Origin of the sequence: Erwinia sp. QL-Z3 (assembly GCF_004551645.1) — a bacterium.
GTDB classification, from domain to species: Bacteria; Pseudomonadota; Gammaproteobacteria; order Enterobacterales; family Enterobacteriaceae; genus Erwinia; species Erwinia billingiae.
Genome location: NZ_CP037950.1, coordinates 4,312,776 through 4,774,148, shown reverse-complemented (window position 1 = coordinate 4,774,148; position 461,373 = coordinate 4,312,776). Strand labels below are relative to the sequence as shown.

Annotated in this window: 412 protein-coding genes, 3 tRNA genes, 12 pseudogenes, 2 riboswitches and 1 other annotated feature (2 of these 430 running past the window's edge); of the genes and pseudogenes, 243 read left to right on the top strand and 184 right to left on the bottom strand. The window is 54.8% G+C overall.

All coding sequences use genetic code 11. The annotated features are described in order from the left end of the window. On the bottom strand, positions 1-232 hold the 5' end (the start) of the coding sequence (locus E2F51_RS22750; protein WP_134824638.1) for a PLP-dependent aminotransferase family protein. It extends 1,202 nt beyond the left edge of the window; 232 of the gene's 1,434 nt are visible here — the first part of the coding sequence; it begins with the start codon at positions 230-232; its stop codon lies off the left edge, out of view. Between the two features lie 88 nt (positions 233-320). On the opposite strand from E2F51_RS22750, the gene E2F51_RS22745 reads away from it, so the two are divergent. After that, positions 321-770 carry a rhodanese-like domain-containing protein gene (locus E2F51_RS22745; RefSeq protein ID WP_013203133.1) on the top strand — a complete coding sequence of 150 codons (450 nt, stop codon included), beginning with the start codon at positions 321-323 and terminating at the stop codon, positions 768-770. 3 nt (positions 771-773) lie between these two features. Here the strand turns inward: E2F51_RS22745 and flk are convergent, their stop codons facing one another. Together flk and E2F51_RS22735 are read right to left on the bottom strand one after the other, a co-directional pair. Then, positions 774-1,811, bottom strand: a complete 1,038-nt coding sequence (gene flk / locus E2F51_RS22740) for a flagella biosynthesis regulator Flk (protein WP_013203132.1) — start codon at positions 1,809-1,811, stop codon at positions 774-776. Between the two features lie 204 nt (positions 1,812-2,015). After that, positions 2,016-2,930 carry a DMT family transporter gene (locus tag E2F51_RS22735; RefSeq protein ID WP_134824637.1) on the bottom strand — a complete coding sequence of 305 codons (915 nt, stop codon included), beginning with the start codon at positions 2,928-2,930 and terminating at the stop codon, positions 2,016-2,018. Positions 2,931-3,029: 99 nt separating this feature from the next. Here E2F51_RS22735 and E2F51_RS22730 point away from each other — a divergent pair, with 99 nt between their 5' ends. The 15 genes from E2F51_RS22730 (at position 3,030) to hisP (ending at position 17,123) form a co-directional block, all read left to right on the top strand. Next, on the top strand, positions 3,030-3,830 hold the full coding sequence (locus tag E2F51_RS22730) for a helix-turn-helix domain-containing protein (RefSeq protein ID WP_013203130.1): 801 nt from the start codon (positions 3,030-3,032) through the stop codon (positions 3,828-3,830). A gap of 78 nt (positions 3,831-3,908) precedes the next feature. Beyond that, positions 3,909-5,045 carry a 4-phosphoerythronate dehydrogenase PdxB gene (pdxB, locus tag E2F51_RS22725; RefSeq protein WP_134824636.1) on the top strand — a complete coding sequence of 379 codons (1,137 nt, stop codon included), beginning with the start codon at positions 3,909-3,911 and terminating at the stop codon, positions 5,043-5,045. A gap of 89 nt (positions 5,046-5,134) precedes the next feature. Continuing rightward, positions 5,135-6,145 (top strand): aspartate-semialdehyde dehydrogenase, encoded by a 1,011-nt coding sequence (locus E2F51_RS22720; protein ID WP_053144321.1) that lies wholly within the window; start codon positions 5,135-5,137, stop codon positions 6,143-6,145. Next, entirely contained in the window at positions 6,145-6,960 is an 816-nt protein-coding gene (gene truA / locus E2F51_RS22715; protein ID WP_013203127.1) for a tRNA pseudouridine(38-40) synthase TruA, read from the top strand. Before E2F51_RS22720 ends, truA begins: the two co-directional genes overlap by 1 nt. Before the next feature lie 30 nt (positions 6,961-6,990). Next, complete coding sequence (locus E2F51_RS22710; RefSeq protein WP_013203126.1) at positions 6,991-7,653, top strand: DedA family protein; 663 nt, start codon at positions 6,991-6,993, stop codon at positions 7,651-7,653. A gap of 146 nt (positions 7,654-7,799) precedes the next feature. Continuing rightward, positions 7,800-8,717 carry an acetyl-CoA carboxylase, carboxyltransferase subunit beta gene (gene accD / locus E2F51_RS22705; protein WP_013203125.1) on the top strand — a complete coding sequence of 306 codons (918 nt, stop codon included), beginning with the start codon at positions 7,800-7,802 and terminating at the stop codon, positions 8,715-8,717. Between the two features lie 64 nt (positions 8,718-8,781). Continuing rightward, the gene (gene folC / locus E2F51_RS22700) at positions 8,782-10,044 is read left to right on the top strand and encodes a bifunctional tetrahydrofolate synthase/dihydrofolate synthase (protein ID WP_134824635.1); all 1,263 of its coding nucleotides are present in this window, start codon (positions 8,782-8,784) and stop codon (positions 10,042-10,044) included. After that, complete coding sequence (gene dedD, locus E2F51_RS22695; protein WP_134824634.1) at positions 10,034-10,762, top strand: cell division protein DedD; 729 nt, start codon at positions 10,034-10,036, stop codon at positions 10,760-10,762. Before folC ends, dedD begins: the two co-directional genes overlap by 11 nt. Positions 10,763-11,053: 291 nt before the next feature. After that, entirely contained in the window at positions 11,054-11,539 is a 486-nt protein-coding gene (cvpA, locus tag E2F51_RS22690) for a colicin V production protein (protein ID WP_013203122.1), read from the top strand. Between the two features lie 36 nt (positions 11,540-11,575). Further along, positions 11,576-13,093, top strand: a complete 1,518-nt coding sequence (gene purF / locus E2F51_RS22685; RefSeq protein ID WP_013203121.1) for an amidophosphoribosyltransferase — start codon at positions 11,576-11,578, stop codon at positions 13,091-13,093. A gap of 109 nt (positions 13,094-13,202) precedes the next feature. Next, positions 13,203-13,772, top strand: coding sequence for a UbiX family flavin prenyltransferase (locus E2F51_RS22680; protein ID WP_013203120.1), 570 nt, complete (start codon positions 13,203-13,205; stop codon positions 13,770-13,772). Positions 13,773-14,056: 284 nt separating this feature from the next. Continuing rightward, a complete protein-coding gene (argT, locus tag E2F51_RS22675) occupies positions 14,057-14,839 on the top strand; it encodes a lysine/arginine/ornithine ABC transporter substrate-binding protein ArgT (protein ID WP_013203119.1) in 783 nt (260 codons plus the stop codon). A 102-nt stretch (positions 14,840-14,941) separates the two neighbouring features. After that, complete coding sequence (locus E2F51_RS22670; RefSeq protein WP_134824633.1) at positions 14,942-15,628, top strand: histidine ABC transporter permease HisQ; 687 nt, start codon at positions 14,942-14,944, stop codon at positions 15,626-15,628. Next, entirely contained in the window at positions 15,625-16,341 is a 717-nt protein-coding gene (locus E2F51_RS22665) for an ABC transporter permease (RefSeq protein WP_013203117.1), read from the top strand. Before E2F51_RS22670 ends, E2F51_RS22665 begins: the two co-directional genes overlap by 4 nt. Before the next feature lie 8 nt (positions 16,342-16,349). Continuing rightward, a complete protein-coding gene (hisP, locus tag E2F51_RS22660; RefSeq protein ID WP_013203116.1) occupies positions 16,350-17,123 on the top strand; it encodes a histidine ABC transporter ATP-binding protein HisP in 774 nt (257 codons plus the stop codon). A 48-nt stretch (positions 17,124-17,171) separates the two neighbouring features. On the opposite strand, the gene E2F51_RS22655 is transcribed toward hisP, so the two are convergent. Then, positions 17,172-18,065, bottom strand: a complete 894-nt coding sequence (locus E2F51_RS22655) for a TIGR01777 family oxidoreductase (RefSeq protein ID WP_053144308.1) — start codon at positions 18,063-18,065, stop codon at positions 17,172-17,174. Positions 18,066-18,196: 131 nt separating this feature from the next. On the opposite strand from E2F51_RS22655, the gene yfcF reads away from it, so the two are divergent. Together yfcF and yfcD are read left to right on the top strand one after the other, a co-directional pair. Further along, positions 18,197-18,841: a glutathione transferase gene (gene yfcF, locus E2F51_RS22650; protein ID WP_013203114.1), complete on the top strand. Its 645-nt coding sequence runs from the start codon at positions 18,197-18,199 to the stop codon at positions 18,839-18,841. Positions 18,842-18,937: 96 nt separating this feature from the next. Beyond that, positions 18,938-19,483, top strand: coding sequence for an NUDIX hydrolase YfcD (yfcD, locus tag E2F51_RS22645; protein WP_013203113.1), 546 nt, complete (start codon positions 18,938-18,940; stop codon positions 19,481-19,483). Positions 19,484-19,559: 76 nt separating this feature from the next. On the opposite strand, the gene E2F51_RS22640 is transcribed toward yfcD, so the two are convergent. The 4 genes from E2F51_RS22640 to E2F51_RS22625 form a co-directional block, all read right to left on the bottom strand. Then, a complete protein-coding gene (locus E2F51_RS22640) occupies positions 19,560-20,387 on the bottom strand; it encodes an ABC transporter permease (protein ID WP_134824632.1) in 828 nt (275 codons plus the stop codon). A 10-nt stretch (positions 20,388-20,397) separates the two neighbouring features. Then, positions 20,398-21,663 carry an ABC transporter permease gene (locus tag E2F51_RS22635; protein WP_134824631.1) on the bottom strand — a complete coding sequence of 422 codons (1,266 nt, stop codon included), beginning with the start codon at positions 21,661-21,663 and terminating at the stop codon, positions 20,398-20,400. A 56-nt stretch (positions 21,664-21,719) separates the two neighbouring features. Continuing rightward, positions 21,720-22,745: an ABC transporter substrate-binding protein gene (locus E2F51_RS22630; protein WP_105760613.1), complete on the bottom strand. Its 1,026-nt coding sequence runs from the start codon at positions 22,743-22,745 to the stop codon at positions 21,720-21,722. A gap of 75 nt (positions 22,746-22,820) precedes the next feature. Continuing rightward, the gene (locus E2F51_RS22625; RefSeq protein WP_134824630.1) at positions 22,821-24,080 is read right to left on the bottom strand and encodes a 4-aminobutyrate--2-oxoglutarate transaminase; all 1,260 of its coding nucleotides are present in this window, start codon (positions 24,078-24,080) and stop codon (positions 22,821-22,823) included. 121 nt (positions 24,081-24,201) lie between these two features. On the opposite strand from E2F51_RS22625, the gene E2F51_RS22620 reads away from it, so the two are divergent. Both E2F51_RS22620 and E2F51_RS22615 read left to right on the top strand, forming a co-directional pair. Continuing rightward, on the top strand, positions 24,202-25,695 hold the full coding sequence (locus E2F51_RS22620; RefSeq protein ID WP_134824629.1) for a PLP-dependent aminotransferase family protein: 1,494 nt from the start codon (positions 24,202-24,204) through the stop codon (positions 25,693-25,695). Between the two features lie 277 nt (positions 25,696-25,972). Then, positions 25,973-27,058: an ABC transporter ATP-binding protein gene (locus E2F51_RS22615; RefSeq protein ID WP_134824628.1), complete on the top strand. Its 1,086-nt coding sequence runs from the start codon at positions 25,973-25,975 to the stop codon at positions 27,056-27,058. A 66-nt stretch (positions 27,059-27,124) separates the two neighbouring features. Here the strand turns inward: E2F51_RS22615 and E2F51_RS22610 are convergent, their stop codons facing one another. The 3 genes from E2F51_RS22610 to ackA form a co-directional block, all read right to left on the bottom strand. Then, entirely contained in the window at positions 27,125-28,117 is a 993-nt protein-coding gene (locus E2F51_RS22610; protein ID WP_134824627.1) for a TIGR04086 family membrane protein, read from the bottom strand. 369 nt (positions 28,118-28,486) lie between these two features. Next, the gene (gene pta, locus E2F51_RS22605; protein ID WP_173363015.1) at positions 28,487-30,631 is read right to left on the bottom strand and encodes a phosphate acetyltransferase; all 2,145 of its coding nucleotides are present in this window, start codon (positions 30,629-30,631) and stop codon (positions 28,487-28,489) included. A 108-nt stretch (positions 30,632-30,739) separates the two neighbouring features. After that, entirely contained in the window at positions 30,740-31,942 is a 1,203-nt protein-coding gene (ackA, locus tag E2F51_RS22600; protein ID WP_053144295.1) for an acetate kinase, read from the bottom strand. A 333-nt stretch (positions 31,943-32,275) separates the two neighbouring features. Here ackA and yfbV point away from each other — a divergent pair, with 333 nt between their 5' ends. The 4 genes from yfbV to E2F51_RS22580 all read left to right on the top strand — a co-directional run bounded on the left by yfbV (position 32,276) and on the right by E2F51_RS22580 (position 35,398). Then, the gene (gene yfbV / locus E2F51_RS22595) at positions 32,276-32,728 is read left to right on the top strand and encodes a terminus macrodomain insulation protein YfbV (protein ID WP_013203102.1); all 453 of its coding nucleotides are present in this window, start codon (positions 32,276-32,278) and stop codon (positions 32,726-32,728) included. A 151-nt stretch (positions 32,729-32,879) separates the two neighbouring features. Beyond that, positions 32,880-33,374 carry a YfbU family protein gene (locus tag E2F51_RS22590; RefSeq protein WP_013203101.1) on the top strand — a complete coding sequence of 165 codons (495 nt, stop codon included), beginning with the start codon at positions 32,880-32,882 and terminating at the stop codon, positions 33,372-33,374. Between the two features lie 14 nt (positions 33,375-33,388). Then, positions 33,389-34,048: a sugar phosphatase gene (locus E2F51_RS22585; protein WP_134824626.1), complete on the top strand. Its 660-nt coding sequence runs from the start codon at positions 33,389-33,391 to the stop codon at positions 34,046-34,048. A 78-nt stretch (positions 34,049-34,126) separates the two neighbouring features. Continuing rightward, positions 34,127-35,398, top strand: coding sequence for an SLC13 family permease (locus E2F51_RS22580; RefSeq protein ID WP_134824625.1), 1,272 nt, complete (start codon positions 34,127-34,129; stop codon positions 35,396-35,398). Positions 35,399-35,400: 2 nt separating this feature from the next. On the opposite strand, the gene yfbR is transcribed toward E2F51_RS22580, so the two are convergent. Beyond that, positions 35,401-35,997 carry a 5'-deoxynucleotidase gene (gene yfbR, locus E2F51_RS22575; protein WP_013203098.1) on the bottom strand — a complete coding sequence of 199 codons (597 nt, stop codon included), beginning with the start codon at positions 35,995-35,997 and terminating at the stop codon, positions 35,401-35,403. Between the two features lie 108 nt (positions 35,998-36,105). Then, complete coding sequence (locus tag E2F51_RS22570; RefSeq protein WP_013203097.1) at positions 36,106-37,320, bottom strand: pyridoxal phosphate-dependent aminotransferase; 1,215 nt, start codon at positions 37,318-37,320, stop codon at positions 36,106-36,108. 1,011 nt (positions 37,321-38,331) lie between these two features. Here E2F51_RS22570 and lrhA point away from each other — a divergent pair. The 17 genes from lrhA to E2F51_RS22485 all read left to right on the top strand — a co-directional run bounded on the left by lrhA (position 38,332) and on the right by E2F51_RS22485 (position 56,987). Then, on the top strand, positions 38,332-39,258 hold the full coding sequence (lrhA, locus tag E2F51_RS22565; RefSeq protein ID WP_013203095.1) for a transcriptional regulator LrhA: 927 nt from the start codon (positions 38,332-38,334) through the stop codon (positions 39,256-39,258). Between the two features lie 107 nt (positions 39,259-39,365). Next, positions 39,366-39,662, top strand: coding sequence for a hypothetical protein (locus tag E2F51_RS22560; protein WP_134824624.1), 297 nt, complete (start codon positions 39,366-39,368; stop codon positions 39,660-39,662). Positions 39,663-39,927: 265 nt separating this feature from the next. Beyond that, complete coding sequence (locus tag E2F51_RS22555) at positions 39,928-40,365, top strand: NADH-quinone oxidoreductase subunit A (RefSeq protein WP_013203092.1); 438 nt, start codon at positions 39,928-39,930, stop codon at positions 40,363-40,365. 15 nt (positions 40,366-40,380) lie between these two features. Next, positions 40,381-41,055, top strand: a complete 675-nt coding sequence (locus E2F51_RS22550) for an NADH-quinone oxidoreductase subunit B family protein (protein WP_013203091.1) — start codon at positions 40,381-40,383, stop codon at positions 41,053-41,055. 160 nt (positions 41,056-41,215) lie between these two features. Then, complete coding sequence (gene nuoC, locus E2F51_RS22545) at positions 41,216-43,015, top strand: NADH-quinone oxidoreductase subunit C/D (protein WP_013203090.1); 1,800 nt, start codon at positions 41,216-41,218, stop codon at positions 43,013-43,015. Positions 43,016-43,017: 2 nt separating this feature from the next. Further along, positions 43,018-43,533 carry an NADH-quinone oxidoreductase subunit NuoE gene (gene nuoE / locus E2F51_RS22540; RefSeq protein WP_013203089.1) on the top strand — a complete coding sequence of 172 codons (516 nt, stop codon included), beginning with the start codon at positions 43,018-43,020 and terminating at the stop codon, positions 43,531-43,533. After that, positions 43,530-44,876, top strand: a complete 1,347-nt coding sequence (gene nuoF / locus E2F51_RS22535; protein ID WP_013203088.1) for an NADH-quinone oxidoreductase subunit NuoF — start codon at positions 43,530-43,532, stop codon at positions 44,874-44,876. The genes nuoE and nuoF overlap by 4 nt, the downstream gene beginning before the upstream one ends. Before the next feature lie 61 nt (positions 44,877-44,937). Then, positions 44,938-47,664, top strand: a complete 2,727-nt coding sequence (nuoG, locus tag E2F51_RS22530; RefSeq protein WP_134824623.1) for an NADH-quinone oxidoreductase subunit NuoG — start codon at positions 44,938-44,940, stop codon at positions 47,662-47,664. Further along, positions 47,661-48,638, top strand: coding sequence for an NADH-quinone oxidoreductase subunit NuoH (gene nuoH, locus E2F51_RS22525; RefSeq protein WP_013203086.1), 978 nt, complete (start codon positions 47,661-47,663; stop codon positions 48,636-48,638). Before nuoG ends, nuoH begins: the two co-directional genes overlap by 4 nt. Before the next feature lie 12 nt (positions 48,639-48,650). Beyond that, positions 48,651-49,193, top strand: a complete 543-nt coding sequence (gene nuoI, locus E2F51_RS22520) for an NADH-quinone oxidoreductase subunit NuoI (protein ID WP_013203085.1) — start codon at positions 48,651-48,653, stop codon at positions 49,191-49,193. 10 nt (positions 49,194-49,203) lie between these two features. Continuing rightward, positions 49,204-49,758: an NADH-quinone oxidoreductase subunit J gene (gene nuoJ / locus E2F51_RS22515; RefSeq protein WP_013203084.1), complete on the top strand. Its 555-nt coding sequence runs from the start codon at positions 49,204-49,206 to the stop codon at positions 49,756-49,758. After that, positions 49,755-50,057: an NADH-quinone oxidoreductase subunit NuoK gene (nuoK, locus tag E2F51_RS22510; RefSeq protein ID WP_034894855.1), complete on the top strand. Its 303-nt coding sequence runs from the start codon at positions 49,755-49,757 to the stop codon at positions 50,055-50,057. The genes nuoJ and nuoK overlap by 4 nt, the downstream gene beginning before the upstream one ends. After that, positions 50,054-51,892 (top strand): NADH-quinone oxidoreductase subunit L, encoded by a 1,839-nt coding sequence (nuoL, locus tag E2F51_RS22505; RefSeq protein ID WP_134824622.1) that lies wholly within the window; start codon positions 50,054-50,056, stop codon positions 51,890-51,892. The genes nuoK and nuoL overlap by 4 nt, the downstream gene beginning before the upstream one ends. Before the next feature lie 97 nt (positions 51,893-51,989). Next, a complete protein-coding gene (gene nuoM, locus E2F51_RS22500; RefSeq protein ID WP_134824621.1) occupies positions 51,990-53,510 on the top strand; it encodes an NADH-quinone oxidoreductase subunit M in 1,521 nt (506 codons plus the stop codon). A 6-nt stretch (positions 53,511-53,516) separates the two neighbouring features. Continuing rightward, entirely contained in the window at positions 53,517-54,974 is a 1,458-nt protein-coding gene (gene nuoN / locus E2F51_RS22495) for an NADH-quinone oxidoreductase subunit NuoN (protein WP_134824620.1), read from the top strand. Positions 54,975-55,089: 115 nt separating this feature from the next. Beyond that, positions 55,090-56,427: an HdeD family acid-resistance protein gene (locus E2F51_RS22490; RefSeq protein ID WP_245174156.1), complete on the top strand. Its 1,338-nt coding sequence runs from the start codon at positions 55,090-55,092 to the stop codon at positions 56,425-56,427. 110 nt (positions 56,428-56,537) lie between these two features. Continuing rightward, positions 56,538-56,987 carry a GNAT family N-acetyltransferase gene (locus E2F51_RS22485; RefSeq protein ID WP_013203078.1) on the top strand — a complete coding sequence of 150 codons (450 nt, stop codon included), beginning with the start codon at positions 56,538-56,540 and terminating at the stop codon, positions 56,985-56,987. A gap of 135 nt (positions 56,988-57,122) precedes the next feature. Here E2F51_RS22485 and yahO read toward each other — a convergent pair whose 3' ends face one another. From yahO to E2F51_RS22470, 3 genes are all read right to left on the bottom strand, one after another. Beyond that, positions 57,123-57,392, bottom strand: a complete 270-nt coding sequence (gene yahO / locus E2F51_RS22480) for a DUF1471 family periplasmic protein YahO (RefSeq protein WP_013203077.1) — start codon at positions 57,390-57,392, stop codon at positions 57,123-57,125. Between the two features lie 292 nt (positions 57,393-57,684). Further along, positions 57,685-58,821, bottom strand: a complete 1,137-nt coding sequence (locus E2F51_RS22475) for an HlyD family secretion protein (RefSeq protein WP_134824618.1) — start codon at positions 58,819-58,821, stop codon at positions 57,685-57,687. Positions 58,822-58,825: 4 nt separating this feature from the next. Further along, on the bottom strand, positions 58,826-59,149 hold the full coding sequence (locus E2F51_RS22470) for a DUF3302 domain-containing protein (protein ID WP_013203075.1): 324 nt from the start codon (positions 59,147-59,149) through the stop codon (positions 58,826-58,828). Positions 59,150-59,379: 230 nt separating this feature from the next. Here E2F51_RS22470 and E2F51_RS22465 point away from each other — a divergent pair, with 230 nt between their 5' ends. After that, a complete protein-coding gene (locus E2F51_RS22465) occupies positions 59,380-60,051 on the top strand; it encodes a MarC family NAAT transporter (protein WP_013203074.1) in 672 nt (223 codons plus the stop codon). Between the two features lie 41 nt (positions 60,052-60,092). Here the strand turns inward: E2F51_RS22465 and E2F51_RS22460 are convergent, their stop codons facing one another. Together E2F51_RS22460 and E2F51_RS22455 are read right to left on the bottom strand one after the other, a co-directional pair. Then, positions 60,093-61,748 (bottom strand): glucan biosynthesis protein D, encoded by a 1,656-nt coding sequence (locus E2F51_RS22460; RefSeq protein ID WP_134824617.1) that lies wholly within the window; start codon positions 61,746-61,748, stop codon positions 60,093-60,095. Positions 61,749-61,953: 205 nt separating this feature from the next. Continuing rightward, positions 61,954-62,847 carry a LysR family transcriptional regulator gene (locus E2F51_RS22455; protein ID WP_013203072.1) on the bottom strand — a complete coding sequence of 298 codons (894 nt, stop codon included), beginning with the start codon at positions 62,845-62,847 and terminating at the stop codon, positions 61,954-61,956. 117 nt (positions 62,848-62,964) lie between these two features. On the opposite strand from E2F51_RS22455, the gene E2F51_RS22450 reads away from it, so the two are divergent. The 8 genes from E2F51_RS22450 to menE all read left to right on the top strand — a co-directional run bounded on the left by E2F51_RS22450 (position 62,965) and on the right by menE (position 70,919). Continuing rightward, positions 62,965-63,390, top strand: a complete 426-nt coding sequence (locus tag E2F51_RS22450; RefSeq protein ID WP_013203071.1) for a VOC family protein — start codon at positions 62,965-62,967, stop codon at positions 63,388-63,390. Between the two features lie 111 nt (positions 63,391-63,501). After that, entirely contained in the window at positions 63,502-63,813 is a 312-nt protein-coding gene (gene elaB, locus E2F51_RS22445; RefSeq protein WP_013203070.1) for a stress response protein ElaB, read from the top strand. A 150-nt stretch (positions 63,814-63,963) separates the two neighbouring features. Beyond that, entirely contained in the window at positions 63,964-65,256 is a 1,293-nt protein-coding gene (locus tag E2F51_RS22440) for an isochorismate synthase (protein WP_134824616.1), read from the top strand. A 51-nt stretch (positions 65,257-65,307) separates the two neighbouring features. Continuing rightward, positions 65,308-66,963: a 2-succinyl-5-enolpyruvyl-6-hydroxy-3-cyclohexene-1-carboxylic-acid synthase gene (menD, locus tag E2F51_RS22435; RefSeq protein ID WP_134824615.1), complete on the top strand. Its 1,656-nt coding sequence runs from the start codon at positions 65,308-65,310 to the stop codon at positions 66,961-66,963. Continuing rightward, entirely contained in the window at positions 66,960-67,736 is a 777-nt protein-coding gene (gene menH, locus E2F51_RS22430; protein WP_134824614.1) for a 2-succinyl-6-hydroxy-2,4-cyclohexadiene-1-carboxylate synthase, read from the top strand. Before menD ends, menH begins: the two co-directional genes overlap by 4 nt. Further along, entirely contained in the window at positions 67,733-68,590 is an 858-nt protein-coding gene (gene menB / locus E2F51_RS22425) for a 1,4-dihydroxy-2-naphthoyl-CoA synthase (RefSeq protein WP_134824613.1), read from the top strand. The genes menH and menB overlap by 4 nt, the downstream gene beginning before the upstream one ends. After that, positions 68,590-69,558, top strand: coding sequence for an o-succinylbenzoate synthase (gene menC, locus E2F51_RS22420; RefSeq protein WP_134824612.1), 969 nt, complete (start codon positions 68,590-68,592; stop codon positions 69,556-69,558). The genes menB and menC overlap by 1 nt, the downstream gene beginning before the upstream one ends. Further along, positions 69,546-70,919 (top strand): o-succinylbenzoate--CoA ligase, encoded by a 1,374-nt coding sequence (gene menE, locus E2F51_RS22415; protein ID WP_134824611.1) that lies wholly within the window; start codon positions 69,546-69,548, stop codon positions 70,917-70,919. The genes menC and menE overlap by 13 nt, the downstream gene beginning before the upstream one ends. A gap of 15 nt (positions 70,920-70,934) precedes the next feature. On the opposite strand, the gene E2F51_RS22410 is transcribed toward menE, so the two are convergent. Further along, positions 70,935-72,374: a catalase gene (locus tag E2F51_RS22410; protein WP_134824610.1), complete on the bottom strand. Its 1,440-nt coding sequence runs from the start codon at positions 72,372-72,374 to the stop codon at positions 70,935-70,937. 220 nt (positions 72,375-72,594) lie between these two features. Between E2F51_RS22410 and E2F51_RS22405 the strand changes: the two genes are divergently transcribed. Further along, positions 72,595-73,791 carry a nicotinamide mononucleotide deamidase-related protein YfaY gene (locus tag E2F51_RS22405; protein WP_013203062.1) on the top strand — a complete coding sequence of 399 codons (1,197 nt, stop codon included), beginning with the start codon at positions 72,595-72,597 and terminating at the stop codon, positions 73,789-73,791. A 63-nt stretch (positions 73,792-73,854) separates the two neighbouring features. Here the strand turns inward: E2F51_RS22405 and yfaE are convergent, their stop codons facing one another. The 4 genes from yfaE to ubiG form a co-directional block, all read right to left on the bottom strand. Beyond that, on the bottom strand, positions 73,855-74,115 hold the full coding sequence (gene yfaE, locus E2F51_RS22400; protein ID WP_013203061.1) for a class I ribonucleotide reductase maintenance protein YfaE: 261 nt from the start codon (positions 74,113-74,115) through the stop codon (positions 73,855-73,857). A 1-nt stretch (position 74,116) separates the two neighbouring features. Beyond that, complete coding sequence (gene nrdB, locus E2F51_RS22395; RefSeq protein WP_134824609.1) at positions 74,117-75,247, bottom strand: class Ia ribonucleoside-diphosphate reductase subunit beta; 1,131 nt, start codon at positions 75,245-75,247, stop codon at positions 74,117-74,119. A 93-nt stretch (positions 75,248-75,340) separates the two neighbouring features. Then, positions 75,341-77,626, bottom strand: coding sequence for a class 1a ribonucleoside-diphosphate reductase subunit alpha (nrdA, locus tag E2F51_RS22390; protein ID WP_013203059.1), 2,286 nt, complete (start codon positions 77,624-77,626; stop codon positions 75,341-75,343). Between the two features lie 565 nt (positions 77,627-78,191). Further along, complete coding sequence (ubiG, locus tag E2F51_RS22385) at positions 78,192-78,920, bottom strand: bifunctional 2-polyprenyl-6-hydroxyphenol methylase/3-demethylubiquinol 3-O-methyltransferase UbiG (RefSeq protein WP_134824608.1); 729 nt, start codon at positions 78,918-78,920, stop codon at positions 78,192-78,194. Positions 78,921-79,111: 191 nt separating this feature from the next. Between ubiG and gyrA the strand changes: the two genes are divergently transcribed. Both gyrA and rcsC read left to right on the top strand, forming a co-directional pair. Further along, positions 79,112-81,775 carry a DNA topoisomerase (ATP-hydrolyzing) subunit A gene (gyrA, locus tag E2F51_RS22380; protein ID WP_105760636.1) on the top strand — a complete coding sequence of 888 codons (2,664 nt, stop codon included), beginning with the start codon at positions 79,112-79,114 and terminating at the stop codon, positions 81,773-81,775. Between the two features lie 153 nt (positions 81,776-81,928). Next, complete coding sequence (rcsC, locus tag E2F51_RS22375) at positions 81,929-84,778, top strand: two-component system sensor histidine kinase RcsC (protein WP_134824607.1); 2,850 nt, start codon at positions 81,929-81,931, stop codon at positions 84,776-84,778. A gap of 58 nt (positions 84,779-84,836) precedes the next feature. On the opposite strand, the gene rcsB is transcribed toward rcsC, so the two are convergent. From rcsB to E2F51_RS22360, 3 genes are read right to left on the bottom strand one after another with little or no spacing between them, the layout of a single operon-like run. Beyond that, a complete protein-coding gene (gene rcsB, locus E2F51_RS22370) occupies positions 84,837-85,487 on the bottom strand; it encodes a response regulator transcription factor RcsB (RefSeq protein ID WP_013203054.1) in 651 nt (216 codons plus the stop codon). A gap of 1 nt (position 85,488) precedes the next feature. Continuing rightward, positions 85,489-88,149, bottom strand: a complete 2,661-nt coding sequence (gene rcsD, locus E2F51_RS22365; RefSeq protein ID WP_013203053.1) for a phosphotransferase RcsD — start codon at positions 88,147-88,149, stop codon at positions 85,489-85,491. Positions 88,150-88,169: 20 nt separating this feature from the next. Next, on the bottom strand, positions 88,170-89,324 hold the full coding sequence (locus E2F51_RS22360; protein WP_134824606.1) for an MFS transporter: 1,155 nt from the start codon (positions 89,322-89,324) through the stop codon (positions 88,170-88,172). A gap of 805 nt (positions 89,325-90,129) precedes the next feature. Between E2F51_RS22360 and E2F51_RS22355 the strand changes: the two genes are divergently transcribed. The 5 genes from E2F51_RS22355 to ompC all read left to right on the top strand — a co-directional run bounded on the left by E2F51_RS22355 (position 90,130) and on the right by ompC (position 115,165). Next, positions 90,130-108,324 (top strand): Ig-like domain-containing protein, encoded by an 18,195-nt coding sequence (locus E2F51_RS22355; RefSeq protein ID WP_134824605.1) that lies wholly within the window; start codon positions 90,130-90,132, stop codon positions 108,322-108,324. Positions 108,325-108,794: 470 nt separating this feature from the next. Then, positions 108,795-110,099, top strand: coding sequence for a TolC family outer membrane protein (locus E2F51_RS22350; protein ID WP_134824948.1), 1,305 nt, complete (start codon positions 108,795-108,797; stop codon positions 110,097-110,099). A gap of 34 nt (positions 110,100-110,133) precedes the next feature. Continuing rightward, positions 110,134-112,287, top strand: a complete 2,154-nt coding sequence (locus tag E2F51_RS22345) for a type I secretion system permease/ATPase (protein WP_134824604.1) — start codon at positions 110,134-110,136, stop codon at positions 112,285-112,287. After that, positions 112,284-113,453: an HlyD family efflux transporter periplasmic adaptor subunit gene (locus tag E2F51_RS22340; RefSeq protein ID WP_013203047.1), complete on the top strand. Its 1,170-nt coding sequence runs from the start codon at positions 112,284-112,286 to the stop codon at positions 113,451-113,453. The genes E2F51_RS22345 and E2F51_RS22340 overlap by 4 nt, the downstream gene beginning before the upstream one ends. A 593-nt stretch (positions 113,454-114,046) precedes the next feature. Next, complete coding sequence (gene ompC, locus E2F51_RS22335; protein WP_041692069.1) at positions 114,047-115,165, top strand: porin OmpC; 1,119 nt, start codon at positions 114,047-114,049, stop codon at positions 115,163-115,165. Positions 115,166-115,243: 78 nt separating this feature from the next. On the opposite strand, the gene E2F51_RS24220 is transcribed toward ompC, so the two are convergent. Further along, a complete protein-coding gene (locus tag E2F51_RS24220) occupies positions 115,244-115,372 on the bottom strand; it encodes a hypothetical protein (protein WP_256372240.1) in 129 nt (42 codons plus the stop codon). Between the two features lie 159 nt (positions 115,373-115,531). Between E2F51_RS24220 and apbE the strand changes: the two genes are divergently transcribed. The 3 genes from apbE to E2F51_RS22320 all read left to right on the top strand — a co-directional run bounded on the left by apbE (position 115,532) and on the right by E2F51_RS22320 (position 118,981). Further along, positions 115,532-116,572 (top strand): FAD:protein FMN transferase ApbE, encoded by a 1,041-nt coding sequence (gene apbE, locus E2F51_RS22330; protein ID WP_134824603.1) that lies wholly within the window; start codon positions 115,532-115,534, stop codon positions 116,570-116,572. 23 nt (positions 116,573-116,595) lie between these two features. Next, complete coding sequence (alkB, locus tag E2F51_RS22325; protein WP_134824602.1) at positions 116,596-117,240, top strand: DNA oxidative demethylase AlkB; 645 nt, start codon at positions 116,596-116,598, stop codon at positions 117,238-117,240. Positions 117,241-117,328: 88 nt separating this feature from the next. Next, the gene (locus E2F51_RS22320; RefSeq protein WP_134824601.1) at positions 117,329-118,981 is read left to right on the top strand and encodes a multidrug ABC transporter permease/ATP-binding protein; all 1,653 of its coding nucleotides are present in this window, start codon (positions 117,329-117,331) and stop codon (positions 118,979-118,981) included. Positions 118,982-118,996: 15 nt separating this feature from the next. Here the strand turns inward: E2F51_RS22320 and E2F51_RS22315 are convergent, their stop codons facing one another. The 6 genes from E2F51_RS22315 to E2F51_RS22290 form a co-directional block, all read right to left on the bottom strand. Beyond that, positions 118,997-119,767 (bottom strand): 4'-phosphopantetheinyl transferase, encoded by a 771-nt coding sequence (locus E2F51_RS22315; RefSeq protein ID WP_134824600.1) that lies wholly within the window; start codon positions 119,765-119,767, stop codon positions 118,997-118,999. A 70-nt stretch (positions 119,768-119,837) separates the two neighbouring features. Continuing rightward, positions 119,838-120,044 (bottom strand): hypothetical protein, encoded by a 207-nt coding sequence (locus E2F51_RS22310; RefSeq protein ID WP_053144630.1) that lies wholly within the window; start codon positions 120,042-120,044, stop codon positions 119,838-119,840. Between the two features lie 144 nt (positions 120,045-120,188). Further along, complete coding sequence (locus tag E2F51_RS22305) at positions 120,189-121,016, bottom strand: benzoate transporter (protein WP_134824599.1); 828 nt, start codon at positions 121,014-121,016, stop codon at positions 120,189-120,191. Between the two features lie 330 nt (positions 121,017-121,346). Continuing rightward, a tRNA-Pro gene (locus E2F51_RS22300) sits at positions 121,347-121,423 on the bottom strand. A gap of 153 nt (positions 121,424-121,576) precedes the next feature. Further along, the gene (gene yejM / locus E2F51_RS22295) at positions 121,577-123,328 is read right to left on the bottom strand and encodes an LPS biosynthesis-modulating metalloenzyme YejM (protein WP_134824598.1); all 1,752 of its coding nucleotides are present in this window, start codon (positions 123,326-123,328) and stop codon (positions 121,577-121,579) included. 21 nt (positions 123,329-123,349) lie between these two features. Beyond that, entirely contained in the window at positions 123,350-123,577 is a 228-nt protein-coding gene (locus tag E2F51_RS22290; protein ID WP_134824597.1) for a YejL family protein, read from the bottom strand. 157 nt (positions 123,578-123,734) lie between these two features. Between E2F51_RS22290 and yejK the strand changes: the two genes are divergently transcribed. Continuing rightward, the gene (gene yejK / locus E2F51_RS22285; RefSeq protein WP_013203036.1) at positions 123,735-124,739 is read left to right on the top strand and encodes a nucleoid-associated protein YejK; all 1,005 of its coding nucleotides are present in this window, start codon (positions 123,735-123,737) and stop codon (positions 124,737-124,739) included. Between the two features lie 56 nt (positions 124,740-124,795). On the opposite strand, the gene rplY is transcribed toward yejK, so the two are convergent. Together rplY and E2F51_RS22275 are read right to left on the bottom strand one after the other, a co-directional pair. After that, a complete protein-coding gene (rplY, locus tag E2F51_RS22280) occupies positions 124,796-125,080 on the bottom strand; it encodes a 50S ribosomal protein L25 (RefSeq protein WP_013203035.1) in 285 nt (94 codons plus the stop codon). 137 nt (positions 125,081-125,217) lie between these two features. Beyond that, positions 125,218-126,972, bottom strand: coding sequence for a DEAD/DEAH box helicase (locus tag E2F51_RS22275; RefSeq protein ID WP_013203034.1), 1,755 nt, complete (start codon positions 126,970-126,972; stop codon positions 125,218-125,220). Between the two features lie 185 nt (positions 126,973-127,157). On the opposite strand from E2F51_RS22275, the gene rsuA reads away from it, so the two are divergent. The 3 genes from rsuA to E2F51_RS22260 all read left to right on the top strand — a co-directional run bounded on the left by rsuA (position 127,158) and on the right by E2F51_RS22260 (position 129,719). Next, positions 127,158-127,862, top strand: a complete 705-nt coding sequence (rsuA, locus tag E2F51_RS22270) for a 16S rRNA pseudouridine(516) synthase RsuA (protein ID WP_105760654.1) — start codon at positions 127,158-127,160, stop codon at positions 127,860-127,862. A 40-nt stretch (positions 127,863-127,902) separates the two neighbouring features. Further along, positions 127,903-129,102 (top strand): Bcr/CflA family multidrug efflux MFS transporter, encoded by a 1,200-nt coding sequence (locus E2F51_RS22265; protein ID WP_013203032.1) that lies wholly within the window; start codon positions 127,903-127,905, stop codon positions 129,100-129,102. 275 nt (positions 129,103-129,377) lie between these two features. Next, on the top strand, positions 129,378-129,719 hold the full coding sequence (locus tag E2F51_RS22260; protein WP_013203031.1) for a YejG family protein: 342 nt from the start codon (positions 129,378-129,380) through the stop codon (positions 129,717-129,719). Between the two features lie 21 nt (positions 129,720-129,740). On the opposite strand, the gene yejF is transcribed toward E2F51_RS22260, so the two are convergent. The 8 genes from yejF to E2F51_RS22220 all read right to left on the bottom strand — a co-directional run bounded on the left by yejF (position 129,741) and on the right by E2F51_RS22220 (position 139,887). Further along, positions 129,741-131,324, bottom strand: coding sequence for a microcin C ABC transporter ATP-binding protein YejF (yejF, locus tag E2F51_RS22255; protein WP_134824596.1), 1,584 nt, complete (start codon positions 131,322-131,324; stop codon positions 129,741-129,743). Further along, positions 131,324-132,349 carry a microcin C ABC transporter permease gene (locus E2F51_RS22250; protein WP_134824595.1) on the bottom strand — a complete coding sequence of 342 codons (1,026 nt, stop codon included), beginning with the start codon at positions 132,347-132,349 and terminating at the stop codon, positions 131,324-131,326. Before E2F51_RS22250 ends, yejF begins: the two co-directional genes overlap by 1 nt. Continuing rightward, positions 132,349-133,437 (bottom strand): microcin C ABC transporter permease YejB, encoded by a 1,089-nt coding sequence (locus E2F51_RS22245; protein WP_013203028.1) that lies wholly within the window; start codon positions 133,435-133,437, stop codon positions 132,349-132,351. The genes E2F51_RS22250 and E2F51_RS22245 overlap by 1 nt, the downstream gene beginning before the upstream one ends. 10 nt (positions 133,438-133,447) lie before the next feature. Further along, positions 133,448-135,256, bottom strand: a complete 1,809-nt coding sequence (locus E2F51_RS22240) for an extracellular solute-binding protein (RefSeq protein ID WP_134824594.1) — start codon at positions 135,254-135,256, stop codon at positions 133,448-133,450. An 87-nt stretch (positions 135,257-135,343) separates the two neighbouring features. Continuing rightward, positions 135,344-136,948 (bottom strand): cyclic di-GMP phosphodiesterase, encoded by a 1,605-nt coding sequence (locus E2F51_RS22235; protein WP_134824593.1) that lies wholly within the window; start codon positions 136,946-136,948, stop codon positions 135,344-135,346. A gap of 110 nt (positions 136,949-137,058) precedes the next feature. Then, complete coding sequence (mepS, locus tag E2F51_RS22230) at positions 137,059-137,634, bottom strand: bifunctional murein DD-endopeptidase/murein LD-carboxypeptidase (protein ID WP_134824592.1); 576 nt, start codon at positions 137,632-137,634, stop codon at positions 137,059-137,061. Positions 137,635-138,141: 507 nt separating this feature from the next. Next, complete coding sequence (locus E2F51_RS22225; RefSeq protein WP_105760659.1) at positions 138,142-138,858, bottom strand: phosphatase PAP2 family protein; 717 nt, start codon at positions 138,856-138,858, stop codon at positions 138,142-138,144. A gap of 39 nt (positions 138,859-138,897) precedes the next feature. Continuing rightward, on the bottom strand, positions 138,898-139,887 hold the full coding sequence (locus tag E2F51_RS22220; protein WP_134824591.1) for a GTP-binding protein: 990 nt from the start codon (positions 139,885-139,887) through the stop codon (positions 138,898-138,900). Positions 139,888-140,002: 115 nt separating this feature from the next. Here E2F51_RS22220 and E2F51_RS22215 point away from each other — a divergent pair, with 115 nt between their 5' ends. Further along, complete coding sequence (locus E2F51_RS22215) at positions 140,003-140,314, top strand: hypothetical protein (protein WP_049789611.1); 312 nt, start codon at positions 140,003-140,005, stop codon at positions 140,312-140,314. A 54-nt stretch (positions 140,315-140,368) separates the two neighbouring features. Here the strand turns inward: E2F51_RS22215 and yeiP are convergent, their stop codons facing one another. After that, on the bottom strand, positions 140,369-140,941 hold the full coding sequence (gene yeiP / locus E2F51_RS22210; protein WP_013203021.1) for an elongation factor P-like protein YeiP: 573 nt from the start codon (positions 140,939-140,941) through the stop codon (positions 140,369-140,371). 196 nt (positions 140,942-141,137) lie between these two features. Between yeiP and E2F51_RS22205 the strand changes: the two genes are divergently transcribed. Beyond that, positions 141,138-141,392: a YkgJ family cysteine cluster protein gene (locus E2F51_RS22205; protein ID WP_053144197.1), complete on the top strand. Its 255-nt coding sequence runs from the start codon at positions 141,138-141,140 to the stop codon at positions 141,390-141,392. On the opposite strand, the gene E2F51_RS22200 is transcribed toward E2F51_RS22205, so the two are convergent. Further along, a complete protein-coding gene (locus E2F51_RS22200) occupies positions 141,389-142,612 on the bottom strand; it encodes a sugar efflux transporter (RefSeq protein WP_105760665.1) in 1,224 nt (407 codons plus the stop codon). The genes E2F51_RS22205 and E2F51_RS22200 overlap by 4 nt on opposite strands. Before the next feature lie 411 nt (positions 142,613-143,023). Between E2F51_RS22200 and fruB the strand changes: the two genes are divergently transcribed. Genes fruB through fruA form a run of 3 tightly spaced genes read left to right on the top strand, consistent with a single transcriptional unit; the run spans position 143,024 to position 146,802 of the window. Further along, complete coding sequence (fruB, locus tag E2F51_RS22195) at positions 143,024-144,157, top strand: fused PTS fructose transporter subunit IIA/HPr protein (protein ID WP_013203018.1); 1,134 nt, start codon at positions 143,024-143,026, stop codon at positions 144,155-144,157. Continuing rightward, a complete protein-coding gene (gene fruK, locus E2F51_RS22190; protein WP_013203017.1) occupies positions 144,154-145,092 on the top strand; it encodes a 1-phosphofructokinase in 939 nt (312 codons plus the stop codon). Before fruB ends, fruK begins: the two co-directional genes overlap by 4 nt. 15 nt (positions 145,093-145,107) lie before the next feature. Next, positions 145,108-146,802 (top strand): PTS fructose transporter subunit IIBC, encoded by a 1,695-nt coding sequence (gene fruA, locus E2F51_RS22185; protein WP_013203016.1) that lies wholly within the window; start codon positions 145,108-145,110, stop codon positions 146,800-146,802. Between the two features lie 93 nt (positions 146,803-146,895). Here fruA and nfo read toward each other — a convergent pair whose 3' ends face one another. Next, on the bottom strand, positions 146,896-147,747 hold the full coding sequence (nfo, locus tag E2F51_RS22180) for a deoxyribonuclease IV (protein WP_134824590.1): 852 nt from the start codon (positions 147,745-147,747) through the stop codon (positions 146,896-146,898). A gap of 69 nt (positions 147,748-147,816) precedes the next feature. Continuing rightward, a complete protein-coding gene (locus E2F51_RS22175; protein WP_134824589.1) occupies positions 147,817-148,875 on the bottom strand; it encodes a YeiH family putative sulfate export transporter in 1,059 nt (352 codons plus the stop codon). A gap of 162 nt (positions 148,876-149,037) precedes the next feature. Here E2F51_RS22175 and yieE point away from each other — a divergent pair, with 162 nt between their 5' ends. The 6 genes from yieE to cirA all read left to right on the top strand — a co-directional run bounded on the left by yieE (position 149,038) and on the right by cirA (position 156,856). After that, entirely contained in the window at positions 149,038-149,904 is an 867-nt protein-coding gene (gene yieE, locus E2F51_RS22170; protein WP_013203013.1) for a DNA-binding transcriptional regulator YeiE, read from the top strand. Positions 149,905-150,095: 191 nt separating this feature from the next. Next, positions 150,096-151,565: an amino acid permease gene (locus tag E2F51_RS22165; RefSeq protein WP_013203012.1), complete on the top strand. Its 1,470-nt coding sequence runs from the start codon at positions 150,096-150,098 to the stop codon at positions 151,563-151,565. Between the two features lie 136 nt (positions 151,566-151,701). Further along, complete coding sequence (locus E2F51_RS22160) at positions 151,702-152,829, top strand: ABC transporter substrate-binding protein (protein WP_134824588.1); 1,128 nt, start codon at positions 151,702-151,704, stop codon at positions 152,827-152,829. A 15-nt stretch (positions 152,830-152,844) separates the two neighbouring features. Continuing rightward, complete coding sequence (locus E2F51_RS22155) at positions 152,845-153,927, top strand: iron ABC transporter permease (RefSeq protein WP_013203010.1); 1,083 nt, start codon at positions 152,845-152,847, stop codon at positions 153,925-153,927. After that, a complete protein-coding gene (locus E2F51_RS22150) occupies positions 153,924-154,712 on the top strand; it encodes an ABC transporter ATP-binding protein (protein WP_105760669.1) in 789 nt (262 codons plus the stop codon). Before E2F51_RS22155 ends, E2F51_RS22150 begins: the two co-directional genes overlap by 4 nt. 173 nt (positions 154,713-154,885) lie before the next feature. After that, complete coding sequence (gene cirA, locus E2F51_RS22145) at positions 154,886-156,856, top strand: catecholate siderophore receptor CirA (protein WP_134824587.1); 1,971 nt, start codon at positions 154,886-154,888, stop codon at positions 156,854-156,856. A gap of 49 nt (positions 156,857-156,905) precedes the next feature. Here the strand turns inward: cirA and fghA are convergent, their stop codons facing one another. From fghA to E2F51_RS22130, 3 genes are all read right to left on the bottom strand, one after another. Further along, on the bottom strand, positions 156,906-157,748 hold the full coding sequence (gene fghA, locus E2F51_RS22140) for an S-formylglutathione hydrolase (RefSeq protein WP_013203007.1): 843 nt from the start codon (positions 157,746-157,748) through the stop codon (positions 156,906-156,908). A 13-nt stretch (positions 157,749-157,761) separates the two neighbouring features. Continuing rightward, a complete protein-coding gene (locus E2F51_RS22135; protein ID WP_134824586.1) occupies positions 157,762-158,886 on the bottom strand; it encodes an S-(hydroxymethyl)glutathione dehydrogenase/class III alcohol dehydrogenase in 1,125 nt (374 codons plus the stop codon). Between the two features lie 88 nt (positions 158,887-158,974). Beyond that, on the bottom strand, positions 158,975-159,868 hold the full coding sequence (locus tag E2F51_RS22130) for a LysR family transcriptional regulator (protein WP_134824585.1): 894 nt from the start codon (positions 159,866-159,868) through the stop codon (positions 158,975-158,977). A gap of 125 nt (positions 159,869-159,993) precedes the next feature. Here E2F51_RS22130 and E2F51_RS22125 point away from each other — a divergent pair, with 125 nt between their 5' ends. The 9 genes from E2F51_RS22125 to E2F51_RS22085 all read left to right on the top strand — a co-directional run bounded on the left by E2F51_RS22125 (position 159,994) and on the right by E2F51_RS22085 (position 169,093). Beyond that, entirely contained in the window at positions 159,994-161,130 is a 1,137-nt protein-coding gene (locus tag E2F51_RS22125) for a YbfB/YjiJ family MFS transporter (RefSeq protein ID WP_134824584.1), read from the top strand. Positions 161,131-161,255: 125 nt separating this feature from the next. Further along, the gene (gene folE / locus E2F51_RS22120; RefSeq protein ID WP_013203003.1) at positions 161,256-161,921 is read left to right on the top strand and encodes a GTP cyclohydrolase I FolE; all 666 of its coding nucleotides are present in this window, start codon (positions 161,256-161,258) and stop codon (positions 161,919-161,921) included. 22 nt (positions 161,922-161,943) lie between these two features. Then, positions 161,944-163,104, top strand: coding sequence for a DUF418 domain-containing protein YeiB (yeiB, locus tag E2F51_RS22115; RefSeq protein ID WP_134824583.1), 1,161 nt, complete (start codon positions 161,944-161,946; stop codon positions 163,102-163,104). Between the two features lie 151 nt (positions 163,105-163,255). Further along, positions 163,256-164,296 carry an HTH-type transcriptional regulator GalS gene (gene galS, locus E2F51_RS22110; RefSeq protein WP_013203001.1) on the top strand — a complete coding sequence of 347 codons (1,041 nt, stop codon included), beginning with the start codon at positions 163,256-163,258 and terminating at the stop codon, positions 164,294-164,296. Positions 164,297-164,611: 315 nt separating this feature from the next. After that, complete coding sequence (gene mglB, locus E2F51_RS22105) at positions 164,612-165,607, top strand: galactose/glucose ABC transporter substrate-binding protein MglB (protein ID WP_134824582.1); 996 nt, start codon at positions 164,612-164,614, stop codon at positions 165,605-165,607. Positions 165,608-165,703: 96 nt separating this feature from the next. After that, positions 165,704-167,224, top strand: coding sequence for a galactose/methyl galactoside ABC transporter ATP-binding protein MglA (gene mglA, locus E2F51_RS22100; RefSeq protein ID WP_013202999.1), 1,521 nt, complete (start codon positions 165,704-165,706; stop codon positions 167,222-167,224). Between the two features lie 19 nt (positions 167,225-167,243). Continuing rightward, complete coding sequence (mglC, locus tag E2F51_RS22095; protein WP_013202998.1) at positions 167,244-168,254, top strand: galactose/methyl galactoside ABC transporter permease MglC; 1,011 nt, start codon at positions 167,244-167,246, stop codon at positions 168,252-168,254. A gap of 219 nt (positions 168,255-168,473) precedes the next feature. Then, positions 168,474-168,653 carry a type II toxin-antitoxin system HicA family toxin gene (locus tag E2F51_RS22090; protein ID WP_105760677.1) on the top strand — a complete coding sequence of 60 codons (180 nt, stop codon included), beginning with the start codon at positions 168,474-168,476 and terminating at the stop codon, positions 168,651-168,653. 29 nt (positions 168,654-168,682) lie between these two features. Continuing rightward, positions 168,683-169,093: a type II toxin-antitoxin system HicB family antitoxin gene (locus E2F51_RS22085; protein ID WP_013202996.1), complete on the top strand. Its 411-nt coding sequence runs from the start codon at positions 168,683-168,685 to the stop codon at positions 169,091-169,093. A 59-nt stretch (positions 169,094-169,152) separates the two neighbouring features. On the opposite strand, the gene sanA is transcribed toward E2F51_RS22085, so the two are convergent. The 6 genes from sanA to metG form a co-directional block, all read right to left on the bottom strand. After that, positions 169,153-170,019: an outer membrane permeability protein SanA gene (sanA, locus tag E2F51_RS22080; RefSeq protein ID WP_013202995.1), complete on the bottom strand. Its 867-nt coding sequence runs from the start codon at positions 170,017-170,019 to the stop codon at positions 169,153-169,155. A 163-nt stretch (positions 170,020-170,182) separates the two neighbouring features. Further along, a complete protein-coding gene (locus tag E2F51_RS22075; RefSeq protein WP_013202994.1) occupies positions 170,183-171,880 on the bottom strand; it encodes an NAD-dependent malic enzyme in 1,698 nt (565 codons plus the stop codon). A 166-nt stretch (positions 171,881-172,046) separates the two neighbouring features. Then, entirely contained in the window at positions 172,047-172,931 is an 885-nt protein-coding gene (cdd, locus tag E2F51_RS22070) for a cytidine deaminase (protein WP_134824581.1), read from the bottom strand. 128 nt (positions 172,932-173,059) lie between these two features. Next, positions 173,060-173,752 (bottom strand): CidB/LrgB family autolysis modulator, encoded by a 693-nt coding sequence (locus E2F51_RS22065; protein ID WP_013202992.1) that lies wholly within the window; start codon positions 173,750-173,752, stop codon positions 173,060-173,062. Beyond that, positions 173,745-174,140: a CidA/LrgA family protein gene (locus tag E2F51_RS22060; RefSeq protein ID WP_013202991.1), complete on the bottom strand. Its 396-nt coding sequence runs from the start codon at positions 174,138-174,140 to the stop codon at positions 173,745-173,747. The genes E2F51_RS22065 and E2F51_RS22060 overlap by 8 nt, the downstream gene beginning before the upstream one ends. 137 nt (positions 174,141-174,277) lie before the next feature. Then, positions 174,278-176,359, bottom strand: coding sequence for a methionine--tRNA ligase (metG, locus tag E2F51_RS22055; RefSeq protein ID WP_041692067.1), 2,082 nt, complete (start codon positions 176,357-176,359; stop codon positions 174,278-174,280). Between the two features lie 186 nt (positions 176,360-176,545). On the opposite strand from metG, the gene apbC reads away from it, so the two are divergent. Then, complete coding sequence (apbC, locus tag E2F51_RS22050; protein WP_105760680.1) at positions 176,546-177,658, top strand: iron-sulfur cluster carrier protein ApbC; 1,113 nt, start codon at positions 176,546-176,548, stop codon at positions 177,656-177,658. Between the two features lie 35 nt (positions 177,659-177,693). Here apbC and E2F51_RS22045 read toward each other — a convergent pair whose 3' ends face one another. Both E2F51_RS22045 and E2F51_RS22040 read right to left on the bottom strand, forming a co-directional pair. Further along, positions 177,694-178,116, bottom strand: a complete 423-nt coding sequence (locus E2F51_RS22045) for a GNAT family N-acetyltransferase (protein WP_013202988.1) — start codon at positions 178,114-178,116, stop codon at positions 177,694-177,696. Positions 178,117-178,143: 27 nt separating this feature from the next. Further along, a complete protein-coding gene (locus E2F51_RS22040; RefSeq protein ID WP_013202987.1) occupies positions 178,144-178,389 on the bottom strand; it encodes a hypothetical protein in 246 nt (81 codons plus the stop codon). 150 nt (positions 178,390-178,539) lie between these two features. On the opposite strand from E2F51_RS22040, the gene E2F51_RS22035 reads away from it, so the two are divergent. From E2F51_RS22035 to E2F51_RS22015, 5 genes are all read left to right on the top strand, one after another. After that, positions 178,540-180,417, top strand: a complete 1,878-nt coding sequence (locus tag E2F51_RS22035; RefSeq protein ID WP_134824580.1) for a potassium transporter Kup — start codon at positions 178,540-178,542, stop codon at positions 180,415-180,417. Between the two features lie 81 nt (positions 180,418-180,498). After that, a riboswitch (TPP riboswitch) is annotated at positions 180,499-180,601 on the top strand. Between the two features lie 35 nt (positions 180,602-180,636). Then, the gene (gene thiM, locus E2F51_RS22030) at positions 180,637-181,422 is read left to right on the top strand and encodes a hydroxyethylthiazole kinase (protein ID WP_134824579.1); all 786 of its coding nucleotides are present in this window, start codon (positions 180,637-180,639) and stop codon (positions 181,420-181,422) included. Continuing rightward, a complete protein-coding gene (gene thiD / locus E2F51_RS22025) occupies positions 181,419-182,219 on the top strand; it encodes a bifunctional hydroxymethylpyrimidine kinase/phosphomethylpyrimidine kinase (protein ID WP_013202984.1) in 801 nt (266 codons plus the stop codon). The genes thiM and thiD overlap by 4 nt, the downstream gene beginning before the upstream one ends. Positions 182,220-182,370: 151 nt before the next feature. Next, complete coding sequence (fbaB, locus tag E2F51_RS22020) at positions 182,371-183,423, top strand: class I fructose-bisphosphate aldolase (protein WP_105760682.1); 1,053 nt, start codon at positions 182,371-182,373, stop codon at positions 183,421-183,423. 152 nt (positions 183,424-183,575) lie between these two features. After that, positions 183,576-185,621, top strand: a complete 2,046-nt coding sequence (locus E2F51_RS22015) for an FUSC family protein (protein WP_134824578.1) — start codon at positions 183,576-183,578, stop codon at positions 185,619-185,621. Here the strand turns inward: E2F51_RS22015 and E2F51_RS22010 are convergent. From E2F51_RS22010 to yegQ, 6 genes and pseudogenes are all read right to left on the bottom strand, one after another. Continuing rightward, positions 185,616-186,305: a GntR family transcriptional regulator gene (locus E2F51_RS22010; RefSeq protein WP_134824577.1), complete on the bottom strand. Its 690-nt coding sequence runs from the start codon at positions 186,303-186,305 to the stop codon at positions 185,616-185,618. The genes E2F51_RS22015 and E2F51_RS22010 overlap by 6 nt on opposite strands. 77 nt (positions 186,306-186,382) lie before the next feature. Continuing rightward, positions 186,383-187,846, bottom strand: a complete 1,464-nt coding sequence (locus E2F51_RS22005) for a mannitol dehydrogenase family protein (protein ID WP_134824576.1) — start codon at positions 187,844-187,846, stop codon at positions 186,383-186,385. Between the two features lie 44 nt (positions 187,847-187,890). Further along, entirely contained in the window at positions 187,891-189,174 is a 1,284-nt protein-coding gene (locus E2F51_RS22000) for an MFS transporter (protein WP_134824575.1), read from the bottom strand. A 69-nt stretch (positions 189,175-189,243) separates the two neighbouring features. Continuing rightward, a pseudogene (locus tag E2F51_RS21995) lies at positions 189,244-190,254 on the bottom strand (Zn-dependent oxidoreductase). 602 nt (positions 190,255-190,856) lie between these two features. Further along, complete coding sequence (gene yegS, locus E2F51_RS21990) at positions 190,857-191,756, bottom strand: lipid kinase YegS (RefSeq protein WP_013202976.1); 900 nt, start codon at positions 191,754-191,756, stop codon at positions 190,857-190,859. Between the two features lie 294 nt (positions 191,757-192,050). Further along, complete coding sequence (gene yegQ, locus E2F51_RS21985) at positions 192,051-193,445, bottom strand: tRNA 5-hydroxyuridine modification protein YegQ (protein ID WP_134824574.1); 1,395 nt, start codon at positions 193,443-193,445, stop codon at positions 192,051-192,053. Between the two features lie 26 nt (positions 193,446-193,471). Between yegQ and E2F51_RS23910 the strand changes: the two genes are divergently transcribed. Continuing rightward, a complete protein-coding gene (locus tag E2F51_RS23910; protein WP_167738423.1) occupies positions 193,472-193,639 on the top strand; it encodes a hypothetical protein in 168 nt (55 codons plus the stop codon). A gap of 78 nt (positions 193,640-193,717) precedes the next feature. On the opposite strand, the gene baeR is transcribed toward E2F51_RS23910, so the two are convergent. From baeR to E2F51_RS21955, 6 genes are read right to left on the bottom strand one after another with little or no spacing between them, the layout of a single operon-like run. Beyond that, complete coding sequence (gene baeR / locus E2F51_RS21980; protein ID WP_013202974.1) at positions 193,718-194,425, bottom strand: two-component system response regulator BaeR; 708 nt, start codon at positions 194,423-194,425, stop codon at positions 193,718-193,720. A gap of 36 nt (positions 194,426-194,461) precedes the next feature. Further along, positions 194,462-195,847 carry a two-component system sensor histidine kinase BaeS gene (gene baeS / locus E2F51_RS21975; RefSeq protein WP_013202973.1) on the bottom strand — a complete coding sequence of 462 codons (1,386 nt, stop codon included), beginning with the start codon at positions 195,845-195,847 and terminating at the stop codon, positions 194,462-194,464. After that, positions 195,847-197,253 carry an MFS transporter gene (locus E2F51_RS21970; RefSeq protein ID WP_013202972.1) on the bottom strand — a complete coding sequence of 469 codons (1,407 nt, stop codon included), beginning with the start codon at positions 197,251-197,253 and terminating at the stop codon, positions 195,847-195,849. The genes baeS and E2F51_RS21970 overlap by 1 nt, the downstream gene beginning before the upstream one ends. Next, complete coding sequence (gene mdtC, locus E2F51_RS21965; RefSeq protein WP_013202971.1) at positions 197,250-200,318, bottom strand: multidrug efflux RND transporter permease subunit MdtC; 3,069 nt, start codon at positions 200,316-200,318, stop codon at positions 197,250-197,252. The genes E2F51_RS21970 and mdtC overlap by 4 nt, the downstream gene beginning before the upstream one ends. Further along, the gene (locus tag E2F51_RS21960; RefSeq protein WP_134824573.1) at positions 200,315-203,434 is read right to left on the bottom strand and encodes an MdtB/MuxB family multidrug efflux RND transporter permease subunit; all 3,120 of its coding nucleotides are present in this window, start codon (positions 203,432-203,434) and stop codon (positions 200,315-200,317) included. Before E2F51_RS21960 ends, mdtC begins: the two co-directional genes overlap by 4 nt. Next, positions 203,434-204,681, bottom strand: a complete 1,248-nt coding sequence (locus E2F51_RS21955; RefSeq protein WP_053144141.1) for an MdtA/MuxA family multidrug efflux RND transporter periplasmic adaptor subunit — start codon at positions 204,679-204,681, stop codon at positions 203,434-203,436. Before E2F51_RS21955 ends, E2F51_RS21960 begins: the two co-directional genes overlap by 1 nt. A 238-nt stretch (positions 204,682-204,919) precedes the next feature. Here E2F51_RS21955 and E2F51_RS21950 point away from each other — a divergent pair, with 238 nt between their 5' ends. Further along, complete coding sequence (locus tag E2F51_RS21950; protein ID WP_134824947.1) at positions 204,920-205,882, top strand: aldo/keto reductase; 963 nt, start codon at positions 204,920-204,922, stop codon at positions 205,880-205,882. A gap of 2 nt (positions 205,883-205,884) precedes the next feature. Here the strand turns inward: E2F51_RS21950 and yegD are convergent, their stop codons facing one another. From yegD to E2F51_RS21935, 3 genes are all read right to left on the bottom strand, one after another. Continuing rightward, positions 205,885-207,237 (bottom strand): molecular chaperone, encoded by a 1,353-nt coding sequence (gene yegD, locus E2F51_RS21945; RefSeq protein WP_134824572.1) that lies wholly within the window; start codon positions 207,235-207,237, stop codon positions 205,885-205,887. Between the two features lie 93 nt (positions 207,238-207,330). Next, entirely contained in the window at positions 207,331-209,940 is a 2,610-nt protein-coding gene (locus E2F51_RS21940) for a diguanylate cyclase (protein WP_134824571.1), read from the bottom strand. A 167-nt stretch (positions 209,941-210,107) separates the two neighbouring features. Then, the gene (locus E2F51_RS21935; RefSeq protein WP_242600671.1) at positions 210,108-210,737 is read right to left on the bottom strand and encodes a phosphatase PAP2 family protein; all 630 of its coding nucleotides are present in this window, start codon (positions 210,735-210,737) and stop codon (positions 210,108-210,110) included. A 288-nt stretch (positions 210,738-211,025) separates the two neighbouring features. Between E2F51_RS21935 and udk the strand changes: the two genes are divergently transcribed. The 3 genes from udk to asmA are packed head-to-tail and all read left to right on the top strand — an operon-like array spanning position 211,026 to position 214,173. Further along, a complete protein-coding gene (gene udk / locus E2F51_RS21930) occupies positions 211,026-211,667 on the top strand; it encodes a uridine kinase (RefSeq protein ID WP_013202964.1) in 642 nt (213 codons plus the stop codon). 19 nt (positions 211,668-211,686) lie between these two features. After that, complete coding sequence (dcd, locus tag E2F51_RS21925) at positions 211,687-212,268, top strand: dCTP deaminase (RefSeq protein WP_053144132.1); 582 nt, start codon at positions 211,687-211,689, stop codon at positions 212,266-212,268. A 60-nt stretch (positions 212,269-212,328) separates the two neighbouring features. Further along, positions 212,329-214,173 carry an outer membrane assembly protein AsmA gene (gene asmA / locus E2F51_RS21920; RefSeq protein ID WP_134824570.1) on the top strand — a complete coding sequence of 615 codons (1,845 nt, stop codon included), beginning with the start codon at positions 212,329-212,331 and terminating at the stop codon, positions 214,171-214,173. An 18-nt stretch (positions 214,174-214,191) separates the two neighbouring features. On the opposite strand, the gene E2F51_RS21915 is transcribed toward asmA, so the two are convergent. Next, positions 214,192-215,775: a TerC family protein gene (locus tag E2F51_RS21915; RefSeq protein ID WP_134824569.1), complete on the bottom strand. Its 1,584-nt coding sequence runs from the start codon at positions 215,773-215,775 to the stop codon at positions 214,192-214,194. Positions 215,776-216,580: 805 nt separating this feature from the next. Between E2F51_RS21915 and wbaP the strand changes: the two genes are divergently transcribed. The 16 genes from wbaP to galE all read left to right on the top strand — a co-directional run bounded on the left by wbaP (position 216,581) and on the right by galE (position 236,853). Then, positions 216,581-218,014: an undecaprenyl-phosphate galactose phosphotransferase WbaP gene (gene wbaP / locus E2F51_RS21910; RefSeq protein ID WP_013202960.1), complete on the top strand. Its 1,434-nt coding sequence runs from the start codon at positions 216,581-216,583 to the stop codon at positions 218,012-218,014. Positions 218,015-218,306: 292 nt separating this feature from the next. Beyond that, a complete protein-coding gene (locus tag E2F51_RS21905) occupies positions 218,307-219,440 on the top strand; it encodes a polysaccharide export protein (protein ID WP_041692064.1) in 1,134 nt (377 codons plus the stop codon). Between the two features lie 15 nt (positions 219,441-219,455). Beyond that, the gene (locus tag E2F51_RS21900) at positions 219,456-219,890 is read left to right on the top strand and encodes a protein-tyrosine-phosphatase (protein ID WP_013202958.1); all 435 of its coding nucleotides are present in this window, start codon (positions 219,456-219,458) and stop codon (positions 219,888-219,890) included. A gap of 12 nt (positions 219,891-219,902) precedes the next feature. Next, the gene (locus tag E2F51_RS21895; protein WP_134824568.1) at positions 219,903-222,086 is read left to right on the top strand and encodes a polysaccharide biosynthesis tyrosine autokinase; all 2,184 of its coding nucleotides are present in this window, start codon (positions 219,903-219,905) and stop codon (positions 222,084-222,086) included. A gap of 124 nt (positions 222,087-222,210) precedes the next feature. Further along, a complete protein-coding gene (locus E2F51_RS21890) occupies positions 222,211-223,116 on the top strand; it encodes a glycosyltransferase family 2 protein (RefSeq protein ID WP_013202956.1) in 906 nt (301 codons plus the stop codon). 136 nt (positions 223,117-223,252) lie between these two features. Continuing rightward, a complete protein-coding gene (locus E2F51_RS21885) occupies positions 223,253-224,386 on the top strand; it encodes an EpsG family protein (RefSeq protein ID WP_041692063.1) in 1,134 nt (377 codons plus the stop codon). Between the two features lie 12 nt (positions 224,387-224,398). Next, positions 224,399-225,121 carry an SGNH/GDSL hydrolase family protein gene (locus E2F51_RS21880; protein WP_134824567.1) on the top strand — a complete coding sequence of 241 codons (723 nt, stop codon included), beginning with the start codon at positions 224,399-224,401 and terminating at the stop codon, positions 225,119-225,121. A 53-nt stretch (positions 225,122-225,174) separates the two neighbouring features. Beyond that, positions 225,175-226,338 (top strand): acyltransferase, encoded by a 1,164-nt coding sequence (locus E2F51_RS21875; protein ID WP_245174155.1) that lies wholly within the window; start codon positions 225,175-225,177, stop codon positions 226,336-226,338. A gap of 94 nt (positions 226,339-226,432) precedes the next feature. Further along, positions 226,433-227,185 carry a glycosyltransferase family 2 protein gene (locus E2F51_RS21870; RefSeq protein WP_041692062.1) on the top strand — a complete coding sequence of 251 codons (753 nt, stop codon included), beginning with the start codon at positions 226,433-226,435 and terminating at the stop codon, positions 227,183-227,185. Positions 227,186-227,310: 125 nt separating this feature from the next. Next, positions 227,311-228,345 carry a glycosyltransferase family 4 protein gene (locus E2F51_RS21865; RefSeq protein ID WP_134824566.1) on the top strand — a complete coding sequence of 345 codons (1,035 nt, stop codon included), beginning with the start codon at positions 227,311-227,313 and terminating at the stop codon, positions 228,343-228,345. A 110-nt stretch (positions 228,346-228,455) separates the two neighbouring features. Next, complete coding sequence (locus E2F51_RS21860) at positions 228,456-230,669, top strand: phage tailspike protein (protein WP_013202950.1); 2,214 nt, start codon at positions 228,456-228,458, stop codon at positions 230,667-230,669. Positions 230,670-230,864: 195 nt separating this feature from the next. Continuing rightward, the gene (gene wcaK, locus E2F51_RS21855) at positions 230,865-232,115 is read left to right on the top strand and encodes a colanic acid biosynthesis pyruvyl transferase WcaK (RefSeq protein ID WP_013202949.1); all 1,251 of its coding nucleotides are present in this window, start codon (positions 230,865-230,867) and stop codon (positions 232,113-232,115) included. Between the two features lie 4 nt (positions 232,116-232,119). Next, on the top strand, positions 232,120-233,343 hold the full coding sequence (locus tag E2F51_RS21850) for a glycosyltransferase (RefSeq protein WP_134824565.1): 1,224 nt from the start codon (positions 232,120-232,122) through the stop codon (positions 233,341-233,343). After that, positions 233,340-234,680, top strand: coding sequence for a lipopolysaccharide biosynthesis protein (locus tag E2F51_RS21845; RefSeq protein ID WP_013202947.1), 1,341 nt, complete (start codon positions 233,340-233,342; stop codon positions 234,678-234,680). The genes E2F51_RS21850 and E2F51_RS21845 overlap by 4 nt, the downstream gene beginning before the upstream one ends. 213 nt (positions 234,681-234,893) lie before the next feature. Next, positions 234,894-235,790 (top strand): UTP--glucose-1-phosphate uridylyltransferase GalF, encoded by an 897-nt coding sequence (gene galF, locus E2F51_RS21840; RefSeq protein WP_013202946.1) that lies wholly within the window; start codon positions 234,894-234,896, stop codon positions 235,788-235,790. Positions 235,791-235,839: 49 nt separating this feature from the next. After that, positions 235,840-236,853 carry a UDP-glucose 4-epimerase GalE gene (galE, locus tag E2F51_RS21835; protein ID WP_134824564.1) on the top strand — a complete coding sequence of 338 codons (1,014 nt, stop codon included), beginning with the start codon at positions 235,840-235,842 and terminating at the stop codon, positions 236,851-236,853. A gap of 38 nt (positions 236,854-236,891) precedes the next feature. On the opposite strand, the gene E2F51_RS21830 is transcribed toward galE, so the two are convergent. From E2F51_RS21830 to rfbB, 3 genes are all read right to left on the bottom strand, one after another. Further along, positions 236,892-238,052, bottom strand: coding sequence for an acyltransferase (locus tag E2F51_RS21830; protein WP_134824563.1), 1,161 nt, complete (start codon positions 238,050-238,052; stop codon positions 236,892-236,894). A 79-nt stretch (positions 238,053-238,131) separates the two neighbouring features. Further along, entirely contained in the window at positions 238,132-238,995 is an 864-nt protein-coding gene (gene rfbA / locus E2F51_RS21825) for a glucose-1-phosphate thymidylyltransferase RfbA (protein WP_134824562.1), read from the bottom strand. 18 nt (positions 238,996-239,013) lie between these two features. Continuing rightward, on the bottom strand, positions 239,014-240,078 hold the full coding sequence (gene rfbB, locus E2F51_RS21820) for a dTDP-glucose 4,6-dehydratase (protein ID WP_134824561.1): 1,065 nt from the start codon (positions 240,076-240,078) through the stop codon (positions 239,014-239,016). Positions 240,079-240,584: 506 nt separating this feature from the next. On the opposite strand from rfbB, the gene E2F51_RS21815 reads away from it, so the two are divergent. The 12 genes from E2F51_RS21815 (at position 240,585) to gndA (ending at position 251,803) form a co-directional block, all read left to right on the top strand. Beyond that, positions 240,585-240,911, top strand: coding sequence for a hypothetical protein (locus tag E2F51_RS21815; RefSeq protein WP_134824560.1), 327 nt, complete (start codon positions 240,585-240,587; stop codon positions 240,909-240,911). 2 nt (positions 240,912-240,913) lie between these two features. Next, on the top strand, positions 240,914-241,669 hold the full coding sequence (locus E2F51_RS21810) for a glycosyltransferase family 2 protein (RefSeq protein ID WP_134824559.1): 756 nt from the start codon (positions 240,914-240,916) through the stop codon (positions 241,667-241,669). A gap of 10 nt (positions 241,670-241,679) precedes the next feature. Then, on the top strand, positions 241,680-243,317 hold the full coding sequence (locus tag E2F51_RS21805) for a glycosyltransferase family 4 protein (protein ID WP_167738422.1): 1,638 nt from the start codon (positions 241,680-241,682) through the stop codon (positions 243,315-243,317). After that, positions 243,310-244,341 carry a WavE lipopolysaccharide synthesis family protein gene (locus tag E2F51_RS21800; RefSeq protein ID WP_134824557.1) on the top strand — a complete coding sequence of 344 codons (1,032 nt, stop codon included), beginning with the start codon at positions 243,310-243,312 and terminating at the stop codon, positions 244,339-244,341. The genes E2F51_RS21805 and E2F51_RS21800 overlap by 8 nt, the downstream gene beginning before the upstream one ends. Continuing rightward, positions 244,328-245,260, top strand: a complete 933-nt coding sequence (locus E2F51_RS21795; RefSeq protein WP_134824556.1) for an NAD-dependent epimerase/dehydratase family protein — start codon at positions 244,328-244,330, stop codon at positions 245,258-245,260. Before E2F51_RS21800 ends, E2F51_RS21795 begins: the two co-directional genes overlap by 14 nt. A gap of 45 nt (positions 245,261-245,305) precedes the next feature. After that, positions 245,306-246,355: a WavE lipopolysaccharide synthesis family protein gene (locus E2F51_RS21790; protein ID WP_134824555.1), complete on the top strand. Its 1,050-nt coding sequence runs from the start codon at positions 245,306-245,308 to the stop codon at positions 246,353-246,355. 2 nt (positions 246,356-246,357) lie between these two features. Beyond that, on the top strand, positions 246,358-247,176 hold the full coding sequence (locus E2F51_RS21785; protein WP_134824554.1) for an ABC transporter permease: 819 nt from the start codon (positions 246,358-246,360) through the stop codon (positions 247,174-247,176). After that, entirely contained in the window at positions 247,173-247,898 is a 726-nt protein-coding gene (locus E2F51_RS21780) for an ABC transporter ATP-binding protein (protein ID WP_134824553.1), read from the top strand. The genes E2F51_RS21785 and E2F51_RS21780 overlap by 4 nt, the downstream gene beginning before the upstream one ends. A gap of 9 nt (positions 247,899-247,907) precedes the next feature. Further along, positions 247,908-248,552, top strand: coding sequence for a hypothetical protein (locus E2F51_RS21775; protein ID WP_134824552.1), 645 nt, complete (start codon positions 247,908-247,910; stop codon positions 248,550-248,552). After that, positions 248,542-249,174 (top strand): HAD family phosphatase, encoded by a 633-nt coding sequence (locus tag E2F51_RS21770; RefSeq protein WP_134824551.1) that lies wholly within the window; start codon positions 248,542-248,544, stop codon positions 249,172-249,174. The genes E2F51_RS21775 and E2F51_RS21770 overlap by 11 nt, the downstream gene beginning before the upstream one ends. A 6-nt stretch (positions 249,175-249,180) precedes the next feature. After that, the gene (locus tag E2F51_RS21765) at positions 249,181-250,245 is read left to right on the top strand and encodes a nuclear transport factor 2 family protein (RefSeq protein ID WP_134824550.1); all 1,065 of its coding nucleotides are present in this window, start codon (positions 249,181-249,183) and stop codon (positions 250,243-250,245) included. Positions 250,246-250,396: 151 nt separating this feature from the next. After that, on the top strand, positions 250,397-251,803 hold the full coding sequence (gndA, locus tag E2F51_RS21760) for an NADP-dependent phosphogluconate dehydrogenase (RefSeq protein WP_105760718.1): 1,407 nt from the start codon (positions 250,397-250,399) through the stop codon (positions 251,801-251,803). A gap of 59 nt (positions 251,804-251,862) precedes the next feature. On the opposite strand, the gene E2F51_RS21755 is transcribed toward gndA, so the two are convergent. The 11 genes from E2F51_RS21755 to hisL form a co-directional block, all read right to left on the bottom strand. Beyond that, positions 251,863-252,978 carry a succinylglutamate desuccinylase/aspartoacylase family protein gene (locus E2F51_RS21755; RefSeq protein ID WP_134824549.1) on the bottom strand — a complete coding sequence of 372 codons (1,116 nt, stop codon included), beginning with the start codon at positions 252,976-252,978 and terminating at the stop codon, positions 251,863-251,865. A 55-nt stretch (positions 252,979-253,033) separates the two neighbouring features. Further along, the gene (locus E2F51_RS21750) at positions 253,034-253,831 is read right to left on the bottom strand and encodes an ABC transporter substrate-binding protein (RefSeq protein WP_134824548.1); all 798 of its coding nucleotides are present in this window, start codon (positions 253,829-253,831) and stop codon (positions 253,034-253,036) included. Positions 253,832-253,950: 119 nt separating this feature from the next. Then, positions 253,951-254,562: a bifunctional phosphoribosyl-AMP cyclohydrolase/phosphoribosyl-ATP diphosphatase HisIE gene (hisIE, locus tag E2F51_RS21745; RefSeq protein ID WP_013202932.1), complete on the bottom strand. Its 612-nt coding sequence runs from the start codon at positions 254,560-254,562 to the stop codon at positions 253,951-253,953. Then, on the bottom strand, positions 254,556-255,332 hold the full coding sequence (gene hisF / locus E2F51_RS21740) for an imidazole glycerol phosphate synthase subunit HisF (RefSeq protein WP_041692061.1): 777 nt from the start codon (positions 255,330-255,332) through the stop codon (positions 254,556-254,558). The genes hisIE and hisF overlap by 7 nt, the downstream gene beginning before the upstream one ends. Beyond that, positions 255,314-256,051: a 1-(5-phosphoribosyl)-5-[(5-phosphoribosylamino)methylideneamino]imidazole-4-carboxamide isomerase gene (hisA, locus tag E2F51_RS21735; RefSeq protein WP_134824547.1), complete on the bottom strand. Its 738-nt coding sequence runs from the start codon at positions 256,049-256,051 to the stop codon at positions 255,314-255,316. The genes hisF and hisA overlap by 19 nt, the downstream gene beginning before the upstream one ends. 5 nt (positions 256,052-256,056) lie before the next feature. Continuing rightward, the gene (gene hisH, locus E2F51_RS21730) at positions 256,057-256,647 is read right to left on the bottom strand and encodes an imidazole glycerol phosphate synthase subunit HisH (RefSeq protein ID WP_013202929.1); all 591 of its coding nucleotides are present in this window, start codon (positions 256,645-256,647) and stop codon (positions 256,057-256,059) included. Then, positions 256,647-257,714, bottom strand: a complete 1,068-nt coding sequence (gene hisB, locus E2F51_RS21725; protein WP_053142118.1) for a bifunctional histidinol-phosphatase/imidazoleglycerol-phosphate dehydratase HisB — start codon at positions 257,712-257,714, stop codon at positions 256,647-256,649. Before hisB ends, hisH begins: the two co-directional genes overlap by 1 nt. Continuing rightward, a complete protein-coding gene (gene hisC / locus E2F51_RS21720) occupies positions 257,711-258,802 on the bottom strand; it encodes a histidinol-phosphate transaminase (protein ID WP_134824546.1) in 1,092 nt (363 codons plus the stop codon). The genes hisB and hisC overlap by 4 nt, the downstream gene beginning before the upstream one ends. Next, positions 258,799-260,106 (bottom strand): histidinol dehydrogenase, encoded by a 1,308-nt coding sequence (gene hisD / locus E2F51_RS21715; protein ID WP_134824545.1) that lies wholly within the window; start codon positions 260,104-260,106, stop codon positions 258,799-258,801. The genes hisC and hisD overlap by 4 nt, the downstream gene beginning before the upstream one ends. A 3-nt stretch (positions 260,107-260,109) precedes the next feature. Beyond that, positions 260,110-261,009 carry an ATP phosphoribosyltransferase gene (gene hisG, locus E2F51_RS21710; RefSeq protein ID WP_013202925.1) on the bottom strand — a complete coding sequence of 300 codons (900 nt, stop codon included), beginning with the start codon at positions 261,007-261,009 and terminating at the stop codon, positions 260,110-260,112. 78 nt (positions 261,010-261,087) lie between these two features. Next, positions 261,088-261,210, bottom strand: a sequence feature (His leader region). After that, positions 261,186-261,233 carry a his operon leader peptide gene (gene hisL, locus E2F51_RS21705; RefSeq protein WP_100396937.1) on the bottom strand — a complete coding sequence of 16 codons (48 nt, stop codon included), beginning with the start codon at positions 261,231-261,233 and terminating at the stop codon, positions 261,186-261,188. (Overlaps the previous feature by 25 nt.) 179 nt (positions 261,234-261,412) lie before the next feature. Here hisL and E2F51_RS21700 point away from each other — a divergent pair, with 179 nt between their 5' ends. After that, positions 261,413-262,240: an SDR family oxidoreductase gene (locus tag E2F51_RS21700; protein WP_134824544.1), complete on the top strand. Its 828-nt coding sequence runs from the start codon at positions 261,413-261,415 to the stop codon at positions 262,238-262,240. A 46-nt stretch (positions 262,241-262,286) separates the two neighbouring features. Here the strand turns inward: E2F51_RS21700 and E2F51_RS21695 are convergent, their stop codons facing one another. Genes E2F51_RS21695 through puuD form a run of 3 tightly spaced genes read right to left on the bottom strand, consistent with a single transcriptional unit; the run spans position 262,287 to position 264,914 of the window. Continuing rightward, positions 262,287-263,564, bottom strand: a complete 1,278-nt coding sequence (locus E2F51_RS21695) for an FAD-binding oxidoreductase (RefSeq protein WP_134824543.1) — start codon at positions 263,562-263,564, stop codon at positions 262,287-262,289. Between the two features lie 31 nt (positions 263,565-263,595). Then, positions 263,596-264,153, bottom strand: coding sequence for an HTH-type transcriptional regulator PuuR (gene puuR / locus E2F51_RS21690; protein ID WP_013202919.1), 558 nt, complete (start codon positions 264,151-264,153; stop codon positions 263,596-263,598). Beyond that, on the bottom strand, positions 264,150-264,914 hold the full coding sequence (gene puuD, locus E2F51_RS21685) for a gamma-glutamyl-gamma-aminobutyrate hydrolase (protein ID WP_134824542.1): 765 nt from the start codon (positions 264,912-264,914) through the stop codon (positions 264,150-264,152). The genes puuR and puuD overlap by 4 nt, the downstream gene beginning before the upstream one ends. Positions 264,915-265,144: 230 nt before the next feature. Between puuD and E2F51_RS21680 the strand changes: the two genes are divergently transcribed. Beyond that, entirely contained in the window at positions 265,145-266,560 is a 1,416-nt protein-coding gene (locus E2F51_RS21680) for a glutamine synthetase family protein (protein WP_013202917.1), read from the top strand. Between the two features lie 433 nt (positions 266,561-266,993). After that, complete coding sequence (locus E2F51_RS21670; protein ID WP_013202916.1) at positions 266,994-268,349, top strand: APC family permease; 1,356 nt, start codon at positions 266,994-266,996, stop codon at positions 268,347-268,349. An 83-nt stretch (positions 268,350-268,432) separates the two neighbouring features. On the opposite strand, the gene sbcB is transcribed toward E2F51_RS21670, so the two are convergent. Together sbcB and E2F51_RS21660 are read right to left on the bottom strand one after the other, a co-directional pair. Then, entirely contained in the window at positions 268,433-269,860 is a 1,428-nt protein-coding gene (sbcB, locus tag E2F51_RS21665; protein ID WP_134824541.1) for an exodeoxyribonuclease I, read from the bottom strand. Between the two features lie 183 nt (positions 269,861-270,043). After that, entirely contained in the window at positions 270,044-271,192 is a 1,149-nt protein-coding gene (locus E2F51_RS21660; RefSeq protein ID WP_134824540.1) for an acyltransferase, read from the bottom strand. A 271-nt stretch (positions 271,193-271,463) separates the two neighbouring features. Here E2F51_RS21660 and dacD point away from each other — a divergent pair, with 271 nt between their 5' ends. Then, the gene (gene dacD / locus E2F51_RS21655; protein WP_134824539.1) at positions 271,464-272,633 is read left to right on the top strand and encodes a serine-type D-Ala-D-Ala carboxypeptidase DacD; all 1,170 of its coding nucleotides are present in this window, start codon (positions 271,464-271,466) and stop codon (positions 272,631-272,633) included. A 35-nt stretch (positions 272,634-272,668) separates the two neighbouring features. Here the strand turns inward: dacD and E2F51_RS21650 are convergent, their stop codons facing one another. Next, positions 272,669-273,379 carry an SDR family oxidoreductase gene (locus E2F51_RS21650; RefSeq protein ID WP_167738421.1) on the bottom strand — a complete coding sequence of 237 codons (711 nt, stop codon included), beginning with the start codon at positions 273,377-273,379 and terminating at the stop codon, positions 272,669-272,671. A gap of 96 nt (positions 273,380-273,475) precedes the next feature. Here E2F51_RS21650 and E2F51_RS21645 point away from each other — a divergent pair, with 96 nt between their 5' ends. Beyond that, complete coding sequence (locus tag E2F51_RS21645; protein WP_134824538.1) at positions 273,476-274,393, top strand: LysR family transcriptional regulator; 918 nt, start codon at positions 273,476-273,478, stop codon at positions 274,391-274,393. A gap of 108 nt (positions 274,394-274,501) precedes the next feature. Then, positions 274,502-274,969: a DNA gyrase inhibitor SbmC gene (gene sbmC, locus E2F51_RS21640; RefSeq protein ID WP_134824537.1), complete on the top strand. Its 468-nt coding sequence runs from the start codon at positions 274,502-274,504 to the stop codon at positions 274,967-274,969. Positions 274,970-275,078: 109 nt separating this feature from the next. Here sbmC and E2F51_RS21635 read toward each other — a convergent pair whose 3' ends face one another. Genes E2F51_RS21635 through E2F51_RS21625 form a run of 3 tightly spaced genes read right to left on the bottom strand, consistent with a single transcriptional unit; the run spans position 275,079 to position 278,825 of the window. Beyond that, positions 275,079-276,305, bottom strand: coding sequence for a cytochrome c (locus E2F51_RS21635; RefSeq protein WP_134824536.1), 1,227 nt, complete (start codon positions 276,303-276,305; stop codon positions 275,079-275,081). Next, positions 276,302-278,068 carry a GMC family oxidoreductase gene (locus E2F51_RS21630; RefSeq protein ID WP_013202902.1) on the bottom strand — a complete coding sequence of 589 codons (1,767 nt, stop codon included), beginning with the start codon at positions 278,066-278,068 and terminating at the stop codon, positions 276,302-276,304. The genes E2F51_RS21635 and E2F51_RS21630 overlap by 4 nt, the downstream gene beginning before the upstream one ends. 1 nt (position 278,069) lies before the next feature. Next, a complete protein-coding gene (locus E2F51_RS21625) occupies positions 278,070-278,825 on the bottom strand; it encodes a gluconate 2-dehydrogenase subunit 3 family protein (protein ID WP_134824535.1) in 756 nt (251 codons plus the stop codon). Positions 278,826-279,043: 218 nt separating this feature from the next. Between E2F51_RS21625 and E2F51_RS21620 the strand changes: the two genes are divergently transcribed. Continuing rightward, positions 279,044-280,102, top strand: a complete 1,059-nt coding sequence (locus E2F51_RS21620; protein ID WP_013202900.1) for an FUSC family protein — start codon at positions 279,044-279,046, stop codon at positions 280,100-280,102. A gap of 155 nt (positions 280,103-280,257) precedes the next feature. Next, positions 280,258-280,578 carry a DUF496 family protein gene (locus E2F51_RS21615; protein ID WP_013202899.1) on the top strand — a complete coding sequence of 107 codons (321 nt, stop codon included), beginning with the start codon at positions 280,258-280,260 and terminating at the stop codon, positions 280,576-280,578. Positions 280,579-280,606: 28 nt separating this feature from the next. Here E2F51_RS21615 and E2F51_RS21610 read toward each other — a convergent pair whose 3' ends face one another. Then, positions 280,607-281,677: a LacI family DNA-binding transcriptional regulator gene (locus E2F51_RS21610; RefSeq protein ID WP_134824534.1), complete on the bottom strand. Its 1,071-nt coding sequence runs from the start codon at positions 281,675-281,677 to the stop codon at positions 280,607-280,609. A 173-nt stretch (positions 281,678-281,850) separates the two neighbouring features. Here E2F51_RS21610 and E2F51_RS21605 point away from each other — a divergent pair, with 173 nt between their 5' ends. The 6 genes from E2F51_RS21605 (at position 281,851) to E2F51_RS21575 (ending at position 287,100) form a co-directional block, all read left to right on the top strand. Beyond that, complete coding sequence (locus E2F51_RS21605; protein ID WP_134824533.1) at positions 281,851-283,287, top strand: EmmdR/YeeO family multidrug/toxin efflux MATE transporter; 1,437 nt, start codon at positions 281,851-281,853, stop codon at positions 283,285-283,287. Positions 283,288-283,315: 28 nt separating this feature from the next. Continuing rightward, positions 283,316-284,545 carry an MFS transporter gene (locus E2F51_RS21600; protein WP_134824532.1) on the top strand — a complete coding sequence of 410 codons (1,230 nt, stop codon included), beginning with the start codon at positions 283,316-283,318 and terminating at the stop codon, positions 284,543-284,545. 152 nt (positions 284,546-284,697) lie between these two features. Further along, the gene (locus tag E2F51_RS21595; RefSeq protein WP_134824531.1) at positions 284,698-285,579 is read left to right on the top strand and encodes a siderophore-interacting protein; all 882 of its coding nucleotides are present in this window, start codon (positions 284,698-284,700) and stop codon (positions 285,577-285,579) included. Between the two features lie 13 nt (positions 285,580-285,592). Beyond that, positions 285,593-286,249 (top strand): DUF998 domain-containing protein, encoded by a 657-nt coding sequence (locus tag E2F51_RS21590; protein WP_134824530.1) that lies wholly within the window; start codon positions 285,593-285,595, stop codon positions 286,247-286,249. A 260-nt stretch (positions 286,250-286,509) separates the two neighbouring features. After that, positions 286,510-286,767, top strand: coding sequence for an antitoxin (locus tag E2F51_RS21580; protein ID WP_013202892.1), 258 nt, complete (start codon positions 286,510-286,512; stop codon positions 286,765-286,767). Beyond that, a complete protein-coding gene (locus E2F51_RS21575; protein ID WP_134824528.1) occupies positions 286,768-287,100 on the top strand; it encodes a type II toxin-antitoxin system PemK/MazF family toxin in 333 nt (110 codons plus the stop codon). 54 nt (positions 287,101-287,154) lie between these two features. On the opposite strand, the gene E2F51_RS21570 is transcribed toward E2F51_RS21575, so the two are convergent. Beyond that, positions 287,155-287,230 (bottom strand) — tRNA-Asn (locus E2F51_RS21570). Positions 287,231-287,521: 291 nt separating this feature from the next. Here E2F51_RS21570 and E2F51_RS21565 point away from each other — a divergent pair. Continuing rightward, positions 287,522-288,643 (top strand): Gfo/Idh/MocA family protein, encoded by a 1,122-nt coding sequence (locus E2F51_RS21565; protein WP_013202890.1) that lies wholly within the window; start codon positions 287,522-287,524, stop codon positions 288,641-288,643. A 192-nt stretch (positions 288,644-288,835) separates the two neighbouring features. Here the strand turns inward: E2F51_RS21565 and E2F51_RS21560 are convergent, their stop codons facing one another. Beyond that, positions 288,836-289,144 (bottom strand): helix-turn-helix transcriptional regulator, encoded by a 309-nt coding sequence (locus E2F51_RS21560; protein WP_013202889.1) that lies wholly within the window; start codon positions 289,142-289,144, stop codon positions 288,836-288,838. A gap of 221 nt (positions 289,145-289,365) precedes the next feature. Here E2F51_RS21560 and fusA point away from each other — a divergent pair, with 221 nt between their 5' ends. The 6 genes from fusA to E2F51_RS21530 all read left to right on the top strand — a co-directional run bounded on the left by fusA (position 289,366) and on the right by E2F51_RS21530 (position 296,920). Next, positions 289,366-291,471, top strand: a complete 2,106-nt coding sequence (gene fusA, locus E2F51_RS21555) for an elongation factor G (protein ID WP_134824527.1) — start codon at positions 289,366-289,368, stop codon at positions 291,469-291,471. Positions 291,472-291,904: 433 nt separating this feature from the next. Further along, entirely contained in the window at positions 291,905-293,020 is a 1,116-nt protein-coding gene (locus E2F51_RS21550; RefSeq protein WP_134824526.1) for a branched-chain amino acid ABC transporter substrate-binding protein, read from the top strand. A gap of 103 nt (positions 293,021-293,123) precedes the next feature. After that, positions 293,124-294,038, top strand: a complete 915-nt coding sequence (locus E2F51_RS21545; protein WP_013202886.1) for a branched-chain amino acid ABC transporter permease — start codon at positions 293,124-293,126, stop codon at positions 294,036-294,038. Between the two features lie 10 nt (positions 294,039-294,048). Beyond that, the gene (gene livM, locus E2F51_RS21540; RefSeq protein WP_134824945.1) at positions 294,049-295,335 is read left to right on the top strand and encodes a high-affinity branched-chain amino acid ABC transporter permease LivM; all 1,287 of its coding nucleotides are present in this window, start codon (positions 294,049-294,051) and stop codon (positions 295,333-295,335) included. After that, positions 295,332-296,207: an ATP-binding cassette domain-containing protein gene (locus tag E2F51_RS21535; protein WP_134824525.1), complete on the top strand. Its 876-nt coding sequence runs from the start codon at positions 295,332-295,334 to the stop codon at positions 296,205-296,207. The genes livM and E2F51_RS21535 overlap by 4 nt, the downstream gene beginning before the upstream one ends. Next, complete coding sequence (locus tag E2F51_RS21530) at positions 296,204-296,920, top strand: ABC transporter ATP-binding protein (RefSeq protein ID WP_134824524.1); 717 nt, start codon at positions 296,204-296,206, stop codon at positions 296,918-296,920. The genes E2F51_RS21535 and E2F51_RS21530 overlap by 4 nt, the downstream gene beginning before the upstream one ends. A 131-nt stretch (positions 296,921-297,051) precedes the next feature. Here the strand turns inward: E2F51_RS21530 and E2F51_RS21525 are convergent, their stop codons facing one another. The 6 genes from E2F51_RS21525 to E2F51_RS21500 all read right to left on the bottom strand — a co-directional run bounded on the left by E2F51_RS21525 (position 297,052) and on the right by E2F51_RS21500 (position 304,517). Further along, entirely contained in the window at positions 297,052-298,512 is a 1,461-nt protein-coding gene (locus tag E2F51_RS21525; protein WP_013202881.1) for an AMP nucleosidase, read from the bottom strand. Between the two features lie 100 nt (positions 298,513-298,612). After that, on the bottom strand, positions 298,613-299,398 hold the full coding sequence (locus tag E2F51_RS21520; RefSeq protein ID WP_013202880.1) for a FadR/GntR family transcriptional regulator: 786 nt from the start codon (positions 299,396-299,398) through the stop codon (positions 298,613-298,615). A 13-nt stretch (positions 299,399-299,411) separates the two neighbouring features. After that, entirely contained in the window at positions 299,412-300,185 is a 774-nt protein-coding gene (locus E2F51_RS21515; protein WP_013202879.1) for an ATP-binding cassette domain-containing protein, read from the bottom strand. Beyond that, entirely contained in the window at positions 300,185-301,966 is a 1,782-nt protein-coding gene (locus tag E2F51_RS21510) for a dipeptide/oligopeptide/nickel ABC transporter permease/ATP-binding protein (RefSeq protein WP_134824523.1), read from the bottom strand. Before E2F51_RS21510 ends, E2F51_RS21515 begins: the two co-directional genes overlap by 1 nt. Next, positions 301,963-302,910, bottom strand: coding sequence for an ABC transporter permease (locus E2F51_RS21505; RefSeq protein ID WP_134824522.1), 948 nt, complete (start codon positions 302,908-302,910; stop codon positions 301,963-301,965). Before E2F51_RS21505 ends, E2F51_RS21510 begins: the two co-directional genes overlap by 4 nt. A 20-nt stretch (positions 302,911-302,930) precedes the next feature. After that, on the bottom strand, positions 302,931-304,517 hold the full coding sequence (locus E2F51_RS21500; protein WP_134824521.1) for an ABC transporter substrate-binding protein: 1,587 nt from the start codon (positions 304,515-304,517) through the stop codon (positions 302,931-302,933). A 121-nt stretch (positions 304,518-304,638) separates the two neighbouring features. Between E2F51_RS21500 and E2F51_RS21495 the strand changes: the two genes are divergently transcribed. The 4 genes from E2F51_RS21495 to E2F51_RS21480 all read left to right on the top strand — a co-directional run bounded on the left by E2F51_RS21495 (position 304,639) and on the right by E2F51_RS21480 (position 307,205). Next, on the top strand, positions 304,639-305,286 hold the full coding sequence (locus E2F51_RS21495; protein WP_134824520.1) for a DUF1028 domain-containing protein: 648 nt from the start codon (positions 304,639-304,641) through the stop codon (positions 305,284-305,286). A 151-nt stretch (positions 305,287-305,437) separates the two neighbouring features. Continuing rightward, a complete protein-coding gene (locus tag E2F51_RS21490) occupies positions 305,438-305,779 on the top strand; it encodes a type II toxin-antitoxin system PrlF family antitoxin (RefSeq protein WP_134824519.1) in 342 nt (113 codons plus the stop codon). Between the two features lie 25 nt (positions 305,780-305,804). Further along, positions 305,805-306,293 carry a type II toxin-antitoxin system YhaV family toxin gene (locus tag E2F51_RS21485; protein ID WP_134824518.1) on the top strand — a complete coding sequence of 163 codons (489 nt, stop codon included), beginning with the start codon at positions 305,805-305,807 and terminating at the stop codon, positions 306,291-306,293. Positions 306,294-306,464: 171 nt separating this feature from the next. Further along, positions 306,465-307,205, top strand: coding sequence for an SDR family oxidoreductase (locus tag E2F51_RS21480; RefSeq protein WP_134824517.1), 741 nt, complete (start codon positions 306,465-306,467; stop codon positions 307,203-307,205). Between the two features lie 111 nt (positions 307,206-307,316). Here the strand turns inward: E2F51_RS21480 and E2F51_RS21475 are convergent, their stop codons facing one another. Beyond that, positions 307,317-308,219, bottom strand: a complete 903-nt coding sequence (locus E2F51_RS21475) for a LysR family transcriptional regulator (protein WP_134824944.1) — start codon at positions 308,217-308,219, stop codon at positions 307,317-307,319. An 89-nt stretch (positions 308,220-308,308) separates the two neighbouring features. On the opposite strand from E2F51_RS21475, the gene E2F51_RS21470 reads away from it, so the two are divergent. Next, positions 308,309-309,325: an NADP-dependent oxidoreductase gene (locus tag E2F51_RS21470; RefSeq protein WP_134824516.1), complete on the top strand. Its 1,017-nt coding sequence runs from the start codon at positions 308,309-308,311 to the stop codon at positions 309,323-309,325. A 67-nt stretch (positions 309,326-309,392) separates the two neighbouring features. On the opposite strand, the gene E2F51_RS21465 is transcribed toward E2F51_RS21470, so the two are convergent. Then, positions 309,393-309,845: a GNAT family N-acetyltransferase gene (locus E2F51_RS21465; RefSeq protein ID WP_245174154.1), complete on the bottom strand. Its 453-nt coding sequence runs from the start codon at positions 309,843-309,845 to the stop codon at positions 309,393-309,395. Between the two features lie 107 nt (positions 309,846-309,952). Between E2F51_RS21465 and E2F51_RS21460 the strand changes: the two genes are divergently transcribed. From E2F51_RS21460 to E2F51_RS21450, 3 genes are all read left to right on the top strand, one after another. After that, a complete protein-coding gene (locus tag E2F51_RS21460) occupies positions 309,953-310,522 on the top strand; it encodes a TetR/AcrR family transcriptional regulator (protein WP_134824943.1) in 570 nt (189 codons plus the stop codon). Between the two features lie 59 nt (positions 310,523-310,581). Then, the gene (locus tag E2F51_RS21455; protein ID WP_134824514.1) at positions 310,582-311,058 is read left to right on the top strand and encodes a nuclear transport factor 2 family protein; all 477 of its coding nucleotides are present in this window, start codon (positions 310,582-310,584) and stop codon (positions 311,056-311,058) included. Between the two features lie 171 nt (positions 311,059-311,229). Then, entirely contained in the window at positions 311,230-312,129 is a 900-nt protein-coding gene (locus E2F51_RS21450; protein WP_134824513.1) for a LysR family transcriptional regulator, read from the top strand. Here the strand turns inward: E2F51_RS21450 and E2F51_RS21445 are convergent. From E2F51_RS21445 to E2F51_RS21430, 4 genes are all read right to left on the bottom strand, one after another. Continuing rightward, positions 312,104-312,910 (bottom strand): substrate-binding domain-containing protein, encoded by an 807-nt coding sequence (locus tag E2F51_RS21445; protein WP_134824512.1) that lies wholly within the window; start codon positions 312,908-312,910, stop codon positions 312,104-312,106. The two genes, E2F51_RS21450 and E2F51_RS21445, sit on opposite strands and share 26 nt — an antisense overlap. Positions 312,911-312,925: 15 nt before the next feature. After that, positions 312,926-314,221 carry an MFS transporter gene (locus E2F51_RS21440; protein WP_134824511.1) on the bottom strand — a complete coding sequence of 432 codons (1,296 nt, stop codon included), beginning with the start codon at positions 314,219-314,221 and terminating at the stop codon, positions 312,926-312,928. A 438-nt stretch (positions 314,222-314,659) separates the two neighbouring features. Then, positions 314,660-315,256, bottom strand: a complete 597-nt coding sequence (locus E2F51_RS21435) for a DUF1349 domain-containing protein (RefSeq protein ID WP_134824510.1) — start codon at positions 315,254-315,256, stop codon at positions 314,660-314,662. Between the two features lie 236 nt (positions 315,257-315,492). Then, positions 315,493-316,422, bottom strand: coding sequence for an alpha/beta hydrolase (locus E2F51_RS21430; RefSeq protein ID WP_013202857.1), 930 nt, complete (start codon positions 316,420-316,422; stop codon positions 315,493-315,495). A gap of 121 nt (positions 316,423-316,543) precedes the next feature. Between E2F51_RS21430 and E2F51_RS21425 the strand changes: the two genes are divergently transcribed. From E2F51_RS21425 to E2F51_RS21415, 3 genes are all read left to right on the top strand, one after another. Further along, the gene (locus E2F51_RS21425) at positions 316,544-317,458 is read left to right on the top strand and encodes a LysR family transcriptional regulator (protein ID WP_134824509.1); all 915 of its coding nucleotides are present in this window, start codon (positions 316,544-316,546) and stop codon (positions 317,456-317,458) included. A gap of 151 nt (positions 317,459-317,609) precedes the next feature. After that, positions 317,610-318,077 (top strand): GNAT family N-acetyltransferase, encoded by a 468-nt coding sequence (locus E2F51_RS21420; protein ID WP_134824508.1) that lies wholly within the window; start codon positions 317,610-317,612, stop codon positions 318,075-318,077. Positions 318,078-318,262: 185 nt separating this feature from the next. Next, a complete protein-coding gene (locus E2F51_RS21415; protein ID WP_245174153.1) occupies positions 318,263-319,495 on the top strand; it encodes an MFS transporter in 1,233 nt (410 codons plus the stop codon). Between the two features lie 101 nt (positions 319,496-319,596). Here the strand turns inward: E2F51_RS21415 and E2F51_RS21410 are convergent. Further along, positions 319,597-319,672, bottom strand: a tRNA-Asn gene (locus E2F51_RS21410). A 507-nt stretch (positions 319,673-320,179) separates the two neighbouring features. Between E2F51_RS21410 and E2F51_RS21405 the strand changes: the two genes are divergently transcribed. The 17 genes and pseudogenes from E2F51_RS21405 to E2F51_RS21330 all read left to right on the top strand — a co-directional run bounded on the left by E2F51_RS21405 (position 320,180) and on the right by E2F51_RS21330 (position 337,701). Next, positions 320,180-321,103: a sugar ABC transporter substrate-binding protein gene (locus tag E2F51_RS21405; protein WP_013202837.1), complete on the top strand. Its 924-nt coding sequence runs from the start codon at positions 320,180-320,182 to the stop codon at positions 321,101-321,103. 22 nt (positions 321,104-321,125) lie between these two features. After that, positions 321,126-322,610, top strand: a complete 1,485-nt coding sequence (locus E2F51_RS21400; protein ID WP_013202836.1) for a sugar ABC transporter ATP-binding protein — start codon at positions 321,126-321,128, stop codon at positions 322,608-322,610. 17 nt (positions 322,611-322,627) lie between these two features. Further along, positions 322,628-323,659 (top strand): ABC transporter permease, encoded by a 1,032-nt coding sequence (locus E2F51_RS21395; protein ID WP_041692054.1) that lies wholly within the window; start codon positions 322,628-322,630, stop codon positions 323,657-323,659. Positions 323,660-323,994: 335 nt separating this feature from the next. Next, entirely contained in the window at positions 323,995-324,912 is a 918-nt protein-coding gene (nac, locus tag E2F51_RS21390) for a nitrogen assimilation transcriptional regulator NAC (RefSeq protein ID WP_053142226.1), read from the top strand. 139 nt (positions 324,913-325,051) lie between these two features. Next, positions 325,052-326,008 (top strand): HTH-type transcriptional regulator Cbl, encoded by a 957-nt coding sequence (gene cbl / locus E2F51_RS21385; RefSeq protein ID WP_013202833.1) that lies wholly within the window; start codon positions 325,052-325,054, stop codon positions 326,006-326,008. A gap of 109 nt (positions 326,009-326,117) precedes the next feature. Further along, positions 326,118-326,960: a GNAT family N-acetyltransferase gene (locus tag E2F51_RS21380; RefSeq protein ID WP_134824507.1), complete on the top strand. Its 843-nt coding sequence runs from the start codon at positions 326,118-326,120 to the stop codon at positions 326,958-326,960. Then, complete coding sequence (locus E2F51_RS21375) at positions 326,960-327,886, top strand: glyoxylate/hydroxypyruvate reductase A (protein ID WP_134824506.1); 927 nt, start codon at positions 326,960-326,962, stop codon at positions 327,884-327,886. The genes E2F51_RS21380 and E2F51_RS21375 overlap by 1 nt, the downstream gene beginning before the upstream one ends. 200 nt (positions 327,887-328,086) lie before the next feature. Beyond that, entirely contained in the window at positions 328,087-328,932 is an 846-nt protein-coding gene (locus tag E2F51_RS21370; protein ID WP_134824505.1) for an oxidoreductase, read from the top strand. Positions 328,933-329,246: 314 nt separating this feature from the next. Next, on the top strand, positions 329,247-330,260 hold the full coding sequence (locus E2F51_RS21365; protein WP_134824504.1) for a zinc-binding dehydrogenase: 1,014 nt from the start codon (positions 329,247-329,249) through the stop codon (positions 330,258-330,260). Further along, complete coding sequence (locus E2F51_RS21360) at positions 330,257-330,688, top strand: PaaI family thioesterase (protein WP_134824503.1); 432 nt, start codon at positions 330,257-330,259, stop codon at positions 330,686-330,688. Before E2F51_RS21365 ends, E2F51_RS21360 begins: the two co-directional genes overlap by 4 nt. Further along, complete coding sequence (locus E2F51_RS21355) at positions 330,685-332,325, top strand: ABC transporter substrate-binding protein (RefSeq protein WP_134824502.1); 1,641 nt, start codon at positions 330,685-330,687, stop codon at positions 332,323-332,325. Before E2F51_RS21360 ends, E2F51_RS21355 begins: the two co-directional genes overlap by 4 nt. A gap of 3 nt (positions 332,326-332,328) precedes the next feature. Next, positions 332,329-333,294: an ABC transporter permease gene (locus E2F51_RS21350; RefSeq protein ID WP_134824501.1), complete on the top strand. Its 966-nt coding sequence runs from the start codon at positions 332,329-332,331 to the stop codon at positions 333,292-333,294. Between the two features lie 2 nt (positions 333,295-333,296). After that, positions 333,297-334,172: an ABC transporter permease gene (locus E2F51_RS21345; RefSeq protein WP_105759995.1), complete on the top strand. Its 876-nt coding sequence runs from the start codon at positions 333,297-333,299 to the stop codon at positions 334,170-334,172. Further along, entirely contained in the window at positions 334,166-335,179 is a 1,014-nt protein-coding gene (locus E2F51_RS21340; protein WP_371732195.1) for an ABC transporter ATP-binding protein, read from the top strand. Before E2F51_RS21345 ends, E2F51_RS21340 begins: the two co-directional genes overlap by 7 nt. Next, positions 335,176-335,634, top strand: a pseudogene (locus tag E2F51_RS24355) (ATP-binding cassette domain-containing protein); the annotation flags it as partial. The gene E2F51_RS21340 and the pseudogene E2F51_RS24355, both read left to right, overlap by 4 nt. 102 nt (positions 335,635-335,736) lie before the next feature. Beyond that, positions 335,737-336,117 (top strand): oligopeptide/dipeptide ABC transporter ATP-binding protein, encoded by a 381-nt coding sequence (locus E2F51_RS24350; protein ID WP_371732194.1) that lies wholly within the window; start codon positions 335,737-335,739, stop codon positions 336,115-336,117. Positions 336,118-336,132: 15 nt separating this feature from the next. Next, positions 336,133-337,701, top strand: a complete 1,569-nt coding sequence (locus E2F51_RS21330) for a class I adenylate-forming enzyme family protein (RefSeq protein ID WP_134824498.1) — start codon at positions 336,133-336,135, stop codon at positions 337,699-337,701. 50 nt (positions 337,702-337,751) lie between these two features. Here E2F51_RS21330 and E2F51_RS21325 read toward each other — a convergent pair whose 3' ends face one another. Beyond that, positions 337,752-338,933 carry an aminotransferase class I/II-fold pyridoxal phosphate-dependent enzyme gene (locus E2F51_RS21325; protein ID WP_134824497.1) on the bottom strand — a complete coding sequence of 394 codons (1,182 nt, stop codon included), beginning with the start codon at positions 338,931-338,933 and terminating at the stop codon, positions 337,752-337,754. 240 nt (positions 338,934-339,173) lie between these two features. On the opposite strand from E2F51_RS21325, the gene E2F51_RS21320 reads away from it, so the two are divergent. The 12 genes from E2F51_RS21320 (at position 339,174) to E2F51_RS21265 (ending at position 350,978) form a co-directional block, all read left to right on the top strand. Next, positions 339,174-339,989, top strand: a complete 816-nt coding sequence (locus E2F51_RS21320; RefSeq protein WP_134824496.1) for a MetQ/NlpA family ABC transporter substrate-binding protein — start codon at positions 339,174-339,176, stop codon at positions 339,987-339,989. Continuing rightward, on the top strand, positions 339,986-341,011 hold the full coding sequence (locus E2F51_RS21315) for a methionine ABC transporter ATP-binding protein (RefSeq protein WP_013202827.1): 1,026 nt from the start codon (positions 339,986-339,988) through the stop codon (positions 341,009-341,011). The genes E2F51_RS21320 and E2F51_RS21315 overlap by 4 nt, the downstream gene beginning before the upstream one ends. Then, positions 341,004-341,672, top strand: a complete 669-nt coding sequence (locus E2F51_RS21310; RefSeq protein WP_013202826.1) for a methionine ABC transporter permease — start codon at positions 341,004-341,006, stop codon at positions 341,670-341,672. The genes E2F51_RS21315 and E2F51_RS21310 overlap by 8 nt, the downstream gene beginning before the upstream one ends. A gap of 7 nt (positions 341,673-341,679) precedes the next feature. After that, entirely contained in the window at positions 341,680-343,995 is a 2,316-nt protein-coding gene (locus E2F51_RS21305) for a molybdopterin-dependent oxidoreductase (protein ID WP_134824495.1), read from the top strand. A gap of 135 nt (positions 343,996-344,130) precedes the next feature. Continuing rightward, on the top strand, positions 344,131-345,153 hold the full coding sequence (locus E2F51_RS21300) for an isopenicillin N synthase family oxygenase (protein WP_134824494.1): 1,023 nt from the start codon (positions 344,131-344,133) through the stop codon (positions 345,151-345,153). A gap of 16 nt (positions 345,154-345,169) precedes the next feature. Then, the gene (locus tag E2F51_RS21295; RefSeq protein WP_105759988.1) at positions 345,170-345,973 is read left to right on the top strand and encodes a MetQ/NlpA family ABC transporter substrate-binding protein; all 804 of its coding nucleotides are present in this window, start codon (positions 345,170-345,172) and stop codon (positions 345,971-345,973) included. Next, positions 345,966-346,754 carry a methionine ABC transporter ATP-binding protein gene (locus E2F51_RS21290; RefSeq protein WP_134824493.1) on the top strand — a complete coding sequence of 263 codons (789 nt, stop codon included), beginning with the start codon at positions 345,966-345,968 and terminating at the stop codon, positions 346,752-346,754. Before E2F51_RS21295 ends, E2F51_RS21290 begins: the two co-directional genes overlap by 8 nt. Continuing rightward, positions 346,742-347,410: a methionine ABC transporter permease gene (locus E2F51_RS21285; protein ID WP_053142252.1), complete on the top strand. Its 669-nt coding sequence runs from the start codon at positions 346,742-346,744 to the stop codon at positions 347,408-347,410. The genes E2F51_RS21290 and E2F51_RS21285 overlap by 13 nt, the downstream gene beginning before the upstream one ends. Positions 347,411-347,428: 18 nt before the next feature. Further along, positions 347,429-348,499 carry an iron-containing alcohol dehydrogenase family protein gene (locus tag E2F51_RS21280; RefSeq protein WP_134824492.1) on the top strand — a complete coding sequence of 357 codons (1,071 nt, stop codon included), beginning with the start codon at positions 347,429-347,431 and terminating at the stop codon, positions 348,497-348,499. Between the two features lie 204 nt (positions 348,500-348,703). After that, on the top strand, positions 348,704-348,970 hold the full coding sequence (locus tag E2F51_RS21275; protein WP_134824491.1) for a DUF1778 domain-containing protein: 267 nt from the start codon (positions 348,704-348,706) through the stop codon (positions 348,968-348,970). After that, entirely contained in the window at positions 348,958-349,449 is a 492-nt protein-coding gene (locus E2F51_RS21270; protein ID WP_134824490.1) for a GNAT family N-acetyltransferase, read from the top strand. Before E2F51_RS21275 ends, E2F51_RS21270 begins: the two co-directional genes overlap by 13 nt. 407 nt (positions 349,450-349,856) lie before the next feature. After that, entirely contained in the window at positions 349,857-350,978 is a 1,122-nt protein-coding gene (locus tag E2F51_RS21265; protein ID WP_134824489.1) for a serine hydrolase, read from the top strand. A gap of 157 nt (positions 350,979-351,135) precedes the next feature. On the opposite strand, the gene E2F51_RS21260 is transcribed toward E2F51_RS21265, so the two are convergent. After that, entirely contained in the window at positions 351,136-351,573 is a 438-nt protein-coding gene (locus E2F51_RS21260) for a VOC family protein (RefSeq protein ID WP_134824488.1), read from the bottom strand. 184 nt (positions 351,574-351,757) lie between these two features. Here E2F51_RS21260 and E2F51_RS21255 point away from each other — a divergent pair. The 3 genes and pseudogenes from E2F51_RS21255 (at position 351,758) to E2F51_RS21245 (ending at position 354,195) form a co-directional block, all read left to right on the top strand. Beyond that, positions 351,758-352,359 (top strand): annotated as a pseudogene (locus E2F51_RS21255) (tyrosine-type recombinase/integrase). Between the two features lie 178 nt (positions 352,360-352,537). After that, positions 352,538-353,158: a LysE family translocator gene (locus E2F51_RS21250; RefSeq protein WP_134824487.1), complete on the top strand. Its 621-nt coding sequence runs from the start codon at positions 352,538-352,540 to the stop codon at positions 353,156-353,158. Between the two features lie 242 nt (positions 353,159-353,400). Next, the gene (locus E2F51_RS21245; protein ID WP_134824486.1) at positions 353,401-354,195 is read left to right on the top strand and encodes a PhzF family phenazine biosynthesis protein; all 795 of its coding nucleotides are present in this window, start codon (positions 353,401-353,403) and stop codon (positions 354,193-354,195) included. A gap of 249 nt (positions 354,196-354,444) precedes the next feature. On the opposite strand, the gene E2F51_RS21240 is transcribed toward E2F51_RS21245, so the two are convergent. The 8 genes from E2F51_RS21240 to E2F51_RS21205 all read right to left on the bottom strand — a co-directional run bounded on the left by E2F51_RS21240 (position 354,445) and on the right by E2F51_RS21205 (position 361,867). After that, on the bottom strand, positions 354,445-354,663 hold the full coding sequence (locus tag E2F51_RS21240; protein WP_134824485.1) for a hypothetical protein: 219 nt from the start codon (positions 354,661-354,663) through the stop codon (positions 354,445-354,447). Between the two features lie 195 nt (positions 354,664-354,858). After that, entirely contained in the window at positions 354,859-355,839 is a 981-nt protein-coding gene (locus E2F51_RS21235; RefSeq protein ID WP_134824484.1) for a nitronate monooxygenase family protein, read from the bottom strand. 218 nt (positions 355,840-356,057) lie between these two features. Next, positions 356,058-356,933, bottom strand: a complete 876-nt coding sequence (locus E2F51_RS21230; RefSeq protein WP_134824483.1) for a DsbA family protein — start codon at positions 356,931-356,933, stop codon at positions 356,058-356,060. Beyond that, positions 356,930-357,298: a hypothetical protein gene (locus tag E2F51_RS21225; protein ID WP_134824482.1), complete on the bottom strand. Its 369-nt coding sequence runs from the start codon at positions 357,296-357,298 to the stop codon at positions 356,930-356,932. Before E2F51_RS21225 ends, E2F51_RS21230 begins: the two co-directional genes overlap by 4 nt. A gap of 4 nt (positions 357,299-357,302) precedes the next feature. Next, positions 357,303-358,175, bottom strand: a complete 873-nt coding sequence (locus tag E2F51_RS21220; RefSeq protein WP_134824481.1) for an alpha/beta fold hydrolase — start codon at positions 358,173-358,175, stop codon at positions 357,303-357,305. A gap of 86 nt (positions 358,176-358,261) precedes the next feature. Next, a complete protein-coding gene (locus E2F51_RS21215; protein ID WP_134824480.1) occupies positions 358,262-359,407 on the bottom strand; it encodes an NADH-dependent flavin oxidoreductase in 1,146 nt (381 codons plus the stop codon). A 110-nt stretch (positions 359,408-359,517) separates the two neighbouring features. Further along, complete coding sequence (locus E2F51_RS21210) at positions 359,518-360,450, bottom strand: nucleoside recognition domain-containing protein (RefSeq protein WP_134824479.1); 933 nt, start codon at positions 360,448-360,450, stop codon at positions 359,518-359,520. A 508-nt stretch (positions 360,451-360,958) separates the two neighbouring features. Next, complete coding sequence (locus E2F51_RS21205; RefSeq protein WP_134824478.1) at positions 360,959-361,867, bottom strand: LysR family transcriptional regulator; 909 nt, start codon at positions 361,865-361,867, stop codon at positions 360,959-360,961. 331 nt (positions 361,868-362,198) lie between these two features. Between E2F51_RS21205 and E2F51_RS21200 the strand changes: the two genes are divergently transcribed. Then, positions 362,199-363,116, top strand: coding sequence for an MBL fold metallo-hydrolase (locus E2F51_RS21200; RefSeq protein ID WP_134824477.1), 918 nt, complete (start codon positions 362,199-362,201; stop codon positions 363,114-363,116). A gap of 138 nt (positions 363,117-363,254) precedes the next feature. Here E2F51_RS21200 and E2F51_RS21195 read toward each other — a convergent pair whose 3' ends face one another. Continuing rightward, a complete protein-coding gene (locus tag E2F51_RS21195) occupies positions 363,255-364,145 on the bottom strand; it encodes a LysR family transcriptional regulator (protein WP_134824476.1) in 891 nt (296 codons plus the stop codon). 73 nt (positions 364,146-364,218) lie between these two features. Between E2F51_RS21195 and E2F51_RS21190 the strand changes: the two genes are divergently transcribed. The 5 genes from E2F51_RS21190 to E2F51_RS21170 are packed head-to-tail and all read left to right on the top strand — an operon-like array spanning position 364,219 to position 368,298. Next, positions 364,219-364,923 carry an RraA family protein gene (locus tag E2F51_RS21190; protein WP_209215458.1) on the top strand — a complete coding sequence of 235 codons (705 nt, stop codon included), beginning with the start codon at positions 364,219-364,221 and terminating at the stop codon, positions 364,921-364,923. Next, positions 364,916-365,581 carry an RraA family protein gene (locus tag E2F51_RS21185; RefSeq protein ID WP_134824475.1) on the top strand — a complete coding sequence of 222 codons (666 nt, stop codon included), beginning with the start codon at positions 364,916-364,918 and terminating at the stop codon, positions 365,579-365,581. The genes E2F51_RS21190 and E2F51_RS21185 overlap by 8 nt, the downstream gene beginning before the upstream one ends. Continuing rightward, entirely contained in the window at positions 365,578-366,210 is a 633-nt protein-coding gene (locus E2F51_RS21180) for an RraA family protein (protein WP_055773695.1), read from the top strand. Before E2F51_RS21185 ends, E2F51_RS21180 begins: the two co-directional genes overlap by 4 nt. Continuing rightward, positions 366,207-367,418 (top strand): pyridoxal phosphate-dependent aminotransferase, encoded by a 1,212-nt coding sequence (locus tag E2F51_RS21175; RefSeq protein ID WP_055773694.1) that lies wholly within the window; start codon positions 366,207-366,209, stop codon positions 367,416-367,418. Before E2F51_RS21180 ends, E2F51_RS21175 begins: the two co-directional genes overlap by 4 nt. Before the next feature lie 52 nt (positions 367,419-367,470). Beyond that, positions 367,471-368,298 carry an alpha/beta fold hydrolase gene (locus E2F51_RS21170; protein WP_245174152.1) on the top strand — a complete coding sequence of 276 codons (828 nt, stop codon included), beginning with the start codon at positions 367,471-367,473 and terminating at the stop codon, positions 368,296-368,298. Between the two features lie 161 nt (positions 368,299-368,459). Here E2F51_RS21170 and E2F51_RS24345 read toward each other — a convergent pair. Together E2F51_RS24345 and E2F51_RS21160 are read right to left on the bottom strand one after the other, a co-directional pair. Next, positions 368,460-368,593: pseudogene (locus E2F51_RS24345) on the bottom strand (integrase); the annotation flags it as partial. 191 nt (positions 368,594-368,784) lie between these two features. After that, positions 368,785-369,003 (bottom strand): annotated as a pseudogene (locus E2F51_RS21160) (LysR substrate-binding domain-containing protein); the annotation flags it as partial. Here E2F51_RS21160 and E2F51_RS24340 point away from each other — a divergent pair. Then, positions 368,955-369,185 (top strand): SMP-30/gluconolactonase/LRE family protein, encoded by a 231-nt coding sequence (locus tag E2F51_RS24340; protein WP_371732149.1) that lies wholly within the window; start codon positions 368,955-368,957, stop codon positions 369,183-369,185. The pseudogene E2F51_RS21160 and the gene E2F51_RS24340 sit on opposite strands and share 49 nt — an antisense overlap. 161 nt (positions 369,186-369,346) lie before the next feature. Then, positions 369,347-369,985: a LysR substrate-binding domain-containing protein gene (locus E2F51_RS21145; protein ID WP_245174150.1), complete on the top strand. Its 639-nt coding sequence runs from the start codon at positions 369,347-369,349 to the stop codon at positions 369,983-369,985. Positions 369,986-370,019: 34 nt separating this feature from the next. Here the strand turns inward: E2F51_RS21145 and E2F51_RS21140 are convergent, their stop codons facing one another. From E2F51_RS21140 to E2F51_RS21110, 7 genes are all read right to left on the bottom strand, one after another. Further along, a complete protein-coding gene (locus E2F51_RS21140; protein ID WP_134824474.1) occupies positions 370,020-370,628 on the bottom strand; it encodes a flavin reductase family protein in 609 nt (202 codons plus the stop codon). A gap of 20 nt (positions 370,629-370,648) precedes the next feature. Next, positions 370,649-371,089 carry an SRPBCC family protein gene (locus E2F51_RS21135; RefSeq protein WP_134824473.1) on the bottom strand — a complete coding sequence of 147 codons (441 nt, stop codon included), beginning with the start codon at positions 371,087-371,089 and terminating at the stop codon, positions 370,649-370,651. A 33-nt stretch (positions 371,090-371,122) separates the two neighbouring features. Then, positions 371,123-371,803, bottom strand: coding sequence for an NAD-dependent epimerase/dehydratase family protein (locus tag E2F51_RS21130; protein WP_245174148.1), 681 nt, complete (start codon positions 371,801-371,803; stop codon positions 371,123-371,125). A gap of 1 nt (position 371,804) precedes the next feature. Beyond that, positions 371,805-372,464, bottom strand: coding sequence for an NAD(P)H-binding protein (locus E2F51_RS21125; protein ID WP_134824472.1), 660 nt, complete (start codon positions 372,462-372,464; stop codon positions 371,805-371,807). 47 nt (positions 372,465-372,511) lie between these two features. Beyond that, a complete protein-coding gene (locus tag E2F51_RS21120) occupies positions 372,512-372,898 on the bottom strand; it encodes a nuclear transport factor 2 family protein (RefSeq protein WP_134824471.1) in 387 nt (128 codons plus the stop codon). Positions 372,899-372,966: 68 nt separating this feature from the next. Next, positions 372,967-373,350, bottom strand: a complete 384-nt coding sequence (locus tag E2F51_RS21115; protein WP_134824470.1) for a nuclear transport factor 2 family protein — start codon at positions 373,348-373,350, stop codon at positions 372,967-372,969. Between the two features lies 1 nt (position 373,351). Continuing rightward, positions 373,352-374,002: a TVP38/TMEM64 family protein gene (locus E2F51_RS21110; protein WP_167738420.1), complete on the bottom strand. Its 651-nt coding sequence runs from the start codon at positions 374,000-374,002 to the stop codon at positions 373,352-373,354. A 34-nt stretch (positions 374,003-374,036) separates the two neighbouring features. Between E2F51_RS21110 and E2F51_RS21105 the strand changes: the two genes are divergently transcribed. The 4 genes from E2F51_RS21105 to E2F51_RS21090 all read left to right on the top strand — a co-directional run bounded on the left by E2F51_RS21105 (position 374,037) and on the right by E2F51_RS21090 (position 377,335). Further along, entirely contained in the window at positions 374,037-374,729 is a 693-nt protein-coding gene (locus E2F51_RS21105; protein WP_245174147.1) for a TetR/AcrR family transcriptional regulator, read from the top strand. Positions 374,730-374,793: 64 nt separating this feature from the next. Continuing rightward, positions 374,794-375,375, top strand: a complete 582-nt coding sequence (locus E2F51_RS21100; protein WP_167738419.1) for a TetR/AcrR family transcriptional regulator — start codon at positions 374,794-374,796, stop codon at positions 375,373-375,375. A 55-nt stretch (positions 375,376-375,430) separates the two neighbouring features. Further along, a complete protein-coding gene (locus tag E2F51_RS21095; protein ID WP_134824468.1) occupies positions 375,431-376,534 on the top strand; it encodes an alkene reductase in 1,104 nt (367 codons plus the stop codon). 57 nt (positions 376,535-376,591) lie between these two features. Continuing rightward, complete coding sequence (locus tag E2F51_RS21090; protein WP_134824467.1) at positions 376,592-377,335, top strand: SDR family oxidoreductase; 744 nt, start codon at positions 376,592-376,594, stop codon at positions 377,333-377,335. Between the two features lie 170 nt (positions 377,336-377,505). Here the strand turns inward: E2F51_RS21090 and E2F51_RS21085 are convergent, their stop codons facing one another. Further along, a complete protein-coding gene (locus tag E2F51_RS21085) occupies positions 377,506-377,931 on the bottom strand; it encodes an SRPBCC family protein (RefSeq protein WP_134824466.1) in 426 nt (141 codons plus the stop codon). Positions 377,932-378,149: 218 nt separating this feature from the next. On the opposite strand from E2F51_RS21085, the gene E2F51_RS21080 reads away from it, so the two are divergent. Beyond that, positions 378,150-378,386 (top strand): helix-turn-helix domain-containing protein, encoded by a 237-nt coding sequence (locus E2F51_RS21080; RefSeq protein WP_245174146.1) that lies wholly within the window; start codon positions 378,150-378,152, stop codon positions 378,384-378,386. Between the two features lie 634 nt (positions 378,387-379,020). On the opposite strand, the gene E2F51_RS21075 is transcribed toward E2F51_RS21080, so the two are convergent. Then, a complete protein-coding gene (locus tag E2F51_RS21075; RefSeq protein WP_209215456.1) occupies positions 379,021-379,521 on the bottom strand; it encodes a GNAT family N-acetyltransferase in 501 nt (166 codons plus the stop codon). A 297-nt stretch (positions 379,522-379,818) separates the two neighbouring features. On the opposite strand from E2F51_RS21075, the pseudogene E2F51_RS21070 reads away from it, so the two are divergent. The 3 genes and pseudogenes from E2F51_RS21070 to E2F51_RS21060 all read left to right on the top strand — a co-directional run bounded on the left by E2F51_RS21070 (position 379,819) and on the right by E2F51_RS21060 (position 382,063). After that, a pseudogene (locus E2F51_RS21070) lies at positions 379,819-380,741 on the top strand (IS5 family transposase). Between the two features lie 53 nt (positions 380,742-380,794). Next, positions 380,795-380,980: pseudogene (locus E2F51_RS21065) on the top strand (helix-turn-helix domain-containing protein); the annotation flags it as partial. Positions 380,981-381,097: 117 nt separating this feature from the next. Then, positions 381,098-382,063, top strand: coding sequence for an endonuclease domain-containing protein (locus tag E2F51_RS21060; RefSeq protein ID WP_134824465.1), 966 nt, complete (start codon positions 381,098-381,100; stop codon positions 382,061-382,063). Between the two features lie 100 nt (positions 382,064-382,163). Here E2F51_RS21060 and E2F51_RS21055 read toward each other — a convergent pair. Together E2F51_RS21055 and E2F51_RS24160 are read right to left on the bottom strand one after the other, a co-directional pair. Further along, positions 382,164-382,307: pseudogene (locus E2F51_RS21055) on the bottom strand (YdgH/BhsA/McbA-like domain containing protein); the annotation flags it as partial. Positions 382,308-382,531: 224 nt separating this feature from the next. Further along, a pseudogene (locus tag E2F51_RS24160) lies at positions 382,532-382,846 on the bottom strand (transposase); the annotation flags it as partial. 114 nt (positions 382,847-382,960) lie between these two features. On the opposite strand from E2F51_RS24160, the gene E2F51_RS21045 reads away from it, so the two are divergent. The 3 genes and pseudogenes from E2F51_RS21045 to E2F51_RS21035 all read left to right on the top strand — a co-directional run bounded on the left by E2F51_RS21045 (position 382,961) and on the right by E2F51_RS21035 (position 385,075). Next, entirely contained in the window at positions 382,961-383,599 is a 639-nt protein-coding gene (locus E2F51_RS21045; RefSeq protein ID WP_134824464.1) for an NAD(P)H-dependent oxidoreductase, read from the top strand. Positions 383,600-383,690: 91 nt separating this feature from the next. Continuing rightward, positions 383,691-383,822: pseudogene (locus E2F51_RS21040) on the top strand (LysR family transcriptional regulator); the annotation flags it as partial. Between the two features lie 161 nt (positions 383,823-383,983). Next, positions 383,984-385,075, top strand: coding sequence for a mechanosensitive ion channel family protein (locus E2F51_RS21035; RefSeq protein WP_013202797.1), 1,092 nt, complete (start codon positions 383,984-383,986; stop codon positions 385,073-385,075). A 76-nt stretch (positions 385,076-385,151) separates the two neighbouring features. On the opposite strand, the gene E2F51_RS21030 is transcribed toward E2F51_RS21035, so the two are convergent. Then, positions 385,152-386,162 carry an AI-2E family transporter gene (locus tag E2F51_RS21030; protein ID WP_134824463.1) on the bottom strand — a complete coding sequence of 337 codons (1,011 nt, stop codon included), beginning with the start codon at positions 386,160-386,162 and terminating at the stop codon, positions 385,152-385,154. A gap of 150 nt (positions 386,163-386,312) precedes the next feature. On the opposite strand from E2F51_RS21030, the gene pagP reads away from it, so the two are divergent. Continuing rightward, the gene (gene pagP, locus E2F51_RS21025) at positions 386,313-386,870 is read left to right on the top strand and encodes a lipid IV(A) palmitoyltransferase PagP (protein ID WP_134824462.1); all 558 of its coding nucleotides are present in this window, start codon (positions 386,313-386,315) and stop codon (positions 386,868-386,870) included. A gap of 2 nt (positions 386,871-386,872) precedes the next feature. Here the strand turns inward: pagP and E2F51_RS21020 are convergent, their stop codons facing one another. The 3 genes from E2F51_RS21020 to E2F51_RS21010 are packed head-to-tail and all read right to left on the bottom strand — an operon-like array spanning position 386,873 to position 391,982. Further along, the gene (locus E2F51_RS21020; RefSeq protein WP_134824461.1) at positions 386,873-387,838 is read right to left on the bottom strand and encodes an acyltransferase; all 966 of its coding nucleotides are present in this window, start codon (positions 387,836-387,838) and stop codon (positions 386,873-386,875) included. After that, positions 387,835-390,897: an efflux RND transporter permease subunit gene (locus tag E2F51_RS21015; protein ID WP_134824460.1), complete on the bottom strand. Its 3,063-nt coding sequence runs from the start codon at positions 390,895-390,897 to the stop codon at positions 387,835-387,837. The genes E2F51_RS21020 and E2F51_RS21015 overlap by 4 nt, the downstream gene beginning before the upstream one ends. Then, on the bottom strand, positions 390,897-391,982 hold the full coding sequence (locus E2F51_RS21010) for an efflux RND transporter periplasmic adaptor subunit (protein ID WP_134824459.1): 1,086 nt from the start codon (positions 391,980-391,982) through the stop codon (positions 390,897-390,899). Before E2F51_RS21010 ends, E2F51_RS21015 begins: the two co-directional genes overlap by 1 nt. Positions 391,983-392,721: 739 nt before the next feature. On the opposite strand from E2F51_RS21010, the gene E2F51_RS21005 reads away from it, so the two are divergent. Then, complete coding sequence (locus E2F51_RS21005) at positions 392,722-395,409, top strand: cation-transporting P-type ATPase (RefSeq protein WP_134824458.1); 2,688 nt, start codon at positions 392,722-392,724, stop codon at positions 395,407-395,409. An 88-nt stretch (positions 395,410-395,497) separates the two neighbouring features. Beyond that, positions 395,498-395,833, top strand: a complete 336-nt coding sequence (locus E2F51_RS21000; RefSeq protein ID WP_134824457.1) for a nuclear transport factor 2 family protein — start codon at positions 395,498-395,500, stop codon at positions 395,831-395,833. A 14-nt stretch (positions 395,834-395,847) separates the two neighbouring features. Here E2F51_RS21000 and E2F51_RS20995 read toward each other — a convergent pair whose 3' ends face one another. Next, positions 395,848-396,357 (bottom strand): GNAT family N-acetyltransferase, encoded by a 510-nt coding sequence (locus E2F51_RS20995; protein WP_134824456.1) that lies wholly within the window; start codon positions 396,355-396,357, stop codon positions 395,848-395,850. A gap of 63 nt (positions 396,358-396,420) precedes the next feature. Here E2F51_RS20995 and E2F51_RS20990 point away from each other — a divergent pair, with 63 nt between their 5' ends. The 3 genes from E2F51_RS20990 to E2F51_RS20980 all read left to right on the top strand — a co-directional run bounded on the left by E2F51_RS20990 (position 396,421) and on the right by E2F51_RS20980 (position 397,856). After that, the gene (locus E2F51_RS20990; protein ID WP_134824455.1) at positions 396,421-396,999 is read left to right on the top strand and encodes an XRE family transcriptional regulator; all 579 of its coding nucleotides are present in this window, start codon (positions 396,421-396,423) and stop codon (positions 396,997-396,999) included. A 160-nt stretch (positions 397,000-397,159) separates the two neighbouring features. Then, entirely contained in the window at positions 397,160-397,393 is a 234-nt protein-coding gene (locus E2F51_RS20985) for a hypothetical protein (protein WP_053142283.1), read from the top strand. A gap of 259 nt (positions 397,394-397,652) precedes the next feature. Then, complete coding sequence (locus E2F51_RS20980) at positions 397,653-397,856, top strand: hypothetical protein (RefSeq protein WP_134824454.1); 204 nt, start codon at positions 397,653-397,655, stop codon at positions 397,854-397,856. 204 nt (positions 397,857-398,060) lie between these two features. On the opposite strand, the gene E2F51_RS20975 is transcribed toward E2F51_RS20980, so the two are convergent. From E2F51_RS20975 to E2F51_RS20960, 4 genes are all read right to left on the bottom strand, one after another. Beyond that, positions 398,061-398,309 (bottom strand): biofilm/acid-resistance regulator YmgB/AriR, encoded by a 249-nt coding sequence (locus E2F51_RS20975; protein WP_134824453.1) that lies wholly within the window; start codon positions 398,307-398,309, stop codon positions 398,061-398,063. Between the two features lie 69 nt (positions 398,310-398,378). Beyond that, positions 398,379-398,675 carry a hypothetical protein gene (locus E2F51_RS20970; protein WP_134824452.1) on the bottom strand — a complete coding sequence of 99 codons (297 nt, stop codon included), beginning with the start codon at positions 398,673-398,675 and terminating at the stop codon, positions 398,379-398,381. A gap of 180 nt (positions 398,676-398,855) precedes the next feature. Continuing rightward, positions 398,856-399,101 carry a regulatory protein YcgZ gene (ycgZ, locus tag E2F51_RS20965; protein ID WP_134824451.1) on the bottom strand — a complete coding sequence of 82 codons (246 nt, stop codon included), beginning with the start codon at positions 399,099-399,101 and terminating at the stop codon, positions 398,856-398,858. 276 nt (positions 399,102-399,377) lie between these two features. Continuing rightward, positions 399,378-399,692, bottom strand: a complete 315-nt coding sequence (locus E2F51_RS20960; RefSeq protein WP_105759972.1) for a hypothetical protein — start codon at positions 399,690-399,692, stop codon at positions 399,378-399,380. Between the two features lie 549 nt (positions 399,693-400,241). Here E2F51_RS20960 and E2F51_RS24215 point away from each other — a divergent pair. Next, entirely contained in the window at positions 400,242-400,367 is a 126-nt protein-coding gene (locus tag E2F51_RS24215) for a hypothetical protein (protein WP_256372238.1), read from the top strand. A 256-nt stretch (positions 400,368-400,623) separates the two neighbouring features. Beyond that, complete coding sequence (locus E2F51_RS20950) at positions 400,624-401,223, top strand: hypothetical protein (protein WP_134824449.1); 600 nt, start codon at positions 400,624-400,626, stop codon at positions 401,221-401,223. A gap of 69 nt (positions 401,224-401,292) precedes the next feature. Here the strand turns inward: E2F51_RS20950 and E2F51_RS20945 are convergent, their stop codons facing one another. The 4 genes from E2F51_RS20945 to E2F51_RS20930 form a co-directional block, all read right to left on the bottom strand. Beyond that, on the bottom strand, positions 401,293-401,592 hold the full coding sequence (locus E2F51_RS20945; protein WP_013202779.1) for a HigA family addiction module antitoxin: 300 nt from the start codon (positions 401,590-401,592) through the stop codon (positions 401,293-401,295). A gap of 175 nt (positions 401,593-401,767) precedes the next feature. Next, positions 401,768-402,244: a ferritin-like domain-containing protein gene (locus E2F51_RS20940; RefSeq protein ID WP_134824934.1), complete on the bottom strand. Its 477-nt coding sequence runs from the start codon at positions 402,242-402,244 to the stop codon at positions 401,768-401,770. Between the two features lie 275 nt (positions 402,245-402,519). Further along, positions 402,520-403,050, bottom strand: a complete 531-nt coding sequence (locus E2F51_RS20935; RefSeq protein WP_105759969.1) for a hypothetical protein — start codon at positions 403,048-403,050, stop codon at positions 402,520-402,522. Positions 403,051-403,514: 464 nt separating this feature from the next. Beyond that, positions 403,515-404,867: an amidohydrolase family protein gene (locus tag E2F51_RS20930; protein WP_245174145.1), complete on the bottom strand. Its 1,353-nt coding sequence runs from the start codon at positions 404,865-404,867 to the stop codon at positions 403,515-403,517. Between the two features lie 220 nt (positions 404,868-405,087). Here E2F51_RS20930 and phnF point away from each other — a divergent pair, with 220 nt between their 5' ends. The 13 genes from phnF (at position 405,088) to phnE (E2F51_RS20865) (ending at position 415,616) form a co-directional block, all read left to right on the top strand. Next, entirely contained in the window at positions 405,088-405,804 is a 717-nt protein-coding gene (phnF, locus tag E2F51_RS20925) for a phosphonate metabolism transcriptional regulator PhnF (RefSeq protein WP_209215455.1), read from the top strand. Next, positions 405,805-406,251 carry a phosphonate C-P lyase system protein PhnG gene (gene phnG, locus E2F51_RS20920; protein ID WP_013202773.1) on the top strand — a complete coding sequence of 149 codons (447 nt, stop codon included), beginning with the start codon at positions 405,805-405,807 and terminating at the stop codon, positions 406,249-406,251. Then, on the top strand, positions 406,251-406,826 hold the full coding sequence (phnH, locus tag E2F51_RS20915; protein ID WP_053142296.1) for a phosphonate C-P lyase system protein PhnH: 576 nt from the start codon (positions 406,251-406,253) through the stop codon (positions 406,824-406,826). The genes phnG and phnH overlap by 1 nt, the downstream gene beginning before the upstream one ends. Beyond that, a complete protein-coding gene (locus E2F51_RS20910; RefSeq protein WP_134824447.1) occupies positions 406,826-407,899 on the top strand; it encodes a carbon-phosphorus lyase complex subunit PhnI in 1,074 nt (357 codons plus the stop codon). The genes phnH and E2F51_RS20910 overlap by 1 nt, the downstream gene beginning before the upstream one ends. Continuing rightward, entirely contained in the window at positions 407,892-408,737 is an 846-nt protein-coding gene (locus E2F51_RS20905) for an alpha-D-ribose 1-methylphosphonate 5-phosphate C-P-lyase PhnJ (RefSeq protein WP_013202770.1), read from the top strand. Before E2F51_RS20910 ends, E2F51_RS20905 begins: the two co-directional genes overlap by 8 nt. Continuing rightward, positions 408,734-409,495: a phosphonate C-P lyase system protein PhnK gene (gene phnK, locus E2F51_RS20900; RefSeq protein WP_053142301.1), complete on the top strand. Its 762-nt coding sequence runs from the start codon at positions 408,734-408,736 to the stop codon at positions 409,493-409,495. The genes E2F51_RS20905 and phnK overlap by 4 nt, the downstream gene beginning before the upstream one ends. A gap of 14 nt (positions 409,496-409,509) precedes the next feature. Then, a complete protein-coding gene (gene phnL, locus E2F51_RS20895; protein ID WP_134824446.1) occupies positions 409,510-410,211 on the top strand; it encodes a phosphonate C-P lyase system protein PhnL in 702 nt (233 codons plus the stop codon). Then, the gene (gene phnM, locus E2F51_RS20890) at positions 410,208-411,344 is read left to right on the top strand and encodes an alpha-D-ribose 1-methylphosphonate 5-triphosphate diphosphatase (RefSeq protein WP_134824445.1); all 1,137 of its coding nucleotides are present in this window, start codon (positions 410,208-410,210) and stop codon (positions 411,342-411,344) included. Before phnL ends, phnM begins: the two co-directional genes overlap by 4 nt. Next, complete coding sequence (gene phnN / locus E2F51_RS20885) at positions 411,344-411,883, top strand: ribose 1,5-bisphosphokinase (protein ID WP_134824932.1); 540 nt, start codon at positions 411,344-411,346, stop codon at positions 411,881-411,883. Before phnM ends, phnN begins: the two co-directional genes overlap by 1 nt. Before the next feature lie 138 nt (positions 411,884-412,021). Next, positions 412,022-412,855 carry a phosphonate ABC transporter ATP-binding protein gene (phnC, locus tag E2F51_RS20880; protein ID WP_013202765.1) on the top strand — a complete coding sequence of 278 codons (834 nt, stop codon included), beginning with the start codon at positions 412,022-412,024 and terminating at the stop codon, positions 412,853-412,855. A gap of 26 nt (positions 412,856-412,881) precedes the next feature. Beyond that, entirely contained in the window at positions 412,882-413,808 is a 927-nt protein-coding gene (gene phnD / locus E2F51_RS20875; RefSeq protein ID WP_053142307.1) for a phosphonate ABC transporter substrate-binding protein, read from the top strand. Between the two features lie 60 nt (positions 413,809-413,868). Beyond that, complete coding sequence (gene phnE / locus E2F51_RS20870; RefSeq protein ID WP_134824444.1) at positions 413,869-414,738, top strand: phosphonate ABC transporter, permease protein PhnE; 870 nt, start codon at positions 413,869-413,871, stop codon at positions 414,736-414,738. Further along, the gene (phnE, locus tag E2F51_RS20865; RefSeq protein ID WP_134824443.1) at positions 414,735-415,616 is read left to right on the top strand and encodes a phosphonate ABC transporter, permease protein PhnE; all 882 of its coding nucleotides are present in this window, start codon (positions 414,735-414,737) and stop codon (positions 415,614-415,616) included. The genes phnE (E2F51_RS20870) and phnE (E2F51_RS20865) overlap by 4 nt, the downstream gene beginning before the upstream one ends. A 91-nt stretch (positions 415,617-415,707) precedes the next feature. On the opposite strand, the gene E2F51_RS20860 is transcribed toward phnE (E2F51_RS20865), so the two are convergent. Next, on the bottom strand, positions 415,708-416,610 hold the full coding sequence (locus E2F51_RS20860; protein WP_134824442.1) for a LysR family transcriptional regulator: 903 nt from the start codon (positions 416,608-416,610) through the stop codon (positions 415,708-415,710). Between the two features lie 114 nt (positions 416,611-416,724). Between E2F51_RS20860 and E2F51_RS24210 the strand changes: the two genes are divergently transcribed. Then, positions 416,725-416,859: a hypothetical protein gene (locus tag E2F51_RS24210; RefSeq protein ID WP_256372236.1), complete on the top strand. Its 135-nt coding sequence runs from the start codon at positions 416,725-416,727 to the stop codon at positions 416,857-416,859. Continuing rightward, a complete protein-coding gene (locus E2F51_RS20855; RefSeq protein WP_134824441.1) occupies positions 416,856-418,040 on the top strand; it encodes an MFS transporter in 1,185 nt (394 codons plus the stop codon). Before E2F51_RS24210 ends, E2F51_RS20855 begins: the two co-directional genes overlap by 4 nt. A gap of 20 nt (positions 418,041-418,060) precedes the next feature. Here the strand turns inward: E2F51_RS20855 and E2F51_RS20850 are convergent, their stop codons facing one another. Both E2F51_RS20850 and E2F51_RS20845 read right to left on the bottom strand, forming a co-directional pair. Next, the gene (locus E2F51_RS20850) at positions 418,061-418,969 is read right to left on the bottom strand and encodes an EamA family transporter (RefSeq protein WP_134824440.1); all 909 of its coding nucleotides are present in this window, start codon (positions 418,967-418,969) and stop codon (positions 418,061-418,063) included. Beyond that, a complete protein-coding gene (locus tag E2F51_RS20845) occupies positions 418,966-420,177 on the bottom strand; it encodes an MFS transporter (RefSeq protein ID WP_245174144.1) in 1,212 nt (403 codons plus the stop codon). The genes E2F51_RS20850 and E2F51_RS20845 overlap by 4 nt, the downstream gene beginning before the upstream one ends. 125 nt (positions 420,178-420,302) lie before the next feature. On the opposite strand from E2F51_RS20845, the gene E2F51_RS20840 reads away from it, so the two are divergent. Continuing rightward, a complete protein-coding gene (locus E2F51_RS20840) occupies positions 420,303-420,773 on the top strand; it encodes a helix-turn-helix domain-containing protein (RefSeq protein ID WP_134824931.1) in 471 nt (156 codons plus the stop codon). Between the two features lie 25 nt (positions 420,774-420,798). Here the strand turns inward: E2F51_RS20840 and E2F51_RS20835 are convergent, their stop codons facing one another. From E2F51_RS20835 to vapB, 3 genes and pseudogenes are all read right to left on the bottom strand, one after another. Continuing rightward, the gene (locus E2F51_RS20835) at positions 420,799-421,416 is read right to left on the bottom strand and encodes a dTMP kinase (RefSeq protein WP_134824438.1); all 618 of its coding nucleotides are present in this window, start codon (positions 421,414-421,416) and stop codon (positions 420,799-420,801) included. 211 nt (positions 421,417-421,627) lie between these two features. Further along, positions 421,628-421,717 (bottom strand): annotated as a pseudogene (locus E2F51_RS24155) (VapC toxin family PIN domain ribonuclease); the annotation flags it as partial. Between the two features lie 76 nt (positions 421,718-421,793). Then, positions 421,794-422,012, bottom strand: a pseudogene (gene vapB, locus E2F51_RS20830) (type II toxin-antitoxin system VapB family antitoxin). Between the two features lie 130 nt (positions 422,013-422,142). Here vapB and E2F51_RS20825 point away from each other — a divergent pair. Next, entirely contained in the window at positions 422,143-422,772 is a 630-nt protein-coding gene (locus tag E2F51_RS20825) for a LysE family translocator (protein ID WP_013202753.1), read from the top strand. 120 nt (positions 422,773-422,892) lie between these two features. Here the strand turns inward: E2F51_RS20825 and E2F51_RS20820 are convergent, their stop codons facing one another. Beyond that, complete coding sequence (locus tag E2F51_RS20820) at positions 422,893-423,288, bottom strand: hypothetical protein (RefSeq protein WP_134824437.1); 396 nt, start codon at positions 423,286-423,288, stop codon at positions 422,893-422,895. A gap of 532 nt (positions 423,289-423,820) precedes the next feature. On the opposite strand from E2F51_RS20820, the gene E2F51_RS20815 reads away from it, so the two are divergent. Together E2F51_RS20815 and E2F51_RS20810 are read left to right on the top strand one after the other, a co-directional pair. Continuing rightward, entirely contained in the window at positions 423,821-424,024 is a 204-nt protein-coding gene (locus tag E2F51_RS20815) for a hypothetical protein (RefSeq protein WP_013202751.1), read from the top strand. Positions 424,025-424,310: 286 nt separating this feature from the next. Beyond that, the gene (locus tag E2F51_RS20810; protein ID WP_245174143.1) at positions 424,311-424,646 is read left to right on the top strand and encodes an alpha/beta fold hydrolase; all 336 of its coding nucleotides are present in this window, start codon (positions 424,311-424,313) and stop codon (positions 424,644-424,646) included. A gap of 188 nt (positions 424,647-424,834) precedes the next feature. Here E2F51_RS20810 and E2F51_RS20805 read toward each other — a convergent pair whose 3' ends face one another. From E2F51_RS20805 to E2F51_RS20780, 4 genes are all read right to left on the bottom strand, one after another. Further along, positions 424,835-425,305 carry a DUF1203 domain-containing protein gene (locus E2F51_RS20805; protein ID WP_134824436.1) on the bottom strand — a complete coding sequence of 157 codons (471 nt, stop codon included), beginning with the start codon at positions 425,303-425,305 and terminating at the stop codon, positions 424,835-424,837. A gap of 401 nt (positions 425,306-425,706) precedes the next feature. Then, entirely contained in the window at positions 425,707-425,916 is a 210-nt protein-coding gene (locus tag E2F51_RS24150) for a DUF6434 domain-containing protein (RefSeq protein ID WP_134824434.1), read from the bottom strand. A 1-nt stretch (position 425,917) separates the two neighbouring features. Further along, a complete protein-coding gene (locus E2F51_RS20790) occupies positions 425,918-427,150 on the bottom strand; it encodes an MFS transporter (protein WP_134824433.1) in 1,233 nt (410 codons plus the stop codon). Positions 427,151-427,558: 408 nt separating this feature from the next. Beyond that, on the bottom strand, positions 427,559-428,245 hold the full coding sequence (locus E2F51_RS20780; RefSeq protein ID WP_134824930.1) for a B3/4 domain-containing protein: 687 nt from the start codon (positions 428,243-428,245) through the stop codon (positions 427,559-427,561). Between the two features lie 43 nt (positions 428,246-428,288). On the opposite strand from E2F51_RS20780, the gene E2F51_RS20775 reads away from it, so the two are divergent. From E2F51_RS20775 to E2F51_RS20760, 3 genes are all read left to right on the top strand, one after another. Further along, a complete protein-coding gene (locus E2F51_RS20775; protein WP_134824432.1) occupies positions 428,289-428,885 on the top strand; it encodes a helix-turn-helix domain-containing protein in 597 nt (198 codons plus the stop codon). Between the two features lie 348 nt (positions 428,886-429,233). Further along, positions 429,234-429,812, top strand: coding sequence for a YceI family protein (locus E2F51_RS20770; protein ID WP_134824431.1), 579 nt, complete (start codon positions 429,234-429,236; stop codon positions 429,810-429,812). Between the two features lie 453 nt (positions 429,813-430,265). Continuing rightward, positions 430,266-430,811, top strand: coding sequence for a cysteine hydrolase family protein (locus E2F51_RS20760; protein WP_134824430.1), 546 nt, complete (start codon positions 430,266-430,268; stop codon positions 430,809-430,811). 269 nt (positions 430,812-431,080) lie between these two features. On the opposite strand, the gene E2F51_RS20755 is transcribed toward E2F51_RS20760, so the two are convergent. Continuing rightward, positions 431,081-432,298 (bottom strand): MFS transporter, encoded by a 1,218-nt coding sequence (locus E2F51_RS20755; RefSeq protein ID WP_134824429.1) that lies wholly within the window; start codon positions 432,296-432,298, stop codon positions 431,081-431,083. A gap of 63 nt (positions 432,299-432,361) precedes the next feature. On the opposite strand from E2F51_RS20755, the gene E2F51_RS20750 reads away from it, so the two are divergent. Continuing rightward, positions 432,362-433,366, top strand: a complete 1,005-nt coding sequence (locus E2F51_RS20750) for an AraC family transcriptional regulator (RefSeq protein WP_134824428.1) — start codon at positions 432,362-432,364, stop codon at positions 433,364-433,366. An 894-nt stretch (positions 433,367-434,260) separates the two neighbouring features. Here E2F51_RS20750 and E2F51_RS20745 read toward each other — a convergent pair. Both E2F51_RS20745 and E2F51_RS20740 read right to left on the bottom strand, forming a co-directional pair. Next, the gene (locus E2F51_RS20745; protein ID WP_134824427.1) at positions 434,261-434,491 is read right to left on the bottom strand and encodes a YgdI/YgdR family lipoprotein; all 231 of its coding nucleotides are present in this window, start codon (positions 434,489-434,491) and stop codon (positions 434,261-434,263) included. Between the two features lie 728 nt (positions 434,492-435,219). Then, a complete protein-coding gene (locus E2F51_RS20740) occupies positions 435,220-436,194 on the bottom strand; it encodes a nitrilase family protein (protein WP_134824426.1) in 975 nt (324 codons plus the stop codon). A gap of 100 nt (positions 436,195-436,294) precedes the next feature. Between E2F51_RS20740 and E2F51_RS20735 the strand changes: the two genes are divergently transcribed. Next, positions 436,295-437,185, top strand: a complete 891-nt coding sequence (locus tag E2F51_RS20735) for a LysR family transcriptional regulator (protein WP_134824425.1) — start codon at positions 436,295-436,297, stop codon at positions 437,183-437,185. On the opposite strand, the gene E2F51_RS20730 is transcribed toward E2F51_RS20735, so the two are convergent. The 18 genes from E2F51_RS20730 to E2F51_RS20645 all read right to left on the bottom strand — a co-directional run bounded on the left by E2F51_RS20730 (position 437,182) and on the right by E2F51_RS20645 (position 454,967). Then, positions 437,182-437,664 carry a glutathione peroxidase gene (locus E2F51_RS20730; protein ID WP_134824424.1) on the bottom strand — a complete coding sequence of 161 codons (483 nt, stop codon included), beginning with the start codon at positions 437,662-437,664 and terminating at the stop codon, positions 437,182-437,184. The genes E2F51_RS20735 and E2F51_RS20730 overlap by 4 nt on opposite strands. A gap of 509 nt (positions 437,665-438,173) precedes the next feature. Further along, on the bottom strand, positions 438,174-438,995 hold the full coding sequence (locus tag E2F51_RS20725) for a glycosyltransferase family 8 protein (protein WP_013202743.1): 822 nt from the start codon (positions 438,993-438,995) through the stop codon (positions 438,174-438,176). 17 nt (positions 438,996-439,012) lie between these two features. Further along, positions 439,013-440,392 carry a D-arabinono-1,4-lactone oxidase gene (locus tag E2F51_RS20720; RefSeq protein ID WP_134824423.1) on the bottom strand — a complete coding sequence of 460 codons (1,380 nt, stop codon included), beginning with the start codon at positions 440,390-440,392 and terminating at the stop codon, positions 439,013-439,015. A gap of 169 nt (positions 440,393-440,561) precedes the next feature. Further along, entirely contained in the window at positions 440,562-441,197 is a 636-nt protein-coding gene (locus E2F51_RS20715) for a TetR/AcrR family transcriptional regulator (RefSeq protein WP_134824422.1), read from the bottom strand. Positions 441,198-441,427: 230 nt separating this feature from the next. Further along, a complete protein-coding gene (locus E2F51_RS20710) occupies positions 441,428-442,189 on the bottom strand; it encodes a hypothetical protein (RefSeq protein WP_105759945.1) in 762 nt (253 codons plus the stop codon). A 200-nt stretch (positions 442,190-442,389) separates the two neighbouring features. Beyond that, positions 442,390-443,325: an ABC transporter substrate-binding protein gene (locus tag E2F51_RS20705; RefSeq protein WP_134824421.1), complete on the bottom strand. Its 936-nt coding sequence runs from the start codon at positions 443,323-443,325 to the stop codon at positions 442,390-442,392. Positions 443,326-443,350: 25 nt separating this feature from the next. Further along, positions 443,351-444,118, bottom strand: a complete 768-nt coding sequence (locus E2F51_RS20700) for an ABC transporter permease (protein WP_134824420.1) — start codon at positions 444,116-444,118, stop codon at positions 443,351-443,353. Then, positions 444,115-444,864 (bottom strand): ABC transporter ATP-binding protein, encoded by a 750-nt coding sequence (locus E2F51_RS20695; protein WP_371732148.1) that lies wholly within the window; start codon positions 444,862-444,864, stop codon positions 444,115-444,117. Before E2F51_RS20695 ends, E2F51_RS20700 begins: the two co-directional genes overlap by 4 nt. Further along, the gene (locus E2F51_RS20690) at positions 444,861-445,556 is read right to left on the bottom strand and encodes a TenA family protein (protein ID WP_134824419.1); all 696 of its coding nucleotides are present in this window, start codon (positions 445,554-445,556) and stop codon (positions 444,861-444,863) included. Before E2F51_RS20690 ends, E2F51_RS20695 begins: the two co-directional genes overlap by 4 nt. 65 nt (positions 445,557-445,621) lie before the next feature. After that, positions 445,622-445,726, bottom strand: a riboswitch (TPP riboswitch). A gap of 118 nt (positions 445,727-445,844) precedes the next feature. Continuing rightward, positions 445,845-447,119, bottom strand: a complete 1,275-nt coding sequence (locus E2F51_RS20685) for an OprD family outer membrane porin (protein WP_134824418.1) — start codon at positions 447,117-447,119, stop codon at positions 445,845-445,847. A gap of 153 nt (positions 447,120-447,272) precedes the next feature. Then, positions 447,273-448,673 carry an FAD-binding oxidoreductase gene (locus tag E2F51_RS20680; RefSeq protein ID WP_134824417.1) on the bottom strand — a complete coding sequence of 467 codons (1,401 nt, stop codon included), beginning with the start codon at positions 448,671-448,673 and terminating at the stop codon, positions 447,273-447,275. Positions 448,674-448,703: 30 nt separating this feature from the next. Continuing rightward, on the bottom strand, positions 448,704-449,519 hold the full coding sequence (locus tag E2F51_RS20675; RefSeq protein ID WP_013202733.1) for an ABC transporter permease: 816 nt from the start codon (positions 449,517-449,519) through the stop codon (positions 448,704-448,706). 3 nt (positions 449,520-449,522) lie between these two features. Beyond that, positions 449,523-450,350, bottom strand: a complete 828-nt coding sequence (locus E2F51_RS20670) for an ABC transporter ATP-binding protein (protein WP_134824416.1) — start codon at positions 450,348-450,350, stop codon at positions 449,523-449,525. Further along, the gene (locus E2F51_RS20665) at positions 450,347-451,330 is read right to left on the bottom strand and encodes an ABC transporter substrate-binding protein (RefSeq protein WP_167738452.1); all 984 of its coding nucleotides are present in this window, start codon (positions 451,328-451,330) and stop codon (positions 450,347-450,349) included. Before E2F51_RS20665 ends, E2F51_RS20670 begins: the two co-directional genes overlap by 4 nt. Before the next feature lie 13 nt (positions 451,331-451,343). Then, positions 451,344-452,225 (bottom strand): creatininase family protein, encoded by an 882-nt coding sequence (locus E2F51_RS20660; protein WP_013202730.1) that lies wholly within the window; start codon positions 452,223-452,225, stop codon positions 451,344-451,346. A 21-nt stretch (positions 452,226-452,246) separates the two neighbouring features. After that, complete coding sequence (locus E2F51_RS20655) at positions 452,247-452,717, bottom strand: RidA family protein (RefSeq protein ID WP_013202729.1); 471 nt, start codon at positions 452,715-452,717, stop codon at positions 452,247-452,249. Continuing rightward, entirely contained in the window at positions 452,707-453,996 is a 1,290-nt protein-coding gene (locus E2F51_RS20650; RefSeq protein WP_134824415.1) for an amidohydrolase family protein, read from the bottom strand. The genes E2F51_RS20655 and E2F51_RS20650 overlap by 11 nt, the downstream gene beginning before the upstream one ends. Further along, positions 453,993-454,967 (bottom strand): PDR/VanB family oxidoreductase, encoded by a 975-nt coding sequence (locus E2F51_RS20645; RefSeq protein WP_134824414.1) that lies wholly within the window; start codon positions 454,965-454,967, stop codon positions 453,993-453,995. The genes E2F51_RS20650 and E2F51_RS20645 overlap by 4 nt, the downstream gene beginning before the upstream one ends. A gap of 140 nt (positions 454,968-455,107) precedes the next feature. Between E2F51_RS20645 and E2F51_RS20640 the strand changes: the two genes are divergently transcribed. The 4 genes from E2F51_RS20640 (at position 455,108) to E2F51_RS20625 (ending at position 459,716) form a co-directional block, all read left to right on the top strand. Then, positions 455,108-456,028, top strand: a complete 921-nt coding sequence (locus E2F51_RS20640; RefSeq protein WP_013202726.1) for a LysR family transcriptional regulator — start codon at positions 455,108-455,110, stop codon at positions 456,026-456,028. 302 nt (positions 456,029-456,330) lie between these two features. Continuing rightward, positions 456,331-457,269 carry an ABC transporter substrate-binding protein gene (locus E2F51_RS20635; RefSeq protein ID WP_245174202.1) on the top strand — a complete coding sequence of 313 codons (939 nt, stop codon included), beginning with the start codon at positions 456,331-456,333 and terminating at the stop codon, positions 457,267-457,269. Between the two features lie 11 nt (positions 457,270-457,280). Beyond that, a complete protein-coding gene (locus E2F51_RS20630) occupies positions 457,281-458,708 on the top strand; it encodes an amidohydrolase family protein (RefSeq protein ID WP_134824412.1) in 1,428 nt (475 codons plus the stop codon). Positions 458,709-458,735: 27 nt separating this feature from the next. Next, complete coding sequence (locus tag E2F51_RS20625; protein WP_134824411.1) at positions 458,736-459,716, top strand: isopenicillin N synthase family oxygenase; 981 nt, start codon at positions 458,736-458,738, stop codon at positions 459,714-459,716. A 137-nt stretch (positions 459,717-459,853) separates the two neighbouring features. On the opposite strand, the gene E2F51_RS20620 is transcribed toward E2F51_RS20625, so the two are convergent. Both E2F51_RS20620 and E2F51_RS20615 read right to left on the bottom strand, forming a co-directional pair. Further along, complete coding sequence (locus tag E2F51_RS20620) at positions 459,854-460,882, bottom strand: methionine synthase (RefSeq protein WP_134824410.1); 1,029 nt, start codon at positions 460,880-460,882, stop codon at positions 459,854-459,856. A 29-nt stretch (positions 460,883-460,911) separates the two neighbouring features. Further along, positions 460,912-461,373 carry the 3' portion of a DUF1852 domain-containing protein gene (locus E2F51_RS20615; protein WP_134824409.1) on the bottom strand. Its footprint extends 516 nt past the window's final position, so 462 of the gene's 978 nt are visible here — the last part of the coding sequence; its start codon lies off the right edge, out of view — the gene reads right to left on this strand; it ends in the stop codon at positions 460,912-460,914.

The window sequence follows — 461,373 nt, the reverse complement described above, 5'->3', positions numbered from 1 at the left end:
CAATCTGGCGTTGCAGATAGCCTTCACTTTCAAGCTGCGCGTAAGCCGCCTCGACCGTGATTCTGGACAGCGCCAAATCACTGGCCAGCAGCCGTGAGGAAGGCAGGCGCTCGCCACTGGTCAACATGCCGCTGCGGATCAGCTGGCGCAAGGTGGTGCAGAGCTTTTCCCGTTTGGACTGGGCCTGTAGCGAGTCGAACAGCTGAATAATGGCAACCGTGGCGTGCGGCATAATGGTCTTATCCTCTCCTCTGAATGGGTACTATCGCTAAGGCCCATTCATCGTATCATCAGCGTTCACCCAATGCTCAGGAGTTAGCATGTCTCAATCAGCCGTTTTACAGTTTCCGCCACCCTCAGCAGCGACAAGCGAGGCGTGGCTCAGGGATAAGCTGGCGTATTACGCCGATGCCTGGGATGTGGCGCAGGATTTAGCGCGCGGTATCAGCGACATCGTGGTGCTGGATACGCGCTCCGCTGAGCAGTATCAGGCCGGACATATCTGCGGTGCAGTCAGCTTTCCACACCGCACGATGACGGCGGAAACCTTGTCACAGCTGAACAGCGACAAGGTGTACGTCACCTATTGTGATGGCATTGGCTGTAACGGATCGACCAAGGGGGCCTGGAAGCTGGCGGCGGCGGGATTTCGGGTGAAAGAGTTAATCGGCGGGCTGGATTTCTGGCTGCGTGACCGGCATCCGGTCACGCAGGGAGAAGCCGCAGGCGAATGGCCTGCGCAGACAATGCCTGAAGATTGTGGCTGCTAAGGCCTAGAGGAAAATCCACATCAGGAAAACAATCAGCACCAGCACCGCAAAGGCGGTGAAGACCGGACGATTGACCAGCGGCTGCAGCACGGGCGGCAGGTTGCCAGACAGCGGAGCGACAATCGGCTGAGGGTTGATTTCGCTGTCCGGCAGCAGCTGTTCGCGCAGGCGTTCCGCACGTCGGGCAAACAGCAGGTTCATCAGATCCTGCGCCTGCGAGGTGGTCAGCACCGCCAGCGGTGGCTGCTGGAAACGTTGCTGGCTGGCATCTTCCAGCAGGCGTTGCTCGGCATGGTCCGGCGGCACTTTTAGCGAGGCTAACAGCATCGGTAAGGTCGGGGCCGGATGCTGGCTCAGCGTCTGGCTCGCCTGCAGGTATTGCGTCAGCAGCGGATACAGGCGTGACGGGATGGGATCGCCGCTGTGCAAATTCACCATCTTCATCGCCGACGCCCACAGCTTGACCGGCTGTTCGCCGGTGGCGGCAGCCAGACGGGAAATCTGCTGATTGAGGGTGTGATGCTCAGCCGGAAGCAGGGTGCGATCGGACACGCGACTCTGCTGCGGTTGAGGAATGGCCATCTGGCCGTTCTGCAACATGGTCAGCACCTGGCGCAGCTGGTCAGGGTTCAGCGAGCTGAGCACCGTGTGGCCAAACTGCTGGCGGATAAAGTCACTGACCGCCTGGCGGTTATTACCCTGCGGCAGCAGATCGGTCAACTGCTGGAACAGCTGGCGGGTCGCATGGGTGTTCTGTACCTGCGACAGGCGCGTATTGAGAAACTGCTCCGCTGCCGGAAAATGGCGCGACAGCAAACCCGCATCGTTTTTCACTCCCACTTCGTGGCGCATTCCGGCCCACAGTTCAGGCGACTTCAGCGAACTCAGCGACATGATTTTGACGATCAGCCTTTCCAGCGTGGTGCGCTGTGCGGGTGATAAGGGTTGATCTCCCGGGCCTGGGCGGGTGGTGCCAGGTTTGGCATCGACCGTCGTCCGGTCGCCGGGGATCGGCGCACCGGGGCCGCTAAGAGGTTGCATGACAAAATCCTTCACTGAAAGGTCAACATCCGGGGCACGCCGGAGAAAGTATGATTGGCTATGATAACAATCCCGCCCGGTGATAGGTAGTGGCGAGGGCATGGCAGCGGGAAATAATTTATCGGCACAAGAGAAAGAAAAGGCCGGAAATCTCCGGCCTTAATGATTCACTCAGCGACGGTCAGGTTTCGGGGGATTACCCGCTCATTCAGCCCTGGGTAAAACGGGGTCGACCGTTGCGGTTTTCTTCACCCGTAACGGGGTGCGAAGACGCTGTGCCAGGATCACGCCCAGTAGGGTGATGCCACCGCCGATATAGTGATAGCTGTGCAGCTGCTCATGCAGGAACAGCACGGCGATAATGGCGGTAAAAATCGGCGCCAGATTCATAAAGATGGTCGCGGTGTTGGCACCCATCCGCATCACGCCGTGGATCCACAGGAACGGGGCGAGGATTGAGGCGAACAGACCGGCAAACAGCACCAGCGGAATGTTGTGCAGGTTAAGCGAAACGTCCTTCGCCATCAGGAAGTTCGGTAACAGCATCAGCACGCCAAACACAATCTGCACATACAGACTCTGCCAGTTGGGCAGTGGGATCGCCCAGCGTTTGGTCAGCACGCCGTACAGCGCATAGGATGTTGAGGCGGCGAACATCATCAGTTCGCCCTGGCCCATGCCGTGCGACAGCAGCTGTTGCGGATGCCCCTGGCTGACCAACCACACCAGACCGCCAAACGACAGCAGGCTGCCGATAACGATGCCCACCGTCGGCGCCACCCGCAGCAGCACAATGCTGATTAACACCGTTAACAGCGGGATCAGCGCATTGAGGATGCCCATAAACAGCGCGGTCACGCTGTGCGCGGCGTAATAGGCCAGGCTCTGATACAGCACCATGCCCAGCAGGCCGAGGACCAACAGTTTCCACCACACCTTGAGGATCTGCTGTCGGTTACGCCAGAGGGAAGGCAGCACAAAGGGCGTCAGGGTCAGCAACGCCAGCAGCCAGCGATAGAAGGAAATCGCCGCAGGATCGATCGCGCCGGCGGACACTTTGCTGACGATAGCGTTCACTGACCAGATCAGCACGGCCAGCAGGGGAAACAGAAAATTCATCGATAAAACCAGGTTGGGAAGCCAGAGGAAACAGTGTACGCTTGTCGCATTAAAGACAGATAGTGAATATCGGACAATAACCGTTACTGACCGGACAGAATGATCGCGCAAATTACCTACACCGCCCCGGTGGATGCCAGCAGTCTGCACTACTTCTTTCGTTATGAGCATGCCAACGCCAATACCGAATATTTGCCGCATACGCACGTCTGGGGACAGGTTATTTTTGTCCAGAGCAACGTGCTACAAATGCAGGTGGCGGGACAGCGCCTGCTGACGCCCACTGCGATCCCGATCTGGATCCCGCCAGGGGTCGAACACACCAGCTTTAATCCGAAACAGGCCTTTTTCTACACCTTTAACGTGGCGGCGGAATTCTGCGCGGGCCTGCCCACCAGCGCCTGCCTGCTGAACGTCAATCCGATCGTTAAGGCGATCATGGAGGACTTCGCGCAGCGCGCCGTCTCGGTGCCTGCCAGTGAGGAAGATCGGCGACTGTGCGGGGTACTGTTGGATCAGCTCAAGCTGGCAGAAGAGCAGGAGAGTTATCTGCCGACCTCCGACGATAAAATCCTGTCGCCGGTATTGCTGGCGTTAGAACAGGATCCGGCGGATAACACCACGCTGGCGCAGTGGGCGACGCGCGTGTTCACCACCGAGCGCACGCTGTCGCGGCGCTGCCAGGCACAGCTGGGGATGTCGTTTAGCGAATGGCGGCAACGTCTGCGCTTTCTGCATGCCATCTCGCTGTTGGAACAGGGCAAAACCGTGCAGGAGACGGCACTGGATCTGGGGTACAACTCCGCCTCGGCATTGATTGTCATGTTTCAGCAGCAGTCTGGCACCACGCCGGAGCGCTATCGCCACGCATTACGGCCTTGTAAACGGACAACATCCTAATCACCGCACCTGAGGGTTATCCGGCCCGCGGGTTTATGGCAGAATATTGCCCCACCCGACCCAAGCAGGAACACGATAGTGAAAATCCTCGTTGATGAAAATATGCCTTACGCCCGCGAGCTGTTCAGCCGCACCGGAACCGTGGTTGCCGTGCCGGGCCGTCCGGTGCCGCAGGCCGAGCTGGACGATGCGGATGGTTTGATGGTGCGTTCCGTCACCAAAGTGAACGCGGAACTGCTGAGCGGCAAACCGGTGAAATTTGTCGGTACCGCCACCGCCGGTACGGATCATATTGATGAGGCGTTTCTGCAGGAGCAGGGCATTGCCTTCTCTGCCGCGCCTGGCTGCAATGCGATTGCCGTGGTGGAATACGTGTTTTCTTCTCTGCTGTTGTTGGCGGAGCGTGACGGCTTCCTGCTGAAGGACCGCACGGTCGGTATCGTCGGCGTGGGTAACGTGGGTGGCCGTTTGCAGGCTCGCCTTGAGGCGTTAGGGATCAAAACCCTGCTGTGCGATCCGCCGCGTGCCGATCGCGGTGATGACGGCGAGTTTCTGCCGCTCTCCACGCTGGTGGCCGACGCCGATATCCTGACTTTCCATACGCCGCTGTATAAGCAGGGTGACTATAAAACGCTGCACCTTGCTGACGAAGCGCTGCTGAAGGCACTGAAGCCGGGCACCATCCTGATCAACGCCTGTCGTGGCCCGGTTGTTGATAACACCGCGCTGCTGAAGGTGCTGGAACAGCGTGACGATCTGAGCGTGATCCTTGATGTCTGGGAGCCGGAACCCGAGCTGTCTCTGCCGCTGCTGGCTAAAGTGGACATCGCCACAGCGCACATTGCTGGCTATACGCTGGAAGGCAAGGCGCGCGGCACCACGCAGGTATTTGAAGCCTGGACGGCGTTCCTCGGCAAGCCCCAGCAGGTGGCGCTGGACACGCTGTTGCCGGCGCCTGAGTTTGGCCAGATCACCCTGCATGGCGAGCTGGATCAGCCAACGCTAAAAAGACTGGTGCATCTGGTGTATGATGTGCGCCGCGATGATGCGCCGCTGCGAGCCGTGGCCGCAATCCCAGGCGAATTTGATCGCCTGCGTAAGAATTATCTGGAACGTCGCGAATGGTCGTCACTGCAGGTGCAGTGCGACGTGGAGCCGGTCGCGGCGTTGCTGAAAAAACTCGGATTCAACGCCGTTTTTCAGCCGGCAACCTAAGGTTAGGATAAGCCTTAGTTCATAGTCTTGTTCTGCGGGCGGTGTGAACACCGCCTTCTCTTTTTGTTTCATTTCTGGAGTTAACCAACATGTCTGACGGCTGGAACATTGCGCTATTGGGCGCTACAGGCGCAGTAGGGCGAGCTTTACTGGAACTGCTGGCGGAACGCCAGTTCCCGGTTGGTGAACTGCATTTGCTGGCCAGCGAACGCAGCGCGGGCGAAACCCTGCGTTTTGATGGCAAATCCGTGCTGGTGACGGATGCGAAAGATTTTGACTGGTCGCAGGTGCAGCTGGCGTTCTTTGTCGCCGGACGCGAAGCTTCCGCAACCTATGCGGAAGAAGCGGCCAACTCGGGCTGCCTGGTGATTGACAGCAGCGACCTGTTCGCCCTGGAGCCGGATGTGCCGCTGGTGGTGCCCGATGTCAATCCGCAGGTACTCGGCGATTACCGCAATCGCAATATCATCAGCGTTGCGGACAGCGTGACCAGCCAACTGCTGTGCGCCATCAAACCGCTGGTCGATCAGGCGGGTTTAAGCCGCATTCAGGTCACCAGCCTGATTGCCGCCTCGGCACACGGCAAAGCCGCGGTCGATTCCCTGGCCAGTGAAAGTGCCCGTCTGCTGAACGGTCTGCCGGTCGAAGCCGGTTTCTTCGATCGTCAACTGGCCTTTAACATGTTGCCGTTACTGCCGGATGCGGAAGGTAGCGTGGTGCAGGAGCGTCGCCTGGTGGATCAGGTGCGCAAAGTGCTGCAGGACGAAGGGTTGCCGGTCTCGGTTTCTACCGTACAGGCACCGGTGTTCTACGGTAACGCGCAGATTATCCATCTGGAAAACCTGCGTCCGATGTCAGCGGAAGAGGCGCGCGAAGTGCTGCTTCAGGCGGAAGATATCGCGCTGTCTGACGAAACGGATTACCCGACTCAGGTTGGCGATGCCTCCGGCAACGATCACCTGAGCATCGGCTGCGTGCGTAACGATTACGGCGTGCCGGAAATGCTGCAGTTCTGGTCAGTGTCTGACAACGTCCGTTTCGGCGGCGCCTTGATGGCGGTGAAAACGGCCGAGAAACTGGTTCAGGAGTATATGTACTGATGTCAGAAGCAGCCTTGCCGGAGCAAACGCATAAGCTGGCGCTCGGCATTGAATATGACGGCAGCCACTATTATGGCTGGCAGCGGCAGCAGGAAGTCCGCAGCGTGCAGGAAAAGCTGGAAAAGGCACTGTCGAAAGTGGCAGACCATCCGGTCAGCGTGTTTTGTGCCGGCCGCACCGATGCGGGCGTGCATGGCACCGGCCAGGTGGTGCATTTTGAAACCACCTCGCTGCGTAAAGATGCCGCCTGGACGCTGGGGGTGAATGCAAATTTGCCCGATGATATCGCGGTGCGCTGGGTAAAACCGGTCAGCGACGATTTTCATGCCCGCTTCAGCGCCACTGCACGCCGGTACCGTTACGTCATCTATAACCGCCGTTTACGTCCGGCCATTCTGCATGGCGGCGTGACGCACTTTTACCATCCTCTGGATGTGGAAAGGATGCAGCGAGCCGGGCAGAGCCTGTTAGGCGAAAATGATTTCACCTCATTCCGCGCCGTGCAGTGTCAGTCCCGCACGCCGTGGCGCAGAGTGTTCCACCTGAACGTCAGCCGCTTTGGCGCTTACGTGATTGTGGACATTAAAGCCAACGCCTTTGTCCACCATATGGTGCGCAATATTGTCGGAAGCCTGATGGAAGTAGGCTGTGGTAATCAGCAGGAAAGCTGGATAGCAGAGCTGTTGGCAGCGAAAGATCGCACGCTGGCGGCGGCGACTGCCCGGGCCGAAGGACTGTACCTGGTGTCAGTCGATTATCCTGACCATTTTGAATTACCACGTCCGCCGATGGGACCATTGTTCCTCGAGGATTAATTTTAAGCCTTACGAATTAAGGAAAGGTGTATGGAACTGATTCGTTTTGTAGTCGACTTTATCCTGCATATTGATGTCCATCTGGCGGAGCTGGTGGCGCAGTACGGCATGTGGGTGTATGCCATTTTGTTCCTGATCCTGTTCTGTGAAACCGGACTGGTGGTGACCCCATTCCTGCCTGGGGATTCGCTGCTGTTTGTCGCCGGTGCGCTGGCGGCGTTACCGACCAACGATCTGAATATCCATGTGATGGTGGCGCTGATGGCCGTGGCGGCTATCGTCGGCGATGCGGTGAACTACACCATTGGCCGGTTGTTTGGCGATAAATTGTTCAGTAACCCGAACTCGAAAATCTTCCGTCGCAGCCACCTCGATAAAACCCATCAATTTTACGAGCGTCACGGCGGGAAAACGATTATTCTTGCGCGCTTCGTGCCGATCGTCCGGACATTTGCGCCGTTTGTCGCCGGTATGGGAAAAATGTCCTATCGCCACTTTGCCCTGTATAACATCTCGGGCGGGTTGCTTTGGGTGCTGCTATTCTCCTACGCGGGTTACCTGTTTGGTGATTTGCCGGTTGTGCAGGAGAATCTGAAGCTGCTGATCGTGGCAATAATCGTCCTGTCGATTCTGCCGGGTGTGATTGAAGTCTGGCGTCACCGTCGGGCAGCAAAGCAGCAAAAATCGCAGTAATACATCGCTAAACTGCCGCCCGGATACCAGATTTTTATCCACAGCATCGGGCGGTTATGGTTTAATGAGCGACATTATGGTCTGCGCTGCCTGCGGCGTGGAAAAAAGAAAACTGGTTTCACCAGGTTCAAACAGAAAGGTCATCAATGAGCTGGATTGAACGAATTCTCAATAAAAGCACCACCACTCCATCGCGTAAAGCCAGTATTCCTGAAGGCGTCTGGACCAAATGCGACAGCTGCGGCCAGGTCCTGTACCGCGCCGAGCTGGAACGTAATCTGGAAGTTTGCCCGAAATGCGATCACCACATGCGCATGCATGGTCGCGACCGCCTGCACAGCGTGCTGGACGAAGGCTCAATGACAGAGCTGGGCAGCGAACTCGAGCCGAAAGATCTGCTCAAGTTCAAAGACTCCAAGAAATATAAAGATCGTCTGGTTGCGGCTCAGAAAGAGACCAACGAAAAAGACGCGCTGATCGTGATGAAAGGGACGTTGCACGGCATGCCGGTCGTGGCTGCTGCGTTTGAGTTCTCCTTTATGGGCGGCTCAATGGGTTCTGTTGTTGGCGCGCGTTTCGTTCGTGCGGTTGAACAGGCTCTGGAAGACAACTGCCCGATGATCTGCTTCTCCGCTTCCGGCGGTGCCCGTATGCAGGAAGCGCTGATGTCGCTGATGCAGATGGCAAAAACCAGCGCCGCGCTGGCGAAGATGCAGGAACGCGGTCTGCCGTATATTTCGGTACTGACTGACCCAACCATGGGTGGCGTGTCTGCCAGCTTCGCGATGCTGGGCGATTTGAACATTGCTGAACCTAAAGCGCTGATCGGCTTTGCCGGTCCACGCGTTATCGAACAGACCGTGCGTGAGAAACTGCCACCAGGCTTCCAGCGCAGTGAGTTCCTGATCGAGAAGGGCGCTATCGATATGATCGTGCGCCGTCCGGTGATGCGCTTCAAGCTGGCCAGCATTCTGGCGAAGATGATGAATATCCCTGCGCCAGTGGAAGATACGCATAAAGAAGCGGTCCAGGACGAAGACGCGTCGCAGGGCCATGAGGCCTGATCAACGATTGAAAGGGGCGCACAGCCCCTTTTACCAATGAACCGTAACGTTGTGAACGGGACAAATGGATAATCTTCCTCAAGCCACGTCACCTTTGGTCACGTGGCTTCATTATCTTGAGAATCTCCATACTCAAGCTATCGAACTCGGGCTGACACGCGTCCATCGCGTGGCTACGTCGCTCGACCTGTTAACGCCTGCTCCCGTGGTTTTCACCGTCGCCGGGACCAACGGCAAAGGCACCACCTGTCGAACCCTTGAAACGCTGCTGATGGCCGCAGGCTATCGCGTCGGCGTGTTCAGCTCCCCGCATCTGCTGCGCTATACCGAACGGGTACGCATTCAGGGCGAAGAGCTGCCCGAAGCCGATCACACCGCGTCGTTTGCGGATATCGACGCCGGACGGGGCGACACTTCACTGACCTACTTTGAATTCGGGACGCTCTCCGCTTTGTGGCTGTTTAAACGCGCTAAGCTGGATGTGGTGATCCTCGAAGTTGGGTTGGGCGGTCGACTGGATGCCACCAATATCGTCGATGCCGATGTCGCGGTGGTGACCAGTATCGCGCTGGATCATACCGACTGGCTGGGTCCGGATCGTGAAAGTATTGGTCGCGAGAAAGCCGGCGTGTTCCGTGGCGGTAAACCTGCGGTGGTCGGTGAACCTGATATGCCGTACACCATCGCGGAAGTGGCCGATAACCTTGGCGCGCAGCTGCTGAAGCGGGGCCGTGACTGGTCTTACACCGTGGAAGAGGGCAGCTGGTCGTTTACCGATGCGCAGGGCACGCTAAGCGCACTGCCTCTGCCGCAGGTGCCGATGCCTAATGCTGCCACCGCGCTGGCTGCGCTGCGCTGTTCCTCGCTACAGGTGGATGATGCAATCATCTACCAATGGCTGGACAAGGCAATTCTGCCCGGCCGTTTTCAGACGGTCGCCGAGTCACCGAGGGTGATTTTGGACGTGGCGCACAATCCGCATGCGGCCAGCTATCTGGCGGGTCGACTCAGTGAACTGCCAAAAAGCGGCAAGGTTCACGCGGTGGTCGGTATGCTGCATGACAAAGACATTGCCGGTACGCTGGCCTGTCTGCAACCTGAAGTGGATTACTGGTATTGCGCGCCGCTGGACGGCCCGCGCGGTGCCAGCGCTGAACAGCTGAAGGCCCATTTGCCGACAGCGCAGACCTTTGCCAGCGTGGCCGATGCTTATCGCCAGGCGCTGCAACAGGCTGAAGCGCAGGATATTGTGCTGGTGTGCGGATCGTTCCACACCGTGGCACAGGTTATGGAAACGAGGGAAACGGAGAACGGCAGTGGCCAGTAAGTTTCAGAACCGTTTAGTCGGGACCGTCATAATAGTTGCACTGGGTGTCATCATTCTGCCAGGCCTGCTCGACGGCAAGAAGAAGCACTATAAAGAAGAGTTTGCCGCGATCCCGCTGGTGCCTAAACCGGGCGACCAGCAGGAGAACGATCTGGTTCCTCCGGTAACGCAGTCTTTACCTTCGCAGCCGCCGGAAGGTGCAGCCACGGCGGTGGAAGGCAAAACGCCGGGCAATACCTCGCAGGCTGAAAGTGGCTCAACCGCGCCAAAATCCGTCAATAAGCCCAGCGTGATTTCCCCGCCGCCGATGGTCGAGTCTAAGCCGGTACAGCAGCCGAAGCCGGTGGAAAAACCGAAGCCGAAGCCGGTTGAAAAAACGGTTGAGAAACCGAAAGCGCAGCCGAAGGCCGAACCGAAGCCAGAGCCGAAGCCAGAGCCTGCACCTCAGGCCGCCGAGCCGGAGAGCGCACCAACCGGTCAGGCTTACGTCGTCCAGCTCGGCGCACTGAAGAATGCCAGCAAGGTGAACCAGGTTGTCGCCCAGCTGCGTCTTTCCGGTTATCGCGCCTTTACCGTGCCTTCCACGCCGGTTCAGGGCGAAATCACCCGTATTTATGTCGGGCCGGACGCGTCGAAAGCGAAAATGCAGGCATCAATCTCAGAGCTGAAAGGCATCTCAGGATTGGGCGGCGTGGTGAAACCGTACAGTGCTCGCTAACGTTAGCCTGGCGCTATTACTGTAAGAGTCTGCGCCTTGCCAACGGCCGTTTTCGGCATGGCGCTTCACTCGGGTAAAACCGCCTTTTAGGCGGCTTACCCGATGCAAATCAAAAGATTGCAGTACCGGGCTGTCCGGCAAGGTCGGATAGCCGCCAGCGCGCATGATTGCTGGTTTTTTTAGCAAATTGTTTTAATTAAACTGGCAAAGGAAAACCCTACGCAAACGTTTTCTTTTTCTGTTAGAATTCGCCCCGAACTGGATGCAGGGGCACAGTCGCTGGAAGAGTTCATGGTCTGGATAGATTACGTCATTATTGCGGTTATTAGTTTTTCGGCTCTTGTCAGCCTGATCCGTGGGTTCGTTCGGGAAGCATTATCACTCGTCACCTGGGGTTGCGCATTTTTTGTCGCCAGTCATTACTACTCCTTCCTCGCGGTCTGGTTCACCGGTTTTGAAGACGAACTGGTTCGAAATGGGATCGCCATTGCGGTGTTGTTCGTTGCCACGCTGTTAGTCGGGGCTATCGTCAACTTCGTTATTGGGTCGCTGGTTGAAAAAACCGGCCTGTCGGGTACCGACAGAGTGTTGGGAGTCTGTTTCGGGGCATTACGTGGCGTGCTGATAGTCTCAGCCATTCTGTTTTTCCTCGATACATTCACTGGATTTTCCAAAAGTCCGGACTGGCAACAGTCTCAGCTGGTTCCCCAGTTCAGTTACATCATCAGGTGGTTTTTTGACTACCTGAAAAGCACGTCGAGTTTTTTGCCCCGGTAATAGAACCTGGGTTGCGGCTTATGAGGAAATAACCACATGTGCGGTATTGTCGGGATCGCCGGATTTATGCCGGTCAACCAGTCGATTTATGACGCGTTAACGGTGCTCCAGCACCGTGGGCAGGATGCCGCAGGCATCGTAACCATTGATGCATTGAATTGCTTCCGCCTGCGTAAAGCAAACGGCCTGGTTAGCGATGTATTTGAAGCCCGCCATATGCAGCGTATGCAAGGCAATATGGGCATCGGTCACGTCCGTTACCCAACTGCGGGAAGCTCCAGTGCTTCCGAAGCGCAGCCTTTCTACGTGAACTCGCCTTACGGCATTACGCTTGCGCACAACGGTAACCTGACCAACGCGCACGAACTGCGTAAGCAGCTGTTCGAAAGCGGACGTCGTCACGTTAACACCACATCAGATTCTGAAATCCTGCTCAATATCTTTGCTCAGGAGCTGGATCGTTTTCAGCACTTCCCGCTGGAAGCAGACAACATTTTTGCCGCTGTGGCAGCGGTTCATCAGCACGTTCGTGGCGCGTATGCCTGCGTGTCGATGATCATCGGCCATGGCATGGTTGCGTTCCGCGATCCTAACGGCATCCGTCCGTTGGTGATTGGCAAGCGTGGCATGAAAGACGGTCGCCATGAGTATATGGTTGCCTCTGAAAGCGTGGCGCTGGATACGCTCGGCTTCGAATTCCTGCGTGATGTTGCGCCGGGCGAAGCGGTTTACGTCACCGAGAAAGGTCAGCTGTTCACGCGTCAGTGTGCAGAGAATCCGAAATGCAATCCGTGCCTGTTTGAGTACGTCTATTTTGCCCGCCCGGACTCGTTCCTGGACAAAATTTCCGTCTACAGCGCCCGCGTTCGCATGGGCACCAAGCTGGGTGAGAAAATCGCCCGTGAGTGGGAAGACCTGGACATTGACGTGGTCATCCCAATCCCGGAAACCTCCTGCGATATCGCGCTTGAGATGGCCCGCATTCTGGACAAGCCATACCGTCAGGGGTTTGTGAAAAACCGCTACGTCGGCCGTACTTTTATCATGCCGGGTCAGCACCAGCGCCGCAGCGCGGTTCGCCGCAAGCTGAACGCGAACCGTGCTGAGTTCCGTGGTAAAAACGTGCTGCTGGTCGATGACTCCATTGTTCGCGGCACCACCTGTGAGCAGATCATCGAGATGGCCCGTGAAGCGGGTGCGAAGAAAGTCTATCTGGCTTCCGCAGCACCGGAAATCCGTTTCCCGAACGTGTACGGCATTGATATGCCGAGCGCAACGGAGCTGATTGCCCATGGCCGTGAAGTGGAAGAGATCCGCCAGCTGATTGGGGCTGATGGCCTGATCTTCCAGGACCTGGACGATCTGATCGAAGCGGTCAAAGAAGAAAACCCGGATATCGCGCAGTTCGAGTGCTCGGTGTTCAACGGGATCTACGTGACCAAAGATGTCGATCAGCAATATCTGGAGTACCTCCAGTCGCTGCGTAACGATGATGCCAAAGCGATGGCGCGCGTTAACGAAGTGGAAAACCTGGAAATGCACAACGAAGGTTAATCCCTGAGTGGTGTGGCAGGTCAGATGGGCCGGAAGAGATTCCGGCCCATTTCTATTTTAGCGTCGCAGATGGCATACTTCAGTCTTTAGCTACCCCCGCAGGATATTTATGAAACGACTTATTATTGGCATCTCAGGTGCCAGCGGCGTCATTTATGGCGTCCGTGCGCTGCAGATTTTGCAGCAGGTCAGCGGGGTGGAAACCCATCTGGTGATGAGCGCGGCTGCACGCCAGACGCTGGCACTGGAAAGTGATTATTCGGTACGTGACGTGCAGGCGATGGCCGATGTGGTCCATGACGTGCGCGACATTGCCGCCAGCATCTCATCCGGTTCCTATAAAACCGACGGTATGGCCATTCTGCCATGCTCAATGAAAACCCTCTCGGGCATTGTGCACAGCTACTCCGATGGTCTGCTGACCCGCGCCGCCGATGTGGTGTTAAAAGAGCGCCGCCGGCTGGTGCTGTGCGTGCGTGAAACCCCACTGCATGTCGGCCATTTGCGGATGATGACCACCGCCGCCGAACTTGGCGCGATCATTATGCCGCCGGTCCCCGCCTTCTATCATCGTCCTGAAAGCATCATGGATATCGTCGATCAGACCGTCAATCGCGTGCTCGACCAGTTCGAGATCACGCTCGATAAAGATCTGTTTACGCGCTGGCAGGGTGCATAAAGCGGCCTGCTATGCACCATCATGGTGCTTTAATTGGTGCTGAATCGCATTTCGTGCATTGAGTGCACCAAAATGCAACATTGTTACCACCTCGAATGTACAAACCTGTTATATATTTCCCCACAATCAAGGCGTTTACGCCGCCAACAGGCGAAACGCGCTGATTGCGCAGCAATGGGGCAGGGCAGCACAAAACTGGCATGAAATCTGCAAAAGACAACTGTTCCAACTGCGCTAACAACATCACGACTGACATAATAAAAAATCATCTTCGAGGGTAATCTATGAAAAAGCAGGTCCTGGCTCTTTCTCTGCTGCTGGCTCTCTCCAGCGCAAGCAGCGCTTTTGCTGCTGCGCCGAAAACGCTGCGCATCGGCACCGATCCGACCTATGCTCCGTTTGAGTCTAAAAACGCTCAGGGGCAACTGGTTGGCTTCGATATCGATCTAGCGAATGAGATCTGTAAGCGTATGGAGACCAAATGTACCTACGTGGAAAGTGATTTCGATGCTTTGATCCCCTCTCTGAAAGCGAAAAAAATTGATGCCATCATCTCCTCGCTCTCAATTACCGAAAAGCGTCAGATGGAAATCGCTTTCTCGGAAAAACTGTACGCAGCTAACGCCCGTCTGATCGCGCCGAAAGGCTCGAAAATCATGCCGACGCTGGATTCGCTGAAAGGCAAAACCATCGGTCTGCTGCAGGGCACCACGCAGGAAACGTACGCCAACGAAAACTGGCGTCCAAAAGGCATCACCGTTACCCCTTACGCGAACCAGGACCTGGTGTATCAGGATCTGACCGCGGGACGTATCGATGCCGCCTTCCAGGATGAAGTTGCCGCCAGCGAAGGCTTCCTGAAGCAGCCTGCCGGTAAGGGCTTTGCCTTTGCAGGTCCGGCAGTAAAAGACGAGAAAATCTTCGGTGTGGGTACCGGGATGGGCATGCGTAAAGATGATGCCGACCTGAAAGCTGCGATCGATAAAGCGTTCGATTCCATGCGTAAAGATGGAACCTACGATAAATTAGCGAAAAAATATTTCGACTTTGACGTGTACGGCGGTTAAGTAAAACCTGTCATGGGGGCCGACAGTCGGTAGACTGCGGCCCCTGTTTTGTACGCCACAGGCGGATGAAACGCGAAGTTAATCCAAAGACAGGACATCCTTATGCTGTATGGCTATTCTGAAGTGATTTTTAAAGGTGCGCTGGTCACGCTTGAGCTCGCTCTCAGCTCGGTGCTGCTCTCCGTTATCCTTGGGTTGATTGGCGCAGGGGCCAAGCTCTCCAGCAATCGGGCGTTACGCCTGATTTTCGAAGGTTACACCACGCTGATCCGTGGCGTGCCCGATCTGGTTCTGATGCTGCTGATCTTCTACGGTCTGCAAATTGCGTTGAACCAACTTACTGATGCACTGGGCGTCGATCAGTTTGATATTGATCCGATGGTTGCCGGTATCATCACCCTTGGCTTTATCTACGGCGCGTACTTCACTGAAACTTTCCGCGGCGCCTATATGGCGGTGCCGAGAGGCCAGATTGAGGCCGCGACGGCGTTCGGTTTTACCTCTTCCCAGACTTTCCGTCGGATCCTGTTCCCTGGCATGATGCGCTATGCGCTGCCGGGCATCGGCAATAACTGGCAGGTGATCCTCAAGGCCACGGCATTGGTGTCATTGCTGGGGCTGGAAGACGTGGTCAAAGCGACCCAGCTGGCGGGGAAAAGTACCTGGCAGCCGTTCTATTTTGCGGTGGTGGTCGGGGTGATTTATCTGGTGTTTACCACGCTGTCCAACGGCGTGCTGTTGTGGCTTGAACGCCGTTATTCGGTGGGTGTAAGAAGGGCTGACCTATGATCGACATTATTCATGACTACTGGCAAGCCCTGCTGTGGACTGACGGATACCGTTTTTCAGGCGTAGCGATTACGCTGTGGCTGCTGATTATTTCCGTGGTGCTGGGCGGCTGCCTGGCGGTATTGCTGTCCATTGCGCGCGTCTCCTCGATTACCGCCGTGCGTTTCCCGGTGTGGCTGTTCACCTATATTTTCCGCGGCACGCCGTTATACGTGCAGCTGCTGATCTTCTACTCGGGCATGTACACGCTGGAGATTGTGAAGGGCAACGATTTGCTCAACGCCTTCTTCCGCAGCGGCCTTAACTGTACGCTGCTGGCGTTAACGCTGAATACCTGTGCCTACACCACCGAAATCTTTGCCGGGGCAATCCGTTCGGTGCCGCACGGTGAAATTGAAGCGGCGCGGGCCTATGGTTTCTCCACCTTCAAACTGTATCGCTGCATCATCATGCCTTCCGCACTGCGCACCGCGCTGCCTGCTTACAGCAATGAAGTGATCCTGATGCTGCACTCGACGGCGCTGGCGTTTACCGCCACGGTGCCCGATCTGTTGAAGGTTGCCCGCGACATTAACTCCGCAACCTATCAGCCGTTTGTGGCCTTTGGCATTGCGGCGGTGCTGTATCTTATGATCTCGTATGTGTTGATTAGTCTGTTCCGCAAGGCGGAAAAACGCTGGCTGAAGCACGTTAAACCTTCATCAACTCATTGAGCAGAATTATGGCCGACAATAAATTAAGCGTAACTGAACTGCATAAACGTTATGGCGAGCATGAAGTGCTGAAGGGCGTATCGCTGCAGGCCAATGCTGGCGATGTGATCAGCATTATCGGCTCGTCCGGTTCAGGCAAAAGTACCTTCCTGCGCTGCATTAACTTCCTTGAGAAGCCAAGCGAAGGCACCATCGCGGTGAACAACCAGATGATTAACCTGGTGCGTGATACCGATGGCCAGCTGAAGGTCTCCAACAAAGAACAGCTGCGTGAACTGCGCACCAGCCTGACCATGGTATTCCAGCACTTTAATCTGTGGAGCCATATGACGGTGCTGCAGAACGTGATGGAAGCGCCAATCCAGGTGCTGGGCCTGAGCAAAGCGGAAGCGCAGTCACGGGCGATCAAGTACCTCGATAAAGTGGGGATTGATGAGCGCGCGCGCGGCAAATATCCGGTGAATCTGTCAGGGGGTCAGCAGCAGCGTGTGTCTATTGCCCGCGCATTGGCGATGGAGCCCGAAGTGCTGCTGTTTGATGAGCCCACCTCTGCGCTGGATCCTGAGCTGGTCGGTGAAGTGCTGAAGATTATGCAGAAGCTGGCAGAAGAGGGGAAAACCATGGTGGTGGTGACGCACGAAATGGAGTTTGCCCGCCACGTTTCCAGCCATGTGATCTTCCTGCATCAGGGGAAAATTGAGGAAGAAGGGCCGCCGCAGGAGCTGTTCAATAATCCGAAAAGCACCCGTCTGCAGCAATTCCTTTCCGGTGCGCTGAAGTAACCGGTTCGCGCTGACATCAACCCCGGTTTCCGGGGTTGATGCTTGCGCTTACACCACGTCTGCCAGCGCCTCGTCCAGCTGATACCAGCGGAAGGCAAACCCCGACTCTTCCAGCCGCTTAGGCAACACGTGTTGCCCGCCCAGCACCAGAATCGCCGATTCGCCCATCATCAGCTTAATGGCGGTCGCCGGCGTGCGCATAAAGGCCGGGCGGTGCATGGCGTGTCCCAGCGTGGCAGCGAACTGTTCATTGCGCACCGCATACGGCGCCACCATGTTGAACGGACCGCTTAAGCCAGGGCTGTCCAGCAGCCACAGGATGGCATTCAGCATGTCATCCAGATGGATCCACGGCATATACTGCTTGCCACTGCCTATCGGGCCGCCGATGCCCATTCTGAAGGGCAATTTCATTTTGCTTAACGCGCCACCTTCTTTCGCCAGCACCACGCCGGTACGCATCAGGCAAACCCGGGTATGTTCGCTGGCCGCCGCCAGCGCCAGCTGTTCCCAGTGCGCGCAAAGCTGATGGGTAAACTCATCGTGACCGGGATCGTCTTCGGTCAGCACCAGGTCACCGGTATCGCCATAAAAGCCGGTGGCGGAGCCGGAAATCAGTACCGAAGGCGGGTTACTGCTGGCATGGATTAGGCTCACCAGCCGTTCGGTGATTTGCCAGCGGCTTTCGCACAGGTGGCGCTTCTGCTGCTCGGTCCAGCGCTTATCGGCAATCGGTTCACCGGCCAGATTGATTACCGCATCAACGTCATTCAGATCCAGTTGTTGATCGAGGCCGGACCAGAGGTGCACTTCCGGGCCCAGCTTCGCCCGTGCTGCGGCGACGTCGCGTGTCACCACGCTGACGGTTTCACCCCGATGCAGCAGGCGGGGAATAAGGTGGCTGCCAATCAGGCCGGTGCCGCCTGTCAGTAAAATATGCATGCTGTCTGTCCTTAATCAGAGAAATAAAAAATCCAACAGCCTGCTTTCAGCTTAGGTGAAGTTTGGGGGATTGCCTTTATGTGAAAAAATGGGTAAACAGGTTGCAGACGCCGCCTTGTAAGGATATCAGGATGAATTACCCAAACGTAACGCTGTGGTCCGATGCCTGTTTTTTTAGCCCCTATGTGATGTCGGTCTTTGTTGCGCTGAGCGAGAAGGGCGTGCCGTTCTCGATGCAGCATGTTGATCTCGCCAGCCAGCAGCATCTTGAAAATGCGTTTGGCGAGATCTCGCTGACGCGTCGCGTACCGGCCTTACAGATTGATGATTTCCTGCTTTCCGAATCTTCCGCGATTGCCGAATATCTGGAAGAGCGTTTTCCTGCCCCGGAATATGAACGCCTGTATCCTAAAGATCGTGAAAAACGGGCCAGAGCGCGTGAAATTCAGGCCTGGCTGCGCAGCGATTTTCTGCCGATCCGTCAGCAGCGCCCCACGGAAGTGCTGTTTGCCGATGAAAAGTTTCCGGCCTTAACCGCAGATGCGCAGGCGTCTGCGCAAAAGCTGTTTGACGCGGTGGAGCGTCGGCTCTCGCCGGGCCAGCAAAACCTGTTTGGCGAATGGTCAATTGCTGATACCGACCTCGCGGTGATGATCAATCGGCTGGCTCTGCACGGCGATCCGGTGCCCGATCGCGTGGCTGACTATGCCCATTTCCAGTGGCAACGTGCATCCGTGCAACTTTGGCTCTCAGAATCCTCCAAGACCGCCTGTTAATCACACTCGCGGGTTATAATTTTTTTACGGTCCGTGGCACACTGTGCGGGCAAGAGTAAACGTGCGCTGATGCGCCAGAACAAATAAGGGTTACGGATGGTGGAGCAAGAGAGCGGCACGGAGTGGGTAGACATCGTTAATGAAGAAAACGAGGTCGTCGCACAGTCCAGCCGTGCGCATATGCGGGCACAATGTTTGCGCCATCGCGCGACCTACATCGTGGTACACGATGGGATGGGCAAAATTCTGGTACAGCGCCGTACAGAAACCAAAGACTTTATGCCGGGTATGCTGGATGCGACCGCCGGTGGCGTGGTGCAAAGTGGCGAAGATATGCTGGAATCAGCGCGCCGTGAGGCGGAAGAGGAGCTGGGTATTGCGGCGGTTCCTTTTGCTGAACACGGTCTGTTCTACTTTGAAGATCAGCACTGCCGCGTCTGGGGCGGATTGTTCAGCTGCGTCTCACACGGTCCGTTTGCCATGCAGGAAGAAGAAGTGGATGAGGTCACCTGGATGACGCCGGAAGAGATCACCGCCCGTTGCGATGAATTCACCGATGATTCACTAAAAGCCTTGTCACTGTGGCTCAGCCGTAACAACGAGTCCGGCCGTTCCAGCTCTGGCAGTTCACGCCAGGAGTAACCTCCGGCGGCTCGCCTGAGTGCAAAAAAAACGCCTGATGAATTTCGTCAGGCGTTTTGCTTTTCAGGCATCGAGTCTAATGAGCCGGTGCCGACTGACGCATTTTCTCGCCGCGCCTTCTCAGCAGTTCCATGACGATCAGCAGGATCAAGGATGCGCCAATCATCAACGTCGCCGCCGCGGCGATGGTCGGGTCAAGGTTTTCCCTGATGCCGGCAAACATCTGAATGGGCAAGGTTCGCTGACGCGGGCTGGCGAGAAACAGCGTCACCACCACTTCATCGAAAGAGGCGGCGAAGGCGAACAGCGCACCGGAGAATACGCCGGGCGCAATCAGCGGCAGCGTTACTTTGCGGAAGGTATACAGCGGCGAAGCCCCCAGACTGGCGGCCGCGCGCGACAGATTGCTGTCATAGCTCTTAAGTACCGCCACCACGGTGATCACCACAAACGGCACGCCAAGCAGGGCATGAGCAAGGACCAGCCCGAGGTAGTTGTTCAGCAGCGAGAGTTTCGCAAAGAAGAAGAACATCCCCACGGCGATGATCACCACCGGCGCCACCATCGGCGAAATCAGAATGGCCATCACGATCCCTTTGCCACGGAATTCCCCCCGCACCAGCCCCATCGCCGCCAGCACGCCCAGCACCGTTGCCACTAAGGTGGCCATCGGCGCAATCATCAGGCTGTTGCCGAGCGCATTCAGCCACTCACCTGAATGGAAGAAGGTCTGATACCAGCGCAGCGAGAAGCCGCTGAGGGGATAGCTTAAAAACGAACTTGAGTTAAACGACAGCGGCACAATCACCAGGACCGGCACGATCAGAAACAGCAGTACCGCCGCGCCATAAAAGGTGAAGAAGGCGTTCCACAGACGAAGCAGTTGGCTTCCATTTTGTCTCATCATCATCTCCTTAATGGGCTGCCGACTCGGCAGAGGTGCGGGTCACGCGGACATAAACCACATACAGCAACATCACGATAATCAGCAGCTGGCTACCCAATGCTGCGGCCATGCCCCAGTTCATGGTGCTGTTAGTAAAGAACGCCACAAAGTAGCTGACCATCTGGTCATCCGGTCCGCCCAGCAGGGCGGGCGTCACGTAGTAGCCAATCGCCATCATGAAGACCAGCAGCGCACCCGCGGCAATCCCGGCGTAGGTTTGCGGCACATAGACGCGCCAGAAAGCGAGGAACGGATGCGCGCCAAGTGAAATGGCCGCGCGTACATAGGTGGGGGAGATGCCTTTCATCACTGCATATAACGGCAGCACGATAAACGGCAGCAGAATGTGGGTCATCGAGATAAAGACGCCAACGCGGTTAAACACCAGCGTTAACGGGTGGTCGATTAAGCCCACTGCCATCAGGGCGCGGTTGATTAACCCACCTGACTGCAACAGCACAATCCAACTGGCGGTGCGGACGATCAGCGAGGTCCAGAACGGCAGCAGGACCAGGATCATCAGCAGATTCGCGCGATTAGAGGGCTGCTTCGCCAGCCAGTACGCCAGCGGATAGCCAATGCCCACGCAGAGTAAGGTCACCACCAACGCCCTCCACAGCGTGCGCAGCAGCACGTTGACATACAGCGCCTGCTCAGCCGGGATCTTCACTACCTCCCCGGTTTTGACATCCACCTTACGATCGAAGACCGACAGCAGATAGTAGCTGGTCAGCGGTTTGGCGGCGCGTTGCAGCGTCTGCCAGGTCGACAGTTCGCCCCACAACGGCTGACGGGCGATCATCGCTTCTTTTACCTGGCTTCCCGAGTCGGGCACCAGACGCGGCGCGGTCACAATCAGCCGGCGAAAGCTGGGATCCTCATAGCTCATCCGTTTGGCGATGCCCGCAATCTGGCCTTGCTCGCGGGCGCTCTTCAGCTCTTTGCCCAGCGTGGCATACAGGGATTCATCGGGCAGGGCGTTGCCTGACCACTGCGCCAGCGCGGCGGTGGTTTCCGGCAGGGTGTCGTGGAACTCCGGGTTCTCAACGCTTTTACTCAGAATGGAAACGATCGGAAAAAGAAAACAGACCACCACGAAGATCAGCAAAGGCGCTATCAGCATCAGTGAGCGGCGGGTTTTCGCCCGGTCCACGCGGCGCAGACGCTGACTGAGGGACAGCTCGCCGTTCAGTGCAGTGGGCATGTTGGACTCCAGAACCGGATTTTGACTCATTGCTGACTCCTTAATTCAGGTGCGGCCGGGCACGATGCTGGCCCGGCCGGCTTAACTTATCTGGCTGCCCAGGCGTTGAAGCGCTGTTCGAGATCTTCGCCGTGCTCAAGCCAGAAATCACTGCTCACCTGTAACGACTTCGCCAGGTTTTCCGGCGCGGTTGGCAGGGTGCTCAGACGTTTTGGATCCAGCATCTTGCCGGCGTTAAGGTTGGTCGGGCCGTAAGGAATGTTTTCAGCAAACACCTTCTGGTTTTCAGGTTGGTTAGCGAAGGCAATAAACTGTTCGGCCAGGGCCTTGTGCTTCGAGCCTTTGACGATCGCCCAGTTATCCAGGTCGTATAGCGCGTTGTCCCAGACGATGTTGAAGTTATGTCCTTCAGCCTGCGCGGCACCAATGCGGCCGTTGTAGGCCGAGCTCATCACCACATCGCCGGAAACCAGCCACTGCAGCGGCTGAGCGCCGGATTCCCACCACTGAATATTCGGTTTGATCTGGTCGAGCTTTTTAAAGGCGCGATCGACACCGGCAGGGGTGGCTAACACGGTATACACGTCTTCGCGCTTCACGCCGTCGGCCATCAGCGCGATTTCCAGCGTGTATTTTGCGCTTTTGCGCAGCGCACGTTTACCCGGGAAGTCTTTGGTGTCCCAGAAGTCCGCCCAGCTGGTTGGCCCTTTCTTTAACTTGGTGGCGTCATAAGTCAGCACGGTAGACCAGACAAAAATACCGGCGCCACATTCGGTGACCGCTGCCGGGATAAAGTCAGATTTTTTGCCCAATTTGTTCCAGTCCAGCGTTTCAAACAGACCTTCTTCACACCCGCGCTGCAGTTCCGGGGTTTCCAGTTCCACCACGTCCCAGCCAATCTGGCCGGTTTCGACCATCGCGCGGATGCGCGCCATCTCGCCGTTATACTCGCCGGCTTCAATGGTGCCTTTACCTGCGGCGGTAAAGGGTTTGTAGAAAGCCTTCTCCTGCGCATCCTTGTTGGTGCCGCCAAAAGAAACTACGGTCAGGGTTTCTGCCTGCGCCTGTACGGCAAAAGCAGCCAGAATCATTAGTGCCAACGTCTTAACCATGCCAAAACTCCCCTCGTTATTGTTATCAGCAGCCAACGCTGCCGGTGCGTTATTGCAGTATTTGTGCCACCGGAGCTACGCGCGCAACAGCGTGTCAAGCAGCGTTAGCGCCTGTTGAAACTGGGCGTCCGGGATAGTCAGTGGATAAAGGAAGCGGATGACGTTGCCATGCACGCCACAGGTCAGCAGGATCAACCCGTGTTCCAGCGCTTTTTGCTGAATGTTTTTGGCGATTTCCGCAGAAGGCTTGCCGGTTGCCGGATCGTTGAATTCGGCGGCCACCATCGAGCCTCGGGCACGCACTTCAATCAGCGCTGGATTGCCGCAGCCGTTGAGCGTTTCAACCAGTTCTGCACCCAAACGCAGCGCGCGGTCGCACAGCGCTTCTTCGTCAATCACCTCCAGTACCGCCAGCGAAGAGGCGATGGCCAGCGGGTTGCCGGCATAGGTGCCACCCAGTCCGCCAGGCAGTGGGGCATCCATCACTTCGGCGCGTCCGGAGACGGCAGAGATCGGCAGACCACCGCCCAGGCTTTTCGCCATGGTGATCAGGTCAGGTTTGGCATCCGGGTAGTATTCGCTGGCAAACAGCTTGCCGGTGCGGGCAAAGCCGGTCTGAATTTCGTCGGCGATCAGCAGAATGCCGTGTTGATCGCAGAGCGCGCGCAGTTTGCTGACAAACTCGGCAGGCGCGATATTGAATCCGCCTTCGCCCTGGATCGGTTCGAAGATAATGGCGGCGACCTGCTGTGGGCTGATGTCGCAGCGGAACAGGGATTCCAGGCTCTCCATCGCATCGTCGATGCTGTGCCCATGCAGCGCGTTAGGGTAGCGGGCATGGAACACCGAACCCGGGAACGGGCCAAAGCCGGTTTTATAGGGAACCACTTTGCCGGTCAGGCCCATGGTCATCATGGTGCGGCCATGGAAAGCGCCGGTGAAGGCGATCACGCCCGGACGACCGGTGGCCGCGCGGGCAATCTTCACCGCGTTTTCAACAGCTTCCGCGCCGCTGGAGAAAAAGGTGGTTTTTGCCGGGCCGGCAACCGGCACCCGCTGATTCAGGCGCTCGGCCAGCAGCAGATAATTCTCGTAGGGAATGACCTGAAAAGCGGTGTGCGTGAAGCAGTCCAGCTGGTTGCGAACCGCTTCAACCACTTTTGGATGACGGTGTCCGGTATTCAGAACGGCGATCCCGGCGGTAAAATCGGTATACTCTCGTCCCTGATGATCCCACAGCGTGGCGTTTTCTGCGCGAACGGCGTAGAAATCACACATCACGCCAACGCCGCGCGGCGTGGCAGCTAAACGACGCTGTTGCACTTCACTGTTCATGGCTGTACCTCATCAGATGTCATCGCGTGGAACGGTCCACGTTGTATTGGGTTGACTCGTTTTTACCGTTTTGTGGGTTTTATAATCCAGAGCCAGTTTTTTTTATTGCGAGGTACCAATTTTGCGAACGTTACTTGGCGACCTGCTCGCACACCGCTTAAGCCAGGCTCCCGCAGGCGCGCTGGGCAAGCGTTTGTACGATGTTTTGCAGTCGGCGATCCAGCAGGGGGCCATTGCCACCGGCAGCCGTTTACCGGCCACCCGCGATCTGGCAAAAGATCTCTCCGTTTCGCGAAATACGGTGCTTTCGGCCTACGAACAGCTGCAGTCCGAGGGCTATCTGCAAACCAAAACCGGCAGTGGGACCTTCGTCTGCGAGCGGCTGCCGGAGATGGCGCCGGAGGCCACCGCGTCACCCGTCCCGGCGGGAAAACCGTTTAACTACATCCGCCTGTCCAGCCGGGGCACGCGCGTGTTGGCGCGCAGCGGTGCCGGCGCCTTCCAGTGGGGCGCGTTTATGCCTGGCGTGCCCGATGTCAGCCATATGCCGCACGATATCTGGCGCAAAATCCAGTTACGGCTGAGCCGTCGGATGCCGGTGGAGGCGTTGAGCTACTCCAGCCACGGCGGCTGCGTGCAGCTGCAGCAGGCGCTGGCCGAGTACCTGCGGGTTATTCGCTCGCTGAACTGTTCAGCGGATCAGATTCTGGTCACGGCCGGCACGCATCAGTCGCTGGATTTGCTGGCGAAAATGCTGTGCGATCCGGGCGACAGCGCGTGGATTGAAGAGCCGGGTTACTGGGGATTTCGCAATGTGCTGGCGGTGAACGGCGTTGAACTGCTGCCGACGCCGGTGGATGAGCAGGGCATGGTGCTGCCGGATATCGCCGCCTTCAGCCATGTCAGCCGACCGCCAAGGCTGATTTGCGTCACGCCATCGCATCAGTATCCGCTGGGATCGGTGATGAGTTTGCAGCGGCGTCAGCAGCTGCTGGACCTGGCAAAAAACGCCGGAAGCTGGGTTGTCGAGGATGATTATGACGGCGAGTTTCGCTTTGGCGACAGCCCGATCCCTTCGCTGCAGGGATTGTCTGCGGATGCGCCGGTTATCTACCTCGGCACCTTCAGCAAAACGCTCTATCCCGGCCTGCGGCTGAGCTACATGGTGGTGCCAAAACCGCTGGCCGCGCGGATGAAAATGGCTCATTCGGAACTGTATCGCGGCGGGAACGGACTGGTACAGCTGACGCTGGCCGAATTTATTCGCGAAGGACACTACGCCGCGCACGTCCGCAAGATGCGCCAGCTGTACAGCCGCCGCCGTGCCGCGCTGGTGGACGCCATTACCTCAAGCCTTGGACCGGCGTTTTTGGCGCAGCAAAGCAACGCCGGGCTGCACCTGATCCTCTCGCTTCCCGACGGCATCGACGATGTGGCCGTTGCAGCGGAACTGGAACAGCAGGGCGTGCTGACCCGGCCACTTTCAGCGTATTACCTGCAGGGCACCACGCGCAGGGGTTTGATCCTCGGTTATGCCTGCGTCGAGGAGCAGAACATGGTGGCAACCTTCGCGCCGGTGCTGGCGTGTTTGCAACGGCGGCTGAAACCCAGCTGAGGTACTGCCTCAAAACAGGGCGAATGCACGATAATAGTGCGCATAGTCTTGCCTGATTCTACGCAGATGATGCAGGTAATAAATTTTCAGTGATTAAAAACGATTAAAAATCATTGCGTTGATTGTGTTGAGAATGAATTCAGCGTCGATGGCTTGTCAAATTCTGCTTGTGGGAAGGAAATTTGTTGTGGTAGAGCTAAAAAGGAGCCACCCACTGCGCCTGACGGAATAATCCGCAAAGCACTGGACCCCTTTCCTGCCTCGACGAGAGAATGCCATGAGATCACTGGTCAGTTTTAAGAACATCAAAAAGAGCTACGACGGCGAAAAGCTGGTGGTGCGCAATCTCAATCTGGACGTGCAGGAAGGCGAATTTCTGACGCTACTGGGGCCTTCCGGTTCCGGAAAAACCACCAGTCTGATGATGCTGGCCGGGTTTGAGACGCCGACCGACGGCGAGATTTTCCTGCGTGATAAGCCGCTGCACACGCTGCCGCCGCATCAGCGGGATATCGGCATGGTGTTCCAGAACTATGCGTTGTTCCCGCATATGACGGTGGCCGAGAACCTGGCGTTTCCGCTGTCGATCCGCAAGCTGAGCAAGGCGGACGTGAAGGATCGGGTCAGCCGGATCCTCGATATGATCAAACTGACCTCGCTGGCCGATCGATATCCGGCGCAAATGTCGGGTGGACAACAGCAACGCGTGGCCCTGGCCAGAGCGCTGGTGTTTGAACCTAAACTGGTCTTGATGGATGAGCCCTTAGGGGCGCTGGATAAGCAGCTGCGGGAACATATGCAGATGGAAATCAAGCAGCTGCACGAGATGCTGGGTCTGACGATTGTTTACGTCACCCACGACCAGAGCGAGGCGATGACCATGTCGAATCGCGTGGCGGTGTTTAACGACGGCATGATCCAGCAGATGGACAGCCCAAATCGCCTGTACGAACAGCCGGCGAATGCCTTTGTGGCGCAATTTATCGGGGAAAATAACAGCCTGCTGGCGACTCAGGTCGGCTCGGAAGGGGATTACTATCAGGTGCAGCTGGATGACGGCACGCGTCTTGATGCGCTGAAGGTACGCCCAAGCTCTCCGGGTAAAAAGATCCAGCTCAGCATTCGCCCTGAGCGCGTCAACGTCAATGCGCCAGAAGCGGGTGACCAGCAGGTTCGTGCGCGAATTCAACAGTTTATCTATCTGGGGGATCACGTCAGAATGCTGACCGAAGTCGGTGGGCAGTGCAACTTTATGGTGAAGCTGACGCCAGCCAAAGTCGACAACAGCTGGAAGCCGGGCAGCGAAGTAACGCTCTCCTGGCAGCCAGCGCATCTGCGGGCGCTGGATGTAATGATTCAGTAACGCCTGCAACCACAAAAAAAAGGCCGCTCAATTTTAGCGGCCTTTTTCGATTACGGGCGGCAGGGATTAACGAACGACAACCTGACGAGGCTGCGTTTTACGACCCATCATGCCAAGTGCGCCGGCAACGGCGGCTTCAATCAGCAGAACGATTAAGGTCATCCAGCTGGCTTTGGCAGTGGCGGCCGCAGCCTGTTGAGCGGCTTCACGCGCTTTCTGCTCGGCCTGAGCCTTCAGTTCCTGATATTTCTGACGCGCCTGCTCGTAGCTTTTCTGTGTTTGCGCAACGATCTGATCGACTTCCTGATCGCTTTTTCCGGTCCGCGCTTTGATGATATTTTTCAGCGCATCAACATCGGCTGCCTGCAGCGTATCCTGATTGCGTTGCAGCACGCCTTTGAACCAGTTTGCTAAATCCGTATCGGCATTTTGTGGATTATTCGCCGTATTCTGCGCCTGATTCTGGGCCGTCTGCGATTCCTTATTCGCATCATTTTTCAGCGCCTGCGGCTGTAACTCTGGCTTGCCAGTTTGTTGCAGCGTTTTTTCCAGTTCGCTCTGTACATTTCCCAGATCGAAGTTATTTTCCTTCAACGTTTCTTTCGCTTTATTGGCGATGGAAGGCGCGATAGCAGAAATACCGTTGCCCACCATGCTAAAGCCCGAACCAATTACGCTGGCGGTACCGCTCACCGCGCTGCTTAATAGCGAGATAGCTAACCAAACCACAAACAAGGTATTTACCGCCCACATCAGCAGGCCGTGTAACGCGCCTTCACGCTGAGCCAGACGGCCGGTTATAAATGCCCCCGCGCCAATGGAAATCAGCATGCTTAAACCCGTCCAGATCGCGGCCCCTGTGCCCAGTCCATCCAGAGGGTTTTGCTCTTTTAACGGATCGATGGTGGTCGCACCAATTGCGGTACCAAGAATGGTCAGCAATAAATAAATGACCACTGATAAGATCACGCCAGCAAAAATGGCACTCCACGAGATGCGTTTAAGCGGGACGCCAGTATTAACATCATTGTAAACCGGATGGATATTATGGTCACTCATAACTGTTCTCTCTTAATCTGATTATAAGCAGGGATAGCAAGTTAATATTATTATTAAGCTTTTTACGCTCCTGATGGCTTTCCTGATTAAGACTAGTCCTGGATAGCATTTTGTCCATAAAATAATTACGCCGCTAAATTACAGATAGCTTTCAACGAATTAAACCCTTTTGAATTATTGCCAGATGTGAAAATGGAGCCTGCGCGAAAAAATACAGGGGAATTAAAATGCATAAGCACAGGAATGGAAAGTCAGTGAATATTTTTTTAAATTTGTGATGTCAGTAAAAAGAGGTTAAAAAAAAAGCGAATCCAGGGGATCCGCCTTTACGTGGTCATCAGCGTCATTTACCGCACAGAATAGCCCGCTTTAACCTTCAGCCTGTTTGGACTGAATTGCCGTCAGTGCGATGGTATAAACAATATCGTCTACCAGTGCACCGCGAGACAGGTCGTTTACCGGCTTACGCATACCTTGCAGCATTGGCCCGATGGAGATCAGGTCCGCAGAGCGCTGCACGGCTTTGTAGGTGGTGTTACCGGTGTTCAGGTCCGGGAAGATAAACACGGTGGCACGGCCCGCTACCGGCGAGTTTGGCGCCTTGGATTTTGCCACGTCCGCCATGATCGCCGCGTCATACTGCAGCGGACCATCGATCACCAGATCCGGGCGTTTTTCCTGAGCGATGCGCGTCGCTTCACGCACTTTCTCTACGTCACTGCCTGCACCGGAAGTGCCGGTTGAGTAGGAGATCATCGCCACGCGCGGCTCGATGCCGAAGGCGAGGGCGGAATCCGCAGACTGAATCGCGATTTCTGCCAACTGCTCCGGGTTAGGATCCGGGTTGATGGCGCAGTCGCCATACACCAGCACCTGCTCAGGCAGCAGCATAAAGAACACCGACGAAACCAGCGAGCTGTTCGGCGCGGTTTTGATCAGCTGCAACGGCGGACGAATGGTGTTGGCCGTGGTGTGGATGGCACCGGAAACCAGACCATCAACTTCGCCACGCTCCAGCATCAGCGTACCGAGCATCACGTTATCTTCCAGCTGCTCTTTGGCCACCACTTCGGTCATGCCTTTGCTCTTACGCAGCTCAACCAGCCGCGCGACATAGTTCTCACGCGCGACTTCCGGATCGACAATCTCGATGCCTTTACCCAGCTCAACGCCCTGCACGGCGGCAACGCGGTGGATCTCTTCCGGGTTGCCCAGCAGGACGCAGGACGCGATGCCACGTTCGGCGCAGATGGCTGCTGCTTTGATGGTGCGTGGCTCTTCGCCTTCTGGCAGCACGATGCGCTTGCCGGCTTTGCGCGCCAGCTCGGTCAGCTGGTAACGGAAGGCCGGAGGCGACAGACGACGGCTGCGCTCGGATGCCGCAGTCAGCGATTCAACCCAGTCGGAGTCGATATGGCTGGCGACATATTCCTGCACGCGCTCAATACGCTGGGTATCGTCGCTTGGGACTTCCAGATTGAAGCTTTGCAGGCTCAGGGAGGTCTGCCAGGTGTTGGTTTTCACCATAAACACCGGCAGGCCGGTGGCGAAGGCGCGCTCACACAGCTTGCGGATCGGCTCGTCAATCTGGTAGCCACCGGTCAGCAGGATGGCCCCGATTTCCACGCCGTTCATTGCCGCCAGACAGGCAGAAACGATCACATCCGGACGGTCTGCAGATGTCACCAGCAGTGAACCGGGACGGAAGTGCTCCAGCATATGCGGGATGCTGCGCGCGCAGAAGGTTACGGACTTCACGCGGCGCGTCAGAATATCGCCTTCATTGATCACTTCTGCGTTCAGGTGGCGGCACATATCGATGGCGCGGGTGGCAATCAGTTCAAAGCTCCACGGCACGCAGCCCAATACCGGCAGCGGGCTGTTGGCAAACAGCTGCTTAGGATCGATATTGGCAACGCTGGCTTTATTGGAGTCATCAAAGATTTCGGACAGGTCCGGACGGGTACGGCCTTGTTCATCGACTGGCGCGTTCAGTTTGTTGATGATCACGCCGGTAATGCTTTTGTTTTTGCTGCCGCCGAAGCTGCTCTGGGTCAGTTCGATGCGTTCTTTTAACTGAGCCGGAGAATCATTGCCCAGTGACATCACGAAGACAATTTCGGCATTCAGGGTTTTGGCAATTTCATAGTTCAGCGCAGAGGCGAACTGGTGCTTACGGGTCGGCACCAGGCCTTCAACCAGCACCACTTCGGCATCTTTGGTGTTTTCGTGATAACGCGCGATGATCTCTTCCATCAGCACGTCCTGCTGGTTCGAACCCAGCAACGACTCCACACGGCTCATCTGCAGCGGTTCGGCTGCGGGAATAGAGGAGCTTTTACGGATGATGGTGGTGGTCTGGTCCGGCGAGTCGCCGCCGGTGCGAGGCTGGGCGATAGGTTTGAACACGCTCAGGCGCACGCCTTTACGTTCCATGGCGCGGATCACACCGAGGCTGATACTGGTCAAACCGACACTGGTGCCGGTGGGGATGAGCATAATAGTACGAGACACAATGAACCTCTCGAATTGGCTCAGGATCCCTGAAGCGCGGGCTTGCGCGATCCTGAGTGGCTGGTGTCAAAAACAACTCCGTCAGCCTGAGCTGACGGAGGGAAGGGCTTATGCAGTCAGACGGCTGGCGTCCTGGGCAATCACCAACTCTTCGTTGGTTGGGATGACCAGAGCCGGGCGTGTGCCTTCTTTATTGATGTAGCCTGATTTGCCGAAGCGGGCAGCCAGGTTGCGTTCATGATCCACTTCGAAGCCAAGCAGGCCCAGGCGACCCAGCGACAGTTCACGAACCATCGCGGCGTTTTCACCGATGCCGCCGGTAAAGATAACCGCATCCAGGCGACCGTCCATCAGCGCAGTGTATGAACCGATGTATTTTGCCAGGCGGTGGCAATAGACGTCCATGGCGCGCTTGGCATCTTCTTTGGTGGTGTAGTTGTCTTCAACGTAACGGCAGTCGCTGGTGACTTCGGTCAGACCCAGCAGGCCAGACTCTTTGGTCAGCAGACGGTTAATCGCATCAACGCTCATGCCCAGCGTGTCGTGCAGGAAGAACACCACTGCAGGATCGATATCGCCTGAACGGGTTCCCATCACCAGACCTTCCAGCGGGGTCAGGCCCATCGAGGTATCGACACAGACGCCATTGCGGATAGCCGCAACCGAACCGCCGTTGCCCAGATGGCAAGTGATGATGTTCAGCTCTTCAACCGGCTTGTTCAGCACTTTGGCCGCTTCGTGAGTGACATAGAAGTGGCTGGTGCCGTGTGCGCCATAGCGACGAACGCCGTGCTCGCGATACAGTTTGTACGGCAGGGCATAAAGATAGGATTCTTCCGGCATTGTCTGATGGAAAGCGGTGTCGAAAACCGCCACATTCTTATCTGACAGGTGCGGGAAGTTCTTCATGGCTTCATCAATGCCGATCAGGTGCGCCGGGTTGTGCAGCGGCGCGAAGGACGACGCATCTTTAATGCCCTGAATCACATCCTGATCGATGATCACTGACTGGGTCAGCTTTTCGCCACCGTGAACGATGCGGTGACCTATCGAAGTGATAAGTGCAGACAGCTCTGGTTTTTGTGCCAGAATAGTTTTAACGATGAAGTTAAGTGCCTCGCTGTGTGCCGCGCCAGCGCCTAAGGCTTCTTCGTGTTTAGCGCCTTCCATCTTCCACTTAATGCGTGCTTCTGGCAGGTGGAAACATTCGGCTAAACCGGAGAGATATTCTTCACCATTTGCCGGATCGATAATGGCAAACTTAAGTGAAGAACTGCCGCAGTTCAGAACCAAAACTAACTTACTCGACATGGAAGGTCCTATTGGTTAAAAGTGGCGAAAAAAAACTCAATCAGACTATCAGCGTAGCGCATGAAAGCTGGTACATTAATGATGAACGTCAAGCTCACGGCAAATTTTGTCCAAAAGCAAAAAAACTTTATAAACTTTACGCCTTTTTTTGAACGTAGAGTGATTTTTGACTGGCCTTACTGTTAGCTAATAGCAACCTCGTAACAGCCATTCAACAATCGCGCACAGGATAACCAGTGTGCCTGTTAAAGACAAAATATTTTGAAGGATGTAAGGTAAAGTTGTTGAGTTGTCTATTTTGTTTAAATTTTATCTCCGAAGTTGAGGTCAACCATGGCTAATGAATCCGGCACCGTCGGTTGGTTTAAACTGTTCCAGTGTGGGCAGCATTATATGAAAACATGGCCTGCCGATAAGCGCCTGGCGGCCATTTTTCCGGAGAACCGGGTTTCACGTGCAACACGGTTTTCTATCCGCTTTATGCCGCCGCTGGCCGTTTTCGCCATGAGCTGGCAAATTGCGCTGGGCGGTCAGTTGGGCCCTGCCGTGGCGACCGCGCTGTTCGCCTGCAGCCTGCCAATGCAAGGGCTGTGGTGGTTGGGTAAGCGTTCCGTAACGCCATTACCGCCCACCCTGCTCAACTGGTTCCATGAAGTTCGCGAGAAACTGCAAGCCGCCGGCCAGGCCATCGCGCCAGTGGAAGGCAAACCCACGTATCAGTCGTTAGCCGACGTGCTGAAACGTGCCTTCAAGCAGCTTGATAAAACCTTCCTCGACGATCTTTAACCTCCTGACCGGGTTTTCTGCGCATTTATCTGACGAAACCCGGTCTGGATCAAAGAAGCGTCTGCTTGCCGTACCGCCCTCAAGCCTGTTGTGCGATCCTTAGTCATCCCCTTCAAATTTCGTTACGCCCAGTGCGGCACAGGAGTTAATGATGGAAATGACCAATGCCCAGCGTTTGATCCTCTCTAATCAGTACAAAATGATGACCATGCTTGATCCCGATAACGCCGAGCGCTATCGCCGTCAGCAAACCATTATTGAGCGAGGCTACGGCTTGCAGATGCGTGAGCTGGACCGCGAATTTGGCGAGCTGACCGAAGCGGTTTGCCGCAGCATTATCGATATTATGGAGCTGCATCACGCGCTGCATGTGTCCTGGACAAATCTGAAAGATCCCACCGTCATTGAAGAACGCCGCCTGACCTTCCTCGGTTTTGATGCCGCCACAGAAGCCCGATATCTCGGCTACGTGCGGTTTATGGTGAATGTGGAAGGGCGCTACACCCATTTTGATTCCGGTACGCATGGCTTTAATGCTCAAACGCCGATGTGGGAAAAGTATCAACGCATGCTGACTGTGTGGCACACTTGTCCGCGGCAGTACCATCTGAGTGCGAATGAGATCGCGCAAATCATCAACGCCTGAGAAGGAAAAGCGTCGTGAAGTGTAAAGGTTTTCTGTTTGATTTGGACGGCACGCTGGTCGATTCATTACCGGTTGTCGAACGCGCCTGGGCTAATTGGGCATCACGCCACGGCATCGCAGCCGAAGAAGTGTTGAACTTCATTCATGGCAAGCAGGCTATCACCTCATTGCGCCACTTTATGGCCGGTTCTTCTGAAGAGGCCATTCAGCAGGAGTTCATCGCGCTGGAGAAGGTTGAGGCGGAAGATACCGACGGCATCGTCGCGTTGCCTGGCGCGGTTGAGCTGCTGGCCAGGTTGAATGAGCTGGATATTCCGTGGGCTATCGTCACCTCGGGCTCTGTTCCGGTGGCGTCTGCCCGCCGTAAAGCCGCGGGTTTGCCGGAGCCGGAAGCCTTTGTCACTGCCGAACGCGTGCAGAACGGCAAGCCTGAGCCCGATGCCTATCTGCTCGGCGCGCAGCTGCTGGAGCTTGAGCCGGAAGAGTGCGTGGTGGTGGAAGATGCCGCAGCCGGCATTCTTTCAGGCCTGGCAGCAGGATGCCATGTGGTGGCAGTCAACGCACCGACCGGATCGCCAAGGCTGGAAGATGTCGATATGCTGCTCTATTCGCTGGAAGAATTGGTGATCCACAAAAATGCTGACGGCAGCATTGATGTGCACAGAAAGCACTAAGACATGATGTAACCCCGCTATAGCGGGGTTTTTTTTATGCGATGATCTGTACCGCCATTCCCCTGTACAGAGATCCCCGTGAACAATGAGTTGATTTGGGTCCTCAGCCTGCTGGCGATCACCATTCTGATGTTTATCTCCGGCAAATTACGCATGGATGTGATTGCGCTGTGTGTGATCGTTGCTTTTGTCCTCAGCGGAACCCTTACCCTGCAGGAAGCCACCCTTGGTTTCAGCGATCCCAACGTGATCCTTATTGCCGCCCTGTTTGTGATTGGCGAAGGCCTGGTGCGCACCGGCGTCGCGCTGAATATGGGGGAATGGCTGGTCAGGGTCGCGGGCAGTAGCGAAACGAAAATGCTGGTTTTTCTGATGCTGACGGTGGCCGGACTCGGGGCCTTTATGAGCTCGACCGGGGTGGTCGCCATCTTTATTCCGGTGGTGCTCAGCGTGTCGGCCAGAATGGGCAGCTCACCGGCCAGGCTGATGATGCCATTGAGCTTCGCCGGTCTGATCAGCGGCATGATGACGCTGGTCGCCACGCCACCCAACCTGGTGGTAAACAGCGAATTGCTGCGCGAGGGGCTGACGGGATTTCGCTTCTTCGACGTTACGCCGGTGGGCATGGTGGCGCTGATCCTGGGCATTGGCTATATGCTGGTGGCACGCAAATGGCTGGCGGATCCCGGGCAGAAAGGCCGAGGCCGAGCGCTGAGTTTCAGAAAAACGGCGGCGGATAGCCTGGAGGGGGCACCGGCAAAAAGTCAGGCGCCACACGCAATTTTCTGCATGGCACTGATGGTGGCGATGATGCTGACCAACGCCATTCCGAATCCGATCGCCGCGATAATAGCCTGCCTGCTGATGGGCAAATTCCGCTGTATAGATATGGAGAGCGCCTATCGGGCGGTTCAGTGGCCGGGGCTGATCCTGATTATCGGCATGATGCCGTTTGCGTTAGCGTTGCAGAAAACCGGTGGGGTGACGTTGATCGTCGAGGGCTTGATGGATCTGGCGGGAGGCAAAAGTCCGCATGTGATGCTGCTGTGCCTGTTTATCCTGTGCGCCACCGTCGGACTGTTTATTTCCAACACCGCCACGGCGGTGCTGATGGCGCCGATCGGGATTGCCGCCGCGCAGCAGATGGGCCTGTCTCCCTATCCGTTTACCCTGATTATTGCGGTGGCCGCGTCTGCCGCCTTTATGACGCCAGTCTCCTCACCGGTGAACATGCTGGTGATGGGCCCTGGCGGCTATCGCTTCAGTGACTTTGTCAAAATTGGCGTACCCTTCACCCTGATGATCATGGTGGTCAGCGTGTTGCTGGTGCCGGTACTGTTTCCCTTCTGACGCTACAGCGAATCCTGACTGATTTCATCCAGCGACAGGCTGAAGCTCGGGACAAACACCTCAACAAAGTAGTCCATTTCCGGGCTGTGGCGCTCGCTAAGGGTTTTCTCCAGCCGGGCTTTTGCCAGCTGAAATTCATGGTTACCGGCGGAGAGTTCTTCCAGACATTTCAGGTAGGCGCAAAGCGCATCAGCCTGTTTCACAATCGCTTTTTCTTCTTCGCTGTGCTGATGCTCATCCAGCAACGGCCGGTAAGCGTTGCGCAGCTCTTCAGGCAGCATTTCAATCAGCTTTTGCTGGGCAATCTTTTCGATTTTTTTGTATTCATGGGCAATCTGCGCGTTGTAATACTTTACCGGCGTCGGTAAATCACCGGTCAGCACTTCGCTGGCGTCATGATAGATCGCCATCATCGCGATGCGTTCAGCATTGAGGTTGCCATTGAATTTTTGATTTTTGATCACCGCCAGCGCATGGGCGACCATTGCCACCTGCAGGCTGTGTTCGGAAACATTTTCAGTGCGCACGTTGCGCATCAGGGGCCAGCGATTGATCAGCTTAAGACGGGAAAGGTGGGCGAAAAAATGGCTCTGGTTCATGTGTGGCGATTTCCTGTAGCGTGACTGCGGGGAACGGACGGCTCCGTTCCCCAAGCTGCCAGTATAACGCCATACTGATGACGGCGTCAGTGGCGGTTTTGCTACAGATTACTGACGGTAACCTTCGAGGAAACGACCAAACTTGCTGATGGCCATTTCCAGATCGTTAACGTGAGGCAGGGTGACGATTCGGACATGGTCCGGATACGGCCAGTTAAAGGCGGAGCCCTGAACCAGCAGCACTTTTTCCTGCAGCAGGAAGTCCAGCACCATTTTCTGGTCGTCGTGCAGATTGAACTTCTTGGCGTCAATTTTTGGGAACATATACAGCGCGCCGTCAGGCTTAACGCAGCTGACGCCTGGAATCTCATTGATCAATTCCCATGCCCGGTTGCGCTGCTCATAGAGCCGACCGCCAGGGACGATAAACTCGCTGATGCTCTGGTAGCCGCCTAGTGCCGTCTGAATCGCATGCTGTGCAGGCACGTTGGCGCACAGACGCATGGATGCCAGCATTTCCAGACCTTCGATATAGCCTTTCGCGTGCTTCTTCGGGCCATTCAGCACCATCCAACCCTGGCGGAAACCGGCCACGCGATAGGTTTTGGACAGGCCATTAAAGGTGATGGTCAGCAGGTCGGGGGCCAGCGTGGCAATAGAATGATGCTGTGCCGCGTCGTACAGGATTTTGTCGTAGATCTCATCAGCAAAAATAATCAAATTATGCTGACGCGCGATTTCCACCACTTCCATCAACAGCTCTTTGCTGTAAACCGCACCGGTCGGGTTATTGGGGTTAATAATCACGATGCCACGGGTGCGTGGGGTGATTTTACTGCGAATATCGTCGAGGTCCGGGAACCAGCCGGCGGATTCGTCACAGAGGTAATGCACCGCTTTGCCGCTGGAAAGAGACACGGCTGCGGTCCACAGTGGGTAATCCGGTGCCGGAACCAGCATCTCGTCGCCCATATTCAGCAACGCCTGCATCGACTGCACGATCAGTTCGGAAACGCCGTTGCCGATATAGACATCTTCCACGGTCATGTCGCGCATACCGCGCGCCTGATAATGCTGAACGATGGCTTTCCGGGCGGAGTAAAGGCCTTTTGAATCACAATAACCCTGCGCGCTCGGCAGATTACGGATCACATCTACCAGGATCTCATCGGGGGCTTCAAAACCAAACGGCGCTGGATTGCCGATATTCAGCTTAAGGACCTTATTGCCTTCTTCCTCAAGACGCTTTGCTTCTTTTAACACCGGTCCACGGATGTCGTAACACACGTTATCCAGTTTGCTTGATTTTTCAATTGGATTCATTTCTCTCGCCTTTGACTTGCAGAACTGCCTTCCTGCCATGGAAAACTAAACCAGCACAATGTACTCCTGTCTGCGGTGCTTTTGAAGGGCATCAGCAGGCTTTGGTGGCTTACCGGAAGAAAACGGTTTTGGCCGGGAGGAGGGAAGGGATGCAGCCGATGAGTTGGCATAAAATGCTGACTATTCTCATCATGCTGAAACTAAAAACTGAACCGCGAGTCTTCTTATTGAGGCGAAAGGGCACTAATGGGTCTTTAAAGAGTTAGATATGTAAGAATTTGGTAAAATTCGATGGATTGATGAACTCTGTAACTGTCAAAATTGTCTTAATTGACTGGTTAAAAATCAACCAGTTTGGCTTAGGGCTATTTTCAGGGGGTTACCCGCGTCGAAGTGGTCCACCTTTACCTTGAGTCAGGCACCCGGGCACGGAATGATAAATTTTTGTATCGGAAGGCCTGATAGCCGGGCTTCGGCCAATAAAATGTTACTTTACTGATAAGAATAATAGGATTGGGGCTTAAAAAGTAAACGACAGTATGGCAGGATAATAACCAGAGGACCTTGCGCCGTGCGTGCAGGTTTCTCAGGTGATATTACGTCGTATACTGTCACCGGTAAGCTTAAGTACGGCTTATCATTTTTCCGCTGTATCTGCAGCGTTCTGGTTTTTCAATTTTACATGGTTTTTTTACACTATCAGCACCGTAGTCAGGCATTACTGTCAGGCTGGCGGCGTTATTTGACCATATTAGTGCCGCTTTCTGTTTCTTATGAGTCAGTGCTGCACACCGAAGTGATGTATCAGATGGAACAAACTGTCATCGGCTCCACCTGCGGTTAATACCGGGGACATTCAGGCTGATGGAGTTTTGACGTCTGCGAGAAAAAGTAGTGCAACGTGCAGTTCAGCGCACCGCATTACGCCATTGTTATCACTGTATCCTATTGATACAGAAGGTAATGACACCAGGGTAGCTGTTCGTATAAATCTTATAAAGTGAAGAAAACATGACTAGTGCAAATCGTCCGATCCTCAATCTTGACCTCGATCTGCTGAGAACATTTGTTGCTGTTGCCGATCTGAACACCTTTGCTGCTGCGGCAGCTGCGGTTTGCAGAACGCAATCAGCGGTTAGCCAGCAGATGCAGCGTCTGGAACAACTGGTTGGCAAAGAACTGTTTGCCAGACATGGACGTAATAAATTACTGACGGAACATGGTATTCAGCTTCTTGGCTATGCCAGAAAGATCCTTCGTTTCAACGACGAAGCCTGTACTTCGTTGATGTACAGCAATATTCAGGGCGTACTGACTATCGGTGCTTCTGATGATACGTCTGATACCATCCTGCCTTTCTTGCTGAACCGCGTCACGTCTGTCTATCCCAAGCTGGCGATTGATGTGCGGGTGAAGCGCAATCCGTTCATGATGGAGATGTTAAATCAGGGTGAAGTGGACTTAGTTGTGACCACCTCGAGCCCGATGAACTTCGCCTTCCAGGTATTGCGTACTTCTCCGACCCTTTGGTATTGCGCCGCTGACTATATCTTCCAGCGCGGGGAAGCGATTCCTCTGGTACTGCTGGACGAGCCAAGCCCGTACCGTGATATGGCCATTGACCACCTCAACGAGGCTGGCATCCCATGGCGCATCTCTTATGTTGCTTCCACTCTTGCGGCCGTCCGCGCAGCGGTGAAAGCGGGTCTGGGCGTGACTGCACGTCCGGTTGAGATGATGAGCCCGGAACTGCGCGTAATGGGTGCGGCAGAAGGTCTGCCGGTTCTGCCTGATACCGAATACCTGCTGTGTCGTAATCCGGAAAGTGACAACGAGCTGGCGCTGGCCATCTTCAATGCCATGGAATCAAGCAACGATCCGTACAACCTGACGCTTGCCGCTCAGGATGCCGCTTCGCTGACGGATGAAGACGAGTAAGTTTCGCTGTAAAAGTTTATTTTTAGTTGTTAATTTTTAACGCTTAATAAGAACTATTTACGGAAATAAAGCCCTTCAGTGCATCTTTGCATTGAAGGGCTTTTTTATTGAAATTTTCTCGCCCTTTTTTGCCGCAAAATTCCCCGCAAATTTCCCTGCTGATGCAAAAACCCTCCGCGACAGATTTTCCCTGTTTTGGACAATTTCTGTCAGCGAAGAAACTATTTAGTGAATTGATTTTGCGCACTGAATTGCGCTGCTTTTTAACTCATAAAAGGCAAAAGTGTGTGCTGGATCAAAAAAATAGCCCCAATAAGGGGAAGGAAAACCCGCAGAATCCTGCCAAAATAGGCGTTGTTAAATCCGCGATCCGCACAGGGAAATACCCGCTACACTTTGACTGAGAAGCTGAACTGACTCGATTTAGCTCACTTTCTGCGCATCATATGTTAAATAAATGCTGCGGGTGTAAATTAATGTGTGGATACTTTTGTCAAAGTTGACAGAAGGTTATAGAAAGGAGTAAAAAACCACATAAAATCGCTGCCTAATCAAAAAAGTCAGCAAAGTTTATAAGGTTTTTTATTTTTCCCTTGAATCGATGGGGTAGGTCAACTGCCAATTACAGAGCAGAATACCGGGCACCCCGAGTTGAGTTAAGCAGAGCGTATGTCTACAACTACTGAAGTTATCGCCCATCACTGGGCTTTTGCCGTATTCCTGATCGTCGCAATTGGCCTTTGCTGCGCAATGTTGGCCGGAGCATGGTTTTTAGGCGGAAAAGCCCGTGGACGCTATACCAACACGCCTTTCGAGTCCGGAGCCCCTGCGGTAGGAACGACCCACCTTCGAATGTCTGCCAAGTTCTACCTGGTGGCCATGTTCTTCGTCATCTTCGACGTTGAAGCCCTCTATTTATACGCCTGGTCGACTGCCATCCGTGAAAGCGGCTGGATCGGCTTCGTGGAAGCCACAATTTTCATTTTGGTACTGCTGGCTGGTTTGGTTTATCTGGTGCGGATCCGCGCGCTGGATTGGGCTCCTGCACCTCGTCGTGTCGTTGTCAAACCCACTACCATCTCGCATTCCAACCGTCATACGCAGTAAAAGCGAGGCTTAAAGATGGACTATACGCTCACCCGCGCGGACCCGAACGGCGAGAATGACCGTTACCCATTACAGAAACAGGAGATCGTCACCGATCCCCTGGAAAAACACGTTCATCAAAACGTCTACATGGGCAAGTTAGAACATGCCATGCACGACATGGTGAACTGGGGACGCAAAAACTCACTCTGGCCGTTTAACTTCGGTCTCTCCTGCTGTTACGTCGAAATGACCACCTCGTTCACCTCGGTGCACGACGTGGCGCGTTTTGGTTCGGAAGTTATCCGTGCCTCGCCACGTCAGGCCGACTTTATGGTGGTTGCAGGAACCTGCTTCACCAAAATGGCACCGGTAGTTCAACGTCTGTATGACCAGATGCTGGAGCCAAAGTGGGTGATCTCGATGGGTGCCTGCGCCAACTCCGGCGGGATGTATGACATCTACTCGGTGGTGCAGGGCGTGGATAAGTTCCTGCCTGTTGACGTCTATATTCCGGGTTGCCCACCGCGCCCAGAAGCCTACATGCAGGCACTGCTGCTGCTGCAGGAATCCATTGGTAAAGAGCGTCGTCCGCTCTCGTGGGTGGTGGGCGATCAGGGTGTTTATCGCGCCAATATGCAGTCCGAGCGCGAAAGAAAGCAGGCGGAACGTATTGCCGTCACCAACCTGCGCACACCTGACGAAATTTAACCGCTACCGCCATTAAGACGTTGCGAGCCTTCGCAGCGTCAGAACAGCAGGTAGAGCAGTTTATGGATGCCCGGCAGCGTATAAAAATCACAACACGCGCACGGTCCATCCTGACGCCAATACTGAGTGCCTGCCTGCAGGCCCACAGGGTGAACAACTTATGACAGATTTGACCACGCAAGATCTCGCTCAGCCTGAATGGCAAACCCGTGATCACCAGGATGACCCGGTGATCGGCGAGCTGCGTAACCGTTTTGGGCCTGATGCCTTCACCGTTCAGCCTACCCGTACCGGCGTGCCGGTGGTGTGGGTGAAGCGTGAACAGCTGCTGGAGATCGTAGAATTCTTACGCAAGCTGCCAAAACCTTATGTGATGCTGTATGACTTACATGGGATGGATGAGCGTCTTCGTACTCACCGCGCCGGTTTACCTGCCGCGGATTTTTCCGTTTTCTATCACTTCATTTCCATTGAACGTAACCGTGACATCATGCTCAAGGTGGCGTTGTCTGAAAACGACCTGCATGTGCCAACCGTCACCAAAATTTTCGCCAATGCCAACTGGTATGAGCGTGAAACCTGGGAAATGTTCGGCATCACCTTTGATGGCCACCCGCACCTGACGCGCATCATGATGCCGCAGGACTGGGAAGGGCATCCGCTGCGTAAAGACTATCCGGCACGCGCCACCGAATTCGATCCGTTTGAACTGACCAAGAAAACGGAAGATTTGGCGATGGAGCAGATGACCTTCAAGCCGGAAGACTGGGGCATGAAGCGGGGCAACGCGACTGAGGACTTTATGTTCCTCAACCTCGGGCCTAACCACCCGTCAGCGCACGGTGCTTTCCGCATCATTCTGCAGCTGGATGGCGAAGAGATTGTCGACTGTGTGCCGGACGTGGGTTACCACCACCGTGGCGCAGAGAAGATGGGCGAACGTCAGTCCTGGCACAGCTACATTCCTTACACTGACCGCATCGAATACCTTGGCGGTTGCGTAAACGAAATGCCGTACGTGCTGGCGGTTGAAAAGCTGGCCGGTATCAAGGTGCCCGAGCGCGTTGACGTGATCCGCGTGATGCTTTCAGAGCTGTTCCGTATAAACAGCCACCTGCTGTATATCTCGACCTTTATTCAGGACGTTGGGGCGATGTCTCCGGTGTTCTTTGCCTTTACCGATCGCCAGAAAATTTACGACGTGGTTGAAGCCATCACCGGTTTCCGTATGCATCCGGCCTGGTTCCGCATTGGCGGCGTGGCGCACGACCTGCCGAAAGGCTGGGAAGGCCTGCTGCGTGAGTTCATCAACTGGCTGCCAAAACGTCTGAAGGCGTACGAGCAAACCGCGCTGAAAAACTCGGTGCTGATCGCCCGTTCTAAAGGCGTTTCTGCCTACAACATGGAAGAAGCACTAGCCTGGGGCACCACCGGCGCCGGTCTGCGTGCGACGGGTCTGGACTTCGACGTGCGTAAATGGCGTCCGTACTCCGGCTACGAAAACTTCGACTTCGAAATTCCGATTGGCGATGGCGTGAGCTGTGCTTACACCCGTGTGATGCTGAAGATGGAAGAGATGCGCCAGAGTCTGCGCATTCTTGAACAGTGTCTGAACAACATGCCGGAAGGCCCGTTCAAAGCGGATCACCCGCTGACAACGCCGCCACCGAAAGAGCGCACGCTGCAGCATATCGAAACCCTGATTACTCACTTCCTGCAGGTGTCGTGGGGCCCGGTGATGCCGGCCAACGAATCCTTCCAGATGATTGAAGCGACGAAAGGGATCAACAGTTACTACCTGACCAGCGACGGCAGCACCATGAGCTACCGCACCCGTGTGCGTACGCCGAGCTTCCCGCACCTGCAGCAGATCCCGTCAGTGATCAACGGCAGCCTGGTATCCGATCTGATCGTATACCTCGGTAGTATCGATTTTGTTATGTCAGACGTGGACCGCTAATTATGCACGATCAAAGAATTGCGATCGAAACGATCGAGGATAACAACGCTTTTGTGCTGAGCACGTTGGAACGTGACGCTATCGAGCATGAGAAGCACCATTACGAAGATGCCCGCGCCGCGTCGATTGAAGCACTGAAAATTGTGCAGAAACAGCGTGGCTGGGTGCCGGATGGCGCGATCCATGCCATTGCTGATGTGCTGGGCATTCCAGCCAGTGATGTTGAAGGCGTGGCAACGTTTTACAGCCAGATCTTCCGTCAGCCGGTCGGCCGTCACGTGATCCGCTATTGCGACAGCGTGGTGTGCCACATCACCGGTTTCCAGGGCATTCAGGCCGCGTTAGAAGACAACCTGAATATCAAACCTGGCCAGACCACGGCGGATGGCCGCTTTACGCTGCTGCCAACCTGCTGCCTCGGCAACTGTGACAAGGGCCCGACGATGATGGTGGACGAAGATACGCACGTTCACCTGACGCCGGAAAACATCGTCAACTTACTGGAGCAGTATCAATGACATTCAAACAGATCATTCGTACTGCCGAAATGCATCCGCTGACCTGGCGTCTGCGTGACGACAAGCAGCCGGTGTTCTTTGACGAATATCGCAGCAAAAACGGTTACGCCGGTGCGGATAAAGCGCTGAAAACCATGTCACAGGATGAAATTGTGGCAGCGGTAAAAGACTCCGGTCTGAAAGGTCGCGGTGGCGCAGGCTTCTCAACCGGTTTGAAGTGGAGCCTGATGCCGAAAGACGAATCCATGAACATCCGTTACCTGCTGTGTAACGCCGATGAAATGGAGCCGGGCACCTATAAAGACCGTCTGTTGATGGAGCAAATGCCGCACCAGCTGGTGGAAGGCATGCTGATCAGTGCATTCGCGCTGAAAACCTACCGTGGCTACATCTTCCTGCGCGGCGAATACATCGAAGCGGCAGTGAACTTACGTCGGGCGATAGCGGAAGCGACCGAAGCCGGTTACCTGGGGAAAAATATCCTCGGAACCGGTTTTGACTTCGAGCTGATCGTTCACACCGGTGCGGGCCGTTATATCTGTGGTGAAGAAACCGCGCTGATTAACTCGCTGGAAGGACGTCGCGCTAACCCGCGCTCCAAGCCGCCATTCCCTGCATCTGCAGGTGCCTGGGGCAAGCCGACCTGCGTGAACAACGTGGAAACCCTGTCCAACGTTCCGGCGATCCTCGCCAACGGCGTTGACTGGTACAAAGGCATTTCAACCAGCGATGACACCGGCACCAAAATGATGGGCTTCTCCGGTCGGGTAAAAAACCCAGGCGTCTGGGAGCTGCCGTTTGGCACCACCGCCCGTGAGATCCTTGAGGATTACGCCGGCGGCATGCGCGATGGCCTGAAATTCAAAGCCTGGCAGCCAGGCGGTGCAGGGACGGACTTCCTGACCGAATCCCATCTCGACCTGCCGATGGAGTTTGCCAGCATTGGTAAAGCCGGAAGTCGTCTGGGAACGGCGCTGGCGATGGCCGTCGATCACGAAATCGGCATGGTGTCGCTGGTGCGTAACCTGGAAGAGTTTTTTGCCCGTGAATCCTGCGGCTGGTGTACGCCATGCCGTGATGGCCTGCCGTGGAGTGTGAAAATCCTTCGCGCGCTGGAGCGCAAAGAAGGGCAGCCGGGCGATATCGAAACCCTGCTGCAACTTTGCCGCCAGCTCGGCCCGGGTAAAACCTTCTGTGCGCACGCGCCAGGTGCAGTAGAGCCACTGCAAAGCGCGATCAAATATTTCCGCGAAGAGTTTGAGGCGGGTATCGCGCCTCAGGTCTACAGCAATGCGCACGCGATTGCCGGTATCCAGCCAAACCTGTTAAAGGCGCGCTGGTAACACTGCAGATTTGAATTGATTAACGCTCGTCTCAGACGAGCCTTACGGAAGCATGTTCACTATGGCTACAATTCATGTAGACGGTAAAGAATATGATGTTGATGGTGCGGACAACCTGCTTCAGGCTTGCCTCTCCCTCGGCTTAGATATTCCTTATTTTTGCTGGCACCCGGCGCTCGGTAGCGTCGGTGCCTGCCGCCAGTGTGCGGTGAAGCAATTCCAGAATGCCGAAGATACCCGTGGTCGCCTGGTGATGTCCTGTATGACACCAGCGTCCGACGGGACGTTCATCTCGATTGACGATGGCGAAGCGAAAGAGTTCCGCGAAAGCGTGGTGGAGTGGCTGATGACCAACCACCCACACGATTGTCCGGTCTGCGAAGAGGGCGGTAACTGCCACCTTCAGGATATGACCGTGATGACCGGCCACAGCTTCCGTCGCTACCGCTTCACTAAACGTACTCACCGTAATCAGGATCTCGGCCCGTTCATTTCCCATGAAATGAACCGCTGTATCGCCTGTTATCGCTGCGTGCGTTACTACAAAGATTATGCCGACGGCACCGATCTGGGCGTCTATGGCGCTCACGACAACGTCTACTTCGGTCGCCCGGAAGACGGTACGCTGGAAAGCGAATTCTCCGGTAACCTGGTCGAAGTCTGCCCAACCGGCGTGTTCACCGATAAAACGCACTCAGAGCGTTATAACCGTAAATGGGACATGCAGTACGCCCCAAGCATCTGCCAGCAGTGCAGTATCGGTTGTAACACCAGCCCGGGTGAGCGTTATGGCGAAATTCGCCGCATCGAGAACCGCTATAACGGCGTCATCAACCACTACTTCCTCTGTGACCGTGGCCGCTTTGGTTATGGATATGTGAACCTGAAAGATCGTCCACGCCATCCTATGCAGCGCCGCGGCAATGACTGGATCGCGCTGAACGCCGATCAGGCCATGCAGGGTGCCGCAGACGTGTTGCGTCAGGCGAAGAAAGTGATCGGTATCGGTTCACCGCGTGCCAGCGTAGAGAGCAACTTTGCCCTGCGTGAGCTGGTCGGTGCCGCAAACTTTTCCACCGGTATTCCGGCAGCCGAGCAGGCGCGTCTGGAGCTGATGCTGAACGTACTGCGCGACAGTGGTGTCCACACCCCGGCGCTGCGTGAAATTGAAAGCTACGATGCGGTGCTGGTGCTGGGCGAAGATCTGACTCAGGTCGGTGCGCGCGTTGCGCTCTCGGTGCGTCAGGCGGTGAAAGGGAAATCGCGTGAGATGGCAGCGGCCCAGAAAGTGGCAGACTGGCAGATCGCGGCGATCCTCAACATCGGTCAGAACGCCAAGCATCCGCTGTTCGTCACTAATGTCGATAAAACCCGTCTGGATGACATCGCCGCGTGGACCTACTGCGCGCCGGTCGAAGATCAGGCGCGTTTAGGTTTCGCGATCGCTAACGCGCTGGACGAAACGGCACCGGCGGTGAGCGGCATCGATCGTTCACTGGCAGGCAAAATTGATGTGATCGTTCAGGCGCTGGCCGGCGCAAGAAAGCCACTGATTATCTCTGGCGTTCATGCGGGCAGCGAAGCGATGATTCAGGCGGCGGCCAACGTGGCGAAAGCGCTGAAAGGACGCGGATCGGACGTGGGTATCACGCTGCTGGCCGGTGCGGCAAACAGCGTTGGCCTCGGCCTGATTGGCGGTAACCCGCTGGAAACGGCGCTGGACGAACTGGAAAGCGGCGCAGCCGATGCGGTTATCGTGCTGGAAAACGACCTTTATCGTCAGGCTCCGAAAGCAAAAGTCGATGCGGCGCTGAGCAACGTCTCCAACGTGATCGTCATCGATCACCAGCGGACAGCGACCACGGAAAAAGCCGGTTTGATCCTCTCAACGGCCAGCTTCGCGGAAAGCGATGGCACCGTGGTGAATCAGGAAGGCCGCGCACAGCGCTTCTTCCAGGTTTATGACCCGGCTTACTATGACACCACCGTTGAAATGCTGGAAAGCTGGCGCTGGCTGCACTCGCTGTCCAGCACCATCACCAGCCGTCAGCCGGACTGGACCCAACTGGATCACGTGATTGATGCCTGTATTGCAGCACTGCCGCAGCTGGCGGGGATCAAAGACGCGGCACCGGATGCCAGCTTCCGTATTCGTGGTCAGAAACTGGCCCGTTCCCCGGCGCGTTCAAGTGGTCGTACCGCGATGCGCGCCAATATCAGCGTGCACGAACCGCGTCAGCCGCAGGACAAAGACACCATGTTCGCCTTCTCCATGGAAGGGAACAACCAGCCGTCTGCCGCCCGTTCGCAGATCCCGTTTGCCTGGGCGCCAGGCTGGAACTCCCCACAGGCCTGGAACAAATTCCAGGACGAAGTGGGCGGAAAACTGCGTAACGGCGATCCGGGCGTGCGTCTGTTTGAAGCCGGCGATGCGCAGCTGGACTGGTTTGATGCGGTTCCCGAGGTGTTTGCCGGTCAGGCAAATAACTTCCGCGTCGCGCCTTACTTCCACCTGTTCGGCAGCGAAGAGATGACCCAGCGCTCCGGCGTGATCCAGCAGCGTATGCCTGAGGCGTATGTGATGGTGAACCCGGCGGATGCGGCAACGCTTGGCGTCAATGCCGGGACGGAAGTCGAGTTCAGCTGTGCCGGTGAAACCCTGCGTCTTCCCGTGCGTTTCTCTGACACGTTGCAGGCAGGGCAGGTTGGTCTGCCATTAGGTCTGCCGGGTATCCCGCCATTCCTGTTGGGTGCCAACATTGACAATCTGCAGGAGGCGGCACAATGAGCTGGCTGACACCGGAAGTTATCGATGTTCTGATTGCCGTAGGTAAAGCGTTAGTGATCCTGTTTGTGGTGGTTGGCTGTGGCGCATTTATGAGCTTTGGCGAACGTCGTCTGCTTGGTCTGTTCCAGAACCGTTACGGACCAAACCGCGTTGGCTGGGGCGGCTCGCTTCAGCTGGTGGCGGACATGATCAAAATGTTCTTCAAAGAAGACTGGACGCCGCCGTTTACCGACCGGGTGATCTTTACCCTGGCGCCAATGATTGCCTTTACCTCTTTACTGCTGGCGATGGCTATCGTGCCGGTCACCTCCACCTGGATGGGCGCGGACCTGAATATCGGTCTGTTGTTCTTCCTGATGATGGCGGGTCTGGCGGTGTATGCGGTGCTGTTTGCTGGCTGGTCCAGTAACAACAAATACTCCCTGCTGGGCGCGATGCGTGCCTCGGCACAGACACTGAGCTACGAAGTGTTCCTCGGCCTGTCGCTGATGGGCGTTGTTGCACAGGCCGGTTCGTTCAATATGGTCGATATCGTCAACAGCCAGCAACATTTGTGGAATATCGTGCCACAGTTCCTTGGCTTCCTGACCTTCGCCATTGCCGGCGTTGCGGTATGTCACCGTCATCCATTTGACCAGCCGGAAGCCGAGCAGGAACTGGCCGACGGTTACCACATTGAATATGCCGGTATGAAGTTCGGCCTGTTCTTCGTTGGTGAGTATGTCGGTATCGTGACGGTTTCTTCGCTGATCGTAACGCTGTTCTTCGGCGGCTGGAACGGCCCATGGTTGCCACCGGTTATCTGGTTCGCCATCAAAACGGCGTTCTTCATGATGATGTTCATTCTGATCCGTGCTGCGTTACCGCGCCCACGCTATGACCAGGTGATGTCGTTCGGCTGGAAAGTTTGTTTGCCGTTGACGCTGTTGAACCTGCTGGCAACTGCCGCAGTGATTCTTTACAACGCGCAGTAAGGGGTAAAGATAATGACATTAAAAGACCTGGTGGTGGGATTCGGCACCACGGTTCGCAGTATCTTCCTGATTGGGATGAACGCGTTCGCCAAGCGTGAAACCATGATGTATCCGGAAGAGCCGGTTTACCTGCCGCCACGTTACCGTGGCCGTATCGTGTTAACCCGCGATCCGGACGGCCAGGAACGCTGCGTAGCCTGTAACCTGTGTGCGGTAGCCTGTCCGGTTGGCTGTATTTCTTTGCAGAAAGCAGAAACGCAGGATGGACGCTGGTATCCAGAATTTTTCCGTATCAACTTCTCGCGCTGCATCTTCTGTGGCCTGTGTGAAGAGGCTTGCCCGACCACTGCGATTCAGCTTACCCCAGACTTCGAACTGGGCGAGTTTAAGCGTCAGGATCTGGTGTATGAAAAAGAAAACCTGCTGATTTCCGGCCCGGGTAAATACCCGGAATATAACTTTTACCGGATGGCGGGTATGGCGATCGACGGGAAAGACAAGGGCGACGCTGAAAACGAAGCCAAACCTATCGACGTCAAGGGCTTGTTACCTTAAGGAGCCAGGCATGGAATTTGCTTTTTATCTTTGCGGACTGGTGGCGGTGCTGACAACGTTGCGTGTTATCACCCACACCAACCCGGTCCACGCATTGCTGTATCTGATCATCTCCCTGCTGGCCGTTGCCGGGGTGTTTTTCTCGCTCGGGGCTTACTTTGCCGGTGCGCTGGAAATCATCGTTTATGCCGGTGCGATCATGGTGCTGTTCGTCTTTGTGGTCATGATGCTGAACCTCGGTGAGAGCGTGCAAGCGCAGGAACGCGAGTGGCTGAAACCGACCGTGTGGATTGGACCTGGCGTCCTGTCGCTGGTGCTGCTGGGCGTGATGATTTACGCCATCCGCTCCGTTAACGACCAGGGCATTGATGGCACGATGATCGACGCGAAAGCGGTCGGCATCAGCCTGTTTGGTCCTTATGTTCTGGCGGTTGAGCTGGCTTCCATGCTGCTGCTGGCGGGTCTGGTGGTGGCTTACCACATCGGACGCGAACAGCGTCAGGGCGAAGTCCTGAGCAACCGTCCGGGTGACGCACCGAAAAGCAACAAGGAGGAACGCGCATGATCCCTCTTCAACACGGCCTGATTCTGGCAGCCATCCTGTTTGTCCTTGGACTGACGGGCGTGGTAATCCGTCGTAACCTGCTGTTTATGTTGATTAGCCTTGAAATCATGATTAACGCCGCAGCACTGGCGTTCGTGGTCGCGGGCAGCTACTGGGGACAGGCAGACGGACAGGTGATGTATATCCTGGCGATCAGCCTTGCTGCTGCCGAGGCCAGTATTGGCCTGGCGCTGCTGCTTCAGCTCCATCGTCGCAGCCAGAACCTCAACATTGATAAAGTGAGCGAGATGCGCGGATGAATCTTCTCTATTTAACAGTACTTTTTCCGCTGATTGGCTTTCTGCTGCTGGCCTTTTCTCGCGGCCGCTGGTCAGAAAATCTTTCGGCCACTGTGGGTATGGGTTCCGTCGGTCTGGCGGCGCTGACCACGGTCTTCGTTGGCATGGACTTCTTCAGTCAGGGTCAGGCACCTTACACTCAGGCGCTGTGGACCTGGATGCAGGTTGGCAACTTTAAGATCGACGTCAACTTCACGCTGGACGGCCTGTCGCTGACCATGTTGTCGGTGGTGACCGGTGTGGGCTTCTTTATCCACATGTTCGCCTCCTGGTATATGCGTGGAGAAGAGGGCTATTCCCGCTTCTTCGCCTATACCAACCTGTTTATCGCCAGCATGGTGGTTCTGGTACTGGCCGATAACCTGATGCTGATGTATCTGGGTTGGGAAGGGGTGGGCCTCTGCTCTTACCTGCTGATTGGCTTCTATTACACCGACCCGAAAAACGGCGCGGCGGCGATGAAAGCTTTCATCATCACCCGTGTAGGTGACGTGTTCCTGGCCTTTGCGTTGTTCATTCTTTACAACGAGCTGGGTACGCTGAACTTCCGTGAAATGGTCGAGCTGGCGCCTGCGCACTTCGCTGCAGACAATCATATGTTGCAGTGGGCAACGTTGATGCTGCTGGGTGGTGCCGTGGGTAAATCAGCACAGCTGCCGCTGCAAACGTGGCTGGCGGATGCGATGGCCGGTCCAACGCCGGTTTCGGCGCTGCTCCACGCGGCAACCATGGTGACCGCCGGTGTCTATCTGATTGCACGTAGCCACGGCCTGTTCCTGTTGACGCCTGAAGTGCTGCATTTGGTGGGCATTGTCGGCGCGATCACTCTGGTGCTGGCCGGTTTTGCTGCGCTGGTGCAGACCGATATCAAACGCGTTCTCGCTTACTCAACCATGAGTCAGATTGGGTACATGTTCCTCGCACTGGGCGTTCAGGCCTGGGATGCGGCGATCTTCCACCTGATGACCCATGCGTTCTTTAAAGCGCTGCTGTTCCTCTCTTCCGGTTCGGTGATCCTCGCCTGCCATCACGAGCAGAATATCTTCAAGATGGGTGGCCTGCGTAAAAGCATCCCACTGGTCTACGTCTGCTTCCTGGTGGGTGGCGCGGCGCTGTCAGCCCTGCCGCTGATTACCGCTGGCTTCTTCAGTAAGGACGAAATCCTTGCTGGCGCGCTGGCGAACGGCCATCTGACGCTGATGGTGGCAGGTCTGGTGGGGGCATTTATGACCTCGCTGTATACCTTCCGAATGATCTTCATCACCTTCCATGGCGAAGAGAAAATTCATGCACATGCCGGCAAAGGGATTACCCATCACCTGCCGCTGATTGTGCTGCTTATCCTCTCAACCTTTATTGGCGCAATGATCGTGCCGCCGCTGAAAGGCGTTCTGCCGGATACCACCGAACTGGCGCACGGCAGCGTGCTGGCACTGGAAATCACCTCTGGCGTGGTGGCTATTGTCGGTATCCTGCTGGCGGCCGCCCTGTGGTTAGGCAAACGCACGCTGGTAACCAGCATCGCCAAAAGCGCGCCGGGTCGTTTCTTCTCGACCTGGTGGTTTGCGGCCTGGGGCTTCGACTGGCTGTACGACAAAGTGTTCGTTAAGCCTTATCTGTTCGTCGCCTGGGTGCTGAAACGCGATCCACTCGATGGCCTGATGAGTCTGCCTGCTCTGTTCTCCCGTCTGGCGAACAAAGGGCTGGTGGTCAGCGAAAACGGCTATCTGCGCTGGTATGTCGCGTCAATGAGCGTGGGTGCCGTGGTGGTACTGGCGCTGCTGATGACGATCTAAAGGTTAGTGAGCGGGGTAAGGCGGTCTGCCTTACCCCATCAAAGAATTGTGAAAAAATTCCCCTGACCGGGGGACTAAAGAAGGGAAGAAAACCGCCATGTTATTACCCTGGCTTATATTAATCCCGTTCATCGGTGGCCTGCTTTGCTGGCAGCTTGAGCGCTTCGGCGCAAAAGTTCCGCGCTGGATAGCCCTGATCTCAATGGGATTGACGCTGGCGCTCTCATTGCAACTCTGGTTGCAGGGCGGCTACTCACTGACTCAGGCCGCCGGCATTCCGCAGTGGCAGTCTGAATTCTTCGTCTCGTGGATCCCACGTTTTGGTATCAACGTGCATCTGGCGCTGGATGGTCTCTCACTGCTGATGGTGGTGCTGACCGGCCTGCTGGGCGTGATGGCGATCCTCTGTTCGTGGAATGAAATTGAAAAATGGCAGGGCTTCTTCCACCTGAACCTGCTGTGGATCCTCGGCGGCGTGATCGGCGTGTTCCTTGCCATCGACATGTTCCTGTTCTTCTTCTTCTGGGAAATGATGCTGGTGCCGATGTACTTCCTGATCGCCTTGTGGGGTCACAAAGCATCGGACGGTAAAACGCGTATCAGCGCAGCGACCAAGTTCTTCATCTATACCCAGGCCAGCGGCCTGATTATGTTGATTGCGATTCTGGGCCTGGTGTTTGTGCATTACAACGCGACCGGCGTCTGGACCTTCAACTACGAAGAGCTGTTGAAAACGCCGATGTCGCAGCACGTTGAATATCTGCTGATGCTGGGCTTCTTTATCGCTTTCGCGGTGAAAATGCCGGTGGTTCCGCTGCACGGCTGGTTGCCGGATGCGCACAGTCAGGCACCAACCGCCGGTTCGGTTGACCTGGCCGGCATTCTGTTGAAAACCGCCGCCTACGGTCTGCTGCGTTTCGCCCTGCCGCTGTTCCCGAATGCGTCGCACGATTTTGCCCCAATTGCGATGGTGTTGGGCCTGATCGGTATCTTCTACGGCGCGTGGATGGCGTTCTCGCAGTACGACATTAAGCGTCTGATTGCCTACACCTCCATTTCGCACATGGGCTTCGTGCTGATTGCTATCTACACCGGCAGCCAGCTGGCGTTCCAGGGCGCAGTGGTGCAGATGATTGCTCACGGTCTGTCGGCCGCCGCACTGTTCATCCTTTGTGGTCAGCTGTATGAGCGTCTGCATACCCGTGATATGCGTCAGATGGGCGGCCTGTGGTCACGCATCAAATGGTTACCGGGTCTGTCACTGTTCTTCGCGGTTGCCAACCTGGGTATGCCAGGCACCGGTAACTTCGTCGGGGAATTTATGATCCTGACCGGAAGCTTCAAAACCGTGCCGGTGACTATCGTTATCGCGACCTTCGGTCTGGTGTTCGCGTCTGTTTACTCGCTGGTCATGATGCAACGTGCTTATTACGGCGCACCAAAATCAGAAACGCCTCTGCGCGGCATGAATGCCCGTGAGTTCCTGATGATTATGGTGCTGGTGGTTCTGCTGGTGCTGCTGGGTGTTCAGCCACAGCCGATTCTGGACACCTCACATGCTGCGATGAGTAACATTCAGCAGTGGTATACCGCTTCAATTACAACTACAAGGCCGTAATTCGCCATGACAATAACTCCTCAACAATTGATCGCGCTTCTGCCGCTGCTGATCGTCGGATTGACGGTGGTAGTTGTGATGCTGTCCATTGCGTGGCGACGCAACCACTTCGTCAATGCCACGCTGGCGGTGATTGGCCTGAACATTGCGCTGTTCTCGCTGTATTTTGTCGGCCAGGCTGGCCCGATGGACGTCACGCCGCTGCTGCGTGTGGATGGGTATTCGATGCTGTATACCGGACTGGTGATCCTTGCCAGCCTGGCGACCTGCACCTTTGCTTATCCATGGCTGGCGGGCTACCCGGATAACCGCGAAGAGTTCTATCTGCTGGTGCTGATTGCTGCAATGGGCGGCATCGTGCTGGCCAGCGCCAATCATATGGCGTCGCTGTTTATCGGCATTGAACTGATTTCCCTGCCGCTGTTCGGCCTGGTCGGCTATGCCTTCCAGCAAAAACGCTCGCTGGAAGCCAGTATCAAATACACCATCATGTCTGCCGTGGCATCGTCCTTCCTGCTGTTCGGTATGGCGTTGATTTACGCAGATTCCGGTAACCTGAGCTTTGTGGCACTGGGCAAGAGCCTGAACGACGGCGTTATCCATGCGCCGCTGTTGCTGGCGGGTCTGGGGATGATGATTGTCGGACTGGGCTTCAAGCTGTCGCTGGTGCCTTTCCAGCTGTGGACGCCGGATGTCTATCAGGGCGCGCCTGCACCGGTATCGACTTTCCTGGCAACTGCCAGCAAAATTGCCATCTTCGGTGTGGTGATGCGCCTGTTCCTCTATGCGCCTGTGGCGGATAGCGAAGCCGTGCGGACGGTACTGGCGATTATCGCGGTGGCCTCGATTCTGTTTGGTAACCTGATGGCGATCTCGCAGAGCAACATTAAGCGTCTGCTGGGCTACTCGTCCATCGCTCACCTCGGTTATCTGCTGGTGGCGCTGATTGCGATTCAGACGCATCAGATGTCGCTGGAAGCTACCGGTGTTTACCTGGCCGGTTACCTGTTCAGCAGCCTCGGTGCATTTGGCGTGGTCAGCCTGATGTCCAGCCCATACCGTGGGCCGGATGCTGACTCGCTCTACTCTTACCGTGGTCTTTTCTGGCACCGTCCAATCCTGTCAGCGGTGATGACGGTGATGATGCTGTCACTGGCCGGTATCCCGATGACGCTGGGCTTTATTGGTAAGTTCTACATCATCGCAGTCGGTGTCGGTGCACACCTGTGGTGGCTGACGGGTGCGGTTGTGGTCGGTAGTGCGATTGGTCTTTATTACTATCTGCGCGTTACCGTCAGCCTGTACCTGAATCCGCCAGAGCTGTTGCAGCGTGATACACCGGCTAACTGGGCCTTTACGGCCGGTGGTGTGGTGGTGCTGATTTCCGCGATTATGGTGCTGCTGCTGGGTATCTATCCTCAGCCACTGATTTCGCTGGTGCAGATGGCGCAACCGTTGATGTAATCAACGTTGACCACCGAAAAACGGGCTCATATGAGCCCGTTTTTTTTCGCCTGCGTTCGGGTAAATAGCGCGCCGCATGCTAGCTTTAAAACATCGGTCCTTGCGGAGACGGCGGGTGATAAGACTGATCTTTTTGCTGATGGGCGCCCGCGCGCTGCGCCCCCGATGGCTGCTGCTCGCCGTGATGGGGCTGCTGCTGATTGCGCTCTCCGTGGCAATTTTTATCGATATGGCCGGGGATGGACGGCTTTCAGTGCCGCTGGATACGTTGGCCATCTTGCTGGTAGTAGAGGGCATTGTGCAGCTTCTGTCCGGCTGGCTGATTGGCACCCGCGTTTATCTTCCTGCGCTGGCAAAAGGCGTTGGATTTCTGTTTATTGCGTTTCTGGTGTTTGACGTGCCCTGGGATAATAACCTGCTGGCATCGTTACTGTTTGGCGTAGCCTTTCTAGGCGATGGCCTGTTTCGGATTGCCTCTTCGCTGGTACTACAAGGCCGGCAATGGCGTAGAGGGGTGCTGATTGGCAGCATCGAAATCGTCCTCAGTCTGATCGTCTTCAGCAACTGGCCGTTCCATCATCACATCACGGTTCCGTTGTGCTTTGCCATTCTGCTGCTGATGTCCGGCTATTCGCTGCTGGTGATGGCGCGGAATGTCTGGCTGTTAGGGGAGAACGCCTCGGTGATGTCGCTGCCTCTGTTCACTGCTCAGGGAATGCGTGGCGCGCAATCAACCGATTATATCCATCCTCCTTTCCCCCACCGGCCGGCGCTAACGCCGCTCAATATACATGTCTGGACGCCGGTGGGATCGTCGGTGGTCAAGGATCGACGGCTGGTTATCGATCGCTATATTGCCGCCGTCGATCAGCATGGGGTGATCTCGACCGGACATGCCGCGCTGGAAATGGGGGAGCTGTATATCAGCCATTACCCGCTGCAGCTGATTGACCGCGACAGCGGGAATTTCCGTGCCGTGCTCCGGGCCGGCGAAGAGAATGATGTCCCCGGCCGGTTTTTACCCTCGCTGCCCGAGGAAATTGTGGCCTGGTGCGCACCGGACCGGCTGATCGCTTTTCGCATTTATAATGCTGAGGCGTTAAAAAACTACTGGCAGCGCTACGCGACGGATACCACCTATAATCTCACCTCGCGCAATTGCTCAACCACGGTGATCCACGCGCTGGATGTGGCGATAGAAGGGGTGCTGGGGAACAGAACTCTGGTCGGGCTGAGAATGCTGTGTGACCCGAACTTCTGGCTACTCGGATTAGTCAGGGGCAGGGCAGAAGAGATGACCTGGACGCCGGGGCTGGTCCATGATTATGTCCTGCTGCTGAAAAGGGTGATCGAGCCCGAAACGAGCCGCGCCTGGCATAAGCGGCTGGGCGAGGCGGTGGCATTACGGCGGGCGGTGAGTAAGAAACTCAAATCGGATAACACCCCGATGTAACCACAAGTTCTGACTGTCGTGGCCTGCAAGAAATCTTGTTAAGTGGGCAGCAGTGTTCTGGCATAGAAACCTGTACATTATTGAGATGTCTGAATAATGGAGCAGAGAGTATGGAAGTGTACTGGCAGGATCTACACCACAGTGAGCTGAGTGTGGCTCAGCTTTATCAGCTGCTGGCGCTGCGGAATGCGGTGTTTGTGGTGGAACAGAATTGTCCGTATCAGGATCTTGACGGGGCTGATTTACAGGGCGAGAACCGCCATCTGCTGGCGATATTCGATCAGCAACTGCTGGCCTATGCCCGTATCCTCGCGCCAGAGTCGGCGGACAAGCCGGTGAAGATTGGCAGAGTGATTGTCTCAAGCGAAGCCCGGGGGCTGAGTCTGGGGCACCGTCTGATGGAACAGGCCGTTGCCACCTGCGAGCATTTCTGGCCGCAGCACAAAATCTTCCTGTCGGCGCAGGCCCACCTGCAGGATTTCTATGGTCGGTTTGGTTTTGAGCCGGTCAGCGAAGAATATCTGGAAGATAATATCCCGCACATTGATATGCAAAAATAGACACAACACGTCCCTGAGCGCTGACTGGAACGAAGATAAGGTCAGGAACGGCGGGAGAAAAGGGGCGTTGATGGCTGAGAATGCCCGATTGGTTGTCTTAACGCAGCAGGCATTCTCAGTGAAATGTTGAGACGGTTACTTTTTCTTGTAAACATCAGCCGTAGCGTGGACCTTTTTATTGGTATTTCCTGAGGTCAGGACATAGATGTCGCCGCCTTTATCATCTGCCATTTTCGACAGTTCGGTTTTGGCATCGGCAGCGCTGGTCTCACCTGCGGTGGTGACACTTCCTACTTTGGTATATTGGTCATGAACCTTTTTAAACTCATTTTTCGTCATCAATTCTGCAGCAAATGAACTGATCGAAAATGCACATAACACGACGCCAAGAACGATCTTCTTCATCGGAATTTCCTTTTAACAGAATGGTGGGTGGATAATGATTTGTGCTAATAAATATATAGTTGGCCCAATCGACACTGTCTAATAGCGTTAATGCGATTTGTTTGTTTTGTGATGAAAGCCGCTTTTCATCCATTATGCAGTGATGAATTTATTTATTTCATCCTAAATACATGAAGGATACTTTTAATCTGTACGCGTAAAATATTATTGTATAACTATTTCTCAACAACACAGAAAAAATAGTCAGGCTGATTAATATCATACTGTTTTATTTCCATAGCCTGCTTATTAATTAATGATCAAGATACAGGTAGTGCATCCAACTGGTCATCCGTAATAACACTTTGCGCATCACCGAGACGTGGGCGAAGTGGTCGGAATAGATCGCTACCTGCGCAAAGATACCGTCAGGCAGGGAATCTATCTGCGGATTGGCATCCAGCTCAATCACCACCAGCACGCCATCGGAACCGGGCGTCAGGTTAAGCGACTGCAATGAACCCTGCGCCTGATAACCGCCACCGGGTACCACGGGCAGGACGCGAATTAATTTGCCCCTGAACACCTCGCCCGGTAACGCATTAAACACCGCTTCTGCTTCATCCCCAGGCTCAAGGCGCAGCAGCGAATTTTGCCTGAACTGAGCGATAATTTGCCGGGTCTGTTCGGGGACAAAAATCATCACCGGCCGCAACGGCAGCGCGGCAGCATAGGTGCCTGGGCGGATCAACACCTGCGTCACATAGCCGTTGCTCGGGGCGCGAACCACCGTTTGATCGAGGTTATATTTGGCTTCCGCCAGTTGGGCTCTGAGGCTGACAATCTGCGATTGCTCGCCGTTAACCTCACTGTCCAGCTGGCTCTTAATCTGCGCCTGCTCCGCCAGTGACCCTTTTACCAGCGCATCCTGCGCTAAAAAGTTTTGTCGCGCGGTGTCGATATCTCTTTCAGAGAACGGATTGACCTTGGCCTTACTGCCCCGCAGATAGCGCTGATAGTCTGTGAACAGGCGGTCGCGATCGGCGGTGGCATTAGAGGTATTGGCAATCGCTTCATCCAGTTGGCCCTTCATCGCCTGAGTGTTATGGATGGCGCTGACCAGATCGGCCTGCAGCCGGTCTACCCGCGCCTGGAAGCGGGTATTGTCTATCTTAAAAAGCATTTCACCTTTTTCAATATGGACATTCTGTTTGTCGGTGACTTTAGTGACCACACCCGTCACCTGCGGCGTCACGGGGATGGTAATCACCGCTTTTTGCGCTAAGGAAGTATAAGGATGATTGTAATTCATCAGCAGAATCAATCCGCTAACCAGAAATACGCCGCCTAATACCGCCGTGGGCACGGTCCATTTATTGACCGGGATCTTGAAGATTTTAAATATGGACCAGGCAATCGCAACGTAGGTAAGAATAATGAGCAGATCCATAACATTACTCCTGCGGTGGCACGTTAACGTCAGGGTGTTTCTTCTCCAGCTCCGTTACGCGTCGCTGCAATTGCTGGATAACATCACTTTCATTCTGCATTCCCCAGCCCCTTTCAGGACGATACAGGGTGGCCCATATCCATAAAAAGGGCCAAATAACATGTAAGGTAAACAGGCTGACCCAGCCGGCAACATGAATAGCATCGGCATGAGGATGATTACGTGATTTCGCTATCAGGTAGGGGATATCATGCAGGATAATAATCCCGTAAAAAATAACGATAAAAACGAACACCAGTACACCCAGCGCAAAGTAGTCAAGAAACATACTCGCCTCGAATGATGTGATTTAATTTGGCTTAAATATAGTCTTAACTTTACTGGCCAGCCATTAAATCTGATCGCTTAATAATTTCGTCCCATTTTAAACCAGAGAAATTAATGGCCTTCACGACTATTTTTGACGGGTGATTCATATTTTGTTTGGTTAACCTTCTCTATACTCTGTGAGCCTGGCTACATTCTGTGGCTGTTTCTCTCCACATTGGGAGCATCATTATGATGGATTTACTCAGGGCGATTGGACTGGGATTAATGGTTCTGCTGCCACTTGCCAACCCCTTAACCACCGTGGTGTTGTTCCTCGGATTGGCGGGGGAGATGAGCAGTGCCGAACGCAATAAAGAAGCCATGATGGCTTCGCTGTATGTGTTTATTATCCTGATGGTAGCCTGGTATGCCGGGCAAATAGTGATGAATACCTTTGGCATTTCCATTCCGGGCCTGCGCATTGCCGGTGGACTGATTGTCGCCTTTATCGGCTTTCGTATGCTGTTCCCGCCGGCAAAGGGCGTCAGTTTACCCGAAGCGCAAAGTAAAGCCGATGAGATGGCGCGTGAACCCGAGGCCAGCATCGCATTTGTCCCGTTAGCGATGCCCAGCACGGCCGGTCCGGGCACCATTGCGATGGTGATCAGTTCTGCCTCAACCCTGCGTCATGGCGTTGATTTTCCTGAGTGGGTTATCTTTGCGGCACCACCGTTGATTTTTGTGTCGATAGGCGTGCTGCTGTGGATATGCTTGCGGAGTGCGGGTGGGGTGATGCGCGTGTTGGGCAAAGGCGGAATTGAGGCCATTTCCCGTCTGATGGGCTTCCTGCTGATTTGCATGGGCGTGCAGTTTATCATCAACGGCATACTGGAAATCATCTCGACCTATCCAGCCAGCTGAAGCCACAAAAAAGGGCCGCTGTGCGGCCCTTTTACTGTCTGTTAACCTGCCGTCATCTGGCGGTCATCGACATATTTACGCTTGTCGGGTGCGGGCGGGAAATACTGATACAGCCAGGTTTCACTCAGCGTCTCGTCTTTGGTGCGCAGGAACAGGCGCAGATTCACCGGCTCCACCGAGTCACTGTTCGGATACCAGTCAAACAGAATGCGGTAGCCGTCGATAGGCTCCACGTAGAGGATTTCAACCTGTTTGATGGTGCCTGAGGTGGTGGTAATCACCGGCTCGATGCCTTTCGGCGCGGCTGCTTTCAAATCGCCACCGACAAAGTCGACCGCGAAGCGACGTGCCCAGACGTCCGGATAGTGTTCGCCCGGTGCCCAACCTTCCGGGAAGCCGCCCATGCCGGTACGGGTCGCGTTCACGCGGGACATACCGCTGCGCACCGGTGGCAGACCACTCCAGTAAAGTTTGTAGCTGAAGCTGTGTTCGCTGCCGGCCTTAATCGCCTCTTCAGGACGCCAGAAGCAGACAATGTTATCCAGCGTTTCGCCCGTGGTCGGGATTTCCATCAGGTTAATGGCGCCTTTACCCCATTTGCCAACCGGTTCAACCCACAGGCTTGGTCGCTTGTTGTACCAGCCAATCACATCCTGATAATCCTGGAAGTCATGGTTGAGCTGCAACATACCAAAGCCGCGCGGATTCTCATCCTTGTAGGCGTTGTAAGTCAGACGCTGCGGGTTGTTCAGCGGGCGGCAGATCCACTCGCCAACACCGGTCCACATCGCCAGGCGATCGGAGTCATGGATTTGCGGGTGGATGGTGTCGCACATGCGGCGTTCGTTGTTGCCGCAGCTGAACATGGTGGTCATCGGCGCGATACCCATCTGCTCAATGTCTTTACGCGCATACAGGTGGTTTTCCACTTCCATCACCACGCGCTTATCTTCGCAGTGGACGATGAATTTGAATGCACCGGTGCAGCTTTCGCCATCCAGCAAGGTGTAAACGGTGAAGGTGGTGTCATCTGCCTTCGGCGTTTCAAACCAGAACGCGGTGAAGTCAGGGAACTCTTCATGGCTGCCGAAGGTGTTGATCGCCACGCCACGCGCGGAAAGACCGTACTGATAGGTCTCATCAACGGCACGGAAGTAGCTTGCGCCGAGGAAGGAAACGATGTCCTTGCTGGCCAGCTCGGGTTTTTTAAACGCCCTGAAACCGGCAAAGCCCAAATCGGTTTTACCTTCCAGCTGTTTCATATCCACTTTGGCGTTGTTGTAGTTGAACAACTCCGGACGGAAGTGGATTTCGCGGGCTTCACGGCTGGACGCATCGACAGAGAACATCCGCAGGCGGCGTTTGAAGCCCATGCCGACGTGGAAGAACTGAACGTCAAGCTCACGATTGGGAATGTCATTCCACAGTGAGTGGTTGGCGTCGTACTGAATTTCGTTATAAGCCTGCGGGGTCATGGTTGCCAGGGTTTCTGGCAGCGGGGCCGGAGCGCCACCGTAAGGTTTTTTCGCGAGGTCAGCCGCCATTTGCTTAAGCACGCCGAAATCAAATTTCTTTGCTGAGCCATCGGCGATATCGGTATCAGCCCAGGCAGCCTGTGCAAATAATGTCGATAAGCCGGACATGCCGCTTACCGTAGCGAAAGCCATTGAGGCTTTCATAAACATTCTTCGATTCATGCCAGAAGTCATTCCCTTTGCTGAACGGAGTTTGTAGAGACTGTCGTGGTGTTGCACACCGTCGCTGACGGGCAGCTTTGTCGACATATGCGTGATCTAAATCACAGCAAAGTAGGACAGTCCGTGAGATCAAAAATTCAGTTAGCAAAAAATTTATCAGATAAATCTAACAAAATCCCTGTTTTCCGCTGATAGCCGGCGCTTTTCAGCCCTTATCAGACGGTTCCTGTTTTGAAATGGCGTGATTTATCAGCGTGCCAACAAAGAATTTATGTAACGGGGCCTGACGATTAGCATGCCTCATCACCACAATCAGTTCGCGATAGAAGGTTAACTCGCCAAGCGGCAGAATGCGGACGTTTGCCGGGCGATCTGTCCACAATCCTGCCAGCGGCACCAGCGCAACGCCCAACTGCATCTCAACCATTTTGACGATGGCATCAATTTCATCAATCTCCAGCGCCAGCTGCGGATCGAGCCGCTGCTCGCGCAGGAACTGGCTGACCATCCGGCCGCCGAAAGAGGAGCGGTCATAGCGGATAAAGGGATGCTGGCGGATCAGCTCAACCACATCATCGCCTGCCACATCCGCTGGGGCGATCAGCACAAACGGCTCGCGCTGCACCGTTTCCGCGTACAGGTCTTTGGTCAGCGCGAAGCTGGGTTTGATGATCACCGCCAGATCGATATTGCCGGCGTCCACCTGGGTGAGCAGGCTGGAGGAGACGCCGGGGATCAGTTTGGTTTCCAGCGCGGGCGCCTGTTGATGCACGCTGACCAGCACGCCGGGCAGCAGGCCGGTTTGCACCGACGCGATAGCCCCAATCTTAATCGACCCGCGATACTCGGCCAGATTTTCGGGCTGAGCCATGCGGGCAAACAGCGTCAGGATCTCTTCCGCCATCGGCAAGACCCGCGTGCCATCAGCATTTAACGCCACGGCGCGGCCGGAACGGTCAAACAGCCGCATACCCAGCGCTTCCTCCAGCGTGCGCATTTGCGCGCTGACCGCCGATTGCGTCAGGCCAATACGCTGTCCGGCGGCGGAGAAAGTGCCAAACTGGCTGACCGCAACAAAGGTTTTCAGTTCACGTATCATGGTGTCCACTCAGCAAAATAATTGTTGAATCGTTGTAATAATATTCGCTTTTCACCAAAAATATTATCGTGAAGAATGGGGGTTCACAACGACCTTTCTTGATCCCCGGAGACTGCAATGGCCCTCAGCCCGTTCCATCTGGCAATACCTGTTCACGATCTTGCTGCTGCCCGCCATTTCTACGGCACCGTATTCAATCTTGCTGAAGGACGCTCCAGCGAACAATGGGTGGATTTTGACTTCTATGGACATCAGCTGGTGATTCATCAGGCACCGAAAAAGACCGCGCCAGATGCGGTTCATACTAACCACGTTGACGGCCACGGCGTGCCGGTGCCGCATTTCGGGCTGGTGCTGAGCTGGGAAGAGTGGGAGCAACTGGCCGCGCGGCTGAAGGACTTCCAGGTGAAGTTTGAGATTGAACCCTACGTGCGCTTTAAAGGGCAGGTGGGCGAACAGGCCACCATGTTCTTCTTCGATCCCTGTGGTAACGCGCTGGAGTTCAAGGCGTTCAAAGACATCCGCAGTATGTTCGCGAAATAGCCCGTTACCACTAAAGGCAACATTATCAGTCTATTCCTGGTCGTCTGAGCAAGCAGGTTGCTGAAAACTGTCTATAGTTATTTGAGATTCTTATTCGCACAAGGAGATGTTATGGCTAGAACGATTGCACCTGAAGAGAGCAGCCTGGACGACGACCTGGCGCTGTTGAGTGAAACGCTGGAAGAAGTGCTTAAATCTTCCGGAGATCCGGCAGACCAGAAATACATCGAGCTGAAAGCGAAAGCTGAGAAGTCGCTGAACGAGGTGAAGTCCCGCGTGAGCAACGCAACTGACACCTATTATGTTCGTGCGAAACAAGCCGTGTATCGTGCCGATGAATACGTGCATGAAAAACCGTGGCAGGGGATTGGCGTTGGTGCCACCCTGGGTCTGGTTGTAGGATTACTGCTGGCGCGCCGTTAAGGTCTGCGTCACCAGGCAAAAGTTGCGGGCGTCCTTCGGGGCGCCCGTTTTGTTTCCGCCCGCCAGGCCTGCTCTCACCTGGCCCAGATCAAACATTGATGTTAGCACGGCGGGTACACTGGCCTGACGTGAGTTTGTCTGGAATGCCAAATGTCATTTGCCTCCGCCTTAAGCAATTTGCAACAGCAGCTTCGCGCTGTCACCGCATCTCAACCGGGTTTTCTGCGTCTGTCGGCGACGGTCACCGATCCTTCCGATGGCTTAGCCTGGCTGGACGCGCAGCCCGTATGGCCAAAGTTTTACTGGCAGCACCGCAGCGGCGAGCAAACGCTGATGGCGCTGGGCGAGGTTCAGCGGGCAGAGACGCTTCAGCAGGCCAGGCAACTTCTGTGCACGCTGCCGGCCGAGGGCTGTCTGGTGGGAGCCAATGAATTTGCGCTGCAGCATTGCTGTCTGTTCCTGCCACGCGTGTTATTACGCGGCAACACCCTCAGCGTGTTCCTGCACGGTGTGCTGCGGGAAGAGGCCCAGGCCGCGATCGGGCTGATTGATAGCCTGCTGCCGGCACACCCTTTTGAGTCTCTTCCGCAACGGCTGAGCGCCCGCCAACACTTTCCGGATTCTGGCGGCTGGCAGCAGCAGGTTGCGGCGGCGCTTGCCGCGATTCGTCAGGGCGATCTGGATAAGGTGGTGCTGGCGCGGGCCACCGATTTACACTTCACCCAGGCGGTTAATGCTGCCGCACTGCTTGATGCCAGCCGCCAGGCCAACCGCCACTGCTATCACTTTATGCTGGCGATCTCGCCGCAGCAGGCATTTCTCGGCTCCAGTCCCGAACAGCTTTACCATCGACATGGGCTGGCGCTCAATACGGAGGCGCTGGCCGGAACCTGCGCTAACGCCAGCGATGCGCATCTGGCGCAGCAGCTGGGCGACGCGCTGTTAAACGATGAAAAGAACCGCCGGGAAAATGGCCTGGTGGTGGAAGATATCTGCCAGCGCCTGGAATCGATTACGTCGGGTCTGGATGTGTCCCCGGCCCACGTTGTGCGGCTGCGCAAGGTGCAGCACCTTAAGCGCGAGATTCAGGGGCAGCTTTATCAGCAGGACGATATGGCGGTGCTGCATCGGCTGCAGCCTACCGCTGCCGTCGCCGGATTGCCGCGCCAGCCCGCTCAGCAGTTTATTCGCCAGCACGAACCGTTTTCACGCGGCTGGTATGCCGGATCGGTCGGCTGGTTATCGGCAGCAGAAAGTGAGTTCGCGGTGTCGCTGCGTTTGGCGCAGGTGTCAGGCAACAGCGTGCGATTGTATGCCGGGGCGGGGATCGTGGCCGGTTCAGAGGCCAGCCTTGAGTGGCAGGAGATCAATCAGAAGGCTGCCGGCCTGGCAAGCCTGCTCGGCGTGGAAATAGCGAGCGGATCCTGCCCCAAATCAAAATGACGACGCGGTGGCTCTTTTATACTGCCTGCCTGCTTTGGTCAGGAGTGGGCTATGTCACACAGTACCTTCAACCGCCGCTGGGCCGGCGTGATCCTTGAAGCGGTTTCACGCCATCAGGTTAAGCATGTCTGCATCGCGGCAGGTTCCCGTTCTGCACCGCTAACGCTGGCGGCCGCCAGCCGGGAAAAACTGATTTGCCACACCCACTTTGATGAACGCGGTCTCGGGCATCTGGCGCTGGGTCTGGCCAAATCGACCGGCCAGCCGGTGGCGATTATCGTCACCTCCGGAACCGCCGTTGCCAACCTCTATCCTGCCATTATTGAAGCCCGCCTGACCGGTGAGCGGCTGATTATCCTCAGCGCCGACCGACCCGCAGAATTACTTGATTGCGGCGCCAACCAAGCCATCGATCAAACCGGGCTGTTTGCCAGCCACGCCGTTTCCCTGAACCTTCCCCGTCCGACGCCCGATATTGCCGCCAGCTGGCTGGTGTCGGCCATTGACTCGCTGCTCGGCCAGCAGGAATGTGGTGCCGTGCAGATTAACTGCCCGTTTGCGGAACCTTTGTATGGCGGCGATCCGGAGGCGTATCAGCACTGGCAGGAGGCGTTGGGTGACTGGTGGCAGGATGACGGTCCCTGGTTACAGCAGGTGGCCGCCCGAGCGACACCTCTAATGCCGGAATGGTCGCGCTGGCGTCAGGCGCGCGGCGTGGTGATCGCCGGGAAAATGTCGCCGGAAGAGGGCATTGCCGTGGCCCGTTGGGCCAGCGAGCTGGGCTGGCCGCTGATTGCCGATGTGCAGTCACACTGCGGTCAGCCGCTGCCTGCTGCGGAGATCTGGTTACAGCATCCGCAGGCGATTGAGTGGCTTTCAGCGGCGCAAATAGTGGTGCAGTTTGGTAGCCACCTGACCGGTAAAGCGTTATGCCGCTGGCTGGCGGCATTGCAGCCTGAGCAGTTCTGGCTGATTGAAGCCATGCCGCCGCGGCGCGATCCGGCTCATCACCGTGGCAGCCGCATCGTGGCCGATATCCGCCAGTGGCTGACAGCGCATCCGGCGTCGCCTCAGTCGGCCTGGTGCCCGGCGCTTGCCGATCGGGTGAAGACGCTGACCGCCAGCCTTAACCCGCCGTTGTTTAGCGAGGCCGGGCTGGCAGCAAACCTGGCCGCTTTGCTACCCGAACAGGGCGTTTTGTTTCTCGGTAACAGCCTGACTATCCGGCTGGTGGATGCTTTTGCCCAGCTGCCGCCGGGCTATCCGGTGTTTGCCAACCGTGGCGCCAGCGGCATCGACGGATTGCTGGCCACCGCCGCCGGGGTTCAGCGCGGCAGCAGAAAACCGCTGCTGGCAATCGTTGGAGACATCTCAGCCCTTTACGACCTGAACAGCCTGGCGCTGTTGCGGCTGGCCAGCGCGCCGGTGGTGCTGATCGTCATCAATAACGCGGGCGGCCAGATATTTTCGCTGCTGCCAACGCCCGAAGCGGAAAGAGAGCGCTTCTTTTTAATGCCGCAGCAGGTCGATTTTGCTGCCGCCGCGCAGTTGTTTGGGCTCGACTTTCACCGGCCCGCTAATGCTCAGGAGCTGACCGCGGCGCTAGAACAAGGCTGGCGAGGACAGGCAACGCTGATTGAACTGCAGGTAGATAGCGCCGAAGGCGCACAGGCCCTGGCCGCCGCCGGGATGGGAGACTGTCGATGATCCTGCATGCCTGCTGGCAGGGTAAGCGCCGACCCGATCGGCCGGTGCTGGTCTGGCTGCACGGCTTGCTGGGAAGCGCCAGAGACTGGCAGCCGGTGCAGTCGCTGCTGGCGGACTGGCCGCAGCTGGCGATCGACCTGCCGGGGCACGGAGGATCGCAGGCACATCCGGTCTGCGGCTTTGAACCGCTTTCAGAAAGCATTAATCAGACGCTGCGCCGTTATCACGTCGGGCGTTACTGGCTGATAGGGTATTCGCTGGGCGGTCGGGTGGCGCTGTATCACGCCTGCCGCGATGCCGGTTCAGCGCTGCAGGGACTGGTGGTTGAAGGGGCGCATTTTGGCCTGAACAACCCGGCTCAACGTCAGCAACGTCAGGCGCAGGATGCCCGTTGGGCGGAAGACTTTCGCACTCTGCCGTTAGCGCAAACGCTTGATGCCTGGTATCGCCAGCCCATTTTTGCCGAACTGACCGGGCAGCAACGGGCCGCGCTGATCGCCTCACGTAGCGGTAATCACCCCGCAGCGATCGCCGCGATGCTTCAGGCAACCTCACTCTCTCAGCAGCCCAGTTTACTGGCCGAACTCCGCCATTTTCAGCGGCCCTTCAGCTATTTCTGCGGCGAACATGACCAGAAATTTCGCCAGCTTGCCCGGCAGGCTTCACTTCCCTGTACCCCGATTCCTGCGGCGGGCCATAACGCTCACCGTGAAAATCCTGTCGCCTTTGCCGGACTGCTGGCACAGCGGCTTCATTCTGAGGAGCACCGATGATTTATCCCGACGACGACCTGCTTTATGCCCCGGTTGAGTGGCAGGACTCTGCGCAGCCTTTCAGCGATATTCGCTATCACAAATCCGCTGATGGCATCGCCAAAATCACCCTTAATCGCCCCGAAGTGCGCAATGCCTTCCGGCCCCAGACGGTGAAGGAGCTGATGATTGCCCTGAATGATGCCCGTCATGACGAGCAGGTTGGGGTGATTGTGCTGACCGGTGAAGGAAACGAGGCCTTCTGCGCCGGTGGCGATCAGAAAGTGCGCGGAAACTACGGCGGTTATCAGGATGAGTCCGGCGTGCATCACCTGAACGTGCTGGATTTTCAGCGGCAAATCCGCACCTGCCCCAAACCGGTAGTGGCGATGGTGGCGGGCTATGCGGTGGGAGGCGGCCATGTGCTGCATATGCTCTGCGATCTGACTATTGCGGCGGACAATGCCCGGTTCGGTCAGACCGGGCCAAAGGTCGGATCGTTTGACGGCGGCTGGGGCGCGGCCTATATGGCGCGCATTGTCGGGCAGAAGAAGGCGCGCGAAATCTGGTTCCTGTGCCGGATGTACAATGCGCAGCAGGCGCTGGAGATGGGTCTCATCAATACCGTGGTGCCGTTAGCCGATCTGGAAAAGGAAACCGTGCGCTGGTGCCGTGAAATGCTGCAAAACAGTCCGATGGCGCTGCGCTGTCTGAAGGCGGCGCTGAATGCCGATTGCGATGGCCAGGCCGGGTTGCAGGAGCTGGCCGGTAACGCCACCATGCTGTTTTATATGACCGAAGAAGGGCAGGAAGGGCGCAACGCGTTTAACCAGAAGCGTCAGCCAGACTTCAGTCAATTTAAGCGCAATCCCTGATGCGCCGCGCGGTGCTTTATGGCTGGGAAATCCCGCTGGACGCTGGCGTGGTGCTGCGCGACCGCCGGCTAAAGGCCCGTTCAGGCCTGCTGGTCAGGCTGACGGAGGCGGACCGCGAAGGCTGGGGCGAAATCTCGCCGCTGCCGGGGTTCAGCACCGAGTCGCTGGATGACGCCCGGCACGCCACGATGGTCTGGCTGGCAGCCTGGTGTCGGGGTGAAAATCCGGCGGACTGTCCTTTGCCGTCGGTGGCGTTCGGTCTGAGCTGTGCGCAGGCAGAACTGGACGGTCAACTGCCGGAGGAGGGCAACTTTGACAGTGCGCTGCTGTGCGTGGGCGATCCCGACGATCTCTTTCTGCGTCTGCAGCAACAGGCCGAGCCGCTGGCGAAAATGAAGGTTGGCCTGTACGAGGCGGTGCGCGACGGTTTGATGGTTAATCTGCTGCTGGAAGCCCTTCCTGCGCTTACGTTAAGGCTGGATGCTAACCGCAGCTGGAGCCTGGAGAAAGCGCTGACCTTCGCGCGTTATGTGCCTGAACAGCTGCGTTCCCGTATCGCTTTCCTCGAAGAACCCTGCCGCGATCCGCAGGATTCCAGGCGTTTTGCCGCTGAAACCGGTATTGCTATCGCCTGGGATGAAAGCACCCGCGATGCCGGCTTCCAGCCACGGGCAGAACCGCAGGTCAGCGCCGTGATCCTTAAACCCACGCTGCTCGGCAGCCTGCAGAAAGTGCGCGCGATGGCGCAACAGGCACAGCAGGCTGGATTAACGGTGGTGATCAGTTCGTCTCTGGAGTCGAGCCTCGGCCTGACGCAGCTGGCACGCATCGCACAGGGGTTAACGCCCGGCACCACGCCGGGGCTGGATACCTTGAATCTGATGCAACATCAGCTGGTGCGCCGCTGGCCGGGCTGCGAACTGCCGCTAATCGCTTCAGGCGCGTTGGAGGTGATATGGCAGCATTAAGCGACTGGCCGTGGCGACACTGGGCAAAGCAGCAGCCTGATGAACCCGCGCTGATCAATCAGGGTGCCGCGTTAAGCTGGTCGCAGCTGGCCGATCAGATCGACCAGCTTGCCACTGGATTGATGCAGCAGGGCGTGCGCAGCGGGTGTGGTGTGGTGCTGAAAGCGCGTAACAGCCAGCCCGCTTTACTGGCGTATCTGGCCCTGCTGCAGTGTGGCGCGCGGGTGATACCGCTAAACCCTCAACTTCCTGCCACGCAACTGGCGGTGATCCTTCCCGCACTGAACGCTGATTTCGCCCTGTCGCTGGACGGTGAACCTGTGGCGGACATGGTCCCGTTGCGGTGGGTCGTTGCCAACGGATCGCCACGGCATCAATGGGACGATCGGCAGATCGCCACGCTCACCTTAACCTCCGGCTCCAGCGGGCAGCCTAAAGCGGCAGCGCATACCTTTGCGGCGCACCTTGCCAGCGCGGCAGGGGTGGTGGACGCGATGAATTTTACCCGGCAGGACCGCTGGCTGCTCTCTTTGCCGCTGTTTCATGTTTCCGGCCAGGGCATTGTCTGGCGCTGGCTGCGGCGTGGCGCGAGCCTGGTGCTGGCGGATGGCCTCGCGTTGCAACAGGCGCTGGAACACTGCACCTTTGCCTCGCTGGTGCCGACCCAGCTCTGGCGCCTGCTGCAACAGCCAGAGCTTCCGCGCCGTTTACGCAACGTGCTGCTGGGCGGCGCGGCAATCCCGCAGAGCTTAACGCAACAGGCAGAGGCGCGCGGCATTGCCTGCTGGTGTGGCTACGGCCTGACCGAAACCGCCTCGACGGTGGCGGCAAAGCGGGCTGATAAGCGAAGTGGCGTAGGGCTGGCGTTGGCAGGGCATCAGATCAGGATCAGAAACGGCGAGGTGCAGCTGAAATCACCGGCGCTGGCCTGTGGCTACTGGCATGATGGCGAACTGTTGCCTTTAACCGATGCGGATGGCTGGTTTGCCAGCAGAGATGGCGGGCACCTTGAACAGGGGGAACTGGTATTAACCGGACGGCTGGACAACCAGTTTTTCTCGGCAGGTGAGGGGATCCAGCCGGAGCAGATTGAGTCACTGTTGATGTCACATCCGGCGGTCAGCCAGGCGTTTATCGTGCCGCGCGAGGATCGGGAGTTTGGTCAGCGACCGGTGGCGCTGGTGGCGATGACGGCGGATTTACCGTTGACGGCATTAGCCGAATGGGCAAAAGGGCGGCTGGCCGGATTTCAGCGTCCGGTAAGCTGGTATCCGTTGCCCGAGCTGGATAGCGGCGGCATCAAGCTTTCCCGTCAGCGCTTAACGCAATGGGTCGCGCAGCAGGAAAAAGGGCGGCAGTAAGCCGCCCCTGTCCGGTTACTTCAGCGCGTTAAGCGCCTGCTCAACGCCCGCGCCGTAGGCCGGATCGACCTGATGGAACAGGGCAATCTGCCGCTGCTGGATAAACTCAGGGATGTGGATCAGCTCACCGGCGATACGTTTAAACATGCGCTGATGCTCTTCTTCCCCAATCAGATTAAACAAAGCGCGTGGCTGGGTGAAATAGTCTTCATCTTCGCGATGGTTCCAGTGATCCGCCGCGCCTTCCAGTGACAACGGCGGCTCGCTGTAATCCGGCTGCTCCTGGAAGACGTTAAAGCTGTTTGGCTCATAGGTTGCGCCGTTGCCGCTATTGCCATCAACGCGCATCGCGCCATCGCGGTGATAATTGTGGAACGGGCATTTGGGCGCATTCACCGGGATCTGGTGGTGGTTGACGCCCAGACGATAGCGGTGCGCATCGCCGTAGGAGAACAGACGGCCCTGCAACATGCGGTCTGGCGAGAAACCAATGCCTGGCACCACGTTGGCCGGGCTCATGGCAACCTGTTCCACTTCGGCAAAGTAGTTATCCGGGTTGCGGTTCAGCTCAAATTCACCCACTTCAATCAGCGGATAATCGGCATGCGGCCAGACTTTGGTCAGGTCGAAAGGATTGTAAGGCGTTTGCGAAGCTTCATCTTCCGGCATGATCTGCACAAAGAATTTCCAGCGCGGTAAGTTGCCTTGCTCAATCGCGTCAAACAGATCGCGCTGGGAGCTTTCCCGATCCTGGCCAATCAGCAACGCCGCTTCGTCATCCATCAGGTTCTGAATACCCTGTTCGCAACGCATATGGAATTTAACCCAAAAGCGCTGCTGCTGGTCGTTAATAAAGCTGTAGGTATGGCTGCCAAAGCCGTGAATATGACGATACGAGGTCGGCAGGCCACGGTCGCTAAAGTCGATGGTCAGCTGATGCAGCGATTCAGGGAGCTGGGAGAAGAAGTCCCATTTGTAGGTTGGGTTACGCAGGTTGGTGCGCGGATCGCGCTTCACCACATGGTTCAGATCCGGGAATTTCATCGGGTCGCGTAAGTAGAACACCGGCGTGTTGTTACCGACCAAATCCCAGTTGCCTTCTTCGGTATAAAACTTTAACGAGAAGCCACGAATATCGCGTTCGGCATCGGCACCGCCGCGTTCACCTGCCACCGTGGAAAAACGCATAAACAGCTCGGTTTTTTTGCCCACTTCAGCGAAGATTTTTGCCCGGCTGAAGGCGGTGATATCCTGGGTGACGGTGAAGGTGCCGTAAGCGCCCGACCCTTTGGCGTGCATGCGGCGTTCCGGGATCACTTCGCGGTCAAAATGCGCCAGCTTCTCTAAAAACCAGACATCCTGTAACAGCATTGGGCCACGGCGGCCAGCGGTCATCGAATTATTATTATGGGCGACGGGTGCGCCAGCAGCGGTGGTCAGTCCTTTTTTGCTCATCGGGCGTCTCTCTCTGGTTAACGTTAGTTTAAATATCAAAAAACAGTTATCAATCGGCTATTCCTATTATCAGCGCCATTGTGCCCCGTTCGTCCGCTGCCCGACAATCTGGCTCTGGCTATTGCTGCCATCTCTGAAACACAACTTATTGGAAAAGAGCATTGTGTTTATCTGGGTGTGTTCATACAGTTAACGTTCGCTGCCCGAACTGGAGATAAAAATGATAAGAGTGGAAATGCTCGCGACTGGCGATGAAGTCCTGCACGGTCAGATTGTGGATACCAATGCGGCCTGGCTGGCTGGCGTACTGTTTGAGAACGGCCTGCCGATGACCAGTCGCCAGACCCATGGCGACAATCTTGATGAGCTGGTTAACGTGCTGATCGAGCGCAGCAAAGTGGCCGATGTGCTGATCGTTAACGGTGGGTTAGGGCCGACCAGTGACGACCTGAGCGCGGTTGCCGCCGCCAAAGCGGCGGGCGTCAAGCTGGTGATGCACGAAGAGTGGCTGGCGAAGATGGAAGCTTTCTTTGCCGGACGTGGCCGCAAAATGGCAGCCAGCAACCGCAAGCAGGCCGAAATCCCCGAAGGTGCCGAGATGCTGGATAATCCGGTGGGCACCGCCTGTGGCTTCGCGATGCAGCTGAACCGCTGCTGGATGTTCTTCACCCCTGGCGTACCGTCCGAATACAAGGTGATGGTCGAGGAACAGATTTTGCCGCGCCTGAAAGCGCGCTTTGAGCTGCCCGAGCCGCCGGTGTGCCTGCGCCTGACCACCTTTGGCCGTGGCGAGAGCGACCTGGCAGAAGAAATCGAGCCGCTGCCGATCCCGGATGGCGTGGTGATGGGTTATCGCGCGTCGATGCCCATCATTGAGCTGAAGCTGAACGGTCCGGCCTCCAAACTGCCGGAGATGGAAACCTTCTGGCAGCAGGTGCGTGAAATCGCCGGCGAGAGCATGATCTTTGAAGGATTCGAAGGCCTGCCGGCACAGCTTTCCCGTCGTCTGAAAGAGAAGGGCTACACGCTGGCCATCAGCGAGCAGTTCACCGCCGGACTGTTGCAGTGGCAGATGGCGTCGGTCGACGCGCCGTTAGCGGCCGGTAACGTGCTTCCCGCGCGCGAAGAATCTCTACAGACGTTGCTTGATCGCAGCAAACAGCTGGCCGCCGAATCCGCAGCGAGTCTGTCGCTGATTGTCGGTGGGCTGCAGGATGAAAAGCTGGGGTTTGCGCTGCATACGCCGGAAGGCAGCTGGGCGCAGGGCGTGAAGTTTAACGTCAACCGCCATGGGCTGAAATCCCGCCAGGATGTGGTGGCAATGATGGCGCTGAATATGCTGCGCCGCTGGATGAACGGCATGGAAGTGTCGACCGGTCACGGCTGGATTGATGTAGTGGAAACGCTGAAAGGCTGATGTAAGGCAGAAGGGGCGGGGTGATCGCCCCCTGTATCAGGCGTTATAACCGGCTATAACGCGCTACATCTCTAGTTCGATATCGCCGTTGGCTTTACAGCAGCAGGGCAGGATTTCGTCATGCTGAACGAAGGCCAGCGGTTTCGCGGTATAACACACTTCGCCTTTCAGTAGCCGGGTACGGCAGGAGCCGCAATAGCCTTCCCGGCACTGATATTCCACGCAGACCTGATGCGCTTCAAGCGCATCCAGCAGCGAAGGGTGTTCATTCTTACAATGCAGCTGCGTGCCGGAAGCACGCAGGATAATCATCGAACCCGCCATCTTACAGCTGGAAATCGTCGAAGTCGTTTTCGCCCACTTCGGAGTCAATCTGACCCACAAGGTAAGAGCTCACTTCCACTTCCTGCGGTGCCACCTGAACGTTGTCAGACACCAGCCAGGAGTTAATCCATGGGATTGGGTTTGAACGCGTCTTGAACGGCAGATCCAGACCCACCGCGTGCATGCGGATGTTGGTGATGTACTCAATGTACTGGCACAGGATGTCTTTGTTCAGGCCGATCATCGAGCCGTCGCGGAACAGGTATTCTGCCCACTCTTTCTCTTGCTGCGCGGCCAGCACGAACAGGTCGTAGCACTCCTGGCGGGATTCACGGGCAATCTCTGCCATCTCCGGATCGTCTTCACCGCTGCGCAGCAGGTTCAGCATATGCTGCGTGCCGGTCAGGTGCAGCGCTTCGTCACGGGCGATTAGCTTGATGATTTTGGCGTTACCTTCCATCAGCTCGCGCTCAGCGAACGCGAATGAACAGGCAAAGCTGACGTAGAAGCGGATCGCTTCCAGCGCGTTGACGCTCATCAGGCAGATATACAGCTGCTTTTTCAGCGCGCGCAGGTTAATGGTGATGCTTTTGCCGTTGACCTGATGCGTACCTTCACCCAGCAGATGCCAGTAGCTGGTCATCTCGATCAGATCGTCGTAGTAGCCAGAGATATCTTTGGCGCGCGACAGGATCTGCTCGTTGGTGACGATATCGTCGAACACAATCGCCGGATCGTTGACGATGTTACGGATAATGTGGGTGTAAGAGCGCGAGCGGATGGTTTCCGAGAACGCCCAGGTTTCAATCCAGGTTTCCAGCTCCGGGATCGAAATCAACGGCAGCAGCGCCACGTTCGGGCTACGTCCCTGAATCGAATCCAGCAGCGTCTGATACTTCAGATTGCTGATGAAGATGTGTTTTTCATGGTCTGGCAGACCCTGATAATCGATGCGGTCGCGTGAGACGTCCACTTCTTCCGGGCGCCAGAAGAACGACAGCTGCTTTTCGATCAGCTTTTCAAAGATGTCATATTTCTGCTGGTCGAAACGGGCGACGTTAACCGACTGACCGAAAAACATCGGTTCATCCAGCTGGTTGTTTTTGTTTTGCGAGAACGTTGTGTAAGCCATGAATAGTAATCCAGTGAGAGCGGGCCGCGCTACGCGGCCCTGACACATGATTGTGGCGGGCGATGGTTGAGGTCATCGCGCCGCAGAGTGTGCTTAGATCTTGCAGGCACCGCTTTCGCAGCCGTCATCCTGAATGGATGGCACCAGATCTTCCTGCGTGTCTTCCGCACCGTCACGGGTGTTCTGGTAGTACAGCGTTTTCACGCCGAACTTATAGGCGGTCAGCAGATCTTTCAGCAGCTGCTTCATCGGCACGCGGCCATTCGCGAAGCGCGTTGGATCGTAGTTGGTGTTAGACGAGATCGCCTGGTCGATAAACTTCTGCATCAGTCCAACCAGCTGCAGGTAACCGTCGTTGTTCGGCATGTCCCACAGCAGCTCGTAGCTGTCCTTCAGGCGCTCGTACTCTGGCACCACCTGACGCAGGATCCCGTCTTTCGACGCTTTAATGCTGATATGACCGCGCGGTGGCTCAATGCCGTTGGTGGCGTTAGAAATCTGCGAAGAGGTTTCAGACGGCATCAGGGCAGACAGCGTGGAGTTACGCAGGCCGTGGGTCTTGATCTGCTCGCGCAGGCCGTCCCAGTCCAGGTGCAGCGGCTCGCTGCTGATCGCATCCAGGTCTTTCTTATAGGTGTCGATAGGCATGATGCCCTGCGCATAGGTGGTTTCGTTGAACCACGGGCAGGCACCTTGCTCTTTCGCCAGCTCGTTTGACGCTTTCAGCAGGTAGAACTGAATGGCTTCAAAGGTGCGGTGCGTCAGGTCATTGGCGCTGCCATCGGAATAACGCACGCCATGCTTGGCCAGGTAGTATGCATAGTTGATCACGCCAATACCCAGCGTACGACGGCCCATTGCGCCGCGTTGCGCCGCAGGAATTGGGTAATCCTGATAATCCAGCAGGGCATCCAGCGCACGGACCGCAAGGGTCGCCAGCTCTTCCAGATCGTCCAGGCTGTTAATCGCACCCAGGTTGAAGGCAGACAGCGTACAAAGCGCGATCTCGCCGTTTTCGTCGTTCACGTCCAGCAGCGGCTTGGTTGGCAGAGCAATTTCAAGGCACAGGTTCGACTGGCGAACCGGGGCGATGGCCGGGTCAAACGGGCTGTGGGTGTTGCAGTGATCGACGTTCTGAATATAGATACGGCCGGTCGAAGCACGTTCCTGCATCATCAGTGAGAACAGGTCGACGGCCTTAACGCGCTGCTTGCGAATCGACGGCTCGTTTTCGTATTTGGTGTACAGGCGCTCGAACTCGTCCTGATCGGCGAAGAACGCGTCGTACAGGCCTGGTACGTCAGACGGGCTGAACAGCGTAATGTCGCCGCCTTTCAGCAGACGGGTGTACATCAGCTTGTTGATCTGTACGCCGTAGTCCATGTGACGAACGCGGTTTCCTTCCACGCCACGGTTGTTTTTCAACACCAGCAGGCTTTCCACTTCCAGGTGCCACATTGGGTAGAACAGCGTCGCTGCTCCGCCACGCACGCCGCCCTGAGAACAGGATTTCACCGCGGTCTGGAAGTGCTTGTAGAACGGAATACAGCCGGTGTGGAACGCTTCACCGCCACGGATCGGGCTGCCCAGCGCACGAATGCGGCCGGCGTTGATACCGATACCGGCACGCTGAGAAACGTATTTCACGATCGCGCTGGACGTGGCGTTGATGGAATCCAGGCTGTCGCCGCACTCGATCAGCACGCAAGAGCTGAACTGGCGGGTTGGGGTCCGCACGCCGGACATGATTGGCGTCGGCAGCGAAATTTTGAAGGTCGAGATCGCATCGTAGAAACGCTTGACGTAATCCAGACGGGTATCACGCGGATAGCCGGAGAACAGGCAGGCGGCGACCAGGATATACAGGAACTGGGCGCTTTCGTAGATGTCACCGCTGACGCGGTTCTGCACCAGGTATTTACCTTCCAGCTGCTTCACTGCCGCATAGGAGAAGTTCATGTCACGCCAGTGGTCGATAAAGCCGTCCATCTGCTCGAACTCTTCAGCGCTGTAGTCTTCCAGCAGGTGGCGATCGTATTTGCCCATATCGACCATACGCTTCACCTGATCGTACAGCTTCGGCGGTTCAAACTGGCCGTAAGCTTTTTTACGCAGGTGGAAGATCGCCAGGCGTGCAGCCATGTACTGGTAATCCGGCGCGTCACGGGAAATCAGGTCAGCAGCGGATTTGATAACGGTTTCGTGGATATCAGAGGTTCTGATCCCTTCGTAAAACTGGATATGCGAGCGGAGTTCTACTTGTGAGACGGAGACGTTTTGCAGACCTTCTGCAGCCCAGTCAAGCACGCGGTGGATTTTATCGAGGTTGATGCGTTCGGTACGGCCATCGCGTTTGGTGACAAGTAGGCTTTGATTCATGTCGCGTAATATCCTTGAAGGAGAAATCAAACATATCCCCCGTTTATACACAGAATGCTCTTATGTGAGTAACTCTGTGGATAAACACTATATATAGGGGGTAAACGAAGATTGAGTAACAATATGGTGAGTATTTTAGTCATTTATCACCACTCAACAAGGCTTGATTTTCGGAACAAATTACTGAACGGAGCCTGGCATATTTCCTAAGTCCACGTTTCTCAAGGGCCAGGGGCCATGTCAACAGTTTGAAGAAATTTTTAGAAATTTGATCAAGCGCGGGTTTCTTGCTCAGCGCCGAAAACCTGGCGTTTTTTTTGCGTACAAAAAGCCCTGAAGTGACGAAAAATCGCCGCTTCATAACCTTAGAAAAAAAACTTTCATGGCTAACCGGGGTTATCCTGCCGCTGCACCGGCAACGCTGTCCAAAAGGAAAACGATCTGACCTCAGCCTCAGGCTAAGAAATTCTTATGACAGGCAGATTAAGGAAGAAGGGAATTTTACTTAAGGATCAAATGCGCAGAGCAGTTTTACCGCATGCTCTGCGCGGGCCGTCGGCGAAGATTATTCGGCGACAGAGTGGGTGTGCACCATGTAGTTAACGTCAACGCCTGGCGCCAGCTTGAAGCTGTTCATCAGCGGATTGTAATGCAGACCAATCATATGACGTTCGCGCAATGGCGTTTCGTCGACCCAGTTCAACAGCTCGGCAGGGCGGATGAACTTCTTAATGTCATGCGTACCGCGCGGCACCATACGCAGCACGTACTCCGCGCCGATAATCGCCATCAGCCAGGATTTGCTGTTGCGGTTAAGGGTAGAGAAGAACACTTCGCCGCCGGGTTTCACCAGCTTCGCGCAGGCGTGAACCACTGAACGCGGATCCGGCACGTGCTCCAGCATCTCCATGCAGGTCACCACATCGTATTGACCGGCAAACTGTTCGGCGTGCTCTTCTACGGTCTGCTGCACGTAATCGACCTTCACACCGCTTTCCAGCGCGTGCAGGCGGGCGATTTCTAACGGTTCCGCGCCCATATCCAGCCCAACCACCTCAGCGCCTTCACGCGCCATGCTTTCGGCCAGAATGCCGCCGCCGCAGCCGACATCCAGCACTTTCTTGCCGAACAGGCCGTTGCTGTGCTGGGCAATATAGCCCAGACGCAGTGGGTTAATGCGATGCAGAGGCTTAAATTCGCCTTCCAGATCCCACCAACGGGAAGCCACTGCTTCAAATTTGGCAATTTCGTTATGATCCCCGTTAGCCGTGGTGGCGTTTTGTTCAGCCTTCATAGGTCCCTCACTCGCGAAAAGTTTGCGGGCAGTATATCTGTTTTCTTAGAGGAATGTGCACCGCCAGGCGTTCACGATGCCTGAGGCGCATTAAAGCAGCCAAAAAGACGCTTTCCATTCACCACCATGGCTAAAGGTGATATACTTTCGCACCTTTGAATCCGGGTATAACGTAGAGGGATAGCGGCTCCATGAGCGACCTAGCCAGAGAAATCACACCGGTCAATATTGAAGAAGAGTTAAAGAACTCTTACCTCGATTATGCCATGTCGGTCATCGTTGGCCGTGCATTGCCAGATGTTCGCGATGGTCTGAAACCAGTACACCGTCGTGTGCTCTACGCCATGAACGTGCTGGGCAATGACTGGAACAAACCTTATAAAAAGTCTGCCCGTGTTGTCGGCGACGTTATCGGTAAATATCACCCACATGGCGACAGCGCCGTGTATGACACCATCGTTCGTATGGCACAGCCGTTCTCGCTGCGCTATATGCTGGTGGATGGTCAGGGTAACTTCGGTTCCGTTGACGGCGACTCCGCCGCAGCAATGCGTTATACCGAAGTACGCATGTCAAAAATTGCCCACGAGCTGCTGGCGGATCTGGAAAAAGAGACCGTCGACTTTGTGCCGAACTATGACGGCACCGAGCAGATCCCGGCCGTTATGCCAACCCGCGTGCCTAACCTGCTGATCAACGGCGCGTCAGGTATCGCAGTGGGCATGGCAACCAACATTCCTCCACACAACCTGACTGAAGTTATCAGCGGCTGTCTGGCCTACATCGACGATGAGAACATCACCGTTGAAGGGCTGATGGAGCACATCCCAGGCCCGGACTTCCCAACTGCCGCCATCATCAATGGCCGCCGTGGGATTGAAGAAGCCTATCGCACCGGTCGCGGCAAGATCTATATCCGTGCCCGTGGCGAAGTCGAAACCGATGCGAAAACCGGTCGCGAAACAATCATCATTCACGAAATTCCTTACCAGGTGAACAAAGCGCGCCTGATTGAGAAAATCGCTGAACTGGTGAAAGAGAAGCGTCTGGAAGGCATCAGTGCCCTGCGTGATGAATCTGACAAAGACGGTATGCGTATCGTCGTGGAAGTGAAGCGTGATGCGGTTGGCGAGGTTGTGCTGAACAACCTGTACTCGCTGACCCAGCTGCAGACCTCTTTCGGTATCAATATGGTTGCCCTGCATCAGGGACAGCCAAAAATTATGCCGCTGAAAGATATTCTGGAAGCCTTCGTCCGTCACCGCCGCGAAGTGGTTACCCGTCGTACCATTTTTGAACTGCGTAAAGCGCGCGACCGTGCGCACATCCTGGAAGCGCTGGCGATTGCGCTGGCTAACCTGGATCCGATTATCGAACTGATCCGCCATGCGGCTAACCCGGCTGAAGCGAAAGCGGGCCTGGTGGCACGTCCATGGGCGTTGGGTAACGTTGCAGCCATGCTGGAGCGTGCGGGTGATAATGCTGCGCGTCCTGAATGGCTGGAAGACGAGTTCGGTATCCGTGACGGCGAATACTACCTGACCGAGCAGCAGGCTCAGGCGATCCTGGATCTGCGTCTGCAGAAACTGACCGGCCTTGAGCACGAAAAACTGCTGGATGAGTACAAAGAGCTGCTGGATCAAATCGCTGAACTGATCCGTATTCTGGAAAGCTCAGAGCGTCTGATGGAAGTGATCCGCGAAGAGCTTGAACTGATCCGCGATCAGTTCGGTGACAAGCGTCGCACGGAAATCACCGCCAATACTGCGGACATCAACATCGAAGACCTGATCAATCAGGAAGACGTTGTGGTGACCCTGTCTCATCAGGGCTACGTGAAGTATCAGCCTTTGACCGACTACGAAGCACAGCGTCGTGGTGGTAAAGGCAAGTCTGCCGCACGTATTAAAGAAGAAGACTTTATTGACCGCCTGCTGGTGGCCAACACCCATGACACCATCCTCTGCTTCTCAAGCCGGGGTCGCCTGTACTGGATGAAGGTTTATCAGTTGCCAGAAGCCAGCCGTGGCGCGCGTGGACGTCCAATCGTCAACCTGCTGCCGCTGGAAGCGAACGAACGTATCACCGCGATCCTGCCGGTACGTGAGTACGCGGAAGGCTGGAACATCTTTATGGCTACCGCCTGCGGTACCGTGAAGAAAACCGCACTGACCGAGTTCAGCCGTCCACGCAGCGCCGGTATCATTGCCGTCAACCTGCGTGACGAAGATGAACTGATCGGCGTGTCGCTGACCAACGGTGCTGACGAAGCCATGCTGTTCTCCGCAGCGGGCAAAGTGGTTCGCTTCGCAGAGACCGCGGTGCGCGCTATGGGCCGAACGGCTTCCGGCGTGCGTGGTATCAAGCTGGCCGAAAACGACCGCGTGGTATCGCTGATCGTTCCTCAGGAAGAGGGCGCGATCATGACCGTCACCCAGAACGGTTACGGTAAGCGTACCCGCACCAGCGAATACCCAACCAAGTCCCGTGCCACCCAGGGCGTTATCTCGATCAAAGTGACCGAGCGTAACGGACCGGTAATCGGTGCGGTACAGGTTGTCGACAGCGATCAGATCATGATGATCACCGATGCTGGCACGCTGGTTCGTACCCGCGTTTCTGAAGTGAGTGTGGTCGGACGTAACACCCAGGGTGTTATTCTGATCCGCACCGCCGAAGACGAAAACGTGGTCGGCCTGCAGCGCGTGGCTGAGCCTGTCGCTGAAGAAGAGCTGGACGGCATTGACGGCACCGCAGCAGAAGGGGATGAGGATATCGCCCCGGAAGTTGAGGTTGACGATGCAGCAGACGTCGACAATGAAGACGAAGCACCAGAAGGCGATGAGGACGAATAATCGTCATCGCGTTTAGTGCCTGAGGCCGGTTCTGTGAACCGGCCTTTTTTTATGCCTGCGACCGCCCGCCGCAACTGGCTTTTTTCCTGTTCTGACGGTACTGTAACGGGATCTGACTTCTCCTTAAGCCCCGTCGCCACTTATAGGTTTCGCTTGAAATATCTTGTCTCGTTCAGAACCACGTTAAGGATCTCCCGCTATCTGTTCAGGGCGCTGGCACTGATGCTCTGGACGCTGGGCGCGCTGCTGACCACCTTTTACATCATTAATGTGCTGCATGAGAAAGAGTCGCAGGTTCGTCAGGAGCTGAGCGCTAACTTTGAGCAGGCGCAGTGGTATGTGCGGCACTCTTCTGACGTCACGCGCGAGCTGAAATACATTGCGGAAAACCGGCTAAATTCGTCGGCCAACGGCATGGACGTGCTGAACGGGGTATTCCCAGGCAAAACCGCGCTACCGCAGTTTTATCCGCTGTACTCTGATTCCGACTGTAGCTCGATGAGCAACACCTGGCGCAGCTCGCTGGAATCGCTCAGCTACTTCCTGCACTACTGGAAAGAGAACTTTGCTTCCGCCTATGAGCTGAACCGGGTGTTCTTTGTTGGCGGCGAAAGCCTGTGTATGGCGGATTTTGGCGTCGGTAACTCCTCGGCAAACCGCGAACGGGCGTTGAAATCACTTCACGAGCGCATTCTCAAATACCGTAACGGTAATGAAGAGGAGCGCAAAAGCAGCATTGTGTGGATTGCCCCTTCATCGCAGCAGGGCGTCGGCTACTACTATTTAATTACCCCGATCTATGTGGCCAATAAAATGGCGGCACTGTTGGGCATCGAACAAACCATCCGTCTGGACGATTTCATTACCCCAGGCAGTTTCCCGGTCACCGCCACGCTGATTGATGCCAATAATCAGCGGCTGATGTCGACCTCGCGCACCGCGGGCAACGTCTCGCTGGACGATCTGCCGGATGACCACAGCTGGTTTGGCTACATCAACGGCTACAAACAGCTGGTGCTGAAGAAAACGCTGACGCCTTCCGAACTGTCGGTGGTCTATTCGGTCGAGACCGACGAGCTGGTCGCCAAGCTGAAAGTGTTGATTATCAACGCCATTCTGCTGAACGTCATCAGCGCCATTATCCTGTTTACCCTTGCCTGGCTGTTTGAACGCCGCATGTTTTTACCGGCCGAGGACAACGCGCACCGCCTGGAAGAGCACGAGCAGTTTAACCGCAAGATTGTCGCGTCGGCGCCGGTGGGGATCTGTATTCTGCGAACCAGTGACGGCACCAATATCCTCAGTAACGAACTGGCGCATAACTATCTCAGCATGTTGACCCAGGAAGATCGGCAGCGGCTGACCGAGATTATCTGTGGTCAGCAGGTTAACTTTGTCGACGTGCTGACCGGCAGCAATACCAACCTGCAAATCAGCTTTGTGCATTCACGTTACCGCAATGAGAACGTGGCGATCTGCGTGCTGGTGGACGTCAGCGCGCGCGTGAAGATGGAAGAGTCGCTGCAGGAAATGGCCCACGCCGCCGAGCAGGCCAGCCAGTCCAAGTCGATGTTCCTGGCCACGGTCAGCCATGAGCTGCGCACGCCGCTGTACGGCATCATCGGTAACCTCGATCTGTTGCAAACCAAATCCCTGCCGCAGGGCGTGGAGTCGCTGGTCACGGCGATGAACAACTCGTCCAGCCTGCTGTTGAAGATCATCAGCGATATCCTCGATTTCTCGAAAATCGAGTCCGAGCAGCTGCGCATTGAGCCACGGGAATTCTCCCCGCGCGAAGTGATCACCCATATCTCCTCCAACTATCTGGCGATGGTGGTCAAGAAGCGCCTGACGCTGTGGTGCTTTATTGACAGCGATGTGCCGGTCACGCTGGACGGCGATCCGCTGCGTCTGCAGCAGGTGATTTCCAACCTGCTCAACAACGCCATTAAATTTACCCATACCGGCGGCATTATCCTGCAGGTGTTTGTGAAGGACGGCTATCTGGCCTTCCGGGTGCGCGATACCGGCGTGGGCATCCCGGCAAAAGAGATCACCCGACTGTTCGATCCGTTCTTCCAGGTGGGCAACGGCGTGCAGCGTAACTTCCAGGGAACCGGCCTCGGCCTGGCGATCTGCGAAAAGCTGATCAATATGATGGACGGTGATATTGAGGTCGATTCTGAGCCGGGGATGGGCAGCCAGTTTGTGGTGCGCATTCCGCTGTATAACGCTCAGGTGATGACGCCGGTGCTGCACGACGGGTTGCAGGGCAAACAGTGCTGGCTGGAGCTGCGTAATGACGATCTGGCCGCGTTCCTCGAAAAGCTGCTGCGTGAGCACGGCATCACCGTGCAACGGTTGCAGGAGGGCTGCTGTGGCCCGGATGATGTGATCGTCACCGATTACGACTATCAGACGCAGCAAACGCTCCGGGCGGTGATCCGCTTTGACGGCAGCTATAACGGCGCGCCGCATGAGCAGGCTGCGGGTCGCTGGGTGTACGGCACCACCACGCCACATGAATTGCCGGCGCTGTTGGGCCGCATTTACCGGGTTGAAGTGGCGATGCCAGATGCGTTGCCAGGCGTGCCGGAAATCGAAGATAAGCGCGCCAGCAATGAAGATATCCTGATCCTGGTGGTCGATGACCATCCGATCAACCGGATGCTGCTGTCCGATCAGCTGGGATCGCTCGGCTACCGCGTGAAGACCGCGCAGGACGGCGGGGATGCGCTTAACGTTCTGAGCCGCAATGAGATTGATATTGTGCTGACCGACGTGAACATGCCGAATATGGACGGTTATCGTCTGACGCAGCGTTTGCGCCAGCTGGGGCTGACTTTCCCGGTGGTGGGCGTCACCGCCAATGCGCTGGCCGAAGAGAAGCAGCGCTGTATGGAGGCGGGCATGGATAACTGTCTGTCCAAGCCGGTGACCATGGATACCTTAAACACCTCGCTGGCGTTCTACGCGGAGCGGGTCAGGAAGGGCAGGGAATAACGCGGATTTTGGGCAATAAAAAAGGCGGACCGAAGTCCGCCTTTTTACTGTCTGTCACTTAGTCGCGCTCAACCGGCATGCTGCTGACGGAAGAGAGATAGTTCAGCAGTGCAATATCGTTTTCCACGCCCAGTTTCATCATGGCTGATTTCTTCTGGCTACTGATGGTTTTGATACTGCGGTTCAGCTTCTTGGCAATCTCGGTAACCAGGAAACCTTCTGCGAACAGGCGCAACACTTCGCTCTCTTTTGGAGACAGACGCTTGTCGCCGTAGCCACCCGCGCTGATTTTCTCCAGCAGTTTTGCCACGCTGTCCGGGGTGTACTTTTTGCCTTTCTGCAAAGCGGCCAGCGCTTTTGGCAGATCGGTAGGGGCACCCTGTTTCAGAACAATCCCTTCGATATCGAGGTCCAGAACGGCACTCAGAATCGCTGGATTGTTGTTCATGGTCAGAACGATGATAGATAAATCTGGATAATGACGCTTGATGTACTTAATCAGCGTAATGCCGTCGCCATATTTTTCGCCAGGCATCGACAGATCGGTGATTAAAACATTGGCATCCAGTTTGGACAGGCTATTGATCAATGCTGTGGAATCTTCGAACTCACCAACTACGTTGACCCATTCAATCTGTTCGAGAGACTTGCGAATACCGAACAGAACAATCGGATGGTCATCGGCAATAATTACGTTCAAGTTGTTCATTTTATTGGTTACCTTGCTGCAGCAGTATATTGACGTAGTGGTCAATGTCACTGGTGGTATTTTTAATGTTTGAATCGTCACACTCAGTAATGTGTTGTTCTAACGTTTCACAAAGCTGCTTGCCCGGTGTCAAATTGAGCATGGCAAACACGCCTTTCAGGCGATGCGCAGTCTGAGCAAGGGAACTCATGTCCCCTTCCGCCGCCTCATTATACAGTCTCTTCACATCATCTGGTACTGTATCAACGAACAGCTGGAAGTAACCGGGAGCAAAAAGTTGAGCCGTATCCTGCTCGTCACCCACGTCTTCGGTTAATTCATCCTGCGCCAGCTGTTGTTCAATCAGCTGGAGCAGGGCATCCTGCATCGCGCTGCTGATATTAAAATTGACCCGGTATTGATCGTGTGACAGTGCGCTAAACCCTGTTTCATCATCCGTGAGCAGTAACGACCATGGCGTCAAGCGTGCCGGATCGTCGGTGACCAGCACATCATGGTCCTGGCCCGAAAAGCGTTCATCAGGGGTAATGCAGCTTGCGCCCCAGTTTTCCAGTTGATGAACCACTATTTTTCTTACCTCATCTACCGTGATATCAATCAGGGTAGTTAAGCCTTCCAGCAACTTCTCTTCCTGATCGTGCTGCTGTTCCTGCGGGGCGTGGATCTGGATGCTGTAGCGGGTGCCGATATCGGGACGCGCCACAATTTCAAGATGCCCACCCAGCTGCTTACACAACTGTTTGCACAGGAAAAAGGCCAGCCCGGAAGCCTGGCCAAAACGATCCTGGCTGGTTTCGCCGAGGAACGGGAAATCGGTATTGCCCATCTCGTCAACCATCAGGCCCGCGCCGGTGTCGACAATTTCTATCGCCAGGCGATCGGGACGATCGGCAGGATGGCTGACCTCAATGCTGATGCGGCCCCAGCTGGTGCTGGTGATCGAATAATGCAGCAGGGTGGTCAGGATCTTATACAGCGCCCGACGGTCGCCATAGCGGCTCTCATCGCTGTTCAGCCGGTTGCTGACCACCAGATTCAGCCCTTTACGACGAATCGACGGCAGCGCTTCGGTCACCAACTCATCCAGCACGCTTTGCAGCGTGAATGAGCCGGAATCCGGCGCCCAGTCATGGGTTTCCAGCCGGTTAAGCAGCACGATATCGTCGACCAGCCGGCTTAAGGCCTGCGACTCTTCCAGCGTATCGCGCAGATCTTCCGCCGGATGCGCCTCGCTGATTTCCAGCAGATGGGCGATAACTTTATCCAGCGGGCGGTTCAGCGCATGCCCCAGATTTTGCAGCAGCTGCTGGCGCGTCTGATGGTTTTTATCCAGAACCTGCTGCGCTTTTTGCAGCTTCTTGTTGACCAGCAGTTCGCGATCCTGATCGCGCATCATAAACAGCTGCGTATTCGGCGACAGCACGCTGCGGGCGTGGCGGATTTCGTAAACTTCGTTATTGACGGTGGCCTGCAGCACGCCCTGATGCTGATCGGACATGTTGATGATTTTCTGCAGATTCAGGTGTGGCAGCAGATGTTCGGCAATTTTGTTGCTGATGATGGTGCGGTTATTGGCAAAATCATACACCAGCAGGCCGACGGGCAGGCTGCCGACAATCTCTTCGTTTAAGATGCGCAGGGAATCCAGCTCGGCGCTTTGGTTTTCGCTGGGGCGCAAAGACTGCTGGCGCAGCAGGAACAGGCCGGCAAGGGACAGCAGCAGCAGTCCGAGGTTGGCCAGCAGCGGCCACATCAGATTATGCAGCGTGTCGACCAGCAGACCGAGCAACGGCACGCGATAAACCAGCTGCAACGGCGTGCTGGTCAGCGAAGCGGCAATCTCGATATTGGGATTGGCGAGCGTCACGCTGGTGCTGTGGGTGGCATCATCCGCATCGCCACTGTCCGGGGTGCTGGCCGCGTCCTGCTTCAGCTGGAAATACTCCAGCGGCATATTCACCGGGATCAGGTCATTAATCGGCAGATCGAACGCCACCACGGTTGCCAGATGCCCCGGCTGATTAAAGGTGGTGCGTACCGTAAAGTAGTGATCGTTCTGCCAGGTGAAGCGGCGCAACGGTGAGAAGCTTTCACGTTCGTCCAGCGCATTGGCCTGCTGCAACATCTCCGCGCGGCGCGCATCAACAATATTGCTGATGGCACTCTCTTTATAACGCGTGGCCATATCTTTCAACGGCAGGGTGGAGACGAGGATCAGGCTGTTGTCCTGGCCGTTGAGGAAATACATCGACCAGGTGCTGTTTTCCGCGCCCCACAGCGTATCCAGATAGGTGGACATGCGCTGGGTCATATCCAGCGTGCTGCTGTCGTGTGAACCGAAGATTAACGCTTCGGTTTTACGGCGGGTCTTTTCAAGATAGTAGACGTCCGGGCGCAGGCGGGTTTCCTGCAGACTGTTCGGTGGTGAACCGGCGGCATTGGCGGCCAGGTTCTCATAAATCTGCCAGGTGGCGAAGCGATAGGTATCGATGCGTTTTTGCATCGCATGGGCAATATCCGCCATCGCATAGCGTTTATCGGTCAGCCAGGCATTGACCGCGTTGTGGATCATAAATCCCGACGCTAATAACAGCACCAAAATAAACATCACAAAAAAGCGCGTGACGTTTCCTGATGTAAGTGGAAATTTGTATGGCAGCATAGCGTAGCGTGATACCCCAGTTAACGTGTAATCAGCCGGGCACTTGCGGCCACGGCTAACAGCAATATGGCAATGGCGCTAAATGCCGTCGCCAGGCTGTACCACTGTGAGATAAATCCGATCAGTGCCGGACCTGCCAGAATACCTGCATAACCAATGGTTGTCATGGAAGATATCGCCAGATTTACCGGCATGGTTTTCTGGTTACCGGCGGCGCTGAACATAATCGGCACGGCGTTCGATGCCCCGAAGCCCACCAACAAAAATCCGGCCAGCGTAACCAGCGTGTTGGGGACAAATACCGCCAGCAGCAGGCCCACTGACGCGCATAATGTGCCGCAGAAAAGCGTCAGAAAACGGCCAACATAATTCACGATGCGATCGCCCGTCAGGCGGCCAATGGTCATCGCCACCGAGAACAGCGCATAGCCCAGGCCCGCCTGCGAATGGGGCAGGTCACGCGTCTGGGTGAGGAACAGCGCGCCCCAGTCCAGTATGGCGCCTTCGGTCAGAAACAGAATAAAGCACAGGATACCGAGGAACAGCACCCAGCCATGCGGCATAACGAACAGCGGCGCATCATCCTGATGGAGACGACCGCTGAGTAAATGGCGCTGGCACAGCAACCACAGCACCACGATCAGCGCCGCGATAACGCCAACCGCCAGCAGAGGCGTCAACCCCAGCGCCAGTCCGGCACTGACCAGGCCCGCGCCGGCGATACCGCCGACGCTGAAGAAGCCATGGAAGCCGGACATCATGGCTTTGCCAGAGGCCTTCTCAACCTCAACCGCCTGAATATTCATCGCCACATCGACCAGGCCAATCGAGGCACCAAATGCCATCAATGCCAGCCCCAGCCCCACCGGCGTTCCGAGGGTCGCTAACAGCGGCAACACCAGCAGAATAAACAGGCAGGCGATGGCCATCACGCGCTTACAGCCAAACCGTCCCACCAGCATGCCGGTCAGCGGCATGGCAATCAGTGAACCCAACCCAAGGAACAGCAGCAAGGTCCCTAACGCTCCGTCGCTGAGCAGAGCACGATCCTTGGCATAAGGCACCAGCGGTGCCCAGGCGGACATGCCGATACCGGCAATAAAGAAAATGGTGCGCGTTGCGTGTTGCGTTGTCACTGCGCTGGCAAGGGCCGGTCGAGCATCCAGTGTCGTCATAATGTCCGTTAAAAATCTGCCACGATTAGCGCTACTTTTTACCACAAATAGCAACATTAAAGAAGATTCCCGCCAGCCAGAGCCGAAAACGTTGCGGCAGGCAGGCCGGATTTATAAGGGCCTTCAGGTTAATAACAGGGAAAAACAGAGCTGTTAATCAGATTTGTCGGCTAAATGCCAATTTACAGATAACTCCTGGCGAAACGGAGCGAAATCTGGATTTAACTCAAATCATTGGTGTTACATGAAAAAACCGCGATTTCGCGCTGCAACCTCAACCGGCGGTGATGAAATTTCATCCGGTTCAGGGTAGGTCAGGTTGTGCTGATTATCACGAATCTAATGGAAATTTTCGCATAGTAACGCCGCTGAATTATCCGGGAATAAACCGGTTTGGGTTAGGTTTCTCCTCAAATCCGCTAAATCGATAAGAATTTTCCTTGCGTTAAATCAAATCTTTACCTGCGATACTCAACAGTTATTTAGCAATTTTTGGCACCTTCCCTTGTTAAGAAGTTGTGTATTTGATTAAATATTTTTATCTTTCTGATAAATATTCATCACGCAAAGGTGACAGATTTTTCTTAGTATGTGTAAGGAAAAGCTAGAAAAAATAGTCGCTCAGCCAGACTGGGCGCCACAGGTAATTCTTTTCGCTTCCAGTTGGAGCGGTTATGCACCAGGTAAAAACCAAACCACTTTCGAGTGTTGGTTATCCCTTGCTTTGCGTCTGATAGTGAAGGTTTTCTTCATTTTCTCGCGCGAAACACATAATGAAAATTTCTGGTGCATATAGAGGTTACCCATGGCAGAGCTCAATGATGGCCGCGTAGATATCGTTTCACGCGATGATGGAAAAATCCTGTCACAGGCCAATGCGGGCTTGTCCCATAACGTCCTTCTGAATCAACCCAGCGTAGTGAGAATTCACGGTACCCGAGACATGGTGACCGGGTTTGAGCGCCAGGGTAACGACCTGATTTTGCACATGCGCGACGGTAGCGTGGTTCGCTATCAACAATTCTTCTTCGACGACGTCGACGGTGACCACAGCGAGCTGGTCTTCGACGATGGCGTTAATCCTCCTGAGCACGCGCTGTTCCCGATCACCAATGAGTTCGCCGATGCCCAGACCGCCATGGCGGTCACCCCGGAATATGAATCTCTGGGATCGATCGAACCGCTTCTGCTGGCGGATACCGGCGCGTCTAACGGCGTGATCACCGCTGCAGGTATTGGTGCGCTGGGTCTGGCTGGACTGGCTGTTGGCGCGATTGCCGGCGGTGGCGGCGGTGGTGGTGGCGGCGACGATAATAACAACGGCGGGACCGACGGCGGAAACAATGGCGGGACCGACGGCGGAAACAACGGTGGTAACAACGGCGGCGGAACGACTCCCCTAACGCCAACTGTCAGTGTTAATGCGTTTACCGGCGACGATGTGTTGACTCAGGCCGAGAAGGGCAGTAACCAGACGCTGAGCGGCACCACCACCAACGCCGAAGCGGGCAGCACGGTGACCATCGTGCTGAACGGCAAAACCTACACCACCACCGTGGGCGCCGATGGCAGCTGGAGTATTTCTCTGCCTGCGGCAGATTTGGCGGCGCTGCCAAACGGCAGCAACACCATCAACGTCAGCGTCACCAATGCCGAAGGCAACACCGCCACCGGCACCGATGTGTTCACCGTCCAGCCTGAAATCACCCAGCCTAACGCGCCAACCATTGGGATTAATACCTTTGCCGGAAACGACGTGCTGGATGGGGCAGAAAGATCGACGCCGCAAACCCTGAGCGGTACCACCACCAACGTTCAGCAAGGGCAGACCGTTACCATTTCACTGGGCGGACAAACCTACACCGCAACGGTTGGGGCTAACGGCAGCTGGAGTATTTCGGTGCCCGCCTCGGCTTTGCAGGCCCTGGCCAATGGCGAGAGCACCATCACCGCGACGGTGTCTAATGCCGCCGGTGCTTCGGTCTCTGCCTCGCATAATTTCGATGTGCGGGTGGGCAGTATCAGCATCAGTGAACTCAGCGGCGACGGCCAGCTGAACGCCACAGAATCCCAGTCTTCGCTGGTGATTTCTGGTTTTGCCACCGGCATTCCTGCCGGCACCGTGTTGAGCGTCACGCTCGGCGGTAAGTCTTATTCCGCCACCGTTGGCGCAGATGGCAGCTGGAGCACCTCCGTGCCTGCCGCCGATCTGCAACAGTTGCCACAAGGCTCGAATCTGGTCACCGCGACCGCCACGCTGGCGGATGGATCGGTGGTGCAAAACAGCTCTGCCGTTTCGCTTGAGGTGCATACCACGCCACCGAATGCCACGATTGATGTGCCGTTCGGTGACGGCGTGCTGAGTGGCGGTGAAGCGTCGACGCCACAGACGCTGACGGGTAATACCGGATCAACCGGCAGCGGGCAGACGGTTACCGTCACCGTTGGCGGCACGGAATACACCGGCACGGTCAACAATGACGGCAGCTGGACGGTCACCGTGCCGCCAGCCACCTTGCAGAATCTGCCGCAGGGCAGCAACGATATCACCGTGGTGGTCACCGATCCGGCGGGCAATACCTCCACCTCGACCACGCCGGTCAATGTGGTCACCGCGCCACCCACCGTCAGCGTTGAGCTTTCGGATGCGTTGCTGAATCAGACTGAAGTGAATCAGCCACTGACCATCAGCGGCCTAAGCAACGGCAGCGAAACCGTCACCGTGACCCTGAATGGCGTCACCTACACCACCGCGGTCAATGCAAACGGCACCTGGAGCGTTAACGTTCCGGCCTCGGATTTGCAGGCGATCCCGCAGGGTGGTACCACCGTTTCTGTCACCGCGACCGATGCCTATGGCAATACCAGCGCGCCAACCACCACCACCCTGGACGCGGATACCCTTGCGCCTACCGTCAGCGTTGAAACCATTTCCACCGACGGCTATGTCAACGCGGGCGAACTGGCGCTGCCGCTGTCAGTCAACGGCCAGACGGAAGTCGGCAATACCGTGCTGGTGCAAATTAACGGTGTGGATCTGACCGCGACCGTCAATCCAACCACCGGCGCCTGGACAGTCTCGCTGGACGATATCAAAGGCGGCATTGCCGATGGCACCTATCAGGTGACGGTGATCGCCACTGATGCCGCCGGCAACCGCACCGAAACCTATACCGACGTGACCTTCGCTGCCGATCCGGCCAATCGCCCAACGGTGACCGTGGATCCGTTAACCGGCGACGGCGTGCTGAACGCCGCTGAAGTTACTCAGGATCAAATCCTGACCGGGCAGACCACCAATGCGCCGGCCGGTAGCCAGGTGCAGGTCACGCTGGCCGATGGCAACGTCTATCAGGGCGTGGTGGCAGCAGGTGGCGGCTGGAGTATTACGCTGCCAGCCAGCGAGCTGCAGACCCTCACCAACGGCACCCAGTCCTTTACCGTCCAGGTCACCGATCTGGCCGGTAACGCCAATACCGCCACGGGCTCCGTGGATGTGAACGTTGATAACAGCGTGGCATCGCTGAGCATTGGGGCAATCAGCATCGATAACGCGCTGAATGCGAATGAGGCCAACAGCGATCTGCTGATTGGCGGTGTCAGCGTGGGCCTGCCGGAGAACACCGCGCTGACCGTCACCTTCAATGGCATCGGCTATCCGGCCACCGTCGGCGCAGATGGCAGCTGGACGGCGACGGTTCCCGCTGCGGCACTGTCTGGCCTCGCCAACAATACCTATACCGTGAGCGTCACCGGGGTGGATGCGGGTGGCACCGCGGTCAGCAACGAAGCCAGCCTCGATGTGCGCACCACGTTCCCGAACAATATCGAAGTGAATGCGCCGTTTGGCGACAATATTCTCAGCAGCACCGAAACGGATTCGCCACAAACGCTGACCGGTAATACCGGCGTAACCTTCCCCGATCAGTCGGTCACCGTGACCATTGGCGGCGTCGATTATCCGGCCACCGTTAATCCTGACACCGGCGTGTGGACCTTGACGCTGCAACCGGGCGTGCTTCAGGCACTGCCAGACGGCAGCACCGACGTGATAGTGACGGTGAAAGATTCACTGGGCAACAGCATCTCGTCTACGGTTCCGGTGACGGTGGATACCACGCCGCCAGCGCTGACAATCGCCCCGTACGGCAATGATGGCGCCATTAATGGCCAGAGCCAGAATCAGCCGCTGGTCGTCAGCGGTACCGCCGAAGCCGGCAGCACCATCAGCGTGGTGGTCGGCGGTGTCACCTATAATACCGGCACCGATGCGGCAGGGAACTGGAGCGTCAGCGTGTCGCCTTCAACTCTGCAAACGCTGCCAGACGGTAAATATGACCTTAGCGTCACCGCCACCGATGCGGGCGGCAATAAAACCACCGAACTGACGCCAATCCTCAAAGACACCGCTGCGCCTGACGTGAGCCTGGCGCCGGTTTCGGGTGACGGCTATCTCAACGCGGTCGAGCACGGCGCAGCCTTGACCCTTACCGGCACTGCGGAACTGGGTTCAACGGTGCAGGTAACGCTGAACGGCGGCATTTACCCCGCTACCGTCGATGCTGACGGCAACTGGACTGTCACCGTTCCTGCGGCCACGGTCACCCAGCTGGTTGACGGCAGCTACAACGTCAGCGTGCAGGCTACCGATGCGGCGGGTAACGTCGGCACCACCACCCAGACACTGCAGGTCATCGCCAACGCGGCGGATCTGCCAACCATCAGCGTGGCACCGTTTACCGGCGACGGCATTTTGGAGGGGGCTGAAAAAGGCCTGTCTCAGTTTGTCACCGGTAGCACCACCAATGTTCAGGCGGGTCAGGTTGTGACCGTCACCATGAACGGCGAAACCTACAACGGGACCGTGCAGTCAGACGGCAGCTGGAGCGTCCTGGTCCCTGCCAGCGCCTTCTACCAGCTGGCGAACGGCACGCAAAACTATACCGTCGACGTCAGTGATGTTGCCGGCAACCCGGCGGCCACCATCGGCAACTACACCGTGGATAACACCTTCAGCGCCATCGCCATCGGCGCGATCAGCGATGACAACATGCTGAATAATGTTGAAGCGCAAAACGATCTGGTGATCCACGGCAGCAGCCGTTTTGTGGCCTTTGGCGCGCGGATCCTGGTGCGTTTTAACAACGTCGATTACGAAACCACCACTAACTCTGACGGTAGCTGGAACGTCACCGTGCCGGCTGCGGCATTGGGCACCTTGCCGAATGGCGATCTGACCGTAACGGCAACCGCCACCGACGTGAACGGCAACGTTATTACTACCACCCACAGCCTGACTTCCGATGTGAATCCGGACTTCGCGCTGGTGGTGGATACGCCGTTTGTGGATGGCACCTTAAATGGTGCAGAGTCGATCGCCGATCAGACCCTCACCGGATCGACCGGCGTGACTGGCGCAGGTCAGGGCGTGTCGATTGTGTTGGGTGGCATCACCTACACCGGCACCGTTGATGCCAACGGCAACTGGTCGGTCTCGCTGCCGAATGCCGTGCTGCAGGCGCTGCCACAGGGGAACAATCCGCTGGTGGTGACCGCGACCGATTCGGCAGGCAACAGCACCACGCTGAACGACAGCTTCCAGGTTGATACGCTGGCACCGGCCTTAACGGTTGATGCCATCGCCGAAGACAATCGCCTGAATCTGGCAGAGCAGGGCCAGCCACTGACCTTAAGCGGCAGCGGTGAATTTGGCGATACCGTCACAATTTCGCTGAATGGGCAGTTCTATACCGCCACGGTGACCGGCACCGGTAACTGGAGTGTGGATGTCCCGGCAGCGGCGCTGGTTGCGCTGACCGATGGCAGCTATGAAGTCCAGGTCACCACCACCGATGCTGCCGGTAACTCGACGTCTGTCCTGCGCACGCTGGACGTCGATTTAACGCCGCCAACGGTTACGGTGAATCCGGCCTCTGACGGCTACCTCAATGCGGCCGAGAGTAATCAACCGCTGGTGGTTAACGGCACCGGCGAAGTCGGCAACACGGTCAGCGTTGAGCTGAACAATGTTAACTACACCGCGGTGGTCAATGCGGATGGCGTGTGGTCGCTGACTATTCCGGGCAACGTGGTGGCCGGTCTGGCGAACGGCAGCTACACCCTCAACGTTACCGCCAGCGATCAGGCGGGTAACGCCACCGACACCAGCACCACGCTGGTGGTGGATAAAAATATTCCGTCCATCTTTGTCTCGGATATCACCGCCAATAACGTCATCGATGGTGCCGAACAGCAGGTGAACCAGCTGATCACCGGTACCGCCACCAACGTCGAGGCGGGGCAAACGCTGACCGTGTCACTGAACGGCGTCAGCTATGTCACTACCGTTGAAACCGGCGGCGGCTGGCAGGTGAGCGTGCCCGCCAGCGATCTGGCCGCCCTGGCCAATGGCTCGCAAACCCTTAGCGTCAGCGTGACCGATCTGGCCGGCAATACCGGCACCACCGACAAAACCTTCAGCGTGGATAACACCCTCAGCAGCATCGCCTTCAATCCGCTCAGCGACGATGGCTACCTGAATGCGGTTGAGACCGAATCCGCGTTGAACGTCACCGGTAATACCACTAACGTCCCGGTCGACAGCCTGGTCACCTTTACCCTTAACGGTGTCGCCTACACCACCACCGTCAATGCCGACGGCAGCTGGAGCGTATCGGTTCCGGCCACCGCGCTGGCGGCGTTACCGCAAGGCCCGGTAGATGCATCCGTTAGCGTGGTGGCAGGCAATGGCACCACTGTGACCAGCGATGGCTCGCTGACGGTTCTGAACGAACCCACGCTGGCACCGACGCTGGCGCCGCCGTTTACCGACGGCGTGCTGAACAATGCCGAAGCGGGCGTGGCGCAGACGCTGACCGGGGTCACCGGCCAAACCGGCGACGGTCAGACCGTTGTCGTCAATATTAATGGCCAGGATTACAACGCCACGGTCAACAGCTCTGGCGTCTGGTCACTGGATCTGCCGAGCACCGTATTGCAGGCGCTGCCGCAGGGCACCACGCCGGTCACCGTGACCGTCACCGATATCGCGGGCAACACCGCCACCATTACGCCGGTCCCGGACATTACCGTGGCAACCACCCTGCCAACGCTGACTACCGGTGACGTGGCCGGCGGCGACAATATTATTAATCAGGAAGAACAGGCCAGCGCGCTGGTGCTGAGCGGCACGGTCTCTCCGGGGGATACCGTTAATGTGCTGCTGAATGGCACAACGTACGCGGCAACGGTGGATGATGCGGGCAACTGGAGCGTGACGGTGCCGCAAACCGTGGTGGCCGGTCTTGCCGACGGTCCTTATGCATTGCAGATCGTGGCGTCCGATGTCTATGGCAATACCACCACGCAAAACCTGCCGTTGAGCGTGGATACCTCAGCGCCAACCTTTACCGTCAATGCAATCGCCGGTGACAACATTATCGACCTGGCTGAACAGAGCCAGCCGCTGGCCATTACCGGTACCGGTACGCAGGGCGATACGGTGACGGTGACGCTGGGCGGACAGACCTACAACACCACCGTGGGTACGGACGGGCAGTGGAGCGTTACCGTGCCTGCCAGCACACTGGGCAACCTGACCGAAGGGAACAATACCGTCACGGTGACGGTTATCGATGCCGCGGGTAACAGCGCGGTGCAGACCCCTGCGGTCAGCGTCGAAACCGCTATCGATACCACGGTGATCGTCAATACCGTGGCGGGCGACGATATCGTCAACGCCGCCGAAGCGCAGCTGGGCGTTAACGTCACCGGTAGCGTGGCGGATGGCAGCACCACCGTGGTGGTCAACTTTAACGGCACGAATTACACCGCCACGGTCGGTGCTGACGGGCTGTGGACCGCAGCGATCCCTGCCAGTGCCTTAGCGGGCGTGACGGATGGCCCATACACCCTGACTGTCACCGCGACGCCGACCACCGGCCAGCCGGTGACGGTCGATCGAACTGTCACCGTGGATCTCACCCCACCGGCGCTGATTGTGGCAACGATTTCTGGCGACGGTTCGCTGAATGCCAGTGAGCAGGGCCAGCCGCTGGCGATTAGCGGTACGGGCGAGGTCGGTGACAGCATTCGCGTCACCCTGAATGGCGTGACCTATCAGGGCACGGTCGATGGCGATGGCAACTGGACCGTTGCGGTACCGGCTGCCGATGCCACGGCGCTGACCAACGGCACCTATCCGGTGACCGTGACGGCAACGGATGTTGCGGGCAACAGCACTTCAGCCAATTCCTCGCTGGCGGTGGATTTGACCGCACCGGCGCTGAGCGTGGCCCCCATCGCTGGCGACGGCGTACTGAATGTGGCTGAACAGGCGCAACCCCTGACCGTTAGCGGGACCGGGGAAAACGGCGCGGCCATTTCCGTGACCTTCCAGGGAGCCGAATACCTCACCACCGTTGGCAGCAATGGCCAGTGGAGCCTGGACATTCCGGCCGATGCACTGGCCGGACTGACCAACGGCAATTACACCGTGACCGTGGTCTCTACCGATCTGGCCGGTAATACCACCACGCAGGATGCACCACTGAACGTCGTCGTTGATGCAGATTCGCTGCCAACGCTGACGCTGAATGCGTTCGCCGGAAACGACGTGGTTGATGGCGCTGAACAGCAGGTCGATCAGCTGCTGAGCGGCACCACCACCAATGTGCAGGAAGGCCAACTGGTCACCGTGACCCTGAATGGCGTCAGCTACACCGGCGTGGTGCAGGCGAGTGGTGACTGGAGCGTCACCATTCCAGCGGCTGCGCTGGGTGGACTGGCTGAGGGTAGCCAGACCTACAGCGTCACCGTCAGCGATGCGGCCGGCAACATCAGCACCGTGCCGGGCAACTTTGACATTAACAGCAGCCTGAGCGGCGTGGCGATTAACCCGGTTAGCGGCGACGGCTACCTGAGCTTCGCCGAAGCCCAGGATCCGCTGATCATCAGCGGAACAACGCTTAACGTAGCGGAAGGTGCCGCGTTAACCGTGGTGCTGAATGGCGTAACCTATCCAACCACCGTAGCGGCGGATGGCAGCTGGAGCATCTCGGTTCCGGCGGCAACCCTGCAGGGCCTGCCTGACGGCGCGCTGCAGCTCACCGTGACCAGTACCGATGCGGCTGGCAACCCGGTGACCAGTACTGCCGGGCTGACCGTGGCAATTACCGATCTGCCGGTGGTCACCACCGATGTGCCGTTTGTTGATGGCACCCTTAACGGACAGGAAGCGGGCAGTCCGCAGACCCTGACCGGCACCACCGGCGTGACCGGCGATGGTCAGACGGTCAACGTCGTCATTAATGGCGTCACCTACAACGGTACGGTCGATGGCAACGGCAACTGGAGCGTCAGCGTTCCGGCTGATGCCTTGCAGGCGCTGCCTCAGGGCGATACCACTGCGGTGGTTAACGTCAGCGATGCGGCCGGAAATCCGGCGACCGCCAATCTCACCCTGGCGGTTGATAGTCTGCCACCTGCGGTTGCAGTGGGGCCGGTTGCCGGCGACAACATTTTGAATGCGGCTGAGCAGGGCGCTCCACTGGTGGTCAATGGCAGCAGCGAAGCGAATGCAACGGTTCAGATCACCCTGAACGGCATGCAATACACCGCTGAGGTTAACGATACCGGCGAATGGACGGTGACCGTTCCTGCAGGCGACCTGGCTGCGCTGACCAACGGCAACTATACCCTGAGCGTGACCGCCACCGATCCGGCAGGCAACAGCAGCACGGTCGACAGCACGCTGGCGGTGAAAGCCGATGCCGCTTCGCTGCCAACGCTTACCGTCAACACCTTTGCCGGCAATGACATTCTGGACGGTGCTGAACAGCAGACCGCGCAGCTGCTGAGCGGCTCGACAACTAACGTCGAAGCCGGTCAGATTGTCACCGTCACCCTTAACGGTCAGGTTTATGAAGCGACCGTACAGGCCAGCGGCGGCTGGAGCGTCAGCATTCCATCCGCCGCGCTGGCAGCACTGATTGACGGCACCGCCACCTTCAACGTGGCCGTCAGCGATGCAGCAGGCAACCCGGTCACTGCCACCCACAGCCTGACGGTTAACAGTGAGGCTGCAGGCATCAGCCTGGATCCGCTGAGCACCGATGGCTACCTGAATGCCGAAGAAGCGCAGGATGCGCTGATTGTTTCAGGTACCACGGCGAACGTCGCCGAAGGCAGCACGGTGACCGTGGCCTTTAATGGCCAGACCTTTACGGCCGTGGTGGGCGCCAATGGCGTGTGGAATGCCATTATTCCGGCTTCTTCACTGGCCGGTCTGCCGGACGGGTCGGTAACGCTGACCGCCAGCGTCACCGACAATACCGGCGCAACCGTCACCGGAAGCAGCATCCTGAATGTTCACGTCAACGATCTGCCATTGGCCACTGCCGATACGCCGTTTTCCGATGGCGTGCTGAACGGTAATGAAGCCGCGCTGACGCAGACCCTGAGCGGCACCACCGGCGTCACCGGCGACGGTCAGACCGTCTCGGTAGTGATTGGCACCACGACCTATACCGGTGTGGTGGATGCGGATGGTAACTGGACGGTGTCCGTGCCGTCTGTGGCCCTGCAAACCCTGGCGCAGGGTGATACCAGTATTCCGGTGACCGTCACCGACGTCGCCGGCAACAGCAATATACTGGCGATCCCGTTCAGCGTGGATACGGTTGCACCAACACTGTCTCTGAATCCTGTCGCGGGTGACGGCGTGGTGAACAACGGTGAAGCCGCCGCGGAAATCACCGTGAGCGGTGGCAGCGTGGGCGCAGAGGAAGGCCAGACGGTCACGGTCACCCTCAATGGACAAAACTACAGCACCACCGTTAATGCCCAGGGTGACTGGAGTCTGCAACTGCCAGCCGGTTTACTGCAGGCTGCGGCAGACGGTAGCTATCCGCTGAATGTCAGCCTCAGTGATGCGGCAGGTAACACCGGCACCATCACCACCACGGTGGTTGTGGCGACGGAAGCGCTGCAGCCGACCATCAATACGCCGTTTGTCGATGGCTATCTGAGTATCAGCGAAGCCGGGGCCGATCAGACGCTGACCGGCACCACCGGCGTCAGCGGGGCCGGTCAAACCGTCACCGTAAACATCAATGGCGCTGATTTCACCGCCACGGTGGATGCCAACGGTAACTGGACCCTGCCACTCAGCACGGCGACCTTGCAGGGCCTGGGCGACGGGATCCAGACCATCACCGTGACTGCCGCCGATGCGCAGGGCAATACCGGTGCGATCGACACCACCATTACCGTCGATCTGGTTGCGCCAACGCTGGCACTGACGCCAGTTGCCGGCGACAACATCATCAATGCGGCTGAGATCCTGCAGCCGGTCTCCATCAGCGGTACCGCGTCCGTGAGCGAAGCGGGTCAGCAGGTGACCATTACCTTTAATGGCCAGAGCTATCAGCAAACGGTGCAAAGTGATGGCACCTGGAAGCTGGATCTGCCTTCCAGCGTGACGCAAACCCTGGCCGATGGCACCTATCCGGTCACCGCCACGCTGACCGACAGCGCCGGGAACAGCACCGTGCAGAATCTGACGGTGACGGTGGATGCGTCTCCGGCTAACCAGCCAACCATTACCGTGGGCATCGTCTCCGGTGATGACTACATTAATCAGGCCGAAGCCGGACAGCCGCTGACCATTGCGGGAACCACCACTAACGTGGTGGAAGGACAGACGGTCACCATTACCCTGAACAACGTCACCTATACCGCCACGGTGCTGGCAGACGGCACATGGACCACCAGTGTGCCGGCCGCCAACGTTGGCGCGCTGACGGACGGTGCGCAGACCATCAGCGTGTCGGTAACGGATACCTCCGGCAATCCGGCCAGCTCAACGCATCAGGTAACGGTGATTGCTCAGGCAGCCGAACTGCCGGTGATCGCCATTAACCCGGTGACCAGCGATGATGTGATCAACTTCAATGAATCCCGAAGTGATGTGCAGATCACCGGCACCAGCCAGCATATTGCGGCCGGGGATAACATCACCGTTACCCTCAACAGCAAAACCTACACCGCCACGGTGGATGCGGACGGCAACTGGACGGCAACCGTTCCGGCAGCGGATGTTCAGGCGCTGAATCAGGGCACCAACAGCGTGACGGCCAGCGGCAATGACGTGGCGGGCAACCCTGCCACCAGCAGCGAAAACTTCAGCGTCGATACCAATCCACCGATCCTCGACGTCACCTTAGGTGCCGGAACGGATCAGATCCTGAATCTGGCTGAAGCGGTCGCCGGATTGCTGGTGGGCGGTACGTCTGAAGCGGGACTGACCATTGACGTGACGCTGAACAATAAAACCTACACCACCACGGTGGCGGATAACGGCACCTGGAGCCTGACTATCCCGGCCGGTGATTTGCTGCTGCTGCCGGATGGCACCGCGCAGGTCGGCGTTTCGGTCACCGATACCGCCGGCAATACCACCACGGATCTGCTGGATCTGGGCGTGGCGATCAATACGCTGCCGGTGCTGACGCTGGCGACGCCGTTTGTGGACGGACTGCTCAATGCAGCCGAAGTCACGGCGGCACAGATCCTGACCGGTACCGCCACTAACCTGGATGTTGGCACGGCGGTTCAGGTGACCATTGGTAACCTGACCTTCGCGGGCACCGTTCAGGCTGACGGCCTCTGGTCGGCGAACATCCCGGCCGGGGCGCTCAGCGGCCTTGCGGATGGAACGCTGCAGGTTTCCGTCACCGCTACGGATGCGGCGGGCAACCCGGCCAGCGTCAACGGCAGTGTTGAAGTGTTGGCCAATACGCTGCCGGTCGCCGATATTGCGGTTCCGTTTGTCGATGGCGCCCTGAATGCGGTTGAAGCCGGTGTCGATCAAATCATCAGTGGCACCACCGGCATTGTTGGTGCGGGCCAGACGGTCGAGCTGCAGATTGATAATAATGTCGTCACCGCAACCGTCGATGCTAACGGCAACTGGAGCGCCACGCTGACGCCATCAATGGCGGCGGATTTGGGCAACGGCACGCATACCATTGACGTGGTGGTCACCGATCGCGCGGGTAACAGTAGCAGCGACTCGCTGGACTTCACCGCAATTATCACCGGACTGCCGGCACCAACGCTGGTGCAGCCGTTTGTCGATGGCGTGCTGAATGCCGCGGAAGCGGCGGCAGGCGGTGCGCTGACGGGCGTCACCGGCATCACCGGTGCGCAGACGGTGAGCGTCAATATTAATGGCGCGGCCTATACCGCCACGGTGGATACGGCGACCGGGCAATGGAGTCTGGCACTACCGGCCAACGTATTGACCACGCTGCCGGATGGCAACTGGCCAATTGCGGTTACCGTCACCGACAGCGTAGGCAACGTTGGAACGACCAGCGGTGCCTTGCTGGTGGCGATTAACGATCTGCCTGACGTGTCGATTAATCTGCCGTTTGGCGATGGCCAGCTGAATATCAGCGAAGCCGCCCTGGCGCAGGCAATCAGTGGTTCTACCGGTAAACTCGGTGCGGGCCAGACGGTGAATGTCACCATCAGCGACTTCAACGACGGTAACCCAGTCGCGGCGACCGTCGATGCGAGCGGCAACTGGTCGCTGAGCCTGACGCCAGCGCAGCTGGGCGAGTTGGCCAACGGCACCCATACCGTCAGCGTCACCGCCACCGACAGCGCGGGTAACACTGATACCGCATCGCTCGACTTTACCGCCGTACTGACCGCACCGGATCCGACCATCAATACCCTGTTTGGCGATGGTGTACTGAACATCGCGGAAGCGGCCGGCGCGTTAACGCTGACCGGCACCACCGGTGCCACCGGCGCTAATCAGGGCGTGCAGCTGAGGATCGACGTGGCGGGCGTCACCTATACCGGCACCGTCGATGCTGACGGTAACTGGTCGGTGGCGTTGCCAGCAGGCACATTGAGTGGCCTGACCGCAGGGACGCACAGCGTCAACGTGACGGTCACCGATCCGGCGGGCAACAGCACCACGGAAACCCTCGACTTTACCGCAGCACTGACGGCTCCTGTGGCCACGCTGGCGACGCCGTTTGTCGACAGCTTCCTGAACTTTGCGGAAGCCACAGCCGGTGCATCACTGACGGGCACGGCGGGCGCTAACCAGGCGGTGAGGGTCACCGTTGGTGGCAATAACTATGACGTTACCGCCGGCACCAACGGTGTCTGGACGCTGGATCTCGGCGCGGCCGCGTTGGGCGCGCTGGCACAGGGTACGCAGGCGGTCACGGTTGTGGCCACCGACAGTGCTGGCAATGCCACCACCGTGGCGGGCAGCTTCACGGTGGATACCCAGGCACCGACCGTCACCATTACGCCGTTTACCGGCGACAATGCGCTGAGCTATGTCGAAAGCCTGTCTGCGCAGACGCTGAGCGGAACCACCGTCGGTGCCAGCGCGGGACAGCTGGTGACGGTCACCATCGGTACCTCCACGCTGACCGGCGTGGTGCAGGCTGATGGAAGCTGGTCAGTCAACGTTACGCCAGCGGCAATTGCGCAGCTTGGCACCAGCGGCACTGGCACCATCGGGGTGTCGGTGGCCGATGCGGCTGGCAATATCGGCACCGCCAGTGCAGACGTCACTGTAGACCTGACGCTGCCGGAAACGCCGCTGTTAACGCTGGCACCGGTGTCGACTGACAATATCGTGAACCTCACCGATGGTGACACGCTGACGATTGGCGGCACCTTTGCCAATCTGCCAGCCTTAACGGGTGCGGGAACCATTACCGTCACGGTAGATGGTGTGCCGGTCGGCACCTATCCGGTAGCGACCGCCGCAGGCACCTGGTCGGTGACTATCCCGAATCTGCCAGCGAACCTGGCCGACGGGACCCACACTGTTCAGGCGCAACTGATCACGGTGGGCGACGGCACGTTCACGGCCAGCGAGCAGATCCTCGTCGACCGCGTAGCGCCAACGCTGACCATCGCGGCATTTGCTGGCGATAACGTGCTGAATGGCAGTGAAGCTGCGGTTTCGCAGACCATCAGCGGCACCGCATCCACTTCCGAGGCGGGCAGAGCGGTCACCGTGACGCTGGAAGGCAAAACCTATACCGCGATTGTGCAGGCAAACGGCAGCTGGAGCACCAGCGTGCCTTCCGGTGACCTGCAGGCGCTCACCCAGACCGGTCATACCATTACCGCCACCCTGAGCGATGCGGCGGGTAACCTCACGACCGCTACGGATACCTTCACCGTGGATACCGGCGCACCGCTGATTCAGGTGGAGGCGCTGCTGGGCGATAACCTGCTGAACGCCACCGATATCCTCACCACGCAGTTGTTGACCGGTACCGCCTCCGGGGCCGAAGGCCAGACCATTGGTCTGTATCTCGGCGACGGTGCACCGATTGCAACCGCAATCGTGCAGCCAAACGGAACCTTCAGCATTCAACTGACGCCGGAAGTGCTGGGTAGCCTGACCGACGGCACGCTGGTGTTTGGCCTGCGTGTCGACGATGCCGCCGGTAACCAGACCGATGCCACGGTCACCATTAATAAAGTGGTGAACAGCGCGCTGAATCTGGTGGTCGACTCACTGTTTGGTGACGGCTTCCTCAATGCTGCCGACACGGCTGTTGCCCAGACCATTACCGGTGTGGCAACCTCCGCTGGCGTTGGCGCGACGGTATCCTTAACGCTGGGTGGCACCACGCTGACCGCTAACGTTGGCCAGGACGGCAACTTTGCGCTGGTGGTGCCACCGAGCCTGTTGGGGGCGCTGCAGCCAGGCAGTACGGAACTGCAACTGGTGCTGACCGATGCGGCGGGTAACAGCAGAACCATCGGTGAAACCGTCACCACAATCCTTACCGCACCGGTTATCGGCGCGCTGGATACGCTGTTTGGCGGCGATGGCCTGCTGAATATCGCCGAGGCTGCCTTAACCCAAACGGTGGGCGGCACCGTCACGGCGGCAACCGGTTCAACGGTTACCGTCACGTTGGGCACCAAGTCTTACCAGTCAACGGTAAATGCGTTGGGTCGCTGGAGCGTCAACATCCCACCACTGGATCTGGCTGCGCTGACCGATGGCACGCTGGCGCTGGGGGTTAAGGTTGTCGACCCGGCGGGGAACACCAGCTCAACGGCGGTGAACGTCGGCATCTTTACCGCCACGCCAACCGTGTCGATCGGATCGATCTTTGGCGATGGCATCCTGAACATTGCGGATGCGCTGACCAATCAGACCATCAGCGGGACGGTTAACAATGCCGTGGCGGGATCCATCGTCCATGTGACCGTCGGTAATACCACGGTTGATGCCACCGTCGGCAGCAACGGTGCCTTTACCGCCACCATCACGCCGGCCCTGTTGAGCACTTTGACCAGCGGTAATCTGACCGTTACCGCGTCGGTGACCGATCCGGCGGGGAACACCTCGCAAGTCGTTAGCGCCGGTGCGGTGGTCAAACTGACCGCGCCTTCTATCACCATCAATCCATTGTTCGGTGATGGCCTGCTGAACGTGGCGGATGCGGTACTGGGCCAGACCATTGGCGGAACCATTACCGGCGCGGATGCAGGATCCCGCGTGGTGGTTACCATTGGCGGAACGCAGTTTGTCACCACCACCGCAGCCAACGGCACCTTCAGCCTGGCGCTGACACCAACTCTTCTGCAGGGACTCACCGACGGTAATCTGTCCGTTGGGGTTAGCGTGACCGACAGCGCAGGCAACACCACGGCGTCGTCAGCCAGCGCGCTGGTTGGGCTGCAGGTGCCAACCATCACCCTGAATCCGCTGTTTGGTGATGGCGTGCTTAGCCTGCTGGAATCGCTGGTGACGCAAACCATCAGCGGTACGGTCGGTAACGGCGTCGCCGCCGGTTCAATTGTGACCATTAATCTGGGCAGCTCTACCGTGACCGCAACCGTGGGTCAGGGCGGGGTATTCAGCGCGCAGGTTGCACCAAACATCCTCGGCACCTTACTGGACGGCAACCTGACGGTCGGTGTCTCGGTCGCGGATGCGGTGGGGAACGTGGCCAGCACCAGCGCGGGTCTGAAAGTCGGGATCCACAGCACGCCAACCTTGACCCTCAACACGGTGTTTGGTGACGGTGTGCTGAGTGCCAGCGATTTGAACGCGGCGCAAACCATCAGCGGGTCTTCAACTAACCTGACGGCGGGTACCACGGTCAGCGTATCGCTGAGCGGCAAAACCTACACCACCACCGTGGGTAGCGGTGGCAGCTGGAGCCTGAGCGTACCGAAAGCCGACCTGACCGCCCTGGCTAACGGCACGTTGACCGCCTCGGCGACCGCAACCGATGCGTATGGCAACCAGGCAAGCAATACCGGCTCGTTAAGCGTGATTGCGCAGACGCCGCCAACGGTAACCATCTCCAGCGTCTTTGGTGATGGCTTGCTGAATGCGACCGATGCCCTCAGTGCGCAGACCATTTCCGGTACCTCGACCAATGCCGAAGGTTCGGTGATCACGGTGAGAGTCGGCACGGCTACGCTGACCACCACCGTGGGCGCCAGCGGGGCATGGAGCGTGTCGGTTCCGGCCGCAACGCTGGCTGCCCTGCCGGACGGCACGGATTCGGTCACCGCGACCCTGACCAACGCCGCCGGTAATGCCGGTAGCGGAGCCACCACGGTACTGGTGGGCACCCACACGCTGCCAACCGTGGCGATCACCAACAGCAGCGTGTTTGGCGGCGACCACTATCTGAACCTCAGCGAAGCCAATGTCGCCGAGACCATCAGCGGTACCTCGACCAATGCGGTAGGGAGTTTGGTCTCGGTTAACGTGGCGGGGAATGTCTACACCACTACGGTGCTGGCCAACGGCACCTGGAGCGTTACCGTGCCTTCCGCAGCGCTGAAAAACATCGCGGATGGCTCGACCAACGTGACGGTCACGCTGACCGATGCGGTGGGCAATACCTCGACGGCCAGCGATGCCTTTACCGCGGTAACCCATAATCTGCCCGCCATCGGCGTCGACCCAATCCTCAGCCTGGTCAGCGTGTTGCTGACCGGCCTGACCGTATCGGGCGGCACGCTGAACCTGGCGCAGGGCACCCGACTGAACGTCACCCTGAACGGCACCACCTTGCAGGCCACCACCGATGCGCTGGGTCGCTACAGCGTGAAGTTCACTGGCGGCTTGCTGACGGCGCTGAGTTTGAGCAGCATCGTCACCGTGACGGCGGTGGATGCGGCGGGTAACCCGGCATCAACCAGCAACACCTTGCTGTTGGGTTCGCTGTTGCCAGTCAGCACCGCCTCTGTCGCCACCGCCTCGGTGATGATGGCGGTGGTGGCCGACGATACTTCGGCTGCCGCGGCGTCAACGCACTCCACCACCACGGACACCAGCACCACGGCGGTGACCCATGCCGCGACGGTAGATTCCACTCTGGTGACCGGCAGTGATACCAGCAGTACGGATACCAGCACCACCACGCATGATGCAACGGCCGCCGCAGCGACGGCGACCGACACGGCGGCAGTGGCAGACAGCAGTGCTTACACCATTGGCGGCGTGGTGATCACCCTGGCGGATGGTCACACGGTGGAAGGGGCATCCGTTACCGGGAGTGCGGGCAACGACACGGTAACCGTGAACTCGCTGAACTTTACCCATATCGACGGCGGGGCAGGTACCGATACGCTGGTACTGAACGGTGAGCATATGACCCTCGATCTCACCTCACTGGGGCTGAAAGTTGAGCACATTGAGGTGATCGACCTCGGTAAAGCCGGCACCAACAGCGTGAAGTTGGATCTCAACGAAGCGCTGAATATCACCGACAGCCAGACCAACGACCTGGTGATTAAAGGGACCACCGGTGACCAGGTGACGCTGGCCAACGGCGATGGCGGCGTATGGGCAACCTCAGGGCAGCGGACCGTTGATGGACAAACGTTTGACGTTTATCACAACTCGGCGCTCTCTTCGGCCAACACGCTCGGCGACGTGCTGGTACAGCACAATCTGCAGGTTCACGTGGTCTGATAAAGACTTTCCCTGCACGAGAGAGGAAATTCTCGTGCAGGGCGTCTAAGGTTAAGAGGAGGTTAACAGTTACTGGCTTTTGCAAAAGGTTCTTATAAAATAAGACAGTCAACGCAATGTGTTAACGTTGCGTAAAGAAAGACCAATAATACTAATATAAGAAGATCGCCTTGAACGGCGATCTTGCCATTTAGAGGGGATGCCCTCTTTTTTATGCAAGATGTCATGGCTGCTGTTCTAACCATTTCTCTTGTGGCGGGTTGCTCTGTAATCCGTCCGACACCGGGTCAGGCTCAGCTCCCTCTTCGGCGCTGGCTAGCTTATGCTTCTGGAAAATAAAGCGCTGCTTTATCTTTCGACCGCATGCCTTTACCTAATATCCGGTGCACAAGGGAATTTCGATGGTGTATACAGGCAGTAAATTGAAGAAAGTGTGGCTGTCACTCTGTATCGGCGCACTCTGCGCTTCAATGGGACAGGCTGCGCTGGCAGCAAAAGAGCCGAAAGCTCAATTCAACTGGCGTGCAGCACCGACCGAGGAGCAAATCGCCACCTTAACCTTGCGCGATGCCATCCTTCGCGCCTTTGCACGTAATCCCAAAATTTCCGAAGCGGCGGCGCAAATCCCCGTTGGCGAAGCCGATCTCGATGCCGCCGAAAGTGCGTGGTATCCGCAAATTTCCCTTTCAGCCACCGGCGGGCGGTCACAGCAGACCGATTCGGCCGGCAGCCTGAACAATAATGGTTCCGGCGGCATCACGCTGAGCCAGTTGCTGTATGACTTTGGCCGCACCGGCGGCGCCATCGACGAGCAGCATAAACTCTCCGATGCCTACCGCTACGACCTTTATGACACCATGACCACCGTGGCGCAGGACACGCTGCAAGCCTATCTGGAGGTCAAGCGCTACAAGGCGCTGGTGGACGCCTCGCGCAATAACGTCGCCTCGCTTGAACACGTCAAGGACATTGCCAAACTGCGTGCTGACGCCGGGCTGAGTTCGCAATCCGACGTGTTGCAGGCCGAAACCCGCATTGCGGGCATGCACGCCACGCTCGAACAGTACCGCGCGCAGGAACGTTCGGCGCAGGCGCAGCTGACGGTGCTGACCGGCGTGGTCTCCAACGATTTGCCGGAGCTGCCGCAGTCGTTGCTCAATCAGCAAATCACCCTCGACAAAATCGCCTACGAAAAAAGCGCTGCGGTACGCAGTGCGCAGGCGAAACAGGAAGCGGCGATGGAGCGCGTCCGTCAGGCCTCTTCTAACCACTGGCCAACCATCAAAGTGCAGGCCGGCCGTACCCGCTATGAAAACAGCAGCCGATCCTACTGGGACGATGAGTTGCAGCTGCAGGTTGAGGCACCGCTCTATCAGGGCGGACTGGTCAATGCCAAAACCCGCGCCGCAGAAGGCGACCGGGAAGCGGCCGAGGCCGCGATTCAGCAATCGAAACTGGATATCAATCAGCATGCCTCCACGGCCTATGCCGACATGATCGGTGCCCAGCAACGGCAAACCGCCGGCGAGGCCCAGTTGGGCAGCGCCGACCACACCCGCGCGGTTTATGCCGATGAGTACAAGCTGAATAAGCGCAGCCTCAACGACCTGCTGAGCGTGGAGCAGGATGTATTCCAGGCCGACAGCAGTCGCCTGATGGCACTTTATGATGGCTGGGATGCCACGGTTCGTTATGCCGCAGCGGTCGACAATCTGCTGGACATTATGGGGATTGATCGCGAAGCCACCAGTGGGCAAACCTTGCCGTCACTGTGACGCTTGAAGCACACGCAACTTTTAAGGCAGTACTATGAACAAACAAACCGCAAGCACTGAGAACTGGATTGACGCCATGCTGCGTGTCGCCGCGCGTTTTGGCAAACCTGCGGACGGCTCCACCTTACGCCAGCAGATGCGCTGGTTTGAACACCTGACGCCAGCCCAGCAGCTGGAAAGACTGGCAGGCCTGTTGGGGCTGCATATGACCATGATGCCGCGCGACAAAATCCGCTGGCGGCAGGAAGTAACGCCGGTCATTTTGATCATGGAAAATGGCAACGTGGTGGTGGTCGAAACCATTGATGCGGAAGGCAAAGCGCGTTACTGGCTGAGCGACGGTGGTGATGTGGTGCGCGAAAGCGAGCTTGCGCTGTTGCTGGCGCAAAGTCAGGAGCAGGTCGGAATTGTCGGCGTGGCGGCGCGTGGGCGTGATGCGCGCATCGATGAATTCGTTAAGCCGTATAAAAAGCACTGGTTCTGGGAAAACTTCCGCGGCATGGGGCGCAAGATCGCCGAAATCTCGCTGGCGTCGGTGGTGGGTAACGTGCTGGCGCTGGCCGGGATCCTGTTCTCGATGCAGATCTACGACCGGGTGATCCCGGCGCAGTCAGAACCGACACTCTGGGTGCTGTTCACCGGCGTGCTGATTGCGGCGGTGTTTGAATATCTGATCCGCCTGATGCGTACCCAGGTGTCCGATCTGATGGGGAAGCGCATTGACCTGAAAGTCTCTTCCATGCTGTTCGCCCGGGCGATGAATATCCGCAATGAGTCCCGGCCAAAATCAACCGGTTCTTTTATTTCGCAACTGCGCGAAATCGACCAGGTGCGCGAACTGCTGACCTCCACCACGGTCGGTGCGGCAGCGGACATGCCTTTCGTAATCCTGTTCCTGTTTATCATGGCCTTTATCGGCGGCCCGCTGGTGATTGTGCCGCTGCTGGCGATCCCGCTGATTGTCATTCCGGGTTTGCTGGTGCAGATCCCGATGGCGAAACTGGCGAAAGAAGGACTGCGCGAAGGCGCGCTGCGCAATGCGGTGCTGGTGGAAACCATTGAAGGGATTGAAGACATCAAATCCCTGCAGGCCGAACCTTACTTCCAGCGCCAGTGGGAACAGACCCATGAAGTCAGCGCGGCGGTGGGCATGCAGCAACGCCTGTGGGGCGCGCGGCTGACCGGCTGGGCCTCCACTGTCCAGCAGTTGACCTATGCCAGCATGCTGGTGTTCGGGGTTTATCTGGTTCTGAATGGCGATATCACCACCGGTACGCTGGTCGCCAGCAGCATGCTGTCTTCACGCACCATTGCGCCACTGATGCAGCTGACGATGGTGTTCTCCCGCTGGCAACATGCCAAAAGCGCGATGACCGGACTGGACGAATTGCTGAAAAAGCCGCTCGATCAGGTGGATGAAGGGGAAATGGCCCACTGCCCAACCCTGACCGGGCAGTATGAATTGAAGGGCGTTCAGTACAGCTACGATGAAGAAAACGCGAAAAACGTGCTCAATATTGGACAGCTGCAAATCAAACCCGGCGAGCGTATCGCCATTCTCGGCAAGGTGGGCGCGGGCAAATCCACCCTGCTGCGGTTGCTGGCCGGACAATCGATGGCCACTCAGGGGAAAGTGGTGGTCGATGGCGTGGATATTCGCCATATCGATCCCGTCGACCTGCGCCGCCAGCTGGGTTGGCTGTCGCAGGATTCCCGCCTGTTCTTTGGCACGCTGCGGCAAAACCTGATGTTGGGCAATCCTCATGCCAGCGAACAGGAGATGCTGCAGGCACTGCGGATCAGCGGTGCGCTGAGCCTGGTGCAGCAGGATGCCGCCAGCCTCGATCGGGTAATCAATGAAGGCGGCCGGGGATTGTCCGGTGGTCAGCGTCAAATGGTGATGCTGAGCCGGATGATCCTGCGCCAGCCCCAGGTGGTGCTGATGGACGAGCCGACGGCCTCAATGGATGAGCAGCTTGAAGACCATGTGATCCGTCAGATGCAGGGCTGGCTCTCCGGCCGCACGCTGGTGCTGGTGACGCACCGACCGGCGTTACTCAAGCTGGTAGACCGGATTGTGGTGATGGATAACGGCCGCATTATTGCTGACGGCGCGCGCGATGAGATCATTCGCAACGCCGCCGCGCAAACGGCGAAACAGAACGTGGCGCGGGGAGATGCAGCATGAGCCTGATTATGGTCGACCGCGGCATGAAGCAGAACGAGCGCAAAACCTCCGCCATCATCTGGTTATGTACCGCCGCGCTGGTGATTTTCTTTGTCTGGGCCCATTTTGCCATTCTCGATGAGGTCACCGTCGGCACCGGTAAAGTGACGCCGTTAAGCCGCGCCCAGGTGATTGAGAGTCTGGATGGCGGTATCGTCGACCAGCTCAACGTGCATGAAGGGGATATTGTTGAGAAGGGCGAGGTGCTGGCAAAACTGGATCCTACCCGCTTCCAGTCGAACTTCGGTGAGGCTGCCTCCAAAGCCCGAACGCTGCGTGCTTCCGCAGAGCGTTTACAGGCCGAGCTGACCGGTGCGCCGCTGGCCTTCAGTGCCGAGACGCTGAAAGAGCCGGAGCTGGTCGCGCGGGAAACCCAGCTGTATCAATCCCGTCGCCGTAACCTGTCGGAAACCGTTAAAAACCTGGAAGATGCGAAAAAGCTGGTGCAGGACGAACTGAGGATGACCGCACCGCTGGTGGCAAAAGGGGCGGCGGGTGAGGTGGAAGTCATTCGTCTTCGCCGCCAGGTCAGCGATCTGCAGGGCAAAATCGATGAAGCCAAAAATGACTACGCGGTGCGGGCGAGGGAAGAGCAGGTCAAAAACAACGCCGACCTGGATGCTCAGCTGCAGGTGGTGACCGGTAAAGAGGATCAGCTCACCCGTGCGACGCTCTATTCACCGGTGCGCGGGATCGTAAAGGACATTCAGGTGACCACCGTCGGTGGCGTGTTGCAGCCGGGCGGCAAGCTGATGGAAATCGTGCCGCTGGAGGATCAGCTGCTGATTGAAACCCGCATCAACCCGCGGGATATCGCCTACATCCGTCCCGGCCTGCCGGCCACGGTGAAGGTCACCGCCTATGACTCGTCTATCTATGGCGATCTGCCGGGCGAAGTGGAAACCGTCTCGCCAGATACCATTCAGGATGAGGTGAAGCGCGATCAGTACTACTACCGGGTTTACGTTCGTACGCAAAAAGCGGAGTTAACCAACAAGGCCGGGCGGAAATTCCCCATTGTCCCCGGAATGGTGGCGAATGTTGAAATTAAAACGGGTCAAAAATCGGTCATGGACTATCTGATTAAGCCGCTGAATAAAGTTAAAGAATCGATGAGAGAACGCTAGAAATTAACGCCACTGAATAGTTGATGAGGGTTATTTCCACGGAATAATTAACATCTTTATCAGTGGCTTTTTTTTTGATTATTTGTGCTTAATAGCGGAAAAATCGGGCAAGGGGGATGTGGTTATTGTTTCACCGTAATTATCTTTACTTAAATTGACGGTTTGTTGAAAAAAGAATAAAAAAATGCCGAGCATCAAGCTCGGCGGGAAATAGGGTAAAACAATCTCATTCGGGGTGAATGAAGGTAATACTGAAATAAAATGATGATAGCGAGGTCATTATATTCCCTGATGGCTGAAAATTTTTATCATTCAGTGCTTAGCAAGCTAACCTTACATAACTTGATGAAAAACAACGCATCGCCTGAATTTTGATGATAAATGCTATATTTTTTATCGATACGTGCTGTATGAAAGTTCCCCTAAACTTACATTTTGAAATATATACTTTGTACTCTGAAACAGTTTCGGAAATTTAGTATCATTTTCTTTATAGATTATTACGCACCGCACTCTAGTATGAGGTTGCCGGCTGAAAATTCGACGTTCAGCAAGCAGTGGCATAATAAGGCACATAACTAGAGGGTATTAAAATGAAACTTCGAGTTCTTTCCCTGATGGTCCCAGCGATGCTGATCGCCGGTTCAGCGGGCGCGGCTGAAATCTACAACAAAGATGGCAACAAACTTGACCTCTTCGGTAAAGTAGACGGTCTGCACTATTTCTCCGATAACGACGGTTCTGATGGCGACCAGTCTTATGTTCGCTTCGGTTTTAAAGGCGAAACCCAAATCAGCGATCAGCTGACCGGTTACGGCCAGTGGGAGTATCAGGCAGCGCTGAACACAGCTGAGTCTGAAGGGACAGCAAACAGCTTTACCCGTGTTGGCTTTGCAGGTGTGAAGTTCGGCGATGCCGGATCCTTCGACTACGGTCGTAACTACGGCGTAGCCTATGACATCGGCGCCTGGACTGACGTCCTGCCAGAGTTCGGTGGTGACACCTATGGCGCGGACAACTTTATGTTCCAGCGTTCTAACGGCCTGGCGACTTACCGTAACAACAACTTCTTTGGTCTGGTCGATGGCTGGAACTTTGCCGTTCAGTATCAGGGCAAAAATGACAGCGATACCGAATCTGCGACTGGCCGTGACGTACTGGGCGGAAATGGCGATGGCTATGGTCTGTCAACCACTTACGACCTGGGCGAAGGCTTTGGTATCGGTGCAGCAATGTTCAGTTCTGACCGTACCAATGAGCAGAATGGCGGCAGCGCAGCAACTCAGGACATTCTGGGTCGTGGTGACAAAGCAACGGCTTACACCGGCGGCCTGAAATATGATGCGAATAACATCTACCTGGCGGCGATGTACACCCGTTCACTGAACGCCACTCGCTTCGGTTCAAGCGGTTCTGATGCCTACGGTTATGCTAACACCGCGGACAACTGGGAACTGGTTGCTCAGTACCAATTTGACTTCGGTCTGCGTCCTTCCCTGGCGTTCGTTAGCTCACGCGGCAGCGACATCGAAGGTTACGGTTCTCAGAACCTGAAAAAATATGTTGATGTGGGCGCGACCTACTACTTCAACAAAAACATGTCTACCTATGTTGATTACCAAATCAACCTGCTGGATGACAACAACTTCACCGACGCAGCCGGCATTAACACCGATGACGTCGTGGCACTGGGTCTGGTTTACCAGTTCTAAGCTGTTTGGGGAGCGCAGGCCTCTGCGCTCCCTCGTTTACCATCCCTCGTATTCCGCTTCATCCCTTCTTTTATTCTCTTAATGGCTTGCGCGCTGATGACGGTGACGTGGACGATTGAGCTGTTTGACGTGCGTCTGCTTGTAATGCTTGTAGCCTGAAAAGATAATCAGCCCCAGACATACGGCAAGGAGTGCGTAATAAATCATGATATCTCCTTTGAAATCATTAAATGGCAGACGTTTATAGCCTGCGTACATCGCCTATCCTGGTGAGCATTTCACACAAGATCAAGTGAGTTTTCAGCGCAGTAGAGGCCGTTTTGCTCATTTTTCGGTCCAATATTTAATACAGGTGTTGTGAGTTATATGAAGAAGAATTGGCTGTATTGTACTGGTCTGACAGCATTTATCCTGCTTTCGGGCTGTGACGATCATAACCAGAGTCGCGACAATTCGGCGATGGTGCTGGAAGGAAGCACAATGGGAACATTCTGGCGAATTAGCCTCGCTGGCGTGGCGCCAGAACGTAAAGCGAGCCTGCAAAAAGCGGTTCAGCAGCAGTTAGACGAGGACGATCGCCAGCTCTCAACCTGGAAAAATGACTCCGTTCTGTCGCGTTTCAATCAGTACCGCGGCAGCGATCCACAACCGGTGAGCGAAAATATGGCGGATATCGTCAGCCTTTCCCTGCGCATTGGGCGGAAAACCGCCGGCGCGATGGACATCACCGTGGGGCCGCTGGTCAATCTGTGGGGATTCGGGCCGGATAAACAGCCGGTAAAAGAGCCGACTCAGGCGCAGATCGATGCGGCAAAAGCGCTGACGGGATTGCAGCATTTACGGGTGAACCAAAAAGCGGAAGGCGCTTATCTGCAAAAGGATTTGCCCGGCCTGTATGTTGATCTCTCAACCGTGGGAGAAGGTTTTGCCACCGATCATCTGGCCAGACTGATGGAGAAAGAGGGCATTAACAGCTACCTTGTTTCCGTGGGCGGTGCCGTGCTGACCCGGGGACAAAATGCCCAAGGGCAGCCGTGGAAAGTGGCTATTCAGAAGCCCACCGATCGCGAAAATGCGGTGCAGGCGGTGGTCGATCTGCAGGGGCATGGCATCAGCACCTCCGGCAGCTACCGTAACTATTACGAGCTGAATGGCAAACGCATCTCACATGTGATCGACCCCGTCACCGGCCGGCCGATCCAGCACAAGCTGGTTTCTGCTACGGTTATTGCCACCACCGCGCTGGAGGCCGATGGCTGGGACACCGGACTGATGGTGTTGGGCGAAGAGAAGGCCAAAGCGCTGGCGCTGCGAGAAAATCTGGCGGTCTATCTGATAGAGAAGCAGGGCGAGGGTTTCAGTAGCTGGATGTCACCGCAGTTTAAGGCGTTTATCGTGCAACCGTAGGGCGACAGGCCTGAGGAATTAACATGCTGGATTTGTTTAGTGAAGAAGCACCGTGGGCCGAACCCCTGGCAGAGGGCGCGGTGATCCTGCGCCGACGGGCCAGAGAAGACGCCGGCGAACTGATGCGGTTAGTCGAAGAGGTTTCTGCCCGCAATCCGTTTCACCACCGGATTACGCCAGGTGGACACCGCATGTCGGTGGCGATGACCAACTGTGGGGATTTTGGCTGGTCAACGGATTCACGCGGCTATCAGTACAGCGAGCGCGATAATGCCAGCGGTCTGCGCTGGCCAGCGATGCCGGATCGTTTTCGCCAGCTGGCAAGAGAATGCGCTGACGAGGCGGGTTTTGCACAGTTCAATCCTGATGCCTGCCTGATCAACCGCTACGAGCCGGGGGCAAAATTAACCCTGCATCAGGATAAAGATGAACAGGACTTAAAGCAGCCGATTGTTTCGGTCTCGCTGGGGTTGCCGGCGGTGTTTCAGTTTGGTGGCTTCGATCGTGGCGACGCCACGCAACGGGTTCTGCTGGAGCATGGCGATATCGTGGTTTGGGGCGGTCCTTCACGTCTGCGTTTTCACGGCATATTGCCGCTGAAACCCGGAATACACCCCTTAACCGGCGCTTTTCGCTACAATCTGACCTTCCGGCGCGCTTTTCGGTAAGCGATCCGGAGTCAGATGAGAATTATTATTGATATCGTCTGGCGACTCATTAAACTGCACACTGCCTTATTGTTACCTGGATGGTGTCATGGAGTTGCTACGCGTTGTTTACCGGCAGTATCGCTGGCCGTTTATTTTGGTTATTGCTCTCAGCCTGCTCAGTGCCGCGCTGGGGATTGGACTGATCGCCTTTATTAATAAAGAGCTGATCGTCGCTCTGAACTCTTCTCTGCTGATATTGCCAGAATTTCTCGGACTGCTGCTGCTGCTGATGGCCGTTACGCTGGCCTCGCAACTGGCATTAACCGTGCTGGGACACCATTTCGTCTACCGCCTGCGCGGCGAGTTTATCAAACGTATTCTGGATACCCAGGTTGAACGCATCGAGCAGATCGGCAGCGCCCAGTTGTTAGCCGGGCTAACCAGCGATGTGCGGGCCATCACCATCGCCTTTGTCCGTCTGCCTGAGCTGATTCAGGGGATCATCCTGACCATCGGATCGGCGGCTTACCTCGCCTGGCTCTCGCCACAAATGCTGTTTGTCACCGCGGTGTGGGTTGCTATCACCATTATTGGCGGCTGGCTGCTGGTGTCGAAAGTGTACCGCCACATGGCCAAACTTCGTGATATTGAAGATAACCTCTACACCGATTTCCAGACCATTATAGAAGGGCGCAAAGAGCTGGCGTTAAACCGTCAGCGTGCCCAGCTAATTTATGAAACGGTCTATCAGGAAGATGCCCGTAATTATCGCCATCATATCGTGCGCGCCGATACCTTCCATTTGAGTGCGGTAAACTGGTCGAACATCATGATGCTGGGTGCCATTGGGCTGGTGTTCTTTATGGCCAACAGCCTCGGCTGGGCAAACACCGCCGTTGCGGCAACCTATTCACTGACCCTGCTGTTCCTGCGCACGCCACTGCTTTCTGCGGTGGGGGCGTTGCCGACACTGCTGACGGCTCAGGTGGCTTTTGACAAGCTGAACACCTTCCAACTTACGGCATACCATCCCGACTTTATTGTTTCTCAGGCTGCCAGCAACTGGAAGACGCTTGAACTGCGTAATCTGGTATTCCATTACGGTGAGCAGGGATTCGAGGTTGGGCCGATAAACATGACCCTGAAGCGCGGCGAGCTGGTATTCCTGATCGGCGGTAACGGCAGCGGAAAATCGACGCTGGCAATGTTACTGACCGGACTTTATCGCCCGGTATCCGGTCAGATCCTGTTAGATGGTGAAGAGATCGACGGCGCGAATAGGGAGAAGTACCGCAGCCTGTTCTCGGCGGTATTTACCGACGTCCACCTGTTTGACCGCTTAATTGATAATCAGGGACATGCTGCCGATCCGGCCAAAGTTCAGGCCTGGCTGGCGCGTCTGCAAATGCAGGACAAAGTGAAGCTGGAAGGGAACAAAGTCCTGAACCTGAAGCTATCTAAAGGGCAAAGCAAGCGCCTGGCGCTGCTGCTGGCGACCGCTGAGCAGCGCGATATCCTGCTGCTGGACGAGTGGGCCGCCGATCAGGACCCGCATTTCCGCCGCATTTTCTACCGGGAGTTGCTGCCATGGCTGCAGGAGATGGGCAAAACCGTGTTTGCTATCAGCCATGATGACCACTATTTCCTGCACGCGGATCGCCTGCTGGAAATGCGTGAAGGTAAGCTCAGCGAGTTGACCGGCGAAGAGCGTGAACTGGCGACGCTGGATGCGGTGAAGCGCACGGATGTGGTGAGCTAAAGCCGGGCGTTGGCGTCAATCAATAATCCAGCTCAGTAGCTGTTCTGCCTGCACCTCAACCTGAGCGCTAAAGACTCTGCCAGCCGGGAAGTCGCTGGCAAATGTATCGGTCAGGCGCAGCTGTACCTGGCCGGTTGCCGGATGCAGAGCCGTTATTTCTGCAGCCCTGAAATCCATCGCCTGTCTGAGTAGCGGAAAGAGGGCCTTATACAGGCTCTCTTTAACCGAGAATGCCAGCGTCAGCGCGGTGGCGAAGGGCAATCCACTCTCCAGCAGCGTCTGTTTTTCCGCCGGCGACACAATCACACTGTGCATCTGTTCCGCGGTTTCCGCTGGCAGGATATTCTCGCAATCTACCCCCAACAGAAGCCGATGCTCTGCTCTGGATAGCAGCACGGCGATGCTCTGATGGCTGTGAGACAGCGAACCTGAAATGCCGACCGGCCACACCGGCGCGCGATCGCCGTCATTGGACAGTATCGCCGCCTCAATTCCCATGCGACTCAAAGCATTACGCACCACCACCCGGCTGGCGAGATATTCCGCCCGGCGTTTGCGCACCGCTTGAGTTAAATGCTTCGGGCTGGGGATACCACATGCGACAAATAACCGCTCATCAAAGCGGGAAAGATCGAAAGCCGCTTTTATCAGCACCGTCTCTGGTCGATCGGCTGGCGAGCAAAAACACACATCGGTAATAAAGCCATCGGACTCAGGCAAGGCAACAGAAATAAGGGGAACGCCACAAGGGATTGTCAGAAGGGGGAATGCGCTATGAGGTGTCACCGAATACCTAACCTGCTTATCTTTATAAAGCGTAATTTAAGCAGGTTAGATTCACGATAGCAAAAACTGACTACTCGTTAGACGGGATTGCGAAGTTTTTCAGGGAAACGACAAAGTGTTCATTGCCGCGGGAGATTTTCGCACCCCGGTCGCACCAGTGGCTTGCCAGCCTGAAAAAGTCATCACTATCAATATCATATGCCAGCTCTACTTTATTGATGCCGGAGTGCAGCATCTCTTCTGCATCTTTAAAGTTTCTTGCTTTGATTATCGCCATTTTATTCACCTGGTATGTGGTGTTGGTTTTGCCATAAAAGTGTAGCGACAGCATATGTTAATCGTGTGACAGTTTTGTTTCAGTGTGGCGGATTGAGACTTTCGCCACGTATTGTGAAATGAAAGTCTCATCAAATCAGCCAGTTTACAATTTGAGGAACTGGCTGAAGGCCTGCTGATTATCAACCAAGTGGCAGGGAAAGGTGCTGTGGGATAATGGTTGGGCAACCAGCTTTCTGTCCCGTCCCCAGATATCTTCAGCCTGCGCAATCACCTTCATAATGTGTTCCGGGTTGTTAAATTCCGGCAGATCGTATTCGGTGTGAGAAATTGACGACATTTTCTCAGCGATACGCTGTGGCGTCATTATCCACGAGAAATGCCACCCACCTTGCTGAATAACCCGGGTATTCCATTTTAACCATCGCCACTTGAGCCAATTTTTTCTGATGGCCGAGCGCTTCACGTTCCGCAGCATCTCGGGCTGGCCGTCAAAGAAGTTGACCAGATTCTTGTAGCTCAGGGCTTTAGGTAGCTTGCACTGACGAGGCGTATCGTCGGTGTTGAATACCTGAAGATTGAACTGATAATTATAGAAATTCTGGTAAATGGTGGTGCAGAGCTTGCTGCCACGAATGGTAGGAATGACCTGCGGATTAAAAATCTCGTCAACGTCCGAAATCAAAATCAGATCGTCAGGACGGGCTTGCTTCAACCCATCCATGATGGCATTACGCGTATCGGCTTCATTTTGCCAGGCATCCGCATGAGGGGGACGATCGAAAACAACATAGATGATTTTATCGGCAAATTCTGCGAATTTATCCCGGTCGAAATTCAGCGGTTTTGGCTTGCCGGTAAAGGTGTGTGTGGACTCAACGATAACAAACTTGTCGACGACGTCAGACAGGGTATGCAACCGTAACGACAAAAGCATATCTTCGTCATAATATAAAAAACAGTCGTAAATCATTAGCGTGTTCAACCAGAGTAATTTGGATTTTGTTTATAATCAATAAGATGTAACCACTAGCGACGTGGTATAAACATCAAAAAAGTAACCGTGGAATAAAGAGTAATGGTTAAATTTATTAGTTAACTCATTATTCAATATTTATATTTATAATGCCGTTAAATATTCTAGCAAAAATCACACATTAAGCGTGGTTATATTGCTAATTCATTCAAAAAATGAGCTGGAGCTTGCACATTCTGGAGTCAGGATAAGAGAGGTTATTGTGCAGGGTCACAGAAATGCAGGCAATAAAAAAGCAGCTATGGCTAGCTGCTTTGAAGGAGGTTTTGGTCGGCACGAGAGGATTTGAACCTCCGACCCCGGACACCCCATGACCGTGCGCTACCAGGCTGCGCTACGTGCCGACACGTGGGGTTAATACTACTCAAAACGACGTTGATTGCAAGTGGCCGGCTGTGTGAGTGCTATGAATTTAAACACCTTTATCGCACTTGAGGCCAGAAGGGCAAGCGTGCCTGGCCCAAAACATAGCCGGTAAACTTCGCCATTCACGCCTGTCAGTTAGCGATAAACCGCTTCTCTTCTGTCAGTACCTGCAGCAGCAGGCCCAACTGCGGTTTATGGTCTTTCAGGCGATGACCATTCTTATCCCACGCGGTGTAGCTACCGCTGTTATCCAACACCAGCGTCACGTCAGGGGTGGTGATCACCAGCTGGCGCTCGTTGGTGCTGGCTACCCAGTCATGGCGGCGCTGCGCTGCGAACAGATCTTCACCCTGAGAATAGTCAGCCGCAGGGGTGCTGACGTGCAACAGGCGCTGCATCAGCGTGGTCATAATATCCTGATGGTCGGTCAGCTTGTTCACCTGCTGCGCTGGCGTGTTCGGCCAGTGAACAATCAACGGCACCTGAAGATTCGCCCGATTGCCCAGACTGTTATCGCCATCCAACGCCACGCCATGCTCGGCGGTGATCACCACCACGGTTTTATCCAGCAGGCCTTTCTCCTGCAGCGTGGTCAGCACCTGCTGAATTTGCTTGTCCACATCGGCCGCAGTGCGGTTATAGCGGCGGGCAATATTCTTGCCGCCGTTGTCCGGGGTGTCGTTGCCATCCAGCGAAAGATAGGAGAACCACGGCGAGCTTTGTGATTTCTGCCCTTCAAGCCAGCGTTGCCATTGCGCGGTGGTCTGCGCATTCGACTGCGGCTGCGAAGGCGGCAACGAATAATCCGCTAACAGCGCCTGACGGTATAACGGTGAGGCAAAGCCATCCGCGGCAAACAGGCCAAACTGATAGCCTTGTTTGCCCAGTGAATCCACCAGCGCAGAAGGAACGCGGTTGGAGAGCACGCCGTCCATATAGCTGGCGGAAATACCGTAAAACAGGCCAAATAATCCACTGTCTGCATTGTTGCCGGAGCTGTAATGCTGCGTGAAGCGGACGTTCTGCTGAGCAAATTGCGCCAGATGCGGCAGCGATTTGGCTATCGTCGACTCATTCAAACCGTCGACGGTGATAATCAGTAAATTACTGCCGGTGCCCTTATCGCGGAAGGTGATGTCGTTCAGCGGATAGGCCACGGACACCGCTTCAGGATTACCCTGTTGCACCAGCCGGCGCTGATACTCCTGCGCATCCAGCAGACCGTGCTTCTCAAGGAAGCGCCGCGCGGTCATCGGATAGGATAACGGCAGATTGGAACGCTGCATGGTAATCGGGCGATAGAAGTTGGCGTCAGCCCAGATATACATCAGGTGGCTGGTAAAGAACGCCACAATAAACAGCACCGCCAGCGGCTTACCGAAACTGCGCCGGTTAAGGCTGCGCAGCTTCTGCCAGCTCCAGGTGGCAAACAGCATCTCCACCAGGAAAATAGCCGGCACGCTGATAAACATCAGCTGCCAGTCACGCGCCATCTCGGTCTGATCGGGATTGACCACCAGCTCCCACACCACCGGATTAAGGTGCAGGTGGAAGCGGTTAAAGACGGCACTGTCGATCAGGATCAGCGTCAGGCCAGCCGTGGCGATAATGGCCGAAAGGAAGCGCAGCAACCTCTGGGACATCACCACAAAGGTGAGCGGGAAGACGATCAGCAGATAGGCGGCAAAAACGATAAAGCTGAAGTGACCCATCCAACTGGTGAACGCATAAATGCGCCCGGCCAGCGAGGCTGGCCAGTCGGAGACAAACAGGTAACGGCTGCCAAGAATAAAGGCAAAGATGATATTAAAGAGGGCGAACCAATGCCCCCAGCTAATCATCTGGGAGACTTTCTCTCGGTAGCGCTGCCGATTGGTTACCATAACAGGGTCAGGATCATCAAATTAATGGGCTTTATCATCGCGCACGGAAGCCTGTAAAGCCTCGGCGAACGAGCGTGCCAGCGAGCGGCGTTGAGCCGGTGCTACGCTGGTATTTAACAAATTGGTAACCATATTTCCCAGTACCATCAGGGAAAGATCGGTTGGGGCCTTGTCTTTTTCAAGTACATGGGCCAGTTCAGCGAGGAGTTTCTCCACGCGGTCGTCACTGTAGCGAGATAATTGTGGCATAACGTCGAATTTATTGAGTATTAAAGGGCGGCATCTTACCGTAAAACCGGGATTTTTTCTGCACTTTTATCGTCAGTATCAGGTTAATGTTGTTGCCTGTTGATCGTAGCGACACTCGGTGATTGAATACGCGCCTACGTTAAAAGGAGAGTCTACCATGAGTCTGGATATCGAGCAGATTGCCCTCCACCAGCTGATCAAGCGCGATGAACAGACGCTTGAGCTGGTGCTGCGCGAATCGCTGCTGCCTGCCAATGCGCCCGTCACCGAAATGATGGAAGAGTTGCACCGCGTTTACAGCGCCAAGAGCAAGGCTTATGGCCTGTTTAATGAAGAGAGCGAACTGGCGGATGCGTTGCGTAACTGCCGCAAAGGCGAAGACGATTTTCTGGCTTTCAGCCGGGCAGCCACCGGTCGCCTGCGTGATGAGCTGGCCAAATACCCGTTCGCTGAAGGCGGCATCGTGCTGTTCGGCCATTATCGCTATCTGGCGGTAGAGTATTTGCTGGTTGCCGTGTTGAACAGCCAGAACAGTATGCGCGTCAATGAAGCGCTGGATATCAGCAGCACCCATTATCTTGATATCAATCATGCGGATATCGTTGCACGCATCGATTTGACGGAATGGGAAACCAATCCGGAATCCACCCGCTACCTGACCTTCCTGCGGGGGCGCGTGGGCCGCAAAGTTTCCGACTTCTTTATGGATTTCCTCGGTGCCAGCGTCGGTCTGGATACCAAAGCGCAAAACCGGGGTCTGTTGCAGGCGGTTGATGACTACTGTTCTGAGGCCAGCCTCGATAAAAACGAGCGGCAGAACTACCGTCAGCAGGTGCACAGCTATTGCAGCGAGCAGTTAAAAGCCGGTGAAGAGATCGAGCTGGAAGGCTTGTCCAACGAGCTGGCGCCGCTGGGGGAGAAAACCTTCCAGGCGTTCACTCAGGAGCAGGGTTACGAGCTGGAAGAGAGCTTCCCGGCCGATCGCGGTACGCTGCGTCAGCTGACCAAGTTCGCCGGAAGCGGCGGCGGAATGACGCTGAACTTCGATGCATTGCTGTTAGGCGAACGTATTTTTTGGGATCCGGCGACCGACACGCTGACCATTAAAGGCACGCCACCAAACCTGCGCGACCAGCTGCAGCGTCGGAGCAGCGGCGGTTAAGGCAAAAAAAAACGCCGCATAAGCGGCGTTTTCTTCAAACGATTTCGGTCAGGCGATTAAGCGCGAACGAAGTCGATGTGGTGCAGTTTTGGCTTGAACGGGTGACGCTGAACAGCCTGCACTTTTACTTTTTCTTCTTTACCGTTGACGACCAGGGTCAGAACGTCAGTGTAGAAACCAGGCTTAGCCTGGATGTTCATTACTGAGTCGTGATCCAGTTCGATAGCTATTGGTGCAACTTCACCGCCATAGATGATGGCTGGGAATTTGTTAGCTAAACGCAGGCGGCGGCTCGCACCCTTGCCCTGCTCTTTACGTTCTTCAACATTGATAGTGAACATTGTTCAATCTCTTTATCTGATGATCCTGTTACAGGCGACCCAGCAACAGGTTGGAGTGTTCAACTTTTGCATTAGCAAAAGCGGGGCGAAGTATAGCCCAACTAAGGCTGTGCGGGCAATGTATTAAAGCGGATGCCTTAACGAAGTTCGTTGGCGCGGCGGTAGCGGCCCTGATAATCGAACATCTTCTCACGGATCTGCCAGTAATGACGCTGCTTGCGGGCCACCACAAAGTCCGGCTGGCGCAGCAGCGGCTGCAGGGCGACGATATCCGCAGCGGTTTTCCAGCCGAGCGGCACGCCCGGTGCACGCTGATGCGGACGCAGGAAAATCTGCTCGAAGGCGGTTCGTTGCGCCGGCGTGGTGAGTCGGAACCGCTCGCTGACTTCCGTTGCCTCTTCATCGTAATAGCGCGCCTTCAGCCATTCTCCCTTCTCATCAGCACCGCTTTCCAGCACCATCGCGGCACACCGCAGCACCAGCGCATCCTTCAGTTTCAGCGCCGCCTTCAGCATATCGTCGGGATCGACGAGGATCGCGTCACACTGGTGACATCTTCGCGCGGCAATATCGTTTTCGGCATTACAGTGCGGGCAGCTTTTGAAACGGAAGCGGAAATCGCACTGTTCGCGTTCGCCGTCATCGTCTTCCAGCACGCCCTGACAGCGGCGGCCAAAATGCTCGATGATGGTGCCATCGGCGGTGGTTTTTCCCCAGAAGGTATTGGCAAAGCCGCAGGCAGGGCAAAACACCTGCACCGGCTGGTTGTCGCTTTTGCCTTTCGGCGCGCCGACTTCAGGGGTGAAAATATCGTGGGGGTTGCCGGCATAATCGAGGATCAGGCAGTCGGTTTTTCCTGGGGACAGGCGCAATCCCCGTCCGACGATTTGCTGATAGAGGCTGACCGATTCCGTCGGCCGCAGGATGGCGATCAGATCGACATGCGGGGCATCAAAACCGGTGGTCAGCACCGCAACGTTGACCATATAACGCAGTTCGCGGGCTTTAAATGCGGTAATCAGCGCATCGCGCTCAGGGCCTGGCGTTCCGGCGCTGATCAGCGCTTTACTGCCGGGCAGCAGGCCCAGCACCTCTTTCGCATGTTCAACCGTTGAGGCAAAAATCATTACGCCCTGGCGATCCTGCGCGAACTCGACGATCTGCTGAATGATATGCGGGGTGATGCGCTGTTGCTGCTTCAGTTCACGGTTGAGATCGGCTTCGCTAAACAGACCATTCTCGTTAGCGGTCAAACGGCTGAAATCGTATTGCACCACCGGCATATCCAACCGTTCAGGCGGCACCAGAAAGCCATGCTTAATCATATAGCGCAGCGGCAGTTCATAGATGCAGTCGCGGAAAAGCGCGCGTTCGTTGCCGCGCACCATACCGTGGTAATGGAACTGGTAAATCCAGCCTTTGCCGAGCCGGTAGGGTGTGGCGGTCAGGCCCAGCAGACGAAGGTGAGGATTGCGCTGGCGCAGATGCGCGAGGATTTGCTGATACTGGCTGTCGTCGGCATCGCTGATGCGGTGACATTCATCGACGATCAGCAGGGTGAATTCCGCATCGAACTGCGCCAGATTGCGTGCCACGGACTGCACGCTGCCAAAAACCACTTTGCTGCGGCTCTCTTTGCGTTGCAGCCCGGCGGCAAAGATATCGGCTTCCAGACCGTAAGCCTGATATTTGCTGTGATTTTGCGCCACCAGCTCTTTCACATGCGCGAGGACCAACACCCGACCTTTTGCCAGACGGGCAAGTTCAGCAATCACCAGGCTTTTGCCCGCACCGGTAGGCAGCACGATAACGGCGGGCTGATGGGAGCGACGGAAGTAGCTGAGCGTGGCATCAACCGCTTCCTGTTGATAAGGGCGTAGGGTAAACGACATGAATTTTCAGGCAATCTGGGAGCAAAACCGCATTATGCCACGAAAGCGGCATTGATGCCTGTCAGCCTCTGTGCCTGAGGCCTAACTCCCGATATACTGTGGGTTCATTTCGAAATTCTCTCTTCAAACGTGCCGGTTAGCGGTGCGTCGGTTTCATTCTCATTTAAACAGGCAGTGCAGATTTAATGCGACTTGATAAATTTTTGTCTCAGCAACTGGAAATCAGCCGGGCGATTGCCCTTCGTGAGCTACGGGCTCATAAAGTCACCGTAGACGGGGAAGTGGTCAGGCAGGGAGCCTTCAAGCTCAAGCCGGAAAACCAGGTAGAATATGACGGTAATCCGCTGCACCTGCAGTTCGGGCCGCGCTACTTTATGCTGAACAAGCCACAAGGCTACGTCTGCTCTACTGACGATCCGGATCATCCTACCGTGCTGTATTTCCTCGAAGAGCCCACCGCCTACAAACTGCATGCGGCAGGGCGACTGGACATCGATACCACCGGCCTGGTACTGATGACCGATGACGGTCAGTGGTCACACCGGATTACTTCTCCTCGCCATCATTGCGAAAAAACCTACCTGGTAACGCTGGAGTCACCGCTTGCCGATGACACCGCCGCGCAGTTCACGGCGGGTGTACAGCTGCACAACGAGAAAGACCTGACCAAACCCGCCACGCTGGAAGTGGTCAGCGAGTGCCAGGTGCGTCTCACCATCAGCGAAGGACGCTATCACCAGGTGAAACGGATGTTTGCAGCGGTGGGTAACCACGTTGTGGCATTACACCGTGAGCGCATTGGTGCCATTGTGATGGATGAAGACCTGGGAGAAGGGGAATATCGCCCACTGACGGCAGAAGAAATTGCCAGTGTGGTCGTTCCCCGCTAATAACATTTAAAGATCAAACCGGAAGTGAGGAGCAATGAGGGTGCGTAAGGACAAGAACTCATCAGTGGGACTGGTGGTGATCCTCGGCCTGTTGGCCATGTTAATGCCGTTGTCGATTGATATGTACCTGCCTGCGCTACCGCAAATTGCTCGTGAATTCGGGGTGTCGGCAGGCAGCGTGCAGATGACGCTGAATATCTACATTCTTGGATTTGCCCTGGGTCAGCTAATTTATGGCCCGCTGGCCGACAGCTTTGGCCGCAAACCGGTGATTGCCGCCGGCACGCTGATTTTTGCCGTCGCGGCCGCGGCCTGTGCGATGTCGCAAACCATCGACCAGCTGATCTTTATGCGCCTGTTGCATGGCCTGTCGGCGGCGGCCGGCAGCGTGGTGATCAGTGCGTTAATGCGTGATACCTACTCGAAAGAGGAGTTTTCACGCATGATGTCGTTTGTGATGCTGGTGACCACTATCGCCCCGCTGATGGCGCCGATTGTCGGTGGCTGGCTGCTGTTGCTGTGGAGCTGGCACGCCATTTTCTGGACCATCTCCGGCGCGGCTGTCATCACCACCGTGCTGGTGGTCACGCAGATTAAAGAGACGCTTCCCAAAGATAAGCGGCAAAAATTCCATCTGCGCACCACGATGGGTAACTTCCTGTCGCTGTTCCGCCATAAGCGGGTATTCAGCTATATGCTGGCCAGCGGCTTCTCGTTTGCCGGGCTGTTCTCTTTCCTTAATGCCGGGCCGTTTGTCTATATTGAGCTGAACCACATCACGCCGCAGGATTTTGGCTACTACTTTGCGCTTAACGTGGTGTTCCTGTTCCTGATGACCCTGCTGAACAGCCGTTCGGTGCGCCGTTTCGGCCCGCTGGCGATGTTCCGCTTCGGGCTGCTGGTGCAGTTCACCATGGCGGTGTGGATGGTGATCGTCAGTGCGCTTAACCTTGGCTTCCTGCCTCTGGTGTTTGGCGTGGCAATGTTTATCGGCTGCGTGGCGATGGTGTCATCGAATGCAATGGCGGTGATCCTCGAAGAGTTTCCGCATATGGCGGGTACCGCGTCTTCACTGGCCGGGACGTTACGCTTTGGTGTCGGTGCGCTGGTGGGGGCGTTGCTTTCCACGCTGTCATTCCAGAGCGCCTGGCCAATGGTGGGATCTATCTTTATCTGCGCGACCCTGTCCATCCTGCTGTTCATCTACGCCACCCGTCCACGTAAGGGCGCGGCTGCCTGATACCGACTGTGCGTCGCAAGGCGCACAGCTTATTCCCTGTCACATCCCTTCTTTCCAGACCTTGCCTGAATGCTTTACCCGCACTAATGTTATAGATATGTGAAAATAACCCAACGAAAAGTTACCTTCATGCAACAAAAGGGGTTGTTATCACGCCGTTAACGCGGTAAATATAACGTTAAAATGAGAGGTACTTCTCAAAAATAAGCCATTCTCATGGCAACGTTTACGGCTTTGGCCGCTGGAAGACTGCAGTACCGGTCTGGGGAGTTCGGGTGAATACGTTACAACATTCGGTGGTACACCGTTTACCGCAAAGTTATCGTTGGGGCGCAGGGCCAACCGGCACCTGTGTCGAACCGCTTATTCTTAACAGCATCACTGCCGATGACGATCTGGTCGGTCTGACGCTGCTCAGCCATCAGGGCGCGCAGGCGTGGGACATTATGCAGATGATTAAAGACGCGCTGGCTGAAATCCAGCTCGATTGTGCCGTGGTGGAGTGGGGAGGGGAACCTTGCCTGTTTGTCTCACGTCATGATGAGTGCACCACCACCTGTCGCCTGAAAAACTTCGGCGTGGGCATTGCAGAAACCCTTAAAGACTCTTCTGCCTGAACGTATCAGGCAGAGAGTGACTCAGGCCAGTGACAGCAGCTGGCGGGTATAGTCGGCTTTCGGGGCAGCGAACAGCTGTTCGCACTCTCCCTGTTCCACCACTTCTCCTTCCCGCAACACCACCACCTGATGACAGAGCGAGCGCACCACCTGTAAATCGTGGCTGATAAAGATATACGCCAGCCGGTGGGTGTTTTGCAGTTTTTTCAGCAGGGCCAGAATCTGCTTCTGCACCGAGCGATCGAGGGAAGAGGTCGGTTCATCCAGAATGATCAGCTGCGGTTCAAGGATCAGCGCGCGGGCAATCGCAATGCGCTGGCGCTGGCCACCGGAGAATTCTGCCGGATAGCGGTGGCGCGTTTCCGCATCCAGCCCCACTTCCTCCATCGCCGCAATCACTCTGGCTTCGCGCTGGGCCGCGTTCAGATCGGGATGATGCACCTGCAAGCCTTCGGCAATAATCTGCAGCACGTCAAGGCGCGGATTCAGCGACGAGTTGGGATCCTGGAAAACCACCTGCACCTGACGACGAACCGGCAGCATCTGACGACGATCCCACTGATGAAGCGGCCGATCGTTAAACCAGATCTCGCCTTCGGACTGGATCAGGCGGAGCAGCGCCAGCCCGGTGGTGCTTTTACCGGAGCCAGACTCGCCAACCAGCCCAAGACTTTCGCCGGGCCGCAGGGTAAAGCTTAACGACTTCAAAGCATGATGGTAGCCGGTGATGCGCCGTAAAAAGCCCTGTTTAATCGGAAAGGCCACCCGCAAATTTTCAACCCGCAACAAGGGCTCAGCATCGACGTCTGCCGGCTCCGGCCGACCTTCCGGTTCGGCGTTCAGCAGCGCCTGGGTATAGGCATGTTGCGGCGCACTGAACAGTTGTGTGGTGCTATTGGTTTCCACCGCCTGGCCGTTGCGCATCACCACCACATTGTCTGCCAGCTGCCGGACAATCCGCAGATTATGGGTAATAAACAGCAGGCCCATATTCAGCTCCTGCTTTAACTCGCGCAGCAGCGTCAGGATTTGCGCCTGCACGGTCACATCCAGCGCGGTGGTCGGTTCATCGGCAATCAACAGCTGTGGCTGCGTCAGCAGCGCCATGGCGATCATCACGCGCTGACGTTCGCCGCCGGAAAGCTGGTGCGGAAAATCATTCAGCCGTTTCGCCGCCTGGCGGATGCCAACCCGATCGAGACAGCTCAGCATCTCCGCGCGCGCCGCCTCTTTACGCATCCCGCGATGCAGCGACAGCACTTCGTACAGCTGTTTCTCAATGCTGTGCAACGGGTTCAGCGAGATCATCGGTTCCTGAAAAATCATCGCCATGCGGTTGCCACGCAGCCCGCGCAACGTGCGTTCATCGGCCTTCAGCACATCCTGGCCGTTAAACAGGATTTCCCCCTGCGGATAAATTACCGGCGGCGTGGGCAACAGACGCATCATTGACAGTGCGGTCACGCTTTTGCCGGACCCCGACTCGCCGACCAGCGCCAGCGTTTCGCCAGCACCCACCGACAGCGACAGGTCACTGACCACCTGGCGGTCAACGCCCGCCTGGCGGAAGGCAATGCTTAAATTTTTAACGGTCAGCAGCGTCATCAGTACACCTTACTGGGGTCAAAGGCGTCGCGAACCGCTTCACCGATAAAAATTAACAGCGACAGCAGGATCGCCAGCGAGAAGAAGGCGGTGATGCCAAGCCAGGGCGCCTGCAGATTATTTTTGCCCTGCAACAGCAGTTCACCCAGCGAAGGCGAACCGAGCGGCAGGCCAAAGCCAAGGAAGTCCAGCGAGGTCAGCGTGGTGATCGAGCCACAGAGGATAAACGGCAGATAGGTCAGCGTGGCGACCATCGCGTTGGGCAACATGTGGCGCGACATGATTTTACGGTCGCTGACGCCCAGCGCCTGCGCAGCACGAATGTAGTCGAAGTTGCGGGTGCGCAGAAATTCCGCCCGGACCACGCCCACCAACTGCATCCAGCCAAACACCACCGTAATTGCCAGTAGCCACCAGAAACCCGGTTGGATGACGCTCGACAACAGAATAATCAGGAACAGCGTTGGCATCCCGGACCAGACTTCAATAAAGCGCTGGCCCCATAAATCCACTTTGCCGCCGTAATAGCCCTGCGAGGCGCCAACAATCACCCCAATCACGCTGGAAATCAGCGTCAGCATCAGGCCAAACAGCAGGGAGATGCGCATACCGTAGAGGATGCGCGCCAGCACATCGCCGCCGTTGGCGTCGGTGCCCAGCCAGTTCTGCGCTGAAGGTGGGGAAGGGAAGGGCACCGTGGTGGCAAAGTTAATGGTGCCGTCACCGAAGCGGATCGGCGCCCAAATCGCCCACCCTTCCTTATCAATACGCGACTTCAGCCAGGGATCCTGATAATCCGCTGCGGTGGCCAGCGGGCCGCCAAAATCGGTTTCTTCATAATCGATGACCAGCGGGAAATAGGTGCGGTCGTGATAATGCACCAGCAGCGGCTTGTCGTTGGCCAGCAGCTCGGCACCCAGGCAGAGCACAAACAGCATGGCAAAAATCCACAGCGACCAGTAACCGCGGCGGTTATGACGGAATCGCGCCCAGCGCGCCTGATTAACGGGGCTTAAGCGGCTCATTATCGTCCCTCAAAATCAATGCGCGGATCGACCAGCGTATAAGTGATATCGCTAAGGATATTCAGCAGCAGGCCAATCAGCGTGAAAATATACAGCGTGCCAAACATCACCGGATAGTCGCGCTGAATAGTGGCGTCATAGCCCAGCAGGCCCAGGCCATTGAGTGAGAACATCACTTCGATTAACAGCGAGCCGGTGAAAAACATGCTGATAAAGGTGGCCGGGAAACCGGCAATCACCAGCAGCATGGCGTTACGGAACACGTGGCGATAGAGAATTTTCTTCTCATCCAGCCCTTTGGCACGGGCGGTCACCACATACTGCTTGCGAATCTCATCCATAAACGAGTTCTTGGTCAGCATGGTCAGGGTGGCAAAGCCGCCAATGACCGTGGCTATCACCGGCAGGGTAATGTGCCAGAGATAATCTCCAATCTTGCCGTACCACGGCAGCGAATCAAATTGCGCTGACACCAGGCCGCGCAGCGGGAACCAGTCGAGATAGCTGCCGCCGGCAAACAGCACGATCAATAAAATACCGAACAGGAAGGAGGGAATGGCATAGCCGATAATGATCAGCGTGCTGCTCCAGATATCGAAGGCGCTGCCGTTGCGCACCGCTTTTTTGATCCCCAGCGGAATGGAGACCAGATAAATGATCAGCGTGCTCCATAACCCGAGGGTGATGGAGACCGGCAGGCTGTCCTTGACCAGTTGGAGCACCGAGCTGCTGCGGAACAGGCTGTCGCCAAAATCAAAGCGGGCATAGTTCCACAGCATGGTGAAGTAGCGTTCATACAGCGGTTTATCAAACCCGTAGCGTTTAGTGATCTCAGCGATCACTTCCGGGTCTAAGCCGCGCGAGCCGCGATACTGGCTGTCACCGGGATTAGCACTGAGTTTGGCCCGGCTCTGACTTTCACCGCTGTTGCCGCCCGGCATGCCGGTGGTCTGGCCAAACTCAATATTCGCCAAAGCCTGATCGACCGGCCCACCGGGCGCAATCTGCACGATAAAGAAATTGATGGTGATGATCGCCCACAGCGTTGGGATCACCAGCAGCAGTCTGCGGAGTAAATAAGCGCCCAATCCTGACTCCTTAACGACGTTGGGCCGGCAGCTGCGCGGCTTTGTTCACATCATACCACCAGTTATCGAAGCCCAGAGAATAGGTCGGGCGGGTCGATGGCATTGAAAACTTATTCCAGTAAGCATACCGGTTGGTGGCGTTATACCACATCGGGATCATGTAATAACTCCAGGTCAGCACCCGATCCAGCGCGCGACCCAACGGCAGAAGCGCGGCCCGATCGCCCTGATGCTGGTTGATCTGGGCGATTAGCCCATCGAGAACCGGGTTCATCACATGCGGGCGGTTATAGCTGGAACTGATAAAAGAGGACGCCCAGTAGAATTGCAGATTGCTGTCCGGAAAGGTCATCGCCGGGTAGGGCGAGGGCAGCATATCAAAATCACTTTTGCGCAGGCGCGCAAGATACTGCGAGCTGTCGACCTGGCGAACGTTCAGCGTGATGCCCAATCTGCTCAGGGTATGCTGGAAAGGCAGTACCCACTGATCGTTGCCGCCACTGCGCAGCAACAGTTCAAAGGTAAAGGGCTTGCCGGTTTTCACATTGGTCAGCTTCTGATTTTTAAGCTCCCAGCCGGCCTGTTTCAGCAGCGCCAGCGCCTTAAGCAAATTCGCCCGGTCATAGCCGCTGCCGTCGGTTTTCGGTGGCTGATAAATTTGTGAAAACACCTCATCCGGTATTTTGCCTTTTAAGGGGCCCAGCAGCTCAAGCTCTTTGGCATCCGGATAGTTTCGCGCGGCATATTCGGTGTTCTGGAAATAGCTGTTGGTACGGTTATAGGCATGGTAGAACAGCGCTTTATTCATCCATTCAAAATCAAAGGCGAGGGAGATCGCTTCCCGCACCCGACGATCGCTGAACTGCGGTTTTTGCACGTTAAACGCCAGCCAGCTGCTGGCAGTGGCCACATCATTCGGCTGTTCGTCTTTGGTAATAAAGTGATTCTCAAAGTTCTTGCCGCGATATTGTGTTGCCCACTTTTTGGCCGACCCTTCGGTGCGAAAATCAAAGGCACCGGCTTTAAAGGCTTCAAATGCCACGTTGTCATCAAGGTAATAGTCGTAGCGCAGCGTATCGAAATTAAACCGTCCTTTATTCACCGGTAAATTGGCGGCCCAGTAATCCTTCACGCGAGAATAGGTGATCGACTGGCCCACTTTATACGCGGTAATGCGATAAGGGCCGCTGGATAACGGCGGGCTGGCGAGCGGTTCGCCCAGATTGTGATCCTTCCAGAATTTCTCTGGAAATACCGGCGTCGAGAGCAGGGAAAGCATTTTATCGCGATCGCTTTCAGACAATTCAAAGCGCACGGTCAGGCGGGAAATGGCTTTCGCCGTCACGCCTTTATAAAACACGCGATACTGCGGCACGCCTTCGGTCATAAATTTATGGAAGGTGAAGGCAACGTCTTCGGCGGTGATCGGCGATCCGTCCTGGAATCGCGCCTGCGGGTTCAGCGTCACTTCCACCCAGCGGCTATCATCCGGATAACGGGCGAACTCGGCAATCAACGGATAATAGCTGCCGGTTTCATCATCGGAGGTGGTGAACAGGGAATCATATAAGGTGTCTGTACCGGCACCGGGATTGCCGCGCATCGCAAAGCGGTTGAAGTTGTCATAGGTGCCAATCGCCGACAGCGTGACGCTGCCGCCTTTGGGCGCAGCAGGATTGGCATAGTCGTAGTGGGTGAAGTCGGTGGCGTATTTGGGTTCACCGAGTTGCGCGAAGGCATAACTCTCACTGATATTTTCAGCCTGGGCGACGGCAGCCGTCACGCTGAAGAGTAAAAAAGTAAACCAGCGCAATATCATGGTGTTATTCGGCTCCGGGAGAAAAAAAACGCACTGTGCAAGCGTAGCAGCAGGAGAACAGGCGAAGCAATGCGTAAATCCCGCTCTTTACGCTTCCAGACAGTCGTTGGCCGACAGGGACACAGGACCCCGCGCCCGCTCTTCATTAAAATATTCAATCAGCTGGGAAACCGTACGCGGGCGGCTGAAATAAAACCCCTGCATATAGGTGACGCCGTGCTGAAGCAGCCACCTGACCTGCTGCTGGGTTTCCACCCCTTCGGCAACGGTGCGTAAATTAAGCGTTCTGCCCAGCGTTAATACGGTATCCAATACCGGTGAGGTAACGGTTTGCAGGCCAATACTTTGCACAAAGCCGCGATCGATTTTTAAATAATCGAACTTAAACTGTTCCAGATAGATTAATGCGCTGTGCCCGGTGCCAAAGTCGTCAATGGCAATGCGGATCCCCTGCTGGTGGATCCAGTCGAACACTTCATCAGCATTATTCTTTTCCACCATCGTCCGTTCGGTAATTTCGAAAATGTAGCTGAAGTGGTTAACGGGCATCGAAGCCAGCCAGTTTTTCACGTCCTGAATAAAACCGGCATCAATAAGGTGCTTGGGAGAAAGATTTAATCCCAGGCTCACGCCGGCAGGCACCGCATGGCGAAATTTGTGCGCATCCCTGGCGACCAGCTGAAACAGATGACGGGTCAGCGGGATAATCATATTTTTCCCTTCGGCATAGCTGATAAAGGTATCTGGCGAGATAGGGCCTTCCGTTGGGTGCGTCCAGCGCAGCAGCGCTTCCAGTCCTACCGCTTTGCCGGTGGAGACTTCGACCACCGGCTGATACTCCACATGAAACTCACCGCGCTTAATACCCAGCAGGATCTCCTTGCCGGGCTTTATTTTCAGCGTCATCAGCAGGAAGCAGCCGCTGCCGCCGAGCAGACCCAGCAGTAACCCCGCCAGCAGGATCAGATTGATATCCTTTGCCGGCAAGGTTTTGCCATACAGCTGCAGGGTCATGCCATAGCCAGGAATGGCGATGGTTTTAAGTGGTGAAGCGGGGAGGTCTTTAACGGAAATGACCCGTCGCTGCCAGGTGGTCAGCGCATTATTGCCTGCCACGATGGCCATACCGCTGACTTCCTGCTGCGTTGCGGCCATCAGCAGATAATCGGTAAGATTAATATTTAGCGTGGTCAGGACACCACTTCCCTGAGAGCCTGGGCCTTTTAACCACAAGGCAATCGCCGGTTTACCGGGCACCATTGGCGTGTCGGCAAGGAGCTGGATATCTGACGCGTGACTGGTTTGCGTGTCGGGTGACAGCCGGGAAACGGCGACCTGCATGGTGCCAGTCGCGGAAGAGCAAAAGGCGATATTATGACTGACCAGTAAAATGGCACGGATATTACCGGCAAAGGCGGCCTTCTGCGTCAGCGTACTGTTTACCGCAGGGCAGGAAAGGGTGGTGACTGAGAGTAACGGCGCCAGCGTCTGCCGCAGCTCCGTTAAAGAATGAATGACGTAATTTTGGGTTTCGCTGGCCAGCCGGTCATGATTTCTGGCGCGCTGGTGCCAGAGCAAAAGCAGGGTAATGACAATAAAGAGAAAAAATAATAAGACGCCAATAGCGGCACTAAACTGGGCAATCTTGCGCGGATTGGTCACATGCCGCGTTATCGTTTTTGTCAGTGGCATTGTGGGGATCTCCGGGGAGCGCCGTTTTTTATGTCCCTGTAAACCAAAAAAAACGCTGCCGAAGCAGCGTTCTGTTATCTCGTTTTTCCGCGGACTTCAAGGGATTGAAATCAGCCAGGCATATGGCTAAGGACCCGGCGAGCTTCGCGATACCGCGTCTTCCAGTAGCTGTCGTTCAGATTCGAAATCATCACGCCGCTGCTGGTCGATGCGTGTACAAAGTTATCGTTGCCAAGATAGATACCGACATGGCGTCCGGTGGAACCGGCGCGGAACAGTACTAAATCTCCTGGGCGTAACTTGCCACGATTAATGCTCTTTCCGGTGTCTTCCTGCTCGTAAGTTGAACGAGGCAGATCGAGTCCAAACTGCTCACGGAAGGTGGTCTGTACAAATGCCGAACAATCAATGCCGCGCTTGCTGGTACCGCCAAGGCGATAGCGAACGCCTTTCCAGTCTGCATACTGATCCATCAGGCGGGATTTGATATCCCCATTTTGGACCATCTGTTCGAATTCATCCTGAGACGCTTGAAGTAAAAAGCCGTTCTGGCCCTTAACTGCATGAGTATCAGTTTGTGCATTATTGCTGGTATTCGTCGAGCTACATGCTGATAAAACTGTCGCTAACGCGACCGCGGGTAACACCCGCCAGATATATCTCAGTATTGGTTGAGACTTGACCATTATGTTTGTGATCCCTTGAGGTCCTTAACGACGAGGTCGCTAGATAAGTGATAAAACGGAACGAGATTAATTAGCGCAACAGTCTAAGACAATTCCTGAAACCCGAAATTGTGGAAAAGCGCACAGTTTTGAGTGTAAATCCTGGAATTAGTCTACGAATGCAGCCTAATGGAAATTGAGGTTACCCGAATACAAGCCCCGTGGCGAGGGGTTTTAGCGACTTTTTTATAGGATTTTATGATGTGAAACAGAAATGTAAGAATGCGCCTACAATATCGACAATCGTGAGGAAAACTTGAGGGAAATATGAGAAAAATTGGGTAAAAAAAAGGCTATGCTAAAAAAGTGAGATTAATCACGCTGGACAATGGCGTTAAGTCACCATTTTAAGAGGGCTGTAACCATAATGAAATCTTTTGAGTGTCACTTAATTAGGATGCTAACGATTTTTTAAGCCGTTAATGGCAGGACGATTTCCTGTTATCCCATTAACGGCTGGCGTTATTGCTAAGAAGATGACTGAACAGGCTTATATTTACCCGGCAAATGACGATATAACGCATTTACAATAAAGTCACTTAACGGCGTCATCAGGCACCAGCTCATGCCCACCAGCACGATTGAGAGCGAACCGACTACCACATCGGTAAACCAGTGCGCACCAATCATGATCCGTGGCGCGGCAAAGATCAGCACAATCGCCACGGCAAGCATAAATGCCCTGCGGCTGAAATAACGCAGCATAAAGCAGGCAAATATCATCAGCATCATACCGTGATCGCCAGGGAAACTATCTGCCGAGGCATCTTTCGCCGGAATGCCGGTTAATTTCGACACGTGATTCACATCCGGGAAGAATTTGGTCGGGCTGGGATGGGAAACCGGAATTAAATGGCCCAGCTGATTCAGCACCACGGCACAAATAAGCATCGCAATGCCGATCGCTAACAGGCGGCGACGGCCCACGGGCGTTTCACGGCGCCAGAAATGCAGATAAAGCGCACCCATTGCTAACAACGACACGCCATCAAACGCGCGGAAGTTAGTGATAGCCAACAGCCAAAGCAGCGGCTTGCTGGTCACCAGATGAGTGTTGAACCAATAGAAAAGGTCTTTATCTATCGGAAACCAAAAGCCATGGTTTTCAGGCAGATACCATGAGAAAAACAGCGCAAATCCCAGCGCGTTCAGCACCAGGATCATCAGTAAACGTTTAGTCGTCATTTGTGTTAAGGATTTATTAAGAAATAATAACCGGGCAGATTAACCCGTGAAAGTTAAACGAAGTTTCAACAAAGCAGATTGTAGTTCATTCCAGTCGGCTTCTCCTTCATGGATCATCTCAATACGACTGTCCGGTGGGGAAGACGCGCGGGTTTCGATATGAAAGTCGTCTCCCTGACGGTTCACACTGACTAATCCCTCCGCAATGCGCATAACGCCTTTCACGCGGGAAACCGGCGCCAGCCGGACCCACTCCAGCAGCCCGATGGTGTCGAACACCGTATCCGCGTCGAATATCCAGCCGCAGGCATGATAACCCTGGCCAGCATTCAACGACCGCCGCCAACGCGCGCCCGAGGTCAGTGCCAGCGCCGCGAGGCCCGACTGCGGTTGTGAACGCGAATGGGCGTGATGCTGACCTGCTGGCAGCTGACGCAGATTGATGCGCGGTTCGGCCAGCAGAGCGTGATCAATTTTGCCAAAGTGGGTGGTAACAACGGGCCGCTGATGTTCATCGGCTGCCTGCCACTGCGCCAACGCGTCTTTATCTGCCTGCTGCCAGCGATCTTCTTTATTGGCGACGATAATGTCCGCGGCCGCCAGCTGGTCGCGGAAATTTTCATTTTCCACCACGCGTGGGTCGGCAAGCTGGCGAGGATCCAGCACACATAAAGAGGCATCCAGCGTCAGCCACGGACGGTAAACCTCGGCGGACAGCATATCGAGGATCTGTTTGGGATGGCCTAAACCGGTCGGTTCAATCAGCAGGCGATCGGGCTTCGCCTGCCTCAGCAGCACATTCAACCCGACCTGCATCGGTAATCCATTGACGCAGCACATGCAGCCGCCCGGGATCTCTTTCAGGATCGCACCGCTGTCTGCCAGCAGGGCACCATCAATGCCGACTTCACCAAACTCATTGACCAGCACGGCCCACTGCTCATTTTCGGGTTTATTGGCCAGCAGGTGCAGCAGGGTTGTGGTTTTGCCACTGCCTAAAAAGCCGGTGATCAGGTTTACGCGGGTCATCTCTCACTCCAGACATTTAAGACTAAAAAATTTAAGTTTTCGCCAATAGTGCCGATCTGTTTATCTCAACGCCCAGCTACGCTCAACAGGTGTAGAACAACAGTATGAGGTTTCTATGAACGGCATTAAATCGGTTGTGGTGATGGTGCTTTTGACCTCATGGACGAGTCATGTTCTGGCACAGGAGACGTCGGGGAGAACCGCCTCAGGAGTGATTACATTCCAGGGCGCAATTGTGGAGTCTGGCTGTGATATGTCTGTCCGGAAGAGTCAGGTTCAAAGCCTCTGCTACCGGCAGGGAAAAAACCAACTGACGACCTCTTCATTGATGGCAAATCAGGCGTTGCCGAAAGGGGTGGGACGATCGGATTTTCGCTGGTTGGATCCGGCACATAAGTTTGGCGAACTCACCGTCAACTATAATTGATTTGTTATAATATAACAATTACGGCGATGCGCTGCGCATCGCCGGTTAACATCGTTAGTCTGCGCGGCTCATGTAGCGACGCTCAGCGATATGAATACGAATTTTATCGCCATTGCTCAGGTATTCTGGCACCTGAACCACCAGCCCGGTGCTCATGGTCGCAGGTTTGGTCCGCGCACTGGCAGACGCCCCTTTAATCCCCGGCGTGGTTTCGACGATTTCCATATCCACCGTCTGTGGCAGTTCCAGCGCCAGAATCTGGCCATCCATGGTTAATACCTGAATACCCGGAATGCCACCTTCTGGCAGGAACAGCAGTTCTTCTTCGATCTGCTCCGACTTAAACAGGTACGGGGTGTAGTCTTCATCATCCATAAACACGTACTCATCACCGTCTATATAAGAGAAGGTGACCTGGCGGCGGCTTAAGGAGATGGTGTCGATGATCTCATCGCCCTTAAAACGCTCTTCTACCTTCAGCCCGGTACGGATATCGGTAAAACGCATTTTATACAGTGTTGAAGCACCGCGGGCACTTGGGCTCTGCACATCAATATCTTTTACTAACAGCAGTTTGCCGTTGTGGCTGACCGCCATCCCTTTTTTAATTTCATTTGCTCTTGGCATGGGTTTTATCTCGATAACAGGGCCGTGAAAAATTCTCGCGTCAAATTACTCCGGCTTGAGAATTCAGGCAAGTGCATAGCTGATTTATGCAGGAGAAAAAGCGCGGATCTTTGCGCCATCACAGGCTTTCACTAAAGAATAGCCTTCCTGACCGCCGCCTGCTATTGTCGCGCTTTACTGCTGAGGGGAATATGAAATGGAGTGCCGTGCTGCCTGTGGGGCCTGTTGTACCGCGCCTTCAATTTCATCGCCTTTGCCGGGGATGCCGAACGGCAAACCGGCGAATACCCGCTGCATTCAGCTGGACGAACAGTCCCGCTGCAAGATTTTTAACTCTCCGTTACGGCCAGCGGTTTGCGCCGGATTAAAGCCCTCGCGGGAGATGTGTAAAACCAGCCATCAGGAAGCGATGGTCTATCTGTTGGACCTTGAGCGCCAGACGGCACCTTAAGGCCGCGTCGCTTCTGCTGGATCCCGCTGAGGTTGCGCGGACTGCACCTCTTTCAGCCGCCAGATGCAGCCGGTGGCCAGCACCATCATCGCTACCGCAAACCAGAACACCGCAGCATATCCCCATATTTCGGCCACGATACCCGCCAGCGATCCGCCAATAATCCAGCCCATACGGGTGGAGTTGCTGAACAGCGTGGTTGCCGCGCCAGCCTGTCCGGGCATCAAATCCTGAAAGTAGATCATGCCGATCCCGGCCATAATGCCGATAAAGGCGGCGTTGAGCATCTGGCTTAACAGCAGCGGGATCTCGCTGGTAAACAGCAGCGTGGTGCAATAGAACAGCAGGCCAGACAGGGCCGCAATGCGCATCATCAGGCGCTTACCAAAACGTTTAGCGTAATAACCCGCCAGCAGCATAATGGGAATTTCCAGGCCTGCTGCCAGGCCCATCAACATCCCCGCCAGTTTCTCAGACAGATGCAGCGTGCCGACCACGTACAGCGGCATGGCAATCAGGTAAAGCCCGTTGCACGCCCACATTAAGGTGCACCCGCTGAACAGCAGCAAACTGTCACGGCGATTTTCCCGGGGAGCCTGTAACCGGGTGGCGGTGATCGGCCGGGTTTTGCGCATCGAAGGCAGCTTTACCCGCACAATCACCGCGCACAGGATAAAGGCCAGGGCGGCGCACAAATACATGTTCTTAAAGCCGTAACCCAGCGCCAGCATAAAGGCCAGCGGAGGGCCAATTGCCCAGGCCAGCGAAATTTGGGTGCGCATCACCGAGGTAAACATGGTGCTGCTGCGGCCCAATTTATCGCTGTGCTCACGTGCCAGCGCGAACATCTGAGGCGTGGCCGTGCTGCCGAAGGCGGACAGCACCACGCCAATCAGCAGCAGGATAAAGTAGTTGCGGTTCCAGGCGAATAACAGCGAGGCGAGGGCACCGACCAGACAGCAGATCAGGATCAGGCTTTTGCGGTCGCCCTGACGATCGGAATAGCGTGCTATTAGCTGGCTGACGAAGATCCCGGCAATGGCGTTGACGGTGAAGAACAGCCCCACCATAAACGGCCGCACGTGGACTTCACCAGACAGGAACAGGCTAAGCGTCGGGGTTTGCAGCGCGCTCGCCAGGCCGGTAATAAAGGCAACGACCAGGAAGGCAAGTGACTGAGTATCGGGCAGAATGCGGACTCTTACCGGCGGATTTTGCATGAAAAACCCTGTTCATCTTAAGGAAAACGGCTGAATTCTACGCCCAGCACAGGCAATTAAAAAGCCGTTTCATTTGTTCCAATAAAGCACAGACAAAAATCGCATTTTCTGCACCAGACGCGTCCCTGGCAGACCCTCCCGTTTGAATTCAGTTCCTTAAGGCAAACGGCGATTTCAGCAGCCGTCAGCAAACGCAACGGCAACCGCCTGGATTTTCCTGAAAAGGTCAGCAAAGTGTGCGTAGCATCAAAAATATGCTACGCCGTTAGCGGTAAAACTTGCAACCCATTGAGGATCGGGACCAAACTCATTGAAACGTTTCAGCGTTGCCTGTTCAGCTTGTTACTCCACAGTCAGCGCTTTTTTTCTCAAATTAGCTGAAACGATTCAAATTCAGCAGAGAGGAGAACTATGTTCCAGCTAGCATTGAACGCCATTCATCCCGGTGCCACCGCCGGTAATAAAGAAGAGGCCATCCACCAGGTTGCCGCTGCACTGACTTCAGCCGGTAATGTGGCGGAAGGGTATATCAACGGGATGCTTGCCCGCGAGCAGCAGACCTCCACTTACCTCGGTAACGGAATCGCTATCCCACACGGCACCACGGACACGCGTGATCTGGTGCTGCAAACGGGTGTGCAGGTATTCCAGTTCCCACAGGGGATTGCCTGGGGTGACGATCAGACCGCGTATGTGGTGATTGGTATTGCCGCCAAATCTGATGAACACCTGGCGCTTCTTCGCCAGCTGACGCACGTTCTCAGTGATGACAGCGTGGCTGAAGAGCTGAAGACCACCGACTCTGCGGAGACGCTGCGCGCCCTGTTAATGGGCGAAAAGCAGGGTACCGAATTCAAATTCGACACCTCGTTGATTGCGACCGACGTGGCCGCCAGCGACTTAATGACGTTACAGGCGCTGAACGCCGGTCGTCTGCAGCAGGCTGGCGCGGTTGATGCCAGCTTTGTCAGCAGCGTCATTTCTGGCAAGCCGCTGAATCTGGGACAGGGCATCTGGCTCAGCGACAGCACCGAAGGCAACCTGGGTAGCGCAGTGGCGGTGAGCCGCGTGGCGAATGCCTTTGATGTTGATGGCGAGAAAGCCGCGCTGCTGCTGACCGTAGCAGTGGCGGACGATAAACCAATGAGCGTGCTGAATTACCTCAGCGACCTGCTGATCCAGCAGAAAGCCGATCGCCTGTTGAGTGCGGATGCGGCGGGCATTCTGGCCTTGCTGACCAGCGACGTCTCCGAGCAGGCCGACGTGCTGACGGAAGAGTTCACTATTCGCAACGAGCATGGTCTGCATGCCCGTCCGGGTACCGCGCTGGTCACCGTCATCAAACAGTTCAATTGTGATGTTACCGTCACCAATCTCGACGGCAGCGGCAAACCGGCTAACGGACGCAGCCTGATGAAAGTGGTTGCGCTGGGCGTGAAGAAAGGCCACCGCCTGCGCTTCACCGCCAGTGGCGAAGATGCACAAGCCTGCCTGACAGCCATCGGTGAGGCGATCTCAGCGGGTCTGGGCGAGGGCGCATCATGAGCAGACGCGTTGCAACCATTACCCTGAACCCGGCTTATGATCTGGTGGGTTACACCCCGGAAGTTGAGCGGGGCGAAGTTAACCTGGTGAAAACCACCGGCCTGCACGCTGCCGGTAAAGGCATCAACGTCGCCAAGGTGCTGAAGGACCTCGGCATTGATGTCACCGTCGGCGGCTTCCTCGGCAAAGAGAATCAGGATGGCTTCCAGCACCTGTTCAGCGAGCTGGGGATTGCTAACCGTTTCCAGGTGGTTGAAGGCCGTACGCGCATCAACGTCAAGCTGACGGAAAAAGATGGTGACGTGACGGACCTGAACTTTTCCGGTTTTGAAGTCACGCCGCAGGACTGGGAGCGTTTCACTACCGACTCTCTGACCTGGCTGGGCCAGTTCGATATGGTTTGCGTCAGCGGCAGTCTGCCGGCGGGCGTGGATCCGGATGCCTTTACCGAGTGGATGACTGCGCTGCGCACTCATTGCCCATGCATCATCTTTGACAGCAGCCGTGAAGCGCTGGTAGCCGGACTGAAGGCTGCGCCATGGCTGGTGAAACCGAACCGCCGCGAACTGGAAATCTGGGCCGGACGTAAACTGCCAGATTTGCAGGACGTGATTGAAGCGGCGCATGCCTTGCGCGAGCAGGGTATTGCCCACGTGGTGATCTCACTGGGCGCTGAAGGCGCGCTGTGGGTCAATGCTTCAGGCGAATGGATCGCCAAACCACCGGCTTGTGAAGTCGTCAGCACAGTAGGTGCCGGGGATTCGATGGTTGGCGGGCTGATTTACGGCCTGTTAATGCGCGAATCCAGCGAGCACACGCTGCGTCTGGCAACGGCAGTGGCGGCCATGGCCGTCAGCCAGAGCAACGTGGGCGTTAAAGACCGTACCCAGTTGGCCGCGATGATGGCGCGTGTCGACCTACAACCATTTAACTGACAGCAGGAGAGCATAATGAAAACGCTGCTGATAATAGATTCTTCGCTGGGGCTGGCAACGGGCTATCTGGCAAAAAATATCACCACGGCTGCGGCCGCCAGTAAAGGCCTGACGCTGACCGACAACCTGGCCGACGCTGACCAGGTGATTGTGGCCGGGAAAAACATCCCTGCAGACGCCTCGCTGGATGGCAAAGCCATCTATCTGGCCGACATTGAACAGCTGCTGCGTCAGCCGGAAGCGGTACTGGCGAAAGCGCAGACCGATGCCAAACCCTGGCATGCGCCAGCGGTAGCGGCAACGCCGGCCAGCGCGGTCGCCACCAAAGGACCTAAACGTATTGTTGCGGTGACTGCCTGCCCAACCGGCGTGGCGCACACCTTTATGGCTGCAGAAGCCATCGATACCGAAGCGAAAAAACGCGGCTGGTGGGTGAAGGTGGAAACCCGGGGTTCGGTCGGAGCGGGCAACGCCATCACGCCGGAAGAAGTGGCAGAAGCCGATCTGGTGATTGTGGCGGCAGACATCGAAGTGGACCTGGCGAAGTTTGCCGGTAAGCCGATGTACCGCACCTCAACCGGTCTGGCGCTGAAGAAAACCGCGCAGGAACTGGATAAGGCCGTCGCGGAAGCGAAACCGTATCAACCGAAAGGCGGCGCGCAGTCTTCTTCCTCTGACGATAAGAAAGAGGGCGCGGGTGCCTACCGTCACCTGTTGACCGGCGTATCCTATATGCTGCCAATGGTGGTTGCGGGTGGTCTGAGCATCGCCCTGTCCTTCGCCTTTGGTATCACCGCCTTCAAAGAGCAGGGCACGCTGGCCGCCGCACTGATGCAGATCGGTGGCGGTAGCGCCTTCGCGCTGATGGTGCCGGTGCTGGCCGGGTTTATCGCCTTCTCGATTGCTGACCGTCCGGGCCTGACGCCGGGTCTGATCGGCGGTATGTTGGCCACCAGCATCAACGCCGGTTTCCTCGGCGGGATCATCGCCGGTTTCATTGCCGGTTACGCAGCGAAATTTATCAGTAGCAAACTCAAACTTCCGCAAAGTATGGAAGCATTGAAACCGATCCTGATTATCCCGCTGGTTGCCAGCCTGATCACCGGTCTGCTGATGATCTACGTGGTGGGTACGCCGGTGGCGAAAATCATGGAAGGCCTGACTCACTGGCTGGCGAACATGGGGACGGCGAACGCCATCCTGCTGGGCGCAATCCTCGGCGGCATGATGTGTACCGACATGGGCGGTCCGGTGAACAAAGTGGCATATGCCTTTGGTGTTGGCTTACTGAGTTCGCAGACCTACGCACCCATGGCAGCCATTATGGCGGCCGGTATGGTGCCACCGCTGGCGATGGGGCTGGCAACGCTGGTGGCCCGTCGTAAGTTCAACAAAGGTCAGCAGGAAGGCGGCAAGGCTGCGCTGGTGCTGGGACTGTGCTTTATCTCTGAAGGCGCTATCCCGTTCGCGGCCCGTGACCCGATGCGCGTTCTGCCATGCTGTATCATTGGTGGTGCGCTGACCGGCGCAATCTCCATGGCGGTGGGTGCCAAACTGATGGCGCCGCACGGTGGATTGTTCGTCCTGTTGATCCCAGGGGCGATTACCCCGGTGATCGGTTACCTGATGGCCATTATTATCGGTACGGCGGTTGCTGGCCTGTCTTACGCGGTGTTGAAACGCCCTGAGGCAGAATTAGCAAAAGCCTGATTGCTCAACCACAGGCAATAAAAAAGCGCGGGCGACCGCGCTTTTTTTATTTCTGGCTCACGGAGAATCATCTTCTCCGTGGCATCCACCTTTTTACCCGGCGGAACGCTGCTCTGACTTCAGCCAGGCAATCTCATCCTTCCAGATATCCGGGTTTACGGTTTCCAGAATCATCGGGATTCCGTCAAAACGTGCATCTTTCATCATCCAGCTAAACACCGTTTTGCCGATGTTGCCTTCACCGAGGCTGTGATGGCGGTCAACGCGGCTGGCGAAGGTGCTTTTCGCGTCATTCAGGTGCATGCCACGCAGATACTGGAAACCGACGATACGTTCAAATTCGGCGAAGGTATTGATGCACTCTTCTTCGGTACGCAGATCGTAACCACCGGCAAAGGCGTGGCAGGTATCAATGCAGACGCCGACGCGGGACTTGTCTTCCACGCCATCAATGATCGCAGCCAGATGTTCAAAGCGGAAGCCGAGGTTGCTGCCCTGACCGGCGGTATTTTCGATCACCGCCGTCACGCCCTGGGTTTTATCCAGCGCAATATTGATCGACTCGGCGATGCGCTTCAGGCAGTCATCCTCTTCGATCTGATGCAGGTGGCTGCCGGGATGGAAGTTCAGCAGCGACAGGCCAAGCTGCTCGCAGCGTTGCAGTTCGTCGAGGAAAGCGTCGCGGGATTTCTCCAGCGCTTCGGTCACCGGGTGACCCAGGTTAATCAGGTAGCTGTCGTGCGGCAGGATCTGCGCGGAAGTGTAATTATACTTCTCGCAGGCCGCACGGAAGGCGGAAATAACCTCATCAGTCAGCGGGGCTGCCCGCCACTGGCGCTGATTTTTGGTAAACAGCGCAAAGGCAGTGGCTTCGAGTTCATGTGCGCGCAGCACCGCTTGATCCACACCGCCAGCCGCGCTGACGTGGGCACCGATATATTTCATGCCGTTCTCCTGTTATTGGGCTGCATCAAAGGACGCGAGCGGGCAATGATAACCGGAAACGGTGGGAAGTTATGACAACAAATGCGGGATCAGCAGGTTAATCGCGCCACCGCCGACCATCAGCCAGATAAACAACACCAGCCCTAACAGCAGCGGCTTCAGTCCGGCCTTTTTCAGCGAGCTGAGTCGGGTGGTCAGGCCCAATGCGGCCATGGCGGTTGCCAGCACAATATTATCAATCTGGTTCAGGGTGTTTACCACCGGCTGAGGCAGCAGGTGCAGCGAGTTGAACATCGCCACGGCGATAAACACCAGCGCAAACCAGGGGAAGCGTAACGGGCTCGGGGTGCTGTTCCCACCGGGAGCGGAGCGGCGCATTCTGGCGCTCAGTAACAACAGGAAGGGCGCCAGCATCATCACCCGCAGCATTTTTGCGATCACCGCGGTATTTTCCGTTTCCGGGCTGACCGCATGTCCGGCCGCCACCACCTGCGCGACTTCATGCAGGGTTGAGCCGGTAAACACGCCCCAGCTGGCTGGCGTAATGCTGGTGAACAGCGATGCCGCGAGGGGATAGAGCAGCGGGTAGATAAAGATCGCCAGCGTACCGAAAATCACCACGGTCGCGATAGCCACCGCCACTTTAGAGGCTTCTGCTTTGATCACCGGTTCGGTGGCCAGGATCGCCGCCGCGCCACAGATGCTGCTGCCGGCCCCAATCAACCACACCGTATCGCGATCTAATCCAAACACCCGGCGTCCCAGCCAGCAGGCGAGAAAGAAGGTCGAACTCAACGTAAGCACATCGATCAGCACGCCGCTAACACCGACATCAGCGATTTGCTGGAACGTCAGGCGGAAGCCATAAAGGATAATGCCTAATCGCAGCAGCTGCTGTTTCGCGAGGATGACGCCCGGATCGCAGCTGACGGCGAGGCGCGGGTAAAGGGTATTGCCCGCGACTATCCCGGCGACAATAGCCAGCGTCAGGGCACCCAGTCCGAGCGCGGCAACGGAAGGCAACGTTCCCAACCAGGTTGCGCCCGCTGCCAGCATTAATGCTAACAGTAATCCGGCCGCATAACGGCCAGGCTGAAGTTTTGGGTGGTGTAGCGTCAGGGTCGTCATGGCAAGCTCCTTTTCAATACGGACAGCATGGAGAAAGGTGGCTTAAAAGAGAAATTGATTATATATTTATAATTAACCACTATAAGTGATAGATGACCTTTCCCCCTGTTACGCAAGGGCATAACCCGCCAGCCGGGGCAGGGCAGCGATCGAGGAGAAGCAATGCACATTACGTTACGGCAGCTGGAAGTGTTTGCCGAAGTCCTGAAAAGTGGGTCGACAACCCAGGCATCCCAGGTGTTGTCGCTGTCGCAATCTGCGGTGAGTGCCGCACTGGCCGATCTTGAGGGCCAGCTCAACGTACAGCTATTCGATCGCGTGGGTAAGCGGCTGGTGGTCAATGAACATGGCCGCCTGCTCTATCCCCGCACCGTGGCGCTGCTTGAGCAGGCAACCGAAATCGAACAGCTGTTCCGCGAGGATAATGGGGCGCTGCGTGTCTATGCCAGCAGCACCATCGGTAACTATTTGCTGCCCGGCATGCTCGCCGGCTGGCGCAAGGACTATCCCGATCTGCCGCTGGAACTGAGCGTCGGCAACAGCCAGGATGTGATCACTGCGGTAGCGGATTTCCGGGTGGATATTGGCCTGATTGAAGGCCCGTGCCATATGAGCGAAATCATCAGTGAACCCTGGCTGGAAGATGAGCTGGTGGTGTTTGCCGCGCCCGATGCGGAAATCTTTGCCCAACCGGTTACCCTGGAAACCCTGGCGGCTGCCGCCTGGATTTTACGCGAGCACGGTTCCGGCACCCGCGAAATCGTTGATTATTTGCTGCTGTCACACCTGCCGCAGTTCAAGCTGGCGCTGGAACTTGGTAACTCCGAAGCGATTAAACATGCCGTCCGCCACGGAATGGGGATCAGCTGTCTTTCACGGCGGGTGATTGCCGAACAGCTGGCGGTGGGCACCTTAAAAGAAGTGCCGGTGCCGTTACCCAAACTGAAGCGCACGCTGTACCGCATTCACCATAAGCAGAAGCATCTGTCCAAGTCGCTGCTGCGTTTTTTGAGTTACTGTACCGAGTAAAATTTCCCTTATGTCCCCGGCTCAGCCAGGGGATAAAGCCAGTTGGCCTGCCTTTTTCAGGGGAAAAGACGCTGGAACTAATAATCCGGCGGCAATCATGAAGCTATCTTATAACGTGGCGGAATCACTAGGCGAGACCGGTCAGTTTGCTACAATCGCGCCTCATTTTTCCAAGGACGCAGCATTTCAAGATGGTTCAGGACACAAAAACAACAGAACAACCTGCGCTAAGGCGTGAGTTAAAAGCGCGTCATCTAACGATGATCGCCATCGGCGGATCCATTGGCACCGGTTTATTCGTGGCCTCAGGCGCGACAATTTCTCAGGCGGGCCCGGGCGGCGCGCTGCTCTCCTATATGCTGATCGGCCTGATGGTCTATTTCCTGATGACGAGCCTCGGCGAACTGGCGGCCTTTATGCCGGTTTCTGGCTCCTTCTCTACTTACGGCGCTAACTATGTGGAAGAGGGCTTCGGCTTCGCGCTGGGCTGGAACTACTGGTACAACTGGGCAGTGACCATTGCTGTTGACCTTGTGGCTTCGCAGCTGGTGATGACCTACTGGTTCCCGGACACCCCAGGCTGGATCTGGAGCGCGTTATTCCTCTGCGTGATCTTCCTGCTGAACTACATCTCGGTAAAAGGCTTCGGTGAAGCGGAATACTGGTTCTCGTTAATCAAGGTGGTGACCGTTATCGTCTTTATCGTGGTGGGTGTGCTGATGATTGTTGGCATCCTGCGCGGCGGTGAAACGGCGGGCTGGCATAACTGGCAGATTGGTGATGCGCCCTTTGCCGGCGGTTTCTCAGCGATGATCGGGGTGGCGATGATCGTCGGCTTCTCCTTCCAGGGCACCGAGCTGATTGGTATCGCCGCCGGTGAGTCTGAAGACCCGGCGAAAAATATCCCGCGCGCGGTGCGTCAGGTGTTCTGGCGTATCCTGCTGTTCTATGTGTTTGCGATTCTGGTGATCAGCCTGATCATTCCGTATACCGACCCAAGCCTGCTGCGTAACAACGTGACCGATATCAGCATCAGCCCGTTCACGCTGGTGTTCAAACACGCGGGCTTACTGTCTGCGGCTGCGGTAATGAACGCGGTGATCCTGACCGCCGTGCTGTCAGCCGGTAACTCAGGGATGTATGCCTCAACGCGCATGCTGTTTAACCTGGCCCGCGAAGGCAAAGCGCCGCGTATCTTTGGCAAACTGTCCGCCGGCGGCGTGCCGCGCAATGCCCTGTACGCCACCACGGTGGTTGCCGGACTGTGCTTCCTGACCTCGATGTTTGGCAACCAGAGCGTCTATATCTGGCTGCTGAACACCTCGGGCATGACCGGCTTTATCGCCTGGTTAGGCATTGCCATTAGCCATTACCGCTTCCGCCGTGGCTATGTTGCGCAGGGACTGGATCTGGCCGACCTGCCTTACCGCTCCGGCTTTTTCCCGCTGGGCCCGATCTTCGCCTTTGTGCTGTGCCTGATCATTACGCTGGGGCAGAACTATCAGGCCTTCCTGTCGGATCGCATTGATTGGTATGGCGTGGCGGCGACCTACATCGGTATTCCGCTGTTCCTGATTATCTGGTTCGGCTTCAAGCTGACGCGGAAAACCCGTTTTGTGAAGTACAGCGAAATGGAGTTTCCGAAATATACCGGTAAGTAGTTGCCGGAAAATGAACAAGGCGCGGATCCCGCGCCTTTTTTGTTTGTAAGGAGTTATTACAAATATTATTGATAACTATTATCATTTGCTTTATTGTTACCGCCATTACTTTTTCTTCTTTGCTAAGGAATCAGGCGTGGAAAATTTAAGCGGGTTAGTGATCAAAAAAATCGCATTATCGTTGACGTTACTGGCGCTGACGGCAGGCAGCAGTTGGGCTGCAACCGTCACAGACATTGCCGGACGTGAAGTGACGCTGCCGGAAAAAACCGACCGGATCCTGCTCGGCGAAGGGCGGTTGTTTTACGCCGTATCGCTGCTAGAAGGGCAGAAGCCTGTTGACCGCATCGTGGGTTGGCAGGGCGATTTCCGTAAACTGGACACCCAGACCTACGCGGAATACCGCAAAAAATTCCCAAAAATTGATAATATTCCCCTGATTGGCCACACCACCGCCGACAGCATCAGCCCGGAAAAAGTGCTGACGCTGAACCCGGACGTGGCCATTTTTGGCTTATCCGGCCATGGACCGGGCCGCAGCAGCGAGCTGGTCAGTCAGCTTGAAAGCGCCGGTGTGCCGGTGGTGTTTATCGATTTCCGTGCAAATCCGCTTAAAAATACCGTCCCCAGCATGCGGGTGCTGGGCAAAGTGTTGCACCGCGAAAAGGAAGCCGAGAACTACATCAGCTTCTATCAGCAGAACCTTAAGCGGGTGACCGACATCACCAGCAAAATCCCGGCGGCCGATAAGCCTTCGGTGTTTATTGAGCTGCGCGCGGCCTCGATGCCCGAGTGTTGCGGTACCGCAGGCAAAGGCAATATGGGCGACTTTATTGACCTCGCCGGCGGCAACAATATCGCCCGCGACCTGTTACCGGGCCCGCTGGGTACCGTTAACCTGGAAAAGGTGATCGCCAGCCAGCCGAAGATTTATATCGCCAGCGGAGGTAAAGCGCCGGGCGCTGCCGGACCGGGCATTAAGCTTGGCGCGCAGGTAAGCCAACAAGAAGCGCAATCCAGTCTGGCCACCGTTTTGAAACGCACGGGCATTAACCAGCTGGATGCGGTGAAAGAAGGACGCAGTTACGCTATCTGGCATAATTTTTACAATTCGCCGTATAACATCCTGGCTATCCAGGCGTTTGCCAAATGGTTCTACCCCGAGCAGTTCGCTGACCTCGATGTCGCCGCTACTGAGAAACAGCTGTATCAGCAGTTTCTGGCGGTGCCACCAACGGGCACTTACTGGACTGAAACCGAGTAATTACAGGTATTGAGAATGAGTGTGACCCACGACCCGGTGCAGTACGCCGAAAAGCCCCAAGCCGAAGGCGTGATGGGCCGTTACCATCATATGTTACGTCATCGTCTGCTGATGATGAGCGTGTTGGTGTTGGCAATCCTCGCCTCGCTGGTGCTGGATTTTACCCTCGGTCCGTCCGGCCTGACGCTGGACACCTTGTGGCACACGCTGCTGTCACCGGAATCGGTTGATGCCGGCACGCGCGTTATCGTCTGGGACATTCGTCTGCCTTATGCCCTGATGGCGGTGGTGGTGGGTCTGGCGCTGGGTCTGGCGGGTGCAGAGATGCAAACCATCCTGAATAACCCGCTGGCCAGCCCGTTTACGCTGGGCGTTTCCTCAGCGGCGGCTTTTGGCGCCGCGCTGGCCATCGTGCTGGGTATCGGTCTTCCGGGGATCCCCGATCAGTGGTTCATTTCGGCTAACGCCTTTGTCTTTGCGCTGTTTGCCGCATTAATGCTGGATGGCGTGACGCGCTGGACGCGGGTAGCGACCTCGGGGGTGGTGCTGTTCGGTATCGCGCTGGTGTTTACCTTTAATGCGCTGGTGTCGATGATGCAGTTTATCGCCAGCGAGGACACGCTTCAGGGCCTGGTGTTCTGGACCATGGGCAGCCTGGCGAGAGCCTCGTGGGATAAGCTGGGCGTGCTGACGCTGGCCTTTGCCATTCTGGTGCCGTTCTCAATGATGAGTTCCTGGAAGCTGACCGCGCTGCGTCTGGGTGAAGATCGCGCCGTCAGCTTTGGCATTGATGTCCGCCGTCTGCGTCTGGGGACATTGCTGCGCATCAGTATTCTTTCCGCGCTGGCGGTGGCCTTTGTTGGCCCGATCGGCTTTATCGGCCTGGTCGCGCCGCACATCGCACGGATGATCTTTGGTGAGGACCACCGTTTCTATCTGCCAGCCAGTGCGCTGACCGGTGCGCTGGTCCTGTCGATGGCTTCGGTGGTGTCGAAAAACCTGATCCCGGGTGTGATCATCCCGGTGGGCATCGTCACCTCGCTGGTGGGCGTGCCGTTCTTCCTGAGTATTATTCTGCGTCACCGGGGGACCGTTTGATGGAAGGCTTACGTATCAGTGGTTTCCACGCCGGTTACCCAAAACGCAAAATTATCAGCGACCTGAACGTGCCGCTGTTGCCGCGAGGCAAAATCACCGTGCTGCTGGGGCCAAATGGCTGTGGCAAATCCACGCTGCTGCGCTCGCTGGCCGGCCTCAACCGCGCCGAAGGCGAAGTCTGGCTGAACGGCACGGAACTGATGTCCCAGCCGTTTGCCCGCCGTGCAGAGAAGGTGGTTTATCTGCCGCAGTCGCTGCCTGCCGGCGTGCATCTGCATGTGCTGGAATCAATCATCGTGGCACAGCGTGCTTCCGGTGGTCGCAGCAGCGCCGCCAGTGAAGCCGAAGTGATGTCGGTGCTGGAGCAGTTGGGGATTGCCCATCTGGCCTTAAGCTATCTGGATCAACTTTCCGGTGGGCAAAAACAGCTGGTCGGTCTGGCGCAATCCTTAATTCGTCGGCCGGAGCTGTTATTACTCGATGAGCCCCTCAGCGCATTGGATTTAAATTATCAATTTCACGTAATGGATTTGGTGCGCAGAGAAACGCAGAAAAGAAATATTATTACGGTGGTGGTGGTGCACGATATTAATATCGCCCTGCGTCACGGTGAACACGTATTAATGCTGCAAAACGGTGAGTTAATTGCCGATGGTTTACCGGAAGAAGTGATCACCCCAGCCAGCCTGGCCAGAGTCTATGGCGTCAAGGGCCGCATCGAGCGCTGCACGCGGGGAACCCCGCAGGTGCTGATTGATGGACTTGTGACGGAACCGATGCTGTAATTATTCTGTCTGGCAAGACACCTGCAAAGGGCGGAATCTTTCCGCCCACTATTATAAAGATAAAAAACAAACCGGAAGATACCGGGATGATTAAGCAGAGAACACTCTGCGGTTTTCGTGTGAGCAAAAGGTATTGATAACACTATTTTAAAATGCGCCTCATGGAGAATAGCATGTTCAGGTTGAATCCCGTTGTCCGCTGCGGGCTATGCGCGTCTGCGCTGGCCTTCACCTTTCCGGTAGCCGCGGAAGAAGCGGAAAAGAAAGAAGAAGACACCATGGTCGTCACGGCCTCTGCGGTTGAAGTGAATTTAAAAGAAGCTCCCGCCAGTATCAGCGTTATTACCGCCGACGATATAAAACGCCGGCCGGTGCAGAATCTCAGGGACGTATTGCGTGATGTGCCTGGCGTTCAGCTCACTAACGAAGGGGACAACCGCAAAGGTGTCAGCCTGCGTGGCCTCGACAGCAGCTACACCTTGATCCTGATTGACGGCAAGCGCGTCAATTCCCGCAATGCCGTTTTCCGCCATAACGACTTCGATCTGAACTGGATCCCCGCGGATGCCATTGAGCGCATCGAAGTGGTGCGTGGGCCGATGTCCTCACTGTATGGCTCGGACGCGCTGGGCGGCGTGGTCAACATCATCACCCGCAAGGTCGGTAAAGCCTGGCATGGCACCTTCAGCGCCGATACCACGGTGCAGGAACATCGCGATCGCGGCGACAGCTACAACGGTAACTTCTTCACCAGCGGACCGCTGATTGATGATTTGCTGGGCGTGAAAATTTACGGCAGCCTGGGCAAGCGTGAAAAGGATGCCCAGCAGCCGTCTTCCACCTCTGCCACCGGCCTTAGCCCGCGTATTGAAGGCTACACCGCCCGTGATGGCAACGTGGAGTTCGCACTCACGCCGACCGACAGCCAGAACATGACCTTCGGTTACGGCTTCGATCGTCAGGATCGTGATTCCGATTCGCTGGACAAAAACCGCCTGGAGCGGCAGAACTATTCTGTTGGTCATGATGGCCGCTGGGGATGGGGCAACACCGAGCTGCGCTTTTACGGTGACCAGGTGGATAACTACACCGGCGGGCAGAATATTATTGCTAAAAACAACTCGCTGGATGGCAAGCTGATCCTGCCGTTGGCGGAAATTAACCAGCTGCTGACCTTTGGCGGGGAAGTGCGTCACGACAAACTGCAGGATCCGGTCAATCTGTCCGGCAGCGGGTCGACCTCCGCCAGCCAGTATGCGCTGTTTGTGGAAGATGAATGGCGGATCTTTGATTCGCTGGCGCTGACCACCGGCGTACGTATGGACGATCACCAAACCTATGGCGATCACTGGAGTCCGCGCGCGTATCTGGTCTATAACGCCACCGATACCGTGACGGTCAAAGGCGGCTGGGCCAACGCCTTTAAAGCACCTTCGCTGCTGCAGCTGAGCCCGGACTGGCAGACCAATTCCTGCCGTGGCAGCTGCGCGATTGTCGGTAGTCCTGAGCTGAAGCCCGAGACCAGCGAAAGCTTCGAGCTGGGGATCTATTACGCCGGTGAAGACGGACTGCTGGATGGCGTAACCGGCAGCATTACCGCTTTCCAGAACAATATCGACGATATGATCAATATCGCCCGTACGTCTTCAGTCAGCCTCGCACCTGGCTACAGCAACTTTGTTGGGTTTGATGCCAGTGGCCGGCCGGTATTCCGTTATTACAACGTCGACAAAGCGCGGATCACCGGGCTGGAAACGGAACTGAAGATCCCGTTTGATGATGCCTGGAAGCTGACGCTGAATTACACCTATACCGATGGGCGTGATATCAGCGGCGGCGGCAATAAGCCGCTGGAGCAGCTGCCGTTGCATACCGCAAACGGCACGCTGGACTGGACGCCAGTGCAGGACTGGTCGTTCTATCTGCAGGCTAACTATTCTGGCGAGCGGCGGACGTTGAATAATGATGGCTTAACGCCTGGCGGCTATGTGCTGTGGAATACCGGCGCATCGTGGCAGGCCAGCAAAGCCGTTAAGCTGCGGGCTGGTGTGTTAAACCTCGGGGATAAGGATTTGAACCGAGACAGTTACAGCTATAACGAAGATGGCCGTCGTTACTTTGCTGCGGTGGATTACACCTTCTGATCGCCGGAATGACAGGAATAAGCAGCCGGGCAATGCCCGGCTGTTTTTTTTATGCCAGCAGATACTGCGCATGGAAGCGCAGATGGTCTTCAACGAAACTGGCGATGAAGAAATAGCTGTGGTCGTAGCCTGGCTGGATGCGCACGTTCAGCGGGAAGCCCTTTTCACGCGCAATATCATCAAGCCGCTCAGGATGCAGTTGATCGGCGAGGAACTGGTCGCTGTCACCCTGATCGATCAGCATCGGCACCTTCGCCGTGGTCTGACGCATCAGCCAGCAGCTGTCGTACTGACACCAGGCCTGAGTATCCTCACCCAGATAGCTGCTGAACGCCTTTTGTCCCCACGGCACTTCCGCCGGGTTAACAATCGGTGCAAACGCGGAGGCAGAGGTGAACTTCTGCGGGTTACGCAGCGCCAGCATAATCGCGCCGTGACCGCCCATTGAGTGCCCCATTATTGCCTGACGATCGCTGACGTTAAAGTTACCGGCGATCAGCGCAGGCAACTCTTCATTCAGGTAATCGTACATGCGGAAATGCGCATTCCACGGCGCCTGGGTGGCATTGAGATAGAATCCCGCGCCCTGACCCAGGTCATAACCTTCATCGTTCGGCACACCTTCACCACGCGGGCTGGTGTCCGGCATCACCAGTACGATCCCTAACTCCGCAGCCATGCGCTGAGCGCCTGATTTGGTTGAGAAGTTCTCGTCGGTACAGGTCAGACCCGCCAGGAAATAGAGCACCGGCGGTGGCGCATCGCGCTTCGGCCCGGGCAGAAATATGCTGAAGGTCATCGCGCAGTTCAGCGAGGTGGACGGATGGCGATAACGCTGCTGCCAGCCGCCAAACATCCGGTGTTCTTCAAGTAGCTCCAGAGTGGATGGCATCAATCCTCCTGATTTATTTTTTAAAATGCACCACTGAACGGATCGATTTGCCTTCATGCATCAGCTCAAAGGCGTCGTTGATCTCTTCCAGCGGCATATTGTGGGTAATAAAGTCGTTAAGCTGGAATTCGCCGTCCAGATAACGTTGCACAATGCCCGGCAGCTGTGAGCGGCCCTTAACGCCACCGAAAGCAGAACCCCGCCATACGCGGCCGGTCACCAGCTGGAATGGTCGGGTAGAAATCTCTTCGCCGGCACCGGCGACACCGATGATCACCGACTCGCCCCAGCCTTTATGGCAGCATTCCAGCGCGGAACGCATCACGTTGACGTTACCGATACATTCGAAGGAGAAGTCGACGCCACCGTCGGTCATCTCAACGATCACTTCCTGAATCGGCTTGTCGAAATCTTTCGGGTTGATCAGGTCGGTTGCGCCCAGTTTGGTCGCCAGGTCGTATTTGCTGGTATTGATATCAATACCGATGATGCGGCCGGCTTTCGCCATTTTTGCGCCGATAATCGCCGACAGACCAATGCCGCCCAGACCGAAGATGGCAACGGTATCGCCTTCTTTCACCTTGGCGGTGTTCATCACCGCACCCATACCGGTGGTGACGCCACAGCCCAGCAGGCAGACTTCTTCCAGCGGGGCGTCTTTGCTGATCACCGCCAGGGAGATTTCAGGAATAACGGTGTATTCGGAGAAGGTCGAGGTGCCCATGTAATGGAAGATAGGCTTGCCGTCTTTAAAGAAGCGGGTGGTGCCGTCCGGCATCAGGCCTTTGCCCTGGGTGGCGCGGATCGCCTGACACAGGTTGGTTTTGCCGGACAGACAGTATTTACACTGGCCGCATTCCGGGGTGTACAGCGGGATAACATGGTCGCCAACGGCAACGCTGGTCACGCCTTCACCAATCGCTTCCACCACGCCGCCGCCTTCATGGCCGAGGATCGCCGGGAACACGCCTTCAGGATCTTTGCCTGACAGGGTGTAAGCATCGGTATGGCAAACGCCGGTCGCGACGATACGCACCAGCACTTCGCCTTTCTGCGGTGGTATCAGGTCCACTTCTTCGATAGAAAGCGGTTCACCCGCAGCCCAGGCGACCGCCGCGCGAGTCTTAATCATTTGCATCTAATTTTTCCTCTTAGAAGGTGATACGGCTACTGCTCGGGAGTTTAGTCAAATCAAAAACGTTAAAAGTCAGTATGGACGAATTTCATCAGGAATGAAGGTCTTCTCCTGTTGGCGCATCGTCAATCTGTTCAATAATCAGGTATTTCAGCGCTTCAACGTTGGGGGTGAAAGCATCGCGCCGCCAGACCAGCCAGGTGGCAGCATCGCGTACCTCAGCCGGCAGGGCATGGCGCTTGATGCGATCTTTCGCCGGCATCTGCTCCAGCACCGATTCCGGCAGTAACGCCAGGCCGGCCCCGCTGGCGACACAGGCGAGCATGGCGTGATAGGACTGAATTTCCATAAAGGTGCCCGGCTGCACGCCGGTGCTGCGGAACCAGTTTTCAAACCTGATGCGATACGAGCAGCTGGGACGGAAGGCGAACAGGGTGTCGCCGGAGGCATCGGCTGGCTCGAGGATATCCGCATGCTCCAGGCTGGAGATCAGCACCATCTGCTCGTGGAAAGCGATGCAGCTGTTAAGCTCATCAACGCGGATCGGCCCATCGGCCAGCGCCGCCGCCAGAGTGCCTTCGCGCACGCGCTCGATAATTTCACCGGAGGTGCCGGTAATCAACGACAGCGCCACCGTGGGGAAACGCTGATGGTAGGCGGCCAGCAACGCGGGCAGGCGCGTGGCGGCGGTGCTCTCCATCGAGCCCAGCGCAAAATTGCCGCCGGGTTCGCCGCTATGGGTCATACTCATCGCTTCTTCGCTGAGCGCCAAAATCCGCTGCGCATAGCCGAGAAAGTTGTGGCCCATCGGCGACAGGCGTAAACGCTGCTTCTCGCGGATAAACAGGTCGGTGCCCAGCTCCTGTTCGAGTTGGCGCAGGCGGGTGGTCAGGTTGGACGGCACACGGTGAAGCACTTCCGCGGCACGCGCCAGCGAACCCGTTTCGGCCACCGAACAGAACATTTTCAGCTGGGTCAGATCCACTATTTCTCTTCCCGTAAGCAACTTGGTGATTATTATTCACTTTCCGTGAGTGTAACCATCAGGCAGGATAGCTGCAACACTTTCCCGGCACTGAGGCCGGATTGAACTGAATCAAGGGAGTTACTATGGCTTTTCGCGTCGCGTTTAGCGCGTTTCTGTCGCTGGTGGTGGCGATGGGGATCGGCCGGTTCGCCTTTACGCCACAGGTGCCGCTGATGATTGATGAACATCAGTTATCGCTGACCAGTGCCGGCGTGGTCGCCGCTTTTAACTATCTTGGCTATCTCTGCGGTTCGTGGAACGCCATGCGGGCAACGCAACAGGTTGAGCTGCGCCTGAAGCTGGGGATCTGGGGCGCAGTAGTACTGACGCTGCTGTCGGCCTGCGTCACCGGTCCCTGGCTGCATGGGATTATTCGCTTCTTTATCGGCTGGGCCAGCGGCTGGGCGATGGTATTGATTGCGGCGTGGAGTAATGAACAGCTGCACAAGCTGGGACGGCCAGGCCTGAGTGCGGCGGTGTTTGCCGGGCCGGGCACCGGGATTTTCCTCAGCGGCATGCTGGCGGTGATACTGCATTCACATCAGGTCAATGCCGCCTGGTCCTGGTGTGCCTATGGGGTGCTGGCACTGCTGCTGGTGCTGTTAATCGCCCGTAACCTGCCGCGCCGGGGAGAACTTCATCGCCCGGAAACGGCACCGGAGCCGTTGGTGCTGACCTCAGGGCTGAAAAAGCTGGTCTGGAGCTATAGCCTCCCCGGATTTGGCTACATTCTGCCCGCCACTTTTCTGTCGCAGATGGCGGCTTCCCGTTTTCCCGGCAGCCCGGTTTCACAGTACGTCTGGCCGATTTTTGGCGGCGCAGCGGTGCTCGGCATCCTCTTAGGCATTGCGACCCGGCATTATGGTAACGCCAACAGCCGGTTGGCTCTGGCACTGTGGGCGCAGGCCATCGGCGTATTCTGCGCCGATATCATTCCGGGCATTACCGGGCTGGCGTTGGGCGCGGCGTTGATCGGCGGCGGCTTCCTCTGTGTGGTGCAGCTTTCATTGCAGTATGCCCGCGAGCTGGCACCGCGCCATACGCGCTACATGGCCGGACTGCTGACCACCGGTTACGCGGTGGGGCAACTGGTGGGGCCGCTGCTGTCGGCTATCTCGACCGCATTGACCCATCAGCTCGAGCCCGCGCTGTACGTCGCCGGGGCAGGGCTGGTGGTCGCCGGTGCGCTGGTCTGGCGGCGCGATCCGGCCGCTGAGTGAAACTGTTTCACCGCTGTTTAAATTGATTCACTGGATTAACGGCGCATTGTGTACCAAAATACCGCCTCAGAATTTATGCCGGTCCCGTTCGGGGCCGGAGTTTCATCTGCTGGAGAAGAATCACCATGGCTGCGTTAAGTCAGGAAGCCGCACTCGTTCACCAGGCGCTGTTAGCCCGTGGACTGGAAACCCCGTTACGCCCACCTGCGCGTGAAATGGATGACGAAAGCCGTAAACGTCTGATTGCCGGTCATATGACCGAGATCATGCAACTGCTCAACCTCGATCTGGAAGACGACAGCCTGGCCGAAACACCGCACCGCATCGCCAAGATGTATGTGGATGAAGTGTTTTCGGGGCTGGATTACGGCAACTTCCCGAAAATTACCGTCATCCAGAATAAGATGAAGGTGGATGAGATGGTGACAGTGCGTGACATCACGCTGACCAGCACCTGCGAACACCACTTTGTGATCATCGATGGTAAGGCGACCGTGGCCTATATCCCGAAAGACACGGTGATTGGCCTGTCGAAGATCAACCGCATTGTGCAGTTCTTCTCGTCACGTCCGCAGGTTCAGGAGCGTCTGACGCAGCAAATTCTGGTGGCACTGCAAACCCTGCTGGGCACCAATAATGTCGCGGTCTCCATCGATGCCGTGCATTACTGCGTGAAGGCGCGTGGCATCCGTGATGCGACCAGCGCCACCACGACCACCTCGCTGGGCGGATTGTTCAAATCCAGCCAGAATACCCGCCAGGAATTCTTACGTGCGGTACGTCATAGCTAAGGTTTAAACAGAGATCCCCGGCATGCCACGTATTCATACTCTGGATTTTATCCGTGGCCTGGCCATTCTGGGGATCCTGCTTCTCAATATTGTCGCCTTTGGGCTGCCGTCGGCGGCCTATCTTAATCCTGCCTGGCAGGGAACCCCGCCGCCGCTAAGCGAAATCATCACCTGGGCCGCAACCGATCTGTTTGCTCAGGTTAAATTCCTCTCGCTGTTTGCGTTGCTGTTCGGCGCGAGTCTGCAACTGTTACAACCGCGCGGTAAGCGCTGGCTGCAGTCACGCCTGATCTGGCTGATGGCGATCGGACTGTTGCACAATCTGCTGTTATGGGATGGCGATATCCTGCTGGATTACGGCCTGGTCGGGCTGGCCGTCTGGCGGATGATCCGCGACGTCAGTTCTTCCCGACTGCTGCTGAATACCGGGGTGATGCTGTATGTCGTCGGCAGCGGCGTGCTGCTGATCCTCGGGCTGGGCACCGGGCCGGAGCCTAACAGCTCGTGGCTACCCGGCATGGCCAACGTGCAGTACGAAACCTTCTGGCATATTCAGGGCGGATGGCAGGCGATTCAGGGCCGGATGGACCGCTTTAGCGGTAGCCTGATGGCGCTGGCGGCGCAATATGGCTGGCAACTGGCCGGGCTGATGATGATAGGTGGCGCGCTGATCGGCAACGGCTGGCTGAAGGGTGAGCGCAGCCTGCAACAGTATCGCCGCAGCGCGCTAATGCTGATCTCTCTCTCGTGGCTGATTCAACTCCCCGGCTTGTATCTGCAATGGAGCACCGGCTGGAGTTTCCGCTGGGCCGCTTTCTTCCTCCAGGTGCCGCGCGAACTCGGCGCGCCGTTGCAGGCGCTCGGTTATGCCGCCTTGTGTTATGGCTTCTGGCCCACGCTCAGCCGGCTGAAAATCACTCACGCCATCAGCTGCGTGGGGCGGATGGCCTTATCCAACTACCTGCTGCAGACCCTGATTTGCACCACGCTGTTCGATCGTCTCGGCTTATTTAACCAGCTGAACCGACTGCAGTTGCTGGCGGTGGTGCCTGCGGTGTGGGCGGTCAATATCCTGGTGTCAGTGCTGTGGCTGCGTTACTTCCGCCAGGGCCCGGTTGAATGGCTGTGGCGCAGACTCACCGAACTGACGGGCGGCAAGCCGCTGAACCGGGCTGAAGGATGACATCCGTCACAAATGTTGCTGATTTGTATGTAACCGTTTTCATCAGTGTGACGAGATTCACGTAGCCCCGCGTTGACCCCTGCCAGAATAGCCCCCAGAACACTGTGTCAGGAAGGGCTATGCAAATCTTATTCTCCACCGGTAATCCCCTATGATTACCATTCGTGATGTGGCCCGAGAGGCCGGCGTATCGGTAGCAACGGTGTCCCGCGTGCTCAATAACAGCGCCGCAGTGACCCCTGAAACCCGCGAAATCGTTCTGAATATCGTAGAAACGCTGGGCTACCGGCCGAATGCCAATGCGCAGGCGCTGGCCACCCAGGTCAGTGACACCATCGGTGTGGTGGTGATGGACGTTTCCGATCCCTTCTTTGGTGCGTTGGTGAAAGCGGTGGATACCGTTGCCCAACGCATGCAAAAACATGTACTTATCAATAACTCCTACCATCAGGCAGACAAAGAGCGCCATGCGATTGAAGTGCTGATCCGCCAGCGTTGTAACGCGCTGGTGGTACATGCCAAGGCGCTGGGCGATGAAGAACTGGGTTCATTAATGGATCAGGTTCCCGGCATGGTGCTGATCAACCGAACCGTGCCCGGCTATGCCCACCGTTGCGTCTGTCTGGACAATATCAGCGGCGCGCTGATGGCGACCCGCATGCTGCAACAGCAGGGCCACCAGCGCATAGGTTATCTGGGATCCAGTCATCCGATTGAGGATGTGGGCGAACGTCGCCAGGGCTGGCAGCAGGCGCTGGCAGAGCAGGGCGTGACGCCTTCCGAGAGTTGGATCGCCAGCGGCGAGCCGGATATGCAGGGCGGTGAAGCGGCGATGGTTGAGCTGTTAGGGCGCAATCTGCACCTGACGGCGGTGTTTGCTTACAACGACAGCATGGCTGCCGGTGCGCTTGCGGCATTGAAAGATAACGGCATTGCGGTGCCACAGCATTTATCCGTGGTCGGCTTCGACGACATCCCAATTTCCCGTTACACCGACCCTCAGCTGACGACAGTACGCTATCCCATTGTTTCTATGGCGAAACTGGCCACTGAGCTGGCGCTGAAGGGTGCAGCGGGCGAACTGGATGAAACGGCACAGCACTGCTTTATGCCGACGCTGGTTCGCCGTCATTCCGTCGCCACACGGCAAAATGTGGCCCCGATCACTAACTCAACCGATTCTGCGGTGTAACCGTTTTCAATCTGTGAGTAAATTCACAGTTAATTAACATTAGCTTCTCTATGATGACAGTAACTTACAAAGGGTGAAACATTATGTAACGTTGATGGGGCCAGCTATAGCGGCAACCTCACCCCTTGTGAAACAGTTTATTACACAGCTTTCAGGAAGCGTTACCGTACAGGGAAGTCGGGTTTGATTTAACAAATAATCGGCTTTGCGTAACGTTTCCACCTTATGCCTTGCCGGAAAAATAAACGTCGGGTCCTCCCCTTACAGGAGCGCACCGGACGTTGCGTAAGACCCTACAAAAAAACCGGAGATACCATGAATAAGAAGGCTTTCACGCTCACTGCCCTGGTTGCCAGCATGATGTTTGGTGCAACAGCTCACGCTGCGGACACCCGTATCGGCGTGACCATCTACAAATACGACGACAACTTTATGTCTGTCGTACGTAAAGACATTGAGAAAGATGCGAAAGACAGCCCGGGTGTGCAGCTGTTGATGAATGACTCACAGAACAGCCAGTCTACCCAGAACGACCAGATCGACGTACTGGTTGCCAAGGGCGTGAAGGCGCTGGCCATCAACCTGGTTGACCCGGCAGCAGCGGCCGTGGTGATCAGCAAAGCGAAAGCCAACGAAATCCCAATCGTGTTCTTCAACAAAGAGCCAACCGCGAAAGCGCTGGCCAGCTACGACAAAGCTTACTACGTCGGTACTGACTCTAAAGAGTCAGGCGTTAAGCAGGGCGAGCTGATTGAGAAGCACTGGAAATCGACCCCAGGTTGGGATCTGAACAAAGATGGCGTGATCCAGTTCGTGCTGCTGAAAGGCGAGCCAGGTCACCCGGATGCGGAAGCCCGTACCAAATACGTGATTGATACCCTGAACAAAGACGGCCTGAAAACGCAGCAGCTGCATCTTGATACCGCCATGTGGGACACCGCTCAGGCGAAAGATAAGATGGATGCCTGGTTGTCTGGCCCGAACGGTAACAAAATCGAAGTGGTTATCGCCAATAACGATGCGATGGCAATGGGTGCGGTAGAAGCGCTGAAAGCACACAACAAATCTTCTGTACCGGTATTCGGTGTGGAGGCCTTGCCAGAAGCGCTGGCGATGGTGAAATCGGGCGCAATGGCCGGAACCGTGCTGAACGATGCGGAAAACCAGGCCAAAGCGACCTTCGAGATGGCGAAAAACCTGGCAGCGGGCAAGCCTGCTACCGAAGGCACCAACTACAAGCTTGACGGCAAAGTGGTTCGCGTTGCTTACGTGCCGGTTGATAAAGAAAACCTGTCTCAGTTCGTTAAATAATAAGCGTTACCTGTACCGGGCGCAGCGTGCTGCGCCCACTCCCAGGCTTGCTATCGGGCTCGCCTGATTTCACGCCACTTTCAGCCGGGTAGAATTATGGGCAGTGATAAAGTGCCAACACAGCGCGAATATCTGCTGGAGATGACGGACGTCAGTAAGTCATTTCCTGGGGTTAAAGCACTGGACAATGTGAATTTAAAAATTCGCCCCCACTCTGTTCACGCCCTGATGGGTGAGAACGGCGCAGGGAAGTCCACGTTATTAAAATGCTTATTTGGCATTTACAGTAAAGATACGGGGAGCATCCTTTTCCAGGGCAAGGAAATCGATTATAAAAGTTCGAAAGAGGCGCTGGAAAACGGCGTTTCAATGGTTCACCAGGAATTAAACCTGGTTCTGCAGCGCACGGTGATGGATAACATGTGGCTGGGACGTTACCCACGTAAAGGGATCTTTGTCGATCACGATAAAATGTACCGTGATACCAAAGCCATTTTTGATGAACTGGATATTGATATCGATCCGCGCGACAAGGTAATTAACCTTTCCGTCTCGCAGATGCAGATGATCGAAATCGCCAAAGCGTTCTCCTATGATGCCAAAATCGTGATCATGGATGAGCCAACGTCGTCGTTAACGGAAAAAGAGGTGAACCACCTGTTCACTATTATCCGTAAACTGAAAGATCGTGGCTGCGGCATTGTTTATATCTCGCACAAGATGGAAGAAATTTTCCAGCTGTGTGATGAAATTACCATCCTGCGTGATGGTCAGTGGATCGTGACTCAGCCGCTTGAAGGGCTGGATATGGATAAGATCATCTCGATGATGGTAGGGCGTTCGCTGAACCAGCGATTCCCGGATAAAACCAACGTCCCGGGTGAGACTATCCTCGAAGTGCGTAACCTGACTTCTCTGCGTCAGCCGTCGATTCGGGATATCTCGTTCGACCTGCGCAAAGGTGAGATTCTGGGCATCGCGGGGCTGGTAGGCGCGAAGCGTACCGACATCGTTGAAACCCTGTTTGGTATCCGTGAGAAGTCTGGCGGCACCATCAAGCTGCACGGCAAAAAGATCAATAACCACAGCGCTAACGAAGCGATCAACCATGGCTTTGCGCTGGTGACCGAAGAGCGTCGCGCGACCGGTATTTACGCGTTCCTGGATATCGGCTTTAACTCGCTGATCTCCAATATCCGTAAATATAAAAACAGCATTGGCCTGCTGGATAACAACCGGATGAAAAGTGATACCCAATGGGTGATTGACTCAATGCGCGTAAAAACGCCGGGCCATCACACCTCAATTGGTTCACTGTCGGGAGGGAATCAGCAAAAGGTGATTATCGGTCGCTGGTTATTAACGCAGCCGGAAATACTAATGCTGGATGAACCGACGCGCGGTATTGACGTCGGGGCGAAGTTCGAAATATATCAGTTAATTTCAGAGCTGGCGAAGAAGGATAAAGGCATCATTATTATCTCTTCTGAAATGCCAGAGCTCTTAGGCATTACCGACCGGATTCTGGTAATGAGTAACGGCATGGTTGCGGGCATAGTAGAAACAAAAACGACAACGCAAAACGAAATCTTACGTTTAGCATCGTTGCACCTTTAATAGGGTAAGGGCTGTTACCATGAAAGCAGTGAATAAAAAAAGTGCACTCACCTGGTTAAAAGAAGGTGGGATCTACGTTGTGTTGCTGGTACTGCTGGCAATCATTATTTTCCAGGACCCAACTTTCTTAAGTTTGATGAACCTGAGTAACATTTTAACCCAGTCTTCCGTGCGTATTATTATTGCATTGGGCGTGGCCGGGTTAATCGTCACCCAGGGTACTGACCTGTCAGCCGGCCGTCAGGTGGGTCTGGCCGCGGTGGTTGCCGCCACGCTGTTGCAGGCGATGGACAATGCCAACAAAGTCTTCCCGCATATGGACACGGTGCCAATTCCATTGGTGATCCTGGCAGTCTGCGTGATCGGCGGCGTCATTGGTCTGGTCAACGGCCTGATCATCGCTTACCTGAAGGTGACGCCATTTATCACCACGCTGGGTACGATGATCATCGTTTACGGTATTAACTCCCTGTATTACGACTTTGTCGGTGCCTCACCGATTGCCGGCTTTGACGAGAAGTTCTCGACCTTTGCCCAGGGCTTTGTGCGCTTAGGTGATTTCAAGCTGTCTTACATCACCTTCTATGCAGCGATTGCGGTGTTCTTTGTCTGGGTGCTGTGGAACAAAACCCGCTTTGGTAAAAACATTTTTGCCATCGGCGGTAACCCGGAAGCGGCACGTGTGTCAGGTGTTAACGTTAACTTCAACCTGATCCTGATTTATGCGCTGTCGGGTGTGTTCTACGCCTTCGGCGGGATGCTGGAAGCGGGCCGTATCGGCTCGGCAACCAACAACCTCGGCTTTATGTATGAGCTGGATGCGATTGCGGCCTGTGTGGTAGGTGGCGTGTCGTTTGCCGGTGGTGTCGGTACCGTGGCAGGTGTGGTAACCGGTGTGCTGATCTTCACCGTTATCAACTACGGTCTGACCTATATCGGCGTTAACCCTTACTGGCAGTACATCATTAAGGGCGGAATCATCATCTTCGCCGTGGCGCTGGATTCACTGAAATACGCCCGTAAGAAGTAACCCTTCTCCGGCAGACAAAAGGTCAGGCAGCGCAAGCTGCCTGACCTTTTTTATTGCCAGTGTGTCTGCCCGGGTTTGATCTGACCAAATGCGCATCTCAACCTCAGCGTAGTTTGCCCATGGGGTTGAATGAGAATAATTTATAACCCGAGTAACTCCGTTGCATGCTGGGGTTATTGGAGTTATTATTCTTGCGCCAGGACGCAATGGGGTAAAAGGATGGATAGCAGGACGTTAATCGCTGAAATCAAAGCTGACGGTTGGGAACTGATTAGGGTAAATGGAAGTCATCATCATTTCAGGCACCCCACCAAAAAAGGGGTAGTGACTATCCCCCATCCAAAGAAAGATTTACCCATAAAAACGATAAAGAGTATTAAGAAACAAGCGGGGATGTAATCCTCGTTTTCATCGAGAGAGGGTAATTCATGCTATATCCAATTGCTATTGAGAACGGTGACGAGCACCATGCTTACGGCGTGACCGTGCCAGATTTGCCCGGTTGTTTTTCTGCCGGAGAAACGTTAGAAGAAGCCGTGAACAATGCCAAAGAGGCGATTACTGGACATATTGAATTGCTTATCGAGCTGGGTGACGATATTCCGGCCGTATCCTCCCTGAGCGCTCTTGTTGCCGATAGTCAGTATGCTGGCTATACCTGGGCGCTTGTCGATGTGGACCTGGCCCGGCTCTTAGGGGGCACTGAGAAAATCAACGTGACTTTACCGAAGTCACTTATTGACCGTATAGATCGCTGTGTGGCCACACACCCTGAGTTTAAAAGCCGTTCTGGTTTCCTTGCTCAGGTGGCGATTGAGCGTATTGCGAAAGGCGTTTAACCCTCCCCATTTCAGCAAAAAGGTGCCTCAGTGCCCTGACTCTTCGATTAAATCTGCTATTACGGCCCGGAAGGGACTTCGGCTGGCTGTGCGGGTGAGGGCGGCGCCGGTTTTGGCGAGTCGGGCTCTGCGGGTTTGCCACTGTCTTCAGGCGGTTGCGGCGGCGTTTGCTGCTGCTGAAGTTTGGCAGCGGCGGCAGCTTTCGCCTGAGCCTCAAGCTTCTCCTGCAGCTCCAGCAGTTGCTCAGGCGTGACCGCCGGATAGCTTTGCGTATCTTCCGGCACTTCCACCCGTGCAGGAATCGGGATCAGCGGCCCGAGGAAATGCGGCTCGCGCTTCATCACATACAAATCGGCCAGCGCGCCCAGACGGGCACCGACTTCGCGAACCCGGATATTCAGCATGTTTTTCGGCGAAGGAACCGCGTAACACTGTGCCTGAATACCCATATGCAGGGCGATAAACAGCGCGCGTTCGCAGTGGAAGCGTTGGGTGATGATGATGAAATCGTTGGTATCGAACACTTTGCGGGTACGCACAATCGAATCCAGCGTCCGGAAACCGGCATAATCCAGCACGATATCGGCCGGATCGACGCCGGCGGCAATCAGATCCTTGCGCATGGTCATCGGTTCGTTGTAGCTGTGCAGGGCATTATCACCGCTCAGCAGCAGGTAATTGACCTTGCCGCTGTTATAGGCGTTCAGCGCGCCCTGCATGCGATACAGGTAGTATTGGTTGATGCCGCCGCCGCGATAATATTTGGCCGTACCGAGCACCACACCGACCTGGCGATGCGGCAGCGATTTCAGATTTTCGTAGATATAGGGAGCGGTTTTCCAGCTCATCCAGCGATCGAGGCCGAGCGCGGTCAGTACCATCAACGTTATGATGATAATCAGACCATAAATCAAGCGTTTTACCATGCCAGAGAGCGCTCAGACTTGCAGAAAAAGGGTGAATCAAGGCTACTTGACCCGGCGGGGTGAAGCAAGCAACAGCGCACCGGTTGGCGGATTTTCGCACAAATCGCCGGAAGAAAAGGGCAAAGTTGAGAGCCGGGTGCAGAAAGCACCCGGCCGCGATCAATCAGATTGAGGTCCGACGATAGTTACGGTATTGCGGCAGCCAGAAATTGGCCGCAATTGACTTGGACAGCACGTCTTCAGAGGTAACGACCGCCACGCCTGCTAACTGTGCGGCTTTGCCGACAGCCATAGCGATCAGTTTCGATACGCCCTGGATATCTTTCACTTCTGGCAGCACCGGGCCGACGCCATCGTTAACCAGCGGTGAGCAGTCGGCTAAGGCACGGCTGGCGGCCATCAGCATGCTGTCGGTGACGCGGGTAGCGCCGGACGCAATCACCCCAAGGCCAATGCCCGGGAAGATATACGAGTTATTGCACTGGGCGATAGGGTAGGTTTTCTCTTTCCACATCACCGGAGAGAATGGGCTACCGGTTGCCACCAGCGCGGCACCATCGGTCCAGGCCATAATGTCCTGCGGCGTGGCTTCAACCCGTGACGTCGGGTTGGACAGCGGCATGACGATAGGGCGCGGGCAGTGCTTATGCATCTCGCGGATAATCTCTTCGCTGAACAGACCCGGCTGGCCGGAAACGCCGATCAGGATATCCGGCTGAGCGTGACGCACCACGTCCAGCAGCGAAATGGCGTCGGAGCTGGCATGCCAGTCCGCCAGATTTTCGCTTTTCTGCACCAGCTTGCTCTGGAAGTTCAGCAGGTTAGGCAATTTGTCGGTCAGCAGACCGAAGCGGTCCACCATAAACACGCGGGCGCGGGCTTCTTCATCGCTCAGGCCTTCGGACTTCATCTGCGCGATAATTTGCTCGGCGATACCGCAGCCGGCAGAACCTGCACCGAGGAATACCACTTTCTGCTGGCTCATGGTGCTGCCCGCCGCACGGCTGGCGGCAATCAGCGTGCCCAGCGTAACGGCGGCGGTGCCCTGAATATCATCATTAAAGCAGCAAACTTCGTCACGGTAGCGTTCGAGGATCGGCATCGCATTTTTCTGTGCGAAGTCTTCAAACTGCAGCACCACGTTCGGCCAGCGGCTCTTCACCGCCTGAATGAACTCGTGGACGAAGTTATCGTACTCTTCGCCGGTGATGCGCGGATGACGCCAGCCCATATACAGCGGGTCATTCAGCAATTGCTGGTTGTTGGTGCCGACGTCCAGCACGATTGGCAAGGTGTACGCCGGGCTGATACCGCCACAGGCGGTGTACAGCGAGAGCTTACCAATGGGAATGCCCATGCCGCCGATGCCCTGGTCGCCCAGGCCGAGAATGCGTTCGCCGTCGGTAACGACGATCACTTTGACATTCTGCTTGGTGGCGTTTTGCAGCATATCTTCGATGTTGCCGCGGTTCGGATAGGAGATAAACACGCCACGGGCACGTCGATAGATTTCGGAGAAGTGTTCACAGGCCGCGCCGACGGTGGGGGTGTAAATAATCGGCATCATCTCTTCAAGATGGTTGTCCAGCAGACGGTAGAAGAGGGTTTCGTTGGTGTCCTGAATATTGCGCAGATAAACGTGTTTGTCGTTATCGTTTTTGAAGTCCTGAAACTGCTTCCAGGCACGCTTGGCTTGCTCTTCGATGGTTTCCACCGTTTCAGGCAGCAGGCCGCGCAGGTTAAATTCATTTCGCTCTTCTACAGAGAAGGCGCTTCCCTTATTCAACAACGGGAATTCCAGCAAAATAGGGCCGGCATAAGGAATATACAGCGGTCGTTTACTTTCGTATTCGAGTTCCATGCAATCAATACTCATTCGGATCGGGATGTTGTGGGCCAATCCTAAAATAATTAGTCTGAAAGTACAGCTTTTGTTAACGGGTTATAACAAAAGGAACGGTTTTTATTCAATTTTTGCGAAAGCTGAACAGGATGCAGCGTAACGCTGCATCCTGGCGTTGAAGGGATCAGTCCAGCGGAACGGTGGTCAGACTGGCGCAGCCCAGCGCGTGCAACGTCGCCTGAGTCGCCTGGCGCTGAATGACCCTGGCGTCCGGCGCTTCTGCCAGCACCGCGCGCTGAATGCTCAGCACATCATGGCCGGCAAGGCTGAGCAGGTTGAGGGCGGCTTGTAACGGCGGCAGGCTGGGGTTGAAGGCGGCATTTTCCGCGTAGCTGCCGGCGAAGATCGCGCCGTCTGCGGATTGCAGCGCCACGCCGCTCCAGGCCTGAGTATAAGGTGCATGACTGCGGTTGGCGGCCTGCAGCGCGGCCTGCGTCAGCGCATCGCCTTTGATGCTCAGCTGGTGGTCAACGTCATCCAGCAGCAGCGTTTTGATCTCCAGATCGCGCGGGCCGAAGGCATCGGGCAGATAGTCTCCGAGCGTGGCCGGTGCGCGGCCCGGAAGATGAATGTTCAGCGCGGTGCCGCTGTTTAGCTCATTCATAAACTGGCGGCAGTGACCGCAAGGCGTGTAATTGACGGTGATGGCTTCCAGCGAGGCTTCGCCGCGCATCCAGGCGTGGGTGACCGCACTTTGTTCGGCATGCACGGTTTGCTGCATGGTCGCGCCAACAAACTCCATATTGGCACCGAAATAGAGGTGTCCGCTTTTGCCTCTTGCCAGCGCGCCAACATTAAAGTGGGAGAGGGGCGCCACGGCGCAGGCGGCAGCCAGCGGCAGCAGAGCAAAAGCCAGCTCACGATCGTCCAGGCCTGATGCGGATTTAACGTCAGCCACCTGCGCTGGCGTCAGGAATGCCTGAAAGTCAGCAGCGGAAAGGATCGGCAGCAGGGCGGTTTGCAGGGCTGTCGGCAGCGTGGCAAACGCGGCTTGAAAACGTGGGTGCATTATCGGGCCTCTTTAACTGGTTCGGCCGCTAAGTGTAGCGGGCAGTTGCTGAGTTATATGTGATTGATATCACGCAAGCAATGCAATTTATGAAAGCGAATTACAAAATGCGCGACGCATCGCAAATTTTAACCCCAGAGGTGCATCAGCAACGGGAACAGGAACGGCGCCAGCAGCGAGGTAATAATCCCGCAGATCACCAGCGCCAGCGAGCTGTAAGCCCCTTCCTGATAATCCAGCTCCGCACAGCGCGCGGTGCCCAGCGCATGGGAGGCGTTGCCAATCGCCAGCCCGCGCGAAGGCTTGCCGGTAATCTTCAGCAGGTTCAGCAGCATATGACCAAATACCGCTCCCAGCACGCCGGCGATCAGCACACAGATCGCGCTGATCGCCGGAATGCCGCCTAAGGTGCCAGATACGGCCATCGCGATCGGCGTGGTGACCGACTTCGGCATAATGGTGGCGGCAATCTGCGGCGTGGCACCCATCCACAGCGCAATCGCCGTCCCGGAGACCATCGCCGTCATGCTGCCCATAAAGCAGACGCCAATAATCGACTTCCAGCGCGCGCGGATCTGATGCATCTGCTCATACAGCGGAATGGCTAACGCCACGACAGAAGGCTGAAGAAGATGGTTAAGCACCGAACTGCCCTGGAAATAGCGCGCATAGGGCATCTGAATCAGTAACAGCAGCGGGATGATCACCGCCATCGATACCAGCAGCGGATTGACCAGCGAGATTTTCACCTTTGCCGCCACGCGACGTGCGGCAAAAAACACCATCACCGTCAGCGGCAGTGACCACCAGATATCACTCATCGCCGGCTCCTGGTTTGATCAGCGGACGGCTGTGTAACCGGTGTGACACCAGTCCGACGGTCAGCAGCACGATAAAGGTACTCAGCACGCAGGAGACCACGATCGGGCCAAACTGCGCGCTCAGAATATCGGTGTAGCTCATGATGCCGACGCTGATCGGCACAAACAGCAGGCCCATATAGCGGATCAACAGGGTGCTGCCGGGTTTCACCCAGTCCACCGGCAGGATCTGCAATGCCAGCAGACCAAACAGGATCAGCATGCCAATAATGCTGCCGGGGATCGTCACGGGCAGCAGGCCAGCCAGGGCTGTTCCGGCATAAAGACAGAGGTAAATGATGACAAAGGCGCGAAGATATTGCCAACCAAGGGACAGGGCGGTACGCATGATAAGCTCCTGGTTTTAAGAACGTTAATCATACGATGAAATGCTAAAACGTGCTATCGGTCACACTGGGCAGAAGAGACAAACAAAAAAGGGGCGAACCTGGATTCGCCCCTTAAACATCTTAACGCAACGGGAAGTTATTTAACCTGCATACCCGGCTGAGCGCCGCTGTCGGCACCGAGGATAAACAGATCTTTGCCGCCAGGGCCGGCAGACAGCACCATGCCTTCTGACACGCCGAAACGCATTTTGCGCGGTGCCAGGTTGGCCACCACCACGGTCAAACGACCTTCCAGCACCGATGGGTCTGGATAGGCGGCGCGAATACCGGAGAAGATCTGGCGCGTTTCGTCGCCACCCATATCCAGCACCAGACGAAGCAGCTTGTCAGAACCCTCAACCAGCTCAGCGGTTTTGATCAACGCCACGCGCATATCCACTTTGGCAAAGTCATCAAAGCTGATGGTGTCGCCAACGTCGGCATCGGCTGAAGCAGCCGCTACCGCAGGTTTTGCCTCGGCGGATTTTTTCGCTTTGCTGTCTGCAACCGCAGGCGCATTGGCCACCGCAGCATCTTCTTTCGAGGCTTCAATCAGCGCGTTGACTTTGTCCATCTCAATGCGGCTGTACAGCGCTTTAAAGGCCGAGATTTTATGGTCCAGCAGCGGCTGCTGAATGCCATCCCAGCTCATTTCCACATTGAGGAACGCTTCGGTGCGTTCAGTCAGTGATGGCAGCACCGGTTTCAGCCAGGTCATCAGTACGCGGAACATGTTGATGCCCATCGAGCAGATCGCCTGCAGATCGGCATCGCGGCCTTCCTGCTTGGCGACAACCCACGGTGCCTGCTCGTCGACGTAGCGGTTTGCCACATCGGCCAGCGCCATGATTTCGCGCACAGCACGACCGAACTCGCGGCTGTTCCAGGCTTCGCCAATGCTGGCGGAGGCATCGGTGAAGGTTTTGTACAGCTCAGGATCGGCCAGCTCCGCGGAGAGTTTGCCGTCGAAACGCTTATTGATGAAACCGGCGTTACGGGAAGCCAGGTTCACCACTTTGTTAACGATATCGGCGTTCACGCGCTGCACGAAATCTTCCAGGTTCAGGTCGATATCGTCAATGCGCGAAGAGAGCTTCGCCGCGTAGTAGTAACGCAGGCTGTCTGCATCCAGGTGCTGCAGCCAGGTGCTGGCTTTAATAAAGGTGCCGCGAGATTTTGACATCTTCGCGCCGTTTACCGTCACATAACCGTGTACAAACAGGTTGGTCGGCTTACGGAAGTTGCTGCCTTCCAGCATCGCTGGCCAGAACAGGCTGTGGAAATAGACGATGTCTTTACCGATAAAGTGGTAAAGCTCGGCATCGGAATCTTTCTTCCAGAAGGCATCAAAATCGATGTCGCCGCGCTTGTCACACAGGTTCTTGAACGAGCCCATATAGCCAATTGGCGCATCCAGCCAGACGTAGAAGTATTTGCCCGGCGCACCCGGAATTTCGAAGCCGAAGTAAGGCGCATCGCGGGAGATATCCCACTGCTGCAGGCCAGACTCGAACCATTCCTGCATTTTATTCGCCACCTGCTCCTGCAGCGCGCCGGAGCGGGTCCAGGCTTGCAGCATGGCGCTGAACTCTGGCAGGTCGAAGAAATAGTGCTCAGAATCACGCATCACCGGCGTCGCGCCAGAGACCACCGACTGCGGATTGATCAGCTCGGTCGGGCTGTAGGTCGCGCCGCACACTTCACAGTTATCGCCGTACTGATCGGGCGATTTGCATTTCGGGCAGGTGCCTTTAACAAAACGATCCGGCAGGAACATGCCTTTTTCCGGATCGTACAGCTGTGAAATGGTGCGGTTCTTGATGAAACCGTTCTCTTTCAGACGGGTATAGATCAGCTCTGACAGCTCACGGTTCTCGTCGCTGTGCGTCGAGTGATAGTTATCGTAGCTGATGTCAAAGCCAGCAAAATCTGTCTGATGTTCCTGACTCATCTCAGCAATCATCTGCTCAGGCGCAATACCCAACTGCTGAGCTTTCAGCATAATTGGCGTACCGTGTGCATCGTCCGCACAGATGAAGTAAACCTGATTGCCGCGCATTCGCTGGTAACGGACCCAAATATCTGCCTGGATATGCTCGAGCATGTGGCCGAGATGAATGGAACCGTTGGCGTACGGCAGTGCGCACGTTACCAATATTTTTTTCGCGACTTGAGTCATAGTAAGACTTGCTATACCTGTTTTAAAAGGGGGGATAGATGGTAACCGAAAGGCCGTCCCTGCGTAAACAATCCCGCGATCTCACCGCCGTTTTTTAAGGCCGGTAACATCACCGCCTGCCACTTCTGATATGCTTAAACCCATCTGAACCCATTAAAGAACTGATAAAGAAAACAAGGAGCCGGGATGACGGTACAAGCTCAGGGTCAACATTCACCGGAAGCGCTGCGTGCGATGGTGATGGGCACATTGACCACTTTTGAACATCCGACGCTGAAGCATAACCTCACCACCCTGAAGGCGTTGCACCACTGCGCGTTGATGGACAATACCCTGCATATTGATTTGGTGATGCCATTTGCCTGGCATAGCGGCTTTGAAGCGCTTAAAGAGTCGACCAGCGCCGAGCTGTTACGTCTGACCAGCGCCACCGCCATCAGCTGGCGCTTGACGCACGACATCGCCACGCTGAAAAGAGTGAAAAATCATCCCGGTGCCACCGGCGTGAAGAACATTATTGCCGTCAGCTCGGGCAAAGGTGGCGTGGGAAAATCCAGCACCGCCGTCAATATGGCGCTGGCATTGGCCGCTGAAGGAGCCAAAGTCGGGCTGCTGGATGCCGATATTTACGGTCCTTCGATCCCCGACATGCTCGGCACCCGTGATGAACGCCCAACCTCGCCAGACGGCACGCATATGGCGCCGATTATGGCGCACGGCCTGGCAACCAACTCGATTGGTTATCTGGTGACGGACGATAACGCCATGGTCTGGCGTGGGCCGATGGCCAGCAAAGCGCTGATGCAACTGCTGAATGAAACCATGTGGCCGGACCTCGACTATCTGGTGCTGGATATGCCGCCGGGTACCGGTGATATTCAGCTGACGCTGGCGCAGAATGTGCCGGTGACCGGTGCGGTGGTGGTGACCACGCCACAGGACATCGCGCTGGTGGATGCCCGAAAAGGTATCGTGATGTTTGAGAAGGTTAACGTCCCGGTATTAGGTATCGTTGAGAATATGAGTATGCATATTTGCAGCAACTGCGGTCACCACGAGGCTATTTTTGGCAGCGGCGGGGCGGAGAAATTAGCAGAGCAATACCATACGCGCCTGCTGGCCCAGCTGCCGCTGCACATTACGTTGCGTGAGGATCTGGATGATGGACAGCCAACGGTGGTGCGTCGTCCGGATAGTGAGTTTACGGCGATGTATCGCCAACTGGCCGGTGCGGTGGCTGCCCAGCTTTACTGGCAAGGGGAAGTGATCCCTGCCGATATCGCCTTCCGCGCGGTCTGAGTCACCTTCTCCCGGTTTCATCGCCGGGAGAGCGTTCAGCGCACAAAATGCATCAGCCAGTACTCACCGTGTTCACTCTCGCCGTCAGAAATTATCGTCCAGCCATGCCGTTGATAAAAGGCCACCGCATGATGATTGGCCTTCATGCATTTCAACGCGCCGGTGGAGGTGAACGCCGCCTGCACGGCGGTCAGCAATAGGCTGCCCACGTGCTTTCCCTGCCAGTCGGGGTCGATAAACAGGCTGTGCAGAAAATTATCGTTAGGTAACACCGCCGCAAATCCGAGGCGGTGACCGTTGTCTTCCGCCACCAGGATGCGCTCGCCCAGCGTGACCCGATCAAAATCTTCCAGCGCCCAGTCACTGCCATCCAGCCAGTGCCAGTTTGCCTTGCGCGACGCAAGAAACAGCGTGCGCAGGAAAGGGCGGTCGGCCTCAGTAAAGGGACGAACGTTCACGACTGGCTCCGGCGCGCGCGGGGATTATCAGACCGGCTTGACATGCCGTTCGCCATCAAGCCCGGTGCCGCGATAGTCGTAGTCAATTTTTCCGGCCTCAAACAGCTCATCAAGCACCTTAAAATTATCCGGTGGCGTCACGTTGCAACGGTGGTTAAGCGTGGTGTCGAGGATAGAAAACCCCCGATCCCCGCGTGAAATCTGTTTCAGGTATTGCAGCATCTTCAGCGCTGCCACGCTGATGCCGTACTGTTCATTAAGCGGTCTGGTCATAATGCGTTGCGTATTGTCTCGGCTCAGGACGGGATGATGCCCAAGAGTAGCGTATTGTTGGCCGTTAGCCAAAAGAGTCCTTGGGCGAAGTTGACGCTTTCCCATCTCCAGGCCAGTGTAAAGAGATTGGGGTTTCATAAGGAAGGCGCAATGACCGCCAGCCAGGACACACAAGAAAACACGCTTAGCCTGCCGGTACTAGCCGCCGGCGCGCTGGGGGTGGTATTTGGCGATATCGGCACCAGCCCGCTGTATACCTTAAAAACCGTGCTCTCTTTGTCGGGCGAAGGGCCCACGCCGGAGGTGATCCTCGGGCTGCTGTCGCTGCTGTTCTGGACCATGGTGATGATCACCTCGGTAAAGTATGCCCTGTTTGCGATGCGTATCGATAACCATGGCGAAGGCGGCATTCTGGCGCTGATGTCGCTATTAGTACGCAAGGATAAACGGCGACCGCTGGTGCTGTTTGCCGGGCTTTTCGGTGCGGCGCTGATATATGGCGACGGTGCGATCACGCCAGCGATCTCGGTACTCTCTGCCCTTGAAGGGCTGACCATCATCCTGCCGGAATCACAACCCTGGATCCTGCCTGGCGCGGTGGTGATCCTGCTGGCGCTGTTTGCCATTCAACCGCTGGGCACGGCGAAGATTGGCAAAGTCTTTGGTCCTATTATGGCGCTGTGGTTCGCGGTTATCGCCGGGCTGGGCATCTGGGGGATTGTGCAGCATCCTGCGGTGCTGGTGGCGCTCAACCCGATGTACGGCATCGACTTTCTCTTCTCCAACGGCATCGTCAGCTTTCTGGTGCTCGGCGGCGTATTCCTTTGCGTCACCGGTGCGGAAGCGCTGTATGCCGATATGGGCCATTTTGGCAAAAAGCCGATTTGGCTGGCCTGGTTTGCTATCGTCTTTCCCAGCCTGCTGCTCAACTACGCCGGACAGGCAGCGTTACTGCTTTCAGGTGCTGACGTGACGCAAAATATCTTCTTCCGGCTTTGCCCGCCGGTATTGCAAATCCCGCTGGTGATCCTCGCCACGCTCGCCACCATCATTGCCAGTCAGGCGATTATCAGCGGTGCGTTTTCCATGACCCGTCAGGCAATTCAGCTAGGCTGGCTGCCGAGGCTGCGGGTTAAACAGACTACCGAAGAGAGCTACGGGCAAATCTATATCGGGGCGATTAACTGGTTGCTGATGGTGGTGACCATCTTTCTCGCGGTGTTCTTCAAATCTTCCGACAAGCTGGCAGCAGCCTATGGCATCGCCGTGTCGCTGACGATGATCATGACTTCCGGGCTGTTGTATGTGGCGATGAATGAGGTGTGGCGCTGGAACCGGCTCACCAGCCTGCTGATTGCCGGCGTGTTCTTTGTCATCGACCTGTGCTTCCTGGTCGCCAATATGAGTAAGGTGTTCGAGGGTGGCTATATGCCGCTGATCCTGGCGCTGGTCGTGTACGGTGTGATGTTGCTCTGGCACCGCGGCGTGGAAGCGGCGAGCAGGGCGGTGCACGAAAAATTTATTCCGGTGGACAACTTCCTGGCCATGCTGGAAGAAAAAGCCATACCCAGAGTACCGGGCACGGCGGTGTTTCTGACGCGGGAGAAAGAGGGCACGCCGCCGGTGATGCAGTGGCAGGTGAAGCGAAACGGCTCACTGCATGGGCACGTGCTGTCGCTGACGATCGCTATCGACAACGTTCCGCGCATCAATGCCGACGAGCGCTTAACCGTCACCCAGCTTGCGCCGGGCTTCTGGCACGCGCTGGCGGTGTATGGCTTTATGGAGCGGCCGAATATCCCTGCGCTGTTACGCTATCCGCAACTGGATAACTGCGAGCTGGATACCGAGCATGTCACCTATTATCTGGGCCATGAAAACATCATCCCACGCGAAGGTAGCGGCGGCCTGCCGGCCTGGCAGCGCGTGATTTTCAGCTGGATGGCGCGCAATGGCATGCATGTGACCGACTACTATTACCTGCCCAGTGACCGTGTGGTGGAGATCGGTCGCCGCATACCGGTTTAGCGGTGGAATGTTAATCTGATTACCGCCTGGGGGATGGTAAAGAAAAGCGCCATCCCGTAATCTGGCGGCTGATAGCACGTAGTTAATGACTCGGGGTGCCGTTTCTTTCCAAAGAAAGGGCTGAGAAAAACCCGTCGAACCTGAACTGGATAATGCCAGCGGAGGGAAGTCAGATGCCTGACCGCATCGCCTTCTTGATCGCCGGTTGGGAGTTGTACCATGAACCAACCTCATACCTTTGTCGCGGCGGATGCCGTGGCGTCGCTCCACCTCTTCCGTGAAAAATCGCCGTTAATTCACTGCCTGACCAACGATGTGGTGCAGACTTTTACTGCCAACGTGTTGCTGGCGCTGGGCGCATCGCCGGCGATGGTGATTGATCCCGACGAAGCCGCGCAGTTCAGCGCCATTGCCGATGCCGTGCTGGTCAACGTCGGCACGCTCACCCATTCCCGCAGTGCAGCAATGCTGGCTGCCGTGCACGCGGCCGGAAAGGCGCAGCGTGCCTGGACGCTGGATCCGGTTGCCGTCGGCGCATTGACCTTCCGCACTGAATTCTGTCAGCAGCTGCTGGAACACCGTCCTGCGGCTATTCGCGGCAACGCCTCGGAAATCATGGCGCTGGCGCGCCAGGCAACCTCCGGGCGCGGCGTCGACAGCCTGCATGACTCGGCGCTGGCGCTGGACGCCGCTCGTCTGCTGGCCAGCACCACCGGCGCTATCGTTGCGGTCACCGGGGAAACGGATTACGTCACCGATGGCCAACGGGTGCTGGCTGTGGCTGGCGGTTCGCCGTTGATGACCCGCGTGGTCGGCACCGGCTGCGCGTTGTCGGCGGTGGTGGCCGGATTTGCCGCGCTGCCTGGCGACCGGTTAACGCACGTTGCCAGCGCCTGCCGGATAATGAGCCTGGCAGGCGAACGCGCGGCGATGGCGGCAGCGGGTCCCGGCAGTTTTGTTGCGCTGTTCCTCGACGAGCTGTTCACTCTGGAGGTTCAGGGATGAAGCGCATCAACGCACTGAGCATTGCCGGAACCGATCCCAGCGGTGGCGCGGGCATTCAGGCCGATCTGAAAACCTTCTCGGCGCTGGGTGCCTATGGCACCACCGTGATCACCGCGCTGGTGGCGCAGAATACCTGTGGCGTGCAGTCGGTTTACCGCATTGAGCCCGACTTTGTCGCGGCACAATTACATTCCGTGCTGAGCGACGTGCGCATCGACAGCGTAAAAATCGGCATGTTAGCCAGCAGCGATATCGTCAAGGTGGTGGCTGAAGGACTGAAGGCCTCGTCCGTGCCGTGGATTGTGCTGGATACGGTGATGCTGGCGAAAAGTGGCGATCCGCTGCTTTCGCCGACGGCGGTTGCCACGCTGCGTGAGTGCCTGTTGCCGCACGTTTCACTGATCACGCCAAATCTGCCGGAAGCGGCGGCGCTGCTGGAGTGTCCGGTTGCCACTAACGAAGATGAGATGCGGCGACAGGGAAGGGCGCTGTTAGCGCTGGGTTGCCAGGCGGTGCTGATGAAAGGCGGACATCTGAGCGATGCCGAAAGCCCGGACTGGCTGTTCAGCCGCCAGCTGGAGCAGCGTTTTACCGCGCCGCGCGTGCCAACAAAGCATACCCATGGCACCGGCTGTACGCTTTCCGCTGCGCTGGCCGCGCTGCGACCCCGGCATGATAACTGGGTGTCGACGGTGCAGGACGCCAAGGGCTGGTTACAGGGCGCGCTGGAGCAGGCCGATTCGCTGGAAGTCGGCAAGGGCATCGGCCCGGTGCACCATTTTCATCGCTGGTGGTAGCGGACGATCGGCAACGTTTACACTGGGATCGTTCTGAAAAATGGAGTCAGCAATTTGCCTTAATGTCCGGTTAGGGTCCACGCTGTTGGGGTCAGAAATCATTCATGGCAGGCGTTAATGCCTGCCGGTTTCACCTTAAACAGGAGCTAACATGACGGACATCGTACAGTTATTGGGCAAAGAAGCTGACACTCTTCTGCAACATCGCTGCATGACCATTCCAGCGGAAAGCCTTTATTTACCGGGCGCGGATTATGTTGATCGGGTGATGATCGACAACAATCGTTCTCCTGCCGTGTTACGCAATATGCAGACCCTCTACAACACCGGCCGTCTGGCCGGCACCGGATACCTGTCAATCCTGCCGGTCGATCAGGGCGTCGAGCACTCGGCGGGCGCGTCATTTGCTGCCAATCCACTCTATTTCGATCCAAAGAACATCGTCGAGCTGGCCATCGAGTCGGGCTGTAACTGCGTGGCCTCCACTTATGGCGTGCTGGCCTCGGTGTCGCGCCGTTATGCGCACCGCATTCCGTTTATGGTCAAACTGAACCATAACGAAACCCTCAGCTATCCCACGCAATACGATCAGACCCTGTATGCCAGCGTCGATCAGGCCTTTAACTTAGGGGCGGTTGCCGTGGGCGCCACCATCTATTTCGGTTCTGAACAGTCGCGTCGTCAGCTGGAAGAAATCTCCGTCGCCTTTGAGCGCGCTCATGAGCTGGGTATGGTCACCGTACTGTGGGCCTACCTGCGTAACAATGACTTCAAGAAAGAGGGTGTGGATTACCATGCCAGCGCGGATCTGACCGGTCAGGCTAACCATCTGGCGGCCACCATCGGTGCCGATATCGTCAAGCAGAAGATGGCGGAAAACAATGGTGGGTATAACGCGGTGAAGTTCGGCTCAACCGACGAGCGCGTTTACAGCAAATTAACCAGCGACAACCCGATCGATTTGGTGCGTTACCAGCTGGCAAACTGCTATATGGGCCGTGCCGGGTTAATTAACTCGGGTGGCGCAGCGGCAGGTGAAACCGATACCGCCGAGTCAGTGCGCACCGCGGTGATCAACAAGCGTGCGGGCGGTATGGGGCTGATTTTGGGCCGTAAAGCCTTTAAGAAATCGATGAAGGATGGCGTGGCGCTGATCAATTCGGTGCAGGATGTCTATCTGGCGAAAGACGTCACCATTGCTTAATCGCTAACGATAAGGGGTTGACAATGATTAGCCCCTTATCTTTCACCCTATGTGATTATTTTGTTACAAACTATCGATGCCTCAGCCTCTCCACTCTTGCCCGAAAATCGCTAAAATAGCGCTTTAGTCTGACGTGAGCCGTGAAGTAAATAATGAAGTGGTTATCTAAAAATGCGTGGTTATTTGCCGTCAAAACCTGCATTGCCGCCTTTATCGCCTTATATATCGCGCTGAAACTGAACCTGGATAAACCGGCCTGGGCCATGGTCTCGGTTTACGTGATTTCACAGCTGTATTCTGCCTCCACCCTGTCGAAAGCCTTGTTCCGCTTTCTTGGCACCGTGCTGGGCGGGATCTTTATCTTTCTGATCTACCCAATAACCGTTACCCATCCGATGCTGTTCAGCCTTTGCGTTTCGCTGTGGGTTGCCTGCTGCCTGTATCTTTCGCTGCACGACCGCACGCCGAAGAGCTACGTGTTTATGCTGGCAGGCTACAGCGCGGCGATCATGGGCTTTGCCGATGTCACTACGCCGCTGTCGATCACCTATACAGTGATTTCCCGTATCGAAGAAATTACCGTGGCGATTATCTGCAGCAGCCTGGTGCATATGCTGGTTTTCCCGGTACGGATGCGCAATCTGCTGGAAAACAGCGTCAGTAACTGGTTCGACACTGCAAAGAACGTCTGCACCGAACTGCTGACCATTGAATCGAAAGAGAGCTCGCCCGAAAGGGACCAAATCCTGGTGCAGATGGCGAACTATCCGGTGGCGGTTGAAACCCTGATCACCCATTGCGTGTATGAAGGCGACTCCGCGCGCAAGCTCATCCGTCTGGTCAGCGCGCAGTATCAGCATCTTTCCTATCTGATCCCAACGCTGACCGCGATTGAGAAGCGCCTGAGCCTGCTGGCGGAGCAGGGCATCACCTTCCCGGATTTTGTCGCCGAGTCGTTCAGTCACTTCCTTGTCTGGCTGAACAGCCCGGAACAAAGCGGGCAGGCACAGTCAATTGAGGCAGACATCACTGCCTCGCAGGAGCGGATCAAAGCGCTGTATGGCCGCGGTGAAATGAACGCGGAAGAAGGTTTGTTGCTGATTGGGTTACTGGAAAGGCTGCTGAATTTTATCCGCATTGCCGATTCCTATTTCAACGCCCGCGAGCGCGTTAGCCAGCTGTCGCCGGAGAAAAAGCGCGGCAGGCTTAAGCTGATCAGGAAGCATCGCGATAAAGGGCTGATCCTGTTATCGGCCTTCACCGCGTTCACTGCCACGATGATCGGCTGTATTTTCTGGATTGGCACCGGCTGGAAAGATGGCGCGTCAACGCCGATGATAGCCGCGGTTGTCTGTTCGTTCTTCGCGGCGATGGACAGCCCAATCGCTTCGATGAAGGTGTTTCTGAAAGGGGTATTGATCGCCATTGTGATCAGCGTGCTGTACGTCGGGCTGCTGATCCCGATGACCGTAACCTTTGAATCACTGATTATCTGTCTGGCACCGGGACTGCTGGCGCTGGGACTGGTCATCGCCAATCCGTCGACCAATTTTATCGGGCTGATTATCGCTACCCAGATCCCCGGTTTTATCGGCATGACGCACGATTTGCAGCCCGACCTGCTGTCGATCCTTAATGCCTCGATCTCAACCGTGGTGGGCATTTTACTGGCGGTGCTGGTCACGGCCATTATCCGTAACAGAAGGCCGGCCTGGTCTGCCAAACGCGTGTTGCGTAAAGGGATTAAGGAGCTGCTGCAGTTCACCGGCGAAATCAAAATTAACGCTTCTTCGCTGCTGTCGCGTCAGCAGTATGTCGCCAGCATGATCGATAAAATCAACGTCATCCTGCCGCGTAACCGCATCGATCCTTCGCCCGGCGTGGCGCTGGGGGGCAATCTGATTACCGAAATCTGGCTTGGGGTGAACTGCTATGACTTTTACGCCAGGCATCAGGCGATTATCAAAGACCATCAGCTGGAAACCGATGCGGTGATGTTTGAGATTAATCAGTACTTTAAAAAGCGACTCAAGGATATTCACCTGGAGCCGCCGCAATCGTTGCTGATGGAGTTGAATCAGCTGCTGGTTAAGACCGAGGCATTGTGCCGTGCAGATATGGCGCTGTTCAGGCCGCTGTTCTATCTGTTCAATATCCGCATGGCACTCTATCCGACGCAGAGATGGCCAGCGTTATAGCGGCTTTTCAAACCACTCGCTGTTTTGCTCAGCAATCGGCGTGATGGAGAAAATCATCTCCTGAAGATGGCGGCGCAGGGCGTGCTCGGCGCCGTCAACATCTCTTGCAACCAGCGCCTGATAAATCTCCTGATGTTGCTGGATCAGGCTTTCCGGCGGGGAGACTTTGCTTAACGTCAGGAAGCGCACCCGATCCATGGCCGCTTTAATGTTTTCGACCGTTTCCCATGACAGCTCGCAGTTTATGCTCTGCGCAATCAGGCGATGGAACTCATCATCGAGCAGTAAAAAGGCCTGGCTGTCATGACGCTCAGCGGCCATTTTCTGCAGTTGAAGATTGTGTTCAAGCTGGGCCAGCGATTCGGCAGAGGCCTCAACAGCCGCCCGGCGGATCACCGCCACTTCTACCGCTTCACGGATAAAACGTCCATCCGCCACGCGTTTGGCCGAAATTTTGCGTACGAAGGTGCCGCGCTGGGGCAAAACCTGCACCAGCCCAGCTTCGGCAAGCTTAATAAAGGCTTCACGCACCGGCTGGCGTGAAACGCTGAACCGCGAGGAAACCTCTTTTTCTGACAGCAGCGAACCCGGTGGGATCGCGCAGGTCACGATGTCCTGGCGCAGGAATCGGTAAATTTGCTGATTTACCGGTTCGTTGGCGGTAATGATATAAGCGGTAGACATTGAGTAATATCCCTATACCTTCTGGACGAAAGTCTAAGTCTAAACAGGGCGCTGGCTCTTCGCCAGCGCTTATTCGCTTAAGCCTGCGTCAGGGCAATTTTTACCGTCTCTTTGGCGCCTTTTTCGCGTAAAAGCTGATAGAAATGGTTCACTTTTGCGACGAATGCCGGTTCAGCGGCCAGATCTTCGCCAAATACCGCTTTTAACGACAGCAGGCCGGCAATCCGCGCCTCGCCATCCGCGGTTTCTGCAACGCGTTGCGCCAGCCGATCGCGCATCGGATCGCGGATTTCAATCGGCTGACCCTGCTCATCAACACCGCCGACATAACGCATCCAGCCCGCCACGCCCAGCGCCAGTAAGTCGTAGCTGCCGCCATGCTTCAGGTGCCAGCGAATGCTGTCCAGCCAGCGCTGGGGCAGTTTTTGTGAACCATCGTTAGCGATCTGCGCGGTGCGGTGTTTAATCGCCAGGTTTTCATAACGGGCGATCAGCGAGTTGGCATACGCCGGCAGATCGACGCCTCGAGTGCTCAGCGTCGGTGCCTGTTCGTCCAGCATCAGACTCAGGGCGGCCTGACGATAGTAGGGGTCCGCCATACAATCACTGATGTGCTGATATCCGGCCAGATTACCGAGGTAAGCGAGGAAGGAGTGGCTGCCGTTCAACATGCGCAATTTCATCTCTTCAAATGGCAGCACGTCGCTGACCAGCTCTGCACCGGCTTTTTCCCATTCAGGACGGCCGCTGACAAAGTTGTCCTCAATCACCCATTGCAGGAAGGGTTCGCACACCACGCTGACCGGATCGTCGCAACCGAGTTTGTCGCGCATCGCCGCATGGGTTTCGTCCGTCATCGCCGGCACAATGCGATCGACCATGGTGGAAGGGAAGGTGACGTGTTGCGCAATCCACTCCGCCAGTTCGTGACTCTGTTTTTCCGCCAGACCAAGCACCACGTTGCGGGTAACGTGGCCATTTTCCGGCATATTATCGCAGGACATCACGCTCAGCGGCGGCAGGTTGCGTTCGCGACGACGGACGATGCCGGCAAGGATAATGCCCGGCAGGGAAATGGGGGCGTCGGGATGGGCGAGGTCATGGACGATCGACGGGTGCGCCAGATCCAGCTTGCCGCTGGACGGTTCGTAGCAGTAGCCTTTTTCGGTCACCGTCATCGAAACGATTGCCACGTCCGGCTGCGCCAGCGCTTCAATTACCGCATCAATGCCGTCTGATTTGCCATGCAGAGCGTCCTTCACCACGCCAATCACCCGCAGCGCCATCTGGTCACCGGACATTTCGGCCACGGTGTAGCAGTAATCCTGCTGTTTCAGGGCCTGAATCAGTTCGCCGCTGTTGAGGTTAACTTCGCAGTAACCCCAGTCACTGCCGCGTTCGCTGGCCAGTCTGTCGCTACAAACGGCCTGATGGGCACGGTGAAAGGCACCAAAGCCGATATGCACCATGCGCGTTTTGAGCTTCTGGCGGTCGTAATCCGGGCGGACCACGTCCGCCGAAAGATGGTCAAGTGAAAGCATCGATAATCCCTTCTGTTACGGCGCGGGAGAACCCGCGCTGAATGTCACACTGAAACCGCTTTATTTTGCGTCTTCGGGCTTTTGATAACAAAGAACACCAGTACTGCACCGAGTGCTGCGACCGCGCCCGCCAGCACAAAGGCGCTGTCGAACTTGCCGGTGTGGTGGACGATATAGCCGGTCACAATCGGGCCGACGATGCCCGACAGGCTGCCGATCAGATGAATGAATCCGCTGATCCCGCCGACGCGGCTTTTGTGCACCACATCCTGGATAATCGCCCAGTAGATGGCACCGGTGATGTACAGGAAGAAGATCGACACTGACATCAACGCCACGGCTGGATAGGTCCCTTTTACAGAACCTGCCAGCGCCACACAAATAGCAGCGGCCAGCAGCGAGACGACCAGCACAATTTTTCGTGAAAGCAGCAGTTTACCGGTGATTTTAAAGATTTTATCGGAAATCAGTCCGCCGAGCGCCAGGCCAACGAAGCCGACAATCCACGGGATCATGGTGGTGATACTCATCGATTTGATATCGAGGTTATGCGCCTGCACCAGGTAAGCCGGGAACCAGCTCAGGAAGAAGAACAGGATGTAGTTGTAGCAGAAGAAGGCAAATGCGGTAACCAGGATAATCGGCTGGCGCAGGTAGTAACCCAGGCCGTGAGCCGCCTGCGCTAACTCATCTTCCGGCGTGGTTTGTTCTTCTTTCAGCTTGGCAATCAGGGCACGTTCATCCTGACTAACGCGACGGCTTTTCAATGGGTTATCGGAGGCAATCAGGAACCAGGCAATCATCCAGACGATGCCGACCGAGCAAATGATGATGAACGCCGGACGCCAGCCGAATGCCAGTGCCAGATAGCCGATGATTGGGCCAGCGACCGCGCCACCGAGAGGCGAGCCGGCGCTGAGGAAGCCCATGGCCGTGGCGGCCTGTTTTTTCGGGAACCAGCCGTTAATGGCTTTGTTCGCCGAGGCGCAGATCGGGCCTTCAGCCATACCAAACAGCACGCGCAGGATCAGCATTGACCAGAAGCCGGTTGCCACCGCCGTCAGGCCGCAGAACAGAGACCACAGGCCAACCGCCACGCCCATCACGATGGTCGGGCCGAACTTGTCGGTCGCCAGGCCACCGATGAAGTTGAAGATGGCGTAACCGAAGAAGAAGCTGCCGAAAATCAGGCCGAACTGTTCGGCATTCAGCATCAGATCTTTTTCGATCATCGGTACCGTCAGCGAGAGGGCAACACGATCGAGGTAATTGATCATGTAGACCATAAACAGCAGAAGTACGATAGTCCAACGTAGGTTTTTGAACATAGTAATTCCTTGATTATTCTTATAATAGTTGTGACTTTTCTTGCCGGTGAGGCACCGGCAAGCCCGGGTTTATTCCACGGCTAAGATGACTTTACAGCAGCTACGTGGATCTTTTTCGAACAGCGTCATCGCGTGTTCAATTTCTGCGAGAGGGAAGTAGTGAGTGACCAGCTTTTCTGGCTGGATCAGGCCCTGTTCCATCCAGCTAATCACTTCAGGGAAGCGATGGCTGTTGAGACGTGAGGTAAACAGTGACAGTTCCTTGCTGGTCAGGCTTTGCTGAGTAATCGAGCAGGCTTCACCCGAGAAGCCCAGCAGGCCGATACGTCCGGCAGGCGAGGCCAGCGCAGCGGCTTCCGCGAGGATTGCCGGATGGCAGGCGGCGTCAATGATAAGCGTCGGCATTTCGCCTTCGAGCTGAGCAGCCAGCGGGATTTCACTGTTATTCAGCACCACGTCAGCGCCATTGGCTTTCGCCATCGCAAGGCGTTCTGGCAGGCGGTCCGCCACAATCACTTTGCGCACCTTATAGACGCCTTTCAGCACCTGAATCGCGGTTAATCCCATTGGGCCGGATCAAAAGATCAGCGCGACGTCATCAGGCTGCGGCTTAAGGAAAGCGGTGATGTTCGCGGCGATGGTGAACGGTTCGACCAGGCTGGCGAGTTTGTCCGGGATGCTTTCCGGCAGCGTATAGGCATTGGCCGCAGGAGCCACCGCATATTCACTGAACCCGCCATCGCGATGCACGCCAATCACCTGCAATTCACTGCAAACGTTAGGGCGGCCGATGGAGCACGGGTAGCAATGGCCACAGCTGACCACCGGGTCAACGGCCACGCGTTCGCCGATACGGGCCGCATCGACACCTTCACCCACCGCATCAATGCGGCCAAAGAATTCATGGCCGATGACGCGAGGATAGCGGGCAAACGGATTATGGCCATGCCAGATATGCACATCCGATCCGCAGATGCTGGCGTACTGAACTTTCACTCTGACTTCGCCAGCGGCAGGAGTCAGTTCAGGACGATCCTGGACCTGCAATTCACCCGGGCGTTCGATGACGATGCTTTTCATGGCATTTCCTTATGGACTTAGTATGCTGAAAAAATACGCTCTGGCGTACTACCATACAAGGTGCCAGTGTCGGATGTTCGACGGGGATCACATTTGTTACTGAGGATGGTGGGTTTGTTAATTGCTAAGGCAGGGACTAAGGGAGTGAGGGGGAAGGGGTTAAGGGCAAAGAGGGCTTCGGTGTCATGGCGTCCGCCTAGTGCACGTTATCCGAGACGCCGTGAACCCCTCCCTGGGGGCTTGGCTGCCGCATCCCTGCGGCAGACACTCGGCTAACGTGCACTATGCTGCCACCTCATCACATCGGCGTTTTTGATCAGGTTGATGGACACACAGGTCAAGAGCGGGTGTTGAAGTGTTTGGCCCTAATCAAACAGGCAACAATGAAGCTTAGGGGGAAGGGAGAGCAGGGTGATAAGCAAAGCATCAGCGGCAGGGATGCCGCTGCTGAGCCCCCAGGGATGGGTGCACGGCGACTTTGCGTTCACCCTGCTCTCCCTGAGCAAACCACCCGATCAGCCAGACAACTTGCTAACGCTCAGCGGTCAAATCTCCCTGACCTTGGCACCAGCCAGCAGGCAACTTATCCCTAAACCCTAACCTTATGCCAGCAGCTCGCACGACGGCGGCAGACGGCAGGCGATGGCGGCGGGCATCACTTCAATGTGGAATGATTTTCCACTCAACGGTTCGCCGTCGAGGTTAAAAGTCATCTCGTGCGGCGCGGTGATGTCTAACCACGGCAGAGAGGCGCGAATGATATTGGGATTGTCATCATCACCCCCGATCACCGAATTTAACAGCGTTGGCAGGATCTCTTTGGAGGTGACAATGCTGACCTCAATCTTGCCATCATTGATCAGGGCGGCCGGGCACAACCTCTGACCGCCACCCGCCTGACGTCCATTACCGATGCCGATCACCAATGCATCGCCATCCCAACGGAAGTCCGGGCCGCTCAACTCGCAACTGTCTGCTTTTAGCGTATCCATACGCATCAGCCCATGAATAAAGTAGGAGACGCCACCCAATGCGGATTTCAGCTTTTCCGGCGTTTCGGTAGTGATGCGGGTGCCAAAACCACCAGTGGCCATATTGATGAAATAGTGCGTCTGATTTACCCGTGCCAGATCGATCGGGGTCGCTTTGCCGACGATCGCCAGCCGTAACGCATTCTCCATCTCCTGCGGAATACCGGCAGAGGTGGCAAAATCATTGGCGGTGCCTAACGGGATAATGCCCAACACCGGGCGCTGTGAGGCATCGAGTTTCGCCAACGCCGTGGCAATCTCATTGATGGTGCCATCGCCGCCGCCTGCTACCACGGTCTCAGCCTGAATTGCTACGGCTTCGCGCACGTAACGCTCGCCGTCTCCGTGTTCCCAGGTGACGCGGATCTCAATGGGATAACCTTCCTTGCGCAGCGTAAAAATGGCTTCACGCAGGTCTTCATTGCCTGCGCCTTTGCCGTTCAGTATCACCAGCGTAATTGGTTGTTCCATGTCTGTTTTCCCGTCAGTGCTGACCCGTTCAGGCCCAAAAGTGCTTCAGTTATAGCACATTTTGCACCCTCAACGAAAAACCAGGCCGCGCAGGCAAAAGAAAAGCCCGTCCGGGGGAGCCGGACGGGCCAAGGAGGTGGTTCCTGATAAAGACTGCCGTTTCGAATTCTCGTTTTTGACAAGGCGCATTCTAGCCAGAAAAGGCCTGGGGTTATGTGATCAAATTCTAATAAAAGTAACCCGAAGTAACTTTATTGCGCTAGCCGGTGCGACCTTCCATCCAGTCTGGAACAATCAACGGGCAGCCGGATCGGCGTAAGCCGTTGATCCAATTGCATCGATCGCCGGTTCTGCCGATGCATCCGGGAAGTTACGCATTAACAGTGCGAACGTCAGATCGATATCTTCCGGCACGCTGATCCAGACAAAATGCCCGTTGCCAGGCGCGACGAGAGTGGGCTGAAGCTTGGTGTTTACCATCTCAGGCAGATCGAAATTAACGTTTCCTGCTGGAGTCATCAGCTCAAGATTGTCGCCGACGCTGAACTTATTCTTCACCTCAACCAGCACTTTGTCTCCGCGACGCTCACCGGTAAATTCACCAACGAATTGCTGACGGTCAGAGGCAGAATGGCCATAGTCATAATTCTGGTAACTGTCGTGGGTGTGACGGCGCAGGAAACCCTCGGTGTAGCCGCGATGCGCCAGACCGTCCAGCGTGCCGAGCAGCGACTCATCAAACGGCTTGCCCGCCGCGGCATCATCAATTGCCCGGCGATACACCTGGGCGGTGCGCGCGCAGTAGTAATGCGACTTGGTGCGGCCTTCGATCTTCAGCGAATGCACGCCCATTTGCGTCAGACGACCAACATGCGCCACGGCGCGCAGGTCTTTCGAATTCATAATGTAAGTGCCGTGCTCATCCTCGAAAGCGGTCATCTGTTCGCCAGGGCGCATCGCTTCTTCAATCAAATAGACTTTGTCGGTCGGCTGACCGGCGCCGAGCGTGGGCTCAACGGTCTTTACCGGGATCGGCTGGTATTGCTGCACGATTTGCCCAACATCATCCACCTTGCCTTCCTGCACCTTGTACTCCCAGCGGCAGGCATTGGTGCAGGTTCCCTGATTGGGATCGCGTTTGTTAATGTAGCCGGAAAGCAGACAGCGGCCTGAATAGGCCATGCACAGCGCGCCGTGCACGAAAATCTCCAGCTCCATTTCAGGCACCTGCTCACGGATCTCGGCGATTTCTTCCAGAGACAGTTCGCGCGAAAGGATCACGCGCGTCAGGCCCATCTGCTGCCAGAATTTTACCGTTGCCCAGTTCACCGCGTTGGCCTGCACCGAAAGATGCACGTCCATCTGCGGAAAGGCGTCACGCACCAGCATAATCAGGCCTGGATCGGACATGATCAGCGCGTCCGGGCCCATCTCGATCACCGGACGCAGATCGCGAATAAACGTTTTCAGCTTGGCGTTATGCGGCGCGATATTTACCACCACATAAAACTTCTTACCCAGCGCATGCGCTTCGTTAATGCCCAGCGCCAGGTTCTCGTGGTTGAATTCGTTATTACGCACCCGAAGGCTGTAACGTGGCTGGCCGGCATAGACGGCGTCGGCGCCGTAGGCGAAGGCGAAGCGCATGTTTTTCAGGGTGCCGGCGGGGGATAATAATTCCGGTTTCAACGTGAGTATCTCTTGAGGGATCCCCAATGTCTTTCGGGCTGCAGCTGCGTTGGCTGCTCAGCTCCACCCCAGTCACTTACTTCAGTAAGCTCCTGGGGATGAAGCTGCTTGCCGCCTTGCTGCAACCCGAAATCCAAATGGGGATGAGCGTGCAGGAGGGGCAAAGAACGTTCAACAATGGTTATCAGGTTTGAAAGCAATAAAGGCCGTCAGTGACGGCCTTACAAAATTTGCGGGAATTGTAGAGGTTGGGATGGGGAATGTAAATTGACCTAGATCAAACGGCAGACATCTGCTTCCCAGCGGTAACCCATACCGTAGACCGCGCGGATAAAGGGCTGGTCGGAATCCAGCAGCTCCAGTTTACGGCGCAGGTTTTTTATATGGCTGTCGATGGTCCGGTCGGTGACCACGCGGTAATCATCATAAAGATGGTTAAGCAGCATTTCCCGGGAGAACACCTTGCCAGGCTCCTGAGCCAGCGTCTTTAGCAGACGAAACTCAGCAGGCGTCAAATCGAGTGGGCCCTGGTCCCAACTGGCCTGGAAGCGATTTTCATCGATGACCAGCAGTGAGGCTTTCTGCGCTTCTTCCGGCGTCCGCTTGCAGCGTTTGAGAATGGTTTTAACCCTGGCCACCACTTCACGCGGGCTGAACGGTTTGCAGATGTAATCATCCGCACCGATTTCCAGCCCAAGCAGACGATCTATCTCTTCGGTTTTGGCAGTGACCATCATGATCGGCAAATCGGAGAAACGGCGAATTTCGCGGCAAACCGTCAGGCCATCCATGCCGGGTAACATCAGGTCCAGCAGGATCATGTCCGGCGGCGTCTGTTTTACCCAGTCCAGCACCTCATCTCCACGCAGAAGATGGTGGGTGCGATAATTGGCCGCCTGAAGATAATCCACCATCAGCTGGCCAAGTTTGGGTTCGTCTTCAACCACTAAAATCAGCGGGGCAAGCGTTTCCTGTTCCATAACACTCATCTGCTTAACAAGAGGTGACACACCTCTTTAGTTAGTATTGCAGGGTAAGTGTACCGTAATTTTCAGTCCTCCGGCATCGGAGTGGTCCGCAACAATGCTGCCGTCGTGAGCTTCAACGATGTTCTGACAGATAGCCAACCCAAGCCCGGAGCCGCCACTGGCACGATTTCGCGAACTTTCCGCACGGAAGAATCGCTCGAAAATTTGCTGCCGCTGCTCGTCGGTGATCCCCGGACTGGTATCCTCAAAATGCAGGATCTGCTGGTCCGCTTGTGACACCAGCGTGACGGTCAGACCGCCACCGGCATCGGTATAGCGCAGGCTGTTTTCCATCAGATTGGTAAATAACTGCATCAGGCGATCGGGATCGCCAAACAGCGGAGCCTGCTCCGGCAGACGGAGATCGAGCGAAAGATTACGGCTCTGATAGCGGCCGTTGAAGTTGCTCGCCACCAGTTCCACCAGCGGCACCAGGTCCGTTTTGCATTTGCGATAAGCGAGGGCACCTTCATCAGACAGGGAAAGCTGATGCACATCGTCCACCAGCTTGGTCAGCGTACTGACTTCTCCCTGTAAGGAAACAATCGACTCCGGCGTCAGCTTGCGCACGCCGTCCTGAATCGCTTCAAGTTCACCGCGCAGGATCGCCAGCGGCGTCCGCAGCTCATGAGAGATATCGGCCATAAAGGCGCGGCGCATACTCTCGTTTTTCTCCAGCGTACTGGCCAGCCGGTTAAAGTCCTGCCCCAGCCGGCCCAGTTCATCGCGGCTGTTGGCCTGCACCCGGCTGGTAAAGTCGCCGGCGGCCAGCTGATGCGTGCCTTCCACCAGCCGCTTAACCGGCGCAAGCAAGCCCCGCGACATCAGCCAGGTGACCAGCGCGGCCAGCAGCATCGCCAGCCCCGAGATGATCCAGCTGGTGCGCTTCTGCTGCTGATCGAAGTTGATATCCGCGCTGCGGGTCAGGCGCTCAGGCGGCGAACCGATCACCCAACCGACAATGTGCCCGTCGCTGGTGGTGATATTGCGGCGCGACCCCTCGGGCGGCACCGGGCCGCGCGGGCCAATCATCACGTGATATTGCTGATCGATAATCCAAAACTGTGTCCGCCAGCCGTGCGGCGGAAGCTGAGAGTTGGAGTCTGGATTTTGCTCCAGCGAATGCAGGATCTGAAACACCAGCTTGTTATTGTGACGCAGGAAATCCCAGTTGCCGTGCTGCTCATACTGATCGGACAACGCATCGCTCAGCATCACCAGCCGCTGCTCGTTGCCTTTCTTGATGTAATCAATAAAGCCATGCTCAAAGCTCAGCCGCACGCCCCAGTGCATGGTGACCAGCACCAGCAGGCAGGTGGAAAAAATCGCCGCGAACAGCTTGGCGGTGATGCCGATACGCAATTTTGCAAACATTAAGACTTCCTCTTGCGGCTCAACACCACGTTTTTACTGACATCCAGCGGCACGCGCCAGAACACCAGCGCGGGCAGAACGATCACCACCGCCATGCACAGATAAGTATAAATAAAGGCCTGATGCACCGCCGCGCTGTCAGTCACCGCCTGATGACCAAAGGTGCCCAACATCAGCCCGGCCACCGTCACGCCGATACTCATCGACAGCTGCATGATCATCGACAGCAGACTGTTGCCGCTGCTGGCGAGATCGTCCGGCAGCTCTTTCAGCGTCAGGGTATTCATCGAGGAGAAGCGAATGGCATTGACCATGCCCTGCAGGAACAGCACGACCGGCAGCAGGTAATCCCAGCCCATCAATGCCACCGCCGGGAATAACAGCACCACCAGCGCCAGGCCAATGGTGGCGCCTACCAGCACGTTACGGTAGCCAAAGCGGTTAACGATCTGCACCACGATGCGCTTCATCCCCATATTGCCGAGGACCATCGGGATCATCATCAGCCCGGCATGGAACGGCGTGTATCCCATGCCCACCTGCAGGAAGATTGGCGTCATAAACGGCAGCATGCCGCTACCGATGCGACCGGTAAAACTGCCTAACAGCCCAATGGAATAGATGCGGTTATCAAACAGCTTCAGGCTGAACAACGCCCGCTCGTTGCCTCGGGCGTGCATCAGATAGAACAGCAATGAGAACACGCCAATCAGGATAAACAGACAGAGCAACAGCGGCGAAACCCCTAAGCCCCGTTGGCCGTCGAGGGCCAGCGTTAAGGTTGCCATCCCTGCGGCCAGCAGAATAAAGCCGAGAAAGTCGAATTTACGTGGCGGCAGGCTCATATTTTTCATCAGCATCAGGGTCGCAATGGCGCCAATGATGCCCACCGGAATATTGATCAGGAAAATCCAGTGCCAGCTGGCGTACTGCACCAGCACGCCACCCAACGCCGGGCCGAGCAGCGGGCCGACCTGGCCCGGCAAGGTCACAAAGGTCATCGCCGCCATATATTGCTCGCGCGGGACCAGCTTCATCACCGTTAACCTGCCGACCGGCACCATCATCGCGCCGCCAATGCCCTGTACCACACGCGCCATAATCAGTTGATCCAGCGAGCTGGCCATTGAGCAAAACAGCGAGCCGACGCTGAACAGAATGATGGCGCTGAAGAACACGTTCCTCACCCCGAACCGGTCGGCCAGCCAGCCGCTGACCGGCAGCATCACCGCCACCGTCAGCACATAGGAGACGATCACCGAATGCATATTCAGCGGGTTCTCGTTCAGGCTTACCGCCATCGAGGGCAGGGCAGTGTTGACGATGGTGGTATCCAGCGCCTGCATAAAGAAGCCGAAGGCAACGATCCACAGTTGCCAGCGCACGGTGGAAGGAAGCGTATTCATGACTGGACGAGTTCCTGACGTGGCCGGCGACGCAGTTTATCCATATACAGATAAACCACCGGCGTGGTGTATAGCGTTAACAGCTGGCTCATCACCAGCCCGCCGACAATGGTAATCCCCAGCGGCTGGCGCAGTTCTGCCCCATCACCGGACGTCAGGACCAGCGGCAAGGCACCTAACAGCGCCGCCAGCGTGGTCATCATGATTGGCCTGAAGCGCAGCAGGCTCGCCTGGAAAATCGCCTCGCGGGCGGTCAGGTTGCCGTTACGCTGCGCCTCCAGCGCAAAATCGACCATCATGATGGCGTTCTTTTTGACGATACCGATCAGCAGCAGAATGCCGATCAGTGCAATCAGACTGAACGGCGCGCTAAACAGTTCCAGCGCCAGCAGCGCGCCCACACCTGCGGAGGGCAGCGTGGAGAGGATGGTCAGTGGATGCACGTAGCTCTCATACAGGATGCCTAACACAATATAGACCGTGGCGATGGCGGCGATAATCAGCCACACCTGGCTGTTCTGGCTTTGCTCGAAGGCTTGCGCAGTACCGGCAAAGCTGCCCCGCACCGAAGTCGGCACGCCCAACGTGGTCATGCTGCGGTCAATGGCATCGGACGCCTGAGAAAGCGACACTCCTTCTGGCAGGTTAAAGGAGATGGTCGAGGCAGCCGACAGTCCCTGATGGTTTACCGACAACGGCGCGTTGGCCGGGAGCCATTTGGCAAAGTAAGAGAGCGGAATGGCTTTGCCATCGTTGTTAATCAGGTACATCAAATCCAGCGAGCTGATGTCCTGGGTGTAGCGCGGATCCACTTCCATCACCACTTTGTACTGATTGAGCGGCTGATAAATGGTGGATATCTGCCGCTGGCCGAAGGCATTGTTCAGCAGGTTATTGGCATCCGTCACGTCAATGCCCAGTCGGGTCATGGTTTCACGATCGTAGGTCAACGCCATTTCCGAGCCTTTATCCTGCTGATCGGAGTTCACATCCGCCAGCTCCGGCAGCGCGGCAAAAGCCTCGCGAATTTTTGGCTCCCAGATCCGCAGGTCGTCGAGATTGTCTGACAGCAGCGTGTACTGATAACCAGCGTTCGATTCCCGTCCGCCTACCCGCAGATCCTGCACCGCCATCAGATACAGACTCGCGCCGGGTTCTTTGGCCAGCTTGATGCGCAGCCGGGCAATCACTTCCTGCGCATTTTCACTGCGCTCGCTTAACGGCTTAAGGGAGATAAACATCGATCCGCTGTTGGTGCGCGAGCCGCCGGTAAAGCCAACCACGCTTTCCACTGCCGGATCGTCGCGGACAATCTTCATAAAGCCTTCCAGCTTACCGCGCATCGCCTGGAACGAAATGCTCTGATCGGCCTGAATAAAGCCCATCACCCGGCCGGTATCCTGCTCGGGCATAAAGGTTTTCGGGATGGAGATATACAGATAAACCGTCAGGCCGATGGTGGCGAGAAACACCAGCAGCGTCCAGCGGGAGTGATTGAGCACCCAGTTCAGCGAGCGGCCGTAGCCTTGCTGAATGGCGTTGAGCACGCGGCCAAAGCCGCGCACCCGGCCTTGCTCGCGTTGCGGATGCGCGCGCAGCAGCCTGGCGCACATCATCGGCGTCAGGGTAAGGGAAATCACCAGCGATATCGCTATTGATACCGACAGCGTGACGGCAAATTCCTTAAAGAAGCGGCCAATCAGACCGCCAAGCATCAGTAACGGCAGGAAAACGGCAATCAGCGACAGGCTCATCGACAGCACGGTAAAACCCACTTCCCGCACGCCCTGTAACGAGGCCTGCAGCGGCTTCATACCCGCTTCCACATGGCGGGAAATGTTCTCCAGCACCACGATGGCATCATCCACCACAAACCCGGTGGCGACGGTCAATGCCATCAACGACAGGTTATTCAGGCTGAAGCCGCACAGATACATGGCGGCAAAGGTGCCAATCAGCGACACCGGCACGGCCACCGCCGGGATAAGCGTGGCGCGACCCGAGCGTAAAAAGGCAAACACCACCAGGATCACCAGCCCGACCGAGATTGCCAGCGACTGTTCCACTTCTGCCAGCGAGGCGCGGATCGTCGGCGAGCGATCCTGGGCGATTTCCAGATGGATTGAGGCCGGAATGATATTGCTGAGTTCAGGCACTTCGGCGCGGATACGGTCAACCGTATCGATGATATTGGCTTCGGGCAACTTGCGGATCAGCAACAGGATTGCCGGTTTGGCGTTCGACATCCCGGCGTTGCGGACGTCCTGAACCGAGTCGGTGACGTTAGCCACATCCTGCAAACGCACTGCCGCGCCGGCATTGTAATGCACCACCAGCGGCTGATAATCCGCCGCCTTTTGCAGCTCGTCGTTGGTTTTCAGTTGCCAGCGCTGCTGATGATCTTCAATCGCGCCCTGCGGTCTTCGCTGGTTGGCATTGGCGATGGTTTCGCGAATCGCATCCAGCGAGACGCCCTGATTAAACAGCGCCTGCGGATTGAGGTCGACACGCACCGCAGGCAGCGAACTGCCGCCCACGGTCACATCACCCACACCGTCGATTTGCGACAGCTTTTGCGCCAGCTGCGTAGAGGCATAGTCATACAGCTGACCCTGGGAATAGGTATCCGAGGTCAGCGCCATAATCATAATCGGGGCGTCGGAAGGGTTGGCCTTGCGGTAGGTAGGGCGGCTGGGCATCCCGGTAGGCAACAGGCTTTGCGCGCCGTTGATCGCGCCCTGAACATCCCGTGCGGCACCGTTGATATCGCGATCGTAATCGAACACCAGGATGATGCGGGTGCTGCCCAAAGAGCTGGTGGAGGTCATTTCACTGACGCCCGCGATACGTCCCAGCGAGCGTTCCAGCGGGGTGGCCACTGACGACGCCATGGTTTCCGGTGAGGCGCCGGGCAGCGACGCACTGATGACGATCACCGGGAAATCCACCTGCGGCAGCGGGGCGACAGGCAGCAGTCTGAACCCCAATACGCCGGCCAGCAGGATGGCGATGGTCAGTAGAATCGTCGCCACCGGGCGATGGATAAACAGCGCGAAAAACCTCACTGCGCTTCCTCCTGCCTGAAGCGACGACGGGTAGCGTGAGCAAGTCGGTCAAACAGCAGATAAATCACCGGCGTGGTAAACAGCGTCAGTACCTGGCTGACCACCAGACCGCCGACCATCGCCACGCCCAGCGGACGGCGCAGCTCTGCACCGACGCCGGTGCTCAGCATCAGCGGCAAGGCACCCAGCAATGCCGCCAGCGTGGTCATCAGGATCGGGCGGAAACGCAGCAGGCAGGCCTGATAAATCGCGTCATACGGCGCCATACCCTGTTCCCGCTCGGCGGCCAGCGCAAAGTCGATCATCATGATGGCGTTTTTCTTCACGATACCTATCAGCAGAATGATGCCGATAATGGCGATCACATCCAGCTCGTGACCGCTCAGCATCAGTGCCAGCAGCGCGCCCACGCCCGCGGTTGGCAGCGTAGACAGAATGGTAATCGGGTGGATAAAGCTTTCATACAGCACGCCAAGGACGATATACATCGCCACGATTGCCGCCACTATCAGCCAGATGGTGCTGGACAGCGCCGCCTGGAAAGCCAGCGTGCTGCCCTGGAACTCGGTCATGATCTCCGACGGCATTGCCAGATCCTGCTCGGTTTTGCTGATGGCATTGACCGCCTGTTCCAGCGAGTAACCGTCGCGCACGTTGAACGAGAAGGTGGTGGAAGGGAACTGATCGAGATGGTTAATGCTCAACGCCCCATGACGCTGCTCAACGGTGGCGATAGCGCTTAACGGCACCATGCCGCCCGAGGTGCTGTTCAGGCGAATGCCATCCAGCGCGGCAAGGCCTGGCGTGGCTGAGGTGTCATGCTCCAGCACCACGCGATACTGATTAGCCTGAGTGTAAATGGTGGAGATCAGGCGCTGGCCAAAGGCGTTATACAGCGCGTTATCCCCGTCGGCCATGGTGATACCCAGACGGCTGGCGTTATCGCGATCCACTTTGATATAGGCTTCCAGCCCCTGATCCTGCCAGTCGCTGCTGACATCTTTCAGCTCCGGCAAGGTCGACAGCGCCGTAATCAGTTTCGGCACCCACAGGCTGAGGGATTCGAGCGAACCGGCCTGCAAGGTAAACTGATATTGCGTGCGGCTGACCGTGGTATCAATGGTGAGATCCTGCACCGGCTGCAGGTAGAGATTCACGCCGGGCAGTTTGGCTATTTCCGTCTGAAGTCGGTCGATCACCACCGGAATGCGGTCATCACGCTGATCCAGCGGTTTCAGGTTGATTTGCAGTCGCCCGCTGTTCAGCGCCGGGTTGGTGCCGTCGACGCCAACGAAAGAGGTCAGGCTTTGCACCGCCGGATCCTTCATGATGATTGAGGCAACCTGCTGCTGGCGCTGCGCCATATTGGCATAGGAAACCGACTGTGGAGCCTGCAGCGTGCCCTGGATGATGCCGTTATCCTGCACGGGGAAGAAGCCTTTAGGAATGGTGATCCACAGCAGCACGGTGATCGCCAGCGTGCCCAGCGCCACGCCTAGCGTTATCCAAGGATGATTCAGCACCCGGCGCAGAAAATGCCCATAACCGGCAATAATGCGGTCAAACATCGCTTCACTGGCGCGCGAGAAGCGGTTCTGTTTGCGTAACGACTCCACGCTCAGCATGCGCGCGCACATCATTGGGGTCAGGGTCAGCGACACTACGGCGGAAATCAGAATGGAGATCGCCAGCGTCACGGCAAATTCACGGAACAGCCGACCGACGATATCGCCCATAAACAGCAGCGGGATTAACACCGCAATCAGCGAGAAGGTCAGGGAAATGATGGTAAAGCCAATTTCGCCCGCGCCTTTTAGCGCCGCGGCCATCGGCTTTTCGCCTTTCTCGATATAGCGGGAGATGTTCTCGATCACCACGATCGCATCGTCCACCACAAAGCCGGTGGCGATGGTCAGCGCCATCAGCGTCAGGTTGTTGATCGAGAAACCAAGGAAATAGATCACTGCGAAGGTGCCGACCAGCGACAGCGGAACGGCAACGGCCGGAATGATGGTCGCCGGCACGTTACGCAGGAACAGATAGATGATCATCACCACCAGCGCAATCGCCAGCATCAGCTCAAACTGCACGTCATGCACGGAAGCGCGGATATTGGTGGTGCGATCGGTCAGGACTTTGACCTCAACCGATTTTGGCAGTGAGGCGGTCAGCGACGGCAGCATCTGGCGAATACTGTCGGCGGTGGTAATGATGTTGGCGCCAGGCTGACGCTGAATATTCAGTACAATGGCCGGCTGACGATTGGCCCATGCGCCGAGCCAGCTGTTCTCCGCACCCTGCTCAACAGTCGCCACATCGCGCAGCCGCACGGCTGAGCCGTTCTGATAGGCGACGATCAGCTGACGGTAATCCTCAGCGGATTTCATCTGATCGTTGGCCGACAGCGTGATTGAACGCTCGGGGCCGTCAAGGCTACCTTTGGCGGAGTTAACGTTGGCATTCGCGATCGCCGTGCGCACCGTTTCACTGTCCAGATTCAGGGCTGCCAGCGCCTGCGCGTTGAGCTTGACCCGCACCGCAGGGCGTTGACCGCCGGCCAGCGTCACCAGACCGACACCCGAGACCTGAGAGATTTTCTGCGCGACCCGCGTTTCCACCATATCCTCAACCTGGGTCATCGGCATGCTGGTAGTGGTAACGGCAAGGGTCATGATCGGCGGATCGGCCGGGTTAACCTTGCTGTAAACCGGCGGATTGGGCAGATCGGACGGCAGCAAATTGGTGGCGGCGTTAATGGCGGCCTGCACTTCCTGCTCGGCCACATCCAGCGGCAGCGTCAGCTGGAACTGCAAAGTGACCACCGATGCGCCGCCGGAACTCTGCGAAGACATCTGCTTCAGCCCGGACATCTGGCCGAACTGGCGTTCAAGCGGGGCGGTAATCGACGAGGTGACCACATCCGGGCTGGCACCCGGATACAGCGTCACGACCTGAATGGTGGGATAGTCGACTTCCGGCAGGGCTGAAACGGGCAGGGCACGGTAGCCCAAAATACCGGCCAGCAGGATCGCCACCATCAATAGCGTGGTGGCAACCGGGCGGAGAATAAACTGGCGGGACGGGCCGCCGGTAGAGCTCGGTGGCATAACCTGCATCAGGAACTGGCTCCTTTAGACGGCAGAGCGCTTTTTCCTGAGGTCAGCGGCGTGGCCTGCGGTGCCACCACTTCCACTTTGGTGCCTTCGGTCAGGCGGTCAATGCCGTCGGTGACGACACGCTCGCCCGCATCCAGTCCGGCGGTGACCACCACTTTCTGGCTATCCTGTAAGCCGGTAGTGATCAGTTTTTTACTGACTTTATCCTCTGCGTTAACCACCCAGACAAAGTTTCCTTCATTGCCCATTTGCAGTGCCGCAGCCGGGATCACAATCGCATCCTGCAGGGTGTTGACCTTCAGGCGGGCGTTCACGAACTGATTAGGGAACAACATATCGTCGTTGTTACCGAAGCGCGCCTTCAGCTTAACCGTGCCGGTGGTGGCATCAATCTGGTTATCCATGCTGAGTAACGTGCCGCTGGTCAGCAGTTTTTTATTGCTGCGGTCCCAGGCTTCTACCGGAATTGGCTGGCCGCCTTTTTGCGCCATCAGGATGGTGCTGATGTCATTTTCCGGCAGGCTGAACACCAGATCGATCGGATGCGTTTGGGTAATGACCACGATGCCGGTGGTATCGCCGCTGGTGATGTAGTTGCCGACGTCGACCTGCTTGAGTCCGACGCGGCCAGAGATAGGTGAGGTGACGCGGCTGTAAGTCAGATTTAACTGGGCGCTGGCGACGCTGCCTTCATCGGCTTTAATGGTGCCGAGGGTTTCGCTGACCAGCGAGCGCTGGGTATCCATTTCCTGCTGCGAGACCAGATTGGTTTTTGCCAGCTTCTCGTAGCGGGCCAGATCGCGGCGGGCATTTGCCAGCGTAGCCTGGTCTTTTGCCAGCTGTCCCTGTGCCTGAGTAAGGGCGACCTGATAAGGACGGGGATCGATTTCGGCAATCAGCTGACCGGCTTTAACTTCCTGACCTTCGGTAAAATGCAGCGCCATCAGGTCGCCATCGACCCGGCTCCGCAGCGTGACGGTGTTGGCGGCGGTGACGGTGCCCAGTCCGGAAAGATACTGCGGCACGCTCTGGCGCACCGCTTCGGCTGCCTGCACCGGGGATAATGCGGCAGTGCCACCATGACGGCCCCCGCCTTTACCTTCACCGCCCTTATGCTGCTGTGCGTCAGCGGTTTTTTCCGGGGCAGCGCTGCTGTGGCTGCTGTGCCACCAGTACCAACCGCCAGCGGCAACCGCTGCGATAATCAGGATCGGCAAGATTTTGAGGGAACGGCGTTGTGCAGTCATCTTGGTGTCAGCTCTCCGGTGCAAAAAGTGTGTCCACGAGGGCCAAAAACGGGGCCCAGAATTTTTCTATTTTAGCGGGTTTATCAACCGCAAAAGTGAAGGAATTAAGGATAACCGTTCAGCTGGTGTAAGTATTCCTGTCGCGCACATCTTTTGCCACAAATCGTCGAAGCGACGCCGGGGATGTTTGCTACGCTCTAAGTCACGTGAGAAACAATTCATATTCAGGAGAGTAATGATGAGTCAATCAGAGCACCGTTCACTGGGCCGCACCGGCATTCAGGTTCCTACCTTGACCTTTGGTGGCAACGTATTTGGCTGGACTGTCGATCAAAAAACGTCTTTCTCCCTGCTGGATGCGCTGGTCGAAAAAGGGCTGTATTTCATTGATACCGCTGATGTGTATTCCCGTTGGGCGCCGGGTAATGAAGGCGGCGAATCTGAAACCATTATTGGTAACTGGCTGAAGCAGAGCGGCAAACGCGACAAAATTGTGCTGGCGACCAAAGTTGGGATTGAGATGGGACCGGGGAAAACCGGGCTGTCACCGAAATACATTCGCCAGGCGATTGAAGACTCGTTGCGTCGCTTGCAAACCGACAGCATCGACCTGTATCAGGCACACCGCGACGACAGCGATACGCCGCTGCAGGAAACGCTGGCGACCTTTGATGCCTTAATTAAAGAAGGCAAAGTGCGGGCGATTGGTGCCTCCAACTATTCGGCAGAACGCCTGAGCGAAGCGCTGAAGGTCAGTGAGGATAATGGCTTCGCGCGTTATGAAACCTTGCAGCCTGAATACAATCTTTATGACCGTGAAGGCTATGAAAGTGGTCTTGAGCAGGTTGCCAAAGATAATGGCCTGGCGGTGATCAACTATTATTCGCTGGCCAGTGGTTTCCTCAGCGGGAAATACCGTAAGCCGGAAGATGCCAGTAAAAGTCAGCGTGGGGCAGGTGTGGTCGAGAAATATCTGAACGAGCGCGGCTTACGCATTATTAAGGCGCTGGATCAGGTGGCGGAATCAACCGGTTCAACTCCGACGCAGGTGGCTCTTGCCTGGCAGATTGCCCGCCCAAGTATCACCGCCCCAATCGTCAGCGTCACTTCGCTGACTCAGCTTGATGAGTTAACGAAAGCCGCCGCCCTCAAACTGAGCGACGACGACATCCGTGAACTGTCAGAAGCCAGCAGCTACTGAGCTTAGCGGAACATCACCTGCGCCCAACGGGCCAGACCGGCGGTGACGGAACCAAAGTCATCGCCGCTCGCCAGCGGAATGTCCGGCAGCTGCTGTTGCAGTGCCTGACGCAGCACCGGTGAACGGGCGCTACCGCCGGTCAGATAGATCACATCAGGACGGGTGCCGCTGGCATCCAGCGCCATTTTCACCTGTTCCTGAATCCGCTCCAGCGGCTGCGCAATCGCCGCTTCCAGCCCCTGAACACTTATCGCCGTCTCCAGCGACTGCTCAATAAAGGCCAGTTGCGTGCTGACCTCAGCGTGCTCAGACAGCGCAATTTTGCTCTCCTCAGCCGCACGCACCAGGCGATAGCCCAGACGTTGCTGCCAGACTTTCAGCAGACGCTTCACTTTCTCTGGCTCACGCGCATCGCGGATCAAATCCAGCAGCAGCTTTTTGCTGGCGGTGGCGTAAAAATCGCTTTGGGCAGGAACATCATTGATCGCCACGGCGTTCCACCACGGCAGAGCAGGAAGGGCAGTGCCTTTTTCCGTCGCGCCGCCTAATCCCAGCAGGGGCATCAGCTCCTTAAAGGCCAGCATGATATCCAGATCGTTCCCGCCAACGCGGCAACCGCTGTGGCCTAACAGGCTGGCACTGCGATCGGATTTGTCATGCCATTCCGGGCCCATCAGCAGCATTGAGCAGTCAGTGGTACCGCCGCCGATATCGACAACCAGCACGCGCGTCTCTTGTTTCAGCGTCGCTTCAAACTCCAGGCCTGCGGCAACTGGCTCAAACTGGAATTCCACGTCTTTAAAACCGGCACGGCTGGCGGCACGCGCCAGAATACCCTGCGCCTGACGGTTGGCTTCATCCCCGCCCAGGCCCTGGAAGTTGATCGGACGACCAATCACCGCCTGGGTGATGCTCTGATTCAGATTCTGTTCCGCCTTCTGACGGATGTGCAGCATCATGGCGCACACCAGATCCTCGAAGAATGCCACCTGCTGCGGCTTTAGCCCGTTGGCACCGAGGAAGGATTTCGGCGACTTAACGAACCAGACATCTTCCGGATCGGCCATATATTGCGCCAGCGACGCCAGTCCAAACTGGACGCTGTTGGGGGTGACCTCAATATCTTCTTCGCGGTTAAACGCCAGCGCACGGCGTAAAATGGCCTGGTTATCGGCTTCAGGCGTAGGCACCTGATGATGGCGGAATAACCACTCACTGACCGCATCGCGGGTCGGAGCACAAAGCATGGAGGGCAATAAGGTAGAACCTTGCTCCAGCGGCAGCAGTGCAGGCAAGCCGTCTTTCATAATGGCGACCGAGCAATTTGCTGTCCCGTAATCAAAGCCAATAAACATTTATCCCCCTCAGCTGGAAAAAAGGGGGCGACTTTAGCCCAGGCCCGCATGGAGAGCAAGAACCCATGCGCAATTTATCGCAAAGTGGCGGCACTAGGCCTGATCTTCGTGGTGATTGAGCTGCCAGGGATTGAGGGTGCGCAGGCGTTCCGGATCGTACACCGCCAACTGGCCACGCCCGTTGTGCTTGGCGCTGTAGCAGGCCAGATCTGCCTGAGCCAATACGTCGCTGACCGTATGGTTTTCCTTATTGAGTAAGGTGATCCCGGCGCTGGCACCGACGCGGTGCAGACGGCCTTCCCACAAGAAGTGATAGTCGTTCACCGCGTTGACGATGCGGGCAATCACTTCCTGCGCCTTATCCTGCGGGCAATCCAGCAACAGAATGCCAAACTCATCACCGCCCAGGCGGGCGAGGAAATCATTGCTGCGCAGATGGCGCTGCATCACGCCAGAAATTTCACGCAGCAAGGCATCGCCGGCGGCATGACCGGAGGTATCATTGACCGCTTTGAAGCGGTCCAGGTCGACAAACACCAGCGCATGATCTTTTTGCAACAGGCTTGGTGAGAGCAACAGGCTGTCGAGCCTCTGCTCAAAGCTGACGCGGTTGGGCAGGCTGGTCAGCACATCGTGGGAAGCGCTGTAGGTCAGACGACGCATCATTTCGCGCGAGGTGCTGACATCGCGTATCACCATCACGCTGCCGATGTTGTCACCTTCCAGCGTTTTCAACGGCATGATGCTGTAGTGGATATCGTACTGACGGCCCGCGCTGTTATGCAGCACCAGTTCCTGATCTAAATCCGGCGTAGATTTGGTTTGCGGCAGTTCACACAGCAGCAGACTTTCCAGCTGTGGGCCTTTGTGGCCCTGGGTGATGCGCAGAATATCGTTGAGCGGCTTGCCGACGGCATGTTCCTGCGCCCAGCCGGTCATGCTTTCAGCGACCGGGTTCATAAAGATGACCCGCATCTCTTCATCGGTACTGATCACCCCTTCACCGATCGCATCCAGCGTAATGTGCATGCGCTCTTTTTCCTGGTAGAGCGCATCGGTCAGCTGGCGGATAGCGGTGATATCCTGGTTAATTCCCAGCATACGTTCCACATCGCCTTTCTCATCCAGCACCATATTGGCCTGACTGCGGATGTAACGAAGGCCGTTATCGGTTTCAATACGGAATTCAATATCAATCGGTGAGGAGGTTTTTACCGCCGTATCGAAGGCATCAATCGCCGGCTGCCGATCGGCGGGCAGCAGGCTGTTAGCCCAGGTGAGATAGGTTGCCTGGCCATTTTCCGGCAGGTCATAAATGCGGAACATACGTTTGTCCCAGCTCATTTTGCCGGTCACCAGGCTCCATTCCCACACGCCAATGCCGCCCGCTTCATTCGCCAGCGTAATGCGCTGCATCAGGCGGCGGTTGACCTCTTCGGTGGTTTTCAGGTCGGTGATGTCTTCAATCTGCGAGATAAAATAGAGCGGCAGCTGCTCGCTGTCCCGCACCAGCGACACGGTGAGCCGCGCCCACAGAATCTGCTGATCCTTACGCAGATAGCGCTTTTCCATACTGTAGGTTTCAATGTCGCCCAGCAGCAGCGCGTTAAGCTGAAGCAGGTCCGCGTCAAGATCCTCCGGGTGGGTGATCTGCTGGAAATCCATCTTCTTCAGCTCTTTTTCCTGATAATCCAGCAGCTTGCAAAGGGATTTATTGACCTTCAGCCATTTACCTTCCGGCGAGACCAGCGCCATACCAATGGCAGAGAACTCCATCGCATGGCGAAAACGCGTTTCACTCTCCGAGATATGCTTTTTCTCTTCACGGAAGGAGTGCATCACCAGCGCCATCATATGGCTTGGGATCAACGCCATCAAGAACGGCAGCCAGACGGAACTGGCCAGCGGCCAGCGGCTGTTGAGCTGAATATCCAGTAACCCCAACGCCAGCATGACCGTCATCATCGACAGCGTGGCCAGGAACACCACAAAGGCCTCGAAGCGGGGCAGGCGCACGGCGCTGTAAAACAGCACCACAATCACAAAGGTGAACGGCCACGGCAGATAGCGCAGCGAGCAGTAACAGAGCACCAGCGTGACCAGCAGGGTCAGCAGCGTTTCAAACAGCACATTCTGATGACGGGCGCGTTGGAAATAATCGTTATTCCACAGCAGGCAAACCGGGCCCAGTGCCAGCATGCCAATCATTTCCGATACCACCCAGGTGGAGAAGAAGCGGAAGCTGCTGTGCCCTGAGCTGCTTAGCACCCAGGCCGCCAACAGGCCGCCCACCAGTGGGGTAAACATGCCCACCGTCACCATCATTTTGCTCCAGCTCATCAGGGAGCCAAGCGGCGACTGGCGATCGAGCATCACCCGCAGTAACGATCCGCCAATTATCGCCTGGGTCAGGTTGATCAGCGGATACTTGACGTTGGCGATCCCAGGACCGATCACCAGCGAGTTGGCGAGGGCAACGCCGATAAAACAGCTCAGTAAGGCCAGCGGCAAGGAGGCAATAGGAAGGCGAAAGATCACCATTGTCATCAGGGCCGTGGAGAACCACAGCGGGGAAATCTGGCCACTGACTTTGATCAGCTCTAAGCAGAACAGCGTTAACACAAAACTCAGGCCGCCCAGCATGAAGGTCTGAGGCCAGCGAAGGGTGATGCGCTTTACAGAAAAAAGGGTGTCAGTCGTCATTCAAAAATCCAGCATGGCGCCGGAGGTTTAGATCAACCGAAGGCGCAATCTACGTTACATCAGCGATGCTAACATAACCGTTTATGAATGCTTGCGGTAATTCAAAAGATAGCGGTATTCGGGCGATTGACCTGTGTTTTTTCGCCCGATTCCGCTTAATGGTGGGATTACTGACGGAGTTTGAGCAACTCAGCCCGGGTCCAGGCATGGTCGATACCGGAAAGCTGCACCGAAAAGCGCTGCAGGAACTGCTGGGTGGTCGCCAGGCGACCGTGGCTCATCAGCAGCAGTGGCAACAACAGCGCGATGCACAGCTGGGTGGCGGAAAATCCCTGCAGCTCCGAACGACGCTGGCTGACCAGGAACGCGGTACTCAAGGTAAAGCCCAGGATCAGACCGGCAACTACTTCGCTGGTGGAGTGGTAGTTCAGCACCAGACGGGAGGCGCCGACCATCAGCGGGATCAGGTAACCCACCACCACCGCGCAGGTGCGCCAGGCCGGCTTAAGACGGCCGCTGAGTAACCACAGCATGACCGGCCACAGAGTGGCGGACATGGCGCTGTGGCCGCTGAAGCCGGTGAAATTGAAGCGTGCGCTGCCAATGCCGTATCCGAGGAAGGCGATTTTAGACAGGCTGACGATGGCACCCGCGGCGCAAAAAGCCAGCGCCCAATACCAGACGGCGCGACGGTCGCTGTTTTTCCACGTAATCAGAATGGCCATAATCACCGCCGTGGGGATCAACAGCATGCTGTCGCCGAAATAAGTCAAAATATGCAAAATATGCCAGGACACCGTGTTTCCTTCTTACTGTGTTACCGAGCCGGGCCAGCGTGAGCAGGGACGGTATACAGATAACTTATTGATTATGCACTTCACGCCTGGCGAAAGCTGCCCGGCTTAAAATGTGAGCTTGGTCTCATTGTTACCAGTTTAACGGGCATTGCCAGGCACGGCTAACGGGAAAGTCCTAAAAGCATTTCCGCGCTTTTCTCTGGCATCAAACCCCCGAAATCCTTATAATTACGCGCGAAATCGTCCTCTCCTTTGTCTCAGACAACCAGTAATCAGGTCTTTAATTTTATGACTGACAAGTCGCACCAGTGCGTCATCGTAGGTATCGCCGGCGCATCTGCCTCGGGAAAAAGTCTTATCGCCAGCACACTGTATCGCGAAGTGCGCGAACGTGTGGGTGATGAAAATATTGGCGTTATCCCCGAGGATGCGTATTACAAAGACCAAAGCCATCTGACCATGGATGAGCGGGTCAAAACCAACTACGATCACCCCAGCGCGATGGATCATAGTCTGCTGCTGCAACATCTGCAGAAGCTGAAAGCCGGTGAAGCGATAGACCTGCCAGTATACAGCTATGTTGATCATACCCGTACTGCGCAGACTGTTCAGCTGAAGCCAAAAAAAGTCATCATCCTGGAAGGGATCCTGCTGCTGACCGACGCCCGTCTGCGCCAGGAGATGAACTTCTCTATCTTCGTCGATACGCCGCTGGATATCTGCCTGATGCGGCGTATGAAGCGCGATGTGAATGAACGTGGCCGCTCGATGGATTCGGTCATGGCGCAATATCAGAAAACCGTTCGTCCGATGTTCCTGCAGTTCATCGAACCTTCCAAACAGTATGCTGACATTATCGTGCCTCGCGGCGGAAAAAACCGCATCGCCATCGATATTCTGAAGGCCAAGATCAATCAATTCTTCGAATAGCCGACAGGGAATTTTATCCATGAGATTATGCGACCGCGATATTGAAGCCTGGCTGGACAATGGCCAGCTGGAGATCACCCCACGTCCACCGGTGGAACGCATTAACGGTGCGACCGTTGATGTGCGTCTGGGGAATCAGTTCAGAACCTTCCGCGGGCACACCGCGGCCTTTATCGATCTCAGTGGTCCAAAGGATGAAGTCAGTGCGGCGCTGGATCGCGTGATGAGTGACGAGATTGTCCTGCCGGAAGGCGAGGCGTTCTTCCTGCATCCGGGCGAACTGGCGCTGGCCGTGACGCTGGAGTCGGTCACGCTGCCGGATAATCTGGTAGGCTGGCTGGACGGACGCTCCTCTCTGGCGCGTCTTGGGCTGATGGTTCACGTCACGGCTCACCGCATCGATCCGGGCTGGCAGGGCCGAATTGTGCTGGAGTTCTATAATTCAGGTAAGCTGCCTCTGGCACTGCGTCCGGGTATGCTGATCGGCGCACTGAGTTTTGAACCGCTGTCCGGCCCGGCTGCGCGGCCGTATAACCGCCGCACCGATGCCAAATACAAAGGGCAGCAGGGCGCGGATGCCAGCAGGATCGACAAAGATTAGAATAATCTGGCCCGTCAGCGTCTTGCCACTGGGTAACCGTGACGGGAATAAGGGGAAGGCATGAGACGATTTATTACCACGCTGGCTATTTTGCTGGTGGTAATTGTGGCCGGAATGACTGCGCTGGTGTTATTGGTTAATCCCAACGATTTTCGCGGTTACATGGCTCAGCAGGTTGAGCAGCGCAGCGGCTACCGTTTAGCGCTCAATGGCGATCTGCGCTGGCATGTCTGGCCGCAGCTGAGCATTCTTTCCGGTCAGATGACGCTGACCGCGCCGGGTGCCAAACAGCCGGTGGTCAGCGCCAGCAACATGCGTCTTGATGTCAGTCTTCTTCCGCTTATTTCTCACCAGCTGTCGGTGAAGCAGGTGATGCTGAAAGGGGCGGTGTTCAATCTCACCCCGGACAGCGAAGCGCAACGTCCGGCTAATGCGCCCGTCGGCCCGGCGGGGAACAACCCGGACGAAGGCGTGACCCATGGCTGGAAGTTTGATATTGCCGAACTGCGCATTGCCGACAGTTTGCTGATCTGGCAACAGGATAACGGCGAGCAGCTCAATCTTCGTGATCTCAACCTTCAGCTATCCCAGGACAGTAAGCGTCAGGCGCACATTGAGCTGAGCAGCCGTATCAATCGCGATCAGCGCGAACTGCTGCTCAACCTCAACAGCGATCTGGACGTCAGCCGCTATCCTCAGCATCTCACCGCCGCCATCAATCAGCTGGATTACCAGATGACCGGTGCCGACCTGCCGAAAGACGGGCTGAAAGGGCAGATGAAAATGCAGGCCGAGTGGGCGGGAGATAATCAGGCCTTTAGCCTGAAAAATCTCTCACTGACCGCCAATGACAGCCAGCTTGATGGCAGCGCCAGCGGCATGCTCGGCGCCCGTCCGCAGCTGAATGTCGACCTGCACTCACCGTTGCTCAATATGGACTCCTTATTGGGTCTGGAGCCGGACAGTGCCGACGGTGGCCAGACGGTCCAGGCGCAACGTTCGGGCCCTGGCCCGGTCATTTCCCGCCCGGTTGAGCATGATAATGCTAATTCGCCGCTCAATGCGATGGACGGCAACGTTGCGCTAACGGTCGATAAAATGCGCTGGCGGGGCATGGATTTCGATCAGGTTAATCTGCGTGCGTCGAGTAAAGGTGGCTTGCTGAATCTGGCGACCTTAAGCGGTAAAGCCGGCAGCGGTGACTTCTCTCTGCCAGGCAGTATTGATGTGCGCACGGCTGAGACGATGGTTAAGTTGCAGCCGACGTTAAAAAACATTGCCGTGGCACCGCTGCTGAAAGCCTTTGCTCTGCCAGCTTCCCTTAGCGGCGATCTGTCGCTGGCCGGAAACTTCAGCGGCTCTGGCCTGACGGTGCCTTCCTTTAAGCAGGCCTGGCAGGGTAACGCTGAGCTGACGCTGGATAATGCCCAGATGGCCGGGCTTAACTTCCAGCAGATGATCCAGCGCGCGGTAGAAAGAAACAGTAATCGGGTTCGTGGGCCGGCCGATGCGGCGAAGGAAAACAATCTGCAGCAGATTAAAGGTAACGCCTCGCTCAATAACGGCTTACTGACCTTCCCTGGATTGCAGGGACACTCCTCGATGCTGGATTACAGCGGCAAAGGGCAGGTCAACCTGGCGAGCCAGCAGGCGGACATGACCTTCGGTGTAACGGTGACGAATGGCTGGCAGGGCGATGATGAGCTGGTGAAACGCCTGCAGTCGACGCCGGTGCCATTGCGCATTTACGGGCCGTGGTCTGGGCTGAACTACTCATTACAGGTCGACCAGGTGCTGCGCCAGCAGCTGCAGGATGAAGCGAAAAAACGGCTACAGCAGTGGTCGGATCGTAACAAGAGCAGCGATAAAAACAGCTCAGTACAGAAACTGCTTAAAGACATGTAGCAGGAGCCGGGAAGTTGCTCAGACTTCGTAATCCGGCTCTTCAGTCACCGCCAACGGAATGATTTGCACTTTCTGGACGCGGTGGCTGTCTACCTGCAACGTACGGAACAGGAAATCCCCCACCTGAATCTCTTCCCCTTGCTGCGGCACCCGCTGCATATGCTCCATCAGTAACCCTGCCAGCGTGTGATATTCCCGCTTCTCATTCAGCGGTAACTCCAGATACATCACCAGGTCGTCCAGCGGCATATGGCCATTAGCCGTCCAGCTGCCGTCGGTATTTTGCTGAATGTCGTAGCGCGGATCGATCGCTTCACCTTCATTAGGCAGGTTGCCGGCGATGGTTTCCATCACGTCACTCAATGTCACGACCCCTTCCACCGAGCCAAACTCATCCACCACAAAGGCGAAATGCGTCCGTGCGGTGCGAAATTGCTCCAGCGCGGGCAGTAAGGTGAGCTGTTCGGGGAACACCAGGGGCTGGCGGATCAACGCCCTGATATCCAGACTGTCCCCGTGCAGGGACTGTTTCAGCAGGTCGATAACGTGTACCACGCCAAGTGGATCGTCACTGTTATCGGTCACTACGATGCGCGTATGTTGATTCAGGTCGAGCAGTGACATGATTTTCTCAGGCGACTCGCTGAGGTCCACATGCTCAACATCATGGCGCGAGGTCATGATGCTGCTGACCGTGCGCTGGCCCATGCCGAGCACCCGCGCAATCATCATCCGCTCCTGCTTATTGAAAATCGCCTGGCTTTCAATATTGTCGGCCACCAGTGCCGAGGTCTGCGAGTCCAGTTCGGCCGGTTCATGATTGCCGCGTAATAAACGCAGCACCGCTTCTGCGGTTCTCTTCCTTAATGGCGAGGTCGATGAAAGGAAGCGGCGACGGTTAAATTGCGCCAGCTGATTCAGCGCTTCGATGATGATTGAGAAGCCAATCGCGGCATAAAGGTAGCCTTTTGGAATTTCATAGCCAAAACCGTCGGCGACCAGGCTGAAACCAATCATTAGCAGGAAGCTAAGGCAGAGGATGACGATCGTCGGGTGTCCATTAACAAATCTTGTTAATGGTTTGCTGGCCAGAAGCATCAGGAAGATGGCCACAATCACCGCGGCCATCATCACCGCGAGGTGATCAACCATGCCGACGGCAGTGATCACCGAGTCCAGTGAAAACACCGCATCCAGGACCACTATTTGCGCGACAACCGGCCAAAATTTAGCACCACGCTTTTGTGGGTTTTCATCCTCATCCTTGCCTTCCAACCGCTCGTTCAATTCCATGGTGGCTTTGAACAGTAAGAAGATCCCGCCAATCAGCATGATCAGGTCACGTGCACTGAAAGGGTGCCCGATCAGTGTGAAAAGCGGCGTAATAAGGGAGGAGATCCAGGAGATAGATGCCAGCAGCAGCAACCGCATCACTAATGCCAGCAGCAGGCCGGTGACACGGGCTCTGTCGCGCAGGGCAGGGGGGAGTTTTTCCGCCAGGATGGCGATAAAGACAAGATTATCAATCCCCAGGACCAGTTCTAAAACGATAAGGGTGACCAGGCCAGCCCAGATAGAGGGATCGGCGATCCATTCGAACATTACGCACACACCTGCAAAGATTGAAACAGTTGAGATGATGATAGTGAATCGGCAGCGATTCAACAAATAATCGGAAGAGTCAGCTGAAGTGAAAGCTCAGTTTATCGTCACTGGCGGGATAATCATCAAATGAATTTACTAAGATAAATCCGGAGTATTTTGCTGCCGGAGTTTTCAAGACTATTCGCATAGGTTGTGAGCGGAAATTCGGTGATACTTCTCGGCTGACGCAATCCGTTCAGGATTAATCTTAAGAGATCGAATTAATCTGAATTTTATCCAGAAGGTGGAGAGTGTATGCAAGGTATAGACTGGAACGAAAGGTAGTCTTAATCCTAAAAGACAGTGCGGGCAGGGACAGCCTCTTGTAAACAGGCCAGTAATAACTAGTATAGCAACGTGTTAGTAAATGTCTGCGTTAATGACGCAATTTGCGCAGTAACGGCGTCTTAATCTCTTTTTATGTGAACAGCAACACGTTAAGACGGCAAACACGTTAGCCTGAGCCCGGAGAGGACAGGATAAAAACAACAAGGTAAAGCAGCGTTACAGCGCATTGGCAGCTACAAGCCAGGGGCGGTAGCGTGCCAGACCAGGAATGGGCGGGCAAGCTGGGGTGTCACTACCGTTGTTGTTGATTTTACATGTCAATTCTCTTGTCGCTCTGCCAGTTACGATGACCTTTAACACGACTCCCAAATACGTTTCCTGTGTAATAAATGACGTGAGTAAAAAACACGCAATTATTTTCAGTGGTGGAAATTAATAAATCACAGGCTTCCGAAGAAAAAATTAAGAGTTAACTATGCGCGATATAGAGTTCACCTTTAAAGGATTGTTAATTAAACTATCACTGGCACTTTCAGATTTAGTCTTTTTTAATGCCTCTTTGTTTATTGCAATCTTGTTGATTAATGCATTGCCCGGAAATCTTCTGAGCGATATTTCTCTACAAGCGCTGCAGTTAAAAATAGCGACACACATTATTCTCTCTGTGGTCTGTATCTTTTGGTTCTGGGTTCGCCAGCGCCACTATACTTATCGCAAGCCATTCTGGTTTGAGTTAAAAGAAATATTCAGAACTATTCTGATTTTCTCGGTGATCGACCTGTCGATTACCGCATTATCCAAATGGGAAATGTCCCGTTGGATTTGGGTCACAACCTGGATTCTGGCGTTAATCTTAATTCCAATTGGCCGCGCCATCGTGAAGCGTATTCTTAACCACTACGGTCTGTGGAAAAGACAAACGATTATTATCGGTAGCGGCAAAAACGCCGAAGAAGCCTACCTGGCGCTGCAAAGCGAAGAGGTGATGGGTTTCGATGTTGTGGCCTTCTACGATGTTGATGGCGGTACGCCAGCCCCAGCCTTATTTGGTATTCCTGTCGTCCGCGAAGAGAATGCGCTGTGGCAGCTGGTGAACGGCGACACGCAGTTTATCGTGGCCGTTGAATATGAGCAGAGTCAGTTCCGCGATTTGTGGCTGAAAAATCTGGCGAAACATAACTGCCGTTCCGTTTCCGTGATACCTTCATTACGCGGCGTTCCGCTATATGGCACGGATATGGCATATATCTTCAGCCACGAAGTGATGATCCTGCGCGTCAGTAATAACCTGGCAAAGCGCACCTCACGCATCGTGAAACGCGCGTTCGACATTATCGGTGCGCTGGGCATCATCACCATGTTAATGCCTGCGCTGGCGGTACTGATCTTTATGGTAGCGCGCGATGGCGGCAACCCGATTTATGGTCACGAACGTGTAGGTATGAACGGCCGTAAATTCAAATGCCTTAAGTTCCGCTCTATGTGCGTTAACTCCAAAGAAGTGCTGGAGGAAGTGCTGCGCACCGACCCGATTGCCCGGGCCGAGTGGGATAAAGACTTCAAACTGAAAAACGACCCGCGTATTACGCGTATTGGTCACTTTATTCGTAAAACCAGCCTTGATGAACTGCCGCAGTTGTGGAATGTGGTTCGCGGTGAAATGAGTCTGGTGGGTCCGCGTCCGGTCATTGAAGATGAGCTGGAGCGTTACGCGGGTGATGTGGATTACTACTTTATGGCGAAACCTGGCATGACCGGCTTGTGGCAGGTGAGTGGCCGTAATGATGTTGATTACGAAACTCGTGTTTACTTTGACTCCTGGTACGTAAAAAACTGGTCACTGTGGAACGATATCGCCATTCTTTTCAAAACGGTTGGTGTGGTTTTGAAACGTGATGGGGCTTATTGACAGGGGCGTCGTCCCGTCAAAACGGGGCGGGCGTTGTCGGCTCGTCCCGGTATTAAAGAGTGTCTTTTGACTGCTAACTGTCATTGACTTGCGAGCTAAACAAACTTTTTTTTGATGAATGTTAAGCGTCGGCTTTAATCAATCCGGCAAGACATAAAAAAGGATAGGGAGTTAAAGATAATGACTGACAGTTACAGTGCTTGAACAGTTGCTTCACCTTATTCATTTTGCATGACGCTACACAGCGGCGGACTCGCCACTATCAATCAATTTACTGATAGCGAAGAACCAGATGATCACAATCAAAACGAAATTGATACCCCTGATGGTATCGGCAGCACTCCTTTCCGGATGTACCATCGCTCCGGGTAGTAACCTTTCCACCAGCGGAAAAGATGTCATTAAGCAGCAGGATAGTGACTTCGATATTGATAAATACGTCAACGTCTTTCCTATGACCCCAGGTCTGGTTGAGCAAATGCGACCAACGCCTGTCGTTGCGCAGCCTAACCCAAGCCTGCAGAACGAATTGCAGAACTATGAATACCGCATTGGTGTGGGCGATGTATTGACCGTCACCGTGTGGGATCACCCTGAACTGACTACGCCAGCTGGCCAGTACCGCAGCGCGAGCGATACCGGTAACTGGGTACATTCAGACGGCACCATCTTCTATCCGTACATTGGCCGCGTTCGCGTTGCCACCCGCACGGTGCAGGAAGTGCGTGATGAGATTTCTCGTCGTCTGGCGCAGTACATCGAAAGCCCGCAGGTCGATGTCAGCGTAGCGTCATTTAAATCGCAAAAAGCCTACGTGACGGGCGAAGTGACCACCTCCGGTCAGCAGCCAATCACCAACGTACCGTTAACTATCCTTGATGCCATTAACGCCGCAGGCGGTCTGACTGCTACGGCCGACTGGCGTAACGTTGTGCTGACGCACAACGGTCGAGAGATGCCTATCTCACTGCAGGCGCTGATGCAAAATGGCGACCTGTCCCAGAACCATCTGCTCTATCCGGGCGACATTCTCTACGTTCCACGCAACGACGATCTGAAAGTCTTTGTAATGGGCGAAGTGAAACAGCCTGCCACCCTGAAAATGGACCGCAGCGGCATGACGCTGGCGGAAGCGCTGGGCACTGCTCAGGGGATGGATCAGACCGTGGCCGATGCCACCGGCGTATTCGTAATCCGCCCTATCAAAGGCAACAATCGTAAGAAGATTGCGAATATCTATCAGCTGAATACCAAAGACGCTTCGGCGATGGTCATGGGCTCTGAGTTCCAACTGCAGCCTTACGACATCGTTTACGTTACGGCAACGCCTCTGGCACGTTGGAACCGCGTAATTTCGCAGCTGGTCCCAACCATCAGTGGCCTCTACGACGCAACACGTAACGTCCAGACGATTCACAACTGGTAATGACCGGGGAACATTATGATTAATTCAATCTTAGTGGTCTGTGTCGGAAACATCTGCCGCTCTCCCACCGGGGAGCGGTTACTCAAATCGGCATTGCCAGATAAAAAAATCGCTTCAGCCGGGCTCGGTGCCATGGTGGGCGAGGCAGCCGATGGGACAGCAAGCAGCGTGGCCGATCAACATGGGGTCTCACTGGATGGGCACGTCGCCCAACAGCTGACCTCAGGCATGTGCCGGGATTACGATCTGATCCTGGTGATGGAAAAGAAACATGTCGATTTGGTCAACCGCATCAACCCTTCCGTACGTGGCAAGACCATGTTATTTGGCCACTGGCTTAACCAACAGGAAATAGCGGATCCCTATAAGAAAAGCCGCGAAGCCTTTGAAGCCGTGTACGGAATACTCGAAAACGCTGCCCAGAAATGGGTCAACGCATTAAGCCGATAGTTGAGAATATCCATGAATATAAAAAGTAAGGCACCGTCCGCGCAAAAAGACGATTCCAATGGATGGGATCTGGCGCATCTTGTGGGACAACTGGTAGACCATCGTTGGGTAATTGTGGCTGTCACAGCGCTTTTTATGTTGTTAGGGACCCTTTATAGCCTGTTCGCCACGCCTATCTATAGTGCGGATGCGATGGTGCAGGTAGAGAATAAAAACCCGAACACCGTGCTGAACGACCTGACCCAAATGATGCCAAACGCGCAGCCAACGTCTGACACGGAAGTGCAGATTGTGACTTCACGTATGGTTATCGGCAAAACGGTTCATGACCTGGGTCTGGACGTGCTGGTACAGCAGAACTACCTGCCGGTGATTGGCCAGGGCCTGTCACGTATGGCGGGTAACAAGCCGGGTACGCTGGACGTGCCGTTGCTGACCGTACCGATGGACTGGGAAAAACGTAACGTTGAAATCGAAGTCAACGGCCCGGACAGCTACACCGTCAGCAAAGATGGTGACGAGCTGTTTAAAGGCAAAGTGGGTGAGGTAGAAAACCAGAAAGGCGTAACCATTATGGTTAAAGCCATTCAGGGTATTGATGCCGGCACCACGTTCACCGCGACCAAGCTTTCTGAGCTGCAGGCTATCAAGATGGTTAACGATAACCTGAACGTTGCGGATAAAGGCAAAGACACCGGCGTGCTGGGTCTGGTTTACAACGGTGAGGATCCGGTACAGATCAGCAAGGTGCTGAACCAGATTATCACCAACTATGTTGGCCAGAACGTTGAGCGTAAATCTGAAGAAGCTGAGAAAAGTCTGATCTTCCTGAAGAAGCAGCTGCCGGATGTGCGTGGCAAGCTGGACGCTGCAGAAGACAAGCTGAATACCTATCGTCGTGCGAATGACTCGGTGGATATGTCGTTGGAAGCGAAATCTGCGCTGGACTCTTCTGTCAGCATCCAGACTCAGCTGAACGAACTGACCTTCCGTGAAGCCGAAGTGTCTCAGCTGTTTAAGAAAGATCACCCGACTTACCGCGCGCTGTTAGAAAAACGCCAGACGCTGTTGGAGGAGCAGAAAAAGCTGAACACCAAAATCGGCCAGATGCCGCAGACCCAGCAGGATATCGTGCGTCTGACGCGTGATGTGCAGGCCGGTCAGGAAATCTACATGCAGCTGTTGAACCGTCAACAGGAACTGAACATCAGCAAAGCCAGTACCGTGGGTGACGTTCGCATCGTAGACACCGCCGAAACCGCCGGTAGCCCGGTTGCACCTAAGAAAATGCTGCTGATTTTAGCCAGCATGATTCTGGGCCTGATGTTCTCCGTTGGCTATATCGTGCTGAAAGCGATGTTCCACCACGGTATCGACCGTCCGGATCAGCTGGAAGAGTTGGGCATGAGCGTTTACGCCAGCGTCCCACTGTCCGAATGGCAGCGTAAGAAGGATGCTGAAGCGCTCACCAAACGTAATGTGCAGGGCAAAACTGACCCACACAACACGCTGCTGGCGCTGGGCAATCCAACTGACCTGTCCATTGAAGCGATTCGTAGCCTGCGTACCAGCCTGCACTTCGCGATGATGGAAGCCAAAAACAACATCCTGATGATCACCGGTGCCAGCCCGGGTATTGGTAAAACCTTTATCTGTGCCAACCTGGCAACCCTGGTGGCGAAAGCCGGTCAGAAAGTGCTGTTCATCGATGGTGACATGCGTCGTGGTTATACCCACGAACTGTTAGGCGCCAGCGGTAAAGTCGGTCTGTCTAACGTGCTGTCTGGCAAAACGCCATTCACCACTGACCTGGTACAGCGCGGCGACTTCGGCTTTGATTTCATTCCACGCGGTCAGGTTCCGCCAAACCCTTCAGAACTGTTGATGCACAGCCGCATGAACGACCTGCTGGAGTGGGCAAGCAAGAACTACGATCTGGTGCTGATTGATACCCCACCAATCCTCGCCGTTACCGATGCCTCTATTATCGGTAAGCTGGCAGGCACTTCACTGATGGTGGCTCGCTTTGAGACCAACACGCTGAAAGAAGTGGATATCAGTTACAAGCGCTTTGCACAGAATGGTATTGAAATTAAGGGCGTGATCCTTAACGCCGTGGTACGTAAAGCCTCCAATGCCTATGGCTACGGTTATGACTATTACGATTACCAGTACAAGCAGGATGCGAAAAGCTAAGTAATAAAGAAGAACCTTTTCGCTTTGACCGGGAAAGGTTCTTTTAATTTGCTCCCCTTGAGCCGCAGGGCAGGGGAGTTATTCGTTAGGCCGTTTCATCTGGACGTTTAAAAGGTGCCTGATAATGAAGGATATTTTCTTTTCGATTGTCATTCCTGCATACAATGCATCCGAATCAATTGTCACCACGCTCGACTGCGTAGCTGCGCAAACCTACCAAAACTTTGAAGTGATCATCATTGATGATAAATCCGCTGATGCTGAGCAACTGGCGGAAGTGGTGAAGGCAGAGAAATATAGCCAGCTGAAGATTAATCTGGTGCTGTCGCAGGAGAAGCTGAACGGATCCGGTGCCCGTAATAAAGGTATCGAACTGGCGACCGGCGATTACATCAGCTTCCTCGATGCGGATGATGAGTGGCATAAAGACAAGCTGCTTGAGTCACTGAAAGAGATTCAAAAGCTGGAAGCGCAGGGCAAACAGAAGTTTATTATTTTCAGCCAGGTGAACATCGTTCAGGACGGAAGTTTCCTGAAGGTGATGCCAATGCAGCCGGTAGCGCGGACCGAAACCGTTGCTGAATATCTGTTCGGTTGCTACGGCTTTATTCAGACCAGCACCATTGTGCTGAAGCGTGAGTATGCTGAAGACATTAAATTTGACCCGAAGTACATCCGTCATCAGGATTACGATTTCTGCATTCGTGCCGATAAAAAGGGCTATGAATTTGTGATGATTGCCCAGCCGCTGGCTAACTACCATTTGGTGACCAAATTTGGTTCCAAGCACAAAGGTGAGTCGGTCAAGTATTCTGAATTCTGGCTGGATAACATGAAGCCTTACCTGACGCAGCGCGATATCAATACTTACCGCGCCTACAAGCTGCCGCTTCGCTACAAGATGGATGGCAAGTCGCTGCATGCCAGCGTCAGCTTTATGCGTTACTTTTTCCTGACCAATAAAGATAACCGCACCTATTTCATCAATCGCCTGAAAGACAAATTCAAAGAGCGACTGGGAAACAAGTAAACCGGCAACAGAACACGGAAACGTCTCGTTGTGGGCAATTTTACCCTGTTGGGATGAGCAACTACACACTGCAAGTTTTACCCATAAAATCTAAGAAAATTTGTATATTAAGCTGGAAAATATAAGGAAAGCTTAAATGTCTCCATACTGGTATATTTCAGGGTTTATCGCATTACTTTCAATACTGGAAGTTATTACGAAGGGGAATAACAATAGTCAAAAAATCTCCACGTACCTGTTTCTGATTTGCGTTCTGGTTCTGATTGTCTTTGGCGGTATCCGCGGACTCGGAACGGGAATGGATGACTATCAGTACCGCAGTTTCTATCATGACTTCCTGCAACGTATTGAAGTGAACGGCGTCTGGCAGACCATTGCCTTCTTCCGTTATGAGCCGTTGACCTTTGTTATCGCCTTTATTGCCAGTGTGGTATCGAAAAACGCCGATATTCTGATTTTCATCTACTGCGCAATCTCGGTCTCGATCAACGCCGCATTCTTTAAAAGGCTTTCTCCGTACCCGATCCTGACGCTGGCGTTGTACTCAGCGCATATCTTTATCAACAAAGATATGAACCAGATCCGCTTCGGACTTAGCTCGGCCTTTTTCCTCGGCTTTGTCTATTTCCTGTTTACCGGCGAGAAGATGTGGGCGTTTGCCTTCTTCCTGCTGTCGTTCTTCAGCCATAACACCGCGGTCATTGCCGTCACCATTATTCCGTTCCTGTTTATCAGAAAGTCGCCGTTTATTCCGATCATGATTATTCTGGTCAGCGTGCCGTTGTCCAAAGTCGGCGGGAATAACTTTGTTCAGCTGATCTCCTCGCATCTCGGGGGGCTGGGACAACGTGCGGCGGACTACAGTAACGGGGATTCGACCGAGCCGACGTCGGTATTCTCGATCGCTAACTTTAAGAACATCATTCTGGTCTTTGTCTTCTGCTACTTTATGTTGTCAAGAAAGTTGAAAGAGACCGACTGGCAGGCATACAGCTTTAACTACCTGATCATCCTGATTTTCTCAATCGGTGGTGCGGTCAGGATCTTCTTCTATGACTATCCGTCAGGCGCGCGTTTGTCGAACTACCTGTTGCAGGTTGAACCGATCGTGCTGGCCACGCTGGTGTTCTACGCCAAAAGGGTACTGAAGCTGCCGGTTTATATGATGGTGTTATTGATCGTCGCGTATTACCTCTACTACAACACCATCCAGGTGAAGCAGGCCGTCGTGGGTTACACCGTTTCTGATACCTTCCGTCTGACCAACTAATCAGGGCAGGGAATGAAGAAACTTATCGTATTAACGTCGCTGGCTTTATTGCCGGCGACGGCTTTCTCGGCCAGTGCTGGCGATCGCTTTGTGATTGAAGCCTACGGCGACTCCACCACCCAGGGCGTGACCACGCCGAAAGGTGGCCGGCAAACCATCCTGAAAAATAACGAAATCAGCTTCCTCAACGCGGCGCTTCAGGAAAAATATGGCTCGCGGGTCGAGGTGGTTAACCGCGGCATTCCTTCTGCCGAAGCGCTGGAACTGCTGCGCGGGACGCATGGCAGTAAAATGCCGTGGGACCAGCAGATGAAGCAGTCCCCCGCGCAACTGGTGCTGCTGAATTACGCCATCAATGATGCCCGTCATTATCGCTTCAATGATATGGACGGGTATGTTGAAAGTCCGGACGACTATAAAGCCATCATGATTAAACTGGTCACTATTGCCAGGAACAATGGCAAACAGGTGGTATTACAGGAACCCAACCCACTGTGTGGAAAAGCGGAGAAATGGAATGTAGGTCCGTATGCGATAAAACTGGCTGAAGTTGCGAGCGAACTCTCTGTTCCTTTAGTTACGCAGTACAACCGGATTAAGACGCTGGATAACTGGCAATCTCTGATGTCAGCAGACTGTATTCATCCGTCCGAGAGTCTCTACAAAAACAAGGCTGAGCAAACCTTCCAACTGCTTGATAAAGGGTTTGGACACCAACTGGCCCAATACAGGTAGTTCTTTTTAATTGTTATTTACACAGAGCAAAAAATAAGAACATGTACATTTTAATGATGGTAATTTCACTGTCGTTGTCTGTTTTAATCCTCAAAGGGTTGTCGTTTGATAAAGGGATTTATAACGATAAAGGGGTAAAAAGTCTCTCTGGATTGAGATGTCTTTTGGCCGCCATTGTGGCTTTTTCACACGTAGCACACTATTTATATTCTATCGATCATGACTGGATTTATAACAAGGATTACTTCTCCTGGTTCTCAGAAGGGAATTTCTTTGTTAACGCCGGCAAGTTCGGTGTGCTGATCTTCTTTATGATTTCAGCCTTTTTGTTTTACCGACTGATCTATTCCGAGAAATACAGCACCTCCGGCCTTTTCACCTCCAGGGTAAAGCGTATCGTGCCGATGTTCTGGTTTACCGGGTTTGTGGTGTTTACGATTGGGGCGTTCAACGGCGAGCTGCCTGACCAACTGACCACCCTGAAAGACTTCGTTATGTGGATGCTGTTTGTCGGCAACTACCATATTGGGGACTTTAATACTTCCGCTGTAAACGCGGGCGTCGAGTGGACATTACGCATTGAATGGTTGCTATACGCTTCGATTCCGCTGGTGTATTACCTGAATATTCTGACCAAAAGAAAGCACACCACCACCCTGGTTTTAGGCAGCATTGCCGCCATTTTTGCGGTGGGTTACGGCATTCGCCTTAACAGCCAGTCGTATTGCGATCCGCGTCCGGTACTGGGTTTTGCCACCGGCTTCTTCTGCTACCGCTACGCTTCATTGCTGGCGCCGCTGAAAGAGTCAAAACCGGCGGCTGCGCTGTGCGTATTTCTCGCGGCATTCTCATTATTGTTCACCAGTAATGCGCTGTTCTACCTGTTCTTCTTTGCCTCGTTGTCGATTATTTTCGCCGTGGCGTGCAGCGGTAATTCGATTTTCGGCATACTGGAAAACAGAATCCTGATGTCGATAGGGGAAGTGAGTTACAGCCTGTATCTGATGCATGGCATCGTGCTGTATTTCATGAAGAAGATCCCGGTCTTCTATCTTAAAGAGTCGTGGCTCTCTTGCCTGCTGTTTTGTACGGTGTTCTTTGTGGTGTCGTTCAGCCTGTCGAAGCTGACCTACCTGTATATCGAGAAGCCGTTTATGAAATTCAAGTTCAGGAAACCGTCGCTGCCGTTTACGCCACCGCCTGCGGCAGGGATGTAGTTCAGACGCGCACCGAATTCTTCACAGGCCATGAATGTTATGGCCTTTTTTCTTTCCATTTTTACGCTTCAGCGATGCAGATTCAGGAAATCAGATGACAAATCAAATCGGCACAGTGGGCATTATCATCCCCATGTACAATGCGCGGGACACGGTTCTGCGGGCAGTACAATCGGTACTTGATCAAACCTGGACAGACTGGCGAATCTATCTGATTAACGATAAATCCACCGATGACTCGCTGGCCTTTGTGCAGGAGCACTGCCGCGACGCCCGTATCACTATCCTCAGTAACGAGGTGAACCTCGGTGCGGCGGAAACCCGCAATGTCGGTTTGTTGGCAGCGAACGAAGAGATTATCGCTTTCCTCGACAGTGATGATGAGTGGGAAAAAGATAAGCTGATGTTGCAAACTCAGGCGATGGCCGCTGGCGACGATCTGGTCATTTCCCATTACGGTTATAAATCCCGCACCAAGTCTTACGACGTGACCTACAGCAAGCCTTACCTGATGAAAGATAATTTTGTGAAAAAGCAGTTCCGTATCTGCTTCTCATCGGTCTGTTTCCGTCGCCCGGCGCGCAATATTATGTTCCAGAAAAAGGGGCACGAGGACTTTTTATTCCTCTACGAATTGTTTGAACAGTACAAGCAGGCGCGAGTGATTGAGAAAAATCTGGTCGTTTACTACGAGCTGGGTGACTCCCTTTCGCGGAATAAAAACAAAGCGGCGAAGTGGCACCTTGAGTTATTAAGATTTATCTATAAAAACAATCCACTAAAAGTGTATTACTATTACGTCTGGTACATGGTTAACGGCGTTTTGTTCACGCTTAAGCACAGATGATTGCTGTGGCTTGAAACGTTTCAGTCTGAGAAAGACGAACACCGTAACCCGGCCCGCACTTCGCCACTGACTGGCGCTGCGGGCCGGGTTTTTAACATTGATGTGACAGAGGTGGTTAGTCCGCGATGAAAAAAATAGTGCTGGTGATTAAAGACGCCTATTCCTACGCCGGAACCGAGAACATATGCAACTTTATGTCTGAATGCTTAGGCGATGAACATGAAGTGGTGATTTACTCCCTCGAAGGCTCAGGTAAGACCTTCTATCCCTTCGAGAAAGTGAAGCAGATTGTCAGTTTTGAAGGTGAGAAAAACCCGATTCGCAGTGCGGTAAAACGCATCAACGAGCAGGGATTCGACACCGTATTCCTGATCAGCATGGGTCGCCTCAGCGTGATGTTTGCTTTCTGGAACATGCTTTCACTGAAAAAGAAAACAGCCAGGACCTACGCCTGCGAACACATTGCGATTAATTCCTTCAGCAAGCCGATTAAATTCCTCAAATATCTCATGCTGCGTTATTACGATCGCGTCATCGTACTGACCGATAAAGACGATAGCGTCTTTACGCAGTGGGGGATCCCCAGCAAGACCATTCCCAATCCGGTGGTATTCAAAAACTTCGAGAGAACCACGCGCAACCGTCAGGCGCTGGCAGTCGGCCGTCTGGACCACCAGAAAGGCTTCGATCTGCTGCTGGACGTCTGGCAGGGTTTTGTGGCGACCAACCCGGACTGGACACTGGTGATTGCCGGTGACGGCGAGCTGAAAGACGCGCTGATCGCGCAAGCGAAGAGCCTGAATATCAGCAACAGCGTGTCGTTTGTTGGCCGCGTTTCCAATATCAACGATTACTACCGCGACAGTGATATGGCGCTGATGACCTCACGTTATGAAGGCCTGCCGCTGGTCCTGCTGGAAGCGAAATCCTGGTCAATGCCGGTAGTCGCCTATGACTGCCCAACCGGGCCGCAGGAAATCATCAACGACAACGTCGATGGCTTCCTGGTGCCAATGAACGACCGTGCCACCTTTATTGCAAAAATGAACCAGCTCGCACATAACGACGAGCTGTTCTACGCCATGAGTGAGAAGACCAAAACCACCTCGCTGAAGTTTGATGGCAAGGTGATTAAAGAAAGCTGGCTCTCTCTGGTTTAACTGTTAAGCACCTTCACTGGCTGGTTTGACGCCGTCCAGTGAAGAACTGCCTCTGGAAATCAAATTCACGCCACACCTCAATAATGTCTGTTGACTATGGGATTACTTGAATGAAAAGAAGAGAATTAATTACCGGCTTCTCATCGATTCTTGCAGCCCTCTCTGTGAGCTCGTTTTCCAGTCAGGCCGCTGATAAAAAGGCCTCTGTTTCGCTGAAAGATGTCTCCCCGGGAGACGTGCCGAAGCAGGATGTGCCGGTCCTGACGCCTGAAAATATTTACACCATGCCTGACCGCTTCTGGAAAACCTTCAGCGGTAAGCTCTATATCGGTAAAGCCGGTACGGACCCGACTCAGGCAGGTAATCTGATTGATGTTTTTCTGAAAAATGCCAACGGCAAGTTGTCTAAAATTGAGCAGCCGATTGCGCTCAATAAGGGTAACTTCCAGCAGTTTATTGATGACAATGCCGCGCTGATCGCCGATCCGGCGCACTCGATGGCGGTGGTTGATGACAGCGGTAAATCGCTGTTTAACATTCCCGATGTTTCCCGTCCGGGTGCCAACAATTTCAGCCAGCGTCTGGCACAGCCTGCGGGCTATCAGCTGATTGGCGAAATCCCGTCGGTTGATGAGCTGCGTAAAACGCGTCCGCTGTTTGAAGGGGCGAAAGTCAAACTCAGCAGCTGGCACGACGGTCTGGAAGAGGGCGGCGGTGAGTTCGTCGGCACCTTCGAAGCGGGCCGTGACGATGGCGGGGTGATTTTCTCCGGTCCGGGTTATCACTGGCGTCGTGTCGTTGAAGATTTTAACCGTCTGACGCTGTTTGATTTCGGCGCTATCGATGATGGCAAAACCGATGCGGCACCGGCAATCAAAGCGATGTACAACTGGTCGCAACAGGCGAACCAGCAGATTTGCGTACAGTTCCCGGCCGGAACCTTCTTTGTCAGTGGCTGTGACTTCTCCGGCGAACAGACCCGCTTCTTCCGCGTGTCCGGGGCAATGGTCAACTTCGGTTACTTCCCGGCGACCAATATCGTTTCCGACGGTAAATCGGACTTTATTTTCAAAGTGAACACCCGTTGGGTGGAAATCAGCAACCTGAACGTCAATGGCCGCACCGACACGCAGCCCAACAAACAGGGCTTCTTCCTCAACGAATGTAAGGGTGGCCAGTTCTTCCGTGGCGCCTCCTTACGCTTTGTGCGCATGGGCGGCACCTCACTGAGCCTGATGGATACCCTCGATTGTAAAATCGATCAGTGGTATGCCACCCACTGTACCGGCGATGTGATCAAATCCATCTGGTCAAATCTGCCGCAGGGCAAGTGGGACCACAGCACGGCCATCGAGCTGTCTAACTTCAATGCGCAGTATTGCACCGAAGGGATGGTGCTGAATCTGGAGCGTTGCGGTCAGTCGATCATCCATAACGGCTGGATCGAACATACCGAGAACCCAGGCAACATCTCTAACGGCCAGTGGATTATCGATGCGCTGAGTCTGGAAGCCTGTAAAAACCCGCTGATTGCCCACTTTGCCCGTCTGAACATGCGTCAGACCAGCCTGCAGTCCGGCAGCTGGATTGATAACTCGCAGCAGGGTAAAGAGTTGCTCGGTGCCTGGGAGCGGGGTTCGACGCGCGTTGAGTCTTACGGCGTCGCCGTCGACGGCAGCATGAAATACAACTACCTGACCTCGCGCTTCCGCATCATCAACAATACCAATCAGGAAAAATGGTATGAGTTGGGCAATATCTATTCCCCTGACGTCGGTGATAACTGGGAAATCGAAATCTTTGGTCAGGCGTCGTTCAGCAACGGCACCGATAAAAGCGTGCTCACCCAGGTGGTGGACGGCAAAAGCACCGGTGGTAAAGCGATCATCAGTTTGCAGCGTAAGACGCATAAATTTGAGGCCAGCTGGCATGCCGAAGGGGCCAGCCCGATCGTCGACGTGATGTACGTTACGCCGTATGACACCGATACCCGCGTTTTCGTGAAGTTAGCGGGTTGGCTGGCGTCAGCCGGCGTGCTGATGAAGTCCACTGCCAAAGACCGCTTTATGACCGGCAAGTGTGCCCGCTTCGACAGCGAGATGCAGTTTGCCAAAGCGCCGACCGGTGCTGATGCTCACCATGCGGTGCAGCGTTTCACGCTTCACAACGGAAAAGCGGGTATCGGTGCCAATGAACAAGGCGATGTTTTACTGGAATCTCGTCTGCTGAAAGCAGATGAGGTGAACACGGCTCAACCGGAAGGTTATGTCTCAATGGTGATTAACGGTAAGCAAGTCGCCATGCCTTACTTTGCCCTTAAATAATCAAGGATACGGCGGAAAACAATCTGCCGTCACTGCCCGTTGTCCGCCTTTCTGACAGGGAGGGGCTCAGCGGGCATTAGGTGGTACAGCTGTATTGATGAGCGTTCGGGGTTTCGAACAATAATACTTATTAATTAACCACTTATGGTTAGTGATAGCCTGTAAAATTACAAAAATTTTATTTCTGGAGTTTTTATGAAGATCTTATTAGTTGGCAATCATACGTGTGGTAATCGTGGTGATGGCGCTATTTTACGCGGGCTCATTGATTCGCTTAACCTCGCAAGGACCGATCTGGAAATTGATGTAATCAGTCGCTATCCAACCAGCTCAGGCTATCTGCTGCAGCAGGAGATCATGCCGGATGAACTCTTTCTTGAAACCAAGAAAGGGAAAAACAAGTTTATGGACAAAGTTAAACGTCGTCTGATGCCAAAAATCATGATGGCGCACATCAGCGGAAGTGGACTGTTTAAGTCAATGGCGGTACCCAAGTACCTGCAGGACTTTACCAATAAGCTGAAGCAGTACGATGCCATTATTCAGGTAGGCGGTTCGTTCTTCGTTGACCTGTATGGTCCGCTGCAGTTTGAGCATTCTCTGTGTGCATTACTGGCTAAAAAGCCTATCTATATGATCGGCCACAGCGTTGGGCCTTTCCAGAAAGAAAGATTCAACGAGATTGCTAACTTTGTCTTCTCGCGCGTCAACAGCCTTGTGCTGCGTGAAAGCGTCAGCCTGGACATGATGAAGCAGGGCAGCATCACCACCGAAAAAGTGGTCAAAGGTGCTGATACCGCCTTCCTGGTGCGTGCCCGTGAAGTTGAAGAACCGAGCCACAACCTGCTGCACTGGCAGCAGCTGATCTCCTCAACAAAAACCATCGCGATTACCGTGCGTGAGCTGGCGCCATTTGACAAACGTCTTGGTGTCACCCAGCAAGAGTATGAGATGGCGTTTGGTAAGGTGATCAATGCAATGATCGACAAAGGTTATCAGGTAGTGGCATTGTCTACCTGTACCGGTATCGACAGCTACAATAAAGACGACCGTATGGTGGCGATGACCTTGCGCGACCACGTCGTTCAGAAAGATAAGTACCATGTCATCATGGACGAATTTAATGACCTTGAATTGGGTATCCTTTTAGGGCGTAGCCACTTAACAATCGGCACTCGTCTGCACTCTGCAATCATTTCCATGAACTTCGGCACCCCAGCCGTGGCGATTAACTATGAACACAAATCGCTCGGCGTGATGAACCAGCTCGGCCTGCCAGAAATGGCTACCGATGTGAAGAGTCTGATGGATGGCAGCATCATCACGAAAGTTAACGGCATTCTCGATAACTATGATGTGGTCAAACAGCAGGTTGATAGCGCGGTAGAGCAGGAGAGGGTTTTGGGGAATAAAATCACCGAAGACGTCGTCAAGATTTTAGGGTGAACCGATGAAACTAACTTTTTTCACAATGCGTTTTCCGGTCTCGTCGGAAACATTCGTGCTGAACCAGGTCACCCACTTTATCGACAGTGGCTATGACGTTGAGATCATCTCGGTGTTTCCTGGCGACCTGGTAAACCGGCACGGTGCGTTCGATCGCTACAATCTGGCGGAGAAAACCCATTATCTTCTGCCGGAAGAGAAGGTAACTAACGCGGAAAAGCTGAAGCAGCGTTTGCAGATTGTGCTGCCAAAAATCCTCAGCCTGACCACGCTCAAATCCTTCAACGTTGGGCGCTACGGCGCCCAGTCCAGCAAGCTGCTGCTGCCGGCGATTGTTGCCCATGCTAAGCAGACCTTCACCGCGGATGTTTTCCTGGTGCACTTTGGCTATGCCGGTGCGCTGGCCAACAAACTGCGTGAGCTGAACGTGTTGAAAGGTAAACAGGCCACAGTCTTCCATGGCGCGGATATCTCCCGCCGCCATATTCTGGAAGAGCACAAGCTGGACTACACCAATCTTTTCCGTCAGACAGAACTGCTACTGCCAATCAGCCATTTGTGGGAGAACAAGCTGACCTCCATGGGCTGTCCGCCGGAGAAGATTCACGTCACCCGCATGGGCATTGAACCTGAAAAATTCAATATGAAAGTCCGTGAGGCGCTGCACACGCCATTACGCATCGTTTCTGTTGCCCGCCTGACCGAGAAGAAAGGGTTGGGCGTGGCGGTTGAAGCCTGCAAATACCTGAAGGCGCAAGGCGCGAACTTTGAATACACCATCATCGGCAACGGTGATATGGAAGAGGAGTTACGCAACACCATTCGCAGCGCCAGTCTGGAAGATTGCGTGAAGATGGTGGGCTTCAAGCCACAGGAAGAGATAAAGCGTTACCTCGATGAAGCGGATATTTTCCTGCTGCCTTCGCTGACCGCTGCCGATGGCGATATGGAAGGTATTCCCGTCGCGCTGATGGAAGCGATGGCGGTTGGCCTGCCGGTGGTGTCGACTGACCACAGCGGCATCCCGGAGCTGATTGAAAATAACGTTTCTGGCTGGCTGGCACCAGAAGGGGACGCGAAAGCCTTGAGTGAGATTTTATTGAAGCTGGCGAAAGGTGATGTGGACGTAGCGCCGGTGATTGCGGCGGCCAGGGAGAAAGTCGAAACGGAATTCAACCAACACATTGCCTATCGTGAGCTGGCACAATTGTTGGAGCAACTTGCGTGAGTAGTTTAAAAAACCAGGCCGCATGGCTGTTTGGAGGCACCTGTTTTGCTGCGGTGCTACAAGTCGTCCAGTTAGGCGTACTGGCCCGAAAGCTTGAAACGCATGAGTTGGGGATTCTGGCGATTATCAATGCCATCCTCGCGGTGGCGATGGTGCTGCAGGATATGGGGATGAGCAGCTATATCGTGCATCGCCAGAACATTACCCGCAAAGAGCAAAGCACCATTTACTGGGTAAACGTGTTGCTCAGCCTGCTGACCGGACTGTTGCTGATCGCCATCGCCTGGCCGATTGCGTATTTCTATCACTTACCGCAACTGACCGGGCTGATTATGCTGACCAGCTTAAACTTCCTGGTGTTAGGTTCGCTGTCGCAATATCAGGCGCATTTTATTAAAGCCAAGAAGATGGTGTTGCTGGCTAAAATAGAAATGGTCACCAAGTTTCTTGCCTTTGCGCTGACCGTAGCGATGCTGTATTACAGCTCGTTAAATGTGGCTGCGGTTATACTGGGGTTATTCGCCAACGCCGCCATGCGCATTGCGTGCATGATCTGGTTTGGTGAAAAATCCTGGCGGCCAACGTTTGAGTTCGATAAAGCCACCTTCTTCAGCTCAATGAAGTACGGCGTTTATCAGCTCGGCTCGCAGACCATTAACCAGTTACGTACCCAGGCTGACTCACTGATTGTCGGTAAAGTGATGGGTGCGGACATGCTGGGGATTTACTCGCTGGCGAAAGAGCTGGTGTTGCAACCGCTGAAGCTGGTGACGCCGGTGATCAACCGTCTGGCGCTGCCGCGTTTTGCGGAAACGCAGCATGAGCCCGCGCAGTTGCAGAAGCTGTTCCTGAAGGGCACCTTCATGATCATGCTGTTCAGCAGCCTGATGTACCTGGCGATTGGTATCCTGTCACCGGTGATTGTGCGCCTGCTGTACGGCCCGGCGCATGAAGCGGTCGGACATCTGATCCCACTGATGCTGCTGTTTGGCATGCTGCGTCCGATGGGCGGCCTGACCGGCGCGATATCGCAGGCCAATGGCCGGACTAACGTCGAGTTTTACTGGAACATTGTGGCCAGTATCATTGTGGTCGCGGTACTGGCAACCACGTGGATCTATCCAAATGTCTGGTACGTAGCGCTGACGCTGTCGATCTCGCAGGTGCTGATTTCTGCCTTTGCGCATCCGTTCTTCATCAAGCCGGTGATTGGCATTCCGTTTATGCCGTATGCCCGGCAGTGGATGTCGGTAGCGGTGGTGTTTGTCGGCATTATGGCGCTGGTTAGCTATTTCAATCTATTTGTACAACCTGAATGGTTTGTTGGCTGGCTTTAATCTGAAAAGACGCAGTAGATATCAAGGCGACCGCTTCGGCAGTCGCCTTTTTTATTTTAAAAGCTCAGCAGGAACAGCCGGATGCGCTCTAAAAATGGCTGGCAGATTTGTGAAGCAGCCGCTGCTTAATTTTCAGATTAAGATTATACTTGTGAATCATCTCTTTAATGCATAATCGTTATACGTTTTTTACTTCATTTATATGGAAAAAATATGACCAAGCTTAAAGCAGTTATCCCCGTTGCGGGTCTGGGTATGCACATGCTCCCTGCTACAAAAGCCATTCCTAAAGAAATGTTGCCAATCGTCGACAAGCCGATGATTCAGTACATCATCGATGAGTGCGTTGCAGCAGGGATCAAGGAAATTGTACTGGTCACCCACGCGTCCAAGAATGCGGTTGAAAACCATTTTGACACTTCCTACGAACTGGAAGCGCTGCTGGAAGCCCGCGTTAAGCGTTCGCTTCTGAGCGAAGTAAAATCGATTTGTCCTCCGGGCGTAACGATTATGAACGTGCGCCAGCCACAGCCGCTGGGCCTGGCTAACTCCATCCTGTGCGCGCGTCCGATGCTGCACGATGAAGCTTTCGTGGTTGTGCTGCCAGACATCCTGTTGGATGACTCAACAGCCGATCCCCTGCGTTACAACCTGGCCGCAATGGTTGCGCAGTTTGAAGAGACCAAACGCAGCCAGGTTCTGGTTCACCATATGCCAGCAGCCGATCTGTCTGAGTACTCGGTTATCAAAACCAAAGAGACGCTGGATCACCCAGGACAGGTCAGCCAGATTGTCGACTTCGTTGAAAAACCAGAACATCCACAGGCGCTGGATTCCGATCTGGCAGCGGTAGGCCGTTATGTGCTGTCCGCGGATATCTGGACCGAGCTGGAAAACCTCGAGCCAGGTGCCTGGGGACGTTACCAGCTGACCGACGCCATCGCTAACCTCGCTAAAAAGCAGCCTGTTGATGCGCATCAGCTTTCCGGCACCAGCTTTGACTGCGGCCGTAAACTGGGATATATGAAAGCCTTCGTATCCTGGGGTCTGCGAAACAATGCGCAGGGCCGTGAGTTCCGCGAATCCATCAAAGCAATCCTGGCGAAGTAATCCGCAATCTGAACGTGGCCACGCTCTGGCGTGGTTGCAAGGAGTCAACATGGCTATTTTAGTAACGGGCGGCGCTGGTTACATCGGTTCCCACACGGTGCTTACGCTGCTGCAGCGTGGCGACGACGTTGTAGTACTGGATAACCTGAGCAATGCTTCACGTGAATCTGTCAACCGGGTTGAAAAACTGGCAGGGAAGACGGCAACATTTTGTGAAGGCGACATTCTGGATCGTGCCTGCCTGCGCGACCTGTTCGCCCAGCATGACATTACCGCGGTCATTCACTTTGCCGGCCTGAAAGCGGTAGGTGAATCCACGCGTATGCCGCTGGAGTATTACCAGAACAACGTGACCGGGACCCTGGTCCTGTTGGAAGAGATGCGTGCTGCTGGCGTAAACCAGTTTATCTTCAGCTCTTCCGCCACCGTTTACGGCGCCGATGCCCCCGTGCCTTACGTCGAAACCACGCCAATCGGCGGCACGACCAGCCCTTATGGCACGTCGAAGCTGATGGTTGAGTTCATTCTGCGTGACTACGCGAAAGCAAACCCGGATTTCAAAACCATCGCACTGCGTTACTTTAACCCGGTCGGTGCACATGAGTCTGGCCAGATTGGCGAAGATCCAAACGGCATTCCAAACAACCTGCTGCCTTACATCGCGCAGGTGGCTATTGGCCGTCTGGAGAAGCTTGGCATCTTTGGCGGTGATTACCCAACCAAAGACGGCACCGGTGAACGCGACTATATCCACGTGATGGATTTAGCCGAAGGTCACCTGAAAGCGCTGGATCATATCGGCCGGGTTGAAGGTTATAAAGCCTACAATTTGGGTGCCGGAGTAGGGTACTCGGTGCTGGAAATGGTGAAGGCGTTTGAGAAAGCGGCCGACCGTGAGATCCCCTACCAGATCTCACCACGCCGTGCCGGCGACCTGGCCGCGTTCTGGGCTGACGCCTCACTGGCAGATAAAGAGCTGGACTGGCGTGTCTCCCGCGGTATCGATGCGATGATGCGCGATACCTGGAACTGGCAGAGCCAGAATCCGAACGGTTATAAATAAGAAACTAAAGGGATTCTTAAGAATCCCTTTTTTATTCCTTACCTAATCTGCTCATCAGTCATGATTTTATTTTTCATTTTCTCTGCTTTCATTCGCCCTTTTTCACGCAATGGTTTCTCAAGATAGCGATAATTGAGGTCAGACAGTACTAAGGTTAAGCTGATACATAATAAGACCAATATTGTCTGTAGCGGCAGGGAATCATGAGGGGCAATTCCTTTCATAACGAATAAGCGGATTACCGACTCCTGGATAAAATAGATCACCGGCATATGAATAAGGTAGATGGCATATGAGCGTTTGGCAATCCATAACATTATGGCATTGATCGACCAATGGCGAAGAATATAACCTTCATTCCATGAAGCGACAAAAGTAATAGCAAAGCAGCACAAGGATAAAACCCCGAATAAAACTCTGGATTTTTCCAATGCAGCAGGAATGATTATCAATGATCCAAAAAGTAAAATATTAATTAGTAGCCTTGCGTATCTGCTTTTCAGGAATACAGGTTTAAATCTATCTAAGGCATGTTTACTATGAAGGATTGAGAGAACGACACCAAGCAATATACTGTCGAATCTGATGCTTGGTAACCATGTCCCCTGTCTTTCTATAAAGAAAAAAGACATAAACAGAATAAGAAGAAATGTGATTCTGTATTTATCACGAACTAACAAAGCAAAAAGTGGAAGGATGAAGTAAAACTGCTCTTCAAGTGTCAGAGACCAATAAGGGCCATAAGTAGGGAGGTATCCTATCTGTAATAAATAGCCAAAGATAAGATTATAGGTATAGGTTATTATTCCCAGGCTGAAAACTATGTTTTCGGAGGGGCGTCCAAACGCACCGGAACGATTATAGACGTAAGAACAAAATAATATAACGCACATCCAGAGTAACGAGCTAGGTAATAGCCGGAAAGCGCGTTTTATAAAAAAGGGATAAATAACAGCCTTTCCTACATCCCCACAATTTCGATATAGATCTACTTTAGAGATTAACGAGTTCCCAACTACATAGCCGGAGATACAAAAAAAGAGATCTACGCCAGGCCAAAACTGAACGTACTGACTTAAAGTAGTGAATGTCTGATGCTGACTCCAGAAAAAAAGTGTCGGCATATGCTCGATGAGCACAATGATAATCGCGAAACTTCTCAATAACTCTATGTCATAGTTAATTTTGTTCTTCAACATCAGATTTAGGTATCTCTTTGCTCTTGAGAATCAAGGTGAATTAACGGCTCGGGTAACTCACCTACATAATATTTATTCTCTATTGAATCAATGACTTGAGATACTGACCATAGTGAGTTTTTATCAAAATGTCTGCCTGAAAGTTAACTTCTTCTTTGCTTAGCCACCCTTTCTTGAAAGCGATTTCTTCTAAGCAGGCAACCTTGAAACCCTGACGTTTTTCAATAGTATGGATGAACTGTGAAGCATCGATAAGGCTATCGTGCGTTCCTGTATCCAACCAGGCAAAACCTCGCCCGAGCAGTTCCACATTTAACGTTCCATTTTCTAGGTAAATTCTGTTGAGGTCAGTTATTTCCAGCTCGTTTCTCACTGAAGGCTTTAAGGACTTGGCGTAGTCAACGACGGTATTATCGTAAAAGTAGAGACCGGTTACAGCCCAATGAGATTTAGGCAATACTGGTTTCTCTTCCAGAGATATTGCTTTGAACTCGCTGTCAAATTCAACGACACCAAATCGTTCTGGATCGGACACCTGATAACCAAACACCGTGGCACCCTTCACCCCAGCACTAAAACGAGAAAGCACAGTACCGAATCCCTGACCAAAGAAGATGTTATCCCCTAATACCAATGCACAATCTTCATTACCAATAAACTTCTCACCAATCAAAAACGCCTGGGCTAACCCGTCCGGGCTCGGTTGGACTGCGTAAGACAAATTTATGCCAAACTGGCTGCCATCACCCAACAAACGTATAAATGCATCATGATCCTCTGGAGTCGTGATGATGAGAATATCGCGGATACCTGCAAGCATCAAAACCGAGACCGGATAGTAAACCATCGGCTTGTCATAAATCGGCAGGAGCTGTTTAGATACTCCTTTAGTAATAGGGTATAAACGAGTGCCAGAACCGCCAGCGAGTACAATACCTTTCATAAAAAAATCCTAGAAAAATTAATTAGTTAAACCGAGGCGTTGACCAGAATATGAACCATCCTGAACGCGTTTCCACCAAGTCTCATTTGCAAGGTACCAAACAACTGTTTTACGGATACCCGATTCAAATGTTTCGGCTGGAGTCCATCCCAGCTCACGCTGGATCTTACTCGCATCAATGGCATAACGAATATCATGTCCCGGACGATCTTTTACGAAAGTGATCAAGTCGCTGTAGTTCGCAATACCTGCTGGTTTCTCAGGAGCTAATTCTTCGAGAAGATCACAGATAGTTTTAACAACATCGATATTTTTACGTTCATTATGGCCACCGATATTATAAGTTTCTCCAGGTATACCTTTAGAAACGACTTCATAAAGCGCTCTTGCATGATCTTCAACAAAAAGCCAATCGCGTATTTGTGAGCCATCACCATAGACAGGCAGGTTTTTACCTGAAAGAGCGTTGAGAATAATTAGGGGGATCAGTTTTTCAGGGAAATGATATGGTCCGTAATTATTGGAACAATTAGTGATAAGGGTTGGCAGACCGTAAGTCCGCTGCCATGCTCTAACTAAATGATCGCTTCCTGCTTTTGAGGCTGAATAAGGGCTACTTGGCGCATAGGACGTTGTTTCCGTAAAGAAAGAGGTGTCGTCATGTAAATCGCCGAAAACTTCATCTGTTGAAATGTGGTGAAAACGGAAATGGCTCTTTGCTGGTTCAGCTAAACCGTTCCACCATGCGCGAGCCGCTTCCAGCAGCGTATAAGTACCAACAATATTAGTATGTATAAAATCACCCGGGCCATCAATCGAGCGGTCAACGTGACTCTCCGCAGCTAAATGCATGATGGCATCTGGTTCAAAATCGGTGAAAATTTGCTCTATGGTCGAACGATCGCAAATATCCGCTTGGATAAAATTGTAGCGATCTGAGTGTTCAACATGATTCAGAGATTCCAGGTTACCTGCATAGGTCAATTTATCAACGACCAAAACTGTATCATGCGTGTTTTCAATGATATGTCTTACAACTGCAGATCCGATAAAACCGGCCCCACCAGTAACAATAATCTTCATAGAGTTTGCCCGTTTGTCCAATTTCTTGATTTTTCTTTCAAAGTCTGAATTGCGAAGGTACAGCCAATTTATACTTAAGCAGCTCGTATTATGAATAATTTGTTAAAGGAATGAAAGGCAGCAAAGAGAAGCAATTTCCATATTTCTGATGGTCTTCGAAAAAGCAGTGAAAGGTGCTAAGATACTTGGCATTTGTTGAAGGAATAAGAAGCCGGTTTGTGCAGATTGAGGCAGGCAGCCTTCAAGATAGATATCAAGTAGGTATCTTACAAATCGTGGTGCAGCTGATCTCTGTGATATGTACAGATTTCAAGCAATTTTTAGGGCAGTTGAAGGTCTGACTAAAGCATTTAGTTCATTGGTAGCTATGAGCCAAGGGCGGTAGCTTATCTATTTTTTAAGAAAAATCTTAAATCAGCTCTTTTTTGCCCTTAAGTCGAGTGACCAGTTAAGCACTAAAATCACCCGATCACGAAAATGTCAAATCTTAACTAATTGAGATTATTATGGAAATTTCTAAACTTTCTGATATGACCCGTGGATGGTTTGTTGGCGGGTTTGCGCCGACACTCTACAATACAACCGATGCCGAGGTCGCCGTACAGCATTTTGCTGCAGGAGATAAAGAATTGAGTCACTGCCATAAAATTGCTACCGAGATTACGGTCATCGTTTCTGGCAAAGCAAAGATGAATGGTCAGATTGTTAGCGCAGGGGACATCATCAAAATCGAACCTGGGCAATTTACAGATTTTGAAGCACTCGAAGATACAGTGACTACCGTGGTAAAAGTACCCGGTGCATTAAATGATAAGTATTTAAAAGGGGAATAAGAATGCTGAATATTGTCGTGCCTATGGCAGGTAGAGGAAGTCGGTTTGCGAAAGATGGCTATCCCGATCCAAAACCACTTATCCCCCTTAGAGATAAGAGAATGATTCAGGTCGTTATCAACAACTTGACGCCTGACACCCCGCATCGGTTCATTTTTATCTGCCAGAAACAGCATGTTGTGGACTATGAGCTTGATAAGTACCTCTCCCAGTGGGCTCCGGGATGCAAGATTGTTGGCATCGAAGGTGTGACTGAAGGGGCTGCTTGTACAGTACTCTGTGCCAGAGATCTGATCGATAACGATGAACCTTTAATGATTGCTAATTCTGATCAGTGGGTGGAGGTTGACATCAATGATTATCTGGCAAAAATGGAAACCGATCGGCTAGATGGTTTAATCATGACCATGAAAGCGGATGATCCAAAGTGGTCGTTCGTTGAGCTCAATGAAACTGGTGATGTCATTAGCGTTGTTGAAAAAGTTGTCGTATCAGATGAGGCGACAGTAGGCATTTATAATTATCGAAAAGGTTCCGATTTTTGCCGCAATGCTGACAAAATGCTCGCTAAGAATGAAAGATCGAATGGCGAATTTTATGTCGCGCCGGTCTACACTTACATGTTCCAAGATGAAAACGCAAAAATCGGAATCTACAACGTTGGTGAAGAAGCTAATGGAATGTATGGCTTAGGAATTCCTGCCGATTTAAGTTTATTCTTATCTTTTGATGTATCTAAAAAAGCTTTGGATTTTTAAAAATATGTCAATGCAAAAGAAATTATGTTTAGTTGGGCATGAATGTGGCTATTATAAAGGTCAGGGCGGCATTGCCACATATATTGAACACACAGCAAAAGGTTTCAGCAAGTTAGGATACGATGTACATGTGATATTTTTACATGGCAGCGAACTGGATGTTCCGGGTATCACATCGTGGAAAATTAAGGATCAACTGAGCATTTTCAAAAACTCGAAAGCGATTGACGAAGTCCTTGAAAAGATTAAACCAGACGTTGTTGAAAGCACAGATTTCCTCGGGTTGGTTAGTTACACACTTTCTAAACGAGCTAGAGTTGGTTTGAGCTACAACTGTAAGTTTATTAACAACAACCACACTGCTATACGAGAGGTGTGGGAGTGGGGTACTAATCTGGATTTTTTCGGATGCTGCCCAAATTGGATGGCTGAAATCCATCAGTACGAACGCGCTCAGGCAATTCTGAGTGATGCTAATTTTTCTACGTCGACTTTCCTTTCGAATTATTTATCTAATCAATATGAAACGACGGTGCAAACCTGTCCTTCTTATTATGAGCTGAAGAAGAATATAGATGATCGTCATAATCATTACTCTTCAACCTCATTAAAAATTCTTTCTCTGGGACGTTTTGAATTACGTAAGAAACAGGAGTTGCTGATCAAGGCCTCTTGCAAGTTGATCAAGGAAGGTTATGATCTTCATGTAACACTGATCGGCAATAGTGGGGATAATTTTTATAACAGAAAAGATTATATGGACAGCTGTTATAGCCTGATCCCCATTTCTATGAAAAAGAATTTCAGCTTTTTTGATTTCATGCCTTATAAAGAACTGCAAAAGCATTATCAGGATTATGATTTGTTCGTAATCCCTTCGCCATATGAAAATTTTCCAAACACCGCGCTGGAAGCAATCAGCTATGGTGTCGCTGTCGCCGGCAGCTTGACCAGCGGTATTGCTGACATGGTTGGGCCAACAGCAAATGATATGTGTTTTGAAAAAAACTCGGTGTCATCAATGAAGCAGGTTATCCTGAATTATTATGGTATGAGTCAGGAAGAACGTAGCCGCGTGCGTCAGAGTCAAAGGGAAAGCCTTGATGCTCTCGTTAGCTTCGACAATGCTATTGTTAAACGTATCAAGATGTATGAAGACGTTCCTGCTAAAAGCCACGAAAAGACAGTTTTACCGGAAAAGTGCTTAATCATTACCAAAGCTACCGATGGAACTTTGAACAAAGTCTATTCTCAAGGAGAAAGTTATCATATCGATAATAATGATAACTTTGCACTCTTCAATAATGCTGAATATGTAATCATCACCCCTGAAGATAACATCGAAAAGATCGACTTAAACAATAATTATTATCCAGAAGCTAAAGTGGTATCGGCTTTCTCACACCACGTTCCATATGGAACTATTATGGATATTAATTGTGCAAGGAAGGCATTCTCCAAAATTACCTTGTACGTTGGTGATCACAAAATGAATGAAGACAGCACAATCTCAGAGGCGGTGGCCCATCTGCTGTTTGATTCAAGAGACGTGATTTTCTTCCAGGATCATACCAGTCAAACTGAGCAGGGGCTAGGTGTTGATATCATGTATCAAATTGATTTGTTGAGATATAAATTTCATGGATAAATTAATTACAGTCATTATTCACGGACCTCTTGAAGAAGATTTCTTGGTAAGAAATATTAAGTCTGTTAAAAAAAACATTGCAACAGCTGATATTGTGATTTCTGGATACAGAAAAGACCAGGATGATATTGAGAAAGCATTAAGTGGGATTTCTTTACTTAATGATAGTAAAGTGAAAATTGTGCTCAGTGATGATGTTTTTAATCCTGGTTTCTTCAACATAAATCGTCAAATAAATTTAGTTAATGCCGGCTTAAATGCTGTTGATAATCATGATTCATATATCTTGAAAGTCAGGATGGATCAGCTTATTGAGTATAAGAAATTAATTTCTCTGTTAAATAAATTTGAAGAGCAAATGCTTGGTAAGCTTGTGACGACGAACTGCTATACCAGAAAAGACAGGCTCTATCATCCTTCAGATATGTTTCTTGCCGGAAGTTACGAAACGCTAAGGTTGTACTATCCAAAAACCTTGTTTACTGAAACTCATCTTGATAATGTCTTGCTGATAAAAGAGTTGGTTAAGAATAATCATGAGGAAGGGTTCCATGACTATTGGCCAGAGTCCAGACTTTTTATGAATTTCCTTGGCGCAAAAGGCGTGACGCTGAACTTTACTGAGAGTGACAGCAGAAACCATCTACAGCAGCATACTTTTGTTCTCAATAGCTGGGATATTGGCTTACGATGGAAAAAGTTCCTCAAGGGTTATGTAACAGTATTACCTTATAATTTTACTATGGCTCCTTTCTTTGGCGGACCAGTAGAAATTGCAAGTAATTATGTTGCTTCAGATATAAATATCAATGCGTCTCCAGTAAAAGAAAAAGTGATTAAAGCGATCTCACGTGGGTACTTTAGTTCTGGTCTTTATGTAGCTAATCCGATATTTTTCAATTACAGGCTTTTTGCTTTGAAAGTATTGAGGAAAGTATTTGATATTTCCCTTAAATTCATACCGCCAATTTTTCATAATGCTTTAGTATCAGCGGGAAGAAAGTTATATTATGCAATCAAATGATATCTATATAGTCGGTTGGAAGGGGTTTATTGGAACACAATTCCTTGCATATCTTTTTGAAAAGAAGTTTACCGGTAATATATTTTTATATCAACGTGATGGACGGAGTTCAGAAATTCCCATGTTGAACTCGAATGTTCACGGGATTTTTTACGATGAAATGGTTAATCACCTTTTAAGGAGTCCTAAGGCAACTGTTTTATATTTGGCCAACAGTTACTCCCCCGGTGAATCTCTTAAGTATGCTAAAGAGAGCGTAACGGAAAATATCCTTCCATTCATCACGCTATTAGAAAGTATTAAAGATAACGCCAGCAATATTAAATTCATTTTTTCATCATCTGGTGGCTCTATCTATGGTGACACTCATGGCGAATACTGCAAAGAAGTTCATAATTTATCGCCAAAAAGCATCTATGCGGCAAATAAACTTGCCCAAGAATATTATCTTGATGTTTATTTGAAAAACTATGGTCTTGATTACCAGGTATTGAGGATAGCTAATCCTTATGGACCTGGCCAGCAACTCAAGGGAGGTCAAGGCCTTATCCCTGCAGTAATGAACTCAGTTGTAAATAATACGGCACTGACGATTTATGGTGATGGCACCTCTCAGCGCGATTATTTATACATAGATGATCTTGCTGATGCCATCATAGCATCAATGAATTATACCGGAAGCGAACGAATTTTTAATATCGGTTCAGGTAGACCCTACAGTATTCTAGATATTATAGAGTGTTTTAACACTGTACACTCGCAAAGTGTTGAGTATGTTCATATCAATGCAAATGCATCAGAAGTAAATTCGATCGTTTTGGATATTTCAAGAGCAAAGAAGGCTTATAAGTGGTCGCCGAAAGTCTCTTTAGAAGATGGTATTGCAAAATATATTAAATGGTATGATTTGCAATCCTGAGTTAGCAGAGCAAAATTTATTTATCGGGATGGCAATTTATACGTTATGAGATTAAATGAAGATACTCCTCTGAAATTGTCTATTGTTATGCAAGGTTCCATTCTCGACCGAGAGGGAAATCTGGACAACAAATTTGTTGAAAATCTATCGATGACCTCCAGAAATTTTCAGCATGCGGAAATCATTGTTTCAACCTGGAAGTGTAGCGAGATTATTTGTGACGTGCTGTTCCACAAATTTCCGGCAGTAAAATTTATCTTTAATGAAGATATTGGACCAATCTTCAAAGTTGTCGATAGTGTGAAGGTCGTCAGCAATATTAATAGAATGATTTTCTCTACTATTTCTGGCCTAAAATTATGCACTAACTCAGTTGCTATTAAAATCAGAACAGACTCGTTTCTACATAATGACGATGTTGCCACTATATTAGAGAACTATCTGTTCCAGGGTATAGTTGATAATAAGGGTGACATTGCAAGAGATAAAAATTTCACTATATTTGATAGGCATGTAATTAATTGCAATTTATTTGCTAGAAATCCTGATGGCCATCTGCCTTTTCTCTTTCATCCTGGCGACATTATGTTCGCAGGATTGACATCAGATCTTATTAGGCTTTTTAGTATCCCGCTCGCAACTGAAGAAATTTTTCAACATTGTCGCTCTTTGATGAATTCCTGTTATATGAAATTCGTTCCAGAACAATATGTTTGGACGCAATGTATTGAACAAGTCATTGGAAAATCAGTATTTCAGGGTAATTATCATCGCGATATTAGCGACGTGCGAAATTCCGAGTGTTATTACCTTAACAATTTCATTCCTTATTCATCAAAAGCCCTTGGGTTTACCTGGCGTAAACATCAGGATGAGTATTATGGCAAAGGAATTTCGAGCGTCTATCAGACTCAAGATTGGTGGAATTTGTATCGAAAATACATTACTCATGAAAAGCAGATTTTCGATAGTGCCTATTACAAGAGAAAGGTAGTAATTAGCTTTATGAAAATATATTTTTTTGTAAGGACCCGGCTTCTTTCTGTAAATTTCATCAGAAATATAGCCTATAAGCTTTTCGTAAAAAGAGGTTAAAAATGAAGGGTTTTGTTTCAACTCCTCACAGTCAAACGACATTGAGAGAAGTATATGAATCCAGAGGGCTGATATTCGAATTCGTCCGCAGAGATTTTAATGTCAGGTACAAACAGACCAGTTTAGGTATTCTTTGGGCAATAATAAATCCTGGAGTAAATATCCTGCTGTATCTTTTTGTATTTGGCTTACTCGTTAAGGTCCCCACTCCCGAGTACAATGCTCCTTATGCTGCTGTATTGATTTCAGGTATTTTGTTCTGGAATTTATTTGCAGGTAGCATGATGGCATCCAGTGATGCAATTATAAATAATATGCATTTACTGACAAAGGTATATTTCCCAAGAATATCGCTTTGTATTGCAAGCGTCTTTGTTTCTCTAATTGATTTCTTTATTGCATTTGTTGTTTTCATTCCGCTTGCTATTTCATATGATGTTAACTTGGACTTTGCCCGGCTTATTTTCCTTGTTCCTTGTATTCTTATTACCTTGATGCTTGGGTGCGGCTTAGGGTGCTTTATGGCTATTTTGAAACTAAAATACCGGGACCTAAGGCACGTGATGCCTTTGCTGACTCAGGCTTTATTCTTTGCATCTCCAGTTGTATATACACTCACAATAGTGCCAGAGAAATTCCACATCTATTATGCACTCAATCCACTGACTGGTATTGTTTCGCTTTCACGATGGGCTCTTTTGGGTGGTGATGTAATCGAAGTAAACACTTTGATTTACAGTTTGCTGAGTGCTGTAGTATTGATGTTCCTGGGCATATTCTATTTCATTAAAAATGATCGTTTAGTTGCGGATTACGAATGATTGAATTTAACTCGGTTAGTAAATATTATACGACAACCTTACAACGTCAACGCAGTATCAGAGAGATATTTTCATTCAAAAAAAATATGTTTGATACAAGCAAGACTTTTTGTGCAGTTGATGATGTTTCATTTCGCATTGAAAAGGGACAATCAGTAGGGGTCCTTGGGCGCAATGGAGCGGGTAAGTCTACACTTCTTAAATTACTCACCCGGATAATTTCACCAACTTCAGGATCCATTTCCGTTGACGGAACGATATCATGTCTTCTGGAAGTAGGTGCTGGTTTTCACCATGACCTTACGGGGTATGAAAATATATTTCTGTGTGGTTCGATCCTGGGAATGAATCGCCGGGAAATCCAAACTAAAATTTCCCAAATCATTGAGTTCTCCGAAATAGGTGAGTTCATTGATGAACCAGTTAAATATTATTCGTCAGGTATGTATGTGCGCCTGGCATTTGCTATTGGTGTGCATCTCGACTCTGATATTTTGGTTATAGATGAAGCTCTGGCTGTGGGTGATGCAAGCTTTCAGCTAAAATGTCTCAATAAGATCAATGAAGTTAAGCGACAAGGGAAAACTATTTTCTTTGTTAGCCATAATATTGATCAAGTAAAAAACATTTGCGATCAAAGTATTGTAATGAATAAAGGGAACCTGATTTTTCAAGGAAATACCTTAGAGGCCGAAAGAGTCTACGATGGTCTTATAAAATAAAGAGGATTTATGATTATTATATCTCATCGTGGTTATTGGAAAACCGCAACAGAAAAGAATACGATTGAAGCATTCAGCCGATCCTTTTCACTAGGCTTCGGTACTGAAACTGATATCCGTGACTATCATGGTGAATTGGTTATCAGTCATGACATTGCAGATGAGTCTTGTATTACATTTGATAATTTTATAAATATCTATCTCAACGAATCAAAAGGCACCCTTCAACCTCTTGCACTTAATGTAAAATCTGATGGGTTGCAGTCAAAAATAAAAGATAAGTTGAGTCAGTTTTCTATCGAAAACTATTTCCTGTTTGATATGTCCATCCCAGATACATTGGGTTACCTAGACCAAGGTTTGAATACCTTTGTCCGTTATAGTGAGTATGAACCTCTTACTGCTTTACTTGAACGGTCACAGGGTGTCTGGTTGGACGGTTTCTCAAACAACCTCGTTAACGCAGATCTATTAGAGTTAGTGTTGGGGCAGGGTAAAAAAGTTTGTATTGTCTCACCTGAACTGCATAAGCGAGGTCACCTTGAGGTCTGGCAGCAATATAAAACATTACCCGAACGTTTAATTCAAAATAACAATCTAATTCTTTGTACCGACCTACCTGAAAATGCGTTGGAGTTTTTCAATGACAAGTAAAATTAAAGCGGTTATTTTTGATATGGATGGTGTGCTGATTGATGCAAAAGATTGGCATTATGAAGCGTTAAATAAAGCACTTAATCTGTTTGGCCTCGAAATTACCCGTCAGGAGCATCTAACATCATATGATGGCTTACCGACAAAAGATAAACTTTTGATGCTCAGCCGTGATAAAGGTTTATCGCTCTCTCTGCATGGTTTTATTAATGAAATGAAACAGCAGTATACAATGGAAATTGTATATAATCTCTGCAAGCCTATGTTCCATCATGAGTACGCTCTTTCATCGCTGCATAGCGAGGGTTATAAACTTGCTGTCGCTTCTAACTCAATTAAAAACTCAATTGACGTGATGATGGAAAAAGCGCACCTGGCCCAATATTTTGAATTCTATGTCTCTAATCAAGATGTCACTAAGGGCAAACCTGACCCTGAAATGTATAATAAAGCCATTGCTGACTTAGGTCTTAAGCCTGAGGAGTGTGTCATTGTTGAAGATAATGAGAATGGCATTAAAGCAGCCCGTGCTAGCGGAGCTCATGTTTTAGAAGTTGAAACTGTTTATGATGTTAACTATAGCAACATTAAAAGTTTCATTTTAAGCATTGAAGAGGCGTGATTTATTATGATTAACATTGTGATTCCGATGAGCGGCCAGAGTCTTTATCAGACATCAACTGACTTTATCTATCCTAAGATCCTTACTGAAGTTTCTAATCGCACGCTTCTTGAGTATTCGCAGGAAATCTTTACCAGCCTTAAAGAACCTCACCAGACCATCTATGTTGTGCCTACAGAAAAATTGAATACGTTGGGATTGGGCACAATCATTAACACCATTACTGACGGTAAAGGGAATATCGTTCCTTTACAAGGTACCACTAAGGGGGCTGTATGTAGCGCTCTTATGGCTATCGATAAACTCGACTTGGACGCAGAGTTGATTATTGCTTCAGCTGATCATTATATTAATGATGATTTGCAGAGCATTATCAATGATTTCCGTGCGCAGCAATCTGATGCTGCGGTGCTCACGTTTGAATCTGTCCACCCAAAATGGTCATTTGTTAAGTTAAATGACGAAGGGAATGTTGTTGAAGCGGCTGAAAAAATCGCTATCAGTCGCCATGCTGTAGCTGGACTGTATTATTTCCGTAAAGCCAGCGATTTTGTAGAATCAGCCAAAAATCTCATCAGGAAAGACAACTCCATTCAGGGTAATTTCTATCTCTCCTCTTGCCTGAATGAGTTGATCCTTAAGGGTAAGAAAATTACCTGCCGTCCACTTTCAGACTCTATCTATCATAATTTTTATGATGCGCATGCTGTTAAATCGTTTGAACTGACTCACAGTAAAGCTGTTGGATCCATCCGAAAACTTACTGAGCAATACATTGACGCATTTAATCGGAAATCATTACATGATGTTATGGATATGTTTGATCGTGATGCATCATTAATTGATCCACAAAATCACCTTATTGGTAATGAAAAAATCCGTGACATGCTTGTCAATCTTTTCTCTGACCATAAAGAATTCTCTTTTATTGCCAAATCGATTCTGACCGATGGTTCAAAATCCATCATTGAGTTTGAGCTAAAATTGAACGATAAATTGCTTCAGGGGGCCGATATCATCGAGTGGAACCATAAAGGTAAAATCGTCAAGCTCAATGCATATCTCTACTGATGTTGTAAGGCCGAAATGATTGATTACATATGGATAAATCAATCGCACCAATCACTACCTCCCATCAGCTATCCTGAGTTAACATGTTTGCCACATTAACGCGCGGCGCCTCTGACAGGCGTCGTGAGTGACCTTCAGACAGGAGTATGTAATGTCCAAGCAACAGATCGGCGTTGTAGGTATGGCAGTAATGGGCCGCAACCTGGCTCTCAACATCGAGAGCCGCGGTTATACCGTGTCCATCTTTAACCGTTCACGCGAGAAGACAGAAGAAGTCATCGCAGAGAACGAAGGCAAAAAACTGGCGCCTTACTACACCATCGAAGAGTTTGTTGATTCCCTTGAGAAGCCACGTCGTATCCTGCTGATGGTTCAGGCAGGCGAAGCGACTGACAAGACTATCGCCTCTCTGACTCCGCACCTTGATAAGGGCGATATCCTGATCGACGGTGGTAACACCTTCTATAAAGACACCATTCGCCGTAACCGCGAACTGTCTGACCAGGGCTTCAACTTCATCGGTACCGGTGTTTCCGGTGGTGAAGAGGGCGCACTGAAGGGCCCATCCATCATGCCTGGCGGCCAGAAAGAAGCTTACGAGCTGGTTGCCCCAATCCTGAATGAGATTGCTGCGCGTGCAGAAGGCGAAGCTTGTGTAGCCTACATGGGTCCGGATGGCGCGGGTCACTATGTCAAAATGGTGCACAACGGTATCGAGTACGGCGACATGCAGCTGATTGCAGAAGCTTACTCCCTGCTGAAAAATGCCCTGAACCTGAGCAATGATGACCTGGCTAAAACCTTCAGCGAGTGGAATGAAGGCGAGCTGAGCAGCTACCTGATCGACATCACCAAAGACATCTTCACCAAAAAAGATGAAGACGGTAAATACCTGGTTGATGTGATTCTGGATGAAGCAGCGAACAAAGGTACCGGTAAGTGGACCAGCCAGAGCTCTCTGGACCTGGGCGAGCCACTGTCACTGATCACCGAGTCGGTGTTTGCGCGTTACCTGTCCTCGCTGAAAACGCAGCGTGTTGCAGCGTCCAAAGTACTGAGCGGTCCAACCGTGCAGACTATCTCTGGTGATAAAGCCGAGTTCGTTGAGAAAGTTCGCCGCGCTCTGTACCTGGGTAAAATCGTTTCTTACGCTCAGGGCTTCTCTCAGCTGAAAGCCGCTTCTGACGAAAACAAATGGGATCTGCATTACGGCGAGATTGCTAAAATCTTCCGCGCTGGTTGCATCATCCGTGCTCAGTTCCTGCAGAAGATTACCGATGCTTACGCAGACGATGCCAACATTGCTAACCTGCTGCTGGCGCCGTACTTCAAAAACATCGCTGATGAATACCAGCAGGCGCTGCGCGATGTTGTGGCGTACGCTGTACAGAACGGTATCCCGACACCAACCTTCTCAGCTGCTATCGCTTACTACGACAGCTACCGTTCAGCGGTACTGCCAGCGAACCTGATTCAGGCGCAGCGTGACTACTTCGGCGCACACACCTACAAGCGTACCGATAAAGAAGGTGTGTTCCACACCGAGTGGATGGAATAACATCCTCCGCTATTAAAAAAGGCTTCCTTCGGGAAGCCTTTTTTTTGTTTCATGCACACTCACGGAACCAGCAAATCCCCGTCACGAATCGCGTCTTTCCCGGCAAGCCTCGTCACCAACATTCCCGCCGTTGCAAACCTTACCCAGTGCCTCGCATACAGCAATCCACCGTGTTCAGCCACCAATGGCGTCAGCCTGTCGGTTAACGGGTCCAGAATGTCGGCGACGACTTCTCCAGCTTCAATCCACTCACCAATCTCGCGGCGATGCAGGATCACCCCTGAATGCGGCGTGGTGATGTATTCACAGCCCGCCAGCGGTACGGCCTCATTATGCAATTCTGGTAGGGGAGGCGCTTCACCAATGATGTAACCCGCGTGAATCAAAGCATTGATAATGGCGTCGGCATCTGTTTCTGCCTGCGCATGGCTGACATCTCTTACGCCACGCAACTCAAGCGTCACCGGCAGCAGCGGCTGCGGCATTGGGAAGCTGTCGCCAAATTTACGCTGCAAATACATCCAGGGTTCACAGCAGGCTTCATCAAACGGTTCACCGCCGGAGATGTCGGCAATAAGCTGCACATCGCTGCCAATGTATCGCGCCAGCGGCTCAATCGCCTGCCACGCGTGCGGCATTGTGTAGAGATGCGTGACCGCTTCCCAGTCGCAGTGAATATCAATCATCAGATCGGCCTGACAGGCCATTCTCATCAACGTATGGCGTTGCGACGTCAGCTCTGTCACCACCGTTGCGCCGTCAAAGTAGTCGTTAATCGCTGCGCGAATCAGTTCACGATTAGACTCAGCATCCTGGGTCAATTTGCCAGCCAGCCGTTCCGCCAGCGCCGGGCCCAACGCGGGGAACTGCCGATTGAAATCCTGCCCGGAGGCGGTTTCGAATCGCCCTAAATGCGTACCGTGCCAGTGCTGACCCAACGCAATCGGGTTGGCAACCGGAACCAGGGTGATAGCGGCGGCCAGGCGTCCTTCAGACTCTAAGGCCTTCAGCTTTTGCTTCAAATACCAGGCAACGGCTACGCCAGGCAGTTCATCGCCGTGTAACCCGGCCTGAATATAGACCTGACGAGGGGAAGGTTCGCCAACGTGGTAGCTGATGATTTCGCGTTGCGTTCCCAGCGAGGCGCTGAGCAGGGGATGATGGCGTTTTTGCATGGTCAGATCACTTGAAAGGGGGAAGAGTGTCGCGCCCGCAGACGCGACTCAGACACTATTTTTGAATGGAGATGTCGGTCGCGAAGTACTGCTTCTGAATCTTATCAAAGGTGCCGTTTTTCTTGATTTCCGCGAAAGCGTTGTCCAGCGCGGTTTTCAGTTCTGTATCGCCTTTACGCAGGCCAATCGCAGTGCCCGGGCCGATAATCGGATCCTGCACAATCGGGCCAGCCAGTTCGAAATCTTTGCCCTGAGGATGCTTCAGGAAGCCGATAGCCGCCTGTGCCGCATCGGTAAACACCGCATCCAGACGGCCGGAAACCAGATCGCTCTCAACCTGAGCCTGATCGCCATAAGGAACGACGTTCACACCTGCCGGCTGCCATTTTGCCAGCGCATAGCGTTCCTGCACGGTACCCTGTTCAACGCCGACGGTTTTGCCTTTCAGCGATTCCGGGGTTGGCAGCAGACCGGAGCCTTTGCGGGCAATTAGCTGGGTTTTGGTGTCATACATCGGCTCGGTAAAGTCGATCTGCTTGAGGCGTTCTTCGGTAACGCCCATGTCCGACAGAATGGCATCGAATTTACGCGCTTTCAGGGCCGGGATCATGCCGTCGAACTGGCTTTCCACCCATACGCATTTCGCCTGCATCTGGGTACAGAGCGCGTTACCCAAATCGATATCAAAACCGACCAGTTTGCCCTGCGGGGTTTTAGACTCAAAAGGAGGATAGGTTGGGTCCACCGCGAAGCGAACCTGATCGATTTTGGCCTGAGCGCCAAAAGCGCAGCCTGCCATCAACGAGGCAATCGCTGCCTTACGCAGCACAGAAGACATCAAAGTTTTAGCCATTATTTATTACATCTCAATAACTTTACACAAGCAGTCAGAGTAACTGCTGATGCCGGTGGTGTGAATTTTTAATTGTAAAAAAAAGGCCGGTTTCCCGGCCTTGGCAACCGTGCTGAGAACTACTTGTGACGTTCACGCAGGTTGTTGATGATGGTGCTCAGATTCAAATCCTGGTCCTGCAGAAGGACCAGCAGGTGATAGATCAAATCGGAGGCTTCGTTAGTCAGTTCATGGCGATCGTTAACGGTCGCCGCCAGTGCGGTTTCCACGCCTTCTTCACCCACTTTTTGCGCGATACGCTTGGTGCCGCTGGCGTACAGGCTGGCGGTATAAGAGCTTTTCGGATCCGCGTGCTTACGTTCTGCCAGCAGCTGCTCTAACTGGTAGAGGAACGTCCAGTCAGGGGCGGCCGGAGAGAAGCAGCTCGAGGTACCCAGATGGCAGGTGGGGCCAATCGGGTTCGCCAGGATCAGCAAGGTGTCGTTATCACAATCCGGTGTGATGCTGACCACGTTGAGGAAGTTTTCAGAGGTCTCGCCTTTGGTCCACAGACGCTGTTTGGTGCGCGACCACAGGGTCACTTTGCCAATTTCCAGCGTCTTAGCCAGCGCTTCCTGATTCATGTAGCCATGCATCAGCACTTCACCCGACACCGCGTGTTGGACGATGGCCGGCATCATGCCGTCAGTTTTTACCCAATCTAGCTGGGCCAGCTGTTGTTCTGTTAACACGCGCGGATCTCCACACCTTTTTCAATCAGGAACGCTTTTAGTTCCCCGATATTAATAATCTGCTTATGGAAGACGGAAGCGGCCAGCGCACCGTCGACATCGGCATCGCGGAAGGCTTCGTGGAAGTGTTCCATGGTGCCCGCGCCGCCAGAGGCGATCAGCGGCACCTTGCAAACCTCACGCATCTTCTGCAGTTGGATCAGGTCGTAGCCGTTGCGCACGCCGTCCTGATTCATCATATTCAGCACGATTTCGCCCGCGCCACGCTTCTGCACTTCCTGCACCCAGTCCAGCGTTTCCCAGGTGGTAACCTTGGTACGGCTTTCATCACCGGTATATTGATTCACGTGATACTTGCCGGTTTCGCTGTCGTACCAGGTATCAATGCCGACCACAATGCACTGCACGCCAAACCGGTCGGCAAGGCGGGTGATCAGCTCGGGATCGGCCAGCGCCGGCGAGTTGATTGAAATCTTATCAGCACCAAATGACAGGATCTGGGCGGCATCTTCCGCCGACTTGATCCCGCCCGCGACGCAGAAGGGGATATCGATCACTTCAGCCACGCGGGAAACCCAGCTTTTATCGACGACGCGGCCATCTGACGAAGCGGTGATGTCGTAAAACACCAGTTCATCCGCGCCTTCCTGGGCATAACGCTGGGCCAGTGGCACGATGTCGCCAATAATTTCGTGATTACGGAACTGAACGCCTTTCACTACCTGACCGTCGCGGACGTCCAGACAGGGTATTATCCTTTTTGCCAGCATAAGATTGCCTCCGCAACGGTGAATTTACCTTCCAACAGGGCGCGACCGACGATCACGCCTTTCGCACCGCAACCGTTCAGCGCCGCAACGTCATCCAGCGAACCAATGCCACCCGAGGACTGGAAGGCGATGTTTGGGAAGCGGGCGGACACTTCGCGATACAGCTCAACATTGGAACCGCTGAGCGTGCCATCGCGGGAGATATCGGTGCACAGCACATGCTTCAGGCCGACCGGCAGGAACTGCTCAATCACTTCTTCCAGCGTCACGCCGGCGGCTTCCTGCCAGCCGCTGATCGCCACTTCCTTGCGGTTGTTGGCATCAATACGCACATCCAGTGCCAGCACAATGGCATCCGGGCCGTACTGCTTAAACCAGCTTTTCACTTCTTCAGGATCTTTTACCGCCGTTGATCCGACCACCACGCGGGTGGCACCGGCGTTCAGCAGCGCTTCCACATCGTCACGGGTGCGGATACCGCCACCCACCTGCACCGGCACATTAACGCCTGCGAGCAACGTGGTCAGCAGCGGGATCTGGCGCGCAGCCGGATCTTTGGCACCGGTTAAATCCACCAGGTGCAGCACTTCCGCACCCTGAGCTTCATAATCCTGTAAACGTGGCAGCGGATCGCTGCCGTAATCACGCTGCTGGCCATAGTCGCCCTGATGCAGACGGACCACTTTGCCTTCTATTAAATCTAACGCGGGGATAATCATGCCCGTTACATCTCCAGGAAGTTTTTCAGCAGCTGCGCGCCAGCGGCACCGGAACGCTCCGGGTGGAACTGCACGCCGAAGAAGTTATCTTTCTGCACCGCAGCGGTAAAGGCTTCACCGTAGCTGCATTGGGCGATGGTGTACTCGTTCACCGGCATGGCATAGCTGTGCACGAAGTAGAAGTAGGATCCATCAGGAATGCCGCGGAACAGGTGATTACCCGCCTGTGAGGTGATCTGGTTCCAGCCCATATGTGGCAGCGGCAGACCCAGGTCGACCATCTTCAATACCGGTTGCTCGATGATGCCGAGGGTTTTCACGCCGCCGCTTTCATCGCTTTCAGAACCCAATAGCTGCATGCCAAGACAGATGCCCAACACCGGTTGAGTACAGGCTTTGATCAGCTGAATAAGCTCACGCTCGCGCAGCTGATCCATCGCCGCCTGCGCGGTACCCACGCCTGGCAGCAGCAGTTTATCTGCCTGTAACACCGTATCCGCGTCGCGGCTCACGATCGGATCGTAGCCCAGACGTTGCACGGCCCACTTTACCGATGAGAGGTTGGCGCAGCCTGTATCCAGGATCACCACGTTCATTACAGCACTCCTTTCGAGCTGGGCAGCGTGTTGCCCTCAACGCGAATGGCCTGACGCAGCGTACGGCCAAAGGCTTTGAACAGGCTTTCAACGCGGTGATGGTCGTTTTTGCCCTTGGTTTTCAGGTGCAGGGTGCTCGCCATGGTGTAAGAGAGCGAGCTGAAGAAGTGTTCAACCATCTCGGTGCTCAGGTCGCCTACGCGCTGATAGCTGAACTCCGCTTTATATTCGAGGTGCGGGCGGCCGGAGATATCCAGCGCGCAGCGTGCCAGGCATTCGTCCATTGGCAGCACAAAGCCAAAGCGGCCGATGCCACGTTTGTCACCCAGCGCTTTCAGCAAGGCTTCGCCCAGCGCCAGGCCGGTGTCTTCCACGGTGTGGTGATCGTCGATATACAGGTCACCCTTCACATCGATGTTCATACGGAAACCGCCGTGGGTGGCAATCTGATCGAGCATATGGTCAAAGAAGCCGACGCCGGTGTTGAACTTGCTGTTGCCTTCTCGATCCAGCCAGACTTCAACGCTGATCTGCGTTTCTTTGGTATTACGCTTCACCAGCGCATGACGATCGCGTTTGGTCAACTGCTGCTCAATCGCTAACCAGTTAAGGTCGTTGCGCGAGTAGAGTAGGCCGGTAATGCCCATATTGCTGGCCAGCTGCACGTCCGTCGCGCGGTCACCAATCACATAGCTGTTGGCGGTATCCAGCACGCCAGCGGCCAGCCAGGTTTCAACCATTTTGGTTTTCGGCTTGCGGCAGTCGCAGTTGTCAGCAGGCAGATGCGGGCAAATCAGCACATCATCAAACTGCACGCCCTGTGAGGAAAGGATTTGCATCATCAGGTTGTGCGGGCCATCGAAATCAGCCTGCGGGAAGCTGTCGGTGCCCAGGCCATCCTGATTGGTGATCATCACCAGTTTGAAGCCGGCTTTCTGCAGTGACAGTAGCACCGGGATCACGTCTGGCTCAAAGGCCAGCTTGTCCATGCGATCCACCTGGAAGTCGGTCGGCGGCTCGGAGATGATCGTGCCGTCACGATCGATAAAAAGGACTTTCTGGCTCATGCTTGCTCCCTGGTATCGGACGCGCCGGGTAAGGTTTTCAACGCCGAAATGGCGCGGTTACACTCTTCACGGGTGCCGACGGAGATGCGCAGGCATCCCGACAGCCCCGGCTGTTTGTTCTGGTCACGCAGAATAATGCCTTGATCCCACAGCGTTTTAAAGACCTGGCTGGAGGCAGTAAAGCGCGCCAGAACGTAGTTTGTCTCGCTTGGGAACACCTGCTCCACGCAGTCACATTGCTGCAAGGCGGCAATCAGCTGTTCACGGGTGGCAACCAACTCGCTGACGTGGGATTTCATTATTGCAATGCCATGGTCGCTCAGTGCCTGGGCTGCAATGTCGGCGACCGGCGTGGAGAGAGGATAGGGTGCGATAACCTTCATCAACAGGGCAATCACCTCAGCATTCGCCAGGGTGAAGCCACAGCGCAATCCTGCCAGCGCAAAGGCTTTCGACAGCGTCCGCAGGATCACCAGATGGGGATAGGCTTGCAGCCAGCCGGTCAACGACGCCTGCGGGCAGAATTCGATGTAAGCTTCATCCGCGACCACCAGTGCTTTGCCACGCGTCATTTCCAGTAGCTGACGAATATCGTCAGGATTAACCAGATTACCGGTCGGGTTGTTCGGGCTGCAAATGTAGACCAGCTTCACGCCATCCAGCTGCTCAGCAATGGCTGGCAGGTTCAGTTGCCAACCCTCACCGGCTTCCACGGTGCGATATTCCACGCCGATGGTTTCAGCGCTGACGCTGTACATGCCGTAAGTCGGTGGGCAGAACAGCACCGCATCTTTACCCGGTTCACAGAAGGCGCGAATCAGCAGTTCGATGCCCTCATCGGCACCCCGGCTAACCAGAACCTGCTCTTTGGTCAGACCGGCGTAAGCGGCATAACGCTCAATCACCAGCGCAGGCTGACATTCCGGATAACGGTTCAGGGTTTGCTGCGACAGCTCAAAGGGCACGGCCAGCGGATATTCATTGGCGTTCAGCCAGACATCACCGTTGCCACCCAGACGGCGGGCAGACTGATAAGGCGTGAGGGCGCGGACGTTAGCCCTCGCCAACTCTTCAATCTTAGTGCTCATGGCTTCTCCTTAAGCGCGGCAACGCGCAGGGTGACGGCATTTTTGTGTGCGGTGAGCTGTTCGGCGGCTGCCAGAATCTCGATGGTCGGTGCGAGGTTCAAAAAGCCTTGCGGCGTCAGCTCCTGCACGGTCATACGCTTCTGGAAATCCGCCAGACCGAGGCTGGAGCAGGTTGCGGTATAACCGTAGGTCGGCAGCACGTGGTTGGTGCCGGACGCATAGTCGCCGGCAGATTCCGGTGACCAGTCACCCAGGAAAACCGACCCAGCGCTGGTGATGCTGTCTACCCAATCACGCGCCTGACGCGTCTGGATAATCAGGTGCTCCGGCCCATAGCGGTTGCTGATTTCAATGCACTGCTGCAGATCCCTGGTGACAATCAGACGGCTGCTTTCCAGCGCCTTCCGTGCGGTTTCTGCGCGTGGCAATTCGGCCAGCTGAGTTTCTATCGCTACAGCCACGTCTTGCGCCATCTGTAATGACGGCGTCAGTAAAATAACCTGAGAGTCCGGACCGTGTTCAGCCTGGGAAAGCAGGTCGGAAGCGACAAACGCCGGCGTCGCTTCCGCATCGGCAATGACCAGCACTTCAGAAGGTCCGGCGGGCATATCAATCGCGGCCCCATCCAGGCGCTGGCTGACCTGACGCTTCGCCTCGGTCACATACGCGTTACCCGGTCCAAAAATCTTGTCGACTTTCGGCACCGATTCCGTGCCCAGCGCCAGCGCGGCAATTGCCTGTGCGCCGCCAACCTGGAACACTTCCTTCACGCCACAGAGTTTGGCGGCATAGAGGATTTCGTCGGCAATCGGCGGCGGCGAACACAGCACCACACGCTGGCAACCGGCGATGCGGGCCGGGGTGGCCAGCATCAATACGGTCGAGAACAGCGGGGCGGTGCCGCCCGGAATATACAGACCCACCGAGGCCACCGGACGAGTGATCTGCTGGCAGCGTACGCCTGGCTGCGTTTCGATATCAACCGGTGGCAAGGTTTGCGCCACGTGGAAGGTTTCAATGTTGCCTACGGCCGTAGCCATCGCCTGCTTTATGTCATCACCCAGACGGGCGGCGGCCGCGTCAATTTCCTCTGCGGTGACACGTAATGCGTCAACCTGGGTCTTATCGAAAGCCGCGCTGTAAAAACGCAGTGCCGCGTCGCCTTCCGCTTTGACCTTATCCAGGATGCCGCGCACGGTAAGGCTGATATTCTCTGATGCTGAAATCGCCGGGCGAGTCAGAAGCGCGTGTTGCTGCGCGTCATCACAAGTCTGCCAGTCGATGGGGGTCGCGAAGTTTGCCATCGGTTACTCCATCATCTTCTCAATTGGCAATACCAGAATGGAGCTGGCGCCCAGCGCTTTCAGCTTTTCCATCGTTTCCCAGAACAGGGTTTCGCTGCTGACCATATGCATCGCGACGCGGCTCTTATCGCCCGCCAGTGGCAGCACGGTAGGGCGCTCGGCACCCGGCAGCAGGGAGATAATGTCTTCCAGCTTTTCGCTTGGCGCGTGCAGCATGATGTATTTGGATTCGCGGGCCTGAATAACACCCTGGATACGGGTCATCAGTTTGTCGATCAGTTCCTGCTTGGCGCCTGGCATTTCGCCGTCACGCTGGATCAGACAGGCTTTAGAGCGGTAAATCACTTCAACTTCACGCAGGCCGTTGGCTTCCAGCGTGGCGCCGGTAGACACCAGGTCACAAATGGCATCCGCCAGACCGGCACGAGGGGCCACTTCGACTGAACCATTCAGCAGGCAGGATTTGAAAGCCACGCCCTGTTTGTCCAGATATTGCTTCAGCAGGTGCGGATAAGAGGTGGCGATACGGGAGTTTTGTAAACACTGCGGACCGGTATATTCATCATCAACGGACATCGCCAGTGACAGACGGCAACCGCCGAAATCCAGACGACGCAGGGTGAAATAACGCGGGTCTTCGCCCTGAGCACGACGGTTCAGCAGCTCTTCTTCCAGCACGTTCTCGCCTATGATACCAAGGTCAACTACGCCATCCATGACCAGGCCCGGAATATCGTCATCACGGACACGCAGAATATCGATCGGCATGTTTTCGGCGAAGGCAATCAGACGCTGCTGCTGCAGATTGATTTTGATGCCGCAGCGGGAGAGCAATTCGCGTGAATCATCGCTTAAACGGCCTGATTTCTGCATAGCTATGCGTAAACGGGTGTTATCTAACATCGGTACCTTTCCTTATTTCCTGTCTGCTTCGACCTGAGATTATTGGCAGTTCGTCCATCCTGGCCAGGGCATGGCCCAAAAAAAAAGCCCCCGGAAGGTGATCTTCCGGGGGCTTCTCTTGCGTTCTGCACCACTGGAAGATCCTACTCGTCTTCCAGCACACATCGCCTGAAAGACTAGTCAGGGTGATGGTGATGATGGTGGTTGAACTGAACGCGTGTCATAAAATTCTCTTGGATGAATGGATATTCATTTCGTGACAAATAACCTAACGCAGGAGATAGCGAGGCGCAACCCTTTTTTGTCAATGATGAAAGATTCTCTCATCATCTGTGCATTGTCACTGACACTCGGCTGGCGTAGGTTTAGGGTATTGAGCAGGCCTCACTACAGGAGTCAGAGGATGAAAAAAGTTGCCATTATTGGTCTGGGTTGGTTGGGGATGCCGTTGGGGCTGTCGCTCACCGCTCACGGCTGGCAGGTTACCGGCAGTAAAATCACGCTGGATGGGGTTGAAGCGGCGCGGATGTGCGGCATTGAAAGCTATTTGCTGGAGCTGACGCCGGAACTTATCTGCGATCCCGATGATTTAGACGCGCTGCTAAGCGTGGATGCGCTGGTGATCACCTTGCCAGCCAGTCGCACAGCCGAAGGCGGCGAAAACTATCTGTTAGCGGTGCAGCAGATTGTCGATAGCGCGCTGGCCCGAGCGATTCCGCGAATTATTTTCACCAGCTCAACCTCTGTCTATGGCAGCGGTTCAGGGGTGATGAAAGAGAGTTCGCCGCTTGAGCCACAGACGGTGGCCGGTAAAACATTGAAGGAGTTGGAGGACTGGCTGCACCATCTACCGAACACCTCGGTCGATATCCTGCGTTTGTCCGGGCTGGTGGGGCCGGAACGTCATCCGGGCCGCTTCCTGGCAGGGAAAACCGATCTGACCGATGGCAGCCATGGCGTCAATCTGGTGCATCTTGAAGATGTGGTTGCAGCGATTTCTTTACTGCTGAAAACGCCGAAGGGCGGCCACATCTATAACCTGAGCGCGGCGAAACATCCTGCCCGTAACGTGTTCTATCCCGCCGTCGCAAGGCAGCTTGGCTTGACGCCACCGACGTTCCGCCAGCAAGAAGGCGGAGACGCCGGGAAGTTGATCGACGGCAGTAAAATCTGCAGCGAGTTAGGGTTTGAATATAGCTATCCGGATCCGGCGAAGATGCCGCTGAAGTAGAAAGTATCCAACCTCACCTATAAAAGGAGAGAAAATTCTCTCCTTTTTAAACCCCCAACCGATCCCTCAGCGAGTACCAGGCCGCGCCAATCGCCGTTAGCGGCACGCGGAAGCGATGGCCGCCGGGGAAGGGCAGATGGGGGAGTTTGGCAAAGGCATCAAAGCGCTGTGGCTGGCCACTCAGCGCTTCACTTACCAGTTTCCCAGCCAGATGCGTAAAGGTCACCCCATGTCCGCTGTCGCCCTGAATATAGAACACGCCGTTATCCAGACGACCGACCTGCGGCATGCGGGAAAGTGTCAGCAGGAAATTTCCGCTCCAGCGGTAATCAAACGTAATCCCCGCCAGTTGTGGAAAGGTCTTCAGTAACTTAGGCCGAATTAACGCATCAATATCTTCCGGTTCGCGCGCGCCGTAAACCACGCCGCCACCGTATAACAAACGGTTATCGGCAGTGAGTCGGTAGTAATCCAGCAGATAGTTACAGTCTTCCACGCAGCGATTGTTGGGCAATAGCGCCAGCGCCTTGTCAGCGGAAAGGGGTTCGGTGGCCACAATCTGGGAACCGCAGGGAATGCTCAAACGCGTTAATCGGGGCTCAAGATGCGGAGCCAGGTAGGCATTTCCGGCAAAAATCACGAATTTTGCAGTGACATAGCCTTTAGCGGTTTTGACCTGATGGGGATTGCCGTAGTCCACCGAGATCACTTCGGACTCTTCATAAATGCGTCCGCCGTGATTCCGAATAGCTTCAGCTTCACCCAGTGCCAGATTCAGCGGATGAATATGGCCGCCGTTGTTATCCAGCAGACCACCGACGTAGCGCTCGCTGGCAATTTCACGGCGGATACCGGTTTCATCCAGCATCTGTAATGCATTATTACCGTACTGTTTCCAACGTTTCTGCTGATCCTGCAGATGGTGCAGCTGACGTTTATTCAACGCAGCGAATATTCCGCCCTGGCGATAGTCGCAGGCAATATCATAACGCTTGATGCGATCGCGGATCACGCTGGCGCCTTCAAACATCATGCTGCCCAGCAAGCGGGCACTCTCTTTGCCGTAACGTTTTTCAATGACGTCAACATCGCGGCTGTAAGAGTTCACTACCTGGCCGCCATTGCGCCCGCTGGCGCCAAATCCAACTTTAGCCGCTTCCAGCACCACCACGTCATAACCGGCCTCGGTGAGGAACAGGGCGGAAGACAGCCCGGTAAAGCCGCCGCCAATCACACAAACATCACACTGAATACTGTTTTCAAGCTGTGGCCAGGGAGCGTGAGGATTGGCCGTTGCGGCATAGTAACTCTTCACATGGTCCATAACTCCCTCCTTTTCTGATCAAGTTCCCGGCTCAGAACGTCGCTGGGGTATGCGCACTGACAATCCGACAAGGCTGTGCGAATGAATTGGTAAAACTGTGGGGCAGGCCGGTATTAATGACGTAGCTCTGCCCGGCATGCAGCGAATAGCTCTGGCCACTGATGGTCAGAACAATTTGCCCTTCCAGCAGCGTGCCGGTCTCTTCTCCCTGATGACGGATTTTCTCGCCCGTGGTGGCTCCGGGTTCATAGGTTTCCAGCAACATGCCCAAGGTGCGTTCCGGGTTGCCATTGTGAATTAACTTTAACGACACGCCCTGACTGCCAATATCGATCAGCTCATGGGCATCAATCACCACTTTCGGTGCCTCATCCTTTACCGGTTCGGAGAAAAATTCGGAAAGGGACAGACCATATACCTTTAATAACTTCTGCAGCGTGCTGACCGCAGGGCTGACTTTGTCCTGTTCGATCGTACTGATGGCGCTATGCGTCAGGCCGGAGAGTTCGGCGACGCGCCGTTGTGACATTCCCATCTGTTGGCGGATTTCCGATAAACGTCGTCCCGGTGCCACAGTGGCTTCGCTCATGGCCTTTTTTCCTCCTGATGTCGTTGGCAGGCGTGAATAAATCCATCGAACAACAGGCGGGATAACGTCGACGTCTCGCTTTGCCATTCCGGATGCCATTGCACCGCAAGAGCAAACGGATGGTCACGCAGGCTGACGGCCTCAATCAGGCCATCGGCGGCACGCGCCTCGATGCGCAGTGGGGCACCCAAGGTGCTGATCCCCTGTTGATGTAGCGAATTGACCCAGAACTTCTCGCAGCCTTCCACCAGTGGGGAAAGCAGGCCGTCCGGCTCAACGTAAACTTCATGTGCCGGCGCATATTGTTCGTCCAGCGTTAAGGCTTCATCTTCCCGATGTTCCTGGAAGCCGGGAACCGTGTGCAGCTGGCGATGCAGGCTGCCACCGGTTGCCACCACCAGTTCCTGCAATCCACGACAGATAGCCAGAACCGGCAGACGTTGATAGGTTGCTGTGTTAATTAAGGCAAAGGCCAGCTGGTCGCGACCCGGATCGGCATAATCTTCGGTGCCGGATTCGCCATAGTGGTGAGGTTCGATATTGCTTGGGCTGCCGGTCAGCAGCAGGCCAGACAGCGGAGCCATAGCAAATTCTAATAGATCGGAAGAAGACATCAATCCCTGCGGTAAAGCCAGCGGAACACCGCCCGCCTGCAGTACGGCTTCAAGATATTTGTTATGCACCATCTGGGTGGGATGACCGCCCTTGTCAATCTGGCACATCACTACGCCAATCAATGGCTTGTTAAATATAATGCCCATCTTTCCCCTCGCGAAGCTGTTCAATATATCTACCGGAAAAGGCGCGTTAGCCGCAAATTTGTACAATATATTTTCAATCTAGCAACCGACTGCACAATATTCAAACTGATTTGGCGGCAAAATAAACTTGAATGTAACATTTGCACACTTTTTGTGTTGGCGCTATGTTAGAAATGTGGCTGTTATTTTGAGCAACGCTCAACACTAACCAGACAAAGGCGGGCAGGACTATGACAAATATTGTCGAAGTAGAAGACTTCACGAGACACAGTGAACAGAAACGAACCAGCGCGTTCCAGAATGAAGTGCATGCTTATCTGGAACGCCACCCTGAAACGCAGTACGTCGATATTCTTCTCAACGATCTCAACGGTGTCTTTCGCGGTAAGCGGATCCCCTTCGCTAATCTGACCAAACTCGAGAAAGGCTGTTACTTCCCCGCTTCAGTTTTCGCAATGGACATCCTCGGCAACACCGTAGAAGAAGCCGGTCTGGGTCAGGCACTCGGTGAACCGGATAACATTTGTATTCCCGTAGAAGGCACGTTAATCCCCTCAGCTGCCGATCCTCAACATCTGGCGCAGGTGCTTCTGACCATGCGCAATCAAGATGGTACTCCCTTTGACGTTGAACCCCGGAACGTTCTCAATCACCTCTGGCAACAGTTGCGTAATCGAGGTCTGTTTCCTGTGGTAGCGGTAGAGCTGGAGTTCTATCTGGTCGACAAAAAGCGTGATGCGGAAGGCTTTATTCAGCCACCGTGCGCGCCGGGCAGCGACGAGCGGAATATGCAAAGCCAGGTGTACTCAGTTGATAACCTCGATCACTTCTCCGAGGTGTTAAGCGAGATCGACACGATTGCAAAACAGCAGGGGATCCCCGCCGATGGCGCGCTGGCCGAAGCCTCTCCAGGCCAGTTCGAGATCAATCTTCATCATACGCGCAACGTGCTCAGTGCCTGCGATCATGCGGTTCAGCTGAAACGCCTGGTGCGCCAGGTGGCTGAAAACCACGGTATGACCGCCACCTTTATGGCTAAGCCTTATGAGGAATACGCCGGCAGCGGGATGCATGTGCATATCAGCGTGCTGGATGCCGCCGATCATAATGCCTTCGCCTGCGATGACGGCAGCAACTCGCCGCTATTGAAGCGTGCGCTGGCCGGAATGATCGACCTGATGCCCGCCTCAATGGCGCTGTTAGCGCCGAACGTCAATGCCTATCGCCGTTTTCTGCCCGATGCTTTTGTGCCGTTGCAGGCTTCCTGGGGCCATAACAATCGCACCGTTGCGCTGCGTATTCCCTGCGGAGATATCGATAGCCACCGTATTGAATACCGTGTTGCCGGCGCGGATGCCAATCCCTATCTGGTGATGGCGGCGATTCTGGCCGGTATGCTGCACGGTATTGATAATCAGCTGCCATTACCGCCGGCGATCACCGGAAATGGTCACGAAGCCGACGGCAATCCGTTGCCAATCCGCCAGAGCGACGCGCTGTATGAGTTTGAACAAAGCACTCCGCTGCAAAAGTTGCTGGGCGAGCGCTTCGGCTTTGTCTGGCACAGCTGCAAACACCATGAACTGATGCACTTCGAGCGCCTGATTACGTCAACGGAAATTGACTGGATGCTGAAAAACGCCTGACGGGAGAGCCACTAAGATGACGCAAACCACCCACAAGCAAAGAAATTGTTACTGAAGGCCTTAACCTCTTGTCATCCTGCCTCCGTCTGGTGCAGAATATGCGCCCTGCAAAATGAATCTATAACCGACGCTTATGCGCCGGTTATTTTTTTGCAGAAAACACATTCGCATTTAAGAGGCCGGTCCAGAACCGGATAGATAGTCGCTTTTAGCACGCACGGACGTGCTATGTTGAGGATAAGATTGATGGGGCTACACTTTATTACTCCAGTTCACGCCGGTATTCGCCAGCGTGATGACTACGGCGCCGCGGCAGGCACCACTTTCACCCACTCCTGCCAGTCCGTTTCCCAATGTAAGAACAGCTCTCGCAATGCGCGAAGTTTCCCTGTGGTTCAACCCAGAACGGTTGATGCTATGGGGAGGCTGAATCATGTCGCTTAATCCTCAAACGTCCCGTCCACAACTGAAAAAAACGCTGACATTATTGCCTGTGGTAATGATGGGGTTGGCCTATATGCAGCCAATGACCCTGTTTGATACCTTCGGCATTGTCTCTGGCCTGACCGATGGTCACGTGGCCACGGCTTACGCGTTCGCGTTAATCGCCATTCTGTTTACAGCGCTGAGCTATGGCAAGTTGGTCCGTCGCTTCCCATCCGCGGGTTCGGCCTATACCTACGCTCAGAAAGCTATCAGCCCACACGTCGGTTTTATGGTGGGCTGGTCATCGCTGCTGGACTATCTGTTCATGCCGATGATCAACATTCTGCTGGCTAAAATTTACTTCGAAGCCCTGGTGCCGGGTATCCCGTCATGGATCTTCGTGGTGATGCTGGTCGGCTTTATGACCCTTTCCAACCTGAAAGGCATCAAAACCGTCGCCAACTTCAACAGCGTGATCGTGGTGCTGCAGGTGGTGGTGATGGTCGCCATTATGGCAATGGTGGTGTATGGCGTAGCGCACGGCGAAGGTGCCGGCACGCTGGTCAGCAGCAAACCATTCTGGTCTGAGAATGCGCACGTGGTACCGATGATCACCGGTGCGACCATATTGTGCTTCTCGTTCCTGGGCTTCGACGGCATCAGTTCGCTGTCTGAAGAGACCAAAGATGCAGAGCGCGTCATCCCTAAAGCAATCTTCCTGACGGCACTGATCGGTGGGGTGATTTTTGTGGTGGTGTCGTACTTCCTGCAACTTTACTTCCCGGACATCTCACGCTTCAAGGATCCTGATGCGTCACAGCCAGAGATCATGCTTTACGTGGCAGGCAAAGCCTTCCAGTTCGGCATTCTGATCTTCTCCTGTGTCACCGTTCTGGCGTCCGGTATGGCGGCACATGCTGGCGTATCCCGCCTGATGTATGTGATGGGCCGTGACGGCGTCTTCCCGGAGCGCTTCTTCGGTTATATCCATCCGAAATGGCGTACCCCGGCGTTGAACGTGCTGCTGGTTGGCGCGATTGCCCTGTCGTCTATCACCTTTGATCTGGTGACCGCGACGGCGTTGATTAACTTTGGTGCGCTGGTGGCGTTTACCTTCGTTAACCTGTCGGTAATTTCGCAGTTCTGGATCCGTGAAGGCCGCAACAAGACGCTGAAAGATAACGTCAACTTCCTGCTGTTGCCGCTGTGCGGTGCGTTAACGGTCGGTGCGTTGTGGATCAACCTGGAAGAGAGCTCGATGATTCTGGGTCTGGTGTGGGGCACGATTGGTCTGATTTATCTGGCCTTCGTTACCCGCAGCTTCCGCAACCCGGTGCCGCAGTGCACTGAAGAGCCGATGTAAATCTGGCGATGTTGCAAATGAAAAGGGCGCTTCGGCGCCCTTTTTCGATCGTGCTAGTTGATGAACAGTTCAGCCAGAGGCCGTTAAGACACCAGTTCTCGCGCATAGTCGAACAAGGCCTTCAGCTGGGCGAGCTTCGCCTCATCGCCTTCATACTGATTGAAAAGCATTTCCAGCTCCTGCACATAGCTTTGCACTCGCTCTGGGTTCAAGGCTTCGCGACGATGCTGCAACCAGCGTGTCTGTTCGGCTTCATCCAGCGTGCCGGGATAGTTACGGGCGCGGAAGCGGAACAACAGTTTTTCAATGCGTGCATCGTTAAATGTCAGATCCAGCGCCGGTAAATTCTCCGGCAGCGTCTGCTGAATAATGTTCATGGTATTGCGATCGGCATCGCTGAAAAAGCCGTCATACAGCTGGGCATCTACGTCGCTGGAGCCGGCAAAAGGCTCGGCTTCAGCAAATAACGCCACCACTTTTTCCCGCACTTCCGGACGCTGACGCAGTATCGCGAGGTTATCCAGGCAACGCTGGCGATCGATCCCCAAACGTTCCGCATCTTCAGGACGCAGCGTATTGGCCGGTGCCACCACCGGGCATTTGTTGATATGCATTAGCTTAACCGGCACCGGCGCGTTATCACCCAGCTCATCGCGACGGGTATATAAACGCTCACGCAGGGTATCCGCATCCAACTCCAGCAGGGGAGTGATATCCCCGGCCAAATCACAGGTAATCAACGCATTTTTATTGACCGGATGCCACGCCAGCGGGGCAATCCAGCTGGTGTTGCCACGAAACGCGCCAAACATTCCGGAGATATGCACCAGCGGCTTCATCTGCGGAATATCAATCAGCGCAGTGATCTTGTTCTTATTGCGATGGGTGAACAGGAAGTCATACAGGCGCGGCTGCTTCTCTTTCACCAGCTTTGCCATAGCGATAGTCGCGTAGACATCAGACATCGCATCATGCGCATTCTCATGGGAAACGCCGTTGGCTTTAGTGAGATGCTCCAGACGGAAACTCGGCAAACCATCATCATTTTCTGGCCACGCGATCCCTTCAGGACGCAATGCGTAGCAGGCTCGCATCACATCCAGCAAATCCCAGCGGCTATTACCGTGCTGCCAGGCCCAGCCGTAGGGATCGTAGAAGTTGCGGTAAAGCAGGTTACACGTGACCTCATCATCAAACCGCACATTGTTATAGCCAACGATGCAGGTATTAGGCTCGCTGAACAGCGCATGAATACGTTTGGTGAAAGCAGCCTCGGAAATCCCTTTAGCTTTCGCCAACTGAGGGGTAATCCCGGTAATCATCACCGCTTCCGGCTGCGGCAGGTAGTCATCCGCAGGCTGGCAGTAGAACACCTCAGGCTCACCGATGATGTTGAAGTCCATGTCAGTTCGGATCCCGGCGAACTGCGCAGGGCGGTCCAGCGACGGGCTTTTGCCGAAGGTCTCATAGTCATGGAACAGGAAGGTGGGCTGGGGCTTGTTCTCTTTCACTGGGGATTTTCCACTGCTTGGTTGGCTGGTTTAGGATCAGACTCAGACTTACATGGTAAACCATAACCAGAACATCATGAAGAGAAGGAAATTTTAAGTTGGAATGAGGGTTCCGAGGCAACGAAACTCGTGTCGGCTAACGAAGAAGGGAGTGGGAGAATGGCTCTCCCACTGATAAAGAATTTAACCCGCAACATCCCTCACCACAGGCCGTTGCCCCAGCACCTTCTTCCCAATCAGAATCCCAGGCTTTTCTACAAATTTGAAGAGCAAAGAACCCAGCACATACGTAATCGGGATACAGACTCCACAGACAATTACGAAGCGCATCATGTCGCTCTTACCGCCCAGACCGGTGTGGGTCAGCAGCAGCGCAATGGCTGGGATCACAATCAACAGGTGCAGCAGATAGACCGAGAAGGACACATCGCCCAACCAGGTGCTGACGCGGTTGTTCAACAGTTTGCGGGGCAGGGCAATGACTTTGGTCATCAGGCTGCCTTCGGCGTATTGCCAGAGGATCGCGGCCATGCCGACAATCATCAGCACTTCCATCACCAGCTGCAGCGGAATGGCTTCCAGACCAATCACCTTACTGGCAACCGGACCCAGCAGCGCAAAGGCGACATACAGCAGCGCTTTACGGCGCACGGCTTCAGCCAGCAGCATGCCGGACAGGAACATATTCAGCTTTATCAGGATCATTGAAGGCATTTCGAACGCTTCATAGTAATCCGCCAGCACATAGCGGCCCACGCAGCACAGCACCATAAAGCCAATCAGCGAGGTGGCGTAGCCAAAGCGCATGGTCACCAGCATGATGAACGGGAACAACAGATAGAACTGCATCTCCAGTCCGATACTCCAGTCTGGCAGCACGGTATTAAAGCCGTAAGCCGGCAACAGGCCGAACAGGAAGCTGAAATGGGTCAGGATATTTGCCAGCGACTGATCCGAGTAGCGCGATGACTCGGTTGCCGTGCCGGAATAGAAGTGGGCGATGGTGTCGCGCATTTCACCAAACCACGGACCATATACCAGCGCGATAATCAGCAGTAAGTAGTAGAGCGGGGCGATACGGAAAAAACGGCGCGTCCAGAAGGTCTTGATGGTGCTGGCGCTCTGCCACGGCTCTTTATGTTGGCGCTCAACATAGTTTTTGGCCATCAGGTAGCCAGAGAGAAGAATAAAGAGATCCACACCAATGCCAGGTGAGGAGATCAGCGTGATATGGCAATGAATCAGTAAACTGATATGACCAACCAGAACCCAGAGTGATGCGATGCCTCGCAGCCCCTCAAGTTCCGTAGACCAGCCTCGTGTGGCAGACATAGTAAATCCTCATACTTGTGTAAATTTTCGTAAGCCAAGCGTAAAGGACATGTCAGCTGAAACAAGGTCTGTTGTTCCTAAAGTAAAATTTATCAGAATAACCCTGGGCTTTTGTTAATGGCTGGTTGTGCCGTTGATAACTTTCGCTCAACTAATCACCAATCTAATCGACTGAAAATTAATATTTTCTTGCAATTTATTCATACAATGATGCACAGGATCCCGTAAAACAGGCTGGTTTTTTACACAGCAGATTATTGAGGGTGTTCCGTTGAAGAAGCGTCAGCTTGCAAGTATTAGTGTGGTTTTGGCTTTTGCCTCCCTGGCTCATGCCGATGACAATCCGTTGGCCTTTCCTATGACGCCTCCTTCTGTCGATGCCGCTTCCTGGGTATTGATGGATGCCACTACCGGCCAGGTGTTAACCCAGGGCAACGCCGATGAGCGTCGCAATCCAGCCAGCCTCACCAAGCTGATGACGGGATATGTGGTCGACCGTGCGATTGATGCCAAGCGCATCACGCGTGATGACATGGTAACGATAGGGCTGGATGCATGGGGCGCGGGCAATCCGGTGTTTAAAGGATCGTCGTTGATGTTCCTGAAGCCGGGCGAGAAAGTTTCCGTCCGCGATCTGAGCCGTGGCGTGATTATTGACTCCGGTAACGATGCCTGTGTTGCGCTGGCCGATTATGTCGCGGGCAGCCAGTCAGCCTTCGTTGATCAGATGAACCAGTACGTCACCAAGCTGGGCCTGACCAATACCCATTTCGAAACCGTTCACGGACTGGATGCACCAGGCCAGTTCACTACCGCCGGGGATTTGGCGAAGCTTTCCCGGGCGATTATCTCCGGTGAGCCCGATTTTTATCAGATGTATGGCGAAAAATCCCTCACCTGGAACGGCATCACCCAGCAGAATCGTAACGGTTTGTTATGGGATAAAACCCTGCACGTCGACGGTCTGAAAACCGGTCACACCGAAAGCGCCGGTTTTAATATCATTGCTTCCAGCGTCGACGGACAGCGTCGTCTGATTGCGGTGATCATGGGCGGAAAAAGTACCAAAGGGCGTGAAGAGCAGGCGCGTAAACTGCTGACCTGGGGCCAGAACAATTTCGATACCGTGCAGCTGTTCCATGCCGGCAAAGAAATTGGTCACGAAAACGTCTGGTACGGCAATCCGCATCAGGTCTCCGTCGGCAGCGATAAAGATGTTTATCTGGCCCTGCCGCGTGATGAAGTGAAAAAGATTAAAGCGAAATACGTTATCGATCGCAAAGATCTGGAAGCGCCACTGAAAGCCCATGAGCAGGTGGGATCGATTCAACTGGTTGATGGCGACAAGACGCTGGCGTCTTATCCGCTGGTTGCCCTGCAGGAAGTGAAGGAGGCAGGCATCATTACCCGCATCGAAGACTACATCAAACAGAAACTGTAAGTGAAACAGGCGGCCCGCAATGGGCCGCCTGCTGCTTAAGGCTTGATGGCACCACCGCCATCCACCAGCACGGTTGAACCGGTGGTGTAGGCATTTCCGGCCAGAAACAGCACCGCCCGCGCCACATCTTCCGGCTGCCCCAGCGTTTTGGCGGGTAACGATGCGCGCAGGGTGGCAAAGAGTTGCTCCCGGGCGACGTGTTCCATGCCAGCCCACAGCGGCGTCTCAATCACGCCAGGGGAAACGGTATTTACCCGCACCGGCGAAAGCTCCAGCGCCAGACCACGTCCTAATGACTCCAGCGCCGCGTTGATGGCGCCCTGCAACACCGTTTTGCCCGGACGGACGCTCAAAAATCCCGACACAAAGGTCAGCGATCCGCGTTCGGCAATTTTGGCCGCCCGGGCAACCCTGTAGGCTCCCCAAAACTTACTTTCCATTGCGCTGTAAGCGCTGTCCAGCGGCAGACTTTTCACCGGTCCGCCCGGCGTCTGCGCTGCGGAAATCGCAATATGATCCCAGGCCGGTTGCGCAGCAAAGAACTGTTCAATCTGCTGATTGTCGGCGGTATCCAGCACGGCAACTTCGACGTCTCCCAGTCGGGCTGCGGCTGCCTGCAGCTTATCCAGACTGCGTGAGGCAATGGTCACCCTGGCACCTTCAGCCACGAATGCCGCCGCGATGGCTTCACCGATCCCGGAACTGCCGCCGACCACTAATACTTGCTGTTGTTTAAAAGTCATCATCTTCTCCTCAGGTTTTCCTCAAGCTTATGCCTCTCGCTTTCTTGACGGAATATGCAACACTTGCAAGGGATTGTTGCCGCTACATTGAGAATCGCTATGCTGAAAGATATCCGTGACATCGCCTTATTCAACGCCATCGTCGCCTGTGGTTCACTCTCTGCGGCCGGGCGACAGCTGGGATTATCGCTGGCTGTGGTCAGCAAAAGGCTGACGCAAATGGAGCAGCAGCTTGGCGTGCGTCTGTTTCATCGCACCACGCGGCATGTCTCGCTGACCGACGAAGGGTTGGTGTTTACCGGACATGCTCTGCGGCTGCAGCAGGAGCTGGACTCGATAGAAAGTGCGCTCTCTTCAAGGCAGGGCAAAGCCAGCGGCACCTTGCGCATTACCTCTTCGCACAGTATGGGCCAGCGCTGGCTGTCGCCGATTGTCACCCGATTTATGCAACAGCATCAGAGCGTCAAACTGCATCTGCACCTGAGCGACCGGGTGATCGATCTGGCGGCCAGCGGCTACGATTTGGCAATACGCTACGGCGCGCTGGCGGATTCCCGGCTGGTCGCTCGGGAACTGGTGCCAAATCAGCGCGTGCTCTGCGCGTCTCCTGCGTATCTGCAGCAGGCCGGTGAGCCTCTGTCACTGGAGGAGTTAAGCGCGCACAGCTGCATTATCTCTGGCGATAACCCGGTCACCGAGTGGACCTTTGGCGCCGGAGAATCTCAGCGCAGCGTGCAGATCAACGCCCGTTTTCACGTCAATACCGGTGAGGCTGCACACGGCCTGGCACTGCACGGTGCCGGGATCGTGGTGAAATCTGTCTGGGATGTGGCAGACGACCTCAAATCAGGCAAGCTGGTGCAGGTTCTCACTGACCATCCTCTTCCCGCCGCGCCACTGCATGCGATCTGGTTGAATGGCAAGCAACAGCCTCCGCGCGTGCGGCTGTTTGTCGACTATCTGCGCGAGGCGCTCGCCCAGCAGTGGCAGGATTTCAGCCTGACCCGGCCCGACTAAAGTCTTTTGCAGGCTGGCTCGCAAAACAACATTTCAGCGGCTTTTTTGCTCGATCATCTACACTTCTGACTGTATGTTTAACCAGTTATCCTGATGAGGAGCAAGAAGATGAATGTTGAAATCGTTGAGCGTGAAGAGAGCAAAACAGCCGGTTTTCATCTTGTGGGCCCGTGGGAAGTCACCGCGCCCGAAGGCTTTGACAAACTGGTGGCCTGGACCAGTAAGCATAATGTGATGGGCCCATGGATGGGCGTGTATCACGGTAATCCGCGGGCGGTGCCAGCGGAAGAGCTGAAAATTGAAACGGTGATCGGCGTGCCGACCGACTTCGAGCTGCCTGAAGGGAGTGAGGGCGCCAGGCTCAGCATCATTCCCGCCGGAACCTATGCGATGAATCTGGTGCATGTGAACGACGGTGATTTCACCAAACCCTGGTATGCCTTCTTTGATGAGTGGCTGCCGGACAGCGGGTATGTGATGGCGGAAGGGCCCTGTTTTGATCACTACCTGAACGACGGTTCGGAGAGCGGCGAATGGGATATCGAGCTCTATATTCCGGTCAGCAAAGCGGAATAAAAATGAAAGAGCAGCGCAATCACTCACGCTGCTCTTATTGCGAACCCTGCAATCGGCTTAGCCGGTTTACCGTGCAGGTTTTAACCCTGCAGCAAGCATCCGGGGCACGCTATTTACGCAGTTCTTGCTTCAGGTCCTTCACATCGCCAGCGCTGACCGGTGATGCGGCATTACCCCAGCTGTTGCGAACGTAGGTAATGACATCGGCCATTTCCTCATCGCTTAAGGTGCCGGCAAACGAAGGCATCGCTGGCGCGGTTGGACGGGTATCCGTATCCACGCCACGGCTGCCCGCAACCACCACATGGATCAGCGAGGTGGCGTTCGGCGCATTCACCAGCGGGTTATTGGCCAGCTGAGGGAAGATATTCTTACCGCCCTGGCCCTGAGGCGCATGGCAGGCAGAACATTTCGCTTCATAAATCGTTGCACCGGTTTTCATCCGACTGTCGTCTGCAGCCAGTGCTGCCGGCTTGTCATCGCCCTGTTTTGGCGTGGCTTTCAGGTAGGTGGCGACCGCTTTCAGATCCTCGTCGCGCCAGTATTGCGTCGAGTTCTTCACCGCATCCGCCATCGGCCCGGACGCGATGTCATACCGGTTTACGCCGGTACGCAGATAGCTGACGATATCTTCCTGCGTCCATTTGCCTAAACCGGCGTGCTCATCGCTGGTCAGATTCGGTGCCCACCAGCCTTCGACCACCGCGCCGGACAGGAACGCGCTGTTCTTGTCACCGCCGAGGATGTTTTTCGGCGTATGGCAGGTTCCGCAGTGGCCTAACCCTTCAACCAGGTAAGCGCCACGGTTCCACTCCGCCGATTTGCTCATATCCGGCTTGAATTCGCCCTTATCGAAATTCATCCAGTTCCAGACAATCAGGCTGGTTCGGACGTTAAACGGAAAGGGCAGCTGGTTGGATTCAATTTCCTGATGGATGGGTTGCAGGCTCTGCAAATACGCCCACAGGTCAGCGTTATCCTTGCGGGAGACTTTGGTGTAGGCGGTGAACGGCATGGCGCCGTAAAGCCGCTTGCCACCGTGGCCAATCCCTTCGGACATGGCACGCTGGAAGTCATCAAAACTCCAGTTGCCTATACCGGTTTCACGATCGGGAGTGATGTTGGCGCCAACCAGTTTACCGAAAGGCGTGTTCAGGCCAACGCCACCGGCGAACGGTTTTTTCGGATCGACGGTATGGCAGGCGGTACAGTCACCCAGCGTGGCGATATAGCGGCCACGTTCAATCTGATCATATTCCGGCTGGGCCCAGGCTTCAGAAACGCCGAGCACCGCGAGTGAGATCGCAGCCAGTGTGAAAAGCGTGCGCTTTTTCATGCGGTAATCATCTCCCCTGGACGTTTCAGATAGTACTGGCGGATATCGTGCGCGGCCTTAAAGGCCAACGCGCCGACGGTGCCAGTCGGGTTATATCCCGGGTTTTGCGGGAAGGCAGACGCACCGACTACAAACAGATTCGGCACGTCCCAGACCTGCAGATGCTTGTTCACCGAGCTGTTCGACGGATCGGCACCCATTACAAAGCCGCCGCAAACGTGGGAAGACTGATAGGGCACGCTGTTCCAGTGGCCGCTGGTCGGCTTGGAAACGATCTGGCGCGGATTCATGGTTTTGGCAATTTCCGCCACTTTTCCGGTGCAGTACTGCGCCATACGCAGATCGTTTTCCGGGAAGTCGAAGGTGATACGCAGCAACGGACGACCGTGCGGATCCTTGTAGTTCGGATCCAGCGACAGATAGTTAGTGCGTTGGGTATAGCTGCTGGCCTCACACCCGATTGACATGGTGCTGAGGTAGTTCTTCACCGTGGCCTTCTTCCAGTCGGATCCCCATTTTGGCGTGCCTGGCGGTACCGGGCGGCTGTTGATGGGCGCTGCACCAATTGGCGTCACGCGAATACTGCCGCCGCCGAAGAAGCCCAGCCCGCTGTGGTCGAAGTTATCGTTATTGAAATCATCAATGCCCATCCCGACGGCACCGGCACCGATAAACGGGTTGAAGTTCTTGTCGTCGAAGAACAGGGTGACGCCGTTCGCGGTCTGGTAGGCGTAGTTACGGCCGGTGGTACCGGTGTTGGTCACCGGATCGTAGGCTTTGCCGATGTTGGAGAGCAGCATCAGACGCACGTTCTCGAAGGTATAGGCTGCGACGATCACCAAATCCGCAGGCTGTTCCCATTCATCGCCGCTGGAGTCGATAAAGGTCACGCCAGTGGCTTTTTTACCGGTGGAGTCGGTTAAGACCTGCAACACTTCGCTGCTGGTATGCGCGGTGAAGTTGGGTTTGCGCATCAGTGCCGGCAGAACGGTGGTGATGGCGCTGGCCTTGGAGTAGTTAGCGCAACCGTAGTTGGTGCAGTAGCCACAGAAGGTACAGGGCCCCATGGTCACGCCATACGGATTGGTGTAGGCCTCGGACACCAGCGATGAAGGCACGGCGAAGGCGTTATAGCCCATATTGCGGGCGGCTTCGGCAAACAGCGTTGGGCCGTAAGGCTGCTTCATTGGTGGCGTCGGATATTCACCGGAGCGGGAGCCTTCAAACTGGTTGCCGCCTGCCTGCTTCACGCCATTAATCACGCCCGCTTTGCCGGAGGTGCCGGCAACACGTTCGAACTGCATATAGTGCTTTTCAATTTCATCCCAATCCATGCCCCAGTCCTGCAGCGACAGGTCGGAAGAGATAGCATTTGCACCGTAACGTTCGGTCAGATGACTGCGCAGACGAAACTCTTCCGGCTGGAAACGGAAGGTAATTCCCGCCCAGTGGTTGCCCGCGCCGCCGGTGCCGTTACCGGGATGGAACGATCCCCAGCTGCGCATCGGCAACGCGGTCTGTGAAGGATTGTTACGCATGGTGCAGGTGTTCTGGCGGGTGCGCAGCATCAGCTCTTCACGTTGCACATAACGCAGCTCATCGGTAATGGTGGCAACGTTGAAGTCCCGCGCCGTATCGCGCCACGGGCCGCGTTCAATGCCGACAATGTTTAACCCTTCATCGGCCAGTTCATTGGCGATGATCGAGCCAGCCCAGCCCAGGCCGATGATGACCACATCGGTTTTTGGTAGTTTGGTCGCCATATCAGGATCCTTTTTTCTGGGTTGGCAGGTCGGCAATGCTCACCGGTTGCAGCTTCAGGTCCTGGTTATGGCGGCCAATATAGTCGCGATAATCATAACGTGCGCCGGGGAAGCCCAGCATCTTCCAGGAAACCATGTCTTTGTTGCCGCCATAAATTGGATCGGCGAAGAAGCCTTCCATGGCGTTGGTCAGCACCTGAGCAAAAAATGAGGCGCTGTCGTAACCGTCCAGCGCAATCTTGCCGTTTTCCAGGCCATGCAGGATGTCGTCCTGCTGCTCGGCAGTCAGGTCTTTAAAGGCTTTCTGCTGGCTGGTCTGGCAATATTTGTTGAGGGCGGCAATGCCCAGGCGATAACGCTGACGGGGCACCAGCGGGGACTGATCGCCCTGTTCCGGAACGCCTTTTTCAAACGGGCCTTCCATATACAGGCGTTCAAAGGTGCCGTAAAAACCGTGCAGCTGGCGATCGATAAACACGGTACACCCGGCTTCTTTACCGCCCATGCTCAGCTCATCGGCCGGGATTAAGCGGTCAACGATGGCGTCTATCGTTGCGGCTTCTTCCTCGGTGAAAAACAGCAGGGCAGTGGAATCAAAGGTTTCGGGTGGGTTGTTTGAAAAAGGTGTCCAGCCTGGGGCACCGGTAAGGGTGACGGCTTTGGCAACGCCGGTGGCGGTAGCCGCTATCGCGCCGGTCGACCATGTCAAAACCTGCCGCCGGGTGACCCCAGGCTGCGTTGAAGTGGGTTTGCGCATTGAGCTTCCTATTGTTCCAGTCTGTAAAGTTATATCTAAAGTGTAAAAATATGAGCAAGACGACAGTATTATGTATAACAGATGTTGTCGTTTTGTTAATTAGTGTAATTCCTTAAAAGATGTAAGGAAATTCCTCACTAAAAATAGTGCAGAATCAATTACGGCGCTTTTTTCGATCGGGTATGATGCCCAGCTTCAACTGTTATCAGGAGAACTGTGTGCGCCCGGACAAGCCGTTATCGGCCTTCGAATTCACGCTCTACCGCAACTATCGCACCGTGCATGGCATTCGAATTGCGCTGGCATTTGTGCTGACCTTTTTGCTGGTGAGGCTGCTGGAGATCCCGGAAGGGACCTGGCCGCTGATCACGCTGGTGGTGGTGATGGGCCCCATTTCATCCTGGGGAAATGTCTTTCCCCGTGCGCTGCAGCGTATCGGCGGCACCATCTTTGGCTCGGTCTCCGGACTGATTGCCCTCAAGCTTGAAGTGATTTCCCTGCCGGGAATGCTGGTGTGGTGCACCATCGTGATGTTCCTGTGCGGCTTTCTGACGCTGGGCAAACACCCTTACATGGCGCTGCTGATCGGCATCACGCTGGCGGTGATTTGCGGCGCGCCGCCGGGCGATCTGACTACCGCGTTATGGCGCGGTGGCGATGTGATCTTCGGTTCGCTGCTGGCACTGCTGTTTACCAGCATCTATCCACAGAAAGCCTATACCCACTGGCGCATCAAGCTCTCGGATTCCCTGCTTGAAACTGCCAAAATCTATCACGCCGGTTTCTCGCCGAACCTGGTGGAGAAGCCCCGGCTGACGCGGCCTTTGCAGCGATTGTTAACCGGCGTTGTCAAAATGCGCTCGCTGATTGAGCCGTCCAGCAAAGAAACCAAAATTCCCAAATCGGTGTTTGAAGGTATCCAGACGCTGAACCGCAATATGGTTTGTACCCTTGAGCTGCAGCTGAATGCCTGGTGGAACTCGCGCGAGAGCCATCTGATCATGCTGAACGCCCCGGCGCTGCGTCATACCCAGGAAATGACCGAGAACACGCTACGCAAACTGTCGAAAGCCATTGTCGAAGGCAATACGGACAAGATTGCGGCTTACAGTGGTGAGCTGGCGGAAGTCAGCCGCGAACTGCGACAGCTGATTAAGGAATATGACAGCGACGAGCGGGTGGAGACGGCGATCCACGGCTACGTCTGGTTGAGCCTGGAAATGGCGGGACAGCTGGAAAGACTGTCCGATTTAATGCGGCTGGTCTTGCGTAAATAAGCGATATGCAACAACTTACTGCGGGAAACAGTCGTTCGCGCTAAGATAGGGCCCGACTCTACAATTTCAAAATTGCCTTCGGCCGCGGTGAGCCGCTAAGCTGAGTGCTACGATAATGACGCCTGTGCGAACAGGCCTAAATGAAAGGTGTCTTCATGGAAAATGCAAAGCAATCATTTCAGGACGTGCTGGAGTTCGTGCGGATGTTCCGTCGTAAGAACAAGCTGCAGCGCGAAATTCACGATAACGAAAAGAAAATTCGTGATAACCAGAAGCGTGTCTTGCTGCTCGATAACCTTGGCGAATACATCAAACCGGGCATGAGCATTGAAGCCATCCAGGAAATCATTGGCAGCATGCGCAGCGACTACGAAGATCGTGTTGATGACTACATCATCAAAAATGCCGATCTGTCGAAAGAGCGTCGTGACCTGTCGAAGAAATTGAAAGCGATGGGCGAGCCTAAACCGCAGTAAGGTTTAGCGATTCAGACTTCAGGGGCGATCATCGATCGCCCTTTGTTTTTTCTGCAGGTTGTTGACGCTTTCCGCTCATCGCCTGTGCATTTACCCGCTGTTGCGGCGGCGCGGCGGTGGTTTCCCGGATAATTAACCGGGTGGCAAACGGCCGCATCAGCGCCGGACTCTGCTCCTCATTGAGCGTCTGCACCAGCCAGTCCACGCTGCGCTCACCCAGCTGTTTGATATCCTGACGGACCGTGGTCAACGGCGGTTGATACCATGCGCTCTCGGCCGTATCGTCGTAGCCCACCACCGAAATCTCCGCAGGGATCTGCAATCCCGCCTGATGCAACGCCCGCAGCGCACCTAACGCCATCTGATCGTTAGCGACCAGCAGGGCGGTCGGCAGGGCACTGCCAAAGAGAGAAAGGGTGGCCTGATAGCCGGATTCGGCGCTCCAGTCCCCGGTCAGTTCCCGGTGCGGCGTAAGCTGATTTTCCGCTAATACCCTAAGCCAGGTTTGATGACGCGAGGCGGCCGCCACCGACGCTTTCGGCCCATTCAGCAGCGCAATCTCCCGATGTCCCAACGCCAGCAGGTGTTCAATGCCCTGGCGGGCGCCGGTTTCTGCACTGTACTGGCAGGCCGGCACCGGCGCATCATCCGGGACATCGAGAAACAGGCCCGGAAGAGGGCGGGTGAGTGCGGCAATGTGACTGGCGCTGGCATTATCCAGCGGCAGGTTAACCAGTAACGCATCCACGCGCTGGGCCAGCAATTCCTGCACCGCCACGTCGGCTCCTTTCGCGCCAGACATGGCGATCACCAGTCGGTAACCCAACGCGGTGGCACGCTGCTGAATCGCCGACGCCATTTGCGCCGGGGCCAGCAGCGCCAGATCGCTGGTGGCCAGACCCAGCGTGCGCGAGTGTTTCCCGGCCAGCTGCTGCGCCACGCGGTTGGGAACATAGTTCAGCGCCACCATCGCCGCTTCCACTTTCAGCCGGGTCTTTTCCGCCACGCTGGCAGAATGGTTCAGCACGCGGGAAACCGTCTGGTAAGAGACTCCTGCGGCAGCGGCAACATCATCCAGCGTAACGGAACGGGGCTTCATGGCTTTCTCCTGAAAATCGTCGCGGCAGTTTAGCAATAAAGCCTGAAGACAGCGGAAACTTCTTTGACCGCTGACCGCCTTTTTGTGCAGCGCGAAAAAAAAGACTTTGCATAATAGTCAGCCTTTTACCATCATCAATCAGGACTACTTACCTCTTCCTGGCTGGAACTACCTTGCAAAACTTCAGAGTCTCTCTGCTGCAGGCGATCAAAAATACGGCGTGGTATCCCAAAAGACATTCCTACCGAGTTTTATTCTGGCGAGAAATCACCCCGCTGGCCGTGCCGATCTTCTTCGAGAACCTTTGCGTCCTGCTAATGGGGGTGCTCAGCACCTTCCTGGTGAGCTGGCTGGGCAAAGAGGCGATGGCGGGAGTGGGGCTGGCAGACAGCTTCAATATGGTGATTATCTCCTTCTTCGCCGCCATCGATCTCGGTACCACCGTGGTGGTGGCCTTCAGCCTTGGGAAACTCAATCGCGAACGGGCGGAAGCGGCAGCCAGACAATCGCTGGTGCTGATGACGCTGTTTGCCGTGTTGCTGGCGCTGCTGATCGAGTTCTTTGGCGTACAGATTATTGATGTGATTGCCGGCAGTGCCGAACCGGCGGTGAAAGCGCTGGCGTTGGATTACCTGACCATCAGCGCCTGGAGTTATCCCGCAGCGGCCATCGCGCTGATTGGCTGTGGCGCACTGCGCGGCGCAGGCAACACTAAAATTCCAATGCTGATCAACGGCGGAATGAACATTCTGAATATCGTGATCAGTACCGCACTGATTTACGGCTGCTTTGGCTGGAAAGGTCTGGGCTTTGATGGCGCGGCCGTTGGCTTAACCATCTCGCGCTATATCGGCGCGCTGGCGGTGATTTACGTGCTGATGATCGGCTTCAACCCGCGTTTAAAAATCACCCTGAAAAGCTACTTCACGCGCCTCAATACCAGCATCCTGATGGAAGTGCTGGGGATTGGCGTGCCGGCCAGTATTGAATCGGTGCTGTTTAACGGCGGCAAGCTGCTGACGCAAATCTTTGTCGCCGGGATGGGCACCGACGTTATCGCCGGTAATTTTATTGCCTTCTCGATTGCCTCGATGATTAACCTGCCGGGGAACTCGCTGGGGTCGGCCTCCACCATCATTGTCGGAACGCGATTGGGCCGGGGCCAGCTGCTGCAGCCGGAACGTCAGCTCCGGCATATCTTCTGGTTATCCACCATTGGCTTATGTTTACTGGCGGCGATAACGGTGCCGTTCGCCGGTATCCTCGCGTCGTTCTACACCAAGGATCCCGATGTCATCCCCGTGGTGAAAATCCTGGTCTGGCTTAACGCGGCGTTTATGCCTTTCTGGGCGGCCTCGTGGGTCTTGCCCGCCGGGTTGAAAGGGGCGCGCGATGCGCGATTCACCATGTGGATCTCGCTGTTGGGCATGTGGGGCGCCCGCATCGTGGCCGGTTACACGCTCGGTGTGGTATTGGGATTCGGCGTGGTGGGCATCTGGCTCGGCATGTTTATGGACTGGATTGTGCGTGGCTTCTTCTTCTATCGCCGTCTGAACAGCGGCCGCTGGTTGTGGAAATACAAAAAGCCGGCAGTGTCATCTGCTCAGTAAAATAAAAATATTCAGGTAAAAAATCGCTATGCGTTCTTCTGCACCCGCCAGGGCGGATTCCCTGTTTCAACACCGTTCTTTCGTCGCATTCTGGCTGGCCCGCACCACCTCCAGCTTCGGTTTCCAGATGCTCTCCATTGCGGTGGGCTGGCAGATCTATTCGATCACCGGCCGTGCCTGGGATCTGGGCCTGATTGGCCTGGTGCAGTTTCTGCCGGCGGTTCTGCTGGCCTTGCCCGCAGGCCACGTCGCCGACCAGTTCGATCGCCGCCGGGTGGTGCTTTTCGGCCAGCTCACCGAGTGGCTTGCCATTGCGGTGCTGGCGGGACTGACGCTGGCACACAAAACCGATGAGGTGATAATCCTCGGGCTGGTGTTCATTATCTCGGTGGCCAGAACGCTGGAAGCGCCGTCGTTACAGTCGATGCTGCCCGCGCTGGTGCCGCCGGCGATGCTGGCCCGCGCAACGGCTGCCAATGGCGCCTCGATGCAGACCGCCTCGATGCTCGGCCCGGCGCTGGGTGGCTTCCTGTATGTTGCTGGTCCGGGCGTGGTGTATCTCACGGCCGGGCTGCTCTATCTGATTTCAATCGTGATGGTCAGCCGTCTGCGTTATGAGCATGCGCCACCGAAAAGGACGCCCGCGACCTTTGAGAGCGTCTTTGCGGGCGTGCGCTTTATCCGCAACCGGCCGGATGTCCTGGGCGTGATCTCGCTGGATCTTTTTGCGGTGCTGCTGGGTGGCGCAACGGCGCTGTTGCCGATCTTCGCCAAGGATATCCTGCATACCGGTCCCTGGGGGCTGGGATTACTGCGCGGTGCGCCAGCGGTGGGTGGATTGCTGGTGGGCTTCTGGCTCAGCCGCCGCACTTTAGAGCGCAACGTCGGCATGACGATGTTTGCTGCCGTGGCCGGATTTGGCGTCGCCACGCTGATTTTTGCCCTGTCGAAAGAGCTGTGGCTGTCGATTCTGGCGCTGTTCGCGTTGGGCGGATTTGATATGGTCAGCGTGGTGATCCGTGGCTCGCTGGTGCAGCTGGATACCCCTGACGAGATGCGCGGGCGCGTCAGTGCGGTTAACTCGATCTTTATCAACACCTCAAACCAGCTTGGCGAGTTTGAGTCCGGCATGCTAGCGGCCTGGCTTGGTGCGGCGCCAGCGGCGGCGGTCGGCGGGATTGGTACGCTGATCGTGGTGGGGCTGTGGATGGTGTGGTTCCCAGGCCTGCGTCGCCGTCAGCGCCTGCACAACGACTGAATTGTTAGCAATGTGCTGCACGGGAGGTAAAGAGATGTTAAGGGTTGAAATCATTTTCATCTTTTAAATGATAATGATTATCGTTATATTGCGATACTGAACGCCGCCAGACGGCTGAAACATCGCAATAACTTCCCTGAAGGAGCAGCACAATGGCCGCGGGTTACCGGATTTTCAACGTTACGCTCAAACAACGCATTCAGGTTACGCCTTCCTTACTGCGTTGCGTGTTCACCGGCGACGATGTGTTGGAGATGAAGCATGAATCCCCCGATCAGCGCATCAAGCTGCTGTTCGCGGGCGAAGACGGCACCTGTCCGGCGATGCCGGTCAGTGAAGGCTGGTATCAGGATTATCTGGCATTGCCAAAGCCGCAGCGCCCGGTCATGCGCACCTATACGCTGCGGGAACTGCGCCGCGAGCAGAAAGAGATGGACGTGGAGTTCGTGCTGCACGGCGAAACCGGTCCTGCCTCGCGCTGGGCGATGCATGCGGGCACCGGCGCTAAGATGCAGATTGTTGCACCGAATGCGGCCTCTGCGGATGACAGCGGCGGCTATGAATGGATTTGGCATGAGGGTATCCAACAGGCGTTGCTGATTGCCGATGAAACCGCGGTGCCAGCGGCGGTGGGCATTCTGGAACAGCTGGCAACGCTGGCTGAGCCGCCAAAGGTGCAGGCATTCTTTGAGGTTCCGCATATCACCGATGCTCAGCAGCAAGATTTTCCTTTTGCTGAAATTCACTGGCTGGGGCGCGAGGATCACCCACAGGGCACCTTGCTGATGAAGGCGATCCGCGATCATCTTACCATTCCAGACGGCGCGCGCGTCGCGGAGCAGTCGCTGGAAAACAAAAGCCTGATTGAAGATGGCATCTGGGAGCGTGCGGAAGGCAAGCACGGATTTAACGCCTGGGTGGCCGCCGAATCGGGCGTGGTCAAAAAACTGCGCCACTGCCTGATTGATGAGTTCCAGCTGGACCGTGAAGTGGTGAACTTTATGGCATACTGGACGCTGGGTCGGGGCCGCTAATCACCGGAAGCAGATGAATTCACGACAGCTTGCAACCAAATTGGGCGCACTCAGTTTTGCACTGGGTGGCCTGTTATATCTGTTGGCCGAAAAAGTCGCCTCTCGCGCCTGGACCACGCCACCGTACTTCTTCAGTCAAAACTACATCAGCGATTTGGGCATTGCGCAGTGCGGCGTATTGCCTGATGGCCGTGATGTCTGCTCGCCGCTCCACGCGGTGATGAACAGTGGCTTCGCGGCGGAAGGCCTGCTTTTCTTTCTCGCCTGTCTGTTACTCCGATCAAACTTCACTGGCGCGGGCCAAAAAGGCTTTTTGCTGACCGGCTTGTTGCATGGCATCGGCGGGGTAGTGATTGCGCTCTTTCACAGCGGCTCAGAAGCCAGTGGATTTACCGTACATCAGGCTGGCGCGATCATGGCGATCGGCGGAGGAAATCTCTGTTTGATCACCGTCGGCGGGTTGCTGCGACAGCAAAAGGACCTGCGCGATTACAGCGTATTGAGTCTGGTGCTCGGCTGTATCGGCCTGCTCAGCATGTTTCTGATCCCCCTCAACGTGCTGCCAACCGGCATTATCGAAAGGGCCTCTGTGTATCCCATTACTTTCTGGCAGATTTTTACCGGCGTGATGTTACTGGTGAAAAGCTGGGGCGTGCGAGGTGAGGGATAAGCACTTAACCGCGCGGTGATCTCTCTCCGGCGCAGGCCAGATCCCGAACCTGCGCCGCATTTTATTTATCTGATTCGAGATAATTCTTTGAGCTGCCTGAATAGTCTTCTTTAATCAGCCTGTCTGACGTGAAGTCCGTACCTGCCTGCACGACAACCTTCACGCTGAGTCCAACTAAGGAAATCACAATGATTCTGGCTGAAAACTGTGCACCGCCTGCCATTAATGTTATATTAAAATATAATATCAGGAGGCGCTCTATGTATATCACTCGTCTGAAAAAGGTTGGCGGATCCGTCATGCTGGCGGTTCCTCCCGCCGTGTTAAAAACGTTGGCGTTGTCGACAGAAAGCGAAGTGGGCATGACCATTAAAAATGGCTGCCTGATCATTGAACCGCAGAAACGGCCCCGTTATTCGCTTGAGGAACTGCTGGCACAGTGCGATCCGCAGGCTGAAATGAGCGAAGAAGATCGGGAATGGATGGATACGCCTGTGGCAGGCAAGGAGGTCCTGTAAATGGAGAGAGGGGAAATCTGGCTCGTTTCACTGGATCCGACAGCGGGACATGAACAACGTGGGACTCGTCCGGTACTCATTGTATCTCCCGCCGCATTTAACCGGGTCACTCAGTTACCTGTCGTCGTTCCCATTACCCGAAATGGAAACTTCGCCCGCACAGCGGGGTTTACCGTATCACTGGATGGAGCAGGAACTACAACAACGGGTGTGATTCGCTGCGATCAGCCGAGAACCATTGATATGAGTGCCCGGCACGGTGAGAGACTGGAACGTCTGCCCGATGATGTTGTTAATGAAGTGCTGGCCAGACTGGAAGCTATTCTTAATTAAGCTTTTAAGCATGAAAAAGCCCGCTCAGGTTTCCCTGAGCGGGCTTCTCGAATTTGGCTCCTCTGACTGGACTCGAACCAGTGACATACGGATTAACAGTCCGCCGTTCTACCGACTGAACTACAGAGGAATTGTTGGAACGGGGCGCATAATATCTAGCGGGCGGGGGTATGTCAAAGCCTGATTTGCGATTTTGTTCTGACTGCTGAATAAAGCAGCATTTTATCGAAATTTCCGCAGGTTGGCGGTTATCAACGCGGCGCAAAGGTTGCGTAACCCCCCGCAAGGCTTTTCTTTGTTGCAGCACCCGTTGCAGTTAGTTTCGTCAGAATGATCACGTTTATTTCATTTTCACGTTGTGATGCGTAATTATGAAATATACATTCCATGCATTCGCATCGCTAACCTGCAAGGAACATGTATGGAAAAGGTCAGAATTGGACTGATTGGTACCGGTTATATCGGACGTTGTCACGCAATTGCCTACGCACAGGCATCAACCGTCTTCGCATTGAAAGGTGAGATAGTGCGGGAGATGGTGGCGGAGGTGAATCCGGAGGTGGCGAAGAAGCAGGCTGCGTTACTGGGCTTTACGCGTTCAACGGGTGACTGGCGTGAGCTGGTGGCCGATCCCAATATCGATGTGGTAGACATCTGCGCACCGAATTTCCTGCATAAAGAGATGGCGCTGGAAGCCATCCGTCACGGGAAGCATGTTTATTCCGAAAAACCGTTGGCGCTGGATGTGGCCGACGCTGAAGAGATGGTGCGGGCAGCCGAAGCGGCGGGCGTGAAAACGCTGGTTGGCTTCAACTATATGAAAAACCCGACCAGCCAGTTGGCGCAGGAAATCATTGCCCGTGGCGAAATTGGTGACGTCATCCATTTTTATGGCACCCATAACGAAGATTACCTGGCTAACCCTGATACGCCGCTGGACTGGCACTGCCAGAAAGCGCTGGCCGGGCTGGGCGCACTGGGCGACCTTGCCGCGCATATCGTCAACATGGCGCATTTCCTGGTGGGCAACATCAGCGAGGTGTCCGGCGACATGCTGACGGTGATCAAGCAGCGCCCGGACCCGAAAGATCCGTCGCAGTTGCGCGATGTGGAGAACGAAGACCAGGCCAGCGCGCTGTTGCGTTTTGCCAATGGCGCGCACGGAGTGATTGAAACCTCGCGCATTGCCTGCGGCAGCAAAATGGGGCTGACCTACGTGGTGACCGGCACCAAAGGAACCATCCGCTATACCCAGGAGCGCATGGCCGAACTGGAGCTGTATATCCATGACGATCCGGCTGGCCGTCAGGGTTTCAAAACCATTCTGACCGGTCCTGCACACCCGGATTATGCCAACTTCTGTATCTCGGCCGGGCATGGCATTGGCTTTAACGATCAGAAAACGGTGGAGATCCGCGACCTGATTAACGGCATTGCCGCCAACGACCGCATGTGGCCGGATTTTGCTGAGGGATTACAGGTGTCGAAAGTACTGGAAGCGATCGCCGTGTCCGCGCTGGAACGCCGTTGGATGACGGTCTGAATCTGACTGGCAAGTTCCGCACTGGAACGCCGCTGGATGACGGTCTGAGCAATCAATCTGCGGGCTGAACCAGGCCCGCAGTTGCCGCGCAGGGATGCGCTGACTTAACGTTGGTTTCACGCTTCACCGACGCTAACGCAATGCTCAGCTACAGCTGAATCACCGCGTCACTGACGCTGGCTCAACGCTTTGCTAACGCTGGCTCTCCATAGCGGCCAGCAAGGACTCCAGCAGCCCAGGGAAACGGGCTTCTAAATCTTCCCTGCGCAGCGACAGTAAATTCTCCCGCCCGTTTGGCCGTTGCCAAATCACGCCACTTTCCCGCAACACGCGCCAGTGGTGGGTCATGGTGGATTTCGCCAGCCCCTGCAGAAGGGTGCCGCAGGCCTGTTCACCCTGATTAGCCAGTATCCTCACCACTTCCATTCGGAGCGGATTGCCCAACGCAAAAAGCACGTTTTCCAGGCGAATCTGTTGAGGTTCAGGGTGGTTGGCAATCATAACTGTCCTTTTGTTCGGGGAGAAAGGCGCGCAGAGAACGCGGCGGCTACTATACCTGAAGGCCAAAACCTGCGCGACCTGCCGATCATCAGTTTAGTCGATGGCTTTAATAGTTCGAATATACTCGTACAGTTGTACTATTATTATCGCACTATAAACCCGCTTTAATGCTGGCCGGGTGCTGCCAGCCTGAAGCCTGTCCCTGTGACTAAGGAACTCCTATGCCCCGAACAATCCCTCTCGCTCGCTACCGTAACATCGGTATTTCAGCCCATATTGATGCCGGTAAAACCACCACCACCGAGCGCATCCTCTTTTATACCGGCATGAGTCATCGGCTGGGTGAAGTGCATGATGGCGCTGCGACGACGGACTGGATGGCGCAGGAGCAGGAACGCGGAATTACCATTACTTCAGCTGCGGTAAGCTGTTTCTGGCCCGGCATGGATCGCACCTTTGAACCGCACCGCATCAACATTATTGATACGCCCGGTCACGTCGATTTCACCATTGAAGTGGAGCGATCAATGCGCGTGTTGGGTGGCGCGGTGATGGTGTATGACTCGGTGGGTGGCGTGCAGCCGCAGTCGGAAACGGTCTGGCGGCAGGCGAACAAGTATCGCGTTCCCCGGCTGGCGTTCGTCAATAAAATGGATCGCCAGGGTGCGGACTACTTCCGCGTGGTGCAGATGATGATCGACCGGCTGAAAGCCAATCCGGTGCCGATCGTCATTCCGATTGGCAGCGAAGAGAACTTCCGTGGGGTGATCGACCTGAACAAAATGCGCGCCATCTTCTGGGATGACGAAAGCCTGGGCATGACCTTCAGCTATCAGCCGATCCCGGAAGAGCTTCTGAGCACGGCGCAGTTATGGCGTGAAAAAATGGTCGCCGCCGCCGCTGAAGCCAGCGATACGCTGATGGAAAAGTATCTGCAGGAGGGCGACCTCAGTGAAGAAGAGGTGATAGCCGGTCTGCGCCAGCGCACCATTAACGGCGAAATCCAGCCGATGCTGTGCGGCAGCGCGTTCAAGAACAAAGGCGTGCAGCGCATGCTGGATGCGGTGGTTGAACTGATGCCTTCGCCGCTGGATATTCCGCCGGTGAAAGGGCTGGACGAGAAGGGCAACGAGGTTGAACGCCGTGCTGATGACGAGGAAAAATTCTCGGCGCTGGCGTTCAAACTGATGACCGATCCCTTTGTCGGTCAGCTGACCTTTGTCCGCGTCTATTCCGGCGTACTGCGCAAAGGTGACAGCGTCTACAACCCGATTAAGGGCAAAAAGGAGCGCATTGGCCGAATCGTGCAGATGCATGCCAACGCGCGGCATGAAGTCGACGAGATCCGCGCCGGTGATATTGCCGCCTGCGTCGGGCTGAAAGAGGTGACAACCGGAGAGACGTTAAGCGATCCGGATGCGGTGATTACGCTTGAACGAATGGAGTTTCCTGAACCGGTTATTTCGCTGGCGATTGAACCGAAAACCAAAAGCGATCAGGAAAAATTGGGCCTGGCATTGCAGCGACTGGCGTCGGAAGATCCCTCGTTCCGTCTGCATACCGATGAAGAGTCAGGCCAGACCATTATTTCCGGGATGGGTGAGCTGCATCTGGAAATCATCGTTGACCGCATGAAGCGTGAGTTCGGCGTCGACGCCAATATCGGCCGGCCGCAGGTGACCTACCGTGAAACTCTCCGCGCCACGGCGAAAGAGGTGGAAGGCAAGTTTGTGCGCCAGTCGGGCGGTAAAGGCCAGTACGGTCATGTGGTGCTGACGCTGGAACCGCAGGAAGCCGGTAAGGGCTTTGCCTTTGAGGATGCGACCAAAGGTGGCGTGGTGCCGCGCGAATATATTCCTTCCGTCGAGAAGGGCGTTCGTGAGGCGATGAATAACGGTATCCTGGCGGGTTATCCGCTGGTGGATATCAAGGCCACGCTGACCTTTGGTTCTTATCACGAGGTGGATTCGTCAGAGATGGCGTTTCGCATGGCGGCGATATTTGCCTTTAAAGCGGCGGCCCGTCAGGCAAAACCGGTGATCCTCGAGCCGGTGATGAAAGTGGAAGTGGAAACGCCGGAGGATTATGCCGGTAACGTGATGGGCGATCTGTCGTCCCGTCGCGGGCTGGTGCAGGGCATGGATGAACTGCTGGGCAGCCGGGTGATCCACGCCGAAGTGCCGCTGTCGGAGATGTTTGGCTACTCGACCACGTTGCGATCGATGTCGCAAGGTCGTGCCACCTACAGCATGGAGTTTCACCATTATGCAGAAGCGCCACGCAATGTGGCGGATGGCATTATCGCCGCACGCGGCGGTAAGGCGTAACCGGAGAACGGGAGCATAAGCTCCCGTTTTTCTTCACTCTGCCAGCTTCCTCACATTCACAGCAAAAATTCCCGCCACGAGTTGATCGGCCCCGCAGTTTTGCACCAGCGCAGTGCGCAGCGTGCCAACAGTGCAGCTATGTTTACGTTTCTGGCCGGTCCGGAAACCGCGCGTCCCAGTCTGCCTGGTCATGGCAAACAGTTTTCCCGATAACCCCTAAACGCCGCTGATGAACGGGCTGTAACATTGGATTGCCCCGTGTTACCTCTCATATCTGAAAGAAATCAGCGGTTTCATAGGGAAATGGCGGGAATATTGCTTAATCAACCTTAGCCGCTCGCGGCCCACTCGCTTATCAGGATATCGACCCATCATTGCTGTTTCCCACGCCGCCCGGCGGCGTATGGATCTGAACCGTGCTGAGGAATACCGAATGTCTTTGAAATTAAATAAGTTATCGCTTCAGGTTGTGATTGCTGCTTGTTTAAGTACCGCGTTGTATGCGCATGCGGATGTGATGATTGGGGTGGCAGGTCCGTTCACCGGCCCGAACGCCACTTACGGTGCGCAATACTGGAAAGGGGCCTCGCAGGCCGCAGCGGACATCAATGCGGCGGGCGGAATTAAGGGCGAAAAAATCGTGCTGGTGCAGGGCGATGACGCCTGCGAACCGAAGCAGGCCGTCGCGGTCGCTAACCGCCTGGTGGACGAGTCCAAAGTCTCAGCGGTGGTTGGCCACTTCTGCTCCTCCTCCACCATGCCAGCCTCGGTGGTGTATGACGATGCGGGCGTGCTGACCATCACCCCAGGCTCCACCAACCCACAAATCACCGAACGCGGCCAGAAAGACATGTTCCGCATGTGCGGGCGTGACGATCAGCAAGGTGCCGTCGCCGCCAACTATATGCTGGACGTGCTGAAAGCGAAGAAAATTGCGGTGAGCCACGATAAAGATACCTACGGTCAGGGCCTGGCGGATGCCACCAAAGCCGCGCTGGAAAAACGCGGCACCAAAGAGGTGCTGTACGAAGGTCTGACCCGTGGCGAGAAAGACTTTAATGCGCTGGTGACCAAAATCGGCGCGCTGAAACCGGACGTGGTGTACTTCGGCGGCTGTCACCCGGAAGCGGGTCCGCTGGTTCGTCAGATGCGTGAGCAGGGCGTGCAGGCCAAATTCTTCTCCGGCGACTGCATCGTGACGGAAGAGTTGGTTACTGCCGCCGGTGGACCGCAGTTTACCGACGGCGTGCTGATGACCTTCGGTAACGATCCGCGCACCATCCCGGCTGGCAAACCGGTGATTGATAAATTCCGCGCCGGCGGCTTCGAGCCGGAAGGCTACACCCTGTATGCCTATGCCTCCATCCAGGCCATTGCCGCCGCCTATAACGGTGCGGGTAAAGACAATGCCAAAGCCAGCGAATGGCTGAAGTCGCATACCGTCGACACGGTAATGGGCCCGAAATCCTGGGATGGCAAAGGCGACCTGAAAGTCTCGGATTACGTGGTCTACAAGTGGGATGACAAAGGCAAATATCACCAGCTCTGATTCGCTGCACTACCTCCAGCCTGCCTGACCGGCAGGACGTCGCAACAGCTAAGCCGGCGCGGATGCTATCCGCGGCGGCTTACCCCAGGCGAGACGGGACACAATGGAAGCATTCTTTCTGCAACAGCTGATTAATGGGCTGACGCTGGGGGCCGTGTACGGCCTGATCGCCATCGGCTACACCATGGTTTACGGCATTATCGGTATGATTAACTTTGCCCACGGCGAAGTGTATATGATCTCCGCTTACCTCTGCGCCATCGGTCTGGCGCTGCTCGCCTCTTTCGGCATTCACTCCTTCCCGCTGCTGATCTTCGGCACGCTGGTGTTCACCATCGTGGTCACCGGCGTTTACGGCTGGGCGATTGAACGGGTGGCTTACCGGCCACTGCGCAACTCAACCCGTCTGGCACCGTTAATCTCAGCCATCGGCATGTCGCTGATTTTACAAAACTACGTGCAACTCAGCCAGGGACCAAACCAGCAGGGCATTCCGACCATGCTCACCGGGGTGCTGCGTTTTGACGTCGGCGACGGCATCGTGCAAATCACCTGGACCAAAGTCTTTATCCTGATCGCCGCGTTCCTGGGCATGGCCATCCTCACCTGGATCATCCAGTACACGCGGCTGGGACGCATCTGCCGCGCCACGCAGCAGGATCGACGCATGGCCTCTATCCTCGGCATCAATACCGATCGGGTGATCTCGCTGGTGTTTGTGATTGGCGCGGCGATGGCCGGACTGGCGGGCGTGCTGGTGACCATGAACTACGGCACCTTCGATTTCTACGCCGGATTTATTATCGGCATCAAGGCCTTTACCGCAGCGGTGCTGGGCGGGATCGGTTCACTGCCTGGCGCGATGCTGGGTGGCCTGCTGTTGGGCATCGCGGAAGCGCAGTTCGCCGGCATGGTGAACTCCGATTACAAAGACGTGTTCTCTTTTGGGCTGCTGGTGGTGATTTTGATTTTCCGCCCGCAGGGTTTACTGGGTCGTCCGCTGGTGACCAAGGTTTAGGGAGTTAATGATGACGGATGCTTCTCTTAAGCCGGGCCTGAATATAAAACAAAGCCTGATTGATACGGTCCTGGCCGGGCTCTGTGCGCTGGTGGTGTTTGGTCCGATAGTTGGCATTGTGCTGAAGGGCTACAGCTACGATTTGTCGCCGCAACGGGTGGCGGTGCTGGTGGGCGTGGTGATGGCGGGGAAGCTGCTGCTGAGCCTGACGCTGCAAAGCGCCACCGGCCGTAAATTCGTCGCCCGTTTTGAAGGGGCAGACGATGGCGTCTACGTGCGGCCAGCGGATTACCGCAGCCGGATGCGCTGGATCATTCCGCTGCTGCTGGTGCTGGGCATACTGTTCCCGTTTATTGCCACAAAGTATCTGCTAACCGTGGCGATTCTGGGCCTGATCTACGTGCTGCTCGGCCTCGGGCTGAATATTGTGGTGGGGCTGGCGGGCCTGCTGGACCTGGGATATGTGGCGTTCTACGCCATCGGTGCCTATGGCCTGGCGTTGGGCTATCAGTACCTTGGGCTGGGCTTCTGGGCGATGCTGCCGCTGGGGGCGGTGATGGCGGCGCTGGCCGGGGCATTACTGGGTTTTCCGGTGCTGCGTATGCATGGCGATTATCTGGCGATTGTGACGCTGGGCTTTGGCGAGATTATCCGGCTGGTACTCACCAACTGGGTGAGCTTCACCGGTGGGCCAAACGGCGTCTCGGTGCCTTCACCGACCTTCTTCGGCCTGGAGTTTGGCCGCAGGGCGAAGGACGGCGGCGTACCGATCCACGAGTTTCTGAATATCACCTATAACCCCAACCTGAAGTTTATTTTTATCTACACGGTGCTGATTTTGGTGGTGCTGCTGGTGTTGTTTATCAAGCATCGCCTGACCCGCATGCCGATTGGCCGGGCGTGGGAAGCGCTGCGTGAAGATGAGATTGCCTGCCGCGCGATGGGGCTGAACCATGTTTTGGTCAAGCTCTCGGCGTTTATGATGGGCGCATCCACCGCCGGGATTGCCGGGGTGTTCTTCGCCACCTATCAGGGCTTTGTTAACCCGACCTCGTTTACCTTCTTTGAGTCCGCGCTGATCCTCGCCATCGTGGTGCTGGGCGGCATGGGTTCCACCCTTGGCGTGGTGCTGGCGGCCTTTGTGCTGACCGTGGCCCCCGAGCTTTTACGCAGCTTTGCCGAATACCGGGTGCTGCTGTTTGGCGTGCTGATGGTGCTGATGATGATCTGGCGACCGCGAGGCCTGGTTCGCACCAGCCGGGTCGGGGTGCCAACACGAAAAGGAGTGGCGCCATGAGCGACAGCATCCTGCGTGTTGAACATCTGATGATGCACTTTGGCGGCATCAAGGCGCTGAATGATGTCAATCTGGACGTCGAGCGCGGCTCAATAACCGCCTTAATCGGGCCGAACGGCGCGGGAAAAACCACGGTGTTTAACTGCCTGACCGGGTTTTATCAGGCCACCGGCGGCTCGATTGTGCTGAACGCGCAGTCGCGGATGACCGATGTGATCCAGGTGCTGGGGCAGAAGATCCGCCCGGCGGATTTCATCAATCCTGCGCGCCTCGGTTCCCGTATCTACTACAAAATGTTTGGCGGCACGCACCTGGTCAACCGGGCCGGACTGGCGCGTACCTTCCAGAATATCCGCCTGTTCCGCGAAATGTCGGTGGTAGAGAACCTGCTGGTGGCGCAACACATGCAGGCCAACCGCAATCTGATGGCCGGGATCCTGAATACGCCCGGCTACCGTCGGGCGGAAAACCAGGCGCTGGACCGCGCCTTTTACTGGCTGGACGTGGTGAACCTGGTGGATTGTGCCAACCGGCTGGCGGGAACGCTGTCCTATGGCCAGCAGCGGCGGCTGGAGATTGCCCGCGCGATGTGCACCGGCCCGGAAATGATCTGTCTGGACGAGCCCGCTGCCGGCCTCAACCCGGTGGAAACGCAGGCGCTGAGCAAAATCGTGCGTTTCCTGCGTCAGCAACATGGCGTGACGGTGCTACTGATTGAGCATGATATGGGCATGGTGATGGACATATCCGACCATGTGATCGTGCTGGACCACGGCGATGTAATTGCGCGCGGCACACCCAGCGAGATCCAGACCAACGTCAGCGTCATCGCGGCGTATCTGGGTGCAGACGAAGAGGAGATCGCCGGATGAGCCAGCCGATGTTGGAGTTCCGCAAGGTGAACGTGTTTTACGGCCCGATTCAGGCGCTGAAGGAGATTTCGCTGACGGTCAATGAAGGCGAAACCGTCTCGCTGATCGGCGCCAACGGCGCGGGCAAGTCAACGCTGCTGATGTCGATATTTGGCCAGCCGCGGATTGCCGCCGGACAGATCCTCTATCGCGGCGAGGATATCAGCCACAAATCCACCCACTTTATCGCCAGCAACGGCATTGCGCAGGCGCCTGAGGGACGACGCATCTTCCCCGATATGACGGTGGAAGAAAACCTGCTGATGGGCACCATCCCGATCGGCAGCCGTTACCAACATGAAGATAAAGCGCGGATGTATGATCTGTTTCCCCGGCTGGAGGAACGCCGCAGCCAGCGCGCGATGACGCTGTCGGGCGGCGAACAGCAGATGCTGGCCATCGCCCGGGCGCTGATGAGTCGGCCGAAATTACTGCTGCTGGATGAACCCAGCCTGGGACTGGCACCGATTGTGGTGAAGCAGATTTTCCAGATCCTGCGCGAGCTGACGCAAGGCGGCATGACGCTGTTTCTGGTGGAGCAGAACGCCAACCATGCGCTTAAGCTGTCGGATCGGGCGTATGTGATGGTTAACGGGCAGATTCGCCTGAGCGGCAGCGGGCAGGAGCTGTTGGTCAATCCAGAGGTCAGAAGTGCCTATCTGGGTGGGACATAACGCGGAGATCACGGGGCGATGACGGGAGAGGGGACCGGTCTGGCGGCCCTGCATTCGCGGCGCTTTAACCGGAAGTCATCATTCAGCCGCGGCATGTCTGCCACGGCTGTTTTCTTTCCGCCTGGTATAACCTAGCGGAACGGCGGCTCGTTGAAGGTGCGTAACTTACGCGAGTGCAGCTTGTCGCCTTCCGCCCGCAGTAAATCAATGGCACAGATACCAATTTGCAGGTGCTCGGAAATCGCCCCTTCATAGAAGCGGTTGGCCTGGCCCGGCAGCTTGATTTCGCCGTGCAGCGGCTTATCGGAAACGCAAAGCAGCGTGCCGTAAGGGACGCGGAAGCGATAACCCTGCGCGGCAATGGTGGCGCTTTCCATATCCACCGCAACCGCGCGGCTGAGGTTAAAGCGCAGCGCCGAGGCGGAATAGCGCAACTCCCAGTTACGGTCGTCGGTAGTGACTACGGTGCCGGTACGCAGACGCTGTTTCACCAGGTCGCCCGGCATGCCGCTGACATGCTTGGTGGCGTCATACAGCGCGCGCTGCACTTCGGCAATGCTCGGCACCGGGATATCCGGCGGCAGCACCGCGTCCAGCACATGGTCATCACGCAGGTAAGCATGCGCCAGCACGTAATCGCCGATGCTCTGGCTTTCGCGCAGGCCGCCACAGTGACCAATCATCAGCCAGGTGTGCGGACGCAGCACCGCCAGATGATCGCAAATGGTTTTGGCATTCGACGGGCCCACGCCGATATTGATCAGCGTAATGCCCTGACCATTTTTAGCAATCAGATGCCAGGCAGGCATCTGGTGGTTCTTCCAGGCCAGGCCGGAAATCGCTTCCTGCGGGTTTGGCGTCTCGGCGGTGACGAAAATGCTGCCGGCGCAGGACAGGGCTTCATATGGCGACGCCGGATCGGCGATCTGCTCACAGCCCCAACGCACAAACTCGTCGACATAGCGGGTGTAGTTGGTGAACAGCACGTAGGACTGGAAATGCTCAACCGGCGTGCCGGTATAGTGACGCAGCCTGGCCAGTGAGAAGTCGGTGCGCAGCGCATCGAAATGCGACAGCGGGAACTCTTCACCTGGCTGATACAGGCCATCGGCATTTTCATCGCCAATCTGCGCCAGCTCGGTCGTCGGGAAATGCTTGGCCAGCCCGGCGCTCATGGTGCGATCGAGGCCGAGGTTCGAACCGTCAATCACGTACGGGAAGGGGATTTCCTGCTTTGACGGTTTCACTTCCAGCGTGACCGGATATTCACCGGTAAGCATTTCCAGCTGTTCCGAAAGGTAGTGACGGGCCAGCGCCGGGCGGGTCACGGTGGTGGCATAGCTTCCCGGACGGGTGAAGCGGCCAAAGGCACGGGTCAGCCGGTGACCGGATTCATCGCCGGCCCAGCTGACGCGCAGTTCAGGATAGACAAACAGTCCATTCGCGCGAGCCGACTCTTCCGGCAATTTTCCGCTGCTGATATAGGTGTTGATGGCGGTACGCAGGGCGGTTACGGCCTCTTCATACAGGGCATCAAGTTTGTCCAGCGCCTCGGCGACGGACAACCCCTTGGGGGCAGAAGGCTGAGTCATGGTATCTCCCTGGTCGGTGTTTCACGTTAACTTCACAGCATGGTAGCTGAAATTAGCGCAGGCCGCCTCGGGAGAAGCTAATCTGCTGAGCAACTTAAGATTATTCGCGATCGGCAGCAGGCTTTTCACTCAAAAACCGCTCTTCCAGCGTCGCTTCCAGCGTCAGCATGGCGTTCTCCGCATGCTGCATATGCTCGGTCATGATCCGGTCGACTTCACCGGCATCCTTGCGGCGCAAGGCCTCAATCAGGCGATACTGATACTCAATGCCCGCGCGGCGGTTGACCGGCTCAGGGCGCTGATAAATGTCTTTGCACACCGCCAGATCCTTCAGCAATCGCTGCAAAAAGTGACAGAGAAACGCCAGCAGCACGTTGTCGGAATAACTGGCCACCACGCCATGAAAATCCAGCTCGGCCATGCGCTGGTTCCAGCGCTCCTGCTCGTCAGCGGGTTCATGATCGTAGATTTTTATCAGCGTATGCAGCTGCTCAAATCCGGCGGCATCAATATTGTCGATGGCGCTGACCGCCACCAGCGGCTCAAGGGCTTTGCGCAGGGCATAGATATTGGCGATGGAAAGCTCGCGGGTGAACAGGTAGTTCGACAGCAGGCTCATCGCGCGGTTATCGCTCATGGATTCAATAAACGCACCGCCGCCTGGGCCGGTTTTGGTGCGGATCAGCCCCTGAACTTCCAGCGATTTTAACGCTTCGCGCACGGTACTTTTCCCGGCAGCAAAACGGCTGGCGAGATCCTTTTCCTGCGGCAGGCGATCGCCGGGCAGCAGGTTATCGCGCACGATGCTCTCTTTGATCGCGTCGACGATTTCATCGGTCCGCTTGCGACGGACGGGGTCCGCCTGCGGGATTTTTTCGGCATTCATCGCATTCTGTCCTTTATAGCCGGGGCGCGCTGGCCAGCAGCGTCTGGGTATAACTGTGCTGAGGAGAAGCAAACAGCACCTCGTTCGGTGCGCATTCTACCAAATCTCCGCGATACATCACCGCCACCCGATCGGCGATGGATTCCACCACCGCCAGGTCGTGGCTGATAAACAGGTAGGAGAGGCCAAACTGCGTTTTTAACTGGTCCAGCAGCAGCAACACCTGCGCCTGCACCGAGACGTCCAGCGCGCTGACCGGTTCGTCGAGCACCAGAATCCGTGCTTCCGCCGCCAGCGCGCGGGCGATGGCCAGACGCTGTGCCTGGCCGCCTGAAAATTCATGCGGATAGCCGAGCAGGGCATCAGCGGGCATCTGTACCGCTTCCATCAGTTCCAGCATGCGGGTTTTGCGCCGTGCGGCAGAATACCCGCAGAGGTGACTGAGCGGGATCGCCAGGATATCGGCAATGGTTTTGCGCGGGTTTAGCGACGCCACCGGATCCTGAAACACATACTGAATGGTGCGGCCCGATGCTTTCGCCTGCTGCGGGCGCGGCTGGCCCATCAATTCGATGCTGCCGGAGGTCGGGGTTTCCAGGCCGACCAGCATTCTGGCCAGGGTGCTTTTGCCCGAGCCGCTTTCACCCACCACCGCCAGCGTCTCCCCGGCGGCAAGGTGCAGCGATACCCCTTTAACAGCATGCACCTGGTGGTCACCGGCCGCGAACCAACGGCCTTTACGGCCAAAGGTTTTCACCAGATTTTTCACTTCAATCACGTTGCTCATCATCCCTCCTTCACGGTGGCGGGATACAATCCGGCGACCTGCTGCAAAAATTGACGTCCCTGGCCCAGTTTCGGCACGCTGGCAATCAGCCGGCGGGTGTAGTCGTGCTGCGGATGATCCAGCACCTGCTGCGTATCGCCGGTTTCGACGATTTCACCAAAACGCATCACCGCGACCCGGTCGCAAATCTGCGCAATAACGCCAAAGTCGTGGGTGATAAACAGCAGCGTCAGGCCCCGTTCACGGCGTAAACGTTGCAGCAGCTCCAGAATGCGGGCCTGCACGGTGACGTCCAGCGCGGTGGTGGGCTCATCGGCGATAATAATGTCCGGATCGTTAGCCAGCGCCATCGCAATTCCCACCCGCTGACGCTGTCCGCCGGAAAGCTGATGCGGATAGGCATGAAAACGCGGCGCCGCGTCCTGGATGCCAACGCTGGTCAGCAACTCCAGCGCTTTGGCTTTCGCAGCGGCGGAGGTTAACGGCTGGTGGGCCTGAATGGCTTCAATCAGCTGGCTGCCAATGCTCATCTGCGGATGCAGCGTGGTCAGCGGATCCTGGAAGATATAGGCCACCCGCGCGCCACGACGCTGCTGCAACGTTTTTTGCGGCAGTGACAGCATCTCTTCACCCGCGACATAAATTGCGCCGCCGGTAATTTCGCCCGGCGGGGAAGCCACCAGGCCCATCACCGACAGCGCGGTCACGCTTTTGCCGGAGCCACTTTCACCAATCAGGCCAAGGCATTCGCCGCGCTTAACGTGAAAGCTGATGCCGCGAACGGCGGGCTGGAACTGGCTGCCGGAACGGAAGCTCACCGCCAGGTCGACCACCTCAAGTAACGCCGCCTCGCCCTGGGTGGCGGCCGGGATGGCCGTGCGGGTAACGCGGGTCACCGCTCTGGCTCTGAGCAAGACGCCGGACTTCAGACGCGGATCCAGCACATCGCGGATGCCATCGCCCAGCAGGTTAAAGCTCATCACCAGCAGAAAAATCATCACCCCTGGCACCACCGAAACGTGCGGCGCGCTAAACATCTGCGCGCGGCCCTGGCCGAGCATCGAGCCTAAATCCGCCGCCGGGGGTTGCGTGCCCAGCCCAAGGAACGACAGGCCGGCGGTTTCAAGGATCATCCAGCCGACGGTGGTGGACAGGGTGATGACAATCACCGGCATCACGTTGGGCAGCACCTCGGTGAACAGGATCTGCGTATGGTTTTTGCCGGACAGCCGCGCCGCCTGCACAAAATCACGCTGGCGCAGGCCGACGGTCAGGCCACGGATATTACGGGCAAAGAACGGAATGTTGACCACGGCGATAGCGTACAGCGCGTTAAGCAGACCCGGGCCGAGCACCGCCACAATCACCAGCGCCAACAGGATGTAGGGAAACGCCATCAGCATATCGATAAAGCGCATCAGCAGGCTGTCGGCCTTGCCGCCAGCGTAGCCAGCAATCAGTCCAATCAGCGTGCCGAAAAAGGCCGCCAGCAGGGTGGCGCTGATGCCGACCGCCAGCGAAACCCGGGTGCCCCATACCAACCTGGACAGCACATCCCGGCCCAGCGGATCGGTGCCTAACAGGTGGCCGGGTGACAACGGCGGCAGCAGGCGTTTCAGTAAATCGGTGGCATCGGGATCGGCCAGCGGCAGCAGCGGGGTACAGAGTGCGGCCAGCGCGGAAAGGGTCAGAATAATCAGCCCGAGGGTTGCCAGCCGGTTAGCCAGCAGCAGCGACCAGGCCGAACGGCGCTGACGCGTCGGTGAGAGTGTCTCGCTCATGATTTTAACCTCGGGTCGAGAAGCGCCTGCAGGATATCGGCACACAGGTTGATCAACACATAGGCGCAGGCCGCGACCAGTACGCCGCCCTGTACCAGCAGCAGATCGCGGGTGGAAACGGCGTTGACCAGCATGGCGCCAAGGCCCGGCCACTGGAAGACGGTTTCGATATACACCGCGCCGCCCAGCACAAATCCGGCCTGAATACCGATCACCGGGATCACCGACACCAGCGCCATACGGAAAGCGTGGCCATAGATTACCTTGCGCTCGGACAATCCCTTGGCGCGCGCGGTACGGATAAAGTCCTGACGCAGCACTTCCAGCATCGCGGTGCGGGTCAGGCGGGCAATCACGCCGGTGGCGACAATCGCCAGCGTCACGGCGGGCATCGCCAGGTGCTGCAACAGATCCAGCCAGCCGCCACCGCCCCAAATGGCAACCATACCCGAGGCCGGGAACCATTGCAGCTGGACCGCAAACAGCATAATCATCACCAAGCCAATCCAGAATGACGGCAGCGAAATGCCGATCAGCACCAGCAGGGTAATCAGCCGGTCACCCCAGCCGAACTGCCTTACCGCTGAGACAATCCCCGCCAGCAAGCCCAACACCGTGCTGATTAACAGCGCGCTTCCGCCGAGGATCAGCGTGTTGCCGAGGCGCTGCATCACTTCATCAATCACCGGGCGATTGAGCACATAGGATCGGCCAAAGTCCCCATGCAGCATATTGCCGACCCAAATCAGATACTGCTGCCACAGCGGCTTGTTCAGCCCCAGCTCCTGATTGATGCGCGCGACATTTTCCGGGGTAGCCCAGGCGCCCAGTAATGCCTGTGCCGGGTTGCCGGGGATCATCGCCATAATCACAAACACAATCAGCGACAGGCCGATAAACACCGGCACGGTTGATAACAGCCTTTTTAACAGGTAGCTCCACATAACCACGCTCCGCTCTGAAATCAGTATTTGGTCACCCGGTTGAGTAACAGGTTAAAGTTGGGTTGCAGAGCAAAGTGCGCGATGCGCGTGGAGGTCACGGCGTTCTGCTTCCAGTTGGCGACGAAAATCCCCGGCGCATCGTCATGCACAATTTGCTGAACCTGCCGGTAGAGGGTGGCCCTCGTCGCCTTGTCGGTGGTCAGTCGCGCCTCTTGCAGCAGTCGATCGACCTGAGGGTTGCTGTAATAGCCGGAGTTAAATCCGCCTTTCTTCGGCCAGGCATCGGTGCGCAAAGTCAGGAACGGCAGGGTGTCGGGATCGTTGGTCATCCACGCCATTTCGGCCATATGGGTGTGGTTATCCAGCCCGGCATTGACCTTGGCCAGATAGGTGTTCCACTCATAGCTCTGAATATTGACCTTCAGCCCGACGGCTTTTAGATCGGCCTGAATGGCGGTGGCCATCGGCAGCGGATCCAGCATGCCCGAACCGCCTTCGGTGACATAAAAGGTCAGGGTGGCGCCTTCGGCTCCGGCGTCCTTCAGCAGCTGACGTGCTTTCTGCGGATCGTACGGCCAGGGCTGTACCGCCTTGTTGGCTGCCCAACCGAATGCGGAAGGTATCGGGCCATCCGCCACGCTGGCAGAGCCTTGCAGGATGTTATCGACCAGCGACTGTTTATTGATGGCGTAGTTAACCGCCTGACGCACGCGGCGATCGTTAAACGGCGGAACCTGGGTGTTGAGCATCACGTACCAGACGTGCGGGCCGGTGGTTTCATACAGACGGAAGCGATTGCTTTTCTCCTTAAACAATTTCACCGTGTCGGGCGGCACTTCCACCATCGCATCGATGCCGCCGGAGAGCATTTCCGCCACCCGCGTATTGCCGTCGGTGATCGGGCGGAACACCACGTTATTTACCGCCGGTTTGCCATCCCAGTAACCGGCATTTGCTTTGATCACCACGCGCTGGTTCGGCTGCCATTCGCTAAAGCTGAACGCGCCGGTGCCGACCGGATGGCGTCCAAACTCTTTGCCGTACTTTTTTACCGCAGTGGGCGAGACGATCAGCCCGGTCGGCGTCGCCAGATTCGACAGCAGTGGCGCGAAAGGCTCGCTAAGGTGAAATACCAGCGTCTGCTGATCGGGCGTTTCTATCGATTTTATCGAGGAGAAAAAGAACGACAGCGGGAAGGGGCCGGTGTTGTGCCACGGATTTTTATCATCGAGCATGCGCTGGAAGGTGAATTTGGCGGCTTCGGCGTTGAACGGCGTGCCATCCTGAAAACGGACGTTTTGCCGTAAATGGAAGCGATAGGTCAGGCCGTCCGGGGCGATCTCCCAGCTGGTGGCCAGCGCCGGTTCGATATCCAGCTTGCCTTCGCCATTGCGCACCAGCCCGTCATAAATATTGACCAGAATGCGGGAGTCATTCGCCGCCGTCGCCACCTGCGGGTCCAGCGACTGCGGTTCCGCTACCTGGCCGATTAACAGCGCATCGGCAGGGGTTTTCGCCTGCAATGCGGGCAGCCACAGCAGGGCCAGAAGCGCTGACGCGGGCAGCCATTTTCTGCTTAACAAATTTCCGGTTATCGCACTCAGCATCACGGCCTCTTCAGCAACAGGTGAAAGAATAAGCGTTGTTGTGTTTTTTATTTATGCGTATAAATAAACAATATTGCAATAATTTATACATATAAATTAGATCTGACCGCGAGGAATCGGGATGACTTTTTCAATCGTCGCACGCGATCCACAAACCGGCGCGCTGGGCGTGGCAACCGCGACCGCCGGGCCCGCCGTCGGGGCGTTGGTGATCCATGGCCGCGCGCAAACCGGCGCCATTGCCACCCAGGCGATGACCAATCCGCTGTATGGCGTGCGCGGTTTGGCACTGCTTAAAGCAGGCGAGGGTGCTGCGCAGGTGATGCGTACCTTGCTGGATGACGATCCCGAGGCCGCGCGCAGGCAGCTGATGATCGTCGATTGTCTTGGCGGCATTGCCCACTGGACGGGCGGTGAGTGTGGCGAATTTGCCGACAGCCTTGAATCGACGGTCTGCACGGTCGGAGGAAATTTACTGACCGGGCCCGACACGCTGCAGGAGATGATGGGCGTTTATCAGCAGCAGTCTGCGTTGCCCTTTGCCGACCGCTTGCTGGCGGCGATGTGCGCCGGAGCCGCGGCGGGTGGCGATCGCCGTGGACTGAAATCGGCTGCGCTCCAGGTCTGGCATGACCGTGAATACGCCAGCACCGATATTCGTGCCGACTGGAACGACGATCCGCTGGTGGCGCTGGCCGAAATTCTGCAGCAAACCCGCCAGCCGAGCCATGCGGACTTCTTTGCCGCGCTGCCCAAGGGCCAGCCGTAATCAAGGCGTGCAGAACCAGTGTGCTGAAAAAATAGCCAGTAATGCACTTGCATTGCACAATGCAGATGCATTACGCTCGTGGCAGGCTTGAAGACGCCAGGCGGTTTGATAATCCGCGACCCGATAGTGGGTAGGCGTCGAGGAGAAAATAATGAATGTAAACATGGCAGACGTGTCTTTGCGCGCGGAGTCCCGACTCACTGAGCGCAGCCAGACCACCATTCCCGCAGCGATTCGCGATGCGCTGCAACTGAAGCCGGGAGAATTCATTGAATACGCTCTGCTGCCCGGCGGTAAAGTCGTTATGTCCCGACGAGAAGAAGAAGAAGCGGAAGATCCGGTGGTCCCGCAGTTTCTGGCTTTCCTCGAAAACGACATGATGACCAACCCGCATCATATCCATGCAGTGCCACGCGAATTTTGGGCAGGGATCCAGCAACTGACTGCTGGCGTTGAGGTCGATTTAGACGGGCCGCTGACTGACGATGAGTAGCAGGCAACATGGAGCAGGAGGCGACATGGAGTATTTGGAGATCAATGGATGGAAATTCTATTTTCATTCCTGTTTTCTGACGCAGCTGGCTGAACTTCAAAATAAGGTCCTGGCGCTGAAAAAAAAGGATCCCCAGGGCTATCACAAAAAGAAAGAAACCAAGCTGCTGGCGGCGATTGAGCAAATCATTACTCGGGTGATCCCGGCCAATCCACTGGACAGCCACTTTCGGCAGGGCAATACCTTAGGCCAGGATTACCGGCACTGGTACCGCGTCAAATTCCTGCAGCAATTTCGGTTATTCTTCCGCTTCAGCGTGCCCCACAGAACCATCATTATTGGTTGGGTAAATGATTTCGGCACGCTTAGCGCTTATGGTTCGAAAACAGATGCCTATACGGTATTTGAACGGATGCTGAAGTCTGGCGAACCCCCTGATGATTGGGAGGCGCTGCTGAAGCATTGCCAAACCGATGCCAGGGTTATAAACAGCGATATTTCTCGGAAATATTAAGCCGGTTTATACGCTTCGCTTAATGTTTTGATCGTTCAAAAATTTTCTCTGCAAGGTAAAAATCAGACCTCGAAACCGAAAATTCATAGTTTCATGTGGAAACAGATGACGGCTGATGTTCCTTTTGCGTAAGGTGTTTGATGATTTTAAAGCCAAATGAGGGGGGTAAACGTGAGCAGATTTGAGGGAAAACGCATACTGATCACTGGCGGTACCAGCGGGATGGGGTTGGCAGGTGCTCAACGCATTGTCAGGGAAGGCGGTCATGTCGCCATTACAGGGCTCAATGAAGAAAGGCTGGATCGCGCCCGCAGCCTGCTGCCTGGCACATCGCTTATTCTGAAAAACGATGCGGCAAGCGAAGCAGACATAAGCGCACTGCAAAGAGCGATAAGCGGCTGGGGCTCGCTGGATGGTTTGTGGCTTAATGCTGGCTTCGCAGAGGTAGGCTCTGTGGAATCTGTAACGGCAGATGCGTTTAACCGCATGATGAACGCGAATGTCCGTGGCCCGATGCTACAGCTGGCAGCATTGTCCGATTCACTCAACCCCAACGCTTCGGTTCTTGTCACCTCGTCTTCATCTGTTTATGAAGGTGCGGCAATGACCAGTCTCTACGCAGCAACGAAAGGCGCCGTTGTGGCGATGGTTAAAAGCTGGGCATCTGCGTTGGCTGAACGCGGCATTCGCGCCAATACACTGGTACCGGGTCCGATTGAGACCAATTTCAGACATTTTATGCCTGAAGAGTCTCGTCAGCAGTTCGAGGATTTTGTGGTGAGCCAGGTTCCTTTGGGCCGAGTCGGAACAGCCGAAGAAGCCGCTGCAGTTGCACTCTTCCTGCTTTCCGACGATGCATCCTACGTGACCGGCAGTCAGTATGCAGTTGACGGCGGGTTGGTTCATTACTAATTAACAATCAGAATTCTGAAAAGTTATTGGCCGGGGCGGCTGGTGATAGCCAATAATTTATCAAAGCAATGTATGAATCGCGTGGGCTTTAATTCCATACTCTAAGGCCGCCTAACAGCGATCAATAAGATGATCCAGCAATGCACGAACGGCCGGGTTAGACCGCCGGCTTTCATGCCAGAGTGCCGTAATATTATGCCGCTCAACAGCGAAAGCGGTCAGGATCGGAACCAGTCTTTTATTCTTTACCCATGAATCAGCCATAAAACTCGTCGCCATTCCTATTCCGCCTCCTGCAGCAACTAAGGCCAGTACGGCTTCGCTGGCATCAACAACAACATCTGACGATGGCAAAATCTCTGTCTCCCGTTCCCCAACCTGAAAAGGCCAGCGAAAAAGCTGCCCTGTTTGTTGATAACGCAGGTTTACCGTTTTATGGCTCATGAGGTCATTAGGATTTTCAGGGGCAGAGCAACTGGCAAGATATTCAGGCGAGGCGTAACACCCAAGGCGGTACGGCGAGAGACGGCGCGACAGAAGATTTGAATCGTCAAGATCGCCAAGCCGGACGGCAATATCAATGCTCTCATCCTCGATACTGATAACGCGATCGCTCAACCGCAAGTCAATTTTCACTTTTGGATACAGCGCGCAGAATTGCGGAAGTGCAGGAGCAATCACATGCAGACCGATCGGGTACGATGCCGCAATACGCAGTGTCCCTGCGGGCTCCGCGCGCGAGCGTTTCGCTATCTGCTCAATCTCGTCTGCATCCTGAAGCAATCGTAAAGCCCGCTCGTGAAGCTCACGGCCTTCTGCGGTTAACACCAGTGAACGTGTCGTTCGGGTAAACAGGGTAATGCCAAGTTGCGTCTCCAGCCGCTGGATGCTCTTACTGATTGCTGAAGGTGAGACTGACAGGGAACGGGCAGCAGCAGTGTAGCTGCCGAGCGCGCCAGCACGAGCGAATGCAATTAAACCGGTGAGTCTTTCAAAACCTATTTGTTCCTTCATGGCACAATTAAAGCGAAATTCAGCCTGATTATCAATGTCAGATTTCAGGCTTATCATCGGTCATCTGATTACCTTTAAGTGAGATTGTGATGACTGACATGATGAAAGCAGTTCAGCTTTATGCATTTGGTGGGCCTGAGAACCTGCAGTATGGCGAGACAACCCGTCCAGTGGTGGGAAGCAATGAAGTACTTGTTAAAGTACATGCGGCCGGCCTTAATCCACCGGACTGGTATTTGCGCGACGGTTACCGGGCGCTCCCGCCTGAATGGTGGCCTGACCCGACCTTTCCGCTCATTCTGGGAACAGACATATCAGGCGTAGTCGCAGCCGTCGGTGAGGATGTTTCGGAATTCACCATCGGCAACGAGGTTTACTCAATGGTACGTTTTCCTCAGGGGGTAATGCAGGGCAGCGGCGCCTATGCTGACTACGTGAGCGTACCTTCCTCAGAGCTGGCAATGAAACCCCAACGTATCGGACATGTTCAGGCTGCGGGTGCGCCAATGTCGCTTCTTACTGCCTGGCAGTTCCTTGTCGAGCTGGGTCACGATGCTCCCAATCCTTTTCAGTCCTTCAGGCATACACCTGTCCCATTAGAAGGCCGGACGGTGCTGGTAAACGGTGCCGGTGGAGGCGTTGGACATCTTGCGGTGCAGATAGCCAGGTGGAAAGGTGCGCGAGTAATCGCCGTGGCTTCATCCCGAAATGAGGAGCTTATGCGTGAGCTGGGGGCAGATGAGTTTATTGACTACACCAAAATTGCAGCTGAAACCGCGGTGAAAAATGTCGATCTTGTGATTGATGCCGTTGGCGGTACAAATATGGAGCGCTTCCTGACGTGTATCAAACCGGGAGGCGCGTTGTTTCTCGTCAACCCTCTGGGGTTTGCCGGACAGGAGGAGGCGCTCAGAAAGAACATTACGGTTTCAATCACGCAGGTACGCTCAAATGGTGCGCAATTAGCTACTGCCGGCAGCCTTCTGGACGACGGAACGATCCGGGTTGTTATTGACAGCACTTACCCATTAGCCATGGCGTCCGCTGCTCATCAGCGTGCTGCACTGGGGAGCATTCAGGGCAAGATCGTGCTCACTAACTTTTGATGATCACTTTTCCGTTACTGCATTCGCTATTTAGTGCCAGAAGCAGACCTCAGATCCAGTGATTCAATCATCGCAATGCCTTTGAGAAACAGACAGCGTCTGTCCTACCGATATATGGGCCGTAATTCTCAATACGGGTATAACCATTTTTCTCGTAGAAATTGACGGCCCGATAGTTAATGCGTCGGGTTTCCAGCCTGAGCTCGATATATCCCATCTCTTTTGCAGATTTTTCCAGAAAGGTGAGTAAAGCACCGCCAACCCCTGACACACTTCGGTCTGAAAACATTCTTTTAAGCTCGGCTATCTTTTGCGTTAGTGGCCGTATCGCACCGCATCCTATAGCTTTGCCTTGAGAATTCTTTGCTAATGCCCATAACGCTTTGTCATCACTCATTGCTTCAGCGGTGAAATTACTTTTACCGTTATCACCAGTAATCGCGGCAAGTTCTGCAGATAGCAATTCGATCAGGCGAAGGGATTCTGAAGAAAATGGATCTGATTTCTCTACTGTTATCATGGTTATATCCTGCAGGATGAGTGTGACCAACATAACGCATCTTACTTTAACCTTCTTTTTTGAGAAAACTGTTGATTATGGAGAACGATCGTTCTACCATTCAATTCATGAACAGAAAGCCAACAGATACCCGAGAAAAAATCCTCACCACCGCCGAGCAATTGATTTATCGGAACGGTATCCATGCAACGGGCATGGACCTTCTGGTTAAGACCTCGGGCGTAGCCAGGAAAAGTATTTATCGCTATTTCGCGACCAAGGATGATGTGGCCGCCGCCGCGTTGAAAGAACGTGATGAGCGCTGGATGTGCTGGTTCCGAACAGAATCTGATAAAGCTGATACCCCTCAAGCGCGCATTTTGAATATGTTCACCGTGCTCAGAAGCTGGTTTGAATCAGAAGGCTTTCGTGGCTGTGCATTTATCAATACCGCGGGAGAAGTGGGTGATCATACCGACCCCGTTCGCCAGATAGCGAAGCTGCATAAACAAAAATTACTGGATTACACGCGTGAACTCACCGGGCAATTAAACATTGAGCAGCCTGCAGTTCTGGCCAGGCAGATATTTATTCTGATTGAGGGCGCGATCACCATGTCTTATGTGATGGGGGATAGCAGCGCGGCCGACAGTGCAGGGGACGTTGCAAAACACTTGCTGGAGTCTGTCTCTCCTTAATGCCTGGAAGACATAAAACTGTTTCTACTGAGATATCCTAATTTACGGGAGGCTATACCATGTCTGATACACACACTCGTCCGCCACTTCCGCCGTTCACTCGCGAATCGGCGACTGAGAAAGTTCGGCTTGCTGAAGACGGCTGGAACAGCCGCAATGCGGAAAAAGTTTCGCTGGCCTACTCACTGGATACCCAATGGCGCAACCGAACCGAGTTTGCAAATAATCGTGAAGAAGCCAAAGCCTTCCTCACCCGTAAGTGGAATAAAGAACTTGAGTACCGTCTCATAAAAGAGTTGTGGGCGTTTGACAGCAACAGAATCGCTGTCCGCTACGCTTATGAATGGCGTGATGATTCAGGTAACTGGTTCCGCTCTTACGGGAATGAAAACTGGGAATTTGAAGCAGATGGCCTGATGCAGCGTCGTTTTGCCTGTATCAATGACATGCCTATAAAGGAAAGTGAGCGCAAGTTTCACTGGCCCTTGGGCCGTCGGCCGGATGACCATCCGGGGCTGTCGGAACTGGGTTTATAGTTTGTCGGTTAATGTTCGACGGTGACTTTTCCCCGTTAGCCTGTATTTATGCCAATGCCCAACGAATTCGATTAGTCCGCAGAACCTGAATCGTGCTGCAAATGAGAACACCCTCGCGATGCGGGCGGAAAATGCAGGTATCGGGGAAATTAAAAAGGATTGTTTGCTGCTATGCCCGTAAATTTTGATCTCAACGATCTTTATGCCTTCCGAGCGCTGGTTGAATACAGTAATTTTCGGCTTGCCGCAGAGTCCATCTGTCTTTCACAGTCAGCATTGAGCCGCAGGATAGAAAAGCTGGAAACCGCGCTGGGAATCAAGTTGTTCAACAGAACCACCCGGCGTGTGACGTTGACACTTTATGGACAGACCTTTGCTGAACGTTCAGATCAGCTACTGGCGAATGTTGAGGGAGTATTAGCCGACATCAATAAGGTGAGTCAGGATCGGGTAGGGCTGGTCACTATCGCCACGGTGCCATCGGCAGCCTACTATTTTATGCCGGATGTTATCCGCCGTTTCCAGGCTCGCTATCCACGGGTACGCGTTAAGATTATCGATAGCAGTGCAGGTAATGTTATTGAAGCGGTTGCCAGTGGTCAGGCCGATTTCGGCATCTGTTTTGCAAAAGATCTGCAACCTGATATCGAATTTATACCGCTAACAGGCGATGTCTACGTCGCTGCCTGCAGGCGTGATCATCCGATAGCCAGTAAAAAAAACCTGACCTGGCGAGAGTTTTATCAACAGGATTACATTGAGCTTGATAAGACGTCCGGTAACCGCAACCTGCTCGATAAGATGCTGGGGCACATCGTTCCTGAGCGCCCCAGTATCTGCGAAACCCGACATGTGACCACCATGCTGGGTATGGTTGAAGCGGGTGTCGGTATTGCTGCCGTACCCGCTATGTCGATGCCGACCTCAGAGCATCATATGCTGACTCACCTTCCCCTCACAGAGCCGGTGGTGAAGCGTACGGTTGGCCTCATCAGACGCAGTGGACGTATGCAGTCCTACGTTGCAGCGGAGTTGGAGAAGCTCATCACTGAACAGTATCATGCTGTTTAACCGGCAGTTCAGCCGTCACGGATCTCATTCCGGTAGCGCGAATAGTTTTTTGCACCTCAGTCGAAGACAGGAACTTCAGTAACGCTTTGCCTTCCTGTCCGTGATGAGATTTGGCGATCACCGCACCGGCAAAACGGGTAACGTACTGCACATCTTCAGGGAGTTCACCAATAAAGGTCACTCCCGGCACAGGAAGCAGTTCACTGACTTGCTGGAAACCGACCGCATAGTTCCCTTTAGCGACCTCAGATGCCACCGGAATGCGCTGGATCATATGCGCTTTTGTTTTCACCTTGTCTTCGATATCCAATTTTTTGAACAGATGGCTGCTGATATAGCGGCCGCTGGCACTGTCAGAATATGCAATAGATTTGGCCTGCAAGAGGGTATTGCGCAGATCGGCATCCGTTTTAATATTCGGTTCAGGGTCACCTTGTTTGACGACCATACCGATTGATGAGTCGGCTAATTCCACGCGCGAGCCCGGCAGAAGCCAGTTATCCTTTTCCAGATTGCTCAGCGCATCACCCACCATAATCACCACATCAGCATTTTCTCCACGGGCCAGACGCGCTGGGATCGCCTGAGGCGTCTTACCCATAGAGGGGCCGGATATCAAAATAATATTGTCACCGGTTTCCGCTTTAAATTGCGGGGCCAGTTTTTCCAGTGCGGCTTTAAACCCGCCTGAAATCATGACGGTGACGTCCCTGGCAGCCACCCCCGTGCTGACAGAAGAAAGCAGCAGCGAGGCGAGGAGTGAAAGATGAATTTTGTGCATGACGTGATCCCTGATTTAACCTGCAGTTTGAAGTGATAACGCGCTGCGACGGTATAAATATAAGGTCGCCAGTAATGCGCATACGGCAGCAAAGCTCATCCAGTAGCCTGGTGAAGCCTTATCACCGGTGTACTCAATCAGTGCGGTTGAAATAACCGGCGTGAATCCGCCAAACACCGCGGTTGCCAGACTGTAGGCCAGAGAAAATCCGGCAACCCGCACCTCCGTTGGCATGATTTCTGTCAATGCCGGTATCATGGCACCGTTGTACAGACCGTACAGGAAGGACAGCCACAACAGCACCGTGAGCATCATGGAAAAGCTGGGCGCTTCAGCCAGCAGGTGAAGAGCCGGATAGGCCGTCACAAGCGCCAGCAGCGCCATGGTCACCAGCACCGGCTTACGTCCATAGCGGTCTGACAGGGCACCGCCTACCGGTAGCCAGATGAAGTTAGATATCGCCACCAGCAACGTCACCAGCAGGCTGTCAGAGGCGCTGAGCATCAGTACTTTCTTACCGAAAGTGGGGGCATAAACCGTGATCAGATAAAACGCGGTGGTGGTCATGGCGACCATCAACATGCCAGCAATCACGACCTGCCAGTTTGCTAAAAGCGTTTTAAACACGTCACGCATTGCCAGGTGGTTACGGCGGGCGGTGAATTCTTCGGTCTCTTCCAGTTTACGGCGCAGAAAAAAGATGAAAGGTACGATCAGGCAACCGAACAGGAAGGGCAGGCGCCATCCCCACTCGCGAAGGGTGCTTTCTTCCATGACAGCATTCAGTGCGAAGCCCATGGCCGCGGCGACCATTATGGCCACTTGCTGGCTGCCAGATTGCCAGCTGGTGTAAAAGCCTTTACGACCGGGCGTGGCAATTTCTGCCAGGTAAACGGATACGCCGCCCAACTCTGCTCCCGCTGAGAACCCTTGTAATAAGCGACCACACAGCACCAACAACGGCGCCCAGAGGCCAATCATTTGATAGGACGGAATCAGGACAATCAGGAATGTCCCTGCGGCCATAATCGACAAGGTCACAATCAGCCCTTTGCGTCTGCCGACCTTATCAATGTACGCGCCCAGCACGACTGCGCCGGCAGGACGCATTAAAAAGCCCGCGCCAAAAACGGCGAAGGTCATCATCAGCGAGGCAAATTCACTGCTAGCCGGAAAAAATGTATGGGCGATGTAAGTGGCATAAAAACCGAACAGAAAAAAATCAAATTGCTCCAGAAAGTTGCCAGAAGTCACGCGCAGTATCGCGCCGCATCTTGTTCGGGTCGTCATGGGGGCGTTAGAGGTATGCATGTTTATCTCCAGTTTATAAGTGACACTTTTACAGCGCCTTGTGACTTCAGACTGGAGGAGGAAAACCAACTAAATAAGCGCAATAAACTCATGAACCGATGCGTTTAGTGCATTAATTATCGCTAACAATTTCATCCGCAAGCTGTAACGGGCTATTAACAGCGTTACTTTCTTCATTTAAGTCTAAAAACGTTATGCGTATTTTGTGACAGGGTTCATATCAGATGAACCTTCAAGAGATAAGCGGCGGAGTGACGGGAAATTTTAAAGTGAATGTAAAAGCGCCTGCCGCTATTTGGGGCAGGAAGAACGAAGGCGCGTACTGGCGGGGATAACCTGTGATGAGGTTGAGTTTAATTTCAGGCTCTGATGAAGCCTGAAAGGTAATCAATACAGCAAAAACACGCGAAGACACTTTTAATCTGTCGTCATGCTTGATCAGGTCAGATCATGTAGAGGCTTTTTTGAAGGTGGGCCGAGGGTGAATTCGTCGAAGATGACGTCGAGCCCCTGCCTTTCGGGTGTACAACTCATTACGCCTACAAAACGCTTTCGCGTTTCCGGCCAATGGCACAATCTCAGTAACGGCCAGGTTTTGCCATCCGTTGAGTACTGTATCCGCAGAGCCTCATTTTCCAACGTGGCACGCATCCAGAATGTCCCCGGATCGCCGGGGAAAATCCCGGTGGCCCAGTCAGACATTTTGCGCGTCACCACGCTGCCAATGGAAGACTGACCGTCATTAAATTCAATGCCAGCCTTAACCCAATGCAGGTCATCATCAAGCAGAAATAGTCCGGCCTGATCGTAGAGATGAGAAAACCCCGCCGTCACCTTTACCTGCACGGTGAAATCACCCTCCAGGTAAAATCCAAATGCATGGCCGGTATGACGCTGGAATCCGTAATACGTCTGTTGCCAAAAGTCAGTGTTGAGATCCGTTTTAAACCGCAACTTTCCTTCTTCAACCGTCCAGACTTGAGGTGGATTTATCCAGACTCCGCCTGCGGCGCCGAGTGAATCAATCGCTGTCATAAACGTTCTCCTCGCAATACTTTTGACGAATCTGATGTGAATACACAGCTGTGAGTGCAACCGATCGACGCAACACAGGGTTTAACCCGTTCAGGGTGTGAACCCTAGTCTAGCGTTATTCCCGGCCTCTCGTTGAGTTGTCGGTCATTTGACGTCAGCGGGGGTCTGTAAATAAGGCATTTTCTCAGCTGACGGGCGCAGTTAGTCGCGCCCGTGAGTTAGCTTATCTGTAATGATTAGTTCGCGGCATCCCGCAGAGCCTGCCTGATAAAGGCGACCGAGCTCTCCAGCGCCTGCACCGCTTCGGGCTGCAGCGTGGAGAAGAAATGCCAGGCGTGGAACATACCAGGCCAGACCTCCAGATTTACGCGAACCCGGTGATCACCCAGATGAGTTGCCAGCCGCATCGCGTCGCTCAGCATCAGTTCATTTTCGCCAATCTGAACCAGCACCGGCGGCAGGCCCGTTACATCGGCAAACACCGGCGAGGCCATGGGATGATTAGGCAGGGCATCGCCAAGGAAGGTACGGGCCAGGAAATCCAGTCCGGCTTTGGTGTTCAGGGGATCCAGGCCTTCTCTGTTGGTCATGGAGACGCCGGTGTGTTCAAGGTTGGCCCAGGGGGAAATCGAAACTCCGCCGGCCGGAAGCGGCAGGCCCTTGTTGCGTGCCGCCACCATTACGGTAACTACCATCGCACCGCCCGCAGACTCGCCGGCCAGCACAATTTTGCTGCCGTCAAAACCCTGCTCAATCAACCACTCATAGGCACGAACGGTATCGGTAACCGGCGTGGGGAATGGATACTCGGGCGCCAGACGGTAATCCGGCATGTACACCCGTGCGCCCAGCATGCTGGCATAGTTGCCACCAATACCGTGATAGCCCGCCGGTTCGCCGACAATATAAGCCCCACCGTGGATGTACATCACGATGGCATCTGTTTCAAGGTTATCAGGCGTCACCAGCGTGCCCGGTACGCCACCCATGTCGACATCCGTAAAGCTGACGCCCGCAGGCGCAGGGTTTTTAGCCAGCATACGCGTGTACGCGTCACGCACTTCGCGCATAGGCGTGACGGTGTCTTCACCGGTAAGAATCGGACCCAGATCGACCAGACTTTCTGACCATTCTTTTACGGCTTGCCTGGTGTGTTTATTCAGCATTGTCATTCCTGTTTGTATTTGCGTTGAAAGAGAACAAGATCCTATGATAGATAAACATTTGGGGAATGTGCTTCCCATATCAGGGTACAGTCACGCCCGTATTGAATGAGATAAATTAAGCATGGAAATCAACAGCATTGGTGATATCGCGGCGTTCGTGGCAGCCGTAAAAGCCGGGAGTTACACCCATGCAGCGGGTTCCCTTGGTCTGACGCGCTCCGCCATTGGCAAAAGTATTGTCAGGCTGGAAACGCGCATGGGGGTTCGCCTTCTTAACCGTACCACCCGGAGTCTGAGTCTTACCGATGAGGGGAGGGTCATGTACGATCGTTGCCGACAGATACTGGATGACCTGGAAGAGGTCGATGCCGCCATGGCCATGCGCAGGGGGAAGCCATCGGGGACGCTCCGGCTGAGCGCGCCGCTTTCATTTGGTCAGCGACACATTCTTCCCGTTCTCGATGCTTATCTGAAAAAGTGGCCGGAACTTCGTGCGGAGGTCTCCTTTACGGACAGGTTTGTCGATCTGATTGAAGAGGGGTTTGATATTGCCATTCGCATTGGTGAACCCCGCGATGACTCACGAATTCTTACCCGCACAATCGCTTCTCAACGTATTGTCACCTGTGCGTCGCCCGAATACCTGTCCTTACGGGGTGCTCCAAAGACCCCTGCGGAATTAGCCGGACATGACACGATCTTTCTTCTGAGTGCAGAGAAGAGGCGAAGCTGGCATTTTGCCACTCCCGAAGGCACTTTTGTCTATGAAGGACCCGGCCGGCTTAACCTCGACAGTTCGGAAGCCATGCGGGCATCGGCAATTTCCGGGTTTGGCATCGTTCACCTGCCGACCTATTTGCTTGCGGATGATGTCCGTAGCGGCAAGCTGGTGCCTGTGCTGGAGGAATATCCTTTCCCGCCTGAACCTGTGCGGATCATCTATCCCAGCAAACGACACTTATCCCCACGGATCCGCGCCTTTATTGACCTGCTGGTTGAACGTTGGGAGCCGGGAGTTCCCTGGGAACAGGGTTAAACTTCCGCTGCTCGCTCATTGCGAACCTTTAGTAACCAGAGGTCCGCTTCCGCTGTGTGCCAGGAGCGGGCTTTGCAATTTGAAAAGTGTGCTAAAAATTAAGTTTATAAACTTTGTAAATTCCCTAAACGTCAAAATAGAAGAGCGAAAAATGCAAATTAAAAAGCTAATGGACCACCCTGTTTATCTTGCACAAACTTCAGGCTTACTTTTTAGGGAATGGTCTTGCCTGCCTTTATGGGCAGACGAAGAAAAAATTCGAGCACGGCTCATTGAGCGTAATTCTTCTGATGAGCGCCAGGTTACCCTGATCGTGATTGATGCAGAAAACAACGTTATCGCAGCAGGTAGTCTCATTCACTTTGAGCTTAGTGATATCCCCCAGCGCATGCACTGGCTGGGAGAAGTCATCACCACGCCTTCACATCGCGGTCAGGGATTAGGATCCGCGCTGGTTAAAGAATTGATTAAACATGCATCTGAGCAAAATATTGCTGAACTATGGCTTTACACGCCGGACATGCAGTCTTTGTACCGAAAGCTGGGATGGGAGGATAAAGAGATTCGGATTGTGGCCGGAGAAACCGTTACCGTGATGGCCTTAAATTTGCGCAAATAATAAATTATTTTAAGCTCGATTGCGCTTGAATCTCCACGGCATCGGCAGCCATCTTTTAAGCTGGCTACCGTATTTATGCCCATCAAAGAACTCAGGTAACGTCCGCTCACACCTTCGACTCAATGCGCTGGATGGCGTGATTTATTGCTGGTAACTTGTGGCTGTTTTCCAAAAAGGAATTTCAAATGACTACTGAAATGCAGGACGATAATATTAATATTCGTGCCGCCAGGAATAGCTATTTAATAATTATTGCCAGATTTATCTCTGATTTTGGCGCTTTTCTGAATATGGTGGTGCTATCCACCTATGTGTACTTGCTGAGTCAGAGTGTAATGCATGTGAGCATATTCCTGGCCTGTAGGGTGACTGGAGGGATCGTCGCCAGTGCAGTGGGTATTCCTTTTTTTCGCCGTTTTCACGGGCGCTTATCTTTAGTGGTTTTTGACCTTACGCGCGCTGCGCTATTAGCCTTGCTGTTAATTTTACCTGCGTCTACCCAGCTTTATATATTGCCTTTCATTGCGCTGGGTATTGGACTGGGAAATTCGATGTTTGCAATCGGTCTTAACAGTCAACTTCCCTGGTGGGTCAACGAATCCCGGCGTGTATCAACAAACGCTGGGTTAACTTCTGCATCCGCTATGGGGGCTGTTGCGGGAAGCCTGGTGTCGGGGATCCTCCTGGCGACAAGTGGTTATCAAATTGTGTTTGCCGCGAATATTGTGACTTACCTGGTGGCCGGGTTATGCATACTGCCTTTACGCTTTTTGGTGCATCCCGTTGCGAGTGCAACAAATCCGCATCGTAAAGAATGGCGTAATCTGGTCACCGGGTTGCGAACGACTCCGCTGTTGGCCGGCATGTTGCTGGTAACGATGGCCGATACTTTAGGCAGTGCTGCCCACAACGTAGGCTTTCCCATTATCTCCGAGCTTTTGACACCAGAATCAGCCGGGAAAACTATGGGGCTTTTGCTGGCAGTTTGGGCTGCTGGGAAATTCGCCGGGGCGCGTCTGGCAAACTCTCTGTTAGTGCGTAGCGGGATGCGTACGGACAGGCTTTTTTTCTGTGGCGTGGCATCTATGTCACTGGGTTTTATCTTTACCTTTCAACAAACTGGCATCCCACCGGCACTGATTTTTATCGCACTGGCAGGTGTGGGGGATGGACTGGCGGACGTAAGTCTGATTTCGCGTATCCAAAGTGAGCCTGAATCATTGCGGTTGCCTGTTTTTAGCCTGATGACACTCCTGCAAATGACAGGGTTTGGCGTTGGGATGTTAATTGTTGCGCCATTTTATATCTGGTTTACCCCCGCAGTGGTCATTGTCATTTTTCATGGCATCCCATTACTGACATTAACAGCCGTACTGCTTTACGTTCGTACTCGCTTAATCGAGCGAAATCACCCGTGAAGGACTGAGTGACCCAAACGCTGCCTTTCCCCGTACCGGCAGCGCAGAACTTGAAAAGCAAAAAGCCCGCTCAGGTTTCCCTGAGCGGGCTTTTCAATGTATGGCTCCTCTGACTGGACTCGAACCAGTGACATACGGATTAACAGTCCGCCGTTCTACCGACTGAACTACAGAGGAATTGTTTCAACGGGGCGCATGTTATCGGCAGCACCGCCGCTTGTCAAAGGGCGAATGCAAAAATCGCGTGCGTTTGCTGGCAAAACCAGCGAATCGTCGTTTTTGCCACCCACCTGCTCAAAATGCAATCTCATGCGCCAGATCTCACTTTGATCGGAATCCTTTGCCGATGTTAGAGGTGTGTCAAATTTTTGTTATTTGTCGATTTTAAAACAGGCGTTTCGGTGGTTTCATATTGAAAATTTCATATGACGTTATTATGAAACAAATGAACTGGTTCGCAGGCTGATGGTAACGGGCGGCCAGATTAAGATCGAAATAGCAGGTTTAACATGATGATTTACTACGAGTAATTGAAAGGAGCGTTTCCAGCAGTCGGGTCTTACCTTAAGCATGATTTACCCTACATTTTACTGAAGCCGTCGGTGAAGTTGAGTGAATGTAAAAGAAATTTTCATTCGATGTAACAACCAGCCTGCGCATACTAATGATAAAAAGGGCTTAGCCATGAACGTGAAAAAAACGATTTTAGCGTCGCTGTTAGTGTGTATGTTACCCGTTTCCGTCTTCGCAAAAGATTTGCAGGTCGGTGTTTCTATGGCGCTGTTTGATGACAACTTTCTGACTATTCTGCGTACCTCCATGCAGAAAGAGATGCAGAAAGAGGGCGTGAAAGGGCAGGTTGAAGACGCTAAGGGTGATGTCGCACAGCAGCTTTCCCAGGTGCAGAACTTTATCGGTCAGGGCGTTGACGCCATCATCGTCAACCCGGTGGATACCAACGCCGTGAAGCCGATTATGGACCTGGCGGCGAAAGCCAGCATCCCGCTGATCTTCGTGAACCGCGAACCGGCTCAGCCGCTGGTGGACAAAATGGCCTATGTTGGCTCGGATTCTGAGCTGGCCGGTCGTCTGCAGATGGAAGCGCTGGCAAAAAACATGAACTATAAAGGCAACGTCGCCATCCTCCTCGGTGACCTTGCCAACGAATCCACCCGTAAACGTACCGCCGGCGTGAAAGCGATCATCGCCAAATACCCAGGTATGAAAGTCACCAAAGAACAAACCGCTAAATTCACCCGTAACGATGCCGTCGATGTGGTCAGCAACTGGTTAACCGCCGGTGATGACATCAACGCGATTGCCGCTAACAACGATGAAATGGCGATCGGTGCCCTGCAGGCGTTGGGTAAAAACGATTCTCACATCCTGGTTGCCGGTGTCGATGGTACGCCAGATGCATTGCAGATGATTAAAAACGGCAAGATGGTCGCGACCGTGTTCCAGGATGCCAAGGGTCAAGGCGAGGGTGCAGTGAAAACTGCGGTGAAGTTGGCCAATGGTGAAAAAGTGCAGAAGATCGTGGATATCCCATTCCAGCTGATCACCAAAGACAACTACGAAAAATTCACCAGCATGAACCAAAAATAACCCCGCCGTACGGAGGTGAAGAATGGCCGCATATGCGCTTGAAGCCGAAGGCATCAGCAAGTTTTTTCCGGGCGTAAAAGCATTAAGTAATGTCTCTTTACGCGTGAAGGCAGGAACTGTCCATGCGCTGATGGGCGAAAATGGCGCGGGCAAATCCACTTTAATGAAGTGCCTCATCGGGATTTACCGTCCCGATGAGGGACAAATAAAAGTTAAAGGGGAGCCGGTGCAGTTTGTCGACACCATGGACGCGCTGCGTTCAGGTATCTCGATGATCCATCAGGAACTCAATTTAGTCCCTCATATGACCGTTGCCGAAAATATCTGGCTGGGTCGTGAGCCGATGAAGTATGGCTTTGTCGACCACGGCAAACTCAACAAGATGACCAAAGAGCTGCTGGCGAAACTGAATATTCGCCTGACGCCGGAGCGGATGGTGGGGGAGTTAAGCATCGCTTCCCAGCAGATGGTGGAGATTGCCAAAGCGGTGTCGTGGAATGCCGACGTGGTGATCATGGACGAACCGACCTCGGCGCTGACCGAAACGGAAGTCTCGCACCTGTTTGCCATCATTCGTGACCTGCGTGAGCAGGGCAAAGCCATCATCTATATCAGCCACAAAATGGATGAGATCTTTGCCATTACCGATGAAGTCAGCGTGTTCCGTGATGGCGCGTGGGTGGGCAGCGACAGTACCGCCAGCTATTCCCGCCAGTCACTGATTACCCAGATGGTGGGGCGCGAACTGACCCAGCTGTTCCCGAAATTCAACAATGATATTGGCCAGGACGTGCTGACGGTACGCAATCTGTATCGTAAGGACGTGTTCCATGACATCAGCTTCAGCGTGCGTCGCGGTGAAATCCTCGGCGTGGCCGGGCTGGTGGGTGCCGGCCGCAGTGAGGTGATGGAAAGCCTGTTTGGCATGACCAGCATCGACGGCGGCGAAATCCTGATTGACGGCGTGCCAACCAAAATCGACTCGCCTTCCACGGCAATTGAAAAAGGGCTGGCGTTCCTGACCGAGGATCGCAAAAAGTCCGGGCTGTTCCTGGTGCTGTCGGTGATGGAGAACATGAGCATCGTCAACATGCCGGAGTACAGCAGCAAGGGCGGTTTCGTCAGTCATGTGCAGATGGCGAAAGACTGCATGGAGCAAATCCGGCGACTGAACATCAAAACGCCGACCATGGACCAAATCATCAACAACCTGAGTGGCGGTAACCAGCAGAAGGTGCTGATTGCGCGCTGGCTGCTGGCGCAGCCAAAAGTCCTGATCCTCGATGAGCCAACACGCGGCATCGATGTGGGCGCCAAGGCGGAAATTTACCGCCTGATAAGCGAACTGGCGAACCGTGGCGTCGCCATCATTATGGTCTCTTCTGAACTGCCTGAGATTCTGGGCATGAGTGACCGGGTGATGGTGATGCACGGCGGTCGTATTACCGGCATCCTCGATAAAGAAGAGGCTGACCAGGAAACCATTTTGTCGTTGGCGTCCGAGTAAGGACGTAAGGTAACCCTATGAGTGATGTAAAAATGACAACTCAACAGCCGGCCCCCTCGGCTTCTGTATTCTCGAGTCTGAAAGGCAAATTGCCGAAAGACACCGGTATCTTTATCGTGATGGTCGGCATTGCGCTGATCTTTGAAGCCTTCGGTTGGTATGTGCGTGACCAGTCGTTTCTGATGAACCCAAATCGCCTGGTGCTGATCGTGCTGCAGGTGGCGATTATCGGGATCATTGCCGTGGGGGTGACGCAGGTCATTATTACCACGGGGATCGACCTGTCGTCCGGGTCGGTGATTGCGTTAACTGCGGTGGTGGCGGCCAGTCTGGCACAAACCTCCGACAGCCTGACGCCAATGTATCCGTCGCTGGTGAACCTGCCTGCGGTGGTACCGATTGTCGCGGGGGTGGGGGTCGGGTTCCTCGCTGGGGTGATCAACGGCGTGCTGATCACCCGCACCGGCATCCCTCCTTTTATTGCCACACTGGGGATGATGGTATCGGCGCGTGGTCTGGCACAGTATTACACCCAGGGTAACCCCATCAGCTTCCTGTCTGATGGCTTCACCTCGATTGGTCAGGGCGCGATGCCGGTGATCATCTTCCTGGTGGTGGCGGTGATCTTCCACATTGCCCTGAAGCACACCCGTTACGGTAAATATGTTTACGCCATTGGCGGCAATATGACCTCGGCGAAGGTGTCCGGGATTAACGTTAACAAATACCTGATCATCGTTTATACCATCGCCGGTGGCCTGTCCGGTCTGGCCGGTGTGGTGCTGGCAGCGCGCGTCAGTAGCGGCCAGTCAAGCATGGGGATGTCATACGAACTGGATGCGATTGCCGCAGCGGTTATCGGCGGCAGCAGCCTGATGGGCGGCGTCGGTCGCATCACCGGTACGCTGATTGGTGCGGTGATTCTGGGGCTGATCAAGAGCGGCTTCACCTTCGTCGGCGTCGATGCTTACGTGCAGGACATCATTAAAGGCATCATCATCGTGGCCGCGGTTTCCATCGATATGTACCGCAACCGCAAGAAACGCTAAGTCATTCTGCAACACATGCTCAGGGCCAGAACATCACTGTTCTGGCCCTTTCGACGACGTGGTAACGGTTACATGCACGCCTGGACAGCATTTTTTGCACCAATGCAGTGCGTTTCACCCCTCGGCACTCCCCGCATCGTTAGTAATAAAAATGATTAACCCTAAAGGGGTAATCAGATTCTCTTATTTTACCGCCTGTTAGCCATAAGCTGACCCTGATAACTCCCCTTAAGAAAATTCTGGCACGGTGATTGCAATTATCTCCGTGCACCAGAGTGAAAACTTATTTCTTACGCCAGTGAAAATGGCATTCGGGGATCCGTGACGGAGGCAACATGAACTTACGACGACTCAAATATTTCGTAAAAATCGTCGACATCGGCAGCCTGACTCAGGCCGCAGAAGTCCTGCATATTGCACAGCCTGCCCTCAGCCAGCAGGTCGCGACGCTTGAGAATGAACTGGACCAGCAATTGTTGATCCGCACCAAGCGTGGCGTGACGCCAACCGAAGCGGGCAAGATCCTGTATTCCCATGCCCGGACCATTTTGCGCCAGTGTGAGCAGGCGCAGACCGCGGTGATTAATGCCGGTCAGTCACTGAATGGTCAGGTCTCTATCGGACTTGCACCGGGCACCGCAGCGTCCTCGCTGACCATGCCTTTACTGCAAACCGTGCGTGAGCAATTTCCGGATGTGCTGGTCTATCTGCATGAGAACAGCGGCTCGTCATTAAACGAAAAAGTGATGAATGGGCAACTTGACATGGCGGTGCTCTACGATCGTGCGCCTACGGCTGGCATCACCAGCATGCCGCTGATGAAAGAAGAATTGTATCTGGTTGGCGCTACGGACTGTCCTGGACAGACCATTGATCTGGCCGACGTGGCGCTGATGAACCTGTTCCTGCCGCGTGATTACAGCGCCGTGCGTAAACGCGTTGATGAAGCCTTCTCACTGCGTCGCCTCAGCGCCCGCATTATCGGTGAAATCGAATCTATCGCCACGCTGACCGCCGCCGTTTCCAGCGGAATGGGTGTCACCGTGCTGCCAGAATCTGCTGCCCGTGCGCTGGTCAGTTCGACCAATGCGTGGATGGCGCGAATTAACAGCCCAACGCTGAATCTGCCGCTGTCGCTGAACGTCTCTGCCCGCGTGCCGCTGTCGCCATCGGCGCAGGCGGTGAAAAATATTCTGTTATCGCTGCTGAACAAGCCGGTGGTCGAAGACCGCGAACTGATGTTAGTGAGCTAATCCCCTCTGTCGGGCGCGCGGTTGCGCGCCTCACTTCTTAGCACTAAAAAGCATATAAAACCTTTTTTTATTATTTGTTGATATCGATTAGCCTCCTTAACATGTCGTTATCCAACAGAAAATAGAAAGGGGCGCGCGCGTGAATTTTCAACAGCTTAAAATCATCAGGGAAGCCGCACGCTGCGACTTTAATCTTACCGAAGTTGCCAATACGTTATTCACTTCGCAATCCGGCGTCAGTCGCCATATCCGGGATCTGGAAGATGAACTGGGCGTGGAGTTGTTTATCCGTCGTGGCAAACGCCTGCTCGGCATGACCGAACCCGGTAAAGCGCTGTTGACCATTGCTGAACGCATCCTCGATGAAGCGGGCAAGGTGCGCCGCCTGGCGGACGTCTTCACCAATGAATCCAGTGGGGTGCTGACCATCGCCACCACCCACACCCAGGCACGCTATTCTTTGCCGAAGGTGATCAAAGCCTTCCGCGCGCTCTATCCCAATGTCCGCGTTGAACTGAATCAGGGATCTCCGCAGGAGATCGTTACCATGCTGGCCGCGGGCGAAGCCGATGTCGGGATCGCCAGCGAGCAGGTAGTGAATAACCCGGCGCTGGCCGCTTTCCCGTGGTTTAACTGGCATCATGCGCTGCTGGTGCCGAAAGGGCATGAGCTGGAGCAGCAGCAGCCGGTCTCACTGGAAGCGCTGAGCCGCTATCCGTTAATTACCTACCGCCAGGGCATCACCGGACGTTCGCGCGTTGACCGCGCCTTCCATTCTGCCAGCCTGAAGCCGGACATCGTGTTAAGCGCGCAGGATTCCGACGTGGTGAAAACCTATGTCGAATTAGGCTTAGGCGTCGGCGTGCTGGCCGACCAGGCCTGCCAGCTGGATGAGCATTCGTCGCTGACCCGACTGGAAGCCAAGCATCTGTTCGAGTCCAATACCGTCTGGCTGGGGCTGAAGCGCGGCCAGCTGCAGCGTAACTTTGTCTGGCAATTCCTTGAGTTGTGCAACGCCAATCTGTCGCTGGAAGAGATTAAGCGCCAGGCGCTGGCGGTCACCACCGAGGAGCCGGTACTCGACTTCCAGATCTGACCGTTCAGGCTCGCCTGAAGCAAAAAGAGTTGAAAAAGAAGCGCAAATACGCCCATTCTCATCACCCGAGATGGGCGTTTTTTTTGCCTTCAGCCGTAAAGGAAAAAGCATGAGTTACCCGATTTGCGCACTGCAGGACCGGCATCTTCAACAGGCCTTTGCTCTGACCCAACACCTTAAGTGGCCGCACCGGCTGGCCGACTGGCAACAGGCGCTGCAGCTGGGCGAGGGGATCGCCGTGGAACAGGATGGTGAACTGCTGGGCACGACAATTTTCTGGCGCTGGGGTGAGGATTACGCGTCGATTGGACTGGTGATTGTCGCCGACCAGGCGCAGGGCAAAGGGATTGGCAAGCAGCTGATGCAAACCGCGCTGCAAAAGCTGGAAGGGCGCAACGCGCGCCTGCACGCCACGGAAATGGGGCAACCGCTGTACGAGAAGCTGGGTTTTGTCGCCTGTGGGCACATTGAACAGCATCAGTGCCGTGAACTGGCCGAAGTGATCCCGCTGTTACCTGAACAGGGTCAACTGCTGCGGCCTGCCTGCCGTGACGATTTGGCGCTGATGACCACGTTGGATCGTCAGGCGCACGGTCAATACCGGCCGCAGCTTATCGACACCCTGTTCGACAGCGCAGAGCGTATTTTACTGCTGGAAGAGCAGGGCACGGTGCAAGGTTTTGCCTGCCTGCGGCGTTTTGGTCACGGCTATACCATTGGGCCGGTGATCTGCCGCGATCTCCCGCGTGCGAAAGTGCTGATTAGCGCGCTGCTGGCGGGATTGCAGGGGCAGTTTGTTCGCCTGGATACCAGCAGCGAAACCGGCCTCGGCGACTGGCTTAATACGCTGGGTTTGCTGGAAGTTGACCGTCCGGTGGCGATGATCCACGGCAAACCCTGGCAGCCGCAAGGAATGCTGGCGTTTGGCTTAATGTCGCAGGCGATGGCCTGATGAATATCCTCTATAAATCCGCCTCTGAACGCGGCGAACTGTGGGCGGATTTGCTGGCGAAACTGGCCCCGGACGCCAGCTTCCGCCAGTGGCCAGACATCGGCGATCCTGCAAGCATCGACTATCTGGTGGCCTGGCAGCCGCCGGAGGAGATCTTGCAGCAGTTCCCGAATCTGAAGGTGCTGTTCTCGGTGGGTGCCGGGGCCGACCAGTTTGATTATTCCCGCCTGCCGCCAGAACTGCCGGTGGTGCGGATGATCGAACCGGGCCTGACCCAGGGCATGGTGGAATACGTCACCTTCGCCGTGCTCGGTTTGCACCGCAATATGCCACGCTATCTGCATCAGCAGCGTCAGCAGCTGTGGCTCGGCCATGGCAGCAAACCCGCTGCAGACTGTCGGGTGGGGGTGATGGGCGTGGGTGAACTGGGCGAGGCGGCCTTAGCGCCGCTGGTGCAACTGGGCTTCGACTGTGCCGGCTGGAGCCGCTCGGCCAAAGCCATCCCCGGCGTCAGCAGCTTTGTCGGTGACGCCGAGCTTGGCGCGTTTCTGGCACGCAGCGATATCCTGATTTGCCTGCTGCCGCTGACGCCCGCCACCGAAGGCATTCTTGATGCCAGGCTGTTCAGCCAGCTGCCGCCGGGCGCGTCGCTGGTGCAGGTGGGGCGCGGCAAGCACCTTCATCATCAACACCTGCTGGACGCGCTGGAAAGCGGTCAGCTGCAGGCGGCGGTGATTGACGTCACTTCGCCAGAACCGCTGCCGCAAGATCATCCGTTCTGGACCCATCCAGCCATCTGGCTGACGCCGCATATCGCCAGCCAGACCCAGCCCGAAAGTGCGGTGCGCGCGCTGCTGGAGAATATTCGCCGCTTTGAACGGGGCGAAACGATGATCGGCCTGGTTGACCGGTCGCGCGGCTATTAAGCAGAAAAAAGCCGCCACGGAATCTTCGCTAAATCCTTCATCCGCCCGGCTGCCGCGGCTCCGCGCCGGTCGGGACATACTTTCGCACAAAGCAACCAGGCAGCGAGGCGTTTCAGCAACTACGCTTTGGGTCATGCTTTTCCCCACTGCGTTCGTGGTGGGGTTCTCATTTTCAACACTGCAGAACTGAGGATAACAACATGGCTACTGACAAGAATCCCGTCTGGTTTATTACCGGCTGCTCAACAGGTTTTGGGCGCGAACTGGTAAAAGAGCTGTTGAAACAGAATTACCGCGTGGTGGTCACCGCGCGGGATAAATCAAAAATTGAGGATTTGGTGACCGGCGTGGAAGATCGCGCGCTGGCACTGGCGCTGGACGTGACCGACAGCAGCACCATTAAAAAAGGGGTTGAGGCGGCGCTGGCGAAATTCGGCACCATCGATGTGCTGGTCAATAACGCCGGCTATGGCTATCAGACCTCGGTGGAAGAGGGTGAAGAGCAGGAAATTCGCGCCCAGTTTGATGCCAACGTCTTTGGCCTGTTTGCCATGACCCGCGAAGTGCTGCCGACCATGCGTAAAGCGGGCAGCGGACACATTATCAATATCACCTCGGTGGCGGGCATTATTGGCTTCCCAGGCTCGGGCTATTACTCTGCCAGCAAACATGCGGTAGAAGGCTGGTCAGATTCCCTGCTGGCGGAAGTCGGGCCGTTAGGCATTCACGTCACCTGCGTCGAGCCGGGACCGTTCCGCACCGACTGGGCCGGTCGTTCACTGCATCAGACGCCAAGCAAAATTAATGATTACGAGGAAACCGCCGCCGCCAGGATGAAAGGCACCTCCGAAAACAGCGGCAAGCAGGCGGGCGATCCGGTGCGCGCCGCGCAGGCCATGATTGCCATCACCCACACCGACGATGCGCCACGGCATCTGGTGATGGGCGCCTGGGGTCACGATGCGGTAACGGCGAAACTCAAAGCGCGTCTTTCCCAGGTTGAAGCCTGGAAAGATACCTCGGTCGGCACTGATTTTCCGAAATGATTTTTTCCCGAGAACGCCGTCAGGCGTTCTCTATTTTGTGCATATAAAGAGCAATATCTGGTTATCAGCACAAAAATCAGGGATAGCTATTTTCCGGCATAAGTTACCCTTTATTTGTATTTCTCTTTTTCCCGCTAAAAATGATAAACCTTTCCCCGTTGAATTATTCACCGTCACTCCACATTAGTTAAAAACTTATTATGCAAACATGGATTTATTTATCCAATGTGGATTGCGGTTAAGATGCACTTAAAATAGTTATATAGTCACACGACTGAATTAATTAAATTATCTTATTTACGAATGGGAAAATAATGAAAGCTATCGTATTGCGTGAGCACGGTGGTAATGAATCACTGCGCCTTGAAAATGACTTCCCCAATCCGACTCCCGGTATTAACGACGTCATCATTGACGTTAAAGCCTCTTCACTTAATTACCATGACGTATTTACTCGTCGCGGAATGCCCGGCATCCAGCTTGAATTCCCTATTATTATTGGCCTTGATGTTGCCGGCGAAATTATTTCTCTGGGCGACAACGTCACTGGCTGGCAGGTGGGGGATCGGGTGCTGGTGGATCCGCTTAATCGCGTGGACGGTGGGCTGATTGGCGAAACCAGCCACGGTGGGCTTGCCGAGCGATGCCGCGTGCCGGCACATCAGTTGATCAAACTTCCTGACGGCGTGTCATTTGCCGAAGCGGCGGCGTTGCCAGTGGCTTACGGCACGGCGTGGCGCATGATGCAGACTATCGGCCAGATCCAGCCGGGTGAGAAAGTGCTGATCCTCGGCGCCAGCGGCGGCGTAGGCGTATGCGCGGTGCAACTGGCCAAACTGGCCGGGGCTTGGGTTATTGCCTGTGCCGGATCGGCCGAAAAAGCCGCACGCTTGAGCGAGCTGGGTGCCGATGAGGTCATCCTCTACCGCGAACAAGACTTTATGAAGACGATCTTTGCCCGCCACGGTAAACCGGCGCGCCGACGCGGTGCTGAGGTGCCAGGAGGCGTCGACGTGGTGGTGAACTTTACCGGCGGCGACAGCTGGGTTAACTCCCTGCGAACCCTGCGTATTGGAGGCCGTTTGCTGACCTGTGGCGCAACCGCGGGCTATGCCCCGCCGGAAGACCTGCGCTACATCTGGACCTATGAACTGCAAATCCGGGGCTCAAACGGCTGGGAGCGTGAGGATCTGCACGCGCTGCTGGACCAGGTGGCCGCAGGCAAACTCAAGGCGGTAATCGATCGCCAGTGGCCGCTAGCACAAGGTGCGGAGGCGCTGGCCTCACTGGAACAGCGTCAGGTCTTTGGCAAGGTGGTGGTGGCATGACTCAGCGGCTGGATGCTAATCGACTTAGCGAAATCTTTCGCGACTCTCCCTTTATTCACTGGCTCAATCTGACGGTTGAAGACGTGGACTATGAGGCGCAAACCCTGACGGTCAGCGTGCCAATGCGCCCTGATTTCGAGCGTAAAGCCGGCTCGGGCCAATGGCACGGCGGCCCGCTGGCCTCGGTCATTGATACGGTCGGCGATTTCGCGCTGGGCATGCTGCTGGGACAGGGCTTACCGACCATCAACTTCCGCGTGGATTATTTGCGCCCGGCGATTGCCACCGATTTGACCGTGGTTGCCCGCGTGCGACGTCTGGGCCGTACCGTTGGTGTGGCTGACATTGATGTTCTGAATCGGCAGGGCCAAGTGGTGGCCTTGGGTCGCGCCAGCTACGCCACGCAGATCCAGGGAGAAAAAGCATGACCATGAATCTTCAACGCCGCCGTTTTCTGGCATTAACGGCGGGTGGCACCGCGCTGATGGCGACCGCTAAACTCAGCGGCTTTTCACTGCTGTCGCAGGCCGTTGCGGCCACCGTTAGCGCCGAAGTCCCGAAGCGCGGCGGCACCGCGGTGATATCTTGGGGTGGACTGGAGCCACAGGCGCTGTATGTGCCCGGCGGCGGCGGTTCGGCACCTTTTCAGACCTCAACAAAAATTCTCGAACGCCTGCTGAAGCTTGATAACCATCTGGTGTTCCAGCCGGTGCTGGCCGAAAGCGTCACGCCGTCAGCGGACTTCAAAACCTACACCTTAACGCTCCGACAGGGCGTGAAGTGGCACGACGGGCAGGACTTTACGGCGGATGACGTGGTGTTCAACGCGCTGGCGCACTGGAAAGCGCTGTCGGCAGGGATTGCATTGAAATCCCTTACCCGCGCAGCAGCGCTCGATCCCTATACCGTGCAGCTCGATTTCGATGTGCCGGTCCCCGAATTTTTCCTGAAATCCACCCTGGCAGGTCAGTATCAGCTGGTGTTACCAAAGCACCTGTATGCCGGTCAGGATCTGCTGACCAATCCGCTGAATAATCGCCCGGTGGGCACCGGTCCGTGGAAGTACAGCAACTGGGTACGCGGCAGCTACGTCGAATATGCCCGCAATGAAACCTACTGGGGCCAGGGTCAGCCGTGGCTGGATAAACTGATTGTCCGCTGGTGGGCCGATGCCGCCTCACGCACTGCTGCGCTAGAAACTGGCGAGTTGACCATCGGTTATTCCAATCCGGTCCCGGCCAGAGAAATTGACCGGCTGGTGAAAACCGGCGAGGTGGTGTTGGATACCGGAGGCTATGAAAACTCGGCCTGGACGGTCAGCGTCGAGTTCAACCAGCGCCGCGAGCACGTCAAACGCCGGGAAGTGCGTCAGGCGCTGCTGCATGCCATCGATCGCCAGTTCATTATCAACACCATCTACTTTGGCCGCGGCAAAGCGGCGATCTCGCCAATTTTCAGCAGCAATTCGCTGTTCTTCACCGCCGACGTGCCGACCTATGACTTCAATCCGGAGAAGGCGAAGCAACTGCTGGATCAGGCTGGTTTGCCGCTGAAAGACGGCAAGCGCTTTAGCGTCAACCTGCTGGCGGCGGCCTGGTTTGAAGAAAACGCCAAGCTCGGGCAATACCTTAAGCAGGCGCTGAATGATATCGGCATCGAGGTGCGGCTGGATTCGGTCGATCGCGCCACTGCCCTGAAGCGTATTTACAGTGATTATGACTACGATATTGCCGTGTCAAATTACACCTCGCCAATCGAACCGGTGCCGACGGTAACGCAATTTTTTACTACCGACGGCATCGTAAAAGGCGCGGCCTTCCGTAACGCCACGGGATACAGCACCCCGGAAATGGATCGGCTGGTCGCCAGCATTACTGTGGAAACCGATGAGGCGAAGCGCAAGGCGCTGGTGCACCAGTTCGCGCAGCTTGCCAGTACCGACGTGCCGATTGTTCCGCTGGTGGAGATGCAGTCGTTCACCCTGGCGCGTAAAAACGTCCGTCAGTTGACCACCGATGCCAACGTGCAGGGGACGTCGCTTAACGATATCTGGCTGGCGGGGTAGCCTGTGCTGAGACTGATTGTTCGACGGATCCTGCAAGGGATCCCGCTGTTGCTGGGGGTGATCATCATCAACTTCCTGCTGATCAAACTGGTGCCCGGCAGTCTGCTGGATGTGATGACCGCGGAGCAGCAGGTGACCGATCCGGCAATGATTGCCCGGCTGCGTCACCTGTACGGCATGGATCAGTCTGCCTTTATGCAGCTGGTGAAATATATCGTCTCGGTGCTGCAGTTCGATTTGGGCTATTCATACCGGCAAAACATGCCGGTGCTGGACGTGATCCTGACGCATCTTCCGGCCACGCTGATTTTAATGCTGGCGAGTATTTCACTGGCGGTACTGGTGGGGTGCAGTGCGGGCGTGCTGTCGGCTATTCGGGTCAACAGCGTCTGGGATACGTTGATTTCCGCGCTGGCGGTGCTCTGTTTTGCCGCCCCGAGTTTCTGGCTCGGCATCATGATGATCATCCTGTTTTCCGTCAAGTTGGGCTGGTTCCCGGTGGGCGGCATGGAAACCATCGGTGCCAACCTGTCGCTCTGGGGGCACGCGGTGGACATTCTCTATCACCTGACGCTGCCGGCGGTGGCGCTGGGGCTATTCTACGCCGCCACCTATACCCGCGTGATGCGCGCCTCGATGCTGGAAGTCTGGCAGATGGATTTTGTCCGCACCGCGCGGGCGAAGGGGTTAAGTCGCGCCAGAGTGATTATCAGCCACACCCTGCGTAATGCGCTGTTGCCGGTGGTAACGCTGCTGGGCTTACAGCTCGGCACGGTTTTGGGCGGGAGCATCGTGATTGAAGCCGTGTTCAGCTGGCCGGGCATCGGGCAGGTGCTTTTTGACAGCGTGATGAGCCGCAACTATCCGGTGGTGCTGGGGGTATTGGTGCTGAGTTCGCTGCTGGTGATTGCCATCAATATTGTGGTCGACGTGGTCTATTCCCGCCTCGACCCACGTATAAGGAGCTAACGATGTCCGTCATCTCTTTGACAGGTAAACCGGTGCCGGCTCGGGCAGGCTGGGTCAGGCAGTTTTGCCGGCATGGCGGGGCGGTTTTTGGTGCCGTTATCGTGCTGCTGATCCTGCTGGCGGCGATCGGCGCCCCGTGGATTTACCCCACCGATCCGCTGCGTATCGTAGCGGTGCCGGAGATATGGCCGTTTACCGACGGCCACTTTCCGCTGGGCACGGATTCGATGGGCCGCGATATGACCGCGCTGTTGTTTCACGGCGCCCGCGCCACGTTGCTGATTGGCCTCAGCGCCAGCCTGGCGGCAACGCTGATTGGCGTTAGCGTCGGGGCCAGCGCTGCCTGGTTCGGTGGCTGGGTGGATGAAGGGCTGATGCGCGTGGCGGAGCTGTTCCAGATCATTCCTAACGTGGTGTTCGTGCTGACGGTGGTCTCTGTGCTGGGGCCGCAGATGATCAACATCATTATTGCCGTTGGTCTGGTTTCCTGGCAGCCGATTGCGCGACTCACCCGGGCGGAGTTTCTCTCGTATAAAGAGCGTGAGTTTGTGCTGGCCTGCCGGGCCAGCGGCATGAGCGCTTTCAATATCGTTACCAAAGAGATCCTTCCCAACGTGATGCCGCCGGTGATTGTACTGGCCTCGCTGGTGGTGGCGGGGGCGATTCTGTACGAATCGGTGATTGCCTTTTTAGGCCTGGGCGATCCTAACCTTGCCAGCTGGGGACGGCTGGTAGGCGAGGGTCGAACGCTGATCCGCTCGTCATGGTACATCTGCGCAGTGCCGGGCGTGGCAATCATGTTGACGGTGCTGGCGCTCAACCTGATCGGTGATGGTCTGAATGATGCGTTCAACCCAAAATTGCGAGCGCGATCATGAGCAGCGTACTGACCGTCAACCGGCTGAGCATTGAGTTGCGGATTGGGCGCGAGCGGGTCCGGGCGCTGAGCGATCTCTCCTTTTCGATCAATGCCGGTGAAACGCTGGCGCTGGTGGGGGAATCGGGCTGCGGCAAGTCCCTGACCGCGCTGGCGCTGATGGGGCTACTGCCGCAACCGACGGCGCGGGTCAGCGAAGGGAACATCGGCTTTGCTGGCGAGGATCTCACCCGGCTTAGCGACCGCCAGATGCAGCGCCTAAGAGGACGAAAAATTGCGATGATTTTTCAGGATCCGATGAGCGCGCTGAATCCGGTGAAAACCGTCGGTAACCAGCTGATGGAGGTGCTGCGGGTGCATCTGGGGCTGAGCCGGGTTGAGGCCTGTGAGCGTGCGGTGGCGCTGCTGGAAAAGGTACATATCCCGGATCCTCGTCGGCGCATGCAGGAATATCCGCACCGGCTGTCCGGCGGCATGTCGCAGCGGGTAATGATTGCGATGGCCATTGCCTGCCAACCGACGCTGTTAATTGCCGATGAGCCGACCACCGCGCTGGATGTGACCATTCAGGCACAAATCCTTGCCTTGCTGCGCGAGTTGCAACAGGAGACCGGGATGGCGCTGCTGCTGATCACCCACGATCTCGGCGTAGTAGCGGCGATGGCCGATCGGGTGGCGGTGATGTACGCCGGACGCAAGGTGGAGGAAGCCCCGGTGCTGAGCCTATTTGATCATCCGATGCATCCCTATACGCGAGGGTTGATGCGCGCCACCCCGATTTCAGGTGCGGCCGATCAAAAACTGCTGTCGATTCCAGGACGGGTACCTGCGCTGAGCGAATTGCCAGCAGGCTGTGCCTTTTACGATCGCTGTGCCGAAGCCCAGCCAGTCTGTCAGCTGCGCCCGCCTGAGCTGACCCTCTTTGGCGAGCAGCACTTTGCCGCCTGCTTTGTCGCCGCACACCGGGCTGAAACGGTGACGTTGAAGCGTGCCGGAGGAAGAACATGAGCAACGTCCTTGAAGCGCAGGCGATTAGCGTGCGTTACCACACTCCGGAGGGCGACGTTTTTGCCCTTACCGGGGTCGATCTGCAGTTGAAAGCCGGCGAAACGCTGGGGCTAGTGGGGGAGTCCGGCTGTGGTAAATCGACGCTGGGCAAGGCACTGATGCGCCTGATCCCGGCGGAAGGGGTGCTTAACGTGGCGGGCCAAGACGTCAGTCGGTTGCACGGTAAGTCGCTGTTGCCGTTCAGACGGCAGGTGCAAATGGTGTTTCAGGATCCGCAAGGCTCGCTGAACCCTCGCCAGTCGGTGGGAACCAGCATTTCACGGCCGTTACAGGTGGCGGGCTGGCGCAAAAAAGCCATTCAGCAACGGGTGGCCGAGCTGCTGGAGCAGGTTGGCCTCTCGCCCGATTCGGCCCAGCGCTATCCGCACGAGTTTTCCGGCGGACAGCGCCAGCGTATTGGCATTGCCCGTGCGCTGGCAACCGAGCCGCAGGTGGTGATTTGTGATGAACCAGTGTCCGCTCTCGACGTCTCGGTGCGCGCGCAGGTGATTAACCTGATGAAGGATATCCAGCAACGTACCCAGGTGGCCTACCTGTTTATTTCGCACGATCTCAGCGTGGTTGAGTATATCGCCCATCGGGTGATGGTGATGTATCTCGGGCGCATCGTGGAGAGCGGGCCGACGGCCGAACTCTGGCGACGGCCGGCTCATCCCTATACCCAGGCGCTGCTGGCGGCTGCCCCGGTCGCCGATCCCCGTCATCCGCGGGCGGAAGCGCTGTTACAGGGAGAACTACCCAGCCCGCTTTCTCCTCCGACTGGCTGCGCTTTTCATACCCGTTGTCCTCACGCACAGCCTTTGTGCCAACAACAGCGCCCGGCGCTGAACCCTCATTTATCTGAGCGTCAGGTGGCCTGTCATTATCCCCTGAGCTGAATTCGGAGCACCAACATGACAGTACAGATTAATAATCTCGGCGATCTGACCGACCGCCAGCTGGACCAGCAGCGCCCGGCGCTCATCGACCTGCTGGATGCGGCGCAGCCAAGGCATTACAGCCACCAGCAAGTCGATTTGCTGGCCGGTGGGGTGGCGCACTATCTGCAACAGCGCTATCCACGCGGCAGCAGTATCGCCATTGCCTCGCTGAATCGCGCGGAGTACCTGATTGCCTATTTCGGCATAATGCGCGCCGGGCTGGTGGCGGTACCTTTAAATATCAAACTGCCGACCGACACGCTGCTTTATCTGCTGAAAGATGCCGATATCCAGCTGGCGTTTGTCGATGGGGCACGCGCCGGACAGCTGGCAGGTCAGGTCCCGCTGCTGGACTTTGATGACGCGAGCGATGAAGGTTACGCTTCGAAGATCGTGCCGCAAACCTTTACATCGGTGGATGCCGCCGAGGATGAAGTGGCGATGATCCTCTACACCTCCGGCTCGACCGGTCGGCCGAAGGGCGTGCCGCTAACCCATACCGGGCACCGCTGGGCGTTAGCCATCACCCGATTTGGCGGCGTGGAGCCCGACGGCCCGCAGGACCGTTATCTGGTCGCACAGCCGCTGTTCCATATGAATGGATTATTCCTCAGCAAGCGGGTGTTTTCTGCTAACGGTCTGCTGGTGATCCTGCCGTCGTTTACTATCGACAGCTATCTGCAGGCACTGTCCGATTACCGCATCAACATTGTCACCGCCGTGCCCACCATGTTTGCGCGACTGCTGCGCGACAGCGACCGTCTGAAGCAGTACGACTTCAGCGCGCTTAACAAAGTGATGCTGGGATCGGCACCGATGACGCTGGGCCTACTCGACCGCATCAAAACCGCGTTTCCTGGCGCGATCCTTTCGCACGGATACGGCACCACCGAAGCGGGACCGGCGATTTTTGGCCCGCATCCTGACGGCATCAAAACGCCATCGCTGTCGCTGGGGTATCCGCTGTCACAGGATGCGGTGGAGTTGGTCGGGCCGGAGTCACCGTCGAAAGGGATATTACGCATGCGTAATCCGGCGGTGACGCCGGGCTACCATCGCCTGCCGGAAAAAAGCGCGCAGGTGCTGTCGCAAGGCTGGTATGACAGTGGCGATGTGATGCGTCGTGATGAACAGGGCTTTTACTACTTTGTCGGGCGGGCCGACGATATGTTTGTGACCTCCGGTGAAAACATTTACCCGGTGGAGGTGGAAAAGACACTGGAGGCCCATCCGCTGGTTCGACAAGCCTGTGTGGTGCCGTTGCCCGATGAGGAGCGCAGCCAGGTGCCGGTGGCATTTGTGGTCCTGCAGCCGGGGCGTTTACTGAGCGCAGAGGATTTGAAAGCCTGGACGCTGTCCCAGGCACCCGCCTATCAACACCCGCGCCGGATTGCTTTCCTCAACGAGCTGCCGTGGGCCGGCACCAATAAGGTCGATCGCAACCAGCTGATCCAGCGGGCACAGCTTCTTGAGCAGCAAAACGGCTGGGAAACGTCACTGAACGAGGCCGGTGCACAAAACGGGGTTGGGCAGGCGTTGTAGCTAAGAATACCAGGTCGACGACTGTCGGCCTGGATCGGATCACGGATTCGCTAAGCCGCAAACAGTTCCAACGCCGCAATGCGATCCAGCGCGGCCATCAGCAGCTCAGTCTGCACCGTCAGGCTGATGCGAATATACTGACCGGCGTGCTCACCAAATCCATCACCCGGTGCAACCAGCACATGGGCCTCGTGCAGCAGCTTGCCGACAAAATCCTCGCCGCTAAAGCCGTCGGGCACCGGCAGCCACAGGAAGAAGGTGCCTTGCTGTTTCCTCACCGGCCAGTTCATCTCCGCCAGCCTGGTAAAAACCTGTTCACGTCGCTGATGATAGATATCGGCCAGCGCGTCAATGCGTTCGCTCGGCAGCTCCAGCGCGGTGACCGCGGCATCCTGAACGGCGCCATACACGGTACTGTAACTGTGGGTGTGCAGCTTCTTAAAAGCGCTGATAATCGAGGCATTGCCCACCGCAAAGCCAAAGCGCCAGCCGGCCATCAGGAAGCTTTTCGACATGGTATACACCTCGACGCCCCACTGTTTAGCGCCGGGCTGCGACAGCAGGCTGATCGGCCGATCCTGGCGGTGGCTGCCAATCGAGGCGTAGGCAAAGTCATGCAGCAGCGGCAGGTGATAGCTTTCGGCAAATTCCAGCGCGGCCTGGAACAGGGCCGGCGTCGCCATCGCGCCGGTAGGATTGTGGGGATAGTTAAGCACCAGCAGGCCGCCGCGACGGGCGATATCCTCGGGAACCCGGCTGAAGTCCGGCAGGAAACCGCTACTTTCATCGAGTGGAATACCGTAAAAATCGGCCTGCGACTGCCTGGCCGCCGAGCGGTAAAGGGGATAGCAGGGATCGGTGGAAATCAGCACCTGGCCGGGATTAAGCAACGCGCGCGGTATGCCGCTGACCGCAATATGCGATCCCTGAAAAACGGCGATTTCGCGGTCAGGATCGAGTTCCACGCCGTATTCGCGCAGATAAAATGCGGCGATTGCTGCGCGGATCTGCGGTTTTCCCCAGAATGAGGAGTATTCGTGATTGCCGGGATCTTCCGCCGCACTCTGCAGGCTGGCGATGATTTCCGGCGGCGTCGGCTGGCGCGGGCTGCCGGAGGACAGGTCGATCAGCGGCAGCTGCGTGCCGTCGACGTTTGCCGCCAGCTTTTCCAGCACGCCAAATAAATTTTCTTCTAAGTCTTCCACTAATTGCGATGCGGCAAAGTCAGGCATATTCCCCCCGGAAATAAAACGGTTAAGCGGGAAATAATGGCATATCGCCTGAACAGTGAATACGGAAAACCCACGCGGACGTTAGCAGAAATAACGCTATCCATTGCCGGAAAGCGTTAATTCAAATGATGACTATCTTTAGCAGAATTAAGCCCAACGGCAACGGCTTTTTACCTTCAGGATCAAACTTTAGCTGTGATTTAATTACGTTCTTTCATTATCCGCATTAAGGATTTACTGATGAGCAAGTTTGTATTGCAAGGGATCGTCTTTGGCCTGTTATCTTCCGCCGCCGTTCTGGCCACCGCCCATGCTGAAGACAATAAACTGATCCGGGTGGGCTTTAATCCGGGTCCGTATAAAGAGCAGTTCGAGAAAGGCGTCGCGCCCTCGTTAATTAAAAAGGGCTATAAGGTCGAATATAAAGATTTCAGTGACGGCATTCAGGTTAACGATGCGGTCAGCCGTGGCAATATCGAAGCCAATATTATGCAGCACCCGGTCTATCTGAAGTCGGTCAACGATCGCTTAGGCATTGATAACGTCGGCATTGTGCAGGTGCCAACCCCGCCAATGGGACTGTACTCCGGCAAAATATCCTCGCTGACGAAGCCGGCTGAAGGCGCAACGGTGTCGGTGCCGAATCAGGCGTCCAATGAGTATCGCGCGGCGCTGTTATTGCAAAGCATCGGCTGGCTGAAAATCAGCCCGAAAAGCGATCCCGCTACCTTCTCGCAGAAAAACGTCACCGAAAATCCGTACAAAATCGTGCTGAAAGAGATGGATAACGCCCAGCAGGTCCGGGCACTGCCTGATGTCGATTACGGCGTGATCCAGGGCAACTTTGCGGTGTCCAGCGGCATGAAGCTCAGTTCGGCGCTGAAGCTGGAAGATCCCACCAGCAACTTTATCAACATCGTCACCGTGGCGGGCAAAAACAAAGACGCGCCGTTCGCCAAAGATATTATTGCCGGCTATCACTCTGCCGAATTCAAACAGTACATCCAGAGCCACGCTGAGTATCAGGGCTACCTGCTGCCAGACTATTTCAAATGAGTCAGCCAACCATCGCGTTTCGCAACGTCAGCAAAACGTTTTCACGTAACAACGTGGCGTTTCTGGCCCTCGACCGTATCGATCTCACCATCGAAAAGGGCGATATCTTTGGCGTGATTGGCACCAGCGGCGCGGGTAAAAGCACGCTGCTGCGGCTGATCAATCATCTGGAAACGCCAAGCCAGGGCGAGGTGCGGGTCAATGGCGAATCCCTGCAGGGAGTCAGCAAGCCACGACTCAATGAGGTGAAGAAAGACATCGGCATGATCTTTCAGCACTTCAACCTGCTGAATGCCAAAACCGTGTTTCATAACGTGGCGATCCCGCTGATTTTGCAGGGGCGGGATAAGGCGTTTATCCGCACGCGAGTGGAAGAACTGCTGGCGTTTGTCAGTCTGAGCGACAAGGCCAACAGCTTTCCCAACGAACTCTCCGGCGGCCAGAAGCAGCGGGTCGGCATTGCCCGCGCGCTGGCAACCAATCCCTCGGTGTTGCTGTGTGACGAGGCGACCTCCGCGCTGGATCCGCAAACCACGGTGCAAATCCTGCTGCTGTTAAAAGAGATTAATCAGCGTTATGGCATCACCATCGTGCTGATCACCCACGAAATGTCGGTGGTGCAGAAGATTTGCAACCGGGTGGCGGTGATGGCCCAGGGGCGCATTGTCGAGCAGGGCGATGTGCTGAGCCTGTTCGGTAATCCGCAGCACGCGGTCAGCGCCAGCTTTGTGCAGTCGGTGATCCACGATCGCCTGCCGGAACAAACCCTGGCGTTGCTGGCGGAACAGGAAACCGCGCGCTCGTTACGGCTGGAATTTATCGGCGTCACCGCGCAGCAGCCGATCATTAACCGCTTGATCCGCGACTTTCCGGTGGAGGTCAATATCCTGTTTGCCAATATGTCGGAAGTGCAGAGCACCATTCTCGGTTTTATGATCGTGCAGCTCAAAGGCGACGCGGCACACACCGAGGCGGCTATTCATTTTCTTCGCCAGTCAGGAGTGAAAATCACCGATGTTTGATCTCTTTGATACCGCCATTACCGGCGATCAGTTTCTGCTGGCGCTGCATGATACGGCGGTGATGATTGCCGTTTCTCTGGGGTTTGGCTCGCTGCTCGGCATCCCGTTGGGGATCGTGCTGGTGATCTGCCGTCCGGGCGGCATTCTGCCCAACCGCTTTGTGCATCAGGTGCTGAACCCGATTGTTAACGTCATCCGCTCGCTGCCCTTTATCATTTTGCTGATCACCATCCTGCCGTTTACCCGCCTGCTGGTGCATACCACCATCGGGACGCCGGGCGCGATTGTGCCGCTGGTGATCTTTATCGCGCCGTACATTTCCCGACTGGTCGAGAGCGCGCTGCTGGAAGTGGATGAAGGCATCCTCGAGTCCGCCAACGCGATGGGGGCCACCACCTTCCAGACCATCTGGTACTTTATGCTGCCGGAAGTCGCGTCCTCACTGGTGCTGGCGCTGACCACCGCCACCATCGGCCTGCTGGGGGCAACCGCAATGGCTGGCACGGTGGGCGGCGGCGGCATCGGCGATTTAGCCATTACCTACGGCTATCAACGCTTTGACGTCTTTGCCACCCTGTCTACCGCGCTGGTGCTGATTGTTATCGTCCAGTTATTACAGACCTTTGGCACGCGTCTGGCGCGCCGACTTCGCCGCGAGTAACCGCCTGATGAACAACAAAGATTTGGCCGTGATGCACTGGGGCACCTATCGGGTGACCACGCAGCAGGGCGTGCTTACAAAGGTTGAGCCGGTGGCCTGGGATCGTCAGCCGTCAAAGATTGGCGAATCGCTGCCTGGCGCGGTGCAGGGAAATACCCGCGTTCAGCGCCCGGCGGTGCGGCTGGGCTATCTTCAGGGCAAGGCGGCATCTCGCAGCGCACGCGGCAAAGAGCCGTTTGTCGAAGTCAGCTGGGACGTGGCGTTAACGCTGGTGGCGGATGAACTGGCGCGGGTGAAGCAGCAGCACGGCAATCAGGCGATTTACGGCGGCTCCTATGGCTGGTCCAGCGCCGGGCGCTTTCACCATGCGCAAAGCCAGCTGCACCGTTTTCTGAACCAGTTTGGCGGCTATACCGCCAGCACCAACACCTACAGCATCGCCGCCGGTGAGCGCACGCTGCCGCATATTCTCGGCGATCTGGATGAGCTGCAACGCCGCCACACCCACTGGCCGGTACTGGCAGAACACTGCGAGCTGTTTGTGGCGATTGGCGGCCTGCCGCTGCGTAACGCCCAGGTGAACGGCGGCGGAGCCAATGACCATGCGCTGGCATTCTGGCTGGATAAAATGCGCGACAACGGCACCGAATTTATCAACGTCAGCCCGGTAAAAAACGATCTCTCTGCGGTGCCCGATGCCCGGTGGCTGGCGATCCAGCCCGGCACGGATACCGCCTTGCTGCTGGCGGTGTGTCAGGTACTGATTGCTGAACAGTTGGTCGATCGCGCGTTCGTGGCACGCTACACCACCGGCTTTGCCCCGTATTCAGCCTATTTGTTGGGTGAAAGCGACGGCGTGGTGAAAAGCCCGGAATGGGCGGCTGAGATTACCGGGCTGGCGGCCGACGATATTCGTCAGCTGGCGCGGCGGATGGCCAGCCGTAAAACGATGATCAATATTGCCTGGTCCGTGCAGCGCGCGCGGCAGGGCGAACAGGCGTTCTGGGCAGTGGTCGCCACCACCGCCTTGCTGGGGCAGATCGGCACCGCCGGCGGCGGACTGGGCTTTGGCTATGCATCGACCAATCTGGCCGGGGCCGATCGGCGGATGTTCTCCGGGCCGCGCTTGCCGGTGGGGAAGAACCCGGTCAGCAGCCGCATCCCGGTGGCGCGCATTGCCGACATGCTGTTGCAGCCGGGTGAACCCTTCGAGTTTGACGGCCAGTCGCTGAGCTATCCCGACATCCGGCTGATCTACTGGGCCGGCGGCAACACCTTCCACCATCATCAGGATCTCAACAAGCTGGTCAGCGCCTGGCAGCGCCCGGACACCATTATCGTGCATGATCAGTTCTGGACCGCGCAGGCGAAATTCGCCGATATCGTGTTACCCGCCAGCACCTCGCTGGAACGGGAAGATATCGGCAGCGCCAGCAATGACGGCTTTATGATCGCTATGCAGCAGCATATTGCGCCGTTTGCCGAAGCGAAGTCTGACTACGCGATTTTCGCCGCGCTTGCGGAACGGCTCGGTTTTGCCGCCGCGTTCACCGAAGGCCGCAACGAGCGCGAATGGCTGCAGGCCATTTACGAGGGATCGCGGCCGCGTGCGGAAGAGCAGGGGATCACGCTGCCTTCATTCAGCGAATTCTGGGAAACCGGCAAGCTGGAATACGCGCGCCCGGCGCAGCCGCAGATCATGTTGCAGGATTTTCGGGACGATCCCGACGCGGCACCGCTTTCGACGCCGTCAGGCAAGATTGAACTGTTTTCCGCCACGGTCGCCGGCTTCGATTATCAGGAAGCGCCGGGTCATGCTTACTGGCATCCGCCGGAGTACGAGGCTCAGCAGGCGGTGAAGCAGCACTGGCCACTGCATTTGCTCTCCAGCCAGCCGCGCACGCGTCTGCACAGCCAGTACGATCACGGCAAAGTCAGCCAGCAGACCAAAATCGCCGGGCGCGAACCGCTCTGGATGCATCCGGACGATGCGCAGCCGCGCGGCATCGGCGAAAACAGCATCGTCAAAGTGTTCAATTCACGCGGAGCCCTGCTGGCGGGCGTCCATCTGACGCGGGATATTCTGCCGGGTGTGGTGCAGATGTCGACGGGCGCCTGGTACGATCCGCTGAATACGCATCAGGCCGCGCCGATGGACAAGCACGGCAATCCCAACGTGCTGACCGAGGATCGCGGCAGTTCACGGTTGGGCCAGGGATGCAGTGCGCAAACCTGCTTTGTCGATATTCAGCTGTTTGACCAGCCGCTGCCGGAAATTACCGCCTATAACCCACCGCAATTTGTGCACTATCCCGGCGAGTAATCCGCTGTTATTTCAGCCGTTTCACTGTTATTCATGAAATGCTGCCGATTGCATATTGATTGCAGGATTACTTCGTAGTTAAGCCCCGGCGGAAATGGCATTGTTGTTCTATGACATGCCAACGGGATAAGACTTATGAGCCAGACAGAAACGCTCGCGCTGCCGGTAATTGATTTCGCCCAGTTAACCGGCGATGAGCAGCAAAGAAAACAGACCATTGAGAAACTCGGCCAGGCCGCGCGCGATGTCGGCTTCTTTTATCTGATTAATCACGGCGTTGAAAAAACCGTATTAGATAACGTGCAGACCGTGGCCCGTTCTTTTTTTTCGCTTTCACAAGAAGAAAAGCTGAAAGTTAAAATGGAGAACTCGCCGCATTTTCGCGGATATAACCTGGCCGGCGTGGAAATAACCCGCAGCCAGCCGGATTACCGCGAACAATTCGATATTGGTGCCGATCGTGACGCGGTAGTAAATACCCCGGAAGTGCCGACCTGGCAGCGGATGCAGGGACCGAATCAGTGGCCTGAAGCGTTGCCGGAATTAAAAACCGTGCTGACCGGCTGGCAGCAGGATATGACCCAGGTAGCGCTTGAGCTGCTGCGCGGCTTTGCCGAAGCGCTGCAACTGCCGCGCAACGCCTTCGATAACCTGTATGGCGAGTATCCGAACGAACATATCAAGCTGATCCGCTATCCTGGCCGCAGTGAGTCCGAGTCTTCGCAGGGCGTCGGCGCGCATAAAGATTCCGGTTTCCTGACGCTGCTGTTGCAGGACGACCAGCCGGGTTTGCAGGTTGAGGTTACGCCCGATAACTGGATTGCCGCCTCGCCACTGCCGGGCTCGTTTGTGGTCAATATTGGTGAACTGCTGGAACTCGCCAGCAATGGCTACCTGCGCGCCACCATCCATCGCGTGGTGTCACCGAAGGCCGAAAAGGAACGCCTGTCGGTGGCGTTTTTCCTCGGTGCCCAGCTCGATGCGGTGGTGCCGGTCTATCAGCTGCCGGACTCGCTTGCCCGTCTGGCGCTGGGTCCGGCCAGCGATCCGCTCAATCCCTTATTACGCGAAGTTGGCTGGAATTACCTGAAAGGCCGCCTGCGCTCACATCCCGAAGTGGCCCGACGCTTCTATCCCGAACATACCAACAGTCAATAACAACAAGAGAATGATGATGATTAAAAAGACCGTATTTACCCTGGCAGGGCTGTCATTACTGGTTGCACAGAGCTTATATGCGGCGCCGTTACGCGTGGCAGCGGATCCGGTGCCACATGCCGAGATCCTGGAGTATGTGAAGAAAATCGATCCGAAGCTGGATCTGAATATTGTCGAACTGAACGGTGGGGTGAATGCGAACGAACTGCTGTCGGCGGGTGATGTGGATGCCAACTACTTCCAGCATCTGCCGTATCTGAAGGATCAGGAAAAAGCGCTGGGGAAAACCTTCAGCGTGGTGGCCAGCGTGCATATTGAGCCGCTGGGGATTTATTCCCGCAAGGTGAAAAGCCTGCAGGCGCTGCCGCAGGGCGCAACCATAGCGGTGCCAAATAACACCACCAACCTGAGCCGTGCGCTGTGGTTGCTGCAGCAGAAAGGGGTGATCAAGCTGAATGCGCAGGGCGAGGCCGGATCGACGCTGGTGACGCCGAAAGACATCAGCGACAACCCGAAAAAAATCAAAATCATCGAAATTGAATCGCCACAGCTGCCGCGCTCGCTGGATGACGTCGATGCCGCGATTATCAACGGTAACTACGCGCTGGAAGCGGGCTTAACCCCGGCGAAGGATGCGTTGGGTCTGGAATCCGCCGAGCATAATCCGTATGCCAACCTGCTGGTGACCACGCCTGAACTGGCGAAAGATCCGCGCGTATTGCAACTGGCAAAAGACCTGACTTCACCGCAGGTTGCCGAGTTTATCCGCAAGAACTACAACGGTTCGGTGATCCCGGTTGCGGACGAGAAGCATGATTAAACTCAGCCAAATCACTAAACACTATGCCGGCACGGAGGTGCCGGCGTTAGATCAGGTCTCGCTGACCATTGAGGACGGTTCGATCTTCGGCATTCTCGGGCGCAGCGGCGCGGGAAAAAGCACCCTGTTACGCTGCCTGAACCTGCTTGAACAGCCCAGCGCCGGGCAGATTGAGATTGATGGCGAAGACATTGGCAAGCTCAGCCTGCCGCAGCTGCGCCGTCAGCGGCAGCAGATGGGCATGATATTCCAGCACTTCAATCTGCTGCATTCCCGCACCGTTCACGACAACATCGATTTGCCGCTGGAAATTGCCGGTGTTCCCGCGAAGCAGCGGCGCGAGCGCGTGAATGCCTTGCTACAGCTGGTTGGTCTGGAAAACTTGGCCAACGCCTGGCCATCACAACTTTCCGGTGGGCAAAAACAGCGGGTCGGCATCGCCCGGGCGCTGGCCGCCAAACCGCGTTACCTGCTGTGCGATGAAGCCACCAGCGCGCTGGACCCCGAAACCACCGCCTCGATCCTCGATCTGCTGGCCGATATTCAGCAGCAGCTCAACATTACCATCGTGCTGATCACCCATGAAATGGGCGTGGTGAAGCGTATCTGTGACGGCGCGGCGCTGCTGGAAAATGGCCGACTGGTGGAGAGCGGCAGCGTGACGGAAATTATGGCGCGCGCCGACGGCCGCCTGCGCCAGATGCTGCTGAAAGATGGCGAAGCCGATCGGGCCTTTATTGCCCGCTACCAGCGTGAGGAGCAGGCCAGATGCGTAGCGTAAACTGGGACCGCTTTCAGGATCTGCTGCTGAATGCCACCTGTGAAACCGCCTATATGGTGCTGCTGGCGGCGGTGTTTACCGTGGCGCTCGGCCTGCCGGTGGGCGTGTTGCTGTTTTTAACCCGCAAGGACGGGATTTTACCCAACCGGACGCTTGCCACCGTGCTGAATACCGTCGTCAACGTCGGCCGCGCCTTACCTTTTGTGGTGCTGCTGATTGCGCTGATCCCGTTCACCCGTTTGCTGGTTGGCACCACGCTGGGCAGTACGGCGGCCATCGTGCCGATCACGCTGGGCGCCTTTCCGTTTTTTGCCCGTATTGTCGAGAACGCGCTGGATGAGGTCGATCGCGGCCGCATTGAAGCGGTGGTGTCGATGGGCGGCAATCTGTGGCACATCGTCAGCCGGGTGTTACTGCCCGAGGCGCTGCCCGCGCTGATCGCCGGCATTACCCTGACCATCGTGATGCTGATTGGCTTTTCCGCCATGGCCGGTGTGGTCGGCGGAGGTGGGTTAGGGGATCTGGCGATCCGCTACGGCTATCAACGTTTTGATAATCAGATTATGGCGGCAACGATTGTGGTGCTGCTGGTGATGGTGCAGCTCATTCAAAAAATCGGCGACCGCATCGTCCGATCGCTGGCCTACCGTCGCTAACCGAAAAGAGGACTTCCCATGTTTGCCATTAAATCGCCGAAAGCCTACCTGCAAAAGGCGGGACTGCGGGCCGAAGTGGGCGAGATTGTTGCGCCGTTTGGCCTGCGTATTCATATCCTCACCTCGCCGCAGGCCTGGGAAGCGGTTAACCCGCAGCTGAGCGAAAGCCTGGAACGCGCGGGCATCCGCTGGCAGCTCAATTTTCTGCACGGCGAGTGCACCGATGCGGCGATAGAAACGCTGCAAAGCAGCGTGCAGGAGCAGGACATCAAAGTGGTGCTGGCGATTGGCGGCGGAAGGGTGCTGGACACCGCCAAGGCAGTCAACGACGCGCTGCCGGATCGGGTGCTGATCAATTTCTCCACGCTGGCCGCCACCTGTGCCGCCTGGTCGCCGCTGGCGATTGTTTATAATCAGCAGGGCGGACATCTGCGCAGCGATCCGCTCAATAAAATGCCGGCGCTGGTGCTGGTGGACAGCGAGGTTATTGCCCGCAGCGACGTGCGTTATCTGAAGTCCGGCATCGTCGATGCGCTGGCAAAATGGTACGAGTTTGAGCCCTATCAGCGGCATAACCCCGACCGTCTGGCGCTGGATCTGAAAGTCTCTGCGGCCTGGCAGGCGGTGGCCGCGTTTGAGAAGTGGGGCGAGCAGGCCGTTGCCGACAATGCGCAACAGCAGGTGACGCCCGCGCTGGAAAAGGTGATTGAGGCCAATATCGTGCTGGCCGGGCTGGCAAACAGCATTCAGGATCGGCTGGCCACGCCGGGATTTGCCCACGTGATCCACGATCGCCTCACCCATCAGCCCGAATTACATCACTGGCTGCACGGCGAGAAGGTTGGCTTCAGCCTGCGGGTGCAATCGATTATCGAGCAGAACAGCGATCGGGCGGACAGTCGGTTGATGGGGCTGTTGCAGCGCTTCAATACGCCGCTGACCCTGCCGTTTGTCGGTGATGATCGCAAAGCGCGGGTCAGAGCGCTGGCTGAATCCATCCGCTTCCCGGCGGACAGCCTGCAGCATCTGCCGTTTACGATTACCGCCGATAAGCTGGAGCAGGCGTTGTTGAGTACCCTGGCTGACTAAGGAAATATGCCTCGATGTGCGCTTGTCAACGCAAAGCAGAAAAGGCCTTTTTTTTGCAAGACACAAGTGTCCTTTCTTCAGGCTAAGGGTTAAGAAGATTGTTTCAACGCTATCCCGTCACAAAAAATTCGCTGTCAATGTGTATAGCATTCTCTATACGGCAGCTGTAAGCTATGTATATCATTTGCTATACAGGAGCGCATCATGAAATCTGATGTTCAGCTTAACATTCGGGCTAAAGAAGCCCAGCGCGTGTTGATCGATACCGCTGCCGCTATTCTTCATAAATCACGCACCGACTTTATACTAGACATCGCTTGCCAGGCTGCTGAAAACGTTATCCTTGATCGCCGGATGTTTAATCTTGATGATGAACAGTACGCCGAGTTTATCAATATGCTGGATGCACCCGTTACAGCGAATCCGGCACTGGATACGCTGCTGGCGAGAAAACCTCAATGGGAAAAGTAACCGCTCCAGCACCGCTAAATACGACTCACATTCTTTCAGAGTTTCACTCCGGGGAAGTTGCACTGGATGAATGGATCAGGCTCAGGGGGTTAAAAAACCAGTCGACCGGCGCCGCCAGAACGTTTGTGGTGTGCCGGGAAGATTCTTCACAAGTGGTTGGTTTTTACTCTCTGGCCACCGGCAGTGTCACTCATGCCATTGCACCCGGTGGGCTCAGACGAAACATGCCTGACCCCCTTCCCATCATAATTTTGGCCCGGCTGGCAGTTGATTCGAGTTGCCAGGGCCAGGGTCTTGGTGCGGATTTACTGCACGATGCGGTACTCCGTATTTGTCGGGTTGCGGAGAATATTGGCGTCCGGGCCATTATGGTGCATGCCTTATCTGATGCGGCAAAACAGTTTTACCTGCATCATGGATTCCAGCCCTCAACGACACTGGAAAAAACACTTTTTCTCCGGTTACCTACTGCCATTTAACCGCACGTCAGCCCTAATTTCCTCTGGGGGCAACTCACAGCCAGAAGCGGATATTTTTAACAATATGTTGTGTTAATCAATGGGGATCAAGCCATAGCGGCTGTAGCCATTCTTGTGATTAATAATGTGAGAGAGTTTGCGCGGATGCCGTGTCTGGTGCAGAAAGACTGGGTTCGCTGACCGCGGACAGAACGCCAGATGATGAAGGTACGCTCTGTGTCAGGAGCGGACTTTCACACGATTTTTTATTTTGATTAGTTTTCTACAGGAGATAGCATGGTTAAAAATAGCTTAACGCCAACTTGTTTTATTTTAAATGCCAATTTTAATTAGAGTAATAAAATTAGCGCGTACCTATTCGTAGAGGTTATTTTGAAAGTGAAGCCGTTTATATAGAGAGACAAAAAATGAATTTCACTGAACATAAGCTAAAAGTTCTAATTGATAACATGACACCGCAAATGTTTCCCGGCCTAACGATAGCTATAGGAAAAGACGATAAAATATTATGGCAGGGTGCTGCGGGTTATGCTGACGCCAAAAACCATATCAAAACTGATGAAGAAACAGTCTTTGGGATTGGCAGTATAACGAAGGTTTTTGTTGCGGTGATAATACTTCAGCTAACTGAGGAAGGTTTCTTAACTCTCGACCTTCCCATCTCAAATTTTCTTAAGAAAAGCACTCTTGCTGGAATTGCAAATGCTGAAAGTGTGACTGTCAGGCACTTACTTTCACACTACTCAGGTATATCTAGCTGGGAAGATCAGCCCTCATGGATTTTTGAGGCTCGCGGTAAGTCAGTTAAGCCAGAAAAGATATGGATGCCCTATGAAAACCTTAAGTATATAAGAGGAAAAAACGCAATCTGTCTCCCTGGAGATGATTTCCATTATTCCAATAGCAATTTTACATTACTGGGTTTACTAATCGAAAAAGTTACCTCGTGCAGACTAGAAGATGAATTGCAAAGAAGAATTTTTCATCCTCTCCTGTTAAAAAACACCTCTCTCGAAACAAAGTTCATATTAACTAACAAAAAAATTTCTGACAGGTTCCATAGATTTGATGCGGATTTTATAAACAATGCGGGTATTTCGTCTCATTTTAAACTTGAAAATAATAATATCCTTAACGTTTCAGAAACTAATTTGTCAGTGGAGTGGGCAGCGGGTGGGATAGTCTCTACGTCAGAAGATATCCTTAAATTTATTCTGGCATTAAAAAACGGTAAGCTAATCAATCGTAAAAGCATGCAAGAAATGCAACGTTGGGCTCCGGCCGATGATATGCAAATGGGGTTAAGCCTGTTTAGAACGAACACTAACTACGGTGTAACAATAGGCCATGGTGGCAACGTCCTTGGTTACAGCGCATGTGTATGGTGGTACGAAAATATAAACTGTGCCGTTGCCATACTCACAAATGTGGGTTCTATGCATGCTAGCCCAGAAGCTAATAGTGCCAGTAAAATTTTCAAAAACTCAAACGTTGGTAAGTTGGCCCAGGAATTATGTATCCAAAATTGACTATACGTATGTCAATCTAAGTTTTAAAAGAGCGGTAAGTCCGCTCCTCGCTCAAAGCAGACCTTCAGCGTCACGTGTTTGTCTGCTCTGTGCCAAAAGCGGACTTTGCAAACATCTCTGTTTTAATTAGAGGATAACAGGTCATGATATGTGGGCCTCATTGACTGCGTTCCATCAATTCAAGCGTCTGACCATCAGGGCTTTGTAAATATATTACTCTGGTTCCCTGCATGGGGCCTGACAATACTGTCTGAGGTTTACCCGGCGTCTTCCAGCCGTAGTCCGATACTTTGCCCAAGAGCGTATCAAGATCCTCTACATTAAAAGCAAGGTGAGCGTAGCCTGGGATATAGGGCGCTGAAGGTTCTTCTGGCTGCTCAATGTTATTGTATTGTAGTAATTCAATTCGAATATCAGCCAGTTCAAGCAAAGCCATTCGTACATCAGCTCCCCTTGCACCTGTTACCTCATCGATTATAGGTCCAGACATTTTTCCTTCACGTAATAATTTACCTCCAAGAACCTGAGTCCAAAAAAATAATGAGTCTTCAATGTTTTTAACTGAAAAACCAACGTGATTAACACTTAAGATCATGCAATTACCTGCTGAGTTTTGGAAGTTAATCATCCGACTATATAGAAAGCCTGCTTTATTTCTACACGATAAATGCGCGACCGTTTTACAAGCCTGCATCTTTTATCGATAAATTGCGAATGTCCGCTTTTCGCTCATAAGGGACAGCCATACTCAAATCTCCCACATTGCAGGAGATTTGAGTATGAACACTTCATCGTGGAACAAAGGCCGTATCGTAGGCCAAAAAAGACCACTTCAGATATCTCATATCTGGGGGATCCGAATCAGGCTTGAACTGGAAGGTAAGACGCGCGATTTGGCTCTGTTCAATATGGCCCTGGACAGTAAGCTACGAGGCTGCGATCTGGAAAACTTAAAGTATCTGATGTTGCATATGGCAGCTCTGTTTCAAGCAGGGCAACGGTGTTGCAGCAGAAAACCTGTAGCCCTGTCCAATTTGAGATAACCAGTGGGACAAGAGAAGCTGTTACTGCACTGATAAAACTTGGTAATTTACATAGTAATGACTTCTTGTTTCGATCTCGGGTCGGTACTAACCAGCACATATCAATCCGGCAATACAACCGGATTTTTCATGGGTGGGTAGCAAAACTTGGTCTCGACGATACGCTTTACAGCACTCATTCCATGAGAAGAACAAAACCTTACCTTATCTACAAGAAAACTAAGAATCTCAGGGTGATCCAACTTCTGTTGGGCCACAGGAAACTGGAAAGCACAGTCCGTTATCTGGGCATTGAAGTCGATGATGCGTTAGAGATCTCTGAATCGATTGAAGTCTAAGGTTGTCAGGGCTGCAATAGCAGCCCTGTGCCAATAGCGGACGCAGCACCATATACTTCTTTGAAGAATAACCGTGACCGGCAGTGATGAGCTTTGTACGATATGTCCGTATGTTGAAAGCAGATGACATGTTTACCCATCTTGGGTAAGAAATTTAAATGACCCTGGAGATATTGCTATGTCCATCATGGACGCGCTTCTGGCGTTTAGCTTTGCTGCTGTGCTGTTGACTTTAACACCGGGCCTGGACACAGCTCTGGTATTAAGAACTGCCACCGTAGAAGGAAGATCACAGGCCATTCGTGCTGCGCTTGGAATTAGTGTTGGCTGTTTGATATGGGGAGTGGCGGTAGCCTTCGGGCTGGGGGCGCTTATCGCTGTTTCAGAGCTTGCCTATGACATTCTGAAGTACTGCGGAGCGGCTTATTTGAGCTGGCTGGGCATAAATATGCTGGTTCACCCAAGAAAGCAGTTTGCCATGGCTGACTCTTCCGAAAAACCGTCTTCAAACTGGTTTTTGAAAGGCGTTCTCGGTAATGCCCTCAATCCCAAAGTTGGCATCTTTTATGTGTCTTTTCTGCCTCAGTTTATTCCACAGGGACACTCTCCCCTTATCTGGACTTTTGGGCTGGTAGGCATTCATATGGCAATTGGCCTTATCTGGTCCTTGACGCTGATTGGCGCAACGCGTCCCCTGGCATCTCTGCTGCGAAAAGAAAAGGTGATACGCTGGATGGATCGTACAACGGGTACGATTTTTTTGTTATTCGCAGCTCGTCTGGCATTCAGCAGGCGCTAAGTAACTAACATAAAATGGAGGCTTATATTTGCCTCCTTTTCTGTCAAAGGTAGTAGTTTTTTAACCTCTGCTGTTCTCTAAAAGGGCATCACGACCCGGAGCTGCGGTGCGCCAGGAGCGGCCGTGACGGGCTCTCAATCGAGGTGAACGGCTCAGAGAATTAACGGCATGTTGTCTTGAGCTGAAGGGTTACAGGATAACTCCGGTTCATACGGTTAAAACATAACGAGAGAGTGATTACGATGTTCCTTAAGATGTTTCAGGTTGACGCGTTTTCAGATCGGGTTTTTGGCGGTAATCCCGCTGCCGTTCTGGTGCTTGAGGAATGGCTGCCGGACAGCATGATGCAGTCCATTGCAGCAGAAAATAACCTGGCTGAGACGGCTTTCGTAAAGCGCGCCGGTGACGGCTGGGATCTGCGGTGGTTCACCCCGACAGTTGAAGTCGATTTCTGCGGTCACGCCACGCTTGCGACCGCCCATGTTCTGGTAACGGAATACGGCATACCGGGACCCCTCTCATTTACAGCCCGCGTCGGGCAGCTGAAGGTTGAGGTGAAAGAGGACGGCTATCTGCTCGATTTGCCATGCATACCTCCCGAGGAAATGGCCCATCTTCCGGAAATAATCAGCCCGGTGTTCAGCGGTCAGGCTCAATACTGGTTCCGTAATTTTGAAAACATCTTTGTGGTGCTGAGCGGGGAAGACGCGGTCAGGGCCTGTCAGCCGGATTTGCACGTGCTTGCCGGGCTGGGGCCGACAGGCGTGGTCGTAACCGGTCAGGGATCGGGAAGTCAGTACGATTTTGTCTCGCGCTACTTTGCCCCGGGCGCCGGCATTCCGGAAGATCCGGTGACGGGCTCAATACATGCCACTCTTGTGCCTTACTGGGCAGCAAAACTGGGTAAAAAACGACTGTCTGCCTGGCAGGCATCTCTCAGAGGTGGACACCTGATTTGTGAGCTGAAAGAAGACAGGGTTGTTATTGAAGGTAAGGCGACCACTTTCATGAAAGCAGAGATTTACGTACCTGACTGATCAATGAAAGCTGACTTCTCAAGACACAAATGGAGTTAATCTTTTTACAGGTATACCTGAGATCGCTGGTTGGCTCTTTTCCATTTTTTGCACACCGGCTTTGTTCACCGCTATATCAATGAGCGGGCAAAATGTCCGCTTTTCGCTCACAGCGGACTTTTAGCCGGCTAAAATGTCCGTTCCGTGCCAAGAGCGATGATGGACTAGTGAAAACCCCATTTTAATGAGGAGCGTGTATCTGACAGATTCCTATTCGATACGTTTCACATCAGGATGACGCTCTGTTACTGACTCATGAAAAATATCGCCCAGCCAGCCCGGTATTTCGGTTTCTGTCATATCGTCCGGAATAGCAATGTCGTAAAGCCGGGAGAATTTTCGTTCCGTCAGGTCTGCTCGGAATACCAGCCAGCGACCACCTTCACGCTTGACCCCAATATGTCGTCCAAAAACGTTGTATATTAACACCCTGGTACCCCTTTTAAGAATTGTGCAACTTGGATGGTATGCTCAACTTATGATGATTAGTTCATCAATAGATGCACAATGTCTACACTTCGCTCACAGCGGACCTTGTTTGACATTTTGTGAGTGGCTTAGTGCGAGAAGCGGGCATTGTTAACCTGGTTACCGGAACGTTATCTTTGGCGGCTGATACTGCCCTCAGGCAATAGTCAGCTCGTTCACGACCTCAGCGACGCTTTTGATGCGGCGGATGTTTCCGATCCCCGTGCCAAGCGCGATATAGCCTTCATCTGTATTGCCTTCGAGCATGCCGATACGCAGACCCCGTAAACCGCCCATTGCATTACCCAGCTCTTCATTGCTTGCGCCAGCTTTATCCATCGACACGAGCTTTTCGGCCAGCTTACCCGGGAGTGAGCGGTAGTAATCAGGCAGGGTACGGAAAAGCAGCAAATCCAGGCCGTTGGCCTCAATGATTTTATCTTTCACCGACTGTGGCACGCGGCTTTCTTCCGTGCCAATAAACACCGATCCGGCAAATACACCTTCTGCGCCCAGCGCATGGGCTGCACGGGCGGTGCGGTTGTCGGTAATACCGCCTGCAGCCATCACAGGAATGTTCTTCACGGCATCAGCAATCAATGGCACGATCGAAAAGGTCCCCAGCGCGGTTCCGGGTAATGTGCCACCCTCGTCAAAACCGGTTGCAACGATAATTTCTGCACCGGCTTCTTCCGCGAGACGGGTGTTTTCAGGCGTCGGATTAATATCGCGGTAGATGATTGAAATGCCTGCCTCTTTTAAGTCTCTGAAGAGGTCCGGAATGACGGCACCTTCGCCGTAACCGGTATAAACTACGGCCCTGACGCCTTCTTCCTTGACTACCTGCAGGATAGGCGGCGTCCAGATATCATTCCCCGGAGTTGGGATAAGGTTTACCCCGAATGGTTTTTCCGTCAGCCGTTTAGTTTTACGGATTTCTTCACGCATCTTTTCGGCTGTTTCTTCCGGTGTTGAAACAGCGGTTTCCGCCGTTAAGCCCGCGTTTGGACCGAGTACGCCCAGGCCACCAGCGTTACTTACGGCGGCAACCAGTCGTGCATCGGTGAGCCACGATAATGGCCCCTGAATAACGGGCTTTTCGATGCCCAGAATTTGGCAGATACGGTTGTTTTTCATGACGCGATCTCCTTCAGAAACGTTGTTCAGCCTGCCGGTTTCGGCGGCTGTGATAGGTAAATTGCTCTGGAGAAGATCCTATGCTTCATTATTGTTACGAAAAAGGACCTGATCTTTAAAACAGAATTACTAAGCTAGTAATAATAATGAGGATTTTAATGATCGTGCGCATTGCCCACATCACTGAAAATAGTAAAGAGGCTGAATGCTCTGGTGGCTTATTGATGCTTCTGAATAAACCACCCGTGGTAAACCTCTTTGATAAAAATCTCGTCTGCATCCAACAAGGGTTGGATCAACGCCTTAACCGCAGAGATGTCCCGCAGGGAAAACGCTTCTTTAATTTCAACCGGCGAGATTAACGGATGCCGGTTAATTAATTGCCGGACGCTATCTGTTGATATTTCCGGCTGCATTTCAGAGAGTTCCCCGTCGGTCAACTTTATGATCATGGAACGAAATTGTTCGTACCCAATCACGCCGTTAACCAGCGCTCGTTTATCTTCATATTCCAAAAGATAAGCAGGCAGCCCTCTCACACCCAGCGACTGCCGCAGGCTGAAGTCATCAGTCAGTGACGCCTGTGCGCTGCCGCCTTCATAGTGCTTAAGGAATTCGTTGACGCTGATGCCGGTGTCAGCCACTACCGCCAGTATTTCTTCCGGACGCGTTGTCGGCCTGCATTCAACCAGGGTGGCAAAGCGCAGGTTATATAAAAAGCGGTCGGCTTTATTGCGATCCGCTAACTGAGCCGCCTTGTAGGCCAGATTGAGCGGGATAGACGAGGTGTATTCCGTCGTAAAGAGCTGCAAATCCGTCATGTTTACAGGCATGCCGGTAATGCTTTCTTCGCTTTTGTATATCTCTGCCAGCTTCAGCCTGTATTTTTCAAGGGCATATTGCTTGCTCACCTTCAGGTCTTCAGGATCGACAAAATCATAGACGTTGCGTACCAGCCCTGACATGACGTACCTGAACTGAATCTGCTCCTGAAAATGCGTTTCCAGTTTACGGAAAAAAGGCTCACTTTCGTATGACAAGCCCATCATGGGGTCCGTAAAAGTGATGAGGGTCAGCTTTTTTTTCGGGTTCATTCAGCACCATTCCGCTTGTCATCAAAGGTCCGGTCCGCCACGCTCCAGGCCGGTATATCTTCATAATTGATAAAGATCCGGGCAGGGTCTATGTCCAGAACGCGATGGAAAAGCTGGCTGATGGCCGCACTCAGTTGCCCGTAACCACGGTGGCAGCGATTGCTGAAGACCGCCACGGTGATATAGGCCATAGGCAGAGAGTTCTCACCGTTAAGATAAAGATGATATGAGTCTTCAAACCCCAGCATCAGTGACGCTTCCGATTTACCTGGCACAAGCGAAATAGCCTGGCCCAGCCCGGCCTTCAGCGCGGTTTCCTGTTCATCTGAAAGCGGGATGTTCACGCGCGATATAATAAATGGCATCGTTTTATCCCCTTACTGTGGTTTCAGTACGCCAGCCGCTGACAAGTTTAAGGATGGCAGCCGCCAGTTCACTTTCTTTCTGCTGGTAGGTATGCCCCGTGCGCTCAATAAAAATCAGCGCATTCTCAGCGGCAGTCGGCATATGGTCATTGATATTGCTGAGAAAGCCGCACGGATCGCCGTAGGTGAAGCGATCGTAGGTACCAATAATCAGGGCACCGCTGTGCCTTATCCTTTCCACCTGCGAGAAATTGCTGTCCACTTCAACGTGTACGTTGTTCAGCGTATCGGCGTACAGCCACTGCCAGGCGGTATCCGCTACGCAGGGAAGCCAGCCAATAAAGTCGAATGGCAGCAGCGCCTGACCGCGCCCACTCTCTCTGAACTGCGCGATGAGGTTCTTTTCTTTTTCTGATACTTGGCTGGTCAGATGCCGGATGTTCGCCGGACTGAGAAGAATAAACTTGCTTACCCTCGGATCAGCATGCTTAGACAGGTAGTAGATGACCTTGTTAGCGCCAAGAGAATGACCGGCAAGAATAATATTTCTGTACCCCGCCTGAGCCGCGTAATCGATATAAGCGCCGACGTCATCATCAGACTTCGTAAAATCTTCATTCCAGGAACCGATGACTTCGGTCTTTCCGGTTTTTGCGTTGACGATTTCCATCTGCCCGAAAGCATCACGCGTCTGGGCATAAATAAAATCAATACCGGCGGCGCTCAGCGTATCCCCGATGGTGTAATAAAACGGGTTCGAATAGAAATTGCCGTGAACGCCTGTAATGGCAATGACGACGGTGTCGGTTTCAGGCGCCGGAAAAATTACGCCGTTCAGAACCGTTCCGCTTTTAGTGGTGACATCGAGTTTTTTCATGAGTTTCATGTCTCTGAAAGCCCGTTATCCGACACGGCAAAACGGATTTGTCGTGCGCGGATCTTTAAGCTTTGTTTATTCAACTATCAGTAATGGTTCGTCTTGTACCGCACGCCCCTCTGCTTTAAAGGCGGGTAGAAATCCGTTCCGGCCATCGTGCCCTGCAGCATAGCGGGGGTGTAGCGGTAATAGTCAGCCTTGTCCCAGTCAAAGGACGTTTCAATTTCTGACTCGCGGCCTGCCTGGATAAGCTCTACCAGGTTTGGATTCAGCATCACGCTCTTACCGATGGCGACGGACTCTGCCCAGCCGGTCTTATACGCTTCCAGCATGTCATCTGCGGTATACAAGTTACCCGCACCAAAGAACGGCACCCGGCCATTAATGTGGTCGTGAACGATCTGCATACGCGTCAGGTTGCTGTCAGCGCCACGGCGGGCTTTTTTATAAAAATCCCACAGGGAGATGTGCAGATACTGGAGCGGGCGCGTCAGCAACGCATCAACCAGTGCCAGCGTTTCTTTCATGGTAATGCCGTCTTCACCCGGTTCTTCGGGTGAGAAGCGATATCCGATAATAAAGTCGGGGCGATTATGCTTACGGCGAACTGCATCAATCGCATCAACGATCCCAAGCGAAAAGTTAAACCGTTTCTCCAGCGTTCCGCCCCAGTGGTCATCACGCAGGTTGCTGGCCGCTGAGACGAACTGCTGGATAAGCCAGCCGTTTGCACCGTGAATTTCGACGCCATCAAAGCCAGCACGCATCACCAGTTCAGCGGCGTTGGCAAAACAGGCGATCATTTCGCGCACTTCGGCATCTGACATGGTGCGGAAGTGACCGTATAAATCACCGGTGGGGGCAATAACGTCGTAGCCTTTGGTCATTGCTCTGTCGGCGCGATAGCCTGAGTGCGCAAGCTGCACAACGGCTTTTGCGCCCTGTTCGTGCGCGATCTCAGCGTATTCAATCAGCGTCGGCATATCCGCCTCGGTGATGGCCTGCGGAGATTCAAATCCGACCGCGCTGGGATGAACGTTGGTAAAAGGCATGATGAACAGGCCAAAGCCTTCAAACCGGTCTTGCCAGAAGCGACGTCCGGTCTCCGTCATCTCGCCTTCTGGCCCTGAGTCATAAATCGTTAGCGGCGCGACAGTCAGGCGGTTTTTAATTTCAACGCCGTTGTTCAGCGTGTAGGACTCAAAAAGTGGTGCATATTTAGGGTTCATCATGGCTAACTCCTTAATCAGTACAAAGATGTAAATCTCTTCACGCCCACCTGCCGTCAGTGCGTTTAATCAGGTCAGCGTGTGTTGAATAAATGGCGTAGTCACCGGGCTAATCAGTAAATAACCGCGTGTAATATCCCTCTCAGCACAATGCCGATCAGGGCTCCCGGAATGGCAAAGCGGGCCACGCGAGCCACGCGGAAACCGGCACCCAGCATGATCCCCACGCCCGGCAGGTCAAAGGTCTGCAACAGCCAGCCGGCTGACGCATTCAGGGTTTCCACGCTCATGTGGCCGTTCTTAAGCAATTCACTGGTCACGCCCAGATAGGCCGTACCCCCGGCCAGACACTTGACCAGCGCCGGCATAATCAGCACGGTCGGAATGTTCAGCGCATGCATCACCGGCGACAGCGCCTGCTCAAGCAGCGAAATTGCTCCCGCTGATTTGAGAATACCCACCACGGTCAGTGACAAAATCAGCATCGGAACCGCACCCAGCGCCAGCCGGATGGACTCTCCTCCTGCGCCGTTGATGATGCTGAGCAAACCGGCTTTTTGCGGCGAGTGCACCTGTGCATCTTCTGCGGAAATCACCTCTTTCGAAGCAAGACGGCGGCCAGACATGTACCAGGTTGTCGCACCGGCGGCCAGGCCACCCACAATGGACAGCAGGACCGTTGTCAGCCAGTGCAGCCCCAGCGGCGCCAGCGGATAAAGTGCGTTGGCTTGCCCCATGGCAAACAACATAGCGAGCGTGGCGGCCAGATGGCGATCCGAGACGCCTTTCTTTTCCATCATGGCAAGCGTCGCAACGGGCGCGGCGAAGCTCACAAAGTTAAGCTGTATCAGGGCAAACAGGCTTAGCCCGGTGAGGCCGAACGGCTTCAGTAATGGCGCCGTTACGTTAACGATCTTTGCCAGAACCCCCACTGATTCGAGGTACTTCATCATTACCATCATCACGACCATGACGGGTATCAGGGTATAAAGCGCAATATCCACGGACGAACGTCCGGCGGACATGATTATTTCGATTATGTTCACAGCAATATTCCAGACCTGTGCAGGTGTTATTTATGTTATGCAGAACACGGGTATCACCCGTTAACGACGCCGTGACCGGGCATGCTTTATTACGGTTGCGGATAATGAGCGCCGTTTATTCTGGTTGATGAAAATGTCAGAGTTGCCTTACTTAAAAAACAGTCAGAGCAGGTTACCGGCAGTCATTTTATTTCCGATCTGTACCGGCATAGCCTTACGGATTTTTATTTATCCCGTACCTGTTAAATAAAGGTTTGTTTCATTTCCTGTCGGGATAAATTAAATCAGTTGTATCAGGTGGGATAAACAGCCCTTTCTTTACTTCACCGTTTCATAATCAGTAACAATGCAGAAAAACGTATTTAGCTTTGCGGGTTATGCTGAAACTGGAAACGCAGGGGAGGGGGCAGAGGCAGGCAGGAGCCGAGTCCTGTCCGCCACCCGTCAACCCTGCATGTCTGCGCGGGGGAATTCCACAGAAAGGGATTTTATGCAAAAAAGAGATGTGTCAGAGCTGCGCATCCGGGCCAAAGACTTCGTACAGCCAGTCGATGAACACACGAACCTTGGGGGCCAGATAGCGGCGATCCGGATAAAGCAGTGAGACCGGTTTTGGCGGGGGCGGGAAATCTGTGAGGATTTCTGTCAGCTCGCCGCTCGCAATAAAGGGGGCCAGAGACGGACGCAATCCGTGCAGAACGCCGAGACCCGCCAGCCCGCAGGAAAGAAACGCTTCTGAATTGTCCACCAGAATGCTGGAAGGCATTTTTATTGACGTGACAGTGCCGTCAACGGTGAACTTCCACTCCATTATCTGCAGACTGTGGTTACTGAAAAAGTTCACAGCGCGGTGGGATTTCATCAGTTCATCGATAGTGTGTGGCGTGCCGTACTTCGCCAGATAAGACGGCGCAGCACAGGTCACCATGCCTGCCGTTCCCAGACGTCGGGCAATGAAACTGGAGTCATCAAGCTCACCAAGACGGATGACGCAGTCCACGCGCTCGGCAATCAAATCAATCTTGCGATCCGACGTACCAAGAATAATCTCGATATCCGGATAACGGTTCTGAAAATCGCCAAGAGCCGGGATGATGACCGCCCGGGCGAGCGTGATGGGGACGTCAAGACGCAGGCGTCCTTTCGGAGGTTGCGTGCTTGAAAATAATCGTCGGACATCATCCAGTTCGCTCAAAAGTGACAGACAGCGCTGGTAAAACTCTTCCCCTTCATCCGTCATGCTGACCTGCCGTGTGGTGCGATGCAGGAGCTTAACGCCCAGATCATGTTCCAGATTCTGCACGGCGCGGGTAACAGCAGGGCGGTGCAATTCAAGCGCCTCTGCCGCGCGGGTAAAGCTCCCTTGCTCTACCACATTGACGTAAATATCCATGGCTTCCAGCATATTCAGCTGCATCTGTTCTCAGTCCTCACCCATTATTTGTGCCGAAGGGGAAGAAACCCCCGTCACGGTATGGCTCCCCTTATAACATTCCTTTCTGCCGGAAAATATCCCTTTCTGACCCGATTGTTTCATCTGGAGTAACACACTGCTATCAATCTGTGGCTTTTTCCGGTCGGCCCCGGGCTCTATTCTTACCGCACTTATTATTACCAGTAATTCACAAATAACTTTGTGAAAGAAAATATTAATAACCCGGCAGTCCATATATACAGGCCGGCGGAGGCTTTCGCCCTGAATAAATGCGCTGCGAAAATCTTATAAATATTTATTATCGAGGTAAGACATGTCATCTGTAAAATCGCTCCCAATTCTTCGCAACCAGGCTCCAGGCTTTTTCCGTTATGCTTTAGGTAATCTGGTGGTGACCGCCTTGTATGACGGGTACGTTACTCTGGACCCGATGTCGCTGTCCGGGATCACTGATGAAGAGCGTAAATCCGATCTGGCCAGACAGTTGCTGCCAACCAGCGGTGCGCTGGATACCTCAGTGAACGCCTTCTTCGTCCATAACAGTGATCGCCTTATCCTTATTGATGCAGGTTCAGCCCACTTTGCGGGGCCGAGCATGGGGCGCTTACTGGACAACATCGCCGCTGCCGGTTATAAGCCTGAAGACGTAGACACCATTCTGCTGACGCATATGCACCCTGACCATATCGGTGGCATCACCAATGATAAAGGCGAAGCGCTGTTCCCGAATGCCACCGTCTGGGCGCACAAAGATGACGCTGACTTCTGGCTGGATAACGGCCTCGCAGCCACGCTCGCAGAAGATCAGCGTCCGTTCTTTACCATTGCTCAGGATGCGGCAGCACCCTATATCGCAAGCGATCGATTCAAAACCTTCGTACCAAGCGACGACCTCATTCCGGGGCTGGTCAGCATCGTTGAAGCGCCCGGTCACACACCGGGTCACACCGCCTTTATGGTGACCTCTGCCGGCGAGAAAATGCTGTTCTGGGGGGATATTTCTCACCTGCCATCCATTCAGCTGCCACACCCGGGTGCCACCATTGAACTGGACGTATATCCGGAAATGGCGATTGCTTCACGTGAGCGCGTGTTGGCTGCGTCAGCAGAGGAAGGTTACGTCATTGGTGCCGCTCACCTGCCGTTCCCGGGCATCGGTCGCGTACGCAAAGATGACACTGCCGGTTATGCATGGGTATCAGTTGAGTACACTGCGCTGCCAGCAATCTGAGGTTGCGGAAGAGAAATCGATAGCTATTACCCAGTTTATCGTACTGCCCCGTGGGCGGCCCAACATGAAGTGGGCCGTCCACATGATATCGGGCAGCTTCAGTGTAAGCGGAGGTTATCAATGTATAAGAAGTCATCTTTAACCGGCTCTGACGAGTTCAATGAATTTTTCGGTTAACGCATTCTTCCTGACAGATGACCAGGCGACTGCGGTTGTGATGACTTCGATACTTTTTTCCAGCGGGAGAGTAATGACATTTGCGGGGGACAAGCGTTCAAGCGATGCCGGCACCAGAGCAATACCCTGTTCACAGCTGACAAATGCAATCTGAGAAGCAACGGAGCGGACCTCATGTATGATGCGGGGTGAGAATCCTTCTGCCCGGCATGCTGCTGTAATGCAGTCAAAATATACCGGACTCAGGTGACGTGAAAACATCACCCATTCCTCACTCATCAGTGAGCGGAGGCCAATCCGGCTCTGACCCGCAAGCCAGTGATTATGCGGTAAAGCAACGACAAGCTCATCGCTCGATACTGGCATCGATTCTATTCCTTGCCCCATATCTCCCGTCAGACGAGCGAACGCCAGATCGATTTCACCTGAAGAAAGTGCCGGGATAGCCTCTGCGCTGTCGATCTCTTTCACAGAGATGATGACTTCCGGCATCAGCACTTTCATCCGTTTGATATACGTCGGCAGGACGTCAAGCATTGAGGTGCTGATAGCCCCGATGGTCAGTATCCCGGTGTGCCCTGCCACGGCTTCGTTGATTGCCAGCTCCAGCCTTTCGGCCTGTTCAGCAAACTTTTTTACTGCGGGCAGAATAGCCTGCCCCACAGGAGTCAGCTGAACGTTCCTTTTGCTGCGGTCAAAGAGCTGTACCTTCAGGGACTGTTCCAGTACCTGAATCTGCTGCGTAAGCGGCGGCTGTGTCATTCCCAGCCTTCTGGCTGCGCGCCCAAAATGTTTCTCTTCTGCCACGGCCAGAAAAAGCCACATGTGCCGGATGATACGGAAATTAATCATTGCGCCTCGATATGTTTTTAATATCAAAACCATTCGTAATAAGGATTTTTAATATCGGAATATACAACCGATAGTGTCTGAAATTCAATCCATACCGGACAGCGTTATGACAACTGATTTGGCATTAGCGAGACTGGCAGAGCTGGACACTAACACGGTGTCAGATGCTCTGGATTTTCTTGAAATCGAAGGAGCGACCTGGGGAATTGTTCCACTCTGGAACTGCCCGAAAATAACCGGGCGAGCCAGCACCATCCAGTTGGGCCCGAAATCCGACACAAAACCCACCGTTCACCTTATTTCTCCCGTGATTGATGCGGTCAGTAGCCATAACCGTATTCTGGTTATCGCAGGAGGAAGGGAGGGCATTTCCTGCTGGGGGGACATTCTTGCGAACGCGGCCAAAGGTCGCGGGATACGCGGCTCAGTCATTGACGGCCTGAGTCGTGATATTGAGGGCAGTGAATCCATCGGTTACCCGGTCTATGGCCGTGGCGTGACGATGATCAGTGCACGTAACCGGGTGATTCAGCTCTCTTCCGGACAGCCCGTCAGGTTTGCAGGCATTGAGGTTCATGAAGATGACTATGTCATTGCCGACCGCTGCGGCACCGTTTTTATAGCGGCTAACCGTATTCAGGAAGTCCTGGAACTGGCTGAAAAAATCGCCCAGCGCCAGAACGGTATGGTTCAGGCTGTCCGCCGCGGACGCTCAGTCGCTGAGGTCATGCATGACAGTGCCTTCGACGCTATCAATACGGGAAATAAAAATGGCTGATGAAGATTTCTCTGTTACCGAACTGTTCCGTGGGCTGGATACGGCAGGGGTGTCTGATGCGCTTGATAAGCTTGGCCTGCCCGGTCAGTGCTATGACGTTATGCCGCTGGATAATTACAAAACCACTACGGTAGGGCTGGCCTATACCGTTCGGTATGAACCTTCCGGTCATCCGCCCGGAACGGTGGGCGACTTTATCGATGATGTTCCTGCGGGCTATTTCGTTGTTATCGATAACAATGGTCGCACTGACTGCACGGTCTGGGGCGACATCATGACCCAGGTTGCCGGGATGAAAGGGATTGCGGGCACGGTTATTGATGGCGTGTGCCGTGACGTGCACAAGGCTCTTGGTGATGGTTACCCGATGTTTACCAAAGGCCGTTTTATGCGAACCGGTAAAGACAGAGTACAGGTCAGTTCAGTAAATCAGCCAGTCTCCATCGGGGATGTGCGTGTCGAACCCGGAGACATTGTGGTGGCCGATGCCAGCGGAGTGGTTATTGTCCCGCGCGCAAAAGCTGAAGACGTTGCCAGAGTTGCTCATGACATTGAGAAAACGGAATCGCGGATACGGCAAACGCTGGCAGAAGGAAAGTCACTTCGTCAGGCGCGTGAAGAACTGGGCTATCACCTTCTGCAGAGGAAATTATCATGACGACAATAATAGATGAACAGCAGGCTCTCCAGGCGCTGGCGCTCGGCAGCGCAACGCTTTACGAGGCATCAGGACTGGACTGTGCGGTGGATCCGTTGATTCGTAATATCTGGCGTGGAATGACGCTGGCGGCACCGGCCTACCCCGTTGCCTGTTCACCCGGCGATAATCTTGCGCTGCATGTCGCGCTTGAAAAGGCTCCGCGTGGAAGCGTGCTGGTGGTGACAACGGATAACCATATCGCAGGATATTGGGGGGAAGTGCTGACGGTAGCAGCCAAAGCGGCGGGTATCAAAGGCCTGATAATTGACGGTGGCGTCCGGGATATTGCGGCTGTTCAGAAGCACGACTTCCCGGTTTTCTCGCGTGGGGTGTCAGTACGCGGCACAATCAAAAGTAGTTACAAGTCAGTGGGCCAGCCTGTGCGTTTTACTGGCATTCCTGTTGCGGCGGGTGACTTTATCGTGGCAGATGATGACGGCATCGTCATCATTCCGGCTGCTGAAACAGCTCGGGTGCTCCGGGACGGCGCGGCGCGGGAGGAAAAGGAGCGGCACATGATGGAGAAACTCTCATCGGGCAGCACGACCGTCGAGCTGATGGGGCTGACTCAGTGGAGAATACAATGACCGGGATAAAGCCACTGAATCGTTATCTTGAGAGTGTAAAGCCTTCCGCCACTTACAGGATCATGGATAAGGTCGCAGAGCTTAAAGCGCAGGGGAAACAAATCATCTCGCTCAGCGCCGGTGAACCCGACTTTCCTACACCAAAACACATCTGTGCGGCAGCGATGATTGCCATACAGGATGGGCATACCAAATACACTCAGGTAGCCGGATTGCGGACGCTGCGTGAAGCGGTTGCGCGAAAGTTTATGACGGATAATGGCCTTGACGTCTGCTGGCTGGATACCCTCGTGGGTAGCGGAGGTAAGCAGATAATCTTTAACGCGCTTGCCGCTACCCTAAATGACGGGGATGAGGTGATTATCCCGGCCCCGTACTGGGTGAGTTATCCGGAAATGGTCCAGCTCTGCGGGGGAGCGCCGGTAACCCTGGCATGTGACAGCAGTACGGGGTTCAAACTGACGCCTGAAATTCTTGAAGGTGCAATAACATGCCGGACACGCTGGGTCATTCTCAACTCACCCTCAAATCCGACCGGTGCGGTATACAGCAAAAGTGAATTGCAGGCACTGGGGCAGGTGCTGCTGCGATACCCGCATGTGCTTATTCTGTCTGATGATATTTATGAACATCTGGTTTTTGACGGCGTGGAGTTTGCCACGATCGCGAGTGCGGTGCCGGAGCTGCAGTCCCGCACGCTGACCATGAACGGTGTATCGAAGGCCTGGTCAATGACCGGCTGGCGCATAGGATTTTGCGCGGGTCCGCGGTGGCTTATCTCGGCAATGGAAAAACTGCAGGGGCAGCAGACGTCCGGGGCGAGTTCCATTTCACAGTATGCGGCTTTGGCAGCACTGAACGGCCCACGGGATTTTCTGGAAACATCCCGTGAAGCCTTCACTACCAGAAGAAATATCATGGTCGATATGCTTAACAGCGCGTCGGGAATTCATTGTGAAACACCTCAGGGAGCATTTTACGCTTTTGCGCATTGCGGCGGACTCATTGGAAAAACCTCGGAAGGTGGCACGCGTCTCAGTTCAGACGAAGATGTTGCGACGGCGCTGCTTGAAGAGAAGGGGGTTGCAGTCGTTCACGGCAGCGCTTTTGGACTGGGGCCTTATATTCGCATTGCTTACGCCACCGATGACGCCACGCTGAAGCTGGCTTGTCAGCACATTATTGATTTTTGTAACGCAACACGCTGACAGGCTGGTCAGCCTCGCATTTCGCGCCATCAGTTTTATAAGGATTATGTACATGAACAGCGAGTTTCAGAGCCAGACTTATGGCCTGACGATTAACCATGTAGAAATGAACGTTGCCGCTATTCACCGTCCGGGGCAGGGTGAACCTGTACTGTTTTTACACGGTTTTGGTTCCACCAAAGAAGATTATGCGGATATTGTTCGCTATGCGGAATTTAACGGACAGCCATTCCTGGCCTTTGACGCGCCAGGATGCGGTGAAACGCAGAGTAGTGATTTGAGCGCCATCTCCATACCTTTTCTTGTTCAAACCGCGCTTGCGATGGCTGACCTGCTGGGTTTTGAACGCTTTCATCTGGTCGGGCATTCAATGGGCGGGCTTACTGCCTTGATGCTGGCGCATACCCACCCGGAACGCGTGCTGAGCTTTGTAGATATCGAGGGCAATATTGCCCCCGAAGACTGTTTCCTGAGTCGTCAGGTCATTGATTATCCGGAGGGCAGCGATGAGCAATTTTTTGATGAATTCATTGTGCGAACTCTGCATGTCCCGGCCTGGGCCAGTGCATTATATTCGGCTAGCCTTCGTTATAAAGTACGTGCCGGTGCAGTAAGATACATTTTTAAATCGATGGTTGATTACTCCGACCACGGGGAACTGATGGCTAAATTTCTGAATCTACCTTGTCCAAAAATGTTCATGTACGGCGAACAGAATGCAACCCTGTCCTACCTTGATTATATTCAGCAGCGAGGCGTGAAGCTGGCTGAAATTCCTGAGTGCGGGCATTTTCCTATGTATTCCAATCCTGTTGCCATGTGGCGTCATATAAGCGGATTTCAGAAGTCGGCATTATCTGCACGGGTATCTCACCAGTAATCACTTTTATCGACACTGCGAGTTTTATACAAACAGAAAAAACGGCGGTGATTATGACCCTTCCGTTTAATAGGCCGTATATTCCTTACGTCTGGTATTGGCGCCATAAGTGCTTTGAATAGTGAAGGTGTCAGGGTGATTCCGGAAACCCTGATGCGCCTTTTATGCCAGCTCACTGCAATGTGCTCAAAGGATTTTCCCTGAGAGTGGGTAATGCGTTCTGCACCAATAGCTTACGGATGTCATCACGTTGCTGTTGGGTGCCAGTCTGAGAAACATCGGGATAAGCGCCTAAGGCACCGGGCATGAAAAGCAAAAAGCCCACTTAGTTTCCTAAGCGGGCTTCTCTAATTTGGTTCCACTGACTGGGATCGCCTTTGCCAGTGGCTGGCTAATAATAAGCTAAACCTGAATTTCATTTCTGTTAAAACCACCAAAATGACCACCAATTGACGCTGATGAGCGAATCAGGGGGCTGGGATGTAGTTACTTTTTGTTGGAATGGGGGACATGCTGCTGCATCAATTCAACGATCCAATCTATAAAAACTCGCAGTTTGGCATTGACATGGCGGTTCGGCGGAAATGCCAGGTACAGGGGCATTGGATTAATACGCCAATGTTCAAATAGCGGAATCAAGGAGCCACAAGCCTGATGTGCTGCCGCCATATAGACTGGCAGCGCAATCACGCCTATCCCCGGAAGGAGAAATCGAGCGTTGGCTTAATCTCCCCGTGCAGCGACCCACGAGCTGTGCCTTTGCAGATGATGATCGTTATCTGTATGTCACCACCGCGCGACTTGGGTTATCGGAAACGCTTTTAGAGAAGATGCCGTATTCAGGGGCTTTGCTGAGGATCGACTATAAGCGTGCACTGGAAGTTTGAGCGTTTTTGCAGACCGCTTTGTGCCAGAAGCGGACCAAAGAATATGTGTTAATTGTTGATAACCGAATAAGGTTCTTATCGCTACTTTCTCTCTATCTGCCTTTGAGGGCAGCGGCAGTTTGAATACCTTAACTACCTAACGATCTAAAACCACACTTAACATGCGTGGCACCTCTGCCATAAGCAGTGAGGGCTCTCACAAAAATCGCTTCCTATATCCGGATGCGCTGACGACGTTCTGCAGACAGAGTGCCGGCTGCCGCATACGCATTATACCGGGCCTGTCGATGGACCTGATTAACCTTGTTGACGCAGGCGAAATTGATATGGCCGCAGTGCTGAAGCCCCCTTTTGCACTGACGGCGGGGCTGCAGTGGAGCACGCTGGCTCATGAACCTTTCCATCTTATCGTGCCAAAAGGTGTTGCCGGTGACGATATTGCCACGTTGCTGAGCGCCCAGCCCTTCATCCGCTACGATCGTTCGTCCTTTGGCGGGCGCCTGGTTGACCGGTTTCTTCGTGAAATGGGCCTTTCGGTCAACGAAATCTGTGAGTTGGACGAGCTCGAGGCCATCCTCAAGCTCGTCAGTAACGGCATGGGCGTTGCCCTGTTGCCCCGGACCGCCACCTGGCGGCGCTGGTCGGCGTCCGTCAGGGCAATTGGCCTCGGAGATAACGTATTTTACCGGGATGTGGGGCTTATTCACCGCCCGCTTGAAAGCCTTGACGAGGACGTCCGGCGGATTTCTGAGCAGATTATCCTGCTGGCAAGCCGGCAAACTCCTCCGGCCACAGCCTGAACCTCATACTGACGTGATGACGCACACATGAGGTTCAGCCCTGCGGCGCACCTGGCGTCAGCTGCGGCGCATCGTGCACCTCTACAGCCTCTCCGGTAGTGTAAAAGTGTCCGCCCGCAATGTAGTGCAGGCTTCGCCAGTCTGCGGCTCCCCTTTCAAACTGCCAGTGGCCGTCCTTAAAAGCGCGACTGTCCGCCCAGGCCCCTTTGATCTCGCCGATGAATAAATCATAGGTCTGCTGGTTATGCTCTTCAGGAATGAGTTCGCAATACAGCCACGCCGCACATCCTGAAACCCCCGGCACATCCGCGCCGGGCAGCGCAAACAGCGATACGCCAGACTGCGTGAGCTTATCCGCTTCGCAGGCCAGCGAATGCGAGCCGAGGAAATGCACGAGTGATGCCTGGGCTGCCACCGGCACCTGAATCACAAACGAACGACTTTTTTCAATCAGCTCTCGTGTGTATGCGGTTTTGTCCAGCACGACGGTCAGCCGTGCCGGATCGTAATCCAGCGCGCAGACCCATGATGCCGCCATGACGTTGTCCGTTCCGTTATAGCGCGCTGAGACCAGCGTCGCCGGCCCGTGATTTATCAGCCTGTAGGCCTTTGCCGGCTCGACAGGCACGATGTGTTCATTCATTTCCAGACTCCGTTGAGCTGCTACTGGTTTTCAAGATAGGCAGAGAGGCTGAGGTGGCCTGATTTTATCAGCGCCAGCACGCTCGCTTCCATTGCCTGCACATCGCTGCGGGATCGGGACTCAAAAACTGCCTGCCATACGATGACCGTTTCGTCGCGATCGCTCAGTGGAATAAGGCTGACCGTAGCCACATAGTCATCAACGGCCAGCGGCGCTTCAATAAAGCGATACGAGAAGGCCCGCTTACCTGCATCCAGCATGAGGAGCTCTTCGCGCAGGACGTCGCCGTTTTCAAGTACCAGCCGGCGCCGGCAGCCCGGGCGCCCGTCGGGCTGATTATCTTCGATTTCGCTGCTGCAGATAGCAGGATGCCAGTCGCTGATGCGACCGAACTGGCTGAGCGTCTGCCATACGTGATCCGCAGGGGCGTTAACCATGGCATTAAAGTTCACTTCTGACATTACGGTTCCTTCTTATCATTCATCTTCAGAAAATTATCCTGCAGAATTTATTTTACCTGCAGAAACAATGTGAATGCCCGCCCTGGGTGGAGTCACCGCTCTGAGGAGATGGCGGGCTATGTCTTCAGCCGGGCTGAGCTGCCAGCTGCGTGGCAGAACCGGCGATAAGAGCCTGAGCACCTGCTTCAGCGCCGTTTCACCCGGGCGGGATTCAGCCCGATCGCCGGCAATAACGCCGGGACGGACCAGCGTCAGTGAGGTAAAACCTTCGTGCCTCAGCGCCTGTTCAAGCTCCCCCTTCACCCGGTTATAAAAGAATCTTGAGCGGGCATTTGCGCCGGTCGCCGAGGTCAGCGCGAACGCAGAGGCGCCGCCATTACGCGCCAGCCGGGCAAACCTCAGAGGATAGTCATAATCAACCCGCCGGAATGCCTCCCGGCTGCCGACTCTGGCAATTGTGGTGCCGAGCGCACAGATAACCGCGTCAACGCGCCACTCCAGAGCGTCAGCGTCGGGGGCATCAAAGTCGATCAGGGGATTAATAAGCCGGGTAGGGCCTGAGGCGCACCATGTGATAGGTTTTCGCGTCGGCGCAATGACGGTACCGATGTGCGGGCTGGACATCGCCTGCTGCAGGACATGACTGCCCACGAGCCCCGTTGCGCCGAGCAGCAGCAGCCGCATATCCGGATCTGAATCAGCGGACCTGCCCATCTCAGCATTCCTCCATCTGCTGAACCGCCTTTCGTACCGGCACCTCACCGTCGGTCAGCTCAATGATGACGCGGCTGACGCGGGGCTGAGCGATAATTTCAGCCAGCGTGGCCGCCACGTTATCCCGGGTGACCTCCCCGTAAGGTATGGCCAGCCCGGCGCGGACATATCCTGAACCTTTGTCATCCAGCAACAAGCCGGGACGCAGAATGACCCAGTCCAGCGAGCTTGCAGCCAGCACGACTTCTGCCTGCTTTTTCACCTGGATATAGTTTTCAAACGACGCCGAGGTGGATTCATTTCTTGAGGCCTCCGGAAAGGCCGAAACCAGCAGGAAGCGCGAAATGCCGGCCGGCGCCGCTGCCTCTGCGGCCGTCTTAAGCCCTTCTCCGTCAATGGCGTTCGTCATTTCCGGGCCACCTTTGCCGCCGGCACCGGCCGAGAAGACCACCACATCGCAGCCTTTCATCGTGGTCGCCAGGGCGGCGGCATCCAGCTCCGTCAGGCTCCCGCTGACGGGCTTTGCTCCCTGCAGACGAATCAACTGCGCCTGCTCCGGCTGACGGTGCAGCGCATGAACAGCGTGCCCTTTCTCCGTAAGAACTCTGGCCAGGCGCCGGCCCACCTTGCCTGCGCCGCCGATAATAAACACCGTACTCATGGATAACTCCTTTGCGTGACCTGTTTTGTGCTAAAAACTGCCGCCAGTCAGCCCGTAAACTGGTGATAGACTTTCGCAATCACCTGCCAGCGACCGTCGATGCGGATGAGGGTCAGGTAGTCGTTATAGTCGGCGCCGATAGCATCCTTTTCCATGTCCACGCGCACCACCGCCGTGGTCGGGGTGATGGCCAGCACATCCAGATGCGTTTCAATATCTGGCGCACTGCCGTTTTCACGGACGAATTTATACAGGTTGTCGACAGACCCTCCCAGCAGCTCACCGTCAGTAAAACCGTACATGACGGCGTCCTTGTGAAACGCTTCTGCCACCGTTTCGGCGCAGCCTTTTTTCAGGCCGTCAACGTAGCGACGCGCCGTATCAAGAACGGCTTCATAGGCAGAAACAGGGACGGTTTTGATATTCTGGCTCATGTTTTTCCTCACTGGGTTTCGCCGCGTCTGGCGGTCAGACGCGACGGATGAAGGGGGAATGGCTGATGTCAGGAAGCGGCGTGGGTATGGTAAATTTTGCTCACTACGGTCCAGCGCCCGTTGACCTTCAGCAGGTTGAAAAAGTCCGTGAAGCGAAAGCCCGAAATATCATCGGTATCGACGCGCGCGCTTGCCGCGGTGCCTACGATATCAACGTGCACGATGGCGGCCTTCGCTTCCGGGGATGGGCGGAAAGCGGTATCGATGGTGTCGAAAAGTCCCTGAATAGGACCGCCGGTGAGGTTTGCATCACCGTCAACGCCAAAGATGGTGGCCTGCTCGCTGAACGCGGGCTTCATTATTTCGCTTTTGGCCTGCTTTCCACCTTCGTTGTACTGGCTTAGCACTTCCACGATGGCGCTGTATTCCTGAACATAAGTTACGTCTGTCATTTCATCTGTCTCCGGTTTTGTTGTGGCGGGTATCCGCAGGGATGCCCGTAATTCGCTTGAAAATCTTGTTTATGACGAACAGCAGCATCAGTCCCGCCGCAACGGCGGCCATGCCGGTCAGCACATCAGCGCGCTGTAAAACGTCTCTGACGCTGAAACTGCCGTGCAGAAGCACCTGTAAGTCAGAAATAACGCTTCCGGCAGCGGCATAAACATACGTGCCGGGGATCAGTCCAGCCACCGTCGCTGTCGCATATTTTCTGAACGATACGCCGCTGATCCCCAGCGCATAGTTCAGCGGCGCGAAGGGCAGAATGGAGCTCAGACGCAGCAGCAGGATCAGCAGCAGGGCATTGTTCTGCGACAGTGAAAGCAGACTGTTCAGGTAGCGGTGGCGGCTGGCGGCGCGCGACGCTGCCGGAAATAACTGGCTTTTGCTGATGCAGAAAGCGATCAGTGCGGAGGTGGTACCCGCTAGCAGAGCCAGCGCAGTTCCGCCCGCCGCGCCAAACAGCCACCCTGAAAGCGCTGTCAGCAGGGAAGCCGGGAAGAACATCAGCGTCACGGCGACAAAAATAACGAAGTACAGCACTACCCCCGCCGCGCCGGCGGACTGCAGATAGTGGCTTAGGGAGAACGCAAGATCTGACATGTGCCTCATGTATTTATGTAGTAATCACTATGTAATGTTATTATTGTATAGTGATCGCTATGTAATGTGTCAAGAGAATGATTTTATGCCCGACGTGAAGACGAAAGATTCACAAGTCAGCAGTGAAAAGCCCAAAGGGCGGCCGCGCAGCTTTGATCGCGACAGGGCCCTGATCAGGGCGCTGGATATCTTCTGGCGTAAAGGCTTTGAGCCCGCCTCGGTTGCTGAGCTCTGCGCTGCGATGGAAATTAATCCGCCGAGCCTGTACTCCGCCTTCGGTAATAAGGCGAAACTTTTCATGGAGGCCGTGAGCTATTACGAAAGGGTCTACTGGAAATCAACCTGGGAGCGGCTTGAAGAAGAACCCGATATTACCCGGGCGATTGATAACTTCTTCAGCGAAGCGGCAGACATTCTGCTTTCCCCTTCTGCACCCTGCGGTTGCATGGTGGTGCTTGCGGCCATCAATGTCTCCCAGGAGTCCGCTGACGTCGTCGAAGCGGTAAGCGTGCTAAGGCAGGAAGGAAAAGATCTGTTTGAAAAGCGTCTGCGCAGGGCTGTCACGGAGAAGCAGCTGCCGTCTGATACCACTACCGCCGCACTGGCTACCGTTCTGAATACGCTTCTGGAGGGCATGTCTATCGAGGCCAAAGACGGGGCCACGCCGGAAAGCCTGAGCGCAACCGGTCAGTTTGCGTCTCGATTGCTGCCACGTGAAAAATTCTGATCGCACAAAATGCAACCCGAGAAACTAGACGACCGGTCAGTTTTATCGTTATGCTACCCGGACTATGAAAAAACAAGCGGCTAACGTGCGTCAGCACATCATTGATGTTGCCCGGACGCTTATTACACATAAAGGCTACAGCGCCGTCGGCCTGGCTGAGATTGTCAAAGCCGCTGGCGTGCCTAAAGGATCGTTCTATTACTACTTCCAGTCCAAGGAAGAGTTCGCTGAAGCCCTGCTGGAAAATTACTTCACCCACTATCTTATTCAGGTTGAAGAGCAGCTGCGCGGCAGCGAACCGGCCAGAGAGCGCCTGCTGCGCTACTTTGCATTCTGGAAGGTCACGCAGGGTGCCGACCTGCCTGAAAGCAAGTGCCTGGTCGTTAAGCTCGGGGCAGAAGTCTGCGATCAGTACGACAGCATGCGAAGCGTTCTGGCAAGCGGAACCCGTGAAATTATCCTTCGGATCACGTCGTGCATACATCAGGGGCAGAGTGATGGCTCACTGCCGTCCAAAGTGGACGCAGAGGCCCTTGCTGAAGAGCTTTACCAGCTCTGGCTGGGCGCGTCCCTGATGGCAAAAATTCACACGCCTGATCAGGCGTTTGATAAAGCAATGAGTGCAACAAAGCGGCTGCTCGCGTAGCCGCGTTTTTTTCTACCAAATTACTAGTCGACCGGTCAGCTATTTAGGAGTAACCATGACTGATAACAGTACCCGTACAGATCTCTTTTCCCCCGTGGCAATGGGAAGCCTTCAGCTTGCCAACCGTATCGTTATGGCGCCTGTTACCCGCAGCCGTTACGGCGAAGATGGCGTACCTGATGAGCTACATGCAACCTACTACGCCCAACGTGCCAGCGCCGGCCTGATTATTTCTGAAGCCACGAATATCTCAGCTCAGGGCCGTGGATATGCGGCTACGCCGGGGATCTGGAGCGAAGATCAGGTTGCCGGCTGGAAAAAAGTCACCGCTGCCGTTCACGCAGAAGGCGGGAAAATCGTCTGTCAGCTCTGGCACGTGGGCCGTTTTTCAAGCGTTGAACTGCAGCCTAACGGCGAACGTCCTGTCGCTCCCTCTGCAATCAAGGCCGAAGGCCAGACCTATACCGTCAATGGCTTCGTACCGGTATCGACGCCACGCGCGCTCGAAACCGACGAGATCCCGGGCATTATTGAGCAGTATAAGCGTGCCGCAGAAAACGCCCTGCGCGCAGGTTTTGACGGCGTGGAAGTGCACTCTGCAAACAGCTATCTGCTCGATCAGTTCCTGCGCGACTCAACCAATCATCGTACCGACGCCTACGGCGGCTCTATAGAAAACCGCGCGCGCCTGACGCTGGAAGTCACTGAAGCGATCGTCAACATCTGGGGCAATGACCGCGTAGGCATCCGCCTGTCACCGGTAACTCCTGACGCAGGCAACACGCCGCCGGACAGCAACGTGATGGCGATGTATGGCTATCTCATCCAGCAACTTAACCGTTTTAATCTGGCATACCTGCACTTCGTTGAGGGTGCCACTGCAACGTCGCGTGACGTGCCTGCCGACGGGGATATGGATGCGCTGAGCGCGCAGTTCAGCGGTCCGTTCATTGGTAACAACAACTATGACCTCGAAATGGCGATCAGCCGCCGTAATGCAGGGATCATTGATGCCGTTGCCTTTGGCCGCCTGTTTATTTCCAACCCGGATCTGGTTAAGCGTCTGCGTTATGGCGCCGAGCTGACCATCGCGCCTAAGGAAGCCTACTACGGCGGCGGCGCGAAAGGTTACACCGACTGGCCGGAAGCGAATTACTGATAAATACAACCGGCGGGATCTTCCCGCCGCCTGTACCTCATCCAAAAGGATAAGAATATGAATCATCTGCAGAACAAAACCGCTGTAATTACTGGTGCGTCATCGGGCATTGGCGCCGCGACCGCGCTGGAACTTGCACGTCATGGTGTGAATATCGTAGCCGCAGCACTGGATCAAACCGGCCTCGATAAGCTGGTAAAGGATATTGAGTCAGCCGGTGGCCATGCCTCCGGTCTGGTGACGGATGTGACTCGTCTTGAAGATACACAGGCGCTGGTAAAGCATGCTACCGATACCTTCGGTACCGTTGATATCCTGATTAACAACGCCGGGCTGATGCTCTTTTCAGCCTGGAGTGACATCGCGTGGGACGACTGGAACAAGATGGTCGACGTCAACATCAAGGGCTATCTGAACGCCATTGCGTCGGTACTCCCGATTATGCTCAGCAAAAGTGACGGCCAGATCCTGAACATGGCTTCTGTGGCAGGCCACCAGGTTGACGCCGGCGCGGGTGTATACAGTTCGACCAAATTCTTTGTGCACGCCATGACGGAATCAATGCGTAAAGATCTGGGCGTGAATAAGGGCATCCGCGTCAATACCATCAGCCCTGGCGTTATTAACACGGGATGGGCTGATAAAGTGAGCGATCCGGAAGGGCGTAAGGTGGCGCAGGAGCTGACAAAAATTGCTATCAGCCCGCAGGATGTGGCAAATGCGGTGGTCTATGCACTCAACCAGCCCACAAACGTGACCGTTAACGATCTCATCGTGTCCCCTACTAAGCAGAACTGGTAAATCAACAATGGCAGCCGGCTGGCTGCCACTTCATCTCTGAAATAAAAGACGTCAGCCTATCGTCGTCAGACCGACGCGGTCTGCAAGGCTCTAATTCCAGCCAGATAAACATCATTTTCCAGCACCCTGCGCATCTCGCTGCATAAGTCCGGTTTGCAGTTAAAAGAGGCTTACCAGACAACATGCGTGTGTCCCGGAGTGCAGGTTGGCAGCAGCTGAATGGTGGAGAGATAATTTTCAACAGGCAGAGGTGCTGTTTCAAAAGAATAGGTCAGCAGGTAAGCTTTGCTGTCTTTACGGATTAATTTTTCGGTTCCCGTGGCTCCGTTTCCAAGGGTTACGCGGCGAACGGCTCCTACAACATCTCCTGTGCAACCCTCTTCGAACTCACTGCTGACTACGGCAGGGTGCCATGCTGACAGAGCGTGAAACTTTTCAATAATGTCCCAGACATCTTCAATATTGCGCGGTATAACCAGCGATGCGACAGTGCTTTCCATGATTCTCTCTTCAATTTGATTACGACCACAAATCTTTTTGTATCGGTCACTATGTAATGTTTTTATATTTTTAGTGACCGATACATAATAAGTCAACTGGATTGTCTCTCAGCCAAATAGTTTGAGTGCTCACAGACGCTGATTTACTGATGATTAATTAACTCAGACCTGATTACTATCTACAACCCTACGCCCGCTTTTCGCTCATAGCTGACGAAGCCCATCTAGAGGGTGCGGTTCGGTAGAATTGGCGTTTTACCGAACGTGATCAGACGGGTAAGCATCAGTCCGCTTTGTGCCAGAAGGAGCTGGGAGTGAAAGCCGGTATGGATGAAGGCTCTGCTAGCGGACGTATGAACCACTATGAAAAAGGGCGCCATGTCCCGGATATCGAAACTTTGCGAAAATTATCAAAAGTGCTAGATGTGCCACTAAGTTACTTCTTTTGTGCAGATGAGTTGAGCGCAGAACTGGTTTGCCTATTTCAAAACTTAAGCGATGAGAAGAAGGAAGAAATGTTAACGTTTCTAAGACATCATAAGAAAGTTTAGGAAGTCTAGACTTGAGGATGTAATCGGCTCTATTGAACCTGCCCCCCGTTGGATAATGGGTAATTCTGAAACTAAAGGTGTAGTGACGTAGTTAATTTGGCCATCTGAATAGATGGCGATATTATGACCGAGCGTAACGCACTCAATTCCAGCTCCGAGTTTCGCCTCGAAACTTCAAAACTTGTTCTCCATCAGTATTACACCTTTGCCGCCGCCAGCTCCGCCTGGAAACTAGTGCGGATGTGTCGAGTTGGCGTTGAACAGTGCGGCTGCTCACGACCACTCTGCAAGAAATCTCGCTGATATTGTTTGTGCGCCCTCGCTCAGCTTACGCACATTGTCGACGTGAGATCGATGAGGATGGCCTGCGCCGACATCGTCTGGTGTTGAACAGGGAAGGCAGGCGGCCGTACTAGAGGGTCTTTTTACATATTTGTGCTAGGGGCCATCTGTAAACGCAAAGAATCCCAAATCAAGCCAAGTTTAGGCATGTAGGAGTTGACGGGTAGCTTTGAAAGAAAAGCGGGCTTATATTCTGGTGATCAAGCATCCTGTCAAAACGGATGCAATGAACTTAGAGGAGGGTTATTTTAATCACATTACTCAATTTGAAAGATAAAAATTAATATTCACGTTATCCAAAATAAGTGAACACAGAAAAATTCACATCAGCATGAATAAAGGTTGCACAAAGCACCATTCCCATTTTCTTATGAGCTTCAATCGAGGAGTCATTGTCATTTCGGATAAAAAGTATACCCTGACGTTTGGGAAGTTGACGTCGTAACTCATCAAACATCATTCCTGCCAGTCCTTTTCCTCTTTCGTCAATGCTGACGCACACTGGCCCATAAAGATAGGCATCATTATTTCCGGTATACACATTTAACATAGATTTGACGATTGGAATATCCGCATTTCTTTTTAAGCTGGCTGACAGTAAAAAACCGACGACTCCGCCCTCCTTTTTAGCAATAATTAGTGGCATTTCCTCTATCATTTTTATTAATTTTTGTTCGGACAATGCAGCAGAAAGCGCGCCACCGTTGCTGGCGAGGTTAGCCTCCTGAAGGGTCATCAACCCACTTAAATCATCTGACGTAGCCACACTGATATTAAACTCGCTATTTCGCATAGTCAATTATCCTTATTAAAAAAATATATAAATATCTGTAGGTTACTTGAATCGAGATGATGCTAATTTTTAATCTCGACAAGTAATACAGTCTGACCTGCTATCCATTTAAAAGTACATCCATGATTTTAGCAATGCTCTCATCTTGCAAAGGGCCGCTGTTACAGCCCTGAAAAATGCAGACTTCGATTGACCTGGATATCTCCAACACGTCATCGACGGCTTTGTTTAATAAATCGAACTTTTGGCAGTAATCAGGATCAGATCACCACATTCCCGATCCTGTAGCGGTATCCCGTGGCAAAACAAAACTTCAAAATTACCAACTGGAACGTTTACAACAAAACCGTCGCCTATCGGGGCTCACTGACATTCTGGCTTGATGAGTCTGCCATTCAGGCCTGGTATGACGAACCCAAAACCTCTTCACGTGGTCGTCCGCAACGTTATTCTGAGCTGACCATTTCAACCGTTCTGATGCTCAAACGCGTCTTTCGCCTCACGCTGCGCGCTGTGCAGGGATTCATTGATTCCATTTTTATCCTGATGAAGCTCCCGCTTCGTTGCCCGGATTATTCCTGCGTCAGCAGGCGGGCTAAGTCCGTCAGCATCCCTTTCAAAAGTACCACACGCGGCGAAATTGCCCACCTGGTTATCGACTCCACCGGCTTAAAAGTTTTCGGTGAGGGTGAGTGGGAGGTGAAAAAACACGGTCAGGAAAAGCGCCGCGTCTGGCGAAAACTGCATCTGGCGGTAGACGCTGATACGCATGAGGTTATCTGTGCTGACCTGTCCCTGAACAACGTGACTGATGCAGAGGCATTCCCGGTACTTATCCGCCAGACACACCGGAAAATCAGGGTCGCTTCAGCCGACGGAGCTTATGACACAAGACGGTGCCACGACGAACTGCTGTGTAATAAAATCTAAGCACTTATCCCGCCGCGAACCCGCGCAGGTTGCTTGCCGCTGAATATGCCGACAGAAATCAGGCGGTTGCCCGGCAACGGCTGACGGGAAGCAATGCGTACTGGAAATGGCACACGGCTTACAACCGACGTTCGGTGGTTGAAACGGCAATATACCGTGTCAAACAGCTGTTTGGTGGGCATCTTACGTTGCGGGATTATGATGCGCTGGTTGGGGAGGCTATGGCCATGATCCGCGCATTAAACAAAAAGGCGCGTGCAGGCATGCCAGATAGTGTACGGATTGCCTGAGGAAGTCAGCGACGAGAGGAACTTTTATCTAAATCCGATATATTAAACAAAGCCCTTCATTACTGAATGAAGAGCAGAAACTAACTGTGATTACACGTATTAACGCCGGGGTCAGCATCAGCTCTATTGCTCGGGAATTTAATACCACCAGGCAAACCATACTCCGGGTAAGGCTGGTCAGCAATAATCCTGATTTCTTAGCTGCTGGACGGTCCGCTATGTGCCAAGAGCGGAAGTAGCTAACAGCACTTAGTGTTGATAACGGGGAGCAGGTCAGAACGGCTATAAAGCTAACAGGACTTATGAGCGTTGCCCGATTATAATAACTTCCTTTTACTCTTAGGAGCTTTAAATATATGAAAAATCCTGTAGGCAGTCCGAAAGCACAAGGCCCGTCTTGGTATAACAAGAGACCACCTTCATATATTGAAGAAGAGTTTACAAAAGAGCTGGGTGAATTTGCTGATTTGATTGAAAGTGAAACTTGGTTTGGCGATAAAGAAAATCATTTTCGTTTTCGAGTCGACTTTATTCTAAAAGACGCTCGCATGATAATTGAATTGGATGGCCATGATTATCACTCATCCAAGGAACAACTAAGAAATGATGCTAAAAGACAACGTTATCTTACTAAGTCTGGCTATACGTTAATTAGGTTCACAGGTAGTGAAATCATACAAGATTGTATTGGTTGCGTTAAAGAGGTGAGCAGTATTTATAAAGAGAGGATGCAAAGAAATCCTGGTAAATACCGAGTGATGTATATTGATTACCCCTTTGTTTGTAAAGTGACTCAACATTTATTGCAATTTCAAAAACAGCTGCAAGCTGATGGACGCGTTCCAATCAGAAATGTTTCTCCTGTTAGCCTTGATGAGCTTATTCCTCATGCGATAGAGTGGCTTCATGAAAAATCGCACATTTCTGTCATTGTATTTTACCCCCCCGAACTTGGGGCCGATATTAAGCATCTGGATGGAATGATCAAAGAGTATAAGAAAGGTGAAGTTGTTATCAGCCTAGTCGAAAATGATCTTTATTCTTTAGAGCTAGGTGACCATCTGATGGAGTTCTCTCACCTGTTTGATGAGTTTATGTTGGTTGGGGATGATAAAGTTTACATAGACCCTCTACGCTCTGTACTTCCTTCTGAACTCACTTTAGATTCAGATGGAAACTACAAATATCTAGCAAATGCAAAGTTACTACGCCTTGGTAATTATGAAACGAATTATGTTGATAGTGATCTTGTCTACGTTCGCTGGCAGCAACTCTATTATATTATTGGAGCCTCCATGGGGTTACCTCTCCAAGATATTTAATATGTTAAAATCATAGGGCGCAATATTCCTTCCCCGCCTCTCAAAACAGAAAAGGCCACCCACAGGTGACCTTTCTGGCACTTCCGTTTGCGACCATCCGTTATTTGTACAATTCAGCGGTCATGTGCACGCGGTTATTGGTGTTCGCTTCGATGATTTTGTACTGAGCGTCTTGTTCATGAGCCTGCGCAGCAACTTGAGCTTCTGCGCCGTCCAGATTATTTGCGTTAGCACTGATGCTCTTGTAAGTATCCCTTCAAAACGGCTCATTCACTTTTAGATATCTTACGAAAAACTAATTTTGTGCGTACGAGGCTAACTTCCGCTGTTCGCTCTTAGCAGCCATTGGCCATTACAAATGAGATTTTCCATAACGTTCTAATTGTACGCACCGCTAAAACAAGCTGGCGGCGTTTCTGACGAATAACCGGTAAAAAGGGTAACAAACCACCCGAAAACCCGCCAGAAACGCGCATTCTCAACCCGCTCATGAACACTCTTCTCGTCATCAAGAGGTAAGGGCTCAGGCCCATCGACATATTTCTCACAGCCAGGTTCCCGGCTGTCGTGCAACACCGTAATCTCTCCCTGAAAATTCTCACAAACCGTGACGAGCGCATGCCTGAGTCGGTAATCCTGTCCTTCTGAGCGGATCTGATACGCACAGGTTTAGTACTGGAACGTCAGATTCCTGGACAACACACGGCGGGGCTGATAGGAGAGAATGTAATTACGTTATTCCGGAGTGTGATGAATTTCCCGATGGACATTACCGCATAGTCTTAATATGCCTCGATTTGCTCTACGCCTTCCGCCTGAATTGTCGTTAGACTGGGGGCGATACAAAGGCTTATAAGCTGCACACCACCCTCAACTCTATCGCGATGGATAAGATTAATGACTAAGATTACCGAGTTTCTTAACTGGCGTTACGCAACCAAAAAATACGATCCGGCGAAGAAAATCCCGGCCGACAAGCTGGAACATATCCTCGAAGCCGTGCGCTTAACCGCGACCTCCAGCGGCCTGCAACCCTTTGAATTGCTGGTGGTGACCAACGCGGAAATTCGCGAAAAAATCAAAGCGGTCAGCTGGAATCAGGCGCAGGTCACCGACTGCTCTCATCTGCTGGTCTTCGCTGCCTGGGACGACATCACCGCCGATCGCGTCAATATGATGTTCGATCTCACCAATGACGTGCGCAACTCGACCAACGAAGGCTGGGAAAACTATCGTCAGATGCTGTTGGGCATCGTGGCGGAACGCGGTCAGGAAGCCAACTATCAGGCCGCAGCCCGCCAGGCCTATATTGGTCTGGGTTCCGCGCTGATTGCCGCCGCTGAACAGCAGGTTGATGCCACCCCGATGGAAGGATTTGATCCGGCGGCAGTGGATGAGATTCTGGGCCTGAGCGCCAAAAATCTGCGCAGCGTGATCATTTTACCGCTGGGCTACCGTTCCGAAGAAGGTGACTGGCTGGTTAACCTGAAGAAAGTCCGCCGTGCTCGCGAGAATTTTATTACCGAAATTAAGTAGTCTTCACGCGTGTATGACTAAGGCTCCTGCGGGAGCCTTTTTTATGGCGTAGGCTGGTACCTGATTGAGGCTGGCGCACGGGCCCGCATTCAGCTGCGCGCGGAGGCCGCAGCATGTCGCCGCCATCTATCCTGACGTGCGGCATCCACCGTTAAATGTGCGGGCGGTGATTGATTACTATGTTGAGGTTTTCGGCACGCCGCTTTGCTGGCAGTTTGAATGAAACGTGATTTCAGCATCGTCACCCCGCTGGTGGACTAATCCGATTAAACGTCATCTTAAATTTCAGTGATTTGCATTTATGCTAACCTTAAATTATCGGTTACTTTTGGCTTTTTTTGAAAAGCCCGTTAACGACATTTTTTCACAGGGTAAGGGAACTGAATGCTAACGATTTTCGGTGAGTTATCTGGTGCGCCAGTATGGGTGCCTGCAGTATTGCTCGTCATTCTTTCACTCGCGCTGGGATTTCTGGCCCGCTTTATCCTTCTCAGGTTCATCCGCTACTGGCAAAGCCGCGACCGGAAGCTGTTTAAATCACTGGAAAAGCATCTTCGGGGATCGATGTTTCTGTTTATTCCCCTGCTGATGATCAATGTCGGGGTGAACTACATTACCATCCAGCCGGAATCACTGGGCTTTATCACCTCCACCCTTAACGTCTTCATTATCCTGTCTTTTTGCTCCATTTTGATTCGACTGACCAACGTGGCGCAGGACATGCTTTTTATCCGCTACGACATTAATCTTTCGAATAATCTTCGTGCCCGTAAGATTCGCACGCAGATTATGTATGTCAAAAAAGTCGCGATGGTCCTGCTGGTGTCATTCTGTCTGACCCTGATTTTGCTCAGTTTCCCTGCCGTGCGAAAATTCGGCACCACCATCCTGGCGGGTGCCGGCGTCGCGGGTATCATCATTGGTTTTGCCCTGCAGAAGTCGCTGATCAATCTGTTTGCCGGCATTCAGATCGCCTTTACCCAACCGATTAAAATTGATGATGCGGTGGTGGTTGAAAATGAATGGGGCTGGATTGAGGAGATAAACCTGACCTATGTGGTGGTGCGTATCTGGGATTTGCGCCGGCTGGTGCTGCCGATTACCTACTTTACCGAAAATCCTTTCCAGAACTGGACGCGTAATAACGCCCAGATATTAGGCTCGGTGTTCCTGTATCTCGACTATTCCATGCCCTTAGAGCCACTGCGCCAGCATTTTGAAAAAATCCTCGGTGAAACCAAACTGTGGGATCAGGAAACCAAGGTGCTGCAGGTGACCGATACGACCGACAAAACCATGACCATCAGAATGTTGATGACCGCACAGAATTCTCCCACGGCCTTCGATCTTCGCTGCTACGTGCGGGAAAGAATGATTGAGTTTGTGCAGCAGAATTATCCGCAAAGCCTGCCGCAGGTGAGAGCAACGCTGACCGATTCGGGGATTGAGAAGCCGAAGGATCAGCCGTCACTCTGAAAATTAACCGGGTGACAGACCGGGCGGTAAGCGGGTTCAGAAGCCATCAGCTGAGGACGCCATCACGCTCCGGCAATCAGGCGCTGTCAGGCGCTTGTCGCAACGCCAGCCAGACTCTGGTCAGCAAAAAGGTCAGGGGGATCGCCAGAATCGCGCCGGTGATCCCGAGCAACGACTGCCAGAATAAAAATGACAGCAGTTGAACGGTGAGTGACAAATTCAGCCGCCTGCCGAGCATCAGCGGCTCCAGGACGGAACTCAAAAACAGATTCAACACCACAAAGAATCCCACGGTGAGCAGGCTGGTTTGCGTATCGGACAGGATAAAGATCTGCACCACCGGCGGGATGGCGGCGAGAAACGAGCCGAGGACCGGCACGTAGTTGAAGATAAACATCAGCAGACCCCACAGGAAGGCGAGCTTCAACCCCAGCAGATGGGCGGCGGCCCAGACAATCAATCCGCCGAGCAGGCCGGTCAGGGTTTTCACCTGCGCGTAAACAATCACGCTTTGAATGCCTTCTTCCAGCGCGGTAAACAGGCGCGAATGACGTTCTTTGGCGCGCAGGAAGGTTTTGAACATCGGCAGCTCATACAGCATAAACAGCAGCATCAGAAAGACCATCAGCCACCATGAAAGCATGCCGGGGATCAGCGAAAGCTGGGTAGCGATAAAACGCACAATGGCGCTGCCATCAATCAAATTCAGCATTTCTTCGTAGGTAAACACAATGCCCATCTGGCCAGGCAAATGCGCCAGCGTTTGTAACCTTTCCGCCACCAGAGCGGGCATCTGGCGGCTGAGCTGCAGCAAATCTGGCGTGGCGGCACTCAGTGACATAATGATAATCACGATCAGCAGCAGCAGGATCATAATCACCAGCAGGGAGGAGATAATACGCGGAACCCGGCGCTTTTCGAGGCCGCTAATAAGCGGATCCAGCATGATTGCCAGAAACATCGCCAGCAGCACCTGATTGATCAGCGGTGCGGCGAGATGCAAGCCAATTAATACCAGCGTCAGGCAAGCCAGCAGAAATAATCCCCGGGCAAAGGGCGTGAAAGAGTCTAACCAACCTGTGAACATCGGTACCCATTCTCCTCGACACAAATGGAACAGGGCAGGCCAGAAATGCCGCCCCGGATAAACAACTATAATACTTACCAGCGGCTCACGGACGGTCAACTCTCGCGTTACACCTGTTTATGCATCAGTTAATTTAACAGAGGAAAAACTATGCGCAGTCTTACTGTGGCGTTGTCTGTGTGCCTGATGTTATTTATCGATCCCGCCTTCGCCAGTAATAGCGTCAGCGACGGCTGGGAATGGTTGAAAGATGATGTTTCCCATACATGGGAACAGCCTGAATACCACGATCTCTATTTGCCTTTTATCAGCTGGCACGCCCGGTTTGCTTACGACAAAGACAAAACTGACAACTATAACGAAACGCCATGGGGCGGCGGCATCGGCGTATCGCGCTTTACCGCAGAAGGTAACTGGAGTGCGCTCTATGCCATGGCGTTTAAGGATTCCCATAATGAATGGCAACCGATGGTGGGTTACGGCTGGGAAAAGGGCTGGTATCTGGATCAGCAGCACGATTTTCGCCTGGGTTTAGGCTTAACCGCCGGGATCACCGCGCGCGATGATTTCGCCAATTATGTGCCGCTGCCGCTGGTTCTTCCGCTTTTCTCCGCTGGCTATAAACGGTTAACCCTGCAATTCACCTACATTCCCGGCACCTATAATAATGGCAACGTGCTTTTCGCCTGGCTGCGTTATGGCTTCTGACCTTACAGTGTGATGACGTTTTTAACCCACGCGATAGAGAGCATTAACCTCGACAGCAGGACCGAAGCGATAAAGGTCACCACCATTAGCATCAGTTTGGTGGCCAGTGAGGTAATCGGAATAAGCACGCTTAACAGATGGAAGACGGAGTAGTGCAGGATATACACCCCGGTCATGGTTTTGCTGATCGCCGCCAGAAAGGATTCTTTTACCGCGGCATTGCGCTGAAAACGCACCTGACTGGCGGCGATGACCAGTACTACCACCAGCAGATAAATTTGTGAGCCGGTGAGAATAAAGGCATTGCGGTCGGCTTTAAATAAGGCAAAGAAAAAGTGCTGCTCATAGAACCAGGTAAAGAGGTAAACAAAGGGCAAGGCGATTGCCGCACTCCGCGCCACCTTTTTACGTTCCATCCAGTCGGCAATGAACGGATCGCACAATAGCTGGCCGGTTAAATAAAACAGCAGCCAGGTCCAGAGCCGGTATTGCGGTTCCAGACTGAAGAATCGCGGGTCAGGCGTCAGAACATACATCAGGTCATAGCCATACGAAAACAGCAGCAGCGCCATCACCAGCGCCAGGAATATTAACCGGTGCTGGCTGAGCCAGTTTAACAGCGGGTGGAAACTGTAGATGATAATAAAAGAGCAGATAAACCACGGCTGAATAAGGTAACCCCGCTGATAGGGCTCCCACAGATAGTAAACCGTCATCCAGAACAGAAACACGATCACCACATTTCGAATCTTGCCCAATTGCCAGCGTAAATCCTGCTTTGATTGCGCATCCATAATGCCGGCAACCACAAAAAATAACGGTGTGGCGATGGTGGATATAAAAGTCAGAAAGGGCAGGATCCAGTGGTAATCATAATCGTAACGGTCCCAGGTGTTATACAGGGTGAAAAAGGTCACCGCCGTCATACATCCCAGCGTTTTAATCACGTTCAGCCCGGTGATATTCATGGGGCGTTCGCGGCACGCTGGCGATGGAAGCAGGCGTAAATCACCGGCAGCACCAGCAGGGTCAGTATGGTCGCAAAGCCCAGACCAAACATAATCACCACCGCCATGCTCTGGAAAAAGACATCGCGCAGCAGCGGAGCCAGCCCCAACACAGTGGTGAAGGCCGTCAGCAATATCGGGCGCAGACGCGAGGTGGCCGCGCTGATAATCGCCTCCTCCTGCGCTTTTAGTTGCTTCTGCTGTTCAATCTCGTCGATAAGCACAATGCCGTTGCGGATTAACATCCCGCTCAGGCTGAGCAAGCCGATTAAGGCCATAAAGCCGAACGGGATACCGGTGATTAAGAATCCCGGCGTCACGCCGATCAGCGCCAGCGGCACCGTCAGCCAGATAGCAATGGCATTTTTCAACGAACTGAACATCAGCACGGTAATCACGAACATCACCAGATAACCCAGCGGCAATGAGGTAAACACCCCTTGCTGCGCTTCACTGGAGCTTTCGGCATCGCCACCCCATTCAATCTGGTAGCCCTGCGGCAGCGGAATGCGATCGATTTTCGGCTTCACGCGCGCCAGGATATCACCGGACGTGTCCTGACTGAGCGGATTCGGGTCGGTCTGGACGGTGAGCACCCGGCTGCGATCGCGCCGCAAAATCAGCGGATCTTCCCATTCAAGCCTGAACGCGCTCACCACGTTACTGAGCGGAATATAGTGTTGCTGGCTTTGGCTCCAGACCAGCACATTGTTGAGATGGTTCGCGTCCTGACGTTCGCGGGTGGGCGGGCGGACAATCACCGGCAGCAGATCGGCCCCTTCACGATACAGCCCGACGCGACTGCCGGAAAAATTCATCTGCAGTGCGCTATCAATTTCCTGTTTATCCACGCCCAGCTCGCGCCCGAGCGCCGGATTATATTGCGGGCGAATAACTTTGCTGCGGTTCTGCCAGTCATTGCGCACGCTGTCGGTTGCCGGGTCGTTGGCCAGGACGTCGCTCACCTGGCTGGCAATCAGGCGCATTTTGTCGGGATCGGTGCCTTTGATTCGCACTTCAATGGCGCTTCCACCGGACGGACCAAACATCACCCGTTTGGTGCTGGCATTGACCTGCGGATACTGTTGGGCGATATAGGCATCAATACGCCGCGACAGGGTGGAAATACTGCGTTGATCGTCCATGCGCACCATAATCTGCGCATAGTTACTGTACTGACGCTGCCCATTGTAGGTAAGGATAAAGCGCATACTGCCCTGACCAATGGTGGTTACCGTTGAGATCACGCCTTTCTGTCCGGCGATCGATTTTTCAATATCGCCGGTTATGTTCTCAGTCGCGTTGATGTCAGTGCCGTAGGGCATCAACAGATCGACAAAGAAAATGGGCGTATTCGCCGACGGAAAGAAGTTCTGCCGTACGGAACCGAATCCCCAAACCGCGCCCGCCAGCAGCACCACCATCAGCGACAGCGTGAGCGTCTTTTGCGTTAACAGGGCGCGCAGGGCGCGCTGATAAAGACGGTAAAAACCGCCAGTATGGGGAGTAACCTCTGCTGATGCCTTTGCCGTCGCCTTCGCGCTAAACAACCACCACTTGATCAGCACTGGCGTAATGGTCAGGGCAGAAACCCAGCTTAGCAGCAGGGAAATTAACAGCACCTGGAACAGCGATTTGCAGTATTCGCCGGTGGAATCCTGCGATAACCCGATAGGGGCAAAAGCCAGAATGGCGATAATGGTGGCGCCCATCAGCGGGAAAGCCGTGCGGCGGATAACGAAATTCAGGGTCGATGCGAGCGACGTATTTTGCTGGCGGGCGAGCAGCACACCTTCGACAATCACAATGGCATTATCGACCAGCATGCTGAGGGCGATGATCAGCGCGCCCAGCGAGATACGCTGCAACTCAATACCGCACAGATACATGATTAGCAGCGTACCGAGCACATTTAGCGCCAGTGAAAGCGCGATGATAATGCCGCTGCGCACGCCCATAAAAATCAGCAGCACGCCGACCACAATCGCCAGCGCCATCAGGAAATTGGTAATGAAGCCATTGACCGAATGCGCCACTTCCGCCGCCTGGTCATAAAACACGTTAAGCTGAATGCCCGCCGGTTTTTCCGCAGACATTTGGTGCAGCCGGGCTTCCAGCGCTTTGCCCACATCGATGACGTTGACGCCGGGGATAAACGACACCCCCATAGTCACCGCCTGGCGTCCGTTAGTGTGATAAATGCTGGAGGGCGATTCACTGAGTCCGCGCGACAGCGTGGCGATATCGCGCAATCGGGTGGTGGCCGGCGCACCGACCGGACTGACCAGCAACTCGCCCAGTTCGTCGATATTCTGAAACTCGCCGGTCGGATGCAGACGAATGCTTTCCGTTCCGGAGGTGATTTCCCCTGCGCTGGAGACCACATTCAGGCGGCTGAGCACGCCCGAAAGCTGAGTGAGGGTGATGCCGCGTGCGGCCATCATCGTCAGGGAAACATCGACATTAATTTGCTGCGGGATCGCTCCGCCAATCGCCACTTTGCCAACCCCCGGCACCAGCACCAGCTCGCGGCGTAACTGTTCGGCGTACTGAACCAGCTCCGGATTACTGAAGCTGTCGCCAGAAATGGCAAAGAAAAAACCAAACACGTCCCCAAAATCATCATTTACAAAAGGCGGGGCGACGCCGGAAGGAAAGAAGCGCGATGCATCACCGACCCGGCGGCGCATTTCATCCCAGATTTGGGGCAATTCATTCGAGTGGTAGCGCGAGGCAATATTCACCGTAATTTGCGACAGGCCGTTGGAGGAGATCGAACTGACATTGTCCAGATAGGGCAGTTGCTGTAGCGCATTCTCCAGCGGCAAGGTGACTTCCTCTTCCACCTGCTGGGCGGAGGCACCGGGGTATTGCGTCAGGACAACCGCGGTTTTAATGGTAAAGGCGGGATCCTCAAGACGGCCAATATTGAGCAGGGCGAAAATGCCGCCGATGCCCAATAACAGAATGGCCAGCCAGACGCGAATGGGGTTGTCGATAAACTGCCGGGAGAGATCCATTACAGCCCCCGCTCACGCGTCCAGATACGCACCGGCTGGCGGGCATGCAACTCATTTACCCCGGCGGCGACCACGCGTTCTCCCGCATGGAGTCCGGCGGTGATCACCACACCCTGAGTGGTAACCTCACCGACGCTGACTTTACGATCTTCCAGCACCAGCTGGTTATCGGCTTCCTGTACCACCCAGACATGGGCGTCATTGCGCTGGCTGTTATCCGGATTGAATACCGCTTCGACCGGTACGACTAACGATGCGTGACCGACGTTGGCCGGCAGATTTGAGAGATTAATGGTGACCGTGCCACTGACGCCGCCCACCGCAGGGAAATCAGCGGGGCGCGGCATCGTCAAAATAACCTGCCAGGTCAGGGAACCGCTGCTACTGCTGCCGGTGTGTTCTTTATAATCGGCCTGAAACTCCCGGTCGGGCAGGCTATTGATGCGCACCCGCGGGCGATAAGCCATATTGCGCATATCCAGCGCGCTAAACAGGTTTTCAGGAACGTTAAACACCACGTCGAGCAGGTCGCTGCGGGTCAGAATAGCTACCACCTGACCCGCAGCGACGACCTGATGATTTCGCACGTTAACCAAGGCGGCCACCCCACTAAACGGCGCGGTCAGCGTCATCTGACTTAACTCTTCACGGGCGATCTGCAACGCGGCATTCGCCGCATCCCGGTTTGCACGCTGAATGTCCATATCCGCCTGGGAAACTGCCTGTCGGCCAGAAAGCGTTTGGAAACGGGCAAACTGGCGCTGAGCAAGGGTTGCGGCAGTTTGCCGTTCATTGACGCGCTGCTGCGCTTCACGCGCGGTCAGCCTCGCAAGTGTCTGACCCTGCTCAACGCGAGCCCCCTGACGAAGTTCGAGTGATTCAATCTGCCCGGCACGTTTAAACGACAGTTCGGTCGAGTCGCCGGACTCGATCCGCGCCGGGAAGAGACGTTGTTGCGTTTCGCCGGACGCAATAACCTCGACAACTTTAACCATGCGTGGCAGTGGGGCAGGTTGCGGTTTTTTCTGATCGCAAGCGGTTGTTATAAAAATAATAATGGCAACCAGGAAAAAATATTTAGTCACTGTTTCACCCTCAGCAACAACGATTTAATCGCAAACGCGTCGAATTATTTAATTGCCAAGCATAGAAACCACCACGAAAGTGAATAGTCCTACGGCCGAGCAGGTGATGATCGCAAAGATAACATACAGGCTGAGGCGGAACAGGCTTAAGCCATACATCATTACCTCCATTAATCATGGCTATATGAAAATTACGGCATAGCGAAAAAGATGAGTGCGGCTAATAAGCCTGTTGGGTCTGAGATGAGACTAGGTGGGTAAATCAAAAAAGTAAAGATTTGTAGTTTGTAATATTTTTGATGCAATTATCGATACATAAATCCTGAAAAGACGAAATATTCAGTTTTAAAGCCTGCTATTGCAGTGTAATGCACGGTGTGGATTTTAATTAAACGGCAGGGGAAATAATGGCAGCCTTATGAATTTTATCTGGAATTTATATTTGGCTGAATGAGACGGCGTGAAGGGTGAGAGATTCAGGCGCGGGCAAATACCCAATATGGCGAGTTGAGTGAAATTATTTTCGCTGTGCTACGTTTAAAGCGTTAATTTCCCGAATTATCTGTGAAACATTAAGGTTTTTCACTAATCAGCTCCCTGTGAGTAGCCATTAATGACATATATCGTCATCTGACGCGAACCTGTTCACGGCCAGAGGCCTAGCTTTGCGTAAATGCCGATCTGTTAATAAACGGATATCACCGCCTTGATTTCCAAAACAGGACTTGAGGAGAAAGCGATGAAAACAGCTAAACCGGAAAGTGCGTACTATCAGCTTTCTGTTGATGAAACGCTGGCCAGTACCCGCAGTTCACCCGATGGGATAAGCAGCTCTGAAGCGTCAGAGCGGTTAAAACAATACGGGGAAAATGCCCTTCCGCAAAAGCCCGGTAAACCTGTTTGGCTGCGCTTTCTGGCCCACTTCAACGATGTTTTAATCTACGTCTTGCTTGCTGCTGCCCTGCTGACTGCGGTGATGGGACACTGGATCGATACCCTGGTTATCCTCGGCGTGGCGGTTATCAATGCGCTGATCGGTCATATTCAGGAAAGTAACGCGGAAAAATCGCTGCAAAGTATCCGTAATATGCTCTCCAGTGAAACGGTGGTGATCCGCGGCGGCAATCACGAAACGCTTCCCACCACCGCACTGGTCCCGGGCGATGTGGTGGTTATCCGCGCCGGGGACCGCATCCCGGCCGATCTGCGGGTAATCGAAGCTCATAACCTGCGTGTTGAAGAAGCGATCCTGACCGGGGAATCCACCGTGGTGGAAAAGGGGACCGACGCGCTGACCGGCGACCTGCCGCTGGGCGACCGGACGAATCTGCTGTTTTCCGGCACCACCGTCAGTTCTGGCGGAGGGAAAGGGCTGGTGGTGGCGACCGGCGGTGCCACCGAATTGGGGCACATCAACCAGATGATGTCCGATATTGAACCCCAGCGCACCCCGTTGCTGGTGCAGATGGACAAGCTGGGCAAAGCCATTTTCCTGATCATTCTGGCGATGATGGCCGCGCTGTTTGTCTTCAGTTTGCTGTTCCGCGATATGGCGCTCTCTGAGCTGATGCTGTCACTGATCAGCCTCGCCGTGGCCTCGGTCCCGGAAGGGCTACCCGCAATCATCTCGATCATTCTTTCTTTGGGCGTACAGACCATGGCCAGGCAGAAGGCGATTATCCGCAAACTGCCGACGGTTGAAACGCTCGGGGCGATGACTGTTATCTGCTCGGATAAAACCGGCACCCTGACCATGAATGAGATGACGGTAAAAGCCATTATTACCGCCGATCAAATCTACCGCGTCGATGGCGCCAGCTATGAGCCGGTGGGCACATTTCACCGGGCCGATGACGCGTCGCCCGTCGCCATCACGCCGGGTTCGCTGCTGGAACGTTATCTGCGAACCATTGATTTGTGTAATGACAGCCAGCTGATCAAAGATGAGAGCGGCCTGTGGAAAATCACCGGCGGACCGACTGAAGGAGCGCTGAAGGTGCTCGCCGCGAAAGGGAAACTTCCGACAGTTACTACCGAACTGCGCAATAAAATTCCGTTTGATTCGCAATATAAATACATGTCGACCCACTATCTGATTGGTGAAGAGGAGTGCGTACTGCTTACCGGTGCGCCTGATGTGTTGTTCAGGCATTGCCAGCAGCAGCAAACGGAAAGCGGACTGCAGCCGCTCGACGTGGCCTGGTGGGAAGCGAAGATAGAAGAGTATGCGAAGGAAGGGCTGCGCATGGTCGCGGCGGCATGGAAACCGGCCTCGCCAGGCCAGAGCGAATTAACGCATCAGGATCTGCAGCAGGGGATGATCCTGTTAGGCATCGCCGGAATGATGGATCCGCCGCGACCGGAAGCCATCACCGCCATCCGCGACTGTCTGCAGGCAGGGATCCGCGTCAAGATGATTACCGGTGACCATCCGCAAACCGCCATGAGCATCGGTCAGATGCTGGGTATCAGTAATGCCAGTGTTGCCATCACCGGCGGTGAGCTGGAGGTAATGGATGACCGGCAGCTGAGTGAAGCGGCGCAAGCGTACGACATTTTTGCGCGAACCAGCCCGGAGGATAAATTCCGTCTGGTGCAGGCGTTGCAGAGCAAAAAAGAAGTGGTCGGGATGACCGGAGACGGCGTGAATGACGCCCCGGCGTTGAAGCAGGCCGATGTCGGCATCGCGATGGGCATTAAAGGGACCGAGGTGACAAAAGAAGCGGCAGACATGGTGCTGACGGATGATAACTTTGCCACCATTGCCAGCGCAGTGAGGGAAGGGCGTCGGGTTTACGACAATCTGAAAAAAACCATTCTGTTTATCATGCCGACCAACCTGGCTCAGGGGTTATTAATCATTATTGCGCTGTTGGCGGGGAATTTAATTCCGCTGACGCCGGTATTGATCCTGTGGATGAATATGGCCACCTCCGCGACGCTCTCCTTCGGCCTGGCGTTTGAAGAAGGCGAGAAAAACATTATGCGACGACCGCCGCGCGATCCGAAGCTGCATGTGATGGATGGTTTTGCCATCTGGCGGGTGATCTTTGTCGGATCGATGATTGCCATCAGCGCATTTGTACTGGAGTCCTGGCTGCAACCGCGCGGCTATTCTGCCGAATTCATTCGTACCGTCTTACTGCAAACACTGGTGACCGCGCAATGGTTCTATATGCTCAACTGTCGCGTCTCGAACGGTTTCTCATTGAGTAAAGGGTTGCTGCTGAACAAGGGAATTTGGGTGGTAAGTGCGGTGCTGCTGGTCCTGCAGCTAATGATTATCTATGCGCCCTTTATGCAGGTGCTGTTTGGCACAGCGGCACTGCCATTCCGCTACTGGGTGATCACCCTGATTATCGGTTTTGTGATGTTCCTGATTGTGGAGATAGAAAAGCCGCTTACCCGTAAGTTCAGAACAGCCTGAACGTCACGGTCAGGGCTTTCTTGCTTTCAATGTGTGAATTTATATGTTAATAATTTGCATAACTATTTGAAATGAAAGCGAGGTTAGCATGTCGGCAGAGTCACCCGTTCAGGCGCAGTTTGAAGCGTACAATTCCCACGATATCGACGCGTTTATGGCGTGTTTTTCCGATGAGTTCAAAGGCTACCGGATGCCAACCGAGAGCCCTTCAACTCAGGGGAAACACGCATTACGTGAGTTTTACGTTAACCATCGTTTCAACAATCCCGATCTCCGCGCTGAACTTATCTCACGGGTGGTAATAGGCGATAAGGTATTTGACCACGAATTAATTTATGGCCTGTCTCCAACCCCGTTGGAAAGCATGGCTGTTTTTCATGTCCAAAATGACCTTATTGCCACTGCCTGGTTCTATTTCGCCTGAGGCTTCAGGGCCGCTCAGGGTGATTCACGCGTATCCAGACGCAGCTGTAAAAATGTCAGGTCGAGCCATCGGCCAAACTTATTGCCAACTTCTGACATTCGGCCAGCGTCAGTGAATCCCAGCTTTTTATGCAGCGCGATCGAGGCACTGTTTTCAGATTCAATACCGGCAACCATCACATGCTTGCCCTGATCTTTCGCCAGTCCGATCAGCGCCTGCATCAGTACCGTGCCGGTCCCGCCTCCTCGCGCAGCCTTGTGAACATAGACCGAGTGCTCCACGGTATGCCGGTATCCATCCCAGGGACGCCAGTCGCCATAGGAGGCATATCCCAGCACGGTATCCGCGTCATCCACCGCGACAATCATCGGAAAACCGGCATCGTGACGATCGCTCATCCATTTGATGCGGTTCACCACATCGACCGTTTTATCATTCCAGATGGCGGTGGTGTTAAGTACCGCATCGTTATAAATATCCGCAATGATTTCAGCATCGCGTTCTGCAGCCGGACGAATACGCATGATAGACACTCCCGCGTGGATTTACTAAAGTGGATGAAACGTACACTATGGTAGTTATCTAATATGTTAGATGAAATGTCCAGTAAAGAAGATGGCCTGAATGCCCGCATTGGTCAAAAAGTCCGGCAGGAAAGGGAAAGGCGGGGATGGTCACTGACCGATTTGGCGGAAAATTCAGGCGTCTCACGGGCAATGATCAACAAAGTTGAACGCGGCGAAAGTAGCCCGACCGCCACGCTGCTGGCGCGACTCTCAGGCGCGTTTGATATGTCGATGTCGCAGCTGATTGCCCTGACCGAGGTGCGTTCGGGCACGCTGGTCAGACATGAAAACCAGCCTGTCTGGCAGGATCCGGAAACGGGTTATATCCGTCGCCACGTTTCAGCAGGCCAGATCCCGCTAGACCTGGTCAGCGTTGAGCTTCCGGCGAAAACCGCCGTGCCGATGCCGGTCATCTCATACCTTTCCCGACGGCAGCTGATATGGGTGATGGAAGGCCGACTGACGTTTGAGGAAGGGGGGAAGACATTTGAGATGCTGGCCGGGGATTGTCTGGAGCTGGGCGATCCCGCGGATTGCGTCTTCAGAAATGATACCGATGAAGTGTGCCGCTATGCGGTGGTGGTGCTAAAACCCGTCTGACGTCGACGTTTTGATTCCCTGCGCCATGCCGGCCCACAGTCCTGGCTTAAAGGCGCTGCGGCTGGCACACATTTTTACAATATTTAACAACGGCTTAATTTGTATTAACTATGCTTTCATCGGACGCAAAGCGTTATTTTAATAAAAAAGGATCAATTCAATGTTTAAACTTTCTACGTTTGTTGTCATTGCCGGGCTGTTACTGTCTGTGACTTCTCAGGCTGAAGCGAAGGGATGTATCAAAGGTGCTGTGGTTGGCGGCGTTGCAGGTCATGTTGCCCATCATGGCGTAGCGGGCGCTGCAGCCGGTTGTGCCGTTGGCCATCATATGGCGAACAAAAAAGACAAAGAGGCTGACAAGCAGCAGCAACAGCAGCAGCAACAGACTAAATAATATCACCAGGTGGTGCAGCCCGTCGGGGCTGTGCTGCTTCCCCGCCAGACCCTTCCCCCAAATCTGAAACTGATCGCGGTATCCTGCCTCACATTTTTGCACTACAAGCGCTAGCGTTCTGTGCAGTACTGTGCCCGGATGGCCTGCAGGGTTGGGTTTTTTCAACGACCCAGCAAGGGGATAGGAGCATTAACGGAGATGCAATGCGCTTTTCCAGATGGTAAACTGTATGCATATCCAGAACTACTCAGGGGTGAACGTGCCCGACAAAGACTCAGAATATCCATCAGACATCTGTGCAGTGGTCGGCAGAGCAGTGGCCCAGCTCATCAGCACCAACGAAGCCATCAACAAGCACAGCGTACTTCTGGTCCTCCATGAACACAGCGAGCAGACCAACGATGAAGCGCTTAAATCGGTTTACCTGCTGGCTTTCCGTGCCATCCTCGAACGCTTCCATTAAATCCGCGATCGTATCCTCTGTAGAGGTGCGCCGGCTTATCTTCACAGGCAATTCATCCCCCGCTTACAGACAAAACATCTCCTGCTATGGCTGGAAAATTCACTGTATTACATGCAGATTTCGTAACGGTAAGGGAATGCCGGGAGGGGGTAAGGAAAGGGAAGGCAAGACGGCCCACAGCGGAGCCGCCTGAGTACCACAGGCTCAGACGTCGTCTGGCGTGCGGCCAACCACAACTTCGAGCGCTTTGCGATAAATATCTAACTGCGTCACGTCGGTGGTAGATTCCAGCCGGTTAATCAGGCTAAGAATGATGTCCTTGTTGCTGACGGTACCTTTCATCGCGACAACTTCGCGGATGACGGTGCCAATAACCGCGGTTTCATCAGAAAGCAGGTCGCCCTCGTTTTGAAAATACGCCAGGATGGCATTTTCGGTGGACTGCTGGTTCATGCGGTTACCTCACAGGAATGACGGCCTTAAGCCGCCCGGATTAATGGCTTCAGTGTGTGAACTTTGCACTCAGTGTTTTTTAGAATCGTCGGATGGACCGTCATTATTAAACATATGCATGACGTTCTCATGGTCACGGACTTCCTGGGTAACGCTGTCGTTATCGCTCTGACGACTTGCTCTGACCTCGCTGATAGCACGCCGGCAAGCGCGTTGCCTGAGCGTGTCATGCTCACCTGAAGCCATCGCCTGCAGTCGGTCAATAAGCGCCGACGTATTCATTACCGCATCCTGCCGCAGCAGCGTCAGCACCGCTTCGCCAATCAGGATATCTGTCAGTTTTTGTTCTTCATCATCTTTTTGCATACAACTTCTCTGAAACAGCGATACGGGGGAAAGCGTATCGATCCGGACATTAACGCTGTGGGACCGTCTTACGCGACCGCCACCTCTTGTTATCATTCCCTGTCAGCGGCTTACGCGCCGCGCTAATAATAAAAGAACCGGGCGAAATCTTAAAGCTTCCGCCGGTCTCATCACTGAATTTTAATCATTGCGGCCAAACAGCAAGCCAATCAGGTCATGGTAGTGCTTTTCCTGCTCCGCACCGGAAGCCAGCTCAAGGCGTCTTAACAGCTTTGAGCAGATCGCTTTGCGATTTAACGTTCCGCCTGCGCGAAGGATCTCCACGACGACCTGTCCGAGGGTCTCCTGCTGTGAGGGCAGCGACGCCTCGCTAAAGTAGCGGCTGATTTCGGCATCATTCTGAGGATTTTGGCCGTGCTGACGCATATGAAGAGTCCTGTATCTGTTAAGTTTAAAATATGTGCAGCTTTTATGACGCTGAAGTTATACAAGTTTTCAGTATGTGTACAGCAATTGTGATAAACAGCACTTCGGTTTTTTTTGCAAAAAGTGCTAGCCTTTATTTTTCATAGGGTTGCTAGCGTTCAGCAAAGGGCATTTGAGGGCGTTTACCGCGGTGTGGGGCTCAGACAGATTGTACAACGGGGGGAAGTTGTACCGGATGCCCGGCCAGGCGGCCGGGCGGGGTTCAGCCGTCAGAAACTAGTCTTCGTCCTGATACTGCGTGAGACGGATGGCGTCTTCACGGTGGGGATGACGAGTATTTGCCTGTCCGGTAGCCTCTGCCAGCCAGTCCTGGTGATTATTGTCTGGATAACTGCTTTTCCTGCGGCTCAGCAGCCAGCGGCGAGCAGACCAGATGGCAAGTAACCGGTCATCATCTTCTTCAACGTTACCCATCACATTTAGCTCGTCGAGCAGGGCAGTGGTCGTGATATCTTTCCGGTTGAAGAGAAGGCTTACTGCAGCTTCGCCAATCATAAGTTCATGCGTTTCATCTTCATTGGAAATAGACAAAATTACCTCCGGGATAAATATAAATTGCAAGCCAACTTAGTGAAGCAATTTAAATATAGAAGCCAATGCCACATAAATCCAACGCGCGGACTGTAATGCGGCCTGTTATATTGAAAGGTAAAATATATTGAACTTTATTACAGGTTTGCAGGGCGATGATTTATAGCCATTTTTTATCCTGATAGCGGTTTAATGACGTTGGTGATTATTAACAGGCAAGGATTAATTAAACCTATTAAGCCGTTGTTTTAAGAATATTCTGCGCTTTGTTTTTGCTCAGTTAATCGCCCGTTATGGAGTGAATTGCGCAGGCTGGCAAATTTTTCCCAGAAAAGGTAGTTGCGCAAGGAAACTAAATTGCTAGCAATTTCAGTCTGTTGTCTAAGTTGCAATCAAAATGCCACTTTATGCTTGAAAGAGAGTAGGGCGGATTCAGTATAATTCGCACTCTTTTTTAGGGATGATTTTATGTACACAGCCAAATATTACTATGCCAGTTCCGGGGACTTATCACAGTGGGAAATTCACCGCAGAAACTGCGAAAGGATTATGCCCAAAACCCGGATTTTCCTCGGCACCCTTTATACCGATCATCAGGCACTGATGGTGGCCAGACAACGCGTACCCGCTGCGGATTATTGCCGCCTGTGCACCGGCTCTGAGACTGCCGATTAATCTTAACCCCATCAATTGATATAGCTTTTATTGACGGTCTTCTCATCCGGCTGATGCGCTTCGTAAGACGCCGCATGAGTAAGGCCCCTGTTGCAATTCACCGTTACTGCCACGTCCCGCAAAAATATTTTCCTGCCGCAATATCCAATTCCGCATCTTCATCTATTTTTAAAAAGTCAGTCTGTTCTCTGTAACAGGCACTATCAGCGGGTCTTCAGTGTTCTGTCTCCGACAGAGCGTGAATAAGGAAAATTTTATGACTACGCAGGATCTGTTAATTCTTACGGCAGTGGTAATGGCAATTCTGTTCAGCGTGAGTTTTGCCATACGCCGTCCAGGCATCAGCGAAAGTGATCGGCGCGTGGCCGAAGTTGAAAGCATGACATCAGAGTGCAGGCAAATCCTGAAGGGCGTGATCGGCTACATTGATGCGTTGATTGTCACGCTTGAGTCTCGTTGCCCGCCAGTCACGTCGCAAGGGCTGGTAAACGCCGCTGAACTGCAGCACTGGCTGAAGCGGGTGGATGAGAGCCCGGTCAAATTATCTGATGAGCAGATCGGCAGATGTGAATTCCTGCTGAGCGAGCATTTCCCGGATGAATGGCTGGCATGGCAAATTCACATCCTTTCCCTGCAGCTGGACGTGACGACCTTCTTTCTTACGCCGGAACCCGGACGCGCGATGGAGTCATTAGCGGCTGGACGGACGGTCAACGAAATCCGCGCCTTTACAGAGTCGCTGAGAAAACAGCGGCAATTGCTGGATGCCTATCAACAGCACCTCAGGGATTCACTGGCAGAAGAAGTTGGGTTGAGCGGAAGGGTGATGCAGGCCAGCGGCAGGCAGGTTATTTAACCCGCCGGGGCGTTATATTTTCGTCAATATGGCGCCCTGAACCTGCTTCGAACCTTATAGCGATCACGCTCAGCTATTTAAGGGCTGTGGCTTGTAAGAAGTATTGAGTTTGCTTAAATCGACATTTTTTTGTGCTTTTTCAAGGCTGTAAGTCGCCTGAATTCTCAGCCACATTTCCGGCGTACTACCCAGAACGGCAGCCAATTTGATAGCCATTTCAGGCGTGATTGTCGTCGTACCAGATACCATGCGTGAGGCGGTTGACGGGGCAATTGCCAATGCACGGGCGAGTTCCCGAATACCAATGTTTAGATCTTCCATAATGCCGGCGATGACTTCTCCGGCATGAGGCGGGTTAAACATTTTCATCCTTGATAATCCTCTTAATTAATATCCAGGCATCTTCGTTAATGCTCCCTGGTGTGGAACACTTTAGCTACGTGTTCCTTACTGTGCAACACTCTTCAATCCTTTCGATTCATTTCTTTTTGTCAGGCCCATTTGGCGACAGGGGGTAGCACTTATCAGTCATCCCTGGCCCAAATCAGGCTTGCTGAACAGCAATCTCGGTCAGCTTTTCATCCGTGGCCCGCTCTTCTGCCAGCGTTTCACCCAACAGTTTCGCCGCCTCTTTATAGCCCAGCTTCAGGGCAAGGGCCTGCAATGTGCCATAAGCTGCCATTTCATAATGCTCAACCTTTTGAGCGGCACCAATCAGGCCGGCATCGCGAACCGGGCCGGCTTCCACGGAGTCGATAATTTCCTGAGCTTCTTCGGCCAGGCCTTCCAGGGCATGGCATTTCATCCTTTTGATATGCACGCCGTCTGTGGCCTCAACCAGCTGATCGATGCGTTCGATTTGACCGCGTGTTTCTTCCAAATGTTGTTTAAAAGCAGCAACAAGTTTCTCATCGGTGGCGGCACGCGCCATTTTTGGCAGTGCACGGGTAATCTGTTTTTCAGCACTATAAATATCCGATAAATCATGAATAAACAGATCTTCAAGCGTTTTAATTGTCATATTGATTCCAGTAATAAATAAATTAAACAGGATGTACACAATAAAGCGTAGCTGAATAAAGACCATTGCCACGTGTCTGTCCGTTTATTTTTCATTACTGCAAAAAACGAAGAGGAAAATAAAAAATTCTTGCTAAAAATTAAAAGTGATTTATGGAATATTATTATGCAGCCTTATGAAATAACGACATAAAAAATTCATCAACGGCCTGCACATCATCGCCTGAAAACCCCTTCGCCAGAACAGCCCGATTTCTCGGGCTGAATGACAGTGGCTTAGTGAACCTGCAACAACGCTTCGCCGTCAATCATGGCTAAGCCATGACGGGTGCGGATAAAGCGCGGGGCCTTAAGATCGTCAGCCAGTACGTGCAGCATATCGTAGAGCATTTCGATCAGCTGGTCTGACAGATCCGTCGGCTGCTGCTGGCTAAGCAACACCAGCGTCAGGGCCGAACAATATCCGCAGAGCGTATCCGAATCGGCCGTCAGCGGATTGACAGCGCCGCAGGGCTGACCCTCATCGACCGTTAACTGCGCAACCAGATAATCCGGCAAGGGCTGCTCTAATACCAGCTTCAGCACTTCCAGCCCGGCGAACAAACGGCCACAGAGCGCCATGCGTTCGGTGGTACTGTCATTCTCAATTAATGCGTCGACGTAACACTGGCACCGATCCAATATCTGGAACAGATCCAGCGCAGGACTTACCGGTAATTCCAGCAGTGCCGTGATTTCAAGATCAAAAATAGATGGTGTGGAAGTGAAATCATGTCGAACGTCTGTGTTACTATTCGCGTTAGCCATATTCGTTGGTCCTTAACGTGTGTGGTCAGACGCCTCGAGAGTGTTCTAAGCACTTTCGGGGCGTTGCTTTTTGTTACGCGGAAATAAGGGGTTGTGCGTAACAGAAACTATTCTCCTGTATGGATATATAGGAGTCAATGCCAAATCAACGGTAAATACTGACGCGGGAGAGTATCGTTTATTTTCTTCGAGTCGGCTCGCAAAAATAATTAAACGCGGGGTTTTGTTGCAGGATTCGTTCGACCGATCGATTAACGTCGATTTTTGCATGTCTTTTAAAAAACATAACGTTATTTTCGCTTTCAGCCATAAATGTCATTAAAGTTTAACGCAATGTAATGGATTGGGTTTTTTCAATGCGCAATATATTAACAAAAAACGGCGGGCCTCACGCCCGCATGATTCCGAATAGTGCTGTATTACGCCAACGTCACGACGATTTTTTTAAATGCCTGAGCTTTCGCTTATTCACTCCTGCTCAGCAACCCCTTCGCCGAGTCATTCGCCTGCCCGATCAAACCCTCAATATCCTTCTGCTGCATCACGCCGTCCTGCTTCACAATCTGGCCATCGACGAGAACCGTTTTGACGTTTTCCGGTCGGGCGGAATAAACAATTAACGCCGCCGGATCGCCGCCGCCAAAACCACTCATATTCAGTGCGTCAGGATCGATAATCTGAATATCCGCACGCTTACCTTGTTCAAGCGAACCGGTTTTCGCCGACAGGCCAAGCGTATCCGCGCCATGCCAGGTGGCCATCTCTAACAGCTTGCGCGGATCGGGCCGCGTTTCATCCTTCGTGGCACCACTTTCGGTCAGCGCCGCCAGCCGAAGGGTGGCAAACATATCGCCGCTGCCTGCCAGTGCATTGCCATCAATACCCAGTCCTTTACGCGTTATAGCCGAGAAATGGTCTATTCGGGTAAGCCCGTAGCCAACCCGTTGTTCGCTGATTGGGGACAACGCCAGGCTGCTGCCGGCTTTTTCCAGTGCGGAAAGCTGCGAGGGCGTGGCATCGGTGGCATGCACCACGGTGACCGACGGATTGAGGTAGTGACGGTCAATCAGCGCGTTAAACATTGCCTCTGCATCGCCGCTGACGTGCACCTGGATCGGCAGATCATGCTGGCGGGCGGCGTTGAATTCGCTGTCGCGCATCGCCCAGTTTTTCTCATCATTGAGCTGTCGCGGCAAGCGCCATCCCAGTCCGAGGGTGACCCGGTCGTCCGGTTTTTGCTGTTGCGCCAGGTTCAACAGGTGACCGGTATCGATGGGTTTTTTGGTGGTCTTATCCGGGCCACCGTAATACATCACCGCGCGGATCCCCGAATCTTTCAGCGCTTTTAACCCTGCATCGCCCCATTGCGGGCCCTTAATGTTATCGAAAAAGTCGCCGCTGCTGGTGATCCCGCCGGACAGCAGCTCAACCGCACCGGTGTACATGGCGGTATAGGTATCCGCCGGCTGCATGCGCGCGCCAAGCTGGTTGCTTACCGGGAAAAATTTGCCGTCCTGATTGCGAAACTGCCCGCGCATCGTCGTGACCCACAGATGGGAATGGGTATCCACAAAGCCGGGCAAGACATACTTGCCACGCGCATCAATCACCCGACGTCCTGCCGTGGGCAGATCCTTGCCGATTTCGGCAATCCGGTTCTGGTGGATCAGAATGTCACTCTCCGGCCGATCTGCGCTGCTGGGCTTAAGCGGCATCACATAGCCATTCTTAATCAGGATATCTTGCGGTGGCTGCGCCAACAGCGGAGTGCTGGTCAATCCTGCCATCAATGCCGCCAGTAAGCAGACTTTCATCATCACCTCTCTCATGGTTTTCAAATGGTTTAAAAATGAAATATTCATTTCATCATAGACCATCAGGGCGAGAGCCCCCCAAAAGCCAAATTCATCTGCCCGACACTTAGCCTTAACCCCGCTGTCACATTGCGCACGCAACATACCTGCATTGAAAAAGTCAGGTCGCCAGAGCATTGCCGTCTCGCGACACCGCCTCCTCCCTGTGATTGAGGATTTTTCCATGCTGAACCTGTCCAGACATCCGACCACTGTATATCAGGCGATTGCCGCCCAGCTCGAAACGGAACTCAGCAACACCTACCGCTGCGGGGAATACCTGCCTTCCGAAAAACAGCTGGCGGAGCGCTACGCCGTCAATCGCCATACGCTGCGCCGCGCGGTGGATGAGCTGGTCAATAAAGGCCTGGTTCAACGGCGGCAGGGCGTTGGCATCCTGGTGCTGATGCGTCCGTACAACTATCCGCTGCATTCGCAGGCGCGCTTCAGCCAGAACCTGCTGGAGCAGGGCAGTCATCCCACCAGCGAACGTCTGCTGGCGGTGCTGCGTCCCTGTAATGCGGAAATCGCCGCCGCACTCGGCCTCGTTGAGGGCGACACGGTGATCCATCTGCGCACCCTGCGTCGGTTGAACGGCGTGCCGGTGTGCGTGATTAATCACTATCTTCCCGACCTGCGCTGGTGGCCGAGCCTGCAACAGTTCAACAGCGGATCGCTGCATGACTATATGCAACAGAACCTGTCGCTGGCGTTGTCCCGCAAGCAGACCCGCATTACCGCACGTCGCGCCCAGGCTAAGGAGAGCAAGCTGCTGGAAGTCGCGCTGCACTCGCCTTTGCTGTGCGTCCGCACGCTTAACACCACCGGCGAGCAGCAACTGGCGGAATACTCCGTCAGCCTGACGCGCGCCGACATGATTGAACTGACGCTGGAGCACTGAATGGATCCGATCAAGGCAAGACAGCGCTGGCTGTCGGTGCTGGCTCACTGTCAGCCCGCGCAGCTGCTGGCCCACTGGCAGCCGCTGAATCTTCATCCGCATTACGAACAACTGAGGGTGCCGGAAACCGGTCTGACCCGCCTGCAGGCCAGAATGGGCGGCACCGGTCGCCGCTTTATTGTGGGCGATACCACCGTCACCCGCGCCGTGGTGCGGCTGGATGACGGCATCTGTGGTTACAGCTACGTGATTGGCCGTAATAAAGCGCATGCCGAACTGTGCGCAGTACTGGATGCCCTGCTGCAACAGAGCAGCAGCGCCGAACGGATCCAGCAACAGATCATCGCGCCTCTGGCCGCCGCCCGCCAGGAGCTTCTGACCCAGCGTGCCCGCGAAATAGCCAGCAGCCGCGTCGACTTCTTTACCCTTGTCCGGGGAGATAATTAATGACCTTACTTGCCAGCTTTACCCATCCGGTTGCCGATTCTCAGCGGGCATTTCGCCGCATCCTGAAAGCCATGAGCGAGCCGGGCGTGATGGTCTCGTTGCCGCAGCTGCCGGCCTGGGGACGGGTATCTTCCGCCGCCACCGCGGTACTGATGACGCTGGTCGACCGGGAAACGCCGGTTTACCTCGACAGCACCCTGAATGACGAGGCGCTGCTGACCAATCTGCGCTTCCACACCGGCGCGCCGGTAACCGAACAGACCGACGCGCCGTTTGCGCTGCTGCATGCCAAATCCGATACCGCGATTGGGCAGTTTTCGGCAGGCAATAACGTTTCGCCAGAGAAAAGCACCACGGTGATTATCGAAGTGCCAAGCCTGAACGGCGGGCTGACGCTGCGCCTCAGCGGTCCCGGCCTGCTGGAAACGCGGGCGATTGCACCGCAGCTGCCGGAAGGCGTGCTGCAGTATCTGCGCGAGCGCCCGCACAGCTTCCCGCAGGGCATCGATCTGATTTTCACCTGTGGCGAAAACATGATGGCGTTGCCACGCACCACTGACGTGAGGGTCTGCTGATGTACGTTGCCGTTAAAGGGGGCGAGAAGGCGATTGAAGCCGCCCATCAGCTGCAGGAAAACCTGCGCCGTGGCGAAGGCAAGGATGAACTGCAGTGCCAGCAGATCGACCAGCAGCTTGGGCTGGCGGTCGATCGGGTGATGACCGAAGGTGGCATCCACGATCGTGAACTGGCGGCGCTGGCGATTAAGCAGGCCTCAGGCGATTTGGTGGAAGCCATCTTCCTGCTGCGCGCCTATCGCACCACCTTGCCACGCCTGGCCGACAGCCTGCCGCTGGCCACCGAGAATATGCGGCTGGAACGTCGCATCTCCGCCGTCTACAAGGATTTGCCCGGCGGCCAGGTGCTCGGCCCGACCTATGACTACACCCATCGCCTGCTGGATTTCACCCTGCTGGCGGAAGGTAAAGCGCCCGCTGCGCCGCGTGCCGAACAGCCGCTGGATGAACGCTGCGCGCATACCTTTGACCTGATGACGCGCGAAGGGCTGGCCCTGCGGGAAGAGGATGACGGCAGCGAACCGGTGGACATCACCCGCGATCCGCCGTCCTATCCGTCGCCGCGTTCCGCCCGTCTGCAACAGCTGGTGCGCGGCGATGAAGGTTTCCTGCTGTCGCTGGGTTACTCGACCCAGCGCGGCTACGGACGTAATCACCCGTTTGCCGCGGAAATCCGCACCGGCTATCTGACGGTGGAGATCGCGCCGGAAGAGCTGGGCTTTTCGCTGGATATCGGCGAGATCCTGCTGACCGAATGCGAGATGGTCAACGGCTTCACCACGCCTGCCGATAAGGCACCGCACCTGACGCGCGGCTATGGCCTGGTGTTTGGCCGCGCCGAACGGAAAGCCATGGCGATGGCGCTGGGGGATCGCGCGCTGCAAACCGGCGAACACGGTGAGCGCGTGACCAGCCCGGCGCAGGACGAAGAGTTTGTGCTGTCCCACGCCGATAACGTGGAAGCGGCGGGCTTCGTCTCGCACCTTAAGCTTCCGCACTATGTTGATTTCCAGGCCGAGCTTGAGCTGCTCAACCGCCTGCGTGCCGAATACCAGGAGAAGCACCGTGACTGAACTGAGCGGTTATAACCCCGGCTACCTTGATGAGCAGAGCAAACGCACTATTCGTCGGGCGATCCTGAAAGCGGTGGCCATTCCCGGCTATCAGGTGCCGTTCGGCGGCCGCGAAATGCCGATGCCCTATGGCTGGGGCACCGGCGGCATCCAGCTGACCGCCAGCATCATTGGCGAACACGATGTGCTGAAGGTGATTGATCAGGGCGCGGACGACACCACCAATGCCGTCTCGATCCGTCGCTTCTTCCAGCGGGTGAGCGGCGCGGCGACCACAGAGCGCACGGTGGATGCCACCCTGATTCAGACCCGTCACCGCATTCCGGAAACGCCGCTGACGGAAGATCAGATCCTGATTTTCCAGGTGCCAATCCCGGAACCGCTGCGCTTTATCGAGCCGCGCGAAACCGAAACCCGCACCATGCACGCGCTGGAAGAGTACGGAATTATGCAGGTGAAGCTGTATGAAGATATCGCCCGCTACGGCCATATCGCCACCACCTACGCCTATCCGGTGAAGGTCAACGATCGCTATGTGATGGACCCGTCGCCAATCCCGAAATTCGACAACCCGAAGATGGACATGATGCCCGCGCTGCAGCTGTTTGGTGCCGGGCGTGAAAAGCGCATCTACGCCTTGCCGCCGTACACCAAGGTGGAAAGCCTGGACTTTGACGATCACCCGTTCACCGTGCAGAAGTGGGAAGAACCCTGCGCGATTTGCGGTTCACGGCACAGCTATCTGGACGAAGTGGTGCTCGACGATCAGGGGACCCGACTGTTTGTCTGCTCCGACACCGATTACTGCCACCAGCAACAAGAGGCACACCAAGCATGATCAGCGAACACCCCCTGCTGGCCGTTAACCAGTTAACCCACCTTTATGCGCCAGGCAAAGGCTTCCGCGACGTGTCGTTCGAGCTGTATCCCGGCGAAGTGCTGGGCATTGTCGGCGAGTCCGGCTCCGGTAAAACCACGCTGCTGAAGGCAATTTCAGCGCGCCTGGCACCGCAGCAGGGCAACATCATTTATCAGGGACAGGATCTGTACGCCTTAAGCGAGAGCGATCGCCGCCGGCTGCTGCGCACCGAATGGGGCGTGGTCCATCAGTATCCGATGGATGGCCTGCGTCCGCAGGTGTCTGCCGGGGGCAATATCGGCGAGCGGCTGATGGCCGTCGGCCAGCGCCATTATGGCAATATCCGCGAAACGGCCGGCCAGTGGCTGGAAGATGTCGAAATCCCGCTGTCGCGCATCGACGATCTGCCAGGCACCTTCTCCGGCGGCATGCAGCAGCGTCTGCAGATTGCCCGCAACCTGGTAACGCATCCGAAGCTGGTGTTTATGGATGAGCCAACCGGCGGGCTGGACGTGTCGGTGCAGGCGCGCCTGCTCGATCTGCTGCGCAGCCTGGTGCGGGATCTGAATCTGGCGGTGGTGATTGTCACCCACGATCTGGGCGTCGCGCGGCTGCTGGCCCATCGCCTGCTGGTAATGAAAGAGGGTGAGGTGGTGGAAAGCGGGCTGACCGATCGGGTGCTGGACGATCCGCATCATCCTTACACGCAACTGCTGGTCTCTTCGGTGTTGGGTTAACTCTGGAATAAAACATGACTCTTCAACTTCGCGTCGAAAATTTGTCGAAAACATTCGTGCTGCATAATCAGCACGGTGCCGAGCTTCCGGTTTTACAGCATGCCAGCCTGGAGGTGGCGGCGGGGGAATGCGTGGTGCTGCACGGCCATTCGGGCAGCGGGAAATCCACGCTGCTGCGTTCGCTGTACGCCAACTATTTACCGGACAGCGGGCATATCTGGGTCAGGCATCAGCAGGAATGGATCGATCTGGTCAGCGCGCCGGCGCGACAGATCCTCGCCCTGCGCCGCGACACCCTCGGCTGGGTCAGCCAGTTTTTGCGGGTGATCCCGCGCATCACCACCCTGGATGTGGTGGCGCAGCCGCTGCGGGAACGGGGAGTGGATCGTCAGGAGAGCGAGGAGCGCGCCAAAGCCCTGCTCAGCCGCCTGAATGTGCCTTCCCGCCTGTGGGGGCTGGCACCGTCAACTTTCTCGGGCGGCGAGCAGCAGCGGGTAAACATCGCCCGTGGCTTTATCGCCGATTATCCGGTGTTGCTGCTGGATGAACCGACCGCCTCGCTGGACAGCACCAACAGCGCCGCGGTGGTCAGCCTGATTGAACAAGCCCGCGATCGCGGTGCCGCCATCGTGGGCATCTTCCACGATAGCGCGGTGCGCGACCGTATTGCCAACCGTCTGCATGTGATGAACCCTGTGACCGGGAGCGCCTTATGATCATCAACAACGTCAAACTGATTCTGGAAAATGAAGTGGTCAACGGATCGCTGGCCTGTGAAAACGGCGTGATCCGGGCCTTTTCGGACACCGCAAGCCAGCTGCCCGGCGCGATCGACGGCGAAGGCGGCTGGTTGATGCCAGGGATGGTCGAGCTGCACACCGACAACCTCGACAAATTCTTTACCCCACGTCCGAAGGTGGACTGGCCGGCCCACTCGGCGATGAGCAGCCACGATGCGCTGATGGTGGCCAACGGCATTACCACCGTGCTGGATGCGATTGGGGTCGGCGACGTGCGTGACGGCGGCCACCGGCTGGATAATCTCGAGAAGATGATCAACGCCATTCGCTACAGCGAAAAGCACGGCCTGAATCGCGCCGAGCACCGCCTGCACCTGCGCTGCGAACTGCCGCATGACTCCACCCAGCCGCTGTTTGAGCAGCTGATGTGCACGCCGGAACTGTCGCTGGTGTCGTTGATGGACCACTCGCCGGGCCAGCGTCAGTACACCTCGCTGGAGAAGTACCGCGTCTATTTCCAGGGCAAATACAACCTGAGCGATGCGGAAATGGATGAGTTTGAATCCAGCCAGCTGCGCTATGCCGAGCGCTGGTCGAAGCCGAATCGCGAAGGGATTTCTGCCTGGTGCCGCAAATATCACATTCCGCTGGCCAGTCATGACGACGCCACGCTGGCCCACGTTGAAGAGTCAAAGCAGGTCGGCAGCGTGATTGCGGAATTCCCAACCACCGAAGAGGCGGCGAGAGCCTCCCGCGAGCAGGGATTGCAGGTGCTGATGGGCGCGCCGAACATCGTGCGGGGCGGTTCGCATTCCGGCAACGTGGCCGCGCATCAGCTGGCGGCGCTGGGGCTGCTGGATATCCTCTCCTCCGATTACTATCCGGCCAGCCTGCTGGATGCGGCCTTCCGTATCGCTAACGATGCGAACAATGGCTACGACCTGCCGGCGGCCATTGCGCTGGTGACCCGCAATCCGGCCCGCGCAATTGGCCTTCACGATCGCGGGGTGATTGCCGAAGGTAAGCGCGCCGATCTGGTGCTGGTTAAGCAGCATAACCAGCAGGTTTACGTGCGGTCGGTGTGGGCGAAAGGCAAGGCCGTTTACTGATGGCCAGGCTGATCTGGCTGATGGGCGCGTCAGGATCGGGCAAGGACAGCCTGCTTGATGCGCTGCGGGAAACGGCTCCCGCCGGGGTGCTGGTGGCCCATCGCTACATCACCCGCGCCGCCGACGCCGGGGGCGAAAACCATGTCGCCCTCAGCGAGGCCGAGTTCAGCCGGCGGCGTGCGAAGGGGCTGTTTGCCATTGACTGGCAGGCGCATCAGCACAGCTACGCGCTGGGCATCGAGATCGACTTCTGGCTATCGCAAGGGCTGGATGTGGTGGTGAACGGTTCACGGCTGCATCTGCCGGCCGTCGAGCGGCGTTACGGCGCGCAGCTGCTGCCGGTCTGTTTGCAGGTCTCGCCTGAGGTGCTGGCCCAGCGTCTGCGTCAGCGGGGCAGGGAGAGCGAAGAGCAGATTGCCCTTCGGCTGCGCCGCGCAGCGGAAGGGGCGCCCGCGTGCTGCACGATGCTGAATAACGACGGTCCGCTCAGCCAGACGCTGGACCTTTTTCTGACGCTGCTGGCCGAGCCCGCGGCGTAAACGGCCTGATGGCGCTGGGGTTTTCTCTTTCACATTCCGGCGTCACGCTTTCATCATCCCGTTGTCATTAAAACGTCACCCCACTCACCCTTAATAGGGCGCACAAGGCGTAACGCCTGACTCACTACGGGAAATATTATGGCACAGGCACTTTTAAAACCGGCTCCCGCTCCTGACGTCACACCGCTACGGGCAGCACAGAAAAAAGTTCTGGCAGTGAAGGGCCTCGGCAAAGCCTATAACGCGCAGGAACGCGTGTTGCACGACATCAATTTCGATCTGCACGCCGGTGAGCTGGTGGCGGTGGTTGGCCGTTCCGGCGCGGGGAAATCCACCTTGCTGCACGTGCTGAACGGCACCTTACCGGCCACGGACGGTGAAATTGTTAATTACCGCGACGGCGGTCAGCAGCAGAACATCGTTGAGCTGAATGCGCGCCAGATGCGCGAATGGCGCAGCGAATGCGGGATGATTTTCCAGGACTTCTGCCTAGTTCCGCGCCTCGATGTGCTCACCAATGTCCTGCTTGGCCGTCTCAGCCAGACCTCTACCCTGAAATCCTTCTTCAAAGTGTTCCCGGATGCGGATCGTGCCCGTGCGATTGGCCTGCTGGAGTGGCTGAATATGCTGCCGCAGGCGCTGCAACGCGCCGAGAACCTGTCCGGCGGACAGATGCAGCGCGTGGCGATTTGCCGTGCGCTGATGCAAAACCCAAAGATTCTGCTGGCCGACGAACCGGTCGCTTCCCTCGATCCAAAAAACACCCGCCGCATTATGGATGTGTTGCGTCAGGTGAGCGACAACGGCATCAGCGTGATGGTCAACCTGCATTCGGTTGAGCTGGTGAAAGAGTACTGCACCCGCGCCATTGGCATTGCCAAGGGGCGCATTGTGTTTGACGGGCATCCGTCGCAGTTAACAGAAGATCTTCTCCATACGCTGTATGGCGAAGAGATGACGCAACTTAACTAAGACCTTTTTGGGATACGGACTCAGCAATGAAAAAATTATTTTTATCGGCAGTACTGGCCAGCGTGATGGCGTCTGGCGTTGCTCAGGCTGCCACGCCAAAGGAACTGAACTTAGGCATTTTGGGTGGTCAGAACGCCACGCAGCAGATTGGTGATAACCAGTGCGTGAAGGATTTCTTTGATAAAGAGCTGGGTACCGATACCAGGCTGCGCAACTCTTCCGACTACTCTGGCGTGATCCAGGGCCTGCTGGGCGGCAAAGTGGATATGGTGCTGAGCATGTCACCGTCGTCTTATGCTTCGGTGTACATCAACGATCCGAAAGCGGTGGACGTGGTCGGCATCGCGGCGGACGACACCGACAAGTCAACCGGTTACCACTCGGTGGTGATCGTCAAGGCCGACAGCCCGTACAAAAAACTGTCCGACCTGAAGGGCAAATCGTTCGGCATGGCCGATCCGGATTCGACGTCTGGCTTCCTGATCCCGAACCAGGCGTTCAAGAAAGAGTTTGGCGGCAGCGTGGATGATAAGTACAACGGCTTCTTCAAAAGCGTGACTTTCTCCGGTGGCCATGAGCAGGACGTGTTAGGCGTGCTGAACGGCCAGTTCGAAGGCGCGGTGACCTGGGCGTCAATGATCGGTGATTACAACACCGGTTACACCAGCGGCGCGTTCACCCGCATGATCCGCATGGATCACCCGGACCTGATGAAGCAAATCCGCATTATCTGGGAATCGCCGTTAATTCCTAACGGCCCAATCCTGGTGAGCAACAAGCTGGATCCGGAATTCAAAGCGAAGCTGATTACCGCCATCAAGAAGCTGGATACCAGCAACCACAGCTGCTTTATCAAGGCGATGGGCGGCACGCAGCACATTGCGCCAGCCACCGTGGCTGACTACAAAAACATCATCGATATGAAACGCGAGCTGACCAAGGGCGCGCGTTAAGCTGTCACTGCGGACAACGCCCTGTGCTGTGAGCAGGGCGTTGCCACAAGAGAGTTCCGTATGCAAAACACTGAGTTCGAGCGCTATTATCAGCAGATCCGTGGCAGGCAAAAACGCGATACGGTGCTCTGGTCACTGGTGCTGTTGGCACTGTATCTGGCTTCCGGCACCCTTTCTGAGTTCAGCCTGACCACCGTCTGGTCGTCCCTTCCGCATTTCTTCGATTATCTGGCCGAAACCGTCCCCGTTCTGCACTGGAAGCTGCTGTTTGCCGATGGGCACACGGAAGGATCGCTGGCGTACTGGGGTTACCGTCTGCATATTCAGCTGCCGTTAATCTGGGAGACGCTGAATCTGGCGTTAGCAGCCACCATCCTGTCGGTGATTGTCGCGGTGATCCTCGCCTTTCTGGCGGCGGATAATACCCAGTCGCCGGTGGCGGTGCGCTATGCCATTCGCACGGCGGTGGCCTTCTTACGTACCATGCCGGAGCTGGCGTGGGCGGTGATGTTTGTGATGGCCTTTGGCATTGGGGTGATCCCCGGCTTTATGGCGCTGGCACTGCACACCATCGGCAGTCTGACCAAGCTGTTTTATGAAGCGATTGAGAGTGCGTCCGACAAGCCGGGACGCGGGCTGGCATCCTGTGGTGCCGGGCCGTTGCAGCGAATGCGCTTTGCTTTGTGGCCGCAGGTAAAACCGGTGTTTCTGTCGTACAGCTTTATGCGTCTTGAGGTGAATTTCCGTCAGTCGACCATTCTGGGGCTGGTGGGTGCCGGTGGGATAGGTCAGGAGCTGATGACCAATATCAAACTGGATCGTTACGATCAGGTGAGCATGACCATGCTGTTGATTATCGTGGTGGTGTCGTTACTGGATACGCTCTCCGGGCGGTTACGCCGCTGGGTGGTTGAGGGGAAAGCAGCATGATTGCACTAGCCGGTTCAGAGACATTAAACAGCCTGAAAGCGCAGCACAGCGAACTGTTTTCTGTTCAGCGCCGTTATTTGCGCCGGACAGGAATGGTGGCGGCCTGCATTCTGGCTTACTACATTTTCTTTTTTAACATGTTCGGCATTAGCTGGGCGCAGATCGCCACCGGTTCGCTGCAAATCAGCCGTTATTTCCTGCGGATGTTTGTCTGGCATGACGTGGCCAACTGGCCGTTCGCCTATTACTTCAACCAGATTTTTATCACCCTGGCGATCGTGTTTGCCGGCACCCTCACCGCCACGCTGGTGGCGTTACCGGTGTCGTTCCTTGCGGCGCGCAATGTGATGTCATCGAAGCCGCTGCGGCCGGTGGCGCTGGTGGTCAGGCGTGTACTGGATATTATGCGCGGCATTGATATGGCGATTTGGGGACTGATTTTTGTCCGCGCCGTCGGGATGGGGCCGTTGGCCGGGGTGCTGGCGATTGTGATGCAGGATGTCGGGTTGTTGGGCAAGCTGTATGCGGAAGGGCACGAAGCGGTCGAGCGCTCGCCGGGCAGGGGATTGAATGCGGTGGGCGCGAACGCGTTGCAGAAGCACCGCTACGCGATTTTCACCCAGTCTTTCCCGGCGTTTCTGGCATTGAGTCTGTATCAGATTGAGTCGAACACCCGTTCAGCGGCGGTATTAGGCTTTGTCGGGGCAGGCGGCGTGGGTCTGGTGTATGCCGAGAATATGCGTTTATGGAACTGGGATGTGGTGATGTTTATCACCCTGATTTTGGTGGTGATCGTGATGGCGATGGATTACGTGTCTGCCAAATTGCGTAAGCGCTATATCACCGGCAAAGCGATTCCGTTGTTTGGTCAGGAATAAGGGTCGGGATAAAAGGGATGCCGCAACCCTGCGGCATACACCCGGCCAACGCGCCCTGTGCTGCCACCTTTTAGGCTTCGGTGCCTGATAGTTATTTAACCTTGAGCAGGCTCAGCGCGTTTTTTTTGAAATGTGCTGTGAGGAAATCGACTAATACCCGGATCTTAGGTGAAGCATGTTGACTCGCAGGCCATAAGATATGAAAAGTGCCCTGCCAGTCGATAAACTCATCAAGTACTGAAACCAGTTCTCCCTCTGCAATTAACGCCCGTACGGCAAAATCCGGCAGCCAGGCAATCCCAAGCCCACGCAGGGCGAAACAGACACGTGTTTCGATGTTATTGCACACCATCGACACCGGCAGGGTCAGATGTCCGGCCAGATGCAATGGCCAATTTTCTAACTTGCCGGTATGTGAAAAACGGTAGTGCAGACAACTGTGCTGTAAGAGATCGTCGGGAGATTGCGGCAGGCCTTTCTCCAACAGATAAGCCGGAGACGCAACCAGCACACTGCCAAAATACCCAAGCCGCCTGGCGGACAGGCGCGAATCTGCGGGTTCTCCCATGCGGATCACCGCATCAAAACCTTCCTGGATGACGTCTACCAAATTATCAGTGAAGTCCAGATCGAGGCTGATTTCCGGATACTGGCGCATAAAATCACCGAGCACGGGCAGCATTAATGAGCTGACCAGTGGCAGACTGATGCGCAGCCTGCCGGAGGGGTTGCTTCTGGCCTGTGATAGCTCCAGGTGCGCCGCTTCAATTTCCGCGATAATACGCCTGCATCGCGCCAGGAAGAGCAGTCCTTCAGCGGTCAGCGTGATACTTCGGGTGCTTCTGTGGAACAACCGCACGCCCAGTTTTTCCTCAAGCCGGGCTACATTTTTTCCCACTGCCGAGGCTGAAAGTCCAAGCAGGCGCCCGGCACTGACAAAGCTCCGCGTTTCCGCTACCTGCACAAATACGTCGATGCCACTCAGACTTTCCATTACGCCATCCATTCAAGAAATATATTCCGGAGTAAAGGGAACTATACCCTGGTTTTTCTTTAATAAAGGCACGGATAAGGTAACGGTCTCTTTGGCAACGCGTGGAAAAACCTTATGAATATGATTACTCACCGGCTAAACGGTGGTGATGCGATAGCAAATGTCGTTAAACAGGCAATTGAACGGCAGCATTTGACGGGGATTGTGTTACTTATTTCTCGCAAAAAAACCGCGGTATATGCGGGATGAAAACTTACGCGATTCAACAAAACAGGGCTGACAAACTGCCCCTCTCTCCCCTCTGCGCACTGGCCCTCGCCGGTTTTATTACTATTCTTACCGAGGCATTACCTGCCGGGATGCTGCCTCAGATTGGTCACAGTCTGGCTATTTCAAATTCACTCGCCGGGCAATTGGTTTCAGTCTATGCGCTGGGTTCTCTGCTGGCGGCCATTCCACTGATGCTTGCCACGCAAAGCCTGCGTCGAAGGCCGTTACTTCTTTTTGCGGTTGGCGGCTTCGCGTTGGCCAATACGGTCACTGCATTTTCAGCCAGTTACTGGCTGACGCTGACCGCCAGGTTTATTGCAGGCGTCTCGGCAGGGCTGCTGTGGGCATTGATAGCCGGTTATGCCGCCCGTCTGGTGCAGGATGCGCTTAAAGGGCGGGCCATCGCGCTGGCGATGGTTGGCACACCTCTCGCTCTCTCAGTGGGTATTCCATTGGGGAGCTGGCTCAGTGAATACATTGGATGGCGTAATTGTTTTTATATCATCAGCGTCATGACGCTCTTTTTGATGGGATGGATCCTGTTCATCGTGCCGGACTTTCCCGGTCAGCCCGCGACAAAACGGTTGTCGTTAAGGCGTGTTTTTTTGGCACCGGGCATCCGACCTGTTCTTGCCGCCACGCTGATATTTGTTCTTGCGCACAACATTATTTATACCTACATCGCTCCCCTGCTACAAAAGCTGAACATGGGCAACAATATCAGCGCGATTCTCTTGGTGTTTGGTCTCGCTTCGATCGTCGGCATTTGGGGTGTTGGGCTGATGATTGACCGGTGGCTCGGTCAATTAACGCTGGCCGCCACGGCGCTGTTTGCGTTCGCTATGCTGATACTGGCAATGGGAACACCAGCCCTGGTATTCATCGCCACCGCCGGTTGGGGGCTGGCATTTGGTGGCGCGGCAACGCTGTTCCAGACCGCGGTAGCTAAAACGGCCGGTGAAGCCGCCGATGTCGCCCAGTCGATGCTGGTAACCGCCTGGAATCTTGCCATTGCCGGAGGCGGACTGGTGGGCGCGGGGCTGTTGAACTTAACAGGAGTAAGAGGGTTTTCATCCCTGTTGATCCTCTTATTGTTCTTTACCTGGCTGATTATCTGGTCAGCGCGGCGGTCTGGCTTTTCTTCACACCCAGGGAGCTGATTAACCCCAAAGGGTTGATTTTATCTTCGTCCTCGTCGCTGAGAAATGACTGCCTTTTTAGGTAACAAACACCTGAGCCGATAACCATACAGTCCCACAACCAACCCGGAGATAATCAGCAGCAGCGCGAGAATCTTCAGCGACGAGATAGCTTCCCCAAATATCGCCATCGATCCCAGAATGCCGAACACAGGAACTAACAGCGACAAGGGGGCCACGGTAGAAATCGGGTATTGCTTCAGCAGGGAATTCCACACCCAATAGCCAAACAGCGTATTAGGATAAACCTGGAATAATATTGACAGCACAGCGCGATAATCAACGTGGCTGACGAGCGCAGTGTATCCGTTGCTACCGTTGACCAGCCAGTCCAGCAGGAAAAAGGGGAGGGGTGAAAAGGCGCTCGACCAGACCAGGAAGGCAAAAATCTGTTTGGTCGCGGAACGCTTGATAATAATATTGGCGATGCTCCAGGCTATCGCGCCGGCCAGTACCAGCAGCGTCCCTGTGAACGTCACGGAACCATCAGTGATGAAAACAATACTCAGCAAACCCGTACAGGCCAGAGCGAAGCCCGCAATTTGATAGCGGGTGAGGCTTTCTTTAAACACCACACTTCCCAGTAAGATGGTAAAGAAGGCGCTGAATTGCAGCAGCAGTGAAGCTATTCCGGCAGAAAGCCCGGCTTTAATCCCCAGATTCACCAGTCCCCATAAACCGATCCCAAAAACCAGACCATAGCCGATGATATAGCGCCATGGGACATCCGGTTTTTTAATAAAGAATAATGCCGGCAAGGCGCACAGCGTGAAACGTATTCCTGCCAGAATAAAGGGATCGACCGAACTCAGTCCGATCTTAATCACTGAAAAGTTAATCCCCCAGATGGCGGTTATCAGGATCGCGAGCAGCAGATGAGATATTTTCATGATTTAGGTATTCCTGACCATAAGATAAACGCACAGGCACTGACCAATGCACCCGCGATACAAACGGATGGCCATCCCCAGAGCGCATAGAGCTGAGTGGCGGCAAGGGCGCCCACGGCGCTACCGACCGAATAAAAACACATATAAGCGGCCACAAGGCGGCTTGCCTCTGCGGGCCTGGCTGAAATGATGATGCTCTGATTAATCACATGTACCGTCTGTACCGCAAAGTCGAGCACGATGACGCCAATAATCAGCCATAACAGCGATGTTTCGGCCCAGGCGATGGGGAGCCATGAGAGTGTCAGCAGTGCCAGAGCGACGCCGCTGGCGCGCCGTCCCTTACCCTGGTCTGCCCACAATCCCGCTTTCGAGGCGGCCAGCACGCCCGCAATACCCGCTAAACCAAACATGCCTATTTGCGTATGTGAAAGCGACATGGCACTGAGCGGCATAACCATGGTGGTCCACAGCATGCTGAAAGCCGCAAAGATAAGCAGCGCCAAAACGCCACGCGTCCTGAGCTGAGGTTCCGTCCTGTACAGGCGAAAGACAGACAGCATCAGAGCGGACCAGCGGGGTTTGGTCACCGGCGGCGGGGAGGCTGGCATCACTTTCGCCAGCACGAATGCAATGAGCATCATCAGGCAGGCTGCGACCAGATACACCGCCCGCCAACCGGCAAGATCGGCAAGGGTTCCCGAAATAAAGCGGGCCAGCAGGATCCCCAACACAATGCCGCTGGTCACCTGACCTACCACCGCGCCACGTTTGTGGGGCGTTGCCAGTATTGCTGCCCAGGCAACCATCAGCTGAACCACGACCGCCATCAAGCCGATCAAAAGCATCGCACACAGCAGGATCGGCAGATTCTTAGCTAATCCGGCCGCGATCAGGGCCACTACTGAAAATCCCAGCAGGGTAATAACAAGGATTTTTCTGTTCAGCCGATCCCCAAGTGGAACCAGAAAGAGCAAGCCGGCCAGGTAGCCTGTCTGGGTGAGGGTGACGACGCTGCCAATCAGACCGGGTTCAACATTCAGGCTGCTTGCCATGGATTCAAGTAGGGGCTGGGCAGAATAGACATTTGCCACCGCCAGGGCGCAGGTGAGTGAGAACAAAAAGGTTATCCACGGTGAAATCTCTCTGTCACCTGCGACAGATGTCTGTTTTACAACGTCAGAATGCGTCTCTGCCTTACCGTCCATACCACCCTCTCTGGTTTCTTTTTGAAACTACATTGCCAAGAACTTACCTGAGTGGTTTTTTTTTGCAACCTCTTTTCCGGGGAGGTATGCTGGAACCTGTTTTCGTAAATGAAGAGATAAAACGGATGGCAAAGCAGGAATCACTCCGGACCAGCGAATGTCCCGTTGCAAGGACCTTAGAGTCGATTGGTGAACGTTGGTGCCTGATGATTATTCGTGAGGCATTTGATGATGTGCGCCGTTTTAGTGAGTTTCAGAAGAATTTAGGGCTGGCCCGAAATATTCTGTCTTCGCGGTTGAAACAGCTGGTTGATATCGGGGTCTTTGAGATCTGTCCGGCCTCAGACGGTAGCGCGTATTCAGAGTATGTTCTTACCGATAAAGGGCGGAGTATTTTCCCCATCGTGGTGGCAATCCGCCAGTGGGGCGAGCGCAATCTGTTTGAGAAGGGCGAAATACATTCCGTCCTTGTTGATAACGCGCTTGGAGAACCGGTTCAGTCGCTGGAGGTCCGCTCATCTGACGGCAATAAACTGGCGCCTGGCGACTGCCATCGTCGACGGGTGAGGACAGGCGAGGAGGAAGATCTTGTTTGAGATGATCTGCCCGCAAAATCGATGCTTACAGGCACCCATGCACCCTGGTGATCTCAGAAACCACGTGCATCGTTGCGACCTCGAGCGGTCCGTCATTACGGCATAAAACCCAGCCGTTATCTGCAACTTCTCGCTCGAACGCCTCGGTACACGCGACATGTTCGTCCAGCTTGTGGATCACCGTACTGCTTAGCCCACGCGTTCTGGCTGCGGCCCTGGCCCATGAAATCTCCGGCGCTGTGACCACCCCGACATGCAGATCTGGCATTCGCACGTTTCTCTCGAGGTTAAGCTGTAAAATCTCTGCAAAGGGAACCATCCGGCGAAACGCGGCATCCGACGGGTACCAGCGATCCATCAGGATGATGCTACCCGCTGGCTGTTTAGCCAGCACATGCCGGGAGATCCATGCACGGCTATCAGCAAAGCGCTCACAAACTTCCCGTTCCAAATCCATGGCGGGATTTCTGGCAAATCTGTTTACCAGGGCCATGGTCTCTTTCCTCCAGGGATCGCTTTTTTTCTCGCACAGCCGGATCACCTTTTTGTTATCAGCCCTGAGTACTTGGGTTATGGCCTCCAACAGTGTAGTTTTACCGACTCCCTTGGGGCCGTCCAGAGAGACAAACAGCGGACGATTCATAGTTGAAATGACGATGGGTAGAGGGTTTGTGTAAAAATTAAAACGGGTAAAAGCATCTTATTTCCATACCAAAGAGATTAGAGAAGTAGCAGCAGATTGCCGGTCTCGTAACAAATTTATCGTAATGAATCACCTATGCTGAGCTTCCACTCCTGTGCGGGTCCTGAACCTCTGTCGCCAGTTCCAGCGATGACAGGCCACTCAGGCATCGTTAGTTAACCCAGTCTTCTAATACCAGACCGGGCACCCGCTCAAACTCTCTCGTATTGTTTATCACCAGGATTACACCGGCTGCTATGGCGCGGATTACGGCTGCCCGCGCATAATGAACGAGCAGATATTGGTATCAAGCATATCGGTTTTGTTCGTGGTTGAAATCATCTTTCATCGATGACATCGTTCTCACGCTTGGCCATAAAGTCCTCATCAGCTTTCTCCTGCTGAGTAAACGAGCCCCAGGTCGGCCGGACGGGACGCAGGATAATGCTGTCGCCTTCGCGAACAATCTACAGTTCGCTGACGCCCTCAAAGTCCAGATCGCGCGGCAGAAGGATCGCGCGGTTAGTACCGTTTTTAAAAATAGAAACTGTCCGCATGGTTTTTCCTCTTATATCGGGTCGGCAGGGTTGTTCCCTGTCAGGTGAAGAAATCAGCGACAGGATATAGTAAATATTTGCGCGAATAGATATAACAGACGCAAAGGACAACCTTACCGCTGAGGAAAACATGGCGCTATCCCATGAATTAATTCTGATTTATTCCACTTACTTTATCGCGACTGCCAGCCCCGGACCGAGCAACATGGCTATTATGGCTACGGCAATGAATAAGGGCCGTGGGGCGGCGTTGGCTCTGGCTGGTGGCGTGATAGGTGGGTCGATGATGTGGGCACTTCTGGCTGCCTGCGGCGTGCTAACCGTGCTGTCGACCTTCGCGCAATTGCTGATCGTGTTAAAAATCGGCGGCGGTTTATACCTGTTATGGCTGGCGTTCAAAGCGAGTAAATCGGCACTTTCGCCTTCTGATCCCACGGTGTTCAAGACCCATGATAAAAGCTTCGCGTATGGCGAACTTTTCCGTCAGGGTATCCTGATGCACGTTGGCAATCCTAAAGCGATCCTCACCTGGGTGGCGATCATGTCTATAGCACTCAAACCAGGTGCGGCAGCTTATACTTTGCCCATGATCATCTTCGGCTGTGCAGCTATTTGCGTGGCGGTGTTCTGCGGTTACGCGCTGCTGTTCTCAACGGCATTAATGAGCGCATTTTATCGTCGTATCCGCCGCGGGCTTGATGCGTTGTTAGCCTGCTGCTTTGCTATTGCTGGCCTGAAGCTGGTTTTCAGTCGCAGCTAAAGGTAGCTCCCTATTTATTCATTACTCGCTCGGGCGTTTGCCACGTCGGCGGTCGGCACAGTGCAGTCATACGACCAGGGCAGAATTCCCCCCGTGGTTTATTCGGGGCCGTTTTGATTATTAAGGCCGTGCATCGCGTAAGCAGGACCGTATCCTGTGGATGACGGTGTCGGGATGACCCGTAACCGGCCCGGACAGGGTGACAAACACCCAGTGACCGGCCTCTAGCCCGCTGGATATTGCCCTGAATTTTTCATCGTCTTCAGGGCGTGTCTGCGGGAATATCATCAGCGGCCGCTTTTCATCCTCTTCAAAATACCGCAGGATCCCAGCTAATTTTTGGTCTGCAGTTATGCCCTCCGGGGCACTGACCACAACGATCGCCGGTCCTTTTCTGATACAGAGACCGGCCACAGATCGGTCGTCCCTCAAGGCGGGCGAAGACAATTCACCGGCGGATGATAATATGAAAATATGGCTGTCCAGCGGACCCACAGTTACGTTTTGGCTGATCATGTCTGTTAACCTGTCTTCCCGTTTATTACCAGAGCACGGTTTGCCTGGCATGTTGCGCTGTCTGATTTATTTCTACCGTTAACTGTGAGCATGAATTGTTTCAATTTTATTACACGGCGATATAAAACAACTCCCTGCCGTATAAGTTAAACTTAATAAATAAGAAGGGATTTTTTATATATAAAATGCATGTTCTGTTTTTTCTTTTACGTCACAGGGCAGCTTGCGCCTGGCATTGGCTTATAATCCATTAAATTCATTATCATGCGCGTTGTACAACAACATGCCCTTGCACAGAGTATGGGCTAGCGTGTTGATTATTAAGACGTAAACGCATTAGGCCAGGGAAAGTAATAATCATCAGATAAATGAATCTAATCGTGCGGTATCCTGCGTCCGTATTTTTTTACTTATCTTCAGTCAGAATGCACATTCCGGTGATCCGGTGCGGTCGCGTTAAGGGTTTTTCTTCGACCCTGCTATATCTTATTTTTCATGTTAGAATCCCCGATTATTCACAATGGGGTAAATAATGATTCTGGATGAAGAAAAGGCCCGGGTGATTGCCTGCGAAATAGGGTATGCCGTGCTGAAAATTATAAAAAAAGGTGACGCTATCACCCAAGATAATATCTCCTCTTTGCTGGAACATAAACGGGCTGAGGTTGACGACGTGCTGCATAAACTGTTGCTTAAGGGGACAGCGCAGTTGATCAGAAACGGTTTTGAAAATTAGTGCCGGCATTTATCTCGCCGGTCATGATCTTCTGCCCTTAGAGCCGGTTCTCGTTGATTCACTCTCCTGGTCCTGGGATATCCGCTTTTGGAACGAAGCGGACAGGCTAACGGGGCAGGATGTCCGCTATGAGCGAGAGCCGACTAACGTTTATCGCTGTCAGTGAAGAACGGTAACTGGCACATTCCAAAGCCCTTGTATCCCTCCCTTAATGATTTTATCTTTTATGATAAACCCTTGTCAGCTTCCCCCGTTTTATCAGGGATAAATAACAAGGACTTAACTCATGCCCGCCGCAAATATTCGTGCCACCATCGGAGGGGCTGTTTTACTGATGTCAGTCTTGGTCACAGCGTCCGCAACGCAGTCTATGTCGACACCTTCGGAGTATTCGAATTCGCAGCGTATCTCTGTGCAGACGCAAGGATCTGGCCCTGATGTCATATTGATTCCGGGGCTGGCATCGTCTCGCGAAGTTTGGGCCGATTTAGCATCAACTTTACGTATGAGCCACCGCATTCATCTTGTTGAGCTTGCGGGCTTTGCAAGTACGCCTGCTATTTCCAATCCAGAGGGAAAGGTCGTCGCTCCGGCAGTAGAGGCCATCGCTGATTACATTTAAACTCCATATCACGCGGATCGATGACAGTTTTCACTTTGTCATGCTTGATCCGCCAGAACGGTTTTCCAGCGCGGTAGAATCATTCTTAAATCAATAAAGGATGCTGCTGCACATCACCTGAAGGTGGAGCAGTATCTGTAGTCCGTCACTCGCACAAACCCGGTCCAATATTGATTATCTCAGCAGGTTCATTCAGCACGCTCAGCGCAACAGGCATAACATCCCTGTTTCGCATTGTGTATGTGGATATAACTAATTAGCGGATCGTCAAAAAAACGGCTTATGAGATTTTCAGCAAACTTGCCCTCACAGATATCTGCCTGTATCAAAAAGTGTTTGCTGTCATAGGCCCGTAAGGAGAGAACCCGGGTTTTCATTACTTCGGGTAATTCATTGATGTAATCGCCTTGTTTGGTACATCCTTCCCATACAAATATTGCGTGAGAGCCGAAATAGGGCGTGTTTGCTGGCTGATAGATGTGGTTGATAAGAATGGCATTTTCGCCAGCGGGTATCTCGCACAATGATATTCTGTCGGGATAGCCAGGATAGCTATCTACGGTTTGTCTGATTGCACCGGCTCTTTTCAGATAGCTATCGCTCTGTCCAAAAAGAGGGATAAACTGTTCGGCTCTCAGACCGGAAATTCTGTATTTCATACTGCCTCCTCGCGTTTTTCAGCATGACATTAGCGGGTATTCCAGGGAGAAACTCGCTGTAATCGGTCATGGGAATACAGGCTAGAGAAAAGACCAGGAGCATGTGATTTTGTTTAATCGATGCAATCATTGATAGCTGAAACAACACCAAAGGGAATTAAATGCGATGAAAATTCAGGCTAATGACGTTAACGCTGCTGATAACATCGGTATTCCTCCTGACAGGATGCCCTCCGCCACCGGATCTTACCCAGTGGAAGCGTCCTGATATGGGCATCGATGGCGTGCACGCGGCGATGGGTAAATGCAATTATCCGCAAGTCACGGGCTGTGCAAAAACACAACGCTATCCCAATCTGGCGGTATTAGCATTCAGGCATTCCCTTTTGGCGCGGGCATGATTAGGACAGACGTCTGCGCTTCCACTCGTCTGCCACGTCCCCCAATGTTTTGGCATCTTCATTACGTATCCACATCATGAATTCCCGATCGAATCGAAAGTCTTCCCCACACTCTTTAACCATAAAACGACGAACGTTCTGGGTATTTTTGTAGTTTTTATCGACGCGTGTGGTTCGTGTCAGTAATGCGCTATGCCAATCGATTTTCAACTCACTTATCCCCCATCAACGTCTTTTGCTCAGGTTGAAGTGATTCAAACACGTGCCTGCTGAATAGCAGCCAGATGCAAAGGGCGCAGAGCGCGATGGCCGCCAAAATAAGATAAGCGAAGCTCCATGAGGTGTGGCTGACAATGGTGCCAGCCAACGCCGGGCTGAGTGAGGCGCCCAGTCCCTGCAGTAACATTACGAGCCCAAGCGCCGCATTGATATGCCCTGAGCCATTAAACAGTGCGGCAATCAGTCCGGGGACGGCCACGCCCAAAATACCGGCAGCGACGCCGTCCAGCGCCTGCACGGGAAATAAAACGAATTCATTGCTCCAGAACGACGCAATTGCTGCCCGAAAAGGCAACACGAGCAGCGCAATGACGATAAGCCTGGCGTAGCCATACTGTGAGGCGTACCTCGCCGTAAGCAGTGCCACGGGGATCATCACCGCCTGAGAAATCGCGACTGTGAGAGCGGCATAAGTGCCAGGCGTGAACAGAGAACCTGCGGGAGAAGAGGCGGCCTGCATGCTTAACATCGGCAGCTGTGCCGCATTGGCCAGGTGGAAGAGGAGCAGGGTTATCCCCGTTACCGCCAGTTCAGGCCGCTTCAGCAATGCCAGAACTGAGACAGAAACGGCAGGGCCTTCGTGCTTTTCAATCCCACGCGCCACATCATGATCGATATCGTTTTTATTAATCGCTAATGTGCACACCACGGCGCAGACCGCCATGGTAGTCATCAGTAAAAATACCGACCCGGTGCCCCAGATCCAGCAGGTGAACGCCGCCAGCACCGCAACCGCCATATTGCCGCTGTGGTTGAAGGCTTCGTTTCGGCCCATCTGTGACAAAAACCCTTTCTGACCGGTGATGCCTAAGGTGATACCGGCAATGGTGGGCGCGACGATTGCTGCCGCGATACCGGTAATAATTTGCGATAAAATCACCACGGCCGACGTCGGGAAAAACCAGAGGGCGAGCGCGCTCAGGGTAATGAGCAGGGAGGCAGTGATAATTAACAGACGTTTATAACGGGTGGCATCGACGATCATCCCCGCGGGGAACGTGGCCAACAGTCCTGCCAGACCGCCCAACGTCATCACCAGACCAATTTCTTCCGCCCGCCAGTGATGGGAAACCAGAAAGATGCCTAAAAACGGCCCAAGTCCGTCTCGGACATCAGCGATAAAGAAGTTGAGCAGACAGAGAACCTGCAGTGAACGTAATCTCATCAACACCCGCCCCGGAAAGTTTTATCATCATGAAAATACCCGGGCGCGGTGGCCTGGGTTGATTTACCTGTCTGACTACGACATACAGATTGGAGGGAAGGGCGTGCAACGTCAAGGTAGCCACTTTAGTGGCTCCAGTCATTAACCCTCATCAATCGGTATCCAGAGAGAGAGAGGAAGAGAATTCATGTAAGACATTCGCTTGATAGTTAAGAGCTTTAGCTTTTGCTTCAAACGTTTCGACTGCGTCAGCTCTGGCCGCAAAACGCGTCGGTGGGTGTTCAAGCTTAGCAAGCTGAATAAGTGCTTCAGTCAGTTTTTGCGGATCGCCAACCTGGTACATCTTAAGAAATATGGAAAGTACCCTCTCGTTGTTTTATATCCGAATCAGTTCTGACGATTTCAAAGCTACTCGCTGATGAGAACAGTATGACAGCGCGCACCCGGCATCATTTTTTCCAGACCGTCTGTCAGCATTTTTCCGGCAGAATGCAGCTCTTCCAGCGGCATTTGAGGCAGGCTCTCAAGGATAAACCACATTCTGCTATCTGCCACGCTCAGCCGGGTCCGGATGCCCTGTCGCCAGTTCCACCGGCGGCAGGTTACGCCGGTATCATCGCGCCAGATAACTTCACCCACCTCCGGCAACTCGGTTCCAGGCTGGCCGTCCTTCATCGTGTCAAAGATTTCGGTACCATCTGCCAGAATCAGTCGTGGCCTTCCTGTGTAAGCCGCAAAGTTTTCTCCGCCAACCGGAACGGCATATTGGATGCTAACGGCGTTATACAGATCGACCACCGGATCGAGAGAGGCCATTGTGCCATCTTTAAGAACCCGCTTGCGCAAAGCTTCCGCTGAACAGGGTGTTCGTTTAGGTTTTGCCCCAAAGGCGCGGAATACCTCCGCCCATGCGTTCAGGTGCGCCTCTGCCCAGGCAGGATGTCCTGCCAGGACTGTCTCGCAGGCTTCCCGCAGCGCGACTTCTCCAACCTGTTCATCAGCCACGGTTGTCGCTTCCACGCTGATACTAAGTGCACGAAATCCTGGTGCGATGCGGTAAATTTCGGGGCTGATTGACGGTGACACGGTTGGCATACGATAATCCTGTAAAGACTGATTTATTACATGATAATGACCGATGACCAAAAAAGTCAACATAACGACCGACGCCGGTGCAGCCAGGGTAAACGAGGCCGTTTCCGCGCACGTAAAGCTTTACCGCAGCCAGAAAAAAATGTCGCTTGATGAGCTTTCCCGCCGTTCAGGCGTTAGTAAAGGAATGCTGGTAGAGATTGAAGGGTGCAGGGCCAACCCCAGCATTGCGCTACTCTGCCGACTTGCGTCTGCTATGAACGTATCGGTGGCCGATTTTGTTAATGTCGCCGGTAAGCCTGCCGTCCATCTCATCGACTCTGGTGAAATCCCGGTGCTCTGGAAAGGAGAAAAGGGCGGTAGTGCGCGTCTGCTGGCCGGCACCAGCGGGCCCGACATGGTCGAACTGTGGGAGTGGATGCTTTACCCGGGAGAAACCTTTGAATCTCCCGGCCATCCCGAGGGCACCAGCGAACTGCTCCATGTTTCAAAAGGGACTCTGACACTCGTCGTCAGCAACACGACTTACATAATCAACCAGGGAAGTGCAGCCGTTGCGAGAACTGACGCACCGCATGCCTATATGAACAACGACGCTGGCGTGACCGTATTTATCATGGCGGTGAATGAGAAAGGCCGCTGAGAATTCAGCGGTTTGTCTAAGTAACGGGTACCGGATTAGAGAATCATTATTGGAAATGGGACTTGTAAAGCAGTCATATCCAACCCGATGAGTAATAGTCCGCCAGATGTAGTTGCCGCCTGGGGCTTTCATTCAGCGTCCGCTTTTTGCAAAACGCGGACATGATTCGCACTTGACGCTGATTACCCTGAATAATTTGAAAACTTTCAGACGCCTGTTCTGAATCTGAGGCGCTTTTTTTTGTAAAATTCTGGCTTTAACTGTTTTTCAGTATTGAAGTGAGAAATTGAATCGAATAAAAATGACGGTTGAAGTGTTTACATGATAATCACTCTAAGGATTATCAATATGACTCGTATCTTGCCAGCAATCGCCCTTGTTTTTTTATTCCATCCATTTTCGGTGTACGCCAACCCTACGAGCTACAGTGTCAACACTCAAAAAACGACCATTTCACTCTCCTGGCATGCATTCGGCGATGTGTCCAAAGCCTGCATGGGCAGGGTGACGGGAGAAATTACACTCGATGAAGGAAATGAAAGGGATGATCGTATCGACGTTACCATTCCGGTTGCTTCTCTTGAGGCTTCCAATGCCTTGTTAACTTATCAGTTGAAAAGCCGTCCCTTTTTTGATGCAGAAAGCTATCCGAACATAGCTTTCACCAGTAGTCGTGTTGTGGCATTGGGAAATGGACATTTTCGGTTGTTTGGACGTCTGCAAATCAAGAACGTCACACGCCCGGTGATCCTTAATGCCTCACTGGATGCGAAAATTGGTGAGCTCTCTGGTACTAAGAACATTGTGCTGCATGCCTCAACAGCAATTTCGCGTGCAGCATTCAATATGGACAGCTTTGCCGCACTTGTTGATGACACCGTAACGATTAATATTGAAATTCAGGCTCGCCCGAATAAAGGCGCTTAAATGATACGGGGAGCGAGATATTCATCATCGGCGGCCTATAAAATCTGCACAGGTAGCCGAAGTTGTGGGAGTCTTTCCACAAAGTCAGCGGTGTAACAGGCATTATGGTGTGCGACCTGAAGCTTATTACGTGGGGACCGGATTGCTATGAGTTGATCAGGCAGATGTATAAAAAGCGATAATGTTTTGACTGCTGTTGATTGATGTGATTTCATAAGAAAAGCGTATTTTATGACCCCATTTATTTCCTGTGCCTGATATCCAATAAATAATAAGCGAAGGTTAGAAAATGATTAAGTCAGTTAAGCCGACAACAACAGTCACCACCACCGGAACTTTCGGCGGCGTTGGCGTATCTGTGACTGGCTCCTGACAAAACAGCGCCTCACTCCCCGCCCAACCGGACGGGGAAGTAAATCTCTCCGTTCATAACGTTTTGAATGGAGACACATCATGATTTCATCTGAGAATGCACTTTTAGTTATCGATATGCAGCAGGGGCTTTTCCATGGCCCTGTAACTCCGCATTCCGCAGACACTGTTCTGTCGAATATTTGTCTGCTGATTGCAAAGGCGAGGCAGGCTCAGGTGCCCGTCTTTTTTGCCCGCCACACCGGACCTGATGACTCCCCCTTTTCAAAGCAAAGTCCGTTAACACTACTGATACCCGAAATGGACGTGAACGCTGAGCGGGATATCGTTTTTATTAAAAAGTACCCCAGCTGTTTCCGCGACACCGACCTGAACTTACAGCTCGTTCAGCGGGGTGTGAAGCAACTGGTTATCGCCGGGATGAAAACAGAATTTTGTGTAGACACTACCTGTAGGGCTGCGAAGGAACTGGAATTCAGGACCGTGCTGATTTCAGATGCGCATACAACAATGGATAACGAACATTTGTCAGCAAATCAGATCGTTGACCATCACAATGTAACGCTTGCCGGGCCCTTCGTGACGCTTTCGAGCGCCGCTGACTGGAGCTTTGCTTCTAATAAATGAGTTTGAACAGAGAGCCCTCCGCAGGGCAGTCTACAACGCTACTTTGTACGTTAGCGTCGCGGTTCCACATCAGGTATAGCGATCGACTGCCATTTCTGCGCAACCAAATTCCGGCAGTCAGGGTGTCAATTTCTTGAAGTTGGGAGTTTTGAAGGCGTGTCTGTCTTTGGCATAAAGCGGTCATTAAATAGAGCGAAAAGGGGGGAGGGAATCTTACATTTTTTTTCAGGCCAGCCGTCGGATTAAGCTGGCCTTTGTTTGAAAGACTGTTACGGGGGAAGGGGGCAGGTCAGCGCGACCCTCACCTTTAATCCAATAACGAGCGTGGCAAAAAACATTATGCAACCCGCAGTAATGAAAACACCTGTAACGCCGCTGATGCCGAAGAGTAATCCTCCCAATGCAGCGCCCGCAGCAATTGAGGACTGAACGGCTGCGACTACCATGCCGCCAGCGGTTTCAGCCTGATCGGGAACGGAACGCGCTACCCAGTTTGACCACGCCACGGGCACACCACCAAATGCCATCCCCCACAACGCGACGAACAACATCAATCCTTTTTCATCTAGTGGCAGCAATATCATGCTTAATGCCGCGAAACCGACAAGCGCTGGCATGATTATCAGGGTAAGACGCAGGCTTCTCTCCATCATCCATCCGGCCAGCAGCGTACCGATAAAATTTGCAATGCCAAATCCAAGCAGTACCAAAGACAAACGATCCACATCAAGTTGGGCAATATTTTCAAGAGCCGGACGAATATAGGTAAACAGCGCATACTGACCCGTATGGGCAATTACACACCCCGTCATTCCCATCGCAATGCCTGGGCGGCGGAGTAAATCCATGACAGATGCCGTTATCATCCCTCTACGCGGTGCCATTCCGGGAAGGGTAAACAGCTGAAAGATCAGTGTCAGCACACCGACCGCGGTCGCAGCGATAAAAGCACTACGCCAGCCATGAAGCCCCCCTAAATAGCTGCCGAGCGGGATCGAAACGACGGTTCCGACAGCAATACCGCTAAAAATAATGGAGAGAGCACGCGGGACGCTTTTCGCAGGGACCAGCCGCATAGCGACGGCAGCAGCCATACTCCAGAAGCCTCCCAGCGCGATGCCCAGCAAAATACGCATGACTAACAGAACAGCCAGACTGGATGAAAGAGCGACGAGCAGGTTGGAGGCAATCATTAGCACCGTAAAACCAAGCAAAACGTTTCGGCGATCATAATTACGCGTCAGGCGGGGAACCATCAGACCAGCAAACAGGGCCACTACCGCCGTTACCGTTACAGCCTGGCCAGCAAGCGCTTCGGTCACACCGAGATCGGCAGCCATGGGTGTCAACAGACTGGCAGGAAGATATTCTGCCGTCAGCAAGCCAAACACGCCCATAGTCAGTGAAATTACAGCCATCCATGCGGATTCATTGGGTTCCGAACTGTTCAAACTCGCAGATACGGCTTCAGTAGATTCATTTCTCATAACACACTCTTCCTGTTGAAAAAATTACAACGCCAAGTCTAGAGTTGAGTGGCTGGACGATCTATGATGCCCCATCCTGATTTTTTACCCGAAACGCCGGTTATGCCTGTGAATAAACATTTTGCCCTGTCATCCGAGCTCATCAGTGAATTGCTGCAGGAAATGCGCCTGCGTGGCGTGCAGTATCGCCGTTTACAGACTGGCTCTGAGTTTGGCGTCGGTTTTAGCAACAGGCCGGGACATGCCTATTTTCATTACATCGCTGTGGGTACGGCTCTGCTTCGCACACACGACGGTACGTTGCACGAACTGAAGGCCGGAAGCATGGTATTCATGCCGCAGGGTGGGGATCATCAGCTTGTATCGGATGTCAGCTGTTCAGTTCAGCATATCGACACGCTAGGCTCTGCTCCTTTAGGTGAGGCCGTCAGCGGAATCAATACTTGCCCGAGTTCGCACCCAACACCCAGCACGGTTCTATTTTATGGCTGTATGGCGTTCGATCTCGGTGGCATGCAGGGCCTTGGAAAACTGATGCCGCAAGCCATAGTGGTTGAGGCAAATGAACAGATTTATCCGGGGCTGGTTCCCATTCTTGGCGCGATGAAATTCGAAATCTGTTCCGGACGCGCTGGCTTCGCAGGCATTCTGGCCCGCCTGGCAGAAGTGGCGGCTGCCATGATTGTGCGTGGATGGATCGAAAATGGCAGCGAGAACGCCGCTGGACTGATCGCTGCGTTACGTGATCCACGGCTGGCCCATGCAATTCTGGCCATTCATCGTGATACGGGTCGGGAGTGGTCTGTTGCTGAGCTTGCTGCCCAGTCGCATGTGTCACGTTCTGTTTTTGCTGAACGCTTCAAATCAATCATCGGCATACCTCCACAGCGCTATGCAAGGGAGGTGCGAATGCGCATCGCAGGTCACTGGATTATTCACGAAAAGATCGCAATCGAGACCGTTGCTCTTCGCCTCGGCTATGCCTCACAGGCAGCGTTTAGCAGAGCTTTTAAGCGCATTAATGGATATCCGCCGGGCGCTATGCGTCAGCGACCCGCGAGGCGTTAATACACTTCGTCCAGGGGAGACATTGTCGATTGCATTACTGTTCTCGAACAGATAATCAGTTTGTTTGATCTTTAATCAACGGTAGTGGCGCGAATCAGTATTTCATTAAATGTTACAATTCATTAAATAATATGAATAAATCTGACGACCTGTTTATAACAGAAATACAGGTCGTTCAGTAAATGAAATACTGTTATTAAAAACAGTATTGACACTGATTATCAAATCCGTAAGTTAGGGGGCAACAGCGATGGCATCAAAATCTTGCTGTTACAGTAGAAAGCATTAATCAGGTACCAAAAACAATCTGCGATAAAGGCTACGAAGTGCTTTGTATGGGATGCCGACTAGCAGTCAAGACGTTTATAAGTTGGCAGTGCTTTAAGGCAATGTAGTTGAGATATTCAATCGCAAATTGACGAGGAAAGCGCGACGAGATGTAAGGCCATGTTGTAGAGCAGGAAAATTGTGATTTGGGTTAGTGTAGTTGAAATATCACAATAGCAGTAAGGCCACGCATCAAAAAGTATATGTCGCAAGGGGGAATGTACGTGTTTACAGTGCCATTCTTGTGGTTTTTAGAAGATGGCGAAAGAGTTAATAGAGAAATAGAGGGAGGTTTTGAGTTCAGTACCCAATATTATCTGCATTAAACGTGTGCATTTTTAAGTAGTACCATTAGCAGTATCAATATTAAGTTCATTAATGTTAAATCTGAAGTCCATAGTACCTTAAAAGCCCTGACTGCAATGGTCAGGGCTTTTATTGTATCAGGTACGCCAATCATCTAAACACCCTCCCATTATGTTTTTTCGAAACTGACTAGCCAGCTTCACCACGACAAGAAAAATGGCAGCCAGGCCTTTCCGCCAGGCTGCGAAATGCGGGGGTGGATCAGTGTCCAATTTCACTCATTGATTTCACTTCACTGGTATTGATTTGCTGCTTTTTACCGTTCGCATCGGTATAAGCAATCAGGCCGGTTTTTGCATCTTCATGGGGTTTACCGTCACTTACGATGGTCCTGCCATCATTGGTATGGATTGCGTAACTTGAGCGGGTACATCCTGACAGGGCTGCAATACATACCAGGGCTACAAGGGGAAAAAGGACTGTTTTTTTCATTTGATTCTCCGGAATATCGGTTTGCATTTAATTGATGTAAAAATGCCGTGGCTATGTCCATATCTTAAGGTGTCCCCTCACGTCCCTGTTTATCCAAGCCTTTAGTGGTGACTTCGTCAGTATAGTTGATTTTACCTGTCTGCCCGGCAGCGCGACCCGTCGTCGTACGTTCAAGCAGTCAGGCCAGGGGAGATTTGCACGGGATAACCGCAAAGTTAGATGGATGTGGGTGCAAAAGAGGTGAATCAGGTGCTTTGAACAACAGCATGAAGACGTTAGGGCAGATATTGACTGATGCAAAAATAATGATAAATTTCTGCCTATTACATGAAAACAGGGAGGGGAAAGCGTGAAATTGAACATACTCATCGGCATGTTGCTTGCAGTTACGGTTGGTTTTACCCTTTTCGGGCTGATATTTTCCCTGAAGCAGCTGTAGCAAATCATGGGCTGTGCAAAACTGTAACGCTATCCCAATGAAACGGTATTAGCACCGTGTGATTTCTCTCGCGGTGCAGATATTAAATACATGTCTGCGCTTCCACTCGTCAGATTGGAGGGAAGGGCACATAAGGTCAAGCGAGGCGCAGTAACGGCGTCAGGATAGGGCGCTTTCCGGAGAGGGATGCCAGAACCAAAAGTCTGTTATGGCCGGATGTAAATCCTGTTTAATGCCCGCGTTCCCGGAAAAAATGCTGCAGCCAGAAGTGATTCCATGCGGTTTCATTTTACGGTATCTCATCCGAAAATCGTGCGCTGATCGCATCACGTTCATAACCCTGCGGTTGTGTCAGAATCTGGTATAAATCAGGACGGCGACCGTGGATCCAGCGACGTCCGGTACTCATGGCAAGCAGGCTTAAATCCAGTTCTGCGCTCACCATACAATCTTCAGCAGCCCAGGTTTCATTAATGATTCTTCCATAAGGATCCAGGATCATGGCATTGCCTGTGCGGACTTCGTCATCATCTGCGCCTACGCCGTTACTAAAGAGAAGAAATAACCCGTTGTCGTGCGCACGGGCAGGCAACCATCGCATTAGCCATTCCCGACCGCTTGGCCCCTTGAATGCAGCAGTCATTTCTTCCTTTCGCGTTTCCCGTTCCGCCCAGAGCGCCAGGGGAATGGGTTTCATCGCATAAGGGCTGCGTGAATCGGTACCGCCTGTTTGATGGGGCGCGAGAAGAATATCTGCCCCCAGCAATGCCGTAGCGCGCACGTTTTCCACCAGGTTATTGTCCCAGCAAATCAGGATGCCTACTTTTACTCCCCAGGGCGTATCAAAAACGGTAAACCTGTCACCGCTGCTGATGGCCGGATGCTCAAAAGCATGAAGTTTACGATGCGTCTGCATTGAGCCGTCCGGCATACAGGCAACGTACGCATTATAAAGGCGGCCATCATCGGCTCGTTCAATTAGCCCGGCACCAATAAGCATTTGATGTTTTATCGACAAAGCGCGAATTAACATCAGGGAAGGGCTGGTTGCGATCGGTTCAGCAAGAGCAGAAACCTCCGCTGTGGTGAGCTTTGGCACATGCCAATAACCGGTGAGACACATTTCCGGAAACGTCAGAATTTTCACCTGCTGGATGGCTGCCTGCTCAATAAACTTCTCCATTATCAGTAGATTATATTTTTTGTCATTTGCCCGATGCTGAAACTGTACGGTTGCAGCCTTTAAAGACGTCAATTCGTGCATGATGCTTCTCCAGTTGTTGTAGAAACTGAATTACATAACGATTTCCAATAACTGTATAATCAAATGATTTCCATTTTCGATAACCTTTTGGAATGAAAAATTGAATATCCGTTTGTTAAAAGCCTTTTTGATGCTGGCTGAAAAAGGAAATTATGCTGACGCGGCAAGGGCACTGTGTATTTCGCAACCTGCATTGACTAAGCAAATTAATCTTCTTGAGTCGACGGTGAAGGTGTCACTTTTTTCACGCGGGCGTCACGGCGCAACACTGACCGCCGGGGGGAGAAGCTTATTGCCAGAGGCTGAAAAAGTGGTCAGGCAAACTCAGTTATTTATGCACCACGCAGAGCGCGTTTCAGTCGGTATTGAGGGGCATATAGCCGTCGGATTTGGCCTCCCAAGCTTTTATCTGGCACCACGCTGTATTGCTGATTTTCGCAGAGATTGTCCGGGAATTGAGATGTCTTTGACGGATCTTCCCTCCTTCTTACAGTACGAGCTACTGCAAAATGATGAGCTTCAGGTAGGGTTTGTCAGGGTCCCTCCACCTGTAGCGCTTGATTACCTGCCATTATTCACCGATCGGCTGGTTCTGATTGCACCTGCAACGCCCGCGTTATCATTGTCTGCTGCTGAATGGCTAAAAAAATGTCCCCTGTTACGTCTTCATACAGAACGAGGACAGGGTCTAAATGCGCAGATTGACCGCTTTCTGCAAGATAACGGTCTTTTTATATCATCCACCCAGCTGGCTGATGATATACACACTATTGTCGCATTGGTGATCGCGGGTACAGGTGTAGCCATTTTGCCCTATAGCGTTCTGCATATCGCGCCACCGGAACGGGTGATTATTCCGTTAGCAGGCAAGTCAATAAGCTGGAAAGTTGGCATTGCCTGGAACGCAGGCTCGGAGAATGTCATCCGGGATAATTTTATTGCCAGTATAAGAAAGCGTATTGCGGTCGATTCGATCAATACTCGCCCTTAAAGTTCAAGCGCAGCCACAATGACGGATTCCATTTTCTCGGGTTTGGTGAACGGGGCGAAACGCTTGAGCGGTTTGCCGTCGCGTCCAATCAGGAACTTGGTGAAGTTCCACTTAATCCGTCCACCCAGCACGCCTGGCAATGCGTCTTTCAGGTAGCGAAATACAGGGTGACTATTGGCGCCGTTGACCTCCACTTTCCCGAACATTGGGAAGCTCACGCCATAGTTGATGTGACAGGTCTGCGCGATTTCGTCGGCACCGCCGGGTTCCTGTTTACCGAACTGGTTGCAGGGGAAACCCAGCACCACCAGTCCCTGGGCGGCGTACTTCTTGTTTAGCGCCTCAAGCCCTGCGTATTGCGGCGTGAAGCCGCACTGGCTGGCAGTATTCACCACCAAAACCACTTTGCCCGCATAGTCGGCCATCGAAACAGGCTTGCCATCCAGACGGGTGGCGGAAAGTTGATGAAAGGTGGTCATAGCGGAAACCTCAGAGAAAATCAGTTTGACGTCAACATCTGGAACGAAGCCGCCAGTATACCGATGCAGAAGGGTTTTAATCAGCGAAAAGCGGACGTGTAAGCATCGAGAGTCCGCTTAAAATCGCGCTAGCACATCATAATGAAAATTCTTAACTGCAAGAATGGCAAGAATGGCAAGAATGGCAAGATTGACAGGACATAGGTGGTTTTAGCTTTTGAACTGTGTAACCCCATTCAACCAGTCATCACTGAAGCTCAGGGAGGGGAGGGCGCGTTGATAAGCAAAGCATCTGCGACAGGGATGTCGCAGCTGAGCCTCCAGGGATGGATTCACGGCGACTTTGTGTTCAACGCGCCCTCCCTGACCCGTCACCCGAACCCGCAGACGACTTCCCCCAAAGACACCACTGCATCATGAAGGGATTCACGGCGACTTTGCGTTCAACGCGTCCTCCCTGACCCGTCACCCAAACCCGCAGACGACTCCCCCCAACCCACCAATCCAAATCAGGCTTCCGCGATATCCCACCACATCTTATTCAATGCGTAATAGCGGTCGCCCTTGTCCAGCGCCTTCTCCCATGGCTTATCAATGATAAAGTGAATGTTCTTCACCTCATCCAGATCCCACATCGCGGAGTGCTGGAACGGTAGCGTTTTCAAGGCGTTGTAAATGTACGGCAAGGGCTTCCAACGCTCGTGGAAATAGTCGTTGAGGAAGTCCTGCTCGGCAAACAGATAGCGGGAAAGATCGTCCAACTCCGCCAACTGATGCAACATATCTTCAAATATCGCCTGATCCGGACGCAGCACCAGGAAACCGCCGTTCAGGTAATTATCCACTTCTTCCAGTTCTTCCGTGTGCTCTATGCCACGGCAAAAACTGTAGAAACAGTTCTCGGGACGCCAGCTTTTCGGATAGCTTGGGATCTTGTTGGGATTGCAACGACAGGCGTGACAGGCCGCAATCTGATCCTCTTCCAATGGCAGCTCAAACAGCTCATCCATGTTTTGCGTCACTAACATGTCCGCATCAAGGAACACAATGCGTTCAAATTCGGTCAGCTTCCAGACCGCCAGCTTGGTCCAGACCTCGGAAAAACGGGCGTTGGCGTAGTTGTTTTGCAGGCTGCTGTTCGGGCTGATCGGCTGCACATCGCGCAGCAAACAGCCGGCTGCTTCCAGCGCCTTACGCGCATCGGCATCGATATTTTCCGTGACCATCACCACCAGTGGAAAGGCGCTGCCTGACTTCACTAACGATTTCTGCAAGGCCTGCACGCCAACCAGATAGCCTGGCTGCGTCAAAAGGGTAGTCCATGCCTTCATTGGCTTCTCCTGGATAATCAGTCTAATAATGCGGCGGTAAACGCATTCTCAAATTTATGCTGGGGATCCAGCGCTTCACGCACGCTGGCAAACTCATGCCACTGCGGATAGAGTGCTGCCCAATCGTACAACGGCGCCTCAAAGTATTTGCCCCAATGCGGGCGGCCACCTTCTTCAGCCAATACTTCTTCGACGGCGCGCAGGAAATTCACCCCTTCTTCAGACAGTGAACCGTCCTCGGAGTAATACACCACAAAACCAAAGAAGCAGGTGTCCTGCTGATAGGCCGGGCTGAGCCAGGACGAGGACGGGCCGGTGCAGCGCAGGATAATCGGGTAATGCATGTGCGGCTGGGTATCGGCATGCCAGGCTTTAATCTTGCGGATCACCTCGCCGGCACGCGCCAGCGGAATGCCGATCTCAACGTTGATCTGCGGCGTGGCGATCCCGCGACAGAACACCTGATACACATCGCCGGTCACGTCCGAGAAATCCTTAAAGCGCGTGACGGTGCGGAACGGTTTGCCATTCTCATCAAGAATTTTGGTGTCGCTGCGCATATGCTCCAGCGTCTGATCGATGGTCTCGTTCATCGCATCACTGGTCTCTTCCTGCTTCAGCAGATCTTCGTTGTTATCCTGATAAAGTGCGATCTCTTCTGCATTCGCTTCTCGTGCTGCCCAGACGTGAACCTGGTTCTCGTTCGGGAACCACCAGGCTTTGCTCAGCGCATAGTTGTGGTTCCAGTCGAGTAGATCCTCTTCCAGCGTGTCGGCACTGACCGCATTTTTGAAACAGGTGTAAACCACAGAAGGCGTGGTGCGTAATGTCACCTGAGTCAGCACGCCTAACGAGCCTAACCCCAGTTGCACCGCCGGGAACCACTTATGGTCGCGGTCATACTCGGCAATGCTGCCGTCGGCCAGCACCAGACGGATGCTCAGCGCCTCATCGGCAATCGAACTTTGCTGCAATCCCTGGCCGTGGGTCCCGGTCGACAGGGCACCGGCAAGGGATTGCGAGGCAATCACGCCAGGGGAAGCAGGCAGCATTCTGCCAATGCCGGACAGGATCTCGTAAACCTCGTGCAGCGGCGTACCGCCGGCAAAGGTGGCGCTGTCATCGGTGATCGCAATCAAGCCGCGCAGCTTGCTGAGGTCCACCAGCGTATCGCCTTGCTCCACCAGCTTGAGCATCCGGCCGGGCGACATTTTGCTGCCCATTACGCGGATTTTACCCCGGCTGGCGGCAACCAGCTGCTGCAATTCGGACTCGGACTCCGGTGCGCACACCGCGTTTTTATCGCCCAGCGTGGAATTTTGGGCCCAGTTCCATACTTTGCCATCAGCGGCAGGATGGGGGTTGCGAAGGGGATATCCGCGATTTTCGCTCGTCATCGACTACTCCTTTCATAAGGACAATAACAAATCAGTAAGGGGGAAAAGCGCAGGAATAAGCTTTCGAGGCGCCGTACATTACCGGTAAGCATAGCTGAAAAGCCCCAGAACGACAGGTTCCGGGGCGTGAAAAGTTGTACAGGATGTTATTCGTTGTACAGATTGGCGATCAAATCGGACGCAGATAGCGCAGGGTGGCATCAACCACCAGCTGACGATTACGTGAGATGCTCTGCTGTTCGCTCTCGCTGCCGCCAAACAGCGTGTTGAAGGTGTAGCGGTTCGACACGTTATGCGTGCAGATGCTGCTGATCAGACGGTGAACGTCGACCGTGTCCGCTTTGCTGTCGAACACACCTGCCGCTTTACCGCGCGCCAGAATATCTTCCAGCACGTCGAGGGCACTCTGATTCAGCGTTTTGATGCGCTCCGACTGGCTGATATAGCGCCCGCGCATCAGATTCTCGGTGCAGACTAAGCGCATAAAATCCGGGTGGGTGATGTGATAGTCAAAGCTGGCTTCGGCGAGGCGCGCCATGGCAATCACCGGCGGCATTTCCGCCAGGTTCAGCCCGGTTTCATGCTGGCGAATTTCCTGATACACCTGCTCCAGGACTTCCACATACAGGTTCTCTTTGTTGCTGAAGTGATACACCACCATCCGTTTGGTGGTCTGGGCATGTTCCGCAATCTGTTCCATGCGGGCGCCCTGCAGGCCGAATTCGGCAAAAGTGGCAAGCGCACCGGCAAGGATGCGTTTCTTCAACCCTTCCGGGTCGTTTTTTCTTTTGGCTGTGACTGACATAGCAACTCGTTAAATCCGTCGTCTGTAAGAGGACCCTGACAGGGTTTACATCCACCATATTACCACAGAAAGCCTAAGGCCTCGTGAGCAGGGCGGGCGGTGTGATCCTGTTGGTCAATAATAAGGTATGGAGTCATCTGACGAAGATTCAACCCTGTACAAGGGAAGGGTAACGGTGGGGGATTGGGTTGCCACGAACATGTTCAGGACGCTGTTCGCGGCAAAGTGACTCAAAAATAAGGATGCGTTCCGTCTATCACGCTGGCGTAATGACCTTTGATTTTCTCATTCAGCTGCGCCTCGTTCGGCAGAGGCCGCCCGCGCAGCACCGCTTCGGTGGTGAAGCAGAAAATCAAAATGCCCCGACTGCAAATGTTGGCGGCCTCGGTGTAGCTTTCAAGCGTCGAGAAATACGCATCGCTGCTTTTGGCTTTTTCCAGACTGGCGGACATCACCGACACCAGCATACGGTAAACGTCTATCGCCTCGCCCAGCACCGGGATTTTACCGATTGAGAACGCCAGAATCTTGCTGATGCGGGTAAACAGCAGCTTTCTGTCCGGCAACGCAAACAGCTCTTCCAGCGTCTCCAGCCACAGGTTAAAGGTGGTGGCGAACAGTTCATTCTGCACGATCTGCAGGCTGGCATGCTGCCAGGAGAATGAGGCCGCCATCAAGGCAAAATCCCGCTGATAGCTCAGGAATGCCTGCTCATTGTCATCGTCCGCCAGCGTCAGCGCATTACTGGCCAGCTCGAAGTTTTGCAGCTCTTGCTGACTGTCTGCTTCATGCCAGTCAATCAGCCTGGCTTTGCGCAGTTGCAGGGTTTTTAACGCTTCCAAATCGTGGAAGGTTGCCATCGCGATCTCACTGGCTAACAGCGCCTTATTGATCGTCTGAATCACCACGGGCGACTCCACCACAGAACGCTGCGCCAGCAATTCATTGCGGCGATTAAGGTAGGCGGCGGCAGGACTGAGGAAGTTGCTCATGGAGTTTACCCGGGGTCGGAGGGGGGACAGGCATCAGAGAACCTGTACAGTAGGTTCCAGTATGGCATAACTTATTGGTAAGAAAGCCTGGGGAGAAAGCTTTTCAGGATAATGCCAGATAGCCTTGGGTAATCAGCAGCTTGAAATGGCCTGCAACATCGGTTCGCCCACCAGCACCGACTGGCGGGCTTTACGACTTCTTAACGTAATTCCATCGCGTAATTGTTAACCGGCGTTATTTTTTGGATCAGCTTGTGGTCAAAAAGAAACCGTTCGTAAGCCTGATAACGGGCTGTATCCAGATGGGCCGGATCGCGGGCAAACAGCGGCAGGGTTTTCATCCACGCGGCTTTGTTTAAGGCATTATTAAGGTCCGGGTGCGCGCTGGCGAACGCATCCCAACTCTCCTGCGGATGAGCATGCAGGTAGTCGCTGCCTTTCTTCAACGCGATCAGGAATTTTTTGATTTTCGGCGCGTTCACCTCATCGCGATTCGCCACGATAATCAGCTCGTCATAGGCCGGAACGCCGTAGTCCTCAACGTTGAACACCTGCGGATCCTTGCCATGCTGCTTCAGCTCCAGCGCTTCGATATTGCGATAGCCGCCTATCACCGCATCGACCTGGCCCGCCATCAGCGCGCTGTTCAGCTGGAAATTGACGTTGACCATCTTCACCTGATCCAGACTGACCTGTTCATGGTTGAGCATGGTGCCCAGCGTCGCCTGTTCAATACCGCTGACCGAGTAGCCAATTTTTTTGCCTTTCAGCCCGGCCGGCGAGGTGATGCTTTTATCCAGCGTCATCACCGTATTTAACGGCGAGTTGATCAGCGTGCCGACGCGCATCAGCGGTAAGCCCTGATCGGCAAAGAAATGCAGCTGTGGCTGATAGGTGATCGCCAGGTCGGCCTGTTTGGCTGCCACCAGCCGTGGCGGCAATGCCGGATCGGAAGGCGGCACAATTTTCACGTCCAGCCCCTGTTCCTTAAACGCGCCAATCTGTTCCGCGACCATGATCGGCGCGTGATCGGGGTTGATATACCAGTCCAGCACCAGCGTCAGCTTGTCGTTGGCGCTGGCGGCGTGGGCACAGGCGGCAGTCAGCAGCAGGCCGCAGAGCGTTTTATTAAACATGTGTTTCCCTTGAGTGAGGTATCAATCAGTCATTTTCCGGTGCCCAGCGGATCAGGCGACGCAGTGCACTGTCCACCGCCAGCCACAGCAGCAGAGTCATCAGCACCAGAATAAAAAGTGCCGCAAAGCAGAGTTCGGTTTGCATCCGCGCATTGGCGTTCAGCATCACGTAGCCCAGACCTTCGCCTGCGCCGACCCATTCGCCGATAATGGCACCAATCGGCGCCACCGCCGCCGCCATCCTCAGCCCGGAGCCAAACGCGGGCAGCGCCGCCATCAGCCGCACATGGCGTAATAACGCCCAGCGGGACGCGCCCATGGTGCGGGCGAGGTCGAGAAAATCGTTATTGACCCGGCGCAACCCGTCGAAGAAAGCCGAGGTGACCGGGAAGAAAATCACCAGCACCGCCATCGCCACCTTGGCGCTGATGCCGAAGCCGAACCACAGCACCAGCAAGGGTGCCAGCGCAAAGACCGGTATGGCCTGGCTGGTCAACACCAGTGGCATCAGCCAGCGCTGTAAGCGGGGGGAGAACATCATGCACAGCGCAAGGATGGCGCCGAGCAACACGCCGGCGACCAGCCCGCTGACGATTTCTGCCGCAGTCACCAGCGTGTGCGCCGCCAGATACGCGCGGCTGGTCCACAGGACGTCGGCAACCGACATCGGCGTGGGCAGCAGGAAGGCAGGAACGCCACTGCGGGTGATTGCCCACCAGACGGCAATCAGGCCGATAAATACCGTCAGGCCACGCCGCCAGCGGCCAAAGGCCGATTCTTTTACGGATATCATCCTGCCGCCCGGGTCAGCTGTTGCAGTAATTCACCCTGGCTCTGCAACAGGTGCCGATCGTCAGGGGCCCGGGGCGGCAGTCCGGCAATCTGATGCGAATCATCAATCCCGGCCGCAGACAGCACCAACAGCTGGTGGCTAAGGCGGCAGGCTTCCAGCGGATCGTGGGTGATCAGTAACACCGTGTGGCCGGTCAGTAACTTTGAGGCCAGCGTCTGGATACTGGTGCGGGTAATGGCGTCCAGCGCTGAAAAGGGCTCATCCATCAGCACCATCGGCTGACGCTGATAAAGCGTGCGGGCCAGCGCGGCACGCTGCCGCATGCCGCCGGACAGCGCGGCAGGCAGGCTGTCGCCATACCCGCTAAGCCCGACGCGATCCGTCAGTTCGTCAGCCCATTCGCGGTCGGGCTTCTCGCCACGCAGGCGTGAGGCGAGGCTGATATTGTCGCGAACGGTCAGCCACGGATAGAGCAGATCTTTCTGCCCCATATAGGCCACGCGTCCCTGCACCGGCAGGCCATCGCTGCCGGTGACCGTGCCTGCCGTCGGCTGCGCCAGCCCGGCTATGATCTTCAGCAGGCTGGTTTTTCCGACGCCGCTGGCTCCCAGCATCGCGGCAAACTGACCGCCGGTGATATCGACGTTCAGCCGTTCAAACACCGTCCGTGCGCCGTAGCGCAGGGTCAGATCGCGCACCTCAATCCCCGGCGGGATCACGCCGCGGGCAATGTCATGACTGTTCATACCACGTTGCTCAGGCTGGCATTGAGGCCCATCTGCCAGAAGGCACTTTCCAGCCGGGTGGCGGTGGTGAAGATGGTTGAAAGCTCCGGCAGACGACTTTGTGCGCCGCGCTGAACCCCAACCGTTTCCAGTAGATCTATCGCCCGCTGAACGCTGGCCAGATAGTTTTCGTCGCCGTAGTTGGCGATCAACGAGCGGTAGGGATTGCCTTCGGTGACGGTGGTGGGATTGTGCAGCAAGCCGAGGCCTATTTCGGCATAGCCCGCGACGCAGGGAAGCAGTGCGGCCAGCAGATCCAGCGCATCGCCGGACTGGCCGATATCCAGCACATAGCGGGTGTAGTTGAGGGTTTCGGGCGCTTCCTGTTCATTGCGCATCTGGCTTTCGCTTATGCCCCACTGCGTGCAGTAACCGACATGCAGCGGCAGCTCGGCGACGATGGCGTTCAGCGAGGCGGTGGCGGCACGCATTTCTGGCAAGGTTCGGAACTTGCTGACCAGCAGGGCATAGGCGCGGGCGAAATGGATCAGGAACAGGTAGTCCTGGGTCAGATAGCGCCGAAACGCGCTTTCAGGCAGCGTGCCCTGGGCCAACTGCTGAAGAAAAGGGTGGTTAACGTAGTGCTGCCAGTCAGCGGCAGCCTGCTGGCGAAGCTGGCCATAAAGACCACGGGAAAACATGTTGTCAGACATGGGACCTCCAAAAGTGAGTGGAGATCCGGGCGTGCAGAGGTATGAACAGGCAACGATCGAAAGTGGTGCTATTGCCAACCCGTCCCTTCGCTGGCATGACCCAGATCAGGTTCAAAGGGTCCGGCTTACGTCGCCATCTCAGCCCATACAGGACACCCCTCGGAGAGGCTTGTTATACGATAATTACTTTTTGATTACAATCGATGGCTGGCAGCTGAGCCGGCGTTACCACGAAAAACGGCCTTCTTGCGAAAGCCGTTGTTTAAGCGCCACTAAGCCTGCTTTGGCTTAAAAATCATATTCTAACGCTAAGCGGTTCTGCCAGAAGTTCTTGTCAGAGGTCGAGGTGGTTTGCACGCCGACAAAGTCGGTCAGGCTCAGCCCTTTCAGCACACCATCAAAGCTGTAGGTGCCGTAAATCAGGTACTCCGACTGATTGCTGCTGGGCGCGCCGGCGCTGGCGGTCAAATCCATAAATGAGTAGCGGCTGCCGAGGGAAATATTGCTGTTGGCGGTCCAGTTAAGATCGGTGGAGTAGGCGTTGCCGCTCCCCAAATCCTGGGTACTGGTGAAGAACGGTTGGGCAAAATACTGGCCGGACGAGGTGTTATGAGCATAAGGCGTCACCAGCGCACCGTTGCCATAGGCATTCTCACTGGCGGCGATATGGTCCCAGTTCAGTGACCAGCGCAATGACGGCACAAAATTCATCGCATACTGCGCGCCGTAGCTGCTGCTGTTCACTTCGCCCGCCAGCGCATCGCCCTTACTCAGGCCGCGAATAAACTGCACGCCAATTTTGGGCTGCAACGGATTTTCCGACCACGACAGGAAGCTGTCGGCGTAAACCATCTTGGTGTAGTTATTGTATTCTTCGTACCACAGCTGGCCGGTCAGCTTTTTATCATCCAGCTTCAGGGCACGTCCGCCGCCGATGCCCCACATGCCGTTAGTGCGGCCATCGGCATCGGTGTAGGCGGTGGTGTCGAGGAACTGATCGTCACCCCAGGGTTTATAGCGGGTGATTTTGGTGGCGTGCAGGAAATTGTCGCTGTCGCCATAATTGGCGTCCACACCCCGGAACAGTATCGGGGTGATGCGCCAGTCGTAATCGCCAATAAACGGGATATTGATACGCTGGTCACCGGCGGTGATGCGGAAGTCCTGATAGTGCCAGCTCAGATAGGCTTCGCCGACGCCGGTCTCGTTTGGCCCCAGTTCACCGATCAGGTGGTCATCGTTATGCGAGATGCCGCGTTGCAAAATGCCGCTGACGCCAAGGCTCAGGCCATAATATTCCGCCGTGGCGTACTTCACGCTGCCACCGTAGCTGACGGTATCCTGCGAATAGCCCGGCGAGAAATAGGCGTTGTGGGTGGAATAATAGAGGCTGCGCAGGCTGCCATGGACCGAGCCGCAGGTAAACATTTCGGTCAGTGAATCGGCGACGCCGGCATCACAATCCGAAACCGGTGCCGCAGCCAGCGCGTGACCCATTAATAAAGCCTGAGAGACGACGAGTGCACCCAACTTTAGCACAAAGTTGACCTTCTTTGTTTTCATCAATAGCTTCCTGTCAAAAATTTGAAAATGATCTGCCCGCAGCAAAATTTGCTGAGTAATTGTTTTTGGGTATCCGGTAAAACCTTCCAGTGGCGAGCGCATTATTTTAGCTACGCAGGTTAGTTACGCACTGTAATTAATTTTATTGCGATTTCATTTAATCAGTGACAGCGGATCGCTTGGTAATTCCAGCGTGTCGCGCATGTCCCAACCCTGCAGCTTGCCTGGGTTGAGCAGTCCTGCCGGGTCCAGCGCCTTTTTAACTGAAACCACCTCGGCCTTAATTTCCCCTTGCTTACCTTCTTCAATGGTAAAGACATGAGGGTTATTTATTTTTACATCATGATCGCGAAATATCTGCATTATTTCGTTCAATCTTTCTTCACTGGAATAGCGAATTAATTGTAATCCGCTGGCAGTGATATTGCTGTCGTTGTCACGCAGGAATTCAATATGGGAAATAACTTCATCGCCGAACAATTCCGCCATCGCAATAATCTGCTGACGATAGGTGGAATAATTGAACGCCGTCTGCAAATAGGTCAGGGTGCTGTCCACTTTCAGCGCATGCAGCGTGGTGTGGTTCCAGCAATATTCCATCAAGGAGGCATTGGCTTCACGCGCCTCGTCCGCCGTCTGGCGCACGGCATTCTGGCCGCGATACTTTTCTAACAGTCCGCTGCACAGGCCTTCACTATGCTCCGCAATCACGCTGATCACCCCATGTTGCGTGGCCCGGTAGTTGCCGTTCAGATGGGTGAAATAGCTTGGGATCGGCGCGGCGAACAGCGCAAGCTGGCGTTTCACCAGCCCTGGCGAGCGGGCAAAGGCATTGGCATAGTCCAGCGCATCGGTAAAGTCGTCGAACACATCCAGCCGCTCAATCCACTGATGCACCGGTGCCAGCGCCAGTTCGACTTCCAGCACGATGCCGTTGCTGCCGTAAGCATGATGCAGCAGCAAGGCCTGCGGCGCGGGAACGCTGAGGATGCGCGGCTCGGCTTCCATGGTCATCACTTTCACGCTCAGCACGTTGCCGGGTGCGCCCAGCGGGCCATAGTTGATTGAGCCGATGCCGCCAAAGCCGCCGCCATACAGTCCGCCCAGCGTCGCCAGACGATAGGTCGACGGCATACAGCGCAGCTCCCAGCCCTCAGGACGGGTTACCGTTTCAATCTCGGCCAGACGGATCCCCGCCTGCGCCCGCACGCGGCCTTCACCCAGTTCCACCACCTGATTAAACGCGGTCATATCGACCAGAATGCCGCCCTGTAGCGGCACCAGCTGACCGTAATTGCCGGTTGCGCCACCGCGTAATATCAGCGGCAGGCCGTGCTGCACGCAGGCCTTGACCAGCAGGCTGAGCTCTTCTTCATTGCGCGGGCGAACCACCGCATCGGCCTGCTTGTTTTCCAGCTGCTGCTTCAGCACCGGGCTGAACCAGTGAAAATCGCGCGAAAGACGTTTGACCTTGGGGGCCTGAAGCGTCCACTCGAGGTCGGGAAGCGCCAGCAGCATCTGCTCTACGGCGTTCTTACGTTGTTCACTGTCCATACTCATCCTGTCGGCAAAAGGGTCATTAAATTAGTGAGACTGCACGGCTTCGCTTTCATGCCAGGCGCTGAGGGCGCGCCGGGAAATCCACGACATCACGCCAAACAGCGCGATCCCGGTTAACGAAATCAACAGCAGCGCGGCAAACATCAGCGGAATATCCAGCTGATAGCCTGCCTGTAAAATCTGATAGGCCAGTCCGGTGTTGTTGCCGCCGGTGCCCGCCACAAACTCGGCCACGACCGCGCCGATCAGCGACAGTCCGCTGGAGATGCGCAGCGCGCCGAAAAAGTACGGCAGGGCAGAGGGAATGCGCAGGCGCACCAGGATCTGCAGGCGGCTGGCATGGCTCAGCTGGAAATAGCTCAGCAGGCCGGGCGACACGCTGCGTAACCCCTGGGTGGTGTTGGAGATAATCGGGAACACTGCCATCAGCGTCGAGCAGACCACTAACGACAGCGTGGTGTCTTTCACCCAGATGATGATCAGCGGCGCGATCGCCACAATCGGCGTCACCTGCAGAAATACGATGTACGGGAACAGCGCCGTTTCAACAAAGCGGTTCTGCACCAGCACAAAGGCCACCGCGCAGCCGATGACGATCGACAGCACAAAGGAGATCAGGGTGATTTTCAGCGTGAACAGCAGCGACATCATCAGCGAGCCGAAGTTGGTCCACAGGCTTTGCAGCATCACCACCGGCGACGGCACGAGGAACTGCGGGATTTTGAAATAGCTGACCCAGCCCTGCCACAGCAGGATCACCACCACGGCGACCACCGCCGGGTAGAGGATTTTACGGAAGGTCGGGTTGCTGGCCCAGGGCGTTGATCGTTGCGTCTGCATGGCTTACTCCTTTCCTGACTGGCTGGCTTGCAGAAGGCTGTCCTGCAGGCGTTTGGCATAAACCGAAAATGCCGGGCTGACGCGGAAGTCTTCACTGCGCGGGAAGGGTTCGGTAATCGCGATATCCTCCACCACACGGCCAGGCCGTGCCGCCATCATGATCACCCGCTGCGACAGAAACACCGCTTCGTGAATGGAGTGGGTGACGAACACCACCGTCAGGCCCTGTTCGCGCCAAAGACGCAGCAGATCGCTGTCCAGCTTGTTGCGGGTGATTTCGTCGAGCGCGCCGAACGGTTCGTCCATCAGCAGCAGCTTAGGTCGTGTGACCAGCCCGCGCGCAATCGACACGCGCATCTGCATGCCGCCGGACAGCTCACGCGGCAGGACTTTGGCAAACTTGCCCAGACCCACCAGCTCCAGCGCTTCACTGACGCGGGTGTTGGCTTCTGCGCGCGGCACGCCCGCCAGATCGAGCGGCAGGCGCACGTTGTTATGCACGTTGCACCACGGCATCAGCGTGGCTTCCTGGAAGACAAACGACAGCGGCTCCTGCGCCTTTTCACGGCTGTCACGCCGCCACAATATCAGCTTGCCGTCGGTCGGTTCAATCAGCCCGGCCACCATCTTCAGCAGCGTACTTTTGCCGCAGCCAGAGGGGCCAAGCAGGGTGATAAACTCACCCTGCTTGATGGTCAGATTGACCGGCAATAACGCGCGGGTGCCGTTGCTGTAGATCTTCTCCGCCGACAGCACCTCAATGGCGGGCTGCGGCGGCGCGCTGGGCGCGCGCACCTCACTCATCACGGTCAGTTTAGGGGCTGAATTCATGGCATAACCTTCGCGTCTTTAATCAGGTCGAGGGTATAGGTCTGTTCAAACGGCACTTTATCGGCGGCGATCAGTTTGTTTTTCACCAACATATCCCAGGTCTCTTTCAGACGCGGTTCGGTGATGATGCCAATGCCGCCGGTTTGTGCGTCGCCGCCGGTCACCAGCTCATATTTCTTCATCTGCGCGATGCCAAAGGCAATCTGATCGGCACCCATTCGCGGGTTGGCCTTGGTGATCAGCACGTTGCCGGCGGTCGGGTCCTGCAGATACTCTTTCCAGCCTTCCATCGACGCCTTGATAAAGGCCGCGACCGCCGTTGGGTGATTTTTCACCGTGTCGGCCATACAGATAATCGAGTTGCCGTACGGCGGATAGCCCCAGTCGCTGAGCGGGTAGACGTAGAATGGCTTGCCGCCTTTTTGCACCGAGAACGGCTCGGAGGTGACGTAGCCCTGCTGGACTAAATTATTGTCCGCGAGGAAAGGCTGCACGCTGAAGGTGTAAGGACGAATTTTGGCGTTGGCCAGGCCCAGATTGCTCTTGGCCCATGGCCAGAACGAGGTATAGGCCTCGGTGGCCAGCAGGAAGGTTTTATCTTTTAATTCTTCGCCTTTGCTGACCTTGTCATGGCTGATAAACACCGTTGGCGAGTGCTGGAACACCGTCGCGACGGTCATCGCATGCACACCGGCCTGCCAGGTCTCCAGCGCCTGACCGTTGTCGCCCAGCGTACAGTCCGCCTGGCCGGCGGCCATCAGCTGCATCACGTTGACCTGCGGGCCGCCCATCTTGATGCTGACGTCCAGCCCGGCATTTTTGTACAGCCCTTTGGCCTGCGCCTGATAAAAGCCGCCGTGTTCTGCCTGAGCGTACCAGTTGGTAAGGAAGGTAAATTTTTCTTCTGCCAGGGTGGAAAAAGAGGTTCCGGCCAGCATCAGGGCAATCAGGCTATAGGTGGGTTTGCGCATGTTATTCATCACGGGAAATCCTTTATTCAGAGGCAAAAGAAGACGAAGGTGGCGTAAAAGAGGTCTGCACAAAGCCATTCCAGTGGTGTTTTCCCCAGGTGGGTTCACTGCGTGCTTTCCATTCCATTTGATGGATTTCGGTAATGGCCTGCGCCCAGCTGGCGGCCAGCGAGTCGAGGATCGCATGGCCCTGCTCAACGGTGGCCTGCGTCGGGTCGCCAATCACGCCGCTGGGACCAAAGTCGTATGAGGCCCAGGCGGCCGCCGGACGGCTGCTGGACAGCGTCGGGCAGGGGAATTCAGGAGGATAGTTCACCACCGCATGCTCCATATGGACGCACTCCGGGGCCAGCGCCAGCATCACCGCCGTTTCGCTGTGGCCCGCGTGCATCGCCATTTTTTGCTCCTGCGCGCTGAGATACTGGTTCTCCACGTTAGGCACGCGGAACACGTCATGCGGGATCATAATCATGTCGCCGTGGCGCAGACGCATCTCGCGTGAGGCCATCTGCAATACCTGCGGCTGCCCGCCGTGGCCGTTGATCATCAACAGCTTGCGGAAGCCGGCGCGATAGACCGATTCGGCAATTTCCAGAATGGTTTGCAGCAGCGTGTCGCCGGTTAAGGTCAGGGTGCCGGGGAAATTCAGATGCTCGTCCGACTTGCCGTAGGTGATCGGCGGAATGGCGAACGCCGGGATCGCTTTTGGCAAACGGGCCAGCGCGTGGCCTGCCACGCCGGACGAGATCACGCTGTCCACGGAGCAGGGCAGATGCGGGCCATGTTGCTCTATGGCGCCAGTCGGCAATACGATCACGGTATTGGCTTTGTCCGGCAGGGCAGCAATCGCCGGCCAGCTAAGGAAAGGGAGGAAGCGGGCTGCGGGAATATAACCGTTAATCATACTGTGCCTCGTTGTCCGACATTATTGCGTTAAGCGGGATTGGGGTAGCCACGCGGTGGCCTCAACTTCAATCAGTACCTCGGCACCTGGCAGCATCTCGCTGACCTGCACCACGGTGGAAACGGGCGGCTGACCGGGATAAAACAGTTTTCGCACCTGGCTGTAATACGGGAAGTGATCGAGGTTGCGGAAATACTGCACCAGCTTGATCACGTCACTCATCTCGCCACCGGCCTCTTCAATCGTGCGGCGGATGCTTTCCAGCACGTACCAACTCTGTGCAAGAATCGGGCCTTGTTTGGCATCGGTCGAGAATTCGCCGGTTTCACCGAGCAACAGGCGGGCATCGGCCGGAATATCCTGAAAGCCGCGCACGATGGTGGCGCTCTGCGGATTGACCGGAATAATGCCGGACAGAAAGATAAAATCTCCCGCGCGACGCCAGGCGGCATATTTGGCGAGCGGCTTGCCCGCTCCGGCTTCAAGACTCATAACAGCACTCCGCATTCCACGTTCGTTGAAAGGTCAGCTTGCCGTGGTGGATCACCACGCGAGCCGCACTGTTTAAAGGCCAGGTTACGCTATCGCTTCCCGGGAAAAGCACCAGGCTGGCGGGGCTACCCACCGCCAGCGGTAAGTCGTTTGCCGTACCGCTCAGCGCAGCAGCAGAACAGATCAGCTGGGACTGCTGGTCAAAAACTCTATCCAGCTGCAGGGCAAACAGCCCGCAGCTCAGGGTATCCAGCGGGTCATAGCTGCCTGCCGGGCAAAAGGCATCCTGCACGTTGTCGCACCCGAGCATCACCGGAATGCCGGCGGCCTGCGCCTCTTTCACCAGGGTGATCCCGCGCTGGCGCGGCGTCTGGCCGACAACGGCGTCCTGCAACAGCAGGTTGGTCATCGGCAGGGCGATCAGGGTGACACGGTGTTTAGCTAATTCGCTGAGCACGACCTTAGCCTGCTGTTCACTGCCGGACGCCAGCGCGCATCCGTGGCTGCAGCAGATATGCCCGCTAAAGGCGTTTTCGCTGAGGAAGTCAGCCAGCCAGACCAGGCCGTTGGCGGTCTCGCTAAGCTCTTCGTCGATATGCAGATCCACATCCAGCCCCCAGCGGGCGGCGCTGTGCATCAGGTTGGCCATCGCGGCCGGATCCCAGTTGGAGGAGTGAACAAATCCGCCTAACAGGCAGTGTTCACCGCTTTGCGCCACCGCGCGGGCAATGCGGTCTGCGGCATCCGCATCGGCGAAAAAGCCCAGTGGCGCCAGCGCCACGCGTTGCAGCGTGACGCCAGGCTGGTGATGGGTCGCCAGTTCATGCCAGGCAAGCGGTGGCGTTGGTTCAAACCAGTCGATATGGCTGCGTAGCAGGCTGACGCCGTGGGACGCCGCCCAGGCCAGGCCCTGCGCCGCGCGCAGGTGGAGATCCTCAGCGGTCCAGTGCTGGCGATCCTGGTGCAGGGTTTCAATCGCCGCTAACAGACCCGGTCGGGCTGGGCGACTGCGGCCAATGGTGAAGGTTTTATCCAGATGCGCGTGCGGTTCAATCAGGCCCGGCAAGGCCAGCGTGCCCTGAAGGTCCCACAAATCTGGCTGGTCGGGCTGAGCGGGGGTTAGCGAGGCGATCCTGCCGTCGGCGAAACGGATATCCGCCGCGACGGGTTCACCCTGCTGCTGCGGCCAGTCGGCGGCCAGCAGCCACGCCGGTAAACGGACGTTGGCAACGCCGGCCAGTGGCGAGCCGGGTGGAGTCGGGCGCGTCGTCAGCCTCACAGGTCGAGGACCAGAACAGGGGATTTGGCGCGGGAACAGCACACCGTTATCTGGCTGTTGTCGGCCTTTTCTTCATCGGTCAGCACACAATCCCGGTGATCCGGAATGCCGTCGATCACGTCGGTAATACAGGAGCCACAAATACCCTGTTCGCAGGAAAGCATAATATCGACTTTGGCACTGAGTAAGACTTCGGCAATGGTCTGCTCCGGGCTGACCAGATAACGTTGTCCGGTGGAACTCAGCTCAATATGAAATGCCGTATTGCCACCTTGTCGCGCTAATTCCGGGTTGCTGAAACGCTCAAAATGTAACTGGTCGGGCTGCCAGTGATGCTGCTGCATAATGTCCTGCAGCCGCTGAATAAAGCCGTCCGGTCCGCAGGCCATCACTCGGGTATGCGGGTCGGATTGCGTCAGGGCGAACGGCGTGTTGTGGCGCAGGGAATCGTTTGCGTCGCTGTAATGAAAAAACACCCGCTCCGCGAGAGGTTGCGCGCTCAGACGCGGCAGGAAAGCGGTTTGTTCAGCGTTCGAAGCATAGTAATGCAGCTCACATTCGCCGCCCTGACGCGCGATAGCTTCCGCCATCGCCAGCAACGGCGTAATGCCAATCCCGCCTGCCATCAGCAGATAACGCGGTGCGTCCGGTAGCGGAAAATGATTGCGCGGTGCGGAAATCGTCAGGCTGTCGCCAGGCTTAAAATGGTGGTGAATATGCTGCGAGCCGCCAGAGGACAGTTCGGCCAGCTTGACGCAGATTTCATAATATTCCGCGTCACCGTGTTCGCCACAAAGAGAATACTGGCGCGGGCCAATCTCAGGAATAAACAGGTCGATATGTGCGCCGGGTAACCAGCCTGGCAACGCATAATCCCGCTGGGCAATTAACTGCAATGACCGGTTTCCTGCGCCATTTTCAGTGATTGCTTTGATCGTGACAGGGATTATTTCGACGTCTTTCATGTTCATTTACCGTAGCGAGTCTGGACTCTGTTTGAGTGATGAAACGATTGTTCCCGTTGCAATGAAAGCTACGTTATTGCTATAACTGCGTTGCGTCGAGAGCTTTGATTCGCACGTCCCGTTGCATAAAAGAGAGCACCTCACCTATGTTCGCCTTCTCAAAGTTCCTGCTGTATTTCACCGAAGTGGCGCGTCTGGGATCCTTCCGTAAGGCGTCAGAAACCCTGCACGTTGCGGCATCCTCTATCGACCGGCAAATCCTGCGGGTGGAAAAAGAGCTGGCGATGCCGCTGTTTGAACGGCATCCCACCGGGCTGCGGCTGACGGCGGCGGGGGAGCTGTTGCTGCATGCCGCCAAAAACTGGAAGAAGGACTTTTCCCGCGTGCGTGAACAGCTCGACGACCTGCGCGGCTTACGGCGTGGGCACGTGCGCATTGCCACCATCGATGCCATTAACCGACATTTCTTCTCGTCGATGCTGAAGAAAGTGCATCAGGACTATCCCAACATCTCCTTCACGCTGACCACCATGAACAATATCGATATTCAGCAGGCGCTGATTTCAGGGGATGCGGACTTTGGCATTATGCTTAACCCGCAAAGCTCGAAGGAGCTGATGGTGCAGGCCTTTGCCGAGATCAACCTGGGGATTGTGGTGCCCAAAGGGCATCCGCTGGAGGGCCGAAGCGGGGTGCGCTTTAATCAATGCCTTGAATATCCGTTTATTATTCCCTCAGCCCCGCTGATGCTATACGGGCCGGTCGAGGCGCTGCTGAATAATAACGGCGGCATGGTGAAAGAAGTGGCGGTGTCCAATAACATCCATATGATCCGTTCGCTGATCAAAGAGAAGATCGGCATTGGCATTCTCTGCTGGCTGGACATCATGGATGAGGTGGACCGCGAAGAGCTGGCCTTTATTCCGCTGACCGATCCGCAGTTAAAATCCTTCACCCTGTCGCTGTGCCTGGCGCCTTCACGACAGCTTTCACTGGCGGCATCGATGATGCTGAAACAGCTGGAAGTGTTGTTCAGCCAGATTGATGCACCGGGCCGTGAGGAATAATCGCACCAGTTTAGTGCGTGATGCTCTCCTTTGAATCAAATGTTGCAACGCCATTCCCCGACAAACCCTGTGGACTGGCGATCGGTGAAGTTGGCACCGTTTTTGTATAGCTAAACGTGAGTAGAAGCGGTCAGTGCAGCTCAGTGCGCGGGACATTGCTCAGCAACCATTTCGCGGTTCATTTTGCGCCGGATTGGGAGGCTGAGCCGCGTCTGCTTGTCCTCTCTCCGGCAACGATAAGGAGAGGAGCAATGAAGTTACCATCCCGCATTTCCCTGTCTTACTGCGTGCTGAGCACGTTGATGTTGGGGGCGCTGTCATCCACCGCCAGCGCGGAAGAGAAAATCGCCTTACTGACCTCCTGGTACGCGCAGGCCGAGCAGGGCGGTTATTACCAGGCGCTGGCCACCGGCATCTATAAACGCTACGGCCTGGATGTCAGCATTCAGTCTGGCGGCCCGCAGATCAACGGTATGCAGCTGCTGCTGTCGAAACGCGCAGACGTGATCATCGGTTACGACCTGCAGCTGCTGGAAGCGGTCCAGCGCGGGTTTCAGGCTAAGGCCATCGCCGCGCCTTTCCAGTATGATCCGCAGGGTTTGCTGACCCACGCCTCGGTGACCTCCCTTGACGGGCTGCAGGACAAAACCATTCTGGTCTCCAGCTCCGGGCAGTCAACCTGGTGGCCATGGCTGAAAGAACGCTATCACCTGAAAGATTCTCAGGTCCGCCCTTATACCTTCAATATCCAACCCTTTGTCGCCGATGATAACGTCGCGCAGCAGGCTTACGTCAGTTCTGAAGTTTTTCAGGCGCAGAAAGCCGGGGTGAAATCCAACTTCTTCCTGTTCTCCGAGCATGGCTACCCGCCGTATGGCGGCATCTTAATTACCCGTCCGGATGAGATCGGCGGCCGCAAAGAGGCGATGGCGAAATTTGTGCAGGCCTCGATGGAAGGCTGGGTGAGTTACCTGAAAAACCCGGCACCTGGCAATGCGCTGATCAAAAAAGACAACCCGAAAATGACCGACGATCTGTTGGCGTGGGCGGTTGAGCAAATCAGCCAGCATCATCTGATTGATGGTGGCGATGCGGCAACTAAAGGCTGGGGCACCATGACCGAGGCACGCTGGCAGAAAACCCGTGATTTTATGGTCAATGCCAAACTGCTTAACGCCGATACCGACTGGAAGCAAGCCTATACCACCGAGTTTATTGACCACATACAGGTTAAACCCTGAGGAGCGCTGCGATGCTGTCTGATTCACTGCTGATAAAAAACGCGCACGCCATTCTGACGGGATTACCCGGTGAAGCCGCGCGCCATAACGGGCCGGATATTCGCGTGCGTAATGGCATTATCGAGGCGATGGGCACGCTGGTGGCGGAACCCGACGAGCGGCAAATCGATGCCCGCGACTGCGTGGTCTATCCGGCCTGGGTGAATACCCATCATCATCTGTTCCAGTCGTTACTTAAAGGCGAGCCGCAGGGGCTGAACAAAAGCCTGACCGGGTGGTTAAGCGCCACGCCTTACCGCTTTCGCGCCACCTTTGATGAACAGACTTTCCGTCTGGCGGTGCGCATTGGGCTGATCGAACTGCTGCGTTCCGGTTGCGCCACCGTTGCCGACCATAACTATCTCTACTGGCCGGATATGCCGTTCGATACCTCGGCGATCGTCTTCAGCGAAGGCGAAGCGTTGGGGATGCGCATTGTATTGTGCCGTGGCGGAGCAACGCAGGGACGGTCGATTGAGAAAGACTTACCTCAGGCGTTGCGCCCGGAAAACTATGAGGCGTATATGGCGGATATGGAACGCCTGGTCGGTCGCTATCATGATCCACGGCCGGAATCTTTGCGCCGCGTGGTGATGGCACCGACCACGCTGCTGCATTCCGCGCCGGGTTCGCAGCTGCGTGAAATGGCCAAACTGGCGCGCAGCCTGAATATTCGTCTGCACAGCCATCTGTCGGAGACGGTGGACTATCTCGATGTGGCACGCGACAAGTTTGCCATGACGCCGGTGCAGTTCTGCGCCGAGCATGACTGGCTGGGTGACGATGTGTGGTTTGCGCATCTGGTGAAGCTGCTGCCGGAAGAGATCGCCATGCTGGGGAAAACCCGCACCGGGATTGCGCACTGTCCGCAGAGCAACGGGCGGTTAGGCAGCGGCATCGCCGATCTGCTGGCGCTGGAAAAAGCCGGCGTGCCGATTTCGCTGGGCGTGGACGGCGCGGCGTCAAATGAGGCGGCGGATATGCAGAGTGAAACCCACGCCGCCTGGCTGTTACAGCGCGCCCGTAAGGGGATGGCGGCCAAACCCCGTTATGACGGCGGCACCTTCGAGGGCGGCGGTGACGCAGCAACCATAGAAGACGTGGTGCGCTGGGGCACCGCCGGCGGAGCGCAGATCCTCGGTCTGCAAAAAAGCGGTTCCCTGCAGCCAGGCATGCTGGCGGACATCGCCATTTACCGGCTCGACGACCCGCGTTACTTCGGCTTGCATGACATGGCCATCGGTCCGGTTGCCTGCGGCGGCCGTGCCGCACTGAAAGCCTTAATGATTAATGGCCGCACCATCGTTGAAGACGATGTGGTGCCCGGTCTCGATCTTGACGCGCTGCGCCATCAGGCGATGTCTGCGGTGCGTACTCTGCAACAGCGCGTTGCGGGTTAACCTCATTCCATAAAGAAGGAAAACAACATGTCACAGTCACAAGGTTACGGTTTGCAGGAACTGGAAAAAGAGGCCCTGATGGGCGCCATGGGCGAAGAGACCTTTACCCGCGAAGTGCGCTGCATTGACCTGTCGAACTTCGAACAACGCAAAAGCGAGATCGCCGACCAGCTCTGGCAGGCTGCGGTTGAAATTGGCTTCTTCCAGGTCAGCAATCACGGCATTGCGCTGGATGATATCCGTCATGCCTTCAGCACCACCGAGTCGTTCTTCGCGCTGCCGGATGCGGTAAAAGCGCAGTATCCGCTGGCGAGAAACGCCGGCTGGGAAAACAAATCCCAGGTGCGTCCTTCGACCAAAACCCCCGATCAGAAAGAGTCCTATCAGATCACCCGTCCGCTGATGGATGGCCTGTGGCCGGGCGAGAACGAACTGCCGGCGTTTAAACAAACCATGCTGACCTTTGAGTCGCAGTGCTGGGCGCTGGGGATGAAGCTGCTGTCCTGCTTTGCACTGAAGCTGGGCTTCCCGGAGCACTTCTTCGCGCAGGCGCACAATCCTGATGAGAAAACCTATCAGAGCACGCTGCGTATGCTGCATTACTATGCCACCGAGCAGTCCGAGCAGGGGATGTGGCGTGCCGGTGCGCACACCGACTTCGATTGCCTGACGCTGTTGTTCCAGCGCCCTGGTCAGGGTGGCTTACAGGTTTGTCCGGGCAAGGACCATGAAAGTCAGCAGTGGACCAGCATCGAACCGCGCGAAGAGGTGATCACCTGCAATATCGGCGACATGCTGATGCGCTGGAGCGACGACCAGTTGCCGTCGAATTTCCATCGGGTCAGAAGTCCGCTGCCGGGTGAGTATCAGGGGCCGCGCTACAGCCTGGCGTTTTTTTGTCAGGCCAATAAAGAGGTCGAAATTCTTGGGCCGCAGAAGAAATATCCGCCGATCACCGCCGCAGACTATCTGCAACAGCGCATCCAGGCGAACTTCGCTAAAGGATAGTGGGGAAGGGCGACGCGCTCAGTAATTCAGAAAAGACAAAAGCCCGCTTATATCAATAAGCGGGCTTTTGTTAAGGGGCAGTTCTTCGCGGTGAGGGCTGGCCCGGATTTATCCTCGCGTTATCCCCATCGATAAGACTATCGGGTCAGTTCACCCCGAACGATAGCGGCACCGGCGCTTAACGCGCTCAGCTTGCCACGGGCGACGTCACGAGACAGCGGCGTCATGCCGCAGTTGGTCGAAGGATACAGCTTGTCGGCATCGACGAACTGCAGGGCTTTACGCAGGGTATCAGCCACTTCTTCCGGGGTCTCAATGGCATTGGTTGCCACATCAATCGCACCTACCATCACCTTTTTACCGCGGATCAGTTCAATAAGATCCATCGGCACGCGGGAGTTCTGACATTCCAGTGAGACGATATCAATGCTGGATTTTTGCAGTTTCGGGAAGATTTCTTCATATTGACGCCATTCGGTACCCAGCGTCTTCTTCCAGTCGGTATTGGCTTTGATGCCATAGCCGTAGCAAATATGCACTGCCGTTTCGCACTTCAGGCCTTCAACCGCTCTTTCTAATGCGGCAATACCCCAGTCATTCACTTCATCGAAGAACACATTAAAGGCAGGCTCATCAAACTGGATAATGTCGACACCGGCAGCCTCTAAATCTTTCGCTTCCTGATTCAGGATTTTCGCGAATTCCCACGCCAGCTTTTCGCGGCTTTTATAGTGGCTGTCATACAGCGTATCGATCATCGTCATTGGGCCTGGCAGCGCCCATTTAATCGGTTTGTCGGTCAGCTTACGCAGGAATTTGGCATCTTCAACAAACACCGGCTTTTGACGCTCTACCGCGCCGACCACGGTCGGTACGCTTGCATCGTAGCGATTTCGAATCTTAACGATCTCACGCTTCTCAAAATCAACGCCGTTAAGGTGCTCAATAAAGGTGGTGACAAAGTGTTGGCGGGTCTGCTCGCCATCACTGACGATATCGATACCGGCCTGACGTTGATCTTCCAGGCACAGGCGCAGCGCATCATGTTTGCCATCGATCAATTCCTGATCCTGCAATTTCCACGGTGACCATAATGTTTCAGGTTGAGCCAGCCAGGAAGGTTTAGGCAGGCTGCCCGCCGTGGACGTAGGTAATAAAATTTTCATAACAGGTGACCTTATATTTTTATGGTTAATCAAAGAACGGGATTAGCTGAGAGCTGCTCAAGGATCGCCCGATAGGGTTTGATAAAGCGCTCTTCAGTAAACTTTCCTTGTTCAATCGCTAACTGGCTGCGTTCTTCTCGATCATAAACAATCTTCGTTAATGCATAATCTTTGTGACTCAGGGTCGGCTGATATTTCTTACCCGCCGCAGAATTCGCATTGTAAATCTCAGGACGATAAATCCGTTGGAACGTCTCCATCGTGCTGATGGTGCTGATTAACTCAAGATCGGTGTAATCGTTCAGCAAATCACCGGAGAAATAAAACGCCAGCGGCGCAACGCCGTTTGGCGGCATAAAGTAGCGTGCCTGCAGGCCCATTTTATTGAAGTAGTGATCGGTCATGGACAGTTCATCCTGCAGGTATTCGACACCTAACACCGGATGATGATTTTCAGTGCGGTGATAGGTGTTTTTGCTGGACACGCTCAA

Coding starts and splice junctions, on each gene's coding strand:
- E2F51_RS22745 (WP_013203133.1), top strand. CDS start 321: ATGTCTCAATCAGCCGTTTTACAGTTTCCGCCACCCTCAGCAGCGACA.
- flk (WP_013203132.1), bottom strand. CDS start 1,811: ATGCAACCTCTTAGCGGCCCCGGTGCGCCGATCCCCGGCGACCGGACG.
- E2F51_RS22735 (WP_134824637.1), bottom strand. CDS start 2,930: ATGAATTTTCTGTTTCCCCTGCTGGCCGTGCTGATCTGGTCAGTGAAC.
- E2F51_RS22730 (WP_013203130.1), top strand. CDS start 3,030: ATGATCGCGCAAATTACCTACACCGCCCCGGTGGATGCCAGCAGTCTG.
- E2F51_RS22720 (WP_053144321.1), top strand. CDS start 5,135: ATGTCTGACGGCTGGAACATTGCGCTATTGGGCGCTACAGGCGCAGTA.
- truA (WP_013203127.1), top strand. CDS start 6,145: ATGTCAGAAGCAGCCTTGCCGGAGCAAACGCATAAGCTGGCGCTCGGC.
- E2F51_RS22710 (WP_013203126.1), top strand. CDS start 6,991: ATGGAACTGATTCGTTTTGTAGTCGACTTTATCCTGCATATTGATGTC.
- accD (WP_013203125.1), top strand. CDS start 7,800: ATGAGCTGGATTGAACGAATTCTCAATAAAAGCACCACCACTCCATCG.
- folC (WP_134824635.1), top strand. CDS start 8,782: ATGGATAATCTTCCTCAAGCCACGTCACCTTTGGTCACGTGGCTTCAT.
- cvpA (WP_013203122.1), top strand. CDS start 11,054: ATGGTCTGGATAGATTACGTCATTATTGCGGTTATTAGTTTTTCGGCT.
- purF (WP_013203121.1), top strand. CDS start 11,576: ATGTGCGGTATTGTCGGGATCGCCGGATTTATGCCGGTCAACCAGTCG.
- E2F51_RS22680 (WP_013203120.1), top strand. CDS start 13,203: ATGAAACGACTTATTATTGGCATCTCAGGTGCCAGCGGCGTCATTTAT.
- argT (WP_013203119.1), top strand. CDS start 14,057: ATGAAAAAGCAGGTCCTGGCTCTTTCTCTGCTGCTGGCTCTCTCCAGC.
- E2F51_RS22670 (WP_134824633.1), top strand. CDS start 14,942: ATGCTGTATGGCTATTCTGAAGTGATTTTTAAAGGTGCGCTGGTCACG.
- E2F51_RS22665 (WP_013203117.1), top strand. CDS start 15,625: ATGATCGACATTATTCATGACTACTGGCAAGCCCTGCTGTGGACTGAC.
- hisP (WP_013203116.1), top strand. CDS start 16,350: ATGGCCGACAATAAATTAAGCGTAACTGAACTGCATAAACGTTATGGC.
- E2F51_RS22655 (WP_053144308.1), bottom strand. CDS start 18,065: ATGCATATTTTACTGACAGGCGGCACCGGCCTGATTGGCAGCCACCTT.
- yfcF (WP_013203114.1), top strand. CDS start 18,197: ATGAATTACCCAAACGTAACGCTGTGGTCCGATGCCTGTTTTTTTAGC.
- yfcD (WP_013203113.1), top strand. CDS start 18,938: ATGGTGGAGCAAGAGAGCGGCACGGAGTGGGTAGACATCGTTAATGAA.
- E2F51_RS22640 (WP_134824632.1), bottom strand. CDS start 20,387: ATGAGACAAAATGGAAGCCAACTGCTTCGTCTGTGGAACGCCTTCTTC.
- E2F51_RS22635 (WP_134824631.1), bottom strand. CDS start 21,663: ATGAGTCAAAATCCGGTTCTGGAGTCCAACATGCCCACTGCACTGAAC.
- E2F51_RS22630 (WP_105760613.1), bottom strand. CDS start 22,745: ATGGTTAAGACGTTGGCACTAATGATTCTGGCTGCTTTTGCCGTACAG.
- E2F51_RS22625 (WP_134824630.1), bottom strand. CDS start 24,080: ATGAACAGTGAAGTGCAACAGCGTCGTTTAGCTGCCACGCCGCGCGGC.
- E2F51_RS22615 (WP_134824628.1), top strand. CDS start 25,973: ATGAGATCACTGGTCAGTTTTAAGAACATCAAAAAGAGCTACGACGGC.
- E2F51_RS22610 (WP_134824627.1), bottom strand. CDS start 28,117: ATGAGTGACCATAATATCCATCCGGTTTACAATGATGTTAATACTGGC.
- ackA (WP_053144295.1), bottom strand. CDS start 31,942: ATGTCGAGTAAGTTAGTTTTGGTTCTGAACTGCGGCAGTTCTTCACTT.
- yfbV (WP_013203102.1), top strand. CDS start 32,276: ATGGCTAATGAATCCGGCACCGTCGGTTGGTTTAAACTGTTCCAGTGT.
- E2F51_RS22590 (WP_013203101.1), top strand. CDS start 32,880: ATGGAAATGACCAATGCCCAGCGTTTGATCCTCTCTAATCAGTACAAA.
- yfbR (WP_013203098.1), bottom strand. CDS start 35,997: ATGAACCAGAGCCATTTTTTCGCCCACCTTTCCCGTCTTAAGCTGATC.
- E2F51_RS22570 (WP_013203097.1), bottom strand. CDS start 37,320: ATGAATCCAATTGAAAAATCAAGCAAACTGGATAACGTGTGTTACGAC.
- lrhA (WP_013203095.1), top strand. CDS start 38,332: ATGACTAGTGCAAATCGTCCGATCCTCAATCTTGACCTCGATCTGCTG.
- E2F51_RS22555 (WP_013203092.1), top strand. CDS start 39,928: ATGTCTACAACTACTGAAGTTATCGCCCATCACTGGGCTTTTGCCGTA.
- E2F51_RS22550 (WP_013203091.1), top strand. CDS start 40,381: ATGGACTATACGCTCACCCGCGCGGACCCGAACGGCGAGAATGACCGT.
- nuoC (WP_013203090.1), top strand. CDS start 41,216: ATGACAGATTTGACCACGCAAGATCTCGCTCAGCCTGAATGGCAAACC.
- nuoE (WP_013203089.1), top strand. CDS start 43,018: ATGCACGATCAAAGAATTGCGATCGAAACGATCGAGGATAACAACGCT.
- nuoF (WP_013203088.1), top strand. CDS start 43,530: ATGACATTCAAACAGATCATTCGTACTGCCGAAATGCATCCGCTGACC.
- nuoG (WP_134824623.1), top strand. CDS start 44,938: ATGGCTACAATTCATGTAGACGGTAAAGAATATGATGTTGATGGTGCG.
- nuoH (WP_013203086.1), top strand. CDS start 47,661: ATGAGCTGGCTGACACCGGAAGTTATCGATGTTCTGATTGCCGTAGGT.
- nuoI (WP_013203085.1), top strand. CDS start 48,651: ATGACATTAAAAGACCTGGTGGTGGGATTCGGCACCACGGTTCGCAGT.
- nuoJ (WP_013203084.1), top strand. CDS start 49,204: ATGGAATTTGCTTTTTATCTTTGCGGACTGGTGGCGGTGCTGACAACG.
- nuoK (WP_034894855.1), top strand. CDS start 49,755: ATGATCCCTCTTCAACACGGCCTGATTCTGGCAGCCATCCTGTTTGTC.
- nuoL (WP_134824622.1), top strand. CDS start 50,054: ATGAATCTTCTCTATTTAACAGTACTTTTTCCGCTGATTGGCTTTCTG.
- nuoM (WP_134824621.1), top strand. CDS start 51,990: ATGTTATTACCCTGGCTTATATTAATCCCGTTCATCGGTGGCCTGCTT.
- nuoN (WP_134824620.1), top strand. CDS start 53,517: ATGACAATAACTCCTCAACAATTGATCGCGCTTCTGCCGCTGCTGATC.
- E2F51_RS22485 (WP_013203078.1), top strand. CDS start 56,538: ATGGAAGTGTACTGGCAGGATCTACACCACAGTGAGCTGAGTGTGGCT.
- yahO (WP_013203077.1), bottom strand. CDS start 57,392: ATGAAGAAGATCGTTCTTGGCGTCGTGTTATGTGCATTTTCGATCAGT.
- E2F51_RS22475 (WP_134824618.1), bottom strand. CDS start 58,821: ATGGATCTGCTCATTATTCTTACCTACGTTGCGATTGCCTGGTCCATA.
- E2F51_RS22470 (WP_013203075.1), bottom strand. CDS start 59,149: ATGTTTCTTGACTACTTTGCGCTGGGTGTACTGGTGTTCGTTTTTATC.
- E2F51_RS22465 (WP_013203074.1), top strand. CDS start 59,380: ATGATGGATTTACTCAGGGCGATTGGACTGGGATTAATGGTTCTGCTG.
- E2F51_RS22460 (WP_134824617.1), bottom strand. CDS start 61,748: ATGAATCGAAGAATGTTTATGAAAGCCTCAATGGCTTTCGCTACGGTA.
- E2F51_RS22455 (WP_013203072.1), bottom strand. CDS start 62,847: ATGATACGTGAACTGAAAACCTTTGTTGCGGTCAGCCAGTTTGGCACT.
- E2F51_RS22450 (WP_013203071.1), top strand. CDS start 62,965: ATGGCCCTCAGCCCGTTCCATCTGGCAATACCTGTTCACGATCTTGCT.
- elaB (WP_013203070.1), top strand. CDS start 63,502: ATGGCTAGAACGATTGCACCTGAAGAGAGCAGCCTGGACGACGACCTG.
- E2F51_RS22440 (WP_134824616.1), top strand. CDS start 63,964: ATGTCATTTGCCTCCGCCTTAAGCAATTTGCAACAGCAGCTTCGCGCT.
- menD (WP_134824615.1), top strand. CDS start 65,308: ATGTCACACAGTACCTTCAACCGCCGCTGGGCCGGCGTGATCCTTGAA.
- menH (WP_134824614.1), top strand. CDS start 66,960: ATGATCCTGCATGCCTGCTGGCAGGGTAAGCGCCGACCCGATCGGCCG.
- menB (WP_134824613.1), top strand. CDS start 67,733: ATGATTTATCCCGACGACGACCTGCTTTATGCCCCGGTTGAGTGGCAG.
- menC (WP_134824612.1), top strand. CDS start 68,590: ATGCGCCGCGCGGTGCTTTATGGCTGGGAAATCCCGCTGGACGCTGGC.
- menE (WP_134824611.1), top strand. CDS start 69,546: ATGGCAGCATTAAGCGACTGGCCGTGGCGACACTGGGCAAAGCAGCAG.
- E2F51_RS22410 (WP_134824610.1), bottom strand. CDS start 72,374: ATGAGCAAAAAAGGACTGACCACCGCTGCTGGCGCACCCGTCGCCCAT.
- E2F51_RS22405 (WP_013203062.1), top strand. CDS start 72,595: ATGATAAGAGTGGAAATGCTCGCGACTGGCGATGAAGTCCTGCACGGT.
- yfaE (WP_013203061.1), bottom strand. CDS start 74,115: ATGGCGGGTTCGATGATTATCCTGCGTGCTTCCGGCACGCAGCTGCAT.
- nrdB (WP_134824609.1), bottom strand. CDS start 75,247: ATGGCTTACACAACGTTCTCGCAAAACAAAAACAACCAGCTGGATGAA.
- nrdA (WP_013203059.1), bottom strand. CDS start 77,626: ATGAATCAAAGCCTACTTGTCACCAAACGCGATGGCCGTACCGAACGC.
- ubiG (WP_134824608.1), bottom strand. CDS start 78,920: ATGAAGGCTGAACAAAACGCCACCACGGCTAACGGGGATCATAACGAA.
- gyrA (WP_105760636.1), top strand. CDS start 79,112: ATGAGCGACCTAGCCAGAGAAATCACACCGGTCAATATTGAAGAAGAG.
- rcsB (WP_013203054.1), bottom strand. CDS start 85,487: ATGAACAACTTGAACGTAATTATTGCCGATGACCATCCGATTGTTCTG.
- rcsD (WP_013203053.1), bottom strand. CDS start 88,149: ATGCTGCCATACAAATTTCCACTTACATCAGGAAACGTCACGCGCTTT.
- E2F51_RS22360 (WP_134824606.1), bottom strand. CDS start 89,324: ATGACGACACTGGATGCTCGACCGGCCCTTGCCAGCGCAGTGACAACG.
- E2F51_RS22355 (WP_134824605.1), top strand. CDS start 90,130: ATGGCAGAGCTCAATGATGGCCGCGTAGATATCGTTTCACGCGATGAT.
- E2F51_RS22350 (WP_134824948.1), top strand. CDS start 108,795: ATGGGACAGGCTGCGCTGGCAGCAAAAGAGCCGAAAGCTCAATTCAAC.
- E2F51_RS22345 (WP_134824604.1), top strand. CDS start 110,134: ATGAACAAACAAACCGCAAGCACTGAGAACTGGATTGACGCCATGCTG.
- E2F51_RS22340 (WP_013203047.1), top strand. CDS start 112,284: ATGAGCCTGATTATGGTCGACCGCGGCATGAAGCAGAACGAGCGCAAA.
- ompC (WP_041692069.1), top strand. CDS start 114,047: ATGAAACTTCGAGTTCTTTCCCTGATGGTCCCAGCGATGCTGATCGCC.
- E2F51_RS24220 (WP_256372240.1), bottom strand. CDS start 115,372: ATGATTTATTACGCACTCCTTGCCGTATGTCTGGGGCTGATTATCTTT.
- apbE (WP_134824603.1), top strand. CDS start 115,532: ATGAAGAAGAATTGGCTGTATTGTACTGGTCTGACAGCATTTATCCTG.
- alkB (WP_134824602.1), top strand. CDS start 116,596: ATGCTGGATTTGTTTAGTGAAGAAGCACCGTGGGCCGAACCCCTGGCA.
- E2F51_RS22320 (WP_134824601.1), top strand. CDS start 117,329: ATGGAGTTGCTACGCGTTGTTTACCGGCAGTATCGCTGGCCGTTTATT.
- E2F51_RS22310 (WP_053144630.1), bottom strand. CDS start 120,044: ATGGCGATAATCAAAGCAAGAAACTTTAAAGATGCAGAAGAGATGCTG.
- E2F51_RS22305 (WP_134824599.1), bottom strand. CDS start 121,016: ATGATTTACGACTGTTTTTTATATTATGACGAAGATATGCTTTTGTCG.
- yejM (WP_134824598.1), bottom strand. CDS start 123,328: ATGGTAACCAATCGGCAGCGCTACCGAGAGAAAGTCTCCCAGATGATT.
- E2F51_RS22290 (WP_134824597.1), bottom strand. CDS start 123,577: ATGCCACAATTATCTCGCTACAGTGACGACCGCGTGGAGAAACTCCTC.
- yejK (WP_013203036.1), top strand. CDS start 123,735: ATGAGTCTGGATATCGAGCAGATTGCCCTCCACCAGCTGATCAAGCGC.
- rplY (WP_013203035.1), bottom strand. CDS start 125,080: ATGTTCACTATCAATGTTGAAGAACGTAAAGAGCAGGGCAAGGGTGCG.
- E2F51_RS22275 (WP_013203034.1), bottom strand. CDS start 126,972: ATGTCGTTTACCCTACGCCCTTATCAACAGGAAGCGGTTGATGCCACG.
- rsuA (WP_105760654.1), top strand. CDS start 127,158: ATGCGACTTGATAAATTTTTGTCTCAGCAACTGGAAATCAGCCGGGCG.
- yejF (WP_134824596.1), bottom strand. CDS start 131,324: ATGACGCTGCTGACCGTTAAAAATTTAAGCATTGCCTTCCGCCAGGCG.
- E2F51_RS22250 (WP_134824595.1), bottom strand. CDS start 132,349: ATGAGCCGCTTAAGCCCCGTTAATCAGGCGCGCTGGGCGCGATTCCGT.
- E2F51_RS22240 (WP_134824594.1), bottom strand. CDS start 135,256: ATGATATTGCGCTGGTTTACTTTTTTACTCTTCAGCGTGACGGCTGCC.
- E2F51_RS22235 (WP_134824593.1), bottom strand. CDS start 136,948: ATGCCACTGACAAAAACGATAACGCGGCATGTGACCAATCCGCGCAAG.
- mepS (WP_134824592.1), bottom strand. CDS start 137,634: ATGGTCAAGTCTCAACCAATACTGAGATATATCTGGCGGGTGTTACCC.
- E2F51_RS22225 (WP_105760659.1), bottom strand. CDS start 138,858: ATGACGACTAAACGTTTACTGATGATCCTGGTGCTGAACGCGCTGGGA.
- E2F51_RS22220 (WP_134824591.1), bottom strand. CDS start 139,887: ATGACCCGCGTAAACCTGATCACCGGCTTTTTAGGCAGTGGCAAAACC.
- E2F51_RS22215 (WP_049789611.1), top strand. CDS start 140,003: ATGAACGGCATTAAATCGGTTGTGGTGATGGTGCTTTTGACCTCATGG.
- yeiP (WP_013203021.1), bottom strand. CDS start 140,941: ATGCCAAGAGCAAATGAAATTAAAAAAGGGATGGCGGTCAGCCACAAC.
- E2F51_RS22205 (WP_053144197.1), top strand. CDS start 141,138: ATGGAGTGCCGTGCTGCCTGTGGGGCCTGTTGTACCGCGCCTTCAATT.
- E2F51_RS22200 (WP_105760665.1), bottom strand. CDS start 142,612: ATGCAAAATCCGCCGGTAAGAGTCCGCATTCTGCCCGATACTCAGTCA.
- fruB (WP_013203018.1), top strand. CDS start 143,024: ATGTTCCAGCTAGCATTGAACGCCATTCATCCCGGTGCCACCGCCGGT.
- fruK (WP_013203017.1), top strand. CDS start 144,154: ATGAGCAGACGCGTTGCAACCATTACCCTGAACCCGGCTTATGATCTG.
- fruA (WP_013203016.1), top strand. CDS start 145,108: ATGAAAACGCTGCTGATAATAGATTCTTCGCTGGGGCTGGCAACGGGC.
- nfo (WP_134824590.1), bottom strand. CDS start 147,747: ATGAAATATATCGGTGCCCACGTCAGCGCGGCTGGCGGTGTGGATCAA.
- E2F51_RS22175 (WP_134824589.1), bottom strand. CDS start 148,875: ATGACGACCCTGACGCTACACCACCCAAAACTTCAGCCTGGCCGTTAT.
- yieE (WP_013203013.1), top strand. CDS start 149,038: ATGCACATTACGTTACGGCAGCTGGAAGTGTTTGCCGAAGTCCTGAAA.
- E2F51_RS22165 (WP_013203012.1), top strand. CDS start 150,096: ATGGTTCAGGACACAAAAACAACAGAACAACCTGCGCTAAGGCGTGAG.
- E2F51_RS22155 (WP_013203010.1), top strand. CDS start 152,845: ATGAGTGTGACCCACGACCCGGTGCAGTACGCCGAAAAGCCCCAAGCC.
- cirA (WP_134824587.1), top strand. CDS start 154,886: ATGTTCAGGTTGAATCCCGTTGTCCGCTGCGGGCTATGCGCGTCTGCG.
- fghA (WP_013203007.1), bottom strand. CDS start 157,748: ATGCCATCCACTCTGGAGCTACTTGAAGAACACCGGATGTTTGGCGGC.
- E2F51_RS22135 (WP_134824586.1), bottom strand. CDS start 158,886: ATGCAAATGATTAAGACTCGCGCGGCGGTCGCCTGGGCTGCGGGTGAA.
- E2F51_RS22125 (WP_134824584.1), top strand. CDS start 159,994: ATGGCTTTTCGCGTCGCGTTTAGCGCGTTTCTGTCGCTGGTGGTGGCG.
- folE (WP_013203003.1), top strand. CDS start 161,256: ATGGCTGCGTTAAGTCAGGAAGCCGCACTCGTTCACCAGGCGCTGTTA.
- yeiB (WP_134824583.1), top strand. CDS start 161,944: ATGCCACGTATTCATACTCTGGATTTTATCCGTGGCCTGGCCATTCTG.
- galS (WP_013203001.1), top strand. CDS start 163,256: ATGATTACCATTCGTGATGTGGCCCGAGAGGCCGGCGTATCGGTAGCA.
- mglB (WP_134824582.1), top strand. CDS start 164,612: ATGAATAAGAAGGCTTTCACGCTCACTGCCCTGGTTGCCAGCATGATG.
- mglA (WP_013202999.1), top strand. CDS start 165,704: ATGGGCAGTGATAAAGTGCCAACACAGCGCGAATATCTGCTGGAGATG.
- mglC (WP_013202998.1), top strand. CDS start 167,244: ATGAAAGCAGTGAATAAAAAAAGTGCACTCACCTGGTTAAAAGAAGGT.
- E2F51_RS22090 (WP_105760677.1), top strand. CDS start 168,474: ATGGATAGCAGGACGTTAATCGCTGAAATCAAAGCTGACGGTTGGGAA.
- E2F51_RS22085 (WP_013202996.1), top strand. CDS start 168,683: ATGCTATATCCAATTGCTATTGAGAACGGTGACGAGCACCATGCTTAC.
- sanA (WP_013202995.1), bottom strand. CDS start 170,019: ATGGTAAAACGCTTGATTTATGGTCTGATTATCATCATAACGTTGATG.
- E2F51_RS22075 (WP_013202994.1), bottom strand. CDS start 171,880: ATGGAACTCGAATACGAAAGTAAACGACCGCTGTATATTCCTTATGCC.
- cdd (WP_134824581.1), bottom strand. CDS start 172,931: ATGCACCCACGTTTTCAAGCCGCGTTTGCCACGCTGCCGACAGCCCTG.
- E2F51_RS22065 (WP_013202992.1), bottom strand. CDS start 173,752: ATGAGTGATATCTGGTGGTCACTGCCGCTGACGGTGATGGTGTTTTTT.
- E2F51_RS22060 (WP_013202991.1), bottom strand. CDS start 174,140: ATGCGTACCGCCCTGTCCCTTGGTTGGCAATATCTTCGCGCCTTTGTC.
- metG (WP_041692067.1), bottom strand. CDS start 176,359: ATGACTCAAGTCGCGAAAAAAATATTGGTAACGTGCGCACTGCCGTAC.
- apbC (WP_105760680.1), top strand. CDS start 176,546: ATGACGGTACAAGCTCAGGGTCAACATTCACCGGAAGCGCTGCGTGCG.
- E2F51_RS22040 (WP_013202987.1), bottom strand. CDS start 178,389: ATGACCAGACCGCTTAATGAACAGTACGGCATCAGCGTGGCAGCGCTG.
- E2F51_RS22035 (WP_134824580.1), top strand. CDS start 178,540: ATGACCGCCAGCCAGGACACACAAGAAAACACGCTTAGCCTGCCGGTA.
- thiM (WP_134824579.1), top strand. CDS start 180,637: ATGAACCAACCTCATACCTTTGTCGCGGCGGATGCCGTGGCGTCGCTC.
- thiD (WP_013202984.1), top strand. CDS start 181,419: ATGAAGCGCATCAACGCACTGAGCATTGCCGGAACCGATCCCAGCGGT.
- fbaB (WP_105760682.1), top strand. CDS start 182,371: ATGACGGACATCGTACAGTTATTGGGCAAAGAAGCTGACACTCTTCTG.
- E2F51_RS22015 (WP_134824578.1), top strand. CDS start 183,576: ATGAAGTGGTTATCTAAAAATGCGTGGTTATTTGCCGTCAAAACCTGC.
- E2F51_RS22010 (WP_134824577.1), bottom strand. CDS start 186,305: ATGTCTACCGCTTATATCATTACCGCCAACGAACCGGTAAATCAGCAA.
- E2F51_RS22005 (WP_134824576.1), bottom strand. CDS start 187,846: ATGCTTTCACTTGACCATCTTTCGGCGGACGTGGTCCGCCCGGATTAC.
- E2F51_RS22000 (WP_134824575.1), bottom strand. CDS start 189,174: ATGTTCAAAAACCTACGTTGGACTATCGTACTTCTGCTGTTTATGGTC.
- yegS (WP_013202976.1), bottom strand. CDS start 191,756: ATGGAACAACCAATTACGCTGGTGATACTGAACGGCAAAGGCGCAGGC.
- E2F51_RS23910 (WP_167738423.1), top strand. CDS start 193,472: ATGTCTTTCGGGCTGCAGCTGCGTTGGCTGCTCAGCTCCACCCCAGTC.
- baeR (WP_013202974.1), bottom strand. CDS start 194,425: ATGGAACAGGAAACGCTTGCCCCGCTGATTTTAGTGGTTGAAGACGAA.
- baeS (WP_013202973.1), bottom strand. CDS start 195,847: ATGTTTGCAAAATTGCGTATCGGCATCACCGCCAAGCTGTTCGCGGCG.
- E2F51_RS21970 (WP_013202972.1), bottom strand. CDS start 197,253: ATGAATACGCTTCCTTCCACCGTGCGCTGGCAACTGTGGATCGTTGCC.
- E2F51_RS21960 (WP_134824573.1), bottom strand. CDS start 203,434: ATGCAGGTTATGCCACCGAGCTCTACCGGCGGCCCGTCCCGCCAGTTT.
- E2F51_RS21955 (WP_053144141.1), bottom strand. CDS start 204,681: ATGACTGCACAACGCCGTTCCCTCAAAATCTTGCCGATCCTGATTATC.
- E2F51_RS21950 (WP_134824947.1), top strand. CDS start 204,920: ATGAGTCAATCAGAGCACCGTTCACTGGGCCGCACCGGCATTCAGGTT.
- yegD (WP_134824572.1), bottom strand. CDS start 207,237: ATGTTTATTGGCTTTGATTACGGGACAGCAAATTGCTCGGTCGCCATT.
- E2F51_RS21940 (WP_134824571.1), bottom strand. CDS start 209,940: ATGACGACTGACACCCTTTTTTCTGTAAAGCGCATCACCCTTCGCTGG.
- udk (WP_013202964.1), top strand. CDS start 211,026: ATGACTGACAAGTCGCACCAGTGCGTCATCGTAGGTATCGCCGGCGCA.
- dcd (WP_053144132.1), top strand. CDS start 211,687: ATGAGATTATGCGACCGCGATATTGAAGCCTGGCTGGACAATGGCCAG.
- asmA (WP_134824570.1), top strand. CDS start 212,329: ATGAGACGATTTATTACCACGCTGGCTATTTTGCTGGTGGTAATTGTG.
- E2F51_RS21915 (WP_134824569.1), bottom strand. CDS start 215,775: ATGTTCGAATGGATCGCCGATCCCTCTATCTGGGCTGGCCTGGTCACC.
- wbaP (WP_013202960.1), top strand. CDS start 216,581: ATGCGCGATATAGAGTTCACCTTTAAAGGATTGTTAATTAAACTATCA.
- E2F51_RS21905 (WP_041692064.1), top strand. CDS start 218,307: ATGATCACAATCAAAACGAAATTGATACCCCTGATGGTATCGGCAGCA.
- E2F51_RS21900 (WP_013202958.1), top strand. CDS start 219,456: ATGATTAATTCAATCTTAGTGGTCTGTGTCGGAAACATCTGCCGCTCT.
- E2F51_RS21895 (WP_134824568.1), top strand. CDS start 219,903: ATGAATATAAAAAGTAAGGCACCGTCCGCGCAAAAAGACGATTCCAAT.
- E2F51_RS21890 (WP_013202956.1), top strand. CDS start 222,211: ATGAAGGATATTTTCTTTTCGATTGTCATTCCTGCATACAATGCATCC.
- E2F51_RS21885 (WP_041692063.1), top strand. CDS start 223,253: ATGTCTCCATACTGGTATATTTCAGGGTTTATCGCATTACTTTCAATA.
- E2F51_RS21880 (WP_134824567.1), top strand. CDS start 224,399: ATGAAGAAACTTATCGTATTAACGTCGCTGGCTTTATTGCCGGCGACG.
- E2F51_RS21875 (WP_245174155.1), top strand. CDS start 225,175: ATGATGGTAATTTCACTGTCGTTGTCTGTTTTAATCCTCAAAGGGTTG.
- E2F51_RS21870 (WP_041692062.1), top strand. CDS start 226,433: ATGACAAATCAAATCGGCACAGTGGGCATTATCATCCCCATGTACAAT.
- E2F51_RS21865 (WP_134824566.1), top strand. CDS start 227,311: ATGAAAAAAATAGTGCTGGTGATTAAAGACGCCTATTCCTACGCCGGA.
- E2F51_RS21860 (WP_013202950.1), top strand. CDS start 228,456: ATGAAAAGAAGAGAATTAATTACCGGCTTCTCATCGATTCTTGCAGCC.
- wcaK (WP_013202949.1), top strand. CDS start 230,865: ATGAAGATCTTATTAGTTGGCAATCATACGTGTGGTAATCGTGGTGAT.
- E2F51_RS21850 (WP_134824565.1), top strand. CDS start 232,120: ATGAAACTAACTTTTTTCACAATGCGTTTTCCGGTCTCGTCGGAAACA.
- galF (WP_013202946.1), top strand. CDS start 234,894: ATGACCAAGCTTAAAGCAGTTATCCCCGTTGCGGGTCTGGGTATGCAC.
- galE (WP_134824564.1), top strand. CDS start 235,840: ATGGCTATTTTAGTAACGGGCGGCGCTGGTTACATCGGTTCCCACACG.
- E2F51_RS21830 (WP_134824563.1), bottom strand. CDS start 238,052: ATGTTGAAGAACAAAATTAACTATGACATAGAGTTATTGAGAAGTTTC.
- rfbA (WP_134824562.1), bottom strand. CDS start 238,995: ATGAAAGGTATTGTACTCGCTGGCGGTTCTGGCACTCGTTTATACCCT.
- rfbB (WP_134824561.1), bottom strand. CDS start 240,078: ATGAAGATTATTGTTACTGGTGGGGCCGGTTTTATCGGATCTGCAGTT.
- E2F51_RS21815 (WP_134824560.1), top strand. CDS start 240,585: ATGGAAATTTCTAAACTTTCTGATATGACCCGTGGATGGTTTGTTGGC.
- E2F51_RS21810 (WP_134824559.1), top strand. CDS start 240,914: ATGCTGAATATTGTCGTGCCTATGGCAGGTAGAGGAAGTCGGTTTGCG.
- E2F51_RS21805 (WP_167738422.1), top strand. CDS start 241,680: ATGCAAAAGAAATTATGTTTAGTTGGGCATGAATGTGGCTATTATAAA.
- E2F51_RS21800 (WP_134824557.1), top strand. CDS start 243,310: ATGGATAAATTAATTACAGTCATTATTCACGGACCTCTTGAAGAAGAT.
- E2F51_RS21795 (WP_134824556.1), top strand. CDS start 244,328: ATGCAATCAAATGATATCTATATAGTCGGTTGGAAGGGGTTTATTGGA.
- E2F51_RS21790 (WP_134824555.1), top strand. CDS start 245,306: ATGAGATTAAATGAAGATACTCCTCTGAAATTGTCTATTGTTATGCAA.
- E2F51_RS21785 (WP_134824554.1), top strand. CDS start 246,358: ATGAAGGGTTTTGTTTCAACTCCTCACAGTCAAACGACATTGAGAGAA.
- E2F51_RS21780 (WP_134824553.1), top strand. CDS start 247,173: ATGATTGAATTTAACTCGGTTAGTAAATATTATACGACAACCTTACAA.
- E2F51_RS21775 (WP_134824552.1), top strand. CDS start 247,908: ATGATTATTATATCTCATCGTGGTTATTGGAAAACCGCAACAGAAAAG.
- E2F51_RS21770 (WP_134824551.1), top strand. CDS start 248,542: ATGACAAGTAAAATTAAAGCGGTTATTTTTGATATGGATGGTGTGCTG.
- E2F51_RS21765 (WP_134824550.1), top strand. CDS start 249,181: ATGATTAACATTGTGATTCCGATGAGCGGCCAGAGTCTTTATCAGACA.
- gndA (WP_105760718.1), top strand. CDS start 250,397: ATGTCCAAGCAACAGATCGGCGTTGTAGGTATGGCAGTAATGGGCCGC.
- E2F51_RS21755 (WP_134824549.1), bottom strand. CDS start 252,978: ATGCAAAAACGCCATCATCCCCTGCTCAGCGCCTCGCTGGGAACGCAA.
- E2F51_RS21750 (WP_134824548.1), bottom strand. CDS start 253,831: ATGGCTAAAACTTTGATGTCTTCTGTGCTGCGTAAGGCAGCGATTGCC.
- hisF (WP_041692061.1), bottom strand. CDS start 255,332: ATGCTGGCAAAAAGGATAATACCCTGTCTGGACGTCCGCGACGGTCAG.
- hisA (WP_134824547.1), bottom strand. CDS start 256,051: ATGATTATCCCCGCGTTAGATTTAATAGAAGGCAAAGTGGTCCGTCTG.
- hisH (WP_013202929.1), bottom strand. CDS start 256,647: ATGAACGTGGTGATCCTGGATACAGGCTGCGCCAACCTCTCATCGGTA.
- hisB (WP_053142118.1), bottom strand. CDS start 257,714: ATGAGCCAGAAAGTCCTTTTTATCGATCGTGACGGCACGATCATCTCC.
- hisC (WP_134824546.1), bottom strand. CDS start 258,802: ATGAGCACTAAGATTGAAGAGTTGGCGAGGGCTAACGTCCGCGCCCTC.
- hisD (WP_134824545.1), bottom strand. CDS start 260,106: ATGGCAAACTTCGCGACCCCCATCGACTGGCAGACTTGTGATGACGCG.
- hisG (WP_013202925.1), bottom strand. CDS start 261,009: ATGTTAGATAACACCCGTTTACGCATAGCTATGCAGAAATCAGGCCGT.
- E2F51_RS21700 (WP_134824544.1), top strand. CDS start 261,413: ATGAAAAAAGTTGCCATTATTGGTCTGGGTTGGTTGGGGATGCCGTTG.
- E2F51_RS21695 (WP_134824543.1), bottom strand. CDS start 263,564: ATGGACCATGTGAAGAGTTACTATGCCGCAACGGCCAATCCTCACGCT.
- puuR (WP_013202919.1), bottom strand. CDS start 264,153: ATGAGCGAAGCCACTGTGGCACCGGGACGACGTTTATCGGAAATCCGC.
- puuD (WP_134824542.1), bottom strand. CDS start 264,914: ATGGGCATTATATTTAACAAGCCATTGATTGGCGTAGTGATGTGCCAG.
- E2F51_RS21680 (WP_013202917.1), top strand. CDS start 265,145: ATGACAAATATTGTCGAAGTAGAAGACTTCACGAGACACAGTGAACAG.
- E2F51_RS21670 (WP_013202916.1), top strand. CDS start 266,994: ATGTCGCTTAATCCTCAAACGTCCCGTCCACAACTGAAAAAAACGCTG.
- E2F51_RS21660 (WP_134824540.1), bottom strand. CDS start 271,192: ATGTCTGCCACACGAGGCTGGTCTACGGAACTTGAGGGGCTGCGAGGC.
- E2F51_RS21650 (WP_167738421.1), bottom strand. CDS start 273,379: ATGATGACTTTTAAACAACAGCAAGTATTAGTGGTCGGCGGCAGTTCC.
- E2F51_RS21645 (WP_134824538.1), top strand. CDS start 273,476: ATGCTGAAAGATATCCGTGACATCGCCTTATTCAACGCCATCGTCGCC.
- sbmC (WP_134824537.1), top strand. CDS start 274,502: ATGAATGTTGAAATCGTTGAGCGTGAAGAGAGCAAAACAGCCGGTTTT.
- E2F51_RS21635 (WP_134824536.1), bottom strand. CDS start 276,305: ATGAAAAAGCGCACGCTTTTCACACTGGCTGCGATCTCACTCGCGGTG.
- E2F51_RS21630 (WP_013202902.1), bottom strand. CDS start 278,068: ATGGCGACCAAACTACCAAAAACCGATGTGGTCATCATCGGCCTGGGC.
- E2F51_RS21625 (WP_134824535.1), bottom strand. CDS start 278,825: ATGCGCAAACCCACTTCAACGCAGCCTGGGGTCACCCGGCGGCAGGTT.
- E2F51_RS21615 (WP_013202899.1), top strand. CDS start 280,258: ATGGAAAATGCAAAGCAATCATTTCAGGACGTGCTGGAGTTCGTGCGG.
- E2F51_RS21610 (WP_134824534.1), bottom strand. CDS start 281,677: ATGAAGCCCCGTTCCGTTACGCTGGATGATGTTGCCGCTGCCGCAGGA.
- E2F51_RS21600 (WP_134824532.1), top strand. CDS start 283,316: ATGCGTTCTTCTGCACCCGCCAGGGCGGATTCCCTGTTTCAACACCGT.
- E2F51_RS21595 (WP_134824531.1), top strand. CDS start 284,698: ATGGCCGCGGGTTACCGGATTTTCAACGTTACGCTCAAACAACGCATT.
- E2F51_RS21590 (WP_134824530.1), top strand. CDS start 285,593: ATGAATTCACGACAGCTTGCAACCAAATTGGGCGCACTCAGTTTTGCA.
- E2F51_RS21580 (WP_013202892.1), top strand. CDS start 286,510: ATGTATATCACTCGTCTGAAAAAGGTTGGCGGATCCGTCATGCTGGCG.
- E2F51_RS21575 (WP_134824528.1), top strand. CDS start 286,768: ATGGAGAGAGGGGAAATCTGGCTCGTTTCACTGGATCCGACAGCGGGA.
- E2F51_RS21565 (WP_013202890.1), top strand. CDS start 287,522: ATGGAAAAGGTCAGAATTGGACTGATTGGTACCGGTTATATCGGACGT.
- E2F51_RS21560 (WP_013202889.1), bottom strand. CDS start 289,144: ATGATTGCCAACCACCCTGAACCTCAACAGATTCGCCTGGAAAACGTG.
- fusA (WP_134824527.1), top strand. CDS start 289,366: ATGCCCCGAACAATCCCTCTCGCTCGCTACCGTAACATCGGTATTTCA.
- E2F51_RS21550 (WP_134824526.1), top strand. CDS start 291,905: ATGTCTTTGAAATTAAATAAGTTATCGCTTCAGGTTGTGATTGCTGCT.
- E2F51_RS21545 (WP_013202886.1), top strand. CDS start 293,124: ATGGAAGCATTCTTTCTGCAACAGCTGATTAATGGGCTGACGCTGGGG.
- livM (WP_134824945.1), top strand. CDS start 294,049: ATGACGGATGCTTCTCTTAAGCCGGGCCTGAATATAAAACAAAGCCTG.
- E2F51_RS21535 (WP_134824525.1), top strand. CDS start 295,332: ATGAGCGACAGCATCCTGCGTGTTGAACATCTGATGATGCACTTTGGC.
- E2F51_RS21530 (WP_134824524.1), top strand. CDS start 296,204: ATGAGCCAGCCGATGTTGGAGTTCCGCAAGGTGAACGTGTTTTACGGC.
- E2F51_RS21525 (WP_013202881.1), bottom strand. CDS start 298,512: ATGACTCAGCCTTCTGCCCCCAAGGGGTTGTCCGTCGCCGAGGCGCTG.
- E2F51_RS21520 (WP_013202880.1), bottom strand. CDS start 299,398: ATGAATGCCGAAAAAATCCCGCAGGCGGACCCCGTCCGTCGCAAGCGG.
- E2F51_RS21515 (WP_013202879.1), bottom strand. CDS start 300,185: ATGAGCAACGTGATTGAAGTGAAAAATCTGGTGAAAACCTTTGGCCGT.
- E2F51_RS21510 (WP_134824523.1), bottom strand. CDS start 301,966: ATGAGCGAGACACTCTCACCGACGCGTCAGCGCCGTTCGGCCTGGTCG.
- E2F51_RS21505 (WP_134824522.1), bottom strand. CDS start 302,910: ATGTGGAGCTACCTGTTAAAAAGGCTGTTATCAACCGTGCCGGTGTTT.
- E2F51_RS21500 (WP_134824521.1), bottom strand. CDS start 304,517: ATGCTGAGTGCGATAACCGGAAATTTGTTAAGCAGAAAATGGCTGCCC.
- E2F51_RS21495 (WP_134824520.1), top strand. CDS start 304,639: ATGACTTTTTCAATCGTCGCACGCGATCCACAAACCGGCGCGCTGGGC.
- E2F51_RS21490 (WP_134824519.1), top strand. CDS start 305,438: ATGAATGTAAACATGGCAGACGTGTCTTTGCGCGCGGAGTCCCGACTC.
- E2F51_RS21485 (WP_134824518.1), top strand. CDS start 305,805: ATGGAGTATTTGGAGATCAATGGATGGAAATTCTATTTTCATTCCTGT.
- E2F51_RS21475 (WP_134824944.1), bottom strand. CDS start 308,219: ATGAAGGAACAAATAGGTTTTGAAAGACTCACCGGTTTAATTGCATTC.
- E2F51_RS21470 (WP_134824516.1), top strand. CDS start 308,309: ATGACTGACATGATGAAAGCAGTTCAGCTTTATGCATTTGGTGGGCCT.
- E2F51_RS21465 (WP_245174154.1), bottom strand. CDS start 309,845: ATGATAACAGTAGAGAAATCAGATCCATTTTCTTCAGAATCCCTTCGC.
- E2F51_RS21460 (WP_134824943.1), top strand. CDS start 309,953: ATGAACAGAAAGCCAACAGATACCCGAGAAAAAATCCTCACCACCGCC.
- E2F51_RS21455 (WP_134824514.1), top strand. CDS start 310,582: ATGTCTGATACACACACTCGTCCGCCACTTCCGCCGTTCACTCGCGAA.
- E2F51_RS21450 (WP_134824513.1), top strand. CDS start 311,230: ATGCCCGTAAATTTTGATCTCAACGATCTTTATGCCTTCCGAGCGCTG.
- E2F51_RS21445 (WP_134824512.1), bottom strand. CDS start 312,910: ATGCACAAAATTCATCTTTCACTCCTCGCCTCGCTGCTGCTTTCTTCT.
- E2F51_RS21440 (WP_134824511.1), bottom strand. CDS start 314,221: ATGCATACCTCTAACGCCCCCATGACGACCCGAACAAGATGCGGCGCG.
- E2F51_RS21435 (WP_134824510.1), bottom strand. CDS start 315,256: ATGACAGCGATTGATTCACTCGGCGCCGCAGGCGGAGTCTGGATAAAT.
- E2F51_RS21430 (WP_013202857.1), bottom strand. CDS start 316,422: ATGCTGAATAAACACACCAGGCAAGCCGTAAAAGAATGGTCAGAAAGT.
- E2F51_RS21425 (WP_134824509.1), top strand. CDS start 316,544: ATGGAAATCAACAGCATTGGTGATATCGCGGCGTTCGTGGCAGCCGTA.
- E2F51_RS21420 (WP_134824508.1), top strand. CDS start 317,610: ATGCAAATTAAAAAGCTAATGGACCACCCTGTTTATCTTGCACAAACT.
- E2F51_RS21415 (WP_245174153.1), top strand. CDS start 318,263: ATGACTACTGAAATGCAGGACGATAATATTAATATTCGTGCCGCCAGG.
- E2F51_RS21405 (WP_013202837.1), top strand. CDS start 320,180: ATGAACGTGAAAAAAACGATTTTAGCGTCGCTGTTAGTGTGTATGTTA.
- E2F51_RS21400 (WP_013202836.1), top strand. CDS start 321,126: ATGGCCGCATATGCGCTTGAAGCCGAAGGCATCAGCAAGTTTTTTCCG.
- E2F51_RS21395 (WP_041692054.1), top strand. CDS start 322,628: ATGAGTGATGTAAAAATGACAACTCAACAGCCGGCCCCCTCGGCTTCT.
- nac (WP_053142226.1), top strand. CDS start 323,995: ATGAACTTACGACGACTCAAATATTTCGTAAAAATCGTCGACATCGGC.
- E2F51_RS21380 (WP_134824507.1), top strand. CDS start 326,118: ATGAGTTACCCGATTTGCGCACTGCAGGACCGGCATCTTCAACAGGCC.
- E2F51_RS21375 (WP_134824506.1), top strand. CDS start 326,960: ATGAATATCCTCTATAAATCCGCCTCTGAACGCGGCGAACTGTGGGCG.
- E2F51_RS21370 (WP_134824505.1), top strand. CDS start 328,087: ATGGCTACTGACAAGAATCCCGTCTGGTTTATTACCGGCTGCTCAACA.
- E2F51_RS21365 (WP_134824504.1), top strand. CDS start 329,247: ATGAAAGCTATCGTATTGCGTGAGCACGGTGGTAATGAATCACTGCGC.
- E2F51_RS21360 (WP_134824503.1), top strand. CDS start 330,257: ATGACTCAGCGGCTGGATGCTAATCGACTTAGCGAAATCTTTCGCGAC.
- E2F51_RS21355 (WP_134824502.1), top strand. CDS start 330,685: ATGACCATGAATCTTCAACGCCGCCGTTTTCTGGCATTAACGGCGGGT.
- E2F51_RS21345 (WP_105759995.1), top strand. CDS start 333,297: ATGTCCGTCATCTCTTTGACAGGTAAACCGGTGCCGGCTCGGGCAGGC.
- E2F51_RS24350 (WP_371732194.1), top strand. CDS start 335,737: ATGAAGGATATCCAGCAACGTACCCAGGTGGCCTACCTGTTTATTTCG.
- E2F51_RS21330 (WP_134824498.1), top strand. CDS start 336,133: ATGACAGTACAGATTAATAATCTCGGCGATCTGACCGACCGCCAGCTG.
- E2F51_RS21325 (WP_134824497.1), bottom strand. CDS start 338,933: ATGCCTGACTTTGCCGCATCGCAATTAGTGGAAGACTTAGAAGAAAAT.
- E2F51_RS21320 (WP_134824496.1), top strand. CDS start 339,174: ATGAGCAAGTTTGTATTGCAAGGGATCGTCTTTGGCCTGTTATCTTCC.
- E2F51_RS21315 (WP_013202827.1), top strand. CDS start 339,986: ATGAGTCAGCCAACCATCGCGTTTCGCAACGTCAGCAAAACGTTTTCA.
- E2F51_RS21310 (WP_013202826.1), top strand. CDS start 341,004: ATGTTTGATCTCTTTGATACCGCCATTACCGGCGATCAGTTTCTGCTG.
- E2F51_RS21305 (WP_134824495.1), top strand. CDS start 341,680: ATGAACAACAAAGATTTGGCCGTGATGCACTGGGGCACCTATCGGGTG.
- E2F51_RS21300 (WP_134824494.1), top strand. CDS start 344,131: ATGAGCCAGACAGAAACGCTCGCGCTGCCGGTAATTGATTTCGCCCAG.
- E2F51_RS21295 (WP_105759988.1), top strand. CDS start 345,170: ATGATTAAAAAGACCGTATTTACCCTGGCAGGGCTGTCATTACTGGTT.
- E2F51_RS21290 (WP_134824493.1), top strand. CDS start 345,966: ATGATTAAACTCAGCCAAATCACTAAACACTATGCCGGCACGGAGGTG.
- E2F51_RS21285 (WP_053142252.1), top strand. CDS start 346,742: ATGCGTAGCGTAAACTGGGACCGCTTTCAGGATCTGCTGCTGAATGCC.
- E2F51_RS21280 (WP_134824492.1), top strand. CDS start 347,429: ATGTTTGCCATTAAATCGCCGAAAGCCTACCTGCAAAAGGCGGGACTG.
- E2F51_RS21275 (WP_134824491.1), top strand. CDS start 348,704: ATGAAATCTGATGTTCAGCTTAACATTCGGGCTAAAGAAGCCCAGCGC.
- E2F51_RS21270 (WP_134824490.1), top strand. CDS start 348,958: ATGGGAAAAGTAACCGCTCCAGCACCGCTAAATACGACTCACATTCTT.
- E2F51_RS21265 (WP_134824489.1), top strand. CDS start 349,857: ATGAATTTCACTGAACATAAGCTAAAAGTTCTAATTGATAACATGACA.
- E2F51_RS21260 (WP_134824488.1), bottom strand. CDS start 351,573: ATGATCTTAAGTGTTAATCACGTTGGTTTTTCAGTTAAAAACATTGAA.
- E2F51_RS21250 (WP_134824487.1), top strand. CDS start 352,538: ATGTCCATCATGGACGCGCTTCTGGCGTTTAGCTTTGCTGCTGTGCTG.
- E2F51_RS21245 (WP_134824486.1), top strand. CDS start 353,401: ATGTTCCTTAAGATGTTTCAGGTTGACGCGTTTTCAGATCGGGTTTTT.
- E2F51_RS21235 (WP_134824484.1), bottom strand. CDS start 355,839: ATGAAAAACAACCGTATCTGCCAAATTCTGGGCATCGAAAAGCCCGTT.
- E2F51_RS21230 (WP_134824483.1), bottom strand. CDS start 356,933: ATGAACCCGAAAAAAAAGCTGACCCTCATCACTTTTACGGACCCCATG.
- E2F51_RS21225 (WP_134824482.1), bottom strand. CDS start 357,298: ATGCCATTTATTATATCGCGCGTGAACATCCCGCTTTCAGATGAACAG.
- E2F51_RS21220 (WP_134824481.1), bottom strand. CDS start 358,175: ATGAAAAAACTCGATGTCACCACTAAAAGCGGAACGGTTCTGAACGGC.
- E2F51_RS21215 (WP_134824480.1), bottom strand. CDS start 359,407: ATGATGAACCCTAAATATGCACCACTTTTTGAGTCCTACACGCTGAAC.
- E2F51_RS21205 (WP_134824478.1), bottom strand. CDS start 361,867: ATGCAGCTGAATATGCTGGAAGCCATGGATATTTACGTCAATGTGGTA.
- E2F51_RS21200 (WP_134824477.1), top strand. CDS start 362,199: ATGTCATCTGTAAAATCGCTCCCAATTCTTCGCAACCAGGCTCCAGGC.
- E2F51_RS21195 (WP_134824476.1), bottom strand. CDS start 364,145: ATGATTAATTTCCGTATCATCCGGCACATGTGGCTTTTTCTGGCCGTG.
- E2F51_RS21185 (WP_134824475.1), top strand. CDS start 364,916: ATGGCTGATGAAGATTTCTCTGTTACCGAACTGTTCCGTGGGCTGGAT.
- E2F51_RS21180 (WP_055773695.1), top strand. CDS start 365,578: ATGACGACAATAATAGATGAACAGCAGGCTCTCCAGGCGCTGGCGCTC.
- E2F51_RS21175 (WP_055773694.1), top strand. CDS start 366,207: ATGACCGGGATAAAGCCACTGAATCGTTATCTTGAGAGTGTAAAGCCT.
- E2F51_RS21170 (WP_245174152.1), top strand. CDS start 367,471: ATGAACAGCGAGTTTCAGAGCCAGACTTATGGCCTGACGATTAACCAT.
- E2F51_RS21145 (WP_245174150.1), top strand. CDS start 369,347: ATGCGTGGCACCTCTGCCATAAGCAGTGAGGGCTCTCACAAAAATCGC.
- E2F51_RS21140 (WP_134824474.1), bottom strand. CDS start 370,628: ATGAATGAACACATCGTGCCTGTCGAGCCGGCAAAGGCCTACAGGCTG.
- E2F51_RS21135 (WP_134824473.1), bottom strand. CDS start 371,089: ATGTCAGAAGTGAACTTTAATGCCATGGTTAACGCCCCTGCGGATCAC.
- E2F51_RS21130 (WP_245174148.1), bottom strand. CDS start 371,803: ATGGGCAGGTCCGCTGATTCAGATCCGGATATGCGGCTGCTGCTGCTC.
- E2F51_RS21125 (WP_134824472.1), bottom strand. CDS start 372,464: ATGAGTACGGTGTTTATTATCGGCGGCGCAGGCAAGGTGGGCCGGCGC.
- E2F51_RS21120 (WP_134824471.1), bottom strand. CDS start 372,898: ATGAGCCAGAATATCAAAACCGTCCCTGTTTCTGCCTATGAAGCCGTT.
- E2F51_RS21115 (WP_134824470.1), bottom strand. CDS start 373,350: ATGACAGACGTAACTTATGTTCAGGAATACAGCGCCATCGTGGAAGTG.
- E2F51_RS21110 (WP_167738420.1), bottom strand. CDS start 374,002: ATGTCAGATCTTGCGTTCTCCCTAAGCCACTATCTGCAGTCCGCCGGC.
- E2F51_RS21105 (WP_245174147.1), top strand. CDS start 374,037: ATGTTATTATTGTATAGTGATCGCTATGTAATGTGTCAAGAGAATGAT.
- E2F51_RS21100 (WP_167738419.1), top strand. CDS start 374,794: ATGAAAAAACAAGCGGCTAACGTGCGTCAGCACATCATTGATGTTGCC.
- E2F51_RS21095 (WP_134824468.1), top strand. CDS start 375,431: ATGACTGATAACAGTACCCGTACAGATCTCTTTTCCCCCGTGGCAATG.
- E2F51_RS21090 (WP_134824467.1), top strand. CDS start 376,592: ATGAATCATCTGCAGAACAAAACCGCTGTAATTACTGGTGCGTCATCG.
- E2F51_RS21075 (WP_209215456.1), bottom strand. CDS start 379,521: ATGCGAAATAGCGAGTTTAATATCAGTGTGGCTACGTCAGATGATTTA.
- E2F51_RS21060 (WP_134824465.1), top strand. CDS start 381,098: ATGAAAAATCCTGTAGGCAGTCCGAAAGCACAAGGCCCGTCTTGGTAT.
- E2F51_RS21045 (WP_134824464.1), top strand. CDS start 382,961: ATGACTAAGATTACCGAGTTTCTTAACTGGCGTTACGCAACCAAAAAA.
- E2F51_RS21035 (WP_013202797.1), top strand. CDS start 383,984: ATGCTAACGATTTTCGGTGAGTTATCTGGTGCGCCAGTATGGGTGCCT.
- E2F51_RS21030 (WP_134824463.1), bottom strand. CDS start 386,162: ATGTTCACAGGTTGGTTAGACTCTTTCACGCCCTTTGCCCGGGGATTA.
- pagP (WP_134824462.1), top strand. CDS start 386,313: ATGCGCAGTCTTACTGTGGCGTTGTCTGTGTGCCTGATGTTATTTATC.
- E2F51_RS21020 (WP_134824461.1), bottom strand. CDS start 387,838: ATGAATATCACCGGGCTGAACGTGATTAAAACGCTGGGATGTATGACG.
- E2F51_RS21015 (WP_134824460.1), bottom strand. CDS start 390,897: ATGGATCTCTCCCGGCAGTTTATCGACAACCCCATTCGCGTCTGGCTG.
- E2F51_RS21005 (WP_134824458.1), top strand. CDS start 392,722: ATGAAAACAGCTAAACCGGAAAGTGCGTACTATCAGCTTTCTGTTGAT.
- E2F51_RS21000 (WP_134824457.1), top strand. CDS start 395,498: ATGTCGGCAGAGTCACCCGTTCAGGCGCAGTTTGAAGCGTACAATTCC.
- E2F51_RS20995 (WP_134824456.1), bottom strand. CDS start 396,357: ATGCGTATTCGTCCGGCTGCAGAACGCGATGCTGAAATCATTGCGGAT.
- E2F51_RS20990 (WP_134824455.1), top strand. CDS start 396,421: ATGTTAGATGAAATGTCCAGTAAAGAAGATGGCCTGAATGCCCGCATT.
- E2F51_RS20985 (WP_053142283.1), top strand. CDS start 397,160: ATGTTTAAACTTTCTACGTTTGTTGTCATTGCCGGGCTGTTACTGTCT.
- E2F51_RS20975 (WP_134824453.1), bottom strand. CDS start 398,309: ATGAACCAGCAGTCCACCGAAAATGCCATCCTGGCGTATTTTCAAAAC.
- E2F51_RS20970 (WP_134824452.1), bottom strand. CDS start 398,675: ATGCAAAAAGATGATGAAGAACAAAAACTGACAGATATCCTGATTGGC.
- ycgZ (WP_134824451.1), bottom strand. CDS start 399,101: ATGCGTCAGCACGGCCAAAATCCTCAGAATGATGCCGAAATCAGCCGC.
- E2F51_RS24215 (WP_256372238.1), top strand. CDS start 400,242: ATGCCCAAAACCCGGATTTTCCTCGGCACCCTTTATACCGATCATCAG.
- E2F51_RS20950 (WP_134824449.1), top strand. CDS start 400,624: ATGACTACGCAGGATCTGTTAATTCTTACGGCAGTGGTAATGGCAATT.
- E2F51_RS20945 (WP_013202779.1), bottom strand. CDS start 401,592: ATGAAAATGTTTAACCCGCCTCATGCCGGAGAAGTCATCGCCGGCATT.
- E2F51_RS20940 (WP_134824934.1), bottom strand. CDS start 402,244: ATGACAATTAAAACGCTTGAAGATCTGTTTATTCATGATTTATCGGAT.
- E2F51_RS20935 (WP_105759969.1), bottom strand. CDS start 403,050: ATGGCTAACGCGAATAGTAACACAGACGTTCGACATGATTTCACTTCC.
- E2F51_RS20930 (WP_245174145.1), bottom strand. CDS start 404,867: ATGATGAAAGTCTGCTTACTGGCGGCATTGATGGCAGGATTGACCAGC.
- phnF (WP_209215455.1), top strand. CDS start 405,088: ATGCTGAACCTGTCCAGACATCCGACCACTGTATATCAGGCGATTGCC.
- phnG (WP_013202773.1), top strand. CDS start 405,805: ATGGATCCGATCAAGGCAAGACAGCGCTGGCTGTCGGTGCTGGCTCAC.
- phnH (WP_053142296.1), top strand. CDS start 406,251: ATGACCTTACTTGCCAGCTTTACCCATCCGGTTGCCGATTCTCAGCGG.
- E2F51_RS20910 (WP_134824447.1), top strand. CDS start 406,826: ATGTACGTTGCCGTTAAAGGGGGCGAGAAGGCGATTGAAGCCGCCCAT.
- phnK (WP_053142301.1), top strand. CDS start 408,734: ATGATCAGCGAACACCCCCTGCTGGCCGTTAACCAGTTAACCCACCTT.
- phnL (WP_134824446.1), top strand. CDS start 409,510: ATGACTCTTCAACTTCGCGTCGAAAATTTGTCGAAAACATTCGTGCTG.
- phnM (WP_134824445.1), top strand. CDS start 410,208: ATGATCATCAACAACGTCAAACTGATTCTGGAAAATGAAGTGGTCAAC.
- phnN (WP_134824932.1), top strand. CDS start 411,344: ATGGCCAGGCTGATCTGGCTGATGGGCGCGTCAGGATCGGGCAAGGAC.
- phnC (WP_013202765.1), top strand. CDS start 412,022: ATGGCACAGGCACTTTTAAAACCGGCTCCCGCTCCTGACGTCACACCG.
- phnD (WP_053142307.1), top strand. CDS start 412,882: ATGAAAAAATTATTTTTATCGGCAGTACTGGCCAGCGTGATGGCGTCT.
- phnE (WP_134824444.1), top strand. CDS start 413,869: ATGCAAAACACTGAGTTCGAGCGCTATTATCAGCAGATCCGTGGCAGG.
- phnE (WP_134824443.1), top strand. CDS start 414,735: ATGATTGCACTAGCCGGTTCAGAGACATTAAACAGCCTGAAAGCGCAG.
- E2F51_RS20860 (WP_134824442.1), bottom strand. CDS start 416,610: ATGGAAAGTCTGAGTGGCATCGACGTATTTGTGCAGGTAGCGGAAACG.
- E2F51_RS24210 (WP_256372236.1), top strand. CDS start 416,725: ATGAATATGATTACTCACCGGCTAAACGGTGGTGATGCGATAGCAAAT.
- E2F51_RS20855 (WP_134824441.1), top strand. CDS start 416,856: ATGAAAACTTACGCGATTCAACAAAACAGGGCTGACAAACTGCCCCTC.
- E2F51_RS20850 (WP_134824440.1), bottom strand. CDS start 418,969: ATGAAAATATCTCATCTGCTGCTCGCGATCCTGATAACCGCCATCTGG.
- E2F51_RS20845 (WP_245174144.1), bottom strand. CDS start 420,177: ATGGACGGTAAGGCAGAGACGCATTCTGACGTTGTAAAACAGACATCT.
- E2F51_RS20840 (WP_134824931.1), top strand. CDS start 420,303: ATGGCAAAGCAGGAATCACTCCGGACCAGCGAATGTCCCGTTGCAAGG.
- E2F51_RS20835 (WP_134824438.1), bottom strand. CDS start 421,416: ATGAATCGTCCGCTGTTTGTCTCTCTGGACGGCCCCAAGGGAGTCGGT.
- E2F51_RS20825 (WP_013202753.1), top strand. CDS start 422,143: ATGGCGCTATCCCATGAATTAATTCTGATTTATTCCACTTACTTTATC.
- E2F51_RS20820 (WP_134824437.1), bottom strand. CDS start 423,288: ATGATCAGCCAAAACGTAACTGTGGGTCCGCTGGACAGCCATATTTTC.
- E2F51_RS20815 (WP_013202751.1), top strand. CDS start 423,821: ATGATTCTGGATGAAGAAAAGGCCCGGGTGATTGCCTGCGAAATAGGG.
- E2F51_RS20810 (WP_245174143.1), top strand. CDS start 424,311: ATGCCCGCCGCAAATATTCGTGCCACCATCGGAGGGGCTGTTTTACTG.
- E2F51_RS20805 (WP_134824436.1), bottom strand. CDS start 425,305: ATGAAATACAGAATTTCCGGTCTGAGAGCCGAACAGTTTATCCCTCTT.
- E2F51_RS20790 (WP_134824433.1), bottom strand. CDS start 427,150: ATGAGATTACGTTCACTGCAGGTTCTCTGTCTGCTCAACTTCTTTATC.
- E2F51_RS20780 (WP_134824930.1), bottom strand. CDS start 428,245: ATGCCAACCGTGTCACCGTCAATCAGCCCCGAAATTTACCGCATCGCA.
- E2F51_RS20775 (WP_134824432.1), top strand. CDS start 428,289: ATGACCAAAAAAGTCAACATAACGACCGACGCCGGTGCAGCCAGGGTA.
- E2F51_RS20770 (WP_134824431.1), top strand. CDS start 429,234: ATGACTCGTATCTTGCCAGCAATCGCCCTTGTTTTTTTATTCCATCCA.
- E2F51_RS20760 (WP_134824430.1), top strand. CDS start 430,266: ATGATTTCATCTGAGAATGCACTTTTAGTTATCGATATGCAGCAGGGG.
- E2F51_RS20755 (WP_134824429.1), bottom strand. CDS start 432,298: ATGAGAAATGAATCTACTGAAGCCGTATCTGCGAGTTTGAACAGTTCG.
- E2F51_RS20750 (WP_134824428.1), top strand. CDS start 432,362: ATGATGCCCCATCCTGATTTTTTACCCGAAACGCCGGTTATGCCTGTG.
- E2F51_RS20745 (WP_134824427.1), bottom strand. CDS start 434,491: ATGAAAAAAACAGTCCTTTTTCCCCTTGTAGCCCTGGTATGTATTGCA.
- E2F51_RS20740 (WP_134824426.1), bottom strand. CDS start 436,194: ATGCACGAATTGACGTCTTTAAAGGCTGCAACCGTACAGTTTCAGCAT.
- E2F51_RS20730 (WP_134824424.1), bottom strand. CDS start 437,664: ATGACCACCTTTCATCAACTTTCCGCCACCCGTCTGGATGGCAAGCCT.
- E2F51_RS20725 (WP_013202743.1), bottom strand. CDS start 438,995: ATGAAGGCATGGACTACCCTTTTGACGCAGCCAGGCTATCTGGTTGGC.
- E2F51_RS20720 (WP_134824423.1), bottom strand. CDS start 440,392: ATGACGAGCGAAAATCGCGGATATCCCCTTCGCAACCCCCATCCTGCC.
- E2F51_RS20715 (WP_134824422.1), bottom strand. CDS start 441,197: ATGTCAGTCACAGCCAAAAGAAAAAACGACCCGGAAGGGTTGAAGAAA.
- E2F51_RS20710 (WP_105759945.1), bottom strand. CDS start 442,189: ATGAGCAACTTCCTCAGTCCTGCCGCCGCCTACCTTAATCGCCGCAAT.
- E2F51_RS20705 (WP_134824421.1), bottom strand. CDS start 443,325: ATGTTTAATAAAACGCTCTGCGGCCTGCTGCTGACTGCCGCCTGTGCC.
- E2F51_RS20700 (WP_134824420.1), bottom strand. CDS start 444,118: ATGATATCCGTAAAAGAATCGGCCTTTGGCCGCTGGCGGCGTGGCCTG.
- E2F51_RS20695 (WP_371732148.1), bottom strand. CDS start 444,864: ATGAACAGTCATGACATTGCCCGCGGCGTGATCCCGCCGGGGATTGAG.
- E2F51_RS20690 (WP_134824419.1), bottom strand. CDS start 445,556: ATGTCTGACAACATGTTTTCCCGTGGTCTTTATGGCCAGCTTCGCCAG.
- E2F51_RS20685 (WP_134824418.1), bottom strand. CDS start 447,119: ATGAAAACAAAGAAGGTCAACTTTGTGCTAAAGTTGGGTGCACTCGTC.
- E2F51_RS20680 (WP_134824417.1), bottom strand. CDS start 448,673: ATGGACAGTGAACAACGTAAGAACGCCGTAGAGCAGATGCTGCTGGCG.
- E2F51_RS20675 (WP_013202733.1), bottom strand. CDS start 449,519: ATGCAGACGCAACGATCAACGCCCTGGGCCAGCAACCCGACCTTCCGT.
- E2F51_RS20670 (WP_134824416.1), bottom strand. CDS start 450,350: ATGAATTCAGCCCCTAAACTGACCGTGATGAGTGAGGTGCGCGCGCCC.
- E2F51_RS20665 (WP_167738452.1), bottom strand. CDS start 451,330: ATGAATAACATGCGCAAACCCACCTATAGCCTGATTGCCCTGATGCTG.
- E2F51_RS20660 (WP_013202730.1), bottom strand. CDS start 452,225: ATGATTAACGGTTATATTCCCGCAGCCCGCTTCCTCCCTTTCCTTAGC.
- E2F51_RS20655 (WP_013202729.1), bottom strand. CDS start 452,717: ATGAGTCTTGAAGCCGGAGCGGGCAAGCCGCTCGCCAAATATGCCGCC.
- E2F51_RS20645 (WP_134824414.1), bottom strand. CDS start 454,967: ATGAACATGAAAGACGTCGAAATAATCCCTGTCACGATCAAAGCAATC.
- E2F51_RS20640 (WP_013202726.1), top strand. CDS start 455,108: ATGTTCGCCTTCTCAAAGTTCCTGCTGTATTTCACCGAAGTGGCGCGT.
- E2F51_RS20635 (WP_245174202.1), top strand. CDS start 456,331: ATGTTGGGGGCGCTGTCATCCACCGCCAGCGCGGAAGAGAAAATCGCC.
- E2F51_RS20630 (WP_134824412.1), top strand. CDS start 457,281: ATGCTGTCTGATTCACTGCTGATAAAAAACGCGCACGCCATTCTGACG.
- E2F51_RS20625 (WP_134824411.1), top strand. CDS start 458,736: ATGTCACAGTCACAAGGTTACGGTTTGCAGGAACTGGAAAAAGAGGCC.
- E2F51_RS20620 (WP_134824410.1), bottom strand. CDS start 460,882: ATGAAAATTTTATTACCTACGTCCACGGCGGGCAGCCTGCCTAAACCT.